The sequence below is a fragment of the Pseudomonas sp. MDT1-17 genome, from assembly GCF_054898105.1.
The window spans coordinates 1887354-2341677 of sequence record NZ_JBUBVM010000001.1 but is presented as its reverse complement, the minus strand read 5'-3'; the positions used below and the strand labels follow the sequence as shown (position 1 = coordinate 2341677).

The window sequence follows — 454324 nt, the reverse complement described above, 5'->3', positions numbered from 1 at the left end:
GTTTCCCCGGCCTGGCCTGGTTACACAGCAACCCGTTAAACCTGCCGATTACCCCGCTGACCCAAGGCGTGGTGCTGTCTCTTGCGGGCAACTTCACGCTGTTCGCCTGGGTTTCGGTGCTGTCGCGTACCAGGGTTTCGGAACACTGGCAGGCGGGCCGCTTCATCGGCCAGGAAATCAGTGCCCGCCCCAGTGCCCGTTCGATGCTGTCGGTGCAGATCGACGATTTGTTGCAGCTGGCGGCTCGCTTCGTCGGCGAAGAACGCGCCCGTCAGAGTTTTATCCGCTTCGCCTACCGCCAAGGCAAAGGCTTCAACCCGAACCAGAACGCCGACGGTGAATGGATCGCCCATACCGAACGTTTGCTGGCCGGTGTGCTCGGTGCTTCTTCGACCCGGGCGGTGGTAAAAGCCGCTATCGAAGGCCGGGAGATGCAGCTCGAGGACGTCGTCCGTATCGCCGATGAAGCCTCGGAGGTGCTGCAATTCAACCGCGCGCTGCTGCAAGGCGCGATCGAGAACATCACCCAGGGCATCAGCGTGGTCGACCAGTCGCTGAAGCTGGTGGCCTGGAACCGGCGCTATCTGGAGCTGTTCAATTACCCGGAGGGTCTGATCAGGCTTGGCCGACCGATTGCCGACATCATTCGCTACAACGCCGAGCGCGGCCTGTGCGGCCCCGGCGAAGCCGAAGTGCACGTCGCCCGCCGCTTGCACTGGATGCGTCAGGGCCGCGCCCATACCTCTGAAAGACTTTTCCCCAATGGCCGTGTGATCGAACTGATCGGCAACCCGATGCCGGGCGGCGGTTTCGTCATGAGTTTCACCGACATCACCGCGTTCCGCGAGTCGGAGCAGGCGCTGACCGAAGCCAACGAAGGCCTGGAGCGACGGGTTACCGAGCGGACCCACGAATTGTCGCAACTCAACGTTGCCCTGACCGACGCCAAAGGCACCGCGGAGTCGGCCAACCAGTCGAAAACCCGTTTCCTGGCGGCGGTCAGCCATGACTTGATGCAACCGTTGAACGCCGCGCGCCTGTTCTCCGCCGCCCTTTCCCACCAAGATGACGGCTTATCCGGCGAGGCGCAGAAACTGGTCCATCACCTGGACACTTCACTGCGCTCGGCCGAAGATTTGATCAGCGACCTGCTGGACATTTCCCGTCTGGAGAACGGCAAGATCAATCCTGATCCCAAGCCTTTTGTGCTCAACGAACTGTTCGACATCCTCGGTGCCGAGTTCAAGGCGCTGGCCCGAGACCAGGGGCTGAAATTCCGTGTCAGGGGCAGTACGTTGCGAATCAACAGCGACATCAAACTGCTTCGACGAATCCTGCAGAATTTTCTGACCAATGCCTTCCGCTACGCCAAAGGCCCGGTGCTGCTGGGCGTTCGCCGGCGCAAGGGCGAGCTGTGCCTGGAGGTCTGGGACCGTGGTCCGGGCATTCCAGAGGATAAACAGCGGGTCATTTTCGAAGAATTCAAACGCCTCGACAGCCACCAGACCCGTGCTGAAAAAGGCTTGGGGCTGGGCCTGGCCATTGCGGACGGACTGTGTCGCGTACTGGGTCATACCTTGCGCGTACGCTCCTGGCCGGGGCGCGGCAGCGTGTTCAGCGTCAGTGTGCCGTTGGCGAGCACTCAAACCGCGCTGCCGAGCAAAACCGCCGAACTCAACGGAAAATTGCCGAGCGGCGCGCAGGTGCTGTGCATCGATAACGAAGACAGCATTCTGATCGGCATGAACAGCCTGCTCACACGCTGGGGTTGTCAGGTCTGGACCGCGCGCAACCGCGATGAATGCGCGGCGCTGCTCAGTGACGGCGTGCGACCGCAATTGGCGCTGGTGGATTACCACCTGGACCATGGCGAGACCGGAACCGAGTTGATGGCGTGGTTGCGCACCCAATTGGGTGAGCCGGTGCCTGGGGTAGTGATCAGCGCCGACGGGCGACCGGAGATGGTGGCCCAAGTGCATGCGGCGGGGCTGGATTACCTGGCAAAACCGGTAAAACCGGCGGCGTTGCGGGCGTTGCTGAGCCGGCATTTGCCGTTGTAGCGCGGCAGGTCTGAACCTTGTCGTGGTGCAACTGTCCCCTTCGCGAGCAAGCCCGCTCCCACATTGAACCGCATTCTATCTGGAGGAAATCGGTCAAATAATGAAATGGCTACCCCCGCCGCCCCCTGTGATCGCCCACTAAGCTTTCACAGGGGGCCTATCGGAGACCGTTGCCATGAACAAAGTAGCTATTGCCGCCATCGACCTGGGAAAACACTCCTTTCACCTGCATGCTCAAGATGATCGTGGTCATGAGCTCCAGCGCAAAAAGTTTACTCGAGTGGCGCTGATCCAACACCTGGCGAACCTCGATCCCTGCACCGTCGTGATGGAAGCCTGTGGCGGCGCCCACTTCATGGCGCAGGAGGTCGCAAAGCTGGGACATACGCCCAAGCTCATTGCGCCTCATCTCGTGCGTCCTTATGTGAAAAGCAACAAGAACGACTTCGCTGACGCCGAGGCGATCTGCGAGGCAGCGACCCGCCCAACGATGCGCTTTGTCGCCCCCAAGACCCAGGCTCAGCAGGCGTTGGCCATGCTCAACTCGACACGCGATTCGTTCATCAAAGACCGCACCGCGACCGTCAATCGGATTCACGCAGCCCTTCTGGAGGTTGGCGTCAGCTTGGCCCCAGGCTTCAAATCGATCAACGATCTGCCGGCGCTACTTGAGGCGAGTTCATTTTCTGAAGACACGGTACGTGTCAAGGTACCTGTCGCCTTGGTACTCCTGCTGCTATGCCATCGCGGCCTTAACATCAGGGCGTTCGGGGTTCAAATACACCGCATCTGCCAATTTCCAGTTGCGCGTTCTGGTACTCCAGCGGCTCGGATTAGCTTCCCTGGCGTCTTCATACAGTGCTGCTCTGGCTTGTAATAGAGCCGTTGCCTTGCCTTCGTGGCGCTCGTTCGGCGTCACGTATTTCAAGGCACTGTGACGGTGGTCTTCGTTGTACCACTCGATAAATTTTTGCACCCAAAGCCTTGCTTCAGTGAGCGTATCAAACGGTTGGTCCGGCCAGAGCGGGCAGTACTTTGCCGTACGAAAAAGTGCTTCGGCGTAGGCATTGTCGTTGCTTACTCGCGGGCGGCTAAATGAAGGCTCGACGCCCAGAGCAACCATGCTTTCGCGTAATAAAGAGCCTCTCATGACGTGGCCGTTGTCCGAGTGCAGCACCAAAGGACGTCCCGCCGTTTGCTCTCGTAGACAGCCCTTTTCAAGCAGCTCACATGCATGCTCGGCGCACTCCACTTCATGCACTTCATTGGCTACCAATTTACGGCTGTAGATGTCCTTGACCATATACCAGTAGAAAAAACGGCCCTTAACTGTGCTCGGCAACCAGGTGATATCCCAGCACCAAACCTGATTGGGGCCCTCAGCACGATGTGTCGTCAGCACTCTGCGTTTCGGGGCTTTGACCCGACCACGGCGAACGTTTTGATTGGCGGCTTTTAATACGCGATAAAAGGTCGATTCCGAAGCCAGATAAATACCTTCATCTGCCAGTTTGGGCACGATCTGGTGGGGTGTGAGGCTGGCGTAGCCAGCCTGATTAGCGGCATCAAGCACTGCTTGGCGTTCTGCCTCGCTGAGTTTATTTGACGGTGCTGTCCGCTGAGCTAGCAGGCGCCCGTCGCCGTCGGTGTGTCGCCAACGTTGAACTGTGCGCAGGCTCAGTCCCAGCTCATCACATGCTCGATATCGGCGAGCCCCACCCAAGACCGCTTCAGTAATCAACTTCATGGCTTGCGTGCGATCAGAGGCGCTGATCAGTCTTCCTTGTCCTTGCCCCAAATCGCATTGGCTTTTTTTCTGAGTTCCAGCAAAGCCTCCGCTTCGGCCCGACCAGCGTCTGATCGGATCAACTGACGCTCCAGCTCTTTGATCCGTCGTTGCTCGGCAGTTTTCTCTGCGCTGGGCTTCAGATCAGCCAAGGTGTTGGCGTTTTGGCAGGCTTCGCGCCATTGCTGGATTTGCTCCGGATAAATGCCCTTTATTCGGCAATATTGAGAGATCTCCACCTCGCTCAACGGTGCGGTTTCCATGACGGCATTGAATTTGTCGGCGCTGGACCATTGATCACTGGTCTTTCCGTTCCCGGGCACGATCAGACCTTTATCTCTAGCCATTTGTCTCCAGTTACGCAGTGACTGTGGCGTGAGTTTGAGCGCAATCGCGAGCTCTGCCACCGAGCGATTAAGGGGCGGCATCATCTGCAGGACAACCCAGTCTTTGAAGTTGTCGTCATAACGTTTGGGCATTGCTAAATACCTTCGCCCTCTTGAATGAATGAGTCAATCAACAAGGGCGACAGGTAGCCTGACACGGAGGGGACATCAAAATAATTCTGACGATGCTACATGAGCACTTCAACTACCTGAATGAGCGGATCAAGGCACTGGATAAGCGAGTGCAATGCCAGGCCGCTGAAGATGATCTGGCATCTCGTTTGATGACCATGCCGTGTGTCGGCCCGATCACCTCCACCGTCCTGGCTGCCGAGTTGGGTGATGGCAAACAGTTCAAATGCGGGCGAGGCTATTCGGCCTCGATCGGGCTGGTGCCCAAACAGCATTCCACGGGCGGCAAGACCGTTCTATTGGGCATCAGCAAGCGCGGTGATCGCAACCAGAGGCGCCTGCTCATCCAGTGCGCCCGTGTCTACTTGATGCAGCTGGAGCGCCAGAAAGGCTGGCTGGCGGACTGGGTCCGGCAGCTATTAGCCCACCATCACTCCAACCATGTGGTCTGCGCGCTGGCCAATAAGCTGGCGAGGATCGCCTGGGCGATTGCAGCACACCACTCTGAATTCGATGCAGGGCCAACCGCGATGAACGCCTGACCCTGCTGTCACCCGAGCACCACCCACCTGGTTTTGCGATGCTGGATAACAGATGACGTGAACGGCCAACCGGCCTGACGACAACCCTGAGCTCCCACACGGCTGAAAGGCCGTTCGAATAATTAGGATCGTCGGGCATCGATTCTCATCGAGGCGCGGGGGCCACAACCCCACTCAGACGCCGGATAGATGAAAGCAAGCCAACCACGCATCAAAAACAGTATTGCAGAAAAGGGGGTAACCATAGATGTGGGAGCGGGCTTGCTCGCGAAGCTTTTCGGGCTACTCCGGCAACTCAGCCAAGCCATCCACATCGGTCATCGCCCGCTCCAGCAAGTCTGCCGGCAGGCTCTTGCTCGCCCGCGCGCCAAGCAACTTGAGCTGCTCGCTACGGCTGACCAGATTGCCGCGGCCTTCCGTCAGCTTATTGCGCGCAGAGCTGTAGGCTTTATCCAATTGCTGTAAGCGATTGCCGACTTCATCCAGATCCTGGATGAACAACACGAACTTGTCGTACAGCCACCCGGCCCGCTCGGCGATTTCCCGGGCGTTCTGGCTTTGGCGCTCCTGCTTCCACAGGCTGTCGATAACGCGCAAGGTTGCCAGCAAAGTGGTGGGACTGACGATCACGATGTTGCGGTCGAAGGCCTCCTGAAACAGCGTCGGCTCAGCCTGCAATGCGGCGGAAAACGCCGCTTCGATCGGCACGAAGAGCAAGACGAAATCCAGGCTGTGCAAGCCATCGAGACGTTTGTAATCCTTGCCGGCCAGCCCTTTGACGTGAGTGCGCAGGGACAGCACGTGCTGCTTGATCGCGATCTGGCCGATGGCATCGTCTTCGGCCGCGACGTATTGCTGATAGGCCGTAAGGCTGACTTTGGAGTCGACCACCACCTGCTTGTCGCCCGGCAGATAAATGATCACGTCCGGCTGGAAACGCTCACCGTCCGGGCCTTTTAGGTTGACCTGGGTCTGGTACTCACGCCCCTTCTCCAGGCCCGCGTGTTCAAGCACCCGCTCAAGAATCAGTTCACCCCAGTTACCTTGGGTTTTCTGGCCTTTCAAGGCGCGGGTCAGGTTGGTGGCTTCGTCGCTCAGGCGCAGGTTCAGCTGTTGCAGCCGCTCCAGTTCCTTGGCCAGGGAAAAACGTTCGCGGGCTTCAGCCTGATAGCTTTCCTCGACACGTTTTTCGAAGGACTGGATGCGTTCCTTCAACGGATCGAGCAACTGACCGAGGCGCTGCTGACTGGTTTCGGCAAAGCGCTGCTCGCGCTCGTCGAAGATCTTGCCCGCCAGCTCAGCGAACTGCGCCCGCAGTTCGTCTCGCGAGCCCTGCAGGTCGTTGAGGCGCTGCTGATGGCTTTCCTGCTGCTCACGCAGCTCGGCGTTGAGCGAGGCGGCCTTGGCGTCCAGACGGCGCAACTCGGCCTCCTTGCCGGCGCGTTCAAGATTCCACGCGTGGGCGGCATCGCGGGCATCGTCACGTTCGATCTGCAGCAGTTCGACTTCACGGCGCACGGCGGCCAGGTCTGCCTGTTTGGCGGCGTTGGCCTGACCCAGATCACCGATTTCATCGCGACAGGCTTCGAGTTGGGCGTTTAATCCGTCCTGGGTCAGATGGGCCGTGGCCAGACGCTCTTGCAGCAGCGCAACCTCTGACTGCGTGGCGCTCGCTCGGCGTTGAAATTGCCAGGCCAGTACCAATAACGGCAACGCAGCGCCCGCCAGACCGAGCAATGCGCTGGTCAAGTCCATAGCCATAGCCACTCCTGCCAATTTAATAAAGCTTGAAGGTTAACCAAGGCGTCAGGTCTTGGACAGCTCAGTCTTCGCTCAGACCAAGCTCCTGCTGGGCACGCCGATCCCCTGCCCGCGCGGCCTGACGCAAAAGGTCCTGGCCGATACGGCGATCCCGGGCATTCCCGCATTCACGGCACATCAGCTGACCGAGACGGCTTTGCGCGGCCACGACCCCTTCACGGGCTGGCTGCTTGAGCAAACGTCCGGCGAAATGTTTGACGTTGGAGTTTTCGCCCAGACGCGGGCTGTCCAGCAACCACTCGGCCACACGCATCGAAAATCGTTTGGGCGGGGCAACGCTGGGAGGTGTCGAGGTTGCAGAAACTGGTACTGAACGAAACTTCATAAAACACTGTGGGGCAGATCGGAAGGCGCGCCACTCTACTCTTTTTTTCTTACAGGTAAAGCCTAAAAAAACCCTGCACGCCCGTCCTAGAGCAAGCGCTCGGGACAATCCACAGAAGCTGTGGATAACTCAGTGGACAACCGCCTTTGAACTCTCGCAAAGCCCTATGGAATGGGGCTCTCAGTCAAACTGACGATTTTTTCACCAGCAAAAAAAAGCGATGTTTTTCATTGACTTAAATTTCGGTTACAGGCACCCACTGCGTTTGAAGGGAAGATGACAGCGACGTGACAACGTGCGTGACTTATGTGCACAAGTCCCTTCGAGGCAGTTATATCGATGCGCTTTTTCGGGGCATTTGGTCGTTAGCCCTGGGGATAAACCTGGGCAAACCCGCGGTTCAGGCTGATCCTGGCCCATTGAAACTCGACTACCAACGGTCGGATTCTGTGCTATTACAGGGCGCTTCTGCGCGTAATGACCTTTCCGAGCGCCAAGCCGGACGTTGAAAGAGGGGCGTTAGAGAACTTTTTTCGCTGACACACTTCCCTTCAGCTTTTCAATCCGTTAGTATCCGCGGCGTTAGTACCAAGCTGAAAGTCAATTCTGGTCGAACAAATCCCCCCGGTCAGCCTTCCCAAAGGAAGCCTCCACCGACAAAGCGGGATCGACCACCTCGATGGTTTCCAGGTAAACCTTGCGACAACACAGCCTTTGAATCGAAAGCAAAGGGTGTTGCGAAGCTCACTTACTCTGACCGAACCAACCTGCAAATTGATCAGGATCTTCACCCCGGGCCCAGAACCTTTGCCCTTGATGTGTTGCCTGCCCTCCTAAGTACCTACCTGCCAGCCCAAGCGCGCCAATTTATCAGCGCTTCAAACTGGCTGCTTTGTTCCAGTCGGGTTCTTCGTTCGACCAATGGTGGTCGTCGTCACTGGAACGTTTTAATTTTGCACGGTTCTTATCCGTGTCGCTTGTAGGAACACCAATGACTATGTCTACTCAAATCCACACCCAGGACGCCATCCGCACCCTGACCAACGCTTTTGCACCAATGAACTGCCTGATCATGGCTGCTCGCAAAGGCTGCTTCAGCTTCACCCTGGTCAACGAACACGGCATCGCTCGTCACAGCGAACGCCTGTACCCCGATCAATACTCCAGCGCCGAGCCGCTGCAGGCCGTGATCGATCGTACCCGTCAGGCACTGGTTGCCTGATACGCCAGAAAGACTGAAAACCTCATAAGCCCTGCTCAAAAAGCGGGGCTTTTTATTGCCTGAAATTTCTCTTCTCGCTGTCACCGCCTAAGCACTAACCGATATAACGGTTATAACTCGAAGCCGGAAATATTTTAAAAACAGGCCTTTACGGCGCGAATTTGACACTACACTTCAACTCAAGCGGATTCATCCGCTTCCGGCGAGCCTGAGTCGATTCACCCGCTGCCAACGCTACCTTCAGGTATCGCCGACCATTTCAAGTTTCGAGGGCTTTATGGGTATCGCTGCCAGCGAACTGTGCCGTTATGTGATCCGCCCGACATTGATTTACCTCGGGCGTCATAGCGCAACTGCCGAATCCCTGCTGCTGGGCATCGCCGCCAGCCAGTCAGCCCTGGGTACTGCCCTGCATGACCGCCGTGGACACGGCCTGTACCGAATCGCCGAACCCCGCCACCAGGCACTTTGGGACCACTACCTGGCACTTGACCCGGAACGCGCAAGCCTGGTTCGCGGCCTGGCCAGCCAGCATGCTTTCCTGAGTGGTCCGCACCTCGAATTGACCGTCAACCTGCGTTACGCCACAGCCATCGCCTGGCTGCTGGTAGAAGAACAGAACACCCCGCTCCCTGAAGCAGACGACCTGCTGGGCATGGCCCGCATCTGGCGCCAGACCTTCCAGCCTCAAGGACGCCTGAGAGACTTCACCTGCGCCTGGCGAACCTGTGTATCACCGCTGAATCAGGTCGCCTGCTAATCCGCTATTTCCACAAGATCGCGCAAATGCTGCGAATCTGGTCGGATTGTCCTACAAAACCGCTCTAAATCAAGCGATACAGCCTATGGCGCTGGGACGAAAATGTTGGTAATTTTCGCCCCGGTGATCACCAGGAGTTCTAATAATGAAAAAAGTAATGCTCAAAACCGCCCTTAGCGTCGCCGTTACCCTGGCATCCACCCAGATCTTTGCAAGTGGCTTCGCCATCAACGAACAGAGCATCAGCGGGATGGGTACAGGTTTTGCCGGGCGATCTTCATCTGCCGACGACGCAAGCACTATTTTTGGCAACCCTGCCGGCATGTCGCGCCTCAAGCGCGAACAAGTCACCGGCGGCGCTGCATTCCTCGACGCACACACCGATATCAGTGATGCCAGTTCCCGTCCGAACGGTGGCACCAACGACGGCGACATGGTTCCATTCATCGCCGTACCGATGGGCTACTACGTCAAGCCAATCGACGAGCATTGGGCATTCGGTGTGGGCATGTACGCGCCATTCGGTCTGGTGACCGATTACGAGAACGGCTTTGCCGGCCGTTACTTCGGCAGCAAGAGCGAAGTCAAGATCGTCACCCTGCAGCCAACCGTCAGCTACGCCTTCAACGACACGGTGTCGATCGGTTTCGGTCCGACCATCAACCGTATTGATGGCAAGCTGGAATCGAACGTGTCGCTGAACCCGCTCGCTGCGGACGGCACCGTCAAGATCAAGGGTGACGACACCGCGCTGGGTTACAACATCGGTATCCTGGTTCAAGCCACCGACAGCACTCGCGTCGGCCTGACCTACCACTCGAAAGTGAAGTACAAGCTTGAGGGCGATACCAAGGTCAATTACAGCCTGCTCGGCGCACTGGGTCAGAACCCGAGCCAGAAGTACGACGCGTCGCTGGACATCACCACGCCTGAGTCGGTCGACTTCTCGGTTACTCACCAGCTGGACGACCAATGGACTCTCTACGCAGGCAGCACCTGGACTCGCTGGAGCCGCCTGAAAGAAATCTCCGTCGAGAACGAAGGCGTTCCTGCCGCTCTGGCCGCACGCGGCTTTGGCACCATCACTGAAGAACAGAACTGGCACGACACCTGGGCTCACGCCATCGGCGCTTCCTACCAGCTGAACAAGCAATGGGTCCTGCGCACCGGTTTCTCTGTTGATCAGGCTCCGACCAATAACGAAAACCGTTCCCCGCGCATCCCGACTGGCGATCGCAAGATTTTCAGCCTGGGCGCTGGTTGGAGCCCGACCGACGACCTGACCATCGACGTTGCGTACTCGTACCTGGTCGAAGAGTCGGTCAAGGTCAACAACAGCAACGGCCGCCAGACCTACAGCGCCAAGTATGAAAACTCGGCGAACGGTTTCGGTGTCGGTGCGACCTACCGTTTCTGATTCACGGCGCGCCTGATCCCTCGCCGCCTGAATCAAAAAAGCCCCGCTCTCTTGTACAGAGGCAGGGCTTTTTTACGGGTGTGGATCAGGGTTGGGAAGCCAGGGCTTTTTCAACCGCAGCGATGAACTCGGGATCGTCAGGCGTGGTCAGGCTGGAGAAATTGGCGATCACCTTGCCTTTGCGATCGACCACATATTTGTAGAAGTTCCACTTCGGCGCGGTACTCTGCTTGGCGATGATTTTGAACAAGTGAGTCGCGTCATCACCGCGGACTGTCTGCGGTTCAGTCATGGTGAACGTCACGCCGTAGTTCACGTAGCAGACCTTGGCAGTCTCTTCGCCATCCTTGGACTCTTGCTTGAAGTCGTTGGACGGAACGCCAATCACCTCCAGCCCCTGATCCTTGTAGCGCTGATTCAGCGCCTCAAGGCTTTTGAACTGCGGGGCAAAACCACAGAAGCTTGCGGTATTGACCACCACCAGCGGTTTGCCGGCGAAGCGCTGGCACAGGTCGATGGATTCCTTGGCGCGCAGCTTGGGCAACGAGCCTTGCAAAAGGTCCGGGCACTCTGCCGCTTGAGCCCATCCACTAAACGCGACCAGTAACGCGGGAACTGCGAGCCAGCGCATCAGCATGTCGGTGCTTCCTTGAGAAGTCGTCAACAACGAAGTTACTCGCCCTCACCTCCTGCTAGCAAGCACCCATGCCCAGTTGCATCAACGCCAGCCCGCCCTGATGCCAGCCCCACCACGACAGGGCCAGCAGCAAGGCACCGACAGCAAGGACAGCGATCCGCGGCCAGAGGCTGTTCATAGCGCACTCATCTGTGTTTGCAGACGCGCCACCGGCCGCTCACGCACCGGCCAGTTCAGGGCTGCGGCGAACAGGCTCAAGAGAATCGCTACTTGCCAGATCAAGTCATAGCTCCCGGTTCGGTCGTACACCACCCCGCCCAACCAGCCGCCGAGGAACGATCCGAGCTGGTGAAACAGGAAAACAATCCCACCGAGCATGGACAGATTTCGCACGCCGAACAAGGTCGCGACGGTGCCGTTGGTCAAGGGCACCGTCGACAGCCACAGGAAACCCATGGCCATGCCGAACAGGTACGCGGTGGTCGTTGTGACGGGCGCCCACAGGAACAACCCGATCACCACTGCCCGCAGCAGGTACAGGCCGGTGAGCAAACGCGGCTTGGACATCCGCCCGCCGAGCCAGCCCGCCGTGTAGGTACCGAAAATATTGAACAGCCCGATCAACGCCAGCACCGTAGTGCCAACCGTCGCCGGGAGATGCTGATCCACCAGATAAGCCGGCAAGTGCACACCGATGAATACCACCTGGAAACCGCAGACAAAGAAACCGAACGCCAGCAGCCAGAACCCCGAATGGGAGCAAGCTTCGCGCAATGCTTCGGGCAGCGTTTGTTCATGGCCGAACACGGGTAGCGGCTTGTCCTTGAGCATGCTCACCAGCGGTACGATCAACGCCACCAACAGGCCCAACACCAGCAACGCGGCGGACCAGCCGAGCCAGCCGATCAACCCCAGCGTACCGGGCAACATGGCGAACTGGCCGAAAGAACCGGCGGCGCTGGCAATGCCCATGCCCATGCTGCGTTTCTCTGGCGGTACCGCGCGGCCAACCACGCCAAGGATGACTGAGAACGAAGTGCCCGACAGGCCAATACCGATCAACAAACCGGCACTCAGGGACAAGGTCACGGCCGAATCCGACAGGCCCATGAACACCAGGCCCAACGCATACAGGACACCGCCGACCAGCACCACTTTCGCGGCGCCAAAGCGGTCGGCCAGCGCGCCGGTGAAGGGCTGCGCCAGGCCCCAGATCAGGTTCTGCAAGGCAATGGCGAAGGCAAACGTCTCACGCCCCCAGCCGAACTCGGCACTCATCGGCGCCAGAAACAGCCCGAAGCCGTGCCGTACGCCCAAGGACAACGCGAGAATCAGCGCACTCCCCAACAGAACCCAACCGCACGTACGCCACATCGATGTCATTCTTATTCTCCGGTAGCGGGTATATACCCGCTTAAGATCGGAAAAACCGGCATCACGCCAGTTCGTCCAGCAGTCGCAGCAAGGTTTCACGTTTCTCGGCACCCAGACGGTCGATCAACCGCTGTTGCGCCGCTTCCCAGGCCGGCAAGGCCGCTGTCAGCCGTTCAACACCGGCCTCGGTGAGCATGACGATGCGGTTACGCATGTCTTCGCCCTCGACCAGCATCAGCAGGCCTTCGCCTTCCAGCACCCGCAGATTGCGCCCCAAGGTGCTGCGATCCAGCCCCATGGCCTCGGCCAACGTGGAAATACTCGGTTTATCCAGACGCTGCAGATTACACAGCAAAGAATACTGGGCAACGTTGATCCCGAAGCCGTCGAGAGCGCCGTCGTAGTGCCTGCTGACGCCACGGGCGGCGCGACGCAGGTTGATGCATAAACATTGGGAATCGAGCATGGTGCGTGTATATACCCGCGGTTGAGTTAAATCAAGTTACAGATGAGTTCTTTCAGGGATATCGATGTGTCTGGCAAACCGCATTCGCGAGCAGGCTCGCTCCCACATTGATTGGCGTCGCACATAAATTCAATGTTCACTGAAGACCCACTGTGGGAGCGAGCCTGCTCGCGAAGAGGCCGGCGCATCGTGCCCATAAACCATCAGACCAACGCCAATCCTACCAGCAGCGCCATCTCCAGCAATTCCAGCAACGCCCCCGCCGTATCGCCCGTCGTGCCGCCCAATCGCCGCAGCATCACTTGCCGCAGCCAGACAAATACCAACGCCGCCAACGCCACTGCCACCACGCCACTGAGGCCGGCAATCAGAACACAAACCAGCGCACTGACCGCCAACATCTGCTTGGCCGCCAAACGTGGCAGATGATCGGCCAGCGCTTGCCCCAACCCGCCGGCACGCACATAAGGCGTGGTCAGGAATAACCCCAGCATCGCGCTGCGCCCGATCAACGGAACGATGATCAGGACAACGCTGTGTTGCTGCTCGATCAACGCCAGCAACGCGGCGAATTTGAGCAGCAACACCAGCACCAGTGTCACGACCGCCATCGGCCCGCTGCGCGGGTCCTTCATGATCGTCAACGTACGCTCTCGATCGCCGAACCCACCGAGCCACGCATCGGCGCTATCGGCCAGGCCGTCCAGGTGCAAGGCACCACTGAGCAACACCCAAACGCTCAGCAACAACGCGGCATGAAGCAACAACGGAGTGCCGAACAACAGCCAGTTGAACGCCCACAAAATCCCGCCGAACAGCAGGCCGACCAGCGGATAAAACAGCAGCGACCGTCCCGACGCCTGCGGCGTCGGCATGCCCGGCAGACGAATCGGCAGACTGCTCAAAAATTGCAGGGCGATCCAGAACGGCAACATGGTCAGGTCGCTTCCCTTAACAACACGCCGGATTCGACCGACAGCGAAAACAACGCGCCATGCCCGACTTCGACGTTGAGCAACTGCTCACGAGGCAATCCCCGCGCCTGTGCCAGCAACAAACGCATGACCCCACCGTGACTGATCAGCAACACCCGCTCGCCGGCGTAGGCGGCATGCAAACGCTCAACGGCCGCCAACACCCGCGTCGAAAAATCCACGACCGGCTCACCCTGAGGCGGCGTAAATGAATAAGGGTCGGCCCAGAACACTCCCAGCGCCTCGGCATCGGTTTCCATCAGCGCCGCGGCGCTCTGCCCTTCCCAAGCGCCGAAGTGCAGCTCCTGCACGTCTTTATCCAACTGCACCGGCAAACCCAGTTGCGCGCCGAGTTCGTTGGCGAACCGCGCACAACGCTGCAGCGGCGAGCTGACCAAACGATCCCAAGGCCCCTGTTCGACTACCGCCGCGCGCATCTGCGCCCAGCCCTTGTCGGTCAGCGCATCGTCGAGGCTGCCGCGCAAGCCGCCGCCGAGTTCGGTTTCGCCGTGGCGCAGCAGGTCCAGACGCAAGGTCATGCCGGACGGTCCGCCACGGCGGCCTCGGCGAAGGTCGCCATCTGGCCATGAAGGTCGCACGCCAGACGCAACAACGGCACGGCCAACGTCGCGCCACTGCCCTCGCCCAGACGCAGGCCGAGGTCCAGCAGCGGTTCGGCTTTCAGGGTTTCCAGGACATGACGATGACCCGGCTCGGCGCCGCGATGACCAAACAACAGCCACTGACGGCATTCAGGATTCAATCGCACCGCCACCAATGCCGCGACGCTGCAAATGAAACCGTCCACCAGCACCGCGACGCCTTCCTGAGCACACGCCAGATACGCGCCGACCAGCGCAGCGATTTCAAAACCGCCGAGGTTGTACAGGGTTTGCAGCGCATCGCCACGCTGAGCGCTGTGCAGTGCCAAAGCGCGCTCGATAACTTGGGCTTTATGGCTGACACCCGCCGCATTCAAACCCGTGCCCGGCCCAGCCAGATGCACCACCGGGCAATCGAGCAAGGCACAGGCCAACGCGCTGGCCGCGGTGGTGTTGCCGATGCCCATCTCGCCACCGATAAACAACTGCGCACCCACCGCGATGGCGCGCTGCACGCTGTCGCGGCCGGCCTGCAAAGCGAGTTCGCCTTGAGCCGGCGTCATGGCCGAACCTTCGACGAAATTCGCTGTGCCCGGACCGATGTTCAAATGACGCACACCCGGCAAGTTCAACGACGGCGTCACCGTGCCGAGGTCGACCACTTCCAGGGAGGCCCCGAGTTGCCGCGCCAACACGCTGATCGCCGCTCCACCGCTGACAAAGTTGTGCAGCATCTGCCCGGTGACTTCCTGAGGAAATGCCGACACCCCTTCTGCGACCACGCCGTGGTCACCGGCAAAAATCGCGATCCACAGTTGATCGAGTCTCGGCTTGACCTGCCCCTGCAACCCGGCCAATTGCACGGCCACCGACTCAAGCCGACCGAGGGAGCCGGCCGGTTTGGTCAGCTGCTGTTGACGGGCCTCGGCCTGCTCGACCGCTTGAGCATCGATCAGCTTGCAGGGGTTCAGCCACCAGAATTGAGTCATAACGCAGTTCCTTTCAAAGTCAGGGGCAGGCCGGCGACGGTCAGGACGACTCGCTCACAGCGCTCGGCCAACGCTTGATGCAGCCAACCGGCTTCATCGACATAGCGGCGAGTCAATTCGCCCAGCGGCACGACACCCATTCCGGTCTCGTTGCTGACAAAAATGATTTCACCCGGCAGCGACGCCAGGCAGTCCAGCAACGCATCACGTTCGGCCGACAGACGCTCGGTGTCGTCGAGCATCAGCAGATTAGTCATCCACAACGTCAGGCAATCCACCAGCAGGCACCGATCGGCGCTGGCGGTTTCGCGCAGGACGCGGGCGAGCTCCACAGGCTCTTCGATCAACGCCCATTCGGCCGGACGACGGGCGCGGTGATGGGCGACCCGCTCGTTCATTTCACCGTCGAGCGGTTGACTGGTGGCGATGTACGTCACTGCCAGTGCGCTGTTGGAGGCGAGTTTTTCGGCCAGGCGACTTTTACCGGAACGGGCGCCGCCGAGGATCAGTTGGAGCATGGTTACATCCCTTCAATATTCGGTGAAGCGACTGCCGCCTTCGCGAGCAAGCCCGCTCCCACATTGGTCCTTCGGCGTTCACAAAACCCATGTGGGAGCGGGCTTGCTCGCGAAGAGGCCGGCACAGTCACCTCAAATCCCACAGAGCTGACGCAGCAGCGAGGTATCCAGATGCTTCTCCACCAGATCCGCCAGCCGCTCGATATCGCGCTCACGCAACGCGTGATAATCCACGTCCTGCACCGCCTGCAAACCGGCCCAGCGCAACAGCGCACTGCACGCCGCGGGCGATTCAAACAGCCCATGCAGATAGGTGCCGAAAATCTGCCCATCAACACTTTGCGCGCCATCACAGCGACCGTCATCCAACTGCACGGCGGCGTTTTCCAACGCCGGCCCGGTGGTTACGCCGGCATGAATTTCATAGCCGCTGACCGGCGCGTCTTCCAGCGCCAGACGCCCGCGCACATTGCGCAGTTGCTTCTCTTCTTCGAGCTGCGTTTCGAACGCCAGCAAACCCAAACCGGCGCTGGAACCCGGTGCGCCTTCGAGGCCCAGCGGGTCGTGTAACTGCTCGCCGAGCATTTGCAGGCCACCGCAGATGCCCAGCACTTTGCCGCCATAACGCAGATGACGACTGATCGCCGTGTCCCAGCCATTGGCCCGCAGATACGCGAGATCGCTGCGCACGCTTTTCGAGCCGGGGAGAATAATCAGGTCGGCCGGTGGAATCGTCTGGCCGGGGCCGATGAATTGCAGGTCCACCTGCGGGTGCAGGCGCAGCGGGTCAAAATCGGTGTGGTTGCTGATGCGCGGCAGTACCGGCACCAGCACTTTCAGCACCTGATCGGCCTTGTCGGTCTGACGCTGGTCGATGCCGTCCTCGGCTTCAAGGTGCAGGTCCATCACGTAAGGCAGCACGCCGACCACCGGTTTGCCGGTGCGTGCTTCCAGCCAGTCGAGGCCCGGTTGCAGCAAGGCGATGTCGCCGCGAAAACGGTTGATGATGAAGCCTTTGACCCGCGCCTGCTCGCTGGGCGACAGCAGTTCCAGGGTGCCCACCAGATGCGCGAAAACCCCGCCGCGATTGATGTCGGCGATCAGCACCACCGGGCAATCCACCGCCTCGGCAAAGCCCATATTGGCGATGTCGCCGGCGCGCAGATTGATCTCGGCCGGCGAGCCCGCGCCTTCGACCATGACCACCGGATACGCCGCACTCAACCGTTCATGAGAGGCCAGCACCGCTTGCATGGCGATGGTTTTGTAGTCGTGATAGGCAACAGCGTTCATCGTCGTGACCGCACGACCATGGATGATCACTTGGGCGCCGGTATCACTGTTGGGTTTGAGCAACACGGGATTCATGTCGGTGTGCGGCTCAAGGTTGGCGGCCTGAGCCTGCACCGCTTGCGCGCGACCGATCTCGCCACCGTCGGCGGTCACGGCACTGTTGAGCGCCATGTTCTGCGGCTTGAACGGCACGACGCTGACGCCCTGACGCGTGACCCAGCGGCACAACGCCGTCACCAGCGTGCTTTTACCGGCGTCAGAAGTGGTGCCCTGCACCATCAATGTAGTCATTGGCTTTCCTTGGCGTAGGCTTCGAACGCTTGCGCGAGACGTGTCCAGTCGGTTTCATCGGCGGGCAAGCCGAAACGCAGGCTGCTGTTGTGCGTGAACAAGCGCAGCAGAATGCCGCGCCGGGCCATGAACTCATGCAGCGCTTCGGCGCGTTCGGTGATCAGCCATTGAAACAAGGCGCAGCCGCCCAGGGGTTTGAAACCGTGCTGTTCAAGCAGCAGCGCCAGACGCTCACTGGCCACTTCAGCGCGAACCCGTTGTCGGGCATGCCCTTCGGTATCCAGCAGACAGGCCTGCCCCAGCACCCGAGTCGGCCCACTGACCGCCCACGGTCCCACTTGCTCGGCCAGCAATTTTAGCAACTTGCGCTCGGCCAGCACGAAACCCAGGCGCACACCGGCCAGACCGAAAAACTTGCCGAAGGAACGCAACACGATCAATCCGACCTGATGGGCAAAAGGTGCCAGGCTCAGCGGCGGCGTGTTGTCCATGAACGCCTCGTCCACCACCAGCCAGCCACCGCGCTGGGCCAGCCGCGAGTGCCAGTCCAGCAGCCGACTCCGTGTCAGGCTCAGGCCAGTAGGATTGTTCGGGTTGACCACCACCAGCACGTCGAGGCTGTCGAGGTAGAAGTCGACTTCCTGCTCCAGCACTTCACGCACGATGTAGCCGTTGCGTCGCCACGCTTCGGCGTGTTCGGCGTAACTCGGCGAGAGCACGCCGACCTTGCCCGCACGGCGCAAACGCGGCAGTAACTGGATCGCCATTTGCGAGCCGGCCACCGGCAGCACGTGAGCGGCGCCGTAATAATCACAGGCTGCCTTCTCCAGACCGTCATCGGTTTCCGGCAAACGCGCCCAGGCCCGCAACGGGATCTGCGGCACCGGAAACGGCCAAGGTGCGAGGCCGCTGGACAGGTCGAGCCAATCGGCTTCGGCGATGCCGTATTCGAGCGCCGCCTTGCGTAACCGACCACCGTGTTCAAGCATAGAATTCAGCCCCCACGCAGAGGATCAGCAACCATAACCATACCCCGCGCTGGACCAATTGCCAGCCACGGTCGATGGAATCGGCATCCGCCGGCACGCCTTCGCCCAGTTGTGGACGCTGATGCAATTCACCGTGATAAATCGCCGCCCCACCCAATTCGACGCCAAGCGCACCGGCACCGGCCGCCATCACCGGGCCGGCATTCGGACTGTCCCAGGTCGGGCCTTGGGTGCGCCAACACTTCAGAGCGAGTCGGGTTTTGCCCAGCAGCGCGTAGGTCAGCGCCACCAGGCGTGCAGGAATGTAGTTGAGGACGTCGTCGATCTTCGCCGCCGCCCAGCCGAAACGTTCGAAGCGTTCGTTGCGATAGCCCCACATCGCGTCGAGGGTGTTGCTCAAACGATAGAGCACCACGCCGGGTGCACCCGCCACGGCAAACCAGAACAACGCGGCAAACACCGCGTCGCTGCCATTCTCCAATACGGATTCGGTGGCGGCGCGGGCGACTTCGGTTTTATCCAGTTCGCTGGTCTGGCGACTCACCAGGTAACCGACACGTTTGCGCGCCTCGTCCAGATCATCGCTGCGCAGCGCCTTGGCCACCGGTTCGACGTGTTCACCGAGGCTGCGCAGGCCGAGGGCGCAGTACAGCGCCAGAATCTCGACCAGCCAACCGACATAAGGCGCCCAGGAAAATGCAGTCGCCAGCAACGTCAGCGGCAACACCGCGATCACCCAGGCGGTGACGCCGTGGCTACGCCAACCGCGACCGCCGGAGTTGAAACGTTGCTCGATGCGGTCGGCAAAACGGCCGAACGCCACCAGCGGATGCCAGCGTTTGGGTTCACCCAGCAGCGCATCCAGCGCAACCGCGGCGACACTCAACAACGCCACACTCATTGACTCACTCCCCAATAATTTTCGTACAGCAGTTCACTGAGCGGACGCGCCTGCGCCCAGCCTTCGAGTACCAGCATCGGCGCTGGATAGAATGCCTTGACCGGCCCCAGGCAAAGAACGGCCAAGGGCTTGGCACCGGCCGGCAAACCCAGCAGGTCTGCCAGGGCTTGCGGCTCGAACAGTGAGACCCAGCCCATGCCCAATCCTTCAGCGCGGGAGGCCAGCCAGAGGTTCTGGATCGCGCAGGACAACGAGGCCATGTCCATTTCCGGCAAGGTGCGACGGCCAAAGATATGGCGCTCGCGATCGTCCATGAGCGCGGCGACCAGCACCTCGGCGCAGTCGTTGATGCCTTCGACTTTCAGCTTCATGAATTCGTCGGTGCGCTCGCCGAGGGCTTCGGCGGTGCGGATGCGTTCCTCTTCCACCAGTGACTGGATCTTGCCGCGCAGGGCTCGATCGCTGATGCGGATGAACCGCCAGGGCTGCATCAGGCCGACACTCGGTGCCTGATGTGCGGTTTCGAGCAGGCGTCGTAACAACTCGGGCTCGACGGTGCCGCCGCTGAAGTGGCGCATGTCACGGCGTTCGGCAATTGCCCGATAAACCGCTTCGCGTTCAGCTTCGGAGAATGCGTAGTCAGTCATGGCCTCTTCGCGAGCAGGCTCGCTCCCACAGTGGACCGCGTTTCTTCAGCCAACCCACTTTCTACTGTGGGAGCGAGCCTGCTCGCGAAGGCGGCCTCAAGATCAGGCGCAAACAGTGCAGCAACCGCCGATGGATTGGACGGGAAATAGAAGTGTACATAAGAGGCGGTCATCCGCCCCTTACGATAAACCGCCTCCGCCCCGCGCCCGCCGTTAGGGCTCAGGCCCCGGGCAATCGGCTCCAATTCGGTGCTGGTCAACGAGTGGTGATAGGTGTGGCCGCGTAATAAGCCTTCCGGCAACTCGACTGCCTGCAACGCCAATGCGGCCAGACGCTTTTGCATCACCGCATCCCCCGCCAGCAAGCCGACCAATTCAGCGCGAGTGCCCTCGACATCGGTCAATGAATCGAGCAAATAGAGCATGCCGCCACACTCGGCCAACAACGGTTTACCCGCCGCATGGTGAGCACGGATTGCGCTCAGCATTGTGCTGTTCTGTGACAGTGCCACATGGTGCAATTCGGGATAACCGCCTGGCAGATAAAGGCTGTCTGCCTCCGGCAATTGCGCGTCACGGATCGGCGAGAAAAACAGCAATTCGGCCCCCATGGCGCGCAGCAGGTCGAGGCTTGCGCCGTAGGTGAAGGCAAACGCTTCGTCACGGGCCACGGCAATTCGCACACCGGCCAGCAACGGTTCGGCAGCGATCACATCAGGAGCCGCGAATTCCACCGCCGGTGGCAGCGCGACCTCGCAACTGCTGGCCAGTGCATCGGCCGCCGCATCGAGACGCAGATCGAGATCGTTCAACTCGCTGGCCTGAACCAGCCCGAGGTGTCGACTAGGCAATTCGATCCCGGTTTCCCGGGACAAGGCGCCGTACCAGCGCAAACCTTCAGTGAGGCTGCCTTCAAGCAATTGCGCATGACGCAGGGTGCCGACGCGGTTGGCCAGCACACCGGCAAACGGCAAATCCGGCTGATAGCGCGCCAACCCCAACGCCAGTGCGCCAAAGGTCTGGGCCATGGCGGTGCCGTCGATCACACCCAGCACCGGCACACCGAAATGCCGCGCCAGATCAGCGCTGGACGGCGTACCGTCAAACAACCCCATGACGCCTTCGATGAGAATCAGATCGGCTTCGCCGGCGGCTTCCCACAACAGACGACGACTTTCCTGCTCGCCGACCATCCACATGTCCAGTTGAAACACCGGCGCACCGCTGGCGCGCTCGAGAATCATCGGGTCGAGAAAGTCCGGGCCGCACTTGAACACACGAACTTTGCGCCCCTGCTTGTGATGCAAACGGGCCAGCGCGGCAGTGACGGTGGTCTTGCCCTGACCGGAGGCCGGCGCGGCAATCAGCACCGCCGGGCAGTGACGGCTGATTTTCATAAAGTAGTATTCACAGCTCGACGCCTTTTTGCGCTTTGATCCCGGCCTGGAACGCGTGCTTGATCACGCCCATTTCGGTGACCGTGTCGGCCAGTTCGATCATTTCAGGTTTGGCGCCGCGACCGGTGACCACCACATGCTGCATCGGCGGACGCGCCTGCAAATCGCTGAGCACCTGATCCAGATCGAGGTAACCGTGCTTGAGCGCAATGTTCAACTCATCCAGCACCACCAAGCCAATCGACGGATCACGCAGCAATTCGCGGGACACCGCCCACGCCGCTTCAGCGGCGGCGATGTCTCGCTGGCGATCCTGGGTTTCCCAGGTGAAGCCCTCGCCCATCACATGAAAACGCACCTGTTCCGGGAAGCGCCGGAAGAACAGTTCTTCGCCGGTGCTGTTGCGCCCCTTGATGAACTGCACCACGCCACACTGCATGCCGTGGCCCATGGACCGGGCGAGCATGCCGAAGGCCGAACTGCTTTTGCCTTTGCCGTTGCCGGTCAGCACCAGCAGCAGGCCGCATTCATTCGGGGAGTTGGCGATGCGTTCGTCGATCACGGCTTTTTTGCGCAGCATGCGCGCCAGATGACGTTCGTCACGATCGGGGGTATCAGTCATGGGGAGCTCTCCGTTGAGGCTGGATAACGGCGGGCAGGCACAAGAATAGACGGCAAAAAGCCTGGCATCGCCCACCGTGATGCCGCTGGATGGATCAGGCCGGTCTCCGGGCTCATGAGCGGCGATTCGCCTGACTGCGCGCCTTCCCATGTCGACAGTCGACACAGTGGCTCAAGGCGCAGTCTTCACTCATTTACCGTTGCGGGGGCAGCGCCGGGATCGTGAGCCTTCATCAATTGAAGAGATCGCTCACCGGCTTCCCTGTTTCACTCTGTCGACCAAGGTCACAGAGCACCTGAAACAAGCCGCGAAGGTTAGAGGGTTGGGGATGGAGCGTCAATTGAAGACGGGCGGCCTGCGAGCGAATAACTGCCGTCGATCAATTATCTGACGCCAATCTTGTGCCACACTCCCAGCAGTGATATCAAAGAGCCACAACCTCACAACACAATAACAAGGGTGAGCCCCATGCAAGGCATGATCATCAGCAATCCGAAGCTGGAATTCCTGCGCCCGGTGCTGGAACGCTGGTTTGACTGTATCGACCGCTACAACGCCGTGCGCGGCGATAACGACACGCCTTACTGGTTCGACGAAAAAGCCAACCTGAGCCTGCTGTCCACCGCTGCGTGGATGGCGGAAATGGTGACGCTGCAACAAGCACCGACCCGCAAACAGACCGAAGAAGGCGAACGCAATGGCCGCGCCGATCTGTTTATCGCGACCAGCGAAGAACGCGCTTACCTTCAGGCGACCCAGCGCTGGCCACGCGTCAACGGCCTGAACCTGACTCAAGCATTGCAGGACATCACCAGCGACGCCAAGCGCATCAGCTACGCCAGCGACCTGAAACTCGGCTGCCTGTTCGTTGCGCCGCAAAAAGCCCAACAAAGCGCTACTCCGGAAGAACTCCAGGACATGGTCGACGACCTGCAAAAGGAACACACCTGCGCGGTGGCCTGGTATTTCCCCTACGCCTATCGCAAGTTGCGCAACGAAGCCGGCAACTACCACCCCGGCATCGCCGTGCTGTTCAAGGAAGCCCGCGGCTGACCGGTTGAACCATCGCGCACCTGCGCTTCTCTATTGATTAGGTCAATGCATTCATAGGGAAGATCAGCATGCGCAAGCCCCAGCTCGCTCTCGTCATCGTGCTCGCCGGAGGGCTTGCCGCCTGTGGTGAAACCTCCAGGCTGCAAATTTCCGACGGCACCGGCCCGTCACCCAAGCTGCCAGAACCCAACAAAACCCTGATCCCGACGGTGAACATCGCCCCGGCGATCGGCTGGCCGGACGGCACTAAACCCACTGCCGCAGCGGGCACCCAAGTGTCGGCATTTGCCGAAGGCCTCGATCACCCGCGCTGGCTCTACGTGCTGCCCAACGGCGACGTGCTGGTGGCCGAAACCAACGCGCCGCCGAAACCCGATGATGGCAAAGGCGTTAAAGGCTGGGTCATGAAAAAAGTCATGGGCCGTGCCGGCGCAGCAGTCCCCAGCCCGAATCGCATCACGCTGCTGCGGGACAAGGACCACGACGGCATCGCCGAGACCCGCACGGTGTTTCTGGAAAACCTCAACTCGCCCTTCGGCATGACCCTGGTCGGCAATGACCTGTACGTCGCCGACACGGACCGCTTGCTGCGCTTCCACTATGAAAACGGCGAGACGGCGATCAAGTCACAGCCAATGAAGGTGATCGACCTGCCGGGCGGTACGCTGAATCACCACTGGACCAAAAACGTCATCGCCAGCAAGGACGGCAGCAAGCTGTACGTCACGGTGGGCTCCAACAGCAACGTGGCCGAAAACGGCATGGACAAGGAAGAAGGTCGCGCGGCGATCTGGGAAGTGGATCGTGCCACCGGCAACCATCGGATCTTTGCCTCGGGGATTCGTAATCCAAACGGTCTGGCCTGGGAACCTCAGAGCGGCGCACTGTGGACGGCGGTCAACGAGCGCGACGAAATCGGCAGCGACCTGGTGCCGGACTACATCACTTCAGTGAAAGACGGCGGGTTCTACGGCTGGCCTTACAGTTATTACGGTCAGCACGTCGACATTCGCGTCGAGCCGCAAAACCCCGACCTGGTGGCCAAGGCCATTGCTCCGGACTACGCGGTCGGCCCGCATACCGCCTCGCTGGGCCTGACGTTCGCTGAAGGCAACACGCTGCCGGCGCAGTTCAAGGAAGGCGCATTCATCGGCCAGCATGGCTCGTGGAATCGTAAGCCGCACAGTGGCTACAAAGTGATTTTCGTACCGTTCAGCGCAGGGAAACCCACCGGGCAGCCGGTTGATGTGCTCACCGGCTTCCTCAACGCAGATGAGAAAGCCATGGGCCGGCCAGTGGGCGTGGTGATTGATCAGCAGGGTGATTTGTTGGTGGCGGATGATGTGGGGAATAAGGTGTGGCGTGTGTCTGCAACTAAATAAACGCACACACATAACCTGTGGGAGCGACGGTGCGACGATTCGACCTGCTCGCGAAAGCGTTTGATCGGGCAACAAAGATATTGAATGTGCCGACCCCTTCGCGAGCAGGCTCGCTCCCACAGGGATTTAGCGTTTACGACAGAGCGTCAATCCATCGCCCAACGGCAACAACGACAGATCCACACGCGAGTCATCCTTCAAGGCGCGATTGAGCGCCTGGATGGCTCGGGTGTCTTCGCTCTCGGGATGGTCTTCAAGCACCCGTCCGCTCCACAGCGTGTTATCAAACACCGCCAGACCGCCGACGCGCAGCAGACGCAACGCGTGCTCCAGGTAGCGTGGATAGTTGGCCTTGTCAGCATCGATGAAGATCAGGTCGAACTGCTCTTGTTGATCCAGCTGAGTCAGGGTTTCCAGCGCGGGCGCCAGACGCAGATCAATCCGCTCGGCAAGCCCCGCCTCCTGCCAGTAACGACGTGCGATGGCGTTGTAGTCGCCGGGTATGTCACAGCAGATCAGCGAGCCGTCATCCGGTAATGCAGCTGCCATACACAAAGCGCTGTAACCGGTGAAGGTGCCGACTTCCAGCAGACGCTTGGCGCCGGTGAGTTTCACCAATAGTGCAAGAAACTGGCCCTGTTCCGGCGCCACTTGCCAGCGAGCCATCGGCAGCGCCTGAGTTTCGTCCCGCAAACGCTTGAGCAGCGGCGTTTCGCGCAGGGAAACATCGAGCAGGTATTGATACAGGGAATCGTCGAGATTGAGTGTGCGAGCGGTCATGACAACCTCTGCAATCTAGGGGTTGCGAGCCAAGTGTTCAGGTTGCAAGACGCGCTTGGCACTCAGATAGGCTTTCTGCCAGTAAGCTTTGGACAAGCTGTCGAGCTTCACCGTGCCGCCGGTGGCGGGCGCATGGACGAAGCGACCTTCGCCGACGTAGATCCCGGCGTGGCTGACCTGGGAACCGCCATTGGTAGCGAAGAAGATCAGGTCGCCGGTTTGCAGACCTTCCTTGCCCACGCTGGACGCTTGCATGCTGATCATCTCGCGGGTGGTACGCGGCAGGGAAATGCCGGCGACGTCACGATAGACGTAACCGATCAGCCCGCTGCAATCGAATCCCGAATCCGGCGTGTTGCCACCCCAGCGATACGGCGTGCCCACCAGGCCGAGCGCGCGGAACAACACGTCTTCTGCCTCAGGGGAGAATGCTTGGGAGGAACTGAAAATAATGGGCGAGCGAACCACCGGCGCAGGTGGCGGTGTTCGGCTGGCGCAGGCGCTGAGCAGCGCTGCGAAGAACATGATTGCGAGGCGGGCCGACGTCGACATAAGCAGAACATCCTGATCTGGCTGCGGCTTTTTCTGCAGGGGGCGCAGAAAAGAAAACCGCCTGCGCAGGACGCAGGCGGTTTGCCATCAATAATAGATCTGGATTCTAGCTGCTACGGGGCAAACTTCAAGTAAGACTTTAAGTTCACCTTACAAAATGTCCGCTTACTTGCGTGCCGTGACGATCGTCGGGGCTGCAGCCGGCGCCATCGCGAGTGCGCGCTTGGCTTCGATGAAGGTTTTGCTCCAGTAGCTGTCGCCCAGACTATCGATCCGGACACCACCGCTGCGGCGGCTGCTGGAATGGATGAACTGGTTGTCACCCAGGTAGATCCCGGCGTGACTGACGCGACCGCGACGGCCATTGGTGGCGAAAAACAGCAAGTCGCCAGGCTCCAGTTTGCTGCGCGAAACCAACGGAGCGTCCACGTTGATCATTTCGCGAGTGGAGCGTGGCAGGTTCAGGCCGGCTTCTTCACGAAACAGGTAACCGATGAAGCCGCTGCAATCAAAGCCAGCTTCGGAGGTGCCGCCGAAACGGTAACGGGTACCGATCAGGGACATGCCGCGTTCGAGGATGCTGTCGGCCAGAACCGGAAGCTGGTACGACTTGCCGCCGGCGAAGTCTGCCAATTCTTTTTCGGCGGCCGCCTCTTCCTGTTCAAGCGCTTGCTGATAAAGAACGGAAGATTGGGCGGTAACAGAATTTTTAGCCTGCTGTTGCTGCTCTTGCTGGGACACTGGAGAGTGAGCAGCGCAACCGAACAACAGGGTAACGAGTGCGAGGGGCACGAGGGGTGCAAAGCGATTTAGCATGGGCACGACCGTGGCTGATAGTTCTAAAGAAGGCGAGACTATGCCCACTATCAACCTCATTTGCAAATTCAATCGATGTTGATGTGACTTATCGGTTTCTCGTTTACATCTAAGCGCTTAAGCCCGTTTTAGACGTTCGCGCAGCCTGCAACCCTGCAGGAAAGCGCAATTCTTGACGCCTGAAATATGCCAAAACCCGCGGCAGGCTTGGGTTTCACCAGCCTAAGGTTTCTTTCAGGAAGGGGATCGTCAGCTTGCGCTGAGCTTGAAGGGAGGCCTGATCGAGACGTTCAAGCAGCTCGAAAAGCGCGCTCATGCTGCGCGTACCGCGGGTCAAAATGAAATGCCCGACTTCATCGGTCAGGTGCAAACCGCGACGGGATGCACGCAGTTGCAAGGCACGCAATTTGTCTTCATCGGAGAGCGGACGCATCTGAAAGATCAACGCCAACGTCAGACGGGATTTGAGGTCCGCCAGCTTCACCGGCAATTCCCGCGGGGATGTCGAAGCGGCGATCAGCAGCCGTCGACCGCTGTCACGCAGACGATTGAACAGATGGAACAGCGCCTCTTCCCAATCCGCCCGACCGGCTACCGCCTGCAAATCATCCAGGCAGACCAGTTCGTACTGTTCGAGGTTGTCGAGGATGGCGATGCCACGATCAAGCAGCTCGGCCAACGGCAAATACACTGCTGGCTCCCCCAGTTGTTCGAAGCGCAGGCAAGCCGCCTGTAACAAGTGCGTACGCCCTACCCCGTCCTTGCCCCAGAGATAAATCAGGCTTTCGGTCCAGCCGGCGTCGGCTTCGCATAGCCGCTCGACATAGCCGAGTGCAGCGGCATTGGCGCCTGGATAGTAATTGATAAAGGTAGCGTCATCACGCAGACGCACACCTAGGGGCAGCTGAATCGGTTTCATGCTGACTGAACAGTTCCAAAGGAACCGTTAGTGGCCTCTGTGTAAAGTTTGCGAAGTTTATACCCGTCAAGCTGGCCGCACAATGCGACAGACCACAAGCAAAATCAAAGGTTTGCGTTAACACACTGGTTTTATGACAGTTTCTTTGGCGGCGCATGTGACCGCCGCGCGAGGCATTTGGGTCAACCTGGCGATGAACCAGGCTGCCCGCGACGGGTGATCAGAGCCCGTTAAAGCTCGGGTTCATCAACACCGCTGTAGATATCAGAGTCCTTGTACAAATCATGCACATGGCGCACCAGCACCATGATCACCGCCGCCACCGGCAGTGCCAGCAGTACACCGGTAAAACCGAACAGCTCCCCCCCTGCCAGAATCGCGAAGATCACCGCCACCGGGTGCAGACCAATCCGGTCTCCCACCAGCAATGGCGTTAGCACCATGCCTTCCAGCGCTTGCCCGACCATGAACACCGCGACGATACCGATCATGGGGTACAGATCGCCACCAAACTGAAACAAGCCGGCTATCAAGGCCGCGCCAATCCCGATGACAAACCCCATGTACGGCACGATCGCCGCCAGACCGGCAATCAAACCGATCAACAGCCCCAATTCCAGCCCCACCAGCATCAGGCCCGCCGCGTAGATGACGCCCAACGCCACCATCACCAGCAACTGACCGCGCACGAACGCACCCAACACTTCATGGCATTCGCCCGCCAGGATCACAACGCGCTCTTCGCGATCACGGGGCAGCAGGCTGCGGATCTTGGCCATCATCAGGTCCCAGTCTCGCAGCAGATAGAAGGCCACCACCGGGATCAGCACCAGATTCGCCAGCAAGCCAATCAATGCAAGGCCGGAAGCCGTTGCCTGACTCAGCACCACACCGACAATGTCGGTGGTCTGGCCCATGTGCTCGCTGATCGCAGCCTTGAGTTTGTCGAATTTCCAGAAGCCATCCGACAACCCGAACTTCGATTGCGCCCACGGCAGCGCGGTGTTCTGCAACCAATCGAGCATCTGCGGCGCCAGTTCGTACAAGCGAAACAGCTGCTTGGCGAGCATCGGCACCAACACCAGCAGCAATGTCGTGAAGATCAAGGTAATCAGCGCAAACACCGCTACCACGCCCCAAGTGCGAGACAGCCCGGCCTTCTCCAGCCGATCCACCAACGGATCGAACAGATAAGCCAATAGCAGCGCCACCAGAAACGGCGTCAGGATCGGATGCAACAGCCAGACAAACGCGCAGAGCAGGACAACCCCACCCAACCAGAACCAACGCCGCGTATCGGCCATGTACAACTCCCTATGCATCTATATAAAGAAAGAAAACCTTACCAACGGAATCGCAGCTGCGGCACCGGCGCCGGAGTGGGCGCCACCACCGGTACCGAACCCTCGGCCGGCTGAACCGGTGCGACCGGCGCCGGCGCTTCACCGGCCGGAACCTCCTGCAACTTCGCCAGTGACAACTGCGAGCGCAACTGCTCCGCGCTGCCATTGACCCGGTAGAGAATCCGGTCGCCGTCGACACTTTGCAGGCGCGCACCAAACGGCTCCAGCAAGCGCCCAAGTGCCGCGTAGCGCTCCAGGTTCATGCTCTGCACTTCGAGCAATTGTTCGCCCGAAGCACCTGGCTTGACCACAAAACGAGGTGCCAGCCGTTGACTGACCGCCAGCATCACCGCATCAGCCACCGCGGCCTGATCCGCGCCCTGAACACTGCCAGCCTCCTTCTTGTCGCCCAGCCACAACTGCCACTTGGCTTGCCACTGGCCGCCCTCTTCACGGGCATGCACCGCGAGCAAAGCGTCAGCGTTGTAACGCTCCGACGCCCCGCGCAGTGGCGCTGCGTCCGCACCTTCCAGATTCAGTGCAGTGGCGACAATCTGCTCATTCAGATCGGCCAGCGGCAGGCGCAGCGGCAGACCACGGTGTTGCGCCGCTCGACGCAGCGGTGCAGCGCTGGCCTGGCCATCGCCCACCAGGCTCGAACCCTCGGTGGAATCGTTCAACCACCAGCTGAGGATCGATGGCCGGTTCGCCCCCCACAGAGACAGCCCGGCACGGCGCAACGCTTGCTCGGTGGTGGCCGGATCGAAATCGACCTTCAGCACTTCCGGTGGGCCCGAATCAAAGCCGTACTGACTGATGATCTGCTGCGGGTCCTTGCGCAGTGCCGCCAACCCCGGGCTTTGCGCAGCCTTGGGATCACCGGTCAGACGCAGCACCAACGTATCCAACGCTTGCTGGGTCGCCTGATCGCGCACCTCCGGGGTTTGACCACTGACAGGTTGACGCACCTGATACAAGCTTTTGACGGTCTCGGCATGACTCGCCAGGCTGAACACTGACAAACAGCCCGCAAACAAAAATCTAGAAAAAAAACGCATGGAGGATTCCTGACGACAAGAGCGGCTGGAACAGGCCGCGTGAACCAGATTGAGCAAGGCTGTGACCACGCCCCCAAGCAAAACATTCACCCGACCCCGGTAAGTTTTTGCACAGTCCTAACGATAGACGGTTAATAGCGATACCTTATACAGCCATGAAGGAAGCGACCAACACGGGCCATATAAGTTTTTTTAAGCTGATATGCCCCTGCCGTCGGCCTGAGGATGGCCGCTGCCCCTCAAGCCTGATAAAATCGCGCGCCTTCGCAGACCGGCAACAGCCGGGCAGTGTCGGAATAGCGCGCTAGGCTCTCGCCTACGCCGTTTCGGCGGCCCCACTGGACTCGGTCGTTACCCCTGAATCCCCCCTAAAGGCCTGGATCATGAGCAAGCAACCCTCCCTGAGCTACAAGGACGCCGGTGTAGACATCGACGCCGGTGAAGCATTGGTCGAACGCATCAAGAGCGTCGCCAAGCGCACTGCGCGCCCGGAAGTCATGGGCGGCCTGGGCGGTTTCGGCGCCCTCTGCGAAATCCCGGCCGGCTACAAGCAGCCCGTACTGGTTTCCGGCACCGACGGCGTTGGCACCAAGCTGCGTCTGGCGCTGAACCTGAACAAACACGACAGCATCGGCATCGACCTCGTTGCCATGTGCGTGAATGACCTGGTGGTCTGCGGCGCCGAGCCGCTGTTCTTCCTCGACTACTACGCCACCGGCAAACTCAACGTCGAAACCGCGACCCAGGTCGTGACCGGCATTGGTGCTGGCTGCGAACTGTCCGGCTGCTCCCTGGTAGGCGGCGAAACCGCTGAAATGCCGGGCATGTACGAAGGCGAAGACTACGACCTGGCCGGCTTCTGCGTCGGCGTCGTGGAAAAATCCGAAATCATCGACGGTTCGAAAGTCGCTGCCGGCGATGCCCTGCTCGCCCTGCCTTCTTCCGGCCCGCACTCCAACGGCTACTCGCTGATCCGCAAAATCATCGAAGTGTCCGGTGCCGACATCGAAAACATCCAGCTCGACGGCAAACCACTGACCGACCTGCTGATGGCCCCGACCCGTATCTACGTGAAGCCGCTGCTCAAGCTGATCAAGGAAACCGGCGCCGTCAAAGCCATGGCCCACATCACCGGTGGTGGCCTGCTGGACAACATCCCGCGCGTTCTGCCAAAAGGCGCACAAGCGGTGGTTGACGTCGCGAGCTGGACCCGTCCTGCCGTGTTCGACTGGCTGCAAGAGAAAGGCAACGTCGACGAAAACGAAATGCACCGCGTGCTGAACTGCGGCGTGGGCATGGTCATCTGCGTCGCTCAAGAGCACGTTGAAACCGCCCTGAACGTCCTGCGCGAAGCCGGCGAGCAGCCTTGGGTCATCGGTCAGATTTCCACCGCTGCCGAAGGCGCGGCTCAGGTCGAACTGAAGAACCTCAAGGCTCATTAATGTCTGTCACCTGTGATGTGGTGGTGCTGCTCTCCGGCACCGGCAGTAACTTGCAGGCCTTGATCGACAGCACGCGGACCGGCGACAGCCCGGCCCGCATCGCTGCGGTGATTTCCAACCGCGCCGACGCCTACGGCCTGCAACGCGCCAGGGATGCGGGTATCGATACCCGCACCCTGGATCACAAGGCTTTCGAAGGCCGCGAAGCCTTCGATGCCGCGCTGATCGAACTGATCGACGCGTTCAATCCAAAACTCGTGGTCCTGGCCGGTTTCATGCGCATCCTCAGCGCTGACTTCGTTCGCCACTACGCGGGTCGCCTGCTCAACATCCACCCCTCGCTGCTGCCCAAATACAAAGGGTTACACACTCATCAGCGCGCGCTGGAAGCCGGCGACACCGAGCACGGCTGCTCCGTACACTTCGTCACCGAGGAACTCGATGGCGGTCCACTGGTCGTACAGGCAGTAATACCGGTAGAGTTGCACGATTCGCCGCAGAGTCTGGCGCAGCGAGTTCATACCCAGGAACACCTGATCTACCCGCTGGCTGTACGCTGGTTTGCCGAAGGTCGTTTATCACTCGGCGAGCAAGGTGCTTTACTGGATGGAAAGTTACTCGCGGCCAGCGGCCACTTGATTCGAACCTAGGAGATTTTATGCGTCGCGCCCTGCTCTTCGCTTGCGCTCTGCTCGCACTGCCTTTTGCGCAGGCTGCAGAACTTCAACCTTTCTCCGCCAGCTACACCGCTGACTGGAAGCAGTTGCCCATGAGCGGCACCGCTGAACGCAGCCTGACCAAGCAAGCCAATGGCGTCTGGAAGCTCAGCTTCAAGGCCTCGATGATGATCGCCAGCCTGACCGAAGAAAGCACCCTGACCCTGGACAAGGACACGCTGCTGCCGCAGTCCTACCACTTCGAACGTGGCGGCCTGGGCAAAGCCAAGAAAGCTGACCTGGATTTCGACTGGACCAACAAAATGGTCACTGGCACCGATCGTGGTGACCCGGTCAAGATCCCGCTCAACCGCGGCATGGTCGACAAATCCACGTATCAGCTGGCCCTGCAGCACGACGTGGCCGCTGGCAAGAAAAGCATGAGCTATCAGGTCGTCGACGATGGCGAAGTCGATACCTATGACTTCCGCGTGCTGGGCTCGGAAAAAGTCGACACCAAGGCTGGCCAGATCGAAGCGATCAAGGTCGAGCGCGTGCGCGACCCGACACAAAGCAAGCGCATCACCGTCCTGTGGTTCGCCAAGGACTGGGATTACCTGCTGGTTCGTCTGCAACAGGTTGAAACCGACGGCAAGGAGTACAACATCATGCTCCTCGACGGTACGGTCAACGGCAAGGCTGTCAAAGGCAGCTAATCCGGTTCAACACGAAAATCCGGAATCCGATGAGGATTCCGGATTTTTTTATGCCCCCTACAATTCAAATCCGTGCCAGCGCCTGGGCCAGGTCGGTGCGCAGGTCTTCGACATCCTCGACCCCCACTGACAAACGCACCAGCGCATCGCCGATGCCAAGTTGCGCGCGGGTGCTTGCGGGGATGGTGGCGTGGGTCATGATCGCCGGGTGCTCGATCAGGCTTTCCACCCCACCCAGGCTTTCGGCCAGGGCGAAGATCCGTACACTCTCGAGGAAACGCGTGGCGCCCGCCAGGTCGCTGTTCAGGTCGACGGAAATCATCCCGCCGAAACCGCGCATCTGCCGCTGCGCCAGTTCGTGCTGCGGGTGCGAAGGCAGGCCCGGATAATAGACGCGTGCCACCTGCGGCTGGCGTTCCAGCCATTGCGCCAGATCCAGCGCGTTATTGCAGTGACGTTCCATGCGCAAAGCCAGGGTCTTCACGCCGCGCAGGGTGAGGAACGCGTCGAACGGCCCGGCGATAGCGCCTATTGAGTTCTGCAGGAAACCCAAGCGTTCGGCCAGTTCTGGATTCTGCCCGACCACCGCGATGCCGCCGATCACATCGGAGTGGCCGTTCAGGTACTTGGTGGTCGAGTGCAGCACGATGTCAAAGCCAACCTCCAGCGGACGCTGTATCCAGGGGCTGGCAAACGTGTTGTCAGCCACACAAATGATGCCTCGATCGCGGCAGATGCGCGCGACAGCGGCGAGGTCCGTCAGGCTCAGCAAGGGATTGCTTGGCGTCTCGACCCAAACCATCTTCGTGTCGGGCTGCAGTGAGGCTTCGAATCCCGCCAGGTCAGTCAGATCGACAAAGCTGAAGCGATGCCCGGCGCTGCGTTTGCGCACCTTGTCGAACAGTCGAAAGGTGCCGCCGTACAAATCATTGCCGGAGACGATGTGCGAGCCCGCGTCGAGCAGCTCTAGCACCGTGGAGATCGCTGCCAGCCCGGAGGCGAACGCGAAGGCCTGGGTGCCGCTTTCGAGGTCCGCGACGCAACGCTCCAGCGCAAAACGCGTCGGGTTGTGCGAGCGCCCGTAATCGAAGCCCTTGTGCACGCCGGGGCTCTGCTGCAAGTAGGTGGAGTTGGCGTAAATCGGCGGCATCAGCGCCCCGGTGGAAGGGTCGGGCGTCTGCCCGGCATGGATCACACGGGTGGCGAAGGCGCGTGGTACAGCGGTTTCATCGTGTTGACTCATGCAAGCGATCTCCGTAAGTGAATGAGCATGTCGACTCGAGTAATCAAGCCGTGGAAACCCGAGGCGTCAGCGATGATCGCCACCAGCCCACGGTCGAGCTCCGCCCGCAATTCAGCCAGGCTGGCGCCGGGAGGCAGGGTTTGAAGCTGATCGGTCATCGCGCTGGACACACTCGTGCGAAAGTGCGAAGCATCTTCTTGCATGCCAAGCAGAATATCGGACTCGTCGATCACGCCGACCAGCCGCTGCCCGCCCTCCAGCACCGGCAGTTGCGAGACATCCGCCAGGCGCATGCGCTGGAAAGCGGTGAGCAGCGTGTCGTCCGGGCCCACGCTGATCACCCGGCCATCCTCGAAGCGCCGTGAGATCAGGTCGCGCAGATCGCCGTAATGTTTGTACTGCAGCAGGCCCTGATCGTTCATCCACTGGTCGTTGTAGACCTTCGACAAGTAGCGGGTGCCGGTGTCGCAGACGAAGCTGACGACTCGCTTCGGCTCGGTTTGCTCGCGGCAGTAACGCAGCGCCGCCGCCAGCAGTGTGCCGGTCGAGGAACCGCCGAGAATGCCTTCGGCGCGCAGCAGTTGGCGGGCATGATCGAAGCTTTCCTCATCGCTGATCGAGTAGGCGTGGCGCACGCTGGACAAGTCGGCAATCGACGGAATGAAGTCCTCGCCGATGCCCTCCACCGCCCAGGAACCGGGTGTGCCGAGGGTGCCGCTGCGGCTGTATTCGGCCATCACCGAGCCGACCGGATCGGCCAGCACCATGGTCAGGTTCGGCTGCACGCGGCGAAAGAAGCGGGTCAGCCCGGTCAGTGTGCCGGCCGACCCGACGCCGACGACGATGGCGTCCAGATCATGCTGAGTCTGCGCCCAGATCTCCGGCGCGGTGCTGCATTCGTGGGCCAGCGGGTTGGCTGGGTTGTTGAACTGATCGGCGAAGAAGGCGTCGGGAATGTCCTGCGCCAGCCGCGCAGCAACGTCCTGGTAATAATCGGGGTGACCCTTGCCGACATCGGAGCGGGTGATGTGCACCTCGGCGCCCATCGCCTTGAGGTGCAAGACTTTCTCGGTGGACATTTTGTCCGGCACCACCAACACCACCCGGTAACCCTTGGCACGGCCGACCAGGGCCAGGCCGAGGCCGGTGTTGCCGGCAGTGGCCTCGACGATGGTGCCGCCGGGGCGCAGCCGGCCATCGCGCTCGGCGGCGTCAATCATCGCCAGGCCGATGCGATCCTTGATCGAACCGCCGGGGTTCTGCGATTCGAGCTTGAGGAACAGCGTGCACGGGCCGGTATCGAAACGGCTGACGCGCACCAGCGGCGTATTGCCGATCAGTTCGAGTACGGCGGGACGGGAGTCAGTGGGCATGTCGTCACCTCGCTACGCAAATCAGCACTGGATGGACAGCAACCGGCGGCGAATCATCGCGCGTCAGTCACAGGCAAAGTCTCGCTTGGACCATAGGCCGGGATGGCGCCACCCGCAACCGTGCACAGCCAGCCGGTAGCGTCGCCTGAACGACAAAGCCCGCAGCCGCAACCTGGTTCAGCCTGTAAGAAAGTGGAACGCGTAGCAGGAGGAATGCTCTATAACCTCACGGTCTTTTTTGATCGAATGACTTTTCCTGCCTGCGAGGTTTCCCATGACTGTCACCGTCAACACTGTCTCCGCCGAAGGCTTTCGTCACAGCGTCCAGATCGATGACCACGAACTCTTTGCCGACGTACCGACATCCGCCGGCGGCGAAGGCTCGGCGCCCGAGCCACACGATTACTTCGACGCGGCCCTGGGTGCCTGCAAGGCCCTGACCCTGAAGCTGTACGCGAAGAAGAAAGACATCCCGCTGACCGGTGTCACGGTCGAAGTCAAACGTGACAACAGCGAAGAGCAAAAAGGTAAATATGCCCTGCACGTCAAACTGACCCTCAAGGGTGTGCTCACCGACGCCCAGCGCGATGAGCTGCACCGCGTGGCCGACCGTTGCCCGGTGCACAAGCTGATGACCACCACCGAGGTGGTTATCGAAACCCATCTGTCCGAAGGCGCTTTCAGCCAATAGCGGCAAGGGTTGGGCAGGCGGGTTATGCTCCACGCGTCACCCGCTTAGCATGGAATGCACCATGAACACTCCGCTCGTGATCCGCCCCCGCGCCGAAGATGTCGAAGGCCAGCCGATTCTTCGTCCACTGCCGTCAGCCAAATGCCGCAGCGTCGGGCCTTTCGTGTTTTTTGACCACATGCTGCAAACCCGTTATCCGGCGGGTAAAGGCATGAACATCCGACAGCATCCGCACATTGGTCTGTCCACCCTCACCTACTTGTTCGAAGGGCAAATCCAGCACAAGGACAGCCTCGGCTCCGATCAAGTGGTGGATGCCGGTGATGTCAGCTGGATGACTGCCGGCAGCGCAATTGCGCACGTCGAGCGCACGCCTGAGGCGCTGAAGAACAGCGGCTTCACGATGCACGGTTTGCAGATTTGGCTGGCCTCACCGAAAGATAAAGAGCACGGTCCCGGACACTACAGCCACCATCCGGCGGCCACGCTGCCGGTCAGCGATAACCTTGGGGTGAAGATCCGCATGATTGCCGGGTCAGGCTTTTGCCTGGAATCACCGGTCCCGGTGCTTTCTCCCACGCTGTATGCCGAACTGAACCTGCAAACGGCGACGACGCTGCTGATTCCTACCGAGCATGAAGAGCGGGCGTTGTATGTGTTGGACGGCGAGTTGCAACTGGAGGGCGAGCTGCTGGAACCGCATTCGCTGGTGGTGTTGCCTGCTGGTGAAGAGATGACGCTGTTCGCCGAGAGCGACTGTCATGCCGTGCTGTTTGGCGGAGCGCCGCTGGACGGGCCGCGGCGGATCAACTGGAATTTTGTGGCGAGTGATCCGGCGTTGATCGATGAGGCGCGGCGACGCTGGGCGGCCGGGGATTGGCCGACGGTGCCGGGGGAAAGCGAGCGGATCGAATTGCCTTAGAATCTTCGGTGTCAGTTACACCGCCTTCGCGAGCAGGCTCGCTCCCACATTGGAACGCATTCCCCTGTGGGAGCAAGCCTGCTCGCGAAGAGGCCAGCAATTACAGAAAAAGTGTCAGAGCCGAAAGCAGCGATCAGCCCTTGAACTCTTCATCCAGCAAGTTATGCATCGACGCAAACGCCCGGGCAGCGATTTTTGCGTCATACATCATCATGCCCGGCACATTGGCATGCGGATAAGTAAATGAATGCACGGCGCCACCGTAGCTCAGCAGTCCGCGTAAAAGACACCAGAATAAAAAAACCCGCCGAAGCGGGTTTTTTTTACAACGCCGTTAAACCGACAGTTCAACCAGCAGCTTGTTGAGACGGCGCACGTACGCAGCCGGGTCTTTCAAGCTGTCACCGGCGGCCAGGGCCGCCTGATCGAAGAGAATGTGCGACAGATCGCCGAAGCGCTCGTCACTCTGCTCGTTGTCGAGCTTCTCGATCAGCGGGTGAGCCGGGTTGAATTCGAAGATCGGCTTCGATTCCGGAACCTTCTGACCGCTGGCTTCCAGGATCTGACGCATCTGCATGCCCAGGTCCTGCTCACCGATGGCCAGAATCGCCGGGGAATCGGTCAGACGGTGCGAAACCCGCACTTCAGCAACGGAGTCGCCCAGTGCAGTTTTCAGACGCTCAACCAGACCTTCTTTGGACTTGGCGACTTCTTCCGCGGCTTTCTTGTCCTCTTCCGAGTCCAGGTTGCCCAGATCCAGGTCACCGCGAGCCACGTCGACAAAGCTCTTGCCGTCGAAGTCGCTGAGGTAGCTCATCAGCCACTCGTCGATGCGGTCGGTCAGCAGCAGCACTTCGATGCCTTTCTTGCGGAAGACTTCCAGGTGCGGGCTGTTTTTGACTTGCGCGTAGGTTTCGCCGGTCAGGTAGTAGATCTTGTCCTGACCTTCCTTGGCGCGAGCCAGGTATTCGGCCAGGCCCACCACTTGCTCGCCTTCATCACCGTTGGTCGATGCGAAACGCAGCAGGCCAGCGATTTTCTCTTTGTTGGCGAAGTCTTCTGCCGGGCCTTCTTTCATGACCTGGCCAAAGTTTTTCCAGAAGCTTTTGTATTGCTCAGGCTCGTTCTTCGCCAGTTTTTCCAGCATGTCGAGAACGCGCTTGGTCAGCGCTGACTTCATCGAATCGATGATCGGGTCTTTTTGCAGGATTTCCCGAGACACGTTCAGCGACAGGTCGTTGGAGTCGACCACGCCTTTGATGAAGCGCAGGTACAGCGGCAGGAACGACTCGGCCTGATCCATCACGAACACGCGCTGCACGTACAGCTTCAGGCCTTTCGGCGCTTCACGCTGGTACAGATCGAACGGAGCACGAGCCGGCACGTAGAGCAGCGAGCTGTATTCGAGCTTGCCTTCGACTTTGTTGTGGCTCCAGCTCAGCGGGTTCTCGAAGTCGTGAGCGACGTGTTTGTAGAACTCCTGGTATTCCTCGTCCTTGACCTCGGTACGCGGACGGGTCCACAGGGCGCTGGCGCGGTTGACGGTTTCCCATTCAACGGCCGGTTGCTCTTCGCCTTCGACGGCTGCCACTTCTTTCGGCAACTCGATCGGCAGAGCGATGTGGTCGGAGTACTTCTTGATGATGTTGCGCAGACGCCAGCCATCGGCGAACTCGTCTTCACCGGACTTCAGGTGCAGGACGATGCGGGTGCCGCGATCGGCTTTCTCAACGGTGGCAACCTCGAAATCGCCTTCACCCTTGGACGACCAGTGCACGCCTTCGCTGGCAGCATCGCCGGCACGACGGCTGAACACGTCAACTTTGTCAGCGACGATGAATGCAGAGTAGAAACCCACACCGAACTGACCGATCAGGTGCGAGTCTTTTTTCTGATCGCCAGAGAGATGCTTCATGAAATCGGCAGTGCCGGATTTGGCGATGGTCCCCAGGTGGGTGATCGCCTCTTCTCGGCTCATGCCGATGCCGTTGTCTTCGAGAGTGACGGTTTTAGCGTCCTTGTCGAAGCTCACACGGATTTTCAGCTCGGCGCCACCTTCCAGCAGTTCAGGCTTGGACAGGGCTTCGAAACGTAATTTGTCGACAGCGTCAGAGGCGTTCGAGATCAATTCGCGAAGGAAAATTTCCTTGTTGGAATACAGCGAATGGATCATGAGGTGCAGCAGTTGCTTCACCTCGGTCTGGAAGCCCAGGGTTTCCTTTTGAGTTTCCACACTCATGGTTATCAAACTCCAATCAGATGGCAGTGGCCGCGACCTTGAGGGTCGGCGGCGGGTTGTCATCAGAGTTTGGGGCTGAGTTCAGGATTTCAAGGGCTCTTCGATTTTGAAATGAGCGCGGGCGGTGGCAATCGGTTCGGCTTCGGTACTTTGCCAGGCCGTAATCGCAACGTTGGCCACCCGGCGGCCCTGACGGCAAACCTGGCATCGGGCCCAGGTGTCGCGAAACTGCCCCGCACGCAGATAGTCGAGGGAGAAGTCGATGATCTTTGGCACGCCTGGCGAACCGGTGAAAATCAGCAGGTGCAACGCTGCGGACAGCTCCATGAACCCGGCGATCACGCCGCCATGAATCGCAGGCAATAAAGGGTTACCGATGTTGTCCTTGTTGGCTGGCAAGCGAAACAGCAGATCATCCCCCACCCGCGAACATTCGACGCCGATCAGTTTGGCGTAAGGAATCAGGTGCAGCAGCGAAGCGTAGTCGCCCTGCTCATGTGCCTTCTGAAGTTGTTCCTTGAAGTCGTCGGTCATTTCTCACCTCTGGCGATGGCGCCGCCAAAACCTTTGGTGCCTTTGATGGCTTTGCCCATGCGCATGAAGGTACCCACCACATGGGCAATGGGTTGCTCGGGATCGTCCTGATAGGCGAAACCGCGAGCAAAGATCACATCCGTGGTCACCCGGTAGCACTGAGCAAAACCGTAGACATCTTTGTGTGGTTCAGCGGCGTGCATGTAGTCGATGCGCAGATCGAGGGTCGGGCAGACCTCAAATTCGGGTAGCACGCAGAGGGTCGACATGCCACAGGCAGTGTCCATCAGCGAGGTCAACGCTCCGCCATGGATCACCCCGGTTTGCGGGTTGCCAACAATTTGAGGACTGTACGGCAGGATGACGGTTAGCCCTTCGCTGCTGGCGCTGTGAACCCGCAGCCCAAGTACCTGACAATGTCGCAGCGCCGATAGAAATCGCGTCGCGCGCTCAAAAACGGGGTTTTCGGTCATTTTTATCCCACTCTTTTTAGTGTTCTGGCAACGCACTGGCGCTTTAGTAAAAGTTCCCGTCAGAATAATCTTATATCTCTGTATAAATTGAGGAACTTAACGCTGCGGGCTACGCTCGAAAGGTCAGTAGATATAATTTCCATAAGGAGCAACACCCCATGCGTAAGACTTTAGCTATTGCCTTGATGTTGACCGCTTCCCTCGGTCTCGCTGCCTGCGATAAAAAATCCGAGGACAAAGCTCAAGATGCCAAACAACATGCTGAGCAAGCTCAGCAAGACATGAACAAAGCTCAGGATAAAGTGAACGACGCTGCGAAAGAAAACGCCGAAGCCGCCAAAGCTCAGGCTGAATCGGATGCAGCGGCAGCAAAAGAAGCACCTAAAAACTAAAACAGTTTTTAGCGTGATAAAGAAAACCCGCCAAGTGCGGGTTTTCTTTTGCCTGCTGTTTTTTTGCACGGCAGGCATTACAGCAAAATAGTTCTAAAAGTCGGACTAATCATCAACAACAACGAGCACACTAGTCCAACGAACCACACCAAGCTCCGTTGCCAGGCCAGATCGACCCAATAGCACAGTAAATAAATGATTCGCGTAATGACGAAGACGATTGCCAACAAGTCGATCAGCCACCCCGCCGTCTGCGTGGTGTGAGCCATCAACACCCCCACCGAGAACAGAATGAACGCCTCAAAGCAGTTTTGATGAGCCGCCAACGCACGGGCACCAAAGCCTGTCAGTTGCGCCTGTTGCTGACGCGGCAGATGGTTGTCGTAACCGCCCTGCTCGTTCATCGCTTTGGCCACGGGAATCTTTGCCACGAAAATCAGCAAGGCACTGATAAACACACACCAGAACGGAATACTCATCAAGCGGCCTCTTTGTTCGCTTCGGGCATTGGCGCCTCTGTAGGTGTATAGACCATCACGTCGAGAACGTCAGAATGAAACTCCCGGCGATACAACACCAGCACGACGCCGGCGCTCATTAACATGAACAACCATGGGCTGACGAACCAGGCCAGCATGGTCATGCCGAAGTAGTAAGCGCGCAGCCCGAAGTTGAACTGGTTGGCGGCCATGGAGATGACGCGTGCCGCACGGGCAGCGAAGGCTTTACGTTCTTGTTCAGAAACGTGGCGTTCACCGACCATCGGCGCCGAACCAATCAGAATCGCCGCGAAGTTGTACTGGCGCATACACCAGCTGAACGTAAAGAACGCGTAGACAAACACCAGCGCCAGGCACAGCAACTTGATCTCCGACATCCCTTGAGAGGCCTGCTGCACCATGGGGATATCCGCCAACAACGACACGGCCCTTTCAGAGGCTCCGAGCACCGTGAGAATACCGGCCAGGATAATCAGTGTGCTGGAGGCGAAGAATGAGGCGTTGCGTTCTAGGTTACCGACCACGCTGGCATCAGCGATGCGGTTGTCGCGCAGCAGCATGCGGCGCATCCAGTCTTCGCGATAAAGGTGCAGCACACTGGCCAGGCACGCAGTGTCGCGGCCCTTCCACGACGCATAACGGGTGTAGCCGCCCCAGCAGATGACGAACCAGAGCGCAGCGAGGATGTGGATCATATTGGCGTGGATGAACGACATGCAGGTCCTTGTGATGTGTATGCGGAGTACCGAAATCCTGTGGGAGCGGGCTTGCTCGCGAAAGCGGTGGGTCAGTCGACATCAATGTTGAATGATAAGCCGTCTTCGCGAGCAAGCCCGCTCCCACATGAGATCTTCGCAGTGCTTCGACGTTAGCTCACAAAAAAAGACACCGCATCATGCCCATAAAAAATGCCCCGTATCGATTGATACGGGGCATTTCCATATGTGCTCAAGACCCGCTTGTGGCGGGCCCGGAAGCGGCTTAAGCCAGTGCTTCTTCGCGCTTGCCCAGCAGACGATCGCAGGCCACCGCGACGACCAGGGTCATGACCGACGGCACCAACCAGGCCAAACCTTGCTCGCTCAGCGGCAGGTGGGACAACTGAGTCGGCATCCAGTCCGCCAGGCCCGCGCCCTTGAGGGCGTCGATCAGGCCGAAGATGAACGAGACCAGCATCACCGGACCGACGATGCGGCCCTGTTCATGCCAGAAGTCCTTGCAGAAGCTCAGGGCTACCAGGGCAATGCACGGCGGGTAGATCGCAGTCAGCACCGGGATCGAGAACGCAATCAGCTTGGTGAGGCCCAGGTTGGACACCAGCAGCGAGAACACGGCCAGGATGATGACCAATGTCTTGTAGGACAGCGGCAGCACACGGCTGAAGTATTCGGCGCAGGCGCAGGTCAGACCCACCGCCGTCACCAGACAGGCCAGGGAGATCAGCACCGCCAGAAAACCGCTGCCCAGAGAACCGAAGGTGTGTTGCACGTAAGCGTGCAATACCGCTGCGCCGTTGGTAGCACCCGCGGCCACTGCATGGCTGCCCGAACCGAGACGGAACAGGCTGACGTAAACCAGCGCCAGACCCACGCCGGCAATCAGCCCGGCAATGATCGCGTAACGGGTAATCAACACCGGCGACTCGACGCCACGGGAACGGATCGCGTTGACGATGACAATGCCGAATACCAGCGCGCCCAGGGTATCCATGGTCAGGTAACCATTGATGAAGCCTTGGGAGAACGGTGCCGCTACGTATTCCGGGGTGGCCACGCCGACATCACCGGCCGGCAATGCAAACGCTGCGATGCCGAGAGCGGCCAGGGCGAGGATCTTCAGCGGTGCGAGGAAACGTCCTACGGTATCCAGCAAACGGCCTGGATAAAGCGAGATGAAGAACACCAGCAGGAAGTACACCGAACTGTAGAGGAACAACGCCAGCGGGCTCTCGCCGGTCAGCGGCGCCAGGCCCACTTCGAACGACACGGTGGCGGTGCGCGGTGTCGCGAACAGCGGGCCGACAGCCAGGTAGCACGCGGCCGCCAGCAGGCCACCGGCGACTTTACCGATCGGGCTGCTCAAGGCATCCATGGCGCCACCGACCTTGGCCAGGGCGACAACGGTGATCACCGGCAAGCCGACCGCCGTGATCAGAAAGCCCAGCGCCGCCATCCAGACATTTGGACCGGACTGCAGACCGACGATAGGCGGGAAGATGATGTTGCCAGCCCCGACAAACAGGGCAAAAGTCATAAAACCAAGTGCCAGGATGTCCTGGCCTTTCAACACTTTCATTAAGGAAATACCACACTACTGAATCGGAATTTAGAGAGGGATTTCCCTGAGGGGTGAGGGAAATGCTGTCGGTCCGTATAGGGCTGACCCGTTTAGCGCGTAGCTACCTTGTGGGCTGCGGACGCAAAAATGGCTGCTAGCCTAACGAATTTGCCCGACAAACGCACTGTTAGGGTGCGAACTATCCGATACACGACACTTCCGTGTCGCGTTTACATATAAAAAGATCAAAAGATCGCAGCCTTCGGCAGCTCCTACATGAGATTGCATTCCAACTGTAGGAGCTGCCGAAGGCTGCGATCTTTTGATCTTCAGAAACGACAAAGACCACCCGAAGGTGGCCTTTGTTTGGTGAAGCGTCAGATAAGCGCGAGGCTTACTTGACAGCCCAACCGGTCAGCTCGGACAAAGCCTTGCCGATGTCTGCCAGCGAACGCACGGTTTTAACGCCTGCGTCTTCCAGGGCAGCAAACTTCTCGTCTGCAGTGCCTTTGCCGCCAGAGATGATTGCGCCAGCATGGCCCATGCGCTTGCCAGCAGGGGCAGTCACACCAGCGATGTAGGAAACAACTGGCTTGGTCACGTGTGCCTTGATGTAGGCAGCCGCTTCTTCTTCAGCCGAACCGCCGATCTCACCAATCATCACGATCGCTTCGGTCTTCGGGTCTTCCTGGAACAGCTTCAGGATGTCGATGAAGTTCGAACCCGGGATCGGGTCACCACCGATGCCGACGCAAGTCGACTGACCGAAACCGGCGTCAGTAGTCTGCTTGACAGCTTCGTAGGTCAGGGTGCCGGAACGGGAAACGATACCGACTTTACCTGGCAAGTGAATGTGACCTGGCATGATGCCGATCTTGCATTCGCCTGGAGTGATCACGCCTGGGCAGTTAGGACCGATCAGGACTACGCCCAGCTCGTCACACTTGACCTTGGCATCCAGCATGTCCAGGGTAGGAATGCCTTCAGTGATGCAAACGATCAGCTTGATGCCGCCGAAAGCTGCTTCCAGGATGGAGTCTTTGCAGAAAGGAGCTGGTACGTAGATCACGCTGGCGGTAGCGCCAGTGGCAGCTACAGCATCTTTCACGGTGTTGAACACTGGCAGACCCAGGTGTTCGGTGCCGCCTTTACCAGGAGTAACGCCACCAACCATCTTGGTGCCGTATTCGATGGCTTGCTGGGTGTGGAAACTACCTTGCGAACCGGTAATACCCTGGCAGATAACTTTGGTGTCTTTATTGATCAGGACGCTCATTATTTGCCCTCCGCAGCTTTGACAACTTGTTGAGCAGCGTCGGTCAGGCTGGTAGCAGCGATGATGTTCAAACCGCTTTCTGCCAGTACTTTAGCGCCCAGCTCAGCGTTGTTGCCTTCAAGGCGAACAACAACCGGGATTTTCACGCCGACTTCTTTCACTGCGCCGATGATGCCTTCGGCAATCATGTCGCAACGAACGATGCCGCCGAAGATGTTGACCAATACTGCAGCGACGTTAGTGTCGGACAGGATGATCTTGAACGCTTCGGTAACGCGTTCTTTGGTAGCACCGCCGCCCACGTCGAGGAAGTTGGCTGGTTTGCCGCCATGCAGGTTGACGATGTCCATGGTACCCATGGCCAGGCCAGCACCGTTGACCATGCAACCGATGTTGCCTTCCAGCGCTACGTAGTTCAGTTCGAACTTGGCAGCGTGCGCTTCGCGCGGATCGTCTTGCGACGGATCGTGGAAAGTCTTCAGCTTAGGCTGACGGTACATGGCGTTGGCGTCGATGTTGATCTTGGCGTCGAGGCAATGCAGATCGCCGTCAGCCTTGATCACCAGCGGGTTCACTTCCAGCAGAGCCAGGTCGTGATCCTTGAACAGCTTGGCCAGACCTACGAAGATCTTGGCGAACTGAGCAACTTGCTTGCCTTCCAGACCCAGCTGGAATGCCAGCTCGCGACCCTGGAATGGCTGAGCGCCAACCAGTGGATCGATAGTGGCCTTGAGGATTTTCTCAGGGGTATCGTGAGCGATTTTCTCGATGTCCACGCCACCTTCGGTGGAAGCCATGAACACGATGCGACGGCTCGAACGGTCAACGACAGCGCCGAGGTACAGCTCTTTAGCGATATCAGTGCACGATTCAACCAGGATCTTGGTGACTGGCTGACCATTGGCATCAGTCTGGTAAGTCACCAGACGCTTGCCCAACCACTGTTGAGCGAATGCTTTGGCGTCTTCTTTGCTGCGAACCAGCTTGACGCCGCCCGCTTTACCGCGACCACCTGCGTGAACCTGGGCTTTGACAACCCATTCGGTCCCGCCGATCTTGTCGCACGCTTCTGCTGCTGCTTCCGGGGTGTCTACGGCGAAACCCTGGGAAACTGGCAGGCCGTATTCGGCGAACAGCTGCTTACCCTGATACTCGTGAAGATTCATGCTTATTACCGTCTTCGTTAGGTACTGCGCATTCGGTGCTGCACTTGTTCAGTGCCGCACCACCTGTGACTGCTGCTTGCGTAGGTGTTCCGGATAACCGGTGAACTACGCAAGGCTGCGTCCGGCGGACATTCCGCGGTGAGTCTTGCACGCAAGGCTCACGACGGGCCTTCCGCCGTGGTTTCTTATTGTCTTGTCTTAACGCTTCTTGCGGTTGGCAATGTGAATGGCGCCGCCATTCACTGCCAGAGCTGCTTCGTGCAAGGCTTCGGACAGGGTCGGATGGGAGAAAACCATCATGCCCAGGTCTTCGGCACTGGTGCCGAATTCCATACCGATCGCGCCCTGCTGAACCAGTTCTGCAGCGCTCGGGCCAATCACGTGGACGCCCAATACGCGGTCAGTCTTGGCATCAGCAATGACTTTCACGAAACCGCCGGTGTCGTTGGCTGCCATGGCACGGCCACTGGCTGCAAACGGGAAAGTGCCGACGTTAACTTCAACGCCTTCTGCTTTCAAGGTTTGCTCGGATTTACCGACCCACGCGATTTCCGGGTGAGTATAAATAACAGACGGGATCAGGTCATAGTTGATCTGGGCTTTGTGGCCCTTGATGCGCTCTACAACCATGATGCCTTCTTCGGACGCCTTGTGCGCCAGCATCATGCCGCGAACCACGTCACCGATCGCGAAAACGCCCGGGACGCTGGTCGCGCACTGGTCGTCAACGAAAACGAAACCACGTTCGTCGATGTTTACACCGCTGTCAGCTGCCAGCAGCTCGGTGGTCACTGGACGGCGACCAACGGCAACGATCAGCTTGTCGAAGGTGATGTTCTGTTCGCCATTGGCATCGGTGTAGTTCACAACGACTTCGTCGCCGTTCACTTTGGAACCGGTGACGCGAGCGCCCAGCTTGATGTCCAGACCTTGTTTGGTCAGGGTTTTGTAGGCTTCTTTGGAAACGGCGTCGTCAGCGGCTGGCAGGAACTTCTCCAGCGCTTCCAGGACAACCACTTCCGAACCCAGACGCGACCAGACCGAACCCAGTTCCAGACCGATCACGCCAGCGCCGATCACGCCCAGACGCTTAGGTACGGTTTGGAATTCCAGCGCGCCGGTCGAATCGACGATCACGTTCTGGTCAACCGGAGCCGGTGGAATGTCGATCGGACGCGAACCGGAAGCCAGGATCACGTTCTCGGCTTCGATGATTTCGACGGTGCCGTCTGGCTTGGTCAGTTCAACTTTCTTGCCAGCCAGCAGTTTGCCGTGGCCTTGCAGGGAAGTGACGCCATTAGCCTTGAACAGGGTTGCAACGCCAGAGGTCAGGCCTTTGACGATGTTGGCTTTACGGCCAACCATTGCCGCCACGTCCATGGTCACGCCAGCGTGATTGATACCGTGGATCGCGAAGCCTTCTTTGGCTTCCTTGTATTTCCAGGAGCTGTCCAGCAGCGCCTTGGATGGAATGCAGCCGACGTTCAGGCAAGTACCGCCGAGGGCCAGTTTGCCTTCCTTGTCGGTGTATTTCTCGATGCAGGCAGTGGTGAGGCCCAGTTGCGCTGCTTTAATGGCAGCCACGTAGCCGCCAGGGCCCGCGCCAATCACTACCACGTCGAATTTCTGAGTCATGTGTCATTCCTTCTCGAATCAAACCGGACGGCCCCTTTTGAGGACCGTCGTGGGACGAAGCTGGTCATTACAGAAGGGCCGTCCATCAGTGGGCGGCCCGTGCAACGAAATCAGATATCCAGCAGCAAACGAGCCGGGTCTTCCAGCAGGTTCTTGATGGTAACCAGGAAGGTCACAGCTTCTTTGCCATCGATCAGACGGTGATCGTAGGACAGAGCCAGGTACATCATCGGACGGATAACAACCTGACCGTTGATCGCCATAGGACGCTGCAGAATGTTGTGCATGCCCAGGATGGCCGCTTGCGGCGGGTTGACGATCGGGGTCGACATCATCGAACCGAAGGTACCACCGTTAGTGATGGTGAAAGTACCGCCGGTCATCTCGTCCATCGACAGCTTGCCGTCACGAGCCTTCTTGCCGAAGGTGGCGATGCCGCCTTCGATTTCGGCCAGGCTCATCAGTTCGGCGTTACGCAGAACCGGTACAACCAGACCGCGGTCGCTGGAAACAGCCACACCAACGTCGGCGTAGCCGTGGTAAACGATGTCGGCACCGTCGATCGAGGCGTTGACAGCCGGGTAGCGTTTCAGCGCTTCGGTGGCCGCTTTCACGAAGAACGACATGAAGCCCAGGCGCACGCCGTTGTGGGACTTCTCGAACAGGTCCTTGTACTTCGAACGCAGCGCCATGACTTCGGTCATGTCGACTTCGTTGAACGTGGTCAGCATCGCCATGTTCGACTGGGCTTCTACCAGGCGCTTGGCCACGGTAGCGCGAACGCGGGTCATCGGTACGCGCTTCTCGATGCGGTCACCGGCGGCGAACACTGGGGCAGCGGCGGCAGGCGCAGCAGCCTTGGCAGGCGCGGCAGCCGGAGCTGCTTTCTTGGCGGCAACAGCGGCTACTACGTCTTCCTTGGTGACACGACCGCCTTTGCCAGTACCGGCAACGGAAGCGATGTTGATGCCGTTTTCTTCAGCCAGCTTGCGAGCAGCCGGTGCAGCAACAGGATCGTCTTCGCCTTCAGCGGCTGGAGCAGCAGCCTGTGCAGCGGCCGGAGCAGCGGCAGCGGTTGGAGCGGCAGCAGCGCCGCCCGCTTCGATGGAGCCCAGGACTTCGTCGGACAGAACGGTGTCGCCTTCGTTCTTGACGATAGCGCCCAGCACGCCGTCAGCGGTGGCCAACACTTCCAGTACGACTTTGTCGGTTTCGATGTCGACGATCAGATCATCGCGCTTGACGGCATCGCCCGGCTTTTTGTGCCAGGTGGCAACGGTGCCATCGGCAACCGATTCCGGGAAAGTGGGGGCTTTGATTTCGATAGCCATTATCTGTGGGTCCTTAAATTCGGTTTCAGGTGCGCGAAGGCGTTAAACAGTAAAGGCGTCTTGCAGCAGTTTTTCTTGCTGCTCAGCGTGCATCGATGCGTAACCACAAGCAGGTGCAGCAGAAGCATCACGGCCCGCGTACTCGAGTACGAGAGACTTGTTGTGATTGCCAACGATGCGACGCATGTGGTGTTGGCTGCAGTACCACGCACCCTGGTTCATCGGCTCTTCCTGACACCAAACGATATGTTTGAGGTTGGTGTACGGAGCCAGGACTTCGTTCAAGTCGTCCTCAGGGAATGGGTACAGCTGCTCGATACGCACGACGGCGATGTCGTCACGACCTTCGGCACGGCGTTTTTCCAGCAGGTCGTAGTAGACCTTGCCGCTACACAGAACAATGCGCTCGACCTTCTTCGGGTCTTGAACATCGATTTCCGGGATAACGGTCTGGAACGAACCTTCGGCCAGATCTTCCAGGGTCGACACGGCCAGTTTGTGACGCAGCAACGACTTCGGCGTCAGGACTATCAATGGCTTGCGCAGCGGGCGAATCACCTGACGACGCAGCAAGTGGTAGATCTGGGCCGGCGTGGTCGGCACCGCTACCTGAATGTTGTGCTCGGCGCACAGTTGCAGGTAACGCTCCAGACGAGCCGAAGAGTGCTCCGGACCCTGACCTTCATAACCGTGCGGCAGCAACATGGTCAGACCGCAGAGACGGCCCCACTTGTGCTCGCCACTGGTGATGAACTGGTCGATAACCACCTGGGCACCGTTGGCGAAGTCGCCGAACTGGGCTTCCCAGATAACCAGCGCCTCAGGCGTGGTGGTCGAGTAACCGTATTCGAACGCCAGAACCGCTTCTTCAGACAGGAACGAATCGTACAGGTCGAAGCGTGGCTGACCTTTGTACAGGTTCTGCAGCGGAATGTAGCTGCCCGTGTCTTTCTGGTTGTGCAGGACGGCGTGACGGTGCGAGAACGTACCGCGACCGATGTCCTGACCCGTCATGCGAATCGGGTGACCTTCGAACGCCAGGGTCGCGTACGCCATGGTTTCGGCGTAACCCCAGTTGATCGGCAGGCCGCCGGCTTGCATCTTCTGACGGTCTTCGTAGATTTTCGAGACCTGGCGCTGAACCACGAAGCCTTCCGGAATTTCCAGCAGCTTGGCGGACAGTTCCTGCAAGGTTTTCAGATCGAAGCGAGTGTCGTGACGTGCGGTCCAGGCGTGGCCCAGATACGGACGCCAGTCCACGAACAATTCCTTGTTCGGCTCTTTGACCAGGCTTTTTACAACATGCAGACCGTTGTCCAGCGCGTTACGGTATTCATCGATTTTCGCTTGAACACGCTCAGCGTCGAGTACTCCGCCCTGGGTCAGACGATCGGCATACAGTTCACGCGTGGTGCGCTGCTTGGCGATTTGCTGATACATCAGAGGCTGGGTACCGCTTGGCTCGTCGGCCTCGTTGTGGCCGCGACGACGGTAGCAGACCAGGTCGATCACCACGTCGCGCTTGTACTGCATGCGGTAGTCGATGGCCAACTGGGTCACGAACAATACGGCTTCCGGATCATCACCATTCACATGGAGGATCGGCGCCTGGATCATCTTCGCAACGTCAGTCGCGTACTCGGTGGAACGCGAGTCCAGCGGGTTGCTGATGGTGAAACCGACCTGGTTGTTGATCACGATGTGCACGGTGCCGCCGGTCTTGAAACCGCGGGTCTGCGACATCTGGAAGGTTTCCATGACCACACCCTGACCGGCGAATGCCGCGTCACCGTGGATGGAAATCGGCAGGACCTTCTCACCGGTAGGGTCGTTGCGACGATCCTGACGGGCGCGAACCGAACCCTCGACCACAGGAGATACAATTTCCAGGTGGGACGGGTTGAACGCCATGGCCAGGTGAACTTCACCGCCAGTGGTCATGACGTTGGACGAGAAGCCCTGGTGATATTTAACGTCACCGGAACCCAGCTCGACCTTCTTCTTGCCTTCGAACTCGTCGAACAGCTCGCGCGGGTTCTTGCCGAAGGTGTTGACCAGCACGTTCAGACGACCACGGTGGGCCATGCCGATAACGATTTCCTTGGTGCCGTAGGAACCGGAACGCTGGATCAGCTCATCGAGCATCGGAATCAGACTTTCGCCGCCTTCCAGACCGAAACGCTTGGTGCCCGGGTATTTGGTGCCCAGGTATTTTTCCAGGCCTTCGCCGGCCGTGACGCGCTCGAGCAGATGACTCTTGATGTCGGCGGAGTACGTCGGACGGCCACGCACGCTTTCCAGACGTTGCTGGAACCACTGGCGCTGCTCGGAATCGGTGATATGCGTAAATTCAGCGCCGATGGTGCGGCAATATGTCTGCTGCAACGCTTCGTGAATTTCGCGTAGGCTCGCTTCCTCTTTGCCGATGAACAGGTCGCCGGCACGGAAGGTCGTATCAAGATCGGCATTGGTCAAGCCGTAATGATTGATCGACAGGTCTGCAGGTGCAGGACGCTGCCACAGCCCCAGCGGGTCAAGCTGGGCTGCCTGGTGGCCACGCATACGGTAGGCCTGGATCAATCGCAGCACTTCAACTTGCTTCTTCTCGTGCTCACTGCTCACGCTGCCGGCGGAAACCGGTTGTGCGCGGCGCTGGTTCTTTGCCAGCAAGACGAAATGATCGCGAATTGTCGAGTGCGAAACATCGGTGGCAGTGTTGCCGTCAGCAGGCAACTTCTGAAAGTAGGTGCGCCACTCTTCTGGCACAGCGTTAGGGTCGTGCAGGTAGAGCTCATAGAGCTCTTCCACATAGGCAGCGTTACTACCGGATAGGTAGGCGCTGTTCCACATGCGCTGCATCACGCTTTCTTGCATGCTTGGTCACCCTCGGTTAGGGGAACACCATCGGCGTCGACACCGAGCACGCTTGCAGAAGTCCGAATGCAGCGACTAAAACAAGCCACTTAGGATCACGCTGATAGTCCGGGTACCAGCCCGGATGCCCCTGCTTGTCTCATTTCTTCAAAATAAGAGCCGCAGCCTTATAAGCTGCTGCTCAGGTTAAAACTACGGCGCCGGTTGAAGCCTGCGCCGTAGCATCTACGGGTACAGCGGTACTGCATTTACAACAGCCGGGTACAGCAGCTGAATCACACGCCGCTTTGCAGCAACATGTTACGTACGTGACCGATGGCCTTAGTCGGGTTCAGGCCTTTCGGGCAGACGTTGACGCAGTTCATGATCCCGCGGCAGCGGAATACGCTGAACGGGTCATCCAGCGAAGCCAGACGCTCGGCAGTCTTGGTGTCGCGGCTGTCTGCCAGGAAGCGATACGCTTGCAGCAGAGCAGCTGGACCCAGGAACTTGTCCGGGTTCCACCAGAAGGACGGGCAAGAGGTCGAGCAGCAAGCGCACAGGATGCACTCGTACAGACCGTCGAGCTTTTCACGCTCTTCAGGGGTCTGCAGACGTTCGATGGCCGGAGCCGGCGTGTCGTTCTGCAGGTATGGCTTAACCTTCTCGTATTGCTTGTAGAAGATGCTCATATCGACGACCAGGTCACGGATAACCGGCAAACCTGGCAGAGGACGAACGATCAGCTTGTTACCTTTTACGACAGCGGACAGCGGCGTGACGCACGCCAGAGCGTTTTTGCCGTTGATGTTCATGCCGTCGGAACCGCAAACACCTTCACGGCAAGAGCGACGATAGGAGAACCCTTCGTCCTGCTCTTTGATCAGGGCCAGCACGTCCAGCACCATCAGGTCTTTACCACCGGTATCGACCGAAAATTCCTGCATGAACGGCGCAGCGTCCTGATCAGGGTTGTAGCGATAAACACTGACTTGCAACATGGCGGCCACCCTTAATAAGTCCGAATCTTAGGTTCAAAAGTCGGAACAGTCTTCGGCGAGAAGTTCACGGCACGCTTGGTCACGCGCTTGTCACCCGGGAAGTACAGGGTGTGGCACAGCCAGTTTTCGTCGTCGCGATCTTCGTAGTCTTCACGGGCGTGAGCGCCGCGGGACTCTTTGCGGATCTCTGCGGCGATGGCGGTAGCTTCAGCCACTTCCAGCAGGTTCTGCAATTCCAGAGCTTCGATACGAGCAGTGTTGAACGCCTGGCTCTTGTCGTTGATCTTGACGTTGGCGATACGGCCACGCAGATCAGCGAGCTGGGCGATACCCTTCTGCATGTATTCGCCGGTACGGAATACACCGAAGTAGTTCTGCATGCAGCTTTGCAGCTCTTTACGCAGGGTGGCGACGTCTTCGCCCTCGGTACGCGAGTTCAGGCCATCGAGACGCGCCAGGGCAGCGTCGATGTCGGACTGGCGAGCGCGAGTGTAATCGACGCCTTCTTTCAGGGTCTGTTCCAGGAACAGGCCGGCAGCACGACCGAATACCACCAGGTCGAGCAACGAGTTACCGCCCAGACGGTTGGCACCGTGAACCGATACGCAGGCCACTTCGCCTACTGCGAACAGACCCGGGATGATCTGGTCAACGCCGTCGGCGTCCTGAGTGATTGCCTGACCGTGAATGTTGGTCGGCACGCCGCCCATCATATAGTGGCAGGTTGGAACGACCGGAATCGGCGACACGGCTGGATCGACGTGGGCGAAGGTCTTGGACAGTTCCATGATGCCTGGCAGACGACTGTGCAGAACTTCTTCACCGAGGTGATCGAGTTTCAGCATTACGTGGTCGCCATCCGGACCGCAACCGTTGCCAGCGATGATTTCTTTAACCATCGAGCGAGCAACCACGTCACGACCAGCCAGGTCTTTGGCGTTCGGAGCATAACGCTCCATGAAACGCTCGCCGTGCTTGTTGATCAGGTAACCGCCTTCACCGCGGCAACCTTCAGTAACCAGTACACCAGCGCCGGCGATGCCGGTTGGGTGGAACTGCCACATTTCAATGTCTTGTACCGGCACGCCAGCACGCAGCGCCATGCCGACGCCGTCACCGGTGTTGATCAGGGCGTTGGTGGTGGACGAGTAGATACGACCTGCACCGCCGGTCGCCAGTACGGTGGCGTTAGCGCGGACGTAGGAAGTTTCGCCGGTTTCGATGCAGATGACGATCATGCCGACAAAGGCACCATCTTCGTTCTTCACCAGGTCGACACCGTAGTACTCGTTGAGGAATACGGTACCGGCCTTGAGGTTGGCCTGGTACAGGGTGTGCAACAGCGCGTGACCGGTACGGTCGGCAGCGGCGCACGTACGGGCAGCCTGGCCACCTTTACCGAAGTCTTTCGACTGACCGCCGAACGGACGCTGATAGATGCGGCCTTGTTCGGTACGGGAGAACGGCAAGCCCATGTGCTCGAGTTCGAAGACCGCTTCCGGGCCTACGGAACACATGTATTCGATAGCGTCCTGGTCACCGATATAGTCGGAACCCTTGACGGTATCGTACATGTGCCAGCGCCAGTCATCGTTCGGATCTGCCGAGGCGATGGCGCAGGTGATGCCACCCTGGGCGGATACAGTGTGCGAACGAGTCGGGAAAACCTTGGTAACTACGGCAGTCTTGTGACCACCCTGTGCCAGCTGCAACGCAGCGCGCATGCCAGCACCGCCGCCGCCAATGATGATGGCGTCGAACGAAAGCGTGTTAACTGTATTAGACATGAATCAGATACCCCAAAGAATCTGCACACCCCAGACGAAGTAGGCGAACATCGCAACGCCGCATACTGCCTGGAAGAGGAAACGTATTGCAGTCGCGGACTTGCCGAACGCCATTGGCGTCAGGTAGTCGGTCGCGATGGTCCACATGCCGACCCAGGCGTGAGCGCCGAGGGCGACGAGAGCCAAAAGACTGAAAATACGCATCCAGTTGCTTGCGAACAGTTCATGCCATTGGGCGTAGCCGATGCCAGGGTTGGCGACGACGTATCCGATCAGGAAAATGAAGTAAGCCGCGAGAACGACCGCAGACACACGTTGTGCCATCCAGTCATAGAGGCCCGAACGCGACAGGTTCGTGACGTTAGTTACCATATCCAAACTCCTGCCAGAACGATTACCACCACGGAAATGGCGATAACGATTTTCGAGCCCAGTTTGCCGCCCTCAAGCGACTCGCCAATGCCCATGTCCATCATCAAGTGGCGCACACCGGCAACCAGGTGATACAGCAGAGCGGACAGGATGCCCCATGTCACTAGCTTGGCTAGCGGACTGGTCAGACACGCTTTCACCTGACCGAAGCCTTCTTCCGAGTCGAGCGACTTGTCCAGTGCATAAAGCATGATGGCCAGGCTGACAAAGAGGATGATTCCGGAGATTCGGTGAAGAATGGACGTGTAAGCAGTGACTGGGAGTTTGATGGTCCTTAGGTCTAGGTTTACAGGTCGTTGGCTATTCACGGCTTTTTTTCACACTGAAGAGCCCCTAACAATCAGGGCAAAGTTGTTGGGGAGTGCACTGGTCAGGTACCCACCACCCAGGGAGTGCGACCCCCAGTAAAGCAGGCCCAAAAGCCCCTGGCGGTCGGAGGCCGAGTATAGACAGTTAGGCTACTAATGACAACGCGTTCACCTTCCCCTAATAGCGCATTGCACAAGTTAGATAAAAGGCGTAAATGGCAGTCAATTTCGAGGAAAAAGTCCGGTTAAAGCCTTCTGGAGCAAGACTTTAGGCAAATTGACATTCGAATTTATCTCACTATAGTGGTGCGGGCCCTGCGTGGGGGGTCTGTCTGATGATTTCAAGCATAAATAGGAGGCCACATGGCTGACAAAAAAGCGCAGTTGATCATCGAGGGCGCAGCCCCCGTCGAGCTGCCCATTTTAAGCGGCACCGTTGGTCCCGATGTTATCGATGTCCGGAGCCTGACGGCCACGGGCCGTTTCACCTTTGACCCTGGTTTCATGTCGACCGCTGCCTGCGAGTCGAAGATCACCTATATCGACGGTGACAACGGGATCCTGCTGCACCGCGGCTACCCGATCGAACAGCTGGCTGAAAAATCGGACTACCTGGAAACCTGCTATCTGCTGCTCAACGGCGAACTGCCGACCGCAGAACAGAAAGCCCAGTTCGTCAGCACCGTCAAGAACCACACCATGGTTCATGAGCAGCTGAAGACCTTCTTCAACGGCTTCCGTCGCGACGCCCACCCGATGGCCGTCATGTGCGGTGTAGTCGGCGCCCTCTCGGCCTTCTACCACGACTCCCTGGACATCAATAACCCGCAGCATCGCGAAATCTCCGCGATCCGTCTGGTTGCCAAGATGCCGACGCTGGCAGCGATGGTTTACAAGTACTCCATGGGTCAGCCCATGATGTACCCGCGCAACGACCTGACGTACGCGGAAAACTTCCTGCACATGATGTTCAACACCCCGTGCGAGATCAAACCGATCAGCCCGGTACTCGCCAAGGCCATGGACAAGATCTTCATCCTCCATGCCGACCACGAGCAGAACGCATCGACCTCCACCGTACGCCTGGCCGGCTCTTCGGGTGCCAACCCGTTCGCCTGTATCGCCGCCGGCATCGCTGCACTGTGGGGCCCTGCCCACGGCGGCGCGAACGAAGCTGTTCTGACCATGCTCGATGAAATTGGCGATGTGTCGAACATCGACAAGTACATCGCGAAGGCCAAGGACAAGAACGATCCGTTCAAACTGATGGGCTTCGGTCACCGGGTTTACAAAAACCGCGACCCACGCGCCACAGTGATGAAGCAGACTTGCGACGAAGTACTGAAAGAACTGGGCATCACCAACGATCCGCAACTCGAACTGGCCATGCGCCTGGAAGAGATCGCCCTGACCGACCCGTACTTCATCGAACGCTCGCTGTACCCGAACGTCGACTTCTACTCGGGGATCATCCTCAAGGCGATCGGCATTCCGACCAGCATGTTCACCGTAATCTTCGCTTTGGCGCGGACTGTCGGCTGGATCTCCCACTGGAAAGAAATGCTCTCCAGCCCGTACAAGATTGGCCGTCCGCGCCAGTTGTACACCGGCTACGAGTCGCGTGACATCACCAAGCTGGAAGACCGCAAATAAGACCTGTCTTGCGATAACGTCTTAAGTTGCACCGGAAACGGCCTCTATGTAGATAGAGGCCGTTTTTGTTTGTGCTGTGGCGGTTTTATGGGGTTGGGATTGGGTACATATCCGTTTCTTCGGTAACCGCGGCTGGCGGTTTCGCTCTTACAGCGAGCCCCTTTTTCAAACGCCGGAGTGCCGGCCCAGCAAAAAGGAACCAAAAGGCTTCGCCCCGGCGTACGGCACTTCGCTAAAGCTCAGTGTTCCCTCGCTACGGTGTCCATCAGGGGGCATCGCCTCCGGTCTGCTTCGCGACGACCTCCTCTCGATGTGTGCGGCTTCGCCGCACGGTGCTACGCGCCTAACCCCCTGATGAACACCTACGCTCGGCCTGCCGAAGGGGCGAAAGATCAAGATCAATATCAAAAGCCAAAGCCAACGGCGCGGCGTTTGCCAAAAGGGACTCGCCGTAAGGGCGAAAGCCTAAGTAGCCGTTACCGCAGCAACGGATATGTAAACAATCAATCCGCCCAACAAAAAATGCCCCGGTCTCTCGACCGGGGCATTTCTGTTTAGCGCAGCTTACATAATCAAACCTGAAGCCTTAGTGAGCAACCGCCCCACTCGCCCCCAAGCCCGTCTGCGAACGAACAAACTGAGGGAAAAACAGCGCCCGCTCATTGTCAGCCGCAGTCGACTTATCAGTAATCGAGAAGAACCAGATCCCGATAAACGCAATGGCCATGGAGAACAACGCCGGGTACTCATACGGGAAGATAGCCTTCTCGTTATGCAGGATCTGCACCCAAATGGTTGGCCCAAGCACCATCAAACCAACAGCACTGATCAGACCCAGCCAGCCACCGATCATCGCACCACGCGTGGTCAACTTCTTCCAATACATGGAAAGCAGCAGCACCGGGAAGTTACAGCTTGCCGCGATGGAGAACGCCAGGCCCACCATGAACGCGATGTTCTGGCTTTCGAACAGAATGCCCAGACCGATCGCCAGCACACCCAGACAGATGGTGGTGATTTTCGAGACGCGGATCTCATCCTTGTCGTTGGCCTTGCCCTTCTTGATCACGCTGGCGTAAAGGTCATGAGACACCGCCGTAGCACCGGCCAGCGTCAAACCCGCCACCACAGCCAGAATGGTTGCGAACGCCACTGCCGAGATAAAGCCCAGGAAGATACTGCCACCGACCGCATTAGCCAGGTGCACCGCCGCCATGTTGTTGCCGCCCAACAGCGCGCCAGCCGCATCTTTAAAGGCCGGGTTGGTGCTGACCAGCAGGATCGCGCCGAAGCCGATGATGAACGTCAGGATGTAGAAGTAGCCAATGAAGCCAGTTGCATACAGCACGCTCTTACGAGCTTCTTTTGCGTCACTCACGGTGAAGAAGCGCATCAGAATGTGCGGCAGGCCAGCGGTACCGAACATCAGTGCCAGGCCAAGGGAGAACGCGGAGATCGGGTCTTTCACCAGACCGCCGGGGCTCATGATTGCCTCACCTTTAGGGTGAACCTTGATCGCTTCGGAAAACAGCGCATTGAAGTCGAAGTTGACGTGCTTCATCACCATCAGCGCCATGAACGAGGCACCGGACAGCAACAGCACCGCCTTGATGATCTGCACCCAAGTGGTCGCCAGCATGCCGCCGAACAACACGTACATGCACATCAGGACACCGACCAGGATCACTGCAATGTGATAGTCGAGACCGAACAGCAGCTGAATCAGCTTGCCGGCACCGACCATTTGCGCGATCAGGTAGAACGCCACCACCACCAGCGAACCGCAAGCGGACAGCGTGCGGATCTGGGTTTGCCCGAGACGATAGGACGCCACGTCGGCAAAGGTGTATTTACCCAGGTTACGCAGGCGCTCAGCGATCAGGAACAGAATGATTGGCCAACCCACCAGGAAGCCGATCGAGTAGATCAGGCCGTCGTAGCCGGAAGTGAACACCAGAGCGGAAATACCCAGGAAGGACGCCGCCGACATGTAGTCGCCGGCAATCGCCAGACCGTTCTGGAAGCCGGTGATCTTGCCACCCGCCGCATAGTAGTCAGCCGCCGAATTGTTGCGCTTGGAGGCCCAGTAGGTGATGCACAGAGTCAAACCGACGAACGCCACGAACATCAAAATCGCAGAGACGTTAAGCGGTTGTTTGTTGACTTCGCCAGTCAGAGCTTCAGCGGCCCAGGCGCCAGGCGCGAAAGCTGCGATGCTCAATAGAGCCATTAGACGCCGGATCATTGCTGAGCCTCCTTGAGAATCGCATTGTTCAGGTCGTCGAATTCGCCATTGGCGCGTCGTACGTAGATTGCAGTCAGGATAAAGGCCGAGAGAATCAGCCCGACACCAATCGGTATTCCCCAGGTAATCGAAGACTCAGGGCTTATTTTCGCGCCCAGGATATGCGGCCCGTAAGCAATCAAAAGGATGAATCCGGAGTAAAGCCCAAGCATGATCGCCGAAAGAATCCAGGCGAACCTTTCTCGCTTACTAACCAGCTCCTTGAAGAGCGGGCTGTTTTGAATCGAGAGGTAAATGCTGTCGTTCATTGTTTTTATCCTCGCAGCACAGATGAAGTTGTAACGTCATCCACTCTATGCGGCTGCGGAACTGGTTCCAGACGACCTTAGTATTAGAACGACATGACAGAATCGCCATTTCCCGGCATCCCCCTTAAACATTGTGGGAGCGGGCTTGCTCGCGAATGCGGTGTGTCAATCAACATCATCTGTGACTGATACACCGTATTCGCGAGCAAGCCCGCTCCCACAGGGAAAAGCAAAAGGCCGCTTGGTGGTGATACCAAGCGGCCCTGGAAGGTGCTGACTAGACGCGTCAGCTCAAATCATTTGATCCAGTCTGCAACGCGTTCCGGGTGTTTGGCCACCCAATCCTTCGCCGCGGCTTCAGGTTTGGCACCATCCTGAATGGCCAACATGACTTCGCCGATTTCGTCTTTCGACGCCCACTGGAAGTTCTTCATGAACTTGGCAACTTCCGGAGCCTTGGTGGCCAGTTCTTTGCTGCCGATGTTGTTCACGGTTTCAGCCGCGCCAAAAACGCCCTTCGGGTCATCCAGGAAGCGCAGTTTCCACTTGGCGAACATCCAGTGCGGCACCCAACCGGTGACGGCAATGGATTCGTTTTTCTTCTCGGCACGGGTCAGCTCGGCGATCATGCCGGCGCCGGAACTGGCCTTGAGTTGATAACCGGTCAGATCGTAGTCCTTGATCGCCTGCTCGGACTTGAGCATCACGCCCGAACCGGCGTCGATGCCAACGATGCGTTTTTTGAAGCTCTCGTCGGTTTTAAGATCGTCAATGGATTTGGCCTTGACGTACTCCGGTACGATCAAGCCAATTTTCGCATCTTTGAAGTTCGGACCGTAATCGACGACCTGATCCTTGTTCTTGGTCCAGTAATCGCCGTGAGTCACAGGCAGCCACGCAGACATCATGGCGTCGAGTTTGCCGGTGGCCACACCCTGCCACATGATCCCGGTTGCGACGGCTTGCAACTTCACGTCATAACCCAGCTTCTGCTTGATCACTTCGGCCGCCACATGAGTGGTGGCAACGCTGTCGGACCAACCGTCAACGTAGCCGATGCTCAGGGTTTTGCTCTCGGCATTGGCGAATGTGGAGCCAATCGCAAGCACCAGAGCGGCACTCGCGCCTAAAAGTCGTCGCATCTTCATCGTTACTTCCCCGAAAGTGCTGCGCTCGACGGATGCCGAGTCGCGTCAACGTATTGTTATGGTGCACAGCGCCCCCATCACGCCCACCGCAAACTTGTTCGAACATCAGCGCGATTTATCTATGAGAGCACTGACGCCTCGATCATCAACCTGACGACAATGGCGACCTTCTCTGCCAGCGACCTCAAGGCATCGAGAAACGACATCAGAACGCCATTAATCTAGACCACCGGAAGTCCGCCGGCCAATCCGCCCGAACTTTGCATGTCAAAATTATGCAGGCCACCAGCACGCGGCAAATGAAGGTAACATGCGCGGCTTTGCTCCCAGACGGCCTGACCATGCCCGCGACATCACGCTTTCCTTTTTTTGCTTATCTATTTGCCTGCCTGTTGGGGCTTTTTGCCCTCGGTGGCTTCTGGTACGGCCTCGGTAAACCGGTGATGCTGCCGGATGTGGCCAGCGCGACGCACAAGCTGCAATGCGCCTCCTACACCCCGTTCGACAAGGATCAATCGCCGTTCGATCAGCCGTTCAAGCTGCGCCCCGAGCGCATGGACGCCGACCTCGCGCTGCTGGCGACTCGCTTCGAATGCATCCGCACCTACTCGATGACGGGCCTTGAGGCCCTGCCCGACCTGGCGCGCAAGCACGGGCTGAAATTGATGATTGGCGCCTGGGTCAACAGCAACCCGGTGGACACCGCCAAGGAAGTCGACCTGCTGATCGCCTCGGCCAATGCGAACGCGGACGTGGTGACTTCGGTGATCGTCGGTAACGAAACCCTGTTGCGTAAGGAAATCACTGGCGCGCAGTTGGCGAAGCTTATTCATAAAGTCAAAAACCAGGTCAAACAGCCTGTCACTTACGCCGACGTCTGGGAGTTCTGGCTCAAGCACCCGGAAGTCGCCCCGGCAGTGGACTTCCTGACCATCCATTTGCTGCCGTACTGGGAAGACGATCCCTCGAATATCGACGCCGCGCTGCAACATGTAGCCGAGGTGCGTCAGGTGTTCGGTAGCAAATTCGCGCCCAAGGACGTGATGATTGGCGAAACCGGTTGGCCGAGCGAAGGCCGTCAGCGTGAAACCGCCCTGCCGAGCCGGGTCAATGAAGCCAAGTTCATTCGCGCTTTTGTCATCATGGCGGAGCAGCAAGGCTGGCATTACAACCTGATCGAAGCCTTTGACCAGCCGTGGAAACGCGCCAGCGAAGGTGCAGTCGGTGGTTACTGGGGGCTGTTCGACGCCGATCGCCAGGACAAGGGCGTGTTGGCAGGTCCGGTGTCGAACGTGCCGTACTGGTCGCAGTGGCTGGTTGTGGGCGGTTTGATCTTCCTCGGCACACTGATCCTCGGCGGGCGTGTTCGCAGCACTCGCGCAGCGTTGGTCCTGCCACTGCTGGGTGCGCTGGCAGCTTGCTCGATTGGCGCCTGGGGCGATCTGGCGCGTGTCACCACCCGTTTTGCCAGTGAATGGTTGTGGGTGGCGTTGCTGACGGGTTTGAACCTGTTGGTGCTGGCGCATGCCGCGCTGACCCTGAGCGCTCGCACTGGTTGGCGTGGACGGGCGTTCAATGCGCTGGAACGTCGGGCTGGCTGGTGGCTCGCTGCAGCCGGGTTTGCCGCTGCGGTGATAATGCTGGAGCTGGTGTTCGATCCGCGTTATCGCAGTTTTCCGAGTGTCGCTTTCGTGCTGCCGGCGCTGGTCTATCTGTGCCGCCCGGTGAGCGTGCCGCGTAGGGAAATTGCCCTGCTGACCTTCATCATCGGTGCTGGCATTGCGCCGCAGCTGTATCAAGAAGGGTTGCAGAATCAGCAGGCCTGGGGTTGGGCGCTGGTGAGTGTGTTGATGGTGGCGGCGTTGTGGCGCAGTTTGCGGGTTCGCAAGGCCTGATCTTCAGCGCAGCTGCCGGCCTCTTCGCGGGCAAGCCACGCTCCCACAGGGATCTTTGTCGTATACAAATTCGTATTCGCTAAAGAACCCTGTGGGAGCGAGCTTGCTCGCGAAGGCTGACTGTCAGGCGCTGCGGGAAGCCCGAACCAGACGCAAAGCAGCAATCACCACCGCAAACACCGCCAAAGTAGTGTTGTACAACGCCAACGCTGGAAGCCCGAACACCAGCGCCAACACCGCCAGCCACCACCCCGCCCGCCCCGGCACGACAAAACTAATGATCGCCGCGCCCAATGCCGTCCAACCCAACACCTTGAAGTGAATCATCAACCCCAGGCTCGAACGAATCTGGCATTCCCAGCGACTTGCTTCGTCCACACAGACGCCGACCCATTGAGCATCCTCCATAAAACCATAACGCGCGCCATAACTGGCGGCCAGCCATAACGGCAGGAGAACGAGCAGCAGAATCACAGGCAGACGGCGGGACATGAAGCACTCCAATAAACGAAAACGGCTGCCAGCTTAATCCCCTGCCGGTGGTTAGCAAACGTGCGCAACAGATAATTGGTCACGAAATAGCTGCAAAGTGTATCGTCCAGCTACTATTACCTCGAAATTAGGCCTGATTGGTGCCGATCCATGGCACTTTGGCGCAAACCCCGTGGTCATAGCCTGCGAACTTCATTCGGCACCTTCCTCTAAGGGATCTAGTCATGCTCCGTTCCTTGCGCTTCGCCGCCCTGTTTGGCGGCCTTATTTTGAGTGCGTCCGCACTGGCGGTCGATATCGACGCCGCCAGTTATGGCTACCCCTTGACCAACCCGTTCGAGGCGACCATCGCCACGACTCCGCCGGACCTGCGTCCGGAGTTGCCACTGGACGACGACATCGATCAGCAGACACGCAGCGTTACACTGCGCCCGGAGCGTGCATTCGAACTGCCGGACAACTTCTGGCCGGTAAAAAAGCTGACTTACCGCATTGCCACCCAGGACAAAGCCTCACCGCTGATCTTCCTGATCGCCGGCACCGGCGCGCGCTATGACAGCAGCCACAACGAATACCTGAAAAAGCTCTACTACAAGGCCGGCTACCATGTGGTGCAACTGTCGTCGCCCACCAGCTTCGACTTCATGAGCGCCGCCTCACGCTTCGCTACACCCGGCATTACCAAGGAAGACGCCGAAGACATGTACCGGGTGATGCAGGCCGTGCGGGCGCAAAACCCGAATGTCGCCGTTACCGATTTCTACCTGACCGGTTACAGCTTGGGCGCGCTGGACGCAGCATTCGTTGCGCACCTGGACGAAACCCGCCGCAGCTTCAACTTCAAGAAAGTCTTGCTGCTCAACCCGCCGGTCAATCTCTACACCTCGATCACCAACCTCGACAAGCTTGTACAAACGGAAGTCAAGGGCATCAACAACAGCACAACGTTCTATGAACTGGTGCTGAACAAACTGACCCGCTACTTCCAGCAAAAAGGCTACATCGACCTCAACGATGCTCTGCTCTACGACTTCCAGCAGTCCAAGCAGCACCTGAGCAACGAACAGATGGCCATGCTGATCGGCACCGCGTTCCGCTTCTCGGCAGCCGACATTGCCTTCACCTCGGACCTGATCAACCGTCGTGGTCTGATCACGCCGCCGAAAACCCCGATCACCGAAGGCACCAGCCTCACGCCGTACCTCAAGCGTGCGCTGCAGTGCGACTTCGACTGCTACATCACCGAACAAGTGATCCCGATGTGGCGTGCGCGAACCGATGGCGGGAGCCTGCTGCAACTGATCGATCAGGCCAGCCTGTATGCCTTGAAGGACTACCTGCATGACAGCCCGAAAATCGCCGTCATGCACAACGCCGACGACGTGATTCTCGGCCCGGGTGACCTCGGCTTCCTGCGCAAGACCTTCGGCGATCGTTTGACCGTTTATCCACTGGGCGGCCATTGCGGCAACCTTAATTACCGCGTCAACAGCGACGCCATGCTGGAGTTCTTCCGTGGCTAAATACCTCCTGCTTATCGCAGCGTTACTCTGTGCAGGCGTCGCCAATGCCGACAACAGCAAAGCCAACGCACCGGTTGTTATCGACAGTGACGGCTTCAAGGAGCCGCTGAGCAAACTCAAATTCAACCCGGGGCTGGATCAGCGCGAATTCGAACGCTCGACGCTTAACGCGCTGAACGTCTACGACCCGCTGGAAGGGTGGAACCGCCGCGTCTACCACTTCAACTACCGTTTCGACCAATGGGTGTTCCTGCCCGTGGTTGACGGCTATCGCTACATCACTCCGAGCTTCCTGCGTACTGGCGTCAGCAACTTCTTCAACAACATCGGTGACGTACCGAACCTGTTGAACAGCCTGCTGCAGTTCAAAGGGCAGCGCTCGATGGAAACCACCGCACGGCTGCTGCTCAACACCACCGTCGGCATCGCCGGCCTGTGGGACCCGGCCACCGCCATGGGCCTGCCACGCCAGAGCGAAGACTTCGGGCAGACACTGGGTTTCTACGGCGTACCGGGCGGCGCCTACTTTGTGCTGCCAATCCTTGGCCCTTCGAACATCCGCGACACCGGTGGCCTGGCAGTGGACTTCACGGCCGAGTCGGCGATCAACTTCCTGAACGTCTCCGAAGTCAGCTCCAACCACCCCGAGGTCTGGGTCCTGCGCAGCGTCGACAAGCGCTACCAGACCAGCTTTCGCTATGGCCAACTGAACTCGCCGTTCGAGTACGAGAAAGTGCGTTACGTCTACACCGAGTCGCGCAAGCTGCAAATCGCCGAGTAAGTTCGGCGGCAACAAAAAAAGGCCATTCGATGCAAATCGAATGGCCTTTTTTTATTTCGCAGAGGATCAGCTTCTGAGTGCTTTCCAGATTTTGCTGGCAACCATCACACCCGCCAACACCACCGCACCCGCCACAATCCCCGCCACCGCATTCAGCAACGTCGGCACGATAAACCCGGCACCGCCCGCCCCCGCGCTGACGCTTTCAATCCAGTGATGAACCACCGGCACGCCGTGGGTAAGAATTCCACCCCCCACCAGGAACATCGCCGCCGTGCCGATCACCGACAGGCTTTTCATCATGTACGGCGCAGCCCGCAGAATGGTGCCGCCGATGCTTTTGGCCATCTGGCCAGGCTTCTGGGTCAGCCACAGGCCGAGGTCATCGAGTTTGACGATGCCCGCCACCAGGCCATAGACGCCGATGGTCATGACGATGGCAATGCCCGAAAGCACGATGACTTGTTGGGTCAGCGAGGCATCCGCCACGGTGCCCAGGGTGATGGCGATGATTTCTGCAGAAAGAATGAAGTCGGTGCGGATGGCACCTTTGATCTTGTCCTGCTCGAAGGCCACCAGATCAATTGCCGGATCGGCCACGGCCTCGACCAGCTCTGCATGCTCGGCCTGGTCTTCAGCCTTGCTGTGCAGGAATTTGTGGGCGAGTTTTTCGAAACCTTCGAAACACAGGTAGGCGCCACCCACCATCAACAACGGCGTGACCAGCCAGGGAATGAACGCACTGATGGCCAAGGCCGAGGGCACCAGGATCAGTTTGTTGAGAAACGAGCCCTTGGCTACCGCCCATACGACCGGGATTTCCCGCTCGGCACGCACGCCGGAAACCTGCTGTGCGTTGAGCGCCAAATCGTCACCGAGCACGCCGGCGGTCTTTTTGGCGGCCATTTTGGTCATCAGCGCCACATCGTCGAGGACGGCGGCAATGTCGTCGATGAGCAACAGCAAACTGCTTCCTGCCATAAATCAGGTTTCCTTCTTGAATGAATGCCCCGCAGCATAGCGCGGCCGGCCGGCGCACGGGGCATTCTTGAGCGCCGCGCGAGGCCGGTGCTACCATGCGCAACCGCCAGAACAGGCAAGGAACCCCCTGGTTTATGAGCACTATCCGCGAGCGCAACAAACAACTGATCCTGCGTGCCGCCAGTGAAGAATTTGCCGACAAGGGCTTCGCTGCGACCAAAACCAGTGACATCGCAGCCAAGGCGGGATTGCCCAAGCCCAACGTCTACTACTATTTCAAATCCAAGGAAAACCTCTACCGTGAGGTCCTGGAAAGTATCATCGAGCCGATTCTGCAGGCTTCGACACCGTTCAACGCCGACGGCGTGCCCAGTGAAGTGCTGAGCGGCTACATCCGCTCGAAGATCCGCATCTCCCGCGACCTGCCCTTCGCCTCCAAGGTGTTCGCCAGCGAAATCATGCACGGCGCCCCGCACCTGAGCGCCGATCTGGTGGAACGACTCAACGGCCAGGCCAAGCACAACATCGACTGCATCCAGACCTGGATCGACCGCGGCCAGATCGCCCCCATCGACCCCAACCACCTGATGTTCAGCATCTGGGCCGCGACCCAGACCTACGCCGACTTTGATTGGCAGATTTCTGCGGTTACCGGGAAAGCCAAGCTGGATGAGGCGGATTATGAAGCGGCGGCGCAGACCATTATTCGGTTGGTGCTGAAGGGGTGTGAGCCGGACCGCTAAACCGCAGCGCGGCTGTTCGCGAGCAGGCTCGCTCCCACACTGGATCTCCTGTGCCCACAACCCCCTTGTGGGAGCGAGCCTGCTCGCGAAAGGGCAACTCGGTTTCAGTTCAAACCCAAATAGCATCCCACAGGGGATAGTCGCCAAGCTTCTCGACCAGTCCCGCCCGCAATGGATTTGCCACAACGTACCGAGCCAGCTTTACCAGGTCTTCCTCTCGGCGCAGCGCCCGATCATGAAAGCCTTGCTGCCAAAGACTGACCTTATGACCGGTGCTGTGGTTCACCGCTTTGGTACTCAAAGACTTGGTCTTTTGCATCAGTCCGCTCAACGATCCCTGCCGCAACTCGATCAACCAATGAAAGTGATCTGGCATCACGACCCAGGCTAATGAGTTAGCACAGCCTTGATCTTGTGCGGCACGAAATTGAGCGACGACTAATCTGCCCAAGACAAAGTCATTGAAAACAGGGTCTCTACCGAGCGTGTTGGTGGTCAGCAGGTAAATTCGGTTGGGTTCGGCGAAGCGGCCGACGCGCAAGCGGTGTGAAGCAGCCAAATCCGGCATTCCTTTGCCCTCTTCATGATTAAGTCATGCAGAAGGCTAGACCTGTGAGTGCTAGAGAGTGGGACAGACTTTTAGCTGGATGTGTCTGGAGGAATGCCTTCGCGAGCAGGCTCGCTCCCACAGTAGATCTCTGTCATTCAGATAATCCCTTGTGGGAGCGGGCTTGCTCGCGAAAGCGGTCAATCAGTCACCATAAATCAAGCAGTCACCCCCGCATCCGCCCGCAACCCCATCGCCTCGATCGCACTGATCGCACACTGCTCATCAACATCGGACAGATCCCCGCTGATACCCACCGCTCCCAGCACGTTCCCCTCCTGATCCCGAATCAACACACCGCCCGGTGCCGGCACAACACTGCCCTGCCCCAGACTATTCAAGGCGGCGATGAACGCCGGCCGTTGTTGGGCGTCCAGTGCCAGCAGGCGCGAGCCTTTGCCCAGGGCGATGGCGCCCCAGGCTTTGCCGATGGCGATCTGCGGGCGCAGCAGGCTGGCGCCGTCTTCGCGTTGCAGGGAGATCAGATGCCCACCGGCATCCAGCACCGCGATGGTCAATGGAGCCGCCGAGATTGCACGCCCCGCGGAGATGGCCTGACTGATCAGGTTGACTGCGACTTTCAAGGTTAAAGCGCTCATGGTGCCGTCCTCATTTTGCTATAGGGAAAGCTGCTGGACTGTTTTCGTTCAGAGTCCGATGCAACAAATAGAACACAATGAGTTATTTTTTTGTATACAATAATTTTCGAAAAGCGCCACATGCGACGAAAAGCCACAGCAGATCGGGCTTCCGACGAATGAAACAGTCGCTTGAGAAAATGGATTGACCTGCGCCGTCCGCCGTGAATACACTCTGCGCAAAGCCACTTGTATACAATTACAAAACGTAAGAGGCACCAAAACCATGAGCAAAATGAGAGCAATCGAAGCCGCCGTTCTGGTGATGCGCCGTGAAGGGGTTGATACCGCTTTTGGCATTCCGGGCGCCGCGATCAACCCGCTGTACTCCGCCTTGCAGAAGGTCGGTGGCATCGATCACGTCCTCGCTCGGCACGTTGAAGGCGCCTCGCACATGGCCGAGGGCTACACCCGCACCAAGGCCGGCAACATTGGCGTGTGCATCGGCACTTCCGGCCCTGCCGGTACCGACATGGTCACCGGGCTCTACAGTGCCTCGGCCGACTCGATCCCGATCCTTTGCATCACCGGGCAAGCACCCCGCGCCCGTATGCACAAGGAAGACTTCCAGGCTGTCGACATCACCGCGATCGTCAAGCCAGTGACCAAGTGGGCAACCACCGTCATGGAACCGGGCCAGGTGCCTTACGCGTTCCAGAAAGCCTTCTACGAAATGCGCTCCGGCCGTCCAGGCCCGGTGCTGATCGACCTGCCGTTCGACGTGCAGATGGCCGAAATCGAATTCGACATCGACGCCTACGAACCACTGCCGCTGGCCAAGCCCACCGCTAACCGCGTGCAAATCGAGAAGGCTCTGGCCATGCTCGACCAGGCTGAGCGTCCACTGCTGGTTGCCGGTGGCGGCATCATCAACGCCGATGCTAGCGAGTTGCTGGTGGAATTTGCCGAGCTGACTGGCATTCCAGTGATCCCGACCCTGATGGGCTGGGGCACCATTCCGGACGATCACCCATTGATGGTCGGCATGGTCGGTCTGCAAACCTCGCACCGCTACGGCAACGCGACGATGCTGAAGTCGGACGTGGTGCTGGGCGTCGGTAACCGTTGGGCCAACCGTCACACCGGCTCGATTGACGTCTACACCGAAGGTCGCAAATTCATTCACGTTGACATCGAACCGACTCAGATCGGCCGCGTGTTCACCCCGGACCTGGGCATCGTTTCCGACGCCGCTGCCGCGCTGACCGTATTCATCGAAGTCGCTCGCGAATGGCAAGCCGCCGGCAAGCTGAAAAACCGCAGTGCCTGGTTGCAAGACTGCCAGCAGCGCAAAGCCAGCCTGCAGCGCAAGACTCACTTCGACAACGTGCCGGTCAAGCCGCAACGCGTTTACGAAGAGATGAACCAGGTGTTCGGCAAAGACACGTGCTACGTCAGCACCATCGGTCTGTCGCAGATTGCCGGCGCGCAGTTCCTGCACGTCTACAAACCGCGTCACTGGATCAACTGCGGTCAGGCAGGTCCTCTGGGCTGGACCATTCCGGCAGCGCTGGGCGTGGTCAAGGCTGATCCGACCCGCAAGGTCGTGGCGCTGTCGGGCGACTATGATTTCCAGTTCATGATCGAAGAGTTGGCGGTGGGCGCGCAGTTCAAGCTGCCGTACATCCACGTTGTGGTCAACAACTCGTACCTGGGGCTGATCCGTCAGTCTCAGCGCGGTTTCGACATGGACTACTGCGTGCAGCTGGCCTTCGATAACCTGAACGCTCCGGAACTCAACGGTTACGGTGTCGACCACGTCGCGGTTGCTGAAGGCCTCGGCTGCAAGGCGCTGCGTGTGTTCGAACCGGGTCAGATCCAGCCTGCCTTGCGCAAGGCTCAGGAAATGATCGAAGAGTTCAAAGTGCCGGTGATCGTCGAGATTATTCTGGAGCGCGTGACCAACATTTCCATGGGCACCGAGATCAACGCCGTCAACGAATTCGAAGACCTGGCGCTGGTCGGCAACGATGCGCCAACGGCGATTTCAATGCTTGATTAAGATGATCTGCTACCTGTAGCAGCTGCCGAGGCACGAGGCTGCGTGGCGTGTCCGCAGGACCGCCGTTCGGGGGCCGCTTCGCAGCCCAACGCAGCCTCGTACCTCGGCAGCTGCTACAGGCACCTATTTTTACAGGAGACCACCATGCCGCGTTTCGCAGCCAACCTGTCCATGCTGTTCACCGAGCAGGATTTTCTTGCCCGTTTTGAAGCTGCCGCCAAGGCCGGCTTCAGTGGTGTCGAATACCTGTTCCCTTACGACTTCAACTCCGCCGACATCAAAGCCAAGCTCGACGCCAACGGCCTGACCCAGGTGCTGTTCAACTTGCCGGCCGGTGACTGGGCCAAGGGCGAACGCGGTATCGCGTGCCTGCCGGATCGCGTTGAAGAGTTCCGCGCCGGTGTCGACCTGGCGATTGCCTACGCAAAAGTGTTGGGCAACACCCAAGTCAACTGCCTGGCCGGTATTCGTCCACAAGGCGTCGACGATGCCACCGTAGAAAAAACCTTCGTCAGCAACCTCAAGTACGCGGCCGACAAGCTGCAAGCGGCAGGCATCAAACTGGTGATGGAAGCGATCAACACCCGCGACATTCCGGGTTTCTACCTGAACAACACGGCGCAAGCCCTGTCGATTCGCGAACAGGTCGGCAGCGCCAACCTGTTCCTGCAATACGACATCTATCACATGCAAATCATGGAGGGCGACCTCGCCCGCACCATGACCGCGCACCTGGGCGAGATCAACCACATCCAGTTGGCCGACAATCCAGGGCGCAACGAACCGGGCACCGGTGAAATCAACTACCGCTTCCTGTTCGAACACCTGGACCGCATCGGTTATCAGGGTTGGGTTGGCTGTGAATACAAGCCGCTGACCACTACTGAAGCAGGTCTGGGCTGGTTGAAGACTCATAACGCTATCTGAAGCGCTCCCCATGTATGAGGGGGCAGCTATAAAAACAAGAGGAATTTCTCATGGCTAAAATCGGATTTATCGGCACCGGCATCATGGGCCACCCAATGGCATTGAACCTGCAGAAAGCCGGTCACAGCCTGTTCCTGTCGGCGCATCACGATCCCGCGCCTGCTGACCTGATTGCCGGTGGCGCCGTCGCCCTGGCGAACCCGAAAGAAGTCGCGCAAGAAGCCGAATTCATCATCGTCATGGTGCCGGATACCCCGCAGGTCGATGACGTGCTGTTCCGCGCCGACGGCGTTGCGGCCGGTGTCGGCAAAGGCAAAATCGTGATCGACATGAGCTCGATCTCACCGACCGCCACCAAAGCCTTCGCCGCCAAAATCAATGAAAAAGGCGCTCAGTACCTCGATGCGCCAGTGTCTGGCGGTGAAGTCGGTGCCAAGGCTGCGACCCTGAGCATCATGGTCGGCGGCGACGCTGACGCTTTTGAACGTGTTCTGCCGCTGTTCCAGGCGATGGGCAAGAACATCACCCTGGTCGGTGGCAACGGCGACGGTCAAACCGCGAAAGTGGCGAACCAGATCATCGTGGCGCTGAACATCCAGGCCGTGGCCGAAGCGCTGCTGTTTGCGTCGAAAAACGGTGCCGATCCAGCCAAGGTCCGTGAAGCGCTGATGGGCGGTTTCGCGTCCTCGAAAATCCTCGAGGTGCACGGTGAGCGCATGATCAAAGGCACCTTCGATCCAGGCTTCCGCATCAGCCTGCACCAGAAGGACCTGAACCTGGCCCTGGCGGGTGCTCGCGAGCTGGGCATCAACCTGCCGAACACCGCCAACACCCAACAAGTGTTCAGCACCTGCGCGGCCATCGGCGGCAGCAACTGGGACCACTCGGCACTGATCAAGGGCCTGGAACACATGGCGAATTTCTCGATTCGCGATAAATAAGCCCTGACACAAAACCCTGTGGGAGCGAGCCTGCTCGCGAAGAATTCACCGCGGTGTTCCTGACAAACCGCGGTGCCTGATTCGCGAGCAGGCTCGCTCCCACAGGAGATCGAGTCGCCCTCCAATAACAAGAAATCCGGGAGCCCGCCATGTCGGTCGATCCGCAACAATTCCTGCGCGAGCTGTTTGCCACAGCCATCGACGCGGCCCATCCGCAGCAAGTCCTTGAAGCCCATTTGCCCAAAGATCGCAGCGGTCGGGTGATCGTCATCGGCGCCGGCAAAGCCGCCGCGGCCATGGCCCAGGTAGTCGAGCGCTGCTGGCAGGGTGAAGTCACAGGTCTGGTGGTGACGCGTTACGGTCACGGCGCCCCGTGTGAAAAAATCGAAGTGGTCGAAGCCGCTCACCCGGTGCCCGATGCGGCCGGTCTGGCGGTCGCCAAACGCGTGCTGGAATTGGTCAGCAACCTGACTGAAGACGACCGCGTGATCTTCCTGCTCTCGGGCGGTGGCTCTGCCCTGCTGGCTTTGCCGGCGGCCGGCATCACCCTGGCCGACAAGCAGTCGATCAACAAAGCCCTGCTCAAATCCGGCGCCACCATCAGCGAGATGAACTGCGTACGCAAACACCTCTCGGCGATCAAGGGCGGCCGCCTCGGCAAAGCCTGCTGGCCTGCCACGGTGTATACCTATGCGATTTCCGATGTACCGGGCGACCTCGCCACGGTCATCGCCTCCGGCCCCACCGTGGCCGATCCGAGCACCTCGGCCGAAGCATTGGCGATCCTCAAGCGCTACGGCATCGAAGTCCCGGCCTCGGTGCGCAACTGGCTGCAAAGCCCGGAATCGGAGACGGTTAAACCCGGCGACCCGAGCCTGGCGCGCAGTCATTTCCAGTTGATCGCCCGCCCGCAGCAGTCGCTTGAAGCCGCTGCGGTGAAAGCACGTCAGGCCGGTTTCAGCCCGCTGATCCTCGGCGACCTGGAAGGCGAATCCCGCGAAGTGGCCAAGGTTCACGCCGGTATCGCTCGTCAGGTCGTGCTGCACGGCCAGCCGCTGGCAGCGCCTTGCGTCATCCTCTCGGGCGGCGAAACCACGGTCACCGTACGCGGCAATGGTCGTGGCGGACGCAACGCCGAATTCCTGCTCAGCCTGACCGACAGCCTCAAAGGACTGCCCGGCGTCTACGCGCTGGCCGGTGACACCGATGGCATTGACGGCTCCGAAGACAACGCCGGCGCGATCATGACCCCGGACAGCTACGCCCGCGCCGCCGCACTCGGTTTGAGCGCCAGCGACGAGTTGGACAACAACAATGGCTACGGCTATTTCGAGGCGCTGGACGCCCTGATCGTCACCGAGCCGACCCGCACCAACGTCAACGACTTCCGAGCCATCCTGATTCTCGAGAACCCAAAAAATGACGCCTGACAAGAAGGTTAAAATCCTCGCCACCCTCGGCCCTGCCACTGACGGGATCGACGACATCCGTGAGCTGGTGCAGGCCGGGGTCAACATTTTTCGCCTGAACTTCAGCCACGGCGATCACGCCGACCACGCTCAGCGCTATCAGTGGATTCGTGAAGTCGAGCGCCAGTTGAATTATCCGCTGGGCATTCTGATGGACCTGCAAGGCCCGAAACTGCGGGTCGGCAAGTTCGCCGAAGGCAAAGTGCAACTGCATCGCGGTCAGGCTCTGCGTCTGGATCTTGATCCGACGCCGGGTGATGAGCGCCGGGTCAACCTGCCTCACCCGGAAATCATCGCGGCGCTGCAACCGGGCATGGACCTGCTGCTGGACGACGGCAAGCTGCGTCTTCGTGTGGTCACCAAGTATTCCGATGCGATCGACACCACCGTGCTGAATGGCGGCGAGCTGTCGGATCGCAAAGGCGTGAACGTGCCACAAGCGGTGCTGGAACTGAGCCCACTGACGGCCAAGGATCGTCGTGATCTGAGCTTCGGTCTGGAGTTGGGTGTGGACTGGGTGGCGCTGTCGTTTGTGCAGCGCCCGGAAGACATGCGCGAGGCGCGCGAACTGATCGGCGACAAGGCGTTTCTGATGGCCAAGATCGAGAAGCCATCGGCGGTGACTCAACTGCGCGAGATCGCCGAATTGAGCGACGCGATCATGGTGGCTCGCGGTGACCTGGGCGTGGAAGTGCCGGCCGAAAGCGTGCCGCAAATTCAGAAAAACATCATCACCATCTGCCGTCAGCTCGGCAAACCGGTGGTGGTGGCCACGCAGATGCTCGAGTCGATGCGCTTCTCCCCTGCCCCGACCCGTGCCGAGGTGACCGATGTTGCCAACGCCGTGGCCGAAGGTGCGGATGCGGTGATGTTGTCGGCGGAAACCGCGTCCGGCGAGTACCCGCTGGAAGCCGTGCAGATGATGAGCAAAATCATCCGCCAAGTGGAAAACGGCCCGGATTATCAGGCGCAACTGGACGTGAGCCGGCCGAAGGCTGAGGCAACAGTGTCCGACGCGATCAGCTGCGCGATTCGTCGCATCAGCAATGTGCTGCCGGTGGCGGTGCTGGTGAATTACAGCGAGTCCGGCACGTCGAGTTTGCGTGCCGCGCGGGAACGGCCGACGGTGCCAATCCTCAACCTGACGCCGAACCTGCAAACCGCTCGCCGGCTGACGGTGGCGTGGGGCGTGCACTCGGTGGTCAATGATCGGCTGCGGCAGGTGGATGAGGTGTGCTCGACGGCGCTGGAGATTGCACAGGCGCAGGGCATGGCCAAGCGTGGCGACACTTTATTGATCACCGCGGGTGTGCCGTTTGGGCAGCCGGGGTCGACTAACTCACTGCGTATCGAAACATTGATTTAGTGCTCATACCGGCCCCATCGCGAGCAGGCTCGCTCCCACAGTTAATTTGTGTTGTTCACAAATCTGACGACTGAACGAAGATTCAGTGTGGGAGCGAGCCTGCTCGCGAATGGGGCGACTCCGTCCCCCATACACCCAGACTTCATCATGCCTGCCAACCACTTCAACACCCACTGCCCCGACTGGGCGACTGCCCTGCTCAACGGTTTCAGTCAGGTCTTCCTCCAGCGCCATCCGCTGTGCGGCCTGCTGTGCCTGCTGGCCATTCTTTTCACCGCGCCGGCCCTGCTCGGCGGTGCGCTGCTGGGCGGTGTCGCCGGGTTGCTCACCGCGCAACGACGCGGTTATGCCAAGGCCGATCGACAGGCGGGACTCTTCAGTTACAACGGTGTCTTGCTCGGTTTGCTGCTGAGCCTCTACTTTCCATGGTCAGCGATGTTGCCGCCGCTGATCATCGCCGCGGGCGGCCTTAGCGCGATGTTCACTCAACAGTGGCTCAAACGCGTCCGGGTCAGCCAATACCTGCCTGCCTATACGGCGCCCTTCGTGGGGCTGGGCTGGTTGCTGCTGTGCTTCGCCACGCCCTCGACAAATGCGCACTTTATCGAAATCAATACGCTGAACATGCTCGCCGCACCACTGAAAGGCCTCGGCCAGGTGATGTTCCTCGGTCATCCGCTGGCCGGTGCGATGATTGCCGTGGGTTTGCTGATCGCTGATCGCCGCGCATTCTGCTGGGCGTTGTTGGCGTCTGTCGCGGGCATGGGCTGGAGCATGCTGCATCACGACTTCTATAGCGCATTGATCGGCCTCGGTGGCTATAACGCTGTACTCGCCGCCATCGCCTTGAGCTCGCAGCGCCAGAAGCCTTGGCTGCCGCTGATCGGTATTGCATCAGCGCTGTTGCTGACGCCGGTGTTTGCCGCCATCGGTCTGCCAACGCTGACCGCGCCGTTCATCCTCTCCTGCTGGCTGATCCGTACGGTTGTTCAAATGCTCGGCAAGACCACTGTCGCCCGTGCGCCTTGCGCTCCCGGGGAGAATCACCCTAGGCTGCGCTGATTCCCGGTTCAGGCGTTTTCCATGAACAGCAGCAAAAACTGGCGTGAAGAGCTTTACGTCATGATTTTCCAGAGCGACACCAAGGCCGGTCGGCGCTTCGACGGCATTTTGCTGTTGATCATCCTCGCCAGCATTGTGATCGTGATGCTCGACAGCATCGACTCCATTCACGAGAACTACGCCAACGTGCTGGCGTACATCGAGTGGGGTTTCACCGTTATCTTCGCCATCGAATATGGCCTGCGGCTGTACTGTTCGCCGAAGCCGTTGCGTTACGCGTTCAGCTTTTATGGGCTGGTGGATTTGCTGGCGATCGTGCCCGGCATCCTCGCGCTGTATTACGCCGATGCGCAGTACCTGCTGATCATCCGGATCATTCGGATGTTGCGGATTTTCCGCGTGCTCAAGCTCAGCCCGTATCTGAAACAAGCCAACTATTTGATGGCAGCGCTGCGCGGCAGCAAGCAGAAAATCGTAGTGTTTCTGGTCAGCGTCTGCACGCTGGTTACAGTGTTCGGCACGCTGATGTACGTGATCGAAGGCCCGGAGCACGGCTTCACCAGCATCCCAAAAGGGATCTATTGGGCCATCGTGACGCTGACCACCGTAGGCTTCGGCGACATCGTGCCCAAAACGCCGTTGGGCCAGGTGGTCTCGTCGCTGGTGATGATCACCGGTTACTCGATCATCGCCGTGCCCACGGGAATTTTTACCGCCGAACTGGCCAACGCCATGCGTGGCGAGCAACTGCAACACGACTGCCCGGTGTGCAAGAAAAACAACCACGAACACGGCGCAGCATTCTGCTCGCGGTGCGGTAATCAACTCTTCAAGAAACTGGAATAAGCAAAGTTCTTTTTAATCTTTAAAGGACTATGCGAGCCCGGCTATAGTCGCTGGAAAATTGCCTCACTTATTTAAATAGAAAACTTTTCGAACAAGGAATGCGCAGTGAAAAAACTCTTTGGCGCCTCACTTCTGGCCGCTGGGCTGGCACTGACCAGCGTGGTTCAGGCCGCACCGACCCTGCTCAATGTTTCCTACGACGTGATGCGAGATTTCTACAAGGACTACAACACTGCCTTCCAGAAACACTGGCAAGCCGAGCACAACGAAAACATCACCCTGCAGATGTCCTTCGGCGGCTCCAGCAAACAGGCGCGTTCGGTGATCGACGGCCTGCCAGCCGACGTCATCACCATGAACATGGCCACCGACATCAACGCCCTCGCGGACAACGGCAAACTGGTCCCGGACAACTGGGTCACCCGCCTGCCGAACAACAGCGCGCCGTTCACCTCGGCCACCGTGTTCATCGTCCGCAAAGGCAACCCGAAAGCCCTGAAAGACTGGCCCGACCTGCTCAAGGACGGCGTGCAGGTGATCGTGCCGAACCCGAAAACCTCGGGCAACGGCCGCTACACCTACCTCTCGGCCTGGGGTTATGTGCTGAAAAACGGTGGTGACGAAAGCAAAGCCAAAGACTTTGTGGGCAAGCTATTCAAACAAGCGCCGGTGCTGGATACCGGTGGCCGTGCAGCCACCACCACCTTCATGACCAACCAGATTGGCGACGTGCTGGTGACCTTCGAAAACGAAGCGGAAATGATTGCCCGCGAGTTTGGTCGTGACCAGTTTGAAGTGATCTACCCGAGTGTTTCCGCTGAAGCCGAGCCGCCGGTGTCGGTGGTCGACAAAACCGTCGACAAGAAAGGCACCCGCGCGGCAGCTGAGGAATATTTGAAGTACCTGTGGTCGCCTGAAGGGCAGGAGATTGCGGCGGCGAACTACCTGCGTCCGCGGGATCCGGCGGTGCTGGCCAAGTACACCGATCGCTTCCCTAAGGTTGATTTCCTCTCGGTAGAGAAGACTTTTGGTGACTGGCGGACTGTGCAAAAGACTCACTTCAATGATGGTGGGATCTTTGATCAGATTTACAGCGGCCAGTAATTCCTGAGCCCTATGAAAAAGGCGACCTGAGAAGGTCGCCTTTTTTGTGTGAGTTTTTTTGCCACGCCACTGAACAACTGTGGGAGCGAGCCTGCTCGCGAATGCGGTGGGTCATTCACATTGATGGTGACTGATACACCGCATTCGCGAGCAGGCTCGCTCCCACAGGGACTGCGGTTTTTCCGTTACATCGGTGGTGTCACGCCGTCCTTGCCCGGGAAATCGATTGGGCGGTCAGCGTCCCGTCTGCACTCTGGGTGACGAACGTCACGATCTTCACACCCACTTTCAGCAAGCTGCGATCGCATTCATGGAAGTGCCTTCCGTTTTATGAAAAACGTGAGGAGAGAACATGAGCACGCTATCGAACAGGATGTAAGCGAATGTATCATCGGACTTCAATGTTTTGTCGCAGGGTTCGTCGACGGACATCGCACACGTCCGTCACTCATTCCGCAAAGGAATGATTGCTATCACTCCAACCCCTCTTCCGCCGTTCCGGTCAGCCCATTAGCCTGCGCGCATTCCCTTTGTTCAGCGAGACCCGATATGAACCCAGCCACCCAGGTGCCCCACGGTGCCGCGACAATGACCAAAGGCATGGTGCTGCTGTTTGCCTTCTGCTGCGGCGTCATCGTTGCCAACATTTACTACGCCCAACCGATCATCGGCCTGATCGCACCCGACATTGGCCTGACCAGCACCATGGCCAGCCTGATCGTTTCGCTGACCCAGATTGGTTACGCGTTAGGTTTGTTTTTTCTGGTGCCGCTGGGTGATCTGCTGGAAAACCGCCGCTTGATGATCATCACCACCGTGGTGGCGATTGCCAGTCTGCTGGGCGCAGCGTTTACCGATCAGCCCAACGTGTTTTTGCTGATCTCGCTACTGGTGGGTTTCAGTTCGGTGTCGGTGCAGATCCTGATTCCGCTGGCTGCACACCTCGCACCGGAAGAGACTCGAGGCCGCGTGGTCGGCGGGATCATGGGCGGTTTGCTGCTGGGGATTCTGTTGGCGCGACCGGTGTCCAGTGTAGTGGCTGACCATTTCGGCTGGCGCGCGATGTTTGTGATTGCAGCGGTGTTGATGGCGGCGATCAGCATCGTGCTGGCACTGACAATTCCCAAGCGCCAGCCTGATCACAGCGCTTCTTATGGTCAGTTGTTGGGTTCGCTCTGGACCTTGTTGCGTCAACAACCGGTATTGCGCCAGCGCGCGTTCTACCAGGGCTGCATGTTCGCCACGTTCAGCCTGTTCTGGACCGCCGTGCCGCTGGAACTGGCGCACAATCATGGCCTGTCGCAAACCCAGATCGCGATCTTCGCTCTGGTCGGGGCCATCGGTGCCATCGCCGCCCCCATTGCCGGTCGACTGGCCGATGCCGGCCACACCCGCATTGCTTCACTGCTGGCCCTGCTGTTTGCCAGCCTGAGCTTCCTGCCCGCCTTCGTCCATCCGGCCTTCAGCGTCATCGGCCTAGCGGTCACCGGCGTGGTGCTCGACTTCTGCGTGCAGATGAACATGGTGCTCGGCCAACGCGCGGTCTACGCCCTCGACGCCAAAAGCCGCAGCCGCCTGAATGCGCTGTACATGACCAGCATTTTCATCGGCGGCGCGTTTGGTTCCTCGGTGGCCAGTGCGGTGTATGAACACGGCGGCTGGTTGTGGATCGTGATGGTGGGTAGCGCGTTTCCGCTGTTGGCTTTGTTGCGGTTTTTGAGTGTGTCAGAGGGGCGTTCGCACGCTACCGCTTAAATTGTCAAGAAGCATCGCAGGCAAGCCCGCTCCCACAGGTTATTCGCTGCCCCTGTGGGAGCGGACTTGCCCGCGAAGGTGATGTGACTGGTACCACTCAATGCCGAACCAATTTCTCCATCGCCGCATCTGCCAGAAAGGAAGAGCGGCTTTTGACATTGTGCTCACGCACATATCGGTCAATGCGCTGAATCACGTAGCCAGGCAGCGTCACGTTGACCTTCTCGGTTTTGCCCATATAGGGCGCGATGTCCAACTCCAGCATTCCCCAGCCCATGTCGGCAAAGTCCGGATTTCCACGGTGAGCGGCCGCAGAAGTAGGCATCGGAATCGACTCCCCGTCAGCCGCTATCTCCTGAAGCAGGATGTGGGCAATCTCGACCGCTGCGTTATAGGCGTCTTCAAACGTATCCCCGGCCGTTACCGCGCCTGGAATATCGGGGATCTGAATACCGATGGCGGTGTTCTCGTCGCCCCACTCGATACAGATTGGATATTGCATTATGGATCTCCTGCGTAACTGGCTCCCGGGCAATACAGCCCGGCTCGCCTCCTGATGCTTTTGACCGTCCCGACCGGCAAATCCTTTTTCGGATGAGGGACGGGAATCGTGTATGGGTTGTATCGGTGAGTGAAGATGCGATGGCTGCCGGTAATCCGATCCAGTGTCCAGCCCGCCGCCTCCAACTCCTTGATCAATAGCCTGCTCTGCACCACTCGCCTCCTTGCTGAGGCCCGAACAAAAGTAACCCTAGAGTTATCTTTACTCAAGCACAAAAATTCGAGACGCGACGCTCGGTTGTTTTACAGAGTGTGATTGCGGGCCGTGGCATTCTTCCCAAAAATGAATACTTTCGCTCAGCCTGATCCGTTACGCCGAGGTCAACCCGGATTACACTCAGCGACCGGAGCCTGAAGCAAGGAGTGTGCAATGACCCGACGCTTGTGTCACAGGATACGAAGACCTGGTCGAAGGACTGATGCTGCCAGACATCAGTCGAGTAAGGCATTGACCAAGTACCGCGCCATTCTCTGAACGACTTTCTCAGACTCCAAAAAGCAAAACGGCGATCCTTAGATCGCCGTTTCTGTTTACTGCCCGAACTGCCTGCCCAACCCACCCGGCACGCCCTGGATATCGGTGTCTTCCCATGGCCCGTTCGGGCTGATCGACCGGCTCCAGCCGTTATTCCAGCGATAGTACGTGCGCTGGCGGTAGAAGGTGTTGGTCTGATCATCGAGAACGTACACGCCGAGCTTGGCATCCCAATGGCTGTTGCCACCCGGTGGCGGCGCGAAGCTGGCGGAGGTGCGTGGCAGCGGTTTGGCGGGCTTGGCCGGAATGCTCGGCTTGCTCGGAGTCGGTGACGTAGACGGCGTTGGTCTGGGCTGCGAGGGCGGGATTGGCGGCAGCGGCGTCGGCTCGGGCCGCTGGACCGCACAAGCGCTTAACCCCAAAACCAGACTGAGGAGGGTGATGCGAGCGATGGCGGTCATGGTGGCGTTTCCTGTTATTTATCTGGGCTATCGATGGTCAATTGTTGCGGCGCGGTGGTGCTGCTGGCCAGAGGCTGGCTGCGACCGATCCATTCGCCGGCAGTCGGTTGGCCGGCGCGGGAGATGCGCGCAACCAGTTGGACTTCAGGGAAGTTCGACAGTTTCAACTGCGGCATCATTGCATCCGCATCGCCCAGCTCGACGGTCGCTGGCAAGTCGGCCACGGTCAGGCGCTTGGCGGCCAATGGTGCCGGTGGGCCTGAGGTGGCGCGGGCGAAGATGAATACGCTGTCGCCCGGCTGGACCTTGGCTTTCAGGTCTGGCGCCAGATCCACACGCACCTTGAGCAGCGCCGCGGCCTTGGCGGCTGGCGCCGGGGCAACCTTGCCGCCGCTGGCTTCGAGTTTCTCGGTAGCCCGAGTGATGCCGCCTTGCAGCGCAGCGCGGGAACTGTCTTGCGGCGGCAGTTGCGCCAGCAGGCGATTCCAGTAGTCGATGGCGTCCTGATAACGCTGGCTTTCAAAGGCAGCAATACCGAGCAAGCCAAGGCTGGTGACTTCTTTCGGATCGGCTTTCAGTGCTTCATCGGTCAGGGCCTGAACCTTGTCCGACCACTTCTTGCCGTCGGCGAAGTACTGGGCCTGAGCCCATTGGCCCAACAGTTCCGGCTGACGACCGGCCAGGTTCACCGTGCGCTCAAAGATCTTCGCCGCGTCGCCAGGACGGTCCTGGGCCATGTAAGTACGACCCAGGAAGTACAGGCCCTCCGCCGAATCCGGTTGAGCGGCGACCGCGCGCTCCAGGCGACGGGTCATCTCTTCCATCGACTGTGGCGCCTGGGCGAATTCGCGGGTCAGTTCGACCTTGTCGCTGGCGCCAAAATGCAGGTACAGGCCAAGACCCAGCACCGGTACCAGAATCGCCGCCAGCAAGGGCCACGGTTTGCCCAGGCGGGACACGTGCGGCGCCTCGACGCCTTCGGTGTCGGCGAGCAACTCACGGGCGGCTTCGGCGCGGCCGGTGTCCATTTGCGCGGCATCGAGCACGCCCTCTTCCTGCTGAGTCTGCAACTCAGCCACGCGCTCCTGATACAGCGCGACGTTCAGGGCAGTACGATCCTCTTCAAGCTGCGCGCGACGACCACGCAGAACGGGGATCAGGAGAAAACTCAGGGCAACCAGAAGTAGCAGACCTGCAGCGAGCCAGAAATCAATCATTCTTGGTTTTATCCAACAGGTGGTCGAGGCGCTCACGCTCCTCGGCAGAAAGCTCATCCTTGGTGTCAGTGCGTTGTACGCGACGACGGCGGACGATCACGGCGATAATCACAAAACCGCCCAGCAGCAGGCCGGCAGGGCCGAACCAGAGCACAGCAGTCTTGGCGTTCAGAGCAGGTTTGTAGCGGACGAAATCACCGTAGCGATCAACCATGAAGTCGATGATCTGTTGATTGTCCTTGCCCTCGCCGAGCATGCGAAAAATTTCTTTGCGCAGGTCGGCGGCGATCGGTGCGTTGGAATCGGCGATGTCCTGATTCTGACACTTGGGGCAACGCAGCTCTTTGGTCAGTTCGCGAAAACGCTCACGATCACCTTCTTTGGCGAACTCGTAGGTGTCGATGGCGGCGTGTGCGACGCCGGCCATGCTCAAACCCAATACCGCGGCAGCTATCCAGCGCTTCATGGCTTGGCCTCATCGACCAGCGCCTGATACTTGGCCGCCAGTTTTTCGCGCCAGACCTGTTCGTCGATCACACCCACGAACTTGTCGCGGATGATGCCCTTGGCATCAATGAAAAAGGTTTCCGGAGCACCATAAACGCCAAGGTTCAGGCCCAATGTGCCTGCGTCGTCACGGATATCCAGCTGGTACGGATTGTGGAATTCGTCCAGCCACTTCAACGCATCCGCGTTGACGTCCTTGTAGTTGATGCCGTAGATCACCACACCCTGCTTGGCCAGTTTGTTCAGCACCGGGTGTTCGACCCGGCAGGAAATGCACCAAGTGCCCCAGACGTTGACCAGTGCCGGTTTACCCAGAATGTCAGCCCTGGTCAGGGTTTTGTCGCCCTGCACGGCCGGCAGGGAAAACTCCGGGAATGGCTTGTTGATCATCGCCGAGGGCAACTCGGCCGGATTCAAGAACAGACCGCGGTAAAGGAAAACAGCCACCACCAGAAAAATCACCAGGGGCAACAGCATCAACCAACGTCTCATACCGTGGCTCCCGTCATGCCCAGTGCTTCACGCACGCGGCTTTTCACCTTGACCCGGTAACGGCGATCCAGCGCCGCCAGCAACCCGCCCAAACCGGTGAGCAAGCCGCCGAACCAGATCCAGCGCACGAACGGTTTGACGTGGACGCGAACCGCCCAGGCGCCGTCACCCAACGGTTCACCGAGGGCGACGTAGAGGTCACGGGTGAAACCGGCGTCGATCCCGGCTTCGGTCATCACCGAGTTCTGCACGGTGTAGAGGCGTTTTTCAGGGTGCAGCACGCTGACTTCCTTGCCGCCCTTGATCACCCGTACGGTGCCCTTGTCGGACGTGAAGTTCGGGCCTTCGAAATGCTTGGCGCCTTCGAACACGAACTGGTAACCGCCCAGGTCCATGGACTCGCCCGGCGCCAGACGCAAATCGCGCTCAGCACTGTTCTGGCTCGACAGCACGACGCCGAGGGCGCACACGGCGATGCCGAGGTGAGCGACCTGCATGCCCCAATAACTGCGGGTCAGGGTCGGCAGGCCTTTGATCAGGCCTTTGTGGCGGGTCTTGTCGAAGATGTCACGCACGCCAGCCAACAGCACCCAGGCCGCGAGCATGAAGGTCGCGATCACCGCCCAGTTGAAGTCGCCGTAAGCGACGCCGGCCACGACGGCCAATGCAGCGCTGCCGAGCAACACCGGGGTCAGCATGTTGAACAGCCATTTGACCGGGGTGTCTTTCCAGCGTACCAGCATGCCGACCGCCATCACCACCATCAGCAATGCCATCAACGGAATGAACAGGGCGTTGAAGTACGGCGGGCCGACCGACAGCTTGGCGCCGGTCATCGCGTCGAGAATCAGCGGGTACAAGGTGCCTAGCAGGATCATCGACGCCGCCACCACCAGCACCAGGTTGTTGCCCAGCAGCAGGGTTTCCCGGGACCACAGGTTGAAGCCGACGTGGCTCTTCACCACGGGAGCGCGCAGGGCAAACAGCGTCAGCGAGCCGCCAACCACAAACAGCAGGAAGATCAGGATGAACACACCGCGCTCAGGGTCGGACGCAAAGGCGTGAACCGACGTCAGCACGCCGGAACGCACGAGGAAGGTCCCCAGCAAGCTCAACGAGAACGCAGCGATGGCCAGCAACACGGTCCAGCTCTTGAACACGCCACGTTTTTCCGTGACCGCCAACGAGTGAATCAGCGCCGTGCCCACCAGCCATGGCATGAAGGAGGCGTTTTCCACCGGGTCCCAGAACCACCAGCCGCCCCAGCCGAGTTCGTAATACGCCCACCACGAACCGAGGGTGATGCCGATACCTAGGAACGCCCACGCGACGATGGTCCACGGACGGGACCAGCGAGCCCACGCAGCATCGAGACGACCGCCCAGCAGCGCGGCGATGGCGAACGCGAACGCCACGGAGAAACCGACATAGCCCATGTAAAGCATCGGCGGGTGAACGATCAGGCCGATGTCTTGCAGCAAGGGGTTGAGGTCACGCCCGTCCGCAGGAATCTGCGGCAGGATTCGGGCGAATGGGTTGGACGTGAGGATCAGGAACAGCAGGAAACCGATGCTGATCATGCCCATCACCGCCAGCACGCGAGCCAGCATCACTTGCGGCAACTGCCGGGAAAATACCGACACCGCGAAGGTCCAGCCGCCGAGGATCAACGCCCAAAGTAGCAACGACCCTTCGTGAGCGCCCCACACTGCGCTGAACTTGTAGTACCACGGCAAAGCGCTGTTGGAGTTACTGGCGACGTAGTCGACGGAGAAATCGTCGGCCATGAAGGCGTAAGTCAGGCAACCGAAGGCGAACAGCAGAAACGCGAACTGCCCCCAGGCAGCCGGCTGAGCCAGGCTCATCCACAAGCGGTCACCGCGCCAGGCACCGAGCAACGGCACCACGGCCTGAACCAGCGCGAAACACAGCGCCAGAATCATGGCCAGGTGGCCGAGTTCAGGAATATAGAGTCCAGACGTCATCGATCAACCCTCCTTCGCGGGCGTTGGAGCAGATTGACCACTGTCTTTCAAAGCCTTGGTCACTTCCGGTGGCATGTACTTTTCATCGTGCTTGGCCAGCACTTCGTCGGCCACCACCACGCCGTCGGCATTGAGCTTGCCCAGGGCAACGATGCCCTGCCCTTCGCGGAACAGGTCCGGAAGGATGCCGCGGTAACTGATGGTCACGGATTTACTGAAGTCGGTGACGATGAATTTCACGTCCAGCGAGTCGCCGGAACGTTGCAGCGAACCTTTCTCGACCATGCCGCCCGCGCGGATGCGCGTGTCTTGCGGGGCTTCGCCGTTGGCGATCTGGGTCGGGGTGTAAAACAGATTGATGTTCTGCTGCAGGGCGCTCAGGGCCAGGCCGACGGCAGCGCCGACACCGACCAGGATCGCGAGAATGATGATAAGACGCTTTTTGCGCAGCGGATTCACTTGCCGTTCTCCCGGCGCAAACGACGCGCCTCTTGTTGCAGATACCGCTTGCGGGCCAGGATCGGCGCCGCCACGTTGAGGACCAGCACCGCCAGGCAGATGCCATAGGCTGACCAGACATACAGGGCATGATGGCCCATGGCGAGGAAGTCGCCGAATGAAGCAAAACTCATCGAGCGGCCTCCAGACTGTTCTGCACTTCGGCCTTGACCCAACTGGCGCGGGCTTCGCGCTTGAGCACTTCAAGGCGCATGCGCAGCAGCAGCACCGCGCCAAAGAAACAGTAGAAACCCAGCACCGTCAGCAGCAGTGGCAGCCACATCTCGGCCGGCATCGCCGGTTTTTCGGTGAGGGTGAACGTCGCGCCCTGGTGCAGGGTGTTCCACCACTCCACCGAGTATTTGATGATCGGGATATTGATCACGCCGACAATCGCCAGGACCGCGCAGGCCTTGGCGGCACTGTCACGATTGCTGATGGCGTTGCCCAGCGCAATGAGACCGAAGTACAGAAACAGCAGAATAAGCATGGACGTTAGTCGTGCATCCCAGACCCACCACGAGCCCCAGGTCGGTTTGCCCCAGATCGCCCCGGTGACCAGCGCCACGGCAGTCATCCAGGCACCGATGGGCGCCGCGCATTGCAGGGCGACGTCGGCCAGCTTCATCTTCCACACCAGCCCGACGATGCCGCACACGGCCAGCATCACGTAGACCGATTGCGCCAGCATGGCGGCCGGAACGTGGATATAGATGATGCGAAAGCTGTTGCCTTGCTGGTAGTCCGGCGGCGCGAAGGCCAGGCCCCAGACTACGCCAACGCCAATCAGCAGCAACGCCGCGACGCTCAGCCACGGCAACAGTTTGCCACTGATGCCGTAAAACCATTTGGGCGAGCCGAGCTTATGAAACCAAGTCCAGTTCATTACTGTTTCCATCACGGTTGCTGCTCGTCATCACGAACAGCCAAGGGTCTTTGCTGATCAAAAATTGATCAGACCTCATTATTCGCCGACGCTGATCTTCAGGCCAGCAGCTATTGCAAAAGGTGTCAGGGTTATCGCCAGAGCGGTCAGGCTACCAAGCCACAAGAGATAACCGGTCGCCGGCATGCCTTGCAATGCCGCCTGCAAGGCGCCACTGCCAAGAATCAACACCGGGATGTACAACGGCAGAATCAGCAGCGCCAGCAACAGGCCGCCGCGCTTCAATCCCACCGTCAGGGCCGCGCCCACCGCACCGAGCAGGCTCAGCACCGGTGTACCCAGCAATAAAGAAAGCAGCAACACCGGCAGACAGGCGGTTGGCAAACCGAGCATCAATGCCAGCAGTGGAGCGAGCAAAACCAGTGCCAGGCCAGAGAAGGCCCAGTGTGCCAGTACCTTGGCCAAAACCAGAAGAGGCAGGGGGTGCGACGAAAGGACCCACTGTTCAAGCGATCCATCTTCGAAATCACTGCGGAAAAGCCCGTCCAGCGAGAGCAAAACCGATAAAAGGGCCGCTACCCAGACCAGTCCCGGAGACAAGGTTTGCAACAATTGAGACTCGGGTCCGACCGCCAACGGGAACAGGGAAACCACGATCGCGAAGAATACGAGCGGATTGGCCAGTTCCGCAGGACGGCGGAACAGCAAACGGGCCTCGCGGGCGACCAACAGGCCGAAAACACTCATACGGCCCAGTTCCCCAGATCAATGTCGCGATAGCCGGCCGGCATCCGGGTCAGCGTATGGTGCGTGGTCAAGACCACCATGCCGCCGCGCTCGCAGTGGGCGGCCAGGTGTTCTTCAAGTTGCGCCACGCCTTGTTTGTCGAGCGCGGTGAACGGCTCATCGAGGATCCATAGCGGCGGGCTTTCCAGGTACAACCGCGCCAACGCGACCCGGCGTTGCTGCCCGGCAGACAGCGTGTGGCAGGGAACATCCTCGAAACCGCGCAATCCGACGGCAGTCAGAGCCTGCCAGATCGCCTCATGGGAGGCCGGTTGATGCAGGGCGCAAAGCCAGCTCAGATTCTCTTCCGGCGTCAGCAGATCCTTGATCCCGGCAGCATGGCCGATCCACAGCAGATTGCGCGCCAGCTCAAAGCGTTGCTCGTTCAGTGGCTGGCCGTTGAGCAGCACGTGACCGGCGGTCGGCTGCATCAGGCCGCAAAGCAGACGTAAAAGGCTGGTCTTGCCACTGCCGTTGGGGCCGCTGATTTGCAACATTTCGCCACTGGCCAGTCTCAATTCGAGATTTTCGAAGAGCAGCCGAAGGTCTCGCTCACAAGCAAGGGCAACGGTTTGCAGGACTGGACTGGTCAAGAGATCACGGGCCTTTACGGTTCAAGTCGGCGGCGGAGCGGCCGCTAAAGAGATGCAGGATAAATCCATTGGCGCCCCGTTCTAAGGAGCCAGATCAAGTTTTTGCGAATGTTTTCCGCGCTCCGGTACAACGGGGCCGCATTATACATGCCACGCCCTCCTCTCAAGAGGCCAATTTCCTCAGGTTGTGACCGCGTATGACAGGCGAAATGAACATCCTCCCGCTACCGCAGCCCCTGCCTTCGACCTCACGCCCGTTGGCGGTCAGCGGCGAGCTGCTCAAGCTGCTGACGCCAATGGAGGGCCTGATCACTGCCGGCCAGACCGCCAAGGCCGAAGTGCTGTCGCTCAAGCAGGCGGATCAGACCTTTCAACTGTTGCTCAAAGTCACCCTCGACAGCGGCCGTCAGACCACAGTCCAAGCCACCAGCACCCAACCGCTGCCGCAGGGCACCAGCCTGGCGATCACCCAGCCGTCGGCGGGTAATCTGGCCGTCACCGTGCAACAGGCCATCGCCTCCAGCGTTGCCACCCTCACCCGTATCGACACGGCGCAACTGCCCGTTGGCACCCTGCTGCAAGGCAAAGTGCTGACCTCTCAGGTGTTGCCACAGGTGCCGGGGCAGCCGACGGTGTTTCGCTCGATGGTGAGCTTGCTCAACACCGCGTTGAGCGGCAGCACCCTGAGTATCGACAGCCCGACGCCACTGCGCATCGGCACCTTGCTGAGCGCGCTGGTGCAGGACACCCAGACGTTGAAGTTCGTGCCGTTGAGCAGCCGTCAGGAGCAATTGGCGGTGACCCACCAACTGGCCAGTCAACAAAGCCGCCAGGGCTCGCTGGATGGCCTGCTCAAGCTCCTGCAAAACCTGCCGTCTTCGAATCAGACGCCCAGCGATCTGCATGCCGCCGTCGATAAGTTGCTCGCCGGGCTGCCCGATGTTCGGCAACTCAGCACGCCCAAAGGCCTGGCCCTTGCGTTGGCCAATAGCGGAATGTTCCTGGAAAGCAAACTGCTCGCCGGACAGAACCCCACGCTCGCCCCGGACATGAAAGGCGATCTGCTCAAGCTGATCGCCCAACTGACGCCAGGCCTGCCGGCCAACACCAATCTCAACGCGATCATTGCCGCCAACACACTGGCCCAGGCCATGCCGAATTTCGTGCGCAGCGCCCTCGGCATGCTCGGTCAGGTCAGCGCCAAACCGCAGCCAACCAACTTCCCGCTGCCCGAGCGCCTGCTACAAAGCATGGACGGCGAAGGCGATCTCGAGCACTTGCTGCGTTTGGCAGCAGCGGCAGTTTCGCGCCTGCAAAGCCATCAACTGTCGAGCCTGGAACAGACCGGCGTCACTGACGACGGCCGGCTGATGAGCACCTGGCAGCTGGAAATCCCGATGCGCAATCTGCAGGACATCGTGCCGTTGCAAGTCAAGTTCCAACGCGAAGAAGCCCCCGAGAAAGAACAACAAAACGAACGCCGCGACGAGCGCGAACCCAAACAGCAATTGTGGCGAGTGGATCTGGCATTCGACATGGAGCCTTTAGGCCCGCTACAGATTCAGGCGCAACTGATCAAAGGCAGCCTGTCTAGTCAGCTGTGGGCCGAACGGCCTTACACCGCCAGCCTGATCGAACGTAATCTGGCCGAACTGCGCCAGCGCCTGCTGGCGTCCGGCCTGAATGTCGGCGATCTGGATTGCCACCTCGGCACACCGCCGCAAGGCCCTCAAACCCGTCTCGAACAACGCTGGGTCGACGAAACCGCATGAGCAACCCCAACGCCCCGCGCCAGGCCATCGCCCTCAAATACGACGGCAGCCACGCCCCGACCCTCACCGCCAAAGGTGACGAAGCACTGGCCGAAGCCATTCTGAAGATTGCCCGCGATTATGAAGTGCCCATCTACGAAAACGCCGAGCTGGTGAAACTGCTGGCGCGGATGGAATTGGGGGAGAGTATTCCGGAGGAGTTGTATCGCACGATTGCCGAGATTATTGCGTTTGCTTGGAATTTGAAGGGCAAGTTTCCTGAGGGGCAGGATCCGGATGCGGTGATGATCGAGAAGGACATTACTGATCGCGGGGATGATTATTGATTTTGTGTTGAATGCAAAAAGATCGCAGCCTCGTTTCACTCGACAGCTCCTACATTGGGATGGCGTACACCGTGTAGGAGCTGTCGAGTGAAACGAGGCTGCGATCTTTTGATCTTCTCAGTTCTTGTGAAGCTTACGCATCAACTCCGCCTCAGCCTGGGTCAACCCGCAAGACTGAGTCAGTTCATCAACACTCGCGCCCATCCCGACCAGTCGCGCCGCTTGGGCAAACGACAGGCTCGACGGATCGCGCTGTTCCAGCTGAGCCAGCTTGTCCGGCAACGGGCCGACGACCGCGCGCAGTTCGTGCAGGTCTTCACCCATGCGCACGTTGCCGCTCTGGTAGTCCTCGACACGCTTGGCCAGGTCCTTGATGCGCTGATCGCGTAGCGCATCGCCCTGGGACTGTTGCGCAGCGATCAGCCGTTGGCCTCGTATGTATGCCAGAAACATCGCCAGCGTGCCTGCCCAGAAGAGGAACAGGACAATGACCGCCACCTCAAGAATCAATCAGATGTTCTCCAGGTCCGACCATTCTTCTTCGCTCATCATCTTGTCCAGCTCGACCAGAATCAGCAGTTCGTTGTTCTTGTTGCACACGCCCTGGATAAACTTGGCGGATTCTTCGTTACCGACGTTCGGCGCGGTTTCGATTTCCGACTGACGCAGGTAAACCACTTCGGCGACGCTGTCGACCATGATCCCGACCACTTGCTTGTCGGCTTCGATGATGACGATACGGGTGTTGTCGCTGATCTCGGCATTCATCAGGCCGAAGCGCTGACGGGTGTCGATCACGGTGACCACGTTACCGCGCAGGTTGATGATGCCCAGCACGTAGCTCGGGGCACCCGGGACCGGGGCGATTTCGGTGTAACGCAGGACTTCCTGAACGCGCATCACGTTGATGCCGTAGGTTTCGTTGTCAAGTTTGAAGGTTACCCATTGCAGGATCGGATCTTCGGAACCCTTTGCATTCGTCGCGTGATTACTCATACCTGACCCCTCGAAAAACCGCTTCTGGCGGTGTGTGTTCTATTGGCGGCATTCAACAATGCCGTCGCGTACTTGTTATGTCGGCTGCTATGTCGATTTGTGTAGCGGCTTACTGCCGCCCATGTGCTTTGCCCCGCCACTGGCGATCAACTCGGCCAGCGCGGCAACGTCCAGCAAGGCGCACATGTGCTCAATCACCGTGCCGGCGAGCCATGGCCGCTGACCTCGGTGACTTCTCCATTTGATTTCGTTCGGGTCCAGGCGCAGCGAGCGGCTGACCTGATGCACCGCCAGCCCCCACTCGTAGCCCTGAACCGAAATAACGTACTGCAAACCCTGACGGAAATCGTCGCGGTAGCGGTCAGGCATGACCCAACGCGCGGTGTCCAATACTTTCAGGTTGCCGGCCTGGCTCGGCAGTATCCCGAGGAACCATTCCGGCTGACCGAACAGCGGCGTCAGCTCGTGGCCGGCCAGGGAGTAAATCGAACCCAGGCACACCAGCGGCACCGCCAGGGTCAACCCGGCGACATCGAACAACAGGCATTCAAAGGGTTCGGCGGCCCAGGACGGACGACCATCGGTTTCCACCGGTGGCGGCGTGTTGCTCGGCGGCAGATGGACTTCGACCACCGGCGGCACCAAGGCTTGCAGCAGCGGTGCGATAGTCGATACAGACGCCAGAACCGGTGCCGGTGCTTCTTCGATCACAACCGGTGCTCTCGCCACAGGTGCTACCACTGGCGCTACTGTCGGCGCGGCGACCACGGCGGGTGTCTGCGCATCACGAGCCTGCTCTTCAAGCACCGCCGCCTGGAATTCGTCCAGAGCCGCTTCAACCTCCACCACCTCGGGCTGCGCGTCGATTTCCGGCGGCAACTCTTCGGTCGCGTCCATCAGCAAGTTGTCCAGATAAGACTGGAGCGCGAGTTGCGGACGCGAGGTGATTTTTACCGGGCGGTTCATCTCACGCCACCTGCGGGACAAGTTGTGCTGCCAGCAAGTGCTTGAGCAGTGCGCGGTAGGCGAGGACACCACGGCTCTTGCCGTCGAACTGCGAAGGCGTCACGCCGGCACGGCTGGCGTCACGCAAGCGGGTGTCGACGGGAATGTAGCCCTGCCAGATTTCTTCCGGGTACTTGTCGCGCAACACCCGCAGCGTGCCGAGGGAAGCCTGCGTGCGGCGGTCGAACAGGGTCGGCACGATGCTGAAGGGCAGCGCCTGTTTGCGTGAACGGTTGATCATCGCCAGGGTGTTGACCATGCGTTCCAGGCCTTTGACCGCCAGGTGCTCGGTCTGCACCGGAATCACCAACTGCTGGCTCGCCGCCAAGGCATTGACCATCAGCAAACCGAGCAACGGCGGGCTGTCGATCACGGCGTAATCGAAGTCCTGCCACAGTTGCGCCAGGCTCTTGGCAATCACCAGGCCCAAGCCACTCTGACCCGGCGACTGGCGCTCGAGGGTCGCGAGTGCGGTGCTCGATGGCAACAGGGAAATACTTTCGTGGCTGGTAGGCAACAACAACTGTCCGGGCAAGCCTTGCGGCACGCTGCCCTTATTCAGGAACAAGTCGTAGCTGCTGTGTTCCAGGCTATCGGGGTCGTAACCGAAGTAGCTGGTCATGGAGCCGTGAGGGTCGAGATCGACCACGACCACGCGCTTGCCCGCATCGGCCAGTAAACCGGCTAAAGCGATAGAGGAAGTGGTTTTACCGACACCACCCTTTTGATTGGCGACTGCCCAGACTCTCATTCGGATTGTTCCTCCCGGTCGAAATGGTTGACCGAGAAATAGCTCAACGTATTAATGCGGGTGACGGAGAATTGACGGCGCTCTCTCGTACCGGCGACTTGACCGGGGTCGGTGCAGTTTGTGTGCCAGCACGCTTCAATGCGGCATCCGGTTGCGCTTTAGCGGTTCCGGTACCGGTGAGGCTGCGGCGCACATCGAGATTTCGTGACACCACCAGCACCACCCGACGGTTACGCGCCCGGCCCTCGGCAGTCGCGTTGTTGGCCACTGGCTGGAACTCGCCGTAACCCACCGACGCCAGACGACCGGGGTTCACACCCTGCATCGCCAGCATGCGCACGATGCTCGCCGAACGGGCCGAGGACAGCTCCCAGTTGGTCGGGTATTGCGCGGTGCGGATCGGTTGATCGTCAGTGAAGCCTTCGACGTGAATCGGGTTGTCGAACGGCTTCAGAATCGCGGCGACCTTGTCGATGATGTTGAACGCGATGTCACTGGGCATGGCGTCGCCACTGCCGAACAACAGGCTGGAATTGAGTTCGATCTCGACCCACAGCTCATTGCCGCGAATGGTCATCTGATTGGAGCTGATCAAGTCGCCGAACGCGGCGCTGATGTCGTCGGCGATGCTTTTGAGCGGATCGCTGGCACCCGCGATACCGGCGTCGACCTGCTCGGCGTCTTTAACCAGCGGCTTGGCCGGGGTCACGGTCTTCGGTCGCTCGTCGCCAATCGGGATCGGCTTGAGCGCACGATCCGAATCGGTGAACACGCCAATCAACGCTTCCGAGATGACCTTGTACTTGCCTTCGTTGATCGATGAGATCGAATACATCACCACAAAGAAAGCGAACAGCAACGTAATGAAGTCGGCATACGAAACCAGCCAACGTTCATGGTTTACATGTTCTTCAGGTTGCCGGCGACGAGCCATAATCCATTACCCCCATCAATCCATGAAGCCCTGAAGCTTCAACTCGATAGAGCGAGGGTTTTCACCTTCGGCGATCGACAAAATGCCTTCCAACAACATTTCGCGATAACGCGATTGCCGCAAAGCGACGGACTTGAGTTTGGCGGCAATCGGCAGCAGCACCAGGTTGGCACTGGCCACGCCATAGATGGTCGCGACGAAGGCCACGGCAATGCCGCTGCCCAGCTGCGATGGATCGGCCAGGTTGCCCATCACGTGGATCAGGCCCATCACCGCACCGATGATGCCGATGGTCGGGGCGTAGCCGCCCATGCTTTCGAAGAATTTGGCGGCTTCGATGTCGCGGCTTTCCTGGGTGTAGAAATCCACTTCCAGAATGCTTCGAATCGCTTCCGGCTCGGCGCCGTCCACCAGCAGTTGCAGGCCTTTGCGCGAGTAGTTGTCGGGTTCGGCGTCGGCCACCCCTTCCAGACCGAGCAGGCCTTCCTTGCGTGCGGTCAGGCTCCAGTTGACGACGCGATCAACGCCACCGGCGAGGTCGATGCGTGGAGGGAACAGGATCCAGGCCAGAATCTGCATGGCACGCTTGAAGGCGCTCATCGGCGACTGCAGCAGCGCCGCACCGACGGTTCCACCGATAACGATCAACGCCGCCGGGCCATTGGCCAGTGCGCCGAGGTGACCGCCTTCAAGGTAGTTGCCGCCAATGATGGCGACAAACGCCAGGATGATCCCGATAAGGCTTAAAACATCCATCAGATACAAGCCTCGACCAGATGCTTGCCAATATCGTCCAGCCCGTACACCGCGTCGGCGAGTTCGGCTTTGACGATGGCCATCGGCATGCCGTAGATCACGCAGCTGGCTTCATCCTGGGCCCAGATCGAGCTGCCGCCCTGCTTGAGCAGACGCGCGCCTTCGCGACCATCGGCGCCCATGCCGGTCAATACCACCGCCAGAACTTTGTCACCGTAAGACTTGGCCGCGGAACCGAAGGTGATGTCCACGCACGGCTTGTAGTTCAAACGCTCGTCGCCCGGGAGGATTTTCACCGCACCACGGCCGTCGATCATCATTTGCTTGCCACCCGGTGCCAGCAGCGCCAGGCCCGGACGCAAGATGTCGCCATCCTCGGCTTCCTTGACGCTGATGCGGCAGAGTTTGTCCAGACGTTCGGCGAAGGCTTTGGTGAAAGCCGCCGGCATGTGCTGGATCAATACGATGGGGGCGGGAAAGTTGGCCGGCAATTGGGTCAGAACCCGCTGCAGGGCAACCGGACCACCGGTGGACGTGCCGATGGCGACCAATTTGTAGGCTTTGCGTTTCGGTGCAGGCGACGATGAGGCGGGTGCGTGCGTACGCGCCGGAATCGGAGCTGGTGCCGGACGCGCAGGTGCGCTGCTGCCGTAGCTGCTGACGCTCGAAGGCGTCGGAGCTGGCGCGGCGACGGGTGCCGGAGCGCTGTAGGTGCTGGCACGACGGTTACTGCGCGAGATGCTGAGAATCTTCTCGCACAGCAGTTGCTTGACCTTCTCCGGGTTGCGGGAGATGTCTTCGAAATTCTTCGGAAGGAAGTCCACCGCGCCGGCGTCCAGCGCATCGAGAGTGACCCGAGCGCCTTCGTGGGTCAGCGAGGAAAACATCAACACCGGGGTCGGGCAGCGCTGCATGATGTGCCGCACCGCCGTGATGCCATCCATCATCGGCATCTCGTAGTCCATGGTGATCACGTCTGGCTTGAGGGCCAGCGCCTGATCGATCGCCTCTTTTCCGTTGGTCGCCGTGCCGACGACCTGGATATTCGGATCCGCTGAAAGAATTTCCGAGACGCGGCGGCGGAAAAACCCCGAATCGTCCACCACCAGGACTTTGACTGCCATAAACACTCCGTTAGACGGAGCGAGGCTCAGTCGCCCCGCTCCACCAGAATCAAATACGCCGTGCGGCGTAACGCTTGAGCATGCTCGGTACATCGAGAATCAGCGCAATGCGGCCGTCACCGGTGATGGTGGCGCCGGACATGCCCGGGGTTCCCTGGAGCATTTTGCCCAATGGCTTGATGACCACTTCTTCCTGGCCCACCAGTTGATCGACGACGAAGCCGATCCGCTGAGTGCCCACCGAAAGGATCACCACATGGCCCTCGCGCTGCTCTTCGTGAGCGGCGGAGGCGACCAGCCAGCGTTTGAGGTAGAACAGTGGCAGTGCCTTGTCCCGCACGATCACCACTTCCTGGCCGTCCACCACGTTGGTGCGCGACAGGTCGAGGTGGAAGATCTCGTTGACGTTCACCAGCGGGAACGCAAACGCCTGGTTGCCGAGCATGACCATCAGCGTCGGCATGATCGCCAGGGTCAACGGGACCTTGATGACGATCTTCGAGCCCTGGCCCTTGGTCGAGTAGATGTTGATCGAACCGTTGAGCTGGGAAATCTTGGTTTTCACCACGTCCATGCCCACGCCACGACCCGATACGTCAGAGATCTCGGTTTTGGTCGAGAACCCTGGCGCAAAAATCAGGTTGTAGCACTCGGTGTCGCTCAAGCGATCGGCCGCGTCCTTGTCCATCACACCGCGTTTTACCGCGATGGAACGCAGGACGTTCGGGTCCATGCCTTTGCCGTCATCGGAGATCGACAGCAGGATGTGGTCGCCTTCCTGTTCAGCAGCGAGGATGACCTTGCCGCCGCGGGACTTGCCCGACGCTTCACGCTCTTCCGGCGATTCGATGCCGTGGTCGACCGCGTTGCGCACCAAGTGGACCAGCGGGTCGGCCAGGGCCTCGACGAGGTTCTTGTCGAGGTCGGTTTCTTCGCCGACCAGTTCCAGGATGATCTCTTTCTTGAGCTGGCGTGCCAGGTCGCGAACCAGACGCGGGAAGCGCCCGAAGACCTTCTTGATCGGTTGCATCCGGGTCTTCATGACCGCGGTTTGCAGGTCGGCCGTGACCACGTCGAGGTTCGACACGGCTTTGGACATGGCTTCGTCGCCGCTGTTGAGGCCCAGACGGACCAAGCGGTTACGCACCAGTACCAACTCGCCGACCATGTTCATGATTTCGTCGAGACGCGCGGTATCGACCCGCACGGTGGTCTCGGCTTCGCTGGCCGGTTTTTCCGCCGGTGGCGCGGCCGGGGCACGAGCCGGAGCCGGTGCAGCAGCAACAGGCTTCGGTGCTTCGGCTTTGGGCTCGGGCGCTTTGGCGACGGGTTTCGGTGCAACAGCCTTGGCCACCGGGGCCACAACCGAAGCGCTGGCGCCCGACACGGTACCGACTTCAGTGAACTTGCCTTTGCCGTGCAATTCGTCGAGCAGCGATTCGAACTCGTGATCGGAGATCAGATCGCTGCCAGCCGCTTTAGCGGTTGGCGCAGCCGGGACAGGCGCCGCAGCAATGGCCGATTCCAGCGCATCAACGGCAAAGTTGCCCTTGCCGTGCAGTTGATCGAGCAGTGCTTCGAACTCGTCGTCGGTGATATCGGAGCTGTCGCCTGCCGCTTTCGGGGCAACCGGTGCGGCGGGCGCAGGGACTACCGCATCGACGGCGAACTGGCCTTTGCCGTGCAACTGATCGAGCAACGACTCGAACTCGGCATCGGTGATTTCGTCGCTGGCAGCGGCATTACCCACTGGCAGCGGAGCAGCCGCCGGGGCCTCGGCCTGCGCCTTGACGGCGTTCAGCGAGTCCAGCAGTTGTTCGAATTCGTTATCGGTGATGTCGCCCGACTCGCTGTCAGCAGCCGGTGTCTCGACCACTTCGGCAACCGGTGCGGCTTCAGCAGTTTGCGGCTCGGCCAGACGGGCCAGAGCGGCAAGCAATTCAGGCGTGGCCGCCGTGATCGGGCTGCGCTCGCGGACTTCGGTGAACATGCCGTTCACCGCATCCAGCGCTTCGAGAACCACGTCCATCAATTCCGAGTCGACGCGACGCTCACCCTTGCGCAGGATGTCGAACACGTTCTCGGCGATGTGACAGCACTCCACCAGCTCGTGGAGCTGGAGGAAGCCGGCGCCTCCTTTTACAGTGTGAAAACCGCGAAAAATTGCATTGAGCAAGTCCGCATCATCAGGTCGGCTTTCAAGCTCGACCAGCTGTTCGGACAGTTGCTCTAGAATCTCGCCGGCCTCAACCAGGAAATCCTGAAGGATCTCTTCATCGGCGCCGAAGCTCATTAAGGGGGTGCTCCCGAGGTCTAAAAACCTAAAAAACCTAAAATGCTAAAACTCTAAAATCCTAGGCTGGATAACAAATCGTCCACATCGTCCTGACCGGACACAACGTCTTCTCTTTTATCGGCATGAATCTGCGGACCTTCACCCTGAGAGAGATGTTTTTGCGGATCTTTTTCAGCCAGCATCGCTTCACGGTCATGTTCGATGCCCGCAAAGCGGTCCACCTGACTGGCCATGAGCACGAGCTTGAGCAGGTTGCTTTCAACTTCGGTGACCAATTGGGTCACACGCTTGATCACCTGACCGGTGAGGTCCTGGTAATCCTGAGCGAGCAGAATGTCGTTGAGGTTGCTCGACACCACGCGATTGTCTTCGCTGCTGCGTGTCAGGAAACCGTCGACTCGCCGGGCCAGTTCGCGGAACTCTTCAGCCCCGACTTCGCGACGCATGAACCGTCCCCAATCGGTGCTCAAGGCCTGGGCTTCATTGCTCAGGCCGTTGACCAGCGGTGTGGCGTTTTCCACCAGATCCATGGTGCGGTTGGCTGCGGCCTCGGTCAGCTTGACCACATAGCCCAGACGCTCGGTGGCATCCGTGATCTGTGACACTTCCTCGGCTTGTGGCATGTTCGGGTCAATCTGGAAATTGACGATCGCGCTATGCAGCTCGCGAGTGAGCTTGCCCACTTCTTGATACAGGCCGCGGTCACGGGTCTGGTTGAGCTCATGGATCAGTTGCACGGCGTCGCCGAACCTGCCTTTTTCAAGGCTTTCGACCAGTTCGACAGCGTGTTTTTTCAGGGTCGACTCGAAATCGCCCTGTGAAGTTTCGATATGCTCCATAGCTCCCCCGTGGCGCAGTTTCTCAACCGATGCGTTCGAAAATCTTTTCGATTTTTTCTTTCAACGCCTGGGCCGTAAAGGGTTTGACCACATAGCCGTTAACACCGGCCTGGGCTGCCTCGATGATCTGCTCACGCTTGGCTTCAGCGGTCACCATCAGCACCGGCAGGTGCTTGAGCTTTTCATCGGCGCGCACGTGGCGCAGCAAATCGATACCGGTCATGCCAGGCATGTTCCAGTCTGTTACCAGAAAGTCGATGCTGCCACTGTTGAGAACCGGAATGGCAGTGATGCCGTCGTCAGCCTCGACCGTGTTGGTGAACCCAAGGTCACGCAACAGGTTTTTTATGATCCGCCGCATCGTTGAGAAGTCATCAACGATGAGGATTTTCATGTTCTTGTTCAATTCGACCTCCAAGCAGTCTTAAACGCGCCCAGCACCTGGACGCGCCATTTCAATCAATCCGGCAAAGCACTCAATGACTGTCTGGAGCACAACAGATCGGGACCCGTGCGGTTCAACACCCCACCAGCCGCGTTCGCAGTGTCCCCACACTGCCTTCAGCGCGCTCGCCACTCCCCCAAACGCCCCCGCAAACGGGCCGCGCACTGGCTGTGTAACTGGCTGACCCGAGATTCGCTGACCCCCAGGACCTCACCGATTTCCTTGAGATTCAACTCTTCGTCGTAGTACAGCGCCAACACCAGTCGCTCACGCTCCGGCAAATTGGCAATCGCGTCCGCCAGTGCCATCTGGAAGCGTTCATCTTCCAGGTCGCGCGACGGCTCGAGATGAGCACTGGCACCATCCTCGTGCAGCCCTTCGTGTTCGCCGTCTTGCAACAGATCGTCGAAACTGAATAACCGGCTGCCCAGGGTGTCGTTCAAAATCCCGTAATAATCGTCGAGACTCAATTGGAGTTCGGCCGCAACCTCGTGATCTTTAGCGTCACGACCGGTTTTAGCTTCAATCGAGCGAATGGCGTCGCTGACCATCCGGGTATTGCGGTGGACCGAACGTGGCGCCCAGTCCCCCTTGCGTACTTCATCGAGCATCGCGCCGCGGATTCGAATGCCCGCGTACGTCTCGAAACTCGCGCCTTTGCTGGCGTCGTATTTGGTCGACACTTCAAGCAGGCCGATCATCCCGGCCTGGATCAGGTCTTCGACCTGGACACTGGCCGGCAGACGCGCCAGCAAGTGGTAGGCAATGCGTTTAACCAGTGGCGCGTAACGCTCGATCAGCTCGTACTGCGCGTCACGTGCCGATTTCTTGTAGAGGTTGTAGCCGCTGGCTGTCATAGCACCGGTCCTGCCGTTTGTTGCACGAGGCGCTCGACGAAAAACTCCAGGTGCCCACGCGGGTTGGCAGGCAATGGCCAGGTATCGACCTTCTGTGCAATGGCCTTGAACGCCAGGGAGCACTTGGAACGCGGGAAGGCTTCATAGACGGCGCGCTGTTTCTGCACGGCCTTACGCACGCTTTCGTCGTAAGGCACCGCACCGACGTATTGTAAGGCGACGTCGAGGAAGCGATCCGTGACCTTGGTCAACTTGGCAAACAGGTTGCGACCTTCCTGCGGGCTCTGGGCCATGTTGGCCAGGACGCGGAAGCGGTTCATGCCGTAATCGCGGTTTAGCAATTTGATCAGTGCGTAGGCATCCGTGATCGAAGTCGGTTCGTCGCAGACCACCAGCAAGACTTCTTGCGCTGCGCGAACGAAACTGACGACAGAGTCGCCAATGCCCGCAGCGGTGTCGATCACCAATACGTCGAGGTTGTCGCCGATATCGCTGAACGCCTGGATCAGGCCGGCGTGTTGGGCCGGGCTCAGATGAACCATGCTCTGTGTGCCGGACGCCGCCGGGACGATGCGGATGCCGCCAGGGCCCTGCAACAGTACGTCGCGCAGCTCACAGCGGCCTTCGATCACGTCGGCTAACGTACGTTTGGGTGTCAGTCCCAGCAGGACGTCGACGTTCGCCAGCCCCAGATCGGCGTCCAGCAGCATGACGCGCCGGCCGAGCTCAGCTAGAGCCAGGGACAAGTTCACTGACACGTTAGTTTTCCCGACGCCACCTTTGCCGCCGGTCACCGCGATCACCTGTACGGGATGCATGCTGCCCATGAATTTTCTTTACCTTGTCTTACTTGACGGAGGCCACATTACTGGCTGCGCGTTCAAAAAATGAACAATGCATGGCAGACCATCGATGTAGGTACAAAAACTGTTCATTAATACCTCAGCCGACCTGCTTGGTCGGGCTGTGGTAAATATCAGCGAACATGTCAGCCATGGCTTCTTCGCTGGGTTCTTCCTGCATTTGCACGCTGACGGCGCGACTGACCAACTGATGACGACGCGGCAGATGCAAATCATCCGGAATCCGCGGGCCATCAGTCAGGTAGGCCACCGGCAATTCATGACTGATGGCCAGGCTCAACACCTCACCCAGACTTGCCGTTTCATCCAGTTTAGTCAGGATGCACCCGGCGAGGCCGCAGCGTTTGTAACTGTGATAAGCGGCTGTTAGAACCTGTTTCTGGCTGGTGGTTGCCAACACTAGATAATTCTTCGATTTGATCCCACGACCGGCCAGGCTTTCGAGCTGCATGCGCAGTGCCGGATCGCTGGCCTGAAGGCCCGCGGTATCGATCAGCACCACGCGCTTGCGCAGCAAGGGTTCCAGCGCCTGCACCAGTGACTGGCCCGGGTCGACGTGAGTCACCGACACATTGAGGATCCGGCCAAGGGTCTTGAGCTGCTCCTGAGCACCAATACGGTAGCTGTCCATGCTCACCAGCGCGATATTCTGCGCGCCGTACTTGAGCACGTAGCGGGCGGCGAGCTTGGCCAGCGTAGTGGTCTTGCCCATGCCGGCAGGGCCGACCATGGCAATCACACCGCCCTCTTCCAGCGGCTCGATTTCCGGTGTGGCGATCATCCGCGCCAGGTGCGCCAGCAACATGCGCCAGGCCTGACGAGGTTCTTCAATATCGGTAATCAGCGCCAGCAAATCGCGCGACAACGGGCCGGACAGGCCGATGCGTTGCAGGCGACGCCAAAGATTGGCCTGGGCCGGACGGCTGCCTTGCAGCTGATTCCAGGCCAGGGAGCCGAGTTGCACTTCCATCAGTTCGCGCAAACTGTTGAGTTCGAAACGCATCGAGTCGAACGCCCGCGGGTCCACACCACCGGAGGCTGGCGCAGCGGCCGGTGCAGGGCGACGGGGTTCGGCGCAGGTCGGTTCGATCAGCGGCTCGGCGGCGGTCAGTGGCAGGCCGGCGAACAACTGGCGATTGGTGCTCTTGTCGCTCTCGCCTTCGCCTCGCAGGCTCAGTTCGGCCTGGGCGGTAACGATCCGCGACTGGGTCTTGCGCAGTTCGTCTTCGAGTTCCATGTTCGGAACGCGCGGGGCCAGCGCCGACAATTTGTAATCCAGGGCAGCCGTCAGCTCGACACCACCGGCGATCCGGCGGTTGCCAATAATGGCGGCATCAGCGCCCAGCTCATCACGAACCAGTTTCATGGCCTGACGCATATCGGCGGCGAAAAAACGCTTAACTTGCATAAACCACTACCTCAGCCGTTGGGCCCTACTGTCGCAACGATGGTCACTTGCTTGTTGTCAGGAATTTCCTGATACGCCAACACGTGCAAACCCGGGACTGCCAATCGGCCGAATCGCGACAGCATCGCGCGAACCGGACCGGCTACCAGCAGAATCACCGGTTGACCTTGCATTTCCTGACGCTGCGCCGCATCGATTAACGAGCGTTGCAGTTTTTCAGCCATGCTTGGCTCCAACAGAACGCCCTCTTCCGAGCCTTGTCCTGCCTTCTGAAGACTATTGAGCAATATTTGTTCCAACCTTGGCTCCAGGGTGATCACTGGTAGCTCGGAGTCAGTGCCTACAATGCTTTGGACGATTGCGCGGGATACGCCGACGCGCACGGCGGCCACCAGCGCGGCAGTATCTTGACTCTTGGCGGCATTGTTGGCGATGGCCTCGGCAATGCTGCGAATGTCCCGTACTGGCACCTGTTCGGCCAGCAAAGCCTGCAAAACTTTAAGCAGCTGCGACAGAGACACCACGCCAGGTACCAGCTCCTCGGCCAGTTTAGGCGAGCTTTTGGCCAGCAATTGCATGAGTTGCTGCACTTCTTCGTGACCGATCAACTCGCTCGAATGCTTGTACAGAATCTGGTTCAAGTGAGTTGCCACTACCGTACTGGCATCGACCACGGTGTAACCGAGGGATTGCGCCTGGGCACGCTGGCTGATTTCGATCCAGACCGCCTCCAGACCGAAAGCCGGATCTTTGGCGGTAATGCCGTTGAGCGTCCCGTAGACCTGACCCGGGTTGATCGCCAGTTCGCGGTCCGGGTAAATCTCCGCTTCGGCCAGGATCACCCCCATCAGGGTCAGGCGATAGGCGCTCGGCGCCAGGTCGAGGTTGTCACGGATATGCACGGTCGGCATCAGGAAGCCCAGGTCCTGGGACAGCTTCTTGCGCACGCCTTTGATTCGCGCCAGCAACTGACCACCCTGGTTGCGGTCCACCAGCGGAATCAGCCGGTACCCGACTTCCAGGCCGATCATGTCGATCGGGGTGACGTCGTCCCAGCCCAGCTCCTTGGTTTCCTGAGCGCGGGCGGGTGATGGCAACAGTTCCTGCTGACGCTTGACCTCTTGCAGGGCCTGAACCTTGACCCCGTTCTGCTTCTTCCAGAACAGGTACGCGCCGCCGGCCGCCAGGGCCGCCATGCTGAGAAAGGAGAAGTGCGGCATGCCGGGCACCAGGCCCATGACCGCCATCATACCCGCCGCCACTGCCAACGCTTTCGGCGAGGCGAACATCTGGCGATTGATCTGTTTGCCCATGTCTTCCGAGCCGGACGCACGGGTCACCATGATCGCTGCAGCGGTGGACAACAGCAGTGATGGCAATTGCGCCACCAAACCGTCACCGATGGTCAACAGCGCGTAAACCTTGCCGGCGTCACCGAAGCTCATGCCGTGCTGGAAGATACCGACGGCCATGCCGCCGATCAGGTTAATGAACAGAATCAGCAGGCCGGCAATGGCGTCACCGCGCACGAACTTGCTGGCACCGTCCATGGAACCGTAGAACTCGGCTTCCTGGGCCACTTCCATCCGGCGCATTTTGGCCTGGTTCTGGTCGATCAGGCCGGCGTTCAAGTCGGCGTCGATTGCCATTTGTTTACCGGGCATCGCATCGAGGGTGAAGCGCGCGCTCACTTCGGAAATCCGCCCGGCACCCTTGGTCACCACAACGAAGTTGATGATCATCAAAATCGCGAAGACGACGATACCGACCACGTAGTTTCCGCCGATCACCACCTCACCGAAGGCCTGGATCACCTTACCGGCGGAGGCATGGCCGTCCTGACCGTGGAGCATTACTACGCGGGTGGAAGCTACGTTCAACGCCAGCCGCAGTAGCGTCGCCACCAGCAGGATGGTCGGGAACACGGCAAAATCCAATGGCCGCAAGGCGTACACGCAGACCAGCAGAACGACGATCGATAGCGCAATGTTGAACGTGAAAAACACGTCCAGCAGGAACGGCGGGATCGGCAACATCATCATTGCCAGCATAACCAACAGCAACAACGGCACACCCAGATTGCCCCGACTTAGATCGGCAACGTTTGTGCGAGCACTGTTGAGTAACTGAGAGCGATCCACCGGTATTCCCCGTTCCTTTAAAGCAAACTTTTGACGCCTGAAGCAGGCGCAAAGCGGCTACTGCAAGAAACCTTCCAACTTTTGCGGGGGGTTGAAACAGAGGGATTTATCAGCGGAATTTGTACTGTGGACCGGCAGCTGCTACAAGCGCCTCTCTCAGGAATCGCGCCGCAGATCCGGCGGAATCGGCAGATCGCCCTTGAGCGGATCCGGGCGCTTGCCCTTGCCGGCGCGGTGCTGGCGGATCTGGTAGACGTAAGCGAGCACCTGGGCGACAGCAAGATAGAGCCCGCCAGGGATTTCCTGATCAAGTTCGGTGGAGTAGTAGATCGAACGTGCCAGCGCCGGCGACTCAAGCAGCAGCACGTCGTTGGCCACAGCGATTTCACGGATCTTCAAAGCCAGGAAGTCGCTGCCCTTGGCGATCAGCATCGGCGCCCCGCCCTTGTCCGGATCGTACTTGAGCGCTACGGCGTAGTGGGTCGGGTTGGTGATGACCACATCGGCGTCGGGGATCGCAGCCATCATCCGGCGCTGGGACATGTCGCGCTGCAGCTGGCGTATCCGTTGTTTGACCTCCGGCCGCCCTTCCTGATCTTTATGCTCGTCACGCACTTCCTGCTTGGTCATCAGCAGTTTCTTGTGGCTCTCCCAGAGCTGCACCGGCACATCCACCGCAGCGATAACGATCAGTCCGCAAGACATCCACAACGTACTCCAGCCCACCACCTGCAAGCAGTGGATGATGGCCAGTTCCAATGGTTCGTGTGCGATGCGTATCAGGTCATCAATGTCCGATGACAACACCAAAAGCGCCACGGTAAGGGTGATGAAAAATTTCGCCAGCGCCTTGAGCAGCTCAGCCACAGCCTTGAACGAAAACATGCGTTTGAGGCCGGCAGCGGGGTTCATCCGACTGAACTTCGGTGCCAGGGAACTGGCCGCGAACAGCCAGCCGCCCAGGGAAATCGGCCCGATCAATGCTACCAGGACCAGGGTGATCATGATGGGTTGAATCGCCAGCAACGCCATCAGCCCCGAGCTCATCAGATAAGTGCCCATCGAGCGCTGATCGAGGATGACTTCTCGCGGCAGGGAAAAATTCTGTCGCATCAACTCCATCAAATCCTGCGCCAGGGCTCCGCCGAAAATCAGCAGCGCAGCGGAACCAGCCAGCATGATCGCCAGCGTGTTGAGCTCCTTGGAACGCGCAATCTCGCCTTTCTCACGAGAGTCCTTTTTACGTTTCTCCGTGGGGTCTTCTGTTTTGTCCTGACCGCTTTCGCTCTCAGCCATGACTCAGCGCGCCTGTGCCAGTTCGCGTAAAAACTGCAAGGCCTCGGAGGCCAGCGGTTGATACTGATTGAGGATGTCCGCAAGCCCCACCCAGAGGATGTACATCCCGAGCACCAGGGTCAGCGGGAAGCCAATGGAGAAGATGTTCAGCTGCGGCGCCGACCGGGTCATGATGCCAAACGCAATGTTCACTACCAGCAGCGCGGTGATCGCTGGCAGCACCAGCATAAGAGCAGCCCCAAGGACCCAACCGAGCTTGCCGGCGAGCTCCCAGAAATGATTGACCATCAACCCGCTACCGACGGGCAGCGTGGTGAAGCTTTCGGTGAGGACTTCGAACACCACCAGATGGCCATTCATCGACAGGAACAACAGCGTCACCAGCATGGTGAAGAACTGCCCGATCACTGCCACCGACACACCGTTGGTAGGGTCGACCATGGAAGCGAAGCCCATGCCCATCTGAATGGAGACGATCTGCCCGGCAATCACGAAGGCCTGGAAGAACAGCTGCAAGGAGAACCCCAGTACCGCGCCGATGATGATCTGCTCGGCGATCAGCAGCAGCCCGCTCAGATCCAGCGCATTCACCGGCGGCATGGGTGGCAGGCCGGGGGCGATGACCACCGTGATGGCCACAGCAAAATAGAGGCGGATCCGCGTGGGCACCAGGCTCGTACCGAATATCGGCATGACCATCAGCAACGAACCGACGCGAAACAGCGGCAACATGAACGTCGCCACCCAGGTACTGATCTGGGTGTCAGTCAGCTGGAGCAGCGACATGGCTTAGCCGATAACCTGAGGAATATTGCCGTACAACTGCAGGATGTATTCCATGAAGGTCTGCACCAGCCACGGACCGGCGACAATCAGCGTCACCAGCATCACCAGCAAGCGCGGCAGAAAGCTCAGCGTCTGTTCGTTGATCTGCGTAGCGGCCTGGAACATTGCCACCAACAGGCCCACGAGCAAACTCGGAATCACCAGCACGGCAACCATCAAGGTGGTCAGCCACAGCGCCTCCCGGAAGATGTCTACCGCAACTTCTGGCGTCATGGCGACACACCGCCGAAGCTGCTCGCCAGCGTACCGATGATCAACGCCCAGCCATCCACCAGCACAAAGAGCATGATCTTGAACGGCAGCGAAATGATCAGCGGCGAGAGCATCATCATGCCCATGGCCATCAGCACACTGGCCACGACCAGGTCGATGATCAGGAACGGAATGAAGATCATGAAGCCAATCTGGAACGCGGTTTTCAGCTCGGACGTGACGAACGCCGGTACCAGGATCGTCAGTGGCGCCTGATCCGGCGACGCAATATCAGTGCGCTTGGACAGACGCATGAACAACTCCAGATCGCTGCTGCGGGTCTGGGCGAGCATGAAGTCCTTGATGGGCACCTGAGCCTTGGCCACGGCGTCTTGAGCGGTGAGTTTCTCCGCCAGATAGGGCTGCAAGGCATCCTGGTTAACCCGGTCGAACACCGGCGCCATGATGAACAGCGTCAGAAACAGCGCCATGCCCGTGAGGATCTGGTTAGACGGTGTCTGCTGCAGACCCAGGGCCTGACGCAAGATCGAGAAGACGATGATGATCCGGGTGAAACTGGTCATCAGCATGACGAACGCCGGGATAAAACTCAGCGCGGTCATGATCAGCAGGATTTGCAGGCTGACCGAGTATTCCTGAGCGCCATTGGCATTGGTGCCCAGGGTAATCGCCGGGATCGACAACGGATCGGCGGCGAACGCCAGCGGCGCGGCCAGCATCAGGGCCAGCGTCAAGACGATGCGTAACGCACCCATTACTTCTTATCCTTCTGATCCTTGCCCATCAGTTCCATCAGGCGCTGGGCAAACTCGGGGGTCGCTTTTTCAGTACCGCCGGGCACTTGCACCGGCTCTTTGAGCACATGCAACGCAGTGATGGTGCCGGGGCTCAAGCCAAGCAGAATCTGCTCGTTGCCGACCTGCACCAGCATCAACCGGTCGCGAGGGCCAAGCGCGCGGGAACCGATCAGCTCGATCACCTGCCCTTTGCCGGCCGGCCCGGCCTGTTGCACCCGACGCAGCAACCAGGCGAGGAAGAAGATCAACCCCAGCACCAGCAGCAAACCGAACACCAACTGCGTCAATTGCCCGGCCACACCGCTGCTGACCGCAGGTGCAGCGGCGGCAGCCGTCGCCACTGGCTCGGCAGCCAGAACGCTGAACGGAAAGGCCAGCGCTAATCCCGGCAAGCATCCCAAAAGCTTTTTCACTTAGCGCAGCTTCTTGATGCGTTCGCTTGGGCTGATCACGTCAGTCAGGCGGATGCCGAACTTCTCGTTGACCACCACCACCTCACCGTGAGCGATGAGCGTGCCGTTGACCAGCACGTCCAGCGGTTCACCGGCCAGACGATCGAGCTCGATGACCGAACCCTGGTTAAGCTGCAGCAGGTTGCGGATGTTGATGTCGGTGCTGCCGACTTCCATGGAAATCGATACCGGGATATCGAGGATCACATCCAGGTTCGGACCGTCCAGGGTGACTGGATTGTTGTTTTTCGGCACGCTGCCGAACTCTTCCATCGCGAGACGATTGGACGGCGAACTGGCAGCGTCGGCGGCCAGCAAGGCATCGATGTCGTCCTGCCCGGCATCGCCGGTTTCTTCCAGGGCAGCCGCCCATTCATCGGCCAGTGCCTGGTCGTCCTGGGTATTCATATTGTCAGCCATCAATTTGTCCTCGGCGGGCAACCATTCAATGAGAAGCCGTCAGTTAAAAGCGAATGTGTACGAGCGCCAATCAACGGCGCTCGATCGGCTCGATCACTTGCAACGCGAGGTTGCCTTTGTGCGAGCCCATCTTGACCTTGAACGCAGGCACGCCGTTGGCGCGCATGATCATTTCTTCCGGCATCTCGACCGGGATAATGTCCCCCGGCTGCATGTGCAGAATGTCCCGCAGGCGCAACTGACGACGAGCCACCGTGGCACCGATCGGTACGTCAACGTCCAGCACGTCCTGGCGCAAGGCATTGACCCAGCGTTCGTCCTGATCGTCGAGGTCCGACTGGAAGCCGGCGTCGAGCATTTCGCGTACCGGTTCGATCATCGAGTACGGCATGGTCACGTGCAGGTCGCCGCCGCCGCCATCGAGTTCAATGTGGAACGTCGACACCACAATGGCTTCGCTCGGACCGACGATGTTGGCCATGGCCGGGTTCACTTCCGAGTTGATGTACTCGAAGTTCACTTCCATGATCGCCTGCCAGGCTTCCTTCAAATCGACGAAGGCCTGCTCCAGCACCATGCGCACCACACGCAATTCGGTCGGGGTGAATTCACGCCCTTCGATCTTTGCGTGGCGGCCGTCGCCGCCGAAGAAGTTGTCCACCAGCTTGAACACCAGTTTGGCGTCGAGGATGAACAACGCGGTGCCGCGCAACGGTTTGATCTTGACCAGGTTGAGGCTGGTCGGCACGTACAGCGAGTGCACGTATTCGCCGAACTTCATCACCTGCACGCCACCGACGGCAACGTCCGCCGAGCGGCGCAGCATGTTGAACATGCTGATGCGGGTGTAGCGGGCGAAACGCTCGTTGATCATCTCCAGGGTCGGCATGCGCCCACGGACGATGCGATCCTGGCTGGTCAGGTCGTAGCTTTTGACGCTGCCGGGTTCGGCAGCGGTATCGGTCTGCACCAGACCATCGTCGACGCCATGCAACAGCGCATCGATCTCATCCTGGGACAGCAGGTCCTGCACGGCCATGTCGTGTTCCTACTGCAGTACGAAATTAGTGAAAAGCAACTGTTCGATGACCACTTTGCCGAGTTCTTTCTGCGCCACTTCCTGGACGCTGGCCGTGGCTTTCTGACGCAACATTTCCTGGCCGACCGGCGACGCCAGGGTGGCGAAGTCCTGGCCGGAGAACAGCATGACCAGGTTATTGCGGATGACCGGCATGTGCACTTTGAGCGCTTCCAGATCAGCTTGATTGCGACCCTGCATGGTGATGCTCACCTGCATGTAGCGCTGACGACCGCTCTGGTTGTAGTTGGCCACGAAGGCCGGAGCCATGGGCTCGAAAATCGCTGGCTGCTTGCCGACCGGGGCTGTTTCCGCCGCGGCGGCAGGCTTGCTCTGGGCGCTGTGCATGAAGAACCAGGTCGCCCCCACGGACAAGCCGATCGCCAGCAGCAGGGCCACCACGATCACGATGATCAGCTTGAGTTTGCCTTTGGTTGCGGGGTCTTTTACTGCTACTGCTTCGCTCTTCGCCATGCCAATAATCCGTCACTATTCGGGTTTTCACAGTCGCACGGCAAGGCAAGAGCAAGTGTTATGCCAGAAGTGTCTGAGGGAAAACTGGAAGGACAGTCGACCGTGGCCGAAAAGCAAAAGATCGCAGCCTTCGGCAGCTCCTACATTGGAATGTGTACATCCTGTAGGAGCTGCCGAAGGCTGCGATCTTTTAGGGGGCGCCGAGAATTATCAGGCGTAGTAGTCGACTGCGCTGGAGCCAATCACGCTGGTGGTGCTGGCCGCTACTTCGGCAACGTTAACCGGAAGTTCTTCGTCCATGGAATCGAGGCGACCACCGGTGGCGTTGGTGCGCCCGCCCTGGCCTTGGCCCTGTTGCGCCTGATCCTGCCCCTGACCCTGCCAGCCACGGGACTGGTCGGACACGTTGACGTCGACCTGGCCCATGCCCTGCTGCGCAAACATGTCACGCAAGCGATGCATTTGCCCGTCCAGCGCTTCGCGAACGCCTGGATGGGCGCTCATGAACGTCACCTGAGTCTGTTGATCCGGAACCATGTTCACCCGAATGTCCAGGCGCCCCAGTTCGGCCGGTTGCAACTGGATGTCGGCCGCCTTGAGATTGGCACTGGACAGGTACATGACCCGGTTCACTACTTCTTCGGTCCAGCCGCTCTGGTGCATGGCGATCGGCTGGTTCACCGGCAAGGCATTGGCGGTTTTCGGCGTTGCCGCTTGGGTCAGCGCTGCCAGACGATTGGCAAAGTCGTCGACCCGGGTATCGCCGGTCGCGGACTTCAGGTCCTTGAGACCGTCATCGATAAGACCACTGAAGGCCTTGTCGCCGCCCTGGCCGGTGCTGTCCTTGTCGGCCTGCACGTCGAGCATGCTCGTCATGCCCGCGGCAAAGTTCTGCGCCGAGGTCGACTCGCCGTCGGCCTGGACCTGGGCCGAGGTCGGTGCCGCCTTGGGCTGAGCCTGGCTGGAAGCAGAAACGTGCCCGCTCTGTTCCATGGCCATGCGCACGGCTGGCAGCGCGTCGAGAGGATCGGCTTCGGGGTCGAAATCGGTGTCAGTGGTTGCGGCGGGAAGGGTTGGCGCTGTAACGGCCGCAGCGATCGGCGCTTCGACCTGCGCGGCGGCTACCATTGGCGGAGTCGTCGGCACTGGCGCTGCCGGCTGGACTGCCTGCATCAATGCAGGATCGAGTGTCGGGTCAACAGGCGCGGCATCGGCGACTTGCGTCTGCGCAGCATCCGATCCGTCATCGCTGGCGGCCTTGTCATCAGTCGACGCCGGCTTATCGGCGGGCAAGGATTTGCCGCTATCGGCAACCGCCGGTTCCTGGGTGGCAGACGTGTTGTTGTCGACGTCCTTTTTGCCAGGGCTGTCCGGGGTCTTATCGCCTATTGGCTTGGCCGATCCATCACCCACCGCAGAGGGTTTGTTCCGGGCTTGATTGGCGTAGACCTGCGTGAAGCTGGACGCCTTGTCCCCAGGCTTAGCGGCCAGCGCCGGTGTATTGGCGGAAGCGGCTTGAGTCTTGGCCTGCGCGGTGGCCTGAATTAGCATATTGGGGGTAACGGGCATGGAACGGTCTCCGCTGCACTGGGATCGTAGGTACAGTTGACGAAGACTATTGCAAAGGTCACGCCAGGTTTGAGTAGCAGGTGCTAAAAGCGCCGGGCGGTCGTCTCAATCAGAAAGAGAACGCTGGCGCTCGGCTTCATAGAGCGGTCGAACAATGGCGAACTCTCCGTCAATTTCGCCCACCAGTTTTTCAATGCCGGCGAGGCTTTCTTCCTTAGCGCGTTGCTCCAGCTCATGACATAACTCAGCCAGGCGAATGGCGCCCATATTGCTGCTACTGCCCTTGAAACTATGGGCAGCATTCATGAGTTGCGCGGCGTCCTCGGCGTTTCGCAAGACGCGCAAACGCTCTTCGGAATCGGCGATGAAGGTATCCAGCAACGCCGGATACTCATCCTCCATGACCTCTTGCAACGCGTTCAGTACGTCGCGGTCCAGGTGTGTGTCAGCCACTTGCTCACTCCTTGATCAAGAATGCGTGGATTATGCCAGAGCCTCCCAGAGAAACTCCACGCGGGCACTTCGACCATCGTCGGACCAACTCGCATTGTGGCCCAATTGACGGATCAGACTGACGCCACGTCCCGACAGACGGACGCCATCGACAGGCCGTTCCATCACCCGCGCAACATCGAAACCCTTGCCACTGTCGTCGACCCGAACCGTCAGGCAGCCACCCTCGCCCCTCGGGACAACCTGCAAATGCACCCGCACGAAGCCCTCCTGCAAATCGTCCAGGCGGGTTTTGCGCTGTTGATAATAGCGGGCAAAACCCGAGGCATCGCGTTTGAGCGCCGAATCCAGCCCCAGCACGCCATGCTCAAGGGCATTGGAATACAGTTCGGCCAAAACACTGTAGAGCGCCCCGCTCTGAGCCCGCAGACCGTGGACCTCTAGCAGCAATTGCAGAAGATACGGCAGCGGATTGAAACGTCTGAGCGTGGCGGCGCGAAACTCGAAACTCACTGACCAGTCCAGCGGGCAGGACTGGCCGCTGTCGGAATACACCAGCGCCGGCGGGCTCTGTTGCGCGGCGTCCAGCAGACTGACCTCGACCATGCTCACGTCATCGCGGGCCTCGCCGCGAAAGTCCCGCAGCGCCTGCTCGATCTCTTCGAACAACGCATCAGGCTGACGATTGGCCGAAAACACCTGCTGCAATCGCTCCACACCAAACAACTGTTCATTGGCATCGCAGGTATCAATCACCCCGTCGGACAACAGGAAGACCCGATCCCCGACCGCCATCGGAAACACCTCGGTGCGGTCATTAAACGATTGCGGGCTCAGCACGCCGAGCGGCAAATGCCGAGCCTTCAGCGCCGTGCGCTCACCACTGGCGATGCTGTGCAGGTAACCGTCCGGCATCCCGCCGTTCCAGACCTCCACCGAGCGCCGCTGAAAGCTCAGGCACAGCAGCGTTGCACAACAGAACATGTCCACCGGCAGGATGCGCTTGAGCTTGGCATTCATCTCGCGCAAGGTTTCAGACAGGCCGTAACCCTTGGCAGTCATGCCGTAAAAGACTTCGGCCAAGGGCATCGCACCGACCGCGGCGGGCAAGCCATGGCCAGTGAAATCGCCGAGCATCACGTGCATGTCGCCGGCCGGGGTAAACGCAGCCAGCAGCAGATCGCCGTTGAACAGCGCATAGGGCGATTGCAGGTAGCGGATATTGGAGGCATGCAGGCAGCCGGAGTGGGCCACCTTGTCGAATACGGCCTTGGCCACCCGCTGCTCGTTGAGCAGGTAGTCGTGGTGCCTGGCGATCTGGTCCCGCTGCTGCAACACCGTGGCCTGCAACCGCCGCAAGCGATCCATCGCCTTGATCTTGGCGGCGAGAATCACCTGGTTGTAGGGCTTTGCCAGAAAGTCGTCGCCCCCGGCCTCCAGACAGCGGGCCAGCGCTTCGCTTTCGGTCAGCGAGGTGAGGAAGATGATCGGCACCAGGGTTTCCCCGGCCAATACCTTGATCTGTCGCGCCGCCTCGAAACCGTCCATCACTGGCATCATGGCGTCCATGAGCACCAGTTGCGGTCGCTGCAGGCGAAACGCGTCAACGGCTTCGGCACCATTGGCGGCCGTCAGCACCTCATGGCCTTGGCGACGGACGATGGTCGACAGCAGCATGCGATCGGCCGCGCTGTCTTCAGCGATCAGGATCGTCAGCGGCTCGAACAAAGACTGCATGACGGTCACGCCACGTCGAAGATTTGTTCGAAGTTGGAGATGGCGAGGATCTTGCGCACATCTGCATTAGCGTTGGTCAACGTGATCTCGGCATTCTCGCCACCGGCGTGATCACGCAATAGCAACAGCATGCCGAGCGCTGAGCTGTCGAGGTAGGTGGCGTCTTTCAGATCCACTTCGAAGGATCCGGGTTTTGGCTCAAGGTTCTCGTAGGATTCACGAAATTCCTGATGCTTGGCGAAATCGAATCGTCCCTTGATCGAAATCGTCAGTTTTTGCCCATCTTGAGATACTTCTGTAACAACTGACATTGAACGGCTTCCTTGTCATGGGTGAGCGTACGTGTACAAGGTTTAGCACTTGGTGGAAACAGGAGCAAGATCAAAAGATCGCAGCCTTCGGCAGCTCCTACATTATCCGCGTGTAAACCCGAACCCGTAGGAGCTGCCGAAGGCTGCGATCTTTTCGAAGGCAACGCTTAACAAGGATCCTGACGCGGTAACCGCTGGGACAACTCATCCAGCAGCTTCTGCTCGCGCCGGTCTTCCAGCCGCCGCGCCTCATCCATGTAGCGCGACACCAGTTTGCGCAAGCCTTCGACCCGGGCGAATGCCTGCTGCCAGGTTTCCCGTGCCTTGTTCAGATTGTTTTGATGCCACACGAGGCTTTGTCGCTGCTGGTCGATAGCGGTACCCAGTTGCGCAAGGAAGCCTTGATAACCCAGCAGCCATTGGCCCGACACGCCGCTGCTGCCGCGCACGATCCATTGTTCCTGATAGTCGAGGCGAAAAGCTTCAAGGTCGGCGAGTTTGCTTTCTGCCAGACGGACCTGCCCCTGGAAGTGCCCCAGGCGCAGGACCGCGGTTTTCTCGGCCTTTTCGGCCATTTCGACCACGGGGGCCAGGCGCGAGGCTCGGCTCTGGGCCATGGCCGGTTAGCCGCCGGCCGCGGGAGCGAAAATCGTGCCGAGATAGGCTTCGCTTTCGCCCAGGCTGATGCTGTCGTTCAGGCCCTGGCGCAGGTATTTCACCAACTGCGGTTGCAGGGAGATCGCCAGGTCGGTTTCCCGATCACCACCCGCGACGTAGGCGCCGACGCTGATCAGGTCTCGACTCTGTTGATAACGCGACCACAGCTGCTTGAAATACTGGGCGCGCATCATGTGCTCCGGCGACACCACCGACGGCATGACCCGGCTGATGGACGCTTCGATATCGATGGCCGGGTAATGACCTTCCTCGGCCAGGCGCCGGGACAGCACGATGTGCCCGTCGAGTACGCCTCGTGCAGCGTCGGCAATCGGATCCTGCTGGTCATCGCCTTCGGACAATACGGTGTAGAACGCGGTGATCGAACCGCCGCCCTTCTCCGCATTACCGGCCCGCTCAACCAGTTTCGGCAGCTTGGCAAACACCGATGGCGGATAACCCTTGGTCGCTGGTGGCTCGCCGATGGCCAGGGCGATTTCTCGCTGGGCCTGGGCGAAACGGGTCAGGGAGTCCATGAGCAACAGGACGTTCTTGCCTTTGTCGCGGAAATACTCGGCGATGCGCGTGCAGTACATGGCCGCGCGCAGACGCATCAGCGGCGCATCGTCCGCCGGAGACGCCACTACCACCGAACGCTTGAGCCCTTCTTCACCGAGGATGTGCTCGATAAACTCTTTAACTTCACGACCCCGCTCACCGATCAGCCCGACGACGATGATGTCGGCCTCGGTGAAGCGGGTCATCATGCCCAACAGCACACTCTTGCCCACGCCAGTACCGGCGAACAGGCCCAGACGCTGACCGCGACCGACCGTCAACAAACCGTTGATGCAGCGAATGCCCACGTCGAGCGGCTCGCTGATCGGTTCGCGCTTGAGCGGGTTGATGGTCGGGCCGTCCATCGGCACCCAATCTTCGGCCTTCATCCCGCCCTTGCCGTCCAGCGCGCGACCGGCGCCATCGAGCACCCGCCCGAGCATGCTCATGCCCATCGGCAGACGGCCGGTATCAGCCAGAGGCACCACTCGGGCACCGGGCGCGATGCCCGCCACGCTGCCGACTGGCATCAGAAACACCTTGCTGCCGGAGAAGCCCATGACTTCGGCTTCGACCTGCACCGGGTGATAACTGTCGTCATTGATGACCATGCAGCGGCTGCCCATGGCGGCGCGCAAACCCTCGGCCTCGAGGGTCAGGCCGACCATGCGCAGCAAGCGGCCTTCAAGGATCGGCGCGCCTTCCAGCTCCGTGGCCTCGGCGTAGCTGCCGAGGCGTTTGGCGAAGCTGGTGCGATCAAGGCGCATCGGGGTCGTCCAGTTCGGGTTGAACAGGCGCGATAGAGGGCTTGTTGCTGATCGGCAGTTCCAGGCTCAGATCCGGCGCGGCCGGGTGCAAGGCCTGTTCGTGCAACTGATCGAACAGCTTGTCCATGACCCGCGCCACACGGGTTTCGACCGTGGCGTCGATACGGCTGTGTTCAGTCTCGACCCGGCAACCGCCGGGCAACAATGCCTCGTCCTCAACGATGCGCCAGGTTTCTTCATGGCGTTCGCGCAAGGCTTTGACCTGTTCGAAATCTTGCGGATTGATGTACAGCCGCACATTGCCCACGCCCAGCGGCAAGAGCTTGAGAGCCTCGCGCATGACGTGTTCGATCTGCGTCGAGTCGATGGCCAGTTCGCGCTGAATCACCTGTTTGGTGATGTGCTGCACAAGGTCGACCAAGGATTTTTCGATCAGGGTGTCCTGTTCGGCAATGGGCTCGAACAGATGCCCCATCAGTTGCTCCAGAGCAGCAATCTTGGCGGTCAGCGCCACTTCGGCTTCCTGACGGACCTTGAGCGTGGTGCTGTGAAAACCTTCTTTCTCGCCCGTGGCGAAGCCTTCGTTGTAGGCCTCCTGGCGAATGCTTTCGAGCTCTTCGAGGGTCAGTGGCTGGACTTCGTCCAGTGGCACTTCTTCCATTTCCGGTGGCTCGGGCTCAGGTTCAGGCTCGGGCTCCGGCACAAAAGGGTCGAAACTGGGCAGCGACCAGACGTCGAAACCACCGACGTCCTTGGCACGGATCAGGTCGGTGTTGGACTCATCATGTTTGGACGACATAGTGACCTTAGATCATCTCTTCGCCGCCCTTCCCGCCGAGAACGATTTCTCCGGCTTCGGCCATACGGCGGGCAATGGTGAGGATTTCTTTCTGCGCGGTTTCCACGTCGCTGACGCGCACCGGGCCTTTGGCCTCGAGGTCGTCGCGCAACAGTTCGGCCGCCCGCTTGGACATGTTCTTGAAGATCTTCTCCTTGACGCCTTCGTCCGAACCCTTGAGGGCCAGCACCAGCACATCGGAGGACACTTCGCGCAGCAGCGCCTGAATCCCGCGATCGTCGACATCGGACAGGTTGTTGAACACGAACATGAGGTCTTCGATCTGACCGGACAGGTCTTCGTCGACTTCGCGGATCGAGTCCATCAGTTGACCTTCGATCGAGCTGTCGAGGAAGTTCATGATATCGGCCGCACGCTTGATGCCACCCAGGGTGGTGCGCGAGGCATTCGAGTTGCCGGAGAACTGCTTCTCGAGAATCTGGTTGAGTTCTTTCAGGGCCGCGGGCTGCACAGTGTTCAGCGAGGAAACCCGCAGAATGATGTCCAGACGCACCTTATGGTCGAAGTTGCCGAGCACTTCACCGGCCTGGTCCGGATCGAGATACGCCACGACGATCGCCTGGATCTGCGGGTGCTCGTAACGGATCACGTCGGCGACAGCGCGCGGTTCCATCCACTTCAGGCTGTCGAGGCCGCTGGTGTTGCCGCCCAGCAGGATGCGGTCGATCAGGCCGTTGGCCTTGTCTTCGCCCAGTGCCTGAGTGAGCATTTTGCGCACGTAGTCGTCGGAGCCGACGCCGAGGCTGGTCTGGTCGCCGACGATATCGACGAACTCACTCATCACCTGCTCGACCTGCTCGCGGTGCACGTTACCCATTTGCGCCATGGCCACACCCACACGCTGGACCTCTTTGGGCCCCATGTGGCGCAGCACCTGGGCGGCGTCGGTTGAGCCCAGCGACAGCAGTAGAATCGCGGCTTTGTCGACCTTGCTCAGTTTGGCGGCAATGGCTCGGTTATCACTCATCTGCGTTAATCCACTCTTTCACGACCTGGGCCACGCGACCCGGATCTTCAGCCACCAGACTCTTGATTGCGTTCAACTGTGCGTCATAGCCTTCGCTCGGACTCGGCAGCAGGATGCTGGTCGGGCCACCGAGGCTGACGCGGTCGTTGGCCAGTTCGCCGTCCAGGCCGCCCATGCCACCCAACTCAACGTCGCTACCCAAACCTGCAAGCTGTTTGCCTTTGCCGCCACCGGTGATGTTGTTGAGCACCGGACGCAGCACACCGAACACCAGCACCAGGATGAACAAGACACCCAGTACTTGTTTGACGATGTCCCAGAACCATGGCTGGGAGTAGAACGCAATATCGGCAATCACTTCACCGCGCTCGGCGGAGAACGGCATGTTGATCACGCTGACGCTGTCGCCACGGCTGGCGTCGAAGCCGACGGCGTCCTGCACCAGGCGGGTGAAGCGCGCCAGTTCATCGGCGGTCCACGGCGCGCGGGTGGTTTCACCGTTGGCCGCGTTGATCTTGACCTGGTCATCCACCACCACTGACACCGACAGGCGATTCAAACGGCCCTGCTGTTGTTTGGTGTGGCTGATGGAGCGGTCGAGCTCGAAGTTCTTGGTGGATTGTTGACGCTTGTCCGCCGGGTACGGTGCGAGCATAGGCTGACCGGTGGCCGGGTCCATGATTTGCTGACCGTTGGCATCAATCAATGGCTGGCCTGGCTGCACCATGCCTGCCGACGCGGTAGCGCCACCGGTGGTTTGCGGCGCGGAGGCTGGCGCGGGTGGCTGGTTGCTCAAAGCACCCGGCACACCTTGCGGGCCATTGCTGGCGGTGCGTTGCTCATTGACCGACTGCTCGCTGCGCAACGCCGGTTGATCCGGGTTGAACTGCTCGGAGGTCGACTCGACAGCACTGAAATCCACGTCGGCCGAGACTTCGGCTTTATAGCGGTCATTGCCCAGCACCGGCTGCAGAATATTGTGCACGCGCTGAGTGAGCATGCTTTCCATGCGACGGCTGTAATCGAATTGCTTGCCGGCCATGGTCAATTCGGAGTTCTCCACCTGATCGGAGAGCAAGGTGCCCTTCTGATCGACGACGGTGATCTGGGATTTGCTGAGTTCGGGAACGCTGGTAGCGACCAGGTTGATGATTGCCAGTACCTGGCCAGGCTCCAGCGAGCGGCCGGAATACAGCTCCACCAGAACCGAAGCGCTCGGCTTGCGCTCGTCGCGCACGAACACCGAACTTTTCGGAATCGCCAGGTGCACGCGGGCACCCTTGACGTTGTTCAGGCTGGAGATGGTGCGGGCGAGTTCGCCTTCGAGACCGCGACGATAACGGGTCGCTTCCATGAACTGACTGGTACCCAGGCCCTGGTCCTTGTCGAGAATTTCAAAACCGATGTTGCCGTCGCTGGGAGTGACACCAGCGCCCGCGAGTTTGATTCGCGCGCGGGACAAGTCATCGGCCTTGACCAGCAAGGCACCGGAGTTTGGTTCAACGGTATAGGGAATGTCGGCTGCAGCCAGCGTATCCATGACCTGCTTGGCGTCCATACCGGCAAGGCTGCCGTACAGAGGCCGGTAGTCCGGTTGCTGGGACCACAACACCACGGCGAAGCCAATCGCCACGCTCGCGGCCAGGCCGACCAACAGGCCCACCTGACGCAACATGGTCATCTCGGAGAGGTTTTCCAGGAAGGACAACCCGAACAGCGGCGGCTTGCCGTCTATTGGAGTGGTCTTGGCCGGAACATTATCGGCGACTGCTTCTGCCATGACTCAATCTCGTCCTTAAACCGGCATCTGCATGATGTCTTGGTATGCCTGAACCAGTTTGTTGCGCACTTGGGTCAACGCCTGAAAAGACACGCTGGCCTTCTGCGAGGAAATCATCACGTCCGTCAGGTCGACGCCGCTCTTGCCGATCTCGAAGGCACTGGCCAACTGACTGGACGCCTGTTGGGTGTCGTTCACTTTATTGACGGCCTGACCGAGCATGTCGGAAAAGCTGCTGCCACCCAGTTGAGGGACTGCGGCAGTCGATTTCGACGCAGACATGGCATCCATTTGCATGGAACGCATGTCCAGCATCAATCGATTGAATTCAATACCTTGGCTCATGGTTTCTCTCTTTGACGAGCTACGTCTTTGGCGACCCGCAATTTTTTGACACTCACTCGGCGGGTAGTGAGGTGTTAGCAACAAGGGTGCCAGCTCCGTGGCCTCGTTTCACAAAACCTTCCAGGCTTTTCTTAACCGTGAACCAACGCAAAACATTGTGGGAGCGAGCCTGCTCGCGAAGAGGGAGTGTCAGTCGACATTTTCGTACCTGTCTCACCGCCTTCGCGAGCAGGCTCGCTTCCACATTTAGATCGGCGCTACTTCCGTCAACCTTCAGGTGGCGAACAAATAAGCTTCCACGTCCATTCCGGCATCACGCATCTGCGCCAGCTTGTAACGCAGGGTGCGCGGACTGATGCCCAAACGCTCGGCGGCCTCTTTGCGACGGCCGCGCTCGGCGCGCAAGGTGTCGATGATCATCTGGAATTCACGACGACGCAGGTCATCACCCAGTGCCCCGGCCGACTCGGATTCGACCTCCACGGCTCGCGCGGACGTCGACGCCAAGGCTGGCAACGGCGCACAGGCGACCGGCCCGGCCAGGCAGAAATCCTCAGGCTGGATCAAACCGCCCTGCTGGAGGATCAGCGCCCGCTGAATTGCGTTATCCAGCTCACGCACATTACCCGGCCACGGATAACCGATCAGGCACGCCTGTGCGTCAGGCGACAGTCTTGCCGCGGCATGCTTCATTTTATTGACGTACTTGGCCAGCAGACGCTCGGCCAGCGGCAGGATGTCGGCGGTCCGCTCGCGCAACGGACGCCAGGCCAGCGGAAACACCGACAGGCGATAGTAAAGGTCTTCACGGAAACGCCCCGCCGCCACTTCTCCGGCCAGATCACGGTTGGTGGTCGCGACGACTCGAATGTCCAGCGTGATCGGCTTGCGCGCCCCGACCCGCTCGACTTCGCGCTCTTGCAACACGCGCAGCAACTTGGCCTGCAGGCCCAGGGGCATTTCGGAAATTTCGTCGAGCAGGATGGTCCCGCCATCAGCCTGTTCGAACTTGCCGGCCTGCGCCGCGATGGCGCCGGTGAACGAGCCCTTCTCATGACCGAACAGCGTGGCTTCGAGCATGTTGTCGGGGATGGCTGCGCAGTTGATCGCAATGAACGGCTGACTGGCACGATGGGAGTGCTGATGAATGTAACGCGCCAGCACTTCTTTACCGGTCCCGGACTCACCGGAGATCAATACCGTGGAATCACTGCGTGCCACTCGCGCAGCCAGTTCCAGCAATTGCGCACTGGCCGGCTCGAACGCCACAGGCCCCTCGCCCTCGGACGCGCCAAGGCTGCCCAGCGCATGACGCGCCACCAGATCGAGCAACGCCTTGGGCTCGAACGGCTTGACCAGGTAATCCGCCGCGCCCTGACGCATCGCATCGACTGCCCGCTCCACGGCGCCGTGAGCCGTCATCAGCAATACCGGCAGCTGCGGCTGACGCGTGCGCAGCAATCCGAGCAGTTGATGGCCATCCATGCCCGGCATGTTGACGTCACTCAGTACCAGGTTGAACGCCTCGGCACCAACCGCCGCCAGCGCTTCTTCCGCCGAACCGACGGCTTTGAAATCGTGCCCGGCGAGCAATAGCGTATCGGCCAATGCTTCGCGTAGCGCGCGGTCATCCTCGACCAGTAAAACCTTGATTGCCATGTCCTTCACTCCGCTCCCTGAGCGCTGTGCTTTTCACCCGAAAAAAGCGGCAGGATCACCTGCGCACACGTGCCGCGACCGAACCTCGAGCGCAGCTGCAATTCTCCCTGATGGGCACGTGCCACTGCCTTGACCACGGTCAGGCCGAGGCCAGTACCGGTGGTTTTAGTGGTAAAGAAAGGTTCACCCAGGCGCGCCAGAACTTTTGTATCGATGCCGCTGCCATTGTCGCTGACCGACACACGCAGGGTGTTGTCACGGGTATAGAGATGAACTTTCAAACGGACGTCGCCGGCACTGGCCTGGATGGCGTTCTCGATCAGGTTCAGGATCGCCCCGACCAGCGTGTCGCGATTGCACAGCAACTCGCCGGAATGGCTGTCGCATTGCCAGCGAATCGGCAGGTCCTGCACATGGGTCAGTGCGGCCGCCTGCAGCGACTGCATCAGCACCTTGGGCGTCACGCGATCGGTCAGCGGCAGCTCGCCGCGAGCAAACACCAGCATGTCGCGAACCTGATGTTCCAGCTCATGCAGACGCTCTTTCAGGCGCCCGGCAAAACGTTGCTGGGTCTCGACCGGCAATGCCTGCTCAGTCAAATGACTGGCGTAGAGCAAGGCGGCGGATAAGGGGGTACGAATCTGATGAGCCAGCGAGGCGACCATTCGGCCGAGGGACGAGAGTCGTTCGTGGCGGGCCAGCTGATCTTGCAGATGACGGGTTTCAGTCAGGTCGTTGAGCAACACCAACTGGCCGGGCTCGGCATCCAGCGAGCGAGTGGAGATCGACAAGCGCCGACCGTCCTTGAGAGAGATTTCATGACCGTCGTCTTCACGGGGCGCAAAGCAGCGGGCAATGACATGACGCCACAGCTCGCCTTCGAGAGGCAGACCGAGCAGTTCGCAGGCAGCCGGGTTGGCTTCGCTCACGATGCCTTGGGCGTCGATGACGATGACACCGCCGGGCAACAGGTCGAGAAGGTTTTGCAGCCGGTTGGCCAGGCGTTCTTTTTCTGCCAGCTCTTGCATGCGCTGAGCGCTGACGACCGCCAGCTCACCCTTGAGCTCAGTGACCCGGGCTTCAAGCATGCTGTAAGAGTCGGTCAACTGGCTCGACATCTGGCTGAACAGCGCAAACGCCTGCTCAAGGCCAAGCCGGCTCGCCTGTTCTACGGACGACGGTTGCCCCGAAGCGTCAGGGACAGGAGACATCTGGGCGGCTTGGGGCATCGTGCTCTCTCGCTTGGCTGACCGTCAGTTAAACGGAACGTTGCGAGGGATGTAGCAATACCCGTGCCTAAAAAAAACCGCCTATAAATGAGGGACTTGAAAAACAGGCGTCAATCATCCGCCTGTTCATCACCGTCACGACGGCTCATGCCGTACTTGCGCATCTTCTCCACCAGTGTGGTGCGACGAATACGCAGCCGCTCTGCCGCGCGGGCGACGATGCCATTGGCATCATCCAGCGCTTGCTGAATCAGCCCTTGCTCCAGACCACCGAGGTAGTCCTTCAGGTCCAGGCCTTCCGGCGGCAGCAGAGCGCCGGCAGAGAAATCCGGGGTATGACCGTTGATGGCCACCCGCTCTTCAAGATCGCTGCGCAGGCTGTCGACCAACTGCTCGTCTTCATCGTCGACGTAACGGAATTTCTTCGGCAATTCGACCACGCCGATCACTCCGTATGGATGCATGATCGCCATGCGTTCCACCAGGTTGGCGAGTTCGCGGACGTTGCCCGGCCAACCGTGACGGCACAGCGACATGATCGCCGCGGAATTGAAACGGATCGAACCACGCTTCTCGTGCTCCATGCGCGAGATCAACTCGTTCATCAGCAGTGGAATGTCTTCGACACGTTCGCGCAGTGGTGCCATCTCGATCGGGAACACGTTCAAGCGGTAGTACAAGTCTTCGCGGAAGGTGCCGATCTCGATCATGCTTTCGAGATTCTTGTGGGTCGCGGCGATGATCCGCACATCGACGCTCTGGGTCTTGTTGCTGCCCACGCGCTCGAAGGTGCGTTCCTGCAACACGCGCAGCAGCTTGACCTGCATCGGCAACGGCATGTCGCCAATTTCATCAAGGAACAGGGTGCCGCCGTTGGCCAGTTCGAATCGCCCGGCGCGGCTGGTGATTGCACCGGTGAAGGCGCCCTTTTCGTGGCCGAACAGTTCGCTTTCCAGCAACTCGGCCGGGATCGCCCCGCAGTTGACCGGAACGAACGGCGCGTCACGACGCTTGGAGTGATAGTGCAGGTTGCGCGCGACCACTTCCTTGCCGGTCCCGGACTCGCCGAGGATCAGTACGCTGGCATCGGTGTCGGCGACTTGCTGCATCATCTGACGGACGTGTTGAATCGCCCGGCTGGTGCCGACAAGACTACGAAAAAGATTGGGTTCGCGATGACGACCGCGCTCGCGGGCCTGGTCGTACATCTCACGATAGACCTGGGCACGATGCAGGGAGTCGAGCAATTTGCTGTAGCTGGGTGGCATTTCGAGGGTCGAAAGCACTCGGCGACGCTGGTCTTCTGGCAAGTCAGTGGAAGAATTATCGCCCATTAACAAAACCGGAAGGAACTCATCCCAGGTAGAGAGTGTCTTTAACAAGCCCGTAAGTGCGCCAGGTGCATTGACCGTCCCGATCAGGACACAGATCACTTCACGACTTGACGACAATGAGCCGACAGCCTGCTGCCAGTCATGGCTACCGCAGGGTAAATTTTCTTCGCCAAGAAAATTTAATATCACCGCCAAGTCGCGACGGCGGACGCTATCGTCATCAATCAGCAGAATTTTGGTTTCACGCCACATGCAATAGCAACTTCCCTAGTCAACTCAATGCCCGAAATGAGGGGGCAAGCTAGACGCTTGCAGACACGTTGATGCCTGTAGACGCCTGAAATGTTCAACCAGACACTAGTTAAGTCAAAAAACCGCGCACAGTCAAATTTATGGCGCACTATGTTTGTATTAACTGACGGTTAATCAACCAAACAGATGGTAAACCTTTGCCGCCTTCTGCGCTTGGGTGATCTGCGACATCTCGTCGACGATCGCTTGGCGCTCTCCCATCGTCGCCGTCAATAAATCCTTGTACACCGACAGCAGGCTCTCCAGATTGGTCCGCAATGCTTCTTCGTCGATCGGCGCTTCGCTCAGCACCTCATCGACGCATTCGCGACAGGCCACATCCAGTTCGCCGATCGCATCCCAATTACGCGCGGCCAAGGCGTCAACCAGGGCTTCCCGCGTTTCTTCAATCCGCTGCAGTGCTTGACTCATGGCGCTATCCTCAGACCCGCAGGCCTATTGGTTTGCAATTGCATCCCAGCCGCTTTTCAGGGTATCGAGCAAGCCCGATACTTCGTCGATGATCGCTGCATCGTTATTGCGATTGGCTTCCATCAGACGCGTCGTCATGTAGGCATACAAGTTGTCAAGTTGCTGGAGCGAAGCCGGGTCTTCGGTCTTTTCCGGGTTCAGGCCGTCACGCAGACCGATGATGATGTCAACGGCCTTGCCGAGCATCAACCCCTTGATTGCGATGTCACCGCGCTCCATGGCGCCCTTGGCTTGAGCCATGCGGTCCAGCCCGCCCTCCATCAGCAACTGAATCAGGCGATGGGGATTGGCTTCAGAGATCTGAGCATGGGAATTGACCTTCTGATACTGGCGAAGGGCTCTCATGGGATTCATGTTTCTACCTCGTGACAGACAACAACTGAAAATGGGTTTGCTCTGACCATTATGTCGACTGGTCGACACAAAACTTTAACCCGACCCCGCTACCCAAGAAAAAAACCCAGGCGCTGTGATGACCGCAGGCCTGGGTTTTTTATGCCTGATCCGGATCAGTCGGACTTCGGATTGTTCAGTGCGTTGAGCGTGGTCATGATGCTGTCGCTCTGCGCTCGCAGCCTGGCCACCAGGGAGTCCATGGCGGTGTACTTGGCGCTCAGGCTCGCTTGCAGGCTGGTCATCCGCGAATCGAGGGAGTCTTGCTGCTTTTTCAAGTCGTTCAGGCTGTCGGTCAGGCTCGCCGAGCGCGCGGCGAACACACCCGTCTTGCTCAGGGCGAAGCTGTCAGTCGCGGTTTTCATACGCGCCAGCAAACCGGTGTCGCCGGTGAAGATGCCGTTAATGTCGGCGGCATTGGTGATGACCGCGGTATCGAACAATTTGTCGTCGATTGATAGTGTCCCGGTTTTCTGGTCGGTCTTGACACCGAACTGAGCGAGAGACTTCATCTGACCGGTGCCACCCATCGCATTCAGCTCAGTACGCACCGCGGACAGCATTGAGCGCAGAGAGGCGTCGCCTGTCAGGGCGCCGGACGTTACCGAACCATCGGCATTGGTGGTGACCTGAGTTTCAGCGTTGGCCGCCTTGATCAATGCGTTGTAGGTATCGACAAAACCCTTCACCGCCGACTTCAGCGTCGTGCTACTGGCAGACACTGTGATAGTGGCCGGTGTCGCCGCACCACCACCTGACGGAACAGGAGACACCCCTGTCAGTTTGACGGTGATCCCGCTCACAGCATCGGCAATGGTATTGCTTTTGGAGCTCATTGACACACCGTCGAGAACGTACTCGGCATTTTGCGGTGTAGCGAGGACCGTGGTGCCAACATTCAGACCAGAGCTGCCACTCAGGATCAAGTCCGAACCTACACCTGTCGTAGTCGAGGTCAGCACCATTCGAGAACCGTTGGCGTCGGTCAGAATGTTGGCACTCAAGCCTTGGTTGGCGTACTGCGAGTTGATCGAGTCGCGGACCTGTTGCAACGTCGCGCCAGCAGGAATGCTGACGTCGAACGTGTTAGTGCCCTGCTTAATGGTCAACGTGGTCGGAGTTGCGCCAGCGTTAACTACTGAAGACGCGCCGTCGGTAAAGACCTTGGTCGAAATTTTCGACGCTGTCGCCAACTTGGTCACCAACAGGGAGAAACTACCGGCCGCTGCGCCTGTACCGGTGGTAATAGTTGCGACTTTCTCGTCGGACGACGAACCAGCCAGCCCACTAAAGGTGGCGGTCGTCTTCATGGTGTCCAACGCACCACGAAAGGCAGCCAGCGCCGCCTGGATCTTACCGATCGACGATAGCGAGGTAGTCGCCTTCAGCGTCTGGCTATTGATCTGTGTCTGCTTCGGTGCCCTTTCGGAATCGACCAAAGACTTCACGATCGCTTGGGTATCGATGTTCGAACCAATACCGCTAACCGTTGAACCCGCCATCATCTCTCTCCTTATCCAGTGGCTGCCGTTTTCTTGACTAAGAGCGCCTTAACCAGCGACAGCAACAAAATTCATGCCAGCTCAGGCCTTGGCGTCAAACAGCAAGCTGCTGGCGTCGGTCAGGCTCTGTGCAAGCTTCAATGCAGTTTCCGAAGGGATCTGGCGAATCACGTCACCGGTTTCGGTGGCGATGACCTTGACCACGACCCGGCCGGTGGAATCATCAATGGAAAAATCCAGCTTGCGCTGGGCAGCCTGGACGAATTCCCGAATATCGGTCACGGCTTTTTCCAGATCGTCACGCTTGGGCTCGGAGCCCGATTGCGCGACGGCTTCAGCCTTGGGCTGTTCCTGTTGGGCAATGACGGTCGGTGTTACGCCCTGAGGAGCAACGGCTGGATAAGACAGGTTCAACTTGACGCTCATGTCCATGCTAAATCTCCTCATCACGGAAAAGACGAAAGGGCACGTAAACGCGCCCTTCCGTCAGTCACCAAGCGCTGATATTACTGAAGCAGTTTCAGTACAGCGGATGGCAGCTGGTTAGCCTGGGACAGGATCGCAGTGGAAGCCTGTTGCAGGGTTTGTTGCTTGGTCAGCTGAGCAGTTTCTGCCGCGAAGTCAACGTCCTGGATCACGCCACGAGCAGCAGTGGAGTTGTCCGAGATGCTGCGCAGGTTCGACACGGTGCTGTCGAAACGGTTTTGTACGGCACCGAGGTCAGCACGCTGGGAGTCGATGTTGGCGATTGCTTGGGAGATCACGTCAACAGCGTCTTGCGCGCTTGCAGCGGTGGTCACGTTAGTGTTGGAAACAGCTAACTTAGCAGAGGCGGTAGCAGTACCGAACAAATCAGCCACGGTCGCTGCGGTACCACTAACAGAATAACCGCTGGTGGAGTTCAGCTTCATAGCACCAGTGGCAATTACGCCAGCGGCAATAGCTGTAGAGGTACCAAGAGTACCAGCACCGTTTTTGGTTGCAATCGAGATACCAGCAGCGCCGGCGTCACCAGCAGAGAAACTGATATTCTCACCAGTGTCGGACTTAATCGACAAACCAGTTTTGGCATCGTTATTAACGCTGATACCCAGTTTGGCTGCGTTGGACTTCAACTGTTCAGCCATATCGGCAGCGTTAGTTACACCGACAAAGGCGACCGAAGCACCACCCACATTCATAGTGAAGTTAGCGGGAGTACCTGCGTTGACAACAGCAGCGTTAAAAGTGAACTGGGCTTCGGTGCTGGCAGTGGCAGTCAGACCACCGATAGCGCCGTTAAACTGAGCAGCAGTGGTCTTGGCAGAGTCAGCAGTGCCGATAGCCAAAGTTGCTGTCTGACCACCACCAACGATAGTGATAGAGCCAGTGGTCACACCAGCACCCGGCGTGATGGAAGCACTCTTCATCTGCTGGGAGCCGATGTTGCTAGCCGATACGTCGCCCAGAGTCATGTTGATAGTCTGGTTGGAGTTGGCGCCTACCTGGAAAGCGGTAGTACCGAAAGAACCGTCCAGCAGGTTACGACCACCGAAGGTAGTGGTAGTAGCGATACGGGTCAGTTCGGAAGTCAGAGCCGAGTACTCGGCGTTGTTCGACTTACGGTCTTCAGCGCTTGGCGAGCCGTTCGCGGAGGCCAGAGCCAGGGTACGCATTTTCTGCAGGATGTTGGTGGACTCCTGCATCGCGCCTTCAGCAGTTTGCGCGATGGAGATGCCGTCACCGGCGTTCTTGATGGCAGTGCCCAGGCCGTTGATTTGGCTGGTCAGACGGTTGGAGATTTGCAGGCCGGCCGCATCGTCTTTAGCGCTGTTGATACGCAGGCCGGAAGACAGACGCTGCATCGAAGTTTGCAGATTGGTGGAAGCTTTGTTCAGGTTGTTCTGAACGGTCAACGATGCAAGGTTGGTGTTTACTGTTAAAGCCATGACGAAATCCTCGTTGGATGGATACTGCGGCTTCCGGCCCTGACATCCGTCGGGTGTGGCCTAGAGAACCTACGTAATAGTTATCGTCGTGAAGAGGCTTTGCTTGAGGGGTTTTTTCGAAATTTTTAGTGGCAGCTTGCCAGCCCTTTAGTTTCAAGGCTTTAGAGCCATAATTTCGGCGCCAGCAAAATACAAAACGCCCGGAAACTTTCGTTCCCGGGCGTTTTTTATGGTGGCTACAAGGTGTATTCCGTCAGCCGCGAAAGAGAATCGCCGAGCCCCACGACAGGCCTACGCCGAAGCCGCTGATGGCGACACGGGTCCACTTGGAATCGAACACGTGGTTCTGCAACAGCAACGGAATACTCGAGGACACCGTGTTACCGGTTTCGAGCATGTCCTTGATGAACTTTTCCGGCTCGCCTTCTTCAAAGCGACGCGCAACGGCGTCGACAATCGCCGCGCTGCCCTGGTGAATGCAGAAGGCATCGATATCGCCAGCCTGCAAATTGGACTCGTCCAGCAGCTCATGCAAATGCGCCGGGACTTTCAGCAAGGCAAAGTTGAAGACCTGGCGACCGTTCATGAAGAACACGCCATCGGTGACCTTAAGGTGCGGTGCACCGGAACCGTCAGTGCCGAACTTCGACTTGCCCAGCTGCCAGACCGCGCTTTCGCCCATCCAGGTCGCGGTGGCGGCATCACCGAACAGCATGGTGGTGTTGCGGTCTTCCGGGTCGACGATCTTCGAGTACGGATCAGCGGTCACCAGCAGGCCATTTTTCAGCCCCGTCGCTTCCATGAACCCCTTGAGGGCATAGATGCCGTACACATAACCGGAACAACCCAGGGAGATATCGAACGCGGCGACATGGGTTGGCAGACCCAGTTTGTCCTGAACGATCGCAGCGGTATGCGGCAGGCCTTCTTCGTCACCATTCTGGGTGACGACGATCAAGCAATCGATGGATTCACGCTTGAGTTCAGGACTGGCGGCGAACAGCGCATTGACCGCTTCGACGCACAGATCCGAAGTTTCCTGATCGGCCCCCTTGCGCGGCAAAAAAGCCGAACCGATCTTGCCAAGGATGAAGGTTTCATCCTTGTCGAACTTTGCACCCTGGGCGTAGTTATCAACCCCGGCTGCCGGCACGTAACTCGCTATGTTTTTTATGCCAATCATTATGGCTTCCCAATAATAAACAGCTGAATATCGCCGCTCGCTGAATCGAGGGCGTCTACAGTCAGGGCTTGGCCCCCAGAGGAGGCAACGTCGGGTCTCAAGGATCACCTTGAACAGGCCCACCACCTTCACCGCCCGCAGACAGGATACAGTGAAGATGCGCGTTTTGACTGGCGGGTCACTCAGAGATCAGTGCTTTATTTGATTTTGTGACTCAGCCGCAGTCCCGCCCTATCTCGCTCCCCTCCGAAAAAAACGCAAAAAAAAAGGCCAGCCCCTTATGAAAGGGACTGGCCGCGAGCGGTCAAGACCGACTCAAAGCTTGTTGAACAGACCCAGCTGGGAAATCTTCGAGAACGCAAGCTGCGCCGCTTGCAGCATGGTCTGCTGCAAGGTCAGACGCGTCAGCACTTCCGCTGGATCGGTGTTCTTGATTCCGTTCTGCGTTGAATCGTTGATCAGGCTAGTGCTCTGGTTTTGTTCGGCCTGCATATCCATCACGTTACCCCGGGCACCGATAGCGCCACGGGCCAGGTCGACCTGGTTCTTGGCATTGCCCAGGTTGGCAATTGCCGAAGCCACGGTGTCTTCCAGAAAGCGCTGCGCAATCGGGTTGCCCTGGGTTGGTGAGTCAAGCGCCTGACGCAGCTGGCTGATGGTATCCAGCACGTTCTGGGTCTGGTGAGTATTGACCGCGATGTCGAATTGATCACCCGAAGCGGGTGCGCCCCCACTGAGGGTAAAGCTGACACCGGCCGCCGTCGCCACCCCCGCCGCCATGGTCCCGGAGGTTACCGGTGTGCTGCCGGTGGTCAACGGACGAGCGTACAGATCAAAGGTCGTCGGGCCGGTGAATTTCAGAACCGCCCCGCCTTCAGGGAAAAAGCTCTGATAGTCCGCAGCATTGGTCACCGAAGTCTGGCTCACCAAAGCTGTCGATCCGTTGCTCGGCGCACGGTTGCTGACGAAGCTGTCCGGCTTAGCCGCCAACTGGAAACTGTGACCGGCGATCACCGCGTCGGCGTTGGTGGCGTTGTCACCGGCCTGGAAAGTGATATCCAGTTTAAAGGTCACACCACGGAAGTTGACGTCGGAGCCACCCTTGGCGTTTGGGTCAAACACACCCCCCTGACTCGCCTCGGCGGTCACGTCATTACCCAAGGCATCCTTGATCGAAAACTGGGTGCTGCTGGTGAAGGCCAGGGTATACGGCTGACTGCTGCGGAAATTCGCATCGAAAGCCGGGCCGGAACTCACCAGGCCTGGCGACAGGGCCACACGCCCGTCATCGACCGTCGGTGCTGTCATTCTGGTTGAGCTTCGGGCGGCGTTGATGGCCTGCTGGAACACGTCCCAACCGGTATCGTTGAGTCCCAGCGACATCGAGTCACCGATCTTCAATTGCAGCTGGGTCTGGTCACCCTGATAACTGTAGGTGCCGTCGCTATTGCGCGCGAAGGGCTGAGTGTTGTTGCTGGCGCCGGAAAAGATGAACTTGCCGTTGGCGTCCTTGCTGTTCATCAGGCTCAGCAATTGATCTTCGGCCGCGCTGAGTTCAGAAGCAATGGATTTACGGTCGTCGTCGTTCAACGAACCGCCACCGGCACGCACCGCCAACTCGCTGACTTTCTGCAGCACGTTGTTGATGCTGTCGAGCACGCTTTCTTCTTGCGCCTGAGCGGTGTTCAGCGCGCTGATGTTGGTGGTGTACTGACCCAGCATGGCTTTTTGCTGATCGAGTTGCAGCAGGCGGGCCGCTCCGACCGGATCATCCGCCGCGGTCTCAAGCTTCACGCCGCTGCTGGCCTGCTCGGCCGTCTTGATCGTGTTGTTGAAGTTGCGCTGATAGTTGGCAGCCGTCGTCGCATAGTACTGTGCAGTAGAAATACGCATGTTTTACGGCTCCTTAAAGGGCGTTGATCAGAGTGCTGAAAATTTCCTGCGCAGTCTTGATGATCTGCGAAGAAGCCGAGTAGTACTGCTGGTATTTGATCAGGTTGCCAGTCTCTTCATCGAGGTCGACACCCGACAGCGAATCGCGAGAATTTCGGGCCTGGGTCAGGATGGTGTCAGTGGCAGTTGCATCCATTTGCCCCTGTTTGGTCATGGAGCCGACTGACGAGACCAGACCACCGTAGGCATCGGTGAAACTGACGCCAGGACTGGTGGCATTCGCGCCGACCGTGGCCTTGGTTTGCAGGCCGAGCAACGCCTGGGCGTTGCGGTTGTCAGTGCTACTGGCAGCCGTCATTGAAATATTGAAACTGTCGTCCTTGGCAGGGCTGCCACTGACGGTCATCGCCACGCTGAACGTTTTGGCAACGCCCCCGACGCCTGTGTAAGGCACGGAAATATTCAGATTGTTGTTCTGGCCAGGCACGATGCTGCCAGTACCGATGCTGGTGCCCTTGGCGTCGAACACTTGGTAGGCGGTGCTGCTGGTCATGAGCAGGCGAACCGGCATCGATGCCTTGACCGCCGTCTGTACTTCCAGGCGCTGGACCGGATCGTAGATGTCCAAGACTGTGCTCAGAACCGGCTGACTGACAGCACCGGTGCCGTCATTGCCCGAGGCCTTGGTGGACGTCAGCGGAGCGGACGTGGCCAAGGTTTTACTGTCGGTCATGACGGTCGTCATGTCCGCGGCAGAACTGCGCGTCGGGGTAATCTTGAAGGTGTCGCCGGCATTCACCGGGCCCGCATTGAGGGTCAGGCTGAAGCCGTCGATGACCGGGGCTGCGGCCGGGGGTACAGGCAGGGTGAAACTGCCCATGTCGGTATTATCCGACAGACGACGCACGCTGTAGCCAGTGGCACTGGTGAAGGTCACCTGGTAATCGCTGGCCGACAGCTTGCTGGTGTCTTTGATGGTGACGTTGAGGTTGCCGGATGTCGGGTCGTTGTTGCCATTAGCGATGCTGCGCTGGCTGATGGCCGCCAGGCTGTTGATGTCGTTAAACAACCCCGAGCCAAAATTACCGTTCTGATCCAGCCCCTGCCCTAACTGTTTGTTGACCTGATCGGCCACCACCATGGCGATGCGACCCAGCCCGTTGACTGCTGGCGTCAGCACGTCGTCGCGGTAACGCAACAGACCACCCATCTCGCCGCCCGACACCACGGAAGTGATATCGATCGTCGAACTGCCGCGATCCATGATGATCGAAGAACGGGTAGGATCAGACTTATCGGTCACCACGCGCAAAGTACTGACCGTATCGCCTATGACCAGCGGCTGGCCGCTGCCCAGATAAATATCCAGTCGGCCGTCGGTTTCGATGACCTGCGTGCCCACCAGCTCGGAGAGCTGTCGAACGGTCTCGTTGCGCTGGTCCAGCAGGTCGTTGGGCATGCCGCCCGAACCACTGACCTCACTGATTTTCTTGTTGTAGGCCGCAACGGTCGATGCCAGCTTATTGACCTGTTCGGCCATCGAGCCCAACTGATTGTTGATGTACGAACCCTGCTGATTCAACTGCTGGGAAATGGCGTTGAAGCGACTGCTCAACCCCTGAGCATTGGTCAACAATGCTTGACGTGAAGCGCTGTCATTAGAGTTGGCGGACAGCGTTTGCAAAGACGAGAAAAACGACTGCAGCGTTTTGGTGATACCAGTGCCGCTGTCGGACAACAGCTTGTCCACTTGCGTGGCCTGCCCCAGATACGCTTGCGCATCGCTGTTGAGCGAAGTGGTGGTCTGCAACTGAGCATCGAGGTAGCTGTTGTACACTCGGCGCACATCGGACAGCGTCGTACCGGTGCCGATGAACACATTGCCGTACTGAATAGAGCCTTTAGTGCTCTGCACAGATTGCTGGCGTGAGTACCCGGCGGTGTCAACGTTGGCGATGTTGTTACCGGTGGTCATCAACGAGGATTGGCCAGCAGCCAGCCCCGACATCCCGATATTGAGCAAACTCATGGTTCAGACCTTATAGCTTGTGCCTATAAAGGCGTGGTGGTAGCGCCCGCCGCAGCGTAATTCTGGTAACTCGTCATCTGCTTGGCTATCTGCGAAATCTTGCTTGCGTAGTCCGGGTCGGTTGCGTAACCGGCCTTTTGCAACTCGCGTACAAACTGTTCTGGGTTATCGGCCGACTTCACAACATCTTGATAGCGATTGTTGGTTTGCAGCAGCGTCACAAGGTCATGGAAGCTGTCCTTGTAAGAGTCGTAGGAACGGAACTGAGCCGTCTCCTTGACCATCTCGCCATTTCTGAATTCGCTGGTGATTGCCCGCGCCGATTCGCCCTTCCAATTGCTGCTGGCCTTGATGCCGAACAGGTTGTGGCTGCTGCTGCCATCCTGGGCGCGCATGACCGATTTGCCCCAACCGGTTTCCAGAGCAGCCTGCGCCACCAGGTAACGCGGATCGACACCAATGCGTTCGGCGGCCTCTTTGGCCATCGGCAGCATGGTGTTGACGAATTCGTCGGCGGAACTGAACGCCTTCTTCGCCGGCGCCAGGGGTATTTGAGCCATGGCACGACCATAAACCTGCAGGCGCCCGCTGGATGTCGCATCCGTTTGCGACGCCAGCCAATCACCGTTGTACAGGGGGCCGGCACCGGTCTTGGTGTTCTGCGGCATTTGGATTTTGTTCTGCGCCGCCGTGGCGGTCGCGGCAGTGGTCGATGCCGACGGCACCAGCCCTGCGAGCAAGCGGTCGGCCAGTTTCGGCGGCAGCGCCAGACGCCGCTGATTGATCAGCGCCATATCATTGTGATGAGCACCCTCGCCCGCATTGGCCGGCGACTTCACCGAACGCGAAGCCCACAACGGGCGCTCGCCATTGAGGCGCGACAGCGGCCCATTGGTGCCGACCGTACCAGCGGCAATCGGCGTTTCCACCGCGGCTTTCGCGGCAGCTTGCTTGGCGGCTGACGCGGCAGCGGCCTCGCCGGGGGCCAACGGTTTATTCTTCGACATTTGACGCATCAGCACGTCAGCCAGACCGATACCACCGCCCTCACGGGACATGGAAACGGCCAACTGCTGGTCGTACATTTCCTGGTATTGCTTGGCGGCCGGCGTATTGAGCGGATTGTCCTGGCCCAGCGCGTCGGTGGCCGAGCGCATGGACTTGAGCATTTCACCAAGGAACAGCGACTCGAATTCCTGCGCAACTTTGCGCATGTTCGCGTCACTGTCCTTGTCGCCGACCTTGAGCTGGTTCAAGCGATTCAAGTCCGAATAGGAACCCGAATCGTTGCTGCTGACACCCAAACCGCCCTTGCGCATATCCATGGTTGTCGTCCTCAGATCACGATCAAGTCGGCTTGCAATGCGCCGGCCTGTTTCAGTGCTTCGAGGATCGCCATCAAGTCACCCGGTGCCGCGCCGACCTGGTTCACCGCACGCACGATTTCGTCGAGGGTGGTGCCCGGGCCGAACTTGAACATCGGCTTGGCTTCCTGCTGGGCGTTGACCCGCGAGCGCGGCACGACCGCCGTCTGACCATTGGACAGAGGGCCGGGCTGGCTGACGATCGGGTCTTCGGTGATGGTCACGGTCAAGCTGCCGTGGGTCACGGCGGCCGGGGAAACCTTGACGTTCTGACCGATCACAATGGTGCCGGTACGGGAGTTGATGATGACTTTCGCCACCGCCTGCCCCGGGTCGACTTCAAGGTTCTCGATGATCGACAAGTAGTCGACGCGCTGGCTCGGATCGAGTGGTGCGCTGACACGAATCGAGCCGCCGTCGATGGCCTGGGCAACGCCAGGGCCGAGCATGTTGTTGATCTTGTCGACGATGCGCTTGGCCGTGGTGAAGTCCGAACGATTGAGGTTCAGGGTCAGGCTGTTGCCCTGGTTGAAACCGCTCGGCACCGAACGCTCAACCGATGCACCGCCCGGGATACGACCGGCCGACGGAACGTTGACGGTGATTTTCGAACCATCGCGACCTTCGGCATCAAAACCGCCGACCACCAGATTGCCCTGAGCGATCGCGTAGACGTTGCCGTCGATACCCTTGAGCGGCGTCAGCAGCAAGGTGCCGCCGCGCAGGCTCTTGGAGTTACCGATGGACGCTACCGTGATGTCGACCTGCTGACCCGGCTTGGCGAACGCCGGCAAGTCGGCACTGATCGACACCGCCGCGACGTTCTTCAACTGCACGTTGCCCGAACCCGGCGGCACCTTGATGCCGAACTGCGAGAGCATGTTGTTGAACGTCTGCAGAGTGAACGGCGTCTGCGTCGTCTGGTCGCCGGTGCCATTAAGCCCGACCACCAGGCCGTAGCCGATCAATTGGTTGGAACGCACGCCGGAAATACTGGCGATGTCCTTCAGCCGCTCGGCTTGAGCGTTGAACGCGGCGCAGAGCATCAGGGCGGCCACCATCAGGTGTTTGAGATTCAACGTAGCCACCTAGAAAGGGAACAGCGGGCTGAGGAAGAAACGGTCGAACCAGCCTGGCTGACTCGCATCGGCAAACGCACCGGTGCCCGAATAGGTGATGCGCGCATCGGCGACACGGGTCGACGACACGGTGTTGTCGGTGGCGATGTCGTCGGCGCGAACGAGCCCGGCAATCCGTACCAGCTCATCGCCGGTGTTGAGGGTCAGCCACTTCTCGCCACGCACGGCAATGATGCCGTTGGGCAACACGTCGGCGACGGTCACGGTGATCGAACCGGTCAGGCTGTTGCTCTGGCCGGACTTGCTGTCGCCCTTGGTTGCGCGGTCACCTTCATAACCGACGTCCAGACTCAGGCTACCGCTGCCCACTGGATCACTGGTGCTCAGGCCACCGCCGAAAAACGAGCTCAGGCCGATGTCGGTCTTGCTGTTCTTGGCGGTTTGCGAATTGGCGTTCTTGCTGGCCTGGGTGCGCTCGTTCAGGGTGATGGTGATGATGTCACCGACCCGGAACGCCTTGCGGTCGCTGTACAGGTTCTGTTCAAAACCGGCCTGGTAGATCGAGCCGTTATTGGCGGCAGCCGGCAACGGCGTGCGCGGCAACACCGGGGCGTAGTAAGGGTCATTGGGCTTGGGCGGCGGGGCAACGCAACCCGCGAGCACGACGGCCCCACTCAGTGCCAGAACAGATACAAAGCGATTCATGACCCTACCTCACGGTGTTGCCGGCGACCTGATGGCCGCCTCATAGACTTGATTACAGATTCTGCGTTACGAACGAGAGCATCTGATCGGCGGTCGAGATCACCTTGGAATTCATCTCGTAAGCGCGCTGAGTGGTGATCATGTTGACCATCTCCTCTACGGTGCTGACGTTGGACGTTTCCAGGGTGTTCTGCAGCGTGGTGCCGAAACCGGCCAGGCCTGGGGTGCCGACTTGCGGCGCGCCGCTGGCAGCGGTTTCCAGGAACAGGTTGTTGCCCACGGCCTGCAGACCGGCCGGGTTGATGAAGTCGGCAGTTTGCAGGTTGCCGATCACCTGGGACGCCGGGTTGCCGGCAACGGTGATGGACACGGTGCCGTCGCGACCGACCGTGAAGGTCTGGGCATCGTTGGGGATGACAATGGCCGGTTCCAGGGCGAAGCCGCTGGCGTTGACGATCTGACCGTTGGAATCCAGGTGGAACGTACCGTCACGGGTGTAGGAGGTAGTGCCGTCCGGCTGCAGAATCTGGAAGAAACCGCGACCGTCGATGGCCATGTCCAACGGCTGCTCGGTGGTTTGCAGGCTGCCGGCAGTGAAGTTTTTCTGGGTGCCGACGATGCGCACACCGGTACCCACTTGCAGACCCGACGGCAGCTCGCTGTCCTGGGTCGACTGGGCGCCTGGCTGGCGTTTGATCTGGTAGAGCAAGTCCTGGAACTCGGCGCGGTCACGTTTGAAACCCGTGGTCGATACGTTGGCCAGGTTGTTGGAAATGGTCGTCAGGTTGGTGTCCTGGGCGGACAGACCTGTTTTGGCAACCCATAGAGCCGGAAGCATTCGATTCTCCTCGTGCGCCTGTTTTACGGCGCGACGTTCTGATAATTAGCTGATCTGCAAGACCCGAGCCATGGCCTGGTCATCGTCTTTGGCGGTGTTCATCATCTTGATGTGCAGTTCGAACTGCTTGGCCAGGGCCAGCACCGAGGTCATCTCTTCCACGGCGTTGACGTTGCTCGACTCAAGGAAACCGGACACCAGCTTGACGTTGGCATCCGCTTGCGCCGGCTTGCCGTCCTTGGTGTGGATCGAACCGTCCAGGCCTTTGGTCATGTTCTTGAAATCAGGGTTGACCAGTTTGATTCGGTCGACTTCCGCCATCACGCGAGGACCTTCGCCCATCGCACGAATGCTGATGGTGCCGTCCTCGCCCACTTCGATTTGCTGCTCGGGCGGCACGGCAATCGGCCCGCCATTGCCCATCACCGGCATACCGTTGCCGGCCCGCAGCACGCCCAGGGCGTCAACGTTCAGGCTGCCGGTGCGCACGTAGCTTTCGCCGCCGTCAGGGTTCTGCACGGCGATCCAACCGTTGCCTTGCACGGCGACATCGAGGTCACGACCGGTTTCCACCAGCGCGCCAGGGGAGAAGTCGGTGGCCGGACGCTCGGACAAGGCAAACGCACGCGCCGGAAAGCTGTCACCGAACACCGGCATCGAACGCGCCTGCTCCAGGTCTTTCTGGAAACCGTTGGTGGAGATGTTCGCCAGGTTGTTCGCATGAGCCTTCTGCGCCAGTGCATTCTGGCTGGCGCCGGTCATTGCCACATAAAGGTACTTGTCCACACTCTTTCCTCTGCATGCCGGACGTTTGCCGCCCACTGCTGTACTGCTGAGCCATAAGCAATTTGCAGACCAACTTTTTTCTGGCGGCGCGGGGCCCGGCAAACAAAGGACTTGAGGGGTTTAGAGGGGAATCAGGGATTGTGTCAAAGACGAAAAACCGGCGGTGTAATGCCGCTTACGGCAAGTGTCGACCTCTTCGGCTCAACGCCGTCCTTGTAGCAGCTGCCGAGCCTGCGAGGCTGCGTTCGGCTGCGAAGCAGTCGTGAATTCAGGCACCGCAATCCTTCAGGTAAACCACATGCATAGGTTTACGACTGCTTCGCAGCCGAACGCAGCCTCGCGGGCTCGGCAGCTGCTACAGGGACCTATGTGTTTCCGGGTTCTTTACCGACTTCATACTCACGCAACTTATTGGCAATGGTGGTGTGGGAAACACCGAGGCGCTTACCCAGTTGGCGACTGCTCGGATGCTCCGAATACAAGCGCTCAAGCACCGCTTTCTCGAAACGCCCGACAATCTCGTCCAACCCGCCCTCGAGCGAGAAATCGCCAAGTGGCTGACGCACGCCGTAATCCGGCAGACGAATATGCTCAGCCTTGACCGTCCCGCCCTCGCACAACGAAACCGCCTGGAACAACACATTCTCCAATTGCCGAACATTGCCTGGCCAATGGTAGTGACTGAGCCGCTCCATCGCCGCAGGCGCCAGTTTTGGCAGCGGGCAACCGATCTGGCGACTGGCCTGATCGAGGAAGTGCTCCACCAGCGGCGTCAGACCATCGAGGCATTCGCGCAGTGGCGGGATGTGCAGCGAAAGTACGTTCAAGCGGTGATACAAGTCCTGGCGAAACTCACCGCGCGCGCACAACTCGGACAGGTCGACCTGAGTCGCACAGATCACCCGCACATCCAGATAAACCTCTTCATCGCTGCCCACACGACGGAAGCAACCGTCCTGCAGGAATCGCAGCAATTTCACCTGCAAACGCGGGCTCATTTCCCCGACGCCATCGAGAAACAGCGTACCGCCCGCCGTCAATTCCAGCAGCCCGAGCTTGCCTTCTGCCCGCGCCCCTTCGAAAGCACCGGGGCCATAGCCGAACAACTCCGTCTCAGCCATCGATTCCGGCAGACCGGCGCAGTTGAGCGCCATCAACGGTGACTGCCCCCGCGGACTCGCCAGGTGGCAGGCTCGCGCCAGCAACTCTTTACCGGTACCGGTTTCGCCTTCTATCAATAGCGGCGCATCCAGTGGCGCCATGCGCCGGGCTTCGCGCACCACGGCGGCCATCACTTTCGAACTCTGGAAGATGCTGTCGAACCCGCGCAGCTCCTGCTTGCGCACGTTATAGATGCGTTCACCGACCCGGTCGGCGCGGTGCAGCGTGAGTACCGCGCCGGCCATGGCTTCGCTGTCGTCATGCTCCGATTGCAGTGGCGCGATGTCGGCAAGAAACACGTCACCCTTGACCTTCACCCGCAAGCCGTTGATCCGCGACTTGTTGGCTCGCACCAGTTCCGGCAAGTCGAAATCTTCGGCATAACGCGACAGCGGAATCCCCGGGACCTCATCCACCCGCACCCCGAGCAACTGCGCCGCTGCGCGGTTGGCCGCGACGATTGAGCCGCCCATGTCGATCGACAGCACCGGAAACTCCAGGGCGCCGAGCAAGGCATTGAGCTCCATGTGTCGACGCTCGCTAGGCATCAGACCTACACGCTTGACGCCAAAAACCCCGGCAATCGATTCAAATTTCGGACGCAACGCCTGGAACTGAATATTGATCAGGTTCGGGCAATGCAGGTAGATGGCATTGCCATGCTCACCGCCGACCTCGCCGCGTGCGACGTTGATCCCGTACTCGACCAACAGGTTGAGAATGTCGCGCAGAATGCCGATGCGGTTCTGGCAGTGGACTTTGATACGCATATAAAGGCCCGAAACAGGAGTGATCGAGGGCCCGAGCGAGGAATTTTCTGCGCAGGCGCCAACTTAGTCGTCAAGATTATGTGACACCTGTGCGCTGTTTCAAACCCTGGAATCTCAATAACTGCGCGACAAGCGACAATCCGTAACGAATACTTTACAAAAATTGACGAATTCTCCTACACGCGATGCCAATCACCTGCTGCAACGCCGCACACCATGGAGTATTTCTAAGTCCATAGCAGGACATAACAAGAACGATATCCCCTAGCAGGAGAGCAGCATGAAGCAGACGCAATACGTGGCTCGCGAGCCCGATGCGCAAGGTTTTATCGACTACCCCGCCGAAGAACACGCGGTGTGGAACACGCTGATTACTCGCCAACTGAAAGTGATCGAAGGGCGTGCGTGCCAGGAATACCTGGACGGTATCGAAAAACTCGGTCTGCCCCACGACCGCATTCCGCAACTCGGTGAAATCAACAAAGTCCTCGGTGAAACCACCGGGTGGCAGGTTGCCCGGGTACCCGCACTGATCCCCTTCCAGACCTTTTTCGAATTGCTCGCCAACAAGCAGTTCCCGGTAGCGACGTTTATTCGTACCCGCGAAGAGCTGGATTACCTGCAAGAACCGGACATTTTCCACGAGATTTTTGGCCACTGTCCGCTGCTGACCAACCCTTGGTTCGCCGAATTTACCCACACCTACGGCAAACTTGGCCTACAGGCTTCCAAGGAAGAACGTGTGTACCTGGCGCGTCTGTACTGGATGACCATCGAGTTCGGTCTGGTCAACACGCCAGAAGGCCTGCGCATCTACGGCGGCGGCATTCTCTCCTCGCCAAAAGAAACCGTTTACTGCCTGTCGGACGAACCTGAGCATCAGGCCTTCGATCCGCTGGAATGCATGCGCACGCCATACCGCATCGACATCCTGCAACCGCTGTATTTTGCCCTGCCGAACCTCAAGCGCCTGTTCGACCTCGCCCACGAAGACATCATGGGTATGGTCAAGCAAGGCATGCAGTTGGGTTTGCGCGCACCAAAGTTTCCGCCAAAACCAAAAGCTGCGTGATCCGCGACTTTTACGATCAAGTGAGTCTGTCAGGAACCGACGCTTTGGTTTAGCGTGGTGAATTGACGGCCGAATTCCAATCATTCGATTTCAGGAACCCATCATGTCCACATTGAACCAAGCCCACTGCGAAGCCTGCCAAGCCGGCGCTCCTCAGGTCAGCGACGAAGAACTGCCGATCCTGATCAAGCAGATCCCGGACTGGAACATTGAAGTGCGCGACAGCGTGATGCAGCTGGAAAAAATTTTCCTGTTCAAGAACTTCAAGCACGCGCTGGCGTTCACCAACGCCGTCGGTGAAATCTCCGAGGCCGAAGGTCACCACCCAGGCCTGCTGACCGAGTGGGGCAAAGTCACCGTGACCTGGTGGAGCCACTCGATCAAAGGCCTGCACCGCAACGACTTCATCATGGCCGCGCGCACTGACGAAGTGGCCAAGGACGCCGAGGGCCGCAAATAATGCATTTCGACGCCATAGGTCGAGTACCCGGCGACCCGATTCTCGGCCTGATGGAGGCCTATGCGCAGGACCCCAACCCGCGCAAATTCGACCTCGGCGTGGGCGTCTATAAAGATGCCCAGGGCCTGACGCCAATTCCCCAGTCCGTGAAGCTCGCCGAGCAGCGCCTGGTGGATCGTCAGACCACCAAAACCTACATCGGTGGCCACGGCGAACCGGCGTTCGGCAAGGCTATCAATGAGCTAGTGCTTGGCGCCGATTCCCCACTGATCGCCGAACAACGGGCCGGCGCGACTCAGACCCCGGGCGGTACTGGCGCGTTGCGTCTGAGCGCAGACTTTATCGCCCAATGTTTGCCAGGCCGTGGCGTGTGGCTGAGCAACCCGACCTGGCCGATCCACGAATCGATCTTCGCCAAGGCCGGGATCAAGGTCAGTCATTACCCGTACGTTGGCAGCGATAACCGCCTCGACGTCGAAGCGATGCTCGCGGTACTTGAAGAAGCGCCGAAGGGCGATGTGGTGCTGCTGCACGCCTGCTGCCACAACCCGACCGGTTTCGATCTTTCCCATGACGACTGGCGCCGGGTGCTGGACGTGGTGCGCAGTCGCGATCTGGTGCCGTTGATCGACTTCGCTTATCAGGGGTTCGGCGACGGCTTGGAACAGGACGCCTGGTCGACCAGGTTGTTCGCCGCCGCGTTGCCGGAAGTGCTGATCACCAGTTCTTGCTCGAAGAATTTCGGCCTGTACCGCGATCGCACGGGTGCGCTGATTGTCTGCGCGAAAACCGCTGACAAACTGGTGGATGTCCGCAGTCAACTGGCCAACATCGCCCGTAACCTGTGGTCGACACCGCCGGATCATGGCGCTGCTGTGGTGGCGACCATCCTCGGCGATCCAGAGCTGAAAAGCCTCTGGGCTGACGAAGTGGAAACCATGCGTTTGCGCATCGCCCAACTGCGCAGCGGTTTGGTTGAAGCGCTTGAACCGCATGGTTTGCGCGATCGCTTTGCGCACATCGGCGTGCAGCGCGGGATGTTTTCCTACACCGGGTTAACGCCGGACCAAGTGAAACAACTGCGCGATCATCACAGTGTTTACATGGTCAATTCAGGCCGGGCCAACGTGGCCGGGATAGATGCAACGCGTCTGGATTTACTGGCCGAAGCCATCGCTGAAGTCTGTAAATAAACCCTTGTGGGAGCGGGCTTGCTCGCGAAAGCGGTGTGTCAGGCGACATAAATATCGACTGACACCCCCTCTTCGCGAGCAAGCCCGCTCCCACATTATTTGTTCTGCGTGACTACTACCGACCTGTCTAGACAATCCCATCCGTCGCAACAAATGGATATAAAACTCTATTTGTCATTTCTCCTGCTGTATCCTTCCCAGGCTTTTTTAAAGCGCGGATCTACCAGATCTATCAACAGACTTTGCGAGGAGCGCGAAATGCACGAGATCCCTAATCTCCCCTTCCCAAGCCTGCACGAAACTGAGCAGACGCCCACGCAACAAGCCGGTGCCCAACAGCCCGAGCCGAAAGAAGCTACTGAACGCCGCAAGGCCGACAGCGAAGACTGATTCACCTGCAATGCCAGACCGTGTGGAAAGCGCTAACATGCGCTTTCCACACCGCCTGAACCTCGAGTTCCACACCATGACCGACGAATTCAGCGACACCCATGCCAGCGTACTGATCGGCACCACCGAGAAGATGATCGAGATCTGGAATCGCCTGTCCCCCGAGAAACAAGCCGCCCTCCTGGCCCGTTTCGGCAGCGAAGAAAACGCCTTGGCCGCCCTGGTCACAACGCACCTGGTCGCTCCCGCCAAACGCTGATTCACGCCACCCGGCAAATAGTTTTACTTTTCCACGACCCGCGGCCGCTCGCGCCGCTATCATAAGCAGCCTATCTATCCTGCTTCCCCGTGGACCTTTTACCCATGTCTGAAAACCAGCGCCCCCTGGCGGTCACGCTGCAAGTCGTTTCCATCGTCCTGTTCACCTTCATCGGCTACCTGAATATCGGCATTCCCCTGGCCGTGTTGCCGGGCTACGTCCACAGCGATCTGGGCTTCGGCGCGGTGATCGCCGGCCTGGTGATCAGCGTGCAATACCTGGCCACCCTGCTCAGCCGTCCTTATGCCGGGAAAATCATCGACAACAAGGGCAGCAAACTCGCCGTGATGTACGGCCTCGCCGGCTGCGGCTTGAGCGGTGTGTTCATGCTGATTTCGGCCTGGACCCAGAGCCTGCCGATGTTCAGCCTGATCAGCCTGTTGATCGGCCGATTAGTGCTCGGCAGCGCGGAAAGCCTGGTGGGTTCGGGTTCGATCGGTTGGGGCATTGGCCGGGTCGGCGCGGCGAACACCGCCAAGGTCATTTCCTGGAACGGCATCGCCAGTTATGGCGCCATCGCCATCGGTGCCCCGCTGGGGGTGTGGCTGGTCGGTGAATTAGGTTTGTGGAGCATGGGCGTGAGCATCGTGCTGCTGGCCGTCCTCGGCCTGGTGCTGGCCTGGCCGAAAACCGCCGCGCCGATCGTTGTCGGGGAACGTTTGCCGTTCATGCATGTGCTGGGGCGAGTGCTGCCACATGGTTGCGGTCTGGCGCTGGGCTCGATCGGCTTCGGCACCATCGCCACCTTCATCACCCTTTATTACGCGACTCAGCATTGGTCCAACGCGGTGCTCTGCTTGAGCTTGTTCGGTGCCAGTTTCATTGGTGCCCGGCTGGTGTTCGGCAACCTGATCAACCGCCTCGGCGGCTTTCGCGTGGCGATTGCCTGCCTGTCGGTGGAAACCCTCGGCTTGCTGCTGCTGTGGCTCGCACCGGATGCCCATTGGGCACTGGCCGGTGCGGCGCTGAGCGGGTTCGGCTTCTCGCTGGTGTTCCCCGCGCTTGGGGTGGAAGCGGTCAATCTGGTGCCGGCCTCCAGCCGTGGTGCGGCTGTCGGCGCTTATTCGCTGTTCATCGACTTGTCGCTGGGGATCACCGGGCCGGTGGCGGGTGCGGTGGCGGCCGGTTTCGGCTTTGCCTCAATCTTCCTGTTCGCTGCACTCGCCGCGTTGAGCGGTCTGGCACTGAGTGTTTACTTGTACCGGCAAGCGCCGAAGTATCGCGAAGAAAGAGACGCGCGTTAGAAGTCGACCTTACCGCGTCCAGCCTTGATGCTGCCGCGCTTGGTCTTGGATTCGAGTCGGCGCTTTTTCGAACCGAGGGTCGGTTTGGTCGGGCGGCGTTTCTTTTCGACCTTGGTGGCGCTGAGGATCAACTCGGTCAGCCTCTCCAGCGCATCGGCGCGATTGGCTTCCTGCGTGCGGTACTGCTGGGCCTTTATGATCAACACCCCTTCGCTGGTGATGCGACTGTCCCGCAGCGCCAGCAACCGTTCCTTGTAGAAATCAGGCAAGGACGAGGCCGGAATGTCGAAGCGCAAGTGCATGGCGCTGGAGACCTTGTTGACGTTCTGCCCCCCCGCGCCCTGGGCACGGATGGCGGTCAACTCGATCTCGGCATCCGGGAGATGCACGTTGTTGGAAATCACCAGCATGGAAAAGGGGTCCGCATTTGGGGTTCATCAGGATACCCGAATAGCCTGAAGGTAGATGCGGACCAATGTGGGAGCGAGCCTGCTCGCGAAAGCGGTGTGTCAGGTGAGGTGGATGTCGACTGGTACACCGCTTTCGCGAGCAGGCTCGCTCCCACCGGGGTTTTGCATGAACCCTGAAAACAACAAACCCGGCACATGGCCGGGTTTGTTGTTTCTGCGTGCTGCGTTATTTCACAGCAGCCTGCAGCGCGTGTTGGGCACTGCGCTTATTCTTGATGCCATAGCAAACCCACATGAACGCAACCCACACCGGAATCGCATACACCGAGATCTGGATGCCCGGGATCAGCAACATCACGCCGAGAATGAACACCACGAACGCCATGCAGATGTAGTTCCCGTACGGGTACCACAGCGCCTTGAACAGCGGCGTCTGTTTGGTTTTGTTCATGTGCTGGCGGAACTTGAAGTGCGAGAAGCTGATCATTGCCCAGTTGATCACCAGGGTAGCCACGACCAGCGACATCAACAGTTCCAGCGCGTTTTGCGGTATCAGGTAGTTCAACAACACCGCGATCAGCGTCACGGCTGCCGAAGCAAGGATCGAACGCACCGGCACGCCGCGCTTGTCGATCTTCGCCAAGCCTTTCGGCGCATCGCCCTGCTCGGCCATGCCCAGCAGCATGCGACTGTTGCAGTAGGTGCCGCTGTTGTACACCGACAGCGCCGCGGTCAGGACCACAAAGTTGAGGATGTGCGCGGCGGTGTCGCTGCCAAGCATCGAGAACACTTGCACGAACGGGCTGCCGCTGTAGGAATCGCCCGACGCATTCAAGGTAGCTAACAGGCTGTCCCATGGCGTCAGCGACAGCAGGATGACCAGCGCACCGATGTAGAAAATCAGGATCCGGTAGATCACCTGGTTAATGGCTTTCGGGATCACGGTTTTCGGCTTGTCGGCTTCTGCTGCGGTGAAACCGAGCATTTCCAGGCCGCCGAAGGAGAACATGATGATCGCCATGGCCATCACCAGACCGCTGACGCCATGCGGGAAGAAGCCGCCGTGGGCCCACAGGTTGGTCACCGAGGCTTGCGGGCCGCCATTTCCGCTGACCAGCAGGTAGCTGCCCAGCGCAATCATGCCGACGATCGCCACGACCTTGATGATCGCGAACCAGAACTCGGCCTCGCCAAAGACTTTGACGTTGGCCAGGTTGATCAGGTTGATCAGGACGAAAAATCCGGCTGCCGAGACCCAGGTCGGAATGTCCGGCGCCCAATAGTGGATGTATTTGCCGACTGCGGTCAGCTCCGACATGCCCACCAGAATGTACAGAATCCAGCAGTTCCAGCCCGACAGGAAGCCGGCGAAACCGCCCCAGTATTTATGGGCGAAGTGGCTGAAGGAACCGGCCACCGGCTCTTCGACGATCATTTCGCCGAGCTGGCGCATGATCATGAAAGCAATGAAGCCACAGATGGCATAGCCGAGGATCATCGACGGACCGGCGGATTTCAGGACACCGGCCGAGCCGAGGAACAGCCCGGTACCGATCGCGCCACCGAGGGCGATCAGTTGAATATGGCGATTTTTCAGGCCGCGTTTCAGCTCGCCTGAATGCGAGTTTTGTCCACTCATGAAAAGGCTCTCACGTTCAGCGTATTTACAACGGTCATGCGTCACCTGTTTGTTTTTATCTGTGACGAAATCGAACCCGACACGCTCGTGACGCGGCGGAGTGAACAAGGCGGATAGCCTTGAGGTTTGCGCAGATGCGCAGGAGGTCACAGTTAAAACGCGGCGCATTGTACACCTGTAACCCCCTGCTGCCAGACACCACTGGATCAGCGTGTCGTTTGCCGGGATTGCCTGTGTCCGCCTCGAGTGCCTCGGGCGACTGCAAAAATGGAGTCAGACCTTCGCAGGTCTTCGATGGGGGCGATGGAGAAATCGCCCCACGTGGAGAAGTGGAGATGAGTTACGGCGTTCATTGCGCCTCCTTCTTGTTATGCACCTGCACGACAGGCATGGGGCGCATCTCACCCTTCAACCGAGTCTGAAACAAGCGGACCAGAGCCTTGGATCGGGGTTAAATAGCTCTGGGGCGGAAGGTTTTCCTTACAACCATTCCACAATCGCCAAACCAAGGGTGTTAAGGCTTGATTTCGTCAGCAATTCTTTACATGCCGTAACGTAAATTTTCCGAATCAGATATGGATGCAGGCTGACTGCAAAGGGATTTTGGAGGTGGCGCCAAGGGCAGCCATCATCTGAACCTTATCTTCCCCAGTGGGGTGTTGGCGCTGGATGATGAGCCGGTGTTTGATGGACGGTTTATGTTTTAAACGATCGGCCAGACCAAAAAAAACGCCAACCCGAAGGTTGGCGTTTTTTTATGCAGTGCTTACCGATTACTCAGGCTTGCGACGACCGAAACCCGGACGCTGTCCCGAACCGGCTGGCGCACCACGGCGTTTGCCCGATGGCGCGTCCCTGTCGACCAGAACGATGCCTGGGCGCTTCTTCGGCGCTGGCTTGGCCGGGCGCTTGGTATCAGAAGGACGGTCTGCCACTGGCGTACCGCGACCCGATTCTCCACGACCAGCTGGAGCACCGCGATCGCTACGACCGCCGCTTGGCGCACCACGGCCTTCGCCGCGCTCGGTGCGACCGTTGGCCGGACGCGGCGTGCGTGGACCGCGCTCGCCGTCAGCACGAGGTGCTGCTGGCTTGCGGGCGGGGCGCTCGCCTTCGATTTGCGGTTCACGGGAGTCACGCGGTGTAGCAGCGGTCTGGTTACCGATGGCTGGACGCAACGAACGCACGCGATCGGTCTTGCCCATTGGACGCGACGATTTACGCTGCATGCGATCGAGCTTGTCTTTGCTCTTGGCGTTCATCTGCGGCATGGCCACAGGCGTCAGGCCCACTTCAGCACTCAGAATGTCGACTTCGTACTGGCTCATTTCGCGCCAGCGACCCATCGGCAGGTCGGAGTTGAGGAACACCGGACCGAAACGCACGCGCTTCAGACGGCTGACCACCAAGCCCTGGGATTCCCACAGACGGCGGACTTCGCGGTTACGACCTTCCATCACCACGCAGTGGTACCAGTGGTTGAAACCTTCGCCACCTGGCGCCTGCTTGATGTCGGTGAACTTGGCCGGGCCGTCTTCGAGGACGACGCCTGCCTTCAGACGCTCGATCATCTCGTCATCGACTTCGCCACGCACACGTACTGCGTATTCACGGTCCATTTCATAGGAAGGGTGCATCAGGCGGTTGGCCAGCTCACCATCGGTGGTGAACATCAGCAGACCGGTGGTGTTGATGTCCAGACGGCCAATGTTGATCCAGCGACCTTCTTTCGGGCGCGGCATCTTGTCGAAAACGGTCGGACGGCCTTCAGGGTCAAGGCGGGTGCAGATTTCGCCGTCGGGTTTGTTGTACATGATCACGCGGCGTACCGACTCGGCGGCTTCTTCGCGCTTGATCACCTTGCCATCAATGGTGATGGCGTCATGCAGGTCGACACGCAGGCCAAGGGTGGCGTCTTTGCCATTGACCTTGATGCGGCCGTGACTGATCCAGGCTTCTACGTCACGGCGCGAGCCGACGCCGATACGGGCGAGGACTTTCTGCAGTTTTTCGCCTGCTGGGCCGATTTCCTGGTCGTCTTTCTGGTCTTTGATACTCATCTGGGCACCTCCCGGTGTGGTCTGTTCAGGCAGCCCTGAATTGAGCGTCCTGAAGCGATGTAAAACTTGTACTTGGGCAAAGGGATCGCCGAAGGGTCGCGAATCATACGCTCATGGGAGCGTTCGCGCATCAGAGACTAGCTGATCGATGGAGACTTACTTGGTTTTCCGCCGACCGGTGGCGCCGAGTTTGATCAGCCTGAGCGACGCTTCGGCGAGTACCGTGCGCTTGTCGACCTTATCAAGCTTCTTCCACGCCTTGATCTCCCGCTTGCTGCGGCCACAGCCGAGGCAGATGTCGTCGGTGAATTTGCAGACGCTGATGCACGGGTCTTTGGTTGAGCCCATCAAATACTCCAGGCCACACAGAATAACTGTGGGAGCGAGCCTGCTCGCGAAGAGGGAGTGTCAGTCAACATCATTGTTACCTGACCCACCGCTATCGCGCGCAGGCTCGCTCCCACAGGGGATCTCAGTAACCTGCATAATGGGGTCAGTCGTCGAATTCCCGGCGTTCGGCTTCGATCGCTTCGGCGAGGGCGCGGGCTTCGGCTTCTTCGTCGCTCAGTTCAGGTTCGGGCTTGTGTTGTTCAAGGGCGGCGACGGCGGCCAGGAGTTTCTCCCGGGCTTCGGCAACACCGATCACATCGTCTTCCTGCTCTTCTTCGACTGTGGCTTCGGGTTCTACCTGAAGTTCAACTTCAATTTCAGGCTCAGGCTGATCCAGGCCTTCTTCAGTCTCAGTCACCGCTTCATCGCGCAACAGATCGTCGAAGTCGGTCTTGAGCCCCTCCTCCATGGTGTCCAGTTCCAGCAACAGGGTGTGGAAACTGGTTTCTTCCTTCGGCTCTTCCGGCTCGGCACTGGCGTCGGCCAACGCTTGCAGACTGGCAGGCACCGGCGCGTCGTCGAAATCGAGCACCGGATCAGGTTCAAGCTCGCGCAATTCAGCCAGCGGAGGCAAATCGTCGAGGTTTTTCAGGTTGAAGTGATCGAGAAAGGCCTTGGTGGTCGCGAACATCGCCGGCTTACCCGGCACGTCGCGGTAACCGACGATGCGGATCCACTCGCGCTCCAGCAAGGTTTTGACGATGTGACTATTGACCGCCACGCCCCGCACGTCTTCGATTTCGCCCCGGGTGATCGGCTGGCGATAGGCAATCAGGGCGATGGTTTCGAGCATGGCGCGGGAATAACGCTGCGGGCGTTCTTCCCACAATCGTCCTACCCACGGCGAGAATTTTTCGCGGATCTGCAAGCGATACCCGGAGGCCACTTCCTTCAGCTCGAAGGCGCGGCCGTCGCAGGACTTGGCAAGAATCGTCAGGGCTTTCTTGAAGACGGGCGGCTCCGGCCGCTCGCCCTCTTCGAAGAGTTCGAACAGGCGTTCAAGCGATTGCGGTTTTCCCGAGGCCAACAGAAAGGCTTCAAGCAGTGGCGCCAGCTCGCGGGGTTCAGTCAGGTTCATGATTCAACTCGTTATTCGGCTCGGGCCCGGACATGGATCGCCGCGAACGGCTCATTCTGCACCAGCTCGACCAAGGATTCCTTGACCAGTTCGAGGATCGCCATAAAGGTCACCACCACCCCCAGACGCCCTTCTTCAGCGGTGAACAGCTCGACAAACGGCACGAAACCACCGCCCTTGAGCCGTTCCAGCACATCGCTCATGCGTTCGCGCGTGGACAGCGCCTCGCGGCTGACCTGGTGGCTTTCGAACATGTCACCACGGCGCAGCACCTCGGCCATGGACAGCAGCAGCTCTGACAGACGCACGTCCGGCAACAGCTTGCGCGCCAGGGCTTGCGGCGCGTCGAGCTTGGGTACGACCACATCCCGGCCCACGCGGCTCAGGCCGTCGATGCCTTCGGCAGCGGCCTTGAAGCGTTCGTACTCTTGCAAGCGGCGGATCAGTTCGGCGCGAGGGTCATCTTCTTCGGCCTCGATCGTTTCAGCACGCGGCAGCAGCATCCGCGATTTGATCTCGGCCAGCATCGCGGCCATGACCAGATACTCGGCGGCCAACTCCAGGCGCACCGTCTGCATCAACTCGACATAGCCCATGTATTGCCGGGTGATTTCCGCCACCGGAATGTCGAGAATATTGATGTTCTGTTTGCGGATCAGGTACAGCAGCAGGTCCAGGGGACCTTCGAACGCTTCAAGGAAGACTTCCAATGCGTCCGGCGGAATGTACAGGTCCAACGGCATTTCCATGACCGCCTGGCCATAAACCATGGCGAAGGGCAGCTCTTGCTGGGCTCCGGCCTGACTGTCGACAACGGGTTCAACTGCAGACATCTACGCCTCGGCCATGAACGGCGTAGGGTCGCCGCAACCGACACGGATCACTTCGGGCTCGCCGTCGGCGAGGTTGATCACGGTGGACGCCTTGATCCCTCCGAAACCGCCGTCGATGATCAGCTCGACCTGATGCTCGAGCAATTGACGCATTTCGTAAGGATCGCTCATCGGATCGGTGTCGCCGGGCATGATCAGGGTCACGCTCATCAACGGCTCGCCGAGTTCCTCCAGCAGCGCCAAGGCAATCGGATGGCTTGGCACGCGCAGGCCGATGGTGCGTTTTTTCGGATGCAACAACAGCCGCGGGACTTCGCGGGTGGCGTTGAGAATGAAGGTGTAAGGCCCCGGCAGGTGAGCTTTAAGCAGGCGGAAGGTACCGGTGTCGATCTTGGCAAACAGCCCCAGTTGCGACAGGTCGCTGCAAATCAGCGCGAAGTTGTGCTTTTCGTCCAGCTGTCTCAACCGGCGCACGCGCTCCACGGCGTTCTTGTCGCCGATCTGGCAACCAATGGCGTAGGACGAGTCTGTGGGGTAAATCACCACCCCGCCGTTGCGGATGATCTCGACAGCCTGTTTTATCAGGCGCGCTTGCGGGTTTTCCGGATGAATCTGGAAAAATTGACTCACATTCTCTACCTGCTCAGACGACGGCAATATTTGGGTCATGTTTGAATCGACACCACAGTGGTGGCAGATCCTCCGGGAGCGGGCGGTATTCGCCGATCTCGGACCAGCCTCCAGGGCCATGAAAATCACTGCCGGCGCTGACCAGCAGACCGAATTCGCGGGCTAGAATCGCCAGACTGCCCACTTGCTCGGCGGGCTGATGGCCATTGACCACTTCGATAGCGTGGCCCCCTGCTTGAATATAGTCGGCAATCAGGCGGCGACGTTTGCTGCGAGTGAAATCGTAGTGCCACGGATGCGCCAGGCTGACCCAGGCCTTCGCGGCTCGCAGGGTCTCGACGGTGTCCTCCAGGGTCGGCCAGTGTTGCTTGACGTCCCCCAGCTTGCCGGCACCCAGCCATTTGCGGAACGCTTCGGCGCGATCCTTGACGAAACCTTCACGCACCATCCAGTCGGCGAAGTGCGGACGGGCCGGCGCGTTACCGCTGTCGCCCAGCTCCTGTTGAATGGCCCGGGCGCCCTCGAGCGCCCCCGGCATGCCTTTCAACGCCAACTTGCGGCTTATTTCTTCGGACCGTAGCCAGCGACCATCGTGCAATTTCGCGATGGCTTCGACCAACGGCGGCGCATTGACGTCGAAACCGTAGCCCAAAACGTGAATGGTCGCCCCGCCCCAGGTGCAGGACAATTCGACGCCATTGACCAGTTGCATCCCCAGCGCCGTCGCGGCGCTACGGGCCTCGTCGAGGCCTTCAAGGGTGTCGTGATCGGTCAAGGCCAGGACTCGCACGCCTTTCTCGAACGCACGCGCAACCAGTACCGCAGGCGCGAGGGCGCCATCGGAAGCCGTGCTATGGCAGTGCAAATCAACATTCACAGGACTGTGTAACCTCAAATCAGCTGACGCTATCGCGCGTCAATATGTTTGTTATTATGCCGCCACATCCTGCTTCTGGCTGCCACTGTGAAACAATTCATCGACTTCATCCCGCTTCTACTGTTTTTCATCGTATTCAAAATCGATCCACGGGTCGTCGACATCGGCGGTTATCAACTGTCTGTCGGTGGTATTTACAGCGCCACCGCAGTGCTGATCATCAGCTCCCTGATGGTTTACGGCACGCTGTTCATCAAGCAGCGCAAGCTGGAGAAGAGCCAGTGGCTGACCCTCATCGCCTGCCTGGTCTTCGGTAGCCTGACCCTGGCGTTCCACAGCGAGACCTTCCTGAAATGGAAAGCCCCGGTGGTCAACTGGCTGTTCGCCCTTGGGTTCATCGGCAGCCACTTCGTCGGCGATCAACTGTTGATCAAACGCATCATGGGCCACGCGCTGACCCTGCCGGATCAGGTCTGGACCCGCCTGAACATCGCCTGGATCGGTTTTTTCCTGTTCTGCGGTGCCGCCAACCTGTTCGTCGCGTTCACCTTCCAGAACTACTGGGTCGACTTCAAGGTGTTCGGCAGCCTGGGCATGACGCTGCTGTTCCTGGTCGCCCAGGGCATCTACCTATCCCGCCACCTGCATGACGCCGATACCACAACGCCAAAAACCGAGGACTGACATGCTTTACGCAATCATTGCCACAGACGTCGCCAACTCCCTGGAAGCCCGCCTGGCCGCACGGCCTGCACACCTTGAGCGCCTGCAAGTGCTCAAAGGCGAAGGTCGCATCGTTTTGGCCGGCCCACACCCGGCGGTCGACAGCAATGATCCGGGTGCTGCGGGTTTCACCGGCAGCCTGATCGTCGCCGAATTCGATTCCCTGAGCGCCGCCCAGGCCTGGGCCGATGCTGATCCGTATATCGCCGCAGGTGTCTACGCCAACGTTTCGGTCAAGCCGTTCAAGCAAGTCCTGCCATAGTGTCTTGTCTCGCAAGTACTGTTCCTTTTTTGACGGTGTCTGTTGCCGTCATGCTGCGTTGCCGCTCCTCGCCATAGCGGGCTATGACTCGTCGCGGCGCCTTGCCTGACAACAACAGCCACTCGCCAAAAAGAGGAACGTACTTGTGAGACAAGACACTAATCCCCTGGCGCGATGAACCTTATCGGTTCATCGCGCGCTCAACGCTCATTATTCTTGTTTACCGGCCGACAACCTGCCCAATACTCGTATTGGAATCAGGAGTCGCGATGCGCAAGGGTTCGTTGTGTCTGATGTTGGTGACGTTGTCGATCGTGGCCCCCGCCCACGGTGAAGAAGCCGCTGCAGGCGGTAGTTCGACACCGCTTTCCTTGAGCGCCGGCAGCCAGATCACCGATTTGCAGCAACGCTTGAAAGCAAGCGAGCAGCAACGAGAAGAACTGAGCAAACAACTGCAGAATGTCGATGGCGAACGCGAAAGCGTTCAACTGAGCCGGTTGCGCCAGGAGAACCAGCGCCTGAAGCTGCAACTCAAGGAAGCCCAGGCCAGCAGCCCGTTGCCGCGATGGCTGACTGATCAGCAGCAGTGGTTCGTCATCGGGGCCGGAGTAGCGCTATTGGCGCTGCTCTGCGGTATCTTCGCCAGTGGTGCCACCAGAAAACGTAGGCAATGGCTAAATTGAGTGAGTCATGAGCGAGCTGTTATTAATTGATGATGACCAGGAGCTGTGTGAGCTCCTGAGCAGTTGGCTGAGCCAGGAAGGCTTCCAGGTCCGTGCCTGCCACGATGGTCAAAGTGCACGCCGTGCGCTGGCCGAAACCTCCCCGGCTGCCGTCGTGCTGGACGTGATGCTGCCAGACGGCAGCGGCCTCGAACTGCTCAAGCAATTGCGCAGCGATCACCCGGAATTGCCGGTGCTGATGCTCTCGGCCCGCGGCGAGCCGCTGGACCGCATCCTCGGCCTGGAACTCGGCGCCGACGATTACCTGGCCAAACCGTGCGATCCACGGGAACTGACAGCTCGCCTGCGCGCCGTGTTGCGTCGCAGTCATCCGGCGGCAGTGTCCAGCCAGATGGAACTTGGCGACCTGTGTTTCAGCCCGGTGCGTGGCGTCGTCAGCATCGATGAACAGGAATACACCCTCACCGTTTCCGAAAGCCGTTTGCTCGAAGCCCTGCTCAAGCAACCCGGCGAGCCGCTGGACAAACAGGAACTGGCGCAAATCGCCCTCGGCCGCAAGCTGACGCTGTACGACCGCAGCCTGGACATGCACGTCAGCAACCTGCGCAAAAAGATGGGCCCGCACCCCGACGGCCGCCCGCGCATCGTGGCCCTGCGCAGCCGTGGCTATTACTACAGCCTTTGAATACGAACGCGGTCCCTTGTAGCAGCTGTCGAGCCCCAGCGAGGCTGCGTTCGGCTGCGCAGCAGTCGTAAAACCTGAGAACGCGATTTACCTGAAAAACCCCATCGCCTGATTTCACGACGGCTACGCCGCCGAACGCAGCCTCGCTGGGGCTCGACAGCTGCTACAACAGTCGTGTTTCGTCAGGGACGTGGATTTGTCAGGTTGGCCAGAACTCGTCTTTACCCAAGCTTTACGTTCCGCTGACCGCCGCTGACCTTGATCTCCGTAATCTGTACTCATCCGGAACGTACCGGGAACGAGACAAGGAGATTCACCATGCGCAAGACTCTTATCGCTCTGATGTTCGCCGCCGCCCTGCCAACCGTTGCCATGGCCATGCCTGAAGGCGCCGGCTCTATGGGTCCGATGGACGGCTCGCGCCATGGCGGTCAGATGCACGGCATGCACGGCAAAGGCCCGTACAGCCAGCTGGACCTGAGCCGCGAACAACGCGAACAGATTCGCAAGATCATGGGCGAGCAGATGCATGAGCGTAAGCAAGTGGTCGACAAGTACCTGGAAAAACTTTCGCCAGCCGACCAGAAAGCGATGAAAGATGAAATGGCGGCCAACCACAAGAAAGCTGAAACCGACGTGCGTGCCTTGCTGAAACCGGATCAACAGAAGCAATTCGACGAGATCCAGAAGAAAAAGGCTGAGCGTCGCGCCGAGTGGGCCGAGTTCAAGGCCTGGAAAGCGCAACAGCCGCAAAAGGCGCAATAGTGTTCTAGCGTCATGCCACAGCCCAACGGTTAATTGCCGTTGGGCTTTCTTTGTTTGAGGATTTTCTGTGCGCTCATTGTTCTGGCGTATCCTGGCCAGCTTCTGGCTGGCCATCGCTCTGGTTGCAGGGCTCTCCATTCTGCTCGGGCACATGCTCAACCAGGACGCGTGGATTCTCAGTCGCCACCCGGGCCTCAACACCCTCGCCGAACAGTGGACGCAAACCTACGAATCACGGGGCGAAGAAGCGGCCCAGGACATTCTGGAACAGCGCAAGCGCCAGTATCACATCGACGTTCAAGTGCTCAACGAGAGCGGTGATCCGGTGGTGCACGGCACCTTCCCACGCCGCGCGGCGGCCTTCGAAGCGCGGCAGAACAACGACGACCGTCGCCTGCCATGGCGTCGTCTGACCGATGAATACACCAGCGCGAAAACCGGCGACACCTACCTGCTGATCTACCGCATTCGCCACCCGGAACTGGACGCGTGGCACCGCGAAAGCCTGCTGTGGCCGTTGAGTGCGCTGGGTATCGCGCTTGTGGTGCTGACCTTGTTCAGCCTGTTCGTGACGTTGTCCATTACTCGCCCACTCAACCGTTTGCGCGGCGCGGTGCATGACCTCGGACAAACCACTTACCAACAGAACAGCCTGGTAAAACTGGCCAACCGGCGCGACGAGTTCGGCGTGCTGGCCAACGACTTCAACCGCATGGGCGCGCGCCTGCAAAGTTTGATCGGCAGTCAGCGGCAGTTGCTGCGGGATGTGTCCCACGAATTGCGTTCCCCCCTAGCCCGGCTGCGCATTGCGCTGGCACTGGCCGAACGGGCCAACCCTGAAGAACGAGAAAAACTCTGGCCGCGCCTTACGCGTGAGTGCGACAGACTGGAAGCGCTGATCAGCGAAATCCTGGTACTGGCACGGGTCGATGCCGACAACGCCAGCGCCGAAGAGGTTGACCTCAATGCGCTGCTCAACACCCTGCAAAAGGATGCTCAATTGGGTTCGCCCGAGCAGAACGTGCGCCTTGAAGCCGAGCCACAGCTGAACCTAAAGGGCTGGCCGACGATGATCGAGCGCGCCGTGGACAACTTGCTGCGCAATGCCCAGCGGTTCAACCCGGTGGGGCAATCGATTGAAATGCAGGCGGTGCGTCAGGGTGAGCGGATTGTGGTCAGTGTGCGTGACCATGGGCCGGGTGTAGAGGCTACACATTTGAGCCAGTTGGGTGAGCCGTTTTATCGGGCGCCGGGGCAGACGGCGGCTGGACATGGCTTGGGATTGGCGATTGCGCGCCGTGCGGCGGAACGGCATGGCGGGAGTCTGGTGCTGGCTAATCACCCCGATGGCGGGTTTGTCGCCAGCCTTGAATTACCGGTGGTGCCTGGGGCGGTGGTGCAGCCGTAAGTGCAGTGGTGATGCAAAAAGATCGCAGCCTCGTTTCACTCGACAGCTCCTACAGGTGTACACATTTCCCTGTAGGAGCTGTCGAGTGAAACGAGGCTGCGATCTTTTGATCTTCAGGCTTTACCGGGCCAGGTGCTGACGAATTCAGTGAGGTCTACCTTCTCCGCCACGCGCGGTTCCTTCTGCGGCGTACCCAGATAAAGAAACGCAATCACCTCTTCCCCTTCCGCCAGCCCCAACCCCTTGGCCACTTGCGCCGAATATGCAAGCTCACCCGTGCGCCACACCGCGCCAATTCCTTGCGCATAAGCCGCCAGCAAAATCCCGTGAGCCGCGCAACCCGCTGCCAGCAGTTGTTCGGACTTCGGATATTTGACGTGATCCTGCAACCGCGCGATCACCACAACCACCAGCGGCGCACGCAGCGGGCCATTACGCGCCTTGTCCAGCGCGGTCTCGGACACCTCACTGTCTTGCAGCTTCGCTGCTTCGGCCAGCAACTCGCCCATTTGCTCACGTGCCGCGCCTTCGATTGTCAGGAAGCGCCAAGGCTGCAGGTGACCATGGTCTGGCGCTCGCATCGCGGCGGCAAACAGCACTTCGCGTTGTTCCGCGGTCGGTGCCGGGTCGAGCAGTCGTGGAACGGAAACACGGTTGAGCAAAGCGTCGAGAGCCTGCATCGGCCACCTCCTGAAAAAATGTTTGGCTATTCTAGCTGCAACTGCGCAGGCGGTGCCGGTTTACATGCCCTGCCCCGCAGGTAGAATGGCGCCCTTCCCTAATTTCAGCCCGAGCGGACTTCATGGCGTTGCCGACCTTACGCACTATTGGTTTCATCATCGGCCTCTTCCTGATCACGCTGGCCATTGCCATGGTCGTGCCCATGGCCACGCTGGTGATTTTCGACCGCACCGGCGACCTGCCGTCGTTCCTCTGGGCGAGCATGATTACCTTTGTCGCCGGCCTCGCGCTGGTCATCCCCGGTCGCCCCGAACACGTACACCTGCGGCCCAGGGACATGTACCTGCTGACTGTCAGCAGTTGGGTGGTGGTGTGCATCTTCGCTGCGCTGCCGTTCCTGCTGACCCAGCGCATCAGCTACACCGACTCGTTCTTCGAAAGCATGTCCGGCATCACCGCTACCGGGGCGACGGTACTCACGGGCCTGGACACCATGTCCCCCGGCATCCTGATGTGGCGCTCGTTGTTGCACTGGATCGGCGGCATCGGCTTTATCGGTATGGCGGTAGCGATTCTGCCACTGCTGCGCATCGGTGGCATGCGGCTGTTTCAGACCGAGTCGTCGGACCGTTCCGAAAAAGTCATGCCCCGCTCGCACATGGTGGCGCGTTTGATCGTTGCGGCCTACGTCGGCATCACCATTTTCGGTAGCCTGGCATTCTGGTGGGCCGGGATGAGCCCGTTCGATGCGATCAACCACGCGATGTCAGCGATTTCCACTGGCGGTTTCTCAACGTCCGACCAGTCTCTGGCCAAGTGGACGCAGCCGGCGGTGCATTGGGTGGCGATCGTCATCATGATTCTTGGTGCCCTGCCGTTCACCCTGTACGTAGCGACCTTGCGCGGTAACCGCAGGGCCCTTATCAAGGATCAGCAGGTTCAGGGTTTGCTTGGAATGCTGCTGGTGACCTGGCTGGTGCTCGGCACCTGGTATTGGTGGACCACCCAGCTGCATTGGCTGGAAGCCCTGCGGCATGTGGCGCTGAACGTGACCTCGGTGGTCACGACTACAGGCTTCGCGCTGGGGGACTACAGCCTCTGGGGCAATTTCTCGCTGATGCTGTTCTTCTATCTGGGTTTTGTCGGCGGCTGTTCGGGCTCGACCGCTGGCGGGATCAAGATTTTCCGCTTCCAGGTCGCCTACATTCTGCTCAAGGCCAACCTTAACCAATTGATTCACCCGCGCGCGGTGATCAAACAGAAGTACAACGGTCACCGTCTCGACGAAGAGATCGTGCGTTCGATTCTGACCTTTTCGTTCTTCTTCGCCATCACCATCTGTGTGATCGCGCTGCTGCTGTCGCTGCTCGGCGTGGACTGGATGACTGCCCTTACCGGCGCGGCCGCCACGGTGTCCGGTGTCGGTCCGGGACTGGGCGAGACGATTGGCCCGGCGGGCAACTTTGCCACCCTGCCGGACGCCGCGAAGTGGATTCTGTCGGTCGGCATGCTGCTGGGCCGACTCGAGATCATTACGGTGTTTGTTCTGTGTATTCCGGCGTTCTGGCGTCACTGACAGGAGCAGGCGCTTCCATCAGCCGCATCCGGTACTCGCCGGGGGTGGCATCGAACCAGCGGCGGAACGCACGGAAGAAGTTGCTCGGATCGGCGAACCCCAGCAGGTAGGCAATTTCCAGCAGGGTCATGGTCGGCTGCGCCAGGTATTGCTCGGCCAGTTCACGCCGGGTGTCGTCGAGCAACGTCTGAAAACTCGTGCCTTCTTCCTGCAAGCGTCGCTGCAAAGTGCGTTGCGACAGGTGCAGCGTCTGCGCCACGGTATCGCGCTTGGGTTCGCCCTGGGGCAGCAATCGGCACAGCACCTGTCGCGCCTTGTGCGTTACGCGACTCTCGGAAAACCGCGCCAGGTATTCACCGGCAAACCGGTCATGCAATAGCGCCATCGCCTCGTTGGCGGTCGGCAGCGGTGCCTCCATGTCAGCGCGCTCGAAGATCAAGGCGTCATAAGGCGCGTTGAACACCAAAGGCGCATGAAAGGCCTGTTTATAGGGTTCGAGATTGACGGGCTGATCGCCCTGCACCAACACCTTGCGCGGTTGCAGAGTGCGCCCGGTCAACCAGCCGCACAGCGCCAGGGCACAGGCCAGTGACGCTTCGGCGCTCTGCCGGGTCGGTGGCAGGTGGTCGCCGTGGACCGTCAGAATCAGCGCATAACCCTCATCCAGCAATCGGAAACTCAGGTCGGCACTTTCGGCAATGATCCGCTGATAGCGCACCAGCCGTTGAAAGCCTTCGGCCAGGGTCTGGCTGGACATCAAGGCGTAGCCTGCCACATGAAAGGAAGCCGGTCGCACCACCTTGCCCATGTTCAGGCCAATCGCCGGGTTGCCGGACAGCTCGACCGCGCGCTGCCACAGTCGTGTCATGGAATCTTGCGGGAAGCGAGCATCCGGATCATCCAGCGCCGCGTAGTCGAGCCCCAGCTGTTTGAACAGAACCCGGCAATCCAGGCCGTCCATCTCCAGTGCTTTGACAATCCCCATCGCCCAGCTTGCAGAAGTCGTTCGTTCGCTCATGTCGTCCACTTACATGATGAGCCGCATGCTACGGCCAATTTCCGAAGGATACTAAAGTGGCGCCTATTGTCACTGGCTGATGCCAATGATCACTCTAGACTCAAATAGGCTACCCGCAGAACAACTTGCAGTCAGAACAATAACCACAGAGATCGCAGTCGTGGAAAACATCAAACGTTTCAACAGCTTCGCTGAGTTTTACCCGTATTACCTCAGCGAACACAGCAACAGTACCTGCCGACGATTGCACTTTATCGGCACGACTCTGGTTATTTTCATTCTGGCCCTGACCATCGGCAAGGGCGCCTGGCTGCTGTTGTGGGCTCTTCCGCTGGCGGGTTACAGCTTCGCCTGGGCGGGCCATTTCTTCTTCGAGAAGAATCGTCCTGCGACCTTTCAACATCCGTTTTACAGCCTGCTCGGCGATTTCGTCATGTACCGAGACATGATTCTGGGTCGCGTGCCGTTCTAGGCGCAGCCGCTATTTAGAGAGATCAGCAAAGAGAGATCAGCCGATGAATGCCAACGCCCGTTTCACCCATATGCAGGACGGCACGCAGGAAGACTGGGCGATTATCGCCGCAGACTTCAGTGCCTACGCGCGACAATTGCCGACACGGATTGTGGCGCACCTGAAATTACTGGAGGGTGATTTTGGCGGTTTCCCGGTGGATCGTCTGACCCATTCCCTGCAAACCGCCAGCCGTGCCTGGCGCGATGACCGCGATGAAGAATACGTGGTCTGCGCGCTGCTTCACGACATTGGCGACACCCTGGGTTCCTACAACCACCCGGACATCGCCGCAGCGATCCTCAAGCCGTTCGTCAGCGCCGAGAACCTGTGGATGGTCGAGCAGCACGGGATTTTCCAGGGGTACTACTTCTTCCATCATTTGGGCATGGACCGGCATCTGCGCGAGCAATTCAGCGGTCATCCGCAGTATCAGGCGACCATTGAGTTCTGTGCCAAATATGACGCAGCGGCGTTTGATCCCGCGTATGACACGCTGCCGCTGAGTTTCTTTGAGCCGATGATGGAACGGGTGTTTGCGCAGCCGAAGAACTCCATCTACAAGGCTGCGATGGAAGAGCACGCGCCAGCTTAAGATCAAAAGATCGCAGCCTTCGGCAGCTCCTACATTGAGAATGCGATCCCCCTGTAGGAGCTGCCGAAGGCTGCGATCTTTTGATTTTGCTGTTATGCAGGCTCTGCGACTTTCAATGCCTTCAACTCAACCTCCCGCGCCTGGGCATCCGCCAATCGATACAACTCGATTGATCCGTCCCAATGCTCGATCAGCGCTGTGCACGACTCCACCCAATCCCCGCAATTAAGGTAATCCACCCCGCCGACCTTGCGAATCTCGGCATGGTGAATGTGCCCGCACACTACGCCGTGCAACTCGCGTTTGACGCATTCGTGAGCAATCGCTTCTTCGAAATCGCTGATGAAGCTGACCGCGGTTTTGACCTTGTGCTTGAGGTAGGCAGACAGCGACCAGTAACCGTAGCCATAGCGTGCGCGCCAATGGTTGAGCCAGCGGTTGAGGGTCAGGGTGAATTCGTAGGCCGAGTCACCGAGAAAGGCCAGCCAGCGGTGATATCGCGTGATCACGTCGAACTGGTCACCATGAATGACCAGCAGATGGCGGCCATCGGCGGTCACGTGCACGGCTTCATCCACCAACTGAATGTTGCCCAGAATCAGCTTCGAATAGCGGCGCAGGAATTCGTCGTGGTTGCCGGTGACGTAGATCACCTCGGTGCCGCGCTTGCTCATGGTCAGCAAGCGGCGGATCACATTCGTGTGCGCCTGGGGCCAGTACATGCCGCCGCGCAGCTTCCAGCCATCGATGATGTCGCCGACCAGGTAGATCTTGTCCGCGTGGTAGCCCTTGAGAAACTTCGCCAAGTGTTCGGCCTGGCAATCCCGGGTGCCCAGATGCACGTCGGAAATCCACAACGTCCGTACACGTTGCTTACGACTGGGTTTGGCGAGCTCGGCGCTGGTCATGGGCAACCCTCTGCAAAAGTTTTTGCAACTTTGCGCCGGTCGGGTTAATTGCCCATGACAGTGGCGAGTCAGTCCTGTGACAGCGCCCCACGATTGCCCTCGGTGTAGACTGCAGCCAAGCCCTGGAGACCTGCGATGAGACCGATCCTCACGCTACGCCAATACACTCATGACCTGATCGTCCACAGCCACGACCACGCGCAGTTGGTGTTCGGGCTGTCGGGCGCGCTGGATTTCGAGGTCGACGGGCGTGGCAGTCAGGTGGTTCAGCAGAGTTTCGTGGTGGTGCCGTCCGGTTTCCATCACGCCTGCGGTAGCGCCAATGGCAGCCGTTGCCTGGTGCTGGATGTGCCCAGCGACCAATGGGTATCTCAGTCCCTTGGTGATCACGCCGAGGCCAGTCGTCGTTTGCTCGACAACGCCGGTCGCCTGCCGCTGGATGCCGGGCAAAGCCAATTGGTCAGTTGGTTGGCGGGCAGTCAGGTCAGCGATCCATTGATCGCGCAACAAGGCGCGGTGTTGCTGCTGGCCAGCCTCAACAACGCCAAACCCGAGGTCGGCGGGCGGCGCCTGCCTTATGCGGCGCTGAATGCGCACATCGATCAGTACGCAGCCTACCCACTTCAAGTCGCCGATCTGGCGCGCATCGCCGGTCTGTCCAGCGCTCGGTTGCATGCGCGGTTCGTTGCGGAATGCGGGCAGACGCCGATGGATTACATCCGCAGTAGACGATTGCACATGGCCGTGGGCTTGTTGCGGGATTCGGCGCTGCCGATCGGCGAGATTGCCAGTCGGGTCGGCTACAGTTCGCAGAGTGCCTTTGCGGCCGCGGTGTTGCGGGAGTTCGGTGCCTCTCCCGGCAAAATGCGGCGCGAGGTTGGCGACAAACAACGCGAGTCTGGCGACAGACACAGCGGGAAGTTGCGCGGTTCAATGTAGGGCCTGGTTCTATACGCTTATCAAGGATTGCAATGACTCCCCGTACCGCCCTTGGCGCCCTGCATATCGGCGCACTGATGTTCGGCCTGACCGGTGTGTTCGGCAAACTGGCTGCTGCCTCCCCCGCCATAATCGTTTTTGGGCGTGCCGCGTTCGCTGTGCTGGCGTTAGCGGTTTTTGCGCGGTTCGCCAGCACTACTCGCTGGCAGAAACTCGAGGCGGTGGACTGGCGCCGACTGTTGCTCAGCGGTTTGCTGCTGGCCGGGCACTGGGTGAGTTTTTTCATTGCGGTGAAGGTCGCAGGCGTGGCAATCGCGACCCTGGGTTTTGCCAGCTTCCCGGCGTTTACCGTGATCCTTGAAGGGTTGATCTTCCGCGAGCGAATTCGCGCCAACGAAATCCTGCTGGTGGTGCTGGTCAGTGTCGGGCTGGTGCTGGTCACCCCTGATTTCGATCTGGCCAGCGGCGCCACCATGGGTCTGCTGTGGGCGGTGGGTTCAGGTTTGCTGTTCTCTCTGCTATCGCTGACCAACCGCGCCAGCTCCGGGCGAATCCCGGCGGTTCAGGCTGCGCTGTGTCAGAACGTGGTGGTCGCGTTGTGCCTGCTACCGGTGGCGGCACCGCAGTTGAGCGAAGTGCGCGCCATCGACTGGCTGTGGATCGGTCTGCTCGGGGTGTTCTGCACCGGCGTCGCTCACAGCCTGTTTGTCGCCAGCCTGGCAGTGATCAAGGCGCGGACCGCGGCGGTGGTTTTCGCCCTGGAGCCGGTTTACGGCATCACCGTGGCCTGGCTGCTGTTTGATGAAAACCCGACACTGCGCATGCTGCTCGGTGGCGCGTTGATCATCGTGGCGATCGTGGTCTCCAGCCGACTCTCGGGCGGCTCAAGCAAGAAGACCGTTGCGGCAGAAGCCGCCTCTCACTGAGTGCGGTCGTTGTGCCCCAGGTCGCGGTCCGGATCAATTTGATCGCGGACCCGCTGCTTCAGCACTTTGGCCTCCGGAAATCCGCCATCAGTCTTGCGCTCCCATATCTGCACATCGTCACAGAAAATGTGAAACACCCCACCGGTGCCGGGCACCAGCGACACTTTGCCGAGGTCGTCACCAAAGGTGCTGAGCAGTTCCTGGGCCAGCCAGGCAGCACGCAACAGCCACTGGCATTGCGTGCAATAGGTGATGATGATTTCCGGTTTGCGTGCAGTCATGATCGGCGAAACTCCTGAGCCAGAGGTCGCCGCTATCATAGCCCGGCGAGCAGGTTCCGGGCTGTCTGCTTAAGCGGCTCGTTATCTTCCTTGAGCAACTCGTTGAGCAGTTCGATGGCGCTGTCCAGATCGCCGTCATCGATGCAGGTCTGGGCTTGTTCCAGTTTGCCGGCACTGCTCGCCTCGGCCGGTTCCAGGTTCAGCGGCTCCAGCTCCAGCGACTGGCCAGAATCGCTGAACTCGTTGAGAAAGGTGTCATCCAGAGATTGCGAGTCAGGCTCGGCGACCCATTCAAGTTCGGGCTCATCCAGCGTCGAGTCGTCAGGCATTTCAAAGACCTCGGGCAAGACGTGCAGGTTCGAGATGAGCGGCGGCTCGACCGGCGCGGGTTCGCTCGATGGCTTCGCGTCGGACGGCGAGTGTTCAAAAGGGCTGATCAGGTCCCAACTCGAATCCATCGACAGGTCATCCAGGTTCAACTGAAACTCATCGTTGGGCGCTGGTTCAGGTATCGAAGGCGTGGGGGGAGTGATTGTCGCGGCGGCGGCCAACGGTATCGCACTGTTCAATTTCGGGTGTCGGGCGCGAATATTCTGAAGTTTTTGCAGGTCGTATCCGGCGTCAAGCAGATTGTTTTCCTGTACTTCGTAGGCGGGGACGTCACCCTGTTTACCCAAGACTTCCAACAACTGCACAGCCAGATCCGTGCGTTGTGGCTCCTTGATCAGCGCCTCCCGCAACAAACCGGCCGCTTCGGAAAAACGGCCATAGGCCAGATAGATACCCACCCCTTCGAGCACATCCCCTGCGGGCGTCTCTTCAATCGATTCGGTTGCTGGTTGCACGACCGGTTCTGCAGCGCGACTGAGCACCGGCTCATGCCGTGACGGCAAAACAGGTAAAGCGTCGGGCACTGCCTGAACCTGTTGTCGTTGGCGCCGAACGAACAGCCCCAGCAAAACCAAAGCCATCAGCGCCAGCAACCCGATAATCAGCAGCCAATGACTGGCCTCAGGCTCTTCAACAATGGTCGGCGCCGGAGCCACAACGACGGGGGCAACCGGCTCCACCGACGCTTGTTTGATTTCCGCCAATTGGGTTTGCAGTTCAGTCACTTGTTTTTTCTGGCCGGCGACCTGCTCGTCCTGAGCCTGAAGCTTCGCATTCAACGCATCGATGGTTGCTTGCAGCTGCTGGTTTTGCAGCACGCTGGCCGCCAGTTGTTCGGCAACCGGATCACTCACAGGCGTGGCAGGAGGTTGATCCACGCGAGGGACTGGCGGCTTTTTGCCCTTCGCCGCAGGTAGCTGTGCAACGGCCGGCTCAACCGTCGGGAATCCAGAGGTCTGAACGTCGGTAACCGGTTCGTCAGTGACGGGAACAATCCCCGGTGAACCCGGCGGATCGATCAGCACCGTGTACTCGCGCAGCACCCGCCCGTTGGGCTGATTGAGTTGCACGAGGAAATTCAGGAAGGGTTCATTGACTGGCTTGTTGGAGCTCACCCGGATCAGGCTGCGGTTGCCGCGCAAGACCGGTGTGAATTTCAGATTGTTGAGGAAGAACACCCGATCAACGCCGGCGCGACTGAACTCCTCCGCCGTCGCCAGGCTGACCGACAGTTCACCCTCCTCCAGACCTGCGGCATCCACCAGGGCGATGTCGGCGCGCAACGGCTGATTCAACGCCGAATGCAGGGTGATGTCACCCAAGCCCAACGCGGGCGCCAATGCCGAGTAAGTGACAGCACCACCGGCCAGAAGCAGCCTGGCACAACACCGCAAAACCACGTGCCAACTCTCGAGCATGAGCATCCCTTAGATAACCATAACCATCTTGTACGCGTTCGCACATCCGGTACGAACACGATATTGCCAAGTAGTTCTTTATAGTCTGCCCAACGGGGTATCTCAAAAATCCGGCGCGCGGTAATGCCTCAAGATTTTTCCAGGTTGGCCAGAATGTGCCCGTGGACACGCATGCAAACCTTCACATCCGCCTCATCGACGCCATCGAACAATTCGTGGCGCAGTTGGGTGGCAATGGTTTCAATTTTTTCGATCAACGGACGCGCCGGGGCACAAAGGACGATTTTCTTCGCCCGGCGGTCTTCCAGCACCGATTGACGTTGCACCAGTCCCTGGCCTTCGAGGCTGTCGAGCAGTCGGGCCAGGGTCGGCCCTTCAACACCGACGCTTTGCGCCAGTTCTCGTTGGGTCGGGGCATCCTCGAAACGCGCCAGGTGCAGCAGCACCAGCCAGCGTGCCTGGGACAGACCCAGGCCAGCCAGACGGCGATCCAGTTCGGCACGCCAGCCGCGCGACATCTGGGCCAGTTGCATGCCAAAGCGGTGTTGGTCGGTTAACGGCATAAAACACTCATGATCAGACTGAAATAGAGAAAAACTAATTATTAGTCAGCTAAGCATGACCCTTGGCTCGAGGCAAGGCTTGCTCTGTACTGAATCGTTACATCTATGTGGCAGATCACTTAAACCTCGAATTCGGATTGCAGCGCCGCCCGCACACAGTACAAAACCCCTTCCGGCACGCGACCGGCGAACAGTGCGGCGATCTCCGACACGGGCGGCAATTCGCCCTCGCCATCGAGGAACGCGTCCTGGACTTCGCCCATCAACTCTTCGGGCAGATCCAGCGCTTGCTCCAGCGACAACTGTTGCTTGCCAATCGCTTCGGCGAGCAGGGTGTAGACGTTCTTTTCCGAGCATTGCAGCTGGCCGGCGATTTGCAGCGGCGTCATGCCCGCTCGGGCCAGGGTGATCAGTTCGTGGCGCAGGTCGGCCACCACTTTCGGCGCCTCGACCTGGCCGCCGAGAACTTCGAGGAAGGCCTCGCCGTAACGTTCCAGCTTGCGCGCGCCAACGCCGCTGACCGTGGCCATTTCCGACAACGAGGTCGGCTGGCTGCGGAGCATTTCCAGCAGCGTCGAATCGGGGAAGATGACGTACGGTGGCACGCCATGCTCTTCGGCGAGCTTGCGACGCAGGGCGCGCAAGGCTTCCCACTGTTCGCGTTCTTCGCCGCGAACCAGTTGGCTCGCCTGGCTCTTGCTGCTTTTGGCAGTGGTTTGCGGCTTGAGGTCGCGACGCAGTTCCAGGGTTACTTCGCCCTTGAGCAGCGGCCGGCACGTATCACTCAAGCGCAGACCGCCGTAGCCTTCGAGGTCGATGTCCGCCAGTCCACGGGCAACCAGCTGTCGGAACAGAGAGCGCCATTCACTCTCCCCCATCGCCTTGCCGACACCGTAAACCGACAGATGCTGATGGCCAAAGCTGCGGACTTTTTCGTTGTCCTTGCCCAGCAACACATCTACCAGATGCCCGACGCCGTAGCGCTGGCCGGTGCGGAAGATCGCCGAAAGCGCCTGACGGGCCGGCTCGGTGGCGTCCCAGGTCTGCACGCCGTCAACGCAATTGTCGCAATGGCCGCAGGGCTCGGGCATGTCTTCATCGAAGTAGGCGAGCAGCGTTTGACGACGGCAGCGGGTTTCTTCGCAGAGCGAGAGCATGGCGTCGAGTTTGTGTTGCTCCAGACGCTTGTGGCGCTCGTCGCCCTCGGAGTTCTGCAACATTTGCTTGAGCATCACCACGTCTTGCAGGCCGTAGGCCATCCAGGCGTCAGCGGGCAGACCGTCACGGCCGCCGCGACCGGTTTCCTGATAGTAAGCCTCAAGGGATTTTGGCAAGTCGAGGTGAGCGACAAAGCGCACGTTGGGCTTGTCGATGCCCATACCGAACGCCACGGTGGCGACCATGATCAGGCCTTCCTCGTTGAGGAAGCGCTTCTGGTGGTGAGCCCGGGTATCGTTGGGCAGACCGGCGTGGTACGGCAGCGCCGGGAAGCCTTGTTCGCTGAGGAACACCGCCACTTCGTCGACTTTCTTGCGCGACAGGCAATAGACGATACCGGCATCGCTGCGCCGCTCGGCGAGAAACGCCAGCAATTGCTTGCGCGGCTGCTCTTTGGGCACGATGCGATAGAAGATGTTGGGGCGGTCGAAACTCGACAGGAAACGCTCGGCATCCTGAAGATGAAGGCGGTCGACGATTTCTTCCCGGGTGCGCTTGTCGGCGGTCGCGGTCAGGGCGATACGCGGAACGTTGGGGAACAATTCCGCCAACTGGCCCAGTTGCAGGTATTCGCGGCGGAAGTCGTGGCCCCATTGGGACACGCAGTGGGCTTCGTCGATGGCGAACAGAGAGATTTCAAGGCTTTGCAGGAAAGCCAGCATCCTTGGCTGAACCAGACGCTCGGGCGCGAGATAAAGCATTTTCACTTCACCGCGCTTGATCCGTGCCGCCAGATCGCGCTGCTGCTCGGCGCTGAGCGTGGAATTCAAGGCAGCGGCAGCGACGCCGAGCTCCTCGAGGGTCGCGACCTGGTCGTCCATCAATGCGATCAGCGGCGACACCACCACCGCCAGGCCTTCGCGCAACAGCGCCGGCACCTGGAAGCACAAGGACTTGCCGCCACCGGTAGGCATCAGCACCAGGGCGTCGCCGCCACTGGCCACGCGCTCAATGATTGCACCCTGACGGCCACGGAAACTGTCGTAGCCGAAGATGTCCTTGAGGACGCGTTGAGCCTGTTCGAGCATAGAAACTCCAAAAATCACAAAAACATCCCTGCAAGGCTGGTTCAGAACCACGAAGGCTGCACCGACAAATCGTAAGTGCGCATTGCATGACGCTTCACATTTCAGCCGCGACGCCGGCAGGACATCACAAAACGCGCGAGTATACCCGACCCCTGTCCGGCAAAGGGCGCCGCTGATAAGAGGCTTGTGGGCGCAAATATGCCGCGCGGCTGGCCTGAGTGCTCAAGAAGGCCTAGAATTCCCGCATCTGTTTAATTCCCAAGGTAGCCCTTTAATGTCCTTCGCTGAGCAATTAACCCGCCTGCAAGTCTTCCTCGACGCCGACGAACTGCATGACGAGGCGCTGGACTACGTGGCCGCCCACGGCTACCTCACTGCGCTGTCGATCTGTTCCGAAACCGTTCCCGACCGTGAATGGATCGACGCCCTCTTCGCCGAAGAGCCGCATTACGCCGACGACACCGAGCGTGAAGCGATCGAATCCACCCTGCTGCTGCTCAAGGCTCACATCGCCCGCCAATTGGCTGCCGATGAAGAGTTCGAGCTGCCGTGCGACCTGGACCTGGGCGAGGAGCCGGACGATTCCGACCTGCGCGGCTGGTGCATCGGTTTCATGGAAGGCGTGTTCCTGCGTGAAGCGGCCTGGTTCGAAACCGCCGAAGACGAAGTCAGCGAAATGCTGCTGCCGATCATGGTCGGTTCGGGTCTGTTCGACGAACAGCCTGAGTTCGAAGACATCGCCAAAGACGCCAACCTGATGGACGACATGATCGTGCAGATCCCGGAAGCCCTGACCGCGCTGTACCTGCTGTGCCAGGCGCCAGACGAAAAACCGGCGATCCTCAAGCCTCGTCACCACTAAGGTTTTGCCTATGGACAACCCCATAGGCAACCGCTCCCTGATGTTGCGCTACGTGCTGCTGGCCATCGGCTGGCTGAGCGTAGCGTTGGGGGTGATCGGGATTTTCCTGCCGGTGTTGCCCACCACGCCTTTCCTGCTGCTGGCGGCCGCCTGCTTCGCCCGCAGTTCTCCGCGCTTCTATCATTGGCTGGTTGAGCATCCACGGCTTGGGCCGTGGGTTCGCGATTACCTGAGCGGCAATGGCATCCCGCTCAAAGGCAAGGTCTACGCGATCGGGCTGATGTGGGCGAGCATCCTGCTCTCCTGCTACCTGGTGCCTCTGCCGTGGGCACGGGGGTTCATGCTCACCAGCGCCGTGCTGGTGACCGTCTACATCCTCAAACAGAAAACCCTGCGCAAATCCTGATCGCTGATCGTTCTCACGCGCGAGGGAACGATCAACCCCTTCCTCCGACGATCAACCCTACCTTTCAAAAAACACCGCCTAGACTTCAGGCATCTGCACCCGAGTGGCCAGACATGTCCCGCAGTCCGCGTAGTCCAGGAGGGTCAACGCTCCGACTTCGGCTCGGTGGATGGCTGTTGCTGATCACTTTTCTTTTGGCCGGGCTGGGCAGTGTCTGGGCCGACCGGGAATTTGCGCAGATTCTGCAAATCGCCGAAAAACGCTACGGCACCCTCGGCCCGGGACAGGGACGGATCGAGGCCTGGAGTCAGATGTTGCAAAGCGAAACCAACGCCTCCGAGCGCGAGCAACTGAACGCGGTCAATCGCTTCTTCAATCAGCAACTGAGCTTTCGGGACGACACCCGCATCTGGCGTCAGACCGATTACTGGGCCACGCCCGTCGAATCCCTGATCAAGGGTGCCGCTGACTGCGAGGACTACGCACTGGCGAAGTATTTCAGCCTGCGCCACCTCGGAATTCCCAGCGAGAAACTGCGCATCACCTACGTCAAAGCCCTGACCCAGAACCAGGCGCATATGGTGCTGACGTTCTACAACAGCCCTACGGCCGATCCGCTGGTGCTGGACAACTTGATCGGCGAAATCCGCCCCGCCTCCCAACGCAAAGACCTGCTGCCGGTGTACGCCTTCAACGCCGAAGGCCTGTACTTGCCGGGAGCCAATGGCAGTAAACGCAGCACCAACTCGAAAAATCTGTCGCGCTGGCAGGACGTATTAAAAAAGATGCAGGCCGAAGGGTTCGCCGTGGGCGACGGCTAGCCACCATTGCAAGGAGCGTTTTATGTCATTGCGCAAACAATTGTTTCTCGCCATTTGCCTGTTCCTGCTGGTGGCCTTCAGCGGCAGTTTTTTTGTCAGCCTGGAAAGCTCTCGCGACCAGATGCTTGGCCAGTTGCGCTCCCACGCCCAGGACGCCGCCACGGCGTTGGGTTTGTCGTTGACGGCGCAGATCGATGACCCGGCGATGATCGAGTTGATGGTCAGCTCGATTTTCGACAGTGGCTATTTCAGCAGCATCCGAGTCATCAACATCGAGAATGAACAGGTGCTGGTGGAACGCAGCGTATCGGCGAAAATCAAGAGCGTTCCCACCTGGTTTGTCAGTTTGGTCAACCTGCACCCGCCCGGTGGCGAAGCACTGGTCATGCGTGGCTGGGTGCAGGCGGCACGGGTCGAAGTACTGAGCAACCCGCAGTTCGCCCTGGCCAAACTGTGGGACAGCACCCTCGGCAGCCTGATCTGGCTGCTGATTTGCGGACTGCTCAGCGCCGTGTTTGGTGGCTGGTTACTGCGGCGGCAATTGCGCCCGCTCGACAAAATGGTCAAACAAGCCGAAGCCATCAGCAAACGCGAGTTCCTCAGCCTGCCGAAACTGCCGCGCACACCGGAGTTGAAACGCGTGGTACTGGCTATGAACCAGATGGTCGAAAAGCTCAAAGCGCTGTTCGCCGAAGAGGTCGCGCGCAGTGAAAAGCTGCGGGTCGAATCTTATCAGGACAGCCTGACAGGCCTGGCCAATCGACGCTTGCTGGATGAACAACTCGACGACCAATTGCTGGTCTCAGAGCAGAGCAGCGACGGCCATTTGCTGATGCTGCGGATCAACGACCTTATCGGTCTCAACCAGCGTCTGGGCGGCCAGCGCACTGACGCCTTGATCAGCACCGTCGGTGAAATGCTCAAGCGTTTGACCCAACTGGCGGAGCGTCGCACCTGGCTGGCGGCACGCAATCGCGGTGGCGAGTTCAGCCTGCTGACACCGGGCCTCGACGCCAAGGACGCAGCACGCCTGGCTTCCGAAATCAGCGCCACCCTGGAAAACCTGCGCTTGACCGGCGCCAGCGATTGCATGCCGGTGGCGCACTTGGGGATCGTTGCTTTCCAACCCGGTGAACCGGCCAGTGACGTGCTGATGCGCCTGGATCAGGCGTTGACCCAAGCACAGCAACATCCCGAGCACCCGTGGGTCCACTTGGCCTATTCCAACACCGCGCCGAACCCGTCTCAAAACGACTGGCAAGCCTGGATCGACGACGCCTTGAACCAAGGCAAGATGCAGTTGTATTTCCAACCCGTCGTGCAATGCGCCGACACCAGCCAAGTGTTGCATCACAAAGTCCTCGCGCGCCTGCTCGACCCACAGGGCGAGGCGATAGCCGCCGGGCATTTCCTCCCATGGATCGAGCGCCTCGGCTGGTCGGCGCGGTTCGACCTGGCGATGCTCGAAGCGACCCTCGACTACCTAGTCGTCAACCGTTGGCCCCTGGCGTTAAGCCTGTCCGGCAGCACCCTGCGCGATCCCGCGCATCTGCAACACATCCTCGACATGCTCGAATCGCTGCCCGAACTCGCGCCCCTGCTGATTCTGGAAATCGACGAACGCCAACTGCCCCCTCAGGAAGAACTGCAACGCCTGAGCCACAGCCTGCTCAAAACCGGTTACCGCATCGGTCTGCAGCATTTCGGTGGCAGCTTCAGCCAGATCGGCAACCTGGCTCAACTGGGGCTGGCTTACTTGAAAATCGACGGTGCGTACATCCGCCACATTGATGAGCAGAGTGATAAAAAACAGTTCATCGAGGCGATTTTTCGGGCGACCAACAGCATTGATTTGCCGTTGATTGCGGAGATGGTGGAGACCAAGGGGGAGTTGGAGGTGATCCGGGAGCTGGGGTTGTTTGGAGTGATGGGGCGGTTGATCGGGCCGCCGGAGCCGATGTGAGCCGTAAGTTGGAACAGCCCCCGCAAACAACAAAAAACCCGCCATCCCTTTCCACAGGGATGGTGGGTTTTGTCGTTTCAGGTCACACGGTATCCACCTTCAACGAATGGTCATTGAGCATGCCATTGATGATCGTCGCCGTGTCATGCCCACCCGCAATCACACCGCCCGCCCCCGGCGTTACGCCGTAGTGGCTGGCCAGGTTGACACCCGCCAGGTCAATGGTCTGGTTTGGCGCGGCACCGGCCATGGCGCTAACGTCGATGCTGGTCAGTACCGAGGCCCCGCTGCCGGTGACTTTGAAGTGCAGGTAGTCATCCAGCGACGCCGTGGTGCCGTTTTCCCCTTGCAGCAATTGCGACAGGTCGAGTTTGTCGGTGCCCGGCGTGAAGTCGGTGACCACGTCATGGCCGCTGTTGCCTTTGAGCCACTGGAAGGTGTCAGCACCGCTGCCGCCGGTGAGGGTGTTGTTGCCCAGACCGCCGATCAGGAAGTCATCGCCGCCCCCGCCGTTGAGCATGTCATTACCCAGGCCTCCGTTGATGATGTTGCTGTGGTTGTCGCCCGTGAGGCTGTCGTTGAAGTTTGAGCCGGTCAGGTTTTCGATTGCTGTCAGGGTGTCGGTCCCGGCGCCCACCGTGTTTTGCGGGGTGAGCAGGCTCAGATCGACGGTGACGCCGGCCGTGGCGTGGGCATAGCTCGCCGTGTCGACGCCCGTGCCGCCGTCGAGCAGGTCGTTGCCCGCGCCGCTGAACAGCAAGTCATTGCCAGCACCGCCGCGCAACTCGTTATTGCCGGCGCCCGCCACCAGTACATCATCGCCCGCCGTCCCGGTGAAGGTGTGGCCTTCCTGATAGATGATGGTCGCGGCGCCGCTGTTGCTGCCGCCATGGCTGTCGTTGGCGGTGTAGGTGCCATGGGCATCTGGCGTGATGTCGTGGGCCCCGGCGTAGTTGACGGTCATGGTCAGCTGGTAGTTTTCCGCCCCCTTCCCGCTGCTGCCCGGACCATCGTTGTCGAGGTTGGTGATGTGGATCTGGTACGTGCCGTCTGCCGCGGCGGTGATGGTCTGGCCGTCGGCGATGGCAATGAAGGCACCACCGTTGACGGAGTACTCCATCGCGATGTGACCAGCCGCCAGATTGTGATCCAGGTTAAGGGTTTCACCCTGTTTGAGGTTGACGGTGATGCGGTCCTCATCGTTGGCGTTGGCATGGGTGACGGCGCCCAGATAACCGCTGACCACCAGCAGGGCAGTCATGGTCGCAGCGTTGCCGGCAAAGGCACTCCGCACATTCGCCAATGTATGGTTAGCCGCGTTGTTGTGAGGGCCGTAGAAATTGATCGCTCCGCTGCCGGTGAAGTCTGCACCTTTGGCAAGGTCGAGGGCTTTTTCGTAGACGGTCACGTCATTGTCGCTGACCGTTCTGATGCAGCTGTTGTTCACGTCGATGGTGATGGTGGTGGTCTTCTCGTCGCCATCGCCATCGCGCAAGGTGTAGGTGAACACGTCGGTCGCACCGGGACCGTTCACGGCGTCCGGGGTGCTGTGATAGACCGCGTTGCCCGCTGCATCCAGTGTCAGGTAACCGTAGGTACCATTGATTTGGCTGTTCAAGCCGCCGATGGCCGAGGTCGAGGTGTCCGAACCGGCGCGCACACCGACCACCCCGCCCCCATCGGCATCGCCGAAGTCGTTCACAAGCACGTTGCCACTGACGATGCCGCCCTCCGCGACCGAGGCCGCGTCGGGGCTGGCATTCGGCAGGTCATCGACAATGTTCACCACGATGGTGCTGGTGGTGGAATGGCCCAGGGCGTCGGTGGCTTTGTAGGTGAAACTTTCGCTCAGGGTATTCGCGCCATCGTCGGCGTGCGGCGTGGTGCTTGGCGCCGACGTCAGCGTGTAGGTGTAGGAGCCGTCGGGGTTGAGCAGGATTTGGCCGTAGGTGCCTGTGGCGCTGCCGACCAGCGTGTAAGTGATCGCGCCGCTGGCGCCGCTGACCGAGCCGAGCAGGGTGCCACTGGCGGTTTCAACCGTGCGGTCTGGCTGGCTGCCGGTGACGGTGCCGGCCGCCAGATCCAGGCCATCTTTGTTCAGGTCGAGGGCTTTTTCATAGACGGTCACGTCGTGGTCGCTGACGGCCGTGATGCAGCTGTTGTTCACGTCGATGGTGATGGTGGTGGTGCTTTGGTCACCGTCGGCATCGCGCAGGGTGTAGGTGAACGTGTCGGTCGCGCCAGGGCCACTCACGGTGTTCGGGTTGCTGTGGTAGACGGCGTTGCCGTTGGCGTCCAGCGTCAGGTAGCCGTAGGTGCCATTGATCTGAGTGTTGAGGCCGCCGATGACCGGGGCCGAGGTGTCTGAACCGGCGCGCACGCCGAGCACCGCCCCTGCGGCGAGACCATCGGCGCCGCCGAGGTCGTTCCACAGCACGTTGCCACTGACGATGCCGCCCTCCGCTACCGAGGTCGCGTCGGCATGGGCGGTCGGCACGTCATCGACGATGTTGACCACGATGGTGCTGGTGACAACGTTGCCCAGGGAATCGGTGGCGTGGTAGGTGAACGTTTCGCTCAGGGTGTTGGCACCGTCGTTCGCCTGCGGCGTGGTGCTGGCCGGTGAGGTCAGGGTGTAGGTGTAGGTGCCGTTGGGATTGAGCAGGATTTGGCCGTAGGTGCCAGTGGCGCTGCCGACCAAGGTGTAAGTGATTGCGCCGATGGCACCGGTGACCGAGCCGACCAGGGTGCCACTGGCGGTTTCGCCGATGTGGCCCGGCTCGCTGCCGGTGACGGTGCCGGCCGCCAGATCCTGGCCGTCCTTGTTCAGGTCGAGGGCTTTTTCATAGACGGTCACGTCGTTGTCGCTGACCGCTGTGATGCAGCTGTTGCGCACGTCGATGGTGATGGTGGTGGTGCTTTGGTCACCGTCGGCATCGCGCAGGGTGTAGGTGAACGTGTCGGTCGCGCCAGGGCCACTCACGGTGTTCGGGTTGCTGTGGTAGACGGCGTTCCCGTTGGCGTCCAGCGTCAGGTAGCCGTAGGTGCCATTGATCTGAGTGTTGAGGCCGCCGATGACCGGGGCCGAGGTGTCTGAACCGGCGCGCACGCCGAGCACCGCCCCTGCGGCGAGACCATCGGCGCCGCCGACGTCGTTCCACAGCACGTTGCCACTGACGATGCCGCCTTCGGCGACCGAAGTCGCGTCGGCATGGGCGGTCGGAACGTCATCGACGATGTTGACCACGATGGTGCTGGTGACAACGTTGCCCAGGGAATCGGTGGCGTGGTAGGTGAACGTTTCGCTCAGGGTGTTGGCACCGTCGTTCGCCTGCGGCGTGGTGCTGGCCGGTGAGGTCAGGGTGTAGGTGTAGGTGCCGTTGGGATTGAGCAGGATTTGGCCGTAGGTGCCAGTGGCGCTGCCGACCAAGGTGTAAGTGATTGCGCCGATGGCACCGGTGACCGAGCCGACCAGGGTGCCACTGGCGGTTTCGCCGATGTGGCCCGGCTCGCTGCCGGTGACGGTGCCGGCCGCCAGATCCTGGCCGTCCTTGTTCAGGTCGAGGGCTTTTTCATAGACGGTCACGTCGTTGTCGCTGACCGCTGTGATGCAGCTGTTGCGCACGTCGATGGTGATGGTGGTGGTGCTTTGGTCACCGTCGGCATCGCGCAGGGTGTAGGTGAACGTGTCGGTCGCGCCAGGGCCACTCACGGTGTTCGGGTTGCTGTGGTAGACGGCGTTCCCGTTGGCGTCCAGCGTCAGGTAGCCGTAGGTGCCATTGATCTGAGTGTTGAGGCCGCCGATGACCGGGGCCGAGGTGTCTGAACCGGCGCGCACGCCGAGCACCGCCCCTGCGGCGAGACCATCGGCGCCGCCGACGTCGTTCCACAGCACGTTGCCACTGACGATGCCGCCTTCGGCGACCGAAGTCGCGTCGGCATGGGCGGTCGGCACGTCATCGACGATGTTGACGTTGATTTGCCCGGTCGCCGTACTGCCGTCCGTATCGGTGGCGACGACGTCGAAATTCTCGGTGATGCTGTTGGCGCCGTCACCGGCCGGATGGATTTCATTGTCGTTGAGGGTGTAGCTGTAACTCACAACCCCCGTGGCCGGGTTGTAGCCGGTGATAGTCAGGGTGTTGCCCAACGGGGTGGTGATCGACTGCGGGAAGCCTGCGGCAACGCCACCGCTGATCACATTGATCCCACCGATGCTCAGGCTGGTCAGCCCGTCAGGAGCAGACACGCTGAACGTGCCGGCCTTGGTCAGTGCCCCAGGGTTGGGGGCCGAACCGTCGGCCAGGTTGGCCTCATTGAGGTACAGTTCGCCCCCCGCCACCGACAGGCCGGTGAGGGTGACCGGATTGTTCGGCACATCAGGAACAACCGGTGTCACAGGAACAACGCCTGTCCCTCCTGAACCACCTGAACCACCTGCACCACCCGCACCACCTGCACCACCCGCACCACCTGCACCACCCGCACCACCCGCACCACCCGCACCGTTGTCGCCGTTATCAGGGTCACCAGCCAGACGTTCGAGGGGAAATTCGGGAATACCGTTGAAGCCGGCGGTAGGAAAACCAATAGTCGGATCTACCCGCCCGCCCACCTCTTCAAGCATGACGAACGTGTGGCCGCCGCCCAGTGCACCACCGGGTGCGCCGGTCGAACCAGGTCCGGCCGCCGTGGCTTCAGCAGTCTGGGTCGGGTCGTCGCCGGCAGCGATCGCTTTTTGCAGTTGTTCGACATCGGTCAGTTGCGCCAGAGTTGGCGTCACAGCTTCAGCGGTGTCTACAGGGGGTGCCTGATGCGCGAGTAACTGAGGCGTCATCTCCAGACTGCTACCACGCCCGAGGGTCAGTTCCTGGCCATTTTGCAGATTCACCGCCACCGCGCCTTCGGCCCCGGTGACTAGCTGATCGCCGGCGAACAATCGATCCCCCTCGACCAGCGCGCGTCGGGTGCCATCGCTTGCGACCGCGAACACCTGACCAATAACCTTACTGACGATACCGATGAGCGTAGCCATGTGCACTTCCTCCGCTGCCAACCGCTGTCGGCATCCTGTTTTTGCGAAGAACGTGCTCATGGCACAAACGGGTTGCCTGGCAGAATCGCCTGCTGGCAGTGGTTACCTGAAGTAAGCCGCTGCCCTGGCGCCGTTCTCGCCAAGCGTGCCGCTCGCGGGCGACGTGTCTGCTTCGGGATAAAACCCTATGCAATCAATAGCATCGGGATCCACTTGCGCAACAAATCGCCCTTCGAGCGATGCGTAACGATCTTGAACCACCAAAGTGACAAAAAACCGTCACTTCAAAACCGTCCGCTTCCCTCCCCTCCAGCACATCCCCGCCCTATGTCGATATGTGAATTGGAACTTTCCTCAAGCCCTGCGGAGCTCCCTAACGCTCACAAATCAAGGGCTTTCGAAGTGAACAATGTGCTGGATTTTAAATAGCGCATAAGTTTTTTTTAGCATAGACATTATGAAAAATTCTTCTATGGTTCTCTCTAGAATGTTCTTAGCTCTGTTGTTACAAGCATGAAACGGTTTTCACTATAAATGCCGTCAAATATTTGGCGACTCATGAGCATCATTAGGAATAAGGGAGAGGCACCCATGCGCGTATTAACCCCCCTATGCAGCGCAATTCTGCTGGCGATGGCCTGCACTTCTCAGGCTCAGGCCATCTCATTGACGGAGGCGATCCAGAGCACCATCGCGACCCACCCGGAGCTGGCGTCGCGTGTGGACAGCCGCCTCTCGGCCGATGAGCAAGTGAAAGTCGCCAAAGGGGGCTTTTATCCATCGGTTGATCTGAATGCCGCCTACGGGCGCGGGTACAGCGATAACACCAGCACCCGGGCATTCGGCAATCACCACACCGAAATCCTGACCTACACCCAATCGGAATTGCGCCTGCGTCAGATGCTTTTCGATGGTTTCAACACCTCCAACGAAGTCCAGCGCACCAAAGGCGTGGTCAATTCCCGGGCCTATTACGCTCAGGGCACCGCTCAGGATCTGGCCCTGCGCACCATCGAGGTCTACCTCGAAGTGCTCAAGCGCCGCGAACTGGTGACCCTGGCCACGAACAACCTGCAAGCTCACCTGCGAGTCAACGATCAAATCGGTCTGCGCACCCAGCGCGGTATTGGCAGCAACGCCGACGCCGACCAGTCCGTCGCTCGTCGGGCACTGGCGCAAAACAACCTCGATACCGCCGAAGTCGATCTCGCGGATGCCGAGTCGAACTTCTACGCCGTCGTGGGGCGCATGCCCGATGAACTCGAAGCACTGCCTTCGACCCGCGGCGAATTGCCCGCCACCCTGCAGGAAGCCCAGCAAAGCATGGTGGAAAACAACCCGTACCTGAAATCTGCCCAGGCCGATGTGCAATCGGCCGAAAGCCAGTACGAAGTGGCGAAGTCGCCGTTCTACCCCCGCTTCGACGCCGAAGCCGCCGTGGGTGCAAACAACAACGTGCAGGGCGATGAAGGCCACGACAACGAATGGCGGGTCGGCGTAGTGATGAACTACAACCTGTTCCGCGGTGGCAGCGACAAGGCGCGCCTGGCCTCCAATGCGCACCAGATCAACCAGGCGATGGACATCCGCAACAATGCCCTGCGTCAACTCAACGAGAACATTCACCTGGCTTGGAACGCCATGGTCAATGCCAAGAAACAAACCCCGACCGCCCGCGAATACGCGGAAACCAGCCGACGCGTGCGCGTGGCGTATCAGGACCAGTTCGGCCTCGGCCAACGCACCCTGCTCGACTTGCTGGACAGTGAAAACGAGCTCTACAACGCCGACCGCCGCTACACCGAAGTGCGCTACACCGAGGAGTTCTCGATGTACCGCGTGCTGGCGAACATGGGTCAGTTGCTGAGCAAACAACGGGTAGTGTTGCCCGCCGATGCGATCGCCCAGACCGAAGTGAAAAACGAAGCCCGTTTGCCTGAACTGAAATAAACCCGTAGGAGCTGCCGCAGGCTGCGATCTTTTGATCTTGTTTTTTCAGGATCAAGATCAAAAGATCGCAGCCTGCGGCAGCTCCTACAGGAAGATGTGTAGATACCTATGCCAACGGGAGCGATCAATGTGACCAGCATGGAACCCGGCAATATCGGTGTCGATCCGCGCCTGAGCTTCGATGACCCGCTTCTGGACGGTCTGTTGATCCTCTGCAAACTCCATGGCGCGACGGTCAGTCGCGCCAGCCTGAGTGCCGGGCTCCCCCTGAACAAGCAACGCATGAGCCTGGGTTTGCTGCCTCGCGCAGCAGCTCGGGCCAGTTTGCAGGCGCGATTGCTGCGTCGTGAACTGGCGGATATTTCCGCCCTCAACCTGCCTGTGATGCTGATCCTCAACAACGGCCGCACCGCCATTCTGCGACGCTTCGGCGATGACGGTCAGTTGCTGATTCTGCCCAGCGAAGCCGACGGCGGTGAACAATGGGTCAGCCGCGTTGAGCTGGCCGAGAATTACAGCGGCCAGGCCTTGTTCGCGCGGCCACGGCATGAACTCGAAGACTTGCGCTCACCGCTGGTGCCACGCGTGGAGGCGTGGTTTCGCGACACCTTGAAGCTGTCGAAGTGGTTGTACAGCGACGCGATCCTGGCGAGTTTTTTGATCAACCTGCTGGGGTTGATGGTGCCGCTGTTCGTGATGCAGACCTACGACCGGGTGGTGCCGAACCAGGCCACGTCGACCTTGTGGGTGCTGTCCATCGGCTTGCTGATTGGCACCGGTTTCGAACTGGCGCTGCGGGTGGTTCGCGCGCACTTGCTGGATTGCGCCGGGAACAAAACCGATGTGATCCTTTCCGCGACGTTATTCGAACGCATCACCGGCATGGCGATGAAAGCGCGCCCGGCGACCATCGGTGGGTTTGCTCAAAGCATTCACGACTTCCAGGGACTGCGCGAATTCCTCACCGCTGTGACGCTGACCAGCCTGATCGACCTGCCCTTTGCCGTGCTGATGCTGGTGGTGATCGGCCTGCTCGGCGGCTGGCTGGTGGTGATTCCGCTGCTGGCGTTCCCAATCACGATCCTCTTCGCAATGGTGATCCAGGTGCGCCTGCGCGACACCGTGCAAAAAAGCCTGACCCTGGGTGCCGAACGCCAGGCGCTGCTGATTGAAACCCTCGGTTGCCTGGAAACCCTCAAGGCCTGCAGCGCCGAAAGCGAACGCCAGCACAGATGGGAAAGCACCCACGGCGCCCTCACCCGTCTCGACAGCCATGCACGCAACCTCTCGGCGCTGGCCACCAACGGCACGCTGTTCATCCAGCAATTCTCCGGCATGGCGACCATCGTCGCCGGGGTCTACAGCATCATCGCCGGCAACCTCAGCGTCGGCGCGCTGGTGGCGACCTACATGCTCGGCAGCCGGGTGCTCGCGCCGCTGGGGCAGATTGCCGGTTTGATCACTCGCTATCAGCAAGCGCAACTGACCATGAAAAGCACCGATGCACTGATGTCGTTACCGCAGGAGCGCGACGCCAAACAACGGCCGCTGGAGCGCACACAACTGCAAGGTGCGCTGGACGTCAGCAGCGTGACGTTCCACTACAACGGCCAGAACGCTCCCGCCCTGGCCAACATCAGCTTCAGCGTGAAACCCGGCGAGCGGATCGGCATCATCGGCCGCAGCGGCTCGGGCAAAAGTACGTTGGCGCGGCTGGTGATGGGTTTCTACGCACCGGAAGAAGGCCAGTTGCTGCTTGATGGCCTGGACTTGCGGCAACTGGACGTCGCCGACCTGCGCCAGCAAATCGGTTACGTCGCCCATGACCTGCCGCTGCTGGCCGGCAGCCTGCGCGACAACCTGACCCTCGGCGCCCGCTACATCAGCGATTCACGCATGCTCGAAGTCGCCGAACTGACCGGCGTCACCGAGCTGGCGCGTCAGCATCCGCAAGGCTTCGACCGGCCAGTGGGTGAACGCGGACAACTGCTGTCCGGCGGGCAACGTCAGGCGGTGTTGCTGGCCCGTGCGCTATTGCTGGATCCGCCGATCATGTTGCTCGACGAACCCACCAGCGCCATGGACAACAGCAGCGAAGACGTTCTGCGGCAAAAACTCCACGGCTGGGTCCAGGGCAAAACCCTGCTGCTTGTCACCCACCGCACCTCGATGCTCAGCCTGGTGGATCGGCTGGTGGTGCTGGACAACGGGCGGATCGTCGCCGACGGTCCGAAAGAAGCGGTCATCGATGCACTGCGCAAGGGCCGTGTCGGCTCAGCGGCTGTCTAGGAGCGACCCATGGCCCGTTCATCGTCGGACAAATCACAAGACCGGGGTTACTTCGGCAGTTTCAGCAAAAGCGCCGAAAGCGAATTCATGCCGGAAACCGCCGGTGCCTCGTTGCAGGATTCCCCACGCTGGTCGCGGATCACCGTGTGGCTGGCGGCCGCGCTGATTATCACGGCGGTGGTCTGGGCCAAGTTTGCGGTGCTGCAGGAAGTGACCATGGGCGAAGGCAAGGCGATTCCGTCGAGCAAAGTCCAAGTGATCCAGAACCTGGAGGGCGGTATCGTCACTGAGATCTTCGTTCGCGAAGGGCAAATGGTGAACAAGGGCGACACCTTGCTGCGCCTCGATGACACGCGATTCCTGTCGAATAAGGGCGAAAGCGAGGCGGATCGTTATGCGCTGACGGCGCAGGTCGAACGGCTGTCGGCCGAGGCGGAAGGCCGGCCGTTCAAGCTGTCCCCCGAAGTGATCGCCAAGGCGCCGCAAGTGGCCGAGGACGAACGCTCGCTGCACGAACAACGGCAGCGTCGATTGGCCAGCGAACAGCGCACGCTGAGTGAACAACTTCGGCAGAAAGCCCAGGAACTGGCGGAGTTCCGCTCCAAACAGGGCCAATTCAGTTCAAGCCTGGCATTGCTGCAACAAGAGATGAACATGTCGGCGCCGCTGGTGGGCTCCGGGGCGGTTTCGCCGGTGGAAATTTTGCGACTCAAACGCAGCGCGGTGGAGATTCGCGGCTCATTGAACGCCACGACGCTGGCGATTCCCCGCGCGGAATCGGCGATCAATGAGATCAAAAGCAAGATTGATGAATCCGAACAATCCTTCCGCTCCGATGCCGCGAAAGAGCTGAATGAGAAACGCACCGACCTGTCGAAAATCACGGCATCGAGCATTGCTATCGATGACCGAGTGACCCGCACCACCGTGGTGTCGCCGGTTCACGGGATTATCAAAGTGCTGAAGGTCAACACCATCGGCGGCGTGGTTCAGCCGGGCAGCGACATGGTGGAAATCGTGCCCATTGAAGACAACCTGCTGATCGAAGCCAAGGTGCGGCCGCAGGACGTGGCGTTCCTGCATCCGGGGCAGAAAGCGATGGTCAAGTTCAGTGCTTACGACTACACGATTTATGGGGGATTAAGTGCGAAGCTGGAGTTGATTGGGGCGGACACGATTACGGATGACAAGGGCAACAGCTTTTATCTGATTCAGGTACGGACGGATAAAAACCATTTGGGCGGAGATGCAAAACCGTTGTTGATTATTCCGGGGATGGTGGCGACGGTGGACATTATTACTGGGGAGAAAAGTGTGTTGGATTACTTGCTCAAACCGGTGCTCAAAGCCCGGACCGAGGCGATGCGCGAAAGGTAGTTTCTGGCTGGAGGGTGCTGTGATTGCTACACCGCTTTCGCGAGCAGGCTCGCTCCCACTGTGGATCGCATTTCTTCTGGAAGAACTCGGTCAACTGTGGGAGCGAGCCTGCTCGCGAAGAGGCCCTAACAAACACCGACTATTTCGGCCCATGGTTACGCTGGTAGGTCTCCTCCCCCATCGCCGCAATCTGCCCCTCGATCAACGCTTCGAACGGCCGTAACAACGGCTCGAACGATGACGGAGCTTCAAGTGTTTGCAACGCCTGAACAATCGCCTCCACCGTCGACAACGCACCCGGCCCCGGTGCCTTGCGCAATCGATACCTCGACACCCCGCCCTGCGCCAACGTCACCCTCGGCAACGCCGCCAACAACGGATTGAGGTGCAGCATCTTGCGCGCCTTGCGCCAGGTGCCATCCGGGACGACCAGCAATAACGGTTGATCATTGGCGCCGTAAATCTGCAACGGCTGCGCCTCATCGGCTGGAAACAGCAGTCGCGCCTGATAGCCCGGCCGGTTCAACAATGCCGGCAAATCCTCAAACACTTCGCCGACAATCAACTCGGCATTCCTCAACCCCAACGCCGCCAACCGTGCGGTGTTCAGCGCATGGTTCACTTCACTGGGATGCTGCAACAGCAACACCCGAGTGCGGCTGTCAAGGCTCGGTATCAGCGGGCACAGGCAATGGGTTTGCGGACGCAGGCAGCGTGGACACTGGATTCTGGACATAGTCTTAGGCCTGATTGAGCTGCGCTTTAAGCAGGTCGCGGAAGGTCTGGATCAGCGGCTCGCGGCTGCGGCCACGGCGCACGATCATCGAGAACGGCGCCTGATAACCGAAGGTCGCTGGCAGCAGCACCCGCAGGTCGCCCTTGTCGGCCCAGGCCTGGGCGTAGTGCTCCGGCAGGTAACCAATGTAGGCGCCGGACAGCACCAGAATCAGCTGGGCTTCCATACTTTCCACAGTCGCGGCGCTGTGCTTGAAGCCGTGACGAGCCAGTTCCGCCTGGCTCCAGTAACCGCGGCCGACCATGCGCTGCTGGGTAATGACCTGCTCGGGAATGCGCCGCTCGGTGAACAGCGGATGACGACTGCTGCAATACAACCAGTGTTGCTCGCGGTACAGCGGCATGTAGACCAGACCGCTCATGCGCGTGGAGAACGCGCCGATGGCCAGGTCGAGGCGGTTGTCCTGCACGCCGAGTTGCAGTTCGTAAGGGCTCATCACCGACAAGTGCAAATGCACCGCCGGGTGTTCCTGGCTGTAGGCGCCGATGGCTTCGGCGAAGGGCAAGGCCTTGTCACTGACGGTGGAGTCGATCACCCCCAGATTCAGGGTGCCGCGCAGTTCGCCTTTGAGGGCGGCGGCGTATTGTTCGAAGCCTTCGAGTTCGCCGAGCAGGCGCAGGGTTTCCTGATGGAACAGTTCGCCTTTGCTGGTCAGGCTGAAACCACCCCGGCCGCGATGGCAGAGTACCAGCCCGAGGGCAGCTTCGAGCTGGCTCATGTAAGTGCTGATGGCCGAGGTCGAGAGGTTGAGTTCTTGCTGGGCGCTGGCAAACCCCTGATGGCGAACCACGCTGACGAAGATGCGCAAGAGTTTCAGGTCGGGTAGTGCGTTGGCCATGGGGGCTCCAGCAAAGTACATGTAGACGATGAGATCCTGTAGCAGCTGCCGAGCCTGCGAGGCTGCTGCTACATGAAGCACTGCAAGTCTATCGCCGTCACTGCCATTAGTTTAGAAAAATCTGAACTAAGTATTTGCCCGTAGCGATTCTTCCCGGCCACTACATTTCGCAGAATCGGCCCCTAATACACCTCTTAATATAAAAAAGATGAGGCCTGAACCCGTGGACAAGATTCTTCACCAACCACTGGGCGGCAATGAAATGCCGCGCTTCGGCGGCATCGCCACCATGATGCGACTTCCCCATTTGCCCACCGCTGCCGGTCTGGATGCTGCCTTCGTTGGCGTCCCGCTGGACATTGGCACGTCTCTGCGCCCTGGCACCCGTTTCGGGCCTCGCGAAATCCGCGCTGAATCGGTCATGATCCGCCCGTACAACATGGCCACCGGCGCTGCACCGTTCGACTCGCTGTCGGTCGCTGACATCGGTGACGTGGCGATCAACACGTTCAACCTGCTGGACGCCGTACGGATCATCGAAGAATCTTACGACGCCATCCTCGAACACAACGTGATCCCGCTGACCCTGGGCGGCGACCACACCATCACCCTGCCCATCCTGCGTGCGATTCATAAGAAGCACGGCAAGGTCGGCCTGGTGCACATCGATGCTCACGCCGATGTGAACGATCACATGTTCGGCGAGAAAATCGCCCACGGCACCACCTTCCGCCGCGCTGCCGAAGAAGGCCTGATCGACTGCGATCGCGTGGTGCAAATCGGTCTGCGCGCTCAGGGCTACACCTCTGAAGACTTCAACTGGAGCCGTAAACAGGGCTTCCGCGTGGTTCAGGCTGAAGAGTGCTGGCACAAATCCCTGGCGCCGCTGATGGCCGAAGTTCGCGAGAAAGTCGGCGGCGGCCCGGTGTACCTGAGTTTCGACATCGATGGCATCGACCCCGCTTGGGCGCCAGGCACCGGCACCCCGGAAATCGGTGGTCTGACGACCATTCAGGCGATTGAGATCATTCGCGGTTGCCAAGGCCTCGACCTGATCGGTTGCGATCTGGTAGAAGTCTCGCCCGCTTATGACACCACCGGCAACACCTCGCTGCTGGCCGCCAACTTGCTGTACGAAATGCTCTGCGTACTGCCTGGCGTGGCCCACCGCTGAGGATCGGTCATGAACGAACGTGATCAGGTACTGAAAGCTGCCGCCGATCTGGTGACAGCCTTTGCCAGTAATGATCGCGAAGCCTACTTCGGCGCGTTTAGCGCCGACGCCAGCTTCGTGTTCTACACCCTCGAGCAGCCCCTGCTGTCGCGCGATGCCTATCAGGCGTTGTGGGACACCTGGCGCTCGGAGGATGGCTTCGAAGTGCTCTCGTGCACCTCGAGCAACGCCTTCGTCAGCCTGCAGGGTGACGTGGCGATTTTTATCCATGACGTCGCCACCGAGCTGCGCATGCAAGGGGAGCAACACTTCAGCCAGGAGCGCGAGACGATTGTTTTCAAGAAACAAGCGTCTGGCCAAGAACAACAAGGCCTATGGCTGGCCTGCCACGAACATTTGTCCGCGATGCCGGAAGGGCTGCCACCCCCTTAGCCAAACAGGTGACGCTCACACACGATGAGCGCGCCTTTATGATCGGAGCAGATCATGAATAACAACAACAACGACCAAAGCCTTACGCACATTGAAACCTACGGGGTCGAACAGATCCCGGACAGCGAACGCACCGCAGGCCCGACGGATTTGTTCCGGATGATCTTCGGTGGTTCCAACACCTTTGCCACCGCCGTGCTCGGCAGTTTCCCGGTACTGTTCGGCCTGTCTTTTCAGGCGGGCGTCTGGGCGATTGTGCTCGGTGTGCTGCTGGGCTCGCTGATCCTCGCGCCAATGGGCCTGTTCGGCCCGATCAATGGCACCAACAACGCCGTGTCTTCCGGTGCGCACTTTGGCGTGCACGGGCGGATCGTCGGTTCGTTTCTGTCGCTGTTGACCGCCATCGCCTTCTTCTCGCTCTCGGTGTGGAGTTCGGGTGATGCGCTGATCGGTGGTGCCAAACGCCTGATCGGTCTTCCAGAAACTGACCTGACCCTGGGCTTGGCCTACGGTCTGTTCGCGATCCTGGTGCTGACCGTTTGCATCTATGGCTTCCGTTTCCTGCTGTGGGTCAACAAGATCGCGGTGTGGAGTGCCAGCCTGTTGTTCCTGCTGGGCATCTTCGCTTTCGCCGGTCCTTTCGATGTGAATTTCGCCGGCACCGTCAGCATGGGTCAACCGGGTTTCTGGGCGGCCTTCATCGGCGCCGCGCTGGTGGCGATGAGCAACCCGATTTCCTTCGGGGCGTTCCTCGGTGACTGGTCGCGCTACATTCCGCGTGACACCTCCAAGCGCCGGATCATGGCCGCCGTGGTGATCTCGCAGATCGCCACCTTCATCCCGTTCCTGTTCGGCCTGAGCACCGCGACCATCGTGGCGATCAAGGCACCGGACTACATCGCAGCCAACAACTACGTCGGCGGTCTGCTGGCCGTCTCGCCGAGCTGGTTCTTCCTGCCAGTGTGCCTGATCGCGGTGATCGGCGGCATGTCCACCGGCACTACCTCGCTGTATGGCACCGGGCTGGATATGTCCAGCGTGTTCCCTCGTGTGCTGTCGCGGGTCAAGGCAACGCTGCTGATCGGCGTGATGTCGATTGCCTTCATCTTCATCGGACGCTTTGCCGCGAACCTGGTGCAGAGCGTGTCGACCTTCGCCGTGCTGATCATCACCTGCACCACCCCGTGGATGGTGATCATGATCATCGGCCTGCTGGTGCGTCGCGGCTTCTACTGCCCGGATGACCTGCAAGTGTTCACCCGCGGCGAGAAAGGCGGTCGTTACTGGTTCACCCATGGCTGGAACTGGCGTGGCCTGGGTGCCTGGATCCCGAGTGCAGCGGTCGGTTTGTGCTTCGTGAACCTGCCGGGACAGTTTGTGGGTCCGTTGGGCAACTTGGCTGGCGGCATCGACATCAGCCTGCCGGTCACCCTCGGTCTGGCTTCGCTGGCGTACCTGGCGCTGCTAAGCCTGTTCCCGGAATCGGCAGCGGTATTCGGTCCAAACGATCCACGCAGCAAGGGCACGGATTCGCTCGCTAAACCGGCGATGGTGTAGGAGCGAGGCTTGCCCGCGAACAACGATAACGCGGTCGGCCTGATTGACTGCGGCGCCCCCATCGCGGGCAAGCCTTGTTCCTACAGAAAAGAATGATTTTCGCCTCACCATAAAAAATACAATCGGAGACACGCCATCATGGCATTGGATTTATTCGTCGTTCTCATATACGCCGCCGCGATGCTGATACTCGGCTACTTCGGCATGCGCAAGGCCAAGACCCATGAAGACTATTTGGTCGCCGGTCGCAACCTCGGCCCTAGTCTCTATATGGGCACCATGGCCGCTACCGTCCTGGGTGGCGCATCCACCGTCGGCACCGTGCGTCTGGGCTACGTCCATGGCATTTCCGGTTTCTGGCTCTGCGCCGCACTGGGCTGCGGGATCGTGGCGCTGAACCTGTTCCTCGCCAAACCGCTGCTGAAACTGAAGGTATTCACCGTTACCCAGGTGCTGGAAAAGCGCTATAACCCAATGGCTCGTACGGCGAGCGCGACCATCATGCTGGCCTATGCACTGATGATCGGCGTGACTTCGATCCTGGCGATCGGCACCGTTCTGGAAGTGCTGTTCGGCCTGTCGTTCTGGGTCTCGATACTGCTCGGCGGTGGTGTGGTGGTGATTTATTCGACCATCGGTGGCATGTGGTCCCTGACCCTGACCGACATCGTCCAGTTCGGTATTCAGACCGTGGGCCTGATGTTCCTGTTGCTGCCGATCTGCCTGTACCGTGTCGGTGGCTGGGATCAACTGGTTGCCCAATTGCCAGCCGCCAGCTTCAGCTTCACCAGCATCGGCTGGGACACCATCATCACCTACTTCATGATCTACTTCTTTGGCATCCTGATCGGTCAAGACATCTGGCAACGGGTGTTCACCGCACGAAGCGAGAAAGTCGCCAAGTACGCCGGTACGTCCGCCGGGATCTACTGCATTATTTACGGCCTTGTGTGTGCGCTGATCGGCATGGCTGCTCATGTGCTGATTCCGGACCTGGACAACGTGAACAATGCCTTTGCCGCCATCGTCAAAGTGTCCCTGCCGGACGGTATCCGCGGCCTGGTAATCGCTGCAGCACTGGCGGCCATGATGTCCACCGCCAGCGCCGGCCTGCTCGCCGCATCCACCACACTCAGTGAAGACCTGCTGCCGAAGCTGCGTGGTGGCAAGCAATCGAATGTGAATGTTAACCGCCTGTTCACCCTGCTCACCGGCATCGTCGTGCTGGGCATCGCACTCGTAGTCAATGATGTGATCAGCGCACTGACCTTGGCCTACAACCTGTTGGTGGGCGGCATGCTGATCCCGTTGATGGGGGCTATCTACTGGAAACGCGCCACGACGGCCGGCGCGATCACCAGTATGGCGCTGGGCTTCGTCACCGCGCTGGTGTTTATGTTCAAGGATGGTATGGACGCTAACACCCCGATCTACTACAGCCTCGGCGTAGGTCTGGTGAGTTTCGTCGTGGTCAGCTTGCTGTCCCGTCGCCCGGCAGCGATGGCGAGCGCCATCTAAGCTTCTATAACGACTTGATGCTTTCTTCGACGGGTGTGGCGTCGGTTGCCACACCCGTTTTTTTTCGTCTGGAGAAAATCGTTTATGAAGATCGTCAGCCGCGATCAGTGGTTCGAGGTCAAACAACTCAGTGACGGCATTCGCCTGATCCACGAGCCGTACATCCGCCCCTTCTATCGCTGCAACCTCTGGCACATTCAGGGTCGCGACAAGGACTTGCTGCTCGACAGCGGTTCCGGATTGGTCAGCCTGCGCGAGCAACTGCCGTGGATCACCGAACGGCCGCTGGTGGCGGTGGCGAGTCATTGCCATTTCGACCACATCGCCGGCCATCACGAATTCCCAGAACGCCTGGTACATCCGGCCGAAGCGCAGATCCTCGCCTCGCCAGATGGCGACAACACTCTGAGCACGGCGTTTGTCGGTGACGAGATGTTCGAGGCTCACCCCGATTGCCCGTTGTGCTACGCCGAATACCAGGTCAAAGCGGCCCCAGCCACCGGGCTGATCGAAGAAGGCGACGTGCTGGATCTGGGCAAGCGCACGCTGCAAGTGCTGCACACGCCGGGGCACTCACCGGGCGGCATCAGCCTGTACGAAGCGGCGACCGAGACGCTCTTCAGCGGCGACATCATCTACGACGGCCCGCTGATTGAAGACGCCTACCACTCGAATCTCGACGACTACGCCCGCAGCCTGCAGCGTCTGCGCGAGTTACCGATCCGCACGGTGCACGGCGGGCATTTCGGGAGTTTTTCCGGGGAGCATTTGCGCACGATGATTGACCAGTGGCAGCGCTCACACGCCTGAAGCTTGCTGTACTCAAGCCCAGGGCCAACAACAATAACGCCCTCGAAGAACCCTCATGAAAAGAGCTGCCGTTCGTGCCGTTGTGCATCGTTTCATCAGCCGCTTGCTGGAGGGTCAGGATGACTTCGACGACAACGCCAGCCTGGCGCAATTGGGATTGGATAAAGAAGATATCGAAGAGCTGATCTTCCGTCTGGAAGATGAACTGGGTTTGACGGCGTTTACTGCGGAGGAAGATCAAATGCTCAAGACCGCCAGGACGGCGAATGACTTGAGTCGGTTTCTGATCGAAATCGGAAGGCATTGACCTGCAGACCGCCAAGATCGTCCGAACGCGGCCCGAGCCTTCGGCAGCTCCTACAGGTACGCGAGCAATCGCAGCGTTGGCACTACTCCCTGTAGGAGCTGCCGAAGGCTGCGATCTTTTGGGCGTTGACGCGTTACCGGCGGCGCTGCTGGCGTCGGCGTTGCTCGTCGTCAGTGCGAATAGGCACAGGTTGCAGAGGCGGTTCGATCAAACCGAGTGCAACACCCAGGTCGTGCAGCCAGTTTTGGATTTTCTCTTTCATGGTGCCCCCTTCAGGGTAGTGCCGAGTGGCCAAAATTCTGTAGCCACTTCGCACTGATAATAGTCCGAAGTCCTACGCAATGCTCGCCCAAAGTCGCAATGATCTGTTACTGAATGGATCAAAATACCTGACCGATAGTTCAAGCAATCGCCCGAGCCTGGCTCGGCGCCGGCGGATAGACCAATTGTTGCTGCTCAAGCCACGCGTTCAAATTTGCTCCAACCATGCCTTTGCGCCACATCAGCCACGTGGTGGCACTGGCAAACGGCTCGGCCAACGGATGCACCGCCACGCTTTCGCGGCCCGGCAGGCTGGCAAGCATCGACTCCGACATCAGCGCCACGCCTGAGCCAGCGATCACGCAGGCGAGCATCCCCGGGTAAGACTCGATTTCCATCGCCCGACCCATGGCCGCGTGGTAATGGGCGAACCAGGCTTCCAGGCGCATCCGGTAGGAACAACCCTGCCGAAAGGTAAACACCGAGCGCCCTTGCACATCCAGCGCGCTTAGAATCGGCGGGTGATCGGCCTCGCTGATCAGCACCAGCCGTTCGTCGCACAATGGCACGCCGTCCAGACCGGCCAGCTCCAGCGGACCATCCACCAGCGCCGCATCGAGACGCCCGGTGAGCAGACCTTCCAGCAATTCACCACTGGGGCCCGACTGCACTTGCAGGTTCACCGCCGGGTAAGTGCGGTGATAACTCGCCAACAACCCCGGCAAATGAATCGCCGCCGTGCTGTACATCGTGCCGAGCACGAAGTCACCGGCCGGTTGCCCGCCCTGCACCGCCGCTTGAGCTTCGTCGTGCAGATTGAACAGCTTGGCGGTGTAGTCCAACAGGACTTTTCCTGCAGGCGACAACTGCAAGCGCTGACGTTCACGCACGAACAGTTCTACGCCGAGTTGCTCTTCCAGCTGTTTAAGCCGGGTCGACAGGTTCGACGGCACCCGGTGCAGGCGTTCGGCAGCGCGGGTGATAGAACCCTCCTGCGCAACCGCCTGGAAAATCCGCAATTGGCTGAATTCCACACCTTTCTCCAAATCAGAACAAGTTACTCAATATTATTCATTTTAAAAGAAAGTCAATCAGTCCTAACCTGACGGTCATTGATCCTCTGTTGGAATTCAGACTATGCCCCCTCTGATTCGCTTACTCGCCAGTTTCATCGCCCTGATGATGGCCATGGGCATCGGGCGTTTCGCCCTGACGCCGCAATTGCCGCACCTGCTCAGCGAAGGTCAGATCGACCTGACCGCCGCCGGTCTGATTGCGGCGGCCAACTACCTCGGCTACTTCGTCGGTGCGGTGGACGCGATGTTCTCTCGCCGCCCCGAGCAAGTCCGCCGGCGCCTGCTGGGTGGCTTGTGGCTGTGCGTGCTGCTGACCCTGGCGTCGTTCTGGGCCAATGGCTTTTGGTCGCATCTGGTGCTGCGTTTCGGCACCGGTGTGGCCAGCGCCTGGGTGTTGGTGATGATCACCGCGTTGAGCCAGCCACTGGCCGCAGCAGCCGGTCGTCCACGGCTTGGCGCGCTGGTGTTTGCCGGACCGGGTCTGGGGATTTTTCTGACGGGGTTGTTGGCCTTGGTATCGAACCTGCTGGGGCAAACCTCCGCAACCTTGTGGCTGATACATGCCGGCGTCGCTCTGGTGATGCTGTTGGGAATTCTGCCGTTCCTGCCGCAACCGACCGCCACGGCGGCAGCAGCACCGACCGTTACTACGCCAGGTCACCAAGGCATCGGCCGTTTAGGTGTGATCTATGCCCTGTACGGTTTGGGCTACATCATCCCGGCCACTTTCCTCTCGCAAATGGCGAATGCGCAGTTTCATGGTCAGTGGATGGCTGATCTGTTCTGGCCGTGCTTTGGCCTGGCGGCCGCTATCGGCGTGGTGCTGGTGAGTTTGCGTCGACATAACCCGAACGCTACCCGTCATTGGCTGATGGCGACGTTGTGGCTGCAAGCCGCCGGGGTGTTCGCCTGCCTGTTGGGCAGCGGCCCTGGCCTGGCATTGGGCGTGATCCTTTGCGGTACGCCGTTCCTGGCCTGCATGCAGCTGGTGATGCAACGCTCCCGGGAACTGGCGCCCCACGCCACGCAGCGCAACGCCGGGCTGCTGACCGCGTGCTTCGCCGTGGGCCAGCTCAGTGGGCCGTTGCTGGCGGCGTTGAGCAGCCACTTCAGTGGCGGATTGCAGCTAGCGCTGGTGTTCGCTGGCTGTGGTTTGCTGGTGGCGGGCAGTTTGCTGCTAAGCCCGGTCACTGCTGCCCGAGGGCTTTGCGCAAACGACGGCGCACCCACTGCTCAGCGCTGACAAAGGTGATACCCAGCAGCACTAGCACCGCACCGATGACGAAGTTGAAGCTCAGCGCTTCGCCCAGCAGCACTACGCCGAACGTGACGCCGAACAGCGGTGTCATGAACGAAAACACGGCCAGGTTCGCCGCCAGGTAACGACGCAACAGCCAGAACCAGGTCAGGTAACTGAAAAACGACACCACCAATCCCTGAAACAACACACTGGCCACCGCCACACTGGTCAGGCTGACATGGGTGACCTGGCCGCTGAGGACCGCGATCAGCAACAGGCCAACGAAACCGACAATCAATTGATAGAACAGCGTCAGGGTCACCGGCGCTTCCGACAGGCGCGAAGCGCGCACCACCACGGTGGTCGCCCCCCAAGACGCGCCGGCCAGTACGCCCAGCGCATCGCCCATCAACATACGGTGATCGAGGTTGTCCCAGGAAACCCCACCGGCAAACGCGATGGCGATCCCGACGAAGGCGAGGAAAATCCCCAGCCACTGGACCGGCCTTAAACGCTCACTCGGCAATAACCAGTGAACGCCCAATGCGGTGAAGATCGGCGCGGTGTAAAGGAACACCGACATGTGCGCGGCCGTGGTCAGTTGCAAGCCTTCGGAAATGAAGAAGAACTCCAGGCCAAAAAGCGCGCCCGCCAGTAGTCCACCGCGCCAGGTGTTGCCCACTTGATCCCAGCCGCCCTTCCAGCAGATCAACAATCCTACGAGCAACGCGGAAATACCCGAACGCCCGGCGGCCTGCATGACCGGCGCGATGTCTGGCGCCGCCCATTTGATCATCACCTGCTGAATACCCCAGATCAGGCACAACCCAATCATCACTTGCAGGGCAAATCCGTCGGCGCTGCGCCGGGTGGTGCTCACCGGAACACCTCGACAACATAAAACATGGCAGTACTCGCAACAGGGGGCTGGCGCGAGGTCAGCTCAGTTCAATGCGATCGGCATGAATGACAATCTGGCCGTTCTTGTACATCGCACCGATGGCCTTTTTGAAGTTGCCCTTGCTCACACCAAACATACTGCTGATCACCGTCGGGTCGCTCTTGTCGCTGACCGGCAGGCTGCCATTGTTTTCGCGCAATTTGGCGAGAATCTTCGAGTTCAGGCTGGTGGCGGCTTCTTCGCCGACCGGTTGCAGGCTCAGGCTGATCTTGCCGTCGGCACGGACTTCTTTGATAAAGCCCTTCTCTTCTTTACCGGCGCGCATGAACTTGAAGATTTCGTTCTTGTGGATCAGGCCCCAGTGCTTGTTGTTGATGATCGCCTTGAAGCCCATATCGGTGGCTTCGGCAACCAGCAAGTCAACTTCCTGGCCAGGGGTGTAGGTGCCCGGGGTCTTGTCGAGGTAGCGGTCCAGACGCGCCGTCGCGGTGATGCGGCGGGTGTGCTTGTCGAGGTAGACGTGCACCACGACATACTCGCCGGCGGTCATCTGGCGCTTTTCTTCGGAGTACGGCAGTAACAGATCCTTCGGCAATCCCCAATCCAGGAAAACACCGATGCTGTTGACTTCAACGACTTTTAAACTGGCGAACTCACCGACCTGAACTTTCGGTTTTTCGGTAGTTGCGATGAGTTTGTCATCACTGTCCAGATAAATAAAAACATTGAGCCAATCTTCATCTTCGCTGGGAATATCTTTGGGAATATAACGATTAGGCAGGAGGATTTCGCCCTCCGCGCCACCGTCCAGATATAAACCGAAGTTAGTGTGTTTAACCACTTGCAAACTGTTGTAGCGCCCGACTAAAGCCATTTCCAATACCCTCATTGCGTGGGCGGCATTCTACCCGGTTTTGCGGGCCGCGTTTGCTGGCCAGCCCGGTGGCGGTAGAAAATCCTCTGAAGGGCTTAATTTTCCTGGGGTTTACCGCAACGGCCTGGCCGCTCGTCAGGCCGATCCGGCGACTTGCGCACCTGTCAACCAAGCAGAAAACTGTGTTTTTTCACGATCGTTCTTAGTTAAAACAGCAGCTTAGAGGGTTATCAAGAACAATAACTTGCTATAAATGCTTCATCTGCCCTGTGTATTTCGGGGGGATATTTGCCAAGCAATTGTCAAGTATTTCCTGTACGATGCCTGGCCAAGTTAATTTTCTATAGGTTAATGGCCGCCATGCGTGTAAAAGCATCCAACAGCAAAGCAAAGCCAGCTCCAGCCGTTGAAACCAGCGAATCGATCAACAACCAGATTGCTGCGTTCCTCAAGTCCGGCGGGGAGATCCAGCAAATTGCCAAAGGCGTGAGCGGCCAGACGTTCGGCCCGTCCAAGCAGATCACTCTGGGCAAGAAGTAACTTCCCCAAGATCCGCCGCGTCACCTGGTCCCTAAGCGCTTTGAGCTTCGAAGCGCTTGGACTGGAACCCCCCTCGCAACACCCCGCCAACCACATCAATATTTCAAAAATCGACGAACGGCCTTCGATGCCGAGCATTCGCCGGTATGCTTGCACACGTCTAGATCAAGCGTTTCAGTAGGTTTTTGTTCCTGCCCCTCGCTGTCATGGAGTGACGCATGCTCAAACCCTCCTGTTTATTGCTCGGCACCCTGCTGTCGTGTTCGGTCGCCAATGCGCAAATCTTTCAGCGTGAACTGGGCGACTTCGATCTCAAACTCGGCACCACCCCCAGCCGCAGCATGGCCCAAGGGCTGGTCAAACCTTCCAGCACCGGTTCGTTCCACGGTGGTCTCGACCTGAGTCACGACAGCGGTTTTTACGTCGGTCAATGGGCTCCGAGCATGGGGTTAACGCCAGGGGCCAACCTTGAAGTCGACTCCTACCTGGGCTTTAAACAGCCTTTCGATAATACCCTCGGGTACGAAGTCGGCATGATCCATTACAGCTATCCGGAAGTGGACACTCTCGACAGCCAAGAGCTTTTCGGTGGCCTGACCTTTCTGGGCAGCCGTTTTGGCGCAGCCTTCAGCAACGACCCGGACAAACAGAACAGCACCGTATTCGCCGACCTCGGTGGCAATCAGCCGTTCGGCATCGGGATCAGCATGAAATACACCACCCACCAGCTCAACACGCCGGTGTCCGTCGACGGTGGATATGTAGGCAATTTCACCGACTGGTCAGTCCAACTTTCCCGCCCGTTCATGGGCGTCGATCTGGACCTGATCTACAGTGACTCCAGCTTGAGCGGCAGCAGCTGCTCCGCCTATTCCGGGCGCAACAGCCAATGCGACGGGCTGGTCACCCTCAAGGCTGAACGCGCCTTTTATTGATCGGCTGAACTGCATGGCTCATTCTGCGCTCACATAGAGAAGCCAATTAAAGAAACCAGACCTTCGCAAAGGATTCGCCCATGTCGCGCTGGTTGAAGTATCTCGCCCTCGTTATCACCCTCAGTCTCGCCCCCGGTGCGTGCAGCCGCGTGGGCTTGGCCTATCGCAACCTCGACGTGATTATTCCTTGGACGCTCAGCGATTACCTGAACATGCACGGGGAGCAGAAAGATTGGTTCGACGAGCGCCTCAAAGAGCACCTGAGCTGGCATTGCACCACGCAACTGCCGAGTTACCTCGACTGGCTGGACCGCTTGCAAGTCATGATCGAGACCAACCAGGTCACCGACGCCGCGCTGCAAACCCGCATCCAGGAAGCCAAAGCCGCCATCGCCCAGACCGCCCGGGAAATCACCCCGTCGGCCATTGAGCTGTTACAGGGGCTGGATGACAAGCAAGTCGCAGAGATGAACGACTCCTTCGCCAAGGACCAGAACAAACGCCAAGAGCGTTACCTTAAACCGTCCCTCGATCAACAAATCAAGGGACGTGGCCAGCGCATGGAAAAACGCCTGAATGACTGGCTCGGCCCGCTCAGCGCAACCCAGCAGCTACGCGTTGTCGCATGGTCAACCGCCTTAGGTGACCGGAATACGCAATGGATCGCCAACCGTGCCCATTGGCAGAAGCAGTTCAGTGCAGCGGTTGCGCAGCGCCAGAGTCCAGAATTCCCACAGCGCATCGAGACGCTTCTGGTGAATCGCGAGAGTCTATGGACGCCCGCTTACCGTCAGGCCTTCGCCAATACCGAAGCCCAAGCACGGGGATTTTTAGTAGATTTGATGGCCGAAAGCACGCCGGAACAGCGCCAGCAGCTGCTGAAGAAAATAGAAGGGGTGCGCAAGGACTTCAATGATTTGAACTGCCTGAAAGCCGCCAAGCAAGGCTAAGCCAACACAAGTCAAATGTGGGAGCGAGCCTGCTCGCGAAGGCGGAGTGACAGTCGACATCACTGCTGTCTGCCGCACCGCATTCGCGAGCAGGCTCGCTCCCACACTGGTAGTCGGTGACCGTCAGGCAATCTGCGCCTTCGACGCCACCTCATCAAACGTCACCTCATCCAGCGCATCTTCCTGCTCATCCAACACCTGCCGCGGATGGTCATTGCCCGGAATGCTGCTGTCGATCAGGCTCAATAAACTCGAGCCCCGCGCCGTCAAAATGTAATTGGAGCCGGTGCCACCCTGCTCCTCTGGCCGAGGCTCGATATAACCGCGCGCCAACAGTAACTTTTCATACTCACCGGCCACCGCTTTCAGGTGATCCAGGTTTTCAGTCTGCTCGCCTTCCGACGCTTTCTCCGCCGCGTACTGCTCGGCATACGGTCGCGGCGTAAAGCTGGCCTCTCCGTGTTGCACTTCATGCAGCAAGCGTTCAATCAAATCCCAGTTGTAAGTTGTCATCCTGATTCAACCTCCAAAGCCTGTGAGTGAGATGGCCTTCTTAAGTTGTGACCGGCGCGGCTCGAAGCCGTTCAGCCAAGGTTTTTACGTGTACCGACCGGCGGCATGTCGAATTGGACGTAGGCCAAACGACTAGGCTGTGTAAGTCACCTCCCAGCACCCTGCAGGAGAATCCCAATGAACATTCAGAATCATCCCGTCGTCTCCCGAGAAGAATGGCTCGCCGCCCGTAAGCAACACCTTGCCCATGAAAAAGCCTTCACCAAAGAACGCGACAGACTCAGCGCCGAACGCCGGGCCCTGCCCTGGGTGAAAATCGACAAGGACTACCATTTCCAGGGCCCGAACGGCGAACTGAAACTGGCTGACCTGTTCGGCGGCCTTAGCCAGTTGGTCATTTACCACTTCATGTTTGGCAAAGGCTGGGACGAAGGCTGCTCCGGCTGCTCGTTCCTGTCCGACCACATCGACGGCGCCAACCAACACCTGGCCCAGCATGACGTCGCCGTGGTGGCGGTTTCCCACGCACCGTTCGCCGAATTCCAGGCCTTTAAACGGCGCATGGGCTGGAAATTCGACTGGGTGTCGTCAGAAGGCTGCGATTTCAACTACGACTTCGGCGTCTCGGCCCGAGCAGAAGACGTCGCCGCCGGTAAAGCCACCTACAACTACGAAAAATCCGACGGCGCCGAAGAAGAACTCCCCGGCCTCAGCGTGTTTTTTCGCAATGAAGCGGGCGAGATTTTTCACACCTATTCCACCTATGCCCGTGGTCTGGACATGTTGGTCGGCGCCTACAACTACTTGGACCTCACACCCAAGGGTCGCAACGAAGAGGAAATCATGGAATGGGTAAAGCTTCACGATCAGTATGAAGACAATTCCTCAGCGGGCTGCTGTCATGGGGGGTAGAGCATCTACCGGACACACTATCCCCAAACACCGCAAATCCACTGTGGGAGATTCTATGTTGCAGGGGAACCCTGCAGTCTTGAAGTCGGCTGGTATTCGCTCTGGTTTTTCATGAGAGCGAATGCCACCCGGCAAAGTTTGCGGGCGAGGATGACCAGGGCCTGGGTTTTAGCCAAGCCTCTGCCACTGAACTTTTCCCACATCCCACCCCTCAACCGGGAACCCGCCTTAACCGGAAATGAGGCTCACCCCAATGAAAACCCTGCTGAAACTCACCCTCGCCACCACTATCGCCTGCGCCCTTCCCGTCTGGGCCTGCACCCCTGAGGAAGCCACCATCAAACGCGAACAATTGGCCAAGGAGGTCACCAAACTCACCGAGCAGAACCCGGCCAAGGCCAAGGAGATCAACGCTGAGTTGCAGAAGATGGATTTGGGCACGGCAAGCGCTGATCTGCCGGACAAGTGCCAGTTGATCGATCAGCGATTGAAGGAGTTGGGAGCGGCGGAGAAGAAAGCCGACAGTTGAGCGGTTTCAGTAAATCCCGAGCATAAAAAAACCGGACACGTGTCCGGTTTTTTTATTAGGCGAACTACCGCGCTTTATTCAGCAGCCGGCGCTTCCGGCTTGCGGCGCTTGAGCGGCGCCATGCCGTCCTTGCTGACCAGCGACAGGGCGTCGGTCTTCGGGCGGTTGGCAATCTTGCGCTTGGTCGGGGCCTTGGCGCCGGTTTTCTTCTTGTCGCCTTTGGCGTCGACCTTTTTCTTCTTCACGCCAACGGCTTTGCCCGAGGCCTTGACCTTTTTCGGTCCGCCGTAGGTGCCTTTGACTTCCTTGATGGTGCGACGCTCGAAGCTCTGCTTGAGGTAGCGCTCGACGCTCGACATCAGGTTCCAGTCGCCGTGGCAGATAAGCGAGATGGCCAGGCCATCGTTGCCGGCACGGCCAGTACGACCGATGCGGTGAACATACTCGTCGCCGCTGCGCGGCATGTCGAAGTTGATCACCAGGTCCAGGCCATCCACATCGAGGCCGCGAGCGGCGACGTCGGTGGCCACCAAGATTTTCACGCCGCCCTGCTTCAGGCGATCGATGGCCAGCTTGCGATCCTTCTGGTCTTTGTCACCGTGCAGGACGAACGCTTTGTATTCCTGCGCCACCAGGCGGCCGTAGATACGGTCGGCCATGGCCCGGGTGTTGGTGAACACGATGGCCTTCTGGTAGGTCTCGTTGGCCAGGAGCCAGTTCACGATCTGTTCTTTGTGCTGGTTGTGGTCAGCGGTGATGATCTGCTGACGGGTGGTCGCGTTCAGATCGCTGACGTTGTTCAGCTGCAGGTGCTCAGGGTTGTTCAACACCTTGGCGACCATCTCGCGCAAGCCCGAACCGCCAGTGGTGGCGGAGAACAGCATGGTCTGCTGGCGGTTGGTGCACTCTTGCACCAGACGCTGGACGTCTTCGGCAAAGCCCATGTCGAGCATGCGGTCGGCTTCGTCGAGAACCAGCACTTCGACTTCTTTGAGGTCGAGGTTGCCGGCGTTCAGTTGCTCGATCATCCGGCCCGGCGTACCGATCAGAATGTCCGGCACCTTGCGCAGCATGGCGGCCTGGACCTTGAAGTCTTCACCGCCGGTGATCAGGCCGGACTTGATGAAGGTGAACTGAGCGAAACGCTCAACTTCCTTGATGGTTTGCTGGGCCAGCTCGCGGGTTGGCAGCAGGATCAGGGTCTTGATGCTGACGCGGACTTTAGCCGGGCCGATCAGACGGTTGAGGATCGGCAAAACGAATGCAGCGGTTTTGCCGCTGCCGGTTTGCGCTGTCACCCGCAGGTCACGCCCTTGGAGCGCCAGCGGAATAGCCGCTGCTTGCACAGGCGTTGGCTCGACAAATTTAAGCTCGGCCACGGCTTTGAGCAGGCGTTCGTGCAGGGCGAATTGGGAAAACACGGGTGCTACCTCGAAGAAATACAAAAAAACAGCTGCATAGGGTAACGGTTTCGAGCGCCGAGGCCGAGTTTCTTTATACAAACGGCGCTAAACAGTGGTTTTTTGTTGCGTCTTTATCCCCAAACGTCATCCGAAGCGTCTTAAATGCTCTAATCGCCCCGTCGCGTCCTACAGAAGAACAGTTTTTGCCCATGGATATCAAACAGCTCTGGCTCAACGTCCAAGACCTTTGGGGGGCCCTGGATCAGCATCCACTCCTGCATTCAAGCCTCGGGTTGCTGCTGTTGCTGGTGGTAGCGCTGGCCCTCGGACGAGTGGCGCGCTATCTGATCCTGCATGCGACCAAAATGCTTGGCCGCCAACCGGCGCTGCACTGGGTCAACGATTTACGCCTCAACAAGGTCTTTCATCGTCTGGCGCAGATCACACCCTCGCTGGTGATCCAGTTCGGCTTGCACCTGGTGCCGGAGTTGGGCAAGACCAGTCTAATCTTCCTTGGCAATGCGGCGCTGGCGTTCACCATTCTATTCCTGGTGCTGGCCATCAGCGCCGTGCTCAACGCCCTGCTGGACATCTATGCGCGCACTGAGCATGCCCGCACCCGCTCGATCAAAGGCTACGTGCAACTGGCGAAAATGGTCTTGTACGTGTTTGGCGCGATTATCATTGTCGCGACGCTGATCGACCGTTCGCCGCTGTTGCTGCTGTCGGGTCTGGGCGCCATGTCGGCGGTGATTTTGTTGGTCTATAAGGACACGCTTCTGTCGTTCGTCGCCAGTGTGCAGCTGACCAGCAACGACATGCTGCGGGTCGGCGACTGGATCGAGATGCCGCAAGTCGGCGCCGACGGTGACGTGGTCGACATCACGCTGCACACGGTCAAGGTGCAGAACTACGCGTGAGTTACAGCCATCTGTTCAATATTGTGAGTTGTCCCAATCGACATGGACTACCTCGCACAGCACGAGATTTTCGCCTCCCCCCCTGCGCCAGCGTTGCGTTAGCGACGCAAAGTAGTGCTAGCGCGAAGAAGTGGCTGGGAAGAAGAAGGAGCGTCATTAGACTGGAAGAGGGAAATGATGGCGGGATCACTTACTAAGCAGCATTGCACTGCGGTTAGCTAACGAGGGAACGAAATTAGGTATGCGGCACATACTAGCTACCGCGATGGTTCATCCCTTCCGCGCTCATTTCCATTTCCGGACTTAAAGTACCTAACCATGCGACAAGACAAATTATGATGACTGCCATTAAAAATTCGAGTGTCATGCTGCGGCGCAAGGCATTGACCGCGACAGAGTATTCTCCATTTCGAACTGACCGCTCCAATACCGGACTTAGGTGAAAGCGGTTCAGCGTGGCTAACACGATCATCCCGGCAAAGAGCAGGATCTTCAAAAACAGCAGTACACCGTACGTACTGAGCATCACTTGATCGAGATTTGGACCGATGACAAACAGGTAATTCACTACGCCTGTGATGCTTATGATCACTACGATCACAGCGCCGGCCGATTCAAAACCAGTCAGCACCCGTGCGAGAATTTGAGCTTCTTGTTCGCCCTTTAGCGATTTCAACCGCAGCAGTAGAGCGAATGCCGCTAGAGCACCCAACCAGCCACCTGCGGCTAAAAGATGGGATATATCGGTGATGAAATGCCAGTAGCGTCGGCTGCCTTCATCCATGGCGCCGTGCCCTGTCCAAGCCAACGTCGCCAACGCAATCGCTCCGCATACGGTGACGATCCAGAGACTGGGTGTTGGAAATCGCTTATTCAACGCGACGCCAATAATTGCCATCACCAAGGCAGCTATTCGGACCATCCAGGTCAACCCGACGTCGGTCCCCATGAGGACCATTTCAAAAATATGGTGATGTAGCTCCATAAGCTCCGACACACCGCTCATTGCTTTCGCAAGCAACAACATGGCGACAAGGGATAGAGCTACACCTGCGACAGAAGCACCGTAAAGAAGCGACTCAAAATTCAAGACCGTGCCCGATACTCTTTCCTTTCCCCTGAGGCTGTACAAGCCGAAAATTGCCAATCCGAATAACAGCATCAGGTCGAAATAAAGAGCAAAGCGAACCACAATATTTATTGAGTCGCTCATAAATCATTTCACTTTAAATGAGAAGTTGCCGGTGATCGGGTGAGTGTCCGAGGAGACAGCACGCCATTCGACTTTGTAGGTACCGGTGGTCAAAGGTGCTGCCGGTGTAATCACCATCGTTTTCGGATCACCGCCACCAGCGACGGCGGCCTTAACACCCATTGGGGAGTTCGGCATGCCAGGCATATCGGTCATGATCAGTTTTGCACCGGAAAACTGAGTGGTGAGATTCTCAGAAAAGTGCAGTTCAATTTTCGAAGGGGCCGCCGCATCCGAGCCTTCTGCCGGAGTGGAAGAAAGGAGCTTTGGATGTGCTTGAGCAACTGCACTCAGAAGCAAACCAGCGGTAAGTGCAACAGCTACGGTGGTAGTTTTAAGGAATGACATGCAAGACTCCTCACAGCAAGAGCTGTTGATTCGAGGTTTGTTTGGGAATACCTAATTTTTTACTTTTCGATTCTTGTTAAAACCACTGATGATTAGCTAGTAGCCTCCGTGTTCTAGGGCAGGTTAAACACGAGAAACTCACCAGACCCCAACGTCACAGTGCAAGAGCACGATGCCACACGAACGAAAACTGTTCGATTACATTTCAGTCAGCTTGACGCGGTGTTTGGCCTCGACTTGGCGGGCGTAGCGAGACTTAAAGACGAGACCGCGTGCCCGCGATACTAGGGTTTTCACTCATTCAAAAATAACGAAAGTGGACGCTGGGCGCAGGCTGGGAGATCGCCGTTGATCACAAATGCGCCGCTGTTCAGCTGACCTTCAAGTCAACACTAGGAAACTCTAGATGAAAGGCCGTTTTCCCGTCACATGACGTACACCAGATCTTGCCATCATGCGCCTCAATAATTGATCGAGTAATCGACAGACCTAGCCCTGCGTTGCTTGGACTCCCTTCTCGCCGCGCTGGGTCCACGCGATAAAAACGATCGAAAAGCTTTTCAAGGTGTTCGGGGGCAATGGGTTCTCCGTGGTTCTCCACGACGACCAATACCGACATCTCCTTCTGGAGAATTTCGACATTTATCGTCTTCCCTTCAGAGGTGTAGCGAAGCGCGTTAGAGAGCAGGTTAGAAATCGCTCTGTGGAGCATAAGGACATCGCCTCGAACGCTGCCCCTTCCTGAAACCTTGAGTTCAATCCCTCGCTCATCAGCCAGAAGGCGGTAGTACTCAAGCAATTTTTCCACGACTTCCAATAGGTCTATTGGTTTGTTCTCGTGTGTGATCAGACCGTTGTCAGATTTCGCCAGAAAAAGCATGTCATCAATCATCCGACTCATACGCTTCAAGTCATCAAGATTGGAGTACAGGTTGTCTTCGTAGTCCTCAATATCCCTTTTTCTAGAGAGTACTACTTCGGTATGGGTCATCAGATTGCTGACCGGTGTGCGCAGTTCGTGAGCAATGTCCGCAGAAAAATTTGATAACCGGACAAAAGCATCATCCAGCCTGGATAACATCGCATTAAACGACAGCACCATCTGCTGAAGCTCTTTTGGAACGGGCGCTAACGGAATGCGCTCTTTAAGTGATTTAGCAGACATCGACGCAGCGACCTTGGTCACCTGCCGAATAGGACGCATACCACTGCTTGCAACCATCCAGCCCAGTGCGGCACTGACGAGCGCGCTGATCACCAGCCCTATCCAGAACCATCGCTCAAGCGTCTCGAAGAAGGACATATGCTGAGTAACGTCAAAGATCAAAATCACGGTCAATGGGTTGTCTTGCCCCGTAACGATGGCTTGTGCCGTCACGCCACGGAACATTTGCTCTTGGTCTCGCCATTCCCAGACATTGTTGTTTGTGGTCGTGCGGAAACTCTCCGGAACATTTACTGGCCCAGGATCAGCGAAAAGCAATCTCCCATCACTGTCCAGGATTAGGGCCGTCAAATCACGGTGAGCACCGAGCAACGCCTGTAACTCAGGCTTTAAGTCGTCGAATTGGTCGATATTGTTCAGCTCTCCCAAAATTCTTTTGGTCGAATGGAGCTTTTCGTTCAGTGCCTGCTGATCCAGCATTTTGAAGTGATGCTGGCTGAGGTTATTGAAGCTGAGGCCGGCGACGGTGAGCACCGCCGTTACCGCAAGCATGAACATCAAACTCATGCGGGTGGTCAGGGATAGACTATTCATTCCGATTCCGAATCAGGTGCATCGAGCATGTAGCCCATACCACGGCAGGTCTGGATCAGCTTGACCTCAAAATCGTCATCGATCTTCGCCCTGAGCCTGCGCACCGCAACCTCGATTACGTTGGTATCGCTGTCGAAGTTCATGTCCCAGACTTGCGAGGCGATGAGCGACTTTGGCAGGACTTCGCCTCGGCGACGGAGCAGAAGTTCCAGTAGCGCGAATTCCTTGGCCGTAAGATCTATGCGTTTGCCTCCCCGGATAGCCCTGCGCTTGAGCAGATCCACCTCTAGATCGGCCAATTTCATATGGGTTTGCGAGGGCACGTTATTACCGCGACGGAGCAGCGTCCTGACCCGAGCTAGCAACTCAGAAAATGCGAAAGGCTTGATCAGGTAATCATCTGCCCCCAACTCAAGCCCCTTGACTCGATCTTCAACGCGGTCTCGCGCTGTCAGAAAAAGTACCGGGACGTCCTTCCCTGACAAACGCACCTTCTGAAGGATCTCCCACCCATCCAGGCCCGGCATCATGACGTCTAATATCAGCAGGTCATATGCTTCGCTCAGGGCATGTTGCAGGGCCTCTGTACCGTTGGTAAAACGATCAACATTGAACCCAGCTTCCGTAAGGCCCTGTTGCAAATAGATACCTATTTTCGGTTCGTCTTCAGCAACCAGAAGTCTCATGGTGTGGCTCTCAATGTGATGATGAGGCTAAGTTTGCAACGAATCAGCCGAACCAACCAGCAACTGACAGAAATGTAATCCTGGCTTCAGGTAGATGTCAGCCAGCGTTGTCTAGGGTTTGAACATGAACACTTTCAAGTGCTCAATCCGGCTCTCCAGCGAGAAGAATCCTAGGGAGTCTGACAACATCCCTATCAAGGAGCTGCCCCATGAACTCTCTCAAAACCTTGTTTCTGGTTGGCTCGATCCTGCTCTCGACCTCGGTATGGGCTGAGGGCGGCGGAGATCGAGTGATAGTACGCATGGAAAACATGCGGGATAAAGCCGTAGTCGTTCTGATTCAAGCCGAAAAAGCCCCCGAGGGACAACGCCATGCGTACATGACAGAGCATATGAAGATGCTCAGCGATCTTATGAGCGAACGTCACAAGGATCATCCCGACGCATCGATGACGCCTCAACAGCACCTCGCCTGGATGGAGAAGCACGACAAAATCGTCGATGACGTTTTGAGCCAAATGCAACGCGAACACAAACTGATGCTTTCAGAAAAACATCAGTAAAGGCTCTATCTTAGAGGTTTCCGCACTTTATCCAGGTCACAAACGGCGTCACTTCGACGCCGTGTTTTATTTCAGAAACTGACAGAAATGTAGTGTTCAGGTCAGTTAACTGGCAGTTAAGTTTCCTTAGCATCACCAGTGCTACCCACTTTCCCTTTGAGGTCACTATGAAAGCTAAATTTGCTATCCCGGTTTGCGCTGCAATTGCCCTTTTCCTCGGTTCTACAGCCATAGCTAGCGTTGGCCACGGGAAGGATGACATTGGTCAGCCTGGAGCGGCGGCCGAGGTTACCCGCACGATTGAAGTGAAGATGGGCGATATCTCCTTCGTGCCCAAAAACATCGATGTCAAACCTGGAGAGACGGTTCGCTTCGTCCTGCGCAACGAAGGCTCGCTGCTGCATGAATTCAATATCGGCAAAGCGGCTGCCCATGCCGCGCATCAAAAAGAGATGGCAGCTATGTTCCAGAACGGCACGCTCAGTCCTACCGGACATGGGCAAGCGATGAGCGATATGGGACACAGCATGGGGGGGATGAAGATGGTCGGGATGGAGCACAACGATCCCAACAGCGTGCTGATTGAACCAGGCGCAACCAAAGAGCTTATCTGGACCTTTTCCAAGAGCACAGGCCTGGAGTTTGCCTGCAATGTACCGGGCCACTATCAGTCGGGAATGGTGGGTCAGTTTGAAGTGAAGTAAAGCGTGGATTGATCGATATCACAGCCTCAAAGCGTGCGTTGACTACTCTCAGTCACAGATGTCACCGCAACTCTTGCAGGGACAGAAGGAACTCAATCATGACTAACCATCCGCATTCGGTTGAAAACGCCCCTCCACCCTTCTGGAGGAGCAAAACGGGCGTCGTACTGATCATGCTGGTTGTGATCGGCGTTTTCTACGTGGTCCGGGAACACTTCGGCCATGTCTCACCTTATCTGCCATATCTGATTCTGTTGATCTGTCCGTTGATGCATTTTTTTGGGCACGGTCATGGCGGCCATGGCCGACACGTGAGTTCGGAAACCAACAAGGATGATAAGGGAAACTAGTCATGCCTCACGCCACGAGTCACCGCGACCATGATCACGCCCATCAGGTAACCCCCCAGGATGGAGGTCTACGCGATCCAGTGTGCGGCATGTCTGTTACCCCGCCGAGCAAGTTCAGTGAGCTTTATGAGAGGCAGACATACCAGTTTTGCAGCCTGAAGTGCCAAGAAAAGTTTCGAGCTGATCCTGATCGCTATATCGAGAGCCCGCCGGGTGCCGAACACTCTAGCCTACCAGAGCCGCAGGCGGGCACTGAGTTCACTTGCCCCATGCACCCAGAGATACGTCAGCCAAGTCCCGGCAACTGTCCTAAATGTGGCATGACATTGGAGCCAGTCATGCCAGCGCTTGGGGAAGAGGAAAATCCCGAGCTAAAGGACTTTACCCGTCGCTTTTGGTGGTCGTTGCCATTAACCGTGATAGTGACCGTGCTCGCCATGGCGGGACATTCATTACACCTCTTCTACGGAACCACACAGAACTGGGTGGAGCTGGTCCTTGCAACCCCGGTGACCCTATGGGCCGGTTGGCCCTTTTTTGTGAGGGGTATCGCGTCCATTCGTCATCGCAGTCCAAATATGTGGACCTTGATTGGTTTGGGGACAGCGGCAGCATATCTTTATAGCGTCGTAGCCACCCTGTTTCCCCTGAGTTTTCCCGCCACCTTTATGCAAGATGGGCGTATAGGCGTCTATTTCGAAGCCGCAGCAGTGATCATCTCGCTGACTTTGTTCGGGCAGATGCTTGAACTCAAAGCTCGATCACAAGCGTCTGCGGCTATTAAGTCTCTTCTTGGTCTGTCTCCGAAAACCGCACGCAGGATCAATACCGATGGCACGGAGGAAGACATCCCTCTGACGCATGTGCATAAGGGTGATCACCTACGGGTAAGACCGGGTGAAAAAGTTCCGGTCGATGGCTTGGTACTGGAGGGCGAAAGCGCGATCGATGAGTCGATGCTGACTGGCGAGCCCGTACCAGTGATGAAAGGAAGCGGAGATAGCCTGATCGGGGCCACGCTCAATACCCATGGCAGCCTGGTCATGGAAGCGCAAAAGATTGGAGCCGAAACCGTGCTATCTCAAATCGTGCAGATGGTGGCCCGTGCCCAACGCTCTAAAGCCCCCATGCAGCGTATGGCGGACGCCGTTGCTGGTTACTTTGTGATGGGGGTTATCGTGATTGCCCTGCTGACTTTTCTGGGGTGGGGGCTGTTCGGTCCTGAGCCCAGTTGGGTCTTCGGCCTGATTAATGCGGTCGCCGTGCTGATTATTGCCTGCCCCTGTGCTCTGGGGCTCGCGACGCCCATGTCGATCATGGTTTCCACGGGAAAAGCGGCCAGTATGGGCGTGCTGTTCAGAGATGCCAGTGCCATCGAGAACCTTTGCAAGATCGACACAATGATTGTCGATAAGACCGGCACCCTGACAGAGGGGCGTCCGGTGTTTCACAGCGTGGAGGCTGCACAGAACTTCGACCCCAATGATGTTCTTCAACTGGCTGCCAGTCTGGATCAAGGCAGTGAGCACCCTCTGGCTCACGCAATCGTTGATCACGCCCGAGCTGAAAACCTTGTATTGAGCAAACCCGAATCGTTCGAGTCCGGATCTGGGATTGGTGTCAGCGGTCTGGTTAGCGGCAAGAAAATCCAACTGGGCAATACCGCGTTGATGGAAGCAGCAGGCGTGAGTATCAGGCCGCTCCAATACCGTGCAGAGCTGTTACGACTTGAAGGTATCAGCATCATCTATGTTGCGGTCGACGGAGTACTGGCGGGGTTACTCGCAGTGTCAGATCCGATCAAGCCAACCTCCAAAGAGGCTGTCACCAAGCTCAAGGCTGACAATGTAAAAATCATCATGGCCACTGGTGATGGTCTCACCACGGCACGAGCTGTAGCCAAGGAGATGGGCATTGAAGAAGTCCACGGTGAAGTGAAGCCTCAGGACAAGGAGCGTTTGGTCGCGGACCTTCAGAAATACGGCCGGCGGGTTGCTATGGCTGGCGACGGCATCAATGATGCGCCTGCCTTGGCCCGAGCAGATGTGGGCATCGCCATGGGGACTGGGACAGACGTCGCGATGAACAGCGCGCAACTGACTCTGGTTAAAGGCGACTTGATGGGAATTCTTCGAGCGCGGGCCCTTTCTGTCGCGACAGTAAAAAACATGCGGCAGAACTTGGGCTTCGCCTTTCTCTACAACTCGATGGGTATCCCGCTCGCAGCAGGTCTACTGTATCCACTGACCGGACATCTCTTATCACCGATGGTCGCGGCCATCGCGATGAGCGTGAGTTCAGCATCCGTGGTTTTCAATGCCTTGCGGCTGAGGAACACCCGAATAGATTGAGACTTGGACACCATTTAAACGGTGCAGACAACCCTTGACCTTCCTATCGTGTCAACGTTGATGCTGTAACTGCGGCCAAAGAGGCCGATCAACACGAGAGGAATAACTATGTTCGTCTTAGACGTATCAGGCATTGGTTGCGGTAGCTGTGTTAGCAAAATTACCAAAGCCATTCAGTCGTTGGATAGCGAGGCAGCTGTTTCGGTGGATCGTGCTGCCGGCAAGGTCAACGTTGAAAGCATCGAAAGCCCAGAGCGAGTCCGCGCTTCTGTTGAAGCGTTGGGTTTTCCTTCCATGGTCAGCGCCTGAGGCGGTGATCTGCTCCAGCGTTAACGCCCTCACGCACAGACTCTCCCTGGGCTGACGGCTTCAGCACCCAGGTGCTCACGGATATGCCCTTCAAGCACCTCTGCCATCAATCCGCTCACCGCGCCTCTCACCGCTGCAATCTGTTGCAAAACAGCAGAACACTCTACTTCCTGCTCCAGCGCTCGCTCCAAAGCCTCCGCTTGTCCCTTGATGCGTCTGACGCGAGTCAGCAGTCGTTTCTTGTCGTGGATGGTATGCGGCATAGGGCTGTTCCCTCCCCATGGATCTGACGGGTGAGACATGAGTTCCCATGCGCTGGCTCTGGGGCTTGCTGTCCTGGCCTATGCGGCGGCAAGACGATTTTCCAATGACACCCGCTTTGCGTTTGGGACTTGGAAAATGGAATTCTAGGGGGTTACACCAGCGCGATCCTGCTGATCATGGTGGCGGGGTTGATGCTCTATCAATCGATTGAACGGTTGATATCCCCCTCAGCGATTCACTACGACCAGGCTATCGCCATCGGTGTTGTGGGCTTGCTCGTGAATATCGCTTGCGCCTGGTTACTCAAGGATGGTCATGTCCACACACATCATGACCACGATCATAGGCATGGGCATGGGCATGGGCATGGGCATGGGCATCATGACTTGAACCTGCGCTCCGCCTACATGCATGTCTTGGCGGATGCCGCTACTTCGGTGCTCGCCATTCTGGCTTTGATCGGGGGTAAATTTAGGGGGGGCCGCGTGGCTTGAACGTCATGGGTATTGTTGGTGCCGGCTTAGTCGCGAGTTGGGCCTACGGCTTGATTCGTCAAACCAGCCGCGTATTGCTGGATGCCGAAATGGACGCCCCTGTCGTTGCGGAGGTCCGGGAAGTCATCGACTCCAGCCCTATTTCTGCACAGATTAGCGACCTTCATGTATGGCGGGTAGGCAAAGGGAAATATGCCTGCATCCTGACTTTGACAACTGACCAAAATGCGACACCCGCATACTTCAAAGACCTCTAGTCAGTGCATGAGGAGCTGGTTCACATCACTGTTGAAATCATCAAACAGCTCGTTCTAACATCGCAGCATAGTGAGCAGGTCGATCAGGGTAGCGGCGTTTTTCAAGGTGGTATGCGCCGACCGATGCAGCATGACATTTTCTTTCATCGGCGCGGCGCAGGAATCGACTTCGGCAACACCATATTCATGGTTTTTCGTTTGCTTTAATCCACCGATCGAGTTCAGCAATTTCCTTCTTCTGTGCGGCAATTATGTCCTTGGCCATACGGAGCATCTCCGGATTTTTCCCGTTCTTGAGTTCAGTTTGCGCCATCTCGACTGCCATTTGGTGGTGCATGCGCATGTTGGCCGCGAAGTCATAATCCACATCACCGGTCATGGACATGCCGCCCATTTGTTTCATCATCTTCGAATGATCCTTCTGCTCGGAAGGCATCTGCATCGCTTCGCTTTTCGTGGGTTCTGCGGCATTAGTCCACGTCGGCGCTGCTGCCATTACCGCGACAGCCATCGCTATCCCCCTCATCGACAAAGTGAATCGGCTAGAGCTGTTGTGCTTGATAGGCTGTGACATTGTAAATCTCCTGTTATAGGCCGGAGGGTTGGCACATGTATGCCATTGCCCCCAAGCACGGTATTGCTACTTTCTGTACCTGAATGGTGGTTCAACTAACCCTGGGCGCCAGCCATTTTTCGGCAGCTCTCTACGCATTCGCCGCAGGCCCTGACGTAATCTTCCATACCACCGACCTGTTCGCAGCCCTTGGCACAGGCCACATACTCGGCGCAAACCCCGCAAACGTGGTGGTGAAAGGTGTAACCACTCAACAAGAAATGGGTCAACGTCTGACAGATTTCGATCATTAGGCTTCAATGTTCGGCCTCAGAGTGTTGACCCCCGCCTCAAGGCAATGGGTCATCGATGTATTCAGACAGGTTTGTGGCAGTGGCTACACCCAACGATGCGATGCTGCTGGCATTGGAGAGTGTCCATGTGAGAGATCATCGGGCGGTCATAGCTATGTTCTCCATTGCATTCAAGGAAAGACAACGCTAGCAGTGGTACTGAGACCAGCGGCATTCGACAATTTCCATTAAAAACAGCTGATCATTTCGGACTGATCGCGAGTAAGGATATTGCAGACGAATACCTAGCTGTAATCCGAGCCAGATGCTGTTTCATGCGCTCAGGTTGACCACATACCCAAGTGCTCATATTTCACCCTAGACGGACATAAGCGGACAGTCGACTGAAAGTAAGATTACATTTCTGTCAGCTTCTGGTTGGTTAGCACTTCGTTACGAATGAAGTTTAGTAACGTCCGCCGTCTATAACGGACGAAACACAAACCACAATATGTGCGCTGTTAGGCATGCCCTTAACAGCGCAAAGGTCTGCCTGACACATAAGTAATGTTAGCGAAAACTATCCTGACACCGGGAGGTAGGACGAGAGATTCTCCCTGATTACTCACTTTGTCGGGCAACCCGCCACCTATCACTGTGTCAGCCAAGTAGTTGTCTGGCGAGCTGCTCCACAGTGTAGACAAGGGCGCAATTCGAGAAGGAAATCGAAACCTGACACAACGGTAATGCTCACTTAAGGCTTCTGACAGGAGGAGAGTTTTAAGATTACGTCGTTTCTTGAACTCATCCCCCACGAATCACGTCTTGATGTGGATTCAACGGGGTAACCAAATCTCATCCGAGGATACCCAAATGAAATCCATGAAAACCCTGTTTGTCATCGCAGCCTTGACCGTCTCTTCTCTGGCGATGGCCGAAGGCGGCAGTGATCGCACAGTCGCACGCATGGAAGCGGCCAGGAAGGAGTCAATGGAAGCGTACCAAGTTGCCCAAAAGCAAGGCACCCAATCCCCCGTAGCCGAGAGAAAAGCAAAAACGGCCGACCACGCTAATTGCTGAATAGCCTGGCGCATCCCCAAGCTGACAGAAATGTAATCACCATAGTGGTTCAAATGTGGCAATTTCCAAGCTCGCCTGCCGTATGGACTTTCGTCTTTGGCGGCAGCGGGCAAGGCTCAGGAGGTTTCAAGACGAACTCCAGAGAAGTTGACCCCAACCGGTAAGCAAAACGCACAAGTGTTTCGCACGGCTTCCTTTTGACTGAGTGGACATAAACGGCATGCATTCCAAAACCTCTAGGCGGACATTCGTCAAAGGCCTGGCCGCTGGCGGCATTCTCGGCGGTCTTGGCCTGTGGCGCACCCCTGTATGGGCAGTAACCAGTCCCGGTTTTCCGAACGTACTGACTGGCAATGAATTTGATCTGTTCATTGGCGAAACCCCAGTGAATATCACTGGCTCGGCGCGCACGGCGATGACGATCAACGGCTCTTTGCCGGGACCGCTGCTGCGCTGGCGTGAAGGGGAAACGGTCACGCTGCGGGTGAAGAACCGCCTGGACCAGGACACCTCCATCCATTGGCACGGGATCCTCCTGCCGGCCAATATGGACGGTGTGCCAGGCTTGAGCTTTCACGGTATCGCGCCGGATGGCATGTACGAGTACAAATTCAAAGTCCATCAGAATGGCACTTACTGGTACCACAGCCACTCGGGTTTTCAGGAACAGGCAGGTGTCTACGGGCCCATCGTGATCGACTCGAAAGAACCTGAACCTTTCCAATACAACCGCGATTACGTGGTCATGCTGACCGACTGGACCGATGAAGATCCTGGTCGGGTCATGGCCAAACTCAAGAAACAGTCGGACTACTACAACCACCACAAACGTACCGTCGGCAACTTCATCGACGACGTGAGCGACAAAGGCTGGGCCGCAACGGTGGCGGATCGGAAGATGTGGGCCGAGATGAAAATGAACCCCACCGACCTCGCAGACGTCAGTGGCGATACTTATACCTATCTCATGAATGGGCAGGCCCCTGACGGTAACTGGACCGGTATTTTCAAACCGGGTGAGAAACTGCGGCTGCGCTTCATCAACGGTTCGGGCATGAGCTATTTCGACGTCCGTATCCCAGGTTTGAAAATGACCGTGGTGGCTGCCGATGGCCAGTACGTGAACCCTATCAGTGTCGACGAATTCCGCATCGCCGTAGCAGAAACCTATGACGTGATCGTGGAGCCTGTCAGCGCAGAGGCTTACACCATTTTCGCCCAGTCCATGGATCGAACCGGATATGCCCGCGGAACCCTGGCAGTGCGCGAAGGACTGAAGGCGCCGGTCCCGGCGATCGACCCGCGTCCTCTCGTCACCATGGATGATATGGGGATGGGCGGAATGGATCACGGCAACATGGCAGGAATGGATCACAGCACCATGAAATCGGGCGATATGCCTGGCATGGATCACAGCAAGATGACCAGCATGGATCAGGGTGATATGTCCGGCATGGCCGGTATGGATCACAGCAAGATGACCAGCATGGATCAGGGTGATATGTCCGGCATGGCCGGTATGGATCACAGCAAGATGACCAGCATGGATCAGGGTGATATGTCCGGCATGGCCGGTATGGATCACAGCAAGATGGCAGGCATGGGCGCCGGAGCTATGCAGTCTCATCCGGCTTCCGAAACCAATAACCCGTTGGTTGATATGCAAGCCATGAGCACAGCGCCGAAGCTGAACGACCCAGGTATTGGCTTGCGCAACAACGGCCGTCGCGTGCTTACCTATTCAGACCTTAAGAGCACTTTCCAGGACCCGGATGGCCGCGAGCCCAATCGCACCATTGAGCTGCACCTGACCGGTCATATGGAAAAGTTCGCCTGGTCATTCAACGGCATCAAGTTCTCTGATGCTGAGCCTTTGCGCCTCAAGTATGGCGAGCGGCTGCGTATCACCCTGGTCAACGACACCATGATGACCCACCCCATCCACCTCCACGGCATGTGGAGTGACCTTGAGGATGAGGACGGCAATTTCATGGTGCGCAAGCACACGATCGACATGCCGCCAGGCACAAAGCGCAGCTATCGAGTAACAGCTGATGCACTGGGGCGCTGGGCCTATCACTGCCACCTGCTCTTTCACATGGAAATGGGCATGTTCCGTGAAGTACGGGTTGATGAGTAAAGGAGACGGGTTATGAGCACATATCTGAATCGAAAGTCGCTGATCGGTTGCTTCCTTGCCATTGGCCTGTTGGGTGGAGTGCCATTTGCACTGGCAGGAGAAAGCACTGGTGATCATTCCCATTCCACTCCTGCATCATCAACGGACAAGTCAGAGCCAACGCAAAAGTCCAAGACCAATGAATCCAAAACCGATCACGGTTCCATGGACCATGGTTCGATGGATCACAGCAAGATGAGTGATGAGTCGATGGATCAAGGGCAAATGGAAGGCATGGATCACAGCAAAATGAAGATGGATGCCGGGGCGACCAGCACGAGTCGAACTCCCATTCCCGTACTAACAGATGCTGATCGTAAAGCTGCTTTTCCGCCTGTGGCAGGCCATGGTGTTCATGACAAAAGCCTCAACACGTTCTTTCTCCTTGATCAGTTCGAGTATCAGGACGCTGATAACGGCAGTGCCCTGAGTTGGGATGCAAAAGGCTGGATGGGTGGCGACATTGATCGTTTATGGCTGCGGTCAGAGGGGGAGCGTACCAACGGTGTGACTGAAGACGCCGAACTCCAAGCGCTTTGGGGGCACTCGATCAGCCCGTGGTGGGATGTTGTTACCGGCGTGCGTCAGGATTTTAAACCAGGCTCGCCGCAGACTTGGGGCGCCTTCGGTATCCAGGGTATGGCACTTTATAACTTTGAAGCTGAAGCCACCGCTTTCATTGGCGAGAACGGCCAGACCGCAGCTCGGTTAGAGGGCGACTACGACATTCTGCTGACCAATCGCCTGATCTTGCAGCCCACAGCCGAAATGAATTTTTACGGGAAAAACGACCCTCAGCGGGGCATTGGCTCTGGTTTGGCCAATACCGAGGTGGGTTTGCGATTGCGCTACGAGATTGTCCGGGAGTTTGCCCCCTACATCGGGGTCACCTGGAGTCGCTCCTATGGCAAGACCGCCGACCTCGCTAGCGATGAAGGCGAAGATACGAACGAGGCGCGATTTGTCGCCGGTATTCGGATGTGGTTTTGAGAACCTGACATGAAAAGAACATTGAAAACATTAACTGCTGCTGGTGTGGTCGCCGCAATAGTAGGTGCCGGCGTGGTGTATTTTGGTGTGATTAATGTTGGGGCGGACGATCCACATTCCGAACCCGTTTACACACTTCTGTCTATTGCTCGGGATCGCTCGATAGCAGTGCGCTCACGCGACATTAAAGTCCCCGACCTGAGCGAAGCAGCTCTCATTCGTGAAGGTGCTGGCAACTACAACTCAATGTGCATTGGCTGCCACCTTGCGCCGGGTGTCGCAGGAACCGAGTTAAGTAATAGCCTTTACCCTGCACCACCAAATCTTTCAAAACTGGGCGTTGATGGAAACCCTGCCGCAGCTTTCTGGATCATCAAACATGGAATCAAATCCACAGGCATGCCCGCTTGGGGTAAAAGCATGGCCGATCCCTACATCTGGGGAATGGTCGCTTTTCTTAAGCAGCTTCCCACCCTGAATGCAGAGCAATACACCGCTCTAGCAGTCAGCAGTGGTGGTCATCAACACGGCGGCGGCGAGAGCAAAATGCATAACCATGAAGGTGAACACGAGGGTCAAAAGGGGGCAGCCTCTGCACATCATGATGCGGGGGCAGCCGAAGAAGTAGCCGACGCAGGCGGCCATCATGGCGAGAAAAACAGCGCCCATGCTCATGAGGACGCCGCACCACCTTCTCAGGATGAAAGTACCGATCACGCCCATCCTCAGGGTGCCGAGGCTTCACATGACGCTTCTGCAACTCCTGGCACTCAGCCAAAAATCCATGCCCATGCTGATGGGAAGGAGCATATCCATGCGAAATAACATTCATCGGTCCGGTCAGGCACTTCGCCTCGTTACATTCGCGGCTCTGTTGATCAGTTCATCTGGTCATGCAGCAGAATCGCTGACGATCGACGTCCATCGTGACGCTAACTGTGGATGCTGCAAGAAGTGGATCCAGCACCTTGAAAATAACGGCTTTACCGTCGTTGATCATGTAGAAACCAACATGAGCGCGGTCAAGCAGGACCTCGGTGTTGTTCCACGTCTCTCCTCATGCCACACCGCGATGATCGACGGAAAGTTTGTTGAGGGCCACGTACCTGCCGAGCAAATAGTCGCGTTGAGCAAGCGCGCTGACCTTGTCGGGATTGCTGTGCCGGGGATGCCGGCAGGCTCACCTGGTATGGAGGCAGGCGGAAAGCAGGACGCCTATCAGGTCATCGGCCTGACCAAAGCAGGTACTGATCAAATCATCGCTGAATACCCGAAAAACTAATCTTCAACCCTTCCTGAATACTTGCATGGTCCACTACCCATGCCCATGCAAGCGATGTGTACTTCTCAAACCCGATCCCCCCCCAGAAATGCGATGCCCAACGTGATGTAGGAGGAAGATTCAATAGACTCGAAGTCGCTTTGGTCATCTACCACCGCATAACGCTCGCCATTGGCCTCCCCCAACAAGACATGCGGTGCTCGTCCATTCAGCTTCAACTCGTGAGGCGCCAAAGTCTGAAGGGGCTGGGGTATTAAAGAGCCTTTGAAAAAACTGAGATCCAAGGTTTGCGATTGGACGCCGCTATACGAGTCTGCCGCCCATAGTTCCGCTGCGTGGGCCAATCGTTTATCGATCAGTTCCGTCTCTATTTTCGCGACGACAAAAAAGGCCGCACCGGTAAAAAACCCTACGATGATCACCGCAAGCAGTACCAGTATCAGTATCAGTGAAGGTGGGACGGACCATCTATATTGGGTCGATTACGGAAGTTTTCGAAACAGCGGCCTGAACTGCGGTTGTTCAATTGTTCTTTTTTTGCAGGCTTTTCAGGCGCAGGGTCGCGCGTTGTACAGCGGCCATCTTTTCTGGACGCTTCATCCGCTTCCATTTTCTGATGTCTTCCTTGGTGCGACCGCAGCTCAAGCATAGTTCGCTGTTCAGCTGGCAAACGGAAATACATGGGTTTTCGATGTCCTGGGCCATGGTTTAACTCCGCGTAGATCGTGTACGTGTTAAACGCTGCTGCCAGTCACCGGCATTCGACCGCTGACATTGCTCTTCACTATCGAAATGCACGATGGCCGACACCTGACTCACGTGAACATTCGCTTCGCTTAACGCCAGGGTAGTGAGTTCGAGCATCCGCTTGTCTTGCCCATTGGCAAGAACCTGATCCCAGTTGGCATCGGTGTCAAAGACCCAAACAACTATCAGACTGGAGGGAAATCGCACGTAATCCACATCGTGAGTTAACCAAGAGAAGCCCACGATCTCCGCTTTGGCAGTCTCGCAGGCCTTGGTCAGGGCGGCAATCAGACGACGCTCGATTTGCGCCTGATCTCGTTTGCTCAAAAGCATATCTCGATCCTTTTTCATCTCAGTCGACTATGCGTTCATTTCTAAGCCGGAACGGAGGCTTGAGCTGGTGAACCAGTTCCCAGCTTTGTGCGGTATTCAACAGTCAGATGCGTGACCTCATGAACCGTAGCAAGCCGTTCTCGTATGTCTTCGGCATTCACTGCTGGGCTGCCTAGGACGCTAACAATCGCGGCTCGGGCCTGAGGCCCCACCTGCCAGACATGAAGATCAATAATCGAAGCATCTCCAGGCGTTTCAACCAATTCACGAATTTCTTGGGCTACATGATCATCTGTCTGGTCGAGCAATACACCCGCAGTCACCCGCATCAACGACCAAGCCCAGCGTGCAATAACAACTGCACCCACAATCCCCATTGCAGGGTCGAGCCATACCCAACCAAGATATCGGCCAGCAAGCAGAGCAGCGATGGCCAGAACCGAGGTCAGGGCATCTGCAATGACGTGAACGTAAGCAGAGCGCAAATTATTGTCGTGACCATGCGCATGGTGAGATTGATCGTGGCCGTGGCCGTGGTCATGCCCATGGTGATGATCATGTCCGCCAGAAAGCAAAAGCGCGCTCACCACATTCACTGCTAATCCGACAACTGCAATAAGAGTCGCTGACCCGAATTGCACTTGAGTCGGTTGAAAGAGACGGAATAACGATTCTCCGCCAATTCCCAAGGCGACCAGTCCCAAAATCAGAGCAGAGGCGAAGCCACCCAAGTCTCCCACCTTGCCAGTTCCAAAACTGTAGCGAGCACTTGAGGCATGTCTTTTTGCGTAACCATAAGCAGCTGCGGCTATGCCAAGCGCTCCAGCGTGCGTTGCCATGTGCAATCCATCGGCAAGCAACGCCATAGAGCCTGTGACATAACCTGCGGTGATCTCAACGACCATCATTACGACGGTCAGAGCTACCACCCACAAGGTTCGCTTGGCGTTTTCTTCATGCGATGCCCCCAGGAACATATGGTTGTGGGAATAGTCGGTGAACGAATTACTCATCTGGGTCAATCCTATTTGGAATAGCGGCGAATGGCTTCGAGCAGCTCTTCGACGCCTTTCGCTCTTTCTTCGTTGCTGAGTGTGGGATTCGCTACATGTTCACGAGCATGATCTTCGATGATTTCATCCATCAGCCCATTGATCGCGCCACGGGTCGAAGCGACCAAAAGCAAGGTTTTCGAGCAGTCATCGTCAGAGTCGAGTGCTCGCTCAATTGCCTGGATTTGCCCAGCGATTCGCTTTACGCGCTTAAGAAGATTGTCTTTGCTCGATCTTATATGACCCATACCATACCCCCCCTACCTATATTGAAGACATGATCACACGTTCCAATTAGCCAAACAAGCCAGGGAGGGAAGCCTTCCGATCGGCAGCGTTGCTGCATTTGAATCTGCAATCGAAACATTGAGCACATCGTTTCGCAGGGCAAAACCAATAAAAACCGATGTGCAGACCCGCACTTCAATCATTCGATAGATGGTGTAGGGCCTATTTCTTGAGCTGCCATGGTCAATGGTTTAGGATCGAACCATATCCTCCCAGGGGGGATGTCAACGCATCCACAAAGACGAAGTTGTTAACTCGCTTCCTTCCGATAAAAGTTCGGCAACCGCCTAGTCACGCACTTCGCCACCTGAGATCTTCCATGCTGAAAATCCTAGCCAACCGAACCTACCGGCACCTCTTCCTGGCCCAAGTAATTGCCCTCGTAGGAACGGGTCTTGCCACTGTCGCGCTAGGCCTACTGGCATTCGATCTTGCAGGTGCCCAAGCGGGTGCCGTCCTCGGTACAGCGTTGGCGATTAAGATGACGGCCTACATCGGCGTTGCACCCATTGCAGCGGCTTTTGCAGAACGCCTACCTCGTCGAGCAATGCTGGTCTCACTGGATTTGATGCGGGCCCTGGTCGCGCTTGCACTGCCGTTCGTAACGGAGGTCTGGCAAATCTATGTGCTGATTTTCGTCCTTCAGTCGGCCTCAGCAGCGTTCACCCCGACGTTCCAGGCAACTATTCCAGACATACTGCCGGATGAAGACGACTACACCCGTGCCCTGTCACTGTCGCGTCTGGCCTACGATCTTGAAAGTGTCGCCAGTTCGATGCTCGCCGCCGCGTTGCTGACCGTGATCAGCTTCCATAACCTATTCGTCGGCACTGTCATCGGCTTCCTCGCCTCAGCGGCCCTGGTTGCCACGGTGTTGTTACCGAAGGCGAAGCCAACACCCAGACGCAGTATTTACGAGCGAACCACCCGAGGCATGCGCATCTTCCTAGCCACGCCCCGGCTTCGAGGGTTGCTCGCTCTTAACCTGACGGTAGCTGCCGCCAGCGCCATGGTCATCGTCAATACGGTGGTGCTGGTGCAATCGCGCTTCGCCCTGCCTCAAAGTTCTACAGCATTGGCGCTGGCTGCGTTTGGTGGCGGCTCGATGGTCGCGGCCTTGGTCTTGCCTCGGCTGTTAAAAAACATCAAAGACCGAACGGCCATGCTGTTTGGCGGAGGAATATTGGTCGCGGGTTTAGCGGTTGGTATCAACCTGACCACCTATAACTTCCTGTTGCCGCTGTGGGTGGTGCTCGGGGTGGGCTACTCCCTGGCCCAGACTCCGAGCGGTCGACTGTTGCGTCGCTCGGCACATGCCGAAGATCGCCCGGCGTTGTTTGCCGCCCAATTTGCTCTATCCCATGCCTGCTGGTTGATTACCTACCCATTGGCAGGATGGCTGGGTGCCAATATCAGCCTCACTGCGTCGTTTGTAGGGCTCGCTGTCGTGGCCGGTAGTGCGCTAGTGGTCAGCATCGTAATCTGGCGTCCAGCTCATGACCAAGAGTCGATCAAGCATACCCATAAGTGTCTGCCGGGCGATCACACGCACCTCGATGGCCAGGACGGTGTGGATCACGAACACCCATACGTGATCGATGATCAGCATCGCCGATGGCCCAACCAGTGATCGTGAGTTTCTAATATTTACTAGGGCTAGTTGGCGGGCATTCAGACCAGGAATCGAAGGGCTTGCAGAACGGCAAGGTGCCCCGGATAGAACCAGTAGCCCCATTGCCCGACCGGCCAGACCTTGAAGGAGAAGGTCTGACGCAAAAGCCAGAGTCCGATTAGGGGCGCCGCGAACGCAGTGCTCAAAGCCAGCAAGGAATAAATTTCTAAGTCCATCGCCCTGATAACGATGCTGCTGCGGGTATTGCTTAACAAGCATAGAGCCGCTGGCAGCAACCAAAGAACACCGGGCTTCTTAATCGCTAACAAGACCGCCGCTGGAACAAGTGCTCCGTAGAAGCCATACATCAGTGGATCATCCAGCACATAAGCAATTGTGGTGGCAATTAACGCCATAGCGCCGCTCAACAAGGTGCGATGCTGCCAACCCCAGGCAATCACCAGCCCCAACACCAGCGTAACCACTACGTTGAACGATCCCGAGGTGCTGATGTAGCGATACGGCACTTCTGAAATAACGGCGAACAACAGCATCGAGAGAAGGTAACGACCATTAGCAGGCGTCAGCAGTTCGCCCGATTTAGAACGCGCCACGTTGGCCGCGATAGCGACACAGAACAACGGAAAAGAGAGCCGCCCCGGAATGAACAGAGTGCTCATCTCCGGCCACACTAACCGAAGGTGGTCGATGACCATGGTCAGCATCGCCACCCACTTGATCAGATCCAGGCTGCTGCTTCGGCTCTTGAGCAAGGCATGCTGGGTCGTATGAACAGTTGTCATGCCCACCCCAGTGTGACGGCGGCCAGCACGAGATAACGCACGCCCTTGGCCAGGGAGACTATCAGCAGGAAGCTCCAAAGTGGCTCGCGCATGACTCCGGCGACGACTGTCAGCGGATCGCCAATGATCGGCACCCAGCTCAGCAGCAACGACCAGCGCCCGTAGCGCAGGTAGGAATTGCGGGCCTTTTCAAGCTTGCTCTCGCTCACCGAGAACCAACGCTTATGGCGCAATCGCTCAATGGAGCGACCGATAATCCAGTTCAGTGCAGAGCCAAGAACGTTGCCGAGGGTGGCGACCGCCAAGAGCGTTGAAGCGACGTACTGATCGGAAAGCAACATTCCAACCAGTACCACTTCAGACTGCATCGGCAGCAGCGTGGCGGCACCGAATGCCGCCAGAAACAGACCGACGTAGCTGGTGAGTTCAAACACTCATCTTCACCTTTTGCGTTCAAACCAATCCAGCCGTGCATGGGCAGGTCAGACCTAGAGGTACTTGGTGATTTGCTTGAAGGCTTCCAGTGGTGCGCGCTCGCCATTGTTCAACGCCGAGACGGTATCCTCCAGGCAGTGATCAATGTGATCCTGAATAAGCGTGCGCTTGGCTTGGCACACCGCTTTTTCAACAGCATGCAGCTGCTGGGCGATGTCCACGCACTGACGACCCTCTTCGATCATGGTGATGATGCCGCGTAAATGGCCGTCCGCCCGTTTGAGGCGTTTAATGATCGCCTCGTGACTTTGGTGGGTGTGGGGGTGGCTGTGTTCGTGCTCACTCATGACTTGAGCCTCAGGCCTCAATGAATTACGCTGGCATCCTATCCCCCCTAGGAGGATGGGTCAAACGCATCAAAGCCCTACAAAACGAGTTGAAACCCGAACGCTATGTTCAGCAGAACACTGACAACGACGGTGGTAATCGCGCTTGCTCTCGCCATGTTTGTGGCCTGGGCCGGGCATACCTATACGTTGTCAGTGATGTCGAAACAGCCGGCCTGGGAGATTGCGCAAGACGCTCATCACTCTCATGAAGAGCAAGCCGAGATGTCGTGTGCGAGCTGTTCGGATCACTATCACTCCCCTTTGACCCCTGACCACCAGCACGAAACGCCACAGCTCAGTTCTGTGTTGACTTTGTCTGCGCAGCCGAAGCTGTCCATGCGACTCGAAGCCCCGTCCTATTCCGTTCCTCGTCCGCCGATTTTCTTGATCGAGCGTCCACCCCGTCCTTCGTTCGCATCCTGACCATGGCCGCACTGCGGCCTTTGATCCCCGCAACGTAGGATTGATCTATGCATTCGCACTCGATGAGCGGCGTTGACGCAATTACTGCGCCTTCGCGTCGCCTGCTACTGCTGTTGTTTTTATTTGTCGCGGCACTTTTCCTCGCAATGCCCGAGGCGATGGCTCATGCCGTCGCGGAAGGTGACAAGGGGTTCATCCAAGAAAGCTCCGGCGTCATGTTGTTGCCCTTCATCTACATGGGCGCCAAGCACATGATGACGGGCTACGACCACCTGCTGTTTCTGTTCGGAGTGATCTTCTTTCTCTACCGCCTGAAAGACGTGGGGCTCTACGTAACGCTATTCGCTGTAGGCCACTCTGTCACGCTGCTGCTGGGCGTGCTGACCGAGATCAGCATCAGCTCCTACATCATCGACGCCATCATTGGTTTCTCGGTGGTGTACAAGGCGCTCGACAACCTAGGCGCGTTCCAACGCTGGTTCGGTTTCCAACCTAATACCAAGGTGGCCACGCTGATCTTCGGCCTGCTCCATGGGTTCGGTCTGGCTACCAAGATCCAGGAGTACGAAATCTCGCCTGACGGCCTGATTCCGAACCTCATCGCCTTCAACGTCGGTGTGGAGATCGGCCAATTGCTGGCCCTCAGCGCGATTCTCATTCTGATGGGATATTGGCGGCGCACCGGCAGTTTCTGGCGCCACGCCTATACCGTCAACGTCGCCATGATGAGTGCCGGTTTCCTCCTGATGGGTTACCAGATCACCGGACTGTTTGTCTCCGCGTAAGGAATTCTGACCATGTTCAATACTCCGCTTCCAACTGTTAATGAATTGCCTAGCACTCGCAAACTGGTGCGTTCGACTGTCATTGCACTGCTGACTGCGGTCGGCCTGCTGGTGATAGTGGTCATGCCTTCGGAATATGCCGTTGATCCTACGGGTGTGGGCCGCGCACTGGGTCTGACCCAGATGGGCGAACTGAAGATCATCCTTGCCCAAGAGGCGTTGGCGGATGCCGCGCCACCGCAACCAGCAGCTCCAGCTCCAGCTCCAGCTCCAGCTCCGCAGGTTGCGCAAGTCCAACCTATTGCGAAACCTGCTGATCAGCCGGTGGCGACACCTGAACCTGCTTTAAAGACGGATCAAATGACTGTCACGCTCAAGCCAGGTGAAGGGACAGAAATCAAACTCGAAATGTTGAAGAACAAAACCGTCAGCTATGAATGGACAGCGGCTGGTGGGCCTGTGAACTACGACACCCATGGCGAGCCCTACAACGGTGAAAAGGGTTACTTCCACAGCTACAACAAGGGCAAGCAGGTCAAAAATGACAAAGGCGAATTCACCGCTATTTTTGACGGCACCCACGGTTGGTTTTGGCGTAATCGCAGCAACAACGACGTGACCATCTCACTGAAAACCACCGGCGATTACTTGAGCGTCAAACAGTAATCCGAAGCGGCGACGGCTGTTCATTGCCGAAAACGCGGTGCTCATCCTGACCACAGATCATTTATTTCATCCATTTCTTGAAGAGTCTTCCCATGAAAACCCCAACCACTCTGATTCGTTCGATGCTCCTGATCTGCTTCCTAAGCCTGATGACGGCATGCGGCGGCGGTGAGAAAGGCGCAACCTCCGAGAGCGCTGAGCACGGCCATTCGCACGAGTAAGATCCTGAAAAAACGAGGCCGTGATTAAGGCCTCGTTTATTTCTGCATGACGAAAAGTTCTAGCCTCATATCTCGCAAACAAATGACGGCTATGGGTCGACTACAGCCCTTCGCCAGAGACAGCAATCGGCCGAGGTTGTGTAAAAACGTTTTTCAGCGCGATTGGAGCCCAGTGTTGGACTGAAAACCCTCTAATCCACTTTCCTCAGCGTAAAGCGTAAGCTCCATTAGGACGGCTTCAAGAGCGAGTTGGTTCTGATACATCTTCTCCAATACGCTATGCAGGGAATACTCATCACTCATGTCATTGGATCCATCCAAAAACCTGAACCGTATCAGGTACTCGCAAGCGCACCTGAGCGCGTGTCCGGGAGCTGAAAATGACCAAAATCAAAACGACATTAAAGACATAATGCACGCCTAAAGCGCCACATCATTATATTTTGTTAACCATACTTAAACTCTTAATAAATTCCGCCGGTATTCAGTTCCGTCTTAATAAAAGCAAATTTCACTCTTAGCAAAGCAAATCCATCCACGATTTCGTTGAAAAACAAGGAATATCCTTTCGAATGTCATTGTAAATGACAACCATCGTCAAATTAACATAGCTGTCGAAAATCATATTGTCATACCGCGACAAAATTGCGTGAATGCACACTCTTGCCTGGCACTTGACCACGCCCTACATCAAACTATCTTTACTCCTTCTACCAGGAGTTCCCCATGACCCATATTCCGCAATTCCCTGTAAGCAAACGAGACTTGGAAAAGAAGCTTATTTCTCAGTCAGCTAGGAGACTTGTAAAAGCTACAGGCACCGAAATGAAACTTTCAAAGGGCCGCGAAACGATTGCAGAAATCTTGGGCCATGCTAATTGCTATGCTTTGAAACAAGCGGTACAAGAAAATAACCAACCTGGAATTCTGAAAGGAGAGGAAAGAGCAGTGATCCATCTAAAGCTGATGGACAATATCCATAGGTGTCTCAACGTCCCTCTCGCAACTGCCTTGGAATTGGTGAGCCAGTTAGGTTTCCATCATTATTCAGCGATGAAATCACAAGATCCTCACTTGGGAGAGCCAGTGCTATCCGGCGTTCAAGCTGAATTGAACGATCATGCCCAGGTATCAGAACAAGAGCCCCCAACCTTTTCTCATCCTGAAAACTTAAAAATTTCGGTAACGTTCAAGCGCCGTAATAAACTTTTTCGGACTTCCGATGGATAGCCGAGGACCGACACCTCCGCGCGGGCGTCACCTGAGGTCGATTTCATCGACTACCTCAACAAGCGCTAACTCAGATGTACGAACCACTCTTTAATCAAAGATCATCAAGCTAGACAGGAGATATAGATGAAAAAAAGCATAACACTCCGCCCCCTTCGCTTACAGCAAGCACAGGAAGCGCACGTAATATTCATTCGAGTGCAACTTTCACTGGGTCACCGTGCTATCAGGTATACGGAGCGTTATATTAACTTTCTTGATTACGTTGTCAATAAAGAATCGACCGATTCTGATTCGATGGAGAAATGTGTCGACGCTCCGGACACTCTACATTAGCCCTGATCACAAAGTGAACTCAGCAATCAACCCGCGGGCTGAGGGATGCAGTTCGCGTGACGAACAATCAATGTCGGTTCTTGGCAGCGCCCATATCACTATTTAACAGTGGTCGAGTTCCGGCTTGCCCGGGCCTTACCATCACTCCATAACGCGTAAAGAGCCGAGCATGGTGACGCGCCACTTTAACAAGATTAGCCGAAGGATGAATGCCGGATTACGGCATCGATCCAGTTCGGCATAATATGCCGCCAGTTGACTGTGAATGTCGACGTGCTGCTGTCACTGCCGCCTTCACATCGGATCAATAACCCGACGACTAGGGTTAAGCTAGCCGACCACGATGATTTGGAAGAATTGCCATCACATGCTGTTGCACGGAGGAAAACAGCCCCACGTATTCACATACTCCCAGATGAGACGTCGCTCCAGATACTTAATGTAGGCCGTCGTGTACGGTTCTCCCAATGCCACCGGGCAAGCTGAAACCCAAAGATGCTCGGGTGTTGCGTCAGGCATGTTTCGTTTGAAAGTATGTCCGCCTGAGTGACCTGGCTTTCCGTTGAAGGCGGAGGTATTGAACTCCCAGAGCCGCCGGCCCAAGGTACGCTGCGACGTCTCCCCTATGTATATGATTGCTTCGTGATGTGCTCGGTAGCTTTCTGGCTCTTCGTCGCTACAGGCAATGAAATACACTCCTGGCGCGTCCTTCCCCGGTACCTCCCCACGTTTCTCCCAAGGGAGCCACTTGCAAAAGCCCACTTCACCATACATGTAGAAATCCTGTGCTCGAAAAAAATAATGGTCGCAGCGAGCTAGCCGAGATTGCTCGCCCTTTGAGTCTATAGACACCCGGTCCAACTCGATGCGGTTTTTTGCCGTCGGCGATTATCCGTCATGACTGTAAAATTTGCTCAGGATGTATAAAAAAATCTGACCATCAGGCTTTCAACCTTAGCGCTTCAACTTGATCGATTCTTGAATTACATGTGCATCGTGAATATTACTCGCAATCAAGATGAGTTCTTTCAACGAAAGCGTTGTAACCATCTCAGCATCACAATCCGGAAATATTGCATCTTGATTGAGATTGAAAACGGCCACTCTCGCTCGTTCGGCCACAACAGCCATGAAATTTAAAGCGTCATGTATGCACTCAGCACGAAAACAAAAACTATTCACCGATATTCTCCTTTTTATAATTCTTAGTTCAGTTTCTTGTTTAAAACGTAGGCCGCCTCGGCAACGCAATTAATTTTATTAACCGCTCCGCTGGCACGTGAGTGCTTGGCTTGAGAAAGTCCTGCAGACTGTCGGGAATCAACATGTCCATCGAATTCGTAAAAAATGGACTACAGTCAAAAACCGCTAAGTCATTGATTAGTCTCAAGTCCGTTGTCCATTTTTTGGTTTTAGCTCACGGATACAAAATTTCGACAAGACCATCGTTTCGATTCCGACCTAGCGCCTGATGTCCGAGTCGTTCAAGAACTGGCGCGGCATGCAGCAGTCCGGTGGACGACGGATCAAGCGCAGCCTGTTCATCGACGCCAGCGGCGTGCGGTTCATACGCGATGACGAAGAGCAGAGACTGTCCCAGGTTCATCTGCTGACCGATTACATCAGCCGCAAACAGGCTGAACTCAAGGCCTGGAACGAAGCCCAGGGCAATGTGGCGGCGATGTCGGCCAACCGTCGGCGGATGACTAATATCGGGACTTTTCGCGCCTATGCCCTGGCGTATTTGAAGAGCCACCCGGAAATCCAGCCGAACATGACCTGCATGGTTCGGCAGATGCAGGCCACCGCCCAGGGTATTCCGCTGGAAATCTACTGCTTCACTCGCACCACCGCGTGGGCCGATTACGAGCGGATCCAGGGGGATATTTTTGATTACCTGCTGGCGGTGTTGCCGGAGTTTGGCTTGAGCCTGTATCAGCAGCCGAGTGGCGGTGACCTGAGGGCCGGGTTGCTCCCGGCCATGTTAGGCGCGAGCCATATCCCCCAGCCCGAAAAACACATCATGTAGGAGCTGGCGCAGCCTGCGATCTTTTGATCTTCAAAATCAAAAGATCGCAGCCTTCGACAGCTCCTACGCCGGTTGAGCGGCTCGTCTGATACCCAACCGACTGATCCACACCGCCATCAGAATCACCGCCCCCCCCAGGAACAACCGCCCCAGTTCTTCATGCTGATTCCAGAACAGCAGATTGATCAGCAATCCCACGGGCACATGCAGGTTGTTCATCACCGCGAGCGTCCCGCCATTCACCAGGCAAGCGCCCTTGTTCCACCAGTACAACCCGAGCGCAGTCGATACCAGGCCGAGGAACACCAGTACGCCCCATTGCAGCGGTGCTTCGGGCAGGAAGTTCTGTTTGCCGAACAGCAGAAACGCTGGCAACGCCACCGCCAATGCGCCGAGATAGAAATAACCGAAGCGCCGGTAATGCGGCAGATCGCTCGGATGACGGGCGACCAGATGCTTGTAGAGCACCTGTCCGGCGGCGTAGGTGAAGTTGGCCAGTTGCAGCAGCAGGAACCCCATGAAGAAATCCGGGTTGATCCGGTCGTAGCGAATCACCGCCGCGCCCATCACCGCCACCAATGCTGCGACCAATGCCCATGGATTGAAGCGCCGGTTCAGCGCGTCTTCGATCAAGGTCACGTGCAGCGGCGTGAGGATGGTGAACAGCAACACCTCCGGCACTGTCAGCACCCGAAAGCTCAGGTACAGGCAGACGTACGTCACGCCGAACTGCAACGCGCCGATCAGCAGCATGCTGCGCATGAACGCTGGTTCAACCGAACGCCAGCGAGTCAACGTAATGAACACCAGCCCCGCCAGCAACACTCGCACCAGCACCGCAAAGTAACTGTCGACATGACCGGCCAGGTATTCGCCGATCAGACTGAAGGAAAATGCCTGAATCAGCGTGACAAAAAGTAGATAACCCATGCTCGCCTCATTTTTAATGGCGGCGACGATAGCGGTTTTTGCCGGCCTTCGCTAAATCCCAGGCAAAAAAAAGCCCGATCTCGCTAAAGCGTTCAATCGGGCTACAGCACTCAGGAGCAACAAGTGCAAAGGGAGGTTCGATGCGCGTAGAGCCTTGAGGGGTTGCGCCAGGTCACTTGAACATCAAGGGATTACCTGGCGATTAAAGCCTCAGGCGACCTGGGCGAGCTTGGCGTTGGCCTGGTTCAGACCCTTCTCCTGAAAGTCGCCACCCAGGTTCATGCCTTCGGCGTGAATAAAGATCACGTCGTGGATCCCGATGAAGCCCATGACCTGACGCAGGTACGGTTCCTGGTGATCCGCGGTGCTGCCGGCGTAGATCCCGCCGCGAGCGGTCAGCACGTAGGCACGCTTGCCGCTGAGCAGGCCTTGTGGGCCGGTGTCGGTGTACTTGAAGGTCACGCCGGCACGCAGCACATGGTCGAGCCAGGCTTTCAACGTGCTTGGGATCGCGAAGTTGTACATCGGCGCAGCCATGACCAGCACGTCGGCGGCCAGCAGTTCGTCGGTCAGTTGGTTGGAGCGTTCAAGGGAAGCCTGTTCGATATCATTGCGCTGTTCGGCAGGTTTCATCCAGCCGCCCAGCAGGTTGATGTCCAGATGCGGCACCGGGTTGACGGCCAGGTCACGCACCGTGATCTGGTCGGCCGGGTGAGCCGATTGCCACTGACTGATGAAGGTCTGGGTCAATTGACGAGAAACCGAGTCTTGCTGACGGGCGCTGCTTTCGATGATCAGAACGCGTGACATGGTAGGTAGGCTCCATCTGAGAATGCTGTAAGGCGATGGAGTGAAGGTTAAACAGAGTCATATCGATGAAAAAGCGCAAATAACTGCTATAACCCATCAATAAATTCGTTTATAAGCGGAGCGTGACCTGTGGGAGCGAGCCTGCTCGCGAAGGCGTCGTGTCAGGCGCTATCACTGTTGGCTGATACACCGCTTTCGCGAGCAGGCTCGCTCCCACAGTTGACGTCATTTTGGGGTGCAACTCAGGTTGATACGCATCTTGATGATGGTTCGGGTGAATTTGGCGGTGGCATTGGTGTGTTTGCCGGCTGGCACTTCGATTTTGCGGGTGCGCGGTGCTTCCGGGCCATTGTTGAAAACCACCTTACAGATTGCATCGGTGGTGCCGTAGTTGTTCACCTGAATGGAGGCGATGTCGCTATCCGTGTCATACGCGTTGTAATCGATGCTCAAGCCGTTCAGCTGTTTTTCAACGTCGATCGGATAAGCAAACGCCGTCAGCGGCAACATCGCCAGCAGTACACAACCCGATACCACACAACAAAGCTTTTTCATTCAGCAGTCTCCAATAAGGACTGCCAGCTTAGGACAAGAGGAGCTATTCATGAAAGCGCCCCGCGTGACCCTTGATCAATGGCGAACGTTACAGGCCGTGGTCGACCACGGCGGTTTCGCCCAGGCCGCCGAAGCGCTGCACCGCTCGCAATCGTCGGTGAGCTACACCGTGGCGCGCATGCAGGACCAGCTCGGCGTGCCGCTGTTGCGCATCGACGGCCGCAAAGCGGTGCTGACCGAAGCCGGCGGCGTGCTGCTGCGCCGTTCCCGGCAACTGGTGAAACAGGCCAGTCAGCTGGAAGACCTGGCCCATCACATGGAACAAGGCTGGGAAGCGGAAGTTCGGTTGGTAGTCGACGCTGCGTACCCGAGCGCCCGCCTCGTCCGCGCCTTGACCGCGTTCATGCCGCAGAGCCGTGGCTGCCGGGTGCGTCTGCGCGAAGAAGTGTTGTCGGGCGTGGAAGAAGTCCTGCTCGAAGGCGTGGCCGACCTGGCTATCAGCGGTTTCAGCATCCCGGGTTACCTGGGCGCGGAATTGAGCGACGTCGAGTTCGTCGCGGTCGCCCATCCCGAACATCCGTTGCATCGCCTCAATCGCGAACTGAATTTCCAGGACCTGGAAAGCCAACTGCAAGTGGTCATCCGCGACTCCGGTCGCCAGCAGCCAAGGGACGTTGGCTGGCTCGGCGCGGAACAGCGCTGGACCGTCGGCAGCCTGGCCACCGCGGCGACTTTTGTCAGCAGCGGCCTGGGTTTCGCCTGGTTGCCTCGGCACATGATCGAACGCGAACTCAAGGAAGGTCTGCTCAAGCTGCTACCGTTGGACCAGGGCGGCAGCCGCAACCCTAGCTTCTACCTCTACTCGAACAAGGACAAACCCTTGGGTCCGGCCACGCAGATTCTCATCGAACTGCTGCGCACTTTCGACACCGCGCCGCTGGATGCCCCTTTTGCCGCCCCTGAACAAGCCTGACACGGAGTGTAAACATGGCCTATTTCGAACACGAAGGTTGCAACCTGCACTATGAGGAATATGGCCACGGCACGCCGTTGCTGTTGGTTCACGGGCTGGGGTCCAGCACCCTGGACTGGGAAGAGCAGATCCCGGCGCTGTCGGCCCGCTACCGGGTGATCGTCCCGGATGTGCGCGGCCACGGTCGCTCCGACAAACCCCGCGAGCGCTACAGCATCGCCGGGTTCAGCGCCGACCTGATTGCCCTGATCGAACACCTGAACCTGGGCCCCACTCATTACGTGGGCTTGTCCATGGGCGGCATGATCGGTTTTCAACTGGCCGTGGATCAGCCGCAATTGCTCAAAAGCCTGTGCATCGTCAACAGCGCGCCCGAGGTCAAACTGCGCAGCCGCGACGATTACTGGCAGTGGTTCAAGCGCTGGAGCCTGATGCGTGTCCTTAGTCTCGGCGCCATCGGCACGGCCCTTGGAGGAAAGCTGTTCCCAAAACCGGAGCAGGCAGATTTGCGACAAAAAATGGCCGAGCGCTGGGCAAAAAACGACAAACATGCTTATCTCGCCAGCTTCGATGCGATCGTTGGCTGGGGGGTTCAGGAACGACTTTCGAAGGTCTCCTGTCCAACCCTCATCGTCAGCGCCGACCGTGACTACACACCGGTCTCGCTGAAAGAGACCTACGTAAAACTGCTGCCCGATGCGCGGCTGGTGGTGATCGCCGATTCGCGCCACGCCACCCCGCTGGATCAACCCGAACATTTTAACCAAACCCTGCTCGAGTTTCTCACCGCAGTCGACACCACCCCAATCAGGATTACTGACCCATGCTGAAAAAAATCGCCCTCGTCGCTGGCTCCGTTCTGTTTGCCGCCAACCTGATGGCCGCCACGCCGGCCAAGGCGCCGCACGTGCTGCTGGACACGACCAACGGCCAGATCGAAATCGAACTGGACGCGGTCAAGGCCCCGATCAGTACCAAGAACTTCCTTGATTACGTCAACAGCGGCTTCTACAACAACACGATTTTCCACCGTGTGATTCCTGGGTTCATGGTCCAGGGCGGTGGTTTTACTAAAGAGATGACGCAAAAAGAAACCAAGGCGCCGATCAAGAACGAGTCCAAAAACGGCCTGCATAACGTCCGTGGCACGCTGTCCATGGCCCGCACCTCTAACCCTGATTCGGCCACCAGCCAGTTCTTCGTCAACGTCAAAGACAATGACTTCCTCGACAGCGGTGACGGCTATGCGGTCTTCGGTAAAGTCGTGAAAGGCATGGACGTGGTGGACGTCATCGTCAACTCGCAAACCACCACCCGTGGCGGCATGAAAGATGTGCCGGCCGACCCTGTGTTCATCAAGTCGGCCAAAGTCATCGACTAAGCTACACAGGAAGTCTTGAGCGGCTGCCGGAGTGCGCCGCTCACACTGTTCAAAGGAGAGCCCGTGCGCGGGCGGAGAACTGATGCTTTATCGCCGTTTTGAGAAACTGATCGACATTTTCCGCGATGCCCCGACGGCCGCTCCGCCGGATCGGGTTCTCCCTTTTTATACTTATTATCTGAAGCAGGTCTGGCCGAGTTTCGCCGTCCTGCTGATCGTCGGCCTGTTCGGCGCACTGATCGAGGTGGCGCTGTTCAGCTACCTGAGCCGCATCATCGACCTGGCCCAGGGCACCCCGAACGTCAATTTCTTCAAGGATCACGGCATCGAGCTGGCCTGGATGGCCGTGGTTGCACTGGTTCTGCGCCCGGTGTTCGTCGGCCTGCATGACTTACTGGTACACCAGACCCTGAGCCCCAGCATGACCAGCCTGATCCGCTGGCAGAACCACAGTTATGTGCTCAAACAGAGCCTGAATTTTTTCCAGAACGACTTCGCCGGGCGTATCGCCCAACGCATCATGCAGACCGGCAACTCGCTGCGCGATTCCGCCGTGCAAGCGGTGGACGCGCTGTGGCATGTGCTGATCTACGCGATCAGTTCGCTGGTGCTGTTCGCCGAAGCCGACTGGCGCTTGATGATCCCTCTACTGACCTGGATCGTCGCCTTCATCAGTGCCCTTTACTACTTCGTGCCACGGGTCAAGGAACGCTCGGTCGTGTCCTCCGATGCGCGCTCAAAACTCATGGGGCGGATTGTCGATGGCTACACCAACATCACCACCCTGAAGCTGTTCGCCCACACCAACTTCGAGCAGCAATACGCTCGCGAAGCGATCAAGGAACAAACCGAAAAAGCCCAACTGGCCGGCCGGGTGGTCACCAGCATGGACGTGGTCATCACCAGCATGAACGGCTTGCTGATCGTCGGCACCACCGGCCTGGCGCTGTGGCTGTGGACGCAGTCGCTGATCACCGTAGGCGCCATTGCCCTGGCCACCGGCCTGGTGATTCGTATCGTCAACATGTCCGGCTGGATCATGTGGGTGGTCACCGGCATTTTCGAAAACATCGGCATGGTCCAGGACGGTTTGCAGTCCATTTCTCAACCGGTCAGCGTTACCGATCGCGAGCAGGCCAAACCGCTGACGGTGACCCGTGGCGAAGTGCGTTTCGAGCACGTGAATTTCCACTACGGCAAGAAGAGCGGGATCATCGGCGACCTCAATCTGACCATCAAGCCTGGCGAGAAAATCGGCCTGATCGGTCCGTCCGGTGCCGGCAAGTCGACTCTGGTCAACCTGCTGCTGCGCCTCTATGACGTGGAGGGCGGGGCCATCCTTATCGACGGGCAGAACATTGCTGAAGTCGGCCAGGAAAGCCTGCGCGAGCGTATCGGCATGATCACCCAGGACACGTCCCTGCTGCATCGCTCGATCCGCGACAATTTGCTTTATGGCAAACCCGACGCCACCGACGCTGAACTCTGGGAAGCGGCGCACAAGGCCCGAGCCGACGAGTTCATCCCGTTGTTGTCGGACGCAGAAGGCCGCACCGGTTTCGATGCCCACGTCGGTGAACGTGGCGTGAAACTCTCCGGTGGCCAGCGCCAGCGGATTGCGATTGCTCGCGTGCTGCTCAAGGACGCGCCGATCCTGATCATGGACGAGGCCACCTCGGCGCTGGACTCGGAGGTCGAAGCGGCGATCCAGGAAAGCCTGGAAACCCTGATGCAGGGCAAAACCGTGATCGCCATCGCCCACCGGCTCTCGACCATCGCCCGGATGGACCGGCTGGTGGTGCTGGAAAACGGCAAGATCGCCGAAACCGGCAGCCACGCCGAACTGCTGGCCCATGGCGGGTTGTATGCGCGGTTGTGGCAGCACCAAACGGGGGGGTTTGTCGGGATCGATTAAATCTTCTGATCGACAGTAACCCTGTGGGAGCGGGCTTGCTCGCGAAGGCGGAGTGTCAGGCAACAAATATGTCGACTGATACACCGCCTTCGCGAGCAGCCCGCTCCCACAATAGTGAGTGTGATCCCCCAGGCTCAGTCTTGCCGGTAAGGCAAGGCCGTCCTCGCTTCCTCGGCATACGCCAGCACGCCAACGCGCTCCTGCTGCAGGAAGTCTTTGACGGCGGCTTTCAGACCAGGATGACGCAAGTAGTGCCATGAATGAGTGATCACGGGTTCAAACCCGCGAATCAACTTGTGCTCGCCCTGGGCACCGGCATCGAATCGCTGGAAGCCGTTGGCAATCGCGTAGTCCATGCCTTGATAGAAACAGGTCTCAAAGTGCAGACGGTCGAACTCTGCAAGACAGCCCCAGTAACGGCCGTAAAAACTGTCTCCGCCCACCAGACTGAAGGCCATGGCCACCGGCCGTGAGCCTTGCTTGGCCAGCACCACGCGAATCGACTCCGGCATGCCCTCGGCCAACAGGCTGAAAAAATCCCGCGTCAGATAAGGCCTTTGCCGACGCACTGCGTAAGTGTTGGCATAGCAGGCATAGACAAAATCCCACTGCACCTGATCGAGTTGCCTGCCTTCAAGCCATTCGAAATCAATGCCCTGCCCCGCCACTTGTTCGCGCTCCTTGCGCATCTGCTTGCGCTTGCGCGAACTGAGGACGTCGAGGAAGTCTTGAAAATCCCGATACCCGCGATTCTGCCAGTGGTACTGACAGCCGATTCGCTGCAACCAGCCCGGCTGCTCGGCCAATGCTGCGTCGGTGAAAGGATCGGTGAAGTTGATGTGGGCGCTGGAAAGTTGTTCGATCTCAAGGTAGCCGGGCAGGCTTTTCAACAGTTCGAAACCGTCCTCGAGCGTGGCCGCCAGCAAACGCGGACCGCTGACCGGACTGAACGGCACAGCCGTCAACAGTTTGGGGTAATAGTCGATGCCGGCACGCTCACACGCATCGGCCCAGGCGTGATCGAACACGTACTCGCCGTAGGAGTGCCATTTGCGGTAACTGGGCAGCGCGGCGATCAGACGATCGCCTTCGATGTGCAGCAAATGCTCGGGCTGCCATCCGGAATGGGGGCTAATGCTGGCGCTGTCTTCCAGCGCGCTCAGAAAAGCGTGACGCAAAAATGGCTGAGTATCGGGGACCAACGCATCCCACGTGTGCGGGGCGATTTCCGACAGGCTTTGCAGACGTTGCAACGGCATCACCATCCTCACTCTTCATGGCGTGAAAGCACCGCGAGTATCGCTTATCGCTCTGCATTGCACACGAGCAATTCGACGACAGCGCTCTAGCTCAATAGTTCGAGACGACTTTATATCGTCATCGAGCTGCCATCACATTGCCACCGCTCTGTCATAAACCATCGCGATACTGGCGCCTGTTTTTAGAGCGTCGGGTTCTAACCCGGCCACTGTTTTCCGTCCGTCAACGGTCGGTTGTGCCTGGATGGCTCAGTCATCCCATTACATCTTCGGAGATTGATATGCGTCTTGCTTCCACGAAAACTGCGGCGGCCTTGTGTGGTGGCCTGCTGCTGGCCATGAGCGTTCCGGCCAGCGCCGCAGTCGACGCCAAACTGCTCGACATGCTCAAGGCAAACGGCTCAATTTCGCCTGCGCAGTACACCGAATTGCAAGCCGAGCTGGCCAGGGATCAGAAAGACCAGCAAATCGCCCGTCAGGCTCAGCAAGAGACCAACGAGCAGATCGCGGCAACTGCGAAGAAAACCAATGAGCTGAGCACCTTCGACCAAAAACTGGCGTGGGCTGCCAAGACCCAGTTCAAGGGCGATGTTCGTTTCCGTCAGGAAACAGTCAAGAACGATGGTGTTTCCAACACTGGCGACCAGGACCGTCAACGCATTCGTGTGCGCCTGGGTGCCTACACCGAAATCAACCCGCAAGTGGACACCGGTATTCGTATCGCCACTGGTAGCGACAACGATTCTCGCTCGACCAACCAGAGTCTGGACAACAACTTCACCAAGAAGGATATCTGGCTGGATCAGGGCTACGTCGACTACCACCCGACTGCCATCAAGAATTTGCACTTGATCGGCGGCAAGATGCCGCAACCATGGGTGAGCATGGGCGACATCATCTGGGATAGCGACATCAGCCCGGAAGGTCTGGCAGCAACCTACAAGCACGCGCTGGGCCCTGTCGAGATGTTCGGTAGCGCCGGTCACTACACGCTCAAGGACAACGTCGACGGCGAAGGCAAGCAGTTCCGTCATGACCTGCGTCTGTACGCGGGCCAGTTGGGCGCGCGTTTCGCGATCACCGACAACTTGAAAATGACGCTGGGCGGCAGTATCTACGCTTACGACAACGACAACGACATCAACAATACGTGTGCCGCGGCAACATGCCGACTGGCCGTCAACGGCAACACTGCGAACGAACAATTCAAACTGTACGAAGGCTTTGGTCAGCTCGACATTGGCGGCCTGCCAATGCCGCTGTCGCTTTACGGTCAAATCGTCAACAACGACGATGCCAGCAACGATCAGGACATGGGCTGGCTGGCTGGCGTCAAGACCAAATTCTACGGCTTCGGAGTGGACTACAACTACCGCGACGTACAGCGTAATGCGGTGGTCGGCGCCTTCACCGACTCCGACTTCGCCAACGGTTTCACCGGTTCGCGTGGCAGCAAGTTGAAAGTGAGTTACGAGATCGACAAGAACTTCGCCCTCGGTGCGACGTACTTCATGGCTGATTCCGACTACACCAACGCCAACTTGCGGGATTCGAAGATCAACACCCTGCAACTGGATGCTGAAGCCAAGTTCTGATTCCCCGCTACACGACTCGGGCAAGGAAGCCCGAGCCGCTTTTACAGACTCGCGCTGGTGTATCGGTCCCCATCATCCGTCCGATACGCCAGCGCGAGTCTTTTTGTTTGTGCAAAAAAAGATCGCAGCCTGCGGCAGCTCCTACACCGACCGTATTCCAACCGCGATATCGCGTTGAAATCCAATCCCGTGTAGGAGCTGCCGCAGGCTGCGATCTTTTAAGGCGAACTCAACGCTTGCGCAGAATCACGCTACCAATCGAGTAACCAGCGCCGAACGAGCTGAGCACTGCCAGCGAACCGGCGGCCAAATCATCCTGATATTTGTGGAACGCAATCACGGAACCGGCGGAGCTGGTGTTGGCGTAGGTGTCGAGAATCACCGGAGCTTCTTCTTCAGTGGCTTCACGGCCCAGCAGTTTCTTGACGATCAGGTGGTTCATGCTGAGGTTGGCCTGATGCAGCCAGAAGCGTTTCACGTCGCTGATGTTGAGCGTGTTCTCGTCCAGATGCGTGGCGATCAGCTCGGCGACCATCGGGCACACATCACGGAACACCTTGCGGCCTTCCTGCACGAACAGTTTGTCCTTGGCACCGATGCCCTCTTCCGCCGCGCGGTTGAGGAAGCCGAAGTTATTGCGGATGTTGTTGGAGAACTTGGTCAACAGCTTGGTGCTGACCACGTCGAACTGATACTTGGACGTTGCCAGGTCAGCGCGCTCGATGATCACCGCAGTGGCCGCGTCGCCGAAGATGAAGTGGCTGTCACGGTCGCGGAAGTTCAGGTGACCGGTGCAGACTTCCGGGTTGACCATCAAGATCGCGCGGGCCTGGCCCAGTTGCACGCTGTTGACGGCGGCCTGAATGCCGAAGGTTGCCGAGGAGCAGGCGACGTTCATGTCGTAACCGAAACCCTGAATGCCCAAGGCTTCCTGAACTTCGATGGCGATGGCCGGATAAGCCCGCTGCAGGTTGGAGCAGGCGACGATCACGCCGTCGATGTCCGCGGCGGTCTTGCCGGCGCGCTGCAAGGCTTGCTCGGCGGCACCAATGGCCATTTGGCAAAGCACCGACCACTCGTCATTCGAGCGCTCCGGCAGGCGTGGCGCCATGCGTTGCGGGTCGAGAATACCTTCCTTGTCCATGACAAAGCGGCTTTTGATGCCAGAGGCTTTTTCGATAAACGCCGCGCTGGACTCGGTCAACGCTTCGATGTCGCCGCGCGCGATGGCGTCGGCATTGTCGGCGTTGAATTGCGCGACGTAAGCATTGAAAGACTGCACCAGCTCTTCGTTGGAGATGCTGTTGGCCGGGGTGTACAAGCCGGTGCCGCTGATGACGACGTTATGCATGGTCGTTTCTCTAATCTGGTCAGGCAGAAAGTAGTGGCACCGACGTACCAATACACAAAGAGTCTATTCCCCTCACGGGAAGCAAACCTGGCATCGCTTATTCCGATCCGCCCCGGCCTGTGAAGGCTCAAACCGCGGGGCCGGTGTTTATAGGCGCGAAGTTTGCCATAAACGTTGGGGTTTGGCCCCTTTTGCGAGATCGAAAGCTACGGCTCAACTTGCGTCCACTGCTTGTTCAAACGCTTATCGGAGATTGGCACCTTGGTCCCCAGTTGCTGGGCGAACAGCGAAACCCGGTATTCCTCAAGCCACCAGCGATAGAGTTCCAGTTGCGGATCGCGTTTGCCTTCCTGGGCGTGTTTTTTCGCGCGGGTCTGGTATTGCGTCCACAGGCCGGACAGTTCGCCGCTCCAGACCCGATCCCTCTGAACCTGAGCGCCGATTTTCTCGAAGCGCTGTTCGACAGCTTTCAGATAGCGCGGCAGCTCCTTGAGCCACTGCATCGGGGTTTCCCGTACAAAACCCGGATACACCAGATGGCTGAGTTGCTGCTTGATGTCGTTCAAGGCCACGGCTTGCGCCAGGTCGATCTTGCCCTTGAAGCGTTTTTGCAGGCCGTGCCAGAGCTTGAGAATCTCCAGCGTCAGCTTCGCCAACCGTTCGGCGTGCTCGGTCCAGCCGCCGCGCTTGCGTTCGGCCAGTGACGCCAACCCGGCGCCATCACGCGGCAACGGGTCTTCACCGTCGAGAATACAACTGTCGAGGCTGGCCAGCAGGATGTCTTCCACCAAGGCATCGATACGCCCCAATTCGCGGTACATCAAACCCAGCTCGGTCAGCCCCGGCAACTTGCCGCGCAGGAACTTCGCCGGCTCGGCCAGTTGCTGCATCAGCAAGCGCTGCAAGGCACGGCGATGTTGGAACTCGGCCTCGGCCGGGGTCGAGAATCGCCCTTCCTTGACTGTGCCGCTCTCTTCCACCAGCGCCGGATAGACTGTCATCGACAACCCGGCGATCTTTTGCTGGGTTTTCTCGGCGACGGCGGCGAAGACTTTCGGCTCGACCGGTTGCTGGTTTTTCGCGGTTTGTGGCACGGCCAACGCGGCCTGACTGGCCTCGGCAAAACGTGCGGTCAGTTCCGCCAGATCACGTCCCTCACCGAGGAACTTGCCCTGGCCGTCGACGATTTCCAGGTTCATCCGCAAATGACTGTCGACCTGCTGCGCCGCTTCGGCCCAGGCTTCATCGCTGACCCGCGCCCCAGTCATGCGCAACAGTTCACGGCCCAACGCCTGCGGCAACGAGCCCTCGGCGAAGGTCATGCGCTGCAACGCGGCTTTGACGAAGTCCGGCACCGGCACGAAGTTCTTGCGCAGGGCTTTGGGCAGGTTGCGCACCAGCGCGATGCACTTGGCCTCGATCACGCCCGGCACCAGCCATTCCAGGCGTTCTGGTGGCAGCATCGGCAACAGCGGCGCCGGCACGCGCAGGGTCACGCCGTCACGCGGGTGGTTTGGCTCGAAGTGGTAATTCAGCGCCAGTTCCAGATCACCGATGTGCAAGGTGTCCGGGTAATGCAAGGCGGTGACTTCACTGGCCTCGCGAGCCAGCACGTCTTCTTCGCGCATGATCAGTAGCTGTGGATCTTTTTGGCTGTTGACCCGGTACCAGCTATCGAATGTGGCGGTCTGGTGAATCTCCGCCGGCAGTCGCGCGTCGTAGAAGGCGAACAGGGTTTCTTCATCGGCCAGGATGTCGCGACGGCGAGCCTTGGCTTCCAGTTCGTCGAGCTGTTCCAGCAGTTGCGCATTGGCCGTCAGGCACTTGGCCTTGGACTGAATCTCGCCACGCACCAGGCCTTCACGAATGAAAAACTCACGAGACACCACAGGGTCGATCGGCCCGTAATGCACCGGCCGGCGACCGACCACGATCAGCCCGAACAAGGTGATTTGCTCGAATGCCACGACCTGACCGCGCTTCTTCTCCCAATGGGGTTCGAAGTGATTTTTCTTGATCAGGTGCCCGGCCAGCGGCTCGATCCAGTCAGCGTCGATCTTGGCGACCATCCGCGCGTAAAGCTTGGTGGTTTCCACCAGCTCGGCAGCCATCAGCCATTGCGGACGCTTCTTGCCCAGACCCGATGACGGGTGAATCCAGAAGCGCCGCTGACGGGCGCCAAGGTAGTCGCCGTCTTCGGTTTTCTGGCCGATCTGGCTGAGCAGCCCCGAGAGCACGGCTTTGTGCAGTTTCGGGTAATCCGCCGGCTCTTTGTTGAGGCTCAACTGCATGTCGCGGCAGATCAGGCTCAACTGGCGATGAGAGTCGCGCCATTCGCGCAGACGCAGGTAATTCAGGAAATTCTTGCGGCACCAATTGCGCAGCGGACTGGCGGTGAGGGCCTGGCGCTGCTCTTCGAAACCACGCCACAGATTGACCAGCCCGGCGAAGTCCGAGTCCACGTCTTTCCACTGCGCGTGCGCCTGATCCGCCGCTTGCTGACGCTCCGGCGGACGTTCGCGCGGGTCTTGAATCGACATGGCGCTGGCGACGATCAGCACTTCCTGCAAGCTGCCGAGTTTTGCCGCTTCCAGCAGCATGCGGCCCATACGCGGGTCCACCGGCAACAGCGCCAACTGCCGACCCAGCGGGGTCAGCTGGCTATTGCGGTCGACCGCCGAGAGTTCTTGCAGCAGGTTAAAACCGTCGCTGATCGCCTTGCCATCCGGCGGCTCGATAAACGGGAAATCGGTGATCTCGCCGAGGCGCAGATGCAGCATCTGCAAAATCACTGCGGCGAGGTTGGTCCGCAGGATTTCCGGGTCGGTAAATTCCGGGCGACCGATGAAATCTTCCTCGCCATAAAGGCGGATGCAAATGCCCGGCTCGACCCGCCCGCAGCGACCTTTACGCTGGTTGGCGCTGGCCTGGGAAATCGCTTCGATAGGCAGACGCTGGACCTTGGCGCGGTAGCTGTAGCGGCTGATGCGCGCGGTGCCGCTGTCGATCACGTAACGAATGCCCGGCACCGTCAGCGAGGTTTCCGCGACGTTGGTCGCCAGGACCACGCGACGGCCAGGGTGCGACTGGAAAATCCGCTGCTGCTCGGCCGGCGACAGACGTGCGTAGAGCGGCAGAATCTCGGTGTGCTTGAGCTGCGCCTTGCGCAGCATGTCCGCCGCGTCGCGAATCTCGCGCTCGCCGGGCAGGAACACCAGCACATCGCCGGGGCTCTTGCGCTCGCTGCGTTCGAACGCGGCGATTTCGTCGAGGGTGGCGAGAATGGCCTGATCCACCGTCAAGTCATCCTCGACGCGGTTGCCCTCTTCGTCCTGCTCCAGGGTCAGTGGGCGATACCAGGTGTCCACCGGGAAGGTGCGGCCGGAGATTTCGACAATCGGCGCATCGTCGAAGTGCTTGGAGAAACGCTCGAGGTCGATGGTCGCCGAGGTGATGATGACTTTCAGGTCCGGGCGACGCGGCAGCAGGGTTTTCAGGTAACCGAGCAGGAAGTCGATGTTCAGGCTGCGTTCGTGGGCTTCGTCGACGATGATCGTGTCGTAGCGTTCGAGGTAGCGGTCGTTCTGGGTTTCCGCCAGCAGGATGCCGTCGGTCATCAGCTTGATCAGGGTGTTGGAATCGCTCTGATCTTCGAACCGCACCTGATAGCCAACCAGCGCGCCCAACGGCGTCGCCAGTTCTTCGGCGACCCGGCTGGCCACGCTGCGCGCAGCGATTCGACGCGGTTGCGTGTGGCCGATCAGGCCATGCTGACCGCGACCGATTTCCAGGCAGATCTTCGGCAACTGGGTGGTTTTACCCGAACCGGTTTCACCGGCAATGATCAGCACCTGATGTTTGAGCAGCGCTTCTTTGATTTCGTCGCGTTTGGCGGCGATCGGCAGGCTGTCGTCGTATCGAATCACTGGCAGGCTGGCACGCCGCGCCAACACCTGATCACAGGACGCCTGCATGCGCGTCACCCACTGGGCCAGCTTGGCCTCATCAGGTTTTTTGCGCAGCTCAAGCAACTGCCGCCGCAGCCGGTGGCGGTCGGCGAGCATGGCGTGATCAAGGTTTTTCAGCAGTTTGTCGATGGAAGGCGATTCGTCAGTCATCAGGTACGCAATAAGTTGTCTGGTGGCGCAGGGGGCGGATTGTCGCAGATTTTACGACCGCTGCGCGGCCGATCGCGAGCAGGCTCGCTCCCACATTTAGTGGTCGCTATAGATCCAATGTGGGAGCGAGCCTGCTCGCGATCGATTGCGCAGCAATCGCAGAGAACTATTCGTTGTCCTGGCCCTTGCGCCGATACGGAAACACATCAATCACCTTCCCCGCCCGAATCGCCTCCTGCAAGCTCCTCCAGTAATCAGCGTTGTACAACTCACCATGCAACTGATCAAACAACTTGCGCTGCCCCGAATCAGCAAACAAAAACGGCGGAAACTCCTCAGGAAACACATCCAGCGGCCCGATCGAATACCACGGCTCGGACGCCATCTCATCTTCCGGCGTACGCGGTTGCGGGATGTGACGGAAGTTGGCTTCAGTCAGGAAGCAAATCTCGTCATAGTCATAAAACACCACCCGCCCATGACGAGTGACGCCAAAGTTCTTCAGCAACATGTCACCGGGAAAGATGTTAGCCGCCGCCAGTTGCTTGATCGCCAGACCGTAATCTTCCAGCGCCTCGCGGACCTGAGCGTCGTTGGCGTTCTCCAGATAAAGGTTCAACGGCGTCATCCGCCGTTCGGTCCAGCAGTGGCGGATCAGCACGGTGTCGTTCTCGACCGACACCGTGGACGCGGCCACCTCAAGCAGCTCTTCCAGGCATGCCGGGTCGAACTTGCTCAACGGGAAACGGAAGTCGGCAAACTCCTGGGTGTCGGCCAGGCGCCCGACCCGGTCGACGCTCTTCACCAAACGGTACTTCTCGATCACCGTGGCGCGGTCGACGTTCTTCGACGGCGAGAAGCGGTCCTTGATGATTTTGAATACGGTGTTGAAACCCGGCAGGGTAAACACGCTCATCACCATGCCACGCACACCCGGGGCCATGATGAACTGGTCGTCGGTGTTGGCCAGGTGATTGATCAGCGCCCGGTAGAACTCGGACTTGCCGTGCTTGTAGAAACCGATCGAGGTGTACAGCTCGGCAATGTGCTTGCCCGGCAGAATACGTTTGAGGAAACCGATGAACTCCGCCGGCACCGGCACGTCGACCATGAAATACGAACGGGTGAACGAGAAGATGATCGACACGTCCGCTTCATCGGTGATCAGCGCATCGATCTGAATCCCGCGGCCTTCGCGGTGCAGCAGCGGAATCACCAGCGGCCATTGTTCGTCCTGGGTGTAGATGCGCCCCACCAGGTACGCGCCCTTGTTGCGGTAAAGCACCGAGGAAAACAGTTCGACGCTCAACTCCGGATCCTTGCAGACCCAGTCCGGCAGGTTCTCGCGCAATTGCCCTTCGAGTCGAGACAGGTCGCCCGCCAGGTTGGCGTAATCCTCGCTGAAGCGGTAGTCGGCAAAAATGCTCGCCAGCATCCCGGACAATTGGCCCTGGGGCTTGTACGTGCGGGTTTGTGCGGCACGGGCCCGGCGCAGGCTCGGCCGGGTGGTGTGGATGAACATGCAGCCGTCGCTGATCAGGTCGTGGCTGAACAGCCCGCAGAAGATCGAGTTGTACCAGGTCTCGGACAGTTCATCGTCGAAGCGCAGGTCGATCAAGGTGATGTAAGCGCTCTTGACCAGCGGCCAGCAACTGACATCCAGCGTGTCGGCGTCGAAAGCGATGCGCAGCCGTTCCACCGTTTCGCCGACTTTTTCTTCGTAGAGATTGATCCGCGCCGCCGACGCCGATTGCGTCTCCTGCCACTTGGCCTGCTCGAAGCGGGCTCGGGCGCCGTCGGTGATCTGGCGGAAATGCTCGCGATAATCGTCAAAGCCATCGAGGATCATTCGGGCGATGTCGGCGGCTGGCCATTGCTGCGGCATAGGTAAAACCTCGGCGGCTGAATCTTTTCGTTGGGGCCTGAGCTTAGTGGCCCTTTGTTACGCAACGCAACCATTGCCTTGCGTCCTGACTGGCGCGACACTTGCGCGCCAATCAAGGAAGGAACGTGCTGTGAACCCCGTCGATACTCTGCGTTTGCTGTCGCTTGCCGCCATTTGGGGCGCGAGCTTTCTGTTCATGCGCATCATCGCCCCGGTGATTGGCACAATCCCCACTGCTTTTTTCCGCGTGTCGATTGCCGCTGCCGGCCTGTTGGTGATCCTCGGGCTGATGCGCATCAGCTGGGATTTCAAAGGCAAGCTCAAAACCGTAATGCTGCTCGGGGTGATCAACTCCGGGATTCCGGCGACCCTCTATTCGGTCGCCGCGCAAGTGCTGCCGGCCGGTTACTCGGCCATCTTCAACGCCACCACGCCGCTGATGGGCGTGCTGATCGGCGGTTTGTTCTTCCATGAAAAACTCACCGGCGCCAAGCTTGGCGGGGTGTTTCTCGGGCTGCTCGGTGTCGGTGTCCTGACGCGTGCGGGGCCGGTGGCGTTCGACATGGAACTGCTGATGGGCGCCCTCGCCTGCCTGCTCGCCACGACCTGTTACGGTTTCGCCGGGTTCCTCGCGCGCCGCTGGCTTGATCAGGCCGGTGGCCTCGACAGCCGACTGTCGGCGTTGGGCAGCATGCTGGGCGCGACGTTGTTTCTGTTGCCACTGTTTGGTTACAGCGTGATCAGCCAGCCACCGGCAAGCTGGGGCGGCTGGAATGTCTGGTTATCGTTGCTGGGGTTGGGACTGATGTGTACGGCCTTGGCGTACATTATTTACTTCCGTCTGCTCAGCTCGGTCGGGCCGGTGAAGTCGATGACCACGACCTTCCTGATCCCGCCGTTCGGGGTGTTGTGGGGAGCGTTGTTGCTGGATGAGCCGTTGTCGATGGCACACATCTATGGCGGGGTGTTGATCGCGGCGGCGTTGTGGTTGGTGTTGAAGTCGACGGTGGTGAAGCCATCAAAAGTGGCTGCGCGATAGTGTTGCTGCGTTGCTGATAATGTCATCGCGAGCAAGCTCGCGATAGCGGTAGCTCAGACACCGACAATCACAAAGCTAAGTCACTCACCCCCCCGTCCACCAACCGCCGAATCCCAAGCGGAGTGGCGGCCCGCTACGATTTGGCCCGGAGCAATGCTTCAGGCCTTATTCAGGTTCAGGCTGATTTACGGAATACGAACACCAGACCAACGATGATCAGCAGCATGCCGAGCATGCTCAATGCCGCCAGCCGGTTACCAAAAATCAGGTAGTCCATGACCGCCGTCACCGCTGGCACCAAATAAAACAGACTGGTGACATTGACCAGGTTGCCCCGGGCGATCAAGCGATACAGCAGCAAGGTCGCCAGCACCGACACGACCAATCCCATCCACAACACCGGCACGATGAAACCGGTGCCGTGTTCGAAATGAAAGGGTTGGAATGGCACGAAGATCCCGCAGAGCAACAGTCCCGCCAAGTATTGCACTGGCAGTGTGCCGAGGGGATTGTCCGTGATGCGCTTCTGCATGATCGAACCGCACGTCATGCTCGCCAGCGCCAGCAATCCGAAGAGCATGCCAGCCAACGACATGCCGGCCAGACCGATGCCCTGATAGACCACCATGATCAGACCGATCAACCCCAATGCCAGACCGAACATTCGGCTGGCTGACCGCTGACGCTCCATGATCACCACCGTGAGAATCGGCTGCACGCCCATGATCGTCGCCATCACGCCTGGCGTGACTTTCAGGTCCAGGGCCAGCAGATAGAAAATCTGGTAAGCCCCCAGCAACACCACGCCCGTGGCCATCGCATACAGCATCGGCTTGCCACCCTTGGGCAGCTTGAGCTTGAGCAGCGGCACCAGCAGCACCAGACCGCACAGCGCGATGGCGAAACGAAACATCAAAAAGGCAAAGGGTGACGCGTGGGCCAGGCCCCATTTGGAGAAGATCGCCCCGCTGCTCCACAGCAGAACGAACAGGCTCGTGGACGCCGCCGCGAGCGCGGATTTTTTCGAAAGGACAAACATGAATACCACCTGTAGTCAGGCAAAAAGCCAACTCAGCCGAAGCTGAAATTCAGTAGTTTTTTCAAGCGGGGGCTTTTTCAGGCGGGCATGAGAACAGCAGAAAAAAACTGATCAGCCCGAAAAGCCAACGCCCGGCGGTGATACGACTGCGCACACCGGCGTGCTACTGACAGGTGGGGGGTAATGACTGATCTGCGCAGGCTGCTGATTCCCGCACGGCACGACGCCAGCGTTGACCGCTGAATCGACTACCGCGTTGATGAGGGAAGCTGGCATGGGCTGATCTTTTTTGATGGGTAGAAAAGTGGGTTGGAAAACACCGAGCGCCGACTATAACCAGCGCGTGACATGGATTGCAATGACTTGGACAAAGGGCCAGTAAAGACACGTAAAGAACTGCTGCTTACTCTGGGAGAGGTGGAATCGCCCGCTGCGGGAGACATGGAATGCAAGAGATCAAATGCCAAGGGAACGGACGCATCTTCGGTATCAGTTGTATAGGTCGAGAGCCAGGAAGCTTGCAGCTGCCAGCATTGCCGCGCTGCAAGAGGAAAAGGATCAGTTCGCCCCTACCGTTCTCGATTTATCGAAGGTGCAATTTGAACCGATCGACGCACATGCATTGAATGCTTGTGAGCGCTGGGATGATCCACATTTTTCATGGCATGAAGTTGTTGGATGGAAAGCGAAGGAGCCTTTGGCGCTGGATCTATCCATCTGGTTCGATGAACAACTGTGCGGACTTTGCTTCGCAAATCCAAACAAAAGTCGGCAACGAATTCGCATCGTGCGACTGGAGGGACGGCCAGGAAAAGTTCACCCTTTGAAAAAACGTATCGCTCCATTGTCCCTACTGGTCATTGAGCAGTACGCCACAATTTTCGGCAGTGGAGTCATCGAAGTTCAGGAGCCACTGAAAGGTGCAATTCCAACCTATCAACAGCTTGGCTTTTATTACGATGCTGAACGCCGACTTGTCAAAGCAGTGGAAAGCCTAGTATCGTGAAAAACTGCTCAATTAATGATCAATTGCGGAGGGAAAATGGGTAAAACAATTAAGAAATCCCCTACAACAAAACGCTCATCCGCACTCGAAAGAAAACAGATTGCTCTAGTGCTCACAGCCAGTCAGCGACGTATTCTACAAATTATTGCGACGGGCATCGAAGGCGAAGAACCTAACGTGCTCGCCGGGCGCCGATGACATTGACGGGCAAAAAAACCGCTCCAAGGAGCGGTTTTTTTATTGATGATAATCACCTAAACAACCAATACCCCAACAACGTCAGCACCACCACCGCCAACACCGGTCGCAGCACACGGTAGGCCTTGGGGTTACGACGTTTCCACTGTTTGATCACACCGCTGAACGTGTCGCTGGAGTTCTTGCTCCAGGCGTAAAACTGGTTAACTCCGCCAACACGTTCATCATCAAGATTCTGCGGCGCAGTGGCGCGCCCCAAAAACCCACTGATCCAGCGATTGATGCGGGTCATGAGGCGGTTGCTCAGCGGTCGTTCGATGTCGCAGAACAGGATGACCCGACTCTTGTCGGTTTCGTTCCTGACCCAATGCACGTAGGTTTCGTCGAACATTACGTCTTCGCCATCACGCCAGGCATAGACCTGACCATCGACGAAGATTCGGCAGTCGTCGGAGTTCGGTGTCGACAACCCCAGGTGATACCGCAGGGAACCGGCAAACGGATCGCGGTGCGGGTTGAGGTGGCTGCCACCTGGCAGCAACGCGAACATGGCGCCTTTGATGTTGGGAATGCTGCTGACCAGCGCCACGGTTTTCGGGCACAGTGCTTCGGCCGACGGCAGTGGCTTGTCGTACCATTTGAGGTAAAAGCGCTTCCAGCCTTTCTTGAAAAACGAACCAAATCCGGCGTCGTTGTTCCTTTCGGCAACGCGGATGTAACCTTCGTCGAACAGGTGCATCGCTTCATCGCGAATGACTTCCCAGTTGTCCTTGAGCACGTCCATTTCCGGGAACTTGTTGCGGTCCAGATAGGGTTTGGATGGCACGCTGGAGAACAGGTACATCAAGGCGTTATAGGGTGCGAACAAAGCCGAATGGTTGACGAACTGGCGCAGGACCGGCAGACGCACCTTGCCGCGTAAATGCACATAAAGAGTGCTGCCGAGGAACAGCAACAACAGTGATGCCTTCGCGGCAATGGAAAAGGTCATCAACAACTCCTTGATAGTAGACAACTCTATACAACGCCATTTACCCGACGTGGCATCCGGCCATGATCCACATTACCAGCCTCAGGAAAAACCCGCCTATCGCAACATTCAGTGTTAAGGATCGCGCAATAAAGCACTTTTTAACATAAGGTTCCTGAACAGGGGCTGACCGGAATCACCCCCCTCTCACAAGATCAAAAACAAGATCAAAAGATCGTCCGAACGCGGCCCGAACCTGCGGCAACTCCTACTGCTGGTTCTCCTGATCGGTAAACAGGTCACTGAACAGCATGCTCGACAGGTAGCGCTCGCCGGAGTCCGGCAGGATCACCACGATGGTCTTGCCCTGCATTTCCGGAGTTTCCGCCAGACGGACAGCCACAGCCATGGCCGCGCCACAGGAAATGCCGCTCAAAATCCCTTCTTCCTGCATCAAGCGCAGGGCCATGGCCTTGGACTCGTCATCGCTGACCAGTTCCACCCGATCGATCATCGACAGATCAAGATTTTTCGGCACAAAACCAGCACCAATACCCTGGATCTTGTGAGGGCTGGGCTTGATCTCTTCGCCCGCCATTGCCTGAGTGATGACCGGCGACACCGCTGGCTCCACCGCCACCGAGATGATCGGTTTGCCCTGGGTATTCTTGATGTACCGCGAAACCCCGGTGATGGTTCCACCCGTTCCGACGCCTGCCACCAATACGTCGACTGCACCGTCGGTGTCGTTCCAGATTTCCGGACCGGTCGTTTTTTCGTGGATGGCCGGGTTGGCCGGGTTGTCGAACTGTGCGGGCATGAAGTACTTGGACGGGTCACTGGCGAGGATTTGAGTCGCTTTCTCAATCGCTCCTTTCATGCCCTTGGCCGGTTCGGTCAGTACCAGTTCGGCCCCCAGTGCCTTGAGCACTTTGCGTCGCTCGATACTCATGGATGCCGGCATGGTCAGCATCAGCTTGTATCCGCGAGCCGCGGCAACGAACGCCAGGCCGATACCGGTATTGCCCGAGGTCGGTTCGACGATGGTCATGCCAGACTTGAGTTTGCCGGTGCTTTCGGCGTCCCAGATCATGTTCGCACCGATCCGGCACTTGACCGAGTAACCGGGGTTACGCCCTTCGATTTTGGCCAGGATGGTCACCCCCCGGGGGGCGATACGGTTGATCTGCACCAGCGGCGTATTGCCGATGGAATGGGCGTTGTCAGCGAAAATGCGGCTCATGGCTGGGTCCTTGTACAGCATTGAATAAGCCCTTCAAGGTATGCCTGTTGCCCGTAGTCGTCCAGTCAGTCGAACGTCCCGCAACCGGCGCAGTCAATGGTTTTACATAGCCAGAGATTTACCATCATGAAACGGAGATACAGTTGGCCGCTGTGGACCCTCGCCGGCCTTGTTGTTCTGCTGGTTGCCCTGCACATCGCCCTGCCGTACATGGTGCGCGACTACCTAAATGACAAGCTGGCGGACATGGGCGACTATCGTGGCCAGATCACCGATGTGGACCTGGCCCTGTGGCGCGGCGCGTACAAAATCAACGGGCTGAAAATCGTCAAGGTCGACGGCAAGGTCCCAGTGCCTTTCGTCAACGCGCCGCTGATCGACCTTTCCGTCAGTTGGCATTCACTGTGGAACGACCACGCTGTCGTGGCCGAGGTGCAGTTCTTCAACCCCGAGGTAAACTTCGTCGACGGCGGCGCCAACAAGAAAAACTCTCAAACCGGTCAGGGCACCGACTGGCGTGCGCAGTTGAGCAAACTGGCGCCGATCACCTTCAACGAAGTGCGGATCAACGATGGCAAGATCACGTTCCGCAACTTCAATTCCAAGCCCCCCGTGAACATGAACGCCACTCAGGTCAACGCCAGCATTTATAACCTGACCAACGTGGTCGACACCAAAGGCAAACGCGACGCTCGCTTCGAAGGCAAAGCGCTGCTGCTCGGGCACGCGCCACTGGAAACCACCGCAACTTTCGACCCTTTAAGCAACTTTGAAGATTTCGAGTTTCGCCTGCGAGTCAGGGACATCCAACTCAAACGCATGAACGACTTCGCCTCGGCCTACGGCAAATTCGACTTCAATGCCGGTCACGGTGATGTAGTCATTGAAGCGCAGGCTAAAAAAGCTCGATTAAAGGGTTACATCAAACCGCTGCTGAAGGACGTCGACGTGTTCAATTGGCAGCAGGACGTAGAGAACAAGGACAAAGGGCTTTTCCGTTCCATCTGGGAGGCCATCGTAGGTGGCTCCGAAAACGTACTGAAAAACCAGGGCAAAAACCAATTTGCAACTCGCGTCGAACTGAGTGGCAATGTACATCGACAAGATATCAGCGCATTCCAGGCGTTTTTGCAGATTTTACGCAATGGTTTCATTCAGGCGTTTAATGCCCGATACGAACGACCAAAACCGGAAGCGGGTTAAGGTTTGCGCGTGACGGTGTAGCGACCAGTCTCTTCGGCCGCCCGCGCCGGGTTCGATTGCTGCTGCAAAAAATCCCATCCCAGACAGGCCAGGGCTAGCGATCGCGGTACTGGTTCGCGGCCGCTGCTGTAGCGCGTGATGCTGCGAGCACTGACCCCCAGCGCTTCGGCCGCCTGATTCAGCGGCAACCCGGTTCGAGCGCGCCAGTCGATGAAGATCCGGGTGTTTTCGTCCGATGCGTTTTGCGCGAGCGCCTCCAGATAAAGCGTGTCTGCGCCGATCTGAATGTCCAGTTCAGGCCATTCAACACTCCAGCCATCATCGCCCAGGGTTGCACCGTCGAAAGCTCCAGTCTCCAGCAATGGTTGCAACCCTGGATAGCCGCGCAGGTCTCGACTCAAATCGAGGATCAGTTGCTGACCGTCGATAAAGGTCAGCGCCAGTTGGTGATCTGGCATCGCCTGCACAGACGAGAGCCGTGGTCGTTTCATGGGTAACATCGTTTCCAATCCTCCAGCAATTGCACCTGATGGGCCCTGACCCACTCCAGCGCTTCCTTGATAATCAGCGGCGGCGCCTTGCCCACCATCACTTCGACGGTTTCAAGGCTGAGCATCACATCGAGCCCGCCACCAGTCAGGTGGACATGGGGCGGCGGATGATCCTTCTCGCGCAACTGAATGCGGTATGTATCGCGAAATCGGTATTTAGTAGACATGCCCCGCAAGCTATCGCCAAAATGGCGATAGCTCAATACTGGCCAGCAGCCGAGACTGAGTCAAGATGTGACGCCCCATTCAGAGACTGAATAAGCCGTCTGCGTTCACAGTCGACCGGGCACCGCGTTATAGTCGGGTACTACAATTATTGCGCCCCGCCCTGCCTCGTTCAGGTCGGCGTTACCGTTCGAGGATTAGCAGATGAAGTTCGAAGGCACCCCGGCCTACGTCGCCACCGATGACCTGAAGCTGGCGGTCAACGCCGCCATCACCCTGGAGCGTCCGCTGCTGGTCAAGGGCGAGCCGGGCACCGGCAAAACCATGCTCGCCGAGCAACTGGCCGAATCCTTCGGCGCCAAGCTGATCACTTGGCACATCAAGTCCACCACCAAGGCGCATCAGGGCTTGTACGAGTACGACGCGGTCAGCCGTCTGCGGGACTCGCAACTGGGCACGGAGAAGGTCCACGACGTTCGCAACTACCTGAAAAAGGGCAAGCTCTGGGAAGCCTTCGAGTCCGAAGAGCGGGTGATCCTGCTGATCGACGAAATCGACAAGGCCGACATCGAGTTCCCGAACGACTTGCTGCAAGAACTCGACAAGATGGAGTTCTACGTTTACGAGATCGACGAGACCATCAAGGCCAAGAAGCGTCCGATCATCATCATTACCTCCAACAACGAGAAAGAGCTGCCGGACGCCTTCCTGCGCCGCTGCTTCTTCCACTACATCGCTTTCCCCGATCGCGTAACGCTGCAGAAGATCGTCGATGTGCATTACCCGAACATCAAGAAGGACCTGGTCAGCGAAGCGCTGGACGTGTTCTTCGACGTGCGCAAGGTGCCGGGCCTGAAGAAGAAGCCCTCGACTTCCGAACTGGTGGACTGGCTGAAGCTGCTGATGGCCGACAACATTGGCGAAGCGGTACTGCGCGAACGCGATCCGACCAAAGCCATTCCGCCGCTGGCAGGCGCCCTGGTGAAGAACGAACAGGACGTGCAGTTGCTTGAGCGTCTGGCGTTCATGAGCCGTCGCGGCACTCGCTGATCCCTCTGTTTAACAAGATAGAGGACGATAAGCATGCTGCTTAACCTGTTCAATGAAATGCGCGCAGCCAAAGTGCCGGTCTCGGTACGGGAGCTGCTGGACCTGATCAACGCGCTGAAACAGCGCGTGACCTTCGCCGACATGGACGAGTTTTATTATTTGTCCCGGGCGATTCTGGTGAAGGACGAAAAGCATTTCGACAAGTTCGACCGGGCGTTCGGTGCTTACTTCAATGGCTTGGAGAAACTCGACGATCACCTTCAGGCATTGATCCCGGAAGACTGGCTGCGCAAGGAGTTCGAGCGATCCCTGACCGAGGAAGAGCGAGCAGCGATCCAGTCCCTCGGCGGCCTGGACAAGCTGATCGAAGAGTTCAAGAAGCGCCTCGAAGAACAGAAAGAACGCCATGCCGGCGGTAACAAGTGGATCGGCACTGGCGGCACCAGCCCGTTCGGTTCCGGCGGCTTCAACCCGGAAGGCATCCGGGTCGGCGATGCCGGTAAGCGTCAGGGCAAAGCGGTCAAGGTCTGGGATCAGCGCGAGTACAAGAACCTCGACGATTCGGTGGAGCTGGGCACGCGCAACATCAAGGTCGCCCTGCGACGGTTGCGCAAATTCGCGCGCCAGGGTGCGGCGGAAGAACTGGACATCGATGGCACCATCGACCACACCGCGCGTGATGCCGGGCTGCTGAACATCCAGATGCGGCCGGAGCGGCGCAACACCGTCAAGTTGTTGCTGCTGTTCGACATCGGCGGCTCGATGGACGCTCACGTGAAGATCTGCGAGGAACTGTTTTCCGCCTGCAAGACCGAGTTCAAGCACCTGGAGTACTTCTACTTCCACAACTTCGTTTATGAATCGGTGTGGAAGAACAACATGCGCCGCACTTCCGAGCGCACCTCGACCCAGGACTTGCTGCACAAATACGGCGCGGACTACAAAGTGATCTTCATCGGCGACGCCGCCATGGCGCCGTATGAAATCACCCAGGCCGGCGGCAGCGTCGAACACTGGAATGAAGAGGCGGGTTATGTGTGGATGCAGCGGTTCATGGAGAAGTACAAGAAGGTCATCTGGATCAACCCGTATCCGAAAGATACGTGGGGCTATACGTCTTCGACCAACATCGTGCGGGACTTGATTAACGACCAGATGTATCCGCTGACGTTGCGGGGGTTGGAGGAAGGGATGCGGTTTCTTTCCAAGTAACCGTGTCACGACTCAAAAGATCGCAGCCTCCGGCAGCTCCTACACCGATCTCTGTAGGAGCTGCCGGAGGCTGCGATCTTTTGATCTTCACCTGAATTGCCGCAAATATTCGACCTGTTCCCGATGTGCCACCTCCTGCACCACCGGCCGCAACCGCACCGTTGCCCCCGGTAGACACTGCGCCAGCCGTGCCAATGCCAACGGCGTCAAGGCGCCCAATCGCGGATAACCGCCAATGGTCTGTCGATCATTGAGTAAAACAATCGGCTGCCCGTCCGGCGGCACCTGAACTGCACCCAGCGGGATACCTTCGGAAATCATCGGTTTGCCCTGGTACTGCAACGCCGTTCCCAGCAAGCGGATACCCATCCGGTCGGCACGGCTGTCGAGGGTCCAGACGCTGTTGAACGCATCAAACAAACTCTGTCCACTGAACTCGCCGATTTGTGCACCGAGCACCAGGTCCAGCGGCGCGCTGAGTCTGAAATCCGGCACCTGTTCGCGCGCCAACTCCCGCAGCAGGAGCAGTGAGCTCCCCGAATAGCTCAACGGCGCACCTTTGGCCAACGCCCGGCCCATGCCATCCAGCCCGCCGAGTTCCTCACGGACCACCGTTGCGCTACTGCCCAACACTTTTGGCGCATCAAATCCGCCCGGCGCCGCCAAATAAGCCCGAGCGCCAATCAGCGGCTGAGTGAATTGCAATTGCTGACCTTTGTTCAGCCTGAAACTGCGCCACGGTGCCAAAGCCTCGCCATCCACCTGCGCCCCCAGATCCGCCCCGGCCAGGGCCAGCACGCAATCCTCTTCGGCAACAACAGTAAACCCGCCGAGGGTGATTTCAATCACCGCTGCATCCAGCCCATTGCCCAATAACCAATTGGCCCACGACATCGATCGCCAGTCCGTCGCCCCGCCCTGGGTCACGCCAAGATGCCGAACGCCAAAACGGCCAGCGTCCTGCAACAGGCACAGCGGTGTACTCGCTTGTATTGATAGACGGCTCATGCCTGCGCCTCCAACGGCGTGTCGTCACCGCCCAGATTGATGAATTCGGCATGGCTGACAGCTTCGAAGCGCACCGTGTCGCCGGGTTGCATCAGGCTGTAGCCGTCGCGTTCGCGGTCGAACAATTTGGCCGGGGTGCGACCGATCAGATTCCAGCCACCGGGGGACACCACCGGGTAAGCGGCAGTCTGGCGTTCGGCGATGCCGACACTGCCGGCGGCTACCTTTTTACGCGGCGTGTTCAGACGCGGCGCCGCCAGCACTTCCTCCACCAATCCCATGAAAGCGAAACCCGGCGCGAAACCCAAGGCGAACACCTGATATTCGCGCTCGCTGTGGCGGCGGATCACTTCATCCACCGCCAGCCCGCTGCGCTGGGACAACAGGCTCAATTCGGGGCCAACGCTCACGTCATACCAGACCGGCAGCACATGACATTTGCCGCGAGTGCAGGCGTTGGGCGACAGATCGATCAAGGCCTCGGCGATCAGCTCCCGAGCCTGAGCTGGACTCAACGCGGTCAGATCGTAATGCACCATCAACGTCGTATAGGACGGCACCAGATCGATCAGATGCCCGGCGAACGCAGCGCGCAAGCCTTCGCTAGCCGCGAGCATCCACGGCATGTTGGCCTCGCTGATCTCATCAAACAGACGCACCATCAAGCAATCCAGCGCCACCACTTCGACCCGGGTTTTCATGGCGCGCTCTGCTGATCAAGTGCTTCGCGAATACGCCGCACAGCGGCTACCGAACTGGCGTTGTCGCCGTGTACGCAGAGGGTGTTTGCCTGCAAGTGCAAGGCACTGCCATCGCTGGCCGTGAGGTTGCCACCACGGGCAATGATCAGCGCCTGTTCGATGATTGTCTCGGGATCGTGATGCACCGCGCCCGGCAATTGCCGCGAGACCAGCATTCCGGCGCTGTCGTAAGCGCGATCGGCAAAGGCTTCGAACCACAGGGTCACGCCGTATTCATCGCCCAATTGCTGTGCGGCGCGGTTGTCGCGAGTGGCCATCAACATCAGCGGCAACTGGCGATCATAGGACGCTACCGCCTGAAGAACGGCGCGCAATTGCGCCGGGTTGGCCATCATGTCGTTGTACATCGCACCGTGGGGTTTGACGTAACTCACCCGCCCGCCCTGGGCCCGGCAGATGCCGTCGAGGGCGCCGATCTGGTAGTGCAAAATGTCCTGAAGTTCCTGCGCGGTGTAGGCCATGGAGCGGCGGCCGAAGCCGACCAGATCCTGATACGCCGGATGCGCGCCAATCTGTACGCCGTTGCTCAGGGCGAGGCTGACGGTCTTGCGCATGATGCTCGGGTCGCCGGCATGGAAGCCGCAGGCGATGTTGGCGCAATCGATGAAGGGCATGACCTCGGCGTCCAGACCCATGGTCCAGTTGCCAAAACTCTCGCCGATGTCGCAGTTCAATAGCAGGCGGCTCACGGTGAACACTCCTGTAGGTTTGATTCTTTTTAGCTGTAGGCATTTGCCCGTAGATTATCAGTTGCTGGGCATTAAGTTATTGGGCGTCAAGTTGCTTGCCACGGGTTTCCGGCAGGCTCAGGGCCGCAAGGATCACCACCCCGTAGGACACCGCCGCAAAAGCACCGATGCCTACGCTCAATGGCACCGTCTGGCTCATCAAGCCAATCAGCAGCGGGAACAACGCCGCCAGCGCCCGGCCAATGTTGTAGCAAAAGCCCTGACCCGACCCGCGAATCCGCGTCGGAAACAGTTCGGTCAGAAACGCGCCCATGCCACTGAAAATCCCTGAAGCGAAGAAGCCCAACGGAAAGCCCAGCCACAGCATCACGCCATTGCTGACCGGCAATTGGGTGTAAAGCAGAACGATGGTGAACGAGCCGACCGCGAACAGAATGAAGTTCTTTTTACGCCCGAGGATGTCAGTCAAATACGCGCTGATGACATAGCCAACGTAGGATCCGACGATCACCATCGCCAGATAGCCACCGGTGCCGAGTACGCTCAAACCGCGCTCATTCTTCAGAAATGTCGGCAACCAGGAGGTGATCGCGTAGTAACCGCCCAAAGCACCAGTGGTCAGCACCGACGCACGAATCGTGGTGAAGAGGATGCCAGGGGCGAAGATCTCGTAGAACTTTGCCGGGTTGCCCGGTTCCTGCTTGGCTTTGGCTTCGCGGTAGATTTCCGGGTCTTTGACCAAACGGCGGACGAAGATCACAAAAATCGCCGGCACGATGCCAAGAATGAACAGAGCGCGCCAGGCGTCTTCCGGCGGCAGCACCGAGAACAGCAACGCATACAAGATCGCCGTCACCCCCCATCCCAGCGCCCAGCCTGATTGCACCATGCCCACGGCCTTGCCGCGGTCCTTGGCACGAATCACTTCACCCATCAGCACGGCGCCGGCGGTCCATTCGCCGCCGAAACCGAAGCCCATCAGGGTGCGACTGATCAGTAGTTGCTCGTAGTTCTGGGCGAAACCGCAAAGGAAGGTGAAGAAGGCAAACCACAGAACCGTCAGTTGCAGGGTACGTACGCGACCGATGCGGTCGGAGAGAATCCCCGCCACCCAACCGCCAATGGCCGAGGCGATCAGGGTGCTGGTGTGAATCAGCCCGGCCTCGCCGGTGGTGATGCCCCACATCGCAATCAGGGTCGGTACCACGAAGCTGAGCATCTGGGTGTCCATGCCGTCGAGGCCATAGCCGATCTTGCAGCTCCAGAAGGTGCGACGTTCCTGCTGATTGATGTTGCGGTACCAGTCGAAAGGTCCCGGGCGAGCCGTGGCTTTGGGGATGTCGAGCGTGTCGGGCGCACTCATGGCAAATCTCCGCGCTAATTTTATTGGTATTGTTCTGAGCCCCGACGACGCCTATCGTGGGAACCGGATGGCCTGATTTTTGGGCCGCGGGCCCTGCTACGTCCAACTAATAAAAACCCGCCCTAGACATAAGAAAACTTTTTATCTCAGAGCAGATCCCATGAACCTGAAGTTTCTCGAGACCTTTGTCTGGGTCGCCCGACTCAAGAGTTTTCGCCTGACCGCAGACAAACTCTTCACCACTCAAGCGTCGATATCCAGCCGCATTGCAGTGCTCGAAGGCGAGCTCGGGGTGAAGCTGTTCCTGCGCGATTCACGCGGCGTGAGCCTGACGCCCGAAGGCTTGAAAGTGCTCGAGTACGCCGAGCAAATGATGGACACCATGCAGGCGCTCAAGCAGTCGATCGAGACCCGTTCGAGCAAGGTCGGTCGGGTTCGCATCGGCGTGATGGACACGGTCATCCATACTTGGCTGAGCCCGTTGGTGGCGCAAATGATGGATCACTATCCGCTGGTGGAAATCGAGCTGGTGGCCGATACCGCGCTCAACCTCTGTGATCAGCTGCAAAAAGGCTTTCTCGATCTGATCCTGCAAACCGACCTGTTGCGTCAGGAAAGTGTGCGCAGCCTTGAGCTGGCCAGTCACCCGATGGGCTGGATCGTTGCCAGCAATTCGATCTACAACCGCGAGTATTCAGGCATTGCCGATCTGGCGCGCGAGCGCATCATTACTTACTCGAAAAACTCCCATCCGCACCAGGACATCTTGAGTTTGATGCAGGCCAACGGCGTCATGGCGCCACGGCTCAACTGCGTGAACTCGGTATCGGCGATTACCCGTTTGCTGCGCGATGGCTTCGGCATTGGCGCGTTGCCGCCGGTGCTGGTGGCCGAAGAACTGGCGCGGGGTGAACTGACCTTGCTGGCCATCGAGCAACGGCCGCCGAATTTGCAGGTGGTGGTGTCATGGCGGGTTGGCGTGGAGTGGGTCGAGGAGATTGTTGCGTTGTGTCAGCAGGTGCTGGAGGGGTATGCGCGCAAGGTGGGTGAAAACTACATCGTCCTGAGTAAACCTTCGGTTCGCTAAAATTAAATCAAAAGATCGCAGCCTTCGGCAGCTCCTACAGGGCGTTCACTATCCCAATGTAGGAGCTGCCGCAGGCTGCGATCTTTTGATCTTTTTCTTACAACCCGCGCACATCCCGGTCTTCGATCGGCCGGCTCTGACGCAGGCGCTTGCCGCCCAGCACCACCCAGTCGATCAACCGGAACAGGCATTCAATGCCGAACGACAACAGCAACGCTCCGCTCATGCCCCAGATCATCGCTTCCGGCGTCAGCAGAATCTGGTAGCTATAGCCATTCCAGGTTTCCTTGCGAATATCCGGGTCTGCTGCCAACGCAACCTGCAGTAAGCGGATGTACCACGGGCCCTGCATGGCCTGGAACTGTTTATCGAGGGCCAGTTGACGGGTCAGCAAAGTGCTCAGGCTGTCGGCATCGCTGCGAAAGATCGGATCTTCGCTCGCGCGGTAATGGGCCACCAGTGCCTGCATGTCACCTTTGAAGAACTGATTGGCAGTGCCCTGAAAACCGCTCAGGCCGGTCTGCGCCTCAATCAGATGCGCTTCGACCCGCTTGGCATAATCGCTGATGAACCCCGGCACCTGGACACCGATCAACAGACCCGCCGCGAACAACACCAGCCGTAGATAACTGAGCAACATGAGGGGCAATCCTTATTCGGTCTTGCCCTGGCTGACGCATTCGCCGCGTCGCCAGAGGCTCCATTGGCCCGGTTCGTAGCGGGTCCAGGTTTCGTTTTCGGTCAAGGGTTCGGTGGCGATCACCGTGACCACGTCGTTGGGCGTGGTTTCGGCCTGGAAGTCGACGATCACATCGACGTCCTTCAAGCGCGCCGGGCCAAATGGCGCGCGACGGGTGATTTGCGCCAGCTTGGTCGAGCAATAGCAGAACAACCAATCGCCGTCGCTGAGCAGGCAGTTGAACACGCCTGTGCTGCGGTATTCAGCGCAGGCTGCTACCAGGTCTGGCAACAGTTCTTCGACCTCTACCGGTTCCGGGAACGCAGCGCGCACACGGTTGAGCAAATCGCAGAACGCCGCTTCGCTGTCGGTATCGCCGACCGGGCGGTAAAAACTCTTGATCGGTTGAAAGTCCGCGAGCTGACCGTTGTGGGCGAAACACCAGTTGCGCCCCCACAGTTCACGCACGAACGGATGGGTGTTGGACAGGCAGACCTTGCCGACATTGGCCTGACGGATGTGCCCGATCACGACTTCGCTCTTGATCGGATAGCGTTGCACCAGGTTCGCCACTTCCGACTCGCTGCTCGCCGCCGGGTCCTGAAACAGCCGCAGGCCACGGCCCTCGTAAAAGGCGATGCCCCAACCGTCACGGTGCGGACCGGTGCGACCGCCGCGCTGCATCAGCCCGGTGAAGCTGAACACGATATCGGTCGGCACATTGGCGCTCATGCCCAATAACTCACACATGCTCGGGTTCTCGCTGAAAGGCAGGGGCAAGGTTACAGACGTGGTTCAACCCGCAACCGCTGAGGATTGCTCGGCACCGGTGGACGACCGTAACGATCATCGCCCGCACCGCCAAAGGGATGATCTTCTTCCGGTTCGTCGGCCCGCGTCGCAGCCTTGGCAGCGGCAGCCTGTTCCTTGCGAGCGTTGGACGCACGCTCGATAGGGAACCGGATCGCCACGAACACCAGGTAAATGCCGAAGACGATCATGCCGTACATGAACAGGTCGGAAACCGCTCGCCAGGCGTTGTTGCCGACCTTGAACATTAGATCAAGGGCAGTAATGGCGATGGCCGGAGCGACCTTTTCCTTCACCGGGTCGATGATGGTGGGGCTGAACAGCAACACGGCAACCAGCAGCCGCAGCGGTTCACGCAGCCAGCGCCACATCCAGCGGGTCAAGCGCATCCACACCAACAGGCAGCCCAAAGCGGCAAAGGCGTAGAGGCCCCAAGCGATCAGATAGTCGTTCTCGGTCATGGTGTCCATGGCAAGGCAGGCAAAGAGGCGCTTATAGTAACGACTTTTCGCACGTCAGGCTTGCCACAATGCCAGCCCTTTATACGCAACCCCTGTGGGAGCGGGCTTGCTCGCGAAAGCGGTGTGTTAGTCAACAGAGATGTTGAATGTGCTGGCCTCTTCGCGAGCAAGCCCGCTCCCACAGGTTGCGAAGCCCCTATTCCGTACATTGTTTGAGAGCCATTCATGCCCGAATCCGTCAACGTCACCAGCGCCCCGATTGCCCATAAGGCCGACGGTCCTGACCCGTATGCCTGGCTGCAGGAACGCGACACTGACGCGGTGCTCGACTACCTGAAAGCGGAAAACCGCTATCAAGAGGCGCAAACCGCCGATCAGGCCGAGCTGCGTGAAACCCTGTTCGAAGAGATCAAGAGCCGGATTCTCGAAACCGACCTGTCCTTGCCCTCCCCTTGGGGTCCGTACCTGTATTACACGCGCACCACGGCGGGTGATGAATACGCCCGTCACTACCGCTGCCCGCGCCCGGCCGATGACAGCCTGCAGCTCGACGAAAGCCAGGAACAGTTGCTGCTGGACCCGAATGCACTGGCCAAAGGCGGCTTCTTTTCCCTGGGCGCGTTCAGTATCAGCCCGGACCACCAGCGTCTGGCCTACAGCATCGATGCCACGGGCGATGAGATTTACACGCTGTTCGTGAAGGAATTGTCCAACGGCCGTATCAGCGAACTGGAATTCCAGGACTGCGACGGCAGCATGACCTGGGCCAACGACAGCCTGACGCTGTTCTTCGGCGAGCTGGACGAGACGCATCGCCCGCACAAGCTGTTCCGCTACCGACTGGACGGAACAGCGGCTGAAGAAGTGTTCCATGAGCAGGACGGCCGATTCTTCATGCATTGCTACCGCTCGAGCTCCGAGCAGCAACTGTTGCTGTCCCTGGGCAGCAAGACCACCAGCGAAGTCTGGGTGCTCGACGCATTCCAGCCGCAGCAGGCTTTTACCTGCGTGGCGCCACGGGTTGAAGACCATGAATACGACATCGACCACGGCGCACTCGACGGTCAATGGACCTGGTTCATTCGCACCAACCGCGACGGCATCAACTTTGCCCTGTACCACGCCGTCGACACCGGCGTGGCGCCGACCGAGGCCGATTGGCAGAACCTGATTCCTCACAGCGACACGGTGATGATCGACGGCATGAGCCTCAACGCCGGGGCCATGACCCTGAGCCTGCGGGTCGGCGGCTTGCCGGTGATTGAAGTTCATCCGCAAGACCTGCCGAGCTATCGCGTGCAACTACCGGATGCGGCCTACAGCCTTCACGTGCAAAACAGTCTGGAATTCGTCAGCGACAGGATCCGTCTGCGCTACGAAGCATTGAACCGTCCGGCGCAAATCCGCCAGCTTGAGCTGGGCAGCGGCGAGCAGAAAGTCCTCAAGGAAACCCCGGTGCTCGGCCCGTTCGACGCCGATGCCTACGTCAGCCAGCGTCTGTGGGCTACCGCACCGGACGGTACGAAAGTGCCGATCAGCCTCGTCGTCAAACGCGAAGCCCTCGGCCAGCCGACGCCGCTTTATCTGTATGGCTATGGCGCCTACGGTGAAAGCCTCGACCCGTGGTTCTCCCACGCTCGTTTGAGTCTGCTGGATCGTGGCGTGGCGTTCGCCATCGCTCACGTGCGTGGCGGCGGTGAACTGGGCGAAGCCTGGTATCGCGCCGGCAAGCAGGAACACAAGCACAACACCTTCAGCGACTTCATCGCCTGCGCCGAACACCTGATCGCCGATGGCTTCACCACATCACAGCAATTGGCGATCAGCGGCGGCAGCGCCGGCGGCCTGCTGATCGGCGCTGTGCTTAATCAGCGGCCGGATCTGTTTGGCGCAGCGATCGCCGAAGTACCGTTCGTCGACGTGCTGAACACCATGCTCGACCCGGACCTGCCGTTGACCGTCACCGAATACGACGAGTGGGGTAATCCTGAAGAGCCAGAGGTCTATGAGCGAATCAAGGCCTACGCCCCGTACGAAAACGTCACCGCGCAAGCCTATCCGGCGACCCTGGTGATCGCCGGCTACAACGACAGTCGCGTGCAGTACTGGGAAGCGGCCAAGTGGGTGGCAAAATTGCGCGCGACCAAAACCGACACCAATCCCCTGCTGCTCAAGACCGAATTGGGTGCCGGGCATGGCGGGATGAGCGGTCGCTATCAGGGATTGCGTGACGTAGCACTCGAATACGCATTTGTTTTCAAGGTTTTGGGCATCGCCTGAGGAACTCCGTTCGGCGTGCCGGTCTTAACACCAGACACCGGGCCCAATCCAACACAATTCCAATGTGGGAGCGGGCTTGCTCGCGAAGAGGTCGTCACATTCAATATAAATATTGGCTGTCACACCGCCTTCGCGAGCAAGCCCGCTCCCACAAGGGATTGGGGACATCCCGAACAATCGGACCCAGACACAAGAAAAAGACCGTGACGACATGTCAGAACCGACCTTACTGAACAACGAAATTCGCGACTGGCTGATGGACTGTGGCCTGTTCGATCAACTGCTGCCGGCGGACTTTGCCGCCGCCTCGGGTTACTTCAGCATCAGCACCATTGCTTCGGGCGAAGAGATTTTCCATGAGGGCGATGCCGGCAGCTTCATGTGCATCATCCACACCGGCCAGGTCGCAGTGCAGAAAACCAACAGCGACGGGCAACGGGTGACCATGGCAACGTTGCGCAGCGGTCGGGCGTTCGGCGAAATGGCCGTACTCGACGGCGAACGACGTTCAGCCAGTTGCGTGGCCGCGAGCAATTGCCAGTTGCTCAATCTGGGCAAGGACTCGCTGGAAAAGATGCTCAACGAGGCGCCGAAAATCGCCGCCAAAATCATCCGCGCCCTTGCCGTCTCCCTCTCCAGACGCCTGCGCATGGCCGACGGGCAACTGCTCTCGCAGCAGGTTTAACCGCCGGGTGATTTGGCTTTCGACGGGTTTTGCTCCAGCCCCGGCAGTGGCTGGTCCTTGGTAGGCGGGCTAGGCATTTCCATGGGCACCAACGGCGGACCGCCACTGCCAGGGCCAACCTTGGGCACGCTGGTCGGCGTGATTTGCGGGTACGGTGTCGGGGTCGCAGTGCCGGGCGAACCGGGCTGCGGCGCAGGGCTGGTGGGGATGGTTTGCAGCACCTGGGCCTGCACTGCAGTTATCGAGAGCGCGGCCAAGGCAATGACCGTTAGAATGATGCGCTTCATCAATGGCTCCGTTGGCCTTGTTGTCTTTTTGCAGGCTACTCCCAACGGCGCGTGTTTGCCTTCCTCCTCTTATGCCAATTTTTCCTCAAGTGAGTCCCATGAAACGTTTCGTTCTGCTCGACACCACTCCAATTCCTGAAAATGGCGGTGCCTTGTGCCTGTTCGAATACGGCGAGGATTTTGTCATCAAGATCCAGGGCGGCGACGGCGGGCAACTGATGAACACCCGCATGCACGGTTCCGAAGATGCGCTGGCCGAGATCCCGTGCCGTAAAGTGGCCGGCCGGCCGAATTCGCGTGTGCTGATCGGCGGCCTGGGCATGGGCTTCACCCTCGCCTCGGCCCTCAAGCACCTGGGCAAGACTGCTGAAGTGGTCGTCGCCGAACTGGTACCGGGGGTGGTGGAGTGGAACCGTGGACCGCTGGGCGAGAAAGCCGGGAACCCGCTGCTCGACCCGCGTACGGTCATTCGCATGGAAGACGTGGCCAACGTGTTGCAAGCTGAGCCGCAAGGTTTCGACGCGATCATGCTCGACGTCGACAACGGCCCCGAAGGCCTGACCCAGAAGGCCAACAGCTGGCTCTACTCCGCTGGCGGCCTGAGCGCCTGCGCCAAGGCCCTGCGGCCCAAAGGTGTGCTGGCCGTATGGTCCGCGAGCGCTGACCGACAGTTTTCCGACAAACTGAAGAAGGCCGGCTTCAAGGCCGAGGAAGTCCAGGTTTTCGCCCACGGCAACAAAGGCACCCGCCACACCATCTGGATTGCCGAGAAGCTCAAGGGCTGAGCTAAACTGCGTTTATTACCGTCATTAGTCTTTTACAAAGGTGAACCCATGAGTTCGTCAACGCCTCCGTCCAACACGTCGAAGCTGGACCGCATCCTTGCTGACAACCAGCGCGACAAGGAAATGGGTTACCGCGACAAGGCCCTGAAAATGTACCCGCACGTGTGCGGCCGCTGCGCCCGCGAGTTCTCCGGCAAGCGCCTGAGCGAACTGACCGTGCACCACCGCGACCACAACCACGACAACAACCCTCAGGACGGCTCGAACTGGGAGCTGTTGTGCCTGTATTGCCACGACAACGAACACTCGCGGTACACCGACCAGCAGTATTTTAGTGAAGGCTCGCTGAGCTCGCCGAAAATCGCCAAGGCGACGCATAACCCGTTTGCGGCGTTGGCGGGGTTGATGAAGAAAGAAGACTGAGCCTCGCATGATCGTTCCCTCCAGAGCGTGGGAACGATCACCGAACACCCCTCCCCCAATCCCCGTATAATCGCCGTTTTTTCCCCGAAGGCACCCGCTCGTGGCAGACAAACGGTACAGCTGCATTGGTTTGTATAACCCCAAATCACCGGAGAACGTCGGTTCGGTGATGCGCGCCGCTGGCTGTTATGGCGTGGCCTCCGTGTTCTACACCGGCAAGCGCTATGAACGCGCCGCCGACTTCGTCACCGACACCAAGCGAGTGCACTACGACATTCCGCTGATCGGCATCGACGACCTGAAAAAAATCCTGCCGCTGGGCTGCGTTCCGGTCGCTGTAGAATTGGTGGACGGCGCCCGTTCGCTGCCGGAATACACCCATCCGGACCGTGCGCTGTACATTTTTGGCCCGGAGGACGGCTCGCTGGATAAAGAGATTCGTGACTGGTGCGAAGACGTGGTCTACATCCCGACCACCGGCTGCATGAACCTGGCGGCCACCGTCAACGTCGTACTCTACGACCGCCTGTCCAAGGGACTCAATACTCGCTCCGGGGCGAAATTTCGCTGATTCACCGCACATCCGATGGAACAAGCCGCGCTCCTCGGCAGTCAGCTAATTATCTATTCTTGAAGCAGCGATTCCAGCCAGGAGACAGATCATGAGCGAGCTCAAACGCGTAGAACGCGTCGAATCCACCCCGTTCCAGACTCACACTGACCAGAACGTGCAGGGCTGGGAACGTATTGGTTCCCTGGCCGGCGGCGTGGTGATGGTCGGCAAGGGCCTGCGTCGCGGTGGGCTGTTGGGGTTGATTCAAATGGCGATCGGCGGTGTAGCCCTGGCGCGTGGGATTACCGGGCACAGTTCGGCGAAAAGCCTGCTGGAGAAAAGCCGTCAGGACATGAACAACGTGCGGGCGAAGATTCAGCGGGCCGGGGAAGAGTTGAGTCGGTTGAAGGCGAATGCTGAAGCGGCGACCAATACCGCTACCGTGACGGGTAATGATTCTTTGACGTCGCCAAAAACCGGGGTTTGACCCCTTAAGATCAAAAGATCGCAGCCTGCGGCAGCTCCTACACAGGGCTATGTGTACACCTGTAGGAGCTGCCGCAGGCTGCGATCTTTTGATTTTTTACTGCAACAACTCGGTGTCGAGGACTTTGGAAGACTCGCCAATGATGCTTTCCGCAAGCTGAACAAATTCCTTGGTATCCACGCTGTCGAGATGCATCGCCCCTTGCAATACATCATCCAGCGAACGCTTGTTGCGGGTCTTCAAGCGAATCTCGCGATCCAGTTCCTGCAATAACATGACCGCTTTCGAGACCTGCGCCGCACTGACCTGTTCACCTCGCAATGTGCTGACCTTCTGGCTGTCCTTGATCAACTTTTTCTGCAAACTCTCGTAACGCTCATCACTCATGCCACCGGCGCGGCGCACCAGTTCAATAGCGTAATACTCGGCAAATCCTTCGCTGATCCAGTCACTGCGCTGCTTGTCGTTGATCCTCCCGAACACCTGAGCCAATTCCCGCACCAACGCACTGCTGCCGCTTTCGCTGACCAGCGGCAGACGCGTGTTCAGGTAGATCGATTCGCGCGCGCCCAGGCTGCCACGCCACATCGGGTCGTTGGCACCGACGATCAGCAGTTTGGTGGGATGACGGGGATACACCGCCTGCACTTGCGGCCAGACAAAGGTCAGCAGCGTCAGCACATCCATGCGGCGCATGCCCTGGCCTTGAGGCGAGGCGACGGTGACTTCGGTTTCCCCCAGTCGCGTGCGACGGCTACCGAGGTGGCCCGCGAGCATCCAGCCCGTGGGCCGGTCGAACAAGCGAGAAACGTTATCGACCCGGAACTTGTTCTTGCCGATCCGCGGCCAGGCGGTTTCAACACTTTTCCAGCCGGTGGGCAATTCGAACTCAAGCCGCGAAACCAGCTCGATGCCATCCTGCTGATCGAGTTTGGCCGCCGGTACCAGGTCATCGCCGCGCATCAGCGCCCAGGTCGGGGTCATGCGGGTGTCGAAGCTGCCGCTCTTGCGCCCGTGGCTGATGCGTACGCGGTAGGTCAGGCTGGCCTTGTCGGCGGCCGGACGCCAGACACCGCGGGCCTGTTTGCCCGGCGTGAGCTGCCATTGGCCATCGGCCTTGAAGTCGCTGTAGTGGCTGCCGTCGCCCAGGTCGAAATCCAGACTGCGCACTGCCGAACCCTGGGCCAGGGTCAGTCGCACTTCAGCCTGATCACTTTGCGGCAACAGGCGAACGTGGTAATCCAGATCGACCTTCTTCGCCGCCCACACGGGCGAACTCAGGGCCAATAGCCCAAAAGCCAACGCCAGCCGCAACCCCACAGCCATACACACTCCTTCGTGAAACGTTAGGCGTTTAACCCGCCCGGAAAATCAGATGGTCTTCCCAATCCTCTTCGGCCACGCTGCCTTCGGCGAGCATGCGCCCGGACTGGGAAATACGCTCGTGGTGCACCGCATCGCGATCACCGCACACCAGATGGTGCCAGAGCGGCAGATCCTTGCCTTCGCTGACCAGTCGATAGCCGCAGGTCGGTGGCAGCCATTTGAATTCATCGGCCTTGCCCGGTGTGAGCTGGATGCAGTCCGGGACGAAATCGCGACGGTTGGCGTAATCGGTGCACTGACAGGTTTTCAGGTCCAGCAGTTTGCAGGCGATGCGCGTGTAGTAGACGCTGTTGTCGTCTTCATCTTCGAGCTTTTGCAGGCAGCACAGGCCACAGCCATCGCACAGCGATTCCCATTCCTCTTGATCAAGTTGATCGAGGGTTTTGCGTATCCAGAACGGTTCGACTTTGGCGGCCATGGCTCGAGCATCAACATCAGGTGGTGAAAAGGCCGTCAGTCTAGTGCCAAGGCCCTTGGGGGCCAAGCATTGGCGACTGCCGGTAGAACGGGACTTGTCAGTTATGGCGCCGCCCAGTAGGGTTTTGCGTCGCCCCTCACTTTCAAACGTAGCCAGGAATCCCTTGATGAGTGCTAATCCACGCGTTGCCGATTATGCCATCCACCCTCAGTTCACCGATCGCTGGTCACCCCGCGCCTTCACCGGCGAAGCCATTCCCATCGAGACCCTGCTGAGCTTCTTTGAAGCCGCACGCTGGGCGCCATCGGCTTACAACTCGCAGCCTTGGCGGTTTCTGTACGCGCGTCGCGACACGCCAAACTGGGAGCGTTATCTGGGGCTGCTGAACGAATTCAACCGCAGCTGGGCGCAACACGCCTCGGCGCTGGTGATCGTGATCTCGAAAACCACGTTCGCGGTGCCTGGCGCCACCGAAGAAACCCCGGCGCTGTGGCACACCTTCGACACCGGTTCGGCCTGGGGCCATCTGGCGCTGCAAGCGAGTATCAGCGGCTGGCACACCCACGGCATGGCCGGTTTCGACCAGGAACTGACCCGCAAAGAGCTGAACATTCCTGAGGGTTATGCGCTGCACGCGGCGGTGGCGGTGGGCAAACTGGGCGACAAGGCAACGCTGGCGGATTACCTGCAAGCGCGTGAAGAACCGAGCCCACGTCGTCCGCTGAGCGAGCTGGCCGCCGAAGGCAACTTCACCCTCTAAGCCACACTGCAAACCCATGTGGGAGCGAGCCTGCTCGCGAAAGTGGCATGTCAGTCGATACTTTTGGAGACTGATACACCGTTTTCGCGAGCAGGCTCGCTCCCACATTTTGATTGCGGTGAAATCAGTACCCGCGCGCGAAATCCACTTCCCCGCGCAACGCTTCACCCGCCTGATACGCCCGCAGGTTTTCGACAAACAGATTCACCATCATCGATGGCGAAGTCGGCGCCGAGCTGTGGCCGGTCAGCAGCAAGCCCCATGCCGTCCAGAACGGATGACGTTGCGGCAACGGTTCCTGACGGCAGACGTCGATCACGGCGCCGGCCAGATGCCCTTCTTTCAAGGCTTCCACAAGGTCCGCATCGACCACTGCGACGCCGCGTCCGACGTTGATGAACAATCCGCTCGGCTTGAACTGCTTGAACAGCGCCGCGTCGTACAGGTCGTGGGTGTTCGGTGTATTCGGCAGCAGATTGATCACGTAATCCACTTCGCTCACCAGACGCGGCAAATCAGCCAGCGCCCCCACTTCGACAAACGGCGCTTGCTCGCGGGCTTCGCTGGCGATGCCGTACAACTCGACGCCAAACGGCATGAGGAACTGCGCCACGGTCTGCCCGATGTCACCGGTGCCGACGATCAACACTTTGCGACCGGCCAGGCTTTGACCCTGGCGACTGTCCCACTTGCGCTCGACCTGGCTGACCAGGCGCGGCAGCACTTCGCGCTCGTGGCCAAGCATGTAGGTCAGCACGTATTCGGCCATGACCTGGCCGAAAATCCCCACCGCCCGGGTCAGGCGATAGTGCCGAGGCAAGCCGTCGGCCAGCAGCGGCGTGATGCCCGCCCAGGTCGATTGCAGCCATTGCGGCTCGTGGCCCTGACGCAGCAGGGTCGCCAGCAGGTCCGGCTGACCGAGCCAGATCGGACAATCGGCGGCCTGGCTGGCCAGTTCGGCGGAGTCACCGCTGGTCAGCACTTCCAGGTCAGGCGCTGCTTGACGCAACAGCTGGGCGTACACAGGGTGGTCGTGTTCAGCAATCAGAACGCGCATGGTTCAAACCTTTCGAAAACAGTGCAGACGGCCGCCGACAGAGTATTGCTCCGTCGCCCTGGCCATCGCCAAAATCATTCCAGTGTTTCATAAAGGCTCTGAACAGAGCCTGTCTGTCAGTCACATCGGGTCATTGCGGCGTAGCAATTCTTCCGGCAAGTGCTCGATGTACTCGTCTTCAGCCGGTGGCATTTGCAGGTGGTAACCCTGTTTCTCAAGGTTATCCAACACCACGGTGATGTCCTCGCGCGACAGTTTGCGCTCGGGGGTCAGCACCAGGTCGAAGGCGTGATGCGGTTTGCCGAAGGCGGCCATCAGGCTTTCCGGGACGCGCTCCAGTGCATCGCTTTTGAGCACATAGAGGTACATCTCGTTTTTCTTCAGGCTTCGATAAATGGAGCAAATACGTTTCAAGGCTGTTCTCCGGCGGTGGCCAGGCTGTCGAGCAGCGCCTGGCCCATCAATTCGCGGCGCCAGCCACGCAGCGAATCAGGCAATTGATAAGGACCGTTGGGGTAGCCGCTCTTGAGCAGCGCTTCCAGGGTTTTCTTGCGCAGCATCAGCTCTGGCGCAATGTTCAGGCGCTCGGCTTCGGTCTGGCCGATCGCACGCAGCTGTTTGATCAGAGTAGCGGCGTCCACCGGCAATGGCTCCGGCACCGCTGGCGGCCATTGATCTGGCGACACACTGCCAGAGCGCTTGATCAGATCAAGCAGAAATTCGCCATCCTGACGCACGGTACGCGGGTGTATGTCTTCGATTTTCGCCAACGCGCCGAGGTTGTCCGGTTGAGTCCGCGCCAGCGGCCACAGGGAATGCTCACGAACGATGCGGTTGCGCGGCAGATCACGGGCACGGGCCTCCGTCTCGCGCCAGGCACACAGTTCACGCAACACCACGAGTTGGGCGCGGGAGAGCTTCCAGGCCAGTTTTGCTTCGCGATAGACCTCATACGGATCAACCTCGCGACGCAGGTTGGCCACCAGCTCGGCACCGTCGTCCAGGACCCAGGCGTACTTGTCGTCAGAAAGCTTCGGACGAAGCTGTACGAAAACTTCCGCCAGGTGCAAAGCATCTTCGGCGGCGTAGCTGATTTGGGTGTCCGAAAGTGGGCGTTGCAGCCAGTCGGAACGGGTCTCGCCCTTGGGCAGATCGATGCCGAGCACTTCCTGCACCAGCCGCGAATAGCCCATGGAGAAACCCAGGTTCAGGTAAGCGGCGGCCAGTTGCGTATCGAATAGTGGCGCCGGCAGGCTGCCGGTCAGGCGCAGCAGGACTTCGAGGTCTTCGCTGCACGCATGGACGACTTTGACCACGGCCGGGTTTTCCAGCAACGCGGCCAGAGGTTGCCAGTTGTCGATGGTCAGGGGGTCAATCAGGTAAGCGCGTACGCCATCGCCGATCTGCAGCAGGCCCGCGATCGGATAAAAGGTGTCGACCCGCATGAATTCGGTGTCGAGGGCAACGAATGGCAGCTGCTGCCACTCGGCGCAAAACTGACCGAGGCTATCGTTGTCGCGAATCCAGTGAATATCGATGGCCACACGGCTCTCCCTTGAAGAATGGCGCGCAGTATATATCGCCCCCGGCGATTTCCGCGCATCCACTGAACAAGAGCTTTAGCGAAAATGCCTGCCAAACAGCAAGAAATGTCTGACAAGCGGAGCCTAGCTGGCCTTACGCAAGACGTAGACGCGCATTCGCGCACAGCCGGGCAGGAAGTCCTGATGACTGAGCAAACGCAAACCTGCGCGCTTGAACTCGGCTTCCACGTCAGCCTTGCTGGCCAACTGTCGTGGCGGAGCGCCCTGTGCATCCGCGCGCCGGCCTTTGAAATGAGCATCGACCCGCACCGCCACAATCACCGTATCGCGACTGACCCGATGGAACTCCTTAAGCATGGCCAAACGATGCTCGGGGCAGGTGATGTGTTGAAACAACTGCATGCAAAAAATGCAGTCAACCGCATTCGCCGACAAGCCGATGGTGAACGCTGAACTCTGAAAGGTCTTGACCCGCTTCAGCAGGTTCTGCGGATGGTGGGTACGGGCATGATCGAGTATGTCCTGAGACGGGTCGGCCGCAAGGATCACCCGGTTGGCATGCTCCGCCAGTACCGGCCAGAAGCGCCCCACACCACAGGCCAAATCGAGAACCAGGCCCGGCTCGCCAGCAGCTTTGAGCGCGTTGCGCACCAGTTGCTCGTCACGCCAGAACGTCAGCCGCCCGGCCAGGCCACGCGGTCGCGGCTGAAGACAGACGCGGGCGTGCTCCTGATCGTAGCGCCGGGCGATCTCAAGCTCGATGGCGGAGGGGGTTTGGGCGGACATGTGCAATGGCTCTTGGGGAAACTCTACAAGCCTCAGGTTAACGGCCGGGGCGTGAAAAAAAGGTTGAAGCACTCAGTCTTTGGCCAACACGCCGTCAATCACCGCACCGCGACATCCGGCGAACATATCCAGATCCTGGTTGTACACCTTGCTCTTGACCTCCAGCAAACCGAGCATTGAATGGAACAGATTGTCCTGGCTCAAGGGCTTTTCACGACTCAGTTGCAGGCAATGGGTGTCCACCGAGAACGACTTTTGATAGCTGTCGGAGAACCAGGCCAGCATCGCGACATGTTTTTGTTGTTCCGGCGCCAGCATGTAAGGCGTGCCGTGGAGGTACAAGTTGTACTCGCCCAGGGATTCGCCGTGGTCCGACAAATAAAGCATCGCGGTATCGACTTTGTCCTGATTGTTACGCAACAGATCAATCAGGGTGGACAGCACGTGATCGGTATACACCAGGGTGTTGTCGTAACCATTGACGATACTTTCGCGACTGCAGTTGTTCAGCGCGTTACTTTCACAAACCGGGGTGAAGCGTTCGTATTCTTTCGGGTAGCGCTTGAAGTATTCCGGACCGTGACTGCCCATCTGGTGCAACACCAGTACCGTGTCTTTATCCAGGGTATCGATGAAGTGCTGCAAACCCTGCAGCAGGATTTCATCGCGGCATTCGCTATTGGCGCACAGCACCGGGTCTTTCAGGTTACTGACGTCGTCGAGGGTGACCCGATCGCAAGTGCCTTTGCAGCCCGATTGGTTATCGCGCCAGATCACGTCGAGGCCCGCGCGCTTGAGCACGTCGAGCAGGCCCTCTTCGTTTTTCGCCTTGCTGGCGTTGTAATCCTTGCGTCCCATGTTGGAGAACATGCACGGCACCGATACCGCGGTTTCCGTCCCACAGGAATGCACGTCAGTGAAAGCGATCAGGCCAGCTTCTTTATCCAGTTTGGGTGTGGTGTCGCGGTCATACCCCAGAATGCCGAAGTTTTCGGCCCGGGCACTTTCGCCCACCACCAGCACGGTCAGGGATTTGCGGTCATGGGCTTGCCAGGCTGGATTTCGCTGGGCATCTTCACCGAGTGTGACAAAGGGCTGTTGCGCCGACGCGACCTGTTCACGCAGATAGCCAGCCGAGGCACCGATGTAGTTGCTGGGCACCACCATCAGGTGCAATTCATGGTGATTGCGAAACAACGAAGACAGGCCCTGGTAGTTAATCAGTGCAACGCCTCCAATCACGGCAACTGACGCGACACTTACCAGCGCCTTACTCAATAGTTCACGGTGCCAGCGGCGGTAATTAACCGGGGCCCACCACAACAACAACGACGGCAAAACACCCAGCAAAAGTATATAAACAAGTAACTTTAATGACAGCAAGTCACGCACTTCCGTCGCATTAGTTTGCGCAAAGTTACGCAACATGCCGGTGTCGATCAAAACACCATATTGGCTCATGAAGTACGCCACGCCAGCACTGACCATGAAGATCAGCGTCAGGACCGGTTTCATCAAGGGCCGGAAAGCCAGCAAGGTCAGCACAATGTTGAAGGCGGCCAGGATCATCACCCCGAATGCCACACGCATGACGATACCTTTTGCGTCGGACGCCGTGATTTGAAACAGGTGTTGCCAGAGAACAAAATTAAAGCCTATTAATAAAAAGGCGCTGGCAATCAGTGTCACCCACTCGGGGCGCACGGCTTTAATCTTCAACATGGTAATCGACTGTTCCTGAAAAGAAGTGCCTTCGGTAAATGTGAAAATTTCATTTACCGCAACAGCACTAACTTTAGGCAGCCAACCATCAATTTTTTGTGAAAAAGAAGCCAACGATTAGTTGGCTTGTAACACTAGACCCAAACTTTCAACTTATTTGAGAATGGTTCAGGTTCTGTTCAGGCTTGATTCAAATACCAGCGCCAGTCCTGCTCGCCCACCTCGCCCATGAACTGTCGGTATTCGGCTCGTTTCACCGCCAGGTAAACGCCGAGGAACTCACCACCGAACGCCTCCCGTGCCCAGCTCGAACCTTCCAGCGCCCGCAACGTGGTCAGCCAGTCAGTCGGCAACAATTCCGTGGCCTGGGCGTATCCATTGCCCTCCACCGGCGCGCCAGGATCGAGTTGGTCGCGAATACCGCGATGGATCCCGGCCAGAATCGCCGCAGCCGCCAGATACGGGTTGGCATCAGCACCACAGATGCGGTGTTCGATATGCCGGGAAAACGCCGGCCCGCCGGGCACGCGCAAACTCACGGTGCGGTTGTCGACGCCCCAGGTGGCCGCCATCGGTGCATAGCTGTTGGTCTGGAAGCGACGGTAAGAGTTGGCGTTCGGACAGAACAGCAGCAATGAATCGAGCAAGGTGCTGAGCATCCCGCCGACCGCCTGTTTGAGCAGCGGCGTGCCGTCCGGGGCTTCACTGGCGAACAGGTTGTTGCCCTCCTTGTCCGCCAGGCTGACGTGCATGTGCATGCCCGTGCCCGCCAAGTCATCGAACGGTTTGGCCATGAAGCAGGCCGTCATCCCGTGCTTGTGGGCGACGCCCTTGACCAGCCGTTTGTAGCGCACCGCTTCGTCCATCGCCTGCAAGGCGTCGGTGCGGTGTTCGAGGGTGATTTCGACTTGCCCCGGCGCGTATTCGGAAATCGCCGTGCGCGCCGGAATGCCCTGGAGTTTGCAGGCGCTGTAAAGATCGGCCAGAAACGGTTCGATCTGTTCCAGTTCACGCAAACCGTAGACCTGAGTCCCTCGCGGCCGCCCGCCATCGACATCCCGCGCCGGTTGCGGCCGACCGTTGCTGTCGCGCTGCTGATCCAGCAGGTAGAACTCCAGCTCCGCCGCCATCACCGGGTAATAACCGTCGGCCTGCAAACCTTCGATGACTTTTGCCAGCAGATGCCGTGGATCGGCAATCGTCGCGGGCATGCCCTCCTTCGGGTGCATGCTGACCTGCAACGCCGCCGTAGGAATCAGCCGCCAGGGCATGCGCGTCAAACTGCCACTGATCGGGTAAGCCCGGCAGTCGATATCGCCAACGTCCCAGACCAGGCCGGAGTTTTCCACGTCATCGCCGTTGATGGTCAGGCCAAGAATGGTGCTCGGCAATGGTCGCCCGCTTTCGTACACCGCCAGCAATTCATCGCGATGCAGCAACTTGCCCCGAGGCACACCGTTGTTGTCGAGGATGAACAACTCGAACATCTCGATATCCGGGTTTTGCTCAAGAAAAGTCAGGGCTTCTTGCTTGGAGGCGAAGGATGTCGTGGCAAAACTCATGGGAACTCTCTTATTTCCGCGTCAGGCAAACGCACAGGCGCCGCCACTTTGATCCCGGCGCGCAGCGCGAGACCTGTAAGAACAATCAACGGGAAATGCAGGAATCCGGTGGGCGCGCGTGACGGCAATGCCACAGCGCCCAAAAGGCTAATTCGGAGGGAAGTGCAACGGGGCAACCATCCATAGAGAAAACCGCAGAGAACAGATGAGCTGCAGCGTCACACGGGAGGTTAAGTCGTTAAATCTGGATTTGAAGAACTTTGGTTGCAGACTTGCTAAACATTGTTTACGCCTTTGCGCTTCACACAGCTGTATTTAATTTCTAAATACTGCTCCGCACTTTCTGATTTGCGGCCTGCAGACCTCGCGCGCCTAATCGGCGCCTTGTCATTCAAGGTCTGATAGATGGAAAGCGTTCGCGCAACCTCCCGCCCTGCCCTCTGGCTGATGTTCAGCATCATCCTGGTTGCCCTGAACCTGCGACCTTCCATGGCTGCCGTCGGTCCTTTGCTGTCGGCGATTCGCGGCGACATTGCGCTAAGTTTCAGCCTGGCCTCGCTGCTGACCATGCTGCCAGTGATGGCGATGGGACTGGCGATGTTCTTTGGGCTGAGCGTCAGCCAACGTATTGGCGAACAACGCACCGTGGTGCTCTCCTTGCTGATCATCGGCGTGGCTACGGTCTCGCGATTGTTCCTCGATTCAGCAGCCGAACTGATCCTCAGCGCCATGCTGGCGGGCATCGGTATCGCGCTGATCCAGGCGTTGATTCCGGCGCTGATCAAATCCCGCTTCAGCGAAAACGTTTCCGTGTGCATGGGGCTCTACGTCACGTCGATCATGGGTGGCGCAGCGATTGCGGCGTCGTTTGCACCGCTGGTGATGATCCGCACCGACAGCTGGCGCATAGGTCTGGCGATTTGGGCGGCGCTGGCGCTGGTAGCGTTGCTGTTTTGGTGCATGCAACGCGAAAGGATGCCGGCGCAGTCTGTTCAGGCGCATCGCAATGGGTCCTTCTTCGGCAATCCCCGCGCCTGGTTACTCGCCATCTTCTTCGGGCTGGGCACGGCGTCCTACACCTGTGTGCTGGCCTGGCTGGCGCCGTACTACGTCGAAATGGGTTGGAGCGAACAAAACGCCGGGTTGTTGCTGGGTTTTATGACCGCCATGGAAGTGTTGTCCGGCCTGCTGACTCCAGCCATCGCCAACCGCAGCCGAGACCGACGCGTGGTGCTGGTGGTGTTGCTGACGCTGATCATGGCCGGTTTCTGCGGACTTATTCTCAGCCCGCAACACCTGAGCCTGTTGTGGCCATGTCTGTTGGGACTCGGCATCGGCGGACTGTTCCCGATGAGCCTCATCGTGTCCCTGGATCATCTGGACAATCCCCAGCGTGCCGGTGGCCTGACGGCGTTCGTGCAAGGCATCGGCTATTTGATCGCCGGTCTCTCGCCACTGATTGCCGGGTTGATCCGCGATCAGCTCGGCAGCTTCGAATGGGCCTGGTGGTCACTGACTGGTGTCATGGCGCTGATGATCCTGATGGTCTTGCGCTTCGATCCGCGACTTTACGCCCAACACATTCACTGACCCGGAAGAACTACCCCACAACTTTCCATGAAAGTTCCTACAGGGCATTCTCCTGGCACCATCGTTCCGTTAGGATCACTCGCACAAGTTTGCGCACAGTCAGCGCAAGGAGCACTGCGAGACGGAACGGATGCTGAACAGTAACTTGCTTAGAAAGCTCGATATGCAGGACCTCATGGTGTTTATCGCTGTGTATGAGCAAAGCTGCGTCACCGGTGTATCCGAGGCACTCTGCGTCAGCCAGTCCACTGTGAGTTACTGCCTGAAAAAACTGCGCACCAGTTTCGAAGACGAGCTGTTCATCAACACCCGCGCGGGTATGCGCCCCACCTACAAAGCCAGCACCATGTACACCCACGTGCTGAAAATCCTCGAAAGCATCAACCTGTGTCACGCCGGTGCGCAGGCGTTCGACCCGACCCTGCAACCGGTCACCTTCAATATCTGCGCACCTGAATACTTCGAACAGTTGATCCTGCCGCGCCTGTTGAAAAGCTTCGATTTCGCCGACCTGCCGGTGATGGTCAACATGCACAAGTTCGAAACAGACATCCCGGCCGAAGAACTGCGCGATGGCAACCTCGACCTGGTGATTTGCTTCGGCCCGAACTTTCATCGCAGTCACGGCGACTTCAAATCCCGGAGGCTGCTGGAGGATGACCTGGTCTGCGTCTTCGACAAACGGGCCACACCGCCGGAGCCGCGTCTAAGCCTGCAAGCCTTTGTCGAACGCCGGCACGTGTTCCCGACACCCTGGACATCCACCACCAACATGGTCGACGGCTGGCTGGCGCAGCAGGCGCAAAAACGGCAGATCGTCGTGCGCTCCAACAGCTACAGCGCGGCCCTGAAGATGATCACTGGCACCGATTTCATCGTGACACTGCCTCGGCGCATCCAGCAATTGCTGGCCAACGAGGCAATCTTCAATCACTGCGAAGCGCCTGACGGCTTGCCGGGCTTCAGCCTCGACATGCAGTGGAGCCAGAATGTCGATCAGGACAGCGCCAACACCTGGCTGCGTGAGCAAGTGGTCAAGGCGTGCACCGATCAGGAAATGGCCTGAGACTCAGTTGTTGATGGCGACCTTGGTGTAGGACTCTCGATCAATGTCGAGGAGTTCCACGGCCAACTGGACTTCTACGCCCGTCGGCCATTCACACAAGTCCTGCACCACCGCCAGCAGACTTTCGGACAACTGCTTCTTGATGTGCGCCGAGCGACCGCTCAACAGTGCCAGTTTCACATGCACGAAGGCCCGTTCACCTAACGCCGTGCCGACCTTGAACGTCTCGAGCTTCACCGCTCGGCTCTTGATGTCGTGTTCGGCAGCAAACTCACCGGACGCCACCAACGCATTGTTGAGCCGGATCAACGCCACGTCGGCATTGAGCTCGGGCAGGTTGGCGGTGTATTCCATGTGCAGGTGAGGCATGGCTGAGCTCCTTAAGGTTGGAAGAAAGGTCGTACATATAACACAGCGTTGCCCTACTCACTCGGGCAGCGGCATCACCGCACGTTCACTCATGAACGCCTCCAGTCTCGACCTCAACCAGCGCTCGGCGGGGTCGGTATCGACATGGCTGAGCCAGACCATCGACAGATCCAGTGTCGGTGTCTTGAACGGGAACGGCTCCTGGAACAGCTGGCCGGACGCCGCCATGGCCTCAGCCGCATAGTCCGGCAGGCTGGCGATCAGATCGGTACCGGCGAGCAAAGCCGGCAGCGAGCTGTATTGCGGTACGGAAAGGACGACCTGACGCGTACGACCAATCTCCGCCAGCCACTCATCGGCGTAGCCGCTGACATTCGCGGTGTGGGAAACCAGCACGTGCGGTCGCGCGCAATATTCATCGAGCGTCAGCGGTGTGTCCGATGCATCCGCGCGCAAAATGCTGGGCTGGATGTGCCGCAACAACTTGCGCTTGGCGTTGGCCGGCAGGCCACGAGTCTGGCTGATACCCACCGTGATATCGCCCGATGCCAACAAGTCCGGGATCCGCCAGTAATCGACATGCTGCACCACGAACACCACCTTCGGTGCTTCCTGGCGCAAGGCACGCAGCAACGGCGGCAACAGACCAAACTCGACATCGTCCGACAACCCGATACGAAAAGTCATGGTGCTGCTGGCGGGGTCGAAATCATGGGTCAGGCTCAACGCCACCGACAACGAATCCAGGGCAGGTGACAGGTGCAGAATGATTTCCTCGGCCCGCGCCGTCGGCTCCATGCGATGGCCGACGCGAATGAACAGCGGATCGTTGAACATCGTGCGCAAGCGATTGAGCGCCGAACTGATGGTTGGCTGACCGAGAAACAACTTCTCCGCCACCCGGGTGACGTTGCGCTCGAGCATCAACGTTTCAAACACCACCATCAGGTTGATGTCGGCCTTGCGTAGTTCATTGCGATTCATCCACTGCCCCGGCTCCCAAATCTGATGACAGTTTAGGTACGTGTCGTAATCGGCGTCTATGCGACCCGTGCAGTTTGCGTTTAATCCAAATTCAGACAACGGCTTCGTCTTACATCCTCTTCCTGATTTCTTCGTGCATCTGGCGGGAAGCGATTGCGTCTCTAAGCTCGACAATGTTTAGGGCAAAACCGCCCTGACCACCAAAACCATTTGAACTCAAAGGAGCCTCCCAATGGCTAGAGATAAAGCGAAAGACGACAAACACTTCAACTGCACTCAAGCTCATGAAGCCGACTACGTCGCCGGCCTTTACCCTCACGTAAAGGAAGAGGTCAAAACGTTCCTCACATTAGCCTGCAAGGATAAATCCCTGCACAACTCCACCCACAAAGACGTCTACGATCTGATCAAACGAAAACTGGGCCACTCACAACCGTAAGGCCGTCCGATTAAAACGAAGCTGCTCTGACTGAGCAGCTTCACCGCCTGAAGCCTAGATTTCCTTGACCGGCGTCTGATCGTGGGTCCCTTTGATCAAACTGATGGCATGCACACAATCAGACTTATTGACGTAAGCCTCCCCGCTGGCAATCGTTTCATTATTTCCGGCCCTCAAACGCCACCGCCATTGACCTTTGCCAGTCTGTGCTATGCCACGGGTTTGCCTGTAAATCTCAAAATACATTGCTCGCTCCTTGCGATTGCTGATGACGGCAGATCAATGACCTGCGAGACCAGAGTAGATGAGGATTTTTTGAGGCAACGGGTTTCAATGTCAGCGGATATTTCGGGGGGAAACGCTTGAATTGCGGGGCAGCCAATGGATACGGGGGGTGGTAAATAAAGCGACTTGGCAGAGTTACTTTTCCCAGAAACTGGCTTAATTTTCTTACGCTGTAGCGTTACCTGTTCCGACGTCAGCTGACTAACTTTTCTGCTGAGTTGAATCGTCAGCCGACAGGGCCAGAGGCTGCTCCTGCATCAGCACTGGATCTTCCTCAAGTGGTGCTGCCGTGGGGGCGACTGGGTCAGGACGGGGCAGAAAACCCCGTACAACCGTTTCAATCAGAGAAAGGATTCCATAGGTGATGAAGCCAAAGATAAGCCCGACAACCATAATGCTCAAAGGATGAAGTTGTGCTGCGTCGGGGCTTTCCAACATGTAGCGAAACGCCTCAACAGCAACGATCAGGCAGGCCGAAAATGCTGCCACCAGCTTCACAATCACCCAAAGCCGTCGCCATCTGTTCATGCACTCCTCCGTCATCCGGTGATTTGCGCTGTATTCATGATAGCTAATGACCTGGATGCGTCTTACTTTCTGAATCCGTCTGCGCTGCGCTGACCGCTCATCGAGATGAAAAACTAATGCCCCAGAAACGAAAAAGCCCCGTAGCTTATTCAGCTACGGGGCTTTTTCTATGTAATGGCGGAGAGATAGGGATTCGAACCCTAGGTACCGGTGAAGGTACAACGGATTTCGAATCCGTCCCATTCGGCCACTCTGGCATCTCTCCAACGGCGCGCATCATAACAACACTTTTGCCGGAAGCGAACCCCCTAAGCGAAATTTTTCCGTGCTATCAGATGCTTGCGTCGATTAAAGCGGTACGCCCAGACGATTGGCGACTTCTTCGTAGGCTTCGATGACGTCACCGAGGCCCTGGCGGAAGCGGTCTTTGTCCATTTTCTTGCCGGTCGCCTTGTCCCACAGACGGCAGCCGTCCGGGCTGAACTCGTCGCCCAGGACGATGGAGCCGTCGGAGAACACGCCGAATTCAAGTTTGAAGTCGACCAGCAGCAGGCCAGCGTCGTCGAACAGTTTGCTCAGGACTTCGTTGACCTTGAGCGACAGTTCTTTCATGCGAACCAGTTGCTCGGCGGTGCCCCAACCGAATGCCACGACGTGGGATTCGTTGATGAACGGGTCGCCCTTGGCGTCGTCCTTCAGGAACAGTTCGAAGGTGTAAGGGTTGAGCTTCATGCCTTCTTCGACGCCCAGGCGTTTGACCAGGCTGCCGGCAGCGTAGTTACGCACGACGCACTCGACCGGGATCATGTCGAGTTTTTTCACCAGGCATTCGTTGTCGCCCAGCAGTTTGTCGAATTGGGTCGGCACGCCGGCTGCTTCGAGTTTCTGCATGATGAAGGCGTTGAACTTGTTGTTCACCATGCCTTTGCGGTCGAGCTGCTCGATGCGCTTGCCGTCGAACGCCGAAGTGTCGTTGCGAAACAGCAGGATCAAGCGGTCAGCGTCGTCGGTCTTGAAAACCGATTTTGCTTTGCCGCGGTAGAGTTCTTCACGTTTTTCCATGATGGGCTCCGCTTGCTAAGTAGGTGGGCTAGGCGATGTGTCGCCAGTCGAGCCCTGAATCTTGATCGGCCAGTTGCAGCCAGTCCGGGTCGCACCCGAGGGTGTCGACAAAACATTGCCGGGCCAGCTGCGGCAGGTTGTTCTTGCTGCTCAGATGGGCCAGGACCAGGTGTTGCAGGCCTTGCCAGCCCAACTCGGACACCAGGAATGCCGCCTGATGGTTGTTCAAATGTCCCAGCTCACCGCCCACCCGCTGCTTGAGAAAGTACGGGTAGTGACCGCGAGCCAGCATGTCACGGCAATGATTGGACTCGATCATCAACGCATCGAGGTCCCGATAGCCGTCCAGCACCTTGTTGCAATACGAGCCCAGGTCGGTCAACAGGCCGAAACGCCGCTCACCATCACTGAATACGTATTGCGTCGGTTCCTGTGCATCGTGTGCCACGGCAATAACGCCGATGCTCAGAGCGCCGATCTGCAGTTGCTCGCCGCCGGCCAGAAGGCCAGCCGGTTCAATGGGTTTGCGCATCCCGCGCAGGGTACCGCGACTGAGGTAGACAGGCAGATTGTAGCGCCGAGACAGCAAACCCACGCCATGCACGTGGTCGGCATGTTCGTGGGTCACGAGTATCGCGCTCAGCTGCGCAGGGTTTACACCCAGGCGCAGCAGGCGTTTTTCGGTTTCCCGCAGGGAGAAACCACAATCCACCAGCACATACGTGTCAGCGCTGGCTATCAGCGTGCCGTTCCCTTGGCTACCGCTGCCGAGAACGGCAAAACGCATGAGATCAGCCCAGGTTGTCCTGAATCACGCTCAACACTTTGCGCGCCACGTCTGCTGGCGCCACGGTGTTGATGTTTTTCTCGACGGTGACCTGGACGTTCTCGCCAACCTTGCTCAGGCGAACCTGATAACGCTCGGCACGGGATTCAACTTCTTCCTTGCTCGGCGCGCTGCCGAACAGGCTGCTGAAGAAACCAGGCTTCTCGTCTTTCTTCTCGGCTTTTTCAGCCAGGTTGATGTAGTACAGACCCAGGCTGCGGTTGATGTCTTCAACGCGCCATTCGCCCTGCTCCAGCGCACGACCGACGCTCGACCAGGCACGATCCAGGTCATTGCCGACGTTCAGAACCGGGTTGCCGCTGCCGTCTTCACTCAGGCTGACACGGCTTGGCGTATCGGAGTCACGCGAAGCCAGCATGGAGACCGAACCGCCCTTCTCCGAGGTGCGGCTCATGCTCGCGAGCATGTCGTCGACCAGTGCCGCGTCCAGGCCCGTGTTGACCGAGCGGTTGGTGAAGGCCACGTCGGATGTGCTACCGGCAGGACGCTCGGCGCTGACCACGTAGATTTCACTGGTATTGCGCTGCACGCCAGGCTCGATGCGGACCCGCACGCGGGTTTCGCTGTCAGCGCCGACACCGGCCGCGCTCAGGCGCTTGGCCATGGCGGCGGACAGTTCGTCGGAACGCTGCCAGGTGGTGGAGAATTCGCCGGTTTGCGGACGCTGTTCGTCCAGACGGAAACCGTTGTCCTGGAAGAACTGCACGGCCATTGGCCAGACTTCGGCCGGCGGGTTCTGGGCGACGATCCAACGCGAATCACCGGTCTTTTGCAGGGAGTAGGCGCTGGCGTCAGCCCCTGCCGACAACGGCTGCGGACGAGGAACGATGTACTCGCCCTTGGCGGTGTCATCGGCCACGTTGCGCGGGATCGGCAACAGCGGATCCAGTCGTTTGGCGGTGCTGACATCCGACGGCAATTGCATGGGTGCAGTCTGTTGCGCTTCCAGGTAATCGCTACCACGGTCACGGAAATAACCTTCCGGGCCCCAAACCCATCCGCAGCCACTGGTGCTGGAGATGATCAAGGCAAGTGCGGAAAGTCCGGCCATTCGCTTCATGCGTAGTGCTTCCTCAATTAAACCAGGACGCCGGACTGGCGCATGGCCTGCCGCAGCGGTTCGTGACAGGCAGCGCTGAGCCAGGTGAGCGGCAGACGGATACCGTCCGGCATCAAGCCCATTTCATGCAGTGCCCATTTCACGGGGATAGGGTTGGATTCGACAAACAGGGCTTTATTGAGCGGCATCAGTTTTTCATGAATCGCGCGAGCCGTGACGGCGTCGCCTTTCAGGGCAGCGTTGCACAGGTCGGCCATTTCACGTGGAGCCACGTTGGCGGTTACCGAGATATTGCCCTTGCCGCCGAGCAGGATCAGCTCGACTGCGGTGGGGTCGTCACCGGAAATCACCAGGAAGTCCTTGCTGACGCCATCGATGATGGCTTTGGCACGCGTCAGGTCGCCGGTGGCTTCCTTGATGCCGATGATGTTTTTCACGGTCGACAGGCGGATCACGGTTTCGGTCAGCATGTCGCAGGCTGTACGGCCCGGCACGTTGTAAAGAATCTGCGGGATGTCGACGGCTTCGGCGATGGCTTTGAAGTGCTGGTACAAGCCTTCCTGGGTCGGCTTGTTGTAGTACGGCGTGACCAACAGGCAAGCATCGGCGCCGGCGGTCTTCGCATTCGTGGTCAGCTCGATGGCTTCGCGAGTCGAGTTGGCGCCGGTACCGGCGATCACCGGGATTCGCCCTGCAACCTGCTTCACCACGTAACGAATCACTTCGATGTGCTCGTTCACGTCAAGGGTGGCCGATTCACCTGTGGTGCCGACCGCCACAATGGCGTGGGTGCCGTTTTGCAGGTGAAAGTCCACCAGTTTGCTCAGGCTGTCCCAGTCGAGACGACCTTGTGCATCCATGGGTGTGACCAGTGCCACCATACTGCCCGCAATCATGCAACCGCTCCTGCCGGAAAAAGAGAGCGGTAATGGTACTGGCGCCAAGATGCTTGTACAAGCAAAGTACTGCGCTGCTGCCATTCCCCTTGGCGCTGCTTTTCGCTACCCTTCAGACTTTGATCGGTACTGATAAGCTCGTACGCCGGGTTCCAGCCTCCATTTTCGGCATCACAAGCCCCGATCCAGCGTTGCCACCCCTCGCTCTTGCCACACTGGAGCACGTTGCAACCTTGCGGCTCGGGTTTTCTGAATTCGCATCCGCAGGCTCGCTCCCGGTAAAAAAAGCCCGTAGAAGTATCGACCGCTCATCGCTTTAGGAATGCTGCATGTCCACCCCCACAGTTCGCGAACAATTCCTTGTCATCAGTGCCCTCGGCGCCAACCCCATGGAGCTGACTAACGTCCTGTGCCGCGCCAGCCATGAAAACCGCTGCGCCGTGGTCACCTCTCGCCTGACGCGTCATGGCGAGTGCAGTGCGCTGATCCTCGAGATCTCCGGCAGCTGGGACGCCCTGGCGCGCCTCGAAGGCAGCCTGCCGAGCCTCGCCAAGAAGCACGCCTTTACGGTCAACGTGGTGCGCAGCGCGGCGCTGGAGAATCGTCCTCAGGCCCTGCCGTACGTCGCCTATGTCAGCTCGGCTTACCGCTCGGACATCATTAACGAGCTGTGCCAGTTCTTCATGGACCACAACGTCGAGCTGGAAAACCTGACCTGCGACACCTATCAGGCTCCGCAAACCGGCGGCACCATGCTCAATGCCACGTTTACCGTGACCTTGCCGGCCGGAGTGCAGATCAGTTGGCTGCGTGATCAGTTCCTGGATTTCGCCGACGCGCTGAACCTGGATGCCCTGATCGAACCGTGGCGCCCACAAAACCCAATGTAAGGAAGCTTTCATGGCCGTTGCCATCGACCAACCGGTTGCCGACTTCGAAGCACCCGCCACCAGCGGGCAGACCGTCAGCCTCGCGAGCCTCAAAGGCAAGCAGGTGGTGATTTACTTCTATCCGAAGGACAGCACGCCAGGCTGCACCACCCAGGGTCAGGGCTTTCGCGATCAGCTGGACGCTTTTAAAGCCGCCAACACCGAAGTCTTCGGCGTGTCCCGCGACAGCCTCAAATCCCACGAGAACTTCAAGGCCAAGCAAGCGTTCACCTTCGAGCTGATCAGCGACAAGGAAGAATCACTTTGCCAGCAGTTCGACGTGATCAAGCTGAAAAAACTCTACGGCAAGGAATACATGGGTGTTGATCGCAGCACATTCCTTATCGACAAGGACGGTGTGCTGCGTCAGGAATGGCGGGGTGTGAAGGTGCCGGGGCATGTAGATGCGGTGTTGGCTGCTGCTCAAGCGCTGAACAAGGCCTGATCGTTGAATGCTGTGGGAGCCCGCTCCCACAGACTGTTTACAACAGCGGCGCCACCACCGGTTCATTGCGCGGCCACGCATCCAGCACAGCCTTGAATAGCGTTGCCAGGGGAATCGCAAAGAACACCCCCCAAAAGCCCCACAGCCCGCCAAACAACAACACCGCGCAGATAATCGCCACCGGATGCAGGTTGACCGCTTCCGAGAACAACAGCGGCACCAGCACGTTGCCGTCCAGTGTCTGGATGATCCCGTAAACCGCCATCAAATAGATAAACTGATCGCTCCAGCCCCACTGGAACAGCGCAATCAGCAGCACCGGCACGGTCACCACCACGGCCCCGACATAGGGCACCACCACCGACACACCCACTAGCAACGCCAGCAGCGCCGCGTAGTTCAGCCCCAGGGCGACGAAAGCGATGTAAGTCACGCCACCGCAAATGAAGATTTCGATGACCTTGCCGCGAATGTAATTGGCGATCTGCCGGTTCATTTCCTGCGCGACGCGGGTGATCAGCGCCCGCTCACGGGGCAGATAACCGCGAACCCATTGGCCAATCATTTCCCGGTCCTTGAGGAAGAAAAACACCAGGATTGGCACCAGCACCAGATAGATCATGATGTTCACCAGCAGCGGCAAACTCGACAGTGAGAACGTCAGCGCCCACTGACCGAACTTGCCGATCTCGCCCCGTGCCACTTCGATCGCCTGCAGCACCTGCTCGTCGGATACCAGATGCGGATAGCGCTCGGGCAGCAGCAATAACAGCGATTGCCACTTGGCGAGCATGCCGGGTAACTCGTTGAACAACGTGATCAGCTGATGCCAGAGCAACGGCACCACGACAATAATGAATACCAGCAAAACCCCCATGAACAAGGCGAAGACCAGCCCCACCGCTACCCCACCGGGCATGCGCAGGCGTTCGAGAGTCACTACCAACCCTTGCATCAGATACGCCAGCACCATCCCGGCCAGCACTGGTGCAAGCATGCCGCCCAGCGTAAGCACGGCGGTAAACGCCAGAAACAGCAGGACCGCCAGCACCACGGCTTCTTCATCGGAGAAATAGCGCTGAATCCAGTCGCGTAACACCTTGAACATCAATAATCCCTTAGAAACGAACGCAGCAGAATTCAGGCTTTTTTCAACCAGTAGCGGTAAACGCCCGCTTCATCTTCTTCACGAAGCAGCGTATGACCGGCCAATCGGGCAAAGGTGCGAAAGTCACGCTGTGAGCCCGCATCGGTGGCGATCACCTTGAGCACTGCGCCGCTGGCCAGTCGATTGAGTTCCAGCTTGGCCTTGAGCAACGGCAACGGGCAATTCAAGCCGCTGGCGTCAAGTTCGGCGTCATGGGCTACAGCGTCGGTCATTACATCACTCCGGGGGCAGGTGGTTGAGCGGCTAGAATATCTGGTCCGAAGCGTAGTGTCCGGCTACAGTAAGGTCTTTGTCGACTAAGGCTTTGTGCATGACTTTTTTGCGCCCTACCCTGCTGACGCTCGCTTGCCTGCTCGCCTCACCGGGCTTCGCTGACGACTTGCCGTCACTCGGCGACGCCAGTTCTGCCATCGTCTCGCCGCAACAGGAACACCAGTTGGGCCGTGCCTGGCTGGCACTGTTGCGTAGTCAGGTTTCCCAGCTCAACGATCCGCAACTCAAGGACTACGTCGAATCCAGCGTCTATCGGCTGGTGGAGACCAGCCAGGTCAATGACCGGCGCCTGGAGTTCATCCTGATCAATAGCCCGCAACTCAACGCCTTCGCGGCACCGGGCGGAATTGTCGGGGTCAACGGCGGTTTGTTCCTCAATGCCCAGACCGAGGGCGAATACGCCTCGGTACTCGCTCACGAATTGGCTCACTTGTCACAACGCCACTTCGCCCGCGGCGTCGAAGCCCAACAGCGCATGCAGGTGCCGATGATGGCCGCGCTGCTGGCCGGGATCGTGATTGCCGCAGCCGGTGCCGGCGATGCCGGGATCGCGGCCATTGCGGGCACGCAGGCGGCGGCCATTCAAGAACAGCGGCGCTTCTCTCGCCAGAACGAACAGGAAGCCGACCGCATCGGCATCCTCAATCTGGAAAAGGCCGGTTACGACCCGCGCTCGATGCCGACCATGTTCGAGCGATTGGCGCGACAATATCGCTTTGACGCCAAGCCACCCGAGTTTCTGCTGACTCACCCGGTTACCGAGTCGCGGATCGCCGACACCCGCAACCGCGCCGAACAGGCAAAATCGGGCGGCATCGAAGACACCATCCGGTATCAGCTGATTCGTGCACGGGTCCAGCTAATCTATGAAGAAACCCCTGGCCTGGGTGCCAAACGCTTCCGCGCCCAGCTTGATGAAAACCCGAAAAACGATGTCGCGCGCTACGGCCTGGCCATCGCCCAGATCAAGGGCGGCCAGTTGAATGAAGCACGGGAAAACCTCAAGTTGCTGCTGGCCAAGTCGCCGAACGAAATCATCTACAACCTGGCTCAGATCGATCTGGACATCACCAACAATCGCCTGCCGGATGCTCAGACCCGGGTTGACCGCATGCTGACTCAGTATCCGGGCAACTATCCGCTGAATTCGGTGCGTGTTGACCTGCTGCTCAAGCAGAACCGCGCGCCTGAAGCGGAAAAAGCACTGGAGAATCTGCTCAAGAGCCGTCCGGACGATCCGGACGTCTGGTACATGGTGGCCGAAACCCGTGGTCTGTCAGGCAACATCATCGGTCTGCATCAGGCCCGCGCCGAGTATTTCGCCCTGGTTGGGGACTACCGTCAGGCCATTCAGCAACTGGACTTCGCCAAGCGCAAGGCCGGCACCAACTTCCCGCTGTCGTCGCGGATCGACGCACGGCAACGTGAGCTGATGGAGCAAGAGCGCATGATCAAGGACATGATGGGCTGAGCCTTTTCAGCAGACACAAAAAAACCGCCTCTTTCGAGGCGGTTTTTTTATTCAGCCAACAACCGGCTTATTCAGCCAGTTTGAAGGTGATGAAGCTGGCGCGATTTTGACGCAGAACCCGCATCGACACCGAGCGATTCTTCGGCAGCGCCTTGGCGATATCCGTGAACTCCTTGGTGGAGCCAATCGCCTGATTGTTCAGGTGAGTGATCACATCGCCTGGCAGCAAACCGATCAGAGAAGCAGGACCGTCCTGGACTTCCTTGATGACGACGCCGCCTTTGAGGTCGTAGGTTTTCTTCTGTTCATCAGTCAGCTCGGCCACGGAAACACCCAGGCGGTTGCTGCTGCGCTCGGTGCTGGATTTTGGCAGGGCGTCCAGCTCTTTGCCTTCTTCCGGGATAGCGCCAACAGTCAATTCGACATTCTTGCGCTTGCCTTCACGTATCACTTCCAGATCAGCTTTGGAGCCGGCCTTCAGCGCGCCCACCAGGTGCGGAAGATCGGCGGACATGACGATCGGTTGGCCATTCATGCTCAGGATCACGTCGCCTACTAACAGGCCACCCTTGGCAGCCGGGCCGTCATCCTGGATCTGAGCCACCAGCGCACCGGCCGGTTTCTCCAGACCGAATGACTCGGCCAGGTCCTTGTTCACTTCCTGAATCACCACACCCAACCAGCCACGGCTGACTTTGCCGCCGCTTTTGAGCTGATTGGAAACGTCCATGGCTACGTCGATAGGGATCGCGAACGATACGCCCATGAAGCCGCCGGAACGGGTGTAGATCTGCGAGTTGATGCCAACCACTTCACCGGCCAGGTTGAACAGCGGACCACCAGAGTTACCTGGATTGATCGGCACATCAGTCTGGATGAACGGCACATAGTTTTCGTTCGGCAGGCTGCGACCGATGGCACTGACGATACCTTGGGTCACGGTATGGTCGAAACCAAATGGAGAGCCAATAGCCACGACCCATTGGCCGGCTTTCAGATCCTGGGATTTGCCAAGTTTCAGGACCGGCAGATCCTTGCCTTCGATTTTCAACAACGCCACGTCGGAACGTGGATCGGTGCCGACCAGCTTCGCCTTCAATTCGCTACGGTCGGCGAGTCGAACGAGAATTTCGTCGGCATCGGCGATTACATGGTTGTTGGTCAGGATGTAGCCATCAGGCGAGATGATGAAACCCGAACCCAGGGACTGGGCTTCACGCTGACGATCGCCGCGAGGCGTACGCGGCTGTGGCATGCCACGTTCGAAGAACTCGCGCAGCATCGGCGGCAAGCCTTCAAGGTCAGGCATCTGCTCGCTTGACACTTTGCGGTCCGGCAGTTTCTGCGTGGTACTGATGTTTACTACTGCGGGCGAGGCCTGCTCGACCAACTGTGTGAAGTCAGGCAACTCGACCGCTTGAACAGCGACCGCCTGACCAAGCACCAGCACGGTGGCAAAAATAGAGAGATAAGACTTCAAGCGTGGTATCGACATACGGCTCCCGTTACGACGAGCATGGTTAAGCGATATGGAGCAAGGAACACCGGGAACGATACGCCGGTATTTTTGTTCCGGGAACAACAAACAAGGCCAGAGCCGAGGGGCTCTGACCTATAGAAAAATTCGGAGATCTTTGCAAGTTGAAATGCTCACCAAACATTTCGATACGACTCACTACTTGGTTGCAGTGGCGTCGGAGCGCATTGATAGCGCAATCCGCTCAGCGGTGCCAATCGGAATCTCACCGACCACGGTCACCATCATCTCACCTTGCGGGGTAGTCAAGCGTCGGGAAACTGCAACGGTCGGCCCCAACTGGGTGCGAGTATCAGTGACTGTTGCACCATTCAACGGCTCAAGGAAAACCGAGAAACGGGCCAAACCATCGTCATACATCAGACTGTTGACTTGAGTTTTGGTCTCAGGATCCTTGCGCGATGAGCTACTGGTCAGCTCGAAACCAGGCGGTAACCAGTCCGAACGCCAAACCTGAGTCGACTTGATCACAGAAGCCTTGTCGCTGTCGAAGGCAACAGTTTTGCAATCGGCGCCAGGCTGCAAGTCGTTGTCGGACGGTACATCGGCGGTATCCAGCTGGGTGAACTGGAATCGCTCCAGCAATTGCCCTTTATCATTCAGAAGCAATGATTTGAGAGGCAAGCCGGTTTCTTTATCCAGATGCAATTCAAAACCGTAACGGTGTTGGTCGCGCGGTTTCAGTGAAACGATCACTGCCGCACGCCCGGCCACACGCGACTTGCCAATGACGGCAAGATCGTACCAATTCTTTAGCTTTTGTGGATCGAGTGCACGAGCAGCGGAGTTGGGGGAATCCCCAAGCCCTGCTATCAGGGTGCCGCTGACGCATCGAGTATGTCCATCAATGCGCACGACTTCCTGTGCCGAGCCGTCGAGCTGGAGTAAACGCTCGCGGACCTTGCCATCCTGGACGCGGTGCCAGATGTTATGGGTAGAAAAACTACCGTTTCGCTCGTAGACAAATGTACCGTGAAAGCTTTGCGTTTGCTCGGCTTGGCCCAGACGGGTCAACCAGTCCTGGGCTTCATCAGCATGGGCTGGAACAACAAACCAGCCACCAAGCAGAAGCGTAAATAGAGGTATGGCGCGCATGATCCTCCTTAACGGTTTTCCAGACTTGCTGCACGAGCGTAAGGCAGAGCGCTCTCAGTACCTTTCAATGCAGCCTGTTGAGCATGTTGACGCAAGTAGCCTGGCAGACGCTGATCGTGCCACCCTGGCTGACCTTGCAATACGCCGTTGGCCATAGGACCAGTGGCTTCGGAACTCTCATTATAGCCTGCCAAAACAGCTGGACCCTTGACCTGAGGAACGGCCAGACCCGGTTGAGTGGATTGCTGTGCCAATTCGACACCAGCGATCTCGTCCTGGTTATACAGACGAACGCCCGCCAATACCGCAACGGTTACCGATGCAGCAACCGCCAGACGACCCAGGCTGCGCCATGGACCACGGGAGGCTTTTGCCGGTACGGCTTCGTCAGCCAGCGCAGCAGAGACTGCCGCAGCGATATCCAGACGTGGAAGCAGCAAATCCTTGTGCATAACTGCCCGAGCGATCTGATAACGAGCCCAGGTTTCACGGGTTTCAACATCGTCAAAGGCATTCAATACCCGACGCAATTCCAATTCGTCCGCTTCGTTATCCATCACTGCGGACAGCGATTCCTGCAGGGCTTCACGACTCATGGCGTTCCTCTCTTGGCTGTCGCCGCTGTCTCAGTTTTCCTGCAACAACGGCTGCAGGGCTTTATCGATGGCTTCCCGAGCGCGGAAAATCCGGGAGCGCACGGTACCCACCGGACATTGCATGACGGCCGCAATGTCCTCGTAACTCAGACCATCGAATTCACGTAAAGTTAACGCCGTACGCAAATCTTCTGGCAGTTGCTGAATGGTTCGATGGACGGTGCCTTCGATCTCATCCCGCAGCAATGCACGCTCTGGCGACTCGAGATCCTTGAGGCCATGATCGCCATCGTAGAACTCTGCATCCTCAGAACTGACATCGCTATCCGGCGGCCGACGGCCGCGTGAAACCAGATAGTTTTTCGCCGTGTTAATGGCGATGCGGTAAAGCCACGTATAAAACGCGCTGTCTCCGCGAAAATTTCCAAGTGCACGGTACGCCTTGATAAAGGCTTCCTGCGCCACATCCTGGGCTTCATGGGTGTCGTGCACAAAACGCACGATCAACCCGAGAATTTTGTGCTGGTATTTCAGCACTAGCAGATCAAAAGCTCGCTTGTCGCCGCGCTGAACGCGTTCGACCAGCTGCTGATCCTCTTCCTGGGTTAGCATGAACACTCCTCGATAAGCTTGGAGGAAGCTTGCATAACTAAACAACCAGACTTGCAAACATAGACTCGGGCTTTTCGCAAAAGTTCTCCCCCTCCAAGCAAGTTTCCTGCGGGCTCTGATTTGGCACGCACGAAAAGCGCAGCTCGGGTTGACCCGGCTGCGCGAATAATCTTGTCGTCGGATTCGCCGGCAAGGATCAAATCACAGATCCCGCGTTGAAGCCGACACTGTCCCTTAAATCAGGCAACGGTCTATTGATCTTGGGCCTTTGGCAAAAGTTCCAAATATTTATAGCTGCGCAAAACCGACAGGGTGCAACCGTGAACAGAAAAAGACTGTTAAATCCACGATACAGTCTTCTTGTCGCCGAAGCGGTGAAAAAAACATCCGACGAAGCGTCCAGTCTTTTCCGTCACAGTAGTTTCACAATGCCATGTGGGCTCGGCTATTGTGCCGCTCCCCCCCTCTATATACTAGTGGGCTGTGTGGCTGTCTTGACTCGCCGATCCAGGTGTCTTGCGCCAACCCCGACCCAGGTCGCTTTGAGCGGAATCCTGAAATGAGCCAACAGTTTCAACACGATGTACTGGTCATTGGCAGCGGTGCTGCCGGCTTGAGCCTTGCGCTGACCTTGCCCGGTCATTTGCGCATTGCCGTACTGAGCAAAGGCGACCTCGCCAATGGCTCGACTTTCTGGGCCCAGGGTGGCGTTGCCGCCGTCCTGGATGACACCGACACCGTTGAGTCACATGTCGATGACACCCTCAATGCCGGCGGCGGCCTGTGCCACGAAGACGCCGTGCGCTTTACCGTCGAGCACAGTAAAGAGGCGATTCAATGGTTGATCGACCAAGGTGTGCCCTTCACCCGCGATGAACAGTCCGGTACCGAAGATGGTGGATTCGAGTTTCACCTGACCCGCGAAGGCGGTCACAGTCATCGGCGCATCATCCATGCCGCCGATGCCACGGGTGCAGCCATTTTCAGAACCTTGCTCGAAAAGGCCAGGCAACGGCCGAACATCGAACTGCTGGAGCAACGCGTCGCGATCGATCTGATCACCGAAAAGCGCCTTGGCCTTGAAGGTGATCGCTGCCTCGGCGCCTACGTCCTCAATCGCGAGACCGGTGAAGTCGACACCTACGGCGCTCGCTTTGTGATCCTCGCATCGGGTGGTGCAGCAAAGGTCTACCTCTATACCAGCAACCCGGACGGTGCCTGCGGTGATGGCATCGCCATGGCCTGGCGTTCGGGCTGCCGGGTGGCGAATCTGGAGTTCAACCAGTTCCACCCCACTTGCCTGTATCACCCGCAAGCCAAAAGCTTCTTGGTCACCGAAGCCCTGCGCGGCGAAGGCGCACACCTGAAGCTGCCCAACGGCGAACGCTTCATGCATCGCTTCGACCCTCGCGCCGAGCTGGCGCCACGGGACATCGTCGCCCGGGCCATCGACCATGAAATGAAGCGTCTGGGCGTCGACTGCGTCTATCTGGACATCAGCCACAAGCCGGAAGCGTTCATCAAGACTCACTTTCCGACGGTGTACGAACGCTGCCTCGAATTCTCCATCGACATCACCAAGCAACCGATTCCGGTGGTACCAGCGGCGCACTACACCTGCGGCGGCGTGATGGTTGACCAGCACGGTCGCACCGACGTGCCGGGGTTATATGCCATTGGCGAAACCAGCTTCACCGGCCTGCACGGCGCCAACCGCATGGCCAGCAACTCGTTGCTGGAGTGTTTCGTTTACGCGCGCTCGGCGGCGGCGGACATTCTTGAGCAGCTGCCACAGGTTTCGATTCCGATTGCCCTGCCCGTCTGGGATGCGAGCCAGGTTACCGACTCCGATGAGGACGTGATCATTGCGCACAACTGGGACGAACTACGGCGATTCATGTGGGACTATGTCGGCATCGTGCGCACCAACAAGCGCTTGCAACGTGCGCAACACCGCGTGCGGCTGTTGCTGGACGAAATCGATGAGTTCTACAGCAACTACAAGGTCAGTCGCGATTTGATCGAGTTGCGCAACCTGGCCCAAGTGGCCGAGCTGATGATCCAGTCCGCCATGGAACGCAAGGAAAGTCGCGGCCTGCATTACACCCTCGACTACCCGAACATGTTGCCGGTCGCTCTGGACACTATTCTGGTGCCGCCCACCTACGCCGACTGAACGTGAGCCGAACCCGCAGGCGTCGGTGCAGATCCGTCGCCTGCGAGTCGCGGGGAACACAGATTGATCTGACCCGCCGCTCGTCTCGCAGTCGAAAACGCAGCACCACAATCAATGGCAATGCCAGGCTGTCCGGTCGCAACTGCACTGGCTGCCAACCTGCAGCCTGATTCCACAACTGCCAGCCATCGGCGTCGCGACGCAAGCCGCGAAATGCCTGAGGGTGCGTCAGCAGAATCTGCCTCGGCAATGCCCGACAGCCATGAGCCACGCACAGAACAACGCCGAGCAGACTGGCCCAGACAGGAATAGAGAGAAGAAACAGCGAACCCAGCGCGAACAGCTGGGCCAGAAGATACGCCGCCAGCAACTGCCGTGAGGCATGCCAGCGGCATTCGAACGCATTACTTGGGCTGGACACGATCCAGGATCATGCGAACCATGCGTTGAAGCTCCGGATCTTCCGATTCGGCGCGTTCCATGAACCAGCCGAACATGTCCTGATCTTCGCATTCGAGCAGCTTGCGGTAGCAATCGCGGTCGACATCATTGAGGTGCGGATAGACCTCTTTTACGAACGGCACCAGCAACACGTCAAGCTCAAGCATGCCGCGGCGGCTGTGCCAGTAGAGGCGATTCAGTTCAACATCTTCGACCATGGAGCGCTCCTCAAATAGGCGGCAAGTATACAGCCCCAGGCGGAGTCGGACACTCGGCTTTGGTCGGCCACCAACGATCCTTTGTGAACTACCCATTTCGAGAGCGCCCCCTTATGATGTCCCCCAGACTCTTTACCCTGCGATGACCCATGGCCGATTCTGCTTTTTTCTGCACCCTGTCTCATGAAGGCGTTCTCGCAGTACGCGGCGCGGATGCCAGCAAATTCCTGCAAGGCCAATTGACCTGCAACCTCAATTACCTGAGCGAAACCCAGGCCAGTCTGGGCGCTCGCTGCACGCAGAAAGGCCGGATGCAGTCGAGTTTCCGCATCCTGCTGGAAGGTGACGGCGTTCTGATGGCCATGGCCACCGAGTTGCTGGAGCCGCAACTGGCGGACCTGAAAAAGTACGCGGTGTTTTCCAAATCCAAACTGACCGACGAAAGCGCTGCGTGGGTCCGCTTCGGCGTCGACCATGGCGATGCTGCACTGACCAGTCTCGGTCTTGAGCTTCCCGCAGACACCGACAGCGTCGCGCGCAATGAAGGTCTGATCGCCATTCGCGTCTCGCCGGACCGCGCCGAACTCTGGGTCGCCGCGGACCAGGCAGACCTCATCAAGGGCAAGCTGTCCGCCCTGTTGTCCGAAGGCGATCTGAATCAATGGCTGCTGGGCCAGATCCGCGCAGGGATCGGTCAGGTCATGCCGAGCACTCGCGAGTTGTTCATCCCGCAGATGCTCAATCTGCAAGCCGTGGGTGGCGTGAGCTTCAAGAAAGGTTGCTACACAGGTCAGGAAATCGTCGCGCGCATGCAGTATTTGGGCAAGCTGAAGCGCCGCTTGTATCGCCTGAAACTGGATGCCAACGCGTTGCCTGAACCTGGCACAGCATTGTTCTCCCCAACTCACGGCAGTTCTATTGGTGAAGTGGTGTTGGCCGCCCTCGCCGAGCAAAACATTGAACTCCTGGCCGTGCTGCAAGCCGAAGCAGCAGAAGGTGGCGATATCCATCTGGGCGCGCTCGATGGGCCAGCCCTGCACCTGCTCGACCTGCCGTACAAACTGGATCGCGATAGCGAAATCCAGCGTTAACGGCAGCACTTGTCGCAACACCTAGAGAAACGAAATGAGCGAGCTGGCGGAAAAGGTCCAACAGGATTTGGTTGCGGCCATCGATAACGATGACCTGGTTCTGCCAACGTTGCCGGAAGTGGCCCTACAGATTCGCAAGGCCGCAGAAGACCCGGAAATCAGTGTCAGTACCTTGAGCAAAGTGATCGGCCGCGATACTGCGCTGTCGGCGCGTCTGATCAAAGTGGTCAATAGCCCGCTGTTGCGCGCGACTCAGGAAGTCACTGATCTGCACACCGCGATCACTCGACTGGGCGTCAATTACAGCAGCAACCTGGCCATCGGTCTGGTCATGGAGCAAATTTTCCATGCCCGCTCCGAGGTGGTGGAACAGAAAATGCGCGAAGTCTGGCGTAAAAGCCTGGAAATCGCCGGAGTCAGCTACGCCCTGTGCCGACGCTACACCCAACTGAAACCCGATCAGGCCGCTCTCGGCGGACTGGTGCATCAGATCGGTGTGCTACCGATCCTGACCTACGCCGAAGATCACTATGAACTGCTGTCTGACGCAGTCAGCCTCAACCATGTGATCGATCAGATTCATCCGTGGATCGGCGACAAATTGCTCAGGGTCTGGGAGTTTCCGGAAATGCTGGTACAGGTGCCGGGGCTTTATCTGGACTTCAAGCGAGAGTCCAAGCGGGTCGATTATGTCGATCTGGTGCAAGTGGCCAGCCTGTATTGCCACAAGGACACCGACCATCCCCTCGCCCGTATCGACGCATTCAGCGTGCCGGCGTTCAAGAAGCTGGGGATTGATCCGGAAAACGAGGCGATGTGCCGCGATCTGGAAGAGTCGCGGTCGATGTTTTATTGATCAAGAGACCGCATCGCGCCCTTCGCGAGCAAGCCCGCTCCCACACTGAATCTATGTCACACCGAAGATCCCTGTGGGAGCGAGCTTGCTCGCGATGAGGCCAGTCCAGACACCACAAAACTACCCCGCAATAAAACTCACCCGCACCTTCAGCCCCGCCTGCTCGCCGTCGTGCAGGCTGATCTGCGCCAGGTGTGCGCGGCAGATCTCGCCGACAATCGCCAGCCCCAACCCCGAACCGGCCACCTGCTGGTTGCGCCGGTAAAAGCGCTCGAACACCCGTTCGCGCTCTTCAAGAGGAATCCCCGGGCCATCGTCCTCGACCTCCAGCACGGCCGGTGCCGTGACCCGAAGAATGACATTGCCGCCCGGCGGTGTATGGGCCAGCGCGTTATCCACCAGATTGCTCAACAGTTCGTTCAACAGCGTCGGCTCGCCGCGCAACCAGACGGGTTCGTCCGCTTCCAGCGCCAACGCCACACCGCGTGCGTGGGCCAGCGGTGCCATGGCCATGCCGAGTTCGCGAGCCAGCTGACTGAGGTCAAGCAACTGCGCGCCACCCTCGGCAATGGCCCGAGCACCATTTTCGACCCGTGCCAGCGAGAGCAATTGATTGGCAAGGTGGGTCAATCGGTCCGTGCCTTGGGCGGCGGTTTCCAACGTACTGCGCCAGGTTTGCGGTTCGCTCGAACGCAGACCCAGTTCGAGTCGCGCCTTGAGCGCCGCCAGGGGCGTGCGCAATTCATGGGCGGCATCGGCGATGAACTGCGCCTGACGCTCGAACTGCTCGCGCAGACGCTCGGTAAAATGATTGAGCGCGCGCACCAAGGGCCACAATTCGTGCTGCACCTCCACCAGCGGCAACGGCCGCAGATCGTCCGACTGTCGCTCCTCAACCGCCGTGCGCAAGCGTTCCAGCGGACGCAGCGCCGCGCTGACTGCAAACCACACCATCAACAGCGCACCGATCGCCAGCATGCCCAGACGCAACAGCGTGTCCGCTGCCAGACTGCGGGCCATGCTGACCCGCGCTTCATCGGTTTCCGCCACGCGAATTTCCGCCATGCCGTTCATGTTCGGCTCGCTCACAGGTTTAAGCAGGCTCACTACGCGTACGTTCTGTCCCTGATACTGGGCGTTATAGAAGCGCGCCAGTGCCGGATAGTCATCGGTGCGCGGCGTCCCTGGTGGCGGCGGCGGAAGGTTTTCGTAACCGGAGATCAGTTTCTGATTGATGTCGTTGACCAGGTAGAAAATTCGCCCCGCGCTGTCGTACGCGAAGGTATCGAGGGCCACATACGGCACGTCAGCGCTCAGCGTGCCGTCGCGCTGAGAGACACCGGCGGCGATAGTCCGCGCCGACGCCAGCAAGGTCCGGTCATAGGCGGTGTCGGCGGCTTCGCGACCGTTCCAGTACGCGCTCAAACCACTCGCCAGCATTAACACCACCAGCAACAGCGCCAGATTCCACAGCAACCGCCAGCGCAGGCTGCTGGGCTTATGCATCACGGCTTTCCAGCAAGTAGCCGAGACCGCGGAAGGTCACGATGACGACCGGTTGACCGTCGAGCTTCTTGCGCAGGCGATGGACATAGATCTCGATGGCGTCGGGGCTGGCCTCTTCGTCCAGGCCGAACACCTGCGCAGCCAGTTGCTCCTTGCTCATCACCCGACCGGGTCGGGCGATCAGCGCTTCGAGTACTGCCTGTTCGCGAGAGGTCAGGGTCAGCAATTCTTCGCCGAGGGTGAAGCGCCGAGTGTCCAGGTCATAGGCCAGCACGCCGCAGCGCTGCTGGCGTTCACCGCCGAGCACACTGCGGCGCAGCAAGGCTTTGACACGGGCTTCGAGTTCGGTCAGTTCGAAAGGTTTGGCCAGGTAATCGTCAGCGCCGAGGTTCAGGCCATGGACCCGATCCTTGACGTCGCTGCGAGCGGTCAACATCAACACCGGCAGGTTCTTGCCCCGTGCCCGCAGGCGCGCCAGCACTTCGAAACCATCCATGCGCGGCAGGCCGACGTCGAGGATCGCCATGGCGTATTCCTCGCTGCTCAACGCCAGGTCGGCCGCCACACCGTCGTGCAGCACATCCACGGTCAACCCGGTGCTCTTGAGCGCCTGGGCGACACTTTCGGCGAGCTGCAGATGGTCTTCGACGAGCAGAACACGCATGGATCTTTACCTCATTCAGGGATGGTCGACGCCATTCTTTGGCGCGGAGTTTACAGCCGCATCTGCCGCTGTGAAGCGCAAAAACGCTGATTGCCAGCTGAAAGGTTAGCGAAAGGTTAGCCCGTTAGAGTCAGGCCACGTTCAGTTTCGACTGCCGTCGCGATACGAAAAACGCCACGAAGCGTTTTCGCCAATAAGAACAATAAACGGAGCACTACACTATGCTGTCCATGCAGCTTCAGTCTCGCCCGCCTGCTCGTTTTCCCCGCCTCAGCCAGACCGTCCTCGCCAGTGCCGCCGCCTTCGCCGGCTTTTCGCCGTTGAGCCAGGCTGCTTTTTTCGAAGACAGTACGGCAACCCTCGAAACCCGCAATATGTATTTCAACCGCGATTTTCGCGACGGTACCAGCGCCCAGCAATCCAGGCGTGACGAGTGGGCACAAGGCTTCATGCTCAATCTGCAATCGGGTTACACCGACGGCACCGTGGGGTTCGGTGTCGATGCGCTGGGTATGCTGGGGGTCAAACTCGATTCGAGTCCGGACCGCACCGGTACCGGTTTGCTGCCAACCCACGATGACGGCCGCGCGGCTGATGAGTACTCCAAACTGGGCCTGACCGGCAAAGTGAAAATCTCGGCGACGGAACTTAAAATCGGCAGCCTGATTCCGGAGTTGCCAATCCTCAAGCCCAACGACGGACGCATCCTGCCGCAGACCTTTGAAGGCGGCCTGCTGACCTCCAAAGAGATCAAGAACCTGACCTTCACCGGCGGCCGTCTCGAGAAAGCCAAGGACCGCGACAGCACTGACTTCGAGGACATTGCCCTCAACAACAAGAACAGCCGTTTTGCCGGCACCGCCGCTGGCAAGCACTTCGATTTTGGCGGCGTGGACTACAAGTTCACCGACAAAATCACCGGCAGCTACCACTTCGCGCAACTCGATGAAGTCTATAACCAACACTTCCTCGGCGTCGTCGCCTCGCAGCCGTTCGGCCCTGGCACTTTCGGCACCGACCTGCGACTGGCCATCAGTGATGACCAAGGCGCGGCCCGTGGCGGCAAGATCGACAACAAATCCCTGAGCGGTCTGGTGAGCTACGCCTTGAGCGGGCATAAGTTCAGCGCCGGTTATCAGCACATGTCCGGTGACAGCGCGTTCCCCTATGTTGATGGCGCCGACCCGTACCTGGTCAACTTCGTGCAGATCAACGACTTTGCCGGCGCCGAAGAGCGTTCCTGGCAAGCACGCTACGACTATGACTTCGCCAAACTCGGTCTCCCCGGCCTGAGTTTCATGAGCCGTTACCTGAGCGGCGACAACATCAAGCTCAAGAACGGTGACGAAGGCAAAGAGTGGGAACGCAACACCGAGATCAAATATGTCGTACAAAGCGGCGCGCTCAAGGACGTCGCCGTGCGCCTGCGCAATGCCACCTACCGCTCCAATTACTCCGCCCGCGATGCCGATGAAGTGCGTTTGCTGGTGAGCTATAGCGTTGCCCTTTGGTAAACATCACATCCAATAACAATAATTCTCGTGGAGACTCAAATGACCTTATCACTGCGTAAAGTTGCTCTCGCCGCCAGCTGTGTGCTGTTCGCCGGCCAACTGATGGCCGAGCCCAAACGCCCGGAATGCATCGCCCCGGCCTCGCCAGGTGGCGGTTTCGACCTGACCTGCAAACTGGCGCAAAGCGCGCTGGTCAATCAGAAGCTGCTGACCAAACCGATGCGCGTGACCTACATGCCCGGCGGTGTTGGCGCGGTGGCCTACAACGCGGTAGTCGCTCAGCGTCCTGCCGACGCCGGTACGCTGGTGGCGTGGTCCAGCGGTTCGCTGCTGAACCTGGCCCAAGGCAAGTTCGGTCGTTTCGATGAAAACGCCGTGCGCTGGCTGGCGGCGGTTGGAACAAGCTATGGCGCCATCGCGGTGAAAAGCGATTCGCCTTACAAGACCCTGGACGATCTGGTTCAGGCGTTGAAGAAAGATCCGAGCAAAGTGGTGATCGGCTCCGGCGGCACCGTCGGCAGCCAGGACTGGATGCAAACCGCCCTGATCGCCAAGGCTGCCGGGATCAACCCGCGCGACCTGCGTTACGTCGCCCTCGAAGGCGGCGGTGAAATCGCCACCGCCCTGCTCGGCGGCCACATCCAGGTTGGCAGCACCGACATCTCCGACTCCATGCCGCACATCCAGAGCGGGGACATGCGCCTGCTGGCGGTGTTCTCCGAGAAGCGTCTGGACGAGCCGGAAATGAAAGATATTCCGACCGCCAAAGAGCAAGGCTACGACATCGTCTGGCCAGTGGTACGCGGCTTCTACCTCGGGCCAAAAGTCAGCGATGAAGACTACGCCTGGTGGAAAGACGCCTTTGACAAGCTGCTGGCTTCCGACGAGTTCGCCAAGCTGCGTGATCAACGAGAGCTCTTCCCGTTCGCCATGACCGGCCCGGAGCTGGACACCTACGTGAAGAAGCAGGTCGCGGACTACAAAGTGCTGGCCAAAGAGTTCGGCCTGATTCAGTGATCGCCTCTGTCTAGCGGCTGTGGCCCCCGTTCTGTGGGGCCGCGGCGCAGGAGTTTCCCATGCTCATACAACGCATTTTCGCTTCGGTGCTGTTGCTGGCCTGTGTTGGCCTGGCGCTGATGGCGTGGCCGTATCAAGCGTCTTTTTCCTACGAACCGGTGGGGCCGCGAGCCTTCCCGCTGTTGATGCTCGGCCTGATGGGCCTTGGTTTGCTGTACATGGTGTTTCGGCCGACGCCGATCGTGCACAGCGACGACGACCCGAAACTCGACCGTGAAACCCTGACCAAAATCGGCATCTGCGTCGTGCTGTTGCTGATGTTCGCCGGGACCTTCGAACCCCTTGGTTTCATCGTCGCCAGCATTCTGATCGGCATCCCTATGGCACGCCTGTATGGCGGCCGCTGGCTGCCCAGTACCGTGATCATCAGCCTGATGGCCATCGGTCTTTATCTGCTGTTCGACAAAGTGATGGACGTGCCACTGCCGCTGGGCGTGCTCGACGTTCTGGAGAACTGATATGGATACTCTTGGCTATTTGGGTCAGGGCTTCGGCGTCGCGCTGAGCCCGTACAACCTGGTGACCGCGCTGATCGGCACCGTCGTCGGGCTGTTGCCAGGCCTGGGCCCGATCAACGGCGTAGCGTTGCTGATTCCGATCGCGTTCGCCCTCGGTCTGCCACCGGAGTCGGCGCTGATTCTGCTGGCGGCGGTGTACCTGGGTTGTGAATACGGCGGCCGGATCAGTTCGATCCTGCTGAACATTCCGGGCGAAGCCTCCACCGTCATGACCACCCTCGACGGTTACCCGATGGCCCGCAAGGGTCTGGCCGGTGTAGCGTTGTCGCTGTCGGCGTGGAGTTCGTTCATCGGTGCGTTCATCGCTACGTGCGGCATGGTGCTGTTCGCCCCGCTGCTGGCGAAATGGGCGATAGCCTTTGGACCGGCGGAGTATTTCGTGCTGATGGTGTTCGCGATTGTCTGCCTGGGCGGCATGGCCGGTGATCGACCACTGAAGACCTTTATCGCTGCGCTGATCGGTTTGTTTTTGTCGACCGTCGGGATCGATGCCAACAGCGGCGTGTACCGTTTCACCGGGGACAACATCCATTTGACTGACGGCATTCAGTTCGTGGTGCTGGTACTGGGCTTGTTCTCCATCAGTGAAATCCTTCTGCTGCTGGAAAAAACCCATCGCGGCCAGGAAGCGGTGAAAGCGACCGGCCGGATGATGTTCAACTTCAAGGAAGCGTCCGCGGTGTTCATGGTGAACATCCGTTGCGGTCTGCTCGGATTCATCATGGGCGTTCTGCCGGGTGCCGGCGCAACACTGGCCAGTGCCGTGGCCTACATGACCGAAAAACGTATCGCCGGGGCCAAGGGTACGTTCGGACAAGGCGACATGCGTGGCCTCGCGGCGCCGGAAACCGCCATCGGTGGCGCAGCCTGCGGTGCCCTGGTGCCGATGCTGACCCTCGGTGTTCCGGGCTCGGGCACCACGGCGGTGATGATCGGCGCTCTGTCGCTGTACAACATCACCCCGGGTCCGCTGCTGTTCCAACAGCAACCCGACATTGTCTGGGGCCTGATCGCATCGTTGTTCGTCGCCAACATCATGCTGGTGATCCTCAACATCCCGATGATCCGCATCTTCACCCGCATCCTTGCCGTGCCGAACTGGGCGCTGGTGCCAGTGATTGCGATCATCACCGGGATCGGCGTCTACGCGGTGCATGCCACCACCTTCGACTTGTTCCTGATGATCGGCATCGGCATCTTCGGTTACATCCTGCGCAAGCTGGACTTCCCGTTGTCGCCGGTCCTGTTGGGCTTCATTCTCGGCGGCCTGATGGAGCAGAACCTGCGTCGCGCCCTGTCGATTTCCAACGGTGCGCTGGAAATCCTCTGGTCGAGCCCGATCACGTTCGGTTGCTGGGTGCTCACTGCAATCATGCTGCTGATGCCACTGCTGCGGATCTGGCGCAAACGTTCAGTCACCCGGCGCGCTATTGCCGATGTCTGATCGAACACCCTTCAAAGCCTGGTGGGGTACGCCGCTGGTCGGCGCGCTGGGCGGTTACCTGGCCAGCCAGATCGGCTGGCCGCTGCCGTGGATGGTCGGCTCGTTGCTGGCGATCATCCTGGTGCGCTGCCTGACACCCTGGCAATTGGCGGAAATCCCTGGCGGCCGCAAGTGCGGCCAGTGGATTGTCGGTATCGGCATCGGCCTGCACTTCACCCCGGTGGTGATGGAGCAGGTCCTGAGCCACTTCGGTCTGATTTTCTTCGGTGCGTTGGTCACCAGCCTGTCGGCCGTGGTCGGGGTCTGGTTGATGCGGCGTACCGGTGAAGATCGCGCTACGGCGTTCTTTTCCAGCATGCCGGGCGGTTCCGGGGAGATGGTCAACCTCGGCGCGCGTAACGGCGCGGTGCTCAGTCGTGTTGCGGCGGGGCAAAGTCTGCGGGTGTTGGTGGTGGTGCTGTGTGTGCCAGCGGCGTTCAAGTACTTGCTGGGTGACGGCGCACCGATTTTTCATCCGACTACCGTCAACGGGTGGTGGCTCGCTCTTCTCTTCCCGGCGGGCGCCTTGGCGGCGTGGCTCTGGGAGCGCCTGCGTCAACCCAATCCGTGGCTGTTCGGGCCGTTGCTGGTGAGTGCGGCGGTGAGTATCGGTTGGGACCTGCACATCGGTTTGCCCAACGGCGGCAGCCAGATCGGCCAGTGGCTGATTGGCAGCGGGTTGGGGTGTCACTTCAATCGGCAGTTTTTCCGTCGCGCCCCGTCGTTCATGGGCCGGACCTTGATCGGCACGGCGCTCACCATGTTGATCGCCACGCTGGCGGCATTGGGGTTGAGTGCGCTGACCCACCTGGATTTGCGTTCGCTGACGCTAGGCATGATGCCCGGCGGGATCGCGGAGATGAGCCTGACGGCGGAGACCCTGCAATTGTCGGTGCCGCTGGTGACGGCGATGCAGGTGATGCGGCTGTTGTTTGTATTGTTTCTGGCGGAGCCGTTGTTCAAGTATTGGAATCGGGTGCCGGATTCTGTCTGAAAGACCGAGTCGCCCCCTTCGCGAGCAGGCTCGCTCCCACAGGGTTCGCGTGATCCTTGTGGGAGCGAGCCTGGTCGCGAAGGGGGCCAACTCGGTCAACGCATCAAACTGGCGGCAACCGCCATTCGATCGGCGTCTCGCCATTCTGCTCAAGATACTTATTGGTTCGGCTGAAGTGCCCACAGCCCAGAAAGCCGCGATAAGCGGACAACGGTGATGGATGCACTGAGGTCAGCACCAGATGCTTGGTGGCGTCGATCAGTTTCTGCTTGCTCTGGGCATGGGCGCCCCACAGCATGAACACCAGATGCGGTTGCTGTTGGCTGACCACTTCAATGATCCGATCCGTGAAAAACTGCCATCCCTTGTCCTTGTGCGCATTGGCGTTGGCGCGTTCCACGGTCATGGTGGTGTTGATCATCAGCACGCCCTGGTCGGCCCAGCTTTGCAGGCAGCCGTGACTCGGGATGTCGATGTTCAGGTCACGTTTCAACTCTTTATAGATGTTCACCAATGACGGCGGCGCCGGTACGCCCGGTTGTACCGAGAAGCACAAGCCGTGGGCCTGCCCCGGACCGTGGTACGGGTCCTGGCCGAGAATGACGACTTTGACCTTATCCAGCGGCGTCGAATTGAGCGCATTGAAAATCATCGGTCCCGGCGGGTAGATTTCCTTGCCTGCCGCGCGCTCTTCTTGCAGGAAGTTGCGCAACTCTGCCATGTAGGGCTGGTCGAATTCGGCACGCAGTGCCTCCTTCCAGCTCGGTTCGAGTTTGATACGGTCGTCAGCAGTCATGGTTACATCCGGCAAAAACAATGGAGCGAACCCTAGGAAAGCCCATCACGCTTGTCAATTGATCTGACGCAGATCCGGCACTTTCCTGCATAGCGATCATACTGAACGCTCAAATTCCGAATCGAGGTCACGATGAATCTGCACTTCGAAGAACTCACCGGCACCGACGGCGCCCGCATCGGCGTTGCCAGCCTGGATGCCGAAAAGTCCCTCAATGCCCTGTCCTTGCCGATGATCAACGCCTTGCGCGATCAACTGGACACCTGGGCCAAAGAGCCGCAAATCGTCTGCGTCGTGTTGCGTGGCAAAGGCACCAAGGCCTTTTGCGCCGGCGGTGAAGTCCGCAGCCTGGTGGAAGCCTGTCGCGCCCATCCCGGCGAAGTGCCGCCGTTGGCCGCACACTTCTTTGCGGCGGAATATCGCCTGGACTTCAATCTGCACACGTACCCTAAACCGCTGATCTGCTGGGGGCATGGCTATGTGCTCGGCGGCGGCATGGGGCTGCTGCAAGGGGCGAGCATCCGGATTGTCACGCCAAGCAGCCGCCTGGCGATGCCGGAGATCAGTATCGGTTTGTACCCGGATGTCGGGGCCAGTTGGTTTCTGTCGCGCCTGCCCGGCAAGCTCGGATTATTCCTCGGATTGACCGGCGCCCATATGAACGGTCGCGATGCGATCGATCTGGATCTTGCCGACCGTTTCCTGCTCGATGAACAGCAAGAAAAGCTGATGGAAGGCCTGCTGCAATTGAACTGGCAGGAACAGACGCCGATGCAGCTCAACAGCCTGCTCAAGGCGTTGCAGCAGGAAGCACTTGCGCAAATGCCCGAAGCCCAGTGGCTGCCACGACGCCAGCAGATCGATGAGCTGCTGGATGTCAGTGACGTGCGCTGCGCCTGGAAGGCCATCAGCCAGCTGCGCGACAACACGGATCTGCTCCTCAGCCGTGCCGCGAAAACCATGAGCGAAGGCTCGCCCCTGACCGCTCATCTGGTGTGGGAGCAGATTGCCCGCGCCCGGCACCTGTCGTTGGCTCAAGTCTTTCAGATGGAATACACCATGAGCCTCAACTGCTGCCGTCATCCGGAGTTCAGCGAAGGCGTGCGCGCGCGGTTGATCGACAAGGATCACAAACCTCACTGGCACTGGTCGGACATTAACAACGTGCCGGATGCGGTGGTAGAAGCGCATTTCCAAAAGGCCTGGGAAGGCCGGCATCCGCTGGCCGACCTGTAGGCGTCCTGAAATCCGGGCATAAAAAAGCGGCGCTTCATGCGCCGCTTTTTTTATGAGTGTTTAACGGTGGCCGCCTCGGCCATCGTGATCGCCGCGACCGTTGTAATCACCTCGTCCGTTGTGATCGCCTCGTCCGCCACGATTGTCCCGCCCGCCATGTCCGCGATAGTCGTTGTACCGACCGCCGCGGTTACGGCCATCCCAACCGTGATTCTGATGGGACCGATAGTCGCCTCGTTGCGACTGGTAATAACGTGGTGCCGGTTGATAAACCCGTGGCTGGTGGTAATACCGCGGTGTTGGCTGGTAATACCGCGCTGGCGGTGCGTAGTACCGGCGAGGTTGCGTGTAATAACCGCCGTCACCTGAATAGTAAGATCCGCCACCGGAATAATAGGCTGGCGCTGGCGAGGTATAGACCTCGGAACTGTAGTAACTGGCTCCTCCATCGGAATAGGGCACGCATGCACCAAGAGACAATCCCAATACAGCAATCAGAAGAATTTGGCCGAGCTTCGTTCGACAGAGCATGGCGGCCTCCTGGACCGCGAGTGAGCCACACCAGCGACGCTGGCAGGCGACAGTCAATTATTCGGTGACTGTCGAAAGATCAGACATCGAATTCGAAATCTGGTGCGTTCGCGAAACACACTGAAACAAGTCGCCGATGAAAGGTTTTTCATCTTCAGATCAGCGATCAACACGTTCCATTGCGGTGCAGCACGCACCATCACAAGGCAACACACCTTCCGCGTCCAAAAGCGCCGACCCCGTAATCGCCCGAGCCAGAGCGCTCAAGCCGACTTGGCACGGCTCTCGCTTTAGCAAACCCGTGCAGGAGTCATCACAGGTTCGCGGCACCACAATTTGCAATGGCTGACTAGGGTTCCGGCTCGCTAAGGCGAGTGGCTGGTCCGAGAGTTGGCGACCTCCAGTTGAGGTTACACGGCGGGACAAAAGCCCGGGAGACAAGCCACCGTTCGCGGTGCCGCGTTGACTCCTGCCCGCCCTTGATCAACTGGAGAACCACCCATGCTCAAGCTTCGTTTACCCGCCCTGCTCGCCGCTGCTTTCGCAGCCCTCGTGAGCGTCTCGTCCCAGGCCGTACAAAAAGACCACTTCAGCGTCTGCTGGACCATCTACGCCGGCTGGATGCCCTGGGAATACGCTGGCAGCCAAGGCATCGTCGATAAATGGGCGAAGAAGTACGGCATCAAGATCGATGTCGTGCAACTCAATGACTACGTCGAATCCATCAACCAATACACCGCTGGCCAATTCGACGGCTGCACCATGACCAACATGGATGCGCTGACCATTCCGGCGGCCGGTGGCGTCGACAGCACTGCGCTGATCGTCAGCGACTTCTCCAACGGCAACGACGGCATCGTACTCAAGGGCGAAGGCAAGAAAGTCACCGACCTCAAGGGCATGGACGTCAATCTGGTCGAGCTGTCCGTCTCCCACTACCTGCTGGCCCGGGCGCTGGATTCGGTCGATCTCACCGAGAAAGACCTGAAAGTGGTCAACACCTCCGACGCCGACATCTCGGCCGCCTTCAACACCGATCAGGTCAACGCCGTCACCACCTGGAACCCGATGCTTTCGGACATCAAGGCCAAGCCCGGTGTGACCGAAGTCTTCAACTCCAGCCAGGTCCCCGGCGAAATCATGGACATGATGGTGGTCAACAGCGCCACCCTCAAAGATAACCCGGCGCTGGGCAAAGCGCTGACCGGCGCCTGGTTTGAAGTGGTCGAGTTGATGAACGCGAAAAATGCCGCCAGCAAAACCGCTCTCGAACACATGGCCAAAGCGTCGGGCACCGATCTCGCCGGTTTCCAGTCGCAACTCGATACCACCAAATTGTTCGCCACACCCAAAGAAGCCCTGGTGTTCTCCACCAGCAAGCAACTGCCGGAAACCATGCGCAAGGTGGCCGAATTCTCATTCCAGCACGGCTTGCTCGGTGAAGGCGCCAAGGACACCAGCGCGGTCGGCATGGCGTTCGCCAATGGCGTGACCAGCGGCGACAAGACCAACCTCAAGCTGCGCTTCGACCCGACCTACGTGCAGATGGCCGCCGACGCCAAGCTGTAATCAGGAGGACCTGGCCATGCGCCTGATCAATCGCCACCCGGATCGCCCGAGTCGCCTGCTGTTGGTGATCCTGCCGTTCGCCCTGGTGCTGTTCGCCTACTTCATGGGCTCGGCCGAGCGGCTGACGGACAACCCCAACGACAAGCTGCTGCCGAGCGCCGTGCAGATGACCGACGCAGTGAAACGCCTGGCTTTCACCGCCGACAGTCGCACCGGTGACTATTTACTGTGGCAAGACACCGCTTCCAGCCTGCGACGCCTGGCTATCGGCCTCGGCATCAGTGCGCTGGCCGGGCTGTGCCTGGGCATCGCCGCCGGGGCGTTGCCACTGTTTGGCGCGCCGTTGTCGCCGTTGCTGACGGTGCTGTCGATGGTGCCGCCGCTGGCGATTCTGCCGATTCTGTTCATCGTGTTCGGGCTGGGGGAATTGTCGAAAGTGATGCTGATCGTGATCGGCATCACCCCGTGCCTCGCTCGTGATCTGGAACAACGTGCCCGTGAGATACCGGTCGAGTTGCTGATCAAGGCCCAGACCCTCGGTGCTTCGACCTGGACCTTGATGCTGCGAGTGGTGCTGCCGCAACTGTTGCCACGCTTGTTGATCTCGCTGCGGTTGATGCTTGGCTCGGCGTGGTTGTTCCTGATCGCCGCCGAAGCCATCGCCTCTACCGACGGCCTCGGTTACCGGATTTTCCTGGTGCGCCGTTACCTGGCGATGGACGTGATTTTGCCGTACGTGGTGTGGATCACCCTGCTCGCCTGGCTGATGGACTGGGGCCTGAAACGCCTGACCCAACGTGCGTTCCCTTGGTATGAGGGGACCCGCGCATGAGCTTCATCACGGTGAAAAACGTCTGGCAGCAATACGCCGACCAGGTGGTGCTCGAAGGGCTGAACCTGAACGTCAACGAGGGTGAGTTCTGCACCTTGGTCGGTGCGTCGGGTTGCGGCAAGTCGACGTTCTTGCGGTTATTGCTGGGCCAGGAACGCGCCAGTCGCGGCGAGATTCTGCTCGACGGCCAAGCCCTGGCCGGTGAACCGGATTCGAGCCGTGGCGTGGTGTTCCAGCGCTACTCGGTGTTCCCGCACCTGACCGTGCTGGACAACGTCGCCCTCGGCCTTGAACTGCCGCACTCGCCGTTGCTCGGGCGGTTGTTCGGCAGCGCTAAAAAAGACGCCCGCGAACAAGCCTCGGTGCTGCTGCACAAAGTCGGCCTCGGTCACTCGCTGGACAAGTACCCGGCGCAGCTCTCCGGCGGCATGCAACAACGACTGGCCATTGCCCAGGCGCTGATCATGAAGCCGCGCGTGCTGCTGCTCGACGAACCGTTCGGCGCCCTCGATCCGGGCATCCGCAAAGACATGCACGGCCTGCTTCTGGAGCTGTGGCGCGAGACGCAACTGACGGTGTTCATGGTCACTCACGACCTGTCCGAAGGTTTCAGCCTCGGCACCCGCCTGCTGGTGTTCGACAAAATTCGCGTCGACCCGCACGCCCCTGGAGCCTATGGCGCGCGCATCACTTACGACATCCCTTTGAACAGCGACCGCCGCGCCCATCGCGCCGCCGTCGACGCCTTGCCGGCTGAGCTGGCAGGCACGCTTCGCATCGCTTAAGAGGACTTTGCACATGACTGATTCGACCCAACTGTTCCCGCCCTTCGCCGAGGAAATGCTCCCCGGCGGCGGCCATCGTTCCTTCGTCCTGAACCGCGGCCAACTGCTGCGTCTGACCGACCTGCGCGGCGGCGCCAACGTCAGTCTGACGCTGCTCAACGCCAACGAAAAAACCGAACGCCTGAACCTGCCTGACAGCCTCAAATGCCAACACACCGCCAAGCTCACTACCGGCCATTGCCTGTATTCGGACATGGGCCGCGTGCTGGCAGCCATCACTGCCGACACCTGTGGCTGGAGCGACAGCCTCGGCGGTGTGCTCTGTGCTGAAGAGGTCGCGGAAAAATACGGCGCGGGGCGCTATCAGGAACTGCGCAACGGCTTCTTCCGCAACGGCACCGACAACCTGTTGGTGGAGCTGGGCAAGTGGGGCCTCGGTCTGTCCGACTTGCTGATGACGCTCAACCTGTTCAGCCGCGTGAACGTCGATGAGGCCGGGCGTTTCCACTTCGTCGAAGGCAATTCCAGGGCCGGCGACTACATCGAGTTGTATGCGCCGATGGACACGCTGGTGGTGCTCACCGCGTTGCAGCATCCGATGGATCCTTCGCCTGAGTACGCGCCGAAACCGCTGAAGCTCTGCTGGATGAACGCCGACGCCAGCGTCGCCGAACACTGCCGCACCTCGCGCCCGGAAAACGAGCGCGGCTTCATCAACACCGACCGTCTGTTCGCCTGAGGATCGCTGCCATGTCACTCGCAATCGCTACCACGCACAAGCATCCAGACACTGCGGTCTATCGCGCGACCATTCCCGCCGGCGAACCCTGGCTGATGGAGGTCAAGGCTGGCCAGACCTTGCGCATCCTCGATCTGGAAGGCAATCAGGCCGTCGACACGTTGTTCTACAGCGTGGCAAATCCGAAGGAACGCTACGACGTGCAACGCACGTTGCGCCGGCAGAACAGCGTCTACCTGAGCACCGGCAGCGTGCTCTATTCCAACCTCGGCAAACCGATGCTGACCATCGTCGCCGACACCTGCGGGCGTCACGACACCCTCGGTGGCGCCTGCGCGCAAGAGAGCAACACCGTGCGTTACGCCCTGGAGAAACGCTACATGCACAGCTGCCGCGACAACTACCTGCGCGCCTGCGTCCACGACGGACGACTGGGTAAAGGCGACATCGGGCCGAACATCAACTTCTTCATGAACGTGCCGGTCACGGCGGATGGCGGGCTGACGTTTGAGGACGGCATCTCGGCGCCGGGCAAATACGTTGACCTGCGGGCCGAGATGGACGTGATCGTGCTGATCTCCAACTGCCCGCAACTGAACAACCCGTGCAATGCCTACAACCCAACCCCTGCGGAGCTATTGGTATGGAACTGAAATTCGTGCGGTTGCGTCGATGGTTGTTTGCGTTGTGCCAGGCCCGTTCCAGGCAGTGCATTAAGTGACCAACCCTGTAGGAGTTGCCGAAGGCTGCGATCTTTTGATCTTGCTGGTGATCTTCATCTGCGCCCAAAAAATCAAGATCAAAAGATCGCAGCCTTCGGCAGCTCCTACAGGGATCGAGTGAACCTCAGCCACCCGGGACGGCCCGGGTGCATCTCGAAAAACTGCGGGACGGCCCGCATCCCAGGTCGAGGCTGATGCGCTATCGCCTCCAGGGGTTATGCCATGTTCGAAAAAGTCCTGATTGCCAACCGTGGCGCCATTGCCTGCCGCATCCTGCGTACCTTGCGTGAAGTGCAGGTCCAGGGCGTCGCCGTTTACTCCGAAGCGGATGCCGCGAGCTTGCACATCCTGCAAGCCGACGAAGCCCACAGCCTCGGTGAAGGCGCAGCGGCCGGCACCTATCTGGCGGTCGACAAGATTCTCGCCATCGCCACATCCACCGGCGCCACGGCGATCCATCCCGGCTACGGTTTTCTCTCGGAAAACGCCGCGTTCGCCGAAGCCTGCGAAGCCGCCAACATTGCCTTCATCGGCCCGACGCCTGAGCAGCTTCGAGTCTTCGGTCTCAAGCACACCGCCCGCGCATTGGCCAAGCAGCACGGCGTACCGATGCTCGAAGGCACTGAGTTACTCGATAGCCTCGACGCCGCACTGATCGCCGGTGAGCAGGTCGGCTACCCGGTGATGCTCAAAAGCACTGCTGGCGGTGGCGGCATCGGCATGCGGGTGTGCCGCAGCGCGGACGAATTGCGCGAATCCTTTGACGCCGTCAAACGCCTCGGCCAGAACAACTTCAGTGACGCCGGTGTGTTCATCGAGAAGTACATCCAGCGCGCCCGTCATCTGGAAGTCCAGGTGTTCGGCGACGGCCGTGGTGAAGTGATTGCCCTCGGCGTGCGCGACTGTTCAGTGCAGCGGCGCAACCAGAAAGTCCTCGAAGAAACCCCGGCGCCGAACCTGCCCGACGGCATGGCTGAAGAGCTGTGTGCGGCGGCGATCAAACTGGCGAAAGCGGTGAATTACCGCAGCGCCGGCACCGTTGAATTCGTCTTCGACAGCGAGGATCAGCGCTTCTACTTTCTCGAGGTGAACACCCGTTTGCAGGTGGAGCACGGCGTCACCGAGCAAGTCTGGGGTGTCGATCTGGTGCGCTGGATGGTCGAACTGGCGGCGGGTGATTTGCCACCGTTGAACGAGTTGAGCCAAGGCTTGAAAACCTGCGGCCATGCGATTCAGGCACGGCTTTACGCGGAAGATCCGGGTCGGGACTTTCAGCCGAGCCCGGGGTTGCTGACCGCCGTTAACTTCCCTGCCGCCGATGGCAAACACCTGCGCATCGACACGTGGGTCGAGGCCGGTTGCGAGATTCCACCGTACTTCGATCCGATGATTGCCAAGGTCATCAGTTGGGCACCGACCCGCGAAGAAGCGCGCGCCGATCTGCATCAGGCGCTGGGCGACAGCCAGCTCTACGGGGTGGAAACCAACCGCGATTATTTGCGGCAGATTCTGCTCGATGCACCCTTCTCCAGCGGTCAGCCGTGGACCCGTTGCCTGGAGGGTCTGGTGTATCAGGCCAACACCTTTGAAGTGCTCAGCGCCGGGACACAAACCAGCGTTCAGGACTATCCCGGCCGCCTCGGTTACTGGGCCGTGGGCGTGCCGCCGTCAGGGCCGATGGACAGTCGCGCGTTACGTTTGGGCAATCGTCTGCTGGGCAACGATGAAGGTGTCGCGGCGCTGGAAATCACCATGAGCGGACCATTGCTGCGCTTCAATTGCGATGCGGTTGTAGCGGTCACAGGCGCGATGATTCCATTGGCGCTGAACGGTGAAACCGTGCCGATGAACACCGCACTGCCGGTTCCGGCGGGGGCGACATTGAGCCTCGGCACAATTGCCGGTGCAGGCGCCCGCAGCTATGTGTGCCTGCGCGGTGGCCTTCAGGTTCCAGATTATCTGGGCAGTAAAAGCACCTTCACCCTCGGCCAGTTTGGTGGGCATGGCGGCCGTGCGTTGCGCGCCGGTGACGTGTTGCATATCCCGGCCTTGAGCGACCGCAGCGCCGGTCAACAACTGGAAGAAGAACAGGTCACCGCGTTACCTGCGGTGCGGCAGATCCGGGTGATTTATGGTCCGCATGGCGCACCGGAATACTTCACCGAAAACTACATCGGCACCTTCTTCGCCACTCAGTGGGAAGTGCATTTCAACTCCAGTCGAACCGGTGTGCGGTTGATCGGGCCGAAGCCTGAATGGGTGCGTGCCGACGGTGGTGAGGCGGGTCTGCATCCGTCGAATATTCATGACAATCCATATGCCATTGGTGCAGTGGATTTTACCGGTGACATGCCGGTAATCCTCGGTCCCGACGGCCCGAGCCTCGGTGGGTTTGTGTGCCCGGTGACGGTGATCGAGGCAGATCTTTGGCAGCTTGGGCAGCTCAAGGCTGGGGATAAAGTGCAGTTCTTCCCCGTCGATCTCAAAACCGCCCGCAATCTTGCCTTGAAATGGAATACCCCCTGTGGGAGCGAGCCTGCTCGCGAAGGGGCCAGATCAGACACCGCATCAACTTCTTCGCGAGCAGGCTCGCTCCCACAGGGAATTTTGTCGCCTGTAGTTCTGGATATTGGTCAGGACGACACCCGGCTGGTTGCACGTCTGTCGGGCGATACGCATCTGCTCCTGGAAATCGGCGCACCCGAGCTGGACCTCGTCCTGCGCTTCCGCGCCCACGCCCTGATGCAGGCGCTGGAAAGCCAAAACCTGCACGGCGTAATCGATCTCACCCCGGGCATCCGCTCGCTGCAAGTGCACTACCAACCCGAGCAACTGCCGCTGACCGATCTGCTCGGCATCGTCGTCGGCGAATGGGACGCCGTGTGCGCCGCCAAAGACTTGCAAGTACCCTCGCGCATCGTGCATTTGCCGCTGTCCTGGGATGATCCGGCCTGTCAGTTGGCAATCGAGAAGTACATGACCACCGTGCGCAAGGACGCACCGTGGTGCCCGAGCAATCTGGAGTTCATCCGCCGCATCAACGACCTGCCAAACCTCGACGAAGTGCAGCGCACGGTGTTCGACGCCAGCTATCTGGTGATGGGCCTGGGCGACGTCTACCTCGGTGCGCCGGTCGCCACGCCGCTCGATCCGCGGCATCGCTTGGTGACCACCAAATACAACCCGGCCCGCACCTGGACCGCCGAAAATTCGGTGGGCATCGGTGGCGCTTACATGTGCGTGTACGGCATGGAAGGTCCTGGCGGTTATCAGTTCGTCGGCCGCACCTTGCAGATGTGGAATCGCTACCGCGAGGTCGCCGCATTCGATGGCAAACCGTGGCTGCTGCGCTTCTTTGACCAGATCCGTTTCTACCCGGTCAGTGCCGATGAACTGCTGCGCATTCGACGAGATTTCCCGCTCGGGCACTTCGATCTGAACATCGAGCACAGTCAGCTGAATCTGGCGGATTACCAGGCCTTCCTGACGAAAGAAGCCGAGACCATCGCGGCCTTTCGCGATCAGCAAAAAAGCGCGTTCAACGCTGAGCGCGAGCGCTGGATCGCCAGTGGCCAGGCGCATTTCGACAGCGAAGAACTGGCCCCGCAAGTGACCGAAGACGCACCGCTGGCCAGCGGTCAACAGAGCGTCGACAGCCACATCGCCGGCAACCTCTGGCAGGTTCAGGTTGAAACCGGCAGCCGGGTCGCCGCCGGTGATGTGCTGGTGATTCTGGAGTCGATGAAGATGGAAATCCCACTGCTCGCGCCCATGGCCGGGGTGGTGCGCGAGATTCGCGTGCAGCCAGGTTCGGCGGTGCGCGCCGGACAGCGCGTCGTAGTGCTGGAACTCGAGTGAACCCATTTTGAAAAGGATTAACCCCATGAACATCAACCTGCAACTCGACGCCCTGCGCAATGCTTACCGCGACGCCAGCATCACGCCTCGGCAACTGCTACTGAGCCTGCGCGATAAAGCCGCGGCGCTGAACCCGGACTATCACCTGTTCATCCACTTGCTCAGTGTTGAAGAACTGGAACCGCACCTCGCCGCACTCGACGGTCGCGACCCCGACAGCTTGCCGCTGTTCGGCGTGCCGTTCGCGATCAAGGACAACATCGACCTGGCGGGTATTCCCACCACCGCAGCGTGCCCGGCGTTTGCCTACGTGCCGGAACGTTCGGCGACCATCGTCGAGCAATTGCTGGCACTGGGGGCGATTCCGTTGGGCAAGACCAACCTCGACCAGTTCGCCACGGGGCTGAATGGCAGTCGCTCACCGTATGGCGCGTGCCCCAACAGCGTGTTGCCGGAGTATCCATCGGGCGGCTCCAGCGCCGGCTCTTCGCTGGCGGTGGCGCTCGGCGTGGCGAGTTTCTCCCTGGGCACGGACACGGCGGGTTCCGGGCGAGTGCCGGCGGCGCTGAACAATCTGGTCGGGCTGAAAGCCACCAAAGGGTTGATCTCCACGGCGGGTGTGGTGCCGGCATGTCGTACGCTCGATTGCGTGACTACGTTCACCGCGACCGCTCGGGAGGCCAGTCAGTTACTGGCGCTCACCGCACACCTCGATCCACGCGATGAGTACAGCCGCAGCAATCCGCTGTGGAATGACGGCTCGGCGTTCGGTGCGCCTCGCCCTTTCCGCTTCGGCGTGCCGCGTGCTCAGGATCTGGAGTTCTTCGGCTGCCCTGAAGGCCCGCTGTTGTTCGCAGATGCCATCCATCAACTCAAGGCGTTGGGCGGTGAAGCGGTAGAACTGGATATGTCGCCGTTCCTTGAAGCGGCGCGTTTGCTTTACGAAGGACCGTGGGTAGCCGAGCGCTACAGCGTGGCAGGCGATTTGATGGAGCAAAACCCGGAATCTGTGCTGCCGGTGATTCGCGCGGTGCTGGCCAAGGCTCCAGCGGTAAACGGCGTGCAAACGTTCCGCGCCCAGTACCGGCTGCAAGCCCTGAAAGCCCTGTGCGACAAGGCGCTGGACGGCCTCGATTGCGTGCTCACGCCCACCCTCGGCCGCCCCGTCACGCTGGCGGAACTGGACGCCGAACCGGTGCTGCGCAATTCGGAACTGGGCTACTACACCAATTTCATGAACCTGCTCGATTACGCCGCCGTCGCCGTACCCAGCGGTTTCATGGGTAATGGTTTGCCTTGGGGCGTAACGCTGTTTGGCCGGGCATTTACCGATCAATATTTGTTGAGCGTGGCCGATGCCTTGCAACGCCAGCAAGGTTCGGTCGCGCCTGCGCCGACAGCTGCCGCACGCAATGACCGGGCGCGATTGGTGGTGTGTGGCGCGCATCTGGATGGGTTGGCGTTGAACTGGCAGCTCAAGCAGCGCGGGGCTCGGTTGGTCGAGACCACGTTCAGCTCACCGGACTATCAACTGTATGCCTTGGCCGGTGGCCCACCGTTTCGTCCTGGGATGGTTCGGGTGAAGGAGGCGGGTGTGGCGATTGCCGTGGAGGTTTGGGAATTGCCGAGCAGTGAGTTAGGTTCGTTTTTGACCGGGATTCCGGCGCCGCTGGGGTTGGGCAAGGTGCAATTGGCGGATAGGCGCTGGGAGAGTGGGTTTATCTGTGAGGCGTATGGGTTGGAGGGGGCGGTGGATATTAGTCATCTTGGTGGATGGCGTGCTTATCTGAAAGAATTGCGTTGATCTCACGATTCGCGGGCAAGCCCCGCTCCTACAGGATTGCACGGTCCTTGTAGGAGCGAGGCTTGCCCGCGAAGCGGCGGCCCAGGCGCCACCGCCCCTGATCCTTGCCGATTCACCCTACAAATGCAGCAGTTATTTCCCCGCAGTGCCATTAGAATGCCAGCCATCAGGTCACTGCCAACGGAATCATCATGCCGCTTCGCTCGCCGCTGTATTCGCAACGTTCGTTGGTCCTCACGCTGATCGCGCTGCTGGGCGCAGGTTTTCTCGCCACGTCCTTCCTCAGTTACTACGCCTCGCGGGCGTCGATCCGCGACAACATCATCAACACCGAACTGCCGCTGACGTCGGACACGGTCTACTCGGAAATCCAGAAAGACCTCGTCAGACCGATCCTGATTTCCTCGATGATGTCCCGGGACACCTTCATGCGCGACTGGGTGGTCAACGGCGAAAACGACCCCGAGAAAATGACCCGTTACCTCAACGAGGTCATGACCCACTACGGCGCCTACACCGCCTTTTTCGTCTCCAACAGCAGCCTGACCTACTACCACGCCAAAGGCGTACTCAAGCAGATCAAAGCCACTGAGCCCCGCGATGGGTGGTATTTCCGCGTACGTGACATGGCCGATCCGTACGAGATCAACGTCGATCCGGACATGGCCAACAAGGACAACCTGACCTTCTTCATCAACTACAAGGTCTACGACTACAACAACCGTTTCATCGGTGCTGCGGGTGTCGGACTGACGGTCGATGCGGTGATTAAGCTGATCGACAAGTACCAACAGCGCTACCAGCGTAGCGTGTATTTCGTCGACACCTTTGGGCGCCTGGTGCTCACCGGGGCTGAGGGTGGCCCGCAGGGTGCGCGGGTCGGGCAGACCCTCGGCGAACTCGACAGCATGAAAAGCCTGGTCAGCCAACTGCCCAAACCACACAGCGGCAGCTACGAGTATTCCGTCCGGGGCCAGGGACATTTCCTCAATGTGCGTTTCATTCCGGAGCTGAACTGGTACTTGTTCGTCGACAAACGCGAAGACGGCGCCCTCAGTGAAATCCGTCAGTCGCTGTACCTCAACCTGTTGATCTGCCTGATCGTCACGCTGATTGTGCTGATCCTGCTCAACCGGGTGATCAAGCGCTATCAGGGCAAGATCCAGGCCCAGGCGATCCTCGACAGCCTGACCGAGTTGCCGAACCGTCGCGGCTTCGACCTGCTGGCGGCGCAAGCCATGCATGAAGCCCAGCGCGAGCCCAAACCACTGACCGCGTTGCTGCTGGATCTGGACCACTTCAAGGCTTTGATCGACACCTACGGCCACCTTGCCGGCGATCAGGTGCTGATCGGTTTCGCTCGGGATCTGGAGAGCTGCCTGCGACACTCCGACATTGTCTGCCGCTGGGGCGGTGAGGAATTCATCGTGTTACTCAAGGACACTGACGGTGAGACCGGTCGGATGATCGCCGAGAAAATTCGTCAGCATGTCGAGCAACAACGTTATGCCTACAACGATCAGGCCTTGCAGCTGACCGTGAGCATCGGCGTTACCACCCTGCAGACCGATGACACCTTGCACACGCTGGTCTCGAGGGCTGATCATGCGATGTACCGGGCCAAGCAAGCCGGCCGTAACCGCACCTGCGTGGAAATGCCTCAATCCAGTTATGCATAACCCTACATGAGTAAGCCTGACCTCTGCCCAGCGTGCGGCGCCTCCAACGACTGTACGCTGGCCGACCCGCGAACCGCCGATCGGGCCTGCTGGTGCTACGGCGTCAGCATCGACCCGGCCGTGCTCGAAGCGCTGCCGGCCGGCCTGCGCGACATATCCTGTCTGTGCCCCGGCTGCGCTCAGGTCGAGGCGCAGTTGCAAGCATCCGCCCGGCCGATCACGTAAGATGCGCAGCCCTTTTCCCACCGACCTCTAGCCATGCGTGTAGACCGTTTCCTCAGCAACCTGCCGCGCTTCAACCGTAAGCAGGTGCGTCTGTTGCTGGTGGAAAAGCGCGTCAGGATCGACGGAAAAATCGTCAGTGACCCTCACGCCGAAGTGCGCGAGTTCTGCCGTGTCGAGGTCGATGACGAGGTGCTGCAAGTCGGCAAGCCGGTGCGTCACTTCATGTTGCACAAGCCAGCCGGTTGCGTCAGCGCCACCCGTGATCCGGAGCACCCGACCGTACTGGACCTGATCCATGAGCCGGACAAGGATGAGCTGCACATCGCCGGTCGGCTGGATTTCAACACCACCGGTCTGATGCTGATCACCAACGATGGCAGCTGGTCGCGACGCCTGACCCAGCCGCAGACCAAATTGCCCAAGGTTTATTACGTCGAGACCGAGCAGGACATTGGCCCGGAGTATGCACTCGCGTTCACCGAGGGGCTGTACTTCGCCTTTGAGGATCTCACCACCCAACCCGCCGAGCTGGTGCTACTCGGGGCAAAATCGGCGCGGCTGAGCATCGTCGAAGGTCGGTATCACCAGGTGAAGCGGATGTTCGGCCATTTCGACAACAAAGTGCTGCGCCTGCACCGCGAAAGTATGGGCCCGCTGGTGCTCGACATTGCGCTGAAACCGGGCGAGTACCGCGCATTACGCACCGAAGAGATTCATTTGATCTAAGCAGGTGACCGCTCAGCAGAAGTTGTCGAACAATTTGCCAAAGATACTTGCGCGATGACGTGACCCCTGCTTGAATCAGGACGTCGGCCGAAATGTGACCGATGAGTCACAACATACTTCTAAGAAACTTTTTGCCGGTAGAGAACCTTCAGGTTCCACCTTTCCCCGGCAGACTGCCCGCCAATAACAATACCCGTCGACCGGACTGCAATGGATCGACATGGGCCTCTCAAATTCCAGGCGTATGCCTACCTGTCACAAAGCTCGTGCAATCTGATTTGCACGCATACCCGCTTGCCAGGAGTCTTATGACATGAGGCCAGAAATCGCTGTGCTGGATATACAGGGTCAGTATCGGGTTTACACGGAGTTCTATCGCGCAGATGCCGCAGAGAAGACCATTATTTTGGTCAACGGCTCGATGGCCACGACTGCGTCGTTTGCACAAACCGTGAAAAACCTTCACCCGCAGTTCAATGTGGTTTGCTACGACCAACCCTACGCGGGCAAGTCCAAAGCCCACAACCTGCACGAGAAATTGCTGACCAAGGAAGTCGAAGGGCAGATCCTCCTGGAGCTGATCGACCACTTCGCCGCCGAACACGTGCTGTCGTTTTCCTGGGGTGGCGCCGCGACCCTGGTCGCCCTGGCCCAACAGCCACGACGGATCGAAAAAGCCGTGATCAGCTCGTTCTCTCCGGAGATCAACGCGCACATGCTCGACTACCTGGAGCGCGGCATCGATTACCTCGGCAGCCGGGACGGAGACCGGGTGGGCAACCTGGTGAACAGCACCATCGGCAAACACTTGCCGACGCTGTTCAAGCGTTTCAACTATCGGCACGTCAGCTCCCTGGCCGAGCATGAATACGGGCAAATGCACTTCCACATCAGCGATCTGCTGCACAGTGATCGTCAGTGCTTTCTGAAAGCCGCGGAGAAAATCAAAGTGCCGGTGCTGTTCATGAACGGCGAATGGGACGAATACACTGCTGCCGACGGCGCTCAACTGTTCGCCAACCACGTGCAACACGCCACCTTCACCACCCTTGAGGCCACCGGGCACTTTCTCGACATGGAGCACAAAGCTGCTTGCCGAGACAGCCGCAATGCATTGCTGGGGTTTCTGAAACCTGCGCAACACGAAAGCCGACCGCGTTACCACTACGTCCAGGACCAACATGCATTGGCCATCTGAAACAGCGTCATCGCGAGCAAGCTCCGCCCCGCAGCGTTAAACGCATTTCTGTAGGAGCGAGGCTTGCCCGCGAATGACCGTCACACGGTCCCTGTTTGTGTTTCACCCGGCGCTAAAGCCATCGCGCACAAAGAAAAACTTCATTTCCACGGCCACATCTGGTACAAAGTCAGCCGCTCCAAGCGGGTGTCGTATAATGGCATTACTCCAGCTTCCCAAGCTGATAACGAGGGTTCGATTCCCTTCACCCGCTCCAATCGAATTTTGGTCTCACGTCGTTTTTTGACGGGGGATGCATTAAAGAAAAACCGGCCTTGATGGCCGGTTTTTTTGTGTCTGGGGTTTCGCTTCCTGAAGCAATGATTTCCGTTAGCGTTTTTCTCGCAAAACACGGGAACACGCGAGCGTGGCGAGCTGAGAGCTGTCGGAAAGACCCCGCAATACACAAAACACTTCAATTCAGGCCCCGCTAAAGCCATCGCCGCAGAGTCTCCCTAGACTCGATCCCGATCGCCTATGTCATCGAACCCAGGAAGGTTTCGGTGGTTATAGTGTTGATTACATAATTCCAGTAGGTATAGTAACCACAAGCACACCACAGGGAGGTGTTGTGAATAGCCGATTTTTGATAAACCAAATCGTTGCGGACGGCTGGTATCTGGTGCGTATCAGAGGCAGCCATCATCACTTCAAGCACCCGACCAAGCCGGGGCTAGTGACAGTCCCCCACCCGAAGAAAGATCTGCTAAAGAAAACGGCCATCAGTATTTTGCAACAGGCGCTGCTCTAATGAGCCCGATGCGCCGCGTCCTCGGAGGACAATGAACATGCTTTACCCAATTGCGATTTCAATGGGCGACGACGAGCACGCCTGGGGAGTGGAAGTCCCCGATATTCCGGGGTGTTTTTCCGCCGGGGAAGATCTGGATGACGCGATGGCTATGGCTCGGGAAGCCATTGAAGGCCATTTTGAGATTCTGGCCGAAGACGGTTCACCTATTCCACCCGCTAATAAAGTGACCTTGCATGCGGCCAATCCAAAGTACGCAGGCTGTGCGTGGGCGCTGGTGGACATCGACGTTACCAAGTACCTGGGCAAGGCTCAGAAACTGAACATCACACTGCCTGGTTACCTGCTCAATCGGATTGATGAGTACGTGCTGCACCATCCGGAAGAGAAAAGCCGTTCGGGTTTTCTGGCCTCGGCAGCGCTCAAGGTGTTGCAGCAGAGTTAATGTGCTGACTCAGATATGTATCAACCGGCCCCAAGTGGCCGGTTTTTTTTGCAACGGGATTAGTGAACCACGTGCCGATTGGCTCACTCTTAGGGATTGCGAACGAGGCTGATAGTCAGAAAAAGCAACGTCCTACACGACTCTGGGAATTGTCCGTACACTTACGCATTGCTGTGTTTTTGTCACGAAGCCTATAGTCCGTTCACGCCCAAATGGCGTATCGGGTTTGGCGACTCGATGACAACGACCCAGAGGCCTCGGAGTTTTTTCGGAGCTTTTCTGACTGCACTTGGCTGCGCTTTTTTTGGTGGCTGTGCGTGGGAGACCTTCGGGTCTGCCGGTTTTACCGTTGTCCGGTTCGCCAACCCGCGTACAGCTACCACCCTTTTGTTTGGCGACGATTGAGTGGTAGGTCTTTCACCTACTAACGGTAACCACTCATGAATGAATACATGGCTTTAACCAGCAACGCCGACGACCTCCCCTCGCTATATGTAAATACCACCCAACCGCTGCACTCACTGCTTAGCACCGCCCGCTACCGAATTGGGGCGGTAACACAGATCCTGGAAAACCTCGCAATGCGTGGCGACATCACCACCGATTCGGTGATTCTCAGCGACTTCGCATTGCTTTGCTGCATTCCCTTGCGCGATGGCTTGCGATGTGCTGGACGTCATTGCTCGACGCATGGATGCGCAGTAGTTCTGACGTGATACGGGGGTGCCCCTTTCGGGGCATCCTCAGTTAGCAGCTGCCGAGCCTGCGTTCGGCTGCGCAGCAGTCGTGAAATTGGACGTAGTCGTTTTTCAGGAAGACCTCGCACTCAGGTTTTACGACTGCTGCGCAGCCGAACGCAGGCTCCGCCAGCTGCTATGTATGGACTCGCCCCCACTGTCTACCCGCTTTTGAAAAAACCGTCGCCCCGTTGCATCTATGTATCAGGCCTATTCGTGGAAGCCGTCTTCGGCTTCTGGCCAAAATTGGAAAAGCTCGTGGTATGCCGATTACAGTCAGGCCTCGAAGGCCAGTAGCAGCTTAGGCATCAATCCACGCCGGTCTTACCTGGGGTCAATTTTCTTCAGCAAAGGGTCGGACAGTCAGTACCTCGGTGGCAGAACTCTGTCGCTCAGTGGCTTATCGTCGCTTGCTGGCCATCACCAGCGTGGCGACGATAAGTCTGGTCATTCTGTAGAAGCACCCAGACGATTCGCAGGTTGCGGTTGGCTAGCCTGATCGCAGCCTCCTTACGACCCAGCCGGCTCACCCAGCGCAACAAGCGGCGGTCATCGGGTTGCTGGGAATCAGGTCGTAGTTGTTGCAGCACCGCATGGGCTCCCTGGATCATCAGGCTGCGTAAATAAACATCACCTCGCTTGGTCATGTCCCCCAGCCGGACCGTCTGCCCGCTGCTGTGCTGGTCAGGCACCATGCCAAAGTACGCGGCAAACTTGCGGGCATTGGGAAATCGCTCAGGTTTGGTTTCCTTGGCCACCAGTGCCGTGGCAGTGACTGGGCCGATGCCGCGCACAGTCATCAGTCGCTTCGCCGTCATGTCGGCGTTGGCGGCCACTTCCAGGCGTCCCGTCAGCACGCTGATGCGCTCGCCCAAATGGCGCCACTCGGCCAACAGTTCGTCGATCAGTTCACGCAGCAGGCCAGGCACCGGCTGGGTAGCATCTTCCAGTACCCGCGGAATTTTCTGGCTGATCGCAACATCGCCCTGCGCCAAGGCCACGCCGTGCTCGAGCAGCAGGCCGCGCATCTGATTACTTACCGCCGTGCGTCGACGCACATAGCCCTGACGGGCGCGATGCAGCGCCTGCATTGCCAGCGCCGCAACGCTTTTGACCGGTACTGCGCAGATTTTTTCATCGCGACCAGCCCGCAGAATCGCCAGCGCATCGTTGCGATCATTTTTAGGTCCGCTGCGGTGTGTGGCCACCAAACCGGCTGGAAGAATCCGCGCCAGATTGCCTTGGTCTTGCAGCTGCCGGGCCCAGGCTTGAGCGCCCGGACCGGTTTCCATCAAAACCACGACATGAGGCGGTAACTGTTGGAGAAACTCATAAAACGCCTCACGCGACTTGATCCGCTGCTCATAGCGCACCTGGCCGAGGACATCTTCACCGGCGACCTGAAAGACCTGCTTGGCCAGATCGACCGCCAAGGTTGTGCAGGCCGACAAATCGGAAGAAGACAGGGATTGATCAATCGAACTATGATTTTTCATGGACTCGCCCTCGCTGTCGTTGGCTGTTTAGACTGCCACCGTGGCGCATTGACGCCTCGGCTTGGGCGAGTCCATCCAATTACAGTTTGTGTCGCTTCTTAACTGATCGGCCGCACCTCTGGTGCCGCCTGTGAACGATCTCAACAGAGCACCCCGAACATGACGCAAAACATCTACGACGACCCCGAATTTTTCCAGGGCTACAGCCAGATGGCCCGCTCCATTGGTGGCCTCGAAGCCGCACCCGAATGGCCTGCAATCAAAGCAATGCTGCCCCCCATGAAAGACCTGAAGGTGATAGATCTCGGCTGCGGTTATGGCTGGTTTTGTCGCTGGGCCAGTGATCAAGGCGCCGATAGCGTGCTCGGCCTGGACGTCTCGGAAAAAATGCTGGAGCAGGCACGCAACACGACGTCGGCGACGAATATCCAATACGCCCGTGCCGATCTGGAACAACTCGCCTTACCCGCAGCCAGTTTCGACCTCGCCTATAGCTCTCTGGCGCTGCACTACATCAAGAATCTCCCAGGACTGTTCGCCAAAATCCACGCGGCCCTTAAACCCGGTTCGCGCTTTGTCTTTTCCATCGAACACCCGATCTTCATGGCCCCGCGCAATCCGGGCTGGCTAATTGATAGCGAAGGGAACAAGCGTTGGCCGGTGGACAGTTATCAGCTCGAAGGCGAGCGGGTGACGAACTGGTTGGCCGAAGGCGTGATCAAACAGCACCGCACCCTCGGCACCTTGCTCAATACGCTGATTGGCGCAGGTTTCAGCATCCAGCATGTCAACGAATGGGGGCCGACCGATGCAGAGGTGGCGGCGCAACCGGCCCTGGCCGAAGAGCGGGAGCGACCGATGATGATGCTGGTCAGTGTTCAGCGCTGAGTACCAAACAAAGGGACAGATAACATTCAGCGTGATCCGTCCCTTTTTGCACTAGCGGGTCGCGACGATAAACAATCGCGGGAAAGGCAACAGTACCGAACCATCGCTCAGCGCCGGATACGCCTGCTCAATCGCGGCTTGATACTGCTTGAGGTATTGGGCTTTTTCCGCCTCATCCAGCGGCTCGAGAAATGGCCGCAAGCCGCTGCCCTTGAACCACTCGACCACACCGGATGCGCCGCCCGCGAGCGGGTGATGATAGGTGGTGCGCCACACGTCGACTCGCGCACAGTGCGGTCGCAGTATCGAGTAGTAATCGCTGGCGATCGCCATTTCCGTGCGTTGCCCGGCGGCGTCCGCCAACTTGCTGGCCCACGGCCCATCAGCGGCGACTTCGCGCATCAGGCGATGGGACGGCTCGTTGAGATTGTCGGGCATCTGAATGGCCAGGCTGCCGCCCTGGGTCAGTCGGGCGGCCAGCGAAGGCAGTAACGTCGCGTGATCGGGCACCCACTGCAACACCGCGTTGGCGAAAATCACATCGAACGGGCCGTTTTCGTTCCAGGTATCAATGTCGGCCGTGTCGAATTGCACCTGCGGCAAGCGCTTGCGGGCGGCCTCGATCATATCGGTCGAACTGTCCAGCCCCCCGCACCGTAGCATTGGCGAAGCGCTTAACCAGCAACTCGGTCGAATTGCCGGGGCCGCAACCGATGTCGATTGCCGAGCGCGCTTCAACAGGGGGGATTGCGGCCAGCAGGTCACGCGCGGGGCGTGTGCGTTCATCTTCAAAAGCGACGTATTGTTTGGCGGACCAACTCATTGCGTTCTCCTGTCGGTGCGTTGTCGTGATCTGGGCGGACAACCGGTTCGCTACGATACATTGACGAGTGCACTGCGCCCTGCCGAACTCAGTAACCATTTCAGACGCATCACCCTCATTAGCAGCAGGCTTCGCCACCTGCTACAGATCGAGTAAAGGGTGCGGATACTATTTATCCGCCGCTTCCTTGCTCTGCATCTGCACAGAAGACTTGGTGCCATCCGTATTGTCCTTAGTCTCGTTATCAGAATTGTCAAAGCAGCCCTGCAACGCGAGCAGGCAGCAGGAAAGGCAAAGCATACGAGCGAGGTTCATGTCGTTCTCCGGCATTTAGGGACTTGAAGTAGTGACCCAACCGCGGCGAGTTGGTTGCCATTGATTTCGCCCGTCGCGATGAGCGTTGCTTGCCCCGCAGAGACGATCTGAAATGTAAGCAGAATTTTCATCATGCCCGCGCTGTCACAAATTGAGGCGCATCCCTATAAGGAACACGGCAATGAAATTCGCAAAAGTCGCTCAGAAACTGGCCCTGTGGGCGGGCAGCCCCAAGACGTTCATGGGGGCGATCATTCTGATTTTTCTGTGGGGCCTGAGCGGGCCAATTTTTGATTACAACGACACCTGGCAACTGATCATCAACACTTCAACCACCATCATCACGTTCCTGATGGTGTTCCTGATCCAGAACACGCAGAACCGTGACACCGACATCCTGCACTTGAAAATCGATGAGTTGCTGCGGGTGAACAAGGAGGCGCAGAACGCGATGCTGGGGCTTGAGGCGCTGGACCTCAAGCAGTTGGAAGCGCTGAGAAAGCAGTATCGAAAACTTGGCGAGGGCGAAACGATTTCCCTGGACGGCACCGCCCTCCAGGGAAAAGGTAAGCAGGATTTGAATGAATGCTGATCGGGATAACGCGGGGGGTCCGAGATCACCCGCGTACTTCTTGGGTTAGCGACTGGCCAACGCCCTGGCCATTTGCAAATGGTTCTGCAGTTTGGGCAGGGTTTCCTCGGCAAAGGCTTTGATTTCAGGCACGTCAGTGGTTTGCGCTTCCTGTTGAAGCTGCTCAATGGCTTCCTGGGTGGTTTTCACCTGACTGGCCGCATAGGCCTGGTCGAAGCTCGCGCCGTCCTTCACTTGCGGCATCAAGGCTTTGGCTTTATCGACGACCTCCTCACGCGGTGCCACCGGCAAATCGAGTTGCTTGGCGATTTTCGCCAGATGCTGGTTGGCGGTGGTGCGGTCATTGATGACGACGATGGTGAAGTCCTTGACCTCTTTGGATTCGGTTTTCTGGTGCGCCAGGCGGCTGGCTTCGATATCGGCCATGCCTTTGGCCGACGCATCGTTAATGAATTCGGCGGGGGACTGGGCAAAGGCACTACTGGCACACAGGCCCAGTAACGTGGCAAAACTGGCATTGCGTAATCGGGTGGCCATCCGGCTCATGGTCGCGCCCTCCTCGTAAAAAATTCAAACGGGAGCTTACGCTCCCGCCTCTCAATCAAAACTACCTCCACCACTACTTCGACTTCTGACCACCTTTGCGGCCCATATCTGGTTTCGCAGGTTCTTTATCGACAGTCGTGGTGGTAGTTTTCCCACCTTTGCGACCGGCTTCAGACGCCTTCGTTCGATCGCTGGGGGGGTTTCCCGAGTTCGAGTTTCTTGAATTAGGCATGATTCTCTACCTCTTGGTGATGATCGCGGCGAGCAGGCGCCCGCATAAGATCAGAATTTCCATGACCAGAAAGGTTTAGAAAACCTGGCATCGCCGCGACGAACGGTGACGAAACTCAGCCCCCGGTTCGCAGGTGATGCTGGCGTTTGGCGGTGTACATTGCCTCATCGGCGTGTCGGAACAACTGCTTTTCTTCAGTGCCGTGGTCGGGGTATCGCGCAACGCCGATGCTCGTCTGGATGGTCAGGCTGTGGCCGTCCAGGCGCAGGGGTTGAGCCAGGACCTGACGGATTTTTCCCGCCACGCTGTCGGCGTCTTCCGAGGCGTGGATGCTGTGCAACAGCACCACAAACTCATCCCCGCCGATGCGCGCCACCGTGTCGGTTTCGCGTACGCAGCCTTTGAGCCGATTGGCGACCGCTTGCAGCAGCATGTCGCCCACAGCATGGCCGTGGGTGTCGTTGACTTGTTTGAAGCGGTCGAGGTCGACGTACAGCAACGCCATTCGGCCGCTGTCCGCCCGGGCCAGGGTCAGCGAGGCTTTGAGCCGGTCACGGAGCAATTCGCGATTGGGCAGCTGGGTCAGTTGATCGTATTGCGCCATGCGCTGCAGTCGGGCGTGCAATTGCTTGCGTTCGATGGCGGTCGCGACCTGTGCGCACACGTATTGCAGCAATTCCTTGTCCTGTTCGGTGTAGCGCTCGCCACCGGGCACGCTTTTAACGATCAGTGCACCGATGGTGCCATTTTGTGAACTCAACGGAACGCCCAGCCAGCAGGGCGAATGCTGGCTCTCGACCAGCGCCTCAAACCCTTCCGGCAAATTGTCCTGGTCCGGGGTCAGCAGAATCGGCTGGCCGCTGCGAATCACCTCGGCGCAAAGACGTCCAGTGATAGTCCCAGGCTGCTCGGGCTGCAGCTCATGGTCATCGACGTGATAGGGGAAATTCAGCTGCGCGCAGTGTTCGTCATACAGCGCCACCGAGAAATTCAGTGCCGGCAGCCATTCACCGATAATCAGATGGACGCGCTTGAACAGCGCCAGCAAATCTTCCGCCGCGTGGGCCGCTTCGGAGATCGCATACAGCGCCGCTTGCCGGGACTCTGCCTGCTTACGCTCGGTGATATCGCGCGCCACGGCGATGCGCAATTGGTCGACCTCCGACCAGCGTGCCGACCAAAGGATGTGCACCACTCGGCCATCCTTGCGCAGGTAGCGGTTTTCGAAATTGAGCTTGGGCTCGCCGCCCATGATCTCCCGCGCGGCATCGAGGGTGCGCTGACGATCGGCGGGATGCACCAGGTCGATCATCGGCTGGCCGATCAGCTCTTCGGGGGTATAACCGAAAATACGCTCGCAGGCCGCGCTGACAAATACGAAGCGACCTTGTGTGTCGACCGCACAGACGGCGTCCATCAAGAGATCGATGTAACTCGCCGACGGCGCGGAATTTCTGGTTGCCATGGTGCAGGGCGCATGTCCGAATAATGCATAAAAAAAACATCCCTGACGGGTCATACGCTCAAGCGATGATGTTGCAACTGACGCTTCCCTGCGATCAGTTTCAAGCCTTGTTCGTCAGCAGTCCCGGCAATGCATGCGCCAGGGCGTTGATGGCGAAACCGATAAACATCACCCCACACAGCCGGGTGATCAACAGCTCATGGCGCTGGTACACGTTGCGCACCTGTCGCGCACCGACAATGCCAATGAGGATAGCGTAGGCCATGAGGCCACCGACGAAGCTCAGGACAATCAACCACGGCAGCATCGACCAATGCAGCAATTCGGCACGGCTGGACAGCAGCGCGGTAAACGTCGCTACCGCCACCGGGTAAGCCTTCGGATTGGTCAGGCCAAACAGAATGCCGTGCCAGAACGGCTGCCGCGCCGGGCCCTGTGGCGCTTCGACACTGCTGCGACGAGCGCGAACCGCGCGCAGGCCGAGCCAGAACAGATACAGCCCGCTGAGCACGCCCAGCACATCGAACGCGGTACTGCCGATTTCCCGCGCACCGACAATCGCAATCAGCGCCGTGCTGCACCAGACCACATCCCCCAGCAAATGCCCGCAGAGAAACCCCGCCCCAGCCCTCCGACCACGCGCCGCACCGATGCCGAACACCGCCAACACACCCGGCCCCGGCGTGATGCCGTAGATAAAACCCGAGGCGAGAACGGCCATTAGCAGCGATGGGGTCATGGGGAGTCCTGTTGAGCTACTTTGTGAATGCACGCAAGTCTATCTCAGGTCTCCGGGGATCGACTTACTGATCGTCGAAGAACTTCATCCCTGCATACGGTTGTTGTCGACAGGCCTTATCTGATCCCCTATCGAGTTCGCCAAGGTCGCCTTCAAGTGCTTAGGGTCTTCCATACTCGGCGACTTCCTCCCACCAATTAGTAGACATCACGCGCTCCACCCTGAAGATCAATCCCGCCTAATCCCCTCCTCAATCCGCCCATTCAACCAATTCAACGCCTGATCCCCACCCCGCCGTTTATGCCACGCCAACACAAAAGTGAACGACGGAATATGAAACGGCGGTGGAATAACAATCAACGACTGCTCATCAATGTCGTGCAGCCCCCGGGATGCAACAGTAAGAATCAGGTCGGTACCGCTGATGAATGCCGGGGCAACGCTCCAGTGCGGCAGGCTGATCGCGACTCGACGGCGTTCACGCAGCGCAGTCAGGGCCCGTTCGATTTCCGGGGTACCACTGCCGCGCATTTCCAGCAGGACGTGGGGTCGTGCGAGGTAAGTTGGCAGGTCGAGTACGCCATCGGCGCGCAAGCTGTTGCGGTCCACCAGACAGGCATAGTGCTCTTCGAACAGCGGGGTGCTGCGCAATTCGTTCGGCAACTCTGGAAAGACGCCTGCCGCCATGTCGATGTCGCCGTTGAGCACAGCATCGAGCATACCTTCGCGGCTGGCATGGCTGATTTGCAGGTCGATGCCCGGCGCTTCCCGGCGCAAGGTCCGTATCAAACTCGGCAGGACGATGGCGGCGCCGTAGTCGGACATCGCCAGACGAAAGGTGCGCTTGGCGGTCGCCGGATCGAAGGTATTCGGTGCCAGCAGCGATTGCACCTGAGCCAGGGCTTCAGCCAAAGGCGCCATCAACTCCAGGGCTCGCGGTGTTGGCACAAGAGTGGCGCCCGCCCGCACCAGTAAAGGATCGCCGAGCAGATCACGTAGTCGCGCCAAGGCATGACTGACGGCCGGCTGACTCAAGTGCAGGCGCTCGGCGGCACGGGTCACGTGTTGTTCGCTGAGCAAGGCGTCGAGGATCACCAACAAGTTGAGGTCGATGCGTCGAAGATCATTCATCTGATGCATGTTCTGGATAGCAATTTGGAATTTAAATCTGCGCGACGAATACTCTAGAGTCCAGCAAAACCTGTTGGAGAATTATCATGAGTACGTTGCATTGGACCGGGCTGTTGCTGCTGGCCGTGATTGCCGGGGCGGTGGTGCCTTTTCAAAGCGCGATCAACGCCAACCTCACGCGTGGGTTGGGTCATCCGTTATGGGCGACGCTCGCGTCGTTATTGGTGAGTATCGTGGTGTTGTTGCCGATTATGTTGGCGATGCGATTGCCGCTGCCATCACTGACGTTCATCACCAGGGCACCGCTGTGGATGTGGGCTGGTGGTGCGTTCGGGGTGTGTTTTATCTCGTTGGCGCTGATGTTGCTGCCCAAGCTTGGGGCATCGGGGTTTATTGCTTTGGCGCTGGCGGGACAGGTGGTGGCTTCGCTGGTGCTGGATCACTTTGGATTGTTTGGGTTGATAGAACGGCAAATGACGTTGCCGCGGGTGGTTGGGGCGGTGTTGTTGATTGCCGGTGTGGTGTTGATTCAGTTCGGTGATATGCCGGCCAAATCGGTGATCGCGACATCCTGATCGTTCCCATGCTCTACGTGGGAATGCAGCCCGTGACGCTCCGCGTCACTGGACGCGGAGCGTCCCTAGAGGCATTCCCACGCAGAGCATGGGAACGATCATCATCCTGCGATCGCAGCCTGCGCCAGCCCTGCAAGGATGCGTGGTCGATGCAGGGACCGGCGCAGCCTGCGAACTTTTAAAACTTGTCGAGCGCGCGCAGCTTCTGCGGCAACCCCCACATCAGCAGCGCAACGGCGATCAGCGCAGCGGCGCCGAGGACATACAGCGTCCCCGCTGCGGGGCCCAGAAATTCAAGCCGTAGGACGCCACTTGAATCAGGAAGTAGATCAGCCCGAGGGTCAGGAAACCCGGGAACAGCAGCGCGGCGAGCAACGAGCCGCCGCTCTTGTACGGTTCATGGTGCGCGATACGGCTGGCCAGCAGCTTTTTCTTTGCTCGCGATAGCGCTGTATCAGTCAACATCGATGTTGGATGTGACTCAGTCATCGCGAGCAAGCTCGCTTGTATGTTTAGACTTGAAGGGGTGGGCGAGAAGGGCTTGGATGCCCGCGCAACTGCTCGAACAACATTCGACTCACCGGCGACAGCGACGCTTCATCGCGCACCACCAGAACCAACGCACGATCCGACCAGTCATCCGAGAGCGGCACCGCACGCAAACCCAACGCCCGGCCAAATAATTCATAGGCCTTTTGCGGCAGGATGCCGATGCCCATGTTGGCCTGGACCATCCTGCAGACCTTTGACATCACTGTCACTGGAGCAGATTCCCAGGTCGGCCACGCCATCCAGCACTCCCTGAATCACTCCGCTGCTGGGGCGTTCTTCGACATCGGTCTTGACCTGAGGATGACGCTCGGAAAAGGGGGCTCGATGCTTGGGTTCGGCTGAGTCGGCAGGATAGCCCTGTTTCCAAGCATTTAGCCCACAACATCACGAGGCATCGCCCTACACATAAATCTCTTGTAACACTCAGCCGTACCGGAAACAGCCGATTCAAAGCCCCCGCCGCGTTCTGTAAAGTCTGGAAACACACACGGACTGCAACACACTCATGGATCGTTTCACTCAAGGAAGTCATCTTCACATGGACCAGACAACACACGCGGCAAACCTCTACACCAACTATCGCAAAGTCATCGCGTTGGCCGATCACGATTGGGAGAGCGCTGAAGCCGGAAAAATTTCGGGGCTTAACGTCGAAATCAAAAGTGCCAACCGGATGCTCGATCAGTACGGGCGCGCTTTTCATCATTTCTGTACGACGTCTTACCTGGGCCTGGATCACCATCCCGATATTCTTGACGGCGCCATGAACACACTGTGGGAAACCGGCACCCTTCGCGTCGCCAATTCAAAGAACCGCTGCAAGCTGGCGATTCTGGAACAGTACGAAACCGAACTTTCCGAGCTGTTCGGCGCCAGTTGCCTGAGCACCCTGTCGTGCAGTGCGGCGAGTGCAGCAATTCTGCCATTGCTGGCCAGCGGCGTGTTCACGCAAAACCGCCCTCCCGTGATGGTCTTTGACCGGTTGGCGCACTACTCGATGAATCACCTGAAAGCCGCCTGCGCGGATGAAACCACGGTCGTGACCTGTCCTCATAACGACATGGATTTTCTTGAGACGCAGTGTCAGCAACACCGCACCGTCGCGTATGTTGCCGACGGTGCGTACAGCATGGGTGGGGTCGCGGACATGGACAGTCTTTTGTATCTGAAGGACCGCTACGGGTTGTTTCTCTATCTGGACGACTCCCACGCGCTGTCCGCCGTCGGAACATATGGCACGGGCCTCGTGCGCCCCAGGTTGCATGCCCTGGAGGATGACTGCCTGATCGTCGCCTCGCTGGCCAAGTCGTTCGGCGCCAGCGGTGGTTTGGTGATGCTGGGCAATGAACGGCAGAAGAGGCTCATTGCGCGTTACGGCGGCCCCAGCAATTGGTCGCAAAGCCTGAACAGTGCAGCCATTGGCGCGGGCAGAGCGTCCATCCAGCTTCATCGCACACCGGAATTTGCCGCGTTGCAGGAAAAACTTCAGGCTAATATCCAGCTGTTCGACAGCCTCATACGAACCGATCAACACAACAGCAACATGGCCATTCGGCTGGTCAACTGCGGCGAAGCAGCACTGGCGAACAGCATCGCCATGGAACTGGCCAATCACGGTTTCTTCACCTCGGCAGTCTTTTTCCCAGTGGTCGCACAAGGCAAGGCAGCCATCAGAATTACCCTGCGCGCCGACATGGAGCCGACGCTGATCCGACACTTTTGTGAACTCATCACCGAGCTTTTACGCACTCGAGGCCGGGAAATCGGCTTTTGAAGTGAAACCAGGGAAGATTCAATGAAGAGCAGCACCACCCTCCTCGTCACCTGCAGCACGGTTTTCCTCGCCCAACTAGGCATGAGCATTTACTTGCCGGCACTGCCGGACATTGCTCGGGATCTGTCCGCCGACGCCTCGCAGGTTTCCTGGGGGCTGGCGGTGTATCTGATCGGCATGGCGCTGCCGATGTTGTTCTGGGGCAGCCTGGGCCAGCGCATCGGCCGCAAACCGGTGCTGCTCGCCGCACTCGTCATCTACGTTTTGGGCAATCTGGCGTTGCCCCTGAGCCAGACGCTTGAATCGTTCCTGGCGTTTCGACTGGTTCAGGGCATTGGCGCCAGCGGCATCTCGGTCATGGCGCGGGTGCTGATCCGCGACAGTTTCCGCGGCGACCTACTGGCCAAGGCGTTGTCCTGGATTTCGATGTCATTCGTGGTGGCGCTGGGTATCGGGCAATACCTGGGGTCGATCATCCAGGTGGCGCTGGGCTGGCCAGCGATTTTCTACTTGTTGGGGGGTGTGAGTCTGATGATGGGGCTGGTCGTGGCTCGGGTTACGTTCCCGGCGCTGGCCGAGGAGAAAGCCCCGTCATCCGCCTGGCCGAGCTACTGGCGCATTTTGCGTCATCGAGCCTTTCTGTTGCCGGCCCTCACCGGCGGCCTCGGGTACGGAGTGATTGTCGCGTTCAACGCCGCAGCGCCGCTGATTCTGCAAGGACCGTTCAACTGGTCGGCCATGGAATACGGGTTGTTGGGCTGGCCGATCAGCGCGGCGTATTTTCTGGGGGCTTTGGGGGTCAATGGTTTTGTACTGCGCACCGGTCAACGCAGGTTGATGATGGCGGGAGTGGGGCTGGTGCTGGCCGGCAGCGCGGTGATGTTGCTGGGGAGTGTGACGGGCACTGCAGTGGCGCTGCTGTTCTGGTTGCCCTATTGCTTTGCGGTGTTCGGCCAGTCGTTGACTTACCCGATCAGCCTGGCCCTGGCCAATGACGGTTCGCCGGTCGGCGGTGCGTATGCGATGGCGTTGAGCGGTTTCATTCATCAATTGATGGCCGCGGTTATCGGCGGGGTCGCCAGTTTGATCGCAAGCCCGCAGGCCTGGCCGTTGTCACTGTTGTGTACCTTGCTGGCGTTGGGCGCGATGCTCTGCGTGATGCTCGCGCCCGGTCGCAAAACTACTTAAAACGCGCTGCGGAAAATCTCCTCGATCTGGCGCTGATCCGCCGCTCGGGGGTTGGTCACACCGCAGGCATCTTTCAAGGCATTGGTGGCGAGGATCGGGATGTCGTTGAGCTTGGCGCCGAGCTCCCGCAAACCGGCGGGAATTTCCACGTCCTTGGACAGGCTGCGGATCGCCACGATGGCTGCCTGGGCGCCCGCTTCCGGGGTGAAGCCGTGAACATCGACGCCCATCGCAACGGCGACATCAGTGAGGCGATCGGCGCAAACCAGCGCGTTAAAACTTTGTACGTGGGGCAGCAGTACCGCGTTGCACACACCATGAGGCAAGTCATAGAACCCGCCCAACTGGTGAGCCATGGCGTGGACATAACCCAGGGATGCGTTATTGAACGCCATGCCGGCGAGGAACTGCGCGTAAGCCATGTTTTCCCGCGCGGCCATGTCACTACCGTCACGGACGGCCAGGCGCAGGTTGTTGCTGATCAACGTGATTGCCTTCAGTGCGCAAGCATCGGTGATCGGATTGGCCGCCGTGGAAACGTAGGCCTCGATGGCGTGGGTCAATGCGTCCATGCCGGTGGCAGCCGTCAGGCCCTTGGGCATGGCGACCATCAGCGCCGGGTCGTTGACCGACAGCAGTGGCGTGACGTTGCGATCGACGATGGCCATTTTTACGTGACGGGATTCGTCGGTAATGATGCAGAAACGAGTCATCTCGCTGGCGGTGCCGGCGGTGGTGTTGATGGCAATCAGCGGCAGTTGCGGTTGGGTGGATTGATCGACGCCTTCGTAATCGCGAATCTGCCCACCGTTGGTCGCGCATAACGCGATGCCTTTGGCGCAGTCATGGGGCGAACCGCCGCCCAGGGACACCACGAAATCACAGCGGGTTTCCTTGAGCAGGCCCAGCCCGCTTTCGACGTTGGCGATGCTCGGGTTCGGCTTGGCGCCGTCGAAAATCACCGAGTCGATGTCCTGCAACGCCAGTTTATCGGCAATCATTTTCGCGACACCCGCCTTGGCCAGCCCGGCGTCGGTGACGATCAGTGCCTTGCGAAAGCCGTATTTGCGAATGGCGTCCATGGCTTCGTCCAGGCAACCAATGCCCATGATGTTCACGGCGGGGATGAAAAACGTGCTGCTCATGAGCGAGTCTCCTGGCTGAGGCCGAATCGGCAGCGCCGATCCAGCGGGTACCCACAGAATCGACCTATCGGTCACGCAGTAACTTGATCTGGCTCAAGTCTTGGTCGTGATAAAGTCGCCGCCCATCAGACCTTTTGCTTTGAGACTTTGACCGCAATGACCGATTTCCAGGATGTTGATGCCCAACTTGAAGACTGGAACGCCTTGCGCGCCACCGCCTCGTTCAGCGGCCTGCTAGTGGGCAACGGCGCCAGCCGCGCCGTGTGGGACGACTTCGGCTACGACTCGCTGTTCGAAAACGCCCGCACCGTCGAAGAAAAGCCCCTGAGCCAGTCCGAGCTGAGCGTATTCGACGCTCTGCAGACGCGCAGCTTCGAGCAGGTGCTCAGCGCGCTGAAAACCACCAGCCGGGTCAACAAGGCCCTGGCCGTGAGTTCCGCCGCACCGCGCAATCGTTACTACGCGATCAAGGAAGCACTGATCAACAGTGTGCACGCGGTGCACATCCCGTGGCGGCTGGTGGTGCCCTCGACGCTGGCGGCGATCAACCAGGAACTGAGCCGCTACCGGACGGTGTTCACCACCAACTATGACCTGCTCAATTCCTGGGCGATTCAGCATCAGCCTGACGCGATCACCGACCTGTTTCAGGGTGCCGAGCCGAGCTTCGATCTGAGCGCCACAGCGACTGATAAATCCCGCCTTCTGTACCTGCACGGCGGCCTGCATCTGGTGCGCAATCAGGACGGCACGGCGCGCAAACTGATGTCGACCGAGGGCACGTTGCTCGGCAGTTTCGCAATCAACAACACGATCAAGACCCTCGACGATGTGCCGCTGTTCGTCAATGAAGGTCCGGCGCAGGACAAGCTCAAAACCATTCGCAGCTCGGACTATCTGTCGTTCTGCTACGACCAGCTACTCGGTCATGGCGACGGGTTGTGCCTCTTCGGTCACGCCCTGGGTGAGCAGGACAGCCACATCATCCACGCCTTGCGCCAGGCGAAACCGCAGGTCGTGGCGATCTCGATTTATCCGCGCAGCAAGGCGTTCATTCAGCACCAGAAGCGGCATTACGCGAAGGTGTTTGAGGGCACGGGTGTGGAACTGCGGTTCTTTGATTCGAAGACGCATGCGTTGGGCAGCCCGAAGCTCACAGTTCCAGTCGAGGTTTAAATCAAGATCAAAAGATCGCAGCCTTCGGCAGCTCCTACAGAGATCGGTGTAGGAGCTGCCGAAGGCTGCGATCTTTTAACTGGCGACTCATTCCTCGGCGCTATGCACCACCACCAGCAACTGCGCCTGAACCTCGCCCACCGACCTGATCCGGTGAGGTTTCTGCGCATTGAAGTGCAGCGCATCACCCCGATTGAGCAGCACCCGCTCGTTCATGAAGTCCACTTCCACCTGCCCCTCGTGCACGAACAGAAACTCCTCCCCCACATGTTCCTTGAAGGTCTTGTCGGCAAACTCGTTCGGCGGGTAAATCATGAACGGCAGCAGGCTGCGCTCGCTGACCTGATGAGCCAGCACTGCGTAGCCCGGGCTTTCATCGTTGGCCGCCAAGGACTGGCGTTCATCGCTGCGCACCAGGCTGTAACGGTCGAGGCTGACAGTTTCTTCGGAGAACAGCTCCTCGACCTTCACGTTCAGCGCCTTGGCCAGTTTCAGGGCAGCAGCGATCGACGGGGTGTTTAGCCCGCGTTCGACTTTCGACAGATAGCTCTTGGTCATGCCGGATTTTTCGGCCAAGGCCTCCAGCGTCACGCCAAGTTTTTTTCTAAGTAATTTCAAACGGATAGACATGTAGAGCGATTAATCCATCAAGAAGGCGACGATTTGTCCTTGCCAATGACACAATGTGTCATATAGCCTCTTTAGTGTCATTTGCATGAAGCCACCTAAGACACCGATATGGCCAAGACCTTAGCACTACCCAAAGAGCAACTGGTCAAGCAAGCGCTGACCCAGATGCAAAATACCCTGGCGGATAATACGTGGACCGACCGGCAAAAGCTGGCCCTGACCTGCCGGATTCTGTTCGAGAACGGCCACGACTCAGGCCTGGCCGGGCAGATCACCGCCCGTGGCCCGCAACCTGGCACCTACTACACTCAACAACTGGGCCTGGGTTTCGACGAAATCACCGCAGGCAATCTGCTGCTGGTCAACGAAGACCTGGAAGTGCTTGAAGGCCACGGGATGCCCAACCCGGCCAACCGTTTCCACAGCTGGGTGTACCGCGCGCGACCCGACGTGAACTGCATCATCCACACTCACCCGACCCACGTTGCCGCGCTGTCGATGCTCGAAGTACCACTGCAGATTTCCCACATGGACCTCTGCCCGCTCTACGACGACTGTGCGTTTCTCGAAGGCTGGCCGGGCGTGCCGGTGGGTAACGAGGAGGGTGAACTGATTGCCGCAGCTCTGGGCGACAAACGGGCGATCCTGCTTTCGCACCACGGCCAATTGTCCACAGGCGCGACCATCGAAGAAGCCTGTGTCATTGCGCAACTGATTGAACGAGCGGCGAAACTGCAATTACTGGCCATGAGCGCGGGAACTATCAAACCGATCCTGCCGGAGCTGGGCCGCGAAGCCCATGACTGGATTTCCAGGCCAAAACGACATGCCGCCGCTTTCAACTACTACGCTCGGCAGAACCTGCGTCAACACGCCGATTGCCTGAACTGAAACCACTCATTTTCAAGAGGAGAGTCGCCATGTCGACCCCAAACATTCACGGCATCATCGGCTACACCATCACTCCATTCACCGCCAACGGCGAGGGCGTTGATCTCGACGCGCTGGGGCGTTCCATCGATCGTCTGATCGATAGCGGCGTGCACTCCATCGCACCGCTGGGCAGCACCGGCGAAGGCGCTTACCTGAGCGACGCGGAGTGGGATCAGGTCAGCGAGTTCAGTCTCCAGCATGTGGCCAAACGCGTGCCGACCATCGTCAGCGTGTCCGACCTGACCACCGCCAAAGCGGTGCGCCGCGCGCGATTTGCCGAAGCCCACGGCGCCGACGTGGTGATGGTGCTGCCGACGTCTTACTGGAAACTCAGCGAAGCACAAATCCTCGCCCACTACCGCGCCATCGGCGAAAACATCGGCGTCCCGATCATGCTCTACAACAACCCGGCCACCAGCGGCACCGACATGTCGGTGGACCTGATCCTGCGGATTTTCCATGCCGTGGATAACGTGACGATGGTCAAGGAAAGCACTGGCGACATCCAGCGCATGCACCAGCTGCAACTGCTCGGCGAAGGTCAGGTGCCGTTCTACAACGGTTGCAACCCATTGGCGCTGGAAGCCTTCGCGGCAGGTGCGAAAGGCTGGTGCACGGCGGCGCCGAACCTGATCCCGCAGCTCAATCTTGATTTGTATGAAGCGGTATTGGCCAACGACCTGGGCAAGGCGCGCGAACTGTTCTATCGCCAGTTGCCGCTGCTGGATTTCATCCTCAAAGGTGGTTTGCCGGCGACTATCAAGGCCGGTTTGCGCGCCACCGGGCTGGAAGTGGGCAATCCGCGGTTGCCGGTGTTTCCGCTGGATGAGGCCGATTGCAGTCAGCTGCAAAACCTGTTGAAAGCATTGCGCTGATCTATCGGCACACACAAAACCAATGTGGGAGCTCGCTCCCACAAGGGATTTGCATTCAAGTTTCAAAAGGTGTGTTCAGAGCACCGGCAAGGTCTTGTCCTTGATCACCGTGCTCGGCCCGTTGGCCTTTACGCTGGCGATGCCTTTATCCATCGCGGCTGCGGAGGCGTAAGCCTCGCTGCTGCCGATGATCTCGTGGTTACCGGCCTTGAGGTTGAAGTAAGGATGGCCATCCTTGGTGGTTTTCTTCTCGTAGCGTTCATCCTGCGGGCTGTTGCTCTGAACCGATGCGATGCCTTTGTCGGCGGCTGCGCGGGTGGTGTACAGCTCGCTGGTCAGAATGGTTTCCGCGTTGGCGGCCTTCAGTACGAACTTGAATTGACCATTGCTGCTTTTGCTCACTTCATACCATCCAGACATGCTCTTTCTCCTAGGCAATTGATAGGTTTCGCGCTTCAGAGTAAAGACCAACCTGCCCTATTTCACCACCGCGCGCACCACCGATAATTCCGGCGCCTGCACCCGTCGCTGACTCAGGTACCGCGTACAGCTGACCCGCAAAAACGAGGCGAAATTCACCACCTCGCCGCGGTAGTCCATCACCTCTTCATACAGCTTGGCGATCAACTGGTTGGTGGTCATGCCGTCGACCTCGGCGATTTCGCTGAGGATGTCCCAGAACTGATTCTCCAGCCGCAGGGTGGTGACCACCCCGCAGATGCGCAGCGAGCGGGAGCGCGACTCGTAGAGAATCGGATCGGCTTTGACGTAGAGCTCGCACATGGACAGGTCCCTCGTTACAGCGTGATTTTGGTGCCCAGCAACCCGAGGAAACCGGCGAGCCAGCTCGGGTGCGCCGGCCAGGCCGGAGCAGTGGCCAGATTGCCTTGAACGTGACCTTCCGTCACAGGGATATCGATGAACGTACCGCCGGCCAGGCGCACTTCCGGGGCACAGGCCGGGTAAGCGCTGCACTCGCGACCTTCAAGAATCCCCGCAGCCGCCAGCAATTGTGCACCGTGACACACGGCGGCAATCGGTTTGCCGGCCTTGTCGAACGCTCGCACCAGTTCCAGGACTTTTTCGTTCAGGCGCAGGTATTCCGGCGCACGACCACCCGGTACCAGCAGGGCGTCGTAGTCCGCTTCAGCGACCTTGGCGAAGTCGAAGTTGAGGGCAAACAGGTGGCCGGGATTTTCGCTGTAGGTCTGGTCGCCTTCAAAGTCGTGGATGGCCGTGCGTACGGTCTGACCGGCGGTTTTGTCCGGGCAAACGGCATGCACCGTGTGGCCAACCATCAGCAGCGCTTGAAACGGCACCATCACTTCGTAGTCTTCGACGTAATCGCCGACCAGCATCAGAATTTTTTTAGCCGCCATGGGGAGGACTCCTCTGGGAAATAGTGGTCATGCAGGAGTGTTCAAGGTAGTCCTTATCCGCGGGGTCGGGTAATAGCCAAGTACTACGACAACCGGGAAAAAGTGGCTAGACGCGGTCGGTGTAGGAGCTGGCGGAGCCTGCGATCTTTTGGCGGTATTGAAGATTGTCGAAGGGCAAGATCAAAAGATCGCAGGCTCCGCCAGCTCCTACGTTGCGAGCATTACTCGCAACTGTACGGATAACTCTGCACCTAGCTGTAACAGCGCGAACCCTGCGGTTTATGGCTAGATGAAGACTCTCTCCGTCGCCCTCGATTCTGGTTGCCATCATGTCCTCTCGCGAAAACACCGGCATGGCCCTCGGCCTGCTCGGCGTTGTGATCTTCAGCCTCACCCTGCCCTTCACACGGATCGTCGTGCAGGAACTCCATCCGCTGCTCAACGGCCTGGGCCGTGCACTGTTCGCGGCGGTTCCGGCGGCGTTGCTGTTGCTGTGGCGTCGGGAAAAATGGCCGAACTGGAAACAAGTCAAAGGCCTGACCCTGGTGATTGCCGGAGTGATTCTCGGCTTCCCGGTCCTTTCGGCCTGGGCCATGCAAACCTTGCCGGCGTCTCACGGCGCACTGGTCAACGGCCTGCAACCGCTGTGTGTTGCACTGTATGCCGCGTGGTTGTCCCATGAACGACCGTCGAAAGCCTTCTGGGCCTGCGCAGCATTGGGCAGTACTCTGGTGCTCGGTTATGCGCTGATCAGCGGTGCCGGCAGCATTCAGGCGGGTGATTTGCTGATGCTCGGGGCGATTGCCGTTGGCGGCCTGGGTTATGCAGAGGGCGGCCGACTGGCCAAGGAGATGGGTGGCTGGCAGGTGATCTGCTGGGCGCTGGTGCTGTCGACGCCGTTGCTGATCGGGCCGGTGGTGTACCTGGCGTTGCAACATCAGGGCGAGATTTCGGCCAAGACCTGGTGGGCGTTTGGCTACGTCTCGCTGTTTTCGCAATTCATCGGCTTCTTCGCCTGGTACGCCGGGTTGGCGATGGGCGGCATTGCCCGGGTCAGCCAGATCCAACTGCTACAGATTTTCTTCACCATCGCCTTTTCGGCGCTGTTCTTCGGTGAACACATCGAGCCGATCACCTGGCTGTTTGCCGGCGGGGTGATCGTGACCGTGATGTTGGGACGCAAGACCGCAATCAAACCCAATGTGGGAGCGGGCTTGCTCGCGAAGGGGTCATCACATTCAACATCTTAGTTGGCTGCCAGTCCGCCTTCGCGAGCAAGCCCGCTCCCACAGGGGGTCAGAGGTAGCCGTCAGCCCGCAGCAGGGTTTCGAGGCAATGTTCGCTGATGTGGTAGAAATCCTTCAGTTCCTGAATCTTCACCATCAGCTGAGCCGGGTCCACCGGCTCGGTACGTTTGACCGCCAGGATCATCTTGTTCTTGTTGGTGTGGTCCAGTGAAATGAACTCGAATACCTTGGTCTCGTAACCACAGGCCTCAAGGAACAACGCGCGCAAACTGTCGGTGACCATTTCCGCCTGCTGCCCCAAATGCAGACCGTATTGCAGCATCGGCTTGAGCAGTGCCGGGCTCTGGATTTGCAGGCGGATCTGCTTGTGGCAGCACGGCGAGCACATGATGATCGAGGCGCCGGAACGGATACCGGTGTGAATCGCATAGTCGGTGGCGATGTCGCAGGCATGCAGCGCAATCATTACGTCCAGCTCGCTCGGCGCCACGCTGCGCACATCACCGCACTTGAACACCAGCCCCGGATGCTCGAGCTTTGCGGCCGCGGCGTTACATAGGTTGACCATTTCTTCGCGCAACTCGACACCCGTCACCACGCCTTCGGCCTTCAAGGTGTTGCGCAGATAGTCGTGGATCGCGAACGTCAGGTAACCCTTGCCCGAACCGAAGTCCGCCACCTGTACCGGCTTGTCCAGCGCCAAAGGCGAGGTGGTCAGTGCATGGCTGAAGACTTCGATGAATTTGTTGATCTGCTTCCACTTGCGCGACATCGCCGGGATCAGCTCATGCTGCTTGTTGGTCACGCCGAGGTCGGCGAGAAACGGCCGGCTCAGGTCGAGGAAGCGGTTCTTCTCGCGGTTGTGCTCGGCGGACGGCACCTCACGCAATTGCTGAGGTTTGCTCCTGAACAGCGAAGACTTGCCCTTTTTGCTGTATTCCAGCTGGGCTTCGTCCGTCAGCGACAGTAAATGCGCATTTTTGAACGACGCAGGCAGCAACGCGGCGAGGGTCGCTACGCCCTCGGCTATCGGCAAGTTCTTGGTGATATCGCGGGTCTTGTAACGGTAGACGAAGGACAGGCAGGGCTGATCCTTGACCGTCAGCTGTTTGATGATCAGCCGCTGCAAGTCCGCCTCAGTGCCGGCGTACTTGGCCAGCACCAGTTTGATGAAGGCGTTGTCGTCGAGGCTGGATTGCAGCAGGTCGATGAACTGGGCGTGATGATCCGGCGCGAGGCTGGCGGGAGTGGCGGTGACAGACATGGAAAAAACGGCCTCGGGCGGGGAATGGCGGGTATTTTAGGGGGGATAGGGGTTTGGGACACGCGGTTATTTACCGAACGGTTTGAAAACCACCCCTTACCCCAACACCACCAACCGATTCGGCAACTCATTCCTCACATGCGTCACCGGCACATGCACCTTAAGCAACTCGCCGCACGCCTCCACACACGTCACAAAACCCTGCAACGTCTGCCCTTGCTTCACCTGTTGAGTGAACGCCGCGACAATCGCGTCCCAGTTTTTGTTGTCCAGGCGCTTCGAAATCCCTTCATCGACCAAAATCTCCACATAGCGCTCGGCTTCGCAGACAAATATCAGCATGCCGGTACTGCCCACCGTGTGGTGCAGGTTTTGCTCCAGAAACTGCCGGCGCGCCAGGTTCGAGGCGCGCCAGTGACGCACCGAACGCGGGATCAGGTGCGTGGTGATTTTCGGAATCCGGAACACCAGGCACAGCACGATGAACGTGATCCATTGCACCAACAGCAAACTGTGCAGGGTCAGCCAGCCCGTCAGGTAATGCACGATACCCGGCACCACCAACGCCAGCAGGCTGGCCCAGAGCAGCGGGATGTACGCGTAGTCGTCGGCGCGGGCCGCGAGCACGGTCACCAGTTCGGCGTCGGTGTCGCGCTCGACCCGGGCAATCGCTTCGGCAACTTTGCGTTGTTCGTGTTCAGTCAGTAATGCCATGTTTAAAGATGCCTACTCGCTATTGCTATTAACAGCAGTGTTTTCACCAGCCGCCCGACGAACCGCCGCCCCCGAAACTGCCCCCTCCGCCGCTGAAGCCCCCGCCTCCACCGCCGCCACCAAAACCTCCACCGCCAAAACCGCCGCTCGAACCGCCTCGGCCACCACCACCGCTGGGCAGGATCCCGAGCATCTGGCAGACAAACATCGTCAGGATGAACAGCATCACCAGAAACACGAATATGCCCGGATGCCGCGAAACGAAGTCGCTTTCCTGATTGCTTCCGGAGTCATACACCGTAGACGGCTCATCCAGCGGATTGCCGCCCAGCACCACGAGCATCGCCGCGACCCCGTCGCTGATGCCCTTGCTGAAGTTGCCGGTTTTGAACGCCGGGGTGATCACCTGATTGATGATCACCGAGCTCTGCGCATCGGTCAGGCGATCCTCCAGGCCATAACCGACTTCAATCCGCAGCTTGCGATCGTCACGCGCAACGATCAGCAGCGCGCCGGTGTTTTTGTCCTTCTGGCCGATGCCCCAATAGCGCCCCAGTTGATAACCGAAGTCCGCTATGTCGGTGCCCTGCAAATCCGCCAACGTGACCACCACCAACTGCTCGCCGGTGGCTTTTTCATGGGCCTGAAGCTGCTGCGTCAGCTGCTCGCGCACCGACGGCTCGATCATCTGGGCGTTATCCACCACCCGCCCGGTCAGTTCCGGAAACTTCAACGCGGCCTGGGCCGTCAGGGCAAACACCCAGAGCAACAGCACCAGGCCAACTTTCAACACGCGCATGGGCAACCTCATCCGTGGTGACGCTTCAAACCCATCCCGGTACTTACTTGAATTTCACTTCTGGCGCTTTTTGCGTATCGGGGCTGGTGGCCTCGAAGGTTTCGCGGATCGGCAAATCGCTGTACATCACCGTGTGCCACAGGCGACCGGGGAAGGTACGAAGTTCCGTGTTGTATTTCTGCACGGCGAGGATGAAGTCGCGACGCGCCACGGCGATGCGGTTCTCGGTGCCTTCAAGCTGCGATTGCAACGCCAGGAAATTCTGGTTGGCCTTGAGGTCCGGATACCGCTCGGACACCACCATCAAACGGCTCAAGGCACCGGTCAGCTGATCCTGGGCCTGCTGGAACTGCTTGAGCTTTTCTGGGTTGTCCAGCGTGCTGGCGTCCACCTGAATCGACGTGGCCTTGGCCCGGGCTTCGATCACCGCGGTCAGGGTTTCCTGCTCATGCTGGGCGTAGCCCTTGACGGTTTCCACCAGATTGGGGATCAGGTCGGCGCGGCGTTGGTACTGGTTCTGCACCTGGCCCCACGCGGCCTTGGCCTGTTCGTCGAGGGTCGGGATTGTGTTGATGCCGCAGCCGGCCAACAGTGTGGTCAGCAACATCAAGGCTGCAACCTGCAGGCTCGACCGAGTGTGGTGTCGTACATTCATTTGGTTGATGCTCCCTTGCACATTCCGTTGAAAAACAACCTTCGAACTTTGAACCCGGCTCTTCGGGCATAATCTGCCGCCGCCACTGGATTGCATCGCGCCAATGGGCTAAAAGATGCCCCAGCGCAAAAAATACTGCACAAGTGTGCCTGCATTTACCTGAACAACAATAGTCGCTCCCTAAATTTTGGCTGACCGGCGCGTATTTACTGCCGTTTAGGCTTTAGAGAAAACCATTCATGAAGAAGCTGTGTTTGCTGGGCCTGCTCGTCAGCCTGGCCAGTCATACCGTATTGGCCGCCACGACGCCCGCACCTCTGGAAAACAAGGACGCGTTCATCAGCAACCTGATGAAGCAAATGACCCTCGATGAAAAGATCGGCCAGTTGCGCCTGATCAGCATCGGCCCGGAAATGCCTCGGGAGATGATCCGCAAGGAAATCGCTGTCGGCAACATCGGTGGCACGTTCAACTCGATCACCCGCCCGGAAAACCGTCCGATGCAGGACGCGGCCATGCGCAGCCGGTTGAAGATCCCGATGTTCTTCGCCTATGACGTGATCCACGGTCATCGGACTATTTTCCCGATCCCGCTGGCCCTGGCGTCGAGCTGGGACATGGACGCCATCGGCCTGTCCGGGCGCATCGCCGCCAAGGAAGCCGCGTCGGACAGCCTCGACATCACCTTCGCGCCGATGGTCGACATCTCCCGCGACCCGCGTTGGGGCCGCACCTCCGAAGGCTTCGGTGAAGACACGTATCTCGTGTCGCGTATCGCCGGCGTGATGGTCAAGGCGTTCCAGGGCACCGGCGCGAACGCCGCCGACAGCATCATGGCCAGCGTCAAACACTTTGCCTTGTACGGCGCGGTCGAAGGCGGTCGCGACTACAACGTCGTCGACATGAGCCCGGTCAAAATGTTCCAGGACTACCTGCCACCGTACCGTGCGGCTATCGACGCGGGTGCTGGCGGGGTGATGGTCGCGCTGAACTCGATCAACGGCGTGCCGGCCACCGCCGACACCTGGCTGATGAACGACCTGTTGCGCGAGCAATGGGGCTTCAAAGGCCTGGCCGTCAGCGACCACGGAGCGATTTTCGAGCTGATCAAGCACGGTGTTGCTCGCGATGGACGCGAAGCCGCGAAGCTGGCGATCAAGGCCGGCATCCACATGAGCATGAACGACACCCTCTACGGCAAGGAGCTGCCAGGCCTGCTGAAGGCCGGTGAGATCCAGCAGAGCGACATCGACAACGCCGTGCATGCGGTGCTCGACGCCAAGTACGACATGGGCCTGTTCAAGGACCCGTACCTGCGCATCGGCAAGGCTGAAGATGATCCGGCCGACACTAACGCCGACAGCCGCCTGCACCGCACTGAGGCCCGTGATGTTGCGCGCCGCAGCATGGTGTTGCTGAAGAATCAGGGCGAAACCCTGCCGCTGAAGAAAACCGCGAAAATCGCCCTGGTCGGTCCGTTGGCCAAGGCACCGATCGACATGATGGGCAGTTGGGCCGCCAACGGTCGCCCTGCGCAATCGGTGACGCTGTTCGACGGCATGACCACTGCACTGGGCGCGCAATCGACACTGATCTACGCCCGTGGCGCCAACATCACCAGTGACAAGAAAGCCCTCGATTACCTGAACTTCCTCAACTTCGACGCACCGGAAGTCGTGGACGATCCGCGTTCGGCACAAGTGCTGATCGACGAAGCCGTGAAAGCCGCCAAGGATGCTGATGTAGTGGTGGCAGCGGTCGGCGAGTCCCGTGGCATGTCCCACGAATCGTCGAGCCGCACCGACCTGAACATCCCGTCTAACCAGCGCGATTTGATCAAGGCCCTGAAGGCCACCGGCAAACCGTTGGTGCTGGTGTTGATGAACGGCCGTCCGCTGTCGATTCTCGAAGAGAAAGAACAGGCTGACGCGATTCTGGAAACCTGGTTCAGCGGTACCGAGGGCGGCAACGCCATCGCCGACGTGCTGTTTGGCGACTACAACCCGTCGGGCAAACTGCCGATCACCTTCCCGCGCTCGGTGGGTCAGATTCCGACCTACTACAACCACCTGAGCATTGGCCGGCCGTTCACCCCAGGCAAACCGGGCAACTACACCTCGCAGTATTTCGATGACACCACAGGGCCGCTGTTCCCGTTCGGCTTCGGTCTGAGCTACACCGACTTCAGCCTGAGCGCCATGGCCCTGTCATCCACCACGCTGAACAAAACCGGCAAGCTCGACGCCAGCGTCATGCTGAAAAACACCGGCAAGCGCGACGGCGAAACCGTGGTGCAGCTGTACATCCAGGACGTGACCGGCTCGATGATCCGTCCGGTCAAGGAACTGAAGAACTTCCAGAAAATCATGCTCAAGGCCGGCGAACAGAAAGTCGTGCACTTCACCATCACCGAGGACGACCTGAAGTTCTTCAACACCCAGCTCAAGTACGCGGCAGAACCGGGCAAGTTCAATGTGCAGATTGGCATGGATTCCCAGGACGTGACGCAGCAGAGCTTTGAATTGCTCTAACCCTTAAAGCAAAAGATCGCAGCCTGCGGCAGCTCCTACAGGGTGTACACCATCCCAATGTAGGCGCTGCCGCAGGCTGCGATCTTTTGATCTTGCTCTTGCCCTACCCCCGTCGATCCAGCAGATTCACCACCAGCCGATCCACCCATCCCCACACCCGTTGCTTCACCCGCCGCCACAGCGGCCGGCGTTTCCATGCGTCCAGGCTGACTTCCTGGCTCTGCGCAAAGTCCTTCTCGAAACTCGCCGCCACCGCCCGCGTCAGCCCGGGGTCCAGTGCCTCAAGGTTGGCTTCCAGGTTGAAACGCAAATTCCAGTGATCGAAATTGCACGAACCGATGCTCACCCAGTCGTCAATCAGGACCATTTTCAGGTGCAGGAAACACGGCTGGTATTCGAAGATCTTCACCCCGGCCCTGAGCAATCGCGGGTAGTAGCGATGCCCGGCATAACGCACTGATGGGTGGTCGGTGCGCGGCCCGGTCAGCAGCAGACGCACATCGACGCCCCGGCCAGCTGCCCGGCGCAATGAGCGACGGACTTTCCAGGTCGGCAGGAAATACGGCGTCGCCAGCCAGATCCGCCGCCGGCCACTGTTCAGCGCGCGAACCAGCGATTGCAGGATGTCCCGGTGCTGGCGGGCGTCGGCATAGGCGACCCGGCCCACGCCCTCGCCCATGGACGGTACACGTGGCAAACGCGGCAAGCCGAAATGCGCAGCGGGCTTCCAGGCGCGCCGATGCCGGTTGGCGATCCATTGGCGGTCGAACAGCAACTGCCAGTCGATGACCAGGGGGCCGTTGATTTCCACCATCACTTCGTGCCATTCGCTGGTGTCTTCGCCCGGCGTCCAGAACTCATCAGTCACCCCGGTGCCGCCCACCACGGCCATGCCCTGATCGACCAGCAACAGCTTGCGGTGATCGCGGTAGAAGTTGCCGACCCAACGCCGCCAGCTCAGGCGATTGTAAAAACGCAGCTCCACCCCCGCCGACATCAAACGCCGACGCAAGGTCAGGGTGAACGCGAGGCTGCCGTAATCATCGAACAGGCAGCGCACGCGCACGCCACGCTCGGCCGCCTGGACCAACGCCTGAACCATCGCCTCCGCACAGGCACCCGCCTCCACCAGGTACAGCTCCAGATCGACCTGTTCTTCGGCACGGGCAATCGCAACCAACATCCGAGGAAAAAACTGCGGACCGTCGATCAGCAGTTCAAAGCGGTTGCCTTCACGCCAGGGAAAAATTGCACCGGCCATGTCAGCGCGCCGTGAAAATCAGTACCGCACTCACCGGTACCGACAGACTGATGGCCGACAAACCGGCGACCTTGCGCAAGTTTTCCAGGCCGGGCGCCAAGTCGAAATCCGCAGCATTGATGATCAGCGGTTCGAGGGTCACCACCTGGAAGCGTCGGTCATCGAGACGGGTTGCCAGCAGTTCGGCGTTGTATTGGTGTTGTTTGCCATGGAGGTTGACGGTCAGCGGCAGGCGTAATTCAAGTTGCGCGCCGGGCGCCAGATCGTTGATCGGGCGTAGATCGATCTGTGCGGTGATCAGCGCTTCGGGGAAGGTCTGGATGTCAAACAGGTCCTTGCGCATGCGTTCATCGCGCAGCGGGATGCCGCTGTTGACCGAGTCCAGCTCGACTTCGACCTGCGCCAGCCCTTTGGGATCGACCTTGCCGTGCAGCACCAAAAAGCGCTGCACTTCGGAAATGTTGGTGTTTTTGGTGCTGATGAACGACAGCCGCGAGGACTCGCCATCCAGATACCAATCGGCATGGGCCGACAGGGCGGCACCGGCCAGCAGCAGGAAGGCAAGGGTGTTGGAGACAGAGCGGTTGAACATAGAGACTCGTGGGGCAGATAAACCTGCACGAACCTTAACCGCCCGTGAGCCAATTGCAAACGTGTAGCAGCATTCAGGGTTGCAGGCGGCAGCCTTGGCGCTCGCCGATCCATTGCGCGCTGTTGCTGCGCCACATGCCGCTGACGGTGACGCGCCTACTGGCGGCGTCATCGGTAAAGCCACTGGTCGGCAGCCACTGTTTCACATAGCTGTGGCAGAACTCGGCCGGGTTGTTCATCACGTAACGGCACGAACAATATTCCTTGGCGGTGTAGGCGCTGATGATGTCCGGGAACGCCCACAGCGCCACCCGTTCCTGCCAGACCCAGCCGAGCAAGGCGACCAGCAGGATCAACAACAGCGTGCTGAACGGTCGGCGACGGACAAGGCTGCGGCAGTTCATGGATGCACCTTCGCGGCAAATGCCTTGAGCGCGAGATTGAGCAACTCGTTGTGCTGGTAGCTGGCGTCGCGGTCATCGCCATAGCGCACGATCACCAGGTTCTCGCCGGGAATCACGTACATCGCCTGACCCCAATGGCCCAGCGCGGCGAAGGTGTCGTCGGGTGCATCGGGCCAGGGTTTTACCGCGCCCGCCACCGCTCGGTTAAGCCACCAATGGCCGCCAGGCACGGCTTCGTCCTGATGGGCTTGATAGTGGGCGAACGGTTCGCGGTTGAAAGTGGTCCAGTCCTTGGGCAGCAATTGGCGCTCGCCCCAACGGCCGTCGCGCGCCATCAGCAGACCGATTCGGGCCAGATCCCTGGCGGTGAGGTAGGCATAGGATGACGCGACGAACGTCCCCGTGGCATCGGTTTCCCAGACGGCGTGACGAATCCCCAAGGGGTCGAACAGAGCGGTCCATGGATAGTCCGGATAGCGGGCCGGGCCGACGATGTTTTTCAGCGCGGCGGACAACAGATTGCTATCGCCACTGGAGTAACGGAATGCCTGACCGGTTTTGGCGTATTCAGCGTGATCGGCGGTGAACGCTGCCATGTCCTGGTGACCACGGGTGTAGAGCATCGCGACCACCGAGGATTTCAACGGCGCGTATTCATAGTCTTCCTGCCAGTCCAGGCCCGAGGCCCAGTGCAGCAGATCGGCCATGGTCATCGTCGGGTGCTTTTCCAGCGGTGGATAAAACTTCAGCACCGGATCCGTGAGCTTGAACAGGCCTTCGCCATAGGCCACGCCGAGGACCGTGGCCATCAGGCTTTTGCTGATGGACCAGGTCAGGTGCGGGGTGTCGGCGGTAGTTGGGCCGGCGTAGCGTTCGTAGATCAACTGGCCGTCGCGGATCACCAGCAAGGCGTCGGTGCGGATGCCTTTGCGGGTGGCCTCATCACGGGGTGAAAAGGCGTACGTCTCCAGGGCTTGAAGCGCCGGCCCGGTGACTGTCGGGCCGGTCGACCATTGCTCGGCAGGCCAGTATTCGGCGTGGGCCGTGAGGCTGAGCAATAGCCCGACAATCAGGGACAAGCCTTTGAACATGGTGGGTGCTCGGAGGGATGGACCTGCTGAGCCTAGACGCGGTTGATGACAGTTCCGGGGTTTGTGTTGCCAATGAAGCCGTCTTCGCGAGCAGGCTCGCTCCCACAGGGGAATGCATTTCAAAATGTGGGAGCGAGTCTGCTCGCGAAGGGGCCGGTCATTCCAGTGCAGATCCCGCGAGTGCCTTGGCCAACCGCTTCCCCCGCGCACCCGCCGCCAAATCCATCACGCCCTGATCGCGCTGCCACATTGCGGCCCAATGCTGCGGGCCATCGGCCAGTGCCTGAGTCACCTCAGCCTTGAGCCCATCGAACTGCGCAAACAAGCCACCGAGCAACACATGCCCGGACTGATTATTCGGCGCCTGGCGGCTGACTTCCGCACACCCGGCCAGCAGCGCCAGCAAGCGCAGCTGCAAGGTTTGTGGCCAGTCGCTGTCCTGACCGATGCCGTACAACCAGGCGGTCATCGCGCTCAGCACATAAATGTCTTCAAGGGTGCGGAACGGTTTGATGTAAGCCTCCCAGCCATCCCCCGCCAACAGTTCGCACTGAGCATTATCGAGAATCAGCCGGCCATGGCTGATGTCCGGCATCAACGGGATCGCCGGGAGTTTTTCCAGGCGCACGCCCGGTTCATCGGGATAGACCACCGCCAGGTTCAGGCGCGGTTCTTCGCCGGGGGCTTCACTGCGAGCAGCGATCAGCGATCAGCAACCAATCGGCGGCATCGCCTGCGGTGACAAAATCCTTGCGCCCGCTCAGACGCAAATCGTTGAGACGGGTCTGCATGTCCGCCACCCGCAGGCTGCGCTGTTCAGTCGCGCATAATGCACCGAGGCTCAGCGGCGCGCTCGGCCAGAGCATGCGCAAAGCCGCCTGATACCCCACCAGAAACGCCAGCCCCGGCGTCGACATCAGACGCCCGCCGGCCACCGCCACTTCGAACGGCGTGACGTTGCCCAACAGGTGCAACAAGGTCGCGAACCCCTCGCCGAGGTCCGGGTTGGCGGGCAGGCGATCGCGGCGGCTCAACAGGTTTTGCCAGGGCATAAGAGGCTCCTTGTGGGCTGTCATATAAGCATCACCAAAGCTTCATGGCGATGACACCGGGGCTACATAGCCTGACTTTGCACAACACGGCTGCATAAAGAAAGTCGATCGGCTGCAACCCAAGACGGGTGAACGGCCCGTACGGAGATTCGCAATGACTCAGATCGCCCGCATCAGCGACACCGGCAATGAACGCCGCCTGCAAGCCGAACGCCTGGTGGGTACCGAGGCCTTGCAGGAAGCCCAGGCCCTGCGCTTCAACGTGTTCAGCGGCGAATTCAACGCCAAGCTGAAAGGCGCCGAGCTGGGTCTGGACATGGATGACTATGATGTTCACTGCGCCCACATCGGCGTGCGTGACTTGAACACCGGGCGTCTGGTGGCAACCACCCGTTTGCTCGACCACACGGCCGCCAGCAGCCTGGGCAGGTTCTACAGCGAAGAAGAATTCAGCCTGCACGGCCTGGTCCACTTAAAAGGCCCGATCCTGGAAATCGGTCGCACCTGCGTCGACCCGGCCTACCGCAACGGCGGCACCATTGCCGTGCTGTGGGGCGAACTGGCCGAAGTGCTGAACCAGGGTGGCTACAGCTATTTGATGGGTTGCGCGAGCATCCCGATGCAGGACGGCGGCATTCAGGCCCACGCGATCATGCAGCGCCTGCGCGAACGCTACCTGTGCACAGAACACCTGCGGGCCGAACCGAAAAAACCGCTGCCGAGTCTCGACATCCCGTCCAACGTCATCGCCGAAATGCCACCGCTGCTCAAGGCCTACATGCGCCTTGGCGCGAAGATCTGCGGCGAGCCGTGCTGGGACGAAGACTTCCAGGTTGCCGACGTGTTCATCCTGCTCAAGCGCGACGAACTCTGCCCGCGTTACGCCAAACACTTCAAGGCGGCCGTTTGATGAGCCGGTTACGGGTGTACGCGCGGATTGCGCGAGTGCTGACGGTCGTGGCGCTGGGGTTGAGCATGGCCGGAATATTTGGGCTGTTCGAACGTTTGGGGCTCGCTCATTCGATGGTCCGCCGCCAACGCTGGTCGCGGTTCTTCATGGCACGTTTGAGCAACGCCCTGCCCTTTCGCGTGACCGTGCACGGTCAATTGCCGAAAGCGCCGATGCTGTGGGTCAGCAACCACGTGTCCTGGACCGACATTCCACTGCTGGGCATGCTCACGCCGCTGTCGTTCCTGTCCAAGGCCGAAGTGCGCACCTGGCCGGTGGCAGGCTGGTTGGCGGCCAAGGCCGGCAGCCTGTTTATCCGTCGCGGCTCGGGCGACAGCCAGTTGATTCGCAAACAGATGACCCGTCATCTGGAGCAGGAACATCCGCTGCTGATGTTCCCGGAAGGCACCACCACCGATGGCCGTTCGCTGCGTACTTTTCATGGTCGCTTGCTGTCGGCGGCGATCGATTCCGAAGTGAAGTTGCAGCCGGTGGCGATTCGTTATCTGCGCGACGGTGAACTCGATTCGCTGGCGCCGTTCATTGGCGATGACGATTTGCTCTCGCACCTGATGCGCTTGTTTGCCAATGATCGGGGTGAGGTGGAGATTCATCTGCTCAAGCCTATCGCTTGCGAAGGTCGCGAGCGTGCAGCGCTGGCGTTCGAGGCACAGCAGGCGGTGCAGAAGGCGTTGTTTGGGGCGATTCCGCAGGCGCAACCGGAACCGCTGCGCCCCGCGATCGCCGCTTGATACAAATCCCCTGTGGGAGCGGGCTTGCTCGCGAAGGCGGCGGCACATCCAACATTGATGTGACTGACGAACCGCTTTCGCGAGCAAGCCCGCTCCCACATTTTTAGATCTGCTTTGTTCGGGCGAATGTCTGAAGCTGCGGATAGAACAACCGAAAGTCATCACTCAACGGCTCATACAACACCCGCAACTCCTGCATCGCTGCGGCCAGTTCCTCCGGCCGCGTCAACCGCCGCGAAATCCCCCGCAGCACCTGCTCCAGCACTGCGAACTCCCGGTAAGAACCCAACCAGTCATTGGCCATCATGTGCGGCGCGATCAGTGCCAGACGTTCCGGCAATTGCGGCTCGGCGGACAAAACCCGGTACACGTCCGAAGTGAACTGCTCCAGCGGCCGGTCGGCGTACAGCGTCCAGTCACGCGCCAGGCAATGATCGAAAAACACGTCGAGCACGATCCCGGCGTAACGCCTGCGGGTCAGGGAAAACCGCGACAACGAAACGTCCACCAACGGATGGCGGTCGGTAAAGACATCAATGCTGCGATGCAGCTGGATGGCCGCTTCGATCTCCGGTTCGAACTGCCCTTGCAGCCGCCCTTTGACGAAATCGCCATACAGACTGCCGAGCAATTGACCGGGGCGCTGGCCACCGAGGTGCAGATGTGCGAGATAGTTCATGCCGCGCAGCTTAGCACTGCGCATTAAATATCGTTATAACCCGATATACCGATTTACGCGGTCGTCAGACCAAAATCATATTGGTATATCGCGAAGTACCGATTTAAAGTTCGCCTCATCGCGATATAGCGTTTTACTCATCACGAGCCCCAACCATGACCATCGACCTCGACGAAATAATAAAAGCCCTGGCACACCCAGTACGCCGAGACATCCTCACCTGGCTGAAAGACCCCAAAGCCCAGTTCCCGGAACAGATCCACAACCACGAGTACGGCATTTGCGCCGGACAGATCGATCAACGCTGCGGCCTGTCGCAGTCGACCGTGTCCGCCCATTTGGCGAACTTGCAACGTGCGGGGCTGATCAGCAGCCAGAAAGCCGGTCAATGGCACTTCTTCAGACGCAATGAGGACGTGATTCAGGCGTTCCTCGACGCCATCGTCAAGGAGCTCAGCGCTCCGACAAGGAATTAAACAATGCCCCTCTCGCTACTCATTCTGGCCTTGAGCGCTTTCGCCATCGGCACCACCGAGTTCGTCATCATGGGCTTGTTGCCCGACGTGGCGGCTGACCTCGGCGTGTCGATTCCCGGCGCCGGCTGGCTGGTGACCGGTTACGCGTTGGGCGTGGCCATCGGTGCGCCGTTCATGGCACTGGCCACTGCCAAATTACCGCGCAAGGCTGCACTGGTAGTGTTGATGGGCATCTTCATCATCGGCAACCTGCTCTGTGCAATGGCGACCGACTACAACGTGCTGATGTTTGCCCGTGTGGTCACCGCCCTCTGCCACGGTGCGTTCTTCGGTATCGGTTCGGTGGTGGCGGCAGGTCTCGTTCCGGCGAACAAGCGCGCTTCGGCGGTGGCTTTGATGTTCACCGGCCTGACCCTGGCCAACGTGCTCGGCGTCCCGCTGGGCACCGCGCTCGGTCAGCAAGCCGGCTGGCGCTCGACCTTCTGGGCGGTGACCGTGATGGGTGTGATCGCATTGATCGGCCTGATCCGTTTCCTGCCGGCCAAGCGCGATGAAGAGAAACTCGACATGCGCGCCGAACTGCGCGCCCTTAAAGGCGCCGGAATCTGGCTGTCCCTGAGCATGACGGCGTTGTTCGCGGCGTCGGTATTCACCCTGTTCACCTATGTTGCCCCGCTGCTCGGCGATGTCACCGGCGTATCGCCCAACGGCGTGACCTGGACCCTGATGCTCATCGGCCTGGGCCTGACAGTCGGCAACATCATCGGCGGCAAGCTGGCAGACAAAAGCCTGGCTGCAACGCTGATCGGTGTGTTCATCGCCATGGCGGTGGTTTCCACCGTGCTGACCTGGACCAGCGTTGCAGTGATTCCGACCGAAATCACCCTGTTCCTCTGGGCCACCGCGTGCTTCGCCGCCGTACCCGCCTTGCAAGTGAATGTCGTGACCTATGGCAAGGCGGCACCGAACCTGGTGTCGACCCTGAACATCGGCGCTTTCAACATCGGCAACGCACTGGGTGCCTGGGTCGGCGGCAGCGTCATCGCCCATGGTTTCGGCCTGACCAGCGTGCCGCTCGCGGCAGCAGCATTGGCGGTGCTCGCCCTGCTGGTGACCCTGATTACTTTCCGTCAGAACGGTAATCCCGAACTGGCCCCTGCTACTAATTGATACCTCACGAGGGTTGTATTTTATGACGACTATTTTCGATCCGATCAAACTGGGCGACCTCGAATTGTCCAACCGCATCATCATGGCGCCGCTGACCCGCTGCCGCGCCGACGAAGGCCGCGTGCCAAACGCACTGATGGCCGAGTATTACGTACAACGCGCCTCGGCCGGCCTGATCCTCAGCGAGGCCACTTCGGTCACGCCGATGGGCGTCGGCTACCCGGACACCCCGGGGATCTGGTCCAACGATCAGGTACGTGGCTGGGCCAATGTGACCAAAGCGATCCACGGCGCGGGCGGCAAGATTTTCCTGCAACTGTGGCACGTCGGCCGGGTTTCCCACGCGTCGTACCTGGGCGGTGAAGCACCCGTCGCACCGAGCGCCATTCAGCCAAAAGGCCACGTCAGCCTGGTTCGCCCACTGGCTGACTACCCGACACCGCGTGCTTTGGAAACTGCTGAAATTGCCGACATCGTCGACGCTTACCGCGTCGGTGCCGAGAACGCCAAGGCGGCCGGTTTCGACGGCGTGGAAATCCACGGCGCCAACGGTTACCTGCTCGACCAGTTCCTGCAAAGCAGCACCAACCAGCGCACCGACAACTACGGCGGCTCCCTGGAAAACCGTGCGCGCCTGTTGCTGGAAGTGACCGACGCCGCAATCGAAATCTGGGGCGCCGGTCGCGTCGGTGTGCACCTGTCACCGCGCGCCGATTCGCATGACATGGGCGACGACAACCTGTCCGAGACCTTTACCTACGTTGCCCGCGAACTGGGCAAACGTGGCATCGCGTTCATTTGCTCCCGCGAGAAAGAAGCCGGCGACAGCCTCGGCCCACAACTCAAAGAAGCGTTCGGCGGCCCGTACATCGTCAACGAAAGCTTCACCAAAGACAGCGCCAACGCCTGGCTCGCCAGCGGCAAGGCCGATGCGGTCGCCTTCGGTGTGCCGTTCATTGCCAACCCGGACCTGCCGGCACGTTTGAAGGCCGATGCGCCGCTGAATGAAGCGCGTCCGGAATTGTTCTACGCCAAGGGCCCGGTTGGTTATATCGATTACCCGGTGATGTAAGCGTCCACTCTTGAAATGCAAAAGCCCCGACTCGAAAGAGCCGGGGCTTTTTTTGCGCCGGGGTCACTCACAAAATCCCTACAAATCAGGTAGCTCACTACCTATCAACCTGGCGAGCGTACGTATATAAAAGCAACCCATTGCAATCAGGCGAGCGTCGAGAGGATCTTCGTCCGCCTCATGTGTTGACACAACCGGAGCCAATTACGCATTTTGTTTCATTTGCGCAGGCTAGGGCTCAAGCGCAGCATGTCCAACCCCGTATCGACCCAGCGCTCGGCATCGATGTGCAGTTCAAAGCTGTCGGGCGCCAACAGCCACTGATACAGGATGCCGTCGATGTACGCATGCAGGCTGATGGCCGCGCGGGCCGTATCGAGGCTTTCCGGTAACTGTCCCCGATTGACCGCATTACTCAGGGCCAGGGCGATCCGCACATTGCATTCAAGGCTGACCGCTCGGCGCTGCTGGCGCAGGTCGCACATTTCATCGGTGAATTCGCACTTATGAAACAGAATCTCATTGATGCGTCGGGTTTTCGGGTCCAGGGCAACTTGATGAAACAAATGAATCAGCAGCTTGCGCATGCAGCCCAGGGGGTCGGGTTCGTCTTCGCTTTCACTGGCCTTGGCCATTTCGTCCAGCGGCTCTTGCAAGGTATCCAGCATGGCCTGCACCAGATCCGCCTTGTTGCTGAAATGCCAGTAGATGGCGCCGCGAGTGACCCCGGCCAGGGTAGCGATATCCGCCAGTGTCGTGCGCGCCACGCCCCGCTCGAAAAAGGCTTTTTCTGCCGCTTCGAGTATCTGGCTACGGGTTTCTTGAGCTTCCTCTTTGGTACGACGAACCATGGCAGTACAACCTCAATCAGGATGCTTCAGCGATTTCTGACTATTCGCTGAACAAAAGTAGGGCAAGCGCTCTTGGGCGTCGTCCCCGGCTTACAATTCGGATCTTTGAACAGTTTTCGTAACGGTGTGGATACGCAGCCAGGGTGTTTACAAACAACCATGAACGTAAGTATATTACTTAGCAAGCTACTTATCCACTCAGCGCACATTTTTTACCTTTCCACCTTTCGAGTGCGCAACTTGCGCGCCTGACCCGAGGATTTTCATGCAATTCAAGCCAGCTGTTACCGCTCTGGTCACTGCCCTCGCCTTGGCATCGCTGCTCAGCGGATGCAAAAAGGAAGAGGCGGTACCTGCCGCACCACCCCCTCAGGTTGGCGTCGTTACTCTGCAACCTCAAGCCTTCACTCTGACCTCCGAGCTTCCGGGTCGTACCAGCGCGTACCGCATCGCCGAAGTTCGCCCTCAGGTTAACGGCATCATTCTCAAGCGCCTGTTCAAGGAAGGCGGCGACGTCAAGGCCGGCCAGCAGTTGTATCAGATTGATCCGGCTGTATATGACGCCACCCTGAAAAGCGCCGAAGCCAACCTGCAGCAGACCAAATCGATTTCGGATCGCTACAAGCAATTGGTCAACGAACAGGCCGTGAGCCGTCAGGAATACGACACGGCCCTGGCCAACCGGTTGCAATCGGAAGCCTCCCTGCAAAGCGCCCAGATCAATGTGCGCTACACCAAGGTGTACGCGCCGATCTCCGGTCGTATCGGTCGCTCCAGCGTGACCGAAGGCGCATTGGTCACCAGCGGCCAGGTCGAAGCCATGGCGGTGATCCAGCAACTCGACCCGATCTACATCGACGTGACCCAGTCTTCCGTGGAGCTGCTGGAACTGCGCCGCGAACTGGAAAGCGGTCGTCTGCAAAAATCGGGCGACAACGCGGCCAAGGTCAAGCTAACCCTCGAAGACGGCAGCCAGTACAAACAGGAAGGCAAGCTCGAGTTCTCGGAAGTCTCGGTGGACCAGACCACCGGTTCCGTGACCTTGCGTGCAGTATTCCCGAACCCTGACCACACCCTGCTGCCAGGCATGTTTGTACACGCCCAATTGCAGGCCGGTGTGAACAGCGCGGCGATCCTCGCCCCGCAACAAGGCGTGACCCGTGATCTCAAAGGCACCCCGACCGCGCTGGTCGTCGGTCCGGACAACAAGGTCGAACTGCGTCAGCTCAAGGCCAGCCGCACTGTCGGCAGCCAGTGGCTGATCGAAGACGGTCTGAAGGCCGGCGATCGACTGATCACCGAAGGGCTGCAATATGTCAAACCTGGCATTGAAGTAAAAGCCAGTGAAGCGACTAACGTTGGCGCAAAGAACCCAGCCCCCGCACAGGCAGCTAACAAGGCTTCCAGCGGCAAAGGGGAGTAAATCATGTCCAGATTTTTTATCGACCGTCCGATTTTCGCCTGGGTAATTGCCCTGGTGATCATGCTGGTCGGGGCACTATCGATCCTCAAACTCCCGATCAACCAATACCCGAGCATTGCGCCTCCGGCCATTGCAATCCAGGTGACCTACCCGGGCGCGTCCGCACAAACCGTGCAGGACACCGTGGTGCAGGTGATCGAGCAGCAACTCAACGGTATCGACAACCTGCGTTATGTTTCCTCGGAAAGTAACTCCGACGGCAGCATGACCATTACCGCGACGTTCGAACAAGGCACCAACTCTGATACCGCGCAGGTTCAGGTCCAGAACAAACTGAACCTGGCCACCCCGCTGCTGCCGCAAGAAGTGCAGCAACAGGGGATCCGCGTGACTAAGGCAGTGAAGAACTTCCTGATGGTGATCGGCGTGGTCTCGCGCGACGGCAGCATGACCAAGGACGACTTGGCCAACTACATCGTGTCGAACATGCAGGACCCTGTCTCGCGGACCGCCGGTGTCGGTGACTTCCAGGTCTTCGGTGCCCAGTACGCGATGCGGATCTGGCTCGACCCGGCCAAGTTGAACAACTACAACCTGACCCCGGTAGACGTGAAAACCGCCATCGCCGGCCAGAACGTTCAGGTGTCGTCCGGTCAACTCGGCGGATTGCCTGCCGTGGCAGGCCAACAGCTGAATGCGACGATCATCGGCAAGACCCGCCTGCAGACTGCCGAGCAGTTCAAGGCGATCCTGCTCAAGGTCAACAAGGACGGTTCGCAAGTGCGTGTCGGCGACGTTGCGGATGTCGGTCTGGGCGGTGAAAACTACTCGGTCAGTGCCCAGTTCAACGGCAGTCCGGCCTCCGGTCTGGCGGTGAAACTGGCCAACGGTGCCAACGCCCTCGACACTGCAAAAGCCCTGCGCAAGACCATCGAAACCCTCAAGCCGTTCTTCCCGCAAGGGATGGAAGTGGTGTTCCCGTACGACACGACTCCGGTGGTGACCGAATCGATCAAGGGTGTGGTTGAAACCCTGGTCGAAGCGATCGTACTGGTTTTCCTGGTGATGTTCCTGTTCCTGCAAAACTTCCGCGCCACCGTCATCACCACGATGACCGTGCCAGTGGTATTGCTGGGTACCTTCGGGGTCCTCGCAGCGTTCGGTTTCAGCATCAACACCCTGACCATGTTCGGTATGGTGCTGGCCATCGGATTGCTGGTGGACGACGCCATCGTCGTGGTGGAAAACGTCGAACGGGTCATGAGCGAAGAAGGCTTGTCACCCAAGGAGGCCACCAAGAAATCCATGGGGCAGATCCAGGGTGCGTTGGTCGGTATTGCGCTCGTACTGTCGGCGGTACTGCTGCCGATGGCATTCTTCGGCGGTTCTACCGGTGTGATCTATAAGCAATTCTCGATCACCATCGTCTCGGCCATGGCCCTGTCGGTACTGGTCGCGCTGATCTTCACCCCGGCACTCTGCGCCACCATGCTCAAGCCGATTCCGAAAGGCGAGCACGGCGTTCCGAAACGCGGATTCTTCGGCTGGTTCAACCGCAACTTCGACCGTAGCGTGAAAAGCTACGAACGTGGCGTTGGCAATATTCTGCGCAACAAGGTGCCGTACCTGCTGGTCTACGTGATCATCGTCGTCGGCATGATCTGGCTGTTCATGCGCATCCCGTCCTCGTTCCTCCCGGAAGAAGACCAGGGCGTACTGTTCGCCCAGGTGCAAACCCCGGCCGGCTCCAGTGCCGAGCGCACGCAAGTGGTCGTGGACGAAATGCGTGAGTTCCTGCTGCGTCCGAGCAAGGATGGCGGTGAAGGCGACGCGGTGGCCTCGGTGTTTACCGTGACCGGCTTCAACTTCGCTGGCCGTGGCCAGAGCTCGGGTATGGCGTTCATCATGCTCAAACCGTGGGGCGAACGTAACGCCGACAACAGCGTGTTCAAACTGGCGGCCCGTGCCCAGCAGCACTTCTTCACCTTCCGGGACGCCATGGTGTTTGCCTTCGCCCCACCGGCGGTACTGGAGCTGGGTAACGCCACCGGTTTCGACGTGTTCCTGCAGGACCGCGCCGGTATCGGTCACGACAAGCTGATGGAAGCGCGCAACCAGTTCCTCGGCATGGCGGCGCAGAGCAAGGTGCTGTCGCAAGTCCGTCCGAACGGTCTGAACGACGAACCGCAATACCAACTGGAAATCGACGACGAGAAGGCCAGCGCCCTCGGCGTGACGCTCACCGACATCAACAACACCCTGTCGATTGCGCTGGGCAGTAGCTACGTCAACGACTTCATCGACCGCGGTCGGGTGAAAAAGGTGTACGTGCAAGGCCAGCCGGGTTCGCGCATGAGTCCTGAAGACATCAAGAAATGGTACGTGCGTAACAGCGCCGGCACCATGGTCCCGTTCTCGGCGTTCGCCAAGGGTGAGTGGATTTACGGTGCACCGAAACTGTCGCGTTACAATGGCGTAGAAGCGATGGAAATTCTTGGCACCCCGGCACCGGGTTATTCCAGCGGTGAAGCCATGGCCGAAGTCGAAGCCCTGGCGAAGAAACTGCCGGCCGGTGTCGGTATTTCCTGGACCGGTCTGTCGTATGAAGAACGACTGGCAGGCTCTCAGGCGCCGGCGCTGTTCGCGCTGTCGATCCTGATGGTGTTCCTGTGTCTGGCGGCGTTGTATGAAAGCTGGTCGATTCCGATTGCGGTGGTGCTCGTGGTACCACTGGGGATTATCGGTGCGCTGATGGCGACCAGCCTGCGCGGTCTGTCCAACGACGTGTACTTCCTGGTGGGTCTGTTGACCACCATCGGTCTGGCGGCGAAAAACGCCATTCTGATCGTCGAGTTCGCCAAAGACCTGCATGAACAGGGCAAGAGCTTGCAGGAGGCTGCGATCGAGGCTTGCCGCATGCGTTTGCGTCCGATCATCATGACGTCCCTGGCGTTCGTCCTCGGCGTGGTGCCTCTGGCCATTTCCAGCGGCGCCGGCTCGGGCAGCCAACACGCCATCGGTACGGTGGTAATTGGCGGTATGATCACCGCCACCGTGTTGGCGATCTTCTGGGTCCCGCTGTTTTTCGTCACCGTGTCGGCCATGGGGCAGCGCAAAACCGCTGACCAGGACGACGCTCTAGAACCTTCTAAAGAGGCTGGCTTATGAGCAAGTCGCTACTTTCCCTGGCTGTTGCCGCCTTCGTGCTCGGTGGCTGCTCGCTGATACCCGATTATCAGCAGCCTGAAGCACCGGTGGCGGGCCAGTACCCGCAAGGTCCGGCGTATTCGTCGGCCCAGGCGCCTGCCCAGGCTGCCGCCGAACAGGGCTGGAAGCAGTTTTTCCATGACCCGGCGCTGCAACAGCTGATCCGGGTCGCCCTGGAAAACAACCGTGATCTGCGTGTCGCGGCGCTGAACATCGACGCCTTCGCGGCGCAATACCGCATCCAGCGTGCCGATTTGTTCCCGGCGGTTTCGGCCAACGGCACCGGAAGCCGTCAGCGGGTCCCGGCACGCGCCTCGCAGACCGGCGAAGCGGGTATCACCAGTTCCTACTCGGCCACGGTCGGCATCAGCGCCTATGAACTCGACCTGTTCGGTCGGGTTCGCAGCCTGAGCGAAGAAGCGCTGCAGAAGTACTTCGCGACTGAAGAAGCGCGCCGCACCACCCAGATCAGCCTGGTGGCCAGCGTGGCCAATGCCTACCTGACCTGGCAGGCCGACAAGGAGCTGCTGAAACTGACCCAGGACACCCTTGGTGCGTTTGACGAGAGCTACAAGCTCACCGCCCGCAGCAACGAAGTGGGTGTGGCCTCGGCCCTGGACCTGGCCCAGTCGCGTACCTCGGTGGAAAACGCCCGCGCGCAACTGGCCAAGTACACCCGTCAAGTCGCCCAGGATGAAAACAGCCTGGTGCTGCTGCTCGGCACCGGTGTTCCAGCCAACTTGCAGACGCCCAAGCCATTGGCTGACGATCTGCTGAGCGAGGTGCCGGCCGGTCTGCCATCGGACTTGCTGCAACGTCGTCCGGACATCCTCCAGGCCGAATACGACCTGAAAGCGGCCAACGCCAACATCGGCGCGGCACGGGCTGCGTTCTTCCCGAGCATCAGCCTGACAGCCAATGCCGGTAGCCTGAGCCCGGACCTGTCCGGTCTGTTCAAGGGCGGTTCGGGCACCTGGTTGTTCCAGCCGCAGATCAACCTGCCGATCTTCAACGCCGGCAGCCTGCGTGCCAGCCTGGATTATTCAAAAATCCAGAAAGACATCGGCGTGGCGAACTACGAGAAGTCCATTCAAACGGCCTTCCAGGAAGTCGCCGACGGCCTGGCCGCCCGCCAGACCTACACCGATCAGTTGCAGGCCCAGCGTGATTTCGTCACCGCGAACCAGGACTACTACCGCCTGGCCGAGCGTCGCTACCGCATTGGTGTCGACAGCAACCTGACCTTCCTCGATGCCCAGCGTCAGCTGTTCAGTGCCCAACAGGTACTGATCACCGACCGTCTGGCGCAACTGGTCAGTGCCGTGAACCTGTACAAGGCACTGGGCGGTGGCTGGAACGCGCAGACGGCAAAGAACGAGCCGTTGAAAGAAGAAGCGCCGAAGCTGAAGTTGTTCTGATAGCGCGGTAAAACAAGAAGCCCACCGATTGTGTGGGCTTTTTATTGACTGCTAAAAGTTGTGTTAGCAGGTCCGGCCCCTTCGCGAGCAGGCTCGCTCCCACAGGGGATTTGTGTCTGCCACAAATTACATGCATACAGAATGACCCTGTGGGAGCTTGCTCGCGATGGCGTCACCTCAGACACTGGAAATCCCGAAGATCACTCCCGCGATTCAACCCCCAACTCATCCCACACCGACTCCGCCAGGTGGAACGTCGCGTTCGCTGCGGGAATGCCGCAGTAGATCGCGCTTTGCATGATCACTTCCTTGATCTCGCCGCGGGTCACGCCGTTGTTGGCGGCGGCGCGCAAGTGCAGTTTGAGTTCTTCGTTGCGGTTCATGCCGATCAGCATGGCGATCGTGATCAGGCTGCGGGTATGTAGCGGCAGCCCCGGACGGGTCCAGATATCGCCCCAGGCATGGCGGGTGATCATCTCCTGAAACTCCGAGTTGAACTCGGTCAGCGCGTTCAGGCTACGGTCGACGTGGGTGTCGCCGAGTACTGCACGGCGGACTTTCAGGCCCTCGTCATAGCGTTGTTTCTCGTCCACAACAATCCCCTTAATGAGCCGACAAAAACGTCAGTACCCGGTCACTGAATGCAGCGCCGGCCTGGACGTTGGACAGGTGCGCGGCGTAGAACTCGGCGTACTCGGCGCCCTGCACGTGTTCCTGAATGAAGTGCCCGCCGGACGGCGGCGTCACCGCGTCTTCGGTGCCGGCGATGACCAGCAGCGGCACCTTGATCGAGGACAGCTGATCGCGGAAATCGGCATCGCGCACGGCGGCACAGTTCGCGGCATACCCTTGAGGCGAAGTGGCCGCGAGCATGTCGGTAATCTTCTTCGCGGCGGCAGGATTCGCTTCAGCAAAGTCAGGGGTGAACCAGCGCGCAATCGACGCATCGCGCAGGGCGACCATGGCCGCCGCGCCGTCACGCAGCACGGTTTCGATCCGTGGGTTCCACACCGACGGATCGCCGATTTTCGCTGCGGTGTTGCACACCACCAGTTTGTGCAGACGCTGGCCGGCGTTGATCCCCAGCCATTGGCCAATCAAACCGCCCATCGACAGACCGCAAAAATGCGCGCGCTCGATGTGCAATGCATCCAGCAGCGCCAGCACGTCGTGGCCCAGTTGCTCGATGCTGTACGGACCCGGCGTTACCAGCGATTGTCCGTGGCCACGGGTGTCGAAACGCAGCACCCGGAAATGCTCGGTGAACGCCGCAATCTGCGCGTCCCACATGTGCAGGTCGGTCCCCAGCGAGTTGGACAGCACCAGCACCGGCGCATCCGCCGGGCCATCGAGTTGCGGCCCTTGAATTTGGTAGTGCAGTTCGCCCTCGGCGAGTTGTACAAAAGCCACAGCAATCTCCTTCAGGCAGTCAACGCAGAATGTTCAGCCACCGCTCGCTCGACCCAAGTATGGGCCTGACCGAGGTAATGGGCGGGGTCCAGCAGACGATCGAGTTCAGCATCCGACAGTTCGGCGGTCACTTGCGGCTCGTCGCCGAGTACTGCGCGCAGATGACGTTGTTCGGCCACTGCGCGCTTGCAGCATTGCTCCAGCAAATGGTGCGCCGTGTCGCGCCCCACTCGTTGAGCGAGGACGATACTCACCGCTTCGGCGAGCACCAGGCCTTGGGTCAGGTCGAGGTTGCGGGCCATGCGTTCGGCGTCCACTTCCAGTCCATCCGCCACCAGCAACGCGTGTTTCAGGCTGCCGGACACCAGGCAGCAAATCTCCGGCAGGGTTTCCCACTCGGCATGCCACAGGCCCAGGCTGCGCTCGTGTTCTTGAGGCATGGCGCTGAACAGGGTCGAGAGCAAACCCGGAACCCGCGTTGCCGCGCCGATCAGCACCGCCGCGCCTACCGGGTTGCGTTTGTGCGGCATGGTCGAAGAACCGCCCTTGCCCGGCGCCGAGGGTTCGAACACTTCAGCGGCTTCGGTCTGCATCAACAGGCTGATGTCGCGACCCAGTTTGCCAAGGCTGCCGGCGATCAATCCCAATACCGAGCCGAACTCCACCAAGCGATCTCGCTGGGTGTGCCAAGGCTGTTCCGGCAACGTCAATTGCAACTCTTCGGCCAGTGCCTGGGCAATTGGCATCGCCTGCTCGCCAAGGGCCGCGAGGGTTCCGGAGGCGCCGCCGAATTGCAGCACCAGCAATCGCGGTTTGAGTTCTTGCAAACGCTGACGGCTGCGAGTGACAGAGCCCAGCCAACCGGCGATTTTCATGCCGAGGGTGACTGGCGTCGCGTGCTGCAACCAGGTGCGCCCGGCCAGCGGTGTGGCAACGTAACGCAAGGCTTGAGTCGCGAGAATTTCGCCCAGTTGCACCAGATCGCTTTCGATGAGTTCCAGCGCCCGGCGCAGTTGCAGCACCAAACCTGAGTCCATCACGTCCTGGCTGGTCGCGCCCAGATGCACATAGCGCTCGGCTTCGGCATGGTTGGCCGCGATCTGTTTACCCAGCGCCTTGACCAACGGAATCGCCGAATTGCCGGCCGTGGCAATCGCCTCGCCGAGGGCGGCGAAGTCGTATTGCCCGGCCTGACATGCCGCTTCAATGGGCGCGACAACTGTTTGCGGAATCAGCCCTACGCGTGCCTCGGCCCGGGCCAGTGCCGCTTCGAAATCAAGCATCGCTTGAACCCGCCCCTGATCGCAGAACACCTCACGCATATCGCGGGCAGTGAAATAGGCATCGAACAATTGATTGCCCGGTCGCTCGTTCATAAACAGTCCCTGCAGGCGTGGGCCGGTCAGGCCCACGCAGATGGATCAAAGGGGTAATCAGCACCTTCGCCAGTGTAGTGCGCTGTAGTAGCGGTGGAGGTTGTCATTGTTTTTCACTCTTTGGTGACAGTGAGAGCCTAGACACACTTTGTAACAGTCCCGTTCCACAGAAGCATTAGCAACACAGATCCCCTGTGGGAGCGAGCCTGCTCGCGAAAGCGGTGTATCAGTGCCATCAATGCTGAATGACACACCGCAATCGCGAGCAGGCTCGCTCCCACAGGGGTGAGGTGTTCTCTCAGTAATCGAAGAACACCGTCTCCGCATCCGTCCCTTGCAGAATCACATTCCACTGATACACACCCGAAGCATCCTGCTTCGCCAGCAACGTACTGCGGCGTTCAGCCGGCACACACTCCAGCAGCGGATCCGACACATTCGCCGGCTCTCCATCAAAGTAAATCCGTGTCAGCAAGTGCTTCACCAACCCGCGAGCAAACACCAGCACTACCAGATGCGGCGCCTGGGTCGTGCCTTTCAGGCCCTCCACCGTGCCCGGCTTGATGGTGGTAAAACGAAAGCGCCCATGCGCATCCACCGGTACCCGGGCAAAGCCTTCGAAGTTTGGGTCCAGAGGTTTGTCCTGATCGTCTTCGGGGTGGTCGTACTTGCCGGCGGCGTTGGCTTGCCAGACTTCCAGCATTGCATCGTTAACAAAATCACCGTTGCCATCGACGACTTGCCCGGTGATCGCCACGCGCTGGCCCAGGGTTTGCTCGACCGTCAGGTCTTCGCGGTTCAGCCAGGTCAGGCCGATGTGGTAATACGGCCCGACGGTGTGGGACGTGGTCGCATTCAGCGTCATCTTATTTCTCCATCGGCGTGGCTTCGCGGCCGCGCAAGACGATGTCCCAGCGATAACCGAGGGCATAGGAAGGGATGGTTTTTTCCAGGTCGAAACTGGCGATCAAACGTTCTTTGGCGCGGGTATCCGGTACGCAGTTGTAGATCGGGTCATAGGCCAGCAGCGGGTCGCCCGGGAAATACATCTGAGTCACCAGGCGCGTCAGAATGCTCGGCCCGAAGAGTGAGAAATGGATGTGCGCCGGACGCCACGCGTTGTGGTGGTTGCCCCACGGGTAGGCACCGGGCTTGATGGTCTGGAACTGATACCAGCCATCGGCGTCGGTCACGGTGCGGCCGGTGCCGGTGAAATTCGGGTCCAGCGGCGCATCGTGCAGGTCGCGGGCATGGTTATAGCGACCGGCAGCGTTGGCTTGCCAGATCTCCACCAGAATGCCCGGCACCGGCAAGCCATCTTCATCCAGCACGCGGCCGTGAATGATGATGCGTTCGCCCAGTGGCTCGCCCTTGTGCTGGGCGGTCAGGTCGTTGTCCTTCTCCTGCACTCGCTCGGCGCCGATGGTCGGACCGGTAATTTCCGACAGCGAATGGGGCAAAAACACCAACGGCTTGGACGGTGAGCGCAGGTTGGTGGATTGATAAGTCGGGTGCAGGTAGTCCGGCTGGGTGCCCTCCTGCGGGCGACGGTAACCAGGCTTGTCAGTCATTTCGCTTTCCTCTGTTCTTATTGTCACGGCTGCGCGTCAGACGCGTTCGATGGCCAAGGCCAGACCCTGGCCCACGCCGACGCACATGGTCGCCAGACCTTTCTTGCCACCGGTCTTTTCCAGCTGATGCAGCGCGGTCAGTACCAGTCGGGCGCCACTCATGCCCAACGGATGGCCCAAGGCAATGGCGCCACCGTTCGGGTTGACCTGGGCAGCGTCGTCCGCCAGCCCCAGTTCACGCAGCACTGCCAAACCCTGGCTGGCGAACGCTTCGTTGAGTTCGATTACGTCGAAATCGCTGACGGCCAGACCAAGGCGCTCGGTCAATTTGCGCACCGCAGGCACCGGGCCGATGCCCATGACCCGTGGTGCGACACCGGCGCTGGACATGCCCAGCACTTTGGCGCGGGCGGTCAGACCGTGTTTCTTCACCGCCTCGCCAGAGGCCAGAATCAATGCCGCCGCACCATCGTTCACACCGGAAGCATTGCCGGCGGTGACTGTTTTGTCGGGACCGTTGACCGGTTTGAGTTTGGCCAGGGTTTCCAGCGTGGTGTCGGCGCGAGGATGTTCATCCTGACTGACGACACTTTCACCCTTCTTGTGGGCAATGCGCACTTCAACGATTTCTTCGGCGAAAAATCCTGCGGCTTGTGCGGCGGCCGCCCGTTGTTGACTGCGCAGTGCGAAAGCGTCTTGATCCTCGCGGGGCACTTCGTAATCGTCAGCCACGTTATCGGCGGTCTGCGGCATCGCATCGACGCCGTATTGAGCTTTCATCAACGGGTTGATGAAACGCCAGCCGATGGTGGTGTCTTCCAGCTTCATGTTGCGCGAGAACGCCGCATCAGCCTTGCCCATCACGAACGGTGCACGGGACATCGACTCTACGCCGCCAGCAATCGCCAGCTCCATCTCGCCACTGGCGATGGCCCGGAAAGCGGTGCCGATGGCATCCATACCCGAGGCGCAGAGGCGATTGAGGGTCACGCCCGGAATGGTTTCCGGCAGGCCCGCCAGCAACAACGCCATGCGCGCTACGTTGCGGTTGTCTTCGCCGGCCTGGTTGGCGCAACCGAGGAACACCTCGTCAACCGCGCTCCAGTCGACCGATGGGTTGCGCGCCATCAGCGCCTTGATTGGCACGGCGGCCAGGTCGTCAGCGCGAACCGCCGACAGGCCACCGCCGAAACGGCCTATGGGGGTGCGAATCGCGTCGCAGATATAAACGTCGCGCATCAGGCTTCTCCGGGTGCTTGGCCGTGGGCGGCTGCGGTGCGGGCTTCCAGATCCCTGAGCGCCGTCAGTTCGACGACCGTTGGCTCAGCGGTGTTTTCAACCGTCTCGGCAAAACGAATCGCCCAACCGGTAGCGGCAGTCACTTGCTCGCGGGTCACGCCTGGGTGCAGCGCGGTGACCACGAATTCATGGGTATCCGCTTCCGGTTCCATGATGCACAGGTCGGTGATGATGCCGACCGGTCCGGCGCCCGGCAGACCGAGTCGCTTGCGCGAATCACCGCCCTCGCCATGGCCGACCGAGGTAATGAAGTCGAGTTTGTCGACAAAGGAACGCACCGACTGCTTGAGGATGATCAGCACGCTCTTGGCGGAACCGGCGATCTCCGGCGCGCCACCGGCACCCGGCAGGCGGACTTTCGGCTGATGGTAGTCGCCCACCACCGTGGTGTTAATGTTGCCGAATCGATCGACTTGCGCGGCGCCAAGGAAACCGACGTCGATGCGCCCGCCCTGCAACCAATAGCGAAAAATCTCACCGGTCGGAACCACGGTATCGGCGGTTTCCGCCAGCTCGCCGTCACCGATAGACAGCGGCAGCACGCTGGGCTTGGCACCAATCGGACCTGATTCGTAGATCAGGACGACGTCCGGTGAGGACGTCAGACGCGCCAGGTTCGCGGCTTTCGACGGCAGGCCGATACCCACGAAGCACACCGAACCGTTTTTCAGACGGCGGGCAGCGGCGACGGTCATCATTTCATTGGTGGTGTAAGTCATTACTTCGCCTCCGAAGCAGCGGCCAGTTTGGCCTGGAACTCGCTGAAGTCAGCGCAGCCGTGGATGTACTCGTTGATCCACGCGGTGAAGGTTTCACGGTCGCGGGCAATCGGGTCCCAGGCCTGATAGAAACGGTTATCACGCTCGTTGTAACCGTGAGCGTATGACGGATGCGCGCCGCCGGGAACGTGGCAGACCGCGCTCAACGCCCACGTCGGCAGAACACACGAGTTCATCGGTGCATTGAGGTCGTCGACGATTTCTTCGACGGTAACGATGCAACGCTTGGCGGCCAACGCCGCTTCTTTCTGCACGCCGAGAATGCCCCAGAGCAGCACGTTGCCTTTGCGGTCGGCTTTCTGCGCGTGAATCACGGTGATGTCCGGGCGCACCGAAGGCACGGCCGCCAATACTTCGCCGGTGAATGGGCAGGTAACGGTTTTGATCAGCGGATTGACCTTCGGCAGGTCGGAACCGGCGTAGGCACGCAACACCGCGAACGGTAGGCCGGATGCGCCAGCGACGTAGGCATTGGCCAGGTCGGCGTGGCTGTGTTCTTCGATTTCCAGCGCGTGTGGCCACTGTTTCTCGACGGCGTCACGCAGGCGGTGCAGCGAACCGACGCCCGGGTTGCCGCCCCAGGAGAAAATCAGCTTGCGAGCACAACCGGCGCCGATCAACTGGTCGTAGACCAGGTCAGGCGTCATCCGCACCAGGGTCAGGTCTTTCTTGCCCTGGCGAATGATTTCGTGACCCGCCGCCGTAGGGATCAGGTGAGTGAAGCCTTCGAGCGCGACGGTATCGCCGTCGTTAACGAATTGCTTTACCGCGTCGTGCAGCGAAAGGATTTCAGCCATGGGGCAGGCTCCCGTTTTGTTATGAACCGACAGTGGTAGAAAAAGGCGCGATGCGCAGCGCCGGAATGACTGAAGAGTAAGCCCCTGAAAAACGCCAAACAATCCGATAATCGACTAAGTGTTCGTTTATCGAACAGATTATTGTCTGGCTACCGATCCCCAAAAGCTTCGCGAGCAGGCTCGCTCCCACAGTTGATCGCGTTCCCCTGTGGGAGCGAGCCTGCTCGCGAAGAGGCCCGCCAATTCAACAACGATCATGTACCCTCAGGTTGCATCCGCATGACTGACCATGCCCTTGATCACCACCGCCGTGGTCGCCAATGCTGCTGGAATCACCAGCGCTGTCAGCACCTGCTCAAAGTTCCAGCCAAGGCCCAGTAGTGTCGCGCCCATCCACGCACCGAGAATTGCACCGAAGCGGCCAATCCCGAGCATCCACGACACCCCGGTCGCCCGCCCCTGGGTCGGATAAAACCGCGCCGCCAGTGAAGGCATCGCCGATTGCGCGCCGTTGACACACATCCCGGCCACCAGCACCAACGTCGCCAGCAGCGTGATGTTGCCCAGGCTTTGCCCTACCGCGTAGGCAAATACCCCGGCGAGTAGATAGAAAATGCCGATAACCTTGTGCGGATTGAACCGGTCCATCGCCCAGCCCACGCCGACCGCGCTCAATACCCCACCAAACTGGAACAACGCGCCAATAAACGCCGCCTGTTCCATACTCGCGCCACTGTCACGCATCAGCGTCGGCAGCCAACTGGTCAGCAGATAAACGATCACCAGCCCCATGAAGTAGGTCAGCCACAGCAACAAGGTGCCGGTGCTGTAGGTGCCGGAGAAGATCACTGCGAAAACATTGCGGGCCTTCACGGTTTTCTGTTCCGGCACGCTGAAGCTGGATGCCTGGGCAACGACCGTCGGGTCGATTGGCGCCAGCGTCTTGCGTACTTTGTCAGTGCCGCGATTGCGGACGACGAGGTAGCGCGCCGATTCCGGCAGCCAGAAGAACAAAACGACTGCGAGGATCAGCGGCAGAATCCCGCCAATCAGCAGCAGGCTGTGCCAGCCATAAGCCGGGATCAGCTTGGCGGAAATGAAACCGCCGCCAGCCATGCCAAGGTTGAAGCCGCAGAACATGCTGGTCACCAACAGGGACTTCTTACGCTCCGGGGTGTATTCGGACAGGAGCGTCGTGGCGTTCGGCATGCCGGCGCCAAGGCCCAGGCCGGTTAGAAAACGCAGCACCAGCAGCTGATCGACGTTGGTGCTGTAAGCCGAAGCCAGGCTGAAAGCGCCGAATAACAGCACCGCCCCCACCAGTACGATTTTTCGCCCGAAGCGGTCAGCCAACGGGCCAGAACCCAGTGCGCCGAAGACCATGCCGATCAGCGCAGCGCTCATCACCGGGCCAAGGCTGGCGCGGTCGATGCCCCAATCCTGGGACAGGGCGGGCGCGATGAAGCCCATGGCCGCCGTGTCGAGGCCATCGAGGAAAACAATCAGGAAACACAGAATTACCACTCGCCACTGGTAGCGCGATATGGGTTGAGCATTGATGAAGGACTGCACGTCGAGGCAGTTTCCTACAGCAGACTGAGGCTGGTTCATTATTTTTATTCCACGCAAGAACGCAGTCGAACAGGTGTCAGCCAAGGCTGACGCTGCCGCGACATTAGTGATCCTGGGGAAAGAGCGTCAATTCGATAAACGCGACTCTGTGCGTTTATCGAACAACTTAGGCAAACAACTGCGCACTCAGGTCGCGACTGGCGCTCAAAAGACCGGGCAGGAAACGTTGCTCCAGCTCGTTGCGGCTGACCCGGCCAGCGTGAGTACTGACATTCAGCGCCGCGACCACTTGCCCGGAAGCGTCGTACACGGGAACGGCAATCGAGCGCAGGCCCTGTTCCAGTTCTTGATCGACGATGCACCAGCCTTGTTGCCGCACCTCTTGCAGGCATTCGAGCAACGCCTCGGGGGTGTGCAGGGTTCGGCTGGTCTTGGCTTGCAGCTCCGCATGATCGAGATACTCGCGCAGTGACGTATCGTCCAGCGCCGCAAGAAGAATCCGACCCATCGAGGTGCAATAGGCGGGCAGACGTCCACCCACCGACAGGTCGACGGAAATCAATCGCTGGGTGGTGGCCGAACGCGCGATGTACAAGATGTCATCGCCTTCCAGGGTGGCCATGTTGCAGGCTTCATGGAGTTGCTCGCTCATGCGGTCCAGGTAGGGCTGGGCAGAAACCGCCAGCGGAGTCGAAGACACATAGGCATGGCCGAGCGTCAGCACTTTGGGTAGTAGCGAATACGTGCGGCCGTCGGTGGTGGCGTAGCCGAGTTTGATCAACGTGTGCAGGCAACGTCGCACAGCGGCGCGGGGAATTTCCGTGCGGTGGCTGATCTGGGCAATGGTGAGATGACGTTTGCGTTCCTGGAACGCTTGCACCACGGCCAGGCCACGGGCGAGGGACGTCATGAAATCGGGGTCGCCAGTCAGTGCCTGGATCCGCTTGGCGGGCGAGGCAACAATCGGCGGCGCCACTGAAGCGAAGGAATTGCGCATTTGATCGTTCATATAAGGTCCTTTCCCACACGGATCAGCGGCTATTACATGCGGTAGCCGGCCTCTCACACAAGCCCGAGCAACCAAGACTGTTCGATTATCGAACCATCGAGCGATAATCGCAATCGACTCTCATCTGGGCCAGCCGACTGTTGTACGGGTTTTTACCCTCCTATAACCTGTTTTTACACTGGCTCGAACGAAGACTAAAAGGGTCGCTGTAGTTGCCCTAACTTGTTCGAGTTAATGGCGTCAGAAAGACATCACTGTAAAGTCGGCGTTACCGAACGACCTAGTTAGCCGTAAAAGTTGCGAGTATCCAAACATTCACACATCAAGACCCACTTTTAACTCTTTGGCGATAGTGTTCTTCGAATCGACCGCTATAATGCAATTCAGTGGCGACCGGCTTTTAATTGCCGATTCCGCTACCCGGTAGCGCGATGTTCCATTGTCGCTGCCCGCAGCAAGCGCCTGACGCTCATTTCATATGCTTCGCCAAAGCGTTCGCTGAAACAGGAAACTGATGCTACGTCAGCTGTTAATCTCTGGTGCGTGGCCGCCTGCAACATGGAAGTATTGATTTCAATGCCGTAAAAACGATGCCTTCACCGGCCTTGTCCTTTCGGCGAGCGTGGTCAATACATTTATGCAGCGCGTTTCACCAGAATTTATCTCAACTCAATCAGGTAGCACTGTGACGAAAGACGAACTGCGCGCGGAACTTGAGCGCCAGGAACAACGTTACAAGGAAGTTTACGGCGGGGAAGTCACCACCTACGCCGCTCAGCCCGAACCAGAGCGCAAACCCTGGCGTAAACGCGCCACCGTTCAGGATCAGGCTTTCACTCAAGAATTGCAGAAAATGGAAAAGGAACTCAAAGCCGAAGAGCCATAACCGCCTTGGCCTGAATTCTTTCAAGGGTCTGCGTCTGCACCCGTTAAAAGCGGGATGTATCGATGATGCCTTTCGCGCCCGCTATGAGCGGGCAGCGGCCACCTCACCTACCGGATGAGGCAAATGGCTCATGCCTGGCCCTCTTTTCAGATATTTCACACAAGCGTTCAAGCCTCTTCTTCCAACGAGGGGAACCCTTGTGGCTGCTGCCTTTCCAAAGAATTCAATGACTTGCAAAACCCGGCAAAAACCTGGGGCTTAGGCTGTCGCCACAAACTATTTCATTGAAGAATGTTACCGATGAGCACCTAGTGCATCGATTAGCAGTCTTTTCTGGCATAATCGCGCCCCCTTACGACCGGGTCAGAAAACCTTCATGATCGATTTATTCAGCGGACTGGATGCTTGGGTGCTTGTGAGCCTCTTGCTCGCCCTGGCCTTTGTCCTCGCCTTCGAGTTCATCAACGGCTTTCATGACACCGCTAACGCGGTGGCCACTGTTATCTACACCAAAGCCATGCCGCCTCATCTGGCGGTGTTCTTCTCCGGTGTGTTCAACTTTCTCGGCGTGCTGCTGGGCGGTGTCGGCGTGGCGTATGCCATCGTCCACCTGCTGCCGGTAGAGCTGCTGATCAATGTGAACACCGGTCACGGGCTGGCCATGGTGTTCTCGCTGCTCGCCGCCGCCATCACCTGGAACCTGGGCACCTGGTACTTCGGTATCCCGGCTTCCAGCTCCCATACGCTGATCGGTTCGATCCTCGGTGTCGGCCTGGCCAACGCGTTGATCAACGATATTCCGTTGGCTGATGGCGTGAACTGGCAGAAAGCGATCGATATCGGTGCGTCCCTGGTGTTCTCGCCGATGGCCGGATTTCTGGTCGCAGCCCTGATATTGATCGGCCTTAAATGGTGGCGTCCGCTGTCGAAGATGCACAAGACGCCAGAACAGCGCCGCAAGATCGATGACAAGAAACACCCGCCGTTCTGGAACCGCCTGGTGCTGGTGATTTCGGCGATGGCCGTGAGCTTCGTGCACGGCTCCAACGATGGCCAGAAAGGTATCGGCCTGATCATGCTGGTGCTGATCGGTATCGTGCCGGCGCAGTTCGTGCTCGACCTGGGCAGCACGACTTACCAGATCGAGCGGACTCGCGACGCGACCTTGCACCTGAGCCAGTTCTACAAGCGCAATGCCGATACGCTGGGTGAATACCTGGCCTTGGGCAAAAGCGTGGAAGGCGATCTGCCGGAGAAATTCCGTTGCAACCCGCAACAGACCGAACCGACCATCACCGCCCTGCTCGGCACCCTCAAGGGTGTGGCCGACTACCACTCGCTGCCGTCGGAAAGCCGCATCGAAGTGCGTCGTTATCTGCTCTGCCTGGACGACACGGCGAAGAAAGTCGGCAAGCTGCCAGGCCTCCACGCCCGCGAAAAGGCTGACCTGAACAAGCTGCGCAAAGACCTGACCACTACCACCGAATACGCCCCGTTCTGGGTGATTCTGGCGGTCGCCCTGGCACTCGGCCTGGGCACCATGGTCGGCTGGAAACGCGTGGTACTGACCATCGGCGAGAAGATCGGCAAGCAGGGCATGACTTACTCTCAAGGCATGTCGGCACAGATCACTACCGCGAGCCTGATCGGCATGGCCAACATCTTCAGCCTGCCGGTGTCCACCACCCACGTCCTGTCCTCGGGCGTGGCCGGCACCATGGTTGCCAACAAAAGCGGCCTGCAAGGCGGCACCGTCAGAACCATCCTGCTGGCCTGGGTCCTGACCCTGCCGGCGACAGTGAGCCTGTCGGCCGGCCTGTTCTGGCTGGCATCGAAGGCACTGGGCAGCTGATACATAGCCGCACAAAAAAGGCGCGTTCCGTAAGGTTCGCGCCTTTTTTATGGCTGAAAACTTCTCTACACCACCGAACAATTGTGGGAGCGGGCTTGCTCGCGAAGAGGCCATAACATTCGACATCTATGTTGGCTGCCAAGCCGCCTTCGCGAGCAAGCCCGCTCCCACAGTAGATCTGTGTACCCCGATAGAAAACTGCGGACAAAAAAAAAGGCAACCGAAGTTGCCCAAAATGCCTTGCGTGCTCATTGCTTCCAGAAAGACCTACGGTTTGCGCTTATGCGAATCCTTCCAGATAAAAAATCCAAACCCTGCAAAAAACATAACCATGAGGCCGACAGTCAGCACTCCGGCGATCACCACGTTGTCGAAAAACATGACTGGCCTCCTGCAGTTGCCTTATTGCGATAGGGCTAAGTTAACCAATCAAGCAGGAAAGAAAATTGACCGGGATCAATGTCGCCCGAGACTGGGCGTAAAGGAGGGGAAATAACTGACCTGCATCAAACGATGCAGGGTGTTTCAACGCTTTTTCGGTTTGTTCTTTGGCTTCTTCTTCGCTTTACCCAACGGCATGGCTTGCTCGAACGCCTGGCGTACTTCGTTCAGGCGCTTTTCATTAAGGTCATGAACCCGCTTGGCGCGTTCAGAGTTGAGGTCGATCAGCTTGTCGTCTTGGCTCATGGTGCTCAGTGCATCGTATGGCAGGGTTGTCGTAATAATGAGGTCTGACGGCAGCGCTGACCAGCCGCAACCTTAAATCTGGATATCGACCCACACCCCCTGGCGCGGCTGATCTTCCATCAACGGCGCGACCGGCACAGTATTGTCAGCATTCAATTCGGTACCGGGAATCGCCAGATGCTCCTCCGGATCTTCATCGGCCTCACGACGACGCCGTTCCCGCTCCTGCTTGCGTCGCTGTTCCTCGCGCAGCTGAAAAGCCGCTTCCTCAGGATCGCGCTGTTGCAGGTCAATGGTGCTTTCATTGGAGCTTTCCTGCACCGGCACGACAGGCGGAATATCCGGGCGCTGGCGGATCGGGTCCTGCTGTGACGTGATCGGCACGGCACTCAGGGGGAGCATCGGTGGCAGCATAATTATCAGTCTCCTGTCAGCAGGCTGTCGGCTGCGGGGATGGCGACTTGAGCCATCGGTCGCAAACTGTGACCGGTTTGGCACGGATTGGTGCCCCGACCGGCAAGCATCGCATCGCTGGGCTAACGTAAGACTGCGAGTTTTTATGAGAGTCCTTTGGCCCTGAAGCCCTGATTCCGTTAAGATAGCCCGCTTTTTCAAGGTGGGAGTCAGGCAGCATGGCGCAGCAGTATCAACCGGGGCAACGCTGGATCAGTGACAGCGAAGCCGAGCTGGGTTTAGGCACCGTTCTGGCACAGGACGGCCGCTTGTTGACCGTGCTCTATCCGGCCACTGGCGAGACTCGCCAGTACGCGCTACGGAATGCGCCCCTCACCCGCGTGCGGTTCTCGCCGGGTGACTCCATTACTCACTTCGAAGGCTGGAAACTGACCGTCCAGGAAGTCGACGACGTCGACGGCCTGCTGGTTTACCACGGCCTCAACGCGCAGAACGAAGTGGTCACCCTGCCGGAAACCCAGCTGTCGAACTTCATTCAGTTCCGACTGGCCAGCGACCGTTTGTTCGCCGGGCAGATCGACCCACTGGCCTGGTTCTCCCTGCGCTACAACACCCTGGAACACACCAGCCGCCAGTTGCAATCCTCGCTCTGGGGCCTGGGCGGCGTGCGGGCGCAGCCGATCGCGCACCAACTGCACATCGCCCGTGAAGTCGCCGACCGCATCGCGCCACGCGTCCTGCTGGCGGACGAAGTGGGCCTGGGTAAAACCATCGAAGCCGGTCTGATCATCCATCGCCAACTGCTTTCGGGCCGCGCCAACCGCGTGCTGATCCTGGTTCCGGAGAACCTTCAGCACCAGTGGCTGGTCGAGATGCGCCGCCGCTTCAACCTGCAAGTCGCCCTGTTCGACGAAGAACGCTTCATCGAAAGCGATGCCGCCAACCCGTTCGAAGACACCCAGCTCGCGCTGGTTGCACTCGAGTGGCTGGTGGACGACGAGAAGGCTCAGGACGCGCTGTTCGCGGCAGGTTGGGACATGATGGTCGTCGACGAAGCGCACCATCTGGTGTGGCACGAAGAAAAAGCCAGCCCGGAGTACTCGCTGGTTGAACAACTCGCCGAAGTCATTCCCGGCGTGTTGCTGCTGACCGCCACCCCGGAGCAACTGGGCCAGGACAGCCACTTCGCGCGTCTGCGCCTGCTTGACCCGAACCGTTTCCATGACCTGCACGCCTTCCGTGCCGAGAGCGAAAACTATCGCCCGGTGGCTGAAGCCGTGCAGGAGCTGCTGGACAAGGGGCGCCTGTCGCCGGAAGCGCACAAGACCATTCACGGTTTCCTCGGCAACGAAGGCGAAGCCCTGCTGACCGCCGTCAACGATGGCGACATCGAAGCCAGCGCCCGTCTGGTCCGCGAACTGCTCGATCGCCACGGCACCGGCCGCGTGCTGTTCCGTAACACCCGCGCCGCCGTGCAGGGTTTCCCGGAACGCAAACTGCACCCGTACCCGCTGCCGTGCCCGGACGAATACCTCGAACTGCCATTGGGCGATCACGCCGAGCTGTACCCGGAAGTCAGCTTCCAGGCCCAGCCAGACGCCAATGAAGAAGAACGCTGGTGGAAATTCGACCCGCGCGTCGAGTGGCTGATCGATCAGCTGAAAATGCTCAAGCGCACCAAAGTGCTGGTGATCTGCGCCCACGCCGAAACCGCCATGGACCTGGAAGACGCCCTGCGCGTGCGTTCCGGCATCCCGGCCACGGTCTTCCACGAGGGCATGAACATCCTCGAGCGTGACCGCGCCGCCGCCTACTTCGCCGACGAAGAATTTGGTGCACAAGTGCTGATCTGCTCGGAAATCGGCAGTGAAGGTCGCAATTTCCAGTTCTCGCACCACTTGGTGCTGTTCGATCTGCCGTCGCACCCGGACCTGCTGGAGCAGCGTATCGGTCGTCTGGACCGGATCGGCCAGAAGCACATCATCCAGGTGCACGTGCCGTACCTGGAAACCAGCCCGCAAGAGCGCCTGTTCCAGTGGTACCACGAAGCGCTGAACGCGTTTCTCAACACCTGCCCGACCGGCAACGCCTTGCAGCATCAGTTCGGCCCACGCCTGCTGCCACTGCTGGAAAACGCCGACGACGGCGAGTGGCAAGCGCTGATTGACGAAGCCCGCGCCGAGCGTGAGCGTCTGGAAGCCGAGCTGCACACCGGTCGCGACCGCTTGCTGGAACTCAACTCCGGCGGCGCTGGCGAAGGTGATGCGCTGGTCGAGGACATCCTCGAGCAAGACGACCAGTTCGCCCTGCCGATCTACATGGAAACCCTGTTCGACGCGTTCGGTATCGACAGCGAAGACCACTCGGAAAACGCCCTGATCCTCAAGCCGAGCGAAAAAATGCTCGACGCCAGCTTCCCGCTGGGCGACGACGAAGGCGTGACCATCACTTACGACCGCAACCAGGCGCTGTCTCGCGAAGACATGCAGTTCATTACCTGGGAACACCCGATGGTTCAGGGCGGCATGGACCTGGTCTTGTCCGGTTCCATGGGCAACACCGCCGTGGCGCTGATCAAGAACAAGGCGCTGAAACCTGGCACCGTGTTGCTGGAATTGCTCTATGTCAGCGAAGTGGTTGCCCCGCGCTCGCTGCAACTGGGCCGTTACCTGCCGCCGGCGGCCCTGCGCTGCCTGCTCGATGCCAATGGCAACGACCTGTCGGGTCGAGTGTCGTTCGAAACCCTGAACGATCAACTGGAAAGCGTACCGCGCGCCAGCGCCAACAAGTTCATCCAGGCCCAGCGCGATCAGCTGACGCCTCGGATCAACGCCGGTGAAGAGAAGATCACCCCGCGTCACGCCGAGCGTGTGGCTGAGGCGCAGCGTCGCCTGGCCGCCGACACTGACGAAGAACTGGCGCGCCTGACCGCCTTGCAAGCGGTCAACCCGACGGTGCGCGACAGCGAACTGGTTGCCCTGCGCAAACAACGCGAGCAAGGCCTGGCCATGCTCGATAAGGCGGCGCTGCGACTGGAAGCGATTCGGGTGTTGGTGGCGGGTTAAGTCCCCTGCTCCACCGCTAAAACAAAAGGCCCGCAGCGATGCGGGCCTTTTTTTGTCTGGCTGGTTGTTGATGTGCTGCTGATGGCCTCTTCGCGAGCAAGCCCGCTCCCACAGGGGATTTGTTGACGCAACAGATCCCCTGTGGGAGCGGGCTTGCTCGCGAAGGCGATCACGCAGTCGCTACAGAAACCCCTGGCTCAACCACCGCCACCAACCCTTCCTTCATCCGCTTGGCATCGCGCACAAAACACCGCGAAGCCAGGAACAGAAACACCATGGTGAAAAACAGCGCCACCGGGATCAGGTACATCGCGTCATGCAAGCCGACAGCCTTGAACGCCTCAGTCATCTGTTCAGCACCCGCCGCCAGCATCGCCGTATGCGCAAAGTGATCGGACAAGGCGCCCACCACTACTGGGCCCAAACCGCCACCCAGCAAATACAACCCGGCAAAGAACAGCGCCACGGCCGTGGCCCGCAAGCGCGGCTCGACTACGTCCTGAATGGCGGTGTAAACGCAGGTGTAGAAATTGTAGGCAAACAGCCAACCCACACTGAACACCGCCACAAACACCCCGATCTCGATCCGCCCGGAATGCAGTGCCCAAGCGGTGCACACCGTCGAGATGATCATGCTGAATGCCGCAAACAGCAGACGACCACTGGCCACCCGCTGGTGAATCTTGTCAGCGACCCAACCGCCCAGCGTCAGGCCGAACAACCCGGTCACGCCGACGATCACCCCCGTCGCCACCGCCGCTTCCTGCAACGGCATCAAGAAATATCGCTGCAGCATCGGCACCAGAAACGAGTTGCAGGCATACGTGGCGAAGTTGAAGCACAGGCCCGCCATCACCAGCCACAAGAAAGTCGGCACCGCCAGCACCCGACGGATCGGCCGGTCCACGCGTTCCTGCGAAACCTGCACGCTTTCCGCGGCGCCGCGTTTCGGTTCCTTGATGAAGAACATGAAGATCGCCAGGATCAGCCCCGGCACCGCCGCGATGAAGAACGGTGCGCGCCAGCTGTCGAACACCTTGACCATCCAGCCAATGGTAAAGAATGCCAGCAACAGCCCCAAGGGTAGCCCGAGCATGAAAATGCCCATCGCCCGCGCCCGGCGGTGGGCCGGGAACAGGTCGCCGATCAGCGAGTTGGCGGCCGGTGCGTAACTGGCTTCACCAATGCCGATGCCCATGCGCACGATCAGGAAACTCCAGAAACTGCCCACCAGACCGTTGACCGCTGTCAGCCCGCTCCATGCCGCCAGGCCCCAGCCCATCAATTTGCTGCGCGAACCGGTATCGGCCATACGCCCCAAAGGCAGACCGGCAATCGCATAGACGATCGTGAATGCGGTACCGATGATCCCCAGCTGAAAGTCGCTGAGGTGCCATTCCATGCGGATCGGCTCGATGATGATGGCCGGAATGGTGCGGTCGAAGAAATTGAACAGGTTGGCGAGGAACAGCAGGAACAGAATGCGCCAGGCATTCGCCGCTTGGGTCGAGTTCTGCATGGGTCCGTCTCATTTATTGTTATTGGGGCTTCACTGCCAGTGCATCCGAGCCCGGAACCTGCAATTTAGTCAGGCCCGCCAGAGCTGTCTGTCATTATTTGTAAAGCTGATAGCGCCTCATGTAATGAGACACCGTTCATGCGACATTTTATTTCTAGATACTCTGCGACTCATTCCAAAATAGTCAAAAGCAATGTGCCACTACCGCTTGCACTTTGTGCATGGCACCTATACTCCAATGCATTCGCCAGGTTCATGGTGTCGGCCAGAAGGGCAAATGCGGGGCGTACGATGGAGTGGCCTGCTTTATATTTCACGACTCAACTGCCCGAGAGCGGGCAGGTCATACTCAATTGCGCCCATAATCCCTTTCTGGTGTTCCTGGCCTATGTGGTTGCGTGTGCGGCCGGCTTCGCCACGCTGGACATAGCCGAACGGGTTGGCCATGCAGAGAAATCCGCGACCCAACGCCTCTGGTGCTGGGTCGGTGCCGGGAGTCTGGCGGGCGGTATCTGGGCCATGCACTTCATCAGCATGCTGGCGCTCCAGGCACCGATCGAAATCCATTACCAACTGCCCATCACCGTGATCTCGCTGTTGTTCGCACTGACGGCCTCGTGGCTGGCGATGCACACCCTCAGCCATCCTCATCTGAATTTCTGGCAATACTTACGGGCTGCGGTGTGGATCGGCCTGGGCATCGCGACCATGCACTACGTGGGCATGGCCGCCATGCGTTCGAATGCGACGGCCTATTACCAACCCTTCCTGTTCGCCCTCTCCATCGTGATCTCGATTGGCGCCAGCCTGGCCGCACTGCTGATTTCCAGTCACCTGCGTGAAGGCAGCGGTGTGTCTCATCAACTCCTCAAATACACCGCCAGCCTGGTGCTCGGGGCTGGCATCGTCAGCATGCACTTCACCGGCATGGCGGCGCTCAGTCTGGTGCTGCCCGACGACAGCCTCCAGCCGCTGCCCGGCGATAACAACCACCTGCAACTGGGGCTGACGGTGGCGGCGATCACGTTGCTGATCATCGGCAGCAGCATTAGCGCAGCACTCGCCGGCAAGAAGCTGCAACACAAGGAGAGCGACCTGCAGAGGGTCAACAACCTGCTCAGTCAACTGGACCAGGCGCGAATGTCCTTGCAACTGGTTGCGCACTACGACGCATTGACCAACCTGATCAACCGCCGGGGCTTCAATCAGATCTTCGCCGAGAAGCTGATCGAAAAAGCCAACGAAGGCGGCATGCTGGCGGTGATGTTCCTCGATATCGATCACTTCAAGCGGATCAACGACAGCCTGGGTCATGACGCCGGCGACGAATTGCTCAAAGTCCTGGCCAGCCACATCAAAAGCTCGGTGCGCGGCCACGACGACGTGGTGGCGCGCTTCGGTGGCGACGAGTTCTGCGTCCTCATCGGCCTGCGTGATCCTGAAGAAGCGCGGCTCATGGCTCAGCGCATCATGCTGAAAATGAAAGATCCCATCGAGCTGGCCGGACGAAGCGTGGTCATGACCACCAGCATCGGCATCAGCCTGTTCCCGCAAGACGGCAATACCTGCGAAGAGTTGTTGAAAAACGCCGACCTGGCGCTGTACCAATCCAAGGACAGCGGTCGCAATGGCCTGAATTTTTTCAGTCCACACTTGAAAAGCCGCGCCACGCTGGAACTGCAACTGGAAGAAGAACTGCGGCATGCCCTGCGCAAAGACGACGGGTTGATACTGTATTACCAACCGATCTATGACCTGAAAAATGGCCGAGTCACCAAACTCGAAGCATTGATTCGTTGGCAACACCCGGTTCACGGGTTGCTGGCACCCGATCGATTCATTGCTATTGCCGAAGCCAACGGCCTGATCGCCGAACTGGATAACTGGGTGTTGCAAAAAGCTTGCGAAGATTTGGGTGAACTGTCCCGCCAGGGTTGCGAAGAACTCACGATCGCTGTGAACTGCTCGCCCCTCAGCCTTGCGCGCGAGGAGCTGGTCAATGAAATCGAACACGCCCTGCGCGTCACCGGGGTGGCGCCACAGCGACTGGAACTGGAAGTGACCGAAAACGCGCTGATGAGCAACCTCGCCAACACCCTGGTGTTGCTGAGGCAGATCTGTGCCCTGGGGGTCTCGCTGTCGATCGACGATTTCGGCACCGGTTATTCATCCCTGGCCTACCTCAAGCGTCTGCCGCTGAACACGCTGAAGATCGACCGTTCGTTCATCCAGGACATTCCCAAGGCCACCCAAGACATGGAAATCGTCCAGGCAATCATCATCATGGCGCACACGCTGCATTTGCAGGTGGTCACCGAAGGCGTCGAAACCCCTGAGCAGTACGCGTTTCTGGAGCGCAACGGCAGCGATTTCGTGCAGGGTTACCTGCTCAGTCGACCGGTGCCGCTGGCGGAGTTGCATCCGGCGCTGAACGAGATCAACCAGCGCAAACACGCGCGCACCGTCAGTCCTCTGAGCCTGACTCGCGGTACAGCTGCACTAACGTCGACGGATCCTTTTGCAAATAACCCTGGCTTCCATGCAGGCGCATCAGTTGTGCGGCCAATCCGCTGATCGGTGTGGCCGCGCCTTGTTCACGGGAAAAACTCACCGCAGCGTCCAGATCCTTGAGCAACGTGCGTACGTGCCATTTCACGGGTTCGAAACAGCTGCCGGCCATTTGCGGGGCGAGGATTTGCAAGGGTTTTGAATCGGCGAAACCGCCGGTCAGGGCTTCGGCAATCATGCTGGCATTGACCTGGGAACGTTCAGCCAACGCCACCACTTCGGCAATCACTAGCGCATTGCAGGCAACAATCATCTGATTGCAAACCTTGGTCACCTGTCCGGCCCCGACTGCCCCCATGTGCGTCACGCGCTGGCCAACGGTTAGCAACACCGGGCGCACGCGCTCAAGATCTGCCGTTGTGCCGCCAACCATGATCGCCAGGCTGCCAGCCTCGGCGCCAGACACACCGCCAGACACGGGCGAGTCCATCCAACTCATGCCGGTTGTGTTGATCAGCGCCTTGGCCATTTCCCGGGTCGCCGTGGGTTCCAGGCTGGAAAAATCCACCAGCACTTGGCCCCTTTTTGCTCCCTCGGCAAGGCCAGTCGGACCAAAAACCACCTCACGAACCACCGAAGTGTCCGCCAGGCACAACATCACCACGTCGGCGTGCTGACACAGTTGCGCAGGCGTGGCGACTTGCCGTGCGCCGGCCTCGACCAACGGCGCGCACTTTTCCGGGTTGCGGTTCCATACGGTCAGCGGATAACCCGCCGCCAGCAGACGCCGGCACATCGGTAAGCCCATCAGGCCGATCCCGGCAAACCCGAGCGAAGGTAACGCTGCCATCATTTGGCCTCCTTTTTGATTAAAGATCATCGAATATTGGCCGATTCATCATGACTTAGGAAAGGATTCCCCCGAGCGATGCTCAGGCCAAGGCCCTGACACTTGGGCCAAATACGCGCCAAAAAAAGACGCGAGATCCCATCCGTGATGGTTCGACGACATCGTGTCGCCAACCAACCAGCCCAGGTACATGGCGCACAATGAATTCTAAAAACAATCCGGCCCCTGCGATATCCGATCTGACGCTGAGCCCTGCGGCGAACAGCCCCGCACCCTCGAAGCCATTGACGCCATCGCGCCCGTTGGCGACTCAGCAATACCTCTACTTCACCGAAACCAATACCGACCGCATCCTCGATAATCTCGACGGCCTGCGCGACATGGTGTTCCCGCGCCCACCGCACCTGGAAGGCGACAGCGAACAGCACAGCGATCAGGAATTCCCGTCGGTATGCCTGATCGGCCTGGGCCGCTGCGGTTCGAACATCGCGCTGGACGTGGCGGAGCTGGTGTACAACGCCCGCAAGTTCTACCTCAACGAATTCAATAACGAAGACCGCCTGTCGCCGGACAAGCGCTTCGCCGAAAAAGGCTACAGCCCGGCACAGTGGATTCGCAACAACCTGCGTCTGGGGTCGAACAAGGCCACCAAACCGGTGTTCCTGGTAGAACCGCTGGTCATGCTTGGCGACCTGGACAAAGACATCGCCGGCCGTATCCGTTTCTCGCGCAAGGGTGAAAAAAGCGGTTTCCTGCGCGACTACAGCAAAATGAAAATCATGGACTTGTCGGAAGTCCACGCCGGTGGCGCCGGTAACGCGCCGATCCTCGGTCAGTATCTGGCCAAGATCATCCTGAACAAGGACACCCAGCGTTTCTCCAGCCCTGACTGGAAGATGATTCACTCGTACCTGATCGACAGCTGCGGCATCAAGGCCAACCAGTCGCGCCTGTATTTCTCGATCTTCAGTGCTGGCGGCGGTACCGGTTCGGGCATGGCCTCGGAATTCGGCCTGGCCCAGCAGCACTCGTACATGAACAAGACGTTCGACACCAAGCCGATGGATGAACACGACAGCAAAAGCGGCCATGCCTTCGTCTTCGAGCCAATCTTCACCAGCGGTATCTGCGTGCTGCCGAACATTTCCGACCACCGAAGCGAAATGTCCGAGGCGCTGCACATCAACGCCGGTCGCCTGCTGTGCAAGTACCTGTCGGAAGAGTGGGACTTCTCCTACAACTTCGCCAATGAAGACAGCAGCGAAGCCAGTGTCATGGGCCGTATCCGTCCATGGAACGCCATGATGCTGATCTCCAACGACATCATGCGTTATGCCGAAGAAAGCGATGACGGCAACATTCAGAACATCGACGTCAACGCGATGGAAAAGCACGCCAACCAATACATCTCACAGCAGATCTTCAACATTCTGACGGCGCAGGCGGTCACGACTGACTACGACCAGAACTATTTCCGTCGCGCCGGCATCGACATTGGCGAAACCATTCGCCTCGACGCCAACGACCTGTTCATGAGTCTGGCCGGCCCGGTAGCAATTGCCTACGCCGAGTCCGTGGTGCCGGAAACCCCGCCGCCGAGCAGCGACAAGTTCAAGGTGTTCGAGAAAGAACCGCAGCGCCTGAACATCGACGACCTGTTCTTCCGCTCCATCGACCTGCCGCACTTCAACAAAGTGACCCAGGCGATCGAAGGCATCAGCCTGTTGCCGATCGAGTCCAAGCGCTATCGCGCCTCGCTGGAGCAGTACAAGAATTCGGGCTATGACGCGGCCGCATTGCACGATCTGCACTTCTTCAAGAACTGCTCGTCGGTGGTCTCGATCGTTTCGTTGCCCAAAGACTACAAGTTGTCCTACATGGACCTGAACCGGTTGAAGACTCACCTCAACAGCCTGTTCCCGAACACCACGCTCAAGCGTTATGCGCTGGTAATCGGCGCCTCGGCCAACCTGTCGCTGACTACCCTGATCGCCAAGAGCCCGTGCCTGTCGGACGACTTCCTGACGCTGATCGTGGCCTTCATCAAGCGTTGCTTCGCGAAAAACCCGTACCGCTTTGACGATACCCTGGATAACTCGATCCTGGACTTCATCATCAACGAAGAATTCGACGAAGGCCTGATCGACGACTTGCTCAACGAATTCGAGAACCCGGCGAAGATTCTCGACACCAATTGGTACGCGATCAAACCGATGTACGAGAAGAAGTACCGCGAGCTGATCAACGACAAGGACAAGTTTGTCTCGATCAACGACATTCGCTTGTCGCGCGATTGCGTGAAGAAGGCGATCAAGTACTTGCGCGAGATCTACCGTCACCGGATTGGCAAGACCAAGGTTATTTCGCTGAATAACCATACTGGCAAAACCGCTTAAGGGGGTATGCCTGAAAAGATCGCAGCCTTCGGCAGCTCCTACGGGCTGCGGTTCACATGGCACCCGTGTCGCGACACTGTCCATGTAGGAGCTGCCGAAGGCTGCGATCTTTGATTCTTCTGCTCTGTTTCTCAACATTCAGAAACAATTAAGCAGGCATCAGGCTGCTCATAAAACTGTTCCCGTTACGTTTACGTCACCCTCGCCAAGACCCTTCTGTAGCCTTTCTCTACGGCAACATGCCATCACGCTACTCGGCTACACACTTTTATCCGATGAAGCCACGCACCAATAAAGTGCAAGCCGTCAGTTCGTCGGCCTTTCCTGGATCAGAATCCATGGTGAAACGACCACTGCCCACAGCTGCGGATCGCGTTCGAAAAGATCCAGCGCCCGCGTTTCAGACAGCTTGGCGACTTTGTCCGCGGCCAGCCAGGCAGCCACTTTCTCGCCTTCATCAGTCGCCACTGCCTCCGCTGCGGCGATCAAATCCAGACCGGGGTCGACCCACAATAGGGCACCCTTGGCGAAAAACGGCTCCAGCTCTTTCCAGGTAATAGATGCGGTTTCACCAAGCAGCTTGGCATAGAGGGTGCTAGGTTCTTGAGTCATGGGTCCTGTCCGGAAAATAAACTGACGCAATCATAACGTCGGTGGTCTGGCAGAAAAACCCGGATGCAATTGAGTGATCGATCGAAAAGTGCAGGAAAGCCAAGGATTGCTGTTCATTCAGCCTGAACCCCGCCGCGATTCTGTCTTTTTCTTTCAATAAAGCGACACCCTCTGGTTTTGCCCCCTGACGCCAGCTTCCCAGGCTAACAATTGGCGCTCTACACTGTACCGGTACAGTTGCCGGGGGCATTTACCGGAGGATATCGAAGATATCTGACCCGGTTCTGCTGCTACGGCGCCAGGACTATAAAAACTACAACAGTAAGAGTGGAGCACTATGACTAAGGCTACTAAGCAGATTTCCAAACTGTTTGCCGCTATGGTTCTGGCCGGGGTTGCCAGCCATTCGTTCGCAGCTGACACCATCAAGATCGGCATCGCCGGCCCTAAAACCGGTCCTGTAGCCCAATACGGCGACATGCAGTTCAGTGGCGCCAAAATGGCCATCGAACAGATCAACGCCAAAGGCGGCGTAGACGGCAAGAAACTCGAAGCCGTTGAATACGATGACGCCTGTGATCCAAAACAAGCGGTAGCGGTCGCGAACAAAGTCGTCAACGACGGCGTCAAGTTCGTGGTTGGTCACCTGTGCTCCAGCTCCACCCAACCGGCTTCGGACATTTACGAAGACGAAGGCGTGATCATGATCACCCCGGCTGCCACTAGCCCGGACATCACCGCCCGTGGTTACAAAATGGTGTTCCGCACCATCGGTCTGGACAGCGCCCAAGGCCCTGCCGCCGGTAACTACATCGCCGATCACGTAAAACCGAAAATCGTTGCTGTCCTGCACGACAAACAGCAATACGGTGAAGGCATCGCCACCGCCGTTAAAACCACACTGGAAGGCAAAGGCGTCAAGGTTGCCGTGTTCGAAGGCATCAACGCCGGCGACAAGGATTTCTCTTCGATCATCCAGAAACTCAAACAAGCCAACGTCGACTTCGTCTACTACGGCGGCTACCACCCTGAGCTGGGTCTGATCCTGCGCCAGGCGGATGAGAAAGGCCTGAAAGCCAAGTTCATGGGTCCGGAAGGCGTGGGTAACGACTCGATTTCGCAGATCGCTCAGAAGGCCTCCGAAGGTCTGCTGGTGACCCTGCCGAAATCCTTCGACCAGGATCCAGCCAACATTGCCCTGGCTGACGCCTTCAAAGCCAAGAAAGAAGACCCGAGCGGTCCGTTCGTGTTCCCGGCCTACTCGGCGGTGACCGTGATCGCAGACGGTATCAAGGCTGCCAAGAGCGAAGACGCTGCCAAAGTGGCTGAAGCTATCCACGCCGGCACGTTCAAAACCCCGACTGGCGACCTGAGCTTCGACGCCAAGGGCGACCTGAAAGACTTCAAATTTGTGGTTTACGAGTGGCACTTCGGCAAACCGAAAACTGAAGCCAAGCCTCAGTAAGGCCTTGCCTGACTGACTGCCAATAAAGCCCACGGCGTGCCGTGGGCTTTGTTTTACAAATGTATTGGGCCGTGCTGGCGTGATCCGCCAGCCTCCCCACCTGAAAATCTCAAAACCGTCATCAGCGGTTCGCTGGCAAACCTCGCGTTCGAAGTGGATGCAGATCCACGGGGCTCGAGCGGGAAAATGACTCCACCAGTGAAATGCGTATCAGGTTTTTAGGAGCGCTGTAATGCCTGACATCTATCACTTCCTCCAACAGCTGGTTAATGGCCTGACCATTGGCAGCACGTATGCCCTGATCGCCATCGGCTATACGATGGTTTACGGCATCATTGGAATGATCAACTTCGCCCACGGCGAGGTGTACATGATCGGCTCCTACGTGGCGTTCATCGCCATCGCCGGGCTGGCCATGCTGGGACTCGACAGCGTTCCGCTGTTGATTACCGCTGCTTTCATCGCGACCATCGTCGTGACCAGTGCCTACGGTTACAGCATCGAACGCGTCGCCTACCGCCCCTTGCGCGGCAGCAACCGTCTGATCCCGCTGATTTCCGCCATCGGCATGTCGATCTTCCTGCAGAACACGGTTCTGCTGGCGCAAGACTCCAAGGACAAATCCATTGCCAACCTGATCCCCGGCAGCTTCACCTTCGGGCCAGGTGGCGCACATGAAGTGCTGATTTCCTACATGCAAATCGTGGTATTCGTGGTGACCTTCGTCGCCATGCTCGGCTTGACAATGTTCATCTCCCGCTCTCGTCTCGGACGTGCCTGCCGCGCCTGTGCCGAAGACATCAAGATGGCCAACTTGCTGGGCATCAATACCAACAACATCATCGCCCTGACCTTCGTCATCGGGGCCGCATTGGCGGCCATCGCGGCCGTCTTGTTGAGCATGCAATACGGTGTGATCAACCCGAACGCCGGGTTCCTCGTTGGACTCAAGGCGTTCACCGCAGCGGTACTGGGCGGTATCGGCAGCATCCCGGGAGCCATGCTCGGCGGGCTGGTATTAGGGGTGGCGGAAGCCTTTGGTGCCGATATCTTCGGCGACCAGTACAAGGACGTCGTGGCTTTCGGCTTGTTGGTTCTGGTTCTGTTGTTCCGGCCGACCGGCATCCTGGGCCGTCCGGAGGTTGAAAAAGTATGACTAGGAATCTTAAACAGGCACTGTTCAGTGCTTTGCTGGTGTGGGCCGTGGCCTACCCGGTATTGGGTCTGAAACTGACCATCGTCGGCATCCACCTCGAAGTGCACGGCACCAGCAGCGCCACACTGATCACTATCGCGGTGTGCTCGGTGCTGATGTTCCTGCGGGTGCTGTTTGACCAGCAGATCAGTTCGGCCTGGCGTTCCTCGCCCAACATGCCGTTGATCCCGGCCAAGACCAGCAACTTCCTGACCCTGCCGACCACCCAGCGCTGGATCATCATTGCGTTGATCGTCGGTGCTCTGGTCTGGCCGTTCTTCGGCTCTCGCGGTGCGGTGGATATCGCCACGCTGGTGCTGATCTACGTGATGCTCGGCCTCGGCCTGAACATCGTGGTCGGCCTGGCCGGCCTGCTCGACCTGGGTTACGTCGGCTTCTATGCCGTCGGGGCGTACAGCTATGCATTGCTGTCGCACTATCTGGGTCTGGGCTTCTGGATCTGTCTGCCGATCGCCGGCCTCATGGCGGCCACTTTCGGCTTCCTGCTCGGTTTCCCGGTACTGCGTCTGCGCGGCGACTACCTGGCCATCGTGACCCTGGGCTTCGGTGAAATCATTCGTCTGTTCCTGCGTAACCTCACCGATATCACTGGCGGCCCGAACGGCATCAGCAATATCGAGAAGCCGACGTTCTTCGGTCTCACCTTCGAGCGCAAAGCGGCCGAAGGCATGCAGACGTTCCACGAGTACTTCGGCCTGGCCTATAACTCGATCAACAAGGTGATTTTCCTGTACCTGGTTGCACTGTTGCTGGCCCTGGCTGCGCTGTTCGTGATCAACCGTTTGCTGCGCATGCCGATCGGCCGTGCGTGGGAAGCGTTGCGTGAAGACGAAATCGCCTGCCGTGCGCTGGGTCTGAATCCTACGGTCATCAAGCTTTCCGCCTTCACCCTGGGCGCCGCCTTCGCAGGTTTCGCCGGCAGCTTCTTCGCTGCCCGTCAGGGCCTGGTAACACCGGAGTCGTTCACCTTCATCGAGTCGGCGATCATTCTCGCCATCGTCGTATTGGGTGGCATGGGCTCGCAGCTGGGCGTAATCCTCGCTGCCGTGGTGATGATCCTGCTGCCGGAAATGATGCGTGAGTTCAGTGAGTACCGCATGTTGATGTTCGGCGCCTTGATGGTGCTGATGATGATCTGGCGTCCTCAAGGCCTGCTGCCCATGCAACGTCCTCACATGGAGCTGCGCAAATGAGCCGCGAGATCCTTAAAGTCGAAAATCTGAGCATGCGCTTCGGCGGCTTGCTGGCGGTCAACGGCGTAGCCCTGAGCGTGAAAGAAAAACAGGTGGTTGCGTTGATCGGCCCTAACGGCGCCGGCAAAACCACGGTGTTCAACTGCCTGACCGGTTTCTATAGACCGAGCGGCGGCAGCATCCTGCTGGACGGCGAGCCAATCGAAGGCCTGCCCGGCCACAAGATCGCCCTCAAAGGCGTGGTGCGCACGTTCCAGAACGTGCGGCTGTTCAAGGACATGACCGCGGTCGAGAACCTCTTGATCGCCCAGCACCGTCACCTGAACACCAACTTCCTGGCTGGCCTGTTCAAGACCCCGGCGTTCCGCCGCAGCGAGCGCGAGGCCATGGAGTTCGCCGAGTACTGGCTGGAAAAGGTCAACCTCAAGGCGTTCGCCAATCGTCCGGCCGGCACCCTGGCCTACGGTCAGCAACGTCGTCTGGAAATCGCTCGCTGCATGATGACCCGTCCGCGGATCCTCATGCTCGACGAACCGGCCGCCGGCCTGAACCCGAAGGAAACCGAAGACCTCAAAGCGCTGATCAGCATGCTGCGTGAAGAGCACAACGTCACCGTGCTGCTGATCGAACACGACATGAAACTGGTCATGAGCATTTCCGACCACATCGTCGTGATCAACCAAGGCACGCCTCTGGCCGACGGCACGCCGGAACAGATCCGCGATAATCCTGAAGTGATCAAAGCCTACCTGGGGGAAGCGTAAATGCTGCAATTCGAAAACGTTTCCACTTTCTACGGCAAGATCCAGGCCCTGCACAGCGTCAACGTGGAAATCCGTCAGGGCGAAATCGTCACCCTGATCGGCGCCAACGGCGCAGGCAAATCCACTCTACTGATGACCCTCTGCGGCTCGCCGCAGGCCCACAGCGGCAGCATCCGCTACATGGGTGAAGAGCTCGTGGGGCAGTCCTCGGCGCAGATCATGCGCAAGAGCATCGCCGTGGTTCCGGAAGGCCGTCGGGTGTTTTCCCGTCTGACCGTGGAAGAAAACCTCGCGATGGGCGGATTCTTCACCGACAAGGGTGATTATCAGGAGCAGATGGACAAAGTCCTCGGACTTTTCCCACGCCTGAAAGAACGCTTCGCCCAGCGCGGCGGCACCATGTCCGGTGGCGAACAGCAAATGCTCGCCATCGGCCGTGCGCTGATGAGCAAACCCAAGTTGCTGCTGCTCGACGAACCTTCGTTGGGCCTGGCACCGATCATCATCCAGCAGATCTTCGACATCATCGAACAGCTGCGCAAGGATGGCGTGACGGTGTTTTTGGTGGAGCAGAACGCCAACCAGGCGCTGAAAATTGCTGACCGTGCGTACGTTCTGGAGAACGGCCGGGTGGTGATGCAAGGCACTGGGGAAGCGCTGCTGACTGATCCGAAAGTGCGTGAAGCGTACTTGGGTGGTTGAGTCTTTGCGGTAAACAAAAAACGGCCTTCGGGCCGTTTTTTTATGCCTGACTCAAACCCCAAAACAACGAAAATCCGACGTGGGAGCGAGCCTGCTCGCGAATGCAATTTCACATTCAACAGAAATGTTGTCTGCCCTACCGCTTTCGCGAGCAGGCTCGCTCCCACAGGGATCTATGTGGTGTGCTGGAGTCGATCCAGTGCCTCGCCACTGCGCTTGAACCAGCCAATCAGATAATCAGCCAGCACTTGCGTACGTTTCGGCAATCCACCCTGATAGGGATGCACCAGGTACATCGGCATGCGACGCGTCTGATAATCGCGCAGGAGCCAGCGCAAACGCCCGTCAGCCAATTCCGCTTGCAGTAAATAAGAGGGCAGACGGGCGATGCCGGCTCCGGCCAGTGCCGCTTTCTTCAGCAAGCTGTAATGGTTGCTGGCGAACGGTCCGGAAACCCGCACACGCAACAATTCGTGCTGCTGGTGATAGAGCCATTCTTCACGGCCGCTGTAATGACTGTTCAGCAAGCAGCGATGTTCAGCCAGCGCCTGGGGCGTCATCGGTTCGCCGTATTGTTCGAGATAGGCCGGGCTGGCGCAGGTCATCTCATGCCAGGCCAGCAGCGGTCGGGCGACCAGGCGCTCGTCATTGCCCACCTCGGAGCGAACCGCCAGGTCAAAGCCGTCGCGGGACAAATCACGGTAGCTGTTACTCAGGTCCAGCTCGATCTGCACCTCGGGATATTTGCCAGAAAACTCCAGCAACAAGCCATCGAAGAAGGTTTCCCCTAGCGATACCGGAACGGTCATACGCACCGGCCCGACCATGTCGTCCTTCAGCCGCGTCAATGCCTGACGCGCCCTTTCCACTTGGACTACGAGCGCCTGAGCCTGAGGCAGCAACGCCGCACCCGCCGCGGTCAGGCTCAAGCGGCGGGTGGTGCGTTGCAACAGGATGACGGAAAACCGCGATTCCAGCTGGCTGATGCGCTTGGACAACTGGCCCTTGCTGCACCCCAATTGCTGTGCCGCCAGCGTAAAACTCCCCGCTTCAATCAATATCGCGAACGCCGCCAGATCATCCATTTCGCTCATGGATTGTTTCCATTTGAAAACCAAAGGTTGCCTATTAGCGCGCTTATCAATGGAAAAAACCACTTTAGACTGAGACCTCATTCAAATCACTCGGGGATCAGCAGTATGAAAATTCTTTTGATAGGCGCAGGCGGCACCATCGGTTCGGCGGTCGACAAGGAGCTGTCCGAGCGTCACGAGATCATCCGCATCGGCCGAAACAGCGGTGATTACCATGTGGATATCAGCGACAGCGCCTCGATTCGCAAGCTGTTCGAACAGACCGGCAAGTTCGATGCTCTGGTCTGCGCCGCCGGCAACGTGACCTTCGCGCCCTTAAGCGAAATGACCGAAGACAGCTTCGCGCTGGGCCTGAAAGACAAGTTGATGGGCCAGGTCAATCTGCTGCTGATCGGCCGCGAGTACGCCAACGACGGCGCCTCGTTCACCTTCACCACGGGCGTCCTCAGCCACGACCCGATTCGCAGCGGCGCCTCGGCAGCGCTGGTCAATGGCGCCCTGGACAGCTTCGTCCGCGCCGCCGCCATCGAACTGCCTCGTGGTCTGCGCATCAATTCGGTGAGCCCGAACGTGCTGGTCGAAGCCATGGGCAAATACGCGCCGTACTTCCGCGGCTACAAGCCAGTTCTGGCAACCGATGTGGCATTGGCCTACGCCAAAAGCGTAGAAGGCTTGCAAACAGGTCAGACCTTTCACGTGGGCTAAGCCCTTGTGATGAACGGTCAGGCTGAGTAACGTGGCGACACTTGTCTGGAGACTCAAAGATGCGTGTTGCCCGTTCCTTAGTCCTTGTTGCCCTGCTTCCGCTATTCGCCGCTTGCCAGTTGTTTGAAGGCCCGCGTGAAAGTGCCTCCCACGTGGGCCAGACCCGCCTGCAGGGCCAGTTGACGGCGGCCGATGGCAAGCTGTTGTTCCAGCCGTGCAATGAGCAACGTAGTTACGTGGTCAACGACTCCGGCGGCACCAGCGTCCTGCAAGAGGCCGCGACCCTGGCCGATGCCAAGGGCAAGCTGTTTGCCGACGTGCGCGGCCGGATTGTTGCCAGTGGTGCCGACAGCCGCCTCGATCTTGAGCAGCTGTACCGCGTCGAGCGCTCGGGCACCGCGTGCAACGACCCCAACTTCAAACTGCTGATCCTGCGCGCCGCCGGCCATGGGCCTGAGTGGAACGTGAAAGTCAGCGGCAAAGGCATGGTCATCGACCGCGCCGGTCAGCCATCGTTGGCCGTACCCTACGTCGAAGAACAATTGGGCGATGGCCGCTTCAACCTCAGCACTGAAGTCAATAACCAGCACATTGAATTGTGGGTTGCACCGCAACGTTGCGTCGACAACACCACCGGCAGCGTCCAGCACATGAGCGCCGAACTGCGCATCGACGGCCAGGTTCAGCGTGGCTGCGGGTATTTCGGCGGATCGCGTAACGACTGATCGTTTTAGCCTCACGGGAATCATTCTTTGAGGCTTATAATCGCGGGCTTCAAACGCCTTGGCGCAGTTGTGCGCCCCGCGAACCGGATCCTGTCATGTTACGAATCACCGAACTCAAGCTGCCGATCGACCATCCCGATGAAGACCTGCGCCCTGCCATCGTGCAGCGCCTGGGCATCACCAGTGATGACTTGCTCGATTTCACCTTGTTCAAGCGCAGCTACGATGCGCGCAAAAAATCCTCCGAACTGTGCTTCATCTACACCATCGACCTTAACGTTCGCGATGAGGCAGCGGTGCTGCACACGTTCGCCGGCGACCGTAACGTCAACGTGGCACCGGATGTCAGCTACAAAGTGGTCGGCCAGGCGCCGGCTGATCTCGAGCAACGTCCTGTCGTCGTGGGTTTCGGTCCGTGCGGGATTTTCGCCGGGCTGCTGCTGGCGCAAATGGGCTTCAAGCCGATCATCCTCGAGCGTGGCACCGAAGTGCGTCAGCGCACCAAGGACACCTGGGGCCTGTGGCGTAAAAGCGTGCTTAACCCGGAATCCAACGTGCAGTTCGGTGAAGGCGGCGCGGGGACATTCTCCGACGGCAAGCTCTACAGCCAGATCAAGGATCCGAAGTTCATCGGGCGCAAAGTCCTGCATGAGTTCGTCAAGGCCGGTGCGCCGGAAGAAATCCTCTACGTCAGCAAACCGCACATCGGTACGTTCCGTCTGACCGGCGTTGTAGAGAACATGCGCGAGCAGATTCGCGCGTTGGGTGGCGAAGTGCGCTTCCAGCAGCGGGTTACCGACGTGTTGATCGAGGACGGCCAACTGGTCGGCGTCGAGCTCAATGGCGGCGAGCAGATTCATTCGAAACACGTGATTCTGGCCCTCGGCCACAGCGCCCGGGACACCTTCCGCATGCTGCATGGCCGTGGCGTTTTCATGGAAGCCAAGCCGTTTTCGGTGGGTTTCCGCATCGAACACCCGCAGTCGCTGATCGACCGTGCGCGTCTGGGCAAGTACGCCGGCCACCCGAAACTCGGGGCTGCCGACTACAAACTGGTGCACCACGCCAGCAACGGACGTTCGGTCTACAGCTTCTGCATGTGCCCGGGCGGCACCGTGGTGGCGGCGACGTCCGAGCCGGGCCGTGTGGTCACCAACGGCATGAGCCAGTACTCGCGTAACGAGCGTAACGCCAACTCCGGGATCGTCGTCGGGATCACCCCGGAAGTCGATTACCCGGGCGGCCCGCTGGCGGGTATCGAGTTGCAGGAACGCCTGGAATCCCACGCCTTTGTGCTGGGCGGCAGCAACTATGAAGCGCCGGCGCAACTGGTCGGCGACTTTATTGCCGGCAAGCCGTCCACCGCGTTGGGCAGCGTAGAACCGTCCTACAAACCGGGCGTTGCCTTGGGTGATTTGGCGTTGGCCTTGCCCCCGTTCGCCATCGACGCCATTCGTGAAGCGTTGTCTGCGTTCGAGAAGCAGATTCGCGGTTACTCGCTGCACGACGCCGTGTTGACCGGGATCGAGACGCGTACGTCTTCGCCGCTGCGGATTACCCGTAACGAGTCGATGCAAAGTTTGAACGTGAAAGGCTTGTTCCCGGCGGGTGAAGGCGCGGGTTATGCGGGCGGGATTCTGTCGGCGGGTGTCGATGGGATTCGGATTGCCGAAGCCGTGGCCCGCGACATCCTTGGCCTCGAGGCTTAAGCTTTAACATCAAAATATCGCAGCCTTCGGCAGCTCCTACAGGGTGTTCACCGTCCCATGTAGGAGCTGCCGAAGGCTGCGATCTTTTTGCTTTTGTCAGATGTTGGCGCGCAGCACGATGGCTGGAAGCGGTTCACCGCGTTCGACACTCGCCGCCACCGTATCCATCAAACCACTCAACTCATACCCCTGAGCCTTTAGCCAATCCTGATCGTAATAGGTGGTGGCATAGCGTTCGCCGCCATCACACAGAATTGCCACGATCGACCCCGACTCTCCCGCCGCCGCCATCTGCTGGGCCGCCATCAAGGCGCCGATCAGGTTGGTCCCGCTCGACCCGCCAACATGACGGCCCAAACGCTGCGCCATGTAATGCATGGCCGCCAGTGACAGGGCGTCCGGCACTTTGACCATCGCATCGATCACTTTGGGCAGGAACGACGCTTCAACCCGAGGCCGGCCAATGCCTTCAATCCGCGAACCGCAATCCAGGCGCAGACTGGCGTCGCCGGTCTGGTAGTAATCGAAGAACACTGAACGCTCAGCGTCGGCACACAGCACGCGGGTGCAATGCTGGCGATAACGCACGTAACGACCCAGCGTCGCGGTGGTGCCGCCAGTGCCGGGGCTGGAAATCAGCCAGCTCGGCTCGGGGTGCAGCTCGAAGCGCATTTGCTGGAAGATCGACTCGGCGATGTTGTTGTTCGCCCGCCAGTCGGTAGCGCGCTCGGCGTAGGTGAACTGGTCGATGAAATGCCCATCGTGTTCGCGAGCCAGGCGTTCGGATTCAGCGTAAATCTGTGTCGGATCGTCGACCAGATGGCTTTTGCCGCCGTAGAAAGCGATCTGCGCGATCTTTTCCTTGGAGGTACTCGCCGGCATCACCGCAATGAACGGCAAACCCAGCATACGTGCGAAGTACGCCTCGGAAATGGCCGTCGAACCACTGGACGCTTCAATCACCGGCGCACCGGGTTTGAGCCAGCCGTTACACAGCGCATACAAAAACAGCGAACGCGCCAATCGATGCTTCAGGCTGCCGGTGGGATGGCTGGACTCATCTTTGAAATACAACTCGATGCCCGGAAAACCCGGCAGCGGCAAGGGGATCAGGTGGGTGTCGGCGCTGCGCTGGAAGTCGGCTTCGATGATCCGGATGGCTTCGCGGGCCCACTGTCGGTTGTCGCTCATGGTGGTTTTCTCGTCGAATCGGGCAAGAGTCGGCCTTGTCGCAAGGCTCAATACTCAAGCTTAGGAAAAAACCTACAACACGCACAGGTACAGCTGAGGTCCAATACGTTCGGCAACTGCTAGGCTCAAAGTCCTTGCCGGCTGTTAGCGTTGTAACGGCATATAACAAAAAAGAATATAACTTTTGTTTTAACAACTAACGGTACGGGTTAGGGTGTGCCACCTTTTAAATTCATCGATGGAGAGCGACCTTGCCTCTGCGTAGCACGTTCACGCGTTTCTTTCAGTTGGAAGCTGCCAGCGGTCTGTTATTGATCGCTGCCGCAGCCCTGGCGTTGATCATCAACAACTCCCCGCTGTCGTGGCTGTATAACGGCCTGCTGGACACCCCCGTGGTCGCCCAGATCGGCGCGCTGAAAATCGCCAAGCCTTTGTTGCTGTGGATCAACGACGGTCTGATGGCCATGTTCTTCCTGCTGATCGGCCTGGAAGTGAAGCGCGAAGTCCTTGACGGGCAACTGTCGAAACCGTCGCAAATCGTCCTGCCCGGCGCCGCGGCGATTGGCGGCATGGTGATTCCGGCGCTGTTCTACTGGTTTTTCAACCGCGACAACCCGGCAGCCCTGGGTGGCTGGGCCATCCCGATGGCCACGGACATAGCCTTCGCCCTTGGCGTACTCGCCTTGCTCGGTAAACGCGTGCCGGTTTCGCTGAAGCTGTTCCTGATGACCCTGGCGATCATCGACGACCTCGGCGCCATCATCGTCATCGCAATCTTCTATTCCGGGACGCTATCGACCCTGTCACTGGCGCTGGCCGCGGCGTGCATTGTGGCGCTGATCGCGATGAACCGGCTCGGCGTGGTCAAGCTCGGACCGTACATGATCATCGGTCTGATCCTCTGGGTCTGTGTCCTCAAGAGCGGTGTCCACGCGACACTGGCCGGTGTGACCCTGGCCTTCTGCATTCCGTTGCGCACGAAAAACGCCGAACCGTCGCCACTGCTGACCCTCGAGCACGCCCTGCATCCATGGGTGGCCTACGGCATCCTGCCGCTGTTCGCCTTCGCCAACGCCGGCTTGTCACTGAGCGGCGTGACCATGGAAAGCTTCACCCACCACGTGCCAATGGGCATCGCGGTTGGCCTGCTGCTGGGCAAGGCCGTCGGTGTCTTCGGCCTGACCTGGCTGGCGGTGAAAATCGGCATCGCCACTCTGCCCCAAGGCGCTAATTGGGGCCAGATATTGGGTGTTGCGATCCTCTGTGGCATCGGCTTCACCATGAGCCTGTTTGTCGGATCCCTGGCCTTCGTGCCCGGCACCAGTGAATACGCTGGGATGGACCGGATGGGGATCTTGACCGGTTCGATATTGGCGGCGTTGATTGGCTATGCGGTGACGGCGGCAGCGAGTCGCAAGCGCACCGCGCCCCGCGCTGCAATCCTGAGCGATAGAGAACACTCTTAGCAACATTCAGGATTCGTCCTACAGCCACGATTAGCCACGTTCGTTAACGTCGCGCAGCCCCTTTTTTGAGGGCTGTCGACGTACGAACGCAAGGAAGATCAGTGGCTGGCAACAAGGAAATCCCCAGGGTTAAAAACCCACCGTCAGGCGACGGTCATCACGTCACTCACCGCTTCATGACGGCCACCGAACTGGCCGAGCGCGATGCCCGACAAAACGCTTACGACGCCATGCTCGCGAGGCAAGATGCCTTCGAACGGAGTCGTAAGGTCGTCGCGAAAAAGCATGAAGCCGTTCGCGCGGGATGTGTCTTTGCCAAGTCCTGCAAGCTGCCTGACGCCATCATCGACTATTCCAATTCTTCAGGAATGGTGCCCACCGACAGCCTCAAGGATTACGGAGAAGTCGCCTGGCTCGGCGCTCGCGAGGTAGACGATGCCGGGTTGCTGAACCTGGAAACGATCAGTGGCAGCACCGTCTCGCTCGGCATCGGCCGCCTCGCACTCAGCGCGCCGGCTCTCGCCGTTCCGGCCGCAGCAGTCGGTGCTGCTGGAGCCACCGTATTGGCCGCGGTGGTAGCAGCGTTCTGGACGCCCAGCCTGGGCGACAGCGCCCTCTACACCGAAGATCAATTGCTCGCCCTGAAACAAGCCAGAACCCGCGTTCGTCTACAGGTAGAGCAACAAGCTGACGGCAGTCTCAAGGGATACGGTTTCTACACCGGCAAGAACCGCGATTGGGAAATGGTTGATGTCGTGCAGTTCACATTGCGCGGCAGTCAACAGGTGGCGGATCTCGGGGATGGTGTTGAGCTGATCTGGACGCCAGCTGTGGACGGTTCCGACATCCTCGGGATTCCAGCGCTGGAGGCTGCGCCGCAAGCACCGCATATTTGGGTTTACCCGCCGACGAAAGCGGCTGACAGCATCATCGTGAATCCGGTTTATCCGCCTGATTACAAGGATTTCATTCTTGTGTTTCCGGTTGGCTCCGGAGTGTCGCCGCTATATGTTGTGGTCAGCGCTCCTCGTAAAGGCTTGCCAGCAGCCGGTCACAAGTATCATCCAGCACCAAAAACTGAGGATATCAGTGCATTTCCTGGTCTAAAAAAAGCCAAGAAAATGAACCCTGTCATAGGAGGCGGGGGACTCAGAGAACGTTGGACCGATGCAAAGGGCAAGAGGATTTATGAGTGGGACTCTATGCACGGTGAGCTGGAAGAGTATCGCGCTAGTGATGGAAGCCACTTGGGAGCATTTGACCCCATTACAGGTGAGCGACGTGACGATGCTCAATCTAAACGCAACATCCCCAAAAAATACTTGTGAGACGACGATGGGACTGAAGCTAAGGTTGGAATGGTATGACAAGCAAACTGAACTTTGTCAGGGCGAAGAGTCCTCCCAAGATTTAGGCGACGATGAGTCAATACTGAATGCTCTCGGCATCCCCGTCGAAAACAATATTAATAATGGAGGTTTTGATGTTGGCAGCCATTGGATCGATATTATTCAACCCCTCTTTCGCCACCTAATTGACTTGGCAACCCACGATTACCAACTATCTTTCGATTACCGCGAGAGCTGGTGATCCAGCCGAGGTATTTGACCTACCTATAACGGGATGGCCTCAGGAGAAACCGAGTTTTGATTTATCGTGTAGAAGCTTTCGATATCAAAACCGAATTCCTCGCGTTCGAGGAAGATTTACCCGACGGAGCGGATGACCAACTGAAAATCATCATGGGCTGGACTACAGATCAGCAAGGCTGGGAAGGCTATAACCTGTCCCAGTTGCAACTGTCAGCGATCGAACGGCTAATAGGAAAGTCCATCCGCGACCCAGACCATTACTTCCAACTCACGTGTAATGTGTGAAGGCAGCAGATACAAAAAACCCCGACCAGTCACCTGATCGGGGTTTTCTTTTACCCGTTCCCGCTTAATGTGAAACGCGGCTAGTCCCATCAACAGTGGCAATCCGCACCCGCTCGCCCACACGGAATACTTCATTCTCCTGAACCTGTTGCACATAGGCGCGCATGCTGCCGTCGTCTTCGCGAACGGTGATTTCCACGCCCTGGGCGCGGGTCAGGCCTTCTTCTGTGGCCGAGCCGATCAGGCCGCCAGCGACGGCACCGATAACGGCAGCAACGATGCTGCCGCGACCGCCACCGATAGCGCTGCCGCCAACACCGCCAACCGCCGCGCCGGCAAGGCCGCCGATTGGGGTTTTGGTGCCTTCGATTTTCACCGGACGCAGGGATTCGATGGTGCCCATGCGAACGGTCTGCACGCGACGCGCTTCGTCACGGGAGTAGGAGTCACCGGTCAGGCTGGACTGACAGCCAGTGAGCAACATCGCCATCGTGGAAAAGGAAGCAACCAGCAGAACAGACTTACGCATAGCATCAACTCCAAAGGACAGGTGTTCATTAAACTCCGCAGCTTGACGCCTGTCACGGCCCCGCCCGGATAAAATTGGTTTGATTCAGGCCCGGTACAGGGCGCTACCACGAACTTGACACACAGTAGCGGCAAATTCCGCAATCTGCACTGAACCAAGGATTTTCATGGATTACGTCATCATTGTCGTCACCACCGTCGCCGGTCTGTACTTCCACGGGTGGTTATACGTGCGGATCAAACGCTGGATGGACCGCGATCTGGCGCTAGCGCTGGCGGGTAAAGACGAGCAGAAAAAAGCTTTCATGCTCCAGCAACTGGCGAACGCTCAAGCGCAGAAAATCAAGCGCCGAGACCTGCCACAATGGCTTGAAGCCGCTGCGGCAGGCTATCTCGATCGGTAGACTGCTTAGGGTGCCAGACGTTCAAGAATCCAGTTGGCGCCCTGCAAACGGTAGTTGAGGCGATCGTGCAGGCGGCTCGGACGGCCCTGCCAGAACTCGATGCGCTCCGGTAACAAACGATAACCGCCCCAGTGCTCAGGGCAATGAGGTTGCGTGTCGCTGAAACGTTGCTCGGTGTTCTTGAGCAGCGCTTCCAGCTCACCACGGTCGGCGATCACCCGGCTCTGAGGCGAAGCCCAGGCACCGAGGCGGCTACCCAGTGGACGGACCTGAAAATAGGCGTCGGACTCTTCAGGCGTGACTTTCACCACTCGCCCTTCGATGCGCACCTGGCGCTCGAGGGCCGGCCAGAAAAAGGTCATGGCCGCGAACGGGTTCGCGGCCAGATGCTGGCCCTTGGCGCTGTCGTAGTTGGTGAAGAAGGTGAAGCCCTGCTCGTCCAGCCCCTTGAGCAGCAGAATACGGCAATGCGGCCGACCGTCCTGATCGACGGTGGCCAGGGTCATGGCATTAGCCTCCACCGGCGGTTGCTCGGTTTTCACCGCGTCGGCAAACCACTGGTGGAACAGCCCGAATGGCTCGGCCGGGGCTTGCGCCTCGGTCAGGCCATCACGGGTGTAGTCGCGACGCATATCAGCCAGGCCCTGGGTCATGGCGCATTCCTTTTGGTTAACGAATCACTTCTTTGTGGCGTCGCCGTCGGCAGCAGCGGCGGTGGTTTTTTTCGAGTCGGCAGCGGCTTTGGCCGGAACGGTCTTTTTCGCCGGAGTCGCGGTTTTAGCAGGCGTCTTCTTGGCGGCGGCTTTCTTGGCCGGGGCCTTTTTCACGGCCGGTACAGCTGCTTTCTTGGCGGCCGGTGCAGGAGTAACAGGCTTGACCACTGGCTTGATGTCCGGGGCAGCAACCATCTTCACTGGCGCCGGGGCCGGCATGTTGTACTTGCTCAGCAACGCGACCATGGTGTTTTGCGGGGTCACCAGCAGTTCCACGCGACGGTTCAAGGCACGGCCTTCATTGCTGTCGTTGGCAGCACGTGGGGCTTCGCCACCCATACCGCGCAGCATCAGGCGATCACGCTGCAGACCGCTGAGGCGGAAAATCGCCGCCACGGACTGGGCACGCTCCTGGCTCAGTTTCACGTTGGCCGGTGCAGCGCCCGACGTATCACTGTGGCCGAGAACGAGCACGGCGGTCTTTGGATCAACTTCAAGGATTTTCGCGACGCGAGTGAACGGGCCGAGAGTCACCGGCAGCAGCATGGCCGGACGGTCAGGGTTGAACGAGCCATCTACCGGCGCGGTCACCACCAAGACGTTTTCACGGCGCTCGAGTTGCAGATTGCTGCCCTTGATCGCTTCGCGCAGGCGCGGTTCGTAGTCATCGAGCCAGGCCTGGGTGACTTTTGGATCAGGCATCGGCACGACTTTGGCGGTGCTTTGCTCTTTGCCGCCGAACGGCCACCACCATTTGCCACCTGCGTCGGCCTCAGTCTTGGCCACAGCGGCAGGTTTGGCTTCAGGTTTTACCTCTGGCTTTACTTCTGGCTTGGCCGGGGTCTTGTCGGCGGCATCATCGGAGCCGAACGGCCAGTACCAGTGGCTGGAGCTTTCGGTCTTGGCTACCGGTGCCGTCGCGGCAGGCTTCAGGGGTGCCGGGGCCGAAGCCGGAGCTGGAGCCGGGTTTTTAGCGGCGACTTTGTCGGAGGAACCGAACGGCCACCAGCTGCCGCCATCCGAGTCATTTTGTGGAGTTTGTGCACAACCGGTAATAGCGAAGCACAGGGCCAAAGCGAGCGTTTTATTGGATGACATTGGATATCCACAAAATGAAGTATTGAAGTATCAGGCCGGGTTGACCCGGATAAACAGACGCTTTGAAACCATAAAGGCCCTGGGGTTCCGGCCTGGAACCCCTGAGCGCGATTTACAGACAAGTGGCCAGTGCCCGCACCAGCTTTTGCGCTCGCGGATCCATCAAGACGTACGGCCCTAAGGTATTTGTCACAAAGCCGAAGGCCACATCGTGTTCCGGGTCAGCAAAACCGATTGAACCGCCGGCACCCGGATGGCCGAACGCACGAGGGCCGAGGCCGTAGGTGGCGTTGGGGACGTCCGGTTGATCGAGCATGCAACCCAGGCCGAAACGGGTCCGGGTCAGTAAAGTCTTGTCCTCGCCGAGGCTGTGTTCGCGCGTCAGTTCGTCGAGCATTTCGCTTTCCAGCAAGCTGCCATCGAGCAGACCGGCATAGAACCCGGCCAGGCTGCGGGCATTGCCGTGGCCATTGGCGGCCGGCTGCTGCATGCGTCGCCACTCGGGTTTGTTGGTGCTGGTCATGATCGACGGCGGATTAGTGAACGCCCTCGTGGTCATGGCCGTCGGCTCGCGCATAGTCACTTGCAGCAAGCGCTGGGCGGCGGCGTCGCCGACATTGCCCTTGCCACGGGCGATGTGCGCCACGCGATGGAACTCTTCGTCCGCCAGGCCGACGTGGAAATCCAGCCCCAAAGGCTTTGCGACCCGCGCCACGATGGACTCACCCGGACCACGACCGTCGGCACGACGCAGCAACTCGCCGACGAGCCAGCCGTAGGTGATCGCGGCGTAACCGTGACCGACCCCCGGCGTCCACCACGGCTCCTCGGCGGCCAAGGCGTCAACCATGGTTTGCCAGTCGTAAAGGGCTTCCGGGGCCAACAGCTCACGCACCGCCGGAAGACCGGCCTGATGGCAGAGCAATTGACGCAAGGTTACCGACTCTTTGCCCGCCGCGGCGAACTCCGGCCAGTAGCGAGCAACCGGGGCATCCAGTTGCAGCTTGCCTTCGGCCACCAGTTGCAGGGCGGTCACCGCGGTAAAGGTCTTGGTGCAGGAAAACAGGTTGGCGATGGTGTCGCTGTGCCAGGCTTCAACGCCATCCTTATCGGCGCTACCGGCCCAAAGGTCGACCACGGTTTCACCGCCGATCTGGATGCACAGCGCTGCGCCACGTTCCTGAGGATCGTCAAACAGCGCCGCGAAAGCTTCACGCACCGCTTCGAACTTCAGCTCGTAAAAACCCTGAATCTGCACCCGCAACTCCTCTGGATAAACGTTCTAAAAAGTGGCCGCATTGTTCCAGCCATTGAAGGTTTTGGAAACAGGGCCGGGCCGGGCGGTCGCCATCCCGCCCGGACAAAACACTTAAAAATCTTACTGACCTGTCAGCACTCAGTGGCCATTGCCGGAATGCCCACCCGCATGGCCAGCGCCCTGCCCTGCGCCTTTGCCAGCATCGCCTTTTTTGCCGCCTTCAGCTTCGTGACCCGCTTTATCCGCTTCAGCCTTGGCCTTCCCGGCTTCTTTACCGAGCTGATCGACGGTCTGCAAATTGCTTTTGCGTACGCTGTCGACGAACCCCTGGAACGGCAGATCGGTAATGCCCACCAGACCAAAGTGCCCGTTCTCGCCATCCAGCAGACGACCGGTCACCGGTTGATCGAGGTATTGGAACCAGTGCACCCCGACGATCGACGGTTCGCTCATCGCCTGCTTGAGGAAATTGGTGTAAGCCGGCCCACGGTCCTCTTCCTTCGCCAATTGCGTCACGCCGCCCCAGAACGGGCCGCGATCTGCCGAGCCGAAGTTGAACTCGGTGATCAGCACCGGTTTGTCCAGGCTGCGCAGCTTGGCGAAGTCGTAACCGTCCTGCGGTTGCAGGGTGTACATGTTGAAGCTCAGCACGTCGCAATACCGGGCACAGGACTCAACCGCTTCCGGGGTGCTGATGGCAAACCGGCCGCCCAGCAACAGCTGATTGGGCGCGTGCCACTTGAGCGAGTCGGAAATGGTCTTGAAGTAGGTGTCGGCGAAGACCTTCTGGAAGTATTTGAAGTCGGCTTCGATTTCCGGGTATTCGGCGCTTGGCAGCGGCGGCACGAAGCCCGGGTCCTCCATCAATTCCCAGGCCGGCAAATCAATGCCCCAGGCTTTGGAAAGGCCCGCCTGATTGCGGTATTTATCCCGCAGTTGCTTGAGGAACGCACGTTTGGCCGGGACGTCGGTGGTCATCTTCAACGTGCCGTACGCCAAGGCGTAGCGGGCTTTCGGGTCATCGCCGGGACCGGCCCAGGCCAGTTCGTTATCGGCAAAGTAACCGATCAGCCACGGGTCGTCGCGATGGTCGCGGGCGGCAATGGCCACGGCACGCTCGGTGGCCATGGCGAAACGCGGGTCAAACGGGTCGGGCATGCCGCCCCACCAGTCGGTGCCGGTGCTGATGCTGGCGTAATCGCCGACGATCGACAGCGGCAATGTGTACGGCACACGGTCAGCGTTGGCCAGCGCCGTAGCGCTCCAGTTGCCGATAGTGTTGAAGCCCCAGGCTTGCAGGCGATCAAGCGTGTGGCTGGCCCATTGTTTTTCATCGACAACCGCTTTGCAGGGTTCGGCAGGTGTTTGCTCAGCTGCTTTCGCGGCGGTCGCTTCAAAGGCGCCGGTCTTGGCGGCTTCGGCGACACCGGATTCGGCCGTCGAAGGCGCAATAGGTTGCTCAACAGCCTTCTCGGCTGTTGCCTCAACGGCGTCGGCCTTGGCCGCTTCGGCGACACCGGCCTTGGTGTCGCTGCCCTGGGTGCAAGGTGCGCCATACAAGCGCTGCAGGTTGGCACCATAGAAGTCGTACCAGCGACCGGCGTTATATCCACGGCCCTGATCGACACCATTGCCACCGCGGTTGTCGCCTTCGCCATAGTGGCTGGCCAGCGGCTCGTCGGGTTTTGGCAGGGATTCGAACATCCATTCGCGACCGGCGATGTAAGTCTGGTTGACGTCCGGGGTGACGGTGTTGACCCCTAGCGAATAGAACGGATGCCCTAGCGGAGTCACCAGGTACCAGCGACCGTCGCGCTTCTCAGTGCGGAAAAAACCGCTGGCCTTGAATGCCGGGCCTTTGTTCCAGCCACCGAACGTGTCCAGGGACGACTTCTCGCGCTCGGCCAGCCAGGTTTTCAGTTGCTGCTGTTCTTTGGCGGCGGCGCTTTTCAGTTGCTCGTCGCTGCTGACTTTCTCTGGCCACTTGGCCCGTGTTGACTGGCCGTAAGCGTCTACAAGGCCGCCAAAAGCCGCTTGGGTCACCGCATCGCCGTCCTGCACGCCAAAGCGCTCAAGCAGAATGCTTTGGGCGACTTTCGGCTGATCCATCGACAAGGTCACCGACACCACTTGGCTGCGCTCCAGCTCACCGGCGCTGCTGGCCAGCAATACGCGTTGCCCCTCAAACGTCATCGGCATCGGCGGGCCGGCTTTCAGCCCAAGGCTCAATGGCGAAAATGGCTGCAGCGGCACCAACAAAGTTTGCGCAGGGCCAGCCGGCAAGTCAACGCGGCTTATCAGCGTCTTGCCGTCGTTGCTCTGGATTTTCACGTACAGGGTTACGGCCCAGTCCATTGCACTCTGAATCCGCAAACTCATGAAGCCCGACTGCGACCAGTCCCAGGCGCCGGTCTGCGGGGTCAGACGCAAGGTCGGTTGTGCCACCGGGTTGAACGTCACCCGACGCAGCACTTCGCCCTCAGCCGTTTGCTCGGCGTTGGATTGCGGCAGGCTGGCGTCCTGCGTCGCCACCTGGACCACGTCGGCGGGGCGCACAAAGTTGAACAGCGTCTGTTGACCGGCAGGGGCTGCCAGCAAAGGGGCTGCGAACATCAGAGCGAAAACAGTGGGCAACGAACGGCGGATCATAAGAACGAAGTTCTCCCTAACGACCAACAATGGTCAGTGGAAAAGCGATGGTAGAGAGATAGACAACGCAGTGGGCAAATTTGCCCACTGGTGTATCAGGAAATTTCACGACGGAAGGGAGGCAACGCATTGAGGATTGCCTTGCCGTAACGCTGGGTGACGAGGCGTCGATCGAGCAACGTGATGGTGCCGCGGTCTTCTTCGGTGCGCAGCAAGCGACCGCAGGCCTGAACCAGCTTCAGCGAAGCGTCCGGCACCGAGATTTCCATGAACGGATTGCCACCTCGAGCCTCGATCCACTCGGCCAGGGCCGCTTCGACCGGATCATCCGGCACCGAGAACGGAATCTTCGCGATGACCACGTGCTCGCAGTACGCACCGGGCAAGTCGACCCCTTCGGCAAAACTCGCCAGGCCGAACAACACGCTGGAATCACCGCCATCGACCCGTGCCTTGTGCTTGTTCAGGGTTTCCTGTTTCGACAGGTTGCCTTGAATGAACACCTGCTTGCGCCAGTCGCGATCGAGGCCGTCGAACACGTCTTGCATCTGTTTGCGCGAGGAGAACAGCACCAGGGTGCCACGCGAACCTTCCACCAAGGCGGGCAAGTCGCGGATGATCGCCGCGGTGTGGGCCGGCGCATCCCGCGGATCGGCCTTCAGGTCCGGCACTCGCAGCACGCCAGCATCGGCGTGATGGAACGGGCTTGGCACCACCGCGGTCACGGCTTTTTTCGGCAGACCGGCACGCATGCGGAAGCGGTCGAAAGTGCCGAGGGCGGTCAAGGTCGCCGACGTCACCAGTGCGCCATAGGCCACGTTCCACAAATTGCGCCGGAGCATTTCCGCTGCCAGGATCGGACTGGCGTTGACCTCGATGTCGAACAACGAACCACTTTCGGCCAGGGTCAGCCAACGGGCCATGGGCGGATTGTCTTCCGGGTCTTCAGCGGTGAACGCGACCCACAATTCCCAGTTGCCCGAAGAACGGGACAACAGGCTGCCAAACAGCGGATACCACTCTTCGGCCTGGTTACTGGCGATGCCGATGTTGACCTCGCCGTCCATGCCTTCCTTGAGCAGTTCGGTAAGCCGGGTGAACAGGTCGGTCAGACGGGCAAAGCCCTTCTTCAGCTCGATACCCATTTCGCGCATGTGCTCGGGAATGACCCCACCGACGAAGCGATGACGCGGCCGCTCGCGGCCTTCGACGTCTTCGCCGGGCTTGAAATCGGCGACCTGTTCACAGGCGGTGAACATGAACTGCTGCTGGGTCTTGATCTCGCGCGCGAGTTCCGGCACCTGTTCGATCAACTTGCCCAAGTCGCCCGGCAGCGGATGCTGGGCCAGCAATTTGGTGAGATTCTTGGCGGTGGTTTCCAGCCAGTCGGCGGTGGAACGCAGGCGTGTGTAGTGGGCGAAGTGGCCGATGGCCTTGTCCGGCAGGTGGTGACCTTCGTCGAATACGTAAATGGTGTCGCGCGGGTCCGGCAGGACGGCGCCGCCACCCAGGGCCAGGTCAGCCAGGACCATGTCGTGGTTGGTGACGATCACGTCGACCTTGCCCATGCCCTCGCGGGCCTTGTAGAAGGCGCACTGGCCGAAGTTCGGGCAATGACGATTGGTACACTGGCTGTGATCGGTGGTCAGACGCGCCCAATCGGCGTCTTCCAGTGCGGTGGACCAACTGTCGCGGTCGCCGTCCCACTTATTGCCGGCGAGTTTCTCGATCATGCTGGTGAACAGCTTCTGACTGGCCTCATCGACCTCGATCTTGAAGCCTTCTTCTTCGAACAGCTGAGCCGTGGCGGTTTGCGCGTGACCTTCCTGAAGCAACATGTCGAGCTTGGACAGGCACATGTAGCGCCCGCGGCCCTTGGCCAGGGCAAAGCTGAAATTCAGCCCGCTGTTGCGCATCAGGTCGGGCAAATCCTTGTAGACGATCTGCTCTTGCAGGGCCACGGTGGCCGTGGCAATCACCAGGCGCTTGCCGGCCGCCTTCGCGGTGGGAATCGCGGCCAGGCTGTAGGCCACGGTTTTGCCGGTACCGGTGCCGGCTTCCACCGCGACAATCGCGGGGTCGCCACTGCGCCGGCCTTCGTCGTCGGTGTCGATGTCACCGAGGACTTTGGCGATTTCGGCGATCATCAGGCGTTGGCCGTAGCGCGGTTTGAGGCTCTTGGCTTCAAGAAAACGCGAGTAGGCGCCCTGGATCGTGGTTTTGAGTTCGGTGCTGATCATGGTTTGTCGGGCGCAAAAAACGCTGGATAAATTTTCAGTGGTTCGGATCGGCGGCTATCATACCGCGCTAATTAATCCCGCGCAGAACGGAGTACCTCAATGACACCTTTTGGCATCGTTTACACCCTGCATGTCCTGTCCGCCCTGGTGTGGGTGGGCGGCATGTTTTTCGCCTGGATGGTCCTGCGCCCGGCGGCAATGAAGGCCCTGGAAGGCCCTGCCCGTTTGAAGCTGTGGGTAGAAGTGTTTCAAGGTTTTTTCCGCTGGGTCTGGGTCGCGGTGGTGCTTTTGCCGATCAGTGGTGTGGGCATGATTCATCTGCAGTACGCCGGGTTTGAATTGGCGCCACGGTATGTGCAGGTGATGATGGGTTTGTACGTGGTGATGACGGCGCTGTTTATCCGGATTCAGGCGTTGTTGCTGCCTGAGTTGCGTACGGCAGTGGCGGCGCAGGATTGGCCGACGGGTGCTGCGGTGCTCGGGAAGATTCGAAAGTTGGTGGGAATTAATCTGATTGTCGGCTTGGTGCTGGTGGCGATTGCTGCAGCGCGGCCGATCTTGTGATCGTTCCCACGCAGAGCGCGGGAATGATCGGTCTGGGGGTTACAAACGCTGAACAGTCACCGCACCCGACACACCCGCTGCCCCAGGCTGACCGTCAGTGCCAGGGCGACCGCTCTTGCCGCCATCGGCCTTGTAGACAAAGCAACCCTTGGCCTTGCCGCCCGCTCCCGGTTTGCCGCCAGGCCCGGCCACGCCACCGACACCGCCGGCCACCTGAACCTTGATCTGTTCTGCCGGGAAATCACGCGGCACTTCCAGCCTGACCAGCGCACCCGGCGCTCCCGGCTGACCGTCGCTGCCATTACTGCCATCAGCACCGCGACCGGCCTGACCCCAGGTGCAACCCGGCGCCTGACCGTTGGCCCCATCGAGACCGACGAAACCCGGTGCGCCCGCACCGCCGCGAGCGTCCACCAACAATAGTGGCGCGCTCAGTGCCTTGATCTGCAAACTCAGGTTACGCCCGGAGCGGGCCGCCTTGAGGTAAGTCCCCGGCGCACCGCGAGCAGTGATCTGGCTGCCTTCGGACAACTGCGCACGACTGACCTTCAGCTCAAGCGGCTGTTCGCTGGGTACGATGGCGATCCGCGCTTCACGGCCCATACGCAATTCACCGACGGTGACTTCGGTCACATTCGAGGGAATCAACAAGGTGCCGTAATCGGCCACTTCCAGGCGTTCCAGCTGCAAGGTGCTGGTGGTGTTGGGCAAGCGCATCAAGGAGTTGCTTTCGACACTCACCACCTGAGCGCAAGCCAATGGGCTGATAAGTGCGGCGAGCAGACAGAGTTTACGCATGGGTAGCCTTCGGTACGGTGGGAGCCGGGATGGTTTGCAGGTGGAAAACGCCGAAAAAGAGGATCTTCAGGCGATCACGCCAAGGGTGGGCGCGACCTCTGAGGCTGCGGTAACAGAACACTGCCTCAAGAAGATGAAGACATGCCAGCAGACTGCCGGCCAGATCGACCAATAGATGCAGAGGATTGATAAACGGCATGAGCTGATTGACCAGCGCCACCAGCCAGAACAGCAGGGTCAACAACTTCCCAAGCCCCCAAAACACGTTCATACGCTCCTCCGTTGCGAATTATTCTTTGCGCGCACAGTACCGGCTTCCACGCGGGATAAGCCAGAGGGCACGGAAAATTCTTCATGAAGGCCGCCGAATGGCCGCCGGACCGGCCTCAATCGTCGCCCGACGGCTCTATCACGGGGCTCAGCGATTGACGTGCAATTCCACCCGACGGTTCTTCGCCCTCCCTTCATCCGTTTCGTTATCGGCCACCGGCTGACTTTGGCCCTTGCCCTCGCTGGTGAGCTTGTTCGGCGCCACGCCCTGACTCAACAGGTAGGCCGCCACGCTACTGGCACGACGTTCCGAGAGTGCCTGGTTATAGGTGTCCGAGCCGATGCTGTCGGTATGACCGATCACCTTGATGCTCACCACATCGGCGCTTTGCAGTTTGGGCATCAGCGGATCCAGCTGACTCTTCGCGGCGGGGGTCAGGTCGGATTGGTTGAAGGCAAACAGTACGTCGCCCGCGTCGCTCAGGGTGATGACCTCGGATTGCGGTTCGGGTTTCACGCTGGCCGGGTACTGCGGCAATGGACAACCATGATGTTCGACGGGGGTATTGGCCGGCGTATCAGGGCAGCGATCACGTCGATCGAAAACCCCATCGTCGTCTTCGTCGCCATCCTGGGCGTAACAGATCAAGCCACCGGTCAATACACCAAGCGCCGCTCCACCGGCCGCCCAACCGCTACTTTGAAGAGCGCCCAGACCTCCACCGACCAGTCCGCCGATAACGCTGCAGATTGGCCAGGTTCGTTGATTGAGGGGGGCGGTGCCATCGCTGTGAGTAGCGCAACCGGTCAACAAGCTGCCAAGCAGCACAACCGGCAAGACAGTCCGTGTGAGAACACTCATGGTGAAAGCTCCTGTGTTACCGGCCAATGCCGGTCACACAGGAGTAAAGACCCGCATCCGCGGCTGCACAAGCCGCGGAGTACGAGGGGTTTAGCGGTTGATTTTGATTTCCGTGCGACGGTTCATCGAGCGGCCGTCAGCGGTTTTGTTATCGGCGACCGGCTGGCTTTCACCGGCACCGGTGACAGATACGAAGCTGCTGCGGGGTACACCTTGGGAAATCAGGTATTCGACCACCGAGTGCGCACGACGATCCGACAGTTTCTGGTTATAGGCATCACTGCCCACGCTGTCGGTGTGACCGGTGACGGTCAACTGGGCGGTGCTCGATTCCTGCTTCAGGCGAGTGGCGATTGTGTTGAGTACATCTTTATCGGAAGGGGTCAGTGTGGCTTTGTCGAACTGGAAGTGAACATCGCGAATGACGATGACTTCTTCTTTAACCACGGCCGCTTCTTCGACCACTGGCGCAGGCACCGGTGGAGGGCAACCGTCGGCATCGACCTGCACGCCTCTAGGTGTACCCGGGCACTTGTCACGGCTATCCGGCACGCCATCGCCGTCTTCGTCGCCATCACCGTGAACCCAGCAATAGGCCGCAGCCGTGGCGCCGACGAGCAGCGCGCCATACCCCGCCCATGCCGAGCTCTCGGTCGCGCCGAGACCCGCACCCACGACACCACCGACCGCCGCACAGGTTGGCCAGTCGGTTTTCTGCAAACCTGCGCAACCAGTCAACACACTGGTTAGCAGAACCAAGGGTAATGCTGTGCGAACTATGCTCATCTAGTTTTCTCCTGAGGGGATCGGCTCAGAACCGATTCAGGTAGTAAAGACCCGAGTTTTAATCTCCGCCAGCAATAGGCCATTGCAGTTTCGTCCCGTGTTCACGGTAGATCGACGCTTTTGCGACAAACCACCTCTAGGCCCGGTCCCCTGAGCAGGCTAGTCTTGGCAGCTCTGATTGAGGATCTTCGATGATTGCAGGTATTTCTTCGCGCACGCCCCAGCAGGCGTTGGCCGCTTTGCTTGATCGTTACGCCCCCGCGCGCCTGTTGCTGATTGGCGCCAGCGAGTTCCCCGCGCTTGAGGCATTCAAGCTGGCACACCCGGACAGCTGTGTTGCACACGCGGCTCCCGGGGCGTTGCCGGCCGAATTGGCGGCGCGTCGGTTTGACCTGGCGCTGGTGGTCGATTGCCTCGAACATTTGCCCAAGCGCGATGGCCTGAACCTGCTGGGCGGGATCCGTAACCTTAACGCCAGTCGCATCGCGGTGTTGGCGGACTTGCCGGCCAGCGGCTGGCAGGAGACCGATTTTTTCTCCCTGGCCCTGCAAGCCAGCGAACGCTTCCAGCGCGACGATCAAGTGCTGACCCTGTTCACCTATGATCTGCTTGACTACAAACAAGTACCCGACTGGCTCAACTCACGCTTTTGGGCCAATCCGGAAAACTTCGGGAAATACTGGTGGTAATGCAATGAGTACATCCATTTGCCCCTGCGGCAGCGGCACCCTGCTTGATGCCTGCTGCGGTCATTACCATGCCGGCCATCCGGCGCCTTGTGCCGAAGCCTTGATGCGTTCGCGCTACAGCGCTTATGTATTGGGGCTGATCGATTACCTGGTAGCGACCACCCTGCCCGCGCAACAGGCCGGCCTCGATCGACAGTCCATCAGCGACTGGAGCGCCCAAAGCACCTGGCTGGGCCTTGAAGTGGAAAGCTCGGAGGTCTTCGGCGGTCAGCCGGAACACGCCTTCGTGACCTTCACCGCGCGCTGGCACGATGGCAGCGGTGAACACAGCCACCGCGAGCGCTCGTCGTTCGTGCAGAACGCCGGCCACTGGTACTTCATTGACCCCACCCTACAACTCAAGGCCGGACGCAATGATGCGTGCCCTTGCGCCAGCGGACAGAAATTCAAGAAGTGCTGTGCGGGTTATTTCGGCAGTTGAAGTGACGTCAAAAGATCGCAGCCTTCGGCAGCTCCTACCGGTGTCCGCCGATCCAGTGTAGGAGCTGCCGAAGGCTGCGATCTTTTAGGGCTAGACTGGTGTTCAAGGGAGAAACCCGACCATGATCACCCGGCGACTCGCACTTTATCTGTTCACCTTGCTCCTGTTTCTGGGGCTCGGCGGCTGCGCGTCCTGGTTCGGCGACGATCTGCCGGAGCCGCAGGTGCATCTGGTCAAGGTCGAAGTGGTCCAGGCCAAATTGATGCAGCAACGATTCCTCCTGCACTTTCGCGTCGACAACCCCAACGACAGTGACCTGACGGTGCGAGGCATCGAGTACCGCATTCACTTGGGCGACATGCTGCTGACCGAAGGTGAGCACGAGCATTGGTTCACGGTCGGTCCCAAACGCAGCGCCTACTTCAAAGTGCCGATCCGCACCAATCTGTGGCCCAAGGTCCGGGATCTGGTGAAACTGCTGAAAAAAACCGAGCAGCCCATCCCCTATCGTCTGGAAGGCGAACTGGAAACCGGTTTATTCATCGCGCACTACGTGCACCTGGCGCGCAATGGCGTGATAATCCCCGCCGATTTAATTCCGGAGCAAAACCGATGACCCAGCAACCCCATGTCCATGGCCCTGACTGCAACCACGATCATGACCATCACGACCACCATGATCACGACCACGGCCATGTTCACGGTCCTGACTGCGGCCACGCCCACCAGGAACCGGTGCGCAACGCCCTGAAAGACGTCGGCCGCAACGACCCTTGCCCTTGCGGCAACGGCAAGAAATTCAAGAAGTGCCACGGCGCTTGATGCTTCGGGCGGAGATCTTCTTCGCCTGTTGAATCGCCTTCGCGAGCAGGCTCGCTCCCACATTGGACCGGTGAGTCCCTGTGGGAGCGAGCCTGCTCGCGAATACGGACGGTTAGTCACCCTCAATTCAGGATCTGCACGGTGCTCACGACCGTCGCATATTCGCCATGCAGATTGCCCAACGACATCGCATGCACTTCTTCAGCTGAATGGGCGTTGCCAAAGTAATCAGCCTTGTCGAAGGTAAAACACGCATCCTCCGCCACCCACGCATCAAACCCCAGATTCCCGGCCGTTCGCGCCGTGGACTCCACCGAGTTGTTAGTCGCCACGCCAACAATCACCAGTTGATCAATCCCGGCCTCGCGCAAACTCGCCTCCAACCCGGTCGAACAAAACGCATCCGGGACCTGCTTTTGAATCAGCTGCTCGCCGGTTAGTGGCTGGAACCGCGCCTGAAACTCCACCCCGGACTGTTCCGGCCAGAACACCGATTCCGGCGACCGGGACAGGTGCTGCACATGAATCACCGGTCGCCCGGTTCGCCGCCAATGCGTTAGCAAATCGAGGATTCGCTCCTCGGCCTGAGGATTATTTCGACGACCCAGTTTGGGATGCAGGATGCCTTTTTGTTGATCGATGATGATCAGTGCCGCGTTAGTTTTGAGCTCCATGCCGGTTTTTCTCATGGTGGGTCATTGAATTTCACGCACTTCAGCATCACCTCCTATTACAGGCAAGCTATCGAATGCAAACAGGACGAATCCTGAAAAACGACGCAATCTCCCTCGCCACAGGTGAAGAAATAACCCCGCCGCCGCTTGCGCGGCCACCTCCTGCTCACTAACGTAGCGCCTTTAATGTGCCCGGCCTCGGAAGTCCGTTCATCTTTTGACGAGTGGCTAATGTTGTCAGACAAGGCGCCGCGACGAGTCATAGCCCGCTATGGCGAGGAGCGGCAACGCAGTCTGGCGACATTAGACGCCGTCAAAAGTGAACAGCGACTTTCGAGGCCGGGCACCACTACCCCCGCAGGAGCTTTGCCATGGCCTCGCCAGCCCTTACACATTTTCTTCCCCGGTTCGGCGTTGCCGCAGCAGTGGCCGGTGTTTTGAGCCTGACCGGTTGTCAGACCTGGAACACCCAGGACACCCTCTCGCCGACCACCGGCGTGCAGCCGCTCAAGGGCCTGGCGCAGAACGTTTCGGTACGTCGCAATGCCATGGGCATGCCGTTGATCGAAAGCAATACATTCCACGACGCGCTGTTCACCCTGGGTTACGTCCACGCCAGCGACCGCATCACGCAAATGGTCACCCTGCGCCTATTGGCTCAGGGCCGATTGTCGGAGATGTCCGGTTCTGACCTGCTGGACGCCGACCGCTACATGCGCGCCGTCAACCTGAAGAAAAGCGCCGGCGAGCTGTACAAGGCGTCTTCGCCGCGCCTCAAACGCTTCTTCGAAGTCTATGCGCGCGGTGTCAACGCCTACCTGTTCCGCTACCGCGACAAGTTGCCAGCAGACCTCGCGGCCACCGGTTACAAGCCTGAATACTGGAAGCCGGAAGATTCAGCGCTGATTTTCTGCCTGCTGAACTTCAGCCAATCGGCCAACCTGCCCGAGGAAATTTCCTCACTGATGCTGGCTCAGACCGTCACCACCGACAAACTCGCGTGGCTGACGCCGTCTGCCCCCGATGAGAAACTGCCGCTGGCCGAAGCTGAAAAACTTCAGGGCATCAAGCTCAACGGGCAAATCCCTGGGCTGACTGAGATCAGCAAAGCCACGAGCCAACTGTCCGATCTGAATCTGCTGGGCGCCACCTCGTCGAACAACTGGGCGATCGGCCCGCAACGCAGCCGCAGCGGTAAAAGCCTGCTGGCCAGCGACAGTCATGGACCACTGGGCGTGCCGTCGTTGTTCAATTACGTACAGATTCGCGCGCCGAAGTACCAGGCTTCTGGTGTGACGATTGCCGGTTTGCCCATGGTGCTCGGCGGTTTCAACGGCAAAGTCGCGTGGAGCATGACCACCGTCATGGGTGACAACCAGGACCTGTTCCTGGAAAAAATCAAACGCCAGGGCAATGGACTTTCCTACGAGGTCGGCGGCAAATGGCAACCGGCGATCGTGCGTAACGAAACCTACTTCGTCAAAGGCCAGCGGCCGATTCGCGAAGTGGTGTACGAAACCCGTCACGGCCCTTTGCTCAACAGTGCCCAAGGCACGACGCTGGCCAATGGGTTCGGCCTGGCCTTGCAGACGCCAAACTTCACCGACGACAAGACACTGGACGCGTTTTTCGACCTGTCCCGGGCGCAGAGCGTCGAGAAAGCCTCGGACGCCAGCCGTGAAATCCGCGCCATTGCGCTGAACCTGGTATTTGCCGACGCCAGCAACATCGGCTGGCAAGTCACCGGTCGCTACCCCAACCGTCGCGAAGGTGAAGGCCTGATGGCGTCGCCGGGTTGGGAAGGTCGGTACGATTGGGACGGTTACGCCGATCCGATGCTCCATCCCTATGACCAGGATCCGGCCCAAGGCTGGCTCGGCACCGCCAACCAGCGAGTCATTCCCCGTGGCTACGGCATGCAACTGTCCAACTCCTGGTCAGCGCCGGAACGTGGCGAACGCATGGCCGAACTGGCGGGTGGGGGCAAACACGACACACGCAGCCTGATCGCCATGCAATACGATCAGACCACCACCTTCGCCGCCAAACTGAAGAAAATGTTTGCAGCACCGGGCATGTCCCAGCCGCTCAAGCAGGCCATCGAAGCGTTGCCTGAGGCGGATCGCGGCAAGGCTCGCGAGGCGTATACCCGCCTGATGGCCTTCGACGGCAAACTCAGCCCGACCTCCGCCGATGCGGCGATTTATGAGCTGTTCCTGCAGCAAAGTACCCAACAGATTTTCCTCGATGAACTGGGTCCGGAAAGCAGCCCGGCGTGGAAAGCCTTTGTCGCCAACGGCAAGTTGTCCTACGCGGCCCAGGCCGATCACCTGCTGGGGCGTGAGGACAGTCCGTTCTGGGATGACGTTCGCACACCGCACAAAGAAGACAAACCGGCGATCCTCGCCCGCAGTCTGGCGGCGGCGATCAGCGCTGGCGACAGTCAGTTGGGCGGCGATCACAACGCCTGGCAGTGGGGCAAACTGCACCGCTATGAATGGAAGAATGCCAGTGGCCAGACCGTGCGCGGTCCATTCGCGGCGGGTGGCGATCACACCACGCTCAATACCTCCGCGTTCGCCTGGGGTCAGGATTTCAACACCAACTTGGCGCCGGCCATGCGCTTTATCGTCGACTTCGGCCAGGCCGAACCGCTGATGGGGCAGAACGGCACCGGCCAGTCCGGTAACCCGGCCAGCCCGAACTACCTCAACAGCATTGATCCTTGGCTCAAGGGGCAATACATGAGTTTGCCGATGCAGCCGCAGAACTTTGACAAGGTGTATGGGAAGACGCGGTTGACGCTGACACCTGGAAAGTAACGCTCAACACCGAACCAATGTGGGAGCGGGCTTGCTCGCGAAGGCAGTGTGTCAGTCAACGATGATATTGACTGACACACTGCCTTCGCGAGCAAGCCCGCTCCCACATTTGAATCTTTTTCCGCTTTTAAAACTCGATAGAACTTCCAGCCCCGCGCAAACCTCATAGCTAACAAGTCCCTCCATTTTTGGTAACAACATGGACCTTGTTATCGCGCGCGCCGAAGGCCTGTACTGCCCCGCCGGCGATTTCTACATCGACCCGTGGCGGCCAGTCGAGCGTTCGGTCATCACCCATGCTCACGGCGACCATGCCCGTACCGGCAACCAGCATTATCTGGCGGCCGCTCCCGGTGAAGGGATTTTGCGTGCGCGATTGGGTCAGGACATCAACCTGCAAACCCTGCCTTACGGTCAACCTCTGACTCATCACGGCGTCACCCTGAGCTTTCACCCCGCCGGCCACGTGCTTGGCTCAGCCCAGGTGCGTCTGGAATACGGCGGTGAAGTCTGGGTCGCCTCGGGCGACTACAAGATCGAGCCCGACGGCACCTGCGCGCCGTTTGAACCCGTGCGTTGCGATACCTTCATCACTGAATCGACCTTCGGCCTGCCGATTTATCGCTGGCAACCCCAGGCGCAAGTCTTTGCCGAGATCAATCAGTGGTGGCAGGCCAACGCCGCCGCCGACAAAACCAGCGTGCTGTTCTGCTATTCCTTCGGCAAGGCCCAGCGCATTCTCCACGGCATCGACGCCAACCTCGGCCCCATTCTGGTGCATGGCGCGGTGGAACCGCTGAACCGGGTTTATCGCGAGAGCGGTATTTATTTACCGCCAACGATCTATGCCGGCGAGGTCAAAAAGAGCGATCCGATGATGCGTAAAGCCTTGGTCATCGCCCCACCTTCTGCTGGCGGCAGTACCTGGATGCGCCGATTCGGCGACTACAGCGACGGCTTCGCCAGTGGCTGGATGCGTTTGCGTGGCACACGGCGGCGGCGCGGCGTGGACCGTGGCTTCGTACTGTCTGACCACGCCGACTGGCCGGGCCTGCTCTGGGCCATCGAACAGACCGGCGCGGAACGGGTCATGGTGACCCATGGTTCGGTGGGTGTGCTGGTGCGCCATCTGCGCGAACAGGGTCTTGATGCTCAGAGTTTCAGCACCGAGTACGGCGACGATGAGGAAGAAAACGCCGCCGTCGAACCCGAGAACGTCGAGGTGCAGCCATGAAGGCCTTCGCCGAGTTATACGCCGAACTCGACGCCACAACGTCGAGCAACGCCAAACTCGCGGCGATGCAACACTACTTCGCCAACGCCGCGCCAGAAGACGCCGCATGGGCTGTTTATTTTTTGTCCGGCGGGCGGCCTCGGCAACTGGTGCCGGTGCGCATCCTGCGAGAGCTGGCGGTGGCGTACTCCGGCCTCTCGCCGTGGCTGTTTGAAGAGAGCTATCAGGCGGTCGGCGATCTGGCAGAAACCATCTCTCTGGTATTGCCCGAAGCACTTCACAGCTCCAACGATGGTTTGGCGGTCTGGATTGAAGACAAACTGCTGCCACTGCGCGGTGAAACCCCGCAAGTCCTCGCCGAGCAACTGCCAGCCCTGTGGTCGCAACTGGACCGCCAGAGCCTGATGCTCTGCATCAAACTGATCACCGGCAGTTTCCGCGTCGGCGTATCCAAGTTGCTGGTGACCCGTGCCTTGGCGGCCATGGCCGGGATCGACAGCAAACGCGTCGCCCAGCGACTGGTGGGTTACACCGACCTGTCCAACCGCCCGAACGCACCCGGTTATTTGAAGCTGATCGCTGCTGAATCATCTGACGAACATGCGCAACGCGGTGGCCAGCCTTACCCGTTTTTTCTCGCCCACGCGCTATCACAACCCGTTGAACAATTCGAAGCCCTGCTTGGCCCGGCCCGCCACTGGCAAGTGGAATGGAAGTGGGACGGCATCCGCGCGCAGGTCGTCAAACGCGACGGGCGACTGTGGATCTGGTCGCGAGGTGAAGAACTGGTCACCGAGCGCTTCCCCGAACTCGATAGTCTGGTTCACTGCTTGCCCGACGGTACGGTGATCGACGGTGAAATCGTCGCTTGGAAAACCGTAGCACCCACCACCGAAGACGCCTTCGACCCTCGTTCCCCAGCCTTACCCGCAGTAAAACCGTTTGCTCTGCTGCAACAGCGGATCGGCCGTAAAACCCTGGACAAGAAAATTCTCGAAGCAGTGCCAGTGGTCGTCCTCGCCTACGACCTGCTGGAATGGCAGGACGAAGACTGGCGCAACCAGCCTCAGGCCACGCGTCGCACTCAGCTGGAACAGGTGGTGAAAACCTGCGCTAACCCGGTGCTGCTGCCCTCGCCTGTGCTCACGGGCGAAGATTGGTTCGACCTTGCCCGACAACGGGAAGCCTCCCGCAGTCTCGGTGTCGAAGGCATGATGCTCAAAGCCCGGGATGCGCTGTATGGCGTCGGGCGGACCAAGGACATGGGCGTCTGGTGGAAATGGAAAGTCGACCCGTTCATCGTTGACGCGGTGCTGATCTATGCGCAACGCGGCCATGGTCGCCGCGCCAGTCTCTACAGCGATTACACCTTCGCTGTGTGGGACGGGCCGCCTGAGGCGAGCGAACGCACACTGGTGCCGTTCGCCAAGGCCTATTCAGGGCTGACCGACGAAGAAATGCGCCAGGTCGACAGCATCGTGCGCAAGACCACCGTAGAGAAATTCGGGCCGGTGAGCAGCGTGACGCCGAGCCTGGTGTTTGAACTGGGGTTTGAGGGCATCGCCCTGTCCAAACGACACAAGAGCGGGATTGCTGTGCGGTTTCCGAGGATGTTGCGCTGGCGGCGGGATAAGTCGGTTGAAGAAGCTGACAATTTAGGAACGTTGCAGGATTTGTTGGGTTGATCCAATTCCCTTGTGGGAGCGAGCCGGCTCCGGGCGGCGTTCCGACGAAAGCGGTCCGTCAGAAGCATTGACATCGCCTGACACGCCCTCTTCGCGAGCAGGCTCGCTCGCACAGTGATTTGTGCGATTCCGAACCAAGTTGGTGCAGACATTTCCCGACGCCCGTTTTCGTGCGCAAATCGCTCCTTGCCATTTCTTGAATCACCTTTTAAAACACTTGTTCGGGACTCTGGTTCGGAAATTGCTACTTTCAGTGGGTCTTACGCTTTCCAGTAACAATAATTCTGCGCCACAAGCGCTCTATTGGTTTTTAGGGATTGAATAATGAAAAAAGCATTGCTGACCCTTTCTGCACTGGCGTTGTGCATGGCTGCCGGCTCCACGCTGGCAAAGGAATACAAAGAACTGCGTTTTGGCGTTGACCCTTCTTACGCTCCGTTCGAGTCCAAAGCAGCTGACGGTAACTTGGTGGGTTTCGATATCGATCTGGGTAACGCGATCTGCGCCGAGCTGAAGGTCAAGTGCAAATGGGTCGAAAGCGATTTCGACGGCATGATTCCGGGCCTGAAGGCCAATAAATTCGACGGTGTGATCTCTTCGATGACCGTCACCCCGGCCCGCGAAAAAGTCATCGACTTCTCCAACGAGCTGTTCTCCGGTCCAACCGCTTACGTGTTCAAGAAAGGTTCAGGCCTGACCGAAGACGTCGCTTCGCTGAAGGGCAAGACCGTCGGCTACGAGCAAGGCACCATTCAGGAAGCGTACGCCAAGGCCGTTCTGGACAAGGCTGGCGTGAAAACCCAGGCCTATCAGAACCAGGATCAGGTGTATGCCGACCTGATGTCCGGCCGTCTCGACGGGGCGATCCAGGACATGCTGCAAGCCGAACTGGGTTTTTTGAAGTCGCCTAAAGGCGAGGGCTACGAAGTCAGCAAGCCGGTTGACAGCGAATTGCTGCCGGCCAAAACAGCGATCGGTATCTCTAAAGGTAACAAAGACCTCAAGGCACTTTTGGATAAAGGTATCAAAGCGTTACACGACGATGGCACCTACGCCACCATTCAAAAGAAACACTTTGGCGATCTGAATCTGTACAGCGGCAAATAATGCCCGGCGCCCACCTCACGATGGGCGCTTTTTTCATCCGATCAGGTTGCTGATTTATGTTCGAAAACCTCTTACAAAACCTGGGGCTCTCAGCCTTCAGCCTCAAGGGCTTCGGCCCGTTGCTGATGGAAGGCACCTGGATGACCATCAAATTATCGGCGTTGTCGCTGCTGGTGGCCGTCTTGCTCGGCCTGCTTGGCGCCACAGCCAAACTGTCAAAAGTCAAACTGGTGCGGGTTCCGGCCCAGCTCTACACCACGCTGATTCGCGGTGTACCGGACTTGGTGCTGATGCTGTTGATCTTCTACAGCCTGCAAACCTGGTTGACGTCGTTCACCGATTTCATGGAATGGGAATACATCGAGATCAACCCGTTCAGCGCCGGGGTCATCACCCTGGGCTTCATTTATGGCGCGTACTTCACCGAAACCTTCCGCGGAGCGATCCTCGCTGTGCCTCGGGGTCAGGTCGAAGCCGCCACCGCTTATGGCCTCAAACGCGGCCAGCGTTTTCGTATCGTGGTGTTCCCGCAGATGATGCGTTTCGCCTTGCCGGGCATTGGTAACAACTGGATGGTGATGCTCAAGGCCACCGCGCTGGTCTCGATCATCGGTCTTGCCGACCTGGTCAAGGCTGCGCAGGATGCCGGTAAAAGCACCTACCAACTGTTCTACTTCCTGGTGCTGGCAGCCGTGATTTACCTGCTGATCACCAGCGCGTCCAACGTCGTCCTGCGCTGGCTCGAACGCCGCTACGCCGCCGGTTCCCGGGAGGCCGTACGATGATCGAACTCTTGCAGGAATACTGGAAACCCTTCCTTTATACCGACGGCTACAACATCACTGGCCTGGCCATGACCCTGTGGCTGCTCAGTGCGTCGATCTTCATCGGTTTTCTGGTGTCGATTCCGCTCTCCATCGCCCGGGTTTCGCCGCACTTCTACATCCGCTGGCCAGTGCAGTTCTACACCTACCTGTTCCGGGGTACACCGCTCTATATCCAGTTGCTGATTTGCTACACCGGCATCTACAGCCTGGCTGCCGTGCGCGCCCAGCCCGTACTCGATGCGTTCTTTCGCGACGCGATGAACTGCACCATCCTGGCCTTCGCCCTGAACACCTGCGCCTACACCACGGAGATATTCGCCGGGGCGATTCGCAGCATGGCTCACGGTGAAGTCGAAGCGGCCAAGGCTTACGGTCTGACAGGCTGGAAGCTCTATGCCTACGTGATCATGCCTTCGGCCTTGCGTCGTTCGTTACCTTATTACAGCAACGAAGTGATTCTGATGCTGCACTCGACCACCGTGGCGTTCACCGCGACCATCCCGGACATATTGAAAGTCGCACGGGATGCCAACTCGGCGACTTTCCTGACCTTCCAGTCGTTCGGCATCGCCGCGCTGATCTACCTGACCATTACCTTTGCGCTGGTCGGCCTGTTCCGCCTCGCCGAACGCCGATGGCTGGCCTTCCTCGGGCCGACCCACTAGGACCCGCTTTCAGGAATAAAGAGACAAACATGCGCCACCAGATTCATGACCTGCTGGCCCCACTGCCGGGGACCGCACGACAGATTCACAGCTTCCACTTCGGCCCATCGTCGGCCAAAGGCAAGATCTACATCCAGTCGTCCCTGCATGCCGACGAAATGCCCGGCATGCTGGTGGCCTGGCACCTCAAGCAACGTCTGGCGGAGCTGGAAGCCGCCGGCCGTCTGCGCAGCGAAATCGTGCTGGTGCCGATCGCCAACCCGGTCGGCCTCGAACAAGTGCTGATGGATGTGCCGCTGGGCCGTTACGAACTCGAAAGCGGGCAGAACTTCAATCGCTGGTTCGTCGATGTGAGCGAAGCCGTCGGCAACGAGATCGAAGGCCAACTCGGCGACGATCCGCAGCTCAACCTCGAACTGATTCGCAGCTGCCTGCGCAATGCCCTCGCTCAGCAAACTGCCAGCACGCAATTGCAATCCCAGCGCCTGACCCTGCAACGGCTGGCCTGCGATGCCGACATGGTGCTGGACCTGCATTGCGATTTCGAAGCGGTCGCCCACCTTTACACCACGCCCGAGGCCTGGCCTCAAGTCGAGCCGCTGGCGCGGTACATCGGGGCTGAAGCCAGTCTGCTGGCCACTGATTCCGGCGGTCAGTCGTTCGATGAATGCTTCACCCTGCTGTGGTGGCAGTTGAAGGAGCGCTTCGGCGAACACTTCGACATTCCGCTGGGCAGTTTTTCGGTCACCGTTGAATTGCGCGGCCAGGGTGACGTCAATCACCCGTTGGCCAGCCTCGATTGCCAGGCGCTGATCGATTACCTGATTCACTTCGGCGCCATTGCTGGCGAACCTGCGTCGCTGCCCGAGCTCCCCTACCCGGCCACGCCGCTGGCCGGCGTTGAACCGGTGGCAACACCGGTCGGCGGGCTGCTGGTGTTCACCGCGCTGCCAGGGGAATACCTCGAAGCCGGGCAACTGATCGCTGAAATCATCGACCCGATCTTTGATCGCGTCACCCCCGTTCATTGCACCGCCGCCGGGCTGATGTACGCCCGTTCGCTGCGACGCATGGCCACTGCCGGCATGGTGATCGCCCACGTCGCGGGCACCGAAGCCTATCGCAGCGGCTACCTACTTTCGCCTTGAGGATGCATGCCCCATGTACAAATTGACCATTGAAGGCCTGCATAAAAGCTATGGCGATCATGAAGTACTCAAAGGCGTTTCGCTCAAGGCCAACACCGGCGACGTCATCAGCCTGATCGGCGCCAGCGGCTCGGGCAAAAGCACCTTCCTGCGTTGCATCAACTTTCTCGAGCAGCCTAACGACGGCGCCATGAGCCTGGACGGCCAGAACATCCGCATGATCAAGGACCGCCACGGCATGCACGTGGCCGACGCCGATGAACTGCAAAAGATCCGCACCCGCCTGGCCATGGTATTCCAGCACTTCAACCTGTGGAGCCACATGACGGTGCTGGAAAACATCACCATGGCGCCGCGCCGGGTGTTGGGTTGCGACAAGAAAGAAGCCGAAGACCGTGCCCGTCGTTACCTCGACAAGGTCGGGCTGGCGGCGCGAGTGGCCGATCAGTACCCGGCGTTCCTGTCCGGCGGTCAGCAGCAACGGGTCGCCATCGCCCGCGCATTGGCCATGGAACCGGAAGTCATGCTGTTCGACGAACCGACCTCGGCGCTCGACCCGGAACTGGTGGGCGAAGTGCTCAAAGTGATCCAGGGCCTGGCCGAAGAAGGCCGGACCATGATCATGGTGACTCACGAAATGAGCTTCGCCCGTAAAGTATCGAGTCAGGTGTTGTTCCTGCACCAAGGGTTGGTGGAGGAAGAAGGTGCACCGGAAGACGTGCTGGGCAATCCGAAAAGTGAGCGGCTGAAGCAGTTCCTGAGCGGCAACCTCAAGTAACACAGCAACCCCCCTGTGGAAGCTGGCGAAGCCTGCGATCTTTTGATCTTGTTCTTTATCAAGACCGCCAAAGATCAAAAGATCGCAGCCTGCGGCAGCTCCTACAGTTCGGGGAGTGTCATTAAACCTTTCGTATGCCGCCGTGGTCACTGAAAGAGGACTTTCAGAGCGCACACGGCCGGCATGGGAACCTCCCCCGACTTCGCAAAACAATGGTTCACCGCTCGCGGCTGGAAGCCTTTCGTCTTTCAGAAACACGTGTGGGCGGCAGTCAAACGCGGTGAGTCCGGGTTGCTGCATGCCAGCACGGGCGCCGGTAAAACCTATGCCGTCTGGTTTGGCGCGCTTAATCGCTACGCTTCTTCTGTTGAACAACCTCGTAATCGAAAAACGCTTGCCGAACCGCTGACGGTGCTGTGGATAACGCCCATGCGCGCGCTGGCTGCCGACACCGCTCGCGCTCTGGAGGCACCGCTGTACGATTTGCAGATTCCGTGGAGCGTCGGCCTGCGGACCGGCGATACCAGCAGCAGCGAACGCGCGCGTCAGAGTCGACGATTGCCCACCACGCTCATCACCACCCCGGAAAGTCTCACCCTGATGCTCGCCCGTGCTGACGCACACACTGCGCTGTCGACCTTGCGCATGGTGGTGGTCGACGAATGGCACGAACTGCTGGGTAACAAGCGCGGCGTGCAACTGCAACTGGCCCTTGCCCGGTTGCGTCGCTGGCATCCGGGGCTGATTGTCTGGGGCGTTTCCGCGACCCTCGGTAATCAGGCCCACGCCGAACAGGTATTAATCCCACAGGGCGCTGGCACCAGCGTCCAGGGCCAAACCAATAAAGAGCTACGCGTCGACACGCTGCTGCCGCCCGCCATCGAGCGATTTCCATGGGCCGGGCACATCGGGCTGAAGATGTTGCCGCAGGTCATCGCCGAGATCGATTCCAGCCCCAGCAGCCTGGTGTTCACCAACACCCGTGCGCAATCGGAGATCTGGTATCAAGCCCTATTGGAGGCGCGCCCCGATTGGGCTGGATTGATTGCCCTGCATCACAGCTCACTGTCACGCGACACGCGTGACTGGGTCGAGCGCGCCCTCAAGGAAGGTCAGCTCAAAGCCGTTGTCTGCACGTCCAGCCTGGATTTGGGTGTGGACTTCCTGCCAGTGGAACGCGTGCTGCAAATCGGTTCGGCCAAAGGTGTGGCGCGACTGATGCAGCGTGCGGGTCGTTCCGGTCATGCGCCAGGGCGGGTTTCGCGGGTGACGCTGGTGCCGACGCACAGCCTCGAACTGATCGAGGCCGCTGCGGCACGGGACGCCGTCGCACAACGGCGAATTGAACCACGCGAGTCTCCCCAAAAACCGCTGGATGTGCTCGTTCAGCATCTGGTCAGCATGGCACTGGGGGGTGGTTTTCAGCCCGATGAGTTGTACGAGGAAGTACGCGGCGCCTGGGCTTATCGCGACCTTACGCCGGCGGACTGGACGTGGGCGCTGGCTTTCGTACGCCACGGCGGACTTTCCCTGACGGCCTATCCGGATTATCGCCGGGTCGAACCGGATGAACACGGTGTCTGGCGCGTACCCGATGCGCGATTGGCCCGCCGACATCGCATGAGTATCGGCACCATCGTCAGCGACGCGAGCATTCAGTTGAAGTTCTGGAGCAAGGGTGGCGGCGGTAAACAATTGGGCAGCGTCGAGGAAGGTTTTATCGCACGGCTCAAGCCCGGTGACGGTTTTCTGTTCGCGGGGCGTTTGCTGGAGCTGGTGCGGGTAGAAAACATGACCGCCTATGTAAAACGCAGCATCGCGAAAAAAGCTGCGGTGCCGCTCTGGAATGGCGGGCGCATGCCACTGTCCAGCGAGTTGGCCAATGCGGTGGTCGCGCGCTTTAGTGCGGCGGCGCAGGGCGAGTTCACTGGGCCGGAAATGCAGGCGCTGCGCCCCCTTTTAGAGGTGCAACAACGCTGGTCCGGGTTACCGACCTCGGATACTTTACTGGCCGAAACGCTGAAATCACGTGAAGGCTGGCACCTGTTCCTCTACCCATTCGCCGGGCGCCAGGTCCATCTGGGGTTGGCGAGCTTGTTGGCGTGGCGGGTCAGTCAGCAGCAGGCGGTGACATTTTCTATTGCGGTGAATGATTACGGGCTGGAGTTGCTCAGCGCTACCTGCGTGAATTGGTCCGACCCTCTGCCCCCCGGACTATTAAGTCCACAGCATCTGCTCAGGGACGTGCTCGCCAGTCTGAATGCCGGTGAACTCGCGCTTCGCCGTTTTCGGGAAATCGCACGCATTGCCGGGCTGGTGTTTGCCGGGTACCCCGGCGCACCGAAAAGCACCCGTCAGGTTCAGGCCTCGAGCGGGTTGTTCTTCGAAGTGTTTAAACAGTACGACGCCGGGAATCTGCTACTGGCCCAGGCAGGAGAAGAAGTCCTGCGTGAGGAATTGGATATTCATCGACTGAAACAGACGCTGGAGCGGATCAACCAACTGAAACTGGACCTGCATCACATCAAACGTCCTACGCCTCTCGGATTTCCACTGCTGGTGGAGCGCATGCGGGAAAGCATGAGCTCGGAAAAACTCGTGGATCGCATCAGGCGCATGGTCACGGATCTTGAAAAAACCGCCGGAACCGGGAAAGCCCGATGAATACGCCCTATCCCGTGCATTTGGCTGGCGAAGAAGTGTGGCTGCTGCCAGAAAAAGCCATCTACTGGCCCGCCCAGCAGGCACTGCTGATTGCCGACGTGCATTTCGGCAAGGCTGCGGCCTATCGAAGCCTCGGCCAACCCGTGCCTCATGGCACCACCGCCAGCAACATTGCCGTGCTGGACGCAATACTGACCGCCCTGCCCTGCCGTCAGCTGATTTTCCTCGGGGATTTTCTTCACGGCCCCGGTTCCCACGCTACGGCCACACTAAACGCCTTGGCGCAATGGCGCGGCCGACACCGCGATTTGCCTATGACACTGATCCGCGGCAACCACGACAGGCGCGCGGGCGATCCGCCGGCATCGTTGAACATTCGTGTGGTGCCCGAGCCGTTGCTGCTGGGGCCGTTTGCGTTGCAGCACGAACCCGACCCGCATTCATACCGGCACGTGCTCGCCGGGCATGTGCATCCGGTTTATCGGCTGAACGGTAGAGGTCGACAAAGTTTGCGACTGGCGTGCTTCAGATTGGGAGAGCACATCAGTCTGCTGCCGGCCTTCGGCGCGTTTACCGGCGGCTATCAGGTAGAACGGGATGACAGCTGTAGGATCTTTGTCATAGGCGACAACGAAATATGGCCAGTCAGCTGATGTCTTTAAGGACATCAGCTGACTGGCCATTCATTTCAGCTACAGATCAGGCTACAGGCGCGGGAGGTGGCTCATCCGGCAGGGTGGGCTCACCGGGCTCGGTAGGTTGTTCGTTGGGCGTATCGGGATCAGGCTGACCGGGAATGCCCCCTGCCATGCTGACGGGTGGATGTGCCAACAAGGACCAGGCCAAAACGCCAACCTGATTGGGCTCAAGCCTTGCCAGTTCGGCACTTATTTGCGGATCGATCTTCATAGAGCACTCCTGAGCGATGGCCCCGTGCGCGTTGCGCGAACCGGGCAGTACACCCAATAGAGTATCTACCCGCTGAAGAATTCCCGCGACCTGCCAGACAAACCGATCAGGTGCGTGGCAGGGTGACGCCGCGCTGGCCCTGATACTTGCCGCCACGGTCCTTGTAGGACACTTCGCACTCTTCGTCGGATTCGAAAAACAGCATCTGGGCCACACCTTCGTTGGCGTAGATTTTTGCCGGCAACGTGGTGGTGTTAGAGAATTCCAGGGTCACGTGGCCTTCCCACTCAGGCTCAAGCGGCGTCACGTTGACGATAATGCCGCAACGAGCGTAGGTGCTTTTACCCAGGCAGATAGTCAACACATTGCGCGGAATACGGAAGAATTCCACGGTGCGCGCCAAGGCAAAGGAGTTCGGCGGGATGATGCAGACATCGCTCTTGACGTCGACGAAGCTCTTCTCGTCGAAGTTCTTCGGATCAACGGTCGCCGAATTGATGTTGGTGAATACTTTGAATTCATCGGCGCAGCGTACGTCGTAGCCATAGCTCGACACGCCATAGGAAATCACTCGGTCGGCGCCTTCACCGCGCACCTGGCGCTCTACGAAGGGCTCGATCATGCCGTGCTCTTGCGCCATGCGGCGAATCCACTTGTCCGATTTGATGCTCATGGCGGGTGTCCTGAATAGCGAGGTGGAAAAAATCTGTCCGGCATCTTACCGGGCGCGCGCTTCGGGTTCAAAGTCCCGGGCACAATTCTCGCCAATCCCCCGTGAAATCTGGCCCTTCGTCGCAATCGGGTGCACCGTCAGTCATGAAAACAGAGAAACCTTCGCAGGAAGCATTGGCACGTTCCGGAAAAAGGGTTAAGGTGGCGCCACTGTGCTGCTTGTGTCACTGAGAATCTCTACACGATATGTTGAATTTCGATCCAACCATCTACAAGAATTTTTCCTGCTCTTTGCACTCAGTCTCGGCCAGGGTTCTTCCTGCGTCGCAGTTATCTTTGTTCAAGGAGTTACACCATGTCTAATCGCCAAACTGGTACCGTTAAGTGGTTCAACGATGAAAAAGGCTTCGGCTTCATCACTCCACAATCCGGTGACGACCTGTTCGTTCACTTCAAAGCTATCCAATCCGACGGCTTCAAAAGCCTGAAAGAAGGCCAACAGGTTTCTTTCATCGCTACCCGCGGTCAGAAAGGCATGCAAGCTGAAGAAGTTCAAGTTATCTAACTTGTACTTGCTTTAGTAAAAAGCCCCGCCCTCAAAAGCGGGGCTTTTTTGTGCCTGTCTGTTTTGCAGGCAAAAAAAATCGCAGCCAGTGGCTGCGATTTTTTGCGTCTTACCAGGCCACGCCAAACCCTGCGGTGTAGCGGGTCTTGTCCAGATCGGCATCGTCGGTACCGCTGATGATGTCTCGCTCGGCCTTCAGGTTAAGCGACGCCCACTCGGTCACCTTGTAACGCAGCCCGACCTCGGCATCCAGCGCGTAATTCGCCACGCCCGACAACGGCTTACCCACCTCGCCGTTGGTGAAGAACTCGACCTGCTTGCCGATCAGGTAGCGGTTGTAATCCCACTTCATCGCCAGGGAATAGAAATTTTCTTTGCTGCCGTCAGCGAACTCATAGTCCGTGCGGTTGACCAGCGAACCCAAGGAAAATGCGCCCAGTTCGTTGTCCCAGAATTGGTAGCCGGGGCCAGTACCGACTGTGCGCTGACGGGACAGGTCTTCGACCTTGTCGCGCTTATAGACCGCGCGCCCTTGCCAGAACCATTTTTCGGTCAGGAAGCGGTCGAGCGAGTATTCGCCCCGCCAGTTGTCAGTAGTGACCACGTCATCCTGAAATTCGCGGTTGTACTCGCCTTCAGCGATGTGTCGCCATCTGCCATGACGCGCAGTGGTCTTGAAGTCGATATCGTAATCGTCGGTGTCTTTCTCGGCCCGCTGATAATCCAGCGCTGCATCGACATTCCCCTTCCACACCAAATCCTCAACCACCGGCTTGGGCTTGAGGATCTGCTGGATACTGGCCAGTTCGACGGTCTTGGGACCGTCGCCATTGGCCAAAGTGACCTTTCCGTCATCTGCGGCATGCAGCGCCTTGGCCTTTTCGCCCGTGTAGGCATCCTGCTTGACCAGCAACTGCTGGTCGCTTTCAAGGGTTTTAACCTGCTTCCAGTCAATCGGGACGGCGCCGGCGTATTCGGTCTGGATCAACAGCTTGCCGCCATCGAAAACGGTGATCTTGCCGCTCAGCTTGTCACCGTTCTTCAACCAGACGGTATCGGCGAGTAAAGGCGTGGAAGCACTGGCGACAGCGAGGCACAGCAGAGTTCTGGACAACATAAGCAATACAGGCTCAAGTTTGCGAAAAGTGGTCGGCATTATCCGTACGAATAAGACCCTAGCAAGGACTGACCCGACTATTTCTATTGAGTTCATTTCTCAATGGGTGATCCAGGATTTACTCTACAGACGGTAAGGCGAACTTCTTTCAGGAACTGCGGACGTGACCGACTCAAACACTGAAACCGATAGTCCGGCGCAAATCCGACGCACGGCGCTCTACCTGACGCTGGCCCAAGTCCCCGAGGGCAAAGTCGTGAGTTACGGGCAGCTCGCCGAGCTGGCGGGATTGGGTCGCGCTGCCCGCTTTGTCGGGCGGACACTGAGCCAACTGCCGGATGACAGCAAATTACCCTGGCACCGCGTGCTCGGTGCCGGCGGGCGTATCAGCCTGCCTGTGGGCAGCCCTTCGGGGGATGAACAACGCGCGCGTTTGCGCATGGAGGGCATCAGTATCCTGAACAATCGTGTTGATATTCAGCGCCATGGCTGGCGCCCGGTAGAGCACAGCGGTTAGAGTGCGCGCTTTGTTTCCGTATTTCTTGAGGCAGACTTCAGCCCATGCCCCGTAAAACCTGGCGCGCCGCGCTCGCCGCCTATGCCAGCCCCTCGACACTTGTGCTGTTGTTGCTTGGTTTCGCCGCCGGCCTGCCCTACATGCTGGTGTTTTCGACACTTTCGGTCTGGCTGCGCGAAGCCGGCGTGGCTCGCGAAACCATCGGCTATGCAAGCCTGATCGGCCTGGCCTATGCCTTTAAGTGGGTCTGGTCACCGCTGCTCGACCAATGGCGCCTGCCATTCCTCGGCAAGCTCGGTCGCCGACGTTCGTGGCTGGTGCTTTCCCAGGCACTGGTCATCCTCGGTCTGATCGGGATGGGTTTCTGCGACCCGCAAAAACATTTGTCCTGGCTGATCGCCATTGCAGTGGTTGTCGCCTTCGCCTCCGCGACGCAGGACATTGCGGTCGACGCCTATCGCCTGGAAATCGCCGACGACAGTCGCCAGGCCGCACTTGCCGCCAGTTACATGTCTGGTTATCGAATCGCCGCGCTGCTGGCTACCGCCGGCGCCCTGTTCTTCGCTGAAGGCTTCGGTTCCACCGGTTTCAACTATAAGCATTCGGCCTGGGCCGGCACCTACATCCTGTTCGGCGCCTTGATGGTTCCGGCGCTGCTAACCTCCTTTTTCATGCGCGAGCCGTCGGTGCCGCTGCGCACGCAACTTCAAGCCGGGCGCTACAGCTTTGTGCATCAACTGGCATCGGTGTTTGTGCTGATCGTGCTGCTGGTTTCCGTACCGGCCATGTTCACCCAGTTGTACAACACCGACTTCGCCAGCGTGCTGTTCGAAGGCGCAAGCCCGCTCGACCTGCTGCTCGAAGACCGCGCGTTCCTGCGGGCAATCCTCTACACCACGCTCACCGCTATATGCCTGTCAGCCATCGGCCGCCGCGGCTTGGCGCCAGTGCTGACGCCGGTCAACGATTTCATTCTGCGTTACCGCTGGCAGGCTTTGCTGCTGCTTGGCCTGATCGCCACCTATCGGATGTCCGATACGGTCATGGGGGTGATGGCCAACGTGTTCTACATCGATCAGGGCTTCACCAAGGATCAGATTGCCAGCGTCAGCAAGATCTTCGGCCTGATCATGACTTTGGTTGGCGCCGGCATGGGCGGCCTGCTGATCGTGCGCTTTGGCATCCTTCCGATTCTGTTCATCGGCGGCATCACGTCGGCTGGCACTAACCTGCTGTTCCTGATGCTGGCCGACATGGGCGCCAACCTGAACATGCTGATTGGCACCATCTCCCTGGACAACTTCAGCTCGGGCCTGGCGACGTCGGCGTTCGTCGCCTACCTGTCGAGCCTGACCAACCTGAAGTTCTCCGCGACCCAGTACGCCCTGCTCAGCTCGATCATGCTCTTGCTGCCACGCCTGATTGGCGGCTACTCGGGGGTCATGGTGGAGAAATTCGGCTATCACAACTTCTTCCTGATCACCGCCCTGCTGGGCGTACCAACCCTGCTGTTGATCGCCTTGCACTGGTTCCAGGAGAGCCGTCGTGCAGGTCCGACACCAACGCCAGAACCGGTTCCGAGCCAGGTAGTGGAAGAATCGTAGGAAGCTTCGCAGAGAGCGCGGTGATTCCCGCCCTCCTGCCACACCGCCGACCGCACGCCTGTACGCCAGCAGATCTCGCCCGTACAATGCTCCGTCATTTCTCGTCATCAGCAACCGACAACGGCCAACCATGCGCACCAGTCAATTTTTGCTCGCCACACAGAAAGAAACGCCTTCCGACGCGGTCGTGATCAGCCATCAGCTGATGCTGCGCGCCGGCATGATCCGCAAACTCGCCTCGGGCCTGTACACCTGGCTGCCGATGGGCTTGCGAGTGATGCGCAAGGTTGAAGCCGTCGTTCGTGAAGAAATGAACGCCGCTGGCTCTCTCGAAGTGTTGATGCCGAGCACCCAACCGGCTGAGCTGTGGCAGGAATCCGGTCGTTGGGAAGAATACGGCCCTGAATTGTTGCGCTTCAAGGATCGCCACGGTCGTGACTTCTGCGCCGGCCCGACTCACGAAGAAGTCATCACCGACCTGATGCGCAACGAGTTGAGCAGCTACAAACAGCTGCCGATCAACCTGTACCAGATCCAGACCAAATTCCGTGACGAGATCCGTCCACGCTTCGGTTTGATGCGCGGTCGCGAATTCATCATGAAGGACGCCTACTCCTTCCACGCGGACCAGCCATCGCTGCAGGTCACCTACGACCGCATGCACCAGGCGTATTGCAACGTGTTCACCCGTCTGGGCCTGAAATTCCGCCCGGTTGAAGCTGATAACGGCTCGATCGGTGGTGCCGGCTCTCACGAGTTCCACGTGCTGGCCGAATCCGGCGAAGACGATATCGTCTTCAGCAACGGCTCCGACTACGCCGCGAACATCGAGAAAGCCGAAGCCGTGTCGCGGGAAACTTCCCGCGCCGCACCGGCTGAAGAATTGCGCCTGGTCGACACGCCGAACGCCAAGACCATTGCGCAACTGGTCGAAGGCTTCAACCTGCCGATCGTAAAGACCATCAAGACCCTGGTGGTTCACGCTGAAGAGCAAGGCAAGCTGATTGCCCTGATCATCCGTGGCGACCACGAGCTGAACGAAATCAAGGCTGCCAACCAGCCCGGCGTTGCCAGCCCGCTGGTCATGGCGTCCGAAGCCGAACTGCGCGACGCCATTGGCGCCGGCGCCGGCTCCCTCGGCCCGTTGAACCTGCCGCTGCCAATCATCATCGACCGTTCCGTCGAACTGATGAGCGACTTCGGCATCGGCGCGAACATCGACGACAAGCACTACTTTGGTGTGAACTGGGAGCGCGACCTGCCAGTTCCGACCGTTGCTGACCTGCGCAACGTCGTCGCCGGCGACCCAAGCCCTGACGGCAAAGGCACACTGGAAATCAAGCGCGGCATCGAAGTCGGGCACATCTTCCAGCTAGGCAATAAGTACAGCAAAGCAATGAAGTGCGAAGTGCTGGGCGAGAATGGCAAGCCGGTCACTCTGGAAATGGGTTGCTACGGCATCGGCGTTTCCCGTGTGGTGGCTGCGGCCATCGAACAGGGCAACGACGACAAGGGGATCATCTGGAGCGACACACTGGCTCCGTTCCAGATCGCCCTGGTACCGTTGCGCTACGAAACCGAACAGGTTCGCGAAGCCACCGACAAGCTGTATGCAGAACTGACTGCAGCCGGCTTCGAAGTACTGCTGGACGACCGCGACAAGAAAACAAGCCCGGGCATCAAGTTCGCGGACATGGAGCTGATCGGCATTCCTCACCGGATCGTGGTCAGTGACCGCGGCCTCGCCGAAGGCAATCTGGAATACAAGAGCCGTACCGAACCTGAAGCGCAAGCGCTGCCGGTCGCTGACGTACTGTCCTTCCTCCAAACCCGTATCCGCCGCTGACACCAGATAGAGAAGTCATGTTCAAGCGAAACACCTTAGGCCTCGGTGGTGCCGCCCTGTGCGGCACCCTGCTGGTCAGCGGCTGTGCCAATCACATGTCGCAACGCAGCGAGCACGAGGAACGTGTCGAGCGCAAATTGCTCGATCACAGCCTGCAGATCGATGTCGGCGAGCCAAAGGTGCTTGAGCTGCCGCAACGTCGGGTGAAGATCCACGAGCAGAAGACGTTCGAAGTCACCGAGTTCGAGGTCACCCGCCACTACGATCGCTACACGCCTTACCAACCCTGGCGGGAGGCTTACGAGATCCCGTTGGGTGCGGTGGCCGTGGTGGCCGGTGTCGGGGCGAACGTGGTCAACGTGTTCGCACTCGGCAACCTGCCGGACAGCGTGACGAAAGATTGGTTGAGCTACGGTTTTGCCGGGCTCAACCCGTTCATGAACGTGCAGTCTCATGGTCGCGCGCAACAGAACCTGGCGGGAATCGACGAGGTCCAGCTCGACAAGCGCACCGAATACTCGAGCCTGCCATGGAGCGAGCGTCCGGTTGAGGTCAAGGCCGGTAAGGAAACGTTCGACCTGAGCACCGACAAAAACGGCGTATTGCGCGTGAACCTGCTGGACAGCCCGTTCGCCGAACATGACATCAATCATCTGAGCCGACTGCTGATCAGTGTCGCAGATGCCCAGGACGATGTGCACACCAATTCATCCCTGGCGGTCAGCAGTTCCTTGCGCGGCAAGCTGCTCGAAGCTCACGGGCTGATTTACGACGACCTCGAAGACGACGAAGTGAGCCAGTGGGTCCACCGGGTCAAACGTCTGTCGGAACTGGGTCTGGAAGAAGAAGCCACCGAGCTGGAACAGAGCCTGATCGAACTGACGCGCAACGATCCTGAGTTGCAGACCGAATTCCTCAAGTCGCTGACCAAGGATGCCGGGCGACTGGTAGCCGATCCGGGACCGAATTAAACGCTTAAAAGCTTCGCGAGCAAGCCCGCTCCCACATTAGATCTCCGGCGTTCGCAAATAATGTGTTCACAGAAGATCCAATGTGGGAGCGGGCTTGCTCGCGAAGGCGGCCTGACATTCACCACTGCATCAAAACCCCGCCACTACCGCTCAAACAACTCCATCTGCTCAAACCCGCCCCGCAAATCCTCCAGCCGCACTCCAATCCCCAACAACCGCACCGGTTTCCCGCCGCGATTGAACGCCTGGGTCAGCAATAACTGATAGCTCCCCAAATCCCGCCCTGCCCCGGCCTGCTCCAGAGTGGTCTGGGTGAAGTCATGGAATTTCACTTTGACGAACGGCTTGCCCGGCCGATAGCTGCTGTCGATCCGCGCCATGCGACCGGCCAGGGTTTCCAGTAACTCGGGTAATTTATCGAGACAGCTCACCAGATCGGGCAGGTCCACGTCGTAGGTGTTTTCGACACTGATCGACTGCCGGCGACTGTCGTTGTGCACCAACCGGTCATCAATCCCACGAGCCAGGCTCCAGAGGCGCTCGCCGAAGCTGCCGAATTCCCGCACAAGCGCCAACTTGTCCCATTCGCGCAGATGCGAGCAATCGAGGATGCCAAGCCTGCTCAGCTTGTCGGCAGTCACCTTGCCCACACCGTGCAGCTTGCTCACTGGCAAACCACTGACAAAATCCTCGACCTGATCCGGCGTGATGACGAACAAGCCGTTGGGCTTCTTCCAGTCGCTGGCTATCTTGGCCAGAAACTTGTTCGGCGCTACGCCCGCCGAAACGGTGATGTGCAGCTGATTAGAGACGCGACGGCGGATGTCTTGGGCAATCCGCGTTGCACTGCCGCCGAAATGCGCGCACTCCGACACGTCGAGGTAGGCCTCATCCAGTGAAAGCGGCTCGATCAAGTCGGTGTAATCGCGAAAGATCGTGTGAATTTCCTTCGAGGCCTCTCTATAAGCCTCCATGCGCGGCTTGACGATGGTCAGGTCCGGGCACAGCTTCAAGGCATGTCCGGAAGACATGGCCGAACGCACCCCATACGCCCGCGCTTCATAATTGCAGGTGGCGATCACGCCACGCCGATCCGCTGAACCACCCACCGCCAGAGGCTTACCGGCCAGGCGCGGGTCGTCACGCATCTCGATGGCGGCGTAGAAGCAATCACAATCGACGTGGATGATTTTTCGCTGCGTCATATAAAAGCAGTGTTCATGGTGAAGAAATGGAGTCTTGGCGAGTCAGATCGGCAGTATCTCACTGACACCTGTATATAGCACCAGTACTCAGAATGTTCTTTTCCACTCGTAGGAAAACTGCCGGATGAATTTATTTTTTCAATCGAGAAGCGTCACCCGATAGAGCTTAAAGCCTTGCCACACCAGCCTCTCAGCCGATCACACGGCCCTCTTTTAAAGCTAAGCGATTGAACAGGAAGAGGTTTTCTCTGGATTGAAGGTTGACAGCCCGCCGATCCTCTGTAGAATGCCGACACACAGACGCGGGATGGAGCAGTCTGGTAGCTCGTCGGGCTCATAACCCGAAGGTCGTCGGTTCAAATCCGGCTCCCGCAACCAAACATCAAAAAAGGCTACTCGAAAGAGTGGCCTTTTTTGTGCGCGCTTGTTTTGTCCAGATGAAGTGGTTATGCCTGCACGGCGCCTAAATGAGAAATCGTTCTGATTCCGAAACTTAAGCCTCCCCCACGACCGCTCGCCGCTCATTTACGCTTATTTGACCCTATTCAGGATTAACGGTTGACACCTAGGCGTATCTCTATAGAATGCCGCCACACAGACGCGGGATGGAGCAGTCTGGTAGCTCGTCGGGCTCATAACCCGAAGGTCGTCGGTTCAAATCCGGCTCCCGCAACCAAACATCAAAAAAGGCTACTCGAAAGAGTGGCCTTTTTTGTATCTGTAGAAAAAGTCCTTTCGCAACAATGATCTGCCACTGTGTAGTGAGCCGTTCGGGATCACCCATACGCTGAGCCCAGACTAAGCTGAACCGCAAACAAAACCCTCTATGACTGATGACGTACCATCGCTGATACCCGGTGAGAGGCGTTAATATTTTGTAATTATTTTTTTCTACAGGGATTGGTAACTTGGCTGGATACCCCCATCCTGTCGCGCACAATCCAAGAGGTGATTGATGCGCGCCAACTCGTCTGATCCACAAGACACCGTCACAGCGATACAACCGATCAAGGCCGAGCGTCTGCGCTTGCTTGATCGGATCAGCAAATACCGCCAGCCCATCGGCCTGGCAGTCACTTTGCTATTGTTCGCTATCGCGCTGATTGCCTGTCGCCACCTGCTGAGCGAACTCGATCTGGACGCTCTGCACGACTCGATTCTCGACGTTCCAAAACCCGCATTGTTGGGCGCGCTGGGCGCGACCGTGGTCGGCTTCATCATTCTGCTGGGTTACGAATGGTCGGCCAGCCGCTACGCGGGCGTGACACTGGCGCCGAAAATCCTGGCCCTGGGCGGGTTCACCGCCTTCGCCATCGGCAATGCCATCGGCCTTTCAATGCTGTCGGGGGGCTCGGTTCGTTACCGTTTATATGCACGTCATGGCCTGGGCGCTTCTGAAGTCGCCCACATGACGCTGTTTGCCAGCCTCTCGCTCGGCTGCGCCCTGCCCCCACTGGCCGCCCTCGCCACCCTCAGCAATCTGCCTGGGGCCTCTACCGCCCTGGGTCTGTCCGAGACGTTGCTGGGTGCAATCGCCGTGGCCGTTTTGCTGCTCTTCAGCGTATTGGCCATCGGCATCTACCGCCGCCGTCTGCCAGAACAACCTTATCCCGACAACTTGCTGGTCAAGGTTGGATGCCGCACCTTGCGCCTTCCGGGCCGTCGCCTGACGTTCCTGCAACTGATCATCACGGCCCTGGACGTCGCCGCCGCGGCAACCGTGCTCTATCTGCTACTGCCTGAAGCGCCGCCCTTCGGCGCATTCCTGCTCGTGTACCTGCTGGCCCTCGCCGCCGGTGTGCTCAGCCACGTTCCCGGCGGGGTCGGGGTGTTCGAAGCGATTCTGCTGGCCGCCTTCTCCGACACACTCGGCGCCGCGCCACTCGCTGCCGCCCTGCTGCTCTATCGCCTGATCTATGTGGTGCTGCCGTTGCTGGTGGCCTGCGTATTCCTGCTGATCAACGAAGGTCAGCGCCTGTTTCAATCGCGTCAGTCCTTAAGGGTGGCGTCCGGCCTGGCCGCGCCGATTCTGGCGGTGCTGGTATTTCTGTCGGGCGTGGTGGTGTTGTTCTCCGGTGCCACCCCGGAAATCGACACCCGCCTGGAGCACATCGGCTTTCTGATCCCGCATCGACTGGTCGACGCCTCGCACTTCGGTGCCAGCCTGATCGGTGTGCTCTGCTTGCTGCTCGCTCAAGGGCTGCGCCGCCGACTGTCGGCCGCCTGGATGCTGACCACCATATTGTTGCTGGTCGCCGCCCTGCTCTCGTTGCTCAAGGGCTTCGACTGGGAAGAAGCCTGCCTGCTGACCCTGACTGCGAGCCTGCTGGGGGTTTTCCGCAGCTCGTTCTATCGCCCCAGCCGTTTGACCGAACTGCCCTTCTCGCCGCTGTATCTGGTGGCCAGCCTGTGCGTACTCGGTGCGTCGATCTGGCTGTTGCTGTTCGCCTATCAGGACGTCCCGTACAGCCATCAGCTCTGGTGGCAGTTCACCCTCGACGCCGATGCTCCGCGTGGCTTGCGCTCGTTGCTGGGTGCCGCGGTGCTGCTGGTGGTGGTGTCCCTGACCTGGCTGCTGCGCACCGCGCGCCCGGTCATTCATCTGCCGACGCCGGATGAACTGGACCGCGCGGTAAAGATCCTCATGGCTTCGTCCCAACCCGACGGCGGCCTCGCGCTGACCGGTGACAAGGCGTTGCTGTTCCACCCCAACGACGAGGCGTTCCTGATGTACGCCCGCCGGGGTCGCAGCCTGGTGGCCTTGTATGACCCGATCGGCCCGACCCGGCAACGGGCGGAAATGATCTGGCAGTTCCGCGACCTCTGCGACATCCACCACGCCCGTCCGGTGTTCTATCAAGTGCGCGCCGAGAACCTGCCGTACTACATGGACATCGGCCTGACCGCGATCAAGCTCGGCGAAGAAGCCCGGGTCGACCTGCATCGCTTTGATCTCGAAGCCAAGGGCAAAGAGATGAAAGACCTGCGCTACACCTGGAACCGAGGCACTCGCGATGGCCTGTCGCTGGAAATCTTTGATCCGGGGCAAGCGCCGATGGATGAGCTCAAGGTGATTTCCGATGCCTGGCTGACCGGCAAAAACGTGCGCGAGAAAGGCTTCTCGCTCGGCCGCTTCAGTGATGACTACCTCAAGCATTTCCGCGTCGCGGTGATTCGTTTCGAAGGGCGCCCGGTGGCGTTCGCCAATTTGCTCGAGACCTACGGCCATGACCTGGCCAGCCTCGACCTGATGCGCGCGCACCCGGACGCCCCCAAGCTGACCATGGAGTTCATGATGGTCGGCCTGATTCAACATTATAAAAATCATGGATACGCGCGTTTCAGCCTGGGCATGGTGCCGTTGTCGGGGTTGCAACCCCGTCGTGGTGCCCCACTGACCCAGCGTCTGGGCTCGATGGTGTTCCGCCGTGGTGAGCAGCTCTACAACTTCCAAGGTTTGCGCCGCTTCAAAGACAAGTTCCAGCCTGACTGGGAACCTCGTTATATGGCCGTGCCCGCCGGACTCGATCCGCTGGTTGCCCTGGCCGACACTGCTGCCCTGATTGCGGGCGGCTTGACTGGATTGGTGAAACGCTGATGATTCAACGCTCCTTGCGGTATGTACTGGCCACACTGGTAGTGCTGGCCCTGATTCTCGGTGGCGGTTACTGGTACCTGAACCGCCCGGCACCCGAACCGACCCTCGAACTGCTGACCCCGGCCGATGGCGCCGCGATGACCCGTGTCATCCCCGGTAACACGCCACGCGCCCAGGTGCTGGTAGCGGTCAATGAAGACCAGAAGCTCAGCGACAAACAGTTGATGACCCTGAGCCGCACCGGCTCGGCGCAGATTGTTCAGGTGATCCTGCCCAAAGACTGCCTGCTGCAAAGTCGCGCCCTGCAATCGGCCCTGAGAGAACTCAAAGGCCCGGCGACCCTGGTCAGCGGCATCGGCCCTGGCGCCGTGCTGGCGTGGCGCTGGCTGTCCGAGCAGAAGGACGACAAGGCTCAAGCCATCTCGGTTGACCTGGCCCTGGAAAAACCCGGTTGCACTCACCTGCTGCCAAAAAATGCCACTCACGGTCACTGGCTGGTGGCGTGGAACGACAACCCGGACGACACCAGCGCCGGCTTCGTGCGCGACCAACCCAACGCCGAAACCAGCATCAGCGATTACGACATCAATCTGCCGCAAGTGCTGAACAACGAACTGCGCAAGATCCTCGTTGGCGGCGATAAAGCCGCCGGCGGCCTGCAGATCCCGGTGGTCGAAGTGCCTGCCGGTCAAGCCAAGGACACCGTGACCCTGTTCCTTTCCGGTGACGGTGGCTGGCGCGACCTTGACCGCGACGTAGCGGGAGAGATGGCGAAGATCGGCTACCCGGTGGTCGGCATCGACACCTTGCGTTACTACTGGCAGCACAAGAGCCCTGAGCAAAGCGCCCTGGACCTGGCCGAACTGATGCAGCACTATCGGCAGAAATGGGGCACCAAGCGCTTCGTCCTGACCGGCTACTCGTTCGGCGCCGACGTCCTGCCAGCCATCTATAACCGCCTGGCCGAGTCGGAACAACAGCGCGTCGACGCCATCATCCTGTTGGCCTTCGCCCGCACCGGCAGCTTCGAAATCGAAGTCGAAGGCTGGCTCGGTAACGCCGGCAAAGAAGCCGCCACCGGTCCGGAAATGGCCAAGCTGCCACCGGAGAAAGTGGTGTGCATCTACGGTGAAGAAGAAGTCGACGAAAGCGGCTGCACCGACAAGACTGCCGTGGGTGAGGCGATGAAATTGCCTGGTGGTCATCACTTCGACGAGAACTACCCGGCGTTGGCACAGCGGTTGGTGGATGTGATCGAGAAGCGTCAAGCGAAGGAGACGGCGGTTCAGGAGTGATCTGAGTTCCGCTGACAAAGGAGCCCTCGCTACCTCACGGTAGCGGGGGCTTTTTAATTCCAGCAGCCATCACTAATCCCCTGTGGGGGCGGGCTTGCTCGCGAAGACAGTCTCCCAATCAAGAAAGATGCTGACTGACCCACCGCTTTCGCGAGCAAGCCCGCTCCCACAGGGATTAGCCGCGCAAAGCCATAGTCAGAACTGGTCAATCTTGGTTAAGCTCAACGCAAAATTGCGCAACCCAGCTCAACTAGGCTCAATCAAGGACGAACATGCATAGGATTGGACATGGCCGCGAACAGTAACTTCTCCTTTCTCCAGGAACACGATCCTGTTTTCCTGCAGCTCGCGACCACTGCCGAGCAGATCTTTGCCAGCGATCCCAACACCACACTTATCAAGCTGCGACAGCTAGGCGAAGCATTGGCTCAGGACCTGGCCAGCCGCGCCGGTATAGAGTTCGATGCCAACACCAAGCAGACCGACTTACTCTACAAACTAAGCCGCGATATCCAGCTGGATCAAAAAATTCGCAACCTGTTTCACACGCTGCGGACCGAGGGAAATAAAGCCACTCACCAATTTCGTACTCAGCATCGTGAGGCAATGGACGGACTGAGAGTCGCCCGTGCCTTGGCCATTTGGTATCACCAATCCTTCGGTAAGCATGGCGATAAGTTTAAACCTGGCCCCTTTGTAGACCCAGAAGACCCCAGCACTCCGCTGCGCGACCTACAAAACCAGATTAAGCTGCTTAAAGCGCAGTTGAACGCGTCTAGCCAACAACTTGAAAGCAATCAGCAGTTGGCTGAACTGACAAATCGTGAGTCCGAAGAATATGCCGTTCTCGCGCAGCAGATGGATGTTGAATCACGCCTCCATCAGCAGCAAGCCAAACAGCATGAAGCCGAACTGACGAAGTTGCGTATCGAGCACGAGCAACGCATCAAAGCTCTGCAAACTCAACTGTTGACCCAACCTCAGGCCTCTTCACAGGTCATGCACCGCACAATGCGGGCGAGTCAGAAGTTCGACCTGAGCGAAGACCTGACTCGCATCCTTATCGACCAGCAGTTGGTCGACGCTGGCTGGGAAGCCGACTCCCTCGACCTGACCTACAAAAAAGGCATCCGCCCCGAAAAGGGCAAGAACAAAGCCATTGCCGAGTGGCCCACTACCATTCCAAACGCCGACGCCGACTATGTACTGTTCGCGGGCCTAACGCCGGTAGCTATCGTTGAAGCCAAACGCAAACGCATCAATATTGCAGACCGCATTCCCCAAGCGGCGCGTTATTCCCGCGAATTCACATTCGCCACGGAGCAACTAAAACCATGGCTACTCGCCGGTCAATCCACGGCCTGGAACGATGGTGAAGGAAAGCATTTCCAAGTGCCCTTCGCCTTTGCCTGCAATGGGCGCCCTTTTATCAAGCAACTCGCCGAACAATCCGGCACCTGGTTCCGAGATCTGCGCAGCCGGGCCAACACAGCCCGACCACTGCAAGACTTCCATAAGCCTGATGATTTGCTGGATCTGCTCAAGCGCAGCCGCGAGGAGGCCGAAGCCAAGCTCAAAGAAGAAGGCTTCACCTATTTGAAGTTGCGCGACTATCAGGAAAATGCGATCCATGCCGTCGAACAAGCCTTGGCCAATAACCAACGTGACTGTCTGCTGGCCATGGCCACCGGCACTGGCAAAACCCGCACTATCATTGGCTTGATGTATCGCTTCTTGAAAGCGGAGCGCTTCAAACGCATTCTGTTTTTGGTCGACCGCAGTGCCCTCGGCCAACAGGCTATCGACTCGTTTAATGACACTGCTCTTGAGCAAAACCACACACTCGCTCAGATCTACGACATCAAAGAGCTAGGTGATATGGCAGCCGAAGCGGAAACCCGCATCCAGGTGGCCACCGTGCAGGCGATGGTCAGCCGCATTTTCCGCTCTGACACACCACCGTCGGTAGGCGAGTTCGACTGCATCATCGTTGACGAAGCCCACCGTGGTTACACCCTCGATCAAGAAATGAGCGAGGGTGAGTTGGCTGTCCGTGATCACAATCAGTACCTCTCACAGTACCGCCGCGTGCTGGATTATTTTGACGCGTGCAAAGTCGGCCTGACCGCCACCCCAGCCAAACATACCAGCGAGATTTTTGGTAAGCCGGTGTTCACCTATAGCTATCGCGAAGCCGTGGCGGATGACTGGTTGATCGACCATGAACCACCGATCCGCTACGAAACCCAACTCAGTAAAAACGGCATCCGATTTGAAAAGGGAGAAAAGGTCAGCATCATCGATACCCAGACCGGCGAAGTAGATGTCGCCGAACTGGAGGACGAACTCAACTTCAATATCGAGTCGTTCAACCGGCGGGTGATCACTCCCGCTTTTGACAAAGTGATTTGCGATGCTCTAGCCAATGAGCTGGACCCCTTCGGCGAAGAGAAAACCATGGTTTTCTGCGTTAACCAGGCCCATGCCGAGCGGGTGAAAAACCTTCTGAATGCTGCCTTCAAAGATGCATACGGTGAGCAATACAACCAAGCGACAGTGCAAATCATCACCGGCCAGAGCGACAAAGTTGAACAACTGATTCGTAAGTACAAGAACGAACCACACCCCAGCATCGCGATCACTGTAGACCTGCTCACCACCGGCATCGACGTGCCGAAAATCTGCAACCTGGTGTTTATGCGCCGGGTGCGCTCACGCATTCTCTATGAACAGATGAAAGGGCGCGCAACCCGACGTTGCGACGAAATTGGTAAAACGGTGTTCCGTATTTACGACCCCGTCGACCTCTACGCCAGCCTTGAAGCCGTCGACACAATGAAGCCTCTGGTGAAGAACCCTAATGTTTCGCTAGAGCAATTGGTCAGCGAACTCACCAGTGACGCTAGTCACGACGCTCCCGGCAATCAGGACGACAGTAGCCACGCCCATGATGTACTCGATGTACTCAGTCAGCGCATCATGCGGATTTTGCGCAAAGCCGACCACAAAGCTGAATCCAAGCCCTCCCTAAAAAAGAAGCTCCAAGAACTTGAAGACATTTGGGGGGTAGAACCCGCCAAACTGCACAAACACCTGCACGAGCTGGGACCCAAGCAGGCTGCCCAGTTTATTCACCAACACAGCCAGCTGCTGACCCAACTGGATGCAGTTAGCAACCTGATGGGCTCGTACAACTATCCGATTATCTCCACCCACCGTGACGAACTGATGGTGCGCGAGCAAAGCTACGGCGCCTATCAGAAACCCCAGGACTACCTCGAAAGCTTCCACGATTTCGTCCACTGCCAGCTCAACCAATCCGCAGCCCTAGGCGTGGTTGTCAATCGACCGAAAGACCTCACTCGCGAACAACTGCGCAATGTCCGGTTACTGCTGGATCAGCATGGGTACAGCGAAGTCAGCCTGAAAAGCGCTTGGCGCAACCAGACCAACCAGGAAATCGCTGCCAGCATCATTGGTTACATCCGCCAAGCCGCCATCGGCGAAGCTCTGCTGCCCTTCGAGCAACGCGTAGCCAACGCCATGCAAAAAATCTACGCACTTGAGCAGTGGACGCCAGTACAACGTAAGTGGCTTGATCGCTTGGCAAAGCAATTGGTGCACGAGGTGATCATCGATCCGCAACAGGTCAACGAAGCCTTTCAGAACGATGGCGGCATCAAAAGCCTGAATCGCCACCTCGGCGGCAAACTGGATAAAGTACTGGAAGCCTTGAATGACAACCTTTGGCCAGAAGTCGGCTGAGCCAATTGACAGACGCTAAGCAAAAACGTCTACACTGTCCTCAGTCCTAGGACAGAGGACAGTAGCTAGCCGAGGCCATATGAAGAGTCAAGACGTAGTTTTGCTGATCAAACTGATTTGCCTGGAACAGCGTGAGCGTTCGCAGCGCAAGCTCGACAGCGAAACAGCGGAACTGATCAAGCTCAGCGATACCGACGCAGTAAAACAATGGCAAGGTTGGGAAGACGACTCGGAACAAGATCCGCCAGTCCATCACGAGAGCTATTCCGTTCGCGCCCTGGAAGCCTCACTTGGCATCAGCAAAACCGAGGTCGGCGCAGCATTGAAACGCTGTATGGAGATCGGGTTATTACGCGTAGACCCAAGCTCCCATTTCATTCGAGTCAACAGCAAAGCATTGTTAGGCTTTATCGAACATGGCTTGCGTTATGTCTTTCCGGTAAAACCCGCAGAAATTGTCCGCGGCATCCCAACCAGCTTTTCCGCCCCCGTTTTACAGGACAAACTGATGAGCGGTGGCGACCTGATCCACGTTTGGCCAGACGCCTATGGCTCTCGCAAAGGACAATCCATCACCCCCCTGTTCAAGACAGTACCGGGCGCCGTCAAAAAAGACCCCCGGCTATATGAATACCTGGCGCTGATTGATGCCGTTCGCCTGGGTAATGCCAGGGAAGCCAATCTTGCTAATCAAATTCTGCGCGAAAGGATTCTCTAAACATGAGCCGGACACAAAACATTGAGATGCTCGAAGTCGTCGCCAAAGCGCTCGGCGAAGACCTGTGCCAAGAGGTCGCCTTCGTCGGCGGCTGCACAACAGC

436 protein-coding genes, 4 tRNA genes, 15 pseudogenes and 2 riboswitches (2 of these 457 only partly in view) are annotated in these 454324 nt (G+C 59.0%); of the genes and pseudogenes, 197 read left to right on the top strand and 258 right to left on the bottom strand.

The features are described from left to right. A protein-coding gene (locus ACYZTX_RS10885; RefSeq protein WP_462034051.1) for a hybrid sensor histidine kinase/response regulator crosses the window boundary here: on the top strand, positions 1-2060 show its 3' portion. It extends 1411 nt beyond the left edge of the window; the window shows 2060 of its 3471 coding nt (coding positions 1412-3471); the start codon falls outside the window, past its left edge; the stop codon is at positions 2058-2060. A 175-nt stretch (positions 2061-2235) separates the two neighbouring features. Next, a pseudogene (locus tag ACYZTX_RS10880) lies at positions 2236-2748 on the top strand (IS110 family RNA-guided transposase); the annotation flags it as partial. Positions 2749-2796: 48 nt separating this feature from the next. On the opposite strand, the gene ACYZTX_RS10875 reads toward ACYZTX_RS10880, so the two are convergent. After that, positions 2797-4325 (bottom strand): IS3 family transposase gene (locus ACYZTX_RS10875; RefSeq protein WP_462033591.1). Its coding sequence is split into 2 segments (ribosomal slippage): positions 2797-3860 and positions 3860-4325, totalling 1530 coding nucleotides; the frame shifts between segments, so codons are not numbered across the junction. A gap of 83 nt (positions 4326-4408) precedes the next feature. Here ACYZTX_RS10875 and ACYZTX_RS10870 point away from each other — a divergent pair. Then, positions 4409-4906: pseudogene (locus tag ACYZTX_RS10870) on the top strand (IS110 family RNA-guided transposase); the annotation flags it as partial. A gap of 282 nt (positions 4907-5188) precedes the next feature. Here the strand turns inward: ACYZTX_RS10870 and ACYZTX_RS10865 are convergent. Next, on the bottom strand, positions 5189-6553 hold the full coding sequence (locus ACYZTX_RS10865) for a DNA recombination protein RmuC (protein WP_462037018.1): 1365 nt from the start codon (positions 6551-6553) through the stop codon (positions 5189-5191). Between the two features lie 175 nt (positions 6554-6728). Then, on the bottom strand, positions 6729-7052 hold the full coding sequence (locus ACYZTX_RS10860; RefSeq protein WP_462034050.1) for a sel1 repeat family protein: 324 nt from the start codon (positions 7050-7052) through the stop codon (positions 6729-6731). A gap of 997 nt (positions 7053-8049) precedes the next feature. Here ACYZTX_RS10860 and ACYZTX_RS10855 point away from each other — a divergent pair. The 3 genes from ACYZTX_RS10855 to ACYZTX_RS10845 all read left to right on the top strand — a co-directional run bounded on the left by ACYZTX_RS10855 (position 8050) and on the right by ACYZTX_RS10845 (position 10451). Next, complete coding sequence (locus ACYZTX_RS10855; RefSeq protein ID WP_003214941.1) at positions 8050-8274, top strand: hypothetical protein; 225 nt, start codon at positions 8050-8052, stop codon at positions 8272-8274. 277 nt (positions 8275-8551) lie between these two features. Next, on the top strand, positions 8552-9034 hold the full coding sequence (locus ACYZTX_RS10850) for a hypothetical protein (protein WP_449645686.1): 483 nt from the start codon (positions 8552-8554) through the stop codon (positions 9032-9034). 145 nt (positions 9035-9179) lie between these two features. After that, positions 9180-10451, top strand: a complete 1272-nt coding sequence (locus ACYZTX_RS10845) for an OmpP1/FadL family transporter (protein WP_462034049.1) — start codon at positions 9180-9182, stop codon at positions 10449-10451. An 85-nt stretch (positions 10452-10536) separates the two neighbouring features. Here the strand turns inward: ACYZTX_RS10845 and ACYZTX_RS10840 are convergent, their stop codons facing one another. From ACYZTX_RS10840 to cobO, 14 genes are all read right to left on the bottom strand, one after another. Next, a complete protein-coding gene (locus ACYZTX_RS10840) occupies positions 10537-11088 on the bottom strand; it encodes a glutathione peroxidase (RefSeq protein ID WP_462034048.1) in 552 nt (183 codons plus the stop codon). 55 nt (positions 11089-11143) lie between these two features. Further along, entirely contained in the window at positions 11144-11266 is a 123-nt protein-coding gene (locus ACYZTX_RS10835; protein WP_462034047.1) for a hypothetical protein, read from the bottom strand. Then, positions 11263-12471: an MFS transporter gene (locus ACYZTX_RS10830; protein ID WP_462034046.1), complete on the bottom strand. Its 1209-nt coding sequence runs from the start codon at positions 12469-12471 to the stop codon at positions 11263-11265. Before ACYZTX_RS10830 ends, ACYZTX_RS10835 begins: the two co-directional genes overlap by 4 nt. Before the next feature lie 52 nt (positions 12472-12523). After that, a complete protein-coding gene (locus tag ACYZTX_RS10825; RefSeq protein ID WP_458511502.1) occupies positions 12524-12928 on the bottom strand; it encodes a MarR family winged helix-turn-helix transcriptional regulator in 405 nt (134 codons plus the stop codon). Positions 12929-13131: 203 nt separating this feature from the next. Further along, positions 13132-13863 carry an adenosylcobinamide-GDP ribazoletransferase gene (locus ACYZTX_RS10820; protein WP_462034045.1) on the bottom strand — a complete coding sequence of 244 codons (732 nt, stop codon included), beginning with the start codon at positions 13861-13863 and terminating at the stop codon, positions 13132-13134. Positions 13864-13865: 2 nt separating this feature from the next. After that, positions 13866-14441, bottom strand: a complete 576-nt coding sequence (gene cobC / locus ACYZTX_RS10815; protein WP_462034044.1) for an alpha-ribazole phosphatase family protein — start codon at positions 14439-14441, stop codon at positions 13866-13868. After that, positions 14438-15493, bottom strand: a complete 1056-nt coding sequence (cobT, locus tag ACYZTX_RS10810; protein ID WP_462034043.1) for a nicotinate-nucleotide--dimethylbenzimidazole phosphoribosyltransferase — start codon at positions 15491-15493, stop codon at positions 14438-14440. Before cobT ends, cobC begins: the two co-directional genes overlap by 4 nt. Then, positions 15490-16011, bottom strand: a complete 522-nt coding sequence (gene cobU, locus ACYZTX_RS10805) for a bifunctional adenosylcobinamide kinase/adenosylcobinamide-phosphate guanylyltransferase (protein ID WP_462034042.1) — start codon at positions 16009-16011, stop codon at positions 15490-15492. Before cobU ends, cobT begins: the two co-directional genes overlap by 4 nt. A 132-nt stretch (positions 16012-16143) precedes the next feature. After that, entirely contained in the window at positions 16144-17595 is a 1452-nt protein-coding gene (locus ACYZTX_RS10800; RefSeq protein ID WP_462034041.1) for a cobyric acid synthase, read from the bottom strand. Further along, positions 17592-18584, bottom strand: coding sequence for a threonine-phosphate decarboxylase CobD (cobD, locus tag ACYZTX_RS10795; RefSeq protein WP_462034040.1), 993 nt, complete (start codon positions 18582-18584; stop codon positions 17592-17594). The genes ACYZTX_RS10800 and cobD overlap by 4 nt, the downstream gene beginning before the upstream one ends. Continuing rightward, entirely contained in the window at positions 18577-19485 is a 909-nt protein-coding gene (cbiB, locus tag ACYZTX_RS10790; protein WP_462034039.1) for an adenosylcobinamide-phosphate synthase CbiB, read from the bottom strand. The genes cobD and cbiB overlap by 8 nt, the downstream gene beginning before the upstream one ends. Next, complete coding sequence (bluB, locus tag ACYZTX_RS10785; protein ID WP_462034038.1) at positions 19482-20132, bottom strand: 5,6-dimethylbenzimidazole synthase; 651 nt, start codon at positions 20130-20132, stop codon at positions 19482-19484. The genes cbiB and bluB overlap by 4 nt, the downstream gene beginning before the upstream one ends. Then, the gene (locus ACYZTX_RS10780) at positions 20129-21529 is read right to left on the bottom strand and encodes a cobyrinate a,c-diamide synthase (RefSeq protein ID WP_462034037.1); all 1401 of its coding nucleotides are present in this window, start codon (positions 21527-21529) and stop codon (positions 20129-20131) included. The genes bluB and ACYZTX_RS10780 overlap by 4 nt, the downstream gene beginning before the upstream one ends. 10 nt (positions 21530-21539) lie before the next feature. Next, on the bottom strand, positions 21540-22151 hold the full coding sequence (gene cobO, locus ACYZTX_RS10775; protein WP_074874701.1) for a cob(I)yrinic acid a,c-diamide adenosyltransferase: 612 nt from the start codon (positions 22149-22151) through the stop codon (positions 21540-21542). Positions 22152-22231: 80 nt separating this feature from the next. Continuing rightward, positions 22232-22465: riboswitch (cobalamin riboswitch) on the bottom strand. Between the two features lie 154 nt (positions 22466-22619). Here cobO and ACYZTX_RS10770 point away from each other — a divergent pair. Beyond that, the gene (locus tag ACYZTX_RS10770; RefSeq protein ID WP_462034036.1) at positions 22620-23204 is read left to right on the top strand and encodes a hypothetical protein; all 585 of its coding nucleotides are present in this window, start codon (positions 22620-22622) and stop codon (positions 23202-23204) included. A 68-nt stretch (positions 23205-23272) separates the two neighbouring features. Beyond that, positions 23273-24586, top strand: a complete 1314-nt coding sequence (locus ACYZTX_RS10765) for a PQQ-dependent sugar dehydrogenase (RefSeq protein ID WP_462034035.1) — start codon at positions 23273-23275, stop codon at positions 24584-24586. 126 nt (positions 24587-24712) lie between these two features. Here the strand turns inward: ACYZTX_RS10765 and ACYZTX_RS10760 are convergent, their stop codons facing one another. From ACYZTX_RS10760 to ACYZTX_RS10735, 6 genes are all read right to left on the bottom strand, one after another. Further along, positions 24713-25366: an O-methyltransferase gene (locus ACYZTX_RS10760; protein ID WP_462034034.1), complete on the bottom strand. Its 654-nt coding sequence runs from the start codon at positions 25364-25366 to the stop codon at positions 24713-24715. Between the two features lie 15 nt (positions 25367-25381). Then, entirely contained in the window at positions 25382-25918 is a 537-nt protein-coding gene (locus tag ACYZTX_RS10755; RefSeq protein WP_462034033.1) for a C40 family peptidase, read from the bottom strand. A gap of 165 nt (positions 25919-26083) precedes the next feature. Next, entirely contained in the window at positions 26084-26734 is a 651-nt protein-coding gene (locus ACYZTX_RS10750) for a C40 family peptidase (protein WP_462034032.1), read from the bottom strand. 214 nt (positions 26735-26948) lie between these two features. Next, entirely contained in the window at positions 26949-27653 is a 705-nt protein-coding gene (gene hda / locus ACYZTX_RS10745; RefSeq protein WP_008148645.1) for a DnaA regulatory inactivator Hda, read from the bottom strand. Positions 27654-27883: 230 nt separating this feature from the next. After that, positions 27884-28957: an AI-2E family transporter gene (locus tag ACYZTX_RS10740; protein ID WP_462034031.1), complete on the bottom strand. Its 1074-nt coding sequence runs from the start codon at positions 28955-28957 to the stop codon at positions 27884-27886. Between the two features lie 38 nt (positions 28958-28995). After that, positions 28996-30054 (bottom strand): DUF2066 domain-containing protein, encoded by a 1059-nt coding sequence (locus tag ACYZTX_RS10735; RefSeq protein WP_462034030.1) that lies wholly within the window; start codon positions 30052-30054, stop codon positions 28996-28998. 383 nt (positions 30055-30437) lie between these two features. Between ACYZTX_RS10735 and purM the strand changes: the two genes are divergently transcribed. The 3 genes from purM to ACYZTX_RS10720 are packed head-to-tail and all read left to right on the top strand — an operon-like array spanning position 30438 to position 32868. Continuing rightward, a complete protein-coding gene (gene purM, locus ACYZTX_RS10730; protein ID WP_008148639.1) occupies positions 30438-31496 on the top strand; it encodes a phosphoribosylformylglycinamidine cyclo-ligase in 1059 nt (352 codons plus the stop codon). Continuing rightward, on the top strand, positions 31496-32146 hold the full coding sequence (gene purN / locus ACYZTX_RS10725; RefSeq protein WP_462034029.1) for a phosphoribosylglycinamide formyltransferase: 651 nt from the start codon (positions 31496-31498) through the stop codon (positions 32144-32146). The genes purM and purN overlap by 1 nt, the downstream gene beginning before the upstream one ends. 8 nt (positions 32147-32154) lie before the next feature. After that, a complete protein-coding gene (locus ACYZTX_RS10720; protein ID WP_462034028.1) occupies positions 32155-32868 on the top strand; it encodes a DUF3108 domain-containing protein in 714 nt (237 codons plus the stop codon). A 64-nt stretch (positions 32869-32932) separates the two neighbouring features. Here the strand turns inward: ACYZTX_RS10720 and ACYZTX_RS10715 are convergent, their stop codons facing one another. Both ACYZTX_RS10715 and ACYZTX_RS10710 read right to left on the bottom strand, forming a co-directional pair. Then, positions 32933-34111 (bottom strand): cystathionine gamma-synthase, encoded by a 1179-nt coding sequence (locus tag ACYZTX_RS10715; protein ID WP_462034027.1) that lies wholly within the window; start codon positions 34109-34111, stop codon positions 32933-32935. Beyond that, entirely contained in the window at positions 34108-35484 is a 1377-nt protein-coding gene (locus ACYZTX_RS10710) for a pyridoxal-phosphate dependent enzyme (RefSeq protein WP_462034026.1), read from the bottom strand. Before ACYZTX_RS10710 ends, ACYZTX_RS10715 begins: the two co-directional genes overlap by 4 nt. 274 nt (positions 35485-35758) lie before the next feature. On the opposite strand from ACYZTX_RS10710, the gene ACYZTX_RS10705 reads away from it, so the two are divergent. Further along, a complete protein-coding gene (locus ACYZTX_RS10705) occupies positions 35759-36175 on the top strand; it encodes an OsmC family protein (protein WP_462034025.1) in 417 nt (138 codons plus the stop codon). 61 nt (positions 36176-36236) lie between these two features. Next, positions 36237-37097: a pirin family protein gene (locus ACYZTX_RS10700; protein ID WP_462034024.1), complete on the top strand. Its 861-nt coding sequence runs from the start codon at positions 36237-36239 to the stop codon at positions 37095-37097. Positions 37098-37230: 133 nt separating this feature from the next. On the opposite strand, the pseudogene ACYZTX_RS10695 reads toward ACYZTX_RS10700, so the two are convergent. From ACYZTX_RS10695 to ACYZTX_RS10680, 4 genes and pseudogenes are all read right to left on the bottom strand, one after another. Beyond that, positions 37231-37371, bottom strand: a pseudogene (locus ACYZTX_RS10695) (dienelactone hydrolase family protein); the annotation flags it as partial. Between the two features lie 60 nt (positions 37372-37431). Beyond that, positions 37432-39336 (bottom strand): molecular chaperone HtpG, encoded by a 1905-nt coding sequence (gene htpG / locus ACYZTX_RS10690; RefSeq protein WP_462034023.1) that lies wholly within the window; start codon positions 39334-39336, stop codon positions 37432-37434. Between the two features lie 81 nt (positions 39337-39417). Beyond that, positions 39418-39870 carry a PaaI family thioesterase gene (locus ACYZTX_RS10685; RefSeq protein ID WP_449645659.1) on the bottom strand — a complete coding sequence of 151 codons (453 nt, stop codon included), beginning with the start codon at positions 39868-39870 and terminating at the stop codon, positions 39418-39420. Continuing rightward, positions 39867-40343: a PaaI family thioesterase gene (locus ACYZTX_RS10680; RefSeq protein WP_282377558.1), complete on the bottom strand. Its 477-nt coding sequence runs from the start codon at positions 40341-40343 to the stop codon at positions 39867-39869. Before ACYZTX_RS10680 ends, ACYZTX_RS10685 begins: the two co-directional genes overlap by 4 nt. 158 nt (positions 40344-40501) lie before the next feature. Here ACYZTX_RS10680 and ACYZTX_RS10675 point away from each other — a divergent pair, with 158 nt between their 5' ends. Next, positions 40502-40735 (top strand): hypothetical protein, encoded by a 234-nt coding sequence (locus ACYZTX_RS10675; protein WP_462034022.1) that lies wholly within the window; start codon positions 40502-40504, stop codon positions 40733-40735. 77 nt (positions 40736-40812) lie between these two features. Here the strand turns inward: ACYZTX_RS10675 and ACYZTX_RS10670 are convergent, their stop codons facing one another. The 12 genes from ACYZTX_RS10670 to sdhC form a co-directional block, all read right to left on the bottom strand. Beyond that, positions 40813-41214: an MAPEG family protein gene (locus ACYZTX_RS10670; RefSeq protein ID WP_462034021.1), complete on the bottom strand. Its 402-nt coding sequence runs from the start codon at positions 41212-41214 to the stop codon at positions 40813-40815. Beyond that, complete coding sequence (locus tag ACYZTX_RS10665; protein WP_462034020.1) at positions 41214-41951, bottom strand: DUF599 domain-containing protein; 738 nt, start codon at positions 41949-41951, stop codon at positions 41214-41216. Before ACYZTX_RS10665 ends, ACYZTX_RS10670 begins: the two co-directional genes overlap by 1 nt. 265 nt (positions 41952-42216) lie before the next feature. Next, positions 42217-43530, bottom strand: coding sequence for a branched-chain amino acid transport system II carrier protein (brnQ, locus tag ACYZTX_RS10660; protein ID WP_462034019.1), 1314 nt, complete (start codon positions 43528-43530; stop codon positions 42217-42219). Between the two features lie 376 nt (positions 43531-43906). Further along, a complete protein-coding gene (gene sucD, locus ACYZTX_RS10655; protein ID WP_003210566.1) occupies positions 43907-44788 on the bottom strand; it encodes a succinate--CoA ligase subunit alpha in 882 nt (293 codons plus the stop codon). Beyond that, positions 44788-45954 (bottom strand): ADP-forming succinate--CoA ligase subunit beta, encoded by a 1167-nt coding sequence (gene sucC / locus ACYZTX_RS10650; RefSeq protein WP_008148602.1) that lies wholly within the window; start codon positions 45952-45954, stop codon positions 44788-44790. Before sucC ends, sucD begins: the two co-directional genes overlap by 1 nt. Before the next feature lie 198 nt (positions 45955-46152). Continuing rightward, positions 46153-47589 (bottom strand): dihydrolipoyl dehydrogenase, encoded by a 1437-nt coding sequence (lpdA, locus tag ACYZTX_RS10645; RefSeq protein ID WP_462034018.1) that lies wholly within the window; start codon positions 47587-47589, stop codon positions 46153-46155. Positions 47590-47699: 110 nt separating this feature from the next. Next, positions 47700-48920 carry a 2-oxoglutarate dehydrogenase complex dihydrolipoyllysine-residue succinyltransferase gene (odhB, locus tag ACYZTX_RS10640; protein WP_462034017.1) on the bottom strand — a complete coding sequence of 407 codons (1221 nt, stop codon included), beginning with the start codon at positions 48918-48920 and terminating at the stop codon, positions 47700-47702. Between the two features lie 42 nt (positions 48921-48962). Further along, the gene (locus tag ACYZTX_RS10635) at positions 48963-51794 is read right to left on the bottom strand and encodes a 2-oxoglutarate dehydrogenase E1 component (protein ID WP_462034016.1); all 2832 of its coding nucleotides are present in this window, start codon (positions 51792-51794) and stop codon (positions 48963-48965) included. 275 nt (positions 51795-52069) lie between these two features. Continuing rightward, complete coding sequence (locus ACYZTX_RS10630) at positions 52070-52774, bottom strand: succinate dehydrogenase iron-sulfur subunit (RefSeq protein ID WP_046048041.1); 705 nt, start codon at positions 52772-52774, stop codon at positions 52070-52072. A gap of 11 nt (positions 52775-52785) precedes the next feature. After that, positions 52786-54561, bottom strand: a complete 1776-nt coding sequence (gene sdhA, locus ACYZTX_RS10625; RefSeq protein WP_282377551.1) for a succinate dehydrogenase flavoprotein subunit — start codon at positions 54559-54561, stop codon at positions 52786-52788. 3 nt (positions 54562-54564) lie between these two features. Beyond that, positions 54565-54933 carry a succinate dehydrogenase, hydrophobic membrane anchor protein gene (sdhD, locus tag ACYZTX_RS10620; RefSeq protein WP_007945134.1) on the bottom strand — a complete coding sequence of 123 codons (369 nt, stop codon included), beginning with the start codon at positions 54931-54933 and terminating at the stop codon, positions 54565-54567. Next, positions 54927-55301, bottom strand: coding sequence for a succinate dehydrogenase, cytochrome b556 subunit (gene sdhC / locus ACYZTX_RS10615; protein WP_282377550.1), 375 nt, complete (start codon positions 55299-55301; stop codon positions 54927-54929). Before sdhC ends, sdhD begins: the two co-directional genes overlap by 7 nt. 363 nt (positions 55302-55664) lie before the next feature. Between sdhC and gltA the strand changes: the two genes are divergently transcribed. Continuing rightward, on the top strand, positions 55665-56954 hold the full coding sequence (gene gltA, locus ACYZTX_RS10610) for a citrate synthase (protein ID WP_461973441.1): 1290 nt from the start codon (positions 55665-55667) through the stop codon (positions 56952-56954). Between the two features lie 586 nt (positions 56955-57540). Here gltA and ACYZTX_RS10605 read toward each other — a convergent pair. The 3 genes from ACYZTX_RS10605 to ACYZTX_RS10595 form a co-directional block, all read right to left on the bottom strand. After that, positions 57541-59199 carry a cation acetate symporter gene (locus tag ACYZTX_RS10605; protein WP_462034015.1) on the bottom strand — a complete coding sequence of 553 codons (1659 nt, stop codon included), beginning with the start codon at positions 59197-59199 and terminating at the stop codon, positions 57541-57543. Further along, positions 59196-59507 carry a DUF485 domain-containing protein gene (locus ACYZTX_RS10600; protein WP_129442278.1) on the bottom strand — a complete coding sequence of 104 codons (312 nt, stop codon included), beginning with the start codon at positions 59505-59507 and terminating at the stop codon, positions 59196-59198. The genes ACYZTX_RS10605 and ACYZTX_RS10600 overlap by 4 nt, the downstream gene beginning before the upstream one ends. Before the next feature lie 296 nt (positions 59508-59803). Further along, a complete protein-coding gene (locus tag ACYZTX_RS10595; protein ID WP_462034014.1) occupies positions 59804-60655 on the bottom strand; it encodes a glycine betaine ABC transporter substrate-binding protein in 852 nt (283 codons plus the stop codon). A gap of 299 nt (positions 60656-60954) precedes the next feature. Between ACYZTX_RS10595 and ACYZTX_RS10590 the strand changes: the two genes are divergently transcribed. Then, positions 60955-62550 carry a glycoside hydrolase family 17 protein gene (locus tag ACYZTX_RS10590; RefSeq protein WP_462034013.1) on the top strand — a complete coding sequence of 532 codons (1596 nt, stop codon included), beginning with the start codon at positions 60955-60957 and terminating at the stop codon, positions 62548-62550. 123 nt (positions 62551-62673) lie between these two features. On the opposite strand, the gene ACYZTX_RS10585 is transcribed toward ACYZTX_RS10590, so the two are convergent. After that, on the bottom strand, positions 62674-63042 hold the full coding sequence (locus ACYZTX_RS10585) for a hypothetical protein (protein ID WP_462034012.1): 369 nt from the start codon (positions 63040-63042) through the stop codon (positions 62674-62676). A 224-nt stretch (positions 63043-63266) separates the two neighbouring features. Between ACYZTX_RS10585 and ACYZTX_RS10580 the strand changes: the two genes are divergently transcribed. Together ACYZTX_RS10580 and ACYZTX_RS10575 are read left to right on the top strand one after the other, a co-directional pair. After that, on the top strand, positions 63267-64565 hold the full coding sequence (locus ACYZTX_RS10580; protein ID WP_462034011.1) for a serine/threonine protein kinase: 1299 nt from the start codon (positions 63267-63269) through the stop codon (positions 64563-64565). Further along, positions 64558-65346, top strand: a complete 789-nt coding sequence (locus tag ACYZTX_RS10575; protein WP_462034010.1) for an MlaA family lipoprotein — start codon at positions 64558-64560, stop codon at positions 65344-65346. Before ACYZTX_RS10580 ends, ACYZTX_RS10575 begins: the two co-directional genes overlap by 8 nt. Before the next feature lie 66 nt (positions 65347-65412). Here the strand turns inward: ACYZTX_RS10575 and ACYZTX_RS10570 are convergent, their stop codons facing one another. Beyond that, a complete protein-coding gene (locus ACYZTX_RS10570; RefSeq protein WP_462034009.1) occupies positions 65413-66327 on the bottom strand; it encodes a DUF808 domain-containing protein in 915 nt (304 codons plus the stop codon). A 134-nt stretch (positions 66328-66461) separates the two neighbouring features. Between ACYZTX_RS10570 and ACYZTX_RS10565 the strand changes: the two genes are divergently transcribed. Next, positions 66462-67070: a TetR/AcrR family transcriptional regulator gene (locus ACYZTX_RS10565; RefSeq protein ID WP_348132580.1), complete on the top strand. Its 609-nt coding sequence runs from the start codon at positions 66462-66464 to the stop codon at positions 67068-67070. Between the two features lie 109 nt (positions 67071-67179). Here ACYZTX_RS10565 and ACYZTX_RS10560 read toward each other — a convergent pair whose 3' ends face one another. Then, positions 67180-67638, bottom strand: coding sequence for an REP-associated tyrosine transposase (locus ACYZTX_RS10560; RefSeq protein ID WP_462034008.1), 459 nt, complete (start codon positions 67636-67638; stop codon positions 67180-67182). Between the two features lie 197 nt (positions 67639-67835). Then, positions 67836-68276, bottom strand: a complete 441-nt coding sequence (locus ACYZTX_RS10555) for a GlcG/HbpS family heme-binding protein (protein ID WP_462034007.1) — start codon at positions 68274-68276, stop codon at positions 67836-67838. 265 nt (positions 68277-68541) lie between these two features. On the opposite strand from ACYZTX_RS10555, the gene gcl reads away from it, so the two are divergent. The 8 genes from gcl (at position 68542) to ACYZTX_RS10515 (ending at position 78032) form a co-directional block, all read left to right on the top strand. Further along, a complete protein-coding gene (gcl, locus tag ACYZTX_RS10550; RefSeq protein ID WP_462034006.1) occupies positions 68542-70317 on the top strand; it encodes a glyoxylate carboligase in 1776 nt (591 codons plus the stop codon). Positions 70318-70461: 144 nt separating this feature from the next. Beyond that, a complete protein-coding gene (hyi, locus tag ACYZTX_RS10545; protein ID WP_462034005.1) occupies positions 70462-71244 on the top strand; it encodes a hydroxypyruvate isomerase in 783 nt (260 codons plus the stop codon). Between the two features lie 50 nt (positions 71245-71294). Continuing rightward, positions 71295-72185 (top strand): 2-hydroxy-3-oxopropionate reductase, encoded by an 891-nt coding sequence (locus ACYZTX_RS10540; protein ID WP_347804870.1) that lies wholly within the window; start codon positions 71295-71297, stop codon positions 72183-72185. A gap of 149 nt (positions 72186-72334) precedes the next feature. Next, positions 72335-73615, top strand: a complete 1281-nt coding sequence (locus ACYZTX_RS10535; protein ID WP_462034004.1) for a glycerate kinase type-2 family protein — start codon at positions 72335-72337, stop codon at positions 73613-73615. After that, positions 73605-75020, top strand: a complete 1416-nt coding sequence (pyk, locus tag ACYZTX_RS10530; RefSeq protein WP_462034003.1) for a pyruvate kinase — start codon at positions 73605-73607, stop codon at positions 75018-75020. Before ACYZTX_RS10535 ends, pyk begins: the two co-directional genes overlap by 11 nt. A gap of 147 nt (positions 75021-75167) precedes the next feature. Next, the gene (locus ACYZTX_RS10525) at positions 75168-76082 is read left to right on the top strand and encodes an urea transporter (RefSeq protein WP_462034002.1); all 915 of its coding nucleotides are present in this window, start codon (positions 75168-75170) and stop codon (positions 76080-76082) included. Positions 76083-76103: 21 nt separating this feature from the next. After that, positions 76104-76928 carry an ion transporter gene (locus tag ACYZTX_RS10520; protein WP_462034001.1) on the top strand — a complete coding sequence of 275 codons (825 nt, stop codon included), beginning with the start codon at positions 76104-76106 and terminating at the stop codon, positions 76926-76928. A 105-nt stretch (positions 76929-77033) separates the two neighbouring features. Continuing rightward, on the top strand, positions 77034-78032 hold the full coding sequence (locus tag ACYZTX_RS10515) for a sulfate ABC transporter substrate-binding protein (RefSeq protein WP_462034000.1): 999 nt from the start codon (positions 77034-77036) through the stop codon (positions 78030-78032). Between the two features lie 185 nt (positions 78033-78217). Here ACYZTX_RS10515 and ACYZTX_RS10510 read toward each other — a convergent pair. Next, positions 78218-78336 (bottom strand): annotated as a pseudogene (locus tag ACYZTX_RS10510) (hypothetical protein); the annotation flags it as partial. Positions 78337-78581: 245 nt separating this feature from the next. On the opposite strand from ACYZTX_RS10510, the gene ACYZTX_RS10505 reads away from it, so the two are divergent. Beyond that, a complete protein-coding gene (locus ACYZTX_RS10505; RefSeq protein WP_462033999.1) occupies positions 78582-79787 on the top strand; it encodes an MFS transporter in 1206 nt (401 codons plus the stop codon). Between the two features lie 97 nt (positions 79788-79884). Here the strand turns inward: ACYZTX_RS10505 and ACYZTX_RS10500 are convergent, their stop codons facing one another. The 12 genes from ACYZTX_RS10500 to ccmA all read right to left on the bottom strand — a co-directional run bounded on the left by ACYZTX_RS10500 (position 79885) and on the right by ccmA (position 88248). Further along, the gene (locus ACYZTX_RS10500; RefSeq protein ID WP_282377527.1) at positions 79885-80289 is read right to left on the bottom strand and encodes a type II toxin-antitoxin system HicB family antitoxin; all 405 of its coding nucleotides are present in this window, start codon (positions 80287-80289) and stop codon (positions 79885-79887) included. Further along, positions 80289-80501: a type II toxin-antitoxin system HicA family toxin gene (locus ACYZTX_RS10495; RefSeq protein WP_462033998.1), complete on the bottom strand. Its 213-nt coding sequence runs from the start codon at positions 80499-80501 to the stop codon at positions 80289-80291. The genes ACYZTX_RS10500 and ACYZTX_RS10495 overlap by 1 nt, the downstream gene beginning before the upstream one ends. Before the next feature lie 378 nt (positions 80502-80879). Further along, complete coding sequence (locus tag ACYZTX_RS10490; RefSeq protein WP_462033997.1) at positions 80880-81284, bottom strand: hypothetical protein; 405 nt, start codon at positions 81282-81284, stop codon at positions 80880-80882. Positions 81285-81298: 14 nt separating this feature from the next. Beyond that, positions 81299-82501, bottom strand: coding sequence for a c-type cytochrome biogenesis protein CcmI (gene ccmI, locus ACYZTX_RS10485; protein ID WP_462033996.1), 1203 nt, complete (start codon positions 82499-82501; stop codon positions 81299-81301). Continuing rightward, positions 82494-82967 carry a cytochrome c-type biogenesis protein gene (locus tag ACYZTX_RS10480; protein WP_449642371.1) on the bottom strand — a complete coding sequence of 158 codons (474 nt, stop codon included), beginning with the start codon at positions 82965-82967 and terminating at the stop codon, positions 82494-82496. Before ACYZTX_RS10480 ends, ccmI begins: the two co-directional genes overlap by 8 nt. Further along, positions 82964-83500, bottom strand: coding sequence for a DsbE family thiol:disulfide interchange protein (locus ACYZTX_RS10475; RefSeq protein WP_462033995.1), 537 nt, complete (start codon positions 83498-83500; stop codon positions 82964-82966). The genes ACYZTX_RS10480 and ACYZTX_RS10475 overlap by 4 nt, the downstream gene beginning before the upstream one ends. Continuing rightward, the gene (locus tag ACYZTX_RS10470; RefSeq protein ID WP_462033994.1) at positions 83497-85485 is read right to left on the bottom strand and encodes a heme lyase CcmF/NrfE family subunit; all 1989 of its coding nucleotides are present in this window, start codon (positions 85483-85485) and stop codon (positions 83497-83499) included. The genes ACYZTX_RS10475 and ACYZTX_RS10470 overlap by 4 nt, the downstream gene beginning before the upstream one ends. Positions 85486-85488: 3 nt before the next feature. Next, positions 85489-85944, bottom strand: a complete 456-nt coding sequence (gene ccmE, locus ACYZTX_RS10465; RefSeq protein ID WP_283183583.1) for a cytochrome c maturation protein CcmE — start codon at positions 85942-85944, stop codon at positions 85489-85491. Further along, entirely contained in the window at positions 85941-86117 is a 177-nt protein-coding gene (gene ccmD, locus ACYZTX_RS10460) for a heme exporter protein CcmD (protein WP_027922383.1), read from the bottom strand. The genes ccmE and ccmD overlap by 4 nt, the downstream gene beginning before the upstream one ends. Then, a complete protein-coding gene (locus tag ACYZTX_RS10455) occupies positions 86114-86869 on the bottom strand; it encodes a heme ABC transporter permease (RefSeq protein ID WP_462033993.1) in 756 nt (251 codons plus the stop codon). The genes ccmD and ACYZTX_RS10455 overlap by 4 nt, the downstream gene beginning before the upstream one ends. A 78-nt stretch (positions 86870-86947) precedes the next feature. After that, positions 86948-87616 (bottom strand): heme exporter protein CcmB, encoded by a 669-nt coding sequence (gene ccmB / locus ACYZTX_RS10450; RefSeq protein ID WP_090188533.1) that lies wholly within the window; start codon positions 87614-87616, stop codon positions 86948-86950. Continuing rightward, positions 87613-88248: a cytochrome c biogenesis heme-transporting ATPase CcmA gene (gene ccmA, locus ACYZTX_RS10445; protein WP_462033992.1), complete on the bottom strand. Its 636-nt coding sequence runs from the start codon at positions 88246-88248 to the stop codon at positions 87613-87615. Before ccmA ends, ccmB begins: the two co-directional genes overlap by 4 nt. A 197-nt stretch (positions 88249-88445) precedes the next feature. Here ccmA and fliK point away from each other — a divergent pair, with 197 nt between their 5' ends. After that, positions 88446-90020 (top strand): flagellar hook-length control protein FliK, encoded by a 1575-nt coding sequence (gene fliK, locus ACYZTX_RS10440; protein ID WP_462033991.1) that lies wholly within the window; start codon positions 88446-88448, stop codon positions 90018-90020. Beyond that, positions 90017-90346 (top strand): EscU/YscU/HrcU family type III secretion system export apparatus switch protein, encoded by a 330-nt coding sequence (locus tag ACYZTX_RS10435; RefSeq protein WP_462033990.1) that lies wholly within the window; start codon positions 90017-90019, stop codon positions 90344-90346. Before fliK ends, ACYZTX_RS10435 begins: the two co-directional genes overlap by 4 nt. 117 nt (positions 90347-90463) lie before the next feature. Here ACYZTX_RS10435 and ACYZTX_RS10430 read toward each other — a convergent pair whose 3' ends face one another. The 49 genes from ACYZTX_RS10430 to ACYZTX_RS10190 form a co-directional block, all read right to left on the bottom strand. Beyond that, positions 90464-90856, bottom strand: a complete 393-nt coding sequence (locus tag ACYZTX_RS10430; protein ID WP_462033989.1) for a DUF2802 domain-containing protein — start codon at positions 90854-90856, stop codon at positions 90464-90466. Further along, positions 90857-91342, bottom strand: coding sequence for a chemotaxis protein CheW (locus ACYZTX_RS10425; RefSeq protein WP_059407544.1), 486 nt, complete (start codon positions 91340-91342; stop codon positions 90857-90859). 87 nt (positions 91343-91429) lie between these two features. Further along, a complete protein-coding gene (locus ACYZTX_RS10420; protein ID WP_462033988.1) occupies positions 91430-92308 on the bottom strand; it encodes a CheW domain-containing protein in 879 nt (292 codons plus the stop codon). Position 92309: 1 nt separating this feature from the next. Beyond that, positions 92310-93098 carry a ParA family protein gene (locus ACYZTX_RS10415; protein WP_462033987.1) on the bottom strand — a complete coding sequence of 263 codons (789 nt, stop codon included), beginning with the start codon at positions 93096-93098 and terminating at the stop codon, positions 92310-92312. 43 nt (positions 93099-93141) lie between these two features. Further along, positions 93142-94035, bottom strand: coding sequence for a flagellar motor protein MotD (motD, locus tag ACYZTX_RS10410; protein WP_462037017.1), 894 nt, complete (start codon positions 94033-94035; stop codon positions 93142-93144). 12 nt (positions 94036-94047) lie between these two features. Continuing rightward, the gene (locus tag ACYZTX_RS10405) at positions 94048-94788 is read right to left on the bottom strand and encodes a flagellar motor protein (RefSeq protein ID WP_462033986.1); all 741 of its coding nucleotides are present in this window, start codon (positions 94786-94788) and stop codon (positions 94048-94050) included. After that, positions 94788-95912, bottom strand: a complete 1125-nt coding sequence (locus tag ACYZTX_RS10400; RefSeq protein ID WP_462033985.1) for a protein-glutamate methylesterase/protein-glutamine glutaminase — start codon at positions 95910-95912, stop codon at positions 94788-94790. Before ACYZTX_RS10400 ends, ACYZTX_RS10405 begins: the two co-directional genes overlap by 1 nt. Positions 95913-95961: 49 nt before the next feature. Further along, a complete protein-coding gene (locus tag ACYZTX_RS10395; protein ID WP_462033984.1) occupies positions 95962-98205 on the bottom strand; it encodes a chemotaxis protein CheA in 2244 nt (747 codons plus the stop codon). A 53-nt stretch (positions 98206-98258) separates the two neighbouring features. Then, positions 98259-99047, bottom strand: coding sequence for a protein phosphatase CheZ (locus tag ACYZTX_RS10390; RefSeq protein ID WP_462033983.1), 789 nt, complete (start codon positions 99045-99047; stop codon positions 98259-98261). A gap of 22 nt (positions 99048-99069) precedes the next feature. After that, the gene (locus ACYZTX_RS10385) at positions 99070-99441 is read right to left on the bottom strand and encodes a chemotaxis response regulator CheY (protein WP_008006721.1); all 372 of its coding nucleotides are present in this window, start codon (positions 99439-99441) and stop codon (positions 99070-99072) included. 167 nt (positions 99442-99608) lie between these two features. Continuing rightward, positions 99609-100349 carry an RNA polymerase sigma factor FliA gene (gene fliA, locus ACYZTX_RS10380; RefSeq protein ID WP_282377502.1) on the bottom strand — a complete coding sequence of 247 codons (741 nt, stop codon included), beginning with the start codon at positions 100347-100349 and terminating at the stop codon, positions 99609-99611. Next, on the bottom strand, positions 100346-101176 hold the full coding sequence (fleN, locus tag ACYZTX_RS10375) for a flagellar synthesis regulator FleN (protein WP_008001746.1): 831 nt from the start codon (positions 101174-101176) through the stop codon (positions 100346-100348). Before fleN ends, fliA begins: the two co-directional genes overlap by 4 nt. 115 nt (positions 101177-101291) lie before the next feature. Then, positions 101292-102620, bottom strand: a complete 1329-nt coding sequence (gene flhF / locus ACYZTX_RS10370; protein WP_462033982.1) for a flagellar biosynthesis protein FlhF — start codon at positions 102618-102620, stop codon at positions 101292-101294. A gap of 11 nt (positions 102621-102631) precedes the next feature. Beyond that, positions 102632-104761, bottom strand: a complete 2130-nt coding sequence (flhA, locus tag ACYZTX_RS10365; RefSeq protein WP_462033981.1) for a flagellar biosynthesis protein FlhA — start codon at positions 104759-104761, stop codon at positions 102632-102634. A gap of 156 nt (positions 104762-104917) precedes the next feature. After that, positions 104918-106057: a flagellar biosynthesis protein FlhB gene (gene flhB, locus ACYZTX_RS10360; RefSeq protein WP_462033980.1), complete on the bottom strand. Its 1140-nt coding sequence runs from the start codon at positions 106055-106057 to the stop codon at positions 104918-104920. Between the two features lie 3 nt (positions 106058-106060). Next, positions 106061-106843 (bottom strand): flagellar biosynthetic protein FliR, encoded by a 783-nt coding sequence (gene fliR, locus ACYZTX_RS10355; RefSeq protein ID WP_462033979.1) that lies wholly within the window; start codon positions 106841-106843, stop codon positions 106061-106063. A 3-nt stretch (positions 106844-106846) separates the two neighbouring features. Next, complete coding sequence (gene fliQ / locus ACYZTX_RS10350; RefSeq protein ID WP_462033978.1) at positions 106847-107116, bottom strand: flagellar biosynthesis protein FliQ; 270 nt, start codon at positions 107114-107116, stop codon at positions 106847-106849. After that, positions 107113-107871 (bottom strand): flagellar type III secretion system pore protein FliP, encoded by a 759-nt coding sequence (fliP, locus tag ACYZTX_RS10345; protein ID WP_027922366.1) that lies wholly within the window; start codon positions 107869-107871, stop codon positions 107113-107115. Before fliP ends, fliQ begins: the two co-directional genes overlap by 4 nt. Continuing rightward, positions 107871-108326, bottom strand: coding sequence for a flagellar biosynthetic protein FliO (fliO, locus tag ACYZTX_RS10340; protein ID WP_462033977.1), 456 nt, complete (start codon positions 108324-108326; stop codon positions 107871-107873). Before fliO ends, fliP begins: the two co-directional genes overlap by 1 nt. Continuing rightward, positions 108327-108785 carry a flagellar motor switch protein FliN gene (gene fliN, locus ACYZTX_RS10335; RefSeq protein WP_462033976.1) on the bottom strand — a complete coding sequence of 153 codons (459 nt, stop codon included), beginning with the start codon at positions 108783-108785 and terminating at the stop codon, positions 108327-108329. A gap of 70 nt (positions 108786-108855) precedes the next feature. After that, the gene (gene fliM / locus ACYZTX_RS10330; RefSeq protein WP_008024584.1) at positions 108856-109824 is read right to left on the bottom strand and encodes a flagellar motor switch protein FliM; all 969 of its coding nucleotides are present in this window, start codon (positions 109822-109824) and stop codon (positions 108856-108858) included. A gap of 9 nt (positions 109825-109833) precedes the next feature. After that, a complete protein-coding gene (gene fliL / locus ACYZTX_RS10325; protein WP_462033975.1) occupies positions 109834-110337 on the bottom strand; it encodes a flagellar basal body-associated protein FliL in 504 nt (167 codons plus the stop codon). A 210-nt stretch (positions 110338-110547) separates the two neighbouring features. Further along, positions 110548-111906 carry a flagellar hook-length control protein FliK gene (locus ACYZTX_RS10320; RefSeq protein WP_462033974.1) on the bottom strand — a complete coding sequence of 453 codons (1359 nt, stop codon included), beginning with the start codon at positions 111904-111906 and terminating at the stop codon, positions 110548-110550. 105 nt (positions 111907-112011) lie between these two features. Continuing rightward, positions 112012-112359: an Hpt domain-containing protein gene (locus ACYZTX_RS10315; protein WP_462033973.1), complete on the bottom strand. Its 348-nt coding sequence runs from the start codon at positions 112357-112359 to the stop codon at positions 112012-112014. 30 nt (positions 112360-112389) lie between these two features. Next, positions 112390-114096 carry an ATP-binding SpoIIE family protein phosphatase gene (locus tag ACYZTX_RS10310; protein ID WP_462033972.1) on the bottom strand — a complete coding sequence of 569 codons (1707 nt, stop codon included), beginning with the start codon at positions 114094-114096 and terminating at the stop codon, positions 112390-112392. Between the two features lie 5 nt (positions 114097-114101). Continuing rightward, positions 114102-114407 carry an STAS domain-containing protein gene (locus ACYZTX_RS10305; RefSeq protein ID WP_462033971.1) on the bottom strand — a complete coding sequence of 102 codons (306 nt, stop codon included), beginning with the start codon at positions 114405-114407 and terminating at the stop codon, positions 114102-114104. A gap of 167 nt (positions 114408-114574) precedes the next feature. Next, entirely contained in the window at positions 114575-115024 is a 450-nt protein-coding gene (fliJ, locus tag ACYZTX_RS10300; RefSeq protein WP_462033970.1) for a flagellar export protein FliJ, read from the bottom strand. A 6-nt stretch (positions 115025-115030) separates the two neighbouring features. Then, the gene (gene fliI / locus ACYZTX_RS10295) at positions 115031-116389 is read right to left on the bottom strand and encodes a flagellar protein export ATPase FliI (RefSeq protein WP_462033969.1); all 1359 of its coding nucleotides are present in this window, start codon (positions 116387-116389) and stop codon (positions 115031-115033) included. Beyond that, positions 116379-117188: a flagellar assembly protein FliH gene (fliH, locus tag ACYZTX_RS10290; RefSeq protein WP_462033968.1), complete on the bottom strand. Its 810-nt coding sequence runs from the start codon at positions 117186-117188 to the stop codon at positions 116379-116381. The genes fliI and fliH overlap by 11 nt, the downstream gene beginning before the upstream one ends. A gap of 7 nt (positions 117189-117195) precedes the next feature. After that, positions 117196-118215 (bottom strand): flagellar motor switch protein FliG, encoded by a 1020-nt coding sequence (gene fliG, locus ACYZTX_RS10285; protein WP_462033967.1) that lies wholly within the window; start codon positions 118213-118215, stop codon positions 117196-117198. Then, complete coding sequence (gene fliF / locus ACYZTX_RS10280) at positions 118208-119995, bottom strand: flagellar basal-body MS-ring/collar protein FliF (protein ID WP_462033966.1); 1788 nt, start codon at positions 119993-119995, stop codon at positions 118208-118210. The genes fliG and fliF overlap by 8 nt, the downstream gene beginning before the upstream one ends. 15 nt (positions 119996-120010) lie before the next feature. Next, positions 120011-120340, bottom strand: a complete 330-nt coding sequence (gene fliE, locus ACYZTX_RS10275; RefSeq protein ID WP_095127774.1) for a flagellar hook-basal body complex protein FliE — start codon at positions 120338-120340, stop codon at positions 120011-120013. Positions 120341-120613: 273 nt separating this feature from the next. After that, the gene (gene fleR, locus ACYZTX_RS10270; RefSeq protein ID WP_462033965.1) at positions 120614-121999 is read right to left on the bottom strand and encodes a sigma-54-dependent response regulator transcription factor FleR; all 1386 of its coding nucleotides are present in this window, start codon (positions 121997-121999) and stop codon (positions 120614-120616) included. 5 nt (positions 122000-122004) lie between these two features. Continuing rightward, positions 122005-123210 carry a sensor histidine kinase gene (locus ACYZTX_RS10265; protein WP_462037016.1) on the bottom strand — a complete coding sequence of 402 codons (1206 nt, stop codon included), beginning with the start codon at positions 123208-123210 and terminating at the stop codon, positions 122005-122007. Positions 123211-123338: 128 nt separating this feature from the next. Further along, complete coding sequence (locus ACYZTX_RS10260; protein WP_462033964.1) at positions 123339-124814, bottom strand: sigma-54 dependent transcriptional regulator; 1476 nt, start codon at positions 124812-124814, stop codon at positions 123339-123341. 174 nt (positions 124815-124988) lie between these two features. Beyond that, a complete protein-coding gene (fliT, locus tag ACYZTX_RS10255; RefSeq protein WP_462033963.1) occupies positions 124989-125285 on the bottom strand; it encodes a flagellar protein FliT in 297 nt (98 codons plus the stop codon). Between the two features lie 24 nt (positions 125286-125309). Further along, positions 125310-125699 (bottom strand): flagellar export chaperone FliS, encoded by a 390-nt coding sequence (gene fliS, locus ACYZTX_RS10250; protein WP_462033962.1) that lies wholly within the window; start codon positions 125697-125699, stop codon positions 125310-125312. 155 nt (positions 125700-125854) lie between these two features. Next, positions 125855-127240, bottom strand: a complete 1386-nt coding sequence (gene fliD, locus ACYZTX_RS10245) for a flagellar filament capping protein FliD (protein WP_462033961.1) — start codon at positions 127238-127240, stop codon at positions 125855-125857. An 81-nt stretch (positions 127241-127321) separates the two neighbouring features. Continuing rightward, positions 127322-127672, bottom strand: a complete 351-nt coding sequence (locus tag ACYZTX_RS10240) for a flagellar protein FlaG (protein ID WP_462033960.1) — start codon at positions 127670-127672, stop codon at positions 127322-127324. A gap of 74 nt (positions 127673-127746) precedes the next feature. Continuing rightward, positions 127747-129168 carry a flagellin N-terminal helical domain-containing protein gene (locus ACYZTX_RS10235; protein WP_462033959.1) on the bottom strand — a complete coding sequence of 474 codons (1422 nt, stop codon included), beginning with the start codon at positions 129166-129168 and terminating at the stop codon, positions 127747-127749. Between the two features lie 253 nt (positions 129169-129421). Beyond that, a complete protein-coding gene (locus ACYZTX_RS10230) occupies positions 129422-130351 on the bottom strand; it encodes a ketoacyl-ACP synthase III (protein WP_462033958.1) in 930 nt (309 codons plus the stop codon). Positions 130352-130666: 315 nt separating this feature from the next. Continuing rightward, entirely contained in the window at positions 130667-132244 is a 1578-nt protein-coding gene (locus ACYZTX_RS10225; RefSeq protein ID WP_462033957.1) for a flagellar hook-associated protein 3, read from the bottom strand. Between the two features lie 13 nt (positions 132245-132257). Beyond that, on the bottom strand, positions 132258-134273 hold the full coding sequence (gene flgK, locus ACYZTX_RS10220) for a flagellar hook-associated protein FlgK (RefSeq protein WP_462033956.1): 2016 nt from the start codon (positions 134271-134273) through the stop codon (positions 132258-132260). Positions 134274-134296: 23 nt separating this feature from the next. Further along, positions 134297-135598 carry a flagellar assembly peptidoglycan hydrolase FlgJ gene (gene flgJ / locus ACYZTX_RS10215; RefSeq protein ID WP_462033955.1) on the bottom strand — a complete coding sequence of 434 codons (1302 nt, stop codon included), beginning with the start codon at positions 135596-135598 and terminating at the stop codon, positions 134297-134299. 11 nt (positions 135599-135609) lie between these two features. Beyond that, complete coding sequence (locus ACYZTX_RS10210; protein ID WP_462037015.1) at positions 135610-136698, bottom strand: flagellar basal body P-ring protein FlgI; 1089 nt, start codon at positions 136696-136698, stop codon at positions 135610-135612. A 27-nt stretch (positions 136699-136725) separates the two neighbouring features. After that, a complete protein-coding gene (gene flgH, locus ACYZTX_RS10205) occupies positions 136726-137421 on the bottom strand; it encodes a flagellar basal body L-ring protein FlgH (RefSeq protein WP_149418667.1) in 696 nt (231 codons plus the stop codon). 52 nt (positions 137422-137473) lie between these two features. Continuing rightward, the gene (gene flgG / locus ACYZTX_RS10200; RefSeq protein WP_008011001.1) at positions 137474-138259 is read right to left on the bottom strand and encodes a flagellar basal-body rod protein FlgG; all 786 of its coding nucleotides are present in this window, start codon (positions 138257-138259) and stop codon (positions 137474-137476) included. A 45-nt stretch (positions 138260-138304) separates the two neighbouring features. Continuing rightward, positions 138305-139045, bottom strand: coding sequence for a flagellar basal body rod protein FlgF (locus ACYZTX_RS10195; RefSeq protein WP_008146778.1), 741 nt, complete (start codon positions 139043-139045; stop codon positions 138305-138307). 365 nt (positions 139046-139410) lie between these two features. Continuing rightward, positions 139411-140976, bottom strand: a complete 1566-nt coding sequence (locus ACYZTX_RS10190) for a sigma-54-dependent transcriptional regulator (protein ID WP_201186392.1) — start codon at positions 140974-140976, stop codon at positions 139411-139413. 280 nt (positions 140977-141256) lie between these two features. Between ACYZTX_RS10190 and phhA the strand changes: the two genes are divergently transcribed. From phhA to ACYZTX_RS10160, 6 genes are all read left to right on the top strand, one after another. Then, positions 141257-142048, top strand: coding sequence for a phenylalanine 4-monooxygenase (gene phhA, locus ACYZTX_RS10185; RefSeq protein ID WP_462033954.1), 792 nt, complete (start codon positions 141257-141259; stop codon positions 142046-142048). Positions 142049-142151: 103 nt separating this feature from the next. Further along, positions 142152-142508 carry a 4a-hydroxytetrahydrobiopterin dehydratase gene (locus ACYZTX_RS10180; protein ID WP_462033953.1) on the top strand — a complete coding sequence of 119 codons (357 nt, stop codon included), beginning with the start codon at positions 142152-142154 and terminating at the stop codon, positions 142506-142508. Next, complete coding sequence (locus ACYZTX_RS10175) at positions 142508-143701, top strand: amino acid aminotransferase (RefSeq protein WP_462033952.1); 1194 nt, start codon at positions 142508-142510, stop codon at positions 143699-143701. Before ACYZTX_RS10180 ends, ACYZTX_RS10175 begins: the two co-directional genes overlap by 1 nt. Before the next feature lie 258 nt (positions 143702-143959). Continuing rightward, on the top strand, positions 143960-144091 hold the full coding sequence (locus ACYZTX_RS10170; protein ID WP_008156098.1) for a hypothetical protein: 132 nt from the start codon (positions 143960-143962) through the stop codon (positions 144089-144091). Between the two features lie 76 nt (positions 144092-144167). Further along, on the top strand, positions 144168-144350 hold the full coding sequence (locus tag ACYZTX_RS10165; RefSeq protein WP_462037014.1) for a hypothetical protein: 183 nt from the start codon (positions 144168-144170) through the stop codon (positions 144348-144350). 104 nt (positions 144351-144454) lie between these two features. Beyond that, complete coding sequence (locus ACYZTX_RS10160; RefSeq protein ID WP_462033951.1) at positions 144455-145654, top strand: MFS transporter; 1200 nt, start codon at positions 144455-144457, stop codon at positions 145652-145654. On the opposite strand, the gene arfB is transcribed toward ACYZTX_RS10160, so the two are convergent. Together arfB and ACYZTX_RS10150 are read right to left on the bottom strand one after the other, a co-directional pair. Further along, positions 145651-146064: an alternative ribosome rescue aminoacyl-tRNA hydrolase ArfB gene (gene arfB, locus ACYZTX_RS10155; protein WP_462033950.1), complete on the bottom strand. Its 414-nt coding sequence runs from the start codon at positions 146062-146064 to the stop codon at positions 145651-145653. The genes ACYZTX_RS10160 and arfB overlap by 4 nt on opposite strands. A gap of 226 nt (positions 146065-146290) precedes the next feature. Then, complete coding sequence (locus tag ACYZTX_RS10150) at positions 146291-147703, bottom strand: amino acid permease (RefSeq protein ID WP_462033949.1); 1413 nt, start codon at positions 147701-147703, stop codon at positions 146291-146293. Positions 147704-148293: 590 nt separating this feature from the next. Here ACYZTX_RS10150 and ACYZTX_RS10145 point away from each other — a divergent pair. Further along, positions 148294-148410 (top strand): annotated as a pseudogene (locus ACYZTX_RS10145) (leucyl aminopeptidase); the annotation flags it as partial. Positions 148411-148476: 66 nt separating this feature from the next. On the opposite strand, the gene rluB reads toward ACYZTX_RS10145, so the two are convergent. The 6 genes from rluB to ACYZTX_RS10115 form a co-directional block, all read right to left on the bottom strand. After that, positions 148477-149763, bottom strand: a complete 1287-nt coding sequence (gene rluB / locus ACYZTX_RS10140; protein ID WP_462033948.1) for a 23S rRNA pseudouridine(2605) synthase RluB — start codon at positions 149761-149763, stop codon at positions 148477-148479. Between the two features lie 156 nt (positions 149764-149919). After that, on the bottom strand, positions 149920-150111 hold the full coding sequence (locus ACYZTX_RS10135; RefSeq protein WP_462033947.1) for a DUF1289 domain-containing protein: 192 nt from the start codon (positions 150109-150111) through the stop codon (positions 149920-149922). Positions 150112-150256: 145 nt separating this feature from the next. Further along, positions 150257-151231 carry an SMC-Scp complex subunit ScpB gene (gene scpB, locus ACYZTX_RS10130; protein ID WP_462033946.1) on the bottom strand — a complete coding sequence of 325 codons (975 nt, stop codon included), beginning with the start codon at positions 151229-151231 and terminating at the stop codon, positions 150257-150259. Positions 151232-151242: 11 nt separating this feature from the next. Then, on the bottom strand, positions 151243-151941 hold the full coding sequence (locus ACYZTX_RS10125; RefSeq protein WP_462037013.1) for a segregation and condensation protein A: 699 nt from the start codon (positions 151939-151941) through the stop codon (positions 151243-151245). 123 nt (positions 151942-152064) lie between these two features. Next, positions 152065-152694: an L-threonylcarbamoyladenylate synthase gene (locus ACYZTX_RS10120; protein ID WP_461973537.1), complete on the bottom strand. Its 630-nt coding sequence runs from the start codon at positions 152692-152694 to the stop codon at positions 152065-152067. Between the two features lie 13 nt (positions 152695-152707). Next, entirely contained in the window at positions 152708-153571 is an 864-nt protein-coding gene (locus tag ACYZTX_RS10115; RefSeq protein WP_462033945.1) for a PHP domain-containing protein, read from the bottom strand. An 87-nt stretch (positions 153572-153658) separates the two neighbouring features. Between ACYZTX_RS10115 and ACYZTX_RS10110 the strand changes: the two genes are divergently transcribed. The 6 genes from ACYZTX_RS10110 (at position 153659) to ACYZTX_RS10085 (ending at position 158097) form a co-directional block, all read left to right on the top strand. Further along, a complete protein-coding gene (locus ACYZTX_RS10110; RefSeq protein ID WP_462033944.1) occupies positions 153659-154255 on the top strand; it encodes a septation protein A in 597 nt (198 codons plus the stop codon). 1 nt (position 154256) lies between these two features. Further along, the gene (locus tag ACYZTX_RS10105) at positions 154257-154556 is read left to right on the top strand and encodes a YciI family protein (protein ID WP_008156126.1); all 300 of its coding nucleotides are present in this window, start codon (positions 154257-154259) and stop codon (positions 154554-154556) included. A 269-nt stretch (positions 154557-154825) separates the two neighbouring features. Beyond that, the gene (locus ACYZTX_RS10100) at positions 154826-155239 is read left to right on the top strand and encodes a translation initiation factor 2 (RefSeq protein ID WP_462033943.1); all 414 of its coding nucleotides are present in this window, start codon (positions 154826-154828) and stop codon (positions 155237-155239) included. 7 nt (positions 155240-155246) lie between these two features. Continuing rightward, entirely contained in the window at positions 155247-155924 is a 678-nt protein-coding gene (locus ACYZTX_RS10095) for a response regulator transcription factor (RefSeq protein WP_462033942.1), read from the top strand. Positions 155925-156242: 318 nt separating this feature from the next. Continuing rightward, positions 156243-156689, top strand: a complete 447-nt coding sequence (locus tag ACYZTX_RS10090) for a Spy/CpxP family protein refolding chaperone (RefSeq protein ID WP_462033941.1) — start codon at positions 156243-156245, stop codon at positions 156687-156689. A gap of 67 nt (positions 156690-156756) precedes the next feature. Next, positions 156757-158097 (top strand): sensor histidine kinase, encoded by a 1341-nt coding sequence (locus ACYZTX_RS10085; protein WP_462033940.1) that lies wholly within the window; start codon positions 156757-156759, stop codon positions 158095-158097. A 113-nt stretch (positions 158098-158210) separates the two neighbouring features. Here the strand turns inward: ACYZTX_RS10085 and ACYZTX_RS10080 are convergent, their stop codons facing one another. Further along, on the bottom strand, positions 158211-158777 hold the full coding sequence (locus tag ACYZTX_RS10080; RefSeq protein ID WP_462033939.1) for an NAD(P)H nitroreductase: 567 nt from the start codon (positions 158775-158777) through the stop codon (positions 158211-158213). 122 nt (positions 158778-158899) lie between these two features. Between ACYZTX_RS10080 and ACYZTX_RS10075 the strand changes: the two genes are divergently transcribed. Then, positions 158900-160354 (top strand): TrkH family potassium uptake protein, encoded by a 1455-nt coding sequence (locus ACYZTX_RS10075; RefSeq protein WP_462033938.1) that lies wholly within the window; start codon positions 158900-158902, stop codon positions 160352-160354. On the opposite strand, the gene ACYZTX_RS10070 is transcribed toward ACYZTX_RS10075, so the two are convergent. Next, a complete protein-coding gene (locus ACYZTX_RS10070) occupies positions 160311-161372 on the bottom strand; it encodes an AraC family transcriptional regulator (protein WP_462033937.1) in 1062 nt (353 codons plus the stop codon). The genes ACYZTX_RS10075 and ACYZTX_RS10070 overlap by 44 nt on opposite strands. 160 nt (positions 161373-161532) lie before the next feature. On the opposite strand from ACYZTX_RS10070, the gene ACYZTX_RS10065 reads away from it, so the two are divergent. Both ACYZTX_RS10065 and ACYZTX_RS10060 read left to right on the top strand, forming a co-directional pair. Beyond that, positions 161533-161844 (top strand): Mpo1-like protein, encoded by a 312-nt coding sequence (locus ACYZTX_RS10065; RefSeq protein ID WP_008156143.1) that lies wholly within the window; start codon positions 161533-161535, stop codon positions 161842-161844. A gap of 43 nt (positions 161845-161887) precedes the next feature. Then, the gene (locus ACYZTX_RS10060; protein ID WP_462033936.1) at positions 161888-162478 is read left to right on the top strand and encodes an HD domain-containing protein; all 591 of its coding nucleotides are present in this window, start codon (positions 161888-161890) and stop codon (positions 162476-162478) included. Positions 162479-162570: 92 nt separating this feature from the next. On the opposite strand, the gene ACYZTX_RS10055 is transcribed toward ACYZTX_RS10060, so the two are convergent. After that, a complete protein-coding gene (locus ACYZTX_RS10055; protein WP_462033935.1) occupies positions 162571-163386 on the bottom strand; it encodes a UDP-2,3-diacylglucosamine diphosphatase in 816 nt (271 codons plus the stop codon). Between the two features lie 135 nt (positions 163387-163521). On the opposite strand from ACYZTX_RS10055, the gene ACYZTX_RS10050 reads away from it, so the two are divergent. Next, on the top strand, positions 163522-164325 hold the full coding sequence (locus ACYZTX_RS10050) for a helix-turn-helix transcriptional regulator (RefSeq protein WP_462033934.1): 804 nt from the start codon (positions 163522-163524) through the stop codon (positions 164323-164325). A gap of 32 nt (positions 164326-164357) precedes the next feature. Beyond that, complete coding sequence (locus tag ACYZTX_RS10045) at positions 164358-165251, top strand: DMT family transporter (RefSeq protein ID WP_462033933.1); 894 nt, start codon at positions 164358-164360, stop codon at positions 165249-165251. On the opposite strand, the gene ACYZTX_RS10040 is transcribed toward ACYZTX_RS10045, so the two are convergent. The 4 genes from ACYZTX_RS10040 to recQ form a co-directional block, all read right to left on the bottom strand. Beyond that, the gene (locus tag ACYZTX_RS10040; protein WP_462033932.1) at positions 165245-165532 is read right to left on the bottom strand and encodes an Rdx family protein; all 288 of its coding nucleotides are present in this window, start codon (positions 165530-165532) and stop codon (positions 165245-165247) included. The two genes, ACYZTX_RS10045 and ACYZTX_RS10040, sit on opposite strands and share 7 nt — an antisense overlap. Before the next feature lie 35 nt (positions 165533-165567). After that, a complete protein-coding gene (locus ACYZTX_RS10035; protein WP_462033931.1) occupies positions 165568-167340 on the bottom strand; it encodes a FimV/HubP family polar landmark protein in 1773 nt (590 codons plus the stop codon). A gap of 128 nt (positions 167341-167468) precedes the next feature. Then, a complete protein-coding gene (locus ACYZTX_RS10030; protein WP_462033930.1) occupies positions 167469-167903 on the bottom strand; it encodes a MarR family transcriptional regulator in 435 nt (144 codons plus the stop codon). Positions 167904-168022: 119 nt separating this feature from the next. After that, positions 168023-170149: a DNA helicase RecQ gene (gene recQ, locus ACYZTX_RS10025; protein WP_449642449.1), complete on the bottom strand. Its 2127-nt coding sequence runs from the start codon at positions 170147-170149 to the stop codon at positions 168023-168025. A gap of 274 nt (positions 170150-170423) precedes the next feature. Between recQ and ACYZTX_RS10020 the strand changes: the two genes are divergently transcribed. The 4 genes from ACYZTX_RS10020 to lapD all read left to right on the top strand — a co-directional run bounded on the left by ACYZTX_RS10020 (position 170424) and on the right by lapD (position 174201). Next, positions 170424-171011 (top strand): UPF0149 family protein, encoded by a 588-nt coding sequence (locus ACYZTX_RS10020; protein ID WP_223487825.1) that lies wholly within the window; start codon positions 170424-170426, stop codon positions 171009-171011. A 10-nt stretch (positions 171012-171021) separates the two neighbouring features. Continuing rightward, on the top strand, positions 171022-171417 hold the full coding sequence (locus ACYZTX_RS10015; protein WP_046055970.1) for a YbaN family protein: 396 nt from the start codon (positions 171022-171024) through the stop codon (positions 171415-171417). 113 nt (positions 171418-171530) lie between these two features. Beyond that, positions 171531-172238, top strand: a complete 708-nt coding sequence (gene lapG / locus ACYZTX_RS10010) for a cysteine protease LapG (protein ID WP_462033929.1) — start codon at positions 171531-171533, stop codon at positions 172236-172238. Positions 172239-172260: 22 nt separating this feature from the next. Then, complete coding sequence (gene lapD / locus ACYZTX_RS10005; RefSeq protein ID WP_462033928.1) at positions 172261-174201, top strand: cyclic di-GMP receptor LapD; 1941 nt, start codon at positions 172261-172263, stop codon at positions 174199-174201. Positions 174202-174283: 82 nt separating this feature from the next. Here lapD and ACYZTX_RS10000 read toward each other — a convergent pair whose 3' ends face one another. Continuing rightward, on the bottom strand, positions 174284-179236 hold the full coding sequence (locus ACYZTX_RS10000; protein WP_462033927.1) for a retention module-containing protein: 4953 nt from the start codon (positions 179234-179236) through the stop codon (positions 174284-174286). Positions 179237-179827: 591 nt separating this feature from the next. Here ACYZTX_RS10000 and ACYZTX_RS09995 point away from each other — a divergent pair. From ACYZTX_RS09995 to ACYZTX_RS09985, 3 genes are all read left to right on the top strand, one after another. Then, positions 179828-181186 (top strand): TolC family outer membrane protein, encoded by a 1359-nt coding sequence (locus ACYZTX_RS09995; RefSeq protein WP_462033926.1) that lies wholly within the window; start codon positions 179828-179830, stop codon positions 181184-181186. Positions 181187-181315: 129 nt separating this feature from the next. Then, positions 181316-183475 carry a type I secretion system permease/ATPase gene (locus ACYZTX_RS09990; protein ID WP_462033925.1) on the top strand — a complete coding sequence of 720 codons (2160 nt, stop codon included), beginning with the start codon at positions 181316-181318 and terminating at the stop codon, positions 183473-183475. Positions 183476-183484: 9 nt separating this feature from the next. Further along, positions 183485-184852, top strand: coding sequence for an HlyD family type I secretion periplasmic adaptor subunit (locus tag ACYZTX_RS09985; RefSeq protein ID WP_462033924.1), 1368 nt, complete (start codon positions 183485-183487; stop codon positions 184850-184852). A 139-nt stretch (positions 184853-184991) separates the two neighbouring features. Here ACYZTX_RS09985 and ACYZTX_RS09980 read toward each other — a convergent pair whose 3' ends face one another. Together ACYZTX_RS09980 and ACYZTX_RS09975 are read right to left on the bottom strand one after the other, a co-directional pair. Beyond that, a complete protein-coding gene (locus ACYZTX_RS09980; RefSeq protein WP_462033923.1) occupies positions 184992-185588 on the bottom strand; it encodes a tRNA-uridine aminocarboxypropyltransferase in 597 nt (198 codons plus the stop codon). Between the two features lie 4 nt (positions 185589-185592). Next, positions 185593-186486 (bottom strand): LysR family transcriptional regulator, encoded by an 894-nt coding sequence (locus ACYZTX_RS09975; RefSeq protein WP_462033922.1) that lies wholly within the window; start codon positions 186484-186486, stop codon positions 185593-185595. A 223-nt stretch (positions 186487-186709) separates the two neighbouring features. Between ACYZTX_RS09975 and speB the strand changes: the two genes are divergently transcribed. The 6 genes from speB to ACYZTX_RS09945 all read left to right on the top strand — a co-directional run bounded on the left by speB (position 186710) and on the right by ACYZTX_RS09945 (position 192284). Continuing rightward, entirely contained in the window at positions 186710-187660 is a 951-nt protein-coding gene (gene speB, locus ACYZTX_RS09970) for an agmatinase (protein ID WP_131062549.1), read from the top strand. A gap of 9 nt (positions 187661-187669) precedes the next feature. After that, complete coding sequence (locus ACYZTX_RS09965; protein WP_462033921.1) at positions 187670-188092, top strand: YybH family protein; 423 nt, start codon at positions 187670-187672, stop codon at positions 188090-188092. 54 nt (positions 188093-188146) lie between these two features. Beyond that, positions 188147-189649: a purine-cytosine permease family protein gene (locus ACYZTX_RS09960; RefSeq protein ID WP_462033920.1), complete on the top strand. Its 1503-nt coding sequence runs from the start codon at positions 188147-188149 to the stop codon at positions 189647-189649. A gap of 138 nt (positions 189650-189787) precedes the next feature. Beyond that, positions 189788-191167, top strand: coding sequence for a sodium:solute symporter family protein (locus ACYZTX_RS09955; protein ID WP_462033919.1), 1380 nt, complete (start codon positions 189788-189790; stop codon positions 191165-191167). Between the two features lie 84 nt (positions 191168-191251). After that, positions 191252-191977, top strand: coding sequence for an MBL fold metallo-hydrolase (locus ACYZTX_RS09950; RefSeq protein ID WP_462033918.1), 726 nt, complete (start codon positions 191252-191254; stop codon positions 191975-191977). Between the two features lie 55 nt (positions 191978-192032). After that, positions 192033-192284, top strand: a complete 252-nt coding sequence (locus ACYZTX_RS09945) for an acyl carrier protein (protein WP_462033917.1) — start codon at positions 192033-192035, stop codon at positions 192282-192284. Positions 192285-192417: 133 nt separating this feature from the next. Here ACYZTX_RS09945 and ACYZTX_RS09940 read toward each other — a convergent pair whose 3' ends face one another. Both ACYZTX_RS09940 and ptrR read right to left on the bottom strand, forming a co-directional pair. Continuing rightward, positions 192418-192546, bottom strand: a complete 129-nt coding sequence (locus tag ACYZTX_RS09940; RefSeq protein ID WP_007914492.1) for a PA1414 family protein — start codon at positions 192544-192546, stop codon at positions 192418-192420. Between the two features lie 139 nt (positions 192547-192685). After that, positions 192686-193579 carry a putrescine utilization regulator PtrR gene (gene ptrR / locus ACYZTX_RS09935; RefSeq protein ID WP_462033916.1) on the bottom strand — a complete coding sequence of 298 codons (894 nt, stop codon included), beginning with the start codon at positions 193577-193579 and terminating at the stop codon, positions 192686-192688. A 103-nt stretch (positions 193580-193682) separates the two neighbouring features. Between ptrR and ACYZTX_RS09930 the strand changes: the two genes are divergently transcribed. Beyond that, complete coding sequence (locus ACYZTX_RS09930) at positions 193683-194864, top strand: MFS transporter (protein WP_462033915.1); 1182 nt, start codon at positions 193683-193685, stop codon at positions 194862-194864. Here ACYZTX_RS09930 and ACYZTX_RS09925 read toward each other — a convergent pair. Continuing rightward, entirely contained in the window at positions 194809-195741 is a 933-nt protein-coding gene (locus ACYZTX_RS09925; protein WP_462033914.1) for a DMT family transporter, read from the bottom strand. The genes ACYZTX_RS09930 and ACYZTX_RS09925 overlap by 56 nt on opposite strands. Positions 195742-195799: 58 nt before the next feature. Further along, entirely contained in the window at positions 195800-196636 is an 837-nt protein-coding gene (locus ACYZTX_RS09920) for a CvfB family protein (RefSeq protein WP_462033913.1), read from the bottom strand. A 351-nt stretch (positions 196637-196987) separates the two neighbouring features. Here ACYZTX_RS09920 and ACYZTX_RS09915 point away from each other — a divergent pair, with 351 nt between their 5' ends. The 3 genes from ACYZTX_RS09915 (at position 196988) to ACYZTX_RS09905 (ending at position 199061) form a co-directional block, all read left to right on the top strand. Then, positions 196988-197176 (top strand): hypothetical protein, encoded by a 189-nt coding sequence (locus tag ACYZTX_RS09915; protein WP_017337097.1) that lies wholly within the window; start codon positions 196988-196990, stop codon positions 197174-197176. Positions 197177-197394: 218 nt separating this feature from the next. Then, positions 197395-198111 carry a TorF family putative porin gene (locus ACYZTX_RS09910; RefSeq protein ID WP_462033912.1) on the top strand — a complete coding sequence of 239 codons (717 nt, stop codon included), beginning with the start codon at positions 197395-197397 and terminating at the stop codon, positions 198109-198111. 80 nt (positions 198112-198191) lie between these two features. Then, positions 198192-199061 (top strand): DUF6279 family lipoprotein, encoded by an 870-nt coding sequence (locus ACYZTX_RS09905; RefSeq protein WP_462033911.1) that lies wholly within the window; start codon positions 198192-198194, stop codon positions 199059-199061. Positions 199062-199184: 123 nt separating this feature from the next. Here the strand turns inward: ACYZTX_RS09905 and ACYZTX_RS09900 are convergent, their stop codons facing one another. Continuing rightward, complete coding sequence (locus ACYZTX_RS09900) at positions 199185-199574, bottom strand: transcriptional regulator (RefSeq protein WP_462033910.1); 390 nt, start codon at positions 199572-199574, stop codon at positions 199185-199187. Between the two features lie 177 nt (positions 199575-199751). Between ACYZTX_RS09900 and ACYZTX_RS09895 the strand changes: the two genes are divergently transcribed. After that, positions 199752-200486, top strand: a complete 735-nt coding sequence (locus tag ACYZTX_RS09895) for a DUF899 domain-containing protein (RefSeq protein WP_462033909.1) — start codon at positions 199752-199754, stop codon at positions 200484-200486. 53 nt (positions 200487-200539) lie between these two features. On the opposite strand, the pseudogene ACYZTX_RS09890 reads toward ACYZTX_RS09895, so the two are convergent. Further along, positions 200540-200668: pseudogene (locus ACYZTX_RS09890) on the bottom strand (IS110 family transposase); the annotation flags it as partial. A gap of 71 nt (positions 200669-200739) precedes the next feature. Here ACYZTX_RS09890 and ACYZTX_RS09885 point away from each other — a divergent pair. Then, positions 200740-201015, top strand: a complete 276-nt coding sequence (locus ACYZTX_RS09885; RefSeq protein ID WP_462033908.1) for a hypothetical protein — start codon at positions 200740-200742, stop codon at positions 201013-201015. Between the two features lie 74 nt (positions 201016-201089). Here ACYZTX_RS09885 and ACYZTX_RS09880 read toward each other — a convergent pair whose 3' ends face one another. Beyond that, positions 201090-202436 (bottom strand): DEAD/DEAH box helicase, encoded by a 1347-nt coding sequence (locus ACYZTX_RS09880; RefSeq protein WP_064679181.1) that lies wholly within the window; start codon positions 202434-202436, stop codon positions 201090-201092. Positions 202437-202627: 191 nt separating this feature from the next. Here ACYZTX_RS09880 and ACYZTX_RS09875 point away from each other — a divergent pair. Further along, positions 202628-203332: pseudogene (locus tag ACYZTX_RS09875) on the top strand (mechanosensitive ion channel domain-containing protein); the annotation flags it as partial. Positions 203333-203591: 259 nt separating this feature from the next. Here the strand turns inward: ACYZTX_RS09875 and copD are convergent. The 4 genes from copD to ACYZTX_RS09855 all read right to left on the bottom strand — a co-directional run bounded on the left by copD (position 203592) and on the right by ACYZTX_RS09855 (position 207383). Continuing rightward, a complete protein-coding gene (gene copD, locus ACYZTX_RS09870; protein ID WP_462033907.1) occupies positions 203592-204551 on the bottom strand; it encodes a copper homeostasis membrane protein CopD in 960 nt (319 codons plus the stop codon). A 3-nt stretch (positions 204552-204554) separates the two neighbouring features. Further along, positions 204555-204938 carry a copper homeostasis periplasmic binding protein CopC gene (copC, locus tag ACYZTX_RS09865; protein WP_017737057.1) on the bottom strand — a complete coding sequence of 128 codons (384 nt, stop codon included), beginning with the start codon at positions 204936-204938 and terminating at the stop codon, positions 204555-204557. Between the two features lie 370 nt (positions 204939-205308). Next, a complete protein-coding gene (locus tag ACYZTX_RS09860; RefSeq protein WP_462033906.1) occupies positions 205309-206697 on the bottom strand; it encodes a heavy metal sensor histidine kinase in 1389 nt (462 codons plus the stop codon). After that, a complete protein-coding gene (locus ACYZTX_RS09855; RefSeq protein WP_462033905.1) occupies positions 206694-207383 on the bottom strand; it encodes a heavy metal response regulator transcription factor in 690 nt (229 codons plus the stop codon). The genes ACYZTX_RS09860 and ACYZTX_RS09855 overlap by 4 nt, the downstream gene beginning before the upstream one ends. Before the next feature lie 209 nt (positions 207384-207592). Between ACYZTX_RS09855 and ACYZTX_RS09850 the strand changes: the two genes are divergently transcribed. The 5 genes from ACYZTX_RS09850 to ACYZTX_RS09830 all read left to right on the top strand — a co-directional run bounded on the left by ACYZTX_RS09850 (position 207593) and on the right by ACYZTX_RS09830 (position 211660). Continuing rightward, on the top strand, positions 207593-207946 hold the full coding sequence (locus tag ACYZTX_RS09850) for a co-regulatory protein PtrA N-terminal domain-containing protein (protein WP_462033904.1): 354 nt from the start codon (positions 207593-207595) through the stop codon (positions 207944-207946). Between the two features lie 167 nt (positions 207947-208113). Next, entirely contained in the window at positions 208114-208650 is a 537-nt protein-coding gene (locus tag ACYZTX_RS09845; RefSeq protein WP_462033903.1) for a cupredoxin domain-containing protein, read from the top strand. A 98-nt stretch (positions 208651-208748) separates the two neighbouring features. Then, positions 208749-209000 carry a DUF2933 domain-containing protein gene (locus ACYZTX_RS09840; RefSeq protein WP_462033902.1) on the top strand — a complete coding sequence of 84 codons (252 nt, stop codon included), beginning with the start codon at positions 208749-208751 and terminating at the stop codon, positions 208998-209000. Positions 209001-209002: 2 nt separating this feature from the next. After that, positions 209003-211351 (top strand): heavy metal translocating P-type ATPase, encoded by a 2349-nt coding sequence (locus ACYZTX_RS09835; protein ID WP_462033901.1) that lies wholly within the window; start codon positions 209003-209005, stop codon positions 211349-211351. Between the two features lie 108 nt (positions 211352-211459). After that, a complete protein-coding gene (locus ACYZTX_RS09830; RefSeq protein ID WP_462033900.1) occupies positions 211460-211660 on the top strand; it encodes a heavy-metal-associated domain-containing protein in 201 nt (66 codons plus the stop codon). Between the two features lie 29 nt (positions 211661-211689). Here ACYZTX_RS09830 and ACYZTX_RS09825 read toward each other — a convergent pair whose 3' ends face one another. Continuing rightward, positions 211690-211923: a metal/formaldehyde-sensitive transcriptional repressor gene (locus ACYZTX_RS09825; RefSeq protein WP_462033899.1), complete on the bottom strand. Its 234-nt coding sequence runs from the start codon at positions 211921-211923 to the stop codon at positions 211690-211692. A gap of 37 nt (positions 211924-211960) precedes the next feature. Between ACYZTX_RS09825 and dmeF (ACYZTX_RS09820) the strand changes: the two are divergent. Continuing rightward, positions 211961-212738: pseudogene (gene dmeF, locus ACYZTX_RS09820) on the top strand (CDF family Co(II)/Ni(II) efflux transporter DmeF); the annotation flags it as partial. Positions 212739-212859: 121 nt separating this feature from the next. Here dmeF (ACYZTX_RS09820) and ACYZTX_RS09815 read toward each other — a convergent pair. Then, on the bottom strand, positions 212860-213249 hold the full coding sequence (locus ACYZTX_RS09815; protein ID WP_462033898.1) for a DUF305 domain-containing protein: 390 nt from the start codon (positions 213247-213249) through the stop codon (positions 212860-212862). 1145 nt (positions 213250-214394) lie between these two features. On the opposite strand from ACYZTX_RS09815, the gene ACYZTX_RS09810 reads away from it, so the two are divergent. The 5 genes from ACYZTX_RS09810 (at position 214395) to ACYZTX_RS09790 (ending at position 219052) form a co-directional block, all read left to right on the top strand. Further along, positions 214395-214601 carry a co-regulatory protein PtrA N-terminal domain-containing protein gene (locus ACYZTX_RS09810; protein WP_462033897.1) on the top strand — a complete coding sequence of 69 codons (207 nt, stop codon included), beginning with the start codon at positions 214395-214397 and terminating at the stop codon, positions 214599-214601. A 220-nt stretch (positions 214602-214821) separates the two neighbouring features. Beyond that, positions 214822-216741, top strand: a complete 1920-nt coding sequence (locus ACYZTX_RS09805; protein WP_462033896.1) for a copper resistance system multicopper oxidase — start codon at positions 214822-214824, stop codon at positions 216739-216741. Positions 216742-216753: 12 nt separating this feature from the next. Then, complete coding sequence (locus ACYZTX_RS09800; RefSeq protein WP_462033895.1) at positions 216754-217770, top strand: copper resistance protein B; 1017 nt, start codon at positions 216754-216756, stop codon at positions 217768-217770. 9 nt (positions 217771-217779) lie between these two features. Then, positions 217780-218595: a c-type cytochrome gene (locus ACYZTX_RS09795; protein ID WP_462033894.1), complete on the top strand. Its 816-nt coding sequence runs from the start codon at positions 217780-217782 to the stop codon at positions 218593-218595. Next, entirely contained in the window at positions 218585-219052 is a 468-nt protein-coding gene (locus tag ACYZTX_RS09790) for a DUF411 domain-containing protein (RefSeq protein WP_462033893.1), read from the top strand. Before ACYZTX_RS09795 ends, ACYZTX_RS09790 begins: the two co-directional genes overlap by 11 nt. A gap of 65 nt (positions 219053-219117) precedes the next feature. Here ACYZTX_RS09790 and ACYZTX_RS09785 read toward each other — a convergent pair whose 3' ends face one another. From ACYZTX_RS09785 to ACYZTX_RS09765, 5 genes are all read right to left on the bottom strand, one after another. After that, positions 219118-219474 (bottom strand): hypothetical protein, encoded by a 357-nt coding sequence (locus tag ACYZTX_RS09785; protein WP_462033892.1) that lies wholly within the window; start codon positions 219472-219474, stop codon positions 219118-219120. A gap of 100 nt (positions 219475-219574) precedes the next feature. After that, on the bottom strand, positions 219575-219757 hold the full coding sequence (locus ACYZTX_RS09780; RefSeq protein ID WP_461970332.1) for a DUF1289 domain-containing protein: 183 nt from the start codon (positions 219755-219757) through the stop codon (positions 219575-219577). A gap of 3 nt (positions 219758-219760) precedes the next feature. Further along, positions 219761-220132, bottom strand: a complete 372-nt coding sequence (locus ACYZTX_RS09775) for a hypothetical protein (protein ID WP_462033891.1) — start codon at positions 220130-220132, stop codon at positions 219761-219763. Between the two features lie 41 nt (positions 220133-220173). Continuing rightward, a complete protein-coding gene (dmeF, locus tag ACYZTX_RS09770) occupies positions 220174-221145 on the bottom strand; it encodes a CDF family Co(II)/Ni(II) efflux transporter DmeF (protein WP_462033890.1) in 972 nt (323 codons plus the stop codon). An 11-nt stretch (positions 221146-221156) separates the two neighbouring features. Beyond that, positions 221157-221432 carry a metal/formaldehyde-sensitive transcriptional repressor gene (locus tag ACYZTX_RS09765; RefSeq protein ID WP_462033889.1) on the bottom strand — a complete coding sequence of 92 codons (276 nt, stop codon included), beginning with the start codon at positions 221430-221432 and terminating at the stop codon, positions 221157-221159. A 359-nt stretch (positions 221433-221791) separates the two neighbouring features. Here ACYZTX_RS09765 and ACYZTX_RS09760 point away from each other — a divergent pair, with 359 nt between their 5' ends. After that, entirely contained in the window at positions 221792-223102 is a 1311-nt protein-coding gene (locus ACYZTX_RS09760) for an MFS transporter (RefSeq protein WP_462033888.1), read from the top strand. 41 nt (positions 223103-223143) lie between these two features. Here ACYZTX_RS09760 and ACYZTX_RS09755 read toward each other — a convergent pair whose 3' ends face one another. The 3 genes from ACYZTX_RS09755 to ACYZTX_RS09745 are packed head-to-tail and all read right to left on the bottom strand — an operon-like array spanning position 223144 to position 224669. Then, entirely contained in the window at positions 223144-223887 is a 744-nt protein-coding gene (locus ACYZTX_RS09755) for a TraX family protein (RefSeq protein WP_462033887.1), read from the bottom strand. Beyond that, positions 223884-224321 (bottom strand): YqaA family protein, encoded by a 438-nt coding sequence (locus tag ACYZTX_RS09750; RefSeq protein WP_462033886.1) that lies wholly within the window; start codon positions 224319-224321, stop codon positions 223884-223886. Before ACYZTX_RS09750 ends, ACYZTX_RS09755 begins: the two co-directional genes overlap by 4 nt. A 54-nt stretch (positions 224322-224375) precedes the next feature. Continuing rightward, positions 224376-224669: a metal-sensing transcriptional repressor gene (locus ACYZTX_RS09745; RefSeq protein WP_038983794.1), complete on the bottom strand. Its 294-nt coding sequence runs from the start codon at positions 224667-224669 to the stop codon at positions 224376-224378. 512 nt (positions 224670-225181) lie between these two features. On the opposite strand from ACYZTX_RS09745, the gene ACYZTX_RS09740 reads away from it, so the two are divergent. The 4 genes from ACYZTX_RS09740 to ACYZTX_RS09725 all read left to right on the top strand — a co-directional run bounded on the left by ACYZTX_RS09740 (position 225182) and on the right by ACYZTX_RS09725 (position 228036). After that, positions 225182-225919, top strand: coding sequence for a HupE/UreJ family protein (locus ACYZTX_RS09740; protein ID WP_462033885.1), 738 nt, complete (start codon positions 225182-225184; stop codon positions 225917-225919). 12 nt (positions 225920-225931) lie between these two features. Beyond that, positions 225932-226585: a transmembrane anchor protein gene (locus tag ACYZTX_RS09735; protein WP_462033884.1), complete on the top strand. Its 654-nt coding sequence runs from the start codon at positions 225932-225934 to the stop codon at positions 226583-226585. Between the two features lie 92 nt (positions 226586-226677). Beyond that, entirely contained in the window at positions 226678-226806 is a 129-nt protein-coding gene (locus ACYZTX_RS09730; RefSeq protein ID WP_462033883.1) for a hypothetical protein, read from the top strand. Positions 226807-227532: 726 nt separating this feature from the next. Beyond that, on the top strand, positions 227533-228036 hold the full coding sequence (locus ACYZTX_RS09725; RefSeq protein ID WP_462033882.1) for a hypothetical protein: 504 nt from the start codon (positions 227533-227535) through the stop codon (positions 228034-228036). Between the two features lie 1290 nt (positions 228037-229326). Here the strand turns inward: ACYZTX_RS09725 and ACYZTX_RS09720 are convergent. Further along, positions 229327-229554: a hypothetical protein gene (locus ACYZTX_RS09720; RefSeq protein ID WP_462033881.1), complete on the bottom strand. Its 228-nt coding sequence runs from the start codon at positions 229552-229554 to the stop codon at positions 229327-229329. Between the two features lie 241 nt (positions 229555-229795). On the opposite strand from ACYZTX_RS09720, the pseudogene ACYZTX_RS09715 reads away from it, so the two are divergent. Then, positions 229796-230401 (top strand): annotated as a pseudogene (locus ACYZTX_RS09715) (mechanosensitive ion channel family protein); the annotation flags it as partial. A gap of 63 nt (positions 230402-230464) precedes the next feature. Here the strand turns inward: ACYZTX_RS09715 and ACYZTX_RS09710 are convergent. From ACYZTX_RS09710 to ACYZTX_RS09700, 3 genes are all read right to left on the bottom strand, one after another. Beyond that, on the bottom strand, positions 230465-231331 hold the full coding sequence (locus tag ACYZTX_RS09710) for a carboxylate/amino acid/amine transporter (protein WP_462033880.1): 867 nt from the start codon (positions 231329-231331) through the stop codon (positions 230465-230467). Positions 231332-231541: 210 nt separating this feature from the next. Continuing rightward, positions 231542-232141 carry an FMN-dependent NADH-azoreductase gene (locus tag ACYZTX_RS09705; RefSeq protein ID WP_462033879.1) on the bottom strand — a complete coding sequence of 200 codons (600 nt, stop codon included), beginning with the start codon at positions 232139-232141 and terminating at the stop codon, positions 231542-231544. Between the two features lie 225 nt (positions 232142-232366). Beyond that, positions 232367-232696, bottom strand: a complete 330-nt coding sequence (locus tag ACYZTX_RS09700; protein WP_462033878.1) for a 3-phosphoglycerate kinase — start codon at positions 232694-232696, stop codon at positions 232367-232369. Positions 232697-232745: 49 nt separating this feature from the next. Between ACYZTX_RS09700 and ACYZTX_RS09695 the strand changes: the two genes are divergently transcribed. The 4 genes from ACYZTX_RS09695 to ACYZTX_RS09680 all read left to right on the top strand — a co-directional run bounded on the left by ACYZTX_RS09695 (position 232746) and on the right by ACYZTX_RS09680 (position 236965). Beyond that, on the top strand, positions 232746-233669 hold the full coding sequence (locus ACYZTX_RS09695; RefSeq protein WP_033056127.1) for a LysR family transcriptional regulator: 924 nt from the start codon (positions 232746-232748) through the stop codon (positions 233667-233669). 14 nt (positions 233670-233683) lie between these two features. Further along, positions 233684-234499, top strand: a complete 816-nt coding sequence (locus ACYZTX_RS09690) for an alpha/beta fold hydrolase (RefSeq protein ID WP_462033877.1) — start codon at positions 233684-233686, stop codon at positions 234497-234499. Beyond that, a complete protein-coding gene (locus ACYZTX_RS09685; RefSeq protein ID WP_462033876.1) occupies positions 234493-235050 on the top strand; it encodes a peptidylprolyl isomerase in 558 nt (185 codons plus the stop codon). The genes ACYZTX_RS09690 and ACYZTX_RS09685 overlap by 7 nt, the downstream gene beginning before the upstream one ends. 82 nt (positions 235051-235132) lie before the next feature. Further along, entirely contained in the window at positions 235133-236965 is a 1833-nt protein-coding gene (locus ACYZTX_RS09680) for an ABC transporter ATP-binding protein (RefSeq protein ID WP_462033875.1), read from the top strand. 134 nt (positions 236966-237099) lie between these two features. Here the strand turns inward: ACYZTX_RS09680 and ACYZTX_RS09675 are convergent, their stop codons facing one another. Further along, complete coding sequence (locus ACYZTX_RS09675) at positions 237100-238224, bottom strand: GNAT family N-acetyltransferase (RefSeq protein WP_462033874.1); 1125 nt, start codon at positions 238222-238224, stop codon at positions 237100-237102. A 281-nt stretch (positions 238225-238505) separates the two neighbouring features. Between ACYZTX_RS09675 and ACYZTX_RS09670 the strand changes: the two genes are divergently transcribed. Beyond that, positions 238506-239819: a putative porin gene (locus tag ACYZTX_RS09670; RefSeq protein ID WP_462033873.1), complete on the top strand. Its 1314-nt coding sequence runs from the start codon at positions 238506-238508 to the stop codon at positions 239817-239819. A gap of 229 nt (positions 239820-240048) precedes the next feature. On the opposite strand, the gene ACYZTX_RS09665 is transcribed toward ACYZTX_RS09670, so the two are convergent. From ACYZTX_RS09665 to aceK, 3 genes are all read right to left on the bottom strand, one after another. Then, positions 240049-241170 carry a beta-ketoacyl-ACP synthase III gene (locus ACYZTX_RS09665; RefSeq protein WP_462033872.1) on the bottom strand — a complete coding sequence of 374 codons (1122 nt, stop codon included), beginning with the start codon at positions 241168-241170 and terminating at the stop codon, positions 240049-240051. 206 nt (positions 241171-241376) lie between these two features. Beyond that, the gene (gene hrpA, locus ACYZTX_RS09660) at positions 241377-245288 is read right to left on the bottom strand and encodes an ATP-dependent RNA helicase HrpA (protein ID WP_462033871.1); all 3912 of its coding nucleotides are present in this window, start codon (positions 245286-245288) and stop codon (positions 241377-241379) included. Between the two features lie 166 nt (positions 245289-245454). Continuing rightward, on the bottom strand, positions 245455-247173 hold the full coding sequence (aceK, locus tag ACYZTX_RS09655) for a bifunctional isocitrate dehydrogenase kinase/phosphatase (protein WP_462033870.1): 1719 nt from the start codon (positions 247171-247173) through the stop codon (positions 245455-245457). A gap of 130 nt (positions 247174-247303) precedes the next feature. On the opposite strand from aceK, the gene ACYZTX_RS09650 reads away from it, so the two are divergent. Beyond that, positions 247304-248212 (top strand): DMT family transporter, encoded by a 909-nt coding sequence (locus tag ACYZTX_RS09650; RefSeq protein WP_462033869.1) that lies wholly within the window; start codon positions 247304-247306, stop codon positions 248210-248212. Positions 248213-248387: 175 nt separating this feature from the next. Here the strand turns inward: ACYZTX_RS09650 and ACYZTX_RS09645 are convergent, their stop codons facing one another. Further along, on the bottom strand, positions 248388-249251 hold the full coding sequence (locus ACYZTX_RS09645; RefSeq protein WP_462033868.1) for a DMT family transporter: 864 nt from the start codon (positions 249249-249251) through the stop codon (positions 248388-248390). A 460-nt stretch (positions 249252-249711) separates the two neighbouring features. Between ACYZTX_RS09645 and ACYZTX_RS09640 the strand changes: the two genes are divergently transcribed. Then, positions 249712-250257, top strand: a complete 546-nt coding sequence (locus ACYZTX_RS09640) for a hypothetical protein (RefSeq protein WP_462033867.1) — start codon at positions 249712-249714, stop codon at positions 250255-250257. Between the two features lie 250 nt (positions 250258-250507). Here ACYZTX_RS09640 and ACYZTX_RS09635 read toward each other — a convergent pair whose 3' ends face one another. Both ACYZTX_RS09635 and cysK read right to left on the bottom strand, forming a co-directional pair. After that, a complete protein-coding gene (locus ACYZTX_RS09635; protein WP_462033866.1) occupies positions 250508-251446 on the bottom strand; it encodes an aspartyl/asparaginyl beta-hydroxylase domain-containing protein in 939 nt (312 codons plus the stop codon). Positions 251447-251693: 247 nt separating this feature from the next. After that, positions 251694-252668, bottom strand: a complete 975-nt coding sequence (gene cysK, locus ACYZTX_RS09630; protein WP_462033865.1) for a cysteine synthase A — start codon at positions 252666-252668, stop codon at positions 251694-251696. Between the two features lie 126 nt (positions 252669-252794). Between cysK and ACYZTX_RS09625 the strand changes: the two genes are divergently transcribed. Further along, entirely contained in the window at positions 252795-253871 is a 1077-nt protein-coding gene (locus tag ACYZTX_RS09625; protein ID WP_462033864.1) for a DUF748 domain-containing protein, read from the top strand. Here ACYZTX_RS09625 and ACYZTX_RS09620 read toward each other — a convergent pair. Beyond that, positions 253868-254371, bottom strand: coding sequence for a DUF2442 domain-containing protein (locus ACYZTX_RS09620; RefSeq protein ID WP_462033863.1), 504 nt, complete (start codon positions 254369-254371; stop codon positions 253868-253870). The genes ACYZTX_RS09625 and ACYZTX_RS09620 overlap by 4 nt on opposite strands. Then, positions 254359-254589 (bottom strand): DUF4160 domain-containing protein, encoded by a 231-nt coding sequence (locus ACYZTX_RS09615; RefSeq protein WP_033047627.1) that lies wholly within the window; start codon positions 254587-254589, stop codon positions 254359-254361. The genes ACYZTX_RS09620 and ACYZTX_RS09615 overlap by 13 nt, the downstream gene beginning before the upstream one ends. Before the next feature lie 202 nt (positions 254590-254791). Between ACYZTX_RS09615 and ACYZTX_RS09610 the strand changes: the two genes are divergently transcribed. Both ACYZTX_RS09610 and ACYZTX_RS09605 read left to right on the top strand, forming a co-directional pair. After that, entirely contained in the window at positions 254792-255637 is an 846-nt protein-coding gene (locus ACYZTX_RS09610) for an AAA family ATPase (protein WP_140677330.1), read from the top strand. 33 nt (positions 255638-255670) lie between these two features. Beyond that, entirely contained in the window at positions 255671-256849 is a 1179-nt protein-coding gene (locus ACYZTX_RS09605; RefSeq protein WP_462033862.1) for a vWA domain-containing protein, read from the top strand. Between the two features lie 87 nt (positions 256850-256936). Here the strand turns inward: ACYZTX_RS09605 and ACYZTX_RS09600 are convergent, their stop codons facing one another. The 4 genes from ACYZTX_RS09600 to ACYZTX_RS09585 form a co-directional block, all read right to left on the bottom strand. Continuing rightward, on the bottom strand, positions 256937-257857 hold the full coding sequence (locus tag ACYZTX_RS09600) for a 5-oxoprolinase subunit C family protein (protein WP_462033861.1): 921 nt from the start codon (positions 257855-257857) through the stop codon (positions 256937-256939). Further along, positions 257854-258558, bottom strand: coding sequence for a 5-oxoprolinase subunit B family protein (locus ACYZTX_RS09595; protein ID WP_462033860.1), 705 nt, complete (start codon positions 258556-258558; stop codon positions 257854-257856). The genes ACYZTX_RS09600 and ACYZTX_RS09595 overlap by 4 nt, the downstream gene beginning before the upstream one ends. Continuing rightward, positions 258555-259307: a 5-oxoprolinase subunit PxpA gene (locus ACYZTX_RS09590; protein ID WP_462033859.1), complete on the bottom strand. Its 753-nt coding sequence runs from the start codon at positions 259305-259307 to the stop codon at positions 258555-258557. Before ACYZTX_RS09590 ends, ACYZTX_RS09595 begins: the two co-directional genes overlap by 4 nt. Positions 259308-259383: 76 nt before the next feature. After that, positions 259384-260670: an MFS transporter gene (locus ACYZTX_RS09585; protein ID WP_462033858.1), complete on the bottom strand. Its 1287-nt coding sequence runs from the start codon at positions 260668-260670 to the stop codon at positions 259384-259386. A 160-nt stretch (positions 260671-260830) separates the two neighbouring features. Between ACYZTX_RS09585 and ACYZTX_RS09580 the strand changes: the two genes are divergently transcribed. Continuing rightward, entirely contained in the window at positions 260831-261757 is a 927-nt protein-coding gene (locus ACYZTX_RS09580) for a LysR family transcriptional regulator (protein WP_462033857.1), read from the top strand. A gap of 97 nt (positions 261758-261854) precedes the next feature. On the opposite strand, the gene ACYZTX_RS09575 is transcribed toward ACYZTX_RS09580, so the two are convergent. The 3 genes from ACYZTX_RS09575 to ACYZTX_RS09565 are packed head-to-tail and all read right to left on the bottom strand — an operon-like array spanning position 261855 to position 263716. Next, complete coding sequence (locus tag ACYZTX_RS09575; RefSeq protein ID WP_074874312.1) at positions 261855-262397, bottom strand: DUF2937 family protein; 543 nt, start codon at positions 262395-262397, stop codon at positions 261855-261857. A 12-nt stretch (positions 262398-262409) separates the two neighbouring features. Beyond that, complete coding sequence (locus tag ACYZTX_RS09570) at positions 262410-263186, bottom strand: class II glutamine amidotransferase (protein ID WP_462033856.1); 777 nt, start codon at positions 263184-263186, stop codon at positions 262410-262412. 32 nt (positions 263187-263218) lie between these two features. Then, the gene (locus ACYZTX_RS09565; protein WP_462033855.1) at positions 263219-263716 is read right to left on the bottom strand and encodes an MFS transporter; all 498 of its coding nucleotides are present in this window, start codon (positions 263714-263716) and stop codon (positions 263219-263221) included. A 216-nt stretch (positions 263717-263932) separates the two neighbouring features. Between ACYZTX_RS09565 and ACYZTX_RS09560 the strand changes: the two genes are divergently transcribed. Together ACYZTX_RS09560 and ACYZTX_RS09555 are read left to right on the top strand one after the other, a co-directional pair. Then, on the top strand, positions 263933-265987 hold the full coding sequence (locus ACYZTX_RS09560) for a S9 family peptidase (protein ID WP_462033854.1): 2055 nt from the start codon (positions 263933-263935) through the stop codon (positions 265985-265987). Positions 265988-266198: 211 nt separating this feature from the next. Then, on the top strand, positions 266199-266672 hold the full coding sequence (locus ACYZTX_RS09555) for a Crp/Fnr family transcriptional regulator (RefSeq protein ID WP_462033853.1): 474 nt from the start codon (positions 266199-266201) through the stop codon (positions 266670-266672). On the opposite strand, the gene ACYZTX_RS09550 is transcribed toward ACYZTX_RS09555, so the two are convergent. Beyond that, positions 266669-266959 carry a hypothetical protein gene (locus tag ACYZTX_RS09550; RefSeq protein ID WP_462033852.1) on the bottom strand — a complete coding sequence of 97 codons (291 nt, stop codon included), beginning with the start codon at positions 266957-266959 and terminating at the stop codon, positions 266669-266671. The two genes, ACYZTX_RS09555 and ACYZTX_RS09550, sit on opposite strands and share 4 nt — an antisense overlap. A 98-nt stretch (positions 266960-267057) precedes the next feature. Here ACYZTX_RS09550 and ACYZTX_RS09545 point away from each other — a divergent pair, with 98 nt between their 5' ends. The 4 genes from ACYZTX_RS09545 to ACYZTX_RS09530 all read left to right on the top strand — a co-directional run bounded on the left by ACYZTX_RS09545 (position 267058) and on the right by ACYZTX_RS09530 (position 269207). Beyond that, entirely contained in the window at positions 267058-267744 is a 687-nt protein-coding gene (locus tag ACYZTX_RS09545) for a spermidine synthase (protein ID WP_076030084.1), read from the top strand. Positions 267745-267792: 48 nt separating this feature from the next. Beyond that, the gene (locus ACYZTX_RS09540; protein WP_462033851.1) at positions 267793-268167 is read left to right on the top strand and encodes a YajD family HNH nuclease; all 375 of its coding nucleotides are present in this window, start codon (positions 267793-267795) and stop codon (positions 268165-268167) included. A gap of 100 nt (positions 268168-268267) precedes the next feature. Next, positions 268268-268738 (top strand): RNA methyltransferase, encoded by a 471-nt coding sequence (locus tag ACYZTX_RS09535; protein WP_129441984.1) that lies wholly within the window; start codon positions 268268-268270, stop codon positions 268736-268738. A 91-nt stretch (positions 268739-268829) separates the two neighbouring features. Next, positions 268830-269207 carry a DUF2892 domain-containing protein gene (locus ACYZTX_RS09530; RefSeq protein WP_462033850.1) on the top strand — a complete coding sequence of 126 codons (378 nt, stop codon included), beginning with the start codon at positions 268830-268832 and terminating at the stop codon, positions 269205-269207. A 96-nt stretch (positions 269208-269303) separates the two neighbouring features. On the opposite strand, the gene ACYZTX_RS09525 is transcribed toward ACYZTX_RS09530, so the two are convergent. Together ACYZTX_RS09525 and ACYZTX_RS09520 are read right to left on the bottom strand one after the other, a co-directional pair. After that, positions 269304-270533 (bottom strand): hypothetical protein, encoded by a 1230-nt coding sequence (locus tag ACYZTX_RS09525; protein ID WP_462033849.1) that lies wholly within the window; start codon positions 270531-270533, stop codon positions 269304-269306. Positions 270534-270561: 28 nt separating this feature from the next. After that, positions 270562-271011 (bottom strand): YcgN family cysteine cluster protein, encoded by a 450-nt coding sequence (locus ACYZTX_RS09520; RefSeq protein WP_462033848.1) that lies wholly within the window; start codon positions 271009-271011, stop codon positions 270562-270564. A 166-nt stretch (positions 271012-271177) separates the two neighbouring features. Between ACYZTX_RS09520 and ACYZTX_RS09515 the strand changes: the two genes are divergently transcribed. Continuing rightward, on the top strand, positions 271178-271771 hold the full coding sequence (locus ACYZTX_RS09515) for a nitroreductase family protein (protein WP_462033847.1): 594 nt from the start codon (positions 271178-271180) through the stop codon (positions 271769-271771). A gap of 124 nt (positions 271772-271895) precedes the next feature. Here the strand turns inward: ACYZTX_RS09515 and ACYZTX_RS09510 are convergent, their stop codons facing one another. The 6 genes from ACYZTX_RS09510 to ACYZTX_RS09485 form a co-directional block, all read right to left on the bottom strand. Beyond that, complete coding sequence (locus ACYZTX_RS09510; protein WP_462033846.1) at positions 271896-272828, bottom strand: D-2-hydroxyacid dehydrogenase; 933 nt, start codon at positions 272826-272828, stop codon at positions 271896-271898. Between the two features lie 120 nt (positions 272829-272948). Beyond that, positions 272949-273242: a YcgL domain-containing protein gene (locus tag ACYZTX_RS09505; protein WP_223432010.1), complete on the bottom strand. Its 294-nt coding sequence runs from the start codon at positions 273240-273242 to the stop codon at positions 272949-272951. Next, positions 273239-274372: a ribonuclease D gene (gene rnd / locus ACYZTX_RS09500; protein WP_462033845.1), complete on the bottom strand. Its 1134-nt coding sequence runs from the start codon at positions 274370-274372 to the stop codon at positions 273239-273241. Before rnd ends, ACYZTX_RS09505 begins: the two co-directional genes overlap by 4 nt. Positions 274373-274495: 123 nt before the next feature. Further along, a complete protein-coding gene (locus ACYZTX_RS09495) occupies positions 274496-275158 on the bottom strand; it encodes a class I SAM-dependent methyltransferase (protein WP_462033844.1) in 663 nt (220 codons plus the stop codon). Between the two features lie 72 nt (positions 275159-275230). Continuing rightward, on the bottom strand, positions 275231-276880 hold the full coding sequence (locus tag ACYZTX_RS09490) for a phosphoethanolamine transferase (protein ID WP_462033843.1): 1650 nt from the start codon (positions 276878-276880) through the stop codon (positions 275231-275233). Positions 276881-277059: 179 nt separating this feature from the next. Continuing rightward, positions 277060-278442, bottom strand: a complete 1383-nt coding sequence (locus tag ACYZTX_RS09485; RefSeq protein WP_462033842.1) for a glutamine synthetase family protein — start codon at positions 278440-278442, stop codon at positions 277060-277062. Positions 278443-278847: 405 nt separating this feature from the next. Between ACYZTX_RS09485 and ACYZTX_RS09480 the strand changes: the two genes are divergently transcribed. Both ACYZTX_RS09480 and ACYZTX_RS09475 read left to right on the top strand, forming a co-directional pair. After that, on the top strand, positions 278848-280032 hold the full coding sequence (locus ACYZTX_RS09480) for a cyanate transporter (protein WP_462033841.1): 1185 nt from the start codon (positions 278848-278850) through the stop codon (positions 280030-280032). Between the two features lie 130 nt (positions 280033-280162). Then, complete coding sequence (locus tag ACYZTX_RS09475; RefSeq protein ID WP_462033840.1) at positions 280163-281098, top strand: LysR family transcriptional regulator; 936 nt, start codon at positions 280163-280165, stop codon at positions 281096-281098. A 3-nt stretch (positions 281099-281101) separates the two neighbouring features. Here ACYZTX_RS09475 and ACYZTX_RS09470 read toward each other — a convergent pair whose 3' ends face one another. Both ACYZTX_RS09470 and ACYZTX_RS09465 read right to left on the bottom strand, forming a co-directional pair. After that, positions 281102-281467, bottom strand: a complete 366-nt coding sequence (locus ACYZTX_RS09470; protein ID WP_462033839.1) for a 5-carboxymethyl-2-hydroxymuconate Delta-isomerase — start codon at positions 281465-281467, stop codon at positions 281102-281104. Positions 281468-281524: 57 nt separating this feature from the next. After that, positions 281525-282451: a LysR family transcriptional regulator gene (locus ACYZTX_RS09465; protein ID WP_462033838.1), complete on the bottom strand. Its 927-nt coding sequence runs from the start codon at positions 282449-282451 to the stop codon at positions 281525-281527. 232 nt (positions 282452-282683) lie between these two features. Between ACYZTX_RS09465 and ACYZTX_RS09460 the strand changes: the two genes are divergently transcribed. After that, positions 282684-282890 (top strand): hypothetical protein, encoded by a 207-nt coding sequence (locus ACYZTX_RS09460; RefSeq protein ID WP_462033837.1) that lies wholly within the window; start codon positions 282684-282686, stop codon positions 282888-282890. A gap of 54 nt (positions 282891-282944) precedes the next feature. Here the strand turns inward: ACYZTX_RS09460 and ACYZTX_RS09455 are convergent, their stop codons facing one another. From ACYZTX_RS09455 to dapA, 7 genes are all read right to left on the bottom strand, one after another. Then, on the bottom strand, positions 282945-283136 hold the full coding sequence (locus ACYZTX_RS09455) for a YegP family protein (RefSeq protein ID WP_449642522.1): 192 nt from the start codon (positions 283134-283136) through the stop codon (positions 282945-282947). 240 nt (positions 283137-283376) lie between these two features. Further along, a complete protein-coding gene (locus tag ACYZTX_RS09450) occupies positions 283377-283703 on the bottom strand; it encodes a hypothetical protein (protein ID WP_462033836.1) in 327 nt (108 codons plus the stop codon). Positions 283704-283878: 175 nt separating this feature from the next. Next, positions 283879-283968, bottom strand: a tRNA-Ser gene (locus ACYZTX_RS09445). 83 nt (positions 283969-284051) lie between these two features. Further along, positions 284052-284765 carry a phosphoribosylaminoimidazolesuccinocarboxamide synthase gene (gene purC / locus ACYZTX_RS09440; protein ID WP_008034929.1) on the bottom strand — a complete coding sequence of 238 codons (714 nt, stop codon included), beginning with the start codon at positions 284763-284765 and terminating at the stop codon, positions 284052-284054. Positions 284766-284793: 28 nt separating this feature from the next. Beyond that, the gene (locus ACYZTX_RS09435) at positions 284794-285552 is read right to left on the bottom strand and encodes an MBL fold metallo-hydrolase (protein ID WP_008153089.1); all 759 of its coding nucleotides are present in this window, start codon (positions 285550-285552) and stop codon (positions 284794-284796) included. 4 nt (positions 285553-285556) lie between these two features. Then, complete coding sequence (gene bamC / locus ACYZTX_RS09430; protein WP_462033835.1) at positions 285557-286672, bottom strand: outer membrane protein assembly factor BamC; 1116 nt, start codon at positions 286670-286672, stop codon at positions 285557-285559. 17 nt (positions 286673-286689) lie between these two features. After that, the gene (dapA, locus tag ACYZTX_RS09425; RefSeq protein WP_462033834.1) at positions 286690-287568 is read right to left on the bottom strand and encodes a 4-hydroxy-tetrahydrodipicolinate synthase; all 879 of its coding nucleotides are present in this window, start codon (positions 287566-287568) and stop codon (positions 286690-286692) included. 329 nt (positions 287569-287897) lie between these two features. Here dapA and ACYZTX_RS09420 point away from each other — a divergent pair, with 329 nt between their 5' ends. Both ACYZTX_RS09420 and ACYZTX_RS09415 read left to right on the top strand, forming a co-directional pair. Beyond that, positions 287898-288458, top strand: a complete 561-nt coding sequence (locus ACYZTX_RS09420) for a glycine cleavage system transcriptional repressor (protein ID WP_008034925.1) — start codon at positions 287898-287900, stop codon at positions 288456-288458. Between the two features lie 10 nt (positions 288459-288468). Beyond that, positions 288469-288942 (top strand): peroxiredoxin, encoded by a 474-nt coding sequence (locus ACYZTX_RS09415; RefSeq protein WP_462033833.1) that lies wholly within the window; start codon positions 288469-288471, stop codon positions 288940-288942. Between the two features lie 37 nt (positions 288943-288979). On the opposite strand, the gene ACYZTX_RS09410 is transcribed toward ACYZTX_RS09415, so the two are convergent. Both ACYZTX_RS09410 and ACYZTX_RS09405 read right to left on the bottom strand, forming a co-directional pair. Beyond that, positions 288980-290050 (bottom strand): AI-2E family transporter, encoded by a 1071-nt coding sequence (locus ACYZTX_RS09410; protein ID WP_461965455.1) that lies wholly within the window; start codon positions 290048-290050, stop codon positions 288980-288982. Between the two features lie 32 nt (positions 290051-290082). Then, on the bottom strand, positions 290083-290322 hold the full coding sequence (locus tag ACYZTX_RS09405; protein ID WP_020300476.1) for a sulfurtransferase TusA family protein: 240 nt from the start codon (positions 290320-290322) through the stop codon (positions 290083-290085). A 98-nt stretch (positions 290323-290420) separates the two neighbouring features. On the opposite strand from ACYZTX_RS09405, the gene ACYZTX_RS09400 reads away from it, so the two are divergent. Beyond that, positions 290421-291854 carry a M48 family metalloprotease gene (locus ACYZTX_RS09400; protein WP_462033832.1) on the top strand — a complete coding sequence of 478 codons (1434 nt, stop codon included), beginning with the start codon at positions 290421-290423 and terminating at the stop codon, positions 291852-291854. 67 nt (positions 291855-291921) lie between these two features. On the opposite strand, the gene ACYZTX_RS09395 is transcribed toward ACYZTX_RS09400, so the two are convergent. The 4 genes from ACYZTX_RS09395 to rpoE form a co-directional block, all read right to left on the bottom strand. After that, entirely contained in the window at positions 291922-293349 is a 1428-nt protein-coding gene (locus ACYZTX_RS09395) for a DegQ family serine endoprotease (RefSeq protein WP_462033831.1), read from the bottom strand. Positions 293350-293529: 180 nt separating this feature from the next. Then, positions 293530-294486 carry a MucB/RseB C-terminal domain-containing protein gene (locus tag ACYZTX_RS09390; RefSeq protein ID WP_462033830.1) on the bottom strand — a complete coding sequence of 319 codons (957 nt, stop codon included), beginning with the start codon at positions 294484-294486 and terminating at the stop codon, positions 293530-293532. A gap of 8 nt (positions 294487-294494) precedes the next feature. Beyond that, positions 294495-295082, bottom strand: coding sequence for a sigma-E factor negative regulatory protein (locus ACYZTX_RS09385; protein ID WP_403098970.1), 588 nt, complete (start codon positions 295080-295082; stop codon positions 294495-294497). A 30-nt stretch (positions 295083-295112) separates the two neighbouring features. Further along, a complete protein-coding gene (gene rpoE / locus ACYZTX_RS09380; protein WP_007944079.1) occupies positions 295113-295694 on the bottom strand; it encodes an RNA polymerase sigma factor RpoE in 582 nt (193 codons plus the stop codon). Positions 295695-296253: 559 nt separating this feature from the next. Between rpoE and nadB the strand changes: the two genes are divergently transcribed. Further along, positions 296254-297870, top strand: coding sequence for an L-aspartate oxidase (gene nadB / locus ACYZTX_RS09375; RefSeq protein WP_462033829.1), 1617 nt, complete (start codon positions 296254-296256; stop codon positions 297868-297870). On the opposite strand, the gene ACYZTX_RS09370 is transcribed toward nadB, so the two are convergent. Both ACYZTX_RS09370 and ACYZTX_RS09365 read right to left on the bottom strand, forming a co-directional pair. Further along, a complete protein-coding gene (locus ACYZTX_RS09370) occupies positions 297839-298291 on the bottom strand; it encodes a protein YgfX (RefSeq protein WP_462033828.1) in 453 nt (150 codons plus the stop codon). The two genes, nadB and ACYZTX_RS09370, sit on opposite strands and share 32 nt — an antisense overlap. Then, positions 298275-298529 (bottom strand): FAD assembly factor SdhE, encoded by a 255-nt coding sequence (locus ACYZTX_RS09365; protein WP_007944081.1) that lies wholly within the window; start codon positions 298527-298529, stop codon positions 298275-298277. The genes ACYZTX_RS09370 and ACYZTX_RS09365 overlap by 17 nt, the downstream gene beginning before the upstream one ends. 149 nt (positions 298530-298678) lie before the next feature. Between ACYZTX_RS09365 and ygfZ the strand changes: the two genes are divergently transcribed. Next, positions 298679-299620, top strand: a complete 942-nt coding sequence (gene ygfZ, locus ACYZTX_RS09360; RefSeq protein ID WP_462033827.1) for a CAF17-like 4Fe-4S cluster assembly/insertion protein YgfZ — start codon at positions 298679-298681, stop codon at positions 299618-299620. 34 nt (positions 299621-299654) lie between these two features. Next, complete coding sequence (locus ACYZTX_RS09355; protein WP_462033826.1) at positions 299655-300476, top strand: HDOD domain-containing protein; 822 nt, start codon at positions 299655-299657, stop codon at positions 300474-300476. Positions 300477-300596: 120 nt separating this feature from the next. On the opposite strand, the gene ACYZTX_RS09350 is transcribed toward ACYZTX_RS09355, so the two are convergent. Then, positions 300597-301982, bottom strand: a complete 1386-nt coding sequence (locus ACYZTX_RS09350) for a sensor histidine kinase (protein WP_462033825.1) — start codon at positions 301980-301982, stop codon at positions 300597-300599. Continuing rightward, positions 301975-302646 carry a response regulator gene (locus ACYZTX_RS09345; protein WP_462033824.1) on the bottom strand — a complete coding sequence of 224 codons (672 nt, stop codon included), beginning with the start codon at positions 302644-302646 and terminating at the stop codon, positions 301975-301977. Before ACYZTX_RS09345 ends, ACYZTX_RS09350 begins: the two co-directional genes overlap by 8 nt. Before the next feature lie 221 nt (positions 302647-302867). Between ACYZTX_RS09345 and ACYZTX_RS09340 the strand changes: the two genes are divergently transcribed. The 5 genes from ACYZTX_RS09340 to ACYZTX_RS09320 are packed head-to-tail and all read left to right on the top strand — an operon-like array spanning position 302868 to position 308232. Continuing rightward, positions 302868-304160 (top strand): OprD family porin, encoded by a 1293-nt coding sequence (locus ACYZTX_RS09340; protein WP_462033823.1) that lies wholly within the window; start codon positions 302868-302870, stop codon positions 304158-304160. Positions 304161-304199: 39 nt separating this feature from the next. Then, a complete protein-coding gene (locus ACYZTX_RS09335) occupies positions 304200-305177 on the top strand; it encodes a Bug family tripartite tricarboxylate transporter substrate binding protein (RefSeq protein ID WP_462033822.1) in 978 nt (325 codons plus the stop codon). A 59-nt stretch (positions 305178-305236) separates the two neighbouring features. Next, positions 305237-305695, top strand: coding sequence for a tripartite tricarboxylate transporter TctB family protein (locus ACYZTX_RS09330; protein ID WP_462033821.1), 459 nt, complete (start codon positions 305237-305239; stop codon positions 305693-305695). A gap of 1 nt (position 305696) precedes the next feature. Further along, a complete protein-coding gene (locus tag ACYZTX_RS09325; RefSeq protein WP_462033820.1) occupies positions 305697-307199 on the top strand; it encodes a tripartite tricarboxylate transporter permease in 1503 nt (500 codons plus the stop codon). Continuing rightward, complete coding sequence (locus ACYZTX_RS09320; protein WP_462033819.1) at positions 307192-308232, top strand: AbrB family transcriptional regulator; 1041 nt, start codon at positions 307192-307194, stop codon at positions 308230-308232. Before ACYZTX_RS09325 ends, ACYZTX_RS09320 begins: the two co-directional genes overlap by 8 nt. A gap of 103 nt (positions 308233-308335) precedes the next feature. On the opposite strand, the gene ung is transcribed toward ACYZTX_RS09320, so the two are convergent. Further along, the gene (ung, locus tag ACYZTX_RS09315; RefSeq protein WP_462033818.1) at positions 308336-309028 is read right to left on the bottom strand and encodes a uracil-DNA glycosylase; all 693 of its coding nucleotides are present in this window, start codon (positions 309026-309028) and stop codon (positions 308336-308338) included. 132 nt (positions 309029-309160) lie between these two features. Here ung and ACYZTX_RS09310 point away from each other — a divergent pair, with 132 nt between their 5' ends. Then, complete coding sequence (locus ACYZTX_RS09310) at positions 309161-310264, top strand: enoyl-CoA hydratase/isomerase family protein (protein WP_462033817.1); 1104 nt, start codon at positions 309161-309163, stop codon at positions 310262-310264. Between the two features lie 60 nt (positions 310265-310324). Here ACYZTX_RS09310 and ACYZTX_RS09305 read toward each other — a convergent pair whose 3' ends face one another. After that, complete coding sequence (locus tag ACYZTX_RS09305; protein WP_462033816.1) at positions 310325-310795, bottom strand: hypothetical protein; 471 nt, start codon at positions 310793-310795, stop codon at positions 310325-310327. 338 nt (positions 310796-311133) lie between these two features. Beyond that, positions 311134-311234, top strand: a riboswitch (guanidine-I (ykkC/yxkD leader). A 62-nt stretch (positions 311235-311296) separates the two neighbouring features. Here ACYZTX_RS09305 and ACYZTX_RS09300 point away from each other — a divergent pair. The 15 genes and pseudogenes from ACYZTX_RS09300 (at position 311297) to ACYZTX_RS09230 (ending at position 326872) form a co-directional block, all read left to right on the top strand. Further along, on the top strand, positions 311297-312364 hold the full coding sequence (locus ACYZTX_RS09300; RefSeq protein WP_462033815.1) for a putative urea ABC transporter substrate-binding protein: 1068 nt from the start codon (positions 311297-311299) through the stop codon (positions 312362-312364). A 16-nt stretch (positions 312365-312380) separates the two neighbouring features. Then, positions 312381-313196 carry an ABC transporter permease gene (locus ACYZTX_RS09295; protein WP_462033814.1) on the top strand — a complete coding sequence of 272 codons (816 nt, stop codon included), beginning with the start codon at positions 312381-312383 and terminating at the stop codon, positions 313194-313196. Next, complete coding sequence (locus ACYZTX_RS09290; protein ID WP_462033813.1) at positions 313193-313981, top strand: ABC transporter ATP-binding protein; 789 nt, start codon at positions 313193-313195, stop codon at positions 313979-313981. Before ACYZTX_RS09295 ends, ACYZTX_RS09290 begins: the two co-directional genes overlap by 4 nt. Before the next feature lie 13 nt (positions 313982-313994). After that, positions 313995-314720, top strand: a complete 726-nt coding sequence (locus ACYZTX_RS09285; RefSeq protein WP_462033812.1) for an urea amidolyase associated protein UAAP1 — start codon at positions 313995-313997, stop codon at positions 314718-314720. A gap of 11 nt (positions 314721-314731) precedes the next feature. After that, entirely contained in the window at positions 314732-315373 is a 642-nt protein-coding gene (locus ACYZTX_RS09280; protein ID WP_462033811.1) for an urea amidolyase associated protein UAAP2, read from the top strand. A gap of 291 nt (positions 315374-315664) precedes the next feature. Next, positions 315665-319300: an urea carboxylase gene (uca, locus tag ACYZTX_RS09275; RefSeq protein ID WP_462033810.1), complete on the top strand. Its 3636-nt coding sequence runs from the start codon at positions 315665-315667 to the stop codon at positions 319298-319300. Between the two features lie 25 nt (positions 319301-319325). After that, positions 319326-321104 (top strand): allophanate hydrolase, encoded by a 1779-nt coding sequence (atzF, locus tag ACYZTX_RS09270; protein ID WP_462033809.1) that lies wholly within the window; start codon positions 319326-319328, stop codon positions 321102-321104. A 191-nt stretch (positions 321105-321295) separates the two neighbouring features. Next, the gene (locus ACYZTX_RS09265) at positions 321296-322783 is read left to right on the top strand and encodes a sensor domain-containing diguanylate cyclase (protein ID WP_462033808.1); all 1488 of its coding nucleotides are present in this window, start codon (positions 321296-321298) and stop codon (positions 322781-322783) included. A 6-nt stretch (positions 322784-322789) separates the two neighbouring features. After that, the gene (locus ACYZTX_RS09260; RefSeq protein ID WP_131063201.1) at positions 322790-323008 is read left to right on the top strand and encodes a cysteine-rich CWC family protein; all 219 of its coding nucleotides are present in this window, start codon (positions 322790-322792) and stop codon (positions 323006-323008) included. Positions 323009-323041: 33 nt separating this feature from the next. Further along, positions 323042-323734, top strand: coding sequence for a pseudouridine synthase (locus ACYZTX_RS09255; protein WP_462033807.1), 693 nt, complete (start codon positions 323042-323044; stop codon positions 323732-323734). A 313-nt stretch (positions 323735-324047) separates the two neighbouring features. Next, positions 324048-324932: an alpha/beta fold hydrolase gene (locus ACYZTX_RS09250; protein ID WP_462033806.1), complete on the top strand. Its 885-nt coding sequence runs from the start codon at positions 324048-324050 to the stop codon at positions 324930-324932. A 182-nt stretch (positions 324933-325114) separates the two neighbouring features. Continuing rightward, a tRNA-Gly gene (locus ACYZTX_RS09245) sits at positions 325115-325188 on the top strand. 354 nt (positions 325189-325542) lie between these two features. After that, positions 325543-325722: a type II toxin-antitoxin system HicA family toxin gene (locus tag ACYZTX_RS09240; protein ID WP_462033805.1), complete on the top strand. Its 180-nt coding sequence runs from the start codon at positions 325543-325545 to the stop codon at positions 325720-325722. A 37-nt stretch (positions 325723-325759) separates the two neighbouring features. Further along, the gene (locus tag ACYZTX_RS09235) at positions 325760-326167 is read left to right on the top strand and encodes a type II toxin-antitoxin system HicB family antitoxin (RefSeq protein WP_149417810.1); all 408 of its coding nucleotides are present in this window, start codon (positions 325760-325762) and stop codon (positions 326165-326167) included. 440 nt (positions 326168-326607) lie between these two features. Then, positions 326608-326872: pseudogene (locus ACYZTX_RS09230) on the top strand (short-chain dehydrogenase). Between the two features lie 424 nt (positions 326873-327296). Here the strand turns inward: ACYZTX_RS09230 and ACYZTX_RS09225 are convergent. Continuing rightward, entirely contained in the window at positions 327297-328355 is a 1059-nt protein-coding gene (locus tag ACYZTX_RS09225) for an IS110 family RNA-guided transposase (RefSeq protein ID WP_462037001.1), read from the bottom strand. Between the two features lie 204 nt (positions 328356-328559). Between ACYZTX_RS09225 and ACYZTX_RS09220 the strand changes: the two genes are divergently transcribed. Then, positions 328560-329288, top strand: a complete 729-nt coding sequence (locus tag ACYZTX_RS09220) for a class I SAM-dependent methyltransferase (RefSeq protein ID WP_462033804.1) — start codon at positions 328560-328562, stop codon at positions 329286-329288. Between the two features lie 51 nt (positions 329289-329339). On the opposite strand, the pseudogene tam reads toward ACYZTX_RS09220, so the two are convergent. After that, positions 329340-330111, bottom strand: a pseudogene (gene tam, locus ACYZTX_RS09215) (trans-aconitate 2-methyltransferase). A 168-nt stretch (positions 330112-330279) separates the two neighbouring features. Beyond that, on the bottom strand, positions 330280-330426 hold the full coding sequence (locus ACYZTX_RS09210; RefSeq protein ID WP_462033803.1) for a hypothetical protein: 147 nt from the start codon (positions 330424-330426) through the stop codon (positions 330280-330282). A gap of 181 nt (positions 330427-330607) precedes the next feature. Between ACYZTX_RS09210 and ACYZTX_RS09205 the strand changes: the two genes are divergently transcribed. Beyond that, positions 330608-331018: a low affinity iron permease family protein gene (locus ACYZTX_RS09205; protein WP_462033802.1), complete on the top strand. Its 411-nt coding sequence runs from the start codon at positions 330608-330610 to the stop codon at positions 331016-331018. Positions 331019-331063: 45 nt separating this feature from the next. Here ACYZTX_RS09205 and ACYZTX_RS09200 read toward each other — a convergent pair whose 3' ends face one another. The 4 genes from ACYZTX_RS09200 to ACYZTX_RS09185 all read right to left on the bottom strand — a co-directional run bounded on the left by ACYZTX_RS09200 (position 331064) and on the right by ACYZTX_RS09185 (position 334000). Continuing rightward, complete coding sequence (locus ACYZTX_RS09200; RefSeq protein WP_462033801.1) at positions 331064-331564, bottom strand: DUF4142 domain-containing protein; 501 nt, start codon at positions 331562-331564, stop codon at positions 331064-331066. A 73-nt stretch (positions 331565-331637) separates the two neighbouring features. Next, entirely contained in the window at positions 331638-331796 is a 159-nt protein-coding gene (locus ACYZTX_RS09195; protein ID WP_449642565.1) for a stress protein, read from the bottom strand. 115 nt (positions 331797-331911) lie between these two features. After that, positions 331912-333261 carry a sensor domain-containing protein gene (locus ACYZTX_RS09190; RefSeq protein ID WP_462033800.1) on the bottom strand — a complete coding sequence of 450 codons (1350 nt, stop codon included), beginning with the start codon at positions 333259-333261 and terminating at the stop codon, positions 331912-331914. Positions 333262-333361: 100 nt separating this feature from the next. Further along, positions 333362-334000 (bottom strand): LysE family translocator, encoded by a 639-nt coding sequence (locus ACYZTX_RS09185; protein WP_462033799.1) that lies wholly within the window; start codon positions 333998-334000, stop codon positions 333362-333364. Between the two features lie 108 nt (positions 334001-334108). Here ACYZTX_RS09185 and ACYZTX_RS09180 point away from each other — a divergent pair. Continuing rightward, positions 334109-334201: pseudogene (locus tag ACYZTX_RS09180) on the top strand (type II toxin-antitoxin system RelE/ParE family toxin); the annotation flags it as partial. A 27-nt stretch (positions 334202-334228) separates the two neighbouring features. Here ACYZTX_RS09180 and ACYZTX_RS09175 read toward each other — a convergent pair. Then, a complete protein-coding gene (locus tag ACYZTX_RS09175; RefSeq protein ID WP_462033798.1) occupies positions 334229-335140 on the bottom strand; it encodes a LysR family transcriptional regulator in 912 nt (303 codons plus the stop codon). Positions 335141-335217: 77 nt separating this feature from the next. Between ACYZTX_RS09175 and ACYZTX_RS09170 the strand changes: the two genes are divergently transcribed. Beyond that, the gene (locus ACYZTX_RS09170; protein WP_462033797.1) at positions 335218-335706 is read left to right on the top strand and encodes a DMT family transporter; all 489 of its coding nucleotides are present in this window, start codon (positions 335218-335220) and stop codon (positions 335704-335706) included. Positions 335707-335982: 276 nt separating this feature from the next. On the opposite strand, the pseudogene ACYZTX_RS09165 reads toward ACYZTX_RS09170, so the two are convergent. Further along, positions 335983-336138 (bottom strand): annotated as a pseudogene (locus ACYZTX_RS09165) (MFS transporter); the annotation flags it as partial. A gap of 80 nt (positions 336139-336218) precedes the next feature. After that, positions 336219-336591, bottom strand: a pseudogene (locus ACYZTX_RS09160) (LysR substrate-binding domain-containing protein); the annotation flags it as partial. A 205-nt stretch (positions 336592-336796) separates the two neighbouring features. On the opposite strand from ACYZTX_RS09160, the gene ACYZTX_RS09155 reads away from it, so the two are divergent. Then, complete coding sequence (locus ACYZTX_RS09155) at positions 336797-338032, top strand: aminotransferase class I/II-fold pyridoxal phosphate-dependent enzyme (RefSeq protein WP_462033796.1); 1236 nt, start codon at positions 336797-336799, stop codon at positions 338030-338032. A gap of 21 nt (positions 338033-338053) precedes the next feature. Continuing rightward, on the top strand, positions 338054-339220 hold the full coding sequence (locus tag ACYZTX_RS09150) for a multidrug effflux MFS transporter (RefSeq protein WP_462033795.1): 1167 nt from the start codon (positions 338054-338056) through the stop codon (positions 339218-339220). Here ACYZTX_RS09150 and yiaY read toward each other — a convergent pair. After that, positions 339217-340365 carry an L-threonine dehydrogenase gene (gene yiaY, locus ACYZTX_RS09145; RefSeq protein WP_462033794.1) on the bottom strand — a complete coding sequence of 383 codons (1149 nt, stop codon included), beginning with the start codon at positions 340363-340365 and terminating at the stop codon, positions 339217-339219. The genes ACYZTX_RS09150 and yiaY overlap by 4 nt on opposite strands. A 156-nt stretch (positions 340366-340521) precedes the next feature. On the opposite strand from yiaY, the gene ACYZTX_RS09140 reads away from it, so the two are divergent. Continuing rightward, positions 340522-341541, top strand: coding sequence for a DUF4917 family protein (locus tag ACYZTX_RS09140; protein ID WP_462033793.1), 1020 nt, complete (start codon positions 340522-340524; stop codon positions 341539-341541). Positions 341542-341628: 87 nt separating this feature from the next. Here ACYZTX_RS09140 and ACYZTX_RS09135 read toward each other — a convergent pair whose 3' ends face one another. Then, positions 341629-342171 carry a helix-turn-helix domain-containing protein gene (locus ACYZTX_RS09135; protein ID WP_462033792.1) on the bottom strand — a complete coding sequence of 181 codons (543 nt, stop codon included), beginning with the start codon at positions 342169-342171 and terminating at the stop codon, positions 341629-341631. Between the two features lie 108 nt (positions 342172-342279). Here ACYZTX_RS09135 and ACYZTX_RS09130 point away from each other — a divergent pair, with 108 nt between their 5' ends. Together ACYZTX_RS09130 and ACYZTX_RS09125 are read left to right on the top strand one after the other, a co-directional pair. Beyond that, complete coding sequence (locus ACYZTX_RS09130; RefSeq protein ID WP_462033791.1) at positions 342280-343062, top strand: aldolase; 783 nt, start codon at positions 342280-342282, stop codon at positions 343060-343062. A gap of 29 nt (positions 343063-343091) precedes the next feature. After that, positions 343092-343979, top strand: coding sequence for a dihydrodipicolinate synthase family protein (locus tag ACYZTX_RS09125; protein ID WP_462033790.1), 888 nt, complete (start codon positions 343092-343094; stop codon positions 343977-343979). 75 nt (positions 343980-344054) lie between these two features. Here ACYZTX_RS09125 and ACYZTX_RS09120 read toward each other — a convergent pair whose 3' ends face one another. The 3 genes from ACYZTX_RS09120 to ACYZTX_RS09110 are packed head-to-tail and all read right to left on the bottom strand — an operon-like array spanning position 344055 to position 345358. Further along, complete coding sequence (locus ACYZTX_RS09120) at positions 344055-344399, bottom strand: YegP family protein (protein ID WP_462033789.1); 345 nt, start codon at positions 344397-344399, stop codon at positions 344055-344057. 57 nt (positions 344400-344456) lie between these two features. Further along, on the bottom strand, positions 344457-344762 hold the full coding sequence (locus tag ACYZTX_RS09115) for a ribbon-helix-helix domain-containing protein (protein WP_008025707.1): 306 nt from the start codon (positions 344760-344762) through the stop codon (positions 344457-344459). Positions 344763-344776: 14 nt separating this feature from the next. Then, positions 344777-345358, bottom strand: a complete 582-nt coding sequence (locus ACYZTX_RS09110; protein ID WP_462033788.1) for a DJ-1/PfpI family protein — start codon at positions 345356-345358, stop codon at positions 344777-344779. Positions 345359-345687: 329 nt separating this feature from the next. Here ACYZTX_RS09110 and ACYZTX_RS09105 point away from each other — a divergent pair, with 329 nt between their 5' ends. Next, the gene (locus ACYZTX_RS09105) at positions 345688-346608 is read left to right on the top strand and encodes a DMT family transporter (protein WP_462033787.1); all 921 of its coding nucleotides are present in this window, start codon (positions 345688-345690) and stop codon (positions 346606-346608) included. Positions 346609-346654: 46 nt separating this feature from the next. On the opposite strand, the gene ACYZTX_RS09100 is transcribed toward ACYZTX_RS09105, so the two are convergent. The 4 genes from ACYZTX_RS09100 to ACYZTX_RS09085 form a co-directional block, all read right to left on the bottom strand. Then, positions 346655-347869, bottom strand: coding sequence for a class I SAM-dependent methyltransferase (locus ACYZTX_RS09100; protein ID WP_462033786.1), 1215 nt, complete (start codon positions 347867-347869; stop codon positions 346655-346657). Positions 347870-347965: 96 nt separating this feature from the next. Continuing rightward, a complete protein-coding gene (locus tag ACYZTX_RS09095; RefSeq protein WP_462033785.1) occupies positions 347966-348583 on the bottom strand; it encodes a TPM domain-containing protein in 618 nt (205 codons plus the stop codon). Between the two features lie 43 nt (positions 348584-348626). Then, positions 348627-349382 carry a TPM domain-containing protein gene (locus ACYZTX_RS09090; protein ID WP_462033784.1) on the bottom strand — a complete coding sequence of 252 codons (756 nt, stop codon included), beginning with the start codon at positions 349380-349382 and terminating at the stop codon, positions 348627-348629. Positions 349383-349425: 43 nt separating this feature from the next. Continuing rightward, complete coding sequence (locus ACYZTX_RS09085; protein ID WP_462033783.1) at positions 349426-350037, bottom strand: LemA family protein; 612 nt, start codon at positions 350035-350037, stop codon at positions 349426-349428. 239 nt (positions 350038-350276) lie between these two features. Here ACYZTX_RS09085 and bglX point away from each other — a divergent pair, with 239 nt between their 5' ends. Further along, a complete protein-coding gene (bglX, locus tag ACYZTX_RS09080; protein WP_462033782.1) occupies positions 350277-352568 on the top strand; it encodes a beta-glucosidase BglX in 2292 nt (763 codons plus the stop codon). Positions 352569-352671: 103 nt separating this feature from the next. On the opposite strand, the gene ACYZTX_RS09075 is transcribed toward bglX, so the two are convergent. The 5 genes and pseudogenes from ACYZTX_RS09075 to ACYZTX_RS09055 form a co-directional block, all read right to left on the bottom strand. After that, on the bottom strand, positions 352672-353829 hold the full coding sequence (locus tag ACYZTX_RS09075; protein WP_462033781.1) for a phospholipase D-like domain-containing protein: 1158 nt from the start codon (positions 353827-353829) through the stop codon (positions 352672-352674). 1 nt (position 353830) lies between these two features. Then, positions 353831-354421 (bottom strand): YceI family protein, encoded by a 591-nt coding sequence (locus tag ACYZTX_RS09070; protein WP_462033780.1) that lies wholly within the window; start codon positions 354419-354421, stop codon positions 353831-353833. A gap of 73 nt (positions 354422-354494) precedes the next feature. Beyond that, positions 354495-354824, bottom strand: coding sequence for an amidase (locus tag ACYZTX_RS09065; RefSeq protein WP_462033779.1), 330 nt, complete (start codon positions 354822-354824; stop codon positions 354495-354497). After that, the gene (locus tag ACYZTX_RS09060) at positions 354821-355915 is read right to left on the bottom strand and encodes a serine hydrolase domain-containing protein (RefSeq protein ID WP_462033778.1); all 1095 of its coding nucleotides are present in this window, start codon (positions 355913-355915) and stop codon (positions 354821-354823) included. Before ACYZTX_RS09060 ends, ACYZTX_RS09065 begins: the two co-directional genes overlap by 4 nt. Positions 355916-356072: 157 nt before the next feature. Next, positions 356073-356967: pseudogene (locus ACYZTX_RS09055) on the bottom strand (acyl-CoA dehydrogenase middle domain-containing protein). Positions 356968-357121: 154 nt separating this feature from the next. On the opposite strand from ACYZTX_RS09055, the gene olsB reads away from it, so the two are divergent. Next, positions 357122-357877, top strand: a complete 756-nt coding sequence (gene olsB, locus ACYZTX_RS09050) for an L-ornithine N(alpha)-acyltransferase (RefSeq protein WP_462033777.1) — start codon at positions 357122-357124, stop codon at positions 357875-357877. Next, entirely contained in the window at positions 357877-358668 is a 792-nt protein-coding gene (locus tag ACYZTX_RS09045) for a lysophospholipid acyltransferase family protein (protein ID WP_462033776.1), read from the top strand. The genes olsB and ACYZTX_RS09045 overlap by 1 nt, the downstream gene beginning before the upstream one ends. Positions 358669-358771: 103 nt before the next feature. On the opposite strand, the gene ACYZTX_RS09040 is transcribed toward ACYZTX_RS09045, so the two are convergent. Continuing rightward, entirely contained in the window at positions 358772-359347 is a 576-nt protein-coding gene (locus ACYZTX_RS09040) for an acyl carrier protein phosphodiesterase (RefSeq protein ID WP_462037012.1), read from the bottom strand. 155 nt (positions 359348-359502) lie between these two features. Between ACYZTX_RS09040 and ACYZTX_RS09035 the strand changes: the two genes are divergently transcribed. Genes ACYZTX_RS09035 through ACYZTX_RS09025 form a run of 3 tightly spaced genes read left to right on the top strand, consistent with a single transcriptional unit; the run spans position 359503 to position 362065 of the window. Continuing rightward, entirely contained in the window at positions 359503-359823 is a 321-nt protein-coding gene (locus ACYZTX_RS09035; RefSeq protein WP_462033775.1) for an ArsR/SmtB family transcription factor, read from the top strand. 3 nt (positions 359824-359826) lie between these two features. Continuing rightward, on the top strand, positions 359827-360993 hold the full coding sequence (locus ACYZTX_RS09030) for an MFS transporter (protein ID WP_462033774.1): 1167 nt from the start codon (positions 359827-359829) through the stop codon (positions 360991-360993). A 22-nt stretch (positions 360994-361015) separates the two neighbouring features. Next, positions 361016-362065: an alkene reductase gene (locus tag ACYZTX_RS09025; RefSeq protein ID WP_462033773.1), complete on the top strand. Its 1050-nt coding sequence runs from the start codon at positions 361016-361018 to the stop codon at positions 362063-362065. A gap of 218 nt (positions 362066-362283) precedes the next feature. On the opposite strand, the gene emhR is transcribed toward ACYZTX_RS09025, so the two are convergent. Further along, entirely contained in the window at positions 362284-362916 is a 633-nt protein-coding gene (gene emhR / locus ACYZTX_RS09020; protein ID WP_462033772.1) for an efflux system transcriptional repressor EmhR, read from the bottom strand. A gap of 265 nt (positions 362917-363181) precedes the next feature. On the opposite strand from emhR, the gene emhA reads away from it, so the two are divergent. From emhA to emhC, 3 genes are read left to right on the top strand one after another with little or no spacing between them, the layout of a single operon-like run. Beyond that, on the top strand, positions 363182-364339 hold the full coding sequence (gene emhA, locus ACYZTX_RS09015) for an efflux RND transporter periplasmic adaptor subunit EmhA (protein ID WP_462033771.1): 1158 nt from the start codon (positions 363182-363184) through the stop codon (positions 364337-364339). Positions 364340-364342: 3 nt separating this feature from the next. Continuing rightward, complete coding sequence (gene emhB / locus ACYZTX_RS09010; RefSeq protein ID WP_462033770.1) at positions 364343-367507, top strand: efflux RND transporter permease subunit EmhB; 3165 nt, start codon at positions 364343-364345, stop codon at positions 367505-367507. Continuing rightward, on the top strand, positions 367504-368964 hold the full coding sequence (emhC, locus tag ACYZTX_RS09005; protein WP_462033769.1) for an efflux RND transporter outer membrane subunit EmhC: 1461 nt from the start codon (positions 367504-367506) through the stop codon (positions 368962-368964). The genes emhB and emhC overlap by 4 nt, the downstream gene beginning before the upstream one ends. A 200-nt stretch (positions 368965-369164) precedes the next feature. On the opposite strand, the gene pcaC is transcribed toward emhC, so the two are convergent. The 10 genes from pcaC to pcaR form a co-directional block, all read right to left on the bottom strand. Continuing rightward, positions 369165-369557, bottom strand: coding sequence for a 4-carboxymuconolactone decarboxylase (gene pcaC, locus ACYZTX_RS09000; RefSeq protein WP_462033768.1), 393 nt, complete (start codon positions 369555-369557; stop codon positions 369165-369167). 10 nt (positions 369558-369567) lie between these two features. After that, complete coding sequence (pcaD, locus tag ACYZTX_RS08995) at positions 369568-370374, bottom strand: 3-oxoadipate enol-lactonase (RefSeq protein WP_462033767.1); 807 nt, start codon at positions 370372-370374, stop codon at positions 369568-369570. Positions 370375-370385: 11 nt separating this feature from the next. After that, on the bottom strand, positions 370386-371750 hold the full coding sequence (locus tag ACYZTX_RS08990; protein ID WP_462033766.1) for a 3-carboxy-cis,cis-muconate cycloisomerase: 1365 nt from the start codon (positions 371748-371750) through the stop codon (positions 370386-370388). A 298-nt stretch (positions 371751-372048) separates the two neighbouring features. Further along, entirely contained in the window at positions 372049-372615 is a 567-nt protein-coding gene (gene pcaG / locus ACYZTX_RS08985) for a protocatechuate 3,4-dioxygenase subunit alpha (RefSeq protein ID WP_462033765.1), read from the bottom strand. Position 372616: 1 nt separating this feature from the next. Further along, positions 372617-373321 carry a protocatechuate 3,4-dioxygenase subunit beta gene (gene pcaH, locus ACYZTX_RS08980; RefSeq protein ID WP_462033764.1) on the bottom strand — a complete coding sequence of 235 codons (705 nt, stop codon included), beginning with the start codon at positions 373319-373321 and terminating at the stop codon, positions 372617-372619. A 36-nt stretch (positions 373322-373357) separates the two neighbouring features. Then, on the bottom strand, positions 373358-374563 hold the full coding sequence (gene pcaF, locus ACYZTX_RS08975) for a 3-oxoadipyl-CoA thiolase (RefSeq protein ID WP_462037011.1): 1206 nt from the start codon (positions 374561-374563) through the stop codon (positions 373358-373360). Then, positions 374560-375339 carry a CoA-transferase subunit beta gene (locus ACYZTX_RS08970; RefSeq protein ID WP_462033763.1) on the bottom strand — a complete coding sequence of 260 codons (780 nt, stop codon included), beginning with the start codon at positions 375337-375339 and terminating at the stop codon, positions 374560-374562. Before ACYZTX_RS08970 ends, pcaF begins: the two co-directional genes overlap by 4 nt. Beyond that, complete coding sequence (locus tag ACYZTX_RS08965) at positions 375339-376196, bottom strand: CoA transferase subunit A (protein WP_149417863.1); 858 nt, start codon at positions 376194-376196, stop codon at positions 375339-375341. The genes ACYZTX_RS08970 and ACYZTX_RS08965 overlap by 1 nt, the downstream gene beginning before the upstream one ends. A 264-nt stretch (positions 376197-376460) precedes the next feature. Then, positions 376461-377807, bottom strand: coding sequence for an aromatic acid/H+ symport family MFS transporter (locus ACYZTX_RS08960; RefSeq protein ID WP_462033762.1), 1347 nt, complete (start codon positions 377805-377807; stop codon positions 376461-376463). Positions 377808-377934: 127 nt separating this feature from the next. Then, positions 377935-378777, bottom strand: coding sequence for a pca regulon transcriptional regulator PcaR (gene pcaR, locus ACYZTX_RS08955; RefSeq protein WP_008147316.1), 843 nt, complete (start codon positions 378775-378777; stop codon positions 377935-377937). 685 nt (positions 378778-379462) lie between these two features. Between pcaR and ACYZTX_RS08950 the strand changes: the two genes are divergently transcribed. Next, positions 379463-379663: a hypothetical protein gene (locus ACYZTX_RS08950; protein WP_007935837.1), complete on the top strand. Its 201-nt coding sequence runs from the start codon at positions 379463-379465 to the stop codon at positions 379661-379663. 376 nt (positions 379664-380039) lie between these two features. Continuing rightward, positions 380040-381515, top strand: a complete 1476-nt coding sequence (locus ACYZTX_RS08945; protein ID WP_462033761.1) for an inorganic phosphate transporter — start codon at positions 380040-380042, stop codon at positions 381513-381515. A 267-nt stretch (positions 381516-381782) separates the two neighbouring features. Here ACYZTX_RS08945 and ccoM read toward each other — a convergent pair whose 3' ends face one another. The 3 genes from ccoM to ACYZTX_RS08930 all read right to left on the bottom strand — a co-directional run bounded on the left by ccoM (position 381783) and on the right by ACYZTX_RS08930 (position 382616). Continuing rightward, complete coding sequence (gene ccoM, locus ACYZTX_RS08940) at positions 381783-381896, bottom strand: cytochrome c oxidase subunit CcoM (protein ID WP_282381713.1); 114 nt, start codon at positions 381894-381896, stop codon at positions 381783-381785. Between the two features lie 144 nt (positions 381897-382040). Then, a complete protein-coding gene (locus ACYZTX_RS08935; protein ID WP_007935839.1) occupies positions 382041-382202 on the bottom strand; it encodes a hypothetical protein in 162 nt (53 codons plus the stop codon). Between the two features lie 72 nt (positions 382203-382274). After that, positions 382275-382616, bottom strand: a complete 342-nt coding sequence (locus tag ACYZTX_RS08930; RefSeq protein ID WP_462033760.1) for an aspartate-semialdehyde dehydrogenase — start codon at positions 382614-382616, stop codon at positions 382275-382277. A gap of 218 nt (positions 382617-382834) precedes the next feature. Between ACYZTX_RS08930 and rapA the strand changes: the two genes are divergently transcribed. Beyond that, positions 382835-385681 carry an RNA polymerase-associated protein RapA gene (rapA, locus tag ACYZTX_RS08925; protein WP_462033759.1) on the top strand — a complete coding sequence of 949 codons (2847 nt, stop codon included), beginning with the start codon at positions 382835-382837 and terminating at the stop codon, positions 385679-385681. Between the two features lie 169 nt (positions 385682-385850). On the opposite strand, the gene ACYZTX_RS08920 is transcribed toward rapA, so the two are convergent. Continuing rightward, positions 385851-387200: a spinster family MFS transporter gene (locus ACYZTX_RS08920; protein WP_462033758.1), complete on the bottom strand. Its 1350-nt coding sequence runs from the start codon at positions 387198-387200 to the stop codon at positions 385851-385853. Between the two features lie 291 nt (positions 387201-387491). Between ACYZTX_RS08920 and ACYZTX_RS08915 the strand changes: the two genes are divergently transcribed. Further along, positions 387492-389774, top strand: a complete 2283-nt coding sequence (locus tag ACYZTX_RS08915) for a putative bifunctional diguanylate cyclase/phosphodiesterase (protein WP_462033757.1) — start codon at positions 387492-387494, stop codon at positions 389772-389774. Here ACYZTX_RS08915 and ACYZTX_RS08910 read toward each other — a convergent pair. Continuing rightward, on the bottom strand, positions 389665-390561 hold the full coding sequence (locus ACYZTX_RS08910) for an NAD(P)-dependent oxidoreductase (RefSeq protein ID WP_462033756.1): 897 nt from the start codon (positions 390559-390561) through the stop codon (positions 389665-389667). The two genes, ACYZTX_RS08915 and ACYZTX_RS08910, sit on opposite strands and share 110 nt — an antisense overlap. A 197-nt stretch (positions 390562-390758) precedes the next feature. Here ACYZTX_RS08910 and ACYZTX_RS08905 point away from each other — a divergent pair, with 197 nt between their 5' ends. Beyond that, positions 390759-392954 carry a hypothetical protein gene (locus tag ACYZTX_RS08905; protein WP_462033755.1) on the top strand — a complete coding sequence of 732 codons (2196 nt, stop codon included), beginning with the start codon at positions 390759-390761 and terminating at the stop codon, positions 392952-392954. A gap of 306 nt (positions 392955-393260) precedes the next feature. Here the strand turns inward: ACYZTX_RS08905 and ACYZTX_RS08900 are convergent, their stop codons facing one another. Continuing rightward, entirely contained in the window at positions 393261-393566 is a 306-nt protein-coding gene (locus ACYZTX_RS08900) for a DUF2288 domain-containing protein (protein WP_462033754.1), read from the bottom strand. A gap of 337 nt (positions 393567-393903) precedes the next feature. On the opposite strand from ACYZTX_RS08900, the gene ACYZTX_RS08895 reads away from it, so the two are divergent. The 5 genes from ACYZTX_RS08895 (at position 393904) to ACYZTX_RS08875 (ending at position 398906) form a co-directional block, all read left to right on the top strand. Continuing rightward, complete coding sequence (locus tag ACYZTX_RS08895; RefSeq protein WP_462033753.1) at positions 393904-395031, top strand: branched-chain amino acid ABC transporter substrate-binding protein; 1128 nt, start codon at positions 393904-393906, stop codon at positions 395029-395031. Between the two features lie 232 nt (positions 395032-395263). Then, positions 395264-396187, top strand: coding sequence for a high-affinity branched-chain amino acid ABC transporter permease LivH (gene livH / locus ACYZTX_RS08890; RefSeq protein ID WP_010462578.1), 924 nt, complete (start codon positions 395264-395266; stop codon positions 396185-396187). Beyond that, complete coding sequence (locus tag ACYZTX_RS08885) at positions 396184-397440, top strand: high-affinity branched-chain amino acid ABC transporter permease LivM (RefSeq protein ID WP_462033752.1); 1257 nt, start codon at positions 396184-396186, stop codon at positions 397438-397440. The genes livH and ACYZTX_RS08885 overlap by 4 nt, the downstream gene beginning before the upstream one ends. Then, complete coding sequence (gene livG, locus ACYZTX_RS08880) at positions 397437-398204, top strand: high-affinity branched-chain amino acid ABC transporter ATP-binding protein LivG (RefSeq protein WP_462033751.1); 768 nt, start codon at positions 397437-397439, stop codon at positions 398202-398204. Before ACYZTX_RS08885 ends, livG begins: the two co-directional genes overlap by 4 nt. Next, complete coding sequence (locus ACYZTX_RS08875) at positions 398205-398906, top strand: ABC transporter ATP-binding protein (RefSeq protein ID WP_462033750.1); 702 nt, start codon at positions 398205-398207, stop codon at positions 398904-398906. Positions 398907-399079: 173 nt separating this feature from the next. On the opposite strand, the gene ACYZTX_RS08870 is transcribed toward ACYZTX_RS08875, so the two are convergent. Continuing rightward, positions 399080-400000, bottom strand: coding sequence for a LysR family transcriptional regulator (locus tag ACYZTX_RS08870; protein WP_462033749.1), 921 nt, complete (start codon positions 399998-400000; stop codon positions 399080-399082). Between the two features lie 105 nt (positions 400001-400105). On the opposite strand from ACYZTX_RS08870, the gene ACYZTX_RS08865 reads away from it, so the two are divergent. The 3 genes from ACYZTX_RS08865 (at position 400106) to ACYZTX_RS08855 (ending at position 403139) form a co-directional block, all read left to right on the top strand. Beyond that, positions 400106-400705 carry a short chain dehydrogenase gene (locus tag ACYZTX_RS08865; protein ID WP_462033748.1) on the top strand — a complete coding sequence of 200 codons (600 nt, stop codon included), beginning with the start codon at positions 400106-400108 and terminating at the stop codon, positions 400703-400705. Positions 400706-400764: 59 nt separating this feature from the next. Beyond that, positions 400765-401430, top strand: coding sequence for a COG3650 family protein (locus ACYZTX_RS08860; protein ID WP_462033747.1), 666 nt, complete (start codon positions 400765-400767; stop codon positions 401428-401430). Between the two features lie 95 nt (positions 401431-401525). After that, complete coding sequence (locus tag ACYZTX_RS08855) at positions 401526-403139, top strand: NAD(P)/FAD-dependent oxidoreductase (protein ID WP_462033746.1); 1614 nt, start codon at positions 401526-401528, stop codon at positions 403137-403139. A 96-nt stretch (positions 403140-403235) separates the two neighbouring features. On the opposite strand, the gene ACYZTX_RS08850 is transcribed toward ACYZTX_RS08855, so the two are convergent. Next, complete coding sequence (locus ACYZTX_RS08850) at positions 403236-404330, bottom strand: PLP-dependent cysteine synthase family protein (RefSeq protein ID WP_462033745.1); 1095 nt, start codon at positions 404328-404330, stop codon at positions 403236-403238. Between the two features lie 251 nt (positions 404331-404581). On the opposite strand from ACYZTX_RS08850, the gene nhaA reads away from it, so the two are divergent. From nhaA to ACYZTX_RS08830, 4 genes are all read left to right on the top strand, one after another. Further along, on the top strand, positions 404582-405796 hold the full coding sequence (nhaA, locus tag ACYZTX_RS08845; RefSeq protein WP_462033744.1) for a Na+/H+ antiporter NhaA: 1215 nt from the start codon (positions 404582-404584) through the stop codon (positions 405794-405796). A gap of 101 nt (positions 405797-405897) precedes the next feature. Further along, positions 405898-407124, top strand: coding sequence for a colicin E3/pyocin S6 family cytotoxin (locus ACYZTX_RS08840; protein ID WP_462033743.1), 1227 nt, complete (start codon positions 405898-405900; stop codon positions 407122-407124). Then, the gene (locus ACYZTX_RS08835) at positions 407084-407386 is read left to right on the top strand and encodes a colicin E3-like toxin immunity protein (protein ID WP_462037010.1); all 303 of its coding nucleotides are present in this window, start codon (positions 407084-407086) and stop codon (positions 407384-407386) included. The genes ACYZTX_RS08840 and ACYZTX_RS08835 overlap by 41 nt, the downstream gene beginning before the upstream one ends. A gap of 56 nt (positions 407387-407442) precedes the next feature. Beyond that, a complete protein-coding gene (locus ACYZTX_RS08830; RefSeq protein WP_462033742.1) occupies positions 407443-407673 on the top strand; it encodes a DUF7683 domain-containing protein in 231 nt (76 codons plus the stop codon). Between the two features lie 64 nt (positions 407674-407737). Here ACYZTX_RS08830 and ACYZTX_RS08825 read toward each other — a convergent pair whose 3' ends face one another. Beyond that, complete coding sequence (locus tag ACYZTX_RS08825) at positions 407738-408202, bottom strand: outer membrane lipoprotein (RefSeq protein ID WP_017336812.1); 465 nt, start codon at positions 408200-408202, stop codon at positions 407738-407740. Positions 408203-408368: 166 nt separating this feature from the next. Here ACYZTX_RS08825 and ACYZTX_RS08820 point away from each other — a divergent pair, with 166 nt between their 5' ends. After that, a complete protein-coding gene (locus ACYZTX_RS08820) occupies positions 408369-408605 on the top strand; it encodes a hypothetical protein (protein WP_462033741.1) in 237 nt (78 codons plus the stop codon). 5 nt (positions 408606-408610) lie between these two features. Here ACYZTX_RS08820 and pdxH read toward each other — a convergent pair whose 3' ends face one another. From pdxH to dinG, 5 genes are all read right to left on the bottom strand, one after another. Next, positions 408611-409258 carry a pyridoxamine 5'-phosphate oxidase gene (gene pdxH / locus ACYZTX_RS08815; protein ID WP_462033740.1) on the bottom strand — a complete coding sequence of 216 codons (648 nt, stop codon included), beginning with the start codon at positions 409256-409258 and terminating at the stop codon, positions 408611-408613. Between the two features lie 24 nt (positions 409259-409282). Beyond that, positions 409283-410416, bottom strand: a complete 1134-nt coding sequence (locus tag ACYZTX_RS08810; RefSeq protein WP_462033739.1) for an OmpA family protein — start codon at positions 410414-410416, stop codon at positions 409283-409285. A 112-nt stretch (positions 410417-410528) separates the two neighbouring features. Continuing rightward, entirely contained in the window at positions 410529-411674 is a 1146-nt protein-coding gene (locus ACYZTX_RS08805) for a serine hydrolase domain-containing protein (protein WP_462033738.1), read from the bottom strand. A 138-nt stretch (positions 411675-411812) separates the two neighbouring features. Beyond that, the gene (locus ACYZTX_RS08800) at positions 411813-414323 is read right to left on the bottom strand and encodes a beta-agarase (RefSeq protein WP_462033737.1); all 2511 of its coding nucleotides are present in this window, start codon (positions 414321-414323) and stop codon (positions 411813-411815) included. A 95-nt stretch (positions 414324-414418) separates the two neighbouring features. Then, positions 414419-416563: an ATP-dependent DNA helicase DinG gene (gene dinG / locus ACYZTX_RS08795; protein ID WP_403098689.1), complete on the bottom strand. Its 2145-nt coding sequence runs from the start codon at positions 416561-416563 to the stop codon at positions 414419-414421. A gap of 99 nt (positions 416564-416662) precedes the next feature. Here dinG and ACYZTX_RS08790 point away from each other — a divergent pair, with 99 nt between their 5' ends. Continuing rightward, positions 416663-417127 (top strand): CopD family protein, encoded by a 465-nt coding sequence (locus ACYZTX_RS08790; protein ID WP_462033736.1) that lies wholly within the window; start codon positions 416663-416665, stop codon positions 417125-417127. A gap of 39 nt (positions 417128-417166) precedes the next feature. Here ACYZTX_RS08790 and ACYZTX_RS08785 read toward each other — a convergent pair whose 3' ends face one another. The 4 genes from ACYZTX_RS08785 to ACYZTX_RS08770 all read right to left on the bottom strand — a co-directional run bounded on the left by ACYZTX_RS08785 (position 417167) and on the right by ACYZTX_RS08770 (position 419843). Beyond that, entirely contained in the window at positions 417167-417925 is a 759-nt protein-coding gene (locus tag ACYZTX_RS08785) for a collagen-like protein (protein WP_462033735.1), read from the bottom strand. Further along, complete coding sequence (locus tag ACYZTX_RS08780) at positions 417918-418196, bottom strand: DUF1145 domain-containing protein (protein ID WP_462033734.1); 279 nt, start codon at positions 418194-418196, stop codon at positions 417918-417920. Before ACYZTX_RS08780 ends, ACYZTX_RS08785 begins: the two co-directional genes overlap by 8 nt. Before the next feature lie 147 nt (positions 418197-418343). Continuing rightward, complete coding sequence (locus ACYZTX_RS08775) at positions 418344-419057, bottom strand: OmpA family protein (RefSeq protein ID WP_462033733.1); 714 nt, start codon at positions 419055-419057, stop codon at positions 418344-418346. A gap of 90 nt (positions 419058-419147) precedes the next feature. After that, positions 419148-419843: an OmpA family protein gene (locus ACYZTX_RS08770; protein ID WP_462033732.1), complete on the bottom strand. Its 696-nt coding sequence runs from the start codon at positions 419841-419843 to the stop codon at positions 419148-419150. Positions 419844-420034: 191 nt separating this feature from the next. Between ACYZTX_RS08770 and ACYZTX_RS08765 the strand changes: the two genes are divergently transcribed. From ACYZTX_RS08765 to ACYZTX_RS08750, 4 genes are all read left to right on the top strand, one after another. Then, the gene (locus tag ACYZTX_RS08765) at positions 420035-420532 is read left to right on the top strand and encodes a DUF6231 family protein (protein WP_403098674.1); all 498 of its coding nucleotides are present in this window, start codon (positions 420035-420037) and stop codon (positions 420530-420532) included. A gap of 4 nt (positions 420533-420536) precedes the next feature. Continuing rightward, positions 420537-421013, top strand: coding sequence for a YchJ family protein (locus tag ACYZTX_RS08760; protein WP_462033731.1), 477 nt, complete (start codon positions 420537-420539; stop codon positions 421011-421013). 121 nt (positions 421014-421134) lie between these two features. Next, positions 421135-421629 carry an LEA/WHy family protein gene (locus ACYZTX_RS08755; protein ID WP_462033730.1) on the top strand — a complete coding sequence of 165 codons (495 nt, stop codon included), beginning with the start codon at positions 421135-421137 and terminating at the stop codon, positions 421627-421629. Continuing rightward, entirely contained in the window at positions 421626-421835 is a 210-nt protein-coding gene (locus ACYZTX_RS08750; protein WP_462033729.1) for an SEC-C metal-binding domain-containing protein, read from the top strand. Before ACYZTX_RS08755 ends, ACYZTX_RS08750 begins: the two co-directional genes overlap by 4 nt. A 122-nt stretch (positions 421836-421957) precedes the next feature. Here the strand turns inward: ACYZTX_RS08750 and ACYZTX_RS08745 are convergent, their stop codons facing one another. Further along, positions 421958-422509, bottom strand: a complete 552-nt coding sequence (locus ACYZTX_RS08745) for a cysteine hydrolase family protein (RefSeq protein WP_462033728.1) — start codon at positions 422507-422509, stop codon at positions 421958-421960. A 371-nt stretch (positions 422510-422880) separates the two neighbouring features. Here ACYZTX_RS08745 and ACYZTX_RS08740 point away from each other — a divergent pair, with 371 nt between their 5' ends. The 10 genes from ACYZTX_RS08740 to pdeM all read left to right on the top strand — a co-directional run bounded on the left by ACYZTX_RS08740 (position 422881) and on the right by pdeM (position 436092). Continuing rightward, the gene (locus ACYZTX_RS08740) at positions 422881-425331 is read left to right on the top strand and encodes a penicillin acylase family protein (protein ID WP_462033727.1); all 2451 of its coding nucleotides are present in this window, start codon (positions 422881-422883) and stop codon (positions 425329-425331) included. Between the two features lie 199 nt (positions 425332-425530). Next, positions 425531-426565 (top strand): ligase-associated DNA damage response exonuclease, encoded by a 1035-nt coding sequence (locus tag ACYZTX_RS08735; RefSeq protein ID WP_462033726.1) that lies wholly within the window; start codon positions 425531-425533, stop codon positions 426563-426565. After that, positions 426562-428250, top strand: a complete 1689-nt coding sequence (locus ACYZTX_RS08730; protein ID WP_462033725.1) for an ATP-dependent DNA ligase — start codon at positions 426562-426564, stop codon at positions 428248-428250. Before ACYZTX_RS08735 ends, ACYZTX_RS08730 begins: the two co-directional genes overlap by 4 nt. Positions 428251-428574: 324 nt before the next feature. After that, a complete protein-coding gene (locus ACYZTX_RS08725; protein WP_462033724.1) occupies positions 428575-429357 on the top strand; it encodes a transporter substrate-binding domain-containing protein in 783 nt (260 codons plus the stop codon). 56 nt (positions 429358-429413) lie between these two features. Then, positions 429414-430142 (top strand): ABC transporter permease, encoded by a 729-nt coding sequence (locus ACYZTX_RS08720; RefSeq protein WP_462033723.1) that lies wholly within the window; start codon positions 429414-429416, stop codon positions 430140-430142. Beyond that, entirely contained in the window at positions 430139-430849 is a 711-nt protein-coding gene (locus ACYZTX_RS08715) for an ABC transporter permease (protein ID WP_462033722.1), read from the top strand. Before ACYZTX_RS08720 ends, ACYZTX_RS08715 begins: the two co-directional genes overlap by 4 nt. A 29-nt stretch (positions 430850-430878) precedes the next feature. After that, positions 430879-431997 carry a succinylglutamate desuccinylase/aspartoacylase family protein gene (locus ACYZTX_RS08710; RefSeq protein WP_462033721.1) on the top strand — a complete coding sequence of 373 codons (1119 nt, stop codon included), beginning with the start codon at positions 430879-430881 and terminating at the stop codon, positions 431995-431997. 13 nt (positions 431998-432010) lie between these two features. Further along, the gene (locus ACYZTX_RS08705; protein ID WP_462033720.1) at positions 432011-432775 is read left to right on the top strand and encodes an ABC transporter ATP-binding protein; all 765 of its coding nucleotides are present in this window, start codon (positions 432011-432013) and stop codon (positions 432773-432775) included. Positions 432776-432958: 183 nt separating this feature from the next. Continuing rightward, positions 432959-435439, top strand: a complete 2481-nt coding sequence (locus ACYZTX_RS08700; protein WP_462033719.1) for a ligase-associated DNA damage response DEXH box helicase — start codon at positions 432959-432961, stop codon at positions 435437-435439. Next, positions 435436-436092 (top strand): ligase-associated DNA damage response endonuclease PdeM, encoded by a 657-nt coding sequence (gene pdeM, locus ACYZTX_RS08695; protein WP_462033718.1) that lies wholly within the window; start codon positions 435436-435438, stop codon positions 436090-436092. The genes ACYZTX_RS08700 and pdeM overlap by 4 nt, the downstream gene beginning before the upstream one ends. Before the next feature lie 46 nt (positions 436093-436138). On the opposite strand, the gene ACYZTX_RS08690 is transcribed toward pdeM, so the two are convergent. Together ACYZTX_RS08690 and dcd are read right to left on the bottom strand one after the other, a co-directional pair. After that, positions 436139-436348 carry a hypothetical protein gene (locus ACYZTX_RS08690; RefSeq protein WP_462033717.1) on the bottom strand — a complete coding sequence of 70 codons (210 nt, stop codon included), beginning with the start codon at positions 436346-436348 and terminating at the stop codon, positions 436139-436141. 106 nt (positions 436349-436454) lie between these two features. Further along, positions 436455-437021, bottom strand: coding sequence for a dCTP deaminase (gene dcd / locus ACYZTX_RS08685; RefSeq protein WP_282376893.1), 567 nt, complete (start codon positions 437019-437021; stop codon positions 436455-436457). 354 nt (positions 437022-437375) lie between these two features. On the opposite strand from dcd, the gene ACYZTX_RS08680 reads away from it, so the two are divergent. Beyond that, the gene (locus ACYZTX_RS08680) at positions 437376-437585 is read left to right on the top strand and encodes a cold-shock protein (protein WP_002554837.1); all 210 of its coding nucleotides are present in this window, start codon (positions 437376-437378) and stop codon (positions 437583-437585) included. Positions 437586-437694: 109 nt separating this feature from the next. Here the strand turns inward: ACYZTX_RS08680 and ACYZTX_RS08675 are convergent, their stop codons facing one another. Then, complete coding sequence (locus tag ACYZTX_RS08675; protein ID WP_462033716.1) at positions 437695-438702, bottom strand: DUF481 domain-containing protein; 1008 nt, start codon at positions 438700-438702, stop codon at positions 437695-437697. A gap of 163 nt (positions 438703-438865) precedes the next feature. On the opposite strand from ACYZTX_RS08675, the gene ACYZTX_RS08670 reads away from it, so the two are divergent. The 4 genes from ACYZTX_RS08670 (at position 438866) to ACYZTX_RS08655 (ending at position 443640) form a co-directional block, all read left to right on the top strand. Then, positions 438866-439219 (top strand): MGMT family protein, encoded by a 354-nt coding sequence (locus ACYZTX_RS08670; RefSeq protein ID WP_462033715.1) that lies wholly within the window; start codon positions 438866-438868, stop codon positions 439217-439219. A 44-nt stretch (positions 439220-439263) separates the two neighbouring features. Beyond that, positions 439264-440823 carry an AmpG family muropeptide MFS transporter gene (locus ACYZTX_RS08665; protein WP_462033714.1) on the top strand — a complete coding sequence of 520 codons (1560 nt, stop codon included), beginning with the start codon at positions 439264-439266 and terminating at the stop codon, positions 440821-440823. A gap of 130 nt (positions 440824-440953) precedes the next feature. Continuing rightward, positions 440954-442669: a proline--tRNA ligase gene (locus ACYZTX_RS08660; protein ID WP_462033713.1), complete on the top strand. Its 1716-nt coding sequence runs from the start codon at positions 440954-440956 to the stop codon at positions 442667-442669. A 17-nt stretch (positions 442670-442686) separates the two neighbouring features. Next, positions 442687-443640 carry a hypothetical protein gene (locus ACYZTX_RS08655; protein WP_462033712.1) on the top strand — a complete coding sequence of 318 codons (954 nt, stop codon included), beginning with the start codon at positions 442687-442689 and terminating at the stop codon, positions 443638-443640. 143 nt (positions 443641-443783) lie between these two features. Here the strand turns inward: ACYZTX_RS08655 and dinB are convergent, their stop codons facing one another. Then, positions 443784-444845, bottom strand: a complete 1062-nt coding sequence (gene dinB / locus ACYZTX_RS08650; RefSeq protein WP_462033711.1) for a DNA polymerase IV — start codon at positions 444843-444845, stop codon at positions 443784-443786. Positions 444846-445146: 301 nt separating this feature from the next. On the opposite strand from dinB, the gene ACYZTX_RS08645 reads away from it, so the two are divergent. The 7 genes from ACYZTX_RS08645 to ACYZTX_RS08615 form a co-directional block, all read left to right on the top strand. Next, a tRNA-Met gene (locus ACYZTX_RS08645) sits at positions 445147-445223 on the top strand. Positions 445224-445444: 221 nt separating this feature from the next. Beyond that, positions 445445-445521, top strand: a tRNA-Met gene (locus ACYZTX_RS08640). Between the two features lie 279 nt (positions 445522-445800). Beyond that, positions 445801-448443: a bifunctional lysylphosphatidylglycerol flippase/synthetase MprF gene (gene mprF / locus ACYZTX_RS08635; protein WP_462033710.1), complete on the top strand. Its 2643-nt coding sequence runs from the start codon at positions 445801-445803 to the stop codon at positions 448441-448443. Next, complete coding sequence (locus tag ACYZTX_RS08630) at positions 448443-449738, top strand: virulence factor family protein (RefSeq protein ID WP_462033709.1); 1296 nt, start codon at positions 448443-448445, stop codon at positions 449736-449738. Before mprF ends, ACYZTX_RS08630 begins: the two co-directional genes overlap by 1 nt. Positions 449739-450026: 288 nt before the next feature. After that, a complete protein-coding gene (gene hsdR, locus ACYZTX_RS08625; RefSeq protein ID WP_462033708.1) occupies positions 450027-453503 on the top strand; it encodes a type I restriction-modification system endonuclease in 3477 nt (1158 codons plus the stop codon). Positions 453504-453582: 79 nt separating this feature from the next. Further along, positions 453583-454221 (top strand): hypothetical protein, encoded by a 639-nt coding sequence (locus ACYZTX_RS08620; RefSeq protein ID WP_462033707.1) that lies wholly within the window; start codon positions 453583-453585, stop codon positions 454219-454221. Between the two features lie 2 nt (positions 454222-454223). Continuing rightward, on the top strand, positions 454224-454324 hold the 5' portion of the coding sequence (locus ACYZTX_RS08615) for a hypothetical protein (protein WP_462033706.1). The gene runs 604 nt beyond the window's last position; 101 of the gene's 705 nt are visible here — the first part of the coding sequence; the start codon lies at positions 454224-454226; its stop codon lies off the right edge, out of view.

What these genes read in the sequence shown, in the direction of transcription:
- ACYZTX_RS10860 (WP_462034050.1), bottom strand. Translation starts at nt 7,052, where the DNA reads ATGAAGTTTCGTTCAGTACCAGTTTCTGCAACCTCGACACCTCCCAGC.
- ACYZTX_RS10855 (WP_003214941.1), top strand. Translation starts at nt 8,050, where the DNA reads ATGTCTACTCAAATCCACACCCAGGACGCCATCCGCACCCTGACCAAC.
- ACYZTX_RS10850 (WP_449645686.1), top strand. Translation starts at nt 8,552, where the DNA reads ATGGGTATCGCTGCCAGCGAACTGTGCCGTTATGTGATCCGCCCGACA.
- ACYZTX_RS10845 (WP_462034049.1), top strand. Translation starts at nt 9,180, where the DNA reads ATGAAAAAAGTAATGCTCAAAACCGCCCTTAGCGTCGCCGTTACCCTG.
- ACYZTX_RS10840 (WP_462034048.1), bottom strand. Translation starts at nt 11,088, where the DNA reads ATGCTGATGCGCTGGCTCGCAGTTCCCGCGTTACTGGTCGCGTTTAGT.
- ACYZTX_RS10835 (WP_462034047.1), bottom strand. Translation starts at nt 11,266, where the DNA reads ATGAACAGCCTCTGGCCGCGGATCGCTGTCCTTGCTGTCGGTGCCTTG.
- ACYZTX_RS10830 (WP_462034046.1), bottom strand. Translation starts at nt 12,471, where the DNA reads ATGACATCGATGTGGCGTACGTGCGGTTGGGTTCTGTTGGGGAGTGCG.
- ACYZTX_RS10825 (WP_458511502.1), bottom strand. Translation starts at nt 12,928, where the DNA reads ATGCTCGATTCCCAATGTTTATGCATCAACCTGCGTCGCGCCGCCCGT.
- ACYZTX_RS10820 (WP_462034045.1), bottom strand. Translation starts at nt 13,863, where the DNA reads ATGTTGCCGTTCTGGATCGCCCTGCAATTTTTGAGCAGTCTGCCGATT.
- cobC (WP_462034044.1), bottom strand. Translation starts at nt 14,441, where the DNA reads ATGACCTTGCGTCTGGACCTGCTGCGCCACGGCGAAACCGAACTCGGC.
- cobT (WP_462034043.1), bottom strand. Translation starts at nt 15,493, where the DNA reads ATGACTCAATTCTGGTGGCTGAACCCCTGCAAGCTGATCGATGCTCAA.
- cobU (WP_462034042.1), bottom strand. Translation starts at nt 16,011, where the DNA reads ATGCTCCAACTGATCCTCGGCGGCGCCCGTTCCGGTAAAAGTCGCCTG.
- ACYZTX_RS10800 (WP_462034041.1), bottom strand. Translation starts at nt 17,595, where the DNA reads ATGACTACATTGATGGTGCAGGGCACCACTTCTGACGCCGGTAAAAGC.
- cobD (WP_462034040.1), bottom strand. Translation starts at nt 18,584, where the DNA reads ATGCTTGAACACGGTGGTCGGTTACGCAAGGCGGCGCTCGAATACGGC.
- cbiB (WP_462034039.1), bottom strand. Translation starts at nt 19,485, where the DNA reads ATGAGTGTGGCGTTGTTGAGTGTCGCCGCGGTTGCGCTGGATGCGCTG.
- bluB (WP_462034038.1), bottom strand. Translation starts at nt 20,132, where the DNA reads ATGACTGACTACGCATTCTCCGAAGCTGAACGCGAAGCGGTTTATCGG.
- ACYZTX_RS10780 (WP_462034037.1), bottom strand. Translation starts at nt 21,529, where the DNA reads ATGAAAATCAGCCGTCACTGCCCGGCGGTGCTGATTGCCGCGCCGGCC.
- cobO (WP_074874701.1), bottom strand. Translation starts at nt 22,151, where the DNA reads ATGACTGATACCCCCGATCGTGACGAACGTCATCTGGCGCGCATGCTG.
- ACYZTX_RS10770 (WP_462034036.1), top strand. Translation starts at nt 22,620, where the DNA reads ATGCAAGGCATGATCATCAGCAATCCGAAGCTGGAATTCCTGCGCCCG.
- ACYZTX_RS10765 (WP_462034035.1), top strand. Translation starts at nt 23,273, where the DNA reads ATGCGCAAGCCCCAGCTCGCTCTCGTCATCGTGCTCGCCGGAGGGCTT.
- ACYZTX_RS10760 (WP_462034034.1), bottom strand. Translation starts at nt 25,366, where the DNA reads ATGACCGCTCGCACACTCAATCTCGACGATTCCCTGTATCAATACCTG.
- ACYZTX_RS10755 (WP_462034033.1), bottom strand. Translation starts at nt 25,918, where the DNA reads ATGTCGACGTCGGCCCGCCTCGCAATCATGTTCTTCGCAGCGCTGCTC.
- ACYZTX_RS10750 (WP_462034032.1), bottom strand. Translation starts at nt 26,734, where the DNA reads ATGCTAAATCGCTTTGCACCCCTCGTGCCCCTCGCACTCGTTACCCTG.
- hda (WP_008148645.1), bottom strand. Translation starts at nt 27,653, where the DNA reads ATGAAACCGATTCAGCTGCCCCTAGGTGTGCGTCTGCGTGATGACGCT.
- ACYZTX_RS10740 (WP_462034031.1), bottom strand. Translation starts at nt 28,957, where the DNA reads ATGGCCGATACGCGGCGTTGGTTCTGGTTGGGTGGGGTTGTCCTGCTC.
- ACYZTX_RS10735 (WP_462034030.1), bottom strand. Translation starts at nt 30,054, where the DNA reads ATGCGTTTTTTTTCTAGATTTTTGTTTGCGGGCTGTTTGTCAGTGTTC.
- purM (WP_008148639.1), top strand. Translation starts at nt 30,438, where the DNA reads ATGAGCAAGCAACCCTCCCTGAGCTACAAGGACGCCGGTGTAGACATC.
- purN (WP_462034029.1), top strand. Translation starts at nt 31,496, where the DNA reads ATGTCTGTCACCTGTGATGTGGTGGTGCTGCTCTCCGGCACCGGCAGT.
- ACYZTX_RS10720 (WP_462034028.1), top strand. Translation starts at nt 32,155, where the DNA reads ATGCGTCGCGCCCTGCTCTTCGCTTGCGCTCTGCTCGCACTGCCTTTT.
- ACYZTX_RS10715 (WP_462034027.1), bottom strand. Translation starts at nt 34,111, where the DNA reads ATGAGTCAACACGATGAAACCGCTGTACCACGCGCCTTCGCCACCCGT.
- ACYZTX_RS10710 (WP_462034026.1), bottom strand. Translation starts at nt 35,484, where the DNA reads ATGCCCACTGACTCCCGTCCCGCCGTACTCGAACTGATCGGCAATACG.
- ACYZTX_RS10705 (WP_462034025.1), top strand. Translation starts at nt 35,759, where the DNA reads ATGACTGTCACCGTCAACACTGTCTCCGCCGAAGGCTTTCGTCACAGC.
- ACYZTX_RS10700 (WP_462034024.1), top strand. Translation starts at nt 36,237, where the DNA reads ATGAACACTCCGCTCGTGATCCGCCCCCGCGCCGAAGATGTCGAAGGC.
- htpG (WP_462034023.1), bottom strand. Translation starts at nt 39,336, where the DNA reads ATGAGTGTGGAAACTCAAAAGGAAACCCTGGGCTTCCAGACCGAGGTG.
- ACYZTX_RS10685 (WP_449645659.1), bottom strand. Translation starts at nt 39,870, where the DNA reads ATGACCGACGACTTCAAGGAACAACTTCAGAAGGCACATGAGCAGGGC.
- ACYZTX_RS10680 (WP_282377558.1), bottom strand. Translation starts at nt 40,343, where the DNA reads ATGACCGAAAACCCCGTTTTTGAGCGCGCGACGCGATTTCTATCGGCG.
- ACYZTX_RS10675 (WP_462034022.1), top strand. Translation starts at nt 40,502, where the DNA reads ATGCGTAAGACTTTAGCTATTGCCTTGATGTTGACCGCTTCCCTCGGT.
- ACYZTX_RS10670 (WP_462034021.1), bottom strand. Translation starts at nt 41,214, where the DNA reads ATGAGTATTCCGTTCTGGTGTGTGTTTATCAGTGCCTTGCTGATTTTC.
- ACYZTX_RS10665 (WP_462034020.1), bottom strand. Translation starts at nt 41,951, where the DNA reads ATGTCGTTCATCCACGCCAATATGATCCACATCCTCGCTGCGCTCTGG.
- brnQ (WP_462034019.1), bottom strand. Translation starts at nt 43,530, where the DNA reads ATGAAAGTGTTGAAAGGCCAGGACATCCTGGCACTTGGTTTTATGACT.
- sucD (WP_003210566.1), bottom strand. Translation starts at nt 44,788, where the DNA reads ATGAGCGTCCTGATCAATAAAGACACCAAAGTTATCTGCCAGGGTATT.
- sucC (WP_008148602.1), bottom strand. Translation starts at nt 45,954, where the DNA reads ATGAATCTTCACGAGTATCAGGGTAAGCAGCTGTTCGCCGAATACGGC.
- lpdA (WP_462034018.1), bottom strand. Translation starts at nt 47,589, where the DNA reads ATGACTCAGAAATTCGACGTGGTAGTGATTGGCGCGGGCCCTGGCGGC.
- odhB (WP_462034017.1), bottom strand. Translation starts at nt 48,920, where the DNA reads ATGGCTATCGAAATCAAAGCCCCCACTTTCCCGGAATCGGTTGCCGAT.
- ACYZTX_RS10635 (WP_462034016.1), bottom strand. Translation starts at nt 51,794, where the DNA reads ATGCAAGAAAGCGTGATGCAGCGCATGTGGAACAGCGCCTACCTATCC.
- ACYZTX_RS10630 (WP_046048041.1), bottom strand. Translation starts at nt 52,774, where the DNA reads ATGTTGCAAGTCAGTGTTTATCGCTACAACCCTGATCAGGACGCTGCG.
- sdhA (WP_282377551.1), bottom strand. Translation starts at nt 54,561, where the DNA reads ATGTCTAATACAGTTAACACGCTTTCGTTCGACGCCATCATCATTGGC.
- sdhD (WP_007945134.1), bottom strand. Translation starts at nt 54,933, where the DNA reads ATGGTAACTAACGTCACGAACCTGTCGCGTTCGGGCCTCTATGACTGG.
- gltA (WP_461973441.1), top strand. Translation starts at nt 55,665, where the DNA reads ATGGCTGACAAAAAAGCGCAGTTGATCATCGAGGGCGCAGCCCCCGTC.
- ACYZTX_RS10605 (WP_462034015.1), bottom strand. Translation starts at nt 59,199, where the DNA reads ATGATCCGGCGTCTAATGGCTCTATTGAGCATCGCAGCTTTCGCGCCT.
- ACYZTX_RS10600 (WP_129442278.1), bottom strand. Translation starts at nt 59,507, where the DNA reads ATGAACGACAGCATTTACCTCTCGATTCAAAACAGCCCGCTCTTCAAG.
- ACYZTX_RS10595 (WP_462034014.1), bottom strand. Translation starts at nt 60,655, where the DNA reads ATGAAGATGCGACGACTTTTAGGCGCGAGTGCCGCTCTGGTGCTTGCG.
- ACYZTX_RS10590 (WP_462034013.1), top strand. Translation starts at nt 60,955, where the DNA reads ATGAAGGTAACATGCGCGGCTTTGCTCCCAGACGGCCTGACCATGCCC.
- ACYZTX_RS10585 (WP_462034012.1), bottom strand. Translation starts at nt 63,042, where the DNA reads ATGTCCCGCCGTCTGCCTGTGATTCTGCTGCTCGTTCTCCTGCCGTTA.
- ACYZTX_RS10580 (WP_462034011.1), top strand. Translation starts at nt 63,267, where the DNA reads ATGCTCCGTTCCTTGCGCTTCGCCGCCCTGTTTGGCGGCCTTATTTTG.
- ACYZTX_RS10570 (WP_462034009.1), bottom strand. Translation starts at nt 66,327, where the DNA reads ATGGCAGGAAGCAGTTTGCTGTTGCTCATCGACGACATTGCCGCCGTC.
- ACYZTX_RS10565 (WP_348132580.1), top strand. Translation starts at nt 66,462, where the DNA reads ATGAGCACTATCCGCGAGCGCAACAAACAACTGATCCTGCGTGCCGCC.
- ACYZTX_RS10560 (WP_462034008.1), bottom strand. Translation starts at nt 67,638, where the DNA reads ATGCCGGATTTGGCTGCTTCACACCGCTTGCGCGTCGGCCGCTTCGCC.
- ACYZTX_RS10555 (WP_462034007.1), bottom strand. Translation starts at nt 68,276, where the DNA reads ATGAGCGCTTTAACCTTGAAAGTCGCAGTCAACCTGATCAGTCAGGCC.
- gcl (WP_462034006.1), top strand. Translation starts at nt 68,542, where the DNA reads ATGAGCAAAATGAGAGCAATCGAAGCCGCCGTTCTGGTGATGCGCCGT.
- hyi (WP_462034005.1), top strand. Translation starts at nt 70,462, where the DNA reads ATGCCGCGTTTCGCAGCCAACCTGTCCATGCTGTTCACCGAGCAGGAT.
- ACYZTX_RS10540 (WP_347804870.1), top strand. Translation starts at nt 71,295, where the DNA reads ATGGCTAAAATCGGATTTATCGGCACCGGCATCATGGGCCACCCAATG.
- ACYZTX_RS10535 (WP_462034004.1), top strand. Translation starts at nt 72,335, where the DNA reads ATGTCGGTCGATCCGCAACAATTCCTGCGCGAGCTGTTTGCCACAGCC.
- pyk (WP_462034003.1), top strand. Translation starts at nt 73,605, where the DNA reads ATGACGCCTGACAAGAAGGTTAAAATCCTCGCCACCCTCGGCCCTGCC.
- ACYZTX_RS10525 (WP_462034002.1), top strand. Translation starts at nt 75,168, where the DNA reads ATGCCTGCCAACCACTTCAACACCCACTGCCCCGACTGGGCGACTGCC.
- ACYZTX_RS10520 (WP_462034001.1), top strand. Translation starts at nt 76,104, where the DNA reads ATGAACAGCAGCAAAAACTGGCGTGAAGAGCTTTACGTCATGATTTTC.
- ACYZTX_RS10505 (WP_462033999.1), top strand. Translation starts at nt 78,582, where the DNA reads ATGAACCCAGCCACCCAGGTGCCCCACGGTGCCGCGACAATGACCAAA.
- ACYZTX_RS10500 (WP_282377527.1), bottom strand. Translation starts at nt 80,289, where the DNA reads ATGCAATATCCAATCTGTATCGAGTGGGGCGACGAGAACACCGCCATC.
- ACYZTX_RS10490 (WP_462033997.1), bottom strand. Translation starts at nt 81,284, where the DNA reads ATGACCGCCATCGCTCGCATCACCCTCCTCAGTCTGGTTTTGGGGTTA.
- ccmI (WP_462033996.1), bottom strand. Translation starts at nt 82,501, where the DNA reads ATGATTGATTTCTGGCTCGCTGCAGGTCTGCTACTTCTGGTTGCCCTG.
- ACYZTX_RS10480 (WP_449642371.1), bottom strand. Translation starts at nt 82,967, where the DNA reads ATGAAGCGCTGGATAGCTGCCGCGGTATTGGGTTTGAGCATGGCCGGC.
- ACYZTX_RS10475 (WP_462033995.1), bottom strand. Translation starts at nt 83,500, where the DNA reads ATGAGACGTTGGTTGATGCTGTTGCCCCTGGTGATTTTTCTGGTGGTG.
- ACYZTX_RS10470 (WP_462033994.1), bottom strand. Translation starts at nt 85,485, where the DNA reads ATGACGTCTGGACTCTATATTCCTGAACTCGGCCACCTGGCCATGATT.
- ccmD (WP_027922383.1), bottom strand. Translation starts at nt 86,117, where the DNA reads ATGAGTTTTGCTTCATTCGGCGACTTCCTCGCCATGGGCCATCATGCC.
- ACYZTX_RS10455 (WP_462033993.1), bottom strand. Translation starts at nt 86,869, where the DNA reads ATGAACTGGACTTGGTTTCATAAGCTCGGCTCGCCCAAATGGTTTTAC.
- ccmB (WP_090188533.1), bottom strand. Translation starts at nt 87,616, where the DNA reads ATGAGTGTTTTCGGCCTGTTGGTCGCCCGCGAGGCCCGTTTGCTGTTC.
- fliK (WP_462033991.1), top strand. Translation starts at nt 88,446, where the DNA reads ATGACAGGCGAAATGAACATCCTCCCGCTACCGCAGCCCCTGCCTTCG.
- ACYZTX_RS10435 (WP_462033990.1), top strand. Translation starts at nt 90,017, where the DNA reads ATGAGCAACCCCAACGCCCCGCGCCAGGCCATCGCCCTCAAATACGAC.
- ACYZTX_RS10425 (WP_059407544.1), bottom strand. Translation starts at nt 91,342, where the DNA reads ATGAGTAATCACGCGACGAATGCAAAGGGTTCCGAAGATCCGATCCTG.
- ACYZTX_RS10420 (WP_462033988.1), bottom strand. Translation starts at nt 92,308, where the DNA reads ATGAACCGCCCGGTAAAAATCACCTCGCGTCCGCAACTCGCGCTCCAG.
- ACYZTX_RS10415 (WP_462033987.1), bottom strand. Translation starts at nt 93,098, where the DNA reads ATGAGAGTCTGGGCAGTCGCCAATCAAAAGGGTGGTGTCGGTAAAACC.
- ACYZTX_RS10405 (WP_462033986.1), bottom strand. Translation starts at nt 94,788, where the DNA reads ATGGATGTTTTAAGCCTTATCGGGATCATCCTGGCGTTTGTCGCCATC.
- ACYZTX_RS10400 (WP_462033985.1), bottom strand. Translation starts at nt 95,912, where the DNA reads ATGGCAGTCAAAGTCCTGGTGGTGGACGATTCGGGGTTTTTCCGCCGC.
- ACYZTX_RS10395 (WP_462033984.1), bottom strand. Translation starts at nt 98,205, where the DNA reads ATGAGCTTCGGCGCCGATGAAGAGATCCTTCAGGATTTCCTGGTTGAG.
- ACYZTX_RS10390 (WP_462033983.1), bottom strand. Translation starts at nt 99,047, where the DNA reads ATGGAGCATATCGAAACTTCACAGGGCGATTTCGAGTCGACCCTGAAA.
- ACYZTX_RS10385 (WP_008006721.1), bottom strand. Translation starts at nt 99,441, where the DNA reads ATGAAAATCCTCATCGTTGATGACTTCTCAACGATGCGGCGGATCATA.
- fliA (WP_282377502.1), bottom strand. Translation starts at nt 100,349, where the DNA reads ATGACAGCCAGCGGCTACAACCTCTACAAGAAATCGGCACGTGACGCG.
- fleN (WP_008001746.1), bottom strand. Translation starts at nt 101,176, where the DNA reads ATGGGCAGCATGCATCCCGTACAGGTGATCGCGGTGACCGGCGGCAAA.
- flhF (WP_462033982.1), bottom strand. Translation starts at nt 102,620, where the DNA reads ATGCAAGTTAAGCGTTTTTTCGCCGCCGATATGCGTCAGGCCATGAAA.
- flhB (WP_462033980.1), bottom strand. Translation starts at nt 106,057, where the DNA reads ATGGCTGAGAGCGAAAGCGGTCAGGACAAAACAGAAGACCCCACGGAG.
- fliR (WP_462033979.1), bottom strand. Translation starts at nt 106,843, where the DNA reads ATGTCGCTGCTCCAGCTGACTGACACCCAGATCAGTACCTGGGTGGCG.
- fliQ (WP_462033978.1), bottom strand. Translation starts at nt 107,116, where the DNA reads ATGACGCCAGAAGTTGCGGTAGACATCTTCCGGGAGGCGCTGTGGCTG.
- fliP (WP_027922366.1), bottom strand. Translation starts at nt 107,871, where the DNA reads ATGGGTGCGTTACGCATCGTCTTGACGCTGGCCCTGATGCTGGCCGCG.
- fliN (WP_462033976.1), bottom strand. Translation starts at nt 108,785, where the DNA reads ATGGCTGACAATATGAATACCCAGGACGACCAGGCACTGGCCGATGAA.
- fliM (WP_008024584.1), bottom strand. Translation starts at nt 109,824, where the DNA reads ATGGCCGTGCAGGACCTGCTGTCCCAGGATGAGATCGATGCGCTGTTG.
- fliL (WP_462033975.1), bottom strand. Translation starts at nt 110,337, where the DNA reads ATGGCGAAGAGCGAAGCAGTAGCAGTAAAAGACCCCGCAACCAAAGGC.
- ACYZTX_RS10320 (WP_462033974.1), bottom strand. Translation starts at nt 111,906, where the DNA reads ATGCCCGTTACCCCCAATATGCTAATTCAGGCCACCGCGCAGGCCAAG.
- ACYZTX_RS10310 (WP_462033972.1), bottom strand. Translation starts at nt 114,096, where the DNA reads ATGCAGTCTTTGTTCGAGCCGCTGACGATCCTGATCGCTGAAGACAGC.
- ACYZTX_RS10305 (WP_462033971.1), bottom strand. Translation starts at nt 114,407, where the DNA reads ATGTCAGTTGTTACAGAAGTATCTCAAGATGGGCAAAAACTGACGATT.
- fliJ (WP_462033970.1), bottom strand. Translation starts at nt 115,024, where the DNA reads ATGGCCCAGAGCCGAGCCTCGCGCCTGGCCCCCGTGGTCGAAATGGCC.
- fliI (WP_462033969.1), bottom strand. Translation starts at nt 116,389, where the DNA reads ATGCGCCTTGATCGCACCAGCTTCGCCAAACGCCTCGGCAGCTACGCC.
- fliH (WP_462033968.1), bottom strand. Translation starts at nt 117,188, where the DNA reads ATGTCGTCCAAACATGATGAGTCCAACACCGACCTGATCCGTGCCAAG.
- fliG (WP_462033967.1), bottom strand. Translation starts at nt 118,215, where the DNA reads ATGAGTGATAACCGAGCCATTGCCGCCAAACTGAGCAAGGTCGACAAA.
- fliF (WP_462033966.1), bottom strand. Translation starts at nt 119,995, where the DNA reads ATGGCAGAAGCAGTCGCCGATAATGTTCCGGCCAAGACCACTCCAATA.
- fliE (WP_095127774.1), bottom strand. Translation starts at nt 120,340, where the DNA reads ATGAGCCAAGGTATTGAATTCAATCGATTGATGCTGGACATGCGTTCC.
- fleR (WP_462033965.1), bottom strand. Translation starts at nt 121,999, where the DNA reads ATGGCAATCAAGGTTTTACTGGTCGAGGATGACCGCGCGCTACGCGAA.
- ACYZTX_RS10265 (WP_462037016.1), bottom strand. Translation starts at nt 123,210, where the DNA reads ATGTCTCCTGTCCCTGACGCTTCGGGGCAACCGTCGTCCGTAGAACAG.
- ACYZTX_RS10260 (WP_462033964.1), bottom strand. Translation starts at nt 124,814, where the DNA reads ATGTGGCGTGAAACCAAAATTCTGCTGATTGATGACGATAGCGTCCGC.
- fliT (WP_462033963.1), bottom strand. Translation starts at nt 125,285, where the DNA reads ATGAGTCAAGCACTGCAGCGGATTGAAGAAACGCGGGAAGCCCTGGTT.
- fliS (WP_462033962.1), bottom strand. Translation starts at nt 125,699, where the DNA reads ATGAATCCCATGAGAGCCCTTCGCCAGTATCAGAAGGTCAATTCCCAT.
- fliD (WP_462033961.1), bottom strand. Translation starts at nt 127,240, where the DNA reads ATGGCGGGTTCAACGGTTAGCGGTATTGGTTCGAACATCGATACCCAA.
- ACYZTX_RS10240 (WP_462033960.1), bottom strand. Translation starts at nt 127,672, where the DNA reads ATGGACATGAGCGTCAAGTTGAACCTGTCTTATCCAGCCGTTGCTCCT.
- ACYZTX_RS10235 (WP_462033959.1), bottom strand. Translation starts at nt 129,168, where the DNA reads ATGGCTTTAACAGTAAACACCAACCTTGCATCGTTGACCGTTCAGAAC.
- ACYZTX_RS10230 (WP_462033958.1), bottom strand. Translation starts at nt 130,351, where the DNA reads ATGATTGGCATAAAAAACATAGCGAGTTACGTGCCGGCAGCCGGGGTT.
- ACYZTX_RS10225 (WP_462033957.1), bottom strand. Translation starts at nt 132,244, where the DNA reads ATGCGTATTTCTACTGCACAGTACTATGCGACGACGGCTGCCAACTAT.
- flgK (WP_462033956.1), bottom strand. Translation starts at nt 134,273, where the DNA reads ATGAGTTTGCTCAATATCGGGATGTCGGGGCTGGCTGCTGGCCAATCC.
- flgJ (WP_462033955.1), bottom strand. Translation starts at nt 135,598, where the DNA reads ATGGATATGCGCAAGGGCGGTTTGGGTGTCAGCAGCAACGATTCGGGT.
- ACYZTX_RS10210 (WP_462037015.1), bottom strand. Translation starts at nt 136,698, where the DNA reads ATGGTGGCCGCCCTGATGCTCTGCGCCGCGTTCAACGCTCAAGCCGAG.
- flgH (WP_149418667.1), bottom strand. Translation starts at nt 137,421, where the DNA reads ATGAATCGCTTTGTATCTGTTCTGGCACTGAGTGGGGCCGTCGTGCTC.
- flgG (WP_008011001.1), bottom strand. Translation starts at nt 138,259, where the DNA reads ATGCTTCCGGCTCTATGGGTTGCCAAAACAGGTCTGTCCGCCCAGGAC.
- ACYZTX_RS10190 (WP_201186392.1), bottom strand. Translation starts at nt 140,976, where the DNA reads ATGCGTATCAAAGTCCACTGCCAGAACCGCATCGGCATTCTGCGCGAC.
- phhA (WP_462033954.1), top strand. Translation starts at nt 141,257, where the DNA reads ATGAAGCAGACGCAATACGTGGCTCGCGAGCCCGATGCGCAAGGTTTT.
- ACYZTX_RS10180 (WP_462033953.1), top strand. Translation starts at nt 142,152, where the DNA reads ATGTCCACATTGAACCAAGCCCACTGCGAAGCCTGCCAAGCCGGCGCT.
- ACYZTX_RS10175 (WP_462033952.1), top strand. Translation starts at nt 142,508, where the DNA reads ATGCATTTCGACGCCATAGGTCGAGTACCCGGCGACCCGATTCTCGGC.
- ACYZTX_RS10170 (WP_008156098.1), top strand. Translation starts at nt 143,960, where the DNA reads ATGCACGAGATCCCTAATCTCCCCTTCCCAAGCCTGCACGAAACTGAG.
- ACYZTX_RS10165 (WP_462037014.1), top strand. Translation starts at nt 144,168, where the DNA reads ATGACCGACGAATTCAGCGACACCCATGCCAGCGTACTGATCGGCACC.
- ACYZTX_RS10160 (WP_462033951.1), top strand. Translation starts at nt 144,455, where the DNA reads ATGTCTGAAAACCAGCGCCCCCTGGCGGTCACGCTGCAAGTCGTTTCC.
- arfB (WP_462033950.1), bottom strand. Translation starts at nt 146,064, where the DNA reads ATGCTGGTGATTTCCAACAACGTGCATCTCCCGGATGCCGAGATCGAG.
- ACYZTX_RS10150 (WP_462033949.1), bottom strand. Translation starts at nt 147,703, where the DNA reads ATGAGTGGACAAAACTCGCATTCAGGCGAGCTGAAACGCGGCCTGAAA.
- rluB (WP_462033948.1), bottom strand. Translation starts at nt 149,763, where the DNA reads ATGAGTATCAAAGACCAGAAAGACGACCAGGAAATCGGCCCAGCAGGC.
- ACYZTX_RS10135 (WP_462033947.1), bottom strand. Translation starts at nt 150,111, where the DNA reads ATGGGCTCAACCAAAGACCCGTGCATCAGCGTCTGCAAATTCACCGAC.
- scpB (WP_462033946.1), bottom strand. Translation starts at nt 151,231, where the DNA reads ATGAACCTGACTGAACCCCGCGAGCTGGCGCCACTGCTTGAAGCCTTT.
- ACYZTX_RS10105 (WP_008156126.1), top strand. Translation starts at nt 154,257, where the DNA reads ATGCTTTACGCAATCATTGCCACAGACGTCGCCAACTCCCTGGAAGCC.
- ACYZTX_RS10100 (WP_462033943.1), top strand. Translation starts at nt 154,826, where the DNA reads ATGCGCAAGGGTTCGTTGTGTCTGATGTTGGTGACGTTGTCGATCGTG.
- ACYZTX_RS10095 (WP_462033942.1), top strand. Translation starts at nt 155,247, where the DNA reads ATGAGCGAGCTGTTATTAATTGATGATGACCAGGAGCTGTGTGAGCTC.
- ACYZTX_RS10090 (WP_462033941.1), top strand. Translation starts at nt 156,243, where the DNA reads ATGCGCAAGACTCTTATCGCTCTGATGTTCGCCGCCGCCCTGCCAACC.
- ACYZTX_RS10080 (WP_462033939.1), bottom strand. Translation starts at nt 158,777, where the DNA reads ATGCAGGCTCTCGACGCTTTGCTCAACCGTGTTTCCGTTCCACGACTG.
- ACYZTX_RS10075 (WP_462033938.1), top strand. Translation starts at nt 158,900, where the DNA reads ATGGCGTTGCCGACCTTACGCACTATTGGTTTCATCATCGGCCTCTTC.
- ACYZTX_RS10070 (WP_462033937.1), bottom strand. Translation starts at nt 161,372, where the DNA reads ATGAGCGAACGAACGACTTCTGCAAGCTGGGCGATGGGGATTGTCAAA.
- ACYZTX_RS10060 (WP_462033936.1), top strand. Translation starts at nt 161,888, where the DNA reads ATGAATGCCAACGCCCGTTTCACCCATATGCAGGACGGCACGCAGGAA.
- ACYZTX_RS10055 (WP_462033935.1), bottom strand. Translation starts at nt 163,386, where the DNA reads ATGACCAGCGCCGAGCTCGCCAAACCCAGTCGTAAGCAACGTGTACGG.
- ACYZTX_RS10050 (WP_462033934.1), top strand. Translation starts at nt 163,522, where the DNA reads ATGAGACCGATCCTCACGCTACGCCAATACACTCATGACCTGATCGTC.
- ACYZTX_RS10045 (WP_462033933.1), top strand. Translation starts at nt 164,358, where the DNA reads ATGACTCCCCGTACCGCCCTTGGCGCCCTGCATATCGGCGCACTGATG.
- ACYZTX_RS10040 (WP_462033932.1), bottom strand. Translation starts at nt 165,532, where the DNA reads ATGACTGCACGCAAACCGGAAATCATCATCACCTATTGCACGCAATGC.
- ACYZTX_RS10035 (WP_462033931.1), bottom strand. Translation starts at nt 167,340, where the DNA reads ATGCTCGAGAGTTGGCACGTGGTTTTGCGGTGTTGTGCCAGGCTGCTT.
- ACYZTX_RS10030 (WP_462033930.1), bottom strand. Translation starts at nt 167,903, where the DNA reads ATGCCGTTAACCGACCAACACCGCTTTGGCATGCAACTGGCCCAGATG.
- recQ (WP_449642449.1), bottom strand. Translation starts at nt 170,149, where the DNA reads ATGCTCGAACAGGCTCAACGCGTCCTCAAGGACATCTTCGGCTACGAC.
- ACYZTX_RS10020 (WP_223487825.1), top strand. Translation starts at nt 170,424, where the DNA reads ATGTCCTTCGCTGAGCAATTAACCCGCCTGCAAGTCTTCCTCGACGCC.
- ACYZTX_RS10015 (WP_046055970.1), top strand. Translation starts at nt 171,022, where the DNA reads ATGGACAACCCCATAGGCAACCGCTCCCTGATGTTGCGCTACGTGCTG.
- lapG (WP_462033929.1), top strand. Translation starts at nt 171,531, where the DNA reads ATGTCCCGCAGTCCGCGTAGTCCAGGAGGGTCAACGCTCCGACTTCGG.
- lapD (WP_462033928.1), top strand. Translation starts at nt 172,261, where the DNA reads ATGTCATTGCGCAAACAATTGTTTCTCGCCATTTGCCTGTTCCTGCTG.
- ACYZTX_RS10000 (WP_462033927.1), bottom strand. Translation starts at nt 179,236, where the DNA reads ATGGCTACGCTCATCGGTATCGTCAGTAAGGTTATTGGTCAGGTGTTC.
- ACYZTX_RS09995 (WP_462033926.1), top strand. Translation starts at nt 179,828, where the DNA reads ATGCGCGTATTAACCCCCCTATGCAGCGCAATTCTGCTGGCGATGGCC.
- ACYZTX_RS09985 (WP_462033924.1), top strand. Translation starts at nt 183,485, where the DNA reads ATGGCCCGTTCATCGTCGGACAAATCACAAGACCGGGGTTACTTCGGC.
- ACYZTX_RS09980 (WP_462033923.1), bottom strand. Translation starts at nt 185,588, where the DNA reads ATGTCCAGAATCCAGTGTCCACGCTGCCTGCGTCCGCAAACCCATTGC.
- ACYZTX_RS09975 (WP_462033922.1), bottom strand. Translation starts at nt 186,486, where the DNA reads ATGGCCAACGCACTACCCGACCTGAAACTCTTGCGCATCTTCGTCAGC.
- ACYZTX_RS09965 (WP_462033921.1), top strand. Translation starts at nt 187,670, where the DNA reads ATGAACGAACGTGATCAGGTACTGAAAGCTGCCGCCGATCTGGTGACA.
- ACYZTX_RS09960 (WP_462033920.1), top strand. Translation starts at nt 188,147, where the DNA reads ATGAATAACAACAACAACGACCAAAGCCTTACGCACATTGAAACCTAC.
- ACYZTX_RS09955 (WP_462033919.1), top strand. Translation starts at nt 189,788, where the DNA reads ATGGCATTGGATTTATTCGTCGTTCTCATATACGCCGCCGCGATGCTG.
- ACYZTX_RS09950 (WP_462033918.1), top strand. Translation starts at nt 191,252, where the DNA reads ATGAAGATCGTCAGCCGCGATCAGTGGTTCGAGGTCAAACAACTCAGT.
- ACYZTX_RS09945 (WP_462033917.1), top strand. Translation starts at nt 192,033, where the DNA reads ATGAAAAGAGCTGCCGTTCGTGCCGTTGTGCATCGTTTCATCAGCCGC.
- ACYZTX_RS09940 (WP_007914492.1), bottom strand. Translation starts at nt 192,546, where the DNA reads ATGAAAGAGAAAATCCAAAACTGGCTGCACGACCTGGGTGTTGCACTC.
- ACYZTX_RS09930 (WP_462033915.1), top strand. Translation starts at nt 193,683, where the DNA reads ATGCCCCCTCTGATTCGCTTACTCGCCAGTTTCATCGCCCTGATGATG.
- ACYZTX_RS09920 (WP_462033913.1), bottom strand. Translation starts at nt 196,636, where the DNA reads ATGGCTTTAGTCGGGCGCTACAACAGTTTGCAAGTGGTTAAACACACT.
- ACYZTX_RS09915 (WP_017337097.1), top strand. Translation starts at nt 196,988, where the DNA reads ATGGCCGCCATGCGTGTAAAAGCATCCAACAGCAAAGCAAAGCCAGCT.
- ACYZTX_RS09910 (WP_462033912.1), top strand. Translation starts at nt 197,395, where the DNA reads ATGCTCAAACCCTCCTGTTTATTGCTCGGCACCCTGCTGTCGTGTTCG.
- ACYZTX_RS09905 (WP_462033911.1), top strand. Translation starts at nt 198,192, where the DNA reads ATGTCGCGCTGGTTGAAGTATCTCGCCCTCGTTATCACCCTCAGTCTC.
- ACYZTX_RS09900 (WP_462033910.1), bottom strand. Translation starts at nt 199,574, where the DNA reads ATGACAACTTACAACTGGGATTTGATTGAACGCTTGCTGCATGAAGTG.
- ACYZTX_RS09895 (WP_462033909.1), top strand. Translation starts at nt 199,752, where the DNA reads ATGAACATTCAGAATCATCCCGTCGTCTCCCGAGAAGAATGGCTCGCC.
- ACYZTX_RS09885 (WP_462033908.1), top strand. Translation starts at nt 200,740, where the DNA reads ATGAAAACCCTGCTGAAACTCACCCTCGCCACCACTATCGCCTGCGCC.
- copD (WP_462033907.1), bottom strand. Translation starts at nt 204,551, where the DNA reads ATGAGCGACTCAATAAATATTGTGGTTCGCTTTGCTCTTTATTTCGAC.
- copC (WP_017737057.1), bottom strand. Translation starts at nt 204,938, where the DNA reads ATGTCATTCCTTAAAACTACCACCGTAGCTGTTGCACTTACCGCTGGT.
- ACYZTX_RS09860 (WP_462033906.1), bottom strand. Translation starts at nt 206,697, where the DNA reads ATGAATAGTCTATCCCTGACCACCCGCATGAGTTTGATGTTCATGCTT.
- ACYZTX_RS09855 (WP_462033905.1), bottom strand. Translation starts at nt 207,383, where the DNA reads ATGAGACTTCTGGTTGCTGAAGACGAACCGAAAATAGGTATCTATTTG.
- ACYZTX_RS09850 (WP_462033904.1), top strand. Translation starts at nt 207,593, where the DNA reads ATGAACTCTCTCAAAACCTTGTTTCTGGTTGGCTCGATCCTGCTCTCG.
- ACYZTX_RS09845 (WP_462033903.1), top strand. Translation starts at nt 208,114, where the DNA reads ATGAAAGCTAAATTTGCTATCCCGGTTTGCGCTGCAATTGCCCTTTTC.
- ACYZTX_RS09840 (WP_462033902.1), top strand. Translation starts at nt 208,749, where the DNA reads ATGACTAACCATCCGCATTCGGTTGAAAACGCCCCTCCACCCTTCTGG.
- ACYZTX_RS09835 (WP_462033901.1), top strand. Translation starts at nt 209,003, where the DNA reads ATGCCTCACGCCACGAGTCACCGCGACCATGATCACGCCCATCAGGTA.
- ACYZTX_RS09830 (WP_462033900.1), top strand. Translation starts at nt 211,460, where the DNA reads ATGTTCGTCTTAGACGTATCAGGCATTGGTTGCGGTAGCTGTGTTAGC.
- ACYZTX_RS09825 (WP_462033899.1), bottom strand. Translation starts at nt 211,923, where the DNA reads ATGCCGCATACCATCCACGACAAGAAACGACTGCTGACTCGCGTCAGA.
- ACYZTX_RS09815 (WP_462033898.1), bottom strand. Translation starts at nt 213,249, where the DNA reads ATGTCACAGCCTATCAAGCACAACAGCTCTAGCCGATTCACTTTGTCG.
- ACYZTX_RS09810 (WP_462033897.1), top strand. Translation starts at nt 214,395, where the DNA reads ATGAAATCCATGAAAACCCTGTTTGTCATCGCAGCCTTGACCGTCTCT.
- ACYZTX_RS09805 (WP_462033896.1), top strand. Translation starts at nt 214,822, where the DNA reads ATGCATTCCAAAACCTCTAGGCGGACATTCGTCAAAGGCCTGGCCGCT.
- ACYZTX_RS09800 (WP_462033895.1), top strand. Translation starts at nt 216,754, where the DNA reads ATGAGCACATATCTGAATCGAAAGTCGCTGATCGGTTGCTTCCTTGCC.
- ACYZTX_RS09795 (WP_462033894.1), top strand. Translation starts at nt 217,780, where the DNA reads ATGAAAAGAACATTGAAAACATTAACTGCTGCTGGTGTGGTCGCCGCA.
- ACYZTX_RS09790 (WP_462033893.1), top strand. Translation starts at nt 218,585, where the DNA reads ATGCGAAATAACATTCATCGGTCCGGTCAGGCACTTCGCCTCGTTACA.
- ACYZTX_RS09780 (WP_461970332.1), bottom strand. Translation starts at nt 219,757, where the DNA reads ATGGCCCAGGACATCGAAAACCCATGTATTTCCGTTTGCCAGCTGAAC.
- ACYZTX_RS09775 (WP_462033891.1), bottom strand. Translation starts at nt 220,132, where the DNA reads ATGCTTTTGAGCAAACGAGATCAGGCGCAAATCGAGCGTCGTCTGATT.
- dmeF (WP_462033890.1), bottom strand. Translation starts at nt 221,145, where the DNA reads ATGAGTAATTCGTTCACCGACTATTCCCACAACCATATGTTCCTGGGG.
- ACYZTX_RS09765 (WP_462033889.1), bottom strand. Translation starts at nt 221,432, where the DNA reads ATGGGTCATATAAGATCGAGCAAAGACAATCTTCTTAAGCGCGTAAAG.
- ACYZTX_RS09760 (WP_462033888.1), top strand. Translation starts at nt 221,792, where the DNA reads ATGCTGAAAATCCTAGCCAACCGAACCTACCGGCACCTCTTCCTGGCC.
- ACYZTX_RS09755 (WP_462033887.1), bottom strand. Translation starts at nt 223,887, where the DNA reads ATGACAACTGTTCATACGACCCAGCATGCCTTGCTCAAGAGCCGAAGC.
- ACYZTX_RS09745 (WP_038983794.1), bottom strand. Translation starts at nt 224,669, where the DNA reads ATGAGTGAGCACGAACACAGCCACCCCCACACCCACCAAAGTCACGAG.
- ACYZTX_RS09740 (WP_462033885.1), top strand. Translation starts at nt 225,182, where the DNA reads ATGCATTCGCACTCGATGAGCGGCGTTGACGCAATTACTGCGCCTTCG.
- ACYZTX_RS09735 (WP_462033884.1), top strand. Translation starts at nt 225,932, where the DNA reads ATGTTCAATACTCCGCTTCCAACTGTTAATGAATTGCCTAGCACTCGC.
- ACYZTX_RS09730 (WP_462033883.1), top strand. Translation starts at nt 226,678, where the DNA reads ATGAAAACCCCAACCACTCTGATTCGTTCGATGCTCCTGATCTGCTTC.
- ACYZTX_RS09725 (WP_462033882.1), top strand. Translation starts at nt 227,533, where the DNA reads ATGACCCATATTCCGCAATTCCCTGTAAGCAAACGAGACTTGGAAAAG.
- ACYZTX_RS09710 (WP_462033880.1), bottom strand. Translation starts at nt 231,331, where the DNA reads ATGGGTTATCTACTTTTTGTCACGCTGATTCAGGCATTTTCCTTCAGT.
- ACYZTX_RS09705 (WP_462033879.1), bottom strand. Translation starts at nt 232,141, where the DNA reads ATGTCACGCGTTCTGATCATCGAAAGCAGCGCCCGTCAGCAAGACTCG.
- ACYZTX_RS09700 (WP_462033878.1), bottom strand. Translation starts at nt 232,696, where the DNA reads ATGAAAAAGCTTTGTTGTGTGGTATCGGGTTGTGTACTGCTGGCGATG.
- ACYZTX_RS09695 (WP_033056127.1), top strand. Translation starts at nt 232,746, where the DNA reads ATGAAAGCGCCCCGCGTGACCCTTGATCAATGGCGAACGTTACAGGCC.
- ACYZTX_RS09690 (WP_462033877.1), top strand. Translation starts at nt 233,684, where the DNA reads ATGGCCTATTTCGAACACGAAGGTTGCAACCTGCACTATGAGGAATAT.
- ACYZTX_RS09685 (WP_462033876.1), top strand. Translation starts at nt 234,493, where the DNA reads ATGCTGAAAAAAATCGCCCTCGTCGCTGGCTCCGTTCTGTTTGCCGCC.
- ACYZTX_RS09680 (WP_462033875.1), top strand. Translation starts at nt 235,133, where the DNA reads ATGCTTTATCGCCGTTTTGAGAAACTGATCGACATTTTCCGCGATGCC.
- ACYZTX_RS09675 (WP_462033874.1), bottom strand. Translation starts at nt 238,224, where the DNA reads ATGCCGTTGCAACGTCTGCAAAGCCTGTCGGAAATCGCCCCGCACACG.
- ACYZTX_RS09670 (WP_462033873.1), top strand. Translation starts at nt 238,506, where the DNA reads ATGCGTCTTGCTTCCACGAAAACTGCGGCGGCCTTGTGTGGTGGCCTG.
- ACYZTX_RS09665 (WP_462033872.1), bottom strand. Translation starts at nt 241,170, where the DNA reads ATGCATAACGTCGTCATCAGCGGCACCGGCTTGTACACCCCGGCCAAC.
- hrpA (WP_462033871.1), bottom strand. Translation starts at nt 245,288, where the DNA reads ATGACTGACGAATCGCCTTCCATCGACAAACTGCTGAAAAACCTTGAT.
- aceK (WP_462033870.1), bottom strand. Translation starts at nt 247,173, where the DNA reads ATGCCGCAGCAATGGCCAGCCGCCGACATCGCCCGAATGATCCTCGAT.
- ACYZTX_RS09645 (WP_462033868.1), bottom strand. Translation starts at nt 249,251, where the DNA reads ATGTTTGTCCTTTCGAAAAAATCCGCGCTCGCGGCGGCGTCCACGAGC.
- ACYZTX_RS09640 (WP_462033867.1), top strand. Translation starts at nt 249,712, where the DNA reads ATGCCAAGGGAACGGACGCATCTTCGGTATCAGTTGTATAGGTCGAGA.
- ACYZTX_RS09635 (WP_462033866.1), bottom strand. Translation starts at nt 251,446, where the DNA reads ATGACCTTTTCCATTGCCGCGAAGGCATCACTGTTGTTGCTGTTCCTC.
- cysK (WP_462033865.1), bottom strand. Translation starts at nt 252,668, where the DNA reads ATGAGCCGCATTTTCGCTGACAACGCCCATTCCATCGGCAATACGCCG.
- ACYZTX_RS09625 (WP_462033864.1), top strand. Translation starts at nt 252,795, where the DNA reads ATGAAACGGAGATACAGTTGGCCGCTGTGGACCCTCGCCGGCCTTGTT.
- ACYZTX_RS09620 (WP_462033863.1), bottom strand. Translation starts at nt 254,371, where the DNA reads ATGTTACCCATGAAACGACCACGGCTCTCGTCTGTGCAGGCGATGCCA.
- ACYZTX_RS09615 (WP_033047627.1), bottom strand. Translation starts at nt 254,589, where the DNA reads ATGTCTACTAAATACCGATTTCGCGATACATACCGCATTCAGTTGCGC.
- ACYZTX_RS09610 (WP_140677330.1), top strand. Translation starts at nt 254,792, where the DNA reads ATGAAGTTCGAAGGCACCCCGGCCTACGTCGCCACCGATGACCTGAAG.
- ACYZTX_RS09605 (WP_462033862.1), top strand. Translation starts at nt 255,671, where the DNA reads ATGCTGCTTAACCTGTTCAATGAAATGCGCGCAGCCAAAGTGCCGGTC.
- ACYZTX_RS09600 (WP_462033861.1), bottom strand. Translation starts at nt 257,857, where the DNA reads ATGAGCCGTCTATCAATACAAGCGAGTACACCGCTGTGCCTGTTGCAG.
- ACYZTX_RS09595 (WP_462033860.1), bottom strand. Translation starts at nt 258,558, where the DNA reads ATGAAAACCCGGGTCGAAGTGGTGGCGCTGGATTGCTTGATGGTGCGT.
- ACYZTX_RS09585 (WP_462033858.1), bottom strand. Translation starts at nt 260,670, where the DNA reads ATGAGTGCGCCCGACACGCTCGACATCCCCAAAGCCACGGCTCGCCCG.
- ACYZTX_RS09580 (WP_462033857.1), top strand. Translation starts at nt 260,831, where the DNA reads ATGAACCTGAAGTTTCTCGAGACCTTTGTCTGGGTCGCCCGACTCAAG.
- ACYZTX_RS09575 (WP_074874312.1), bottom strand. Translation starts at nt 262,397, where the DNA reads ATGTTGCTCAGTTATCTACGGCTGGTGTTGTTCGCGGCGGGTCTGTTG.
- ACYZTX_RS09570 (WP_462033856.1), bottom strand. Translation starts at nt 263,186, where the DNA reads ATGTGTGAGTTATTGGGCATGAGCGCCAATGTGCCGACCGATATCGTG.
- ACYZTX_RS09565 (WP_462033855.1), bottom strand. Translation starts at nt 263,716, where the DNA reads ATGGACACCATGACCGAGAACGACTATCTGATCGCTTGGGGCCTCTAC.
- ACYZTX_RS09560 (WP_462033854.1), top strand. Translation starts at nt 263,933, where the DNA reads ATGCCCGAATCCGTCAACGTCACCAGCGCCCCGATTGCCCATAAGGCC.
- ACYZTX_RS09555 (WP_462033853.1), top strand. Translation starts at nt 266,199, where the DNA reads ATGTCAGAACCGACCTTACTGAACAACGAAATTCGCGACTGGCTGATG.
- ACYZTX_RS09550 (WP_462033852.1), bottom strand. Translation starts at nt 266,959, where the DNA reads ATGAAGCGCATCATTCTAACGGTCATTGCCTTGGCCGCGCTCTCGATA.
- ACYZTX_RS09545 (WP_076030084.1), top strand. Translation starts at nt 267,058, where the DNA reads ATGAAACGTTTCGTTCTGCTCGACACCACTCCAATTCCTGAAAATGGC.
- ACYZTX_RS09540 (WP_462033851.1), top strand. Translation starts at nt 267,793, where the DNA reads ATGAGTTCGTCAACGCCTCCGTCCAACACGTCGAAGCTGGACCGCATC.
- ACYZTX_RS09530 (WP_462033850.1), top strand. Translation starts at nt 268,830, where the DNA reads ATGAGCGAGCTCAAACGCGTAGAACGCGTCGAATCCACCCCGTTCCAG.
- ACYZTX_RS09525 (WP_462033849.1), bottom strand. Translation starts at nt 270,533, where the DNA reads ATGGCTGTGGGGTTGCGGCTGGCGTTGGCTTTTGGGCTATTGGCCCTG.
- ACYZTX_RS09520 (WP_462033848.1), bottom strand. Translation starts at nt 271,011, where the DNA reads ATGGCCGCCAAAGTCGAACCGTTCTGGATACGCAAAACCCTCGATCAA.
- ACYZTX_RS09515 (WP_462033847.1), top strand. Translation starts at nt 271,178, where the DNA reads ATGAGTGCTAATCCACGCGTTGCCGATTATGCCATCCACCCTCAGTTC.
- ACYZTX_RS09510 (WP_462033846.1), bottom strand. Translation starts at nt 272,828, where the DNA reads ATGCGCGTTCTGATTGCTGAACACGACCACCCTGTGTACGCCCAGCTG.
- ACYZTX_RS09495 (WP_462033844.1), bottom strand. Translation starts at nt 275,158, where the DNA reads ATGTCCGCCCAAACCCCCTCCGCCATCGAGCTTGAGATCGCCCGGCGC.
- ACYZTX_RS09490 (WP_462033843.1), bottom strand. Translation starts at nt 276,880, where the DNA reads ATGTTGAAGATTAAAGCCGTGCGCCCCGAGTGGGTGACACTGATTGCC.
- ACYZTX_RS09485 (WP_462033842.1), bottom strand. Translation starts at nt 278,442, where the DNA reads ATGAGTTTTGCCACGACATCCTTCGCCTCCAAGCAAGAAGCCCTGACT.
- ACYZTX_RS09480 (WP_462033841.1), top strand. Translation starts at nt 278,848, where the DNA reads ATGGAAAGCGTTCGCGCAACCTCCCGCCCTGCCCTCTGGCTGATGTTC.
- ACYZTX_RS09475 (WP_462033840.1), top strand. Translation starts at nt 280,163, where the DNA reads ATGCTGAACAGTAACTTGCTTAGAAAGCTCGATATGCAGGACCTCATG.
- ACYZTX_RS09470 (WP_462033839.1), bottom strand. Translation starts at nt 281,467, where the DNA reads ATGCCTCACCTGCACATGGAATACACCGCCAACCTGCCCGAGCTCAAT.
- ACYZTX_RS09465 (WP_462033838.1), bottom strand. Translation starts at nt 282,451, where the DNA reads ATGAATCGCAATGAACTACGCAAGGCCGACATCAACCTGATGGTGGTG.
- ACYZTX_RS09460 (WP_462033837.1), top strand. Translation starts at nt 282,684, where the DNA reads ATGGCTAGAGATAAAGCGAAAGACGACAAACACTTCAACTGCACTCAA.
- ACYZTX_RS09455 (WP_449642522.1), bottom strand. Translation starts at nt 283,136, where the DNA reads ATGTATTTTGAGATTTACAGGCAAACCCGTGGCATAGCACAGACTGGC.
- ACYZTX_RS09450 (WP_462033836.1), bottom strand. Translation starts at nt 283,703, where the DNA reads ATGAACAGATGGCGACGGCTTTGGGTGATTGTGAAGCTGGTGGCAGCA.
- purC (WP_008034929.1), bottom strand. Translation starts at nt 284,765, where the DNA reads ATGGAAAAACGTGAAGAACTCTACCGCGGCAAAGCAAAATCGGTTTTC.
- ACYZTX_RS09435 (WP_008153089.1), bottom strand. Translation starts at nt 285,552, where the DNA reads ATGCGTTTTGCCGTTCTCGGCAGCGGTAGCCAAGGGAACGGCACGCTG.
- bamC (WP_462033835.1), bottom strand. Translation starts at nt 286,672, where the DNA reads ATGAAGCGAATGGCCGGACTTTCCGCACTTGCCTTGATCATCTCCAGC.
- dapA (WP_462033834.1), bottom strand. Translation starts at nt 287,568, where the DNA reads ATGATTGCGGGCAGTATGGTGGCACTGGTCACACCCATGGATGCACAA.
- ACYZTX_RS09420 (WP_008034925.1), top strand. Translation starts at nt 287,898, where the DNA reads ATGTCCACCCCCACAGTTCGCGAACAATTCCTTGTCATCAGTGCCCTC.
- ACYZTX_RS09415 (WP_462033833.1), top strand. Translation starts at nt 288,469, where the DNA reads ATGGCCGTTGCCATCGACCAACCGGTTGCCGACTTCGAAGCACCCGCC.
- ACYZTX_RS09410 (WP_461965455.1), bottom strand. Translation starts at nt 290,050, where the DNA reads ATGTTCAAGGTGTTACGCGACTGGATTCAGCGCTATTTCTCCGATGAA.
- ACYZTX_RS09405 (WP_020300476.1), bottom strand. Translation starts at nt 290,322, where the DNA reads ATGACCGACGCTGTAGCCCATGACGCCGAACTTGACGCCAGCGGCTTG.
- ACYZTX_RS09400 (WP_462033832.1), top strand. Translation starts at nt 290,421, where the DNA reads ATGACTTTTTTGCGCCCTACCCTGCTGACGCTCGCTTGCCTGCTCGCC.
- ACYZTX_RS09395 (WP_462033831.1), bottom strand. Translation starts at nt 293,349, where the DNA reads ATGTCGATACCACGCTTGAAGTCTTATCTCTCTATTTTTGCCACCGTG.
- ACYZTX_RS09390 (WP_462033830.1), bottom strand. Translation starts at nt 294,486, where the DNA reads ATGCGCGCCATACCTCTATTTACGCTTCTGCTTGGTGGCTGGTTTGTT.
- ACYZTX_RS09385 (WP_403098970.1), bottom strand. Translation starts at nt 295,082, where the DNA reads ATGAGTCGTGAAGCCCTGCAGGAATCGCTGTCCGCAGTGATGGATAAC.
- rpoE (WP_007944079.1), bottom strand. Translation starts at nt 295,694, where the DNA reads ATGCTAACCCAGGAAGAGGATCAGCAGCTGGTCGAACGCGTTCAGCGC.
- nadB (WP_462033829.1), top strand. Translation starts at nt 296,254, where the DNA reads ATGAGCCAACAGTTTCAACACGATGTACTGGTCATTGGCAGCGGTGCT.
- ACYZTX_RS09365 (WP_007944081.1), bottom strand. Translation starts at nt 298,529, where the DNA reads ATGGTCGAAGATGTTGAACTGAATCGCCTCTACTGGCACAGCCGCCGC.
- ygfZ (WP_462033827.1), top strand. Translation starts at nt 298,679, where the DNA reads ATGGCCGATTCTGCTTTTTTCTGCACCCTGTCTCATGAAGGCGTTCTC.
- ACYZTX_RS09355 (WP_462033826.1), top strand. Translation starts at nt 299,655, where the DNA reads ATGAGCGAGCTGGCGGAAAAGGTCCAACAGGATTTGGTTGCGGCCATC.
- ACYZTX_RS09350 (WP_462033825.1), bottom strand. Translation starts at nt 301,982, where the DNA reads ATGCATAAGCCCAGCAGCCTGCGCTGGCGGTTGCTGTGGAATCTGGCG.
- ACYZTX_RS09345 (WP_462033824.1), bottom strand. Translation starts at nt 302,646, where the DNA reads ATGCGTGTTCTGCTCGTCGAAGACCATCTGCAGCTCGCCGAAAGTGTC.
- ACYZTX_RS09340 (WP_462033823.1), top strand. Translation starts at nt 302,868, where the DNA reads ATGCTGTCCATGCAGCTTCAGTCTCGCCCGCCTGCTCGTTTTCCCCGC.
- ACYZTX_RS09335 (WP_462033822.1), top strand. Translation starts at nt 304,200, where the DNA reads ATGACCTTATCACTGCGTAAAGTTGCTCTCGCCGCCAGCTGTGTGCTG.
- ACYZTX_RS09330 (WP_462033821.1), top strand. Translation starts at nt 305,237, where the DNA reads ATGCTCATACAACGCATTTTCGCTTCGGTGCTGTTGCTGGCCTGTGTT.
- ACYZTX_RS09325 (WP_462033820.1), top strand. Translation starts at nt 305,697, where the DNA reads ATGGATACTCTTGGCTATTTGGGTCAGGGCTTCGGCGTCGCGCTGAGC.
- ACYZTX_RS09320 (WP_462033819.1), top strand. Translation starts at nt 307,192, where the DNA reads ATGTCTGATCGAACACCCTTCAAAGCCTGGTGGGGTACGCCGCTGGTC.
- ung (WP_462033818.1), bottom strand. Translation starts at nt 309,028, where the DNA reads ATGACTGCTGACGACCGTATCAAACTCGAACCGAGCTGGAAGGAGGCA.
- ACYZTX_RS09310 (WP_462033817.1), top strand. Translation starts at nt 309,161, where the DNA reads ATGAATCTGCACTTCGAAGAACTCACCGGCACCGACGGCGCCCGCATC.
- ACYZTX_RS09305 (WP_462033816.1), bottom strand. Translation starts at nt 310,795, where the DNA reads ATGCTCTGTCGAACGAAGCTCGGCCAAATTCTTCTGATTGCTGTATTG.
- ACYZTX_RS09300 (WP_462033815.1), top strand. Translation starts at nt 311,297, where the DNA reads ATGCTCAAGCTTCGTTTACCCGCCCTGCTCGCCGCTGCTTTCGCAGCC.
- ACYZTX_RS09295 (WP_462033814.1), top strand. Translation starts at nt 312,381, where the DNA reads ATGCGCCTGATCAATCGCCACCCGGATCGCCCGAGTCGCCTGCTGTTG.
- ACYZTX_RS09290 (WP_462033813.1), top strand. Translation starts at nt 313,193, where the DNA reads ATGAGCTTCATCACGGTGAAAAACGTCTGGCAGCAATACGCCGACCAG.
- ACYZTX_RS09285 (WP_462033812.1), top strand. Translation starts at nt 313,995, where the DNA reads ATGACTGATTCGACCCAACTGTTCCCGCCCTTCGCCGAGGAAATGCTC.
- ACYZTX_RS09280 (WP_462033811.1), top strand. Translation starts at nt 314,732, where the DNA reads ATGTCACTCGCAATCGCTACCACGCACAAGCATCCAGACACTGCGGTC.
- uca (WP_462033810.1), top strand. Translation starts at nt 315,665, where the DNA reads ATGTTCGAAAAAGTCCTGATTGCCAACCGTGGCGCCATTGCCTGCCGC.
- atzF (WP_462033809.1), top strand. Translation starts at nt 319,326, where the DNA reads ATGAACATCAACCTGCAACTCGACGCCCTGCGCAATGCTTACCGCGAC.
- ACYZTX_RS09265 (WP_462033808.1), top strand. Translation starts at nt 321,296, where the DNA reads ATGCCGCTTCGCTCGCCGCTGTATTCGCAACGTTCGTTGGTCCTCACG.
- ACYZTX_RS09260 (WP_131063201.1), top strand. Translation starts at nt 322,790, where the DNA reads ATGAGTAAGCCTGACCTCTGCCCAGCGTGCGGCGCCTCCAACGACTGT.
- ACYZTX_RS09255 (WP_462033807.1), top strand. Translation starts at nt 323,042, where the DNA reads ATGCGTGTAGACCGTTTCCTCAGCAACCTGCCGCGCTTCAACCGTAAG.
- ACYZTX_RS09250 (WP_462033806.1), top strand. Translation starts at nt 324,048, where the DNA reads ATGAGGCCAGAAATCGCTGTGCTGGATATACAGGGTCAGTATCGGGTT.
- ACYZTX_RS09235 (WP_149417810.1), top strand. Translation starts at nt 325,760, where the DNA reads ATGCTTTACCCAATTGCGATTTCAATGGGCGACGACGAGCACGCCTGG.
- ACYZTX_RS09220 (WP_462033804.1), top strand. Translation starts at nt 328,560, where the DNA reads ATGACGCAAAACATCTACGACGACCCCGAATTTTTCCAGGGCTACAGC.
- ACYZTX_RS09210 (WP_462033803.1), bottom strand. Translation starts at nt 330,426, where the DNA reads ATGAACCTCGCTCGTATGCTTTGCCTTTCCTGCTGCCTGCTCGCGTTG.
- ACYZTX_RS09205 (WP_462033802.1), top strand. Translation starts at nt 330,608, where the DNA reads ATGAAATTCGCAAAAGTCGCTCAGAAACTGGCCCTGTGGGCGGGCAGC.
- ACYZTX_RS09200 (WP_462033801.1), bottom strand. Translation starts at nt 331,564, where the DNA reads ATGAGCCGGATGGCCACCCGATTACGCAATGCCAGTTTTGCCACGTTA.
- ACYZTX_RS09195 (WP_449642565.1), bottom strand. Translation starts at nt 331,796, where the DNA reads ATGCCTAATTCAAGAAACTCGAACTCGGGAAACCCCCCCAGCGATCGA.
- ACYZTX_RS09190 (WP_462033800.1), bottom strand. Translation starts at nt 333,261, where the DNA reads ATGGCAACCAGAAATTCCGCGCCGTCGGCGAGTTACATCGATCTCTTG.
- ACYZTX_RS09185 (WP_462033799.1), bottom strand. Translation starts at nt 334,000, where the DNA reads ATGACCCCATCGCTGCTAATGGCCGTTCTCGCCTCGGGTTTTATCTAC.
- ACYZTX_RS09175 (WP_462033798.1), bottom strand. Translation starts at nt 335,140, where the DNA reads ATGCATCAGATGAATGATCTTCGACGCATCGACCTCAACTTGTTGGTG.
- ACYZTX_RS09170 (WP_462033797.1), top strand. Translation starts at nt 335,218, where the DNA reads ATGAGTACGTTGCATTGGACCGGGCTGTTGCTGCTGGCCGTGATTGCC.
- ACYZTX_RS09155 (WP_462033796.1), top strand. Translation starts at nt 336,797, where the DNA reads ATGGACCAGACAACACACGCGGCAAACCTCTACACCAACTATCGCAAA.
- ACYZTX_RS09150 (WP_462033795.1), top strand. Translation starts at nt 338,054, where the DNA reads ATGAAGAGCAGCACCACCCTCCTCGTCACCTGCAGCACGGTTTTCCTC.
- yiaY (WP_462033794.1), bottom strand. Translation starts at nt 340,365, where the DNA reads ATGAGCAGCACGTTTTTCATCCCCGCCGTGAACATCATGGGCATTGGT.
- ACYZTX_RS09140 (WP_462033793.1), top strand. Translation starts at nt 340,522, where the DNA reads ATGACCGATTTCCAGGATGTTGATGCCCAACTTGAAGACTGGAACGCC.
- ACYZTX_RS09135 (WP_462033792.1), bottom strand. Translation starts at nt 342,171, where the DNA reads ATGTCTATCCGTTTGAAATTACTTAGAAAAAAACTTGGCGTGACGCTG.
- ACYZTX_RS09130 (WP_462033791.1), top strand. Translation starts at nt 342,280, where the DNA reads ATGGCCAAGACCTTAGCACTACCCAAAGAGCAACTGGTCAAGCAAGCG.
- ACYZTX_RS09125 (WP_462033790.1), top strand. Translation starts at nt 343,092, where the DNA reads ATGTCGACCCCAAACATTCACGGCATCATCGGCTACACCATCACTCCA.
- ACYZTX_RS09120 (WP_462033789.1), bottom strand. Translation starts at nt 344,399, where the DNA reads ATGTCTGGATGGTATGAAGTGAGCAAAAGCAGCAATGGTCAATTCAAG.
- ACYZTX_RS09115 (WP_008025707.1), bottom strand. Translation starts at nt 344,762, where the DNA reads ATGTGCGAGCTCTACGTCAAAGCCGATCCGATTCTCTACGAGTCGCGC.
- ACYZTX_RS09110 (WP_462033788.1), bottom strand. Translation starts at nt 345,358, where the DNA reads ATGGCGGCTAAAAAAATTCTGATGCTGGTCGGCGATTACGTCGAAGAC.
- ACYZTX_RS09105 (WP_462033787.1), top strand. Translation starts at nt 345,688, where the DNA reads ATGTCCTCTCGCGAAAACACCGGCATGGCCCTCGGCCTGCTCGGCGTT.
- ACYZTX_RS09100 (WP_462033786.1), bottom strand. Translation starts at nt 347,869, where the DNA reads ATGTCTGTCACCGCCACTCCCGCCAGCCTCGCGCCGGATCATCACGCC.
- ACYZTX_RS09095 (WP_462033785.1), bottom strand. Translation starts at nt 348,583, where the DNA reads ATGGCATTACTGACTGAACACGAACAACGCAAAGTTGCCGAAGCGATT.
- ACYZTX_RS09090 (WP_462033784.1), bottom strand. Translation starts at nt 349,382, where the DNA reads ATGCGCGTGTTGAAAGTTGGCCTGGTGCTGTTGCTCTGGGTGTTTGCC.
- ACYZTX_RS09085 (WP_462033783.1), bottom strand. Translation starts at nt 350,037, where the DNA reads ATGAATGTACGACACCACACTCGGTCGAGCCTGCAGGTTGCAGCCTTG.
- bglX (WP_462033782.1), top strand. Translation starts at nt 350,277, where the DNA reads ATGAAGAAGCTGTGTTTGCTGGGCCTGCTCGTCAGCCTGGCCAGTCAT.
- ACYZTX_RS09075 (WP_462033781.1), bottom strand. Translation starts at nt 353,829, where the DNA reads ATGGCCGGTGCAATTTTTCCCTGGCGTGAAGGCAACCGCTTTGAACTG.
- ACYZTX_RS09070 (WP_462033780.1), bottom strand. Translation starts at nt 354,421, where the DNA reads ATGTTCAACCGCTCTGTCTCCAACACCCTTGCCTTCCTGCTGCTGGCC.
- ACYZTX_RS09065 (WP_462033779.1), bottom strand. Translation starts at nt 354,824, where the DNA reads ATGAACTGCCGCAGCCTTGTCCGTCGCCGACCGTTCAGCACGCTGTTG.
- ACYZTX_RS09060 (WP_462033778.1), bottom strand. Translation starts at nt 355,915, where the DNA reads ATGTTCAAAGGCTTGTCCCTGATTGTCGGGCTATTGCTCAGCCTCACG.
- olsB (WP_462033777.1), top strand. Translation starts at nt 357,122, where the DNA reads ATGACTCAGATCGCCCGCATCAGCGACACCGGCAATGAACGCCGCCTG.
- ACYZTX_RS09045 (WP_462033776.1), top strand. Translation starts at nt 357,877, where the DNA reads ATGAGCCGGTTACGGGTGTACGCGCGGATTGCGCGAGTGCTGACGGTC.
- ACYZTX_RS09040 (WP_462037012.1), bottom strand. Translation starts at nt 359,347, where the DNA reads ATGAACTATCTCGCACATCTGCACCTCGGTGGCCAGCGCCCCGGTCAA.
- ACYZTX_RS09035 (WP_462033775.1), top strand. Translation starts at nt 359,503, where the DNA reads ATGACCATCGACCTCGACGAAATAATAAAAGCCCTGGCACACCCAGTA.
- ACYZTX_RS09030 (WP_462033774.1), top strand. Translation starts at nt 359,827, where the DNA reads ATGCCCCTCTCGCTACTCATTCTGGCCTTGAGCGCTTTCGCCATCGGC.
- ACYZTX_RS09025 (WP_462033773.1), top strand. Translation starts at nt 361,016, where the DNA reads ATGACGACTATTTTCGATCCGATCAAACTGGGCGACCTCGAATTGTCC.
- emhR (WP_462033772.1), bottom strand. Translation starts at nt 362,916, where the DNA reads ATGGTTCGTCGTACCAAAGAGGAAGCTCAAGAAACCCGTAGCCAGATA.
- emhA (WP_462033771.1), top strand. Translation starts at nt 363,182, where the DNA reads ATGCAATTCAAGCCAGCTGTTACCGCTCTGGTCACTGCCCTCGCCTTG.
- emhB (WP_462033770.1), top strand. Translation starts at nt 364,343, where the DNA reads ATGTCCAGATTTTTTATCGACCGTCCGATTTTCGCCTGGGTAATTGCC.
- emhC (WP_462033769.1), top strand. Translation starts at nt 367,504, where the DNA reads ATGAGCAAGTCGCTACTTTCCCTGGCTGTTGCCGCCTTCGTGCTCGGT.
- ACYZTX_RS08990 (WP_462033766.1), bottom strand. Translation starts at nt 371,750, where the DNA reads ATGAACGAGCGACCGGGCAATCAATTGTTCGATGCCTATTTCACTGCC.
- pcaG (WP_462033765.1), bottom strand. Translation starts at nt 372,615, where the DNA reads ATGACGCTGAATGCGACCACGTCCCACACCGTCGGGCCGTATTACCAC.
- pcaH (WP_462033764.1), bottom strand. Translation starts at nt 373,321, where the DNA reads ATGACTGACAAGCCTGGTTACCGTCGCCCGCAGGAGGGCACCCAGCCG.
- ACYZTX_RS08970 (WP_462033763.1), bottom strand. Translation starts at nt 375,339, where the DNA reads ATGACTTACACCACCAATGAAATGATGACCGTCGCCGCTGCCCGCCGT.
- ACYZTX_RS08965 (WP_149417863.1), bottom strand. Translation starts at nt 376,196, where the DNA reads ATGGCTGAAATCCTTTCGCTGCACGACGCGGTAAAGCAATTCGTTAAC.
- ACYZTX_RS08960 (WP_462033762.1), bottom strand. Translation starts at nt 377,807, where the DNA reads ATGAACCAGCCTCAGTCTGCTGTAGGAAACTGCCTCGACGTGCAGTCC.
- pcaR (WP_008147316.1), bottom strand. Translation starts at nt 378,777, where the DNA reads ATGAACGATCAAATGCGCAATTCCTTCGCTTCAGTGGCGCCGCCGATT.
- ACYZTX_RS08945 (WP_462033761.1), top strand. Translation starts at nt 380,040, where the DNA reads ATGATCGATTTATTCAGCGGACTGGATGCTTGGGTGCTTGTGAGCCTC.
- ccoM (WP_282381713.1), bottom strand. Translation starts at nt 381,896, where the DNA reads ATGTTTTTCGACAACGTGGTGATCGCCGGAGTGCTGACTGTCGGCCTC.
- ACYZTX_RS08935 (WP_007935839.1), bottom strand. Translation starts at nt 382,202, where the DNA reads ATGAGCCAAGACGACAAGCTGATCGACCTCAACTCTGAACGCGCCAAG.
- ACYZTX_RS08930 (WP_462033760.1), bottom strand. Translation starts at nt 382,616, where the DNA reads ATGCTGCCACCGATGCTCCCCCTGAGTGCCGTGCCGATCACGTCACAG.
- rapA (WP_462033759.1), top strand. Translation starts at nt 382,835, where the DNA reads ATGGCGCAGCAGTATCAACCGGGGCAACGCTGGATCAGTGACAGCGAA.
- ACYZTX_RS08920 (WP_462033758.1), bottom strand. Translation starts at nt 387,200, where the DNA reads ATGCAGAACTCGACCCAAGCGGCGAATGCCTGGCGCATTCTGTTCCTG.
- ACYZTX_RS08915 (WP_462033757.1), top strand. Translation starts at nt 387,492, where the DNA reads ATGGAGTGGCCTGCTTTATATTTCACGACTCAACTGCCCGAGAGCGGG.
- ACYZTX_RS08910 (WP_462033756.1), bottom strand. Translation starts at nt 390,561, where the DNA reads ATGATGGCAGCGTTACCTTCGCTCGGGTTTGCCGGGATCGGCCTGATG.
- ACYZTX_RS08905 (WP_462033755.1), top strand. Translation starts at nt 390,759, where the DNA reads ATGAATTCTAAAAACAATCCGGCCCCTGCGATATCCGATCTGACGCTG.
- ACYZTX_RS08900 (WP_462033754.1), bottom strand. Translation starts at nt 393,566, where the DNA reads ATGACTCAAGAACCTAGCACCCTCTATGCCAAGCTGCTTGGTGAAACC.
- ACYZTX_RS08895 (WP_462033753.1), top strand. Translation starts at nt 393,904, where the DNA reads ATGACTAAGGCTACTAAGCAGATTTCCAAACTGTTTGCCGCTATGGTT.
- livH (WP_010462578.1), top strand. Translation starts at nt 395,264, where the DNA reads ATGCCTGACATCTATCACTTCCTCCAACAGCTGGTTAATGGCCTGACC.
- ACYZTX_RS08885 (WP_462033752.1), top strand. Translation starts at nt 396,184, where the DNA reads ATGACTAGGAATCTTAAACAGGCACTGTTCAGTGCTTTGCTGGTGTGG.
- livG (WP_462033751.1), top strand. Translation starts at nt 397,437, where the DNA reads ATGAGCCGCGAGATCCTTAAAGTCGAAAATCTGAGCATGCGCTTCGGC.
- ACYZTX_RS08875 (WP_462033750.1), top strand. Translation starts at nt 398,205, where the DNA reads ATGCTGCAATTCGAAAACGTTTCCACTTTCTACGGCAAGATCCAGGCC.
- ACYZTX_RS08870 (WP_462033749.1), bottom strand. Translation starts at nt 400,000, where the DNA reads ATGAGCGAAATGGATGATCTGGCGGCGTTCGCGATATTGATTGAAGCG.
- ACYZTX_RS08865 (WP_462033748.1), top strand. Translation starts at nt 400,106, where the DNA reads ATGAAAATTCTTTTGATAGGCGCAGGCGGCACCATCGGTTCGGCGGTC.
- ACYZTX_RS08860 (WP_462033747.1), top strand. Translation starts at nt 400,765, where the DNA reads ATGCGTGTTGCCCGTTCCTTAGTCCTTGTTGCCCTGCTTCCGCTATTC.
- ACYZTX_RS08855 (WP_462033746.1), top strand. Translation starts at nt 401,526, where the DNA reads ATGTTACGAATCACCGAACTCAAGCTGCCGATCGACCATCCCGATGAA.
- ACYZTX_RS08850 (WP_462033745.1), bottom strand. Translation starts at nt 404,330, where the DNA reads ATGAGCGACAACCGACAGTGGGCCCGCGAAGCCATCCGGATCATCGAA.
- ACYZTX_RS08835 (WP_462037010.1), top strand. Translation starts at nt 407,084, where the DNA reads ATGCTCAATCTAAACGCAACATCCCCAAAAAATACTTGTGAGACGACG.
- ACYZTX_RS08825 (WP_017336812.1), bottom strand. Translation starts at nt 408,202, where the DNA reads ATGCGTAAGTCTGTTCTGCTGGTTGCTTCCTTTTCCACGATGGCGATG.
- ACYZTX_RS08820 (WP_462033741.1), top strand. Translation starts at nt 408,369, where the DNA reads ATGGATTACGTCATCATTGTCGTCACCACCGTCGCCGGTCTGTACTTC.
- pdxH (WP_462033740.1), bottom strand. Translation starts at nt 409,258, where the DNA reads ATGACCCAGGGCCTGGCTGATATGCGTCGCGACTACACCCGTGATGGC.
- ACYZTX_RS08810 (WP_462033739.1), bottom strand. Translation starts at nt 410,416, where the DNA reads ATGTCATCCAATAAAACGCTCGCTTTGGCCCTGTGCTTCGCTATTACC.
- ACYZTX_RS08800 (WP_462033737.1), bottom strand. Translation starts at nt 414,323, where the DNA reads ATGATCCGCCGTTCGTTGCCCACTGTTTTCGCTCTGATGTTCGCAGCC.
- dinG (WP_403098689.1), bottom strand. Translation starts at nt 416,563, where the DNA reads ATGATCAGCACCGAACTCAAAACCACGATCCAGGGCGCCTACTCGCGT.
- ACYZTX_RS08790 (WP_462033736.1), top strand. Translation starts at nt 416,663, where the DNA reads ATGACACCTTTTGGCATCGTTTACACCCTGCATGTCCTGTCCGCCCTG.
- ACYZTX_RS08785 (WP_462033735.1), bottom strand. Translation starts at nt 417,925, where the DNA reads ATGCGTAAACTCTGTCTGCTCGCCGCACTTATCAGCCCATTGGCTTGC.
- ACYZTX_RS08780 (WP_462033734.1), bottom strand. Translation starts at nt 418,196, where the DNA reads ATGAACGTGTTTTGGGGGCTTGGGAAGTTGTTGACCCTGCTGTTCTGG.
- ACYZTX_RS08775 (WP_462033733.1), bottom strand. Translation starts at nt 419,057, where the DNA reads ATGAGTGTTCTCACACGGACTGTCTTGCCGGTTGTGCTGCTTGGCAGC.
- ACYZTX_RS08770 (WP_462033732.1), bottom strand. Translation starts at nt 419,843, where the DNA reads ATGAGCATAGTTCGCACAGCATTACCCTTGGTTCTGCTAACCAGTGTG.
- ACYZTX_RS08765 (WP_403098674.1), top strand. Translation starts at nt 420,035, where the DNA reads ATGATTGCAGGTATTTCTTCGCGCACGCCCCAGCAGGCGTTGGCCGCT.
- ACYZTX_RS08760 (WP_462033731.1), top strand. Translation starts at nt 420,537, where the DNA reads ATGAGTACATCCATTTGCCCCTGCGGCAGCGGCACCCTGCTTGATGCC.
- ACYZTX_RS08755 (WP_462033730.1), top strand. Translation starts at nt 421,135, where the DNA reads ATGATCACCCGGCGACTCGCACTTTATCTGTTCACCTTGCTCCTGTTT.
- ACYZTX_RS08750 (WP_462033729.1), top strand. Translation starts at nt 421,626, where the DNA reads ATGACCCAGCAACCCCATGTCCATGGCCCTGACTGCAACCACGATCAT.
- ACYZTX_RS08745 (WP_462033728.1), bottom strand. Translation starts at nt 422,509, where the DNA reads ATGGAGCTCAAAACTAACGCGGCACTGATCATCATCGATCAACAAAAA.
- ACYZTX_RS08740 (WP_462033727.1), top strand. Translation starts at nt 422,881, where the DNA reads ATGGCCTCGCCAGCCCTTACACATTTTCTTCCCCGGTTCGGCGTTGCC.
- ACYZTX_RS08735 (WP_462033726.1), top strand. Translation starts at nt 425,531, where the DNA reads ATGGACCTTGTTATCGCGCGCGCCGAAGGCCTGTACTGCCCCGCCGGC.
- ACYZTX_RS08730 (WP_462033725.1), top strand. Translation starts at nt 426,562, where the DNA reads ATGAAGGCCTTCGCCGAGTTATACGCCGAACTCGACGCCACAACGTCG.
- ACYZTX_RS08725 (WP_462033724.1), top strand. Translation starts at nt 428,575, where the DNA reads ATGAAAAAAGCATTGCTGACCCTTTCTGCACTGGCGTTGTGCATGGCT.
- ACYZTX_RS08720 (WP_462033723.1), top strand. Translation starts at nt 429,414, where the DNA reads ATGTTCGAAAACCTCTTACAAAACCTGGGGCTCTCAGCCTTCAGCCTC.
- ACYZTX_RS08715 (WP_462033722.1), top strand. Translation starts at nt 430,139, where the DNA reads ATGATCGAACTCTTGCAGGAATACTGGAAACCCTTCCTTTATACCGAC.
- ACYZTX_RS08710 (WP_462033721.1), top strand. Translation starts at nt 430,879, where the DNA reads ATGCGCCACCAGATTCATGACCTGCTGGCCCCACTGCCGGGGACCGCA.
- ACYZTX_RS08705 (WP_462033720.1), top strand. Translation starts at nt 432,011, where the DNA reads ATGTACAAATTGACCATTGAAGGCCTGCATAAAAGCTATGGCGATCAT.
- ACYZTX_RS08700 (WP_462033719.1), top strand. Translation starts at nt 432,959, where the DNA reads ATGGGAACCTCCCCCGACTTCGCAAAACAATGGTTCACCGCTCGCGGC.
- pdeM (WP_462033718.1), top strand. Translation starts at nt 435,436, where the DNA reads ATGAATACGCCCTATCCCGTGCATTTGGCTGGCGAAGAAGTGTGGCTG.
- ACYZTX_RS08690 (WP_462033717.1), bottom strand. Translation starts at nt 436,348, where the DNA reads ATGAAGATCGATCCGCAAATAAGTGCCGAACTGGCAAGGCTTGAGCCC.
- dcd (WP_282376893.1), bottom strand. Translation starts at nt 437,021, where the DNA reads ATGAGCATCAAATCGGACAAGTGGATTCGCCGCATGGCGCAAGAGCAC.
- ACYZTX_RS08680 (WP_002554837.1), top strand. Translation starts at nt 437,376, where the DNA reads ATGTCTAATCGCCAAACTGGTACCGTTAAGTGGTTCAACGATGAAAAA.
- ACYZTX_RS08675 (WP_462033716.1), bottom strand. Translation starts at nt 438,702, where the DNA reads ATGTTGTCCAGAACTCTGCTGTGCCTCGCTGTCGCCAGTGCTTCCACG.
- ACYZTX_RS08665 (WP_462033714.1), top strand. Translation starts at nt 439,264, where the DNA reads ATGCCCCGTAAAACCTGGCGCGCCGCGCTCGCCGCCTATGCCAGCCCC.
- ACYZTX_RS08660 (WP_462033713.1), top strand. Translation starts at nt 440,954, where the DNA reads ATGCGCACCAGTCAATTTTTGCTCGCCACACAGAAAGAAACGCCTTCC.
- ACYZTX_RS08655 (WP_462033712.1), top strand. Translation starts at nt 442,687, where the DNA reads ATGTTCAAGCGAAACACCTTAGGCCTCGGTGGTGCCGCCCTGTGCGGC.
- dinB (WP_462033711.1), bottom strand. Translation starts at nt 444,845, where the DNA reads ATGACGCAGCGAAAAATCATCCACGTCGATTGTGATTGCTTCTACGCC.
- mprF (WP_462033710.1), top strand. Translation starts at nt 445,801, where the DNA reads ATGCGCGCCAACTCGTCTGATCCACAAGACACCGTCACAGCGATACAA.
- ACYZTX_RS08630 (WP_462033709.1), top strand. Translation starts at nt 448,443, where the DNA reads ATGATTCAACGCTCCTTGCGGTATGTACTGGCCACACTGGTAGTGCTG.
- hsdR (WP_462033708.1), top strand. Translation starts at nt 450,027, where the DNA reads ATGGCCGCGAACAGTAACTTCTCCTTTCTCCAGGAACACGATCCTGTT.
- ACYZTX_RS08620 (WP_462033707.1), top strand. Translation starts at nt 453,583, where the DNA reads ATGAAGAGTCAAGACGTAGTTTTGCTGATCAAACTGATTTGCCTGGAA.